Raw genomic sequence first — 461,373 nt, forward strand, 5'->3', positions numbered from 1 at the left:
CCAACAGCGATGCTTTCAAGGAAGAACTGGAACTGACACCACGCAATGAGATTAAAGTAGACGAATTCTGCCGTACTGCCCTTCCGGGAGTCTATGCAGCAGGCGACGTTTCTAATGTTCCATACAAACAAATCGTTGTTGCTATGGGCGAAGGTGCCAAAGCAGCCTTGTCGGCATTCGACGACCGTCTGCGTGGTATTATCTGACAGAGACTTAAAACAAAGGCGGACAAGAATATATAAAAGGGAGGGAACAGTGTATCAAGCACATTGTTCCCTCTCTCTATTATAGTGATAGCCAATATATATCTGAGCGTTTGATTTGCTTTCTGCCACTCAAGGCAACTGTTGAAAGCCTCTTCTCTTTTGTAAAGACAACTTCATTAAAAAGCGATAGCTGCACTTTGACATTGCAAAACCCATTGTTTTGCGTTCTAAAAGGGTGGCTTTTACCGTGTAAAGCAGCCTGTTTTGGAACGCCAAGCCATAAGATTTCTAATATATTGAAGTATAGATAGTTATACAATAGTTGTGCTTATGAAAAATACTTACACATCTATTTCTTTCTTCCCACCTATATAATAATGCGAGTTTGGTGTAAGAATTTGAGCTCAAAGAAACATCACTTCTTTTTAATTGTAAGCATATTAAATCATCGTTAATTCCTTTTTAAAATATCTTATAAATAATCTATAAGCGTAATTCTTATATCGAACTCACATATTTATAATGAAAATGCCTATTATAGGATTTGTGTATGTTGATGGAAATTAGTACTTTTGCATTCAATTTGGCACAGATTCAGAATTACAGAGATAAATAAAAACAAACAAAATAAATGAACATTTCATACAAATGGCTAAAGGAATACGTTGATTTCAGCCTTGAACCACAGGATTTAGCGGCTGCGCTGACCTCAACAGGATTGGAAGTTGGAAGCGTAGAAGAGGTTGAAACTATCCGTGGCGGACTGAAAGGACTCTTTGTAGGCAAGGTGCTTACCTGCGAGGAACACCCTAATTCCGACCACCTGCACGTTACAACGGTAGACCTTGGCAAAGGCGAACCACAGCAAATAGTATGCGGCGCAGCCAATATAGCAGCAGGACAGAAGGTTATCGTGGCAGATTTAGGCTGTGTACTGTACGATGGCGACGACTCTTTCACCATCAAGAAGAGTAAGCTGAGAGGTGTCGAGAGTTTGGGAATGATTTGCGCTGAAGACGAAATCGGCGTAGGAACAAGCCACGACGGCATCATTGTTCTGCCCGAAGATGCACAAGTGGGCATGCCTGCAGCCGAGTATTATCACCTTGACAGCGACTGGCTGATTGAAATAGACATTACTGCCAACCGTGCCGATGCGTTGAGCCATTACGGCGTAGCGCGCGACCTTTACGCATGGTTGAAGCAAAACGGATACGAAACATCGTTGCACCGCCCCGACTGCGATAAGTTTGTGGTAGACAACCACGACCTTCCTATCGAAGTAAAGATAGAAAACCCTGACGCTTGCCGTCGCTATGCGTGCCTTAGCATTACCGATTGCGATGTAAAAGAAAGTCCGCAATGGCTGAAAGACAGGCTCAACGTAATTGGCGTTCGCCCTATCAACAACATTGTAGACATTACCAATTACGTTATGATGGCTTACGGACAACCTATGCACTGCTTCGATGCAGATATGGTAACAGGTAGGCAAATCATCGTGAAAGACAAGAACGAAGGCAAGAAGTTCATCACGCTCGATGGCGAGGAACACACGCTTGGTGAACACGACCTTGCTATTTGCAACGCCGAAGAACCAATGTGCATTGCCGGAGTATTCGGCGGAAAGGGCAGCGGAACATACGAAAACACACGCAACGTAGTGTTGGAAAGTGCCTACTTCCACCCTACTTGGATTCGCAAGAGTGCGCGCCGCCACGGTCTTTCTACCGATTCGAGCTTCCGTTTCGAGCGTGGCATCGACCCCAACGGAACCATTTATGCCCTGAAACAAGCAGCCATTCTCTGCAAGGAGCTGGCAGGCGGCAAGGTAAGTATGGACATTTGCGACGTATATCCTACGAAAATGGAAGGTTTCCCCGTTCGTCTGAACTACGAATATGCCAACCGCCTTATCGGAAAACAGCTCGGCGCAGACACGATTAAGAGTATTGCAACAAGTCTTGAAATGGAAATCGTGAAGGAAGATGCCGAAGGACTCGACCTTATCGTGCCTCCCTACCGTGTAGACGTAAAGCGTCCGTGCGACGTTATCGAGGATATTCTTCGCATCTACGGCTACAACAACGTTGAAATTCCAACCGAACTGAAGTCTTCTCTCACCATCGCCGAAGATGCAGACAAGAACTTCCATAGGGAAGACATTGTGAGTGAGCAGCTTGTCGGTGCAGGTTTCAACGAGATTTTGAACAACTCGCTTACTGCACAGTCTTACTACGAAGGCGCAGAACTCAATGCCTATCCGTGGGAACAGACCGTAAAGATAATGAATCCGCTATCGAGCGACTTGGGCGTAATGCGCCAGACACTGCTCTTTGGTGGCTTGGAAAGCATTCGCCGCAACGTGAACCGCAAGGCGCAAAACCTGAGATTCTTTGAAGTCGGCAACACTTACAGATACGAACAAGACAGGTGGAGCGAGGAAAGCCCTGTCAAGGCATACCGCCAAGAATACCATCTGGCACTCTGGATAACGGGCAAACGCGTGCAGGGTTCGTGGGCACACGCCGACGAGGAAAGCACTTTCTACGAACTGAAAGCCAACGTTGAGAACATTCTACGCCGTGTCGGAATGGCACAAAACGCACTTGTTGCCGAAACATCGCAGAACAACATCTTCGACAAAGGTATGGAACTGAAGACCCGCGGCGGTAAAACCATCGTCGAAATGGGTATCTTGAGCCACAAACTATTGAAGAAAATAGACATCGCACAAGCAGTTTTCTATGCCGATGTGAACTGGACAGAGCTGATGAAAGCCATTCGCAAGAACAAGCTACAGTTCCAGGAAATATCGAAATATCCAAGCGTCAGCCGCGACTTGGCACTCTTGTTGGATTCCAACATCGAGTTTGCACAGATAGAAGAGATTGCCCGCCAGACCGAAAAGAAACTCCTGAAGAAAGTCGAACTCTTCGACGTTTACGAGGGCAAGAACCTCCCCGAAGGCAAAAAGAGCTACGCCGTGAACTTCATACTTCAAGACGAGACGAAGACTTTGAACGACAAAGCGATTGACGCCATTATGCAGAAATTAATTAAAAATATAACAACAAAACTCGGAGCAGAACTCCGATAAAACACAACTCCAATGGGAAGAGCATTTGAATATCGCAAGGCTACAAAGCTAAAGAGATGGGGCCACATGGCTCGCACGTTTACAAAATTAGGTAAAGAAATTGCCATTGCCGTAAAGGCAGGCGGTCCTGAACCTGAAACCAACCCGCGCTTGCGTGCTATCATCGCAACCTGCAAACGCGAGAATATGCCAAAAGACAATATCCAACGCGCCATAAAGAATGCAATGGGCAAGGACACAAGCGACTATAAAGAGGTGCCATACGAAGGATACGGTCCGCACGGAATAGCCATCTTCGTAGAAACACTGACCGACAATACCACCCGCACCGTGGGCGATGTCCGCTCTGTCTTCAACAAATTCAATGGAACACTCGGCACACAAGGCTCGTTGGCATTCCTTTTCGACCACAAAGCCGTGTTTACCTTCAAGGTGAAGGAAGGCATTGATATGGAAGAACTCATTCTCGACCTCATCGACTACGGTGTAGAAGACGAGTTCGACCAAGACGATGAAGAAGGCGAAATCACCATTTACGGCGAACCTACCAGCTTTGGCGAAATACAAAAGCATTTGGAAGACAACGGTTTTGAAATCACTTCTGCCGAATTTACCCGCATTCCGAACGACCTAAAGGACGTTACCGACGAAGAACGCCAAACCATCGACAAGATGATTGAAAAGCTCGAAGACTTCGACGACGTACAGAACGTTTACACAAACATGAAGCCAGCAGAGTAATATACTTGCCATATTATCGGTGTCCGATAAAGTTTTTATAAGCTGTGTCCCTTCGTTTAATTATGATCTGAGAAAACGGACCGATTGCTTTGTGTATTCAGCCCCTCTTATTTCTTTTGTATTTGTATAATAAAAATGAAATAAAATGGGCAAAAGTACACTTTTCATTGGATATCCGTTGTCGATCATTTCAATATGAATTTTCCGCTTGTTTCTAACTATTTGGCAGACATAAACAAAAGTTTCTATACAGATCAGGAAAGGACAGGCTTTTCATTGACACCGTCTATATGTCTAATGGACGTTAAGTTATGATATAATAATGTTAATTTAGATAAATTATTAAAGGAAGAATAAACTTTATAGTTATTTTTGCATCATAGTTAAAACCAAGAAAAGAATAAATATATGAAAAAGTTATTAATGACGATTTTGCTTATGACGATAGGAATAACAATAATGTCGGCACAAAATCAAGCAGAATTCAAATTCGACCAGACAACGATTAATGTTGGAACATTCCCTGCTAGTTCACCAGTGAAGAAAGCTGTTTTCACCTTTACAAATATAGGCAATGCCCCTTTGGTCATTAATGAGGTGATTGCAAGTTGCGGTTGTACAATACCAAAATACGATAAACGCCCTATTGCACCTGGACAAAAAGGTTCAATAGAAATTACTTATAATGGGCAAGGTAAATTCACAGGACACTTTAAAAAGAGTATTACAATAAAATCTAATGCTAAGACTGAAATGACACGTATATATATAGAAGGTGTTATGGAAGCAGCAAAATAGCTAAAGAGGAAGAAGTTAGAAGTGAAAGATAAGAAGTTAGATATAAGTATTTCTAACTTTATAATGAAAATAAGCGGGAAATATTAATAAAATATCTCCCGCTCAGTTTTTATAGATACAATTTCTAACCTAAAGTTGGAACGACAGCCAAAAAAACTACATTGTGTTTAGTTCTATTCTCAAACCAATGTTTGTGTCCTTCAGGACAATAATGTATGTGCCCCACTCTAACAGTCTCTTCTGCGCCATCACAAAATGCCGTTAACTCCCCGCTAACAACATATATTACCTCAAAGGTTCCCTTATGAATATGTTCGCCGCTTCGCGCACCTGGACGAAGTGTTGAATACATAATGCGGGTTTTGTCGTCTACATAGCTACGGGTGTCTAACCTTCCTTCTCCACCTTTGAAACCTTGTATATGTTCCTCAACGATTTTATCAAAATCTATAACCATAATAAAAATTTTAAAGTAAGTGCAAAAATAATAATATTCTTTCGAAACTCAAAAACGTTCACATTTCATTTAGGAAATACGATTCCTCATGTTTTTTTAAAAGATTAAACCTACCATTTCGATAATCTAAACTTAAGAATCCAGAAAGGAATTATTATATACGAAATGAGCGGACACTCTCCATTAACAGAGTATCCACTCGTCTATATCGTTTACATTGTTATCTAAAATGTATAACGCAATCCTATCTGACCACGCCAACGACTGTTGTAGCTGTCATAATCGCGATTTACGTGTGTTCCATCGAACTTGAACAAACCGTCGCCTTCATAGTTGAATGGGCTGAAGTAGCGACCGAAACCATCGCCATAGGTGTGTCCCCAATCCTTGTTGAGCAAGTTCCCAACATTAATTATATCAAAGCTCAACTCCAAAGAATTAACTTGTCCACCCACTTTAAAGCTATACTTCTGTGCCAAGTGAACATCAAAATGATGCTCGAAAGCAAGATTATCTGCATAACGCTTGAAGTATTCGCCACGGTGCTTACTCATATAAGAGTCGTCGGCAATCCATTGTTTCAACAAAGCACGTTGCTGTTCTTCGGAAAGATTGCCCTTATATCCTGCGCCCAATACCTTTGTTATCAACGGATAAGTATTCTTGCTGTTGTTTACGGTAGTTGGCGCAAAGCGCATTTGGTCGATTTGTGCATCAGTAGGAATATACATAAGGTCGTTTCCACGAGCACCATCGCCATTCATATCGCCATACATTTCAATAACGTATGGAGAACCACTACGTCCTTGATAAATCAGACCGATAGTGGTCTGCCACTGCTTGCTTGTACCGTAACCAATATGGTAGTAAGCACTCGCCTGAATACGATGAGGAACATTGTATGCACTGAAGCCGAGTTCTGGGTCGTTAGGATTTCTATAGGTAGTATTAAACATCCAGTTACTACCTGCCACAGAAGAAGTTCCACTGTTCACACTCATAGAACGTGTCCATGTATAACTTGCCATCAAATCAAGTCCGAAGTCGAAATGCTTTTCACCTTTCAACGATAAGTTTACTGTATAACCCTTGTTGGTGTTATACAATCCATACACGTATGCGTATGGAGTGCCCTTTGTAGTCTGCGTAAACATTGGACGGTTGTCCCACGTGTAACCAGTTTCTTGACCGAAGGTTTTGCCTGTTGCTTCAATTGCAAGATTTTTATAATATATATCGTTCAAAGTCTTTGAGTAGATAGCCTCTGCTGTCCAATCTATTCCCAATGCTTTAAAGTCAAAACCAAGATTAAACTTAAGTGTTTGTGCAAACTTGAAGTTATCAGAGAAAATATCTACTTCCTGACTTCCAGCTGACACTTTCAGCTTTTCAGCATTCTCCAATTGCTTGTTAGGGTCGAAGATTAGATTAAGTCCTTTCGGATTATAAACACTGTATTTAGACATCTGAATACCTGTGTTAGTGAAGTTGTTGCTAATCCAAACGTATGGAATACGCCCTGTGAAGACACCTACACCACCACGAAGAATAAATTGACGGTCGTTATTGATATCCCAACGGAAACCTACACGTGGACTCCACAAAGGAGAACTTGACAATTTATGGTCTGTACGAACACCCCAGCCACGCTGTGCAGCATATTCGTTGAACCCTGTATTGGCAGTAGGAGTATCGAAGAAAAGGGGTATTTCCATACGTAAGCCGTATGTAAGTTGGAAAGAAGGAGTAGCGTTCCACTTGTCTTGAACATAGAAACCTAACTGTCCTGCAGAGAATGGAGCTTTCCAACGTGGGTCGCCCGTTACGTCGGTATTAGCCATTCCGAAGCGGTATTGCTTGAAATAAGCATAGTTAGGGTCAAGTTTGTCCGCCATAAAGTCTTCGTAGTACTTATTGAAATGTGCTAAGTCTGCAAAGTTGTAAGTACCGTTTGCATCTTGAATGAAAAGGTTTGCAAACTTATAAAATTCGTTGTGTGTACCAAAAGTAAATGTATGGCTGCCGTTGTACCAAGTAAAGTTGTCTTCAACGGTATAAATATCTTGGTCGAGTTGGTTCGCCATAGACGAACGTTCGTTACCAATATTGAGCGTACCACCTGTTACTTGAAGAGAAATCATTGGGAAAGCCGATGCTACAGCACGCTGGTCGCGCACTCGTACGTAACTTGCACGTGCTTCGTTGCTCAATACTGGCGACAAACGGCTTTGCAATTCAGCTGTGAAAGAGTTTGTTTTGCTTTCAAATGGATAATAATAATGATTATCGTTCAACGATGAAGCACCACTGACATTGTTTAATTGTTTTGCATCTACCAAACTCCAACGGAATGAGAACTTGTTAAAGTCGTTGATATTCCAGTCTATCTTTGCACCAAACTTTTTACTCTTGGTATAAATATCAGGATTACCGAATGCGCCTGTATAGTTGTATCCTTGCTTTGCAGCCATTTCCCTAACCTTTGCAAGCACACCATCGGCTTCTTCCTTAAGGATACGTAAACCTGTCTGGCCGTAACCATTGATATTTGGATATTCTTTATTGGCGTCTTCAAAGTTAACGAAGAAGAACAGTTTATCCTTGATAATAGGACCACCAAGCGTTATACCCCATTGGTATTGTTGCTGTTTCTGATACTTCGGTGCATAACCCGTTCCGTCAGAATAAGGATAATGGCGACCGATAAGGTTCTGATTATTGCCAAATCCATATACGCTTCCATGGAACTTGTTAGTTCCCGACTTTGTTATAGCATTAATTGCACCACCTGTAAAACCACTCTGACGAACATCAAATGGCGCAACATTAATTTGGATTTGCTCAATGGTCTCCATAGAAACAGGTTGTGTGCCTGCCTGTCCTCCATTAGAGCCGTCGGCAGTGAGACCAAATACGTCGTTATTCATTGCACCGTCAATCATAAACGAATTGTAACGGTTGTTTGTTCCTGCAAACGACATTGCACCATTGCTTGATGTTGTCAGCTGGGGATTTAATCTTGCAACATCAGCAATACCGTGTGTGATACTTGGTATCTCGGCTATTTGTTTAGCAGTAAGACTTTGTGCAGCACCATTTTTTGTCCCGTTTATTCCAGCTTTACCAACAACAACAACTTCCTGCAATTCTTTCGAATCTGTTTGTAACTTGCATGATAAATCTTCTACTTCGCCCAAACGAAGTGTTACATTCTGGAAAGTCTTAGTTTGATGTCCTATATAAGATATTTCCACCTTATAAGGTCCACCAACACGCATACCTTGAATGGTGAAACGTCCATCTAAATTTGTTAAACCCCTATAAATTGTTCCAGAAGGTTGGTGCGTAGCTGTAACTGTTGCACCGATGACTTCTTCGCCATTCGATGTAACCTTACCGCTAATGCCTGATGTAGTTATCTGCGCCATTGCCGTAATAGTTAGCGAGAATAACATTCCAAAAAGGAAAAGCAATCTTTTTTGCATAATAAATTAATGTTAAATTCAAATACGTATATTTAATTATGGTGCAAATATAATTAAAATCTATCAAAATATCGTTGCAAACGACGTTAAAATCAGAATAATTTAGCTGAGACTTATTTACGACAAATCAAATTAGCAACAATTATAGCAGTTAATCCAGCTGTTTCAGTACGCAAACGGCTTGTTCCTAAAGTTACACATTGATAGTTATTATTCATAGCCTGACGAACTTCATCAATAGAAAAATCTCCCTCAGGTCCTACTAAAACTGTTATTTCATTAATAGAATTCAAGTGCTTTAAATAGTTAAAGAAGTCAGTCTTTTCTATTTCATCGTAACAGTGACAGATAAATTTCGAACCTACTATTTCTCTACGTACAAAATTGTCGAATGTAACCATATCATTTACAATTGGTTTCCATGGCTTACGGCTCTGTTTCATTGCTGATATTACTATACGTTCTATCCGATCTTTACGTATTGTTTTACGTTCAGAGTAATGGCAATTTAAAAATGAAATCTCATCGAAACCAATTTCTGTCGCTTTTTCAACTAACCATTCTACACGACTAATATCTTTTGTAGGCGCTATAGCAAGATGTAAATATCCAGTCCATGATTTGGTTTGAGGTAACGATTGCTCTATTTTATAATAACAATGTTTGGAATTTGTTAATGTAATAAATGCTTTATAAAAAGAACCTTTGCCGTCCATCAAGAAAATCTCATCACTTTCTTTTAATCGCAAAACTCGAACAGCATGGATTGCCTCGTCTACTGGCAATTCATTACTGTTAGATGCTTCAGGAACATAAAAGTAACGTTCTTCTTTCATTCTATATTACATTACTTTATCTTGATTATCTTTACGCTTTTGTATTTCATCGCGTAAATTAGAAGCCAATTCATAATTTTCATCTTTAATTGCTTTTTGCAAAGCGTCATGGAGCATTGACGAAGTTAATGCGTTCAAAGGAAGTGCAACCTTATTTTTATTCAATTCGTAAGGCACACTCTGTCGTATAAAAAGTTTTTCTTCCATATATAAATCTATCTGCACGATTTTCGACAAAAGAATTGCATCTGAAGCACGAATCGGTATCATCTCATACGTAAATTTATTTATTAATACAACTTTATATTGACCATCAGAGATGGAATTAAATAATATCTCATAGTGTTCAGAATCCATATCAGGATTTATCCAACAAAGAACCTCCGGTAGAAGACTATGGCGAAATGAATTTTCCCCTATTCGAAGATTTAATTCATGCACCATTATCCCATCACAGACAATGGCAACTTGTTTGTCTTCTAACTGATTAGTGAGCACCAAAAGCCCCATATTGGAACCACCAACAATCTCTGTTATTCCTTTAAAAAAAACTTGTATCTTATTCATTACTTTTTTTAGGATGGAACAAAATTGCAAAACTTATCGCAACCATCAGAGCATATCCCGCAAATATAAACCAACAAGTTTTCCAATTTCCTACAGTCAGTATATTATCACCAAACTGTTTTAATTCTGTATAATGGTTTATAATAGCTTGTGCAGCAAGTGTTCCTATAGTAGCTCCGATACCATTTGTCATCAACATAAATAATCCTTGTGCTGATGAGCGAATGGAAGAATCTGTACTTTTATCTACAAAGAGTGAACCTGATATATTAAAGAAATCGAATGCAATTCCATAAACAACCATTGACAAAACGAATAATAACACTCCAGGCATTCCTGGATTACCTAAACCAAATAATCCAAAACGCAAAACCCACCCTAACATCGCTATTAACATCACATTTTTGATTCCATAACGACGCATAAAAAATGGAATAAGTAAAATACAGCAAGTCTCACTTATCTGTGAAAGGCTTATAAGTATGTTAGCATGTTGAACACCGAATGCATTTGCAAACTCGGGCTGTGCTGCAAAACTAAATAGGAAAGGATTTGCAAAACTGTTCGTTATCTGCAAACTTACGCCCAACAACATTGAGAAGATAAAGAAGATTGCCATTTTCTTTTGTTTAAACAGCGAGAAAGCTTTCAACCCTAAAGCATCTACCAAACTCTTCTTTTCGTTGCTCTTTAATATTTCGCAATTCGGCAATGTGAAAGTGTAAAGAAAAAGAATAACACTCACTACACTCGAAGTTATAAATTGGTTTTGATTGCTTTGAAATCCCAATATATCTACCAGCCACATTGTCAATATAAAACCTATCGTACCAAACACACGGATAGGAGGGAAATCCTTCACTGTATCCATGCCAGATTGTGTCAGTGCTGAATAAGCAACGGAGTTGGCTAAAGCTATGGTCGGCATATAAAACGCAACCGACATAGAATAAAGTGTAAAAATAATACTAAAATCTACATTTGTGCCTGCATTTATTCCATAGAAAGCTGTACCAAACATAAAAATACCTGCTACCAAATGACAAAGTCCTAATAATCGTTGTGCAGGTATCCACCTATCAGCAACAATTCCCATCAGTGCAGGCATAAAGATAGAAACAATACCTTGCATAGAATAAAACAGTCCTATATTTTCACCAATACCAACGTTACCAAGATAACGCCCCATTGACGTTAAATATGCTCCCCACACTGCGAACTCTAAAAAGTTCATTAGTGCTAAACGTATCTTTAAATTCATCTCTTAGATTTTTGTTCGACAACAAAAGTACAGCTTTTATAATAAACCACCAAAGTAAAATTAAGTATTTATATTCAAGATGGACAAAAAAATTGATTGTCTCACGACAATCAATCTTTTTTATTAACCTTAATAATCTAATACCATGAAAAACAGGATACAAAGATAAATAATATTTATTATAATGCGCAACCTCTGTAGGTGCAAGTATCCATATATTAACATCATTTAAACAAATATCCGTTCCAATTTAATTTTCTTTGTTTTAATATTATACTAATGTCCTTTTTATCTGCAGGTGAAAGCAATGGTACATCATATTTTATAGTTAAACTATTATCATTTTCAGATAACTCTAATTCGCAGAGCATAACATTTGCCATACTCAATAATTCATTATAGCGTTGTTGCGACATAGAATCTGTTTTTTCGAACACAGGAGCACAATCTAACTCAAATGGTTTAGCTTCCCATTCTTTTGAAAATAACATTAGTTTACTTTCCGCTTTTGGCCCATTCCATGTTTGGACTACAGCTATGTTTGAATCATCTAATCTTTTAATTTCTAACTTAGATGCATCATTTAACCATACACAAATATAGTCATTGGTTAATTTTTCTATACGGGTTGTATCGTGCAAACTATTTATAACTTCTGACTTCATTCTCATCGTAATGTAGTCTGCCAACTCTGTTCTTAAACTTTTATTGAGATATGGCACGAGAGTATCAGGCATTTCAACCCATATCTGACGCATATCTTGTGCGTGTAATGGAATTAAATTGAAATATATCAATAGAATTAAAAGGAATCTTTTCATATTAATTTTAGGCACGTTCTATAAATCCTTCGTTGAAAAATAATTGTTATAACAACGTTCAATTCTTTCGGTCTTTCTGCTTTTATGCGCATAAAAGACAAAAGTCCTACAAAGGTATTTTTAGAACCTGCCCTTAACAAAAAATGATTCATTAATAATACTGTAATATTTTATTGGGAATAAGCAAGTTTTTCCGAAATAATATGTTTTATTCTTCTCATACTTTATTAGAAAGGTGAAAAACTTAAAACACAATTATTTTTATAAGTAGAAATCATAAGCATAGTCCTATTTTTACTGTTATATCCCACTACGAATTTTCCATCATCTGTATTTTCAGAATTGGTTGTTCTATAACTTTCTTTATATTTTTTTGCGAGTTTATTCATTAGTGCTATGGCTTTTCCTCTATTATTACAGCACGTTGTTAGGCGCAATTGATTTAGCTTCCCCTCTTTATTAAAAAAACATTCCGCTTCATTATATCGTTCTCCATCAAAAACAACATTCTTATAAATAGCTTTCTCGTTATTTAATAGATAGGGAACACCAAACATTTTTTCTAACACTTTCATTGTCTCAGTGTTTTCTACCATAAATTTTATGTTGTCAACCTGTTGTTGTGCTGACAACTTAAATGTAAATACAAGTAGGAGAATAATAATTCCTAAAAATTTCTTCATAATTTTTTTATTTTTCTTGTCTGTTTCTTTTGCAAAGTTATATAAAAATGATGAAAGCTAAGCTTTTTTTATAAAAAATCTATCATTTAGGTCGAAGTAATTGGTTACGAACAACCTTATGAATTATGAAGAATCTGTTTTTTCGAACACAGGAGCACAATCTAACTCAAATGGTTTAGCTTCCCATTCTTTTGAAAATAAAATTAGTTTACTTTCCGTTTTTGGTCCATTCCATGTTTGGACTACAGCTATGTTTGAATCATCTAATCTTTTAATTTCTAACTTAGATGCATCATTTAACCATACACAAATATAGTCATTGGTTAACTTTTCTATACGGGTTGTATCGTGCAAACTATTTATAACTTCTGACTTCATTCTCATCGTAATGTAGTCTGCCAACTCTGTTCTTAAACTTTTATTGAGATATGGCACGAGAGTATCAGGCATTTCAACCCATATCTGACGCATATCTTGTGCGTGTAATGGAATTAAATTGAAATATATCAATAGAATTAAAAGGAATCTTTTCATATTAATTTTAGGCACGTTCTATAAGTCCTTCGTTGAAAAATAATTGTTATAACAACGTTCAATTCTTTCGGTCTTTCTGCTTTTATGCGCATAAAAGACAAAAGTCCTACAAAGGTATTTTTAGAACCTGCCCTTAACAAAAAATGATTCATTAATAATACTGTAATATTTTATTGGGAATAAGCAAGTTTTTCCGAAATAATATGTTTTATTCTTCTCATACTTTATTAGAAAGGTGAAAAACTTAAAACACAATTATTTTTATAAGTAGAAATCATAAGCATAGTCCTATTTTTACTGTTATATCCCACTACGAATTTTCCATCATCTGTATTTTCAGAATTGGTTGTTCTATAACTTTCTTTATATTTTTTTGCGAGTTTATTCATTAGTGCTATGGCTTTTCCTCTATTATTACAGCACGTTGTTAGGCGCAATTGATTTAGCTTCCCCTCTTTATTAAAAAAACATTCCGCTTCATTATATCGTTCTCCATCAAAAACAACATTCTTATAAATAGCTTTCTCGTTATTTAATAGATAGGGAACACCAAACATTTTTTCTAACACTTTCATTGTCTCAGTGTTTTCTACCATAAATTTTATGTTGTCAACCTGTTGTTGTGCTGACAACTTAAATGTAAATACAAGTAGGAGAATAATAATTCCTAAAAATTTCTTCATAATTTTTTTATTTTTCTTGTCTGTTTCTTTTGCAAAGTTATATAAAAATGATGAAAGCTAAGCTTTTTTTATAAAAAATCTATTATTTAGGTCGAAATAATTGGTTACGAACAACCTTATGAATTATGAAAAATGCAGTAGGTAATGATTTGACAACCTATCTTCTGCAATGACACACAACGCTTTGCATAACTCGAATAATCTATTGCAAAGGTAATATTAGACGACACGTATCTTATCCAAGAAACAATTGGTCCCCGATGCCACGATACTCTTTCCCAAATCCCAGTCGCATTTTTATTTTCTATCTATGCATTTAACAGAAGAACCTTTTTTAAAGTGGAAAGGGTAGGTTATCACAAGCTCGGTAAGGTCTGCCTTTGTGGTATGTGCCTTAACGTTGATACCTAACTTTAGTCCGTTTAGTGATGGAAACGAATAATTTACGCCAACCCGTTCGTATATTCTTCCACCTAATTCCCGATCTATTGTACCCATTCTTCGATATAAATAGGTTCCTAATGCAACATTCAGCGATAGGTTGTTGTAGAAGATTTCGTGTTTCCCCGCAATGCCAAACGACCAAGGCTTGCAGTCTATGGTGTTTCCTTCTTTTAGTTCCAATTGCTCTATGTGCGGTGCGTATGTATTATAGAAGGCATCTATCCCTATACCTGATGCCCATCTGCGTGCATAACGACACATTAAATTGGCTTGCAACGAATAGGTGGCATATCGTTTAAATTCTCCAGTACGATAGTTAGGTTCCGATTTTGATGTACGGAATTGTGTTATTTGCCAATCTTCGACCAAAGTCTTAGCACCAATACCAACGGTTAAGTCAATATAAAAAGACTTTTTGAAGGGGGCTGATTTGAAACTGTCGTGCTCTTTGATGAGCGTTTCGTAATAAGGATAATAAACAATTCCGACTGACGGACCTATACTGTTTGAGCCTTTGTTTGGGTGATAGAGTGAACCATTGCTATGATGAACGAATTCTAAGCTGGCTCTTACTCCCCATTTTTGAGCAAAGCGGTAAGTTTGATGAATACCAGCTCCGAAGTAGATAAGGAAAGGAGTCCCAATGAAATCGTTGTCTATATTATTGTCTTTATTGTACCATTTATTCGTGTAGCCGACTCCACCACTTAACGAATAAGATGTTTCCCAATGCTTATTGCGATGTATGGCACGCTGAAAGGTACCGTACAACGAAAGTGTATTGCCTAAATAAGAATCGTATGATACTTCTTCTATTTTACTCCAAGCGAAGTCGGGAGACCGATGAAAGCGGACATGGTTGTTCAAGGTATAGCGTAAACCAATGGACAGAGAAGGATAATTAAAATCTTTTGCGTATGAATTATGGTCAGAAGGAAGATAAACATGATTTAATTCTAAGGCAATTGAGCCATTCGCTTCTTCTTTTAGATATTTACGTTGGTTTTTATCTAAGGCGATAACTTTACTTCTCATCATACTTACGGTAAAGCCCCAATGCTGTATAGAATCCTTTACAATAGCTTTTGCTTGCATTGCCACACTGGCAGATGCTATCAATAATATGCCTTTCAGACCAAAATGAGAAACCATGAGCAAGTAAAATATAAAGTTATGATGTATTCAGGACTTAGCAAAAACCGAATATTCTTTCTACGTTCTTGTTCGTTTGCAGGGCAATTCCATCTTCGGTTGTGTTATAAACCTCTGCCAATTTAGCAACAACGTGCACCAAGAACGAACTTTCGTTGCGCTTTCCACGCAGCGGAACGGGTGCCATATAGGGCGAATCGGTTTCAAGAACTATGCGTTGCAGGGGGACAGACTTCAATGTTTCAGGAAGATTTGCTTTCTTGAAGGTGAGTACTCCACCTATTCCCAATACAAAGTTATTGAAACTTAGCAGTTCTGCAGCCTCTTTTTCGTTGCCCGTAAAGCAGTGGAATACGCCTCCCGGCAGTTGTTTCTGGTATTTCCTAAGAATTTTTACCATTTCGTTCTGTGCCTTTCTGCAATGAATCATTAATGGCAAACGCGTTTCAACAGACCATTTCACCTGTTCTTCAAATGCGTCCAACTGTTCTTTTTCAAACTCTCTGCTCCAATAGAAGTCTAATCCTACCTCTCCGACAGCAATATATTTGCTGTTTGCAAGCAGCTCGTTCTTCATTTTCTGCAGCACTTTCTTGTAATTGGCTTTCACTTCTTCGGGGTGCAAGCCCATCATTGGATAAGCAAAGTCTGGAAATTGTTGGCAGACAGTGTTTATCGATTTTATGGAACTCAAGTCGATTGCAGGTATAAATACTTTTGAAACACCTGCGCTTTTGGCTCTTTGTACAACTTCCTGAACGTCGTCTTTAAACTCCGGTCCGTCTAAGTGAGTATGTGTGTCTATTATCATTTCTTTTCGTTTTAGTTCTGCCTGCTAAAGCAGCTTATTGTTTTGTTTTTACTCTTATCACTATAATCTTTCTTCGTTCTTTCTATAATAGTATATAACTCCGAACTTACTGCATTGTTCATACCGCTCTTTCGGTGGAAGATTTGCGAAATGAGCCTCTATAACATTCCATAATTCTAAGATTAAGTCGTCTATTGTGGGACGCAACTCTGCCATAATCTTATTGTCTTTATTGGTGCGGTCTCGTAGTTTTCGCTGTGCAGTATAAGCATCATTGTATATATCGAAATGAGTTGCTACCATTCCTATCGAAGGATTGTAGATGGGTTTTCCACCTTGTTTAATTCTTTCTTTTTCTCCTTTTATAATTTTCGGCGCCCAGAGCAATAACCCATCTGCCGATTTTATGTTTGGCAATGATGTTGCATCTTCGCTTAATTCATAAAGAAGTAATTTCTTTCGTTTAATTTCTCCACGCTCTACCGACATTAAAAGAACTTGTATAAAATGGCTAAGAAACATACAAGCACGATATTGTAAGCCATCTATCTTCTTTGCATTTCTAACTTGTGCTGATAACGATATTTTATATTGTTCGGTGGCTGTAAGCAAACGGTCGTGAAGTGGTTGAGCACTATTTATTAGCTTCCAATCAATGAATTTATTTCTTACAGTATAAATATCATTATTGTCTAATAGAGTCTTCAACGCTTTTAATCGAGCGGCATCAGTTTTGGGTAGACGTCTGTACGGCATAGTAAAGTCTTTCTATAAAAATGAGGAAAACTATTTTTGGCGTTTCATCATTTTCGCAGCATATTCTGCCAATGCTTCTTTGCGTTCATCGGGAAGTTTTACTGCATCGAGGAATTTTTTTCCTTGTTCATAATAAAAGTTCATCTTCTCTTTTGCGAGTTTGTCTATCCCTATTTCGTTATATAATCGTGTTATGGCTACAATTTTTTCTTCAGTATTGAAGTCTTTTTTGTTTATCCAATTCTCAAGTTCAGCCCGTTGTCCAGTATTTGCCTGGTTGAAAGCTGTAATAAGCATATAAGTCTTTTTATTCGAAACGATATCGCCGCCTATTTTCTTTCCGAAAACTTTGGCATCGCCATATACGTCGAGATAATCGTCCTGGAGTTGGAAGGCCAATCCTATTTGTTCGCCGAATTTATACAAATTCTCTGCATCTTCCTGGGTCGCATCGGCTAAAATAGCACCCATTTTTGTGGCACAAGCCAGCAGAACACTGGTTTTGAGGCGTATCATTTCTATATATTCTTCTACGGCTACATCGTTACGCATTTCGAACTCCATGTCATATTGCTGTCCTTCGCCTATTTGCAATGCTGTTTCCGTAAATAAACTCAGGACGGCTTCAAGATGTTTCGTATCGCATTTTGCCAATCGCTCGTAAGCCAAGACTAACATAGAGTCGCCCGAAAGTATGGCTTGATTGGCATTCCATTTCATGTGTACAGTCTGTTGTCCACGCCTCAAAGGAGCTTCGTCCATTAAATCGTCGTGCAAAAGCGTATAATTATGGTAAGTTTCCAATGCACAGGCAGAGGATAAAATCTCTTGCGGATTATCTTTATATAGGTTATAACTTAGCAACATAAGGATAGGGCGTATGCGTTTGCCGCCTAAATCCAATACATATTTGATGGGTTCGTATAGGCTTGCAGGCTTACGGTCGTAAGAAAGCTTGCTTAGGTATTGGTTTATAATCTCCAAAAGTTCATTAGATGTGTACATATCGGAATAAATTTTATATTATCTGAATTATTTCTTTGTAATTTAAGCTGATATTTATTCATCATAAGCTAAATACAATAGGTATTTCCAACAACGATTTGCACGGTCTGTTGTTTTGTATGCCAGGTTTCCATTTGCCCATTGTGCGGACAACTTTAAGAACTTCCTGTTCGAAATCGGTATTTTTAGAATTCTTTATCTTTATATCGCTGACGTTTCCATCTGCATTAACAATAAAGGTTACATCTACTGTGCCTTGCCGTTGAGATTGTTTTGCACTGGCAGGATATTTTATGTTTTTTGTCAGCCACACCATAAAGGAACTCCAGCCTCCTGGTGGAGTTGGTGTTTCTGACAATATACGTTTTTTTATCTTATCGTCTGAACGTTCTATCTTTTTATCGGAATTGTCCTCGGTAAATTTGTTAGTTTCCTTTTTCGCAACCTCTTCAACCTTTGTCGGATCTGGCAGTGAAGTTGCTTGTTGTGTAAGTGTTGGCGTTTCGTTGATATTCGGTGCAGCCGTTTTGTCATCGTCCGATTCAGTATTACCTACTTCGTGAGGCGTAACTTTTTGTGGAGTTTCGCTTCGTTTTATGTTAAGCATGTCTTCCACTGTGGGAGCCTTGTCGTCTTTTTCTTTTGTTAGATTCTGTTGATCTATTGCAGGCAACATTTCTTGGTCATGAAGTTTTAAGTCTTTCAATAAGTTAATGTTCATTTCTTTCTCTTCACCATCTTGTGCAGAATATTCCATTGCAACAAAGAATATAGACAATGCTATAATTAACCCAAGCGCAAATCCTATCCAGCGCTTGTTTTCCAAATCTGCATTATTCGACTTCTTTGTTTCCACCTCTAAACACTAAATTCTGTTGTACAACGTTATACAAATGCAAAGCATTAATTATTGAGATTAATATGCCGATTGCATAATCAATAAACAAAAGTAATAAGATATTCGGAAAAAGATGTATCTTTGTCGATAAATTAAAATACATTAAATGAAAAAGTTTGTTTTCGCCCTCTTTCTCGGACTCTTCTCTACAATATTGAAAGCGCAGGAAAGTCAGACTGAATATAATTTCTTGCGTTTGCCTGTCAGTGCGCATGCAGCTGCATTGGGCGGTGATAATATAACAATCATAGAAGACGACCCCTCACTTATGTTTTCTAATCCTGCATTGGCAGCATCTGTCAGCGATATGACGGTCGGACTTAGCTATATGAACTATATGAAGGGAGCAAATTATATGGGAGTTTCTTTCACAAAAGCAATGAACGATAAGGCAACTTTGGCTGGAGGCATTCAGTATATGAATTATGGCAAAATGAAAGAAGTAGACGAAAACAATGTGCAGCTGGGCGAATTTAATGCAAGCGAGATTGCCGTTGAGGCTATTTTCTCTTATGAATTAGCCCGAAACTTGGTTGGTGGTATTACTGGAAAATTCATAACATCGAATATCGGGAGCTATAACAGCATTGCCGTAGGTGTAGATTTGGGCTTGAATTGGTACGACCCTGAACGTGAATGGTCGGTGTCGGCTGTTGTAAAAAATCTTGGCGGACAAGTAAAAGCCTATGATGATAACTTTGGAAAAATGCCTTTCGACTTGCAAATTGGTGCAAGTAAGACGTTAGCAGCACTTCCTGTACGCATATCGGCTACACTTGTAGACCTTACTCATTATGATTATCGATTTATAAACCACCTGAATTTAGGTGCCGAAATCCTACTTTCAGAAAGCTTATGGATAGGCGGTGGCTATAATTTTCGTAGAGGAAACGATATGAAAATGGGAATTGGAGACGATGAAAGTAGCCACGGAGCAGGTTTTAGCTTTGGTGGCGGTATTAATCTCGAGCGTTTTAAACTGAACTTATCGTACGGAAAATACCATGCGGTAAGCAGTTCCATTATGGTAAACTTGGCTTATGTGTTTTAAATATGATGTGAGATAGAACTAAAATAGAATAAATGAAGAAAATAATAATTGCCATAGATGGTTTCTCTTCGTGTGGAAAAAGCACAATGGCAAAAGATTTGGCACACGAATTGGGTTATATTTATGTAGATACGGGGGCGATGTATCGTTGTGTTGCACTTTATGCTTTGCAGCACGGAATGTTTCTTAAAGACGGCGAAATAAATCTTCCTGAATTGGAGAGCGAAATGCCGAATATAAATATAAGTTTTAAACTGAATAAAGAAACAGGTCGTCCCGAAACCTATCTTAATAATGAAAATGTAGAAAATAAAATACGTACGATGGAAGTATCATCGCATGTAAGTCCTGTTGCAGCTGTTTCGTTTGTCCGTGCAGCACTTGTAGAACAACAGAAAAAGATGGGCAAAGACAAGGGGATTGTTATGGACGGTCGTGATATTGGTACTGTGGTTTTTCCGAATGCAGAATTAAAAATTTTTGTAACAGCCTCTCCGGAAGTAAGAGCACAACGTCGTTACGATGAACTTAAGGGAAAAGGAATGGAAGCTGACTTTAATGACATATTGGAAAATGTGAAACAACGCGATTATATAGATTCTCACCGCAGTGTCTCGCCTTTGCGCAAAGCTGAAGATGCCATAGAACTGGATAACAGTAATATTAGCATTGAAGAACAAAAGCAATGGCTCATAAATCAATATAAGCGCGTGTGCAAAAATTAATATACGCAGCGTAAACACAAGATAACTAAAGTCGGAAAGAAGCGAATTCTTTCTGACTCTTTTATTTGTCGTAACTGAGACTGGATTTAGGAACGAGATGTGGATAAACAATGTTTTGGAAGACGAAAACAATATTGTGTACAACACTGAAAAGCAAATGACAATACATAACATAGATGCATATTCACCAATATTATGATTGGTAAATGGACTATAAATACAGGCTTAATGAAACGATGGGAAAAAGTTGGAAGATAAAGCTGATGATTAACGATATATTCAATACTGCCCGTAAAAATCACTTCACACTTTATAGTGGGGTACGAGAGTTTGAAATACAAAAACTTTCTAATACTCGTTCTGTTGAATGTACATTACACTATAGTTTCAACACAATTAAATCTAAATACAAAGGAAAGGGTGCTGGCAATAAAAAGAAAGATAGATTATAATTATTATAGGCAACATTCTGTTTTAATTAAAACTGTGACAATTTATAATTATAATTTTCAAAATTATAATTACAAAATTATTATTTTTAATAAAAACTTTTTCGTGCCGTAATTACAGCGTGGCAAACTTAAAGTTACAACACAAGACAAAACAAAAGCCAAAAAAGACCCGAATGAGGTGGCGGCTCACAGCCACACCCATAAAATTGGTTTGAAATTTTAGAAAAAGAGAATTGGAGATGCACCAAAACGGTGTGGTTCCTCTTTGGTATCTTATGAGTAATAACAATATAATGACAAGAGAGGGGGGCTCTATCGTGAGATTATCGTTATGAAGAAAAGGAAAGAATGTAGGTAAATTATATATTTTTTGTAAAAAGTGAACTGTTTCTAAAAATAAGGTAGTATATTTGCAAACGATTACAAACAATTAAAAACAAAAATAAATTATGAAAAAGCCATTTAAAGATAATTCAAACCTTAACGTTATGAAGAAAATATTTTTAGCTGTAATGGCACTATTCCTAATGACATCTTGTTGGGATAAAGTTTATGATGAGGGGGGCGGATATTATGACCATATCAGCTACCGAGGTTCCAACAAATATTGGTATAGTATTTATACAATCCCCTCTGGAATAATGATAGACTTTCCTATTCGGGGGGAAGACGAATTGCCTAATTATGACGATAAAAAGCGGGATAGTTGTACGTTTAGAGTGGAATTTACGCGATCTACTTCAGTATATACGACACTTTACAACGAAGCCGACTTTAAGAAATATGCTAATATTTATCATGAAAAGGGCGATGCCAATCTTGATTTTAATGGCTATACTAAACCTGTGGGTATAGAGTATATACATGCTTACTTGTATGTTAATTATAACTTGTTAGATGCCGACGACAATATTCTTATAAGATACAGGAACGATTCGGTCGTTATTGCCAATCATTATGCAAAGGAAATACAAGAGAGCAAAAATCGCTGGATAGAGAAAAAAGTTAATCAATTAACGGCACAAGACCTGAAATGGATGCCTTACCGTTTTTACTTTGATGTAATAGATAAAAAAGTTGCAGTGTATGTGCTTCGTATAAAGCTTACGAATGGGAAAATAATATGGAATATTTGCAATGCAGGCTTACTGCCAAGATCTGCCCATGCAAAACAAGACATCTATAAGAAGCTGAAACGAATAGAGCTACGAAGCGGCGAGAAAGAGAAAAAACATTTAGTTATGCCTTAAGGATAAATTAAAAGTAGGGGCACAATTTGCTATTCTGGGCTATAACGACAGCAAATTGTGTCTTTTATTTGGCAACATAGTTGTAGTTTTTCCTTTATCTGAACATACTATACAATACTGTCAGAATAAAAAGGATGTTGCATCATTGCGATACAACATCTTCTTTTATGGTTCTTTCATTATCTTTTTAGTACTCTGCAAGTAGACTTGAGCGTATCTTGCCGGTTCCAAAACAAGTTGGACAGTCTTCTGCAACATCAACATCCATAGCAGGACGGACTCTTTGGCGTGTTATCTGCATCAAACCGAATTTGCTCAATGGTAAGATGTTATGCCGAGCACGATCTTTCTACCTTTTGTTTGTGTACAACGTCTTATTCTGCGAGTAACCTTTCTATTTCCTTATTGATGTTCTCTATATTCTCAGTTGGTTCGAAACGGGCAACAACTTGTCCTTTCTTATTGATGAGGAATTTCGTGAAATTCCACTTAATGTCTGATTTCTCTTTATATTTCGGATCGCTCTCCGATAACATCTTGTCAAGAATTGGTGTAAGTTTGTGATTTCCGTCCCAACCTGCAAAACCTTTCTGTTCTTTTAAAAATTTATAAAGCGGTTCAGCATCTTCGCCGTTTACTTTAATTTTCTTGAAACGTGGAAATTCCGTACCGTATGTAAGTTTACAGAATTCGTGAATGCTTTCATCAGTACCTGGAGCCTGTTGTCCGAATTGGTTGCAAGGGAAGTCGAGGACTTCAAAACCTTGTGAATGATATTTTTTATAAGTAGCTTCGAGTTCTTCATAAGTAGGTGTGAATCCACACTTTGTAGCTGTATTAACAATTAACAAAACTTCGTTGGCAAATGCTCTTAAAGAAATATCATTACCTTTTCTGTCTTTTACAGTAAAATCATGAACTGTTTTCATCTTTATTTCTTTTATTAATATCTTATATTATCTGCAAATATACGAAATATATCCTGAAAGAATAGTAGTATAGTCATTAAAAAATCTTATTGTTCTAAGAATTTTAAATATTTCTTACCTATTTTGGGAGAATACGCATTAAAGATATTGTTTGCAAAAAGAATATCTGTAATCTTATTATCGTGTACAAACTTCTTCATATTCTTAGGGAAATAACGAGTATCAACTACTTGTATTTTCTCGAAACTGAAAAAGAGATATCCAGGCAGGGCGTTACCAAAACTATCTTTCAATATTAGTAAATGCCTCTTATTCTTTACAGAAGTTGTAATTGTAGCTATTCGAGCATCTCCTCCCATGAATGTGCAATATGCTCCAGCATTACCATCTCGATAATGAACAAAGAACTGTCCTTTGCGAAGGGTGGGTTTACCTATTATTCTATAACTCTTGTCTAACTTATAATCTTCGTATTCAGTTGTATATTTCAAATTCTTTGGGACATAGAAAACGAAATCTTCCGGTGCATTCTTTATGGAAATATCTTGTGCATAGCCATACATACTTCCTACAAATCTATGAACTACACGACGTTCATAATTACTTAATATTTTGAATGGCACATGGGCAACACGGGCAAATTCTTGTGCTGCATAATATGCTCCAAGTGGTGCCCAATGATGATCGGTACGTAAATAAATTGGTTCATTTACATGTTTAGAAAGTGGCGTATACACGTTTACAGCACGCACGTCCTTATTTAAATGGCTGAAAATGTTGTTTATAGTTGCCCGCTGACTATTCGTACAACTTTTTGCCTGGTCAGGACAATAAAATTCTATTGCTGTTGGAATTACCATACAATATACATTTACCTTCGGACCGAATACTTGTTTATATTTATTTGCTGCTTCTGCATAGGCAACTCCACCATGCGCTCCTCCACCGTAAGCCATCAGTGCCCTAACATTATCGCCACTTCCAACGACAACAATACCACGGTTTGCTATTTTTGCATTCTCGTTTGCAGCAACTGTATTCTTATATTCTCCAACTTCTCTTTCATCGTTTTCTTCCTCCATCATATTTTTAGAATTTCTTGAAGAAGTTGCTGCATGGAATTTCACTTGTTCTTCTCCTGGCGCAGTAATGCCCAAAAGATTTTTTTGCTTCATGCTAACCATCATGAAGAAATCCCTGTAGGGTTCGCTGTCACTAAACCAAGAATTAATATTCTTTGTAAAATCACCTGTTCGCAGACTTTCGAATGAATATTTGGGAAATTGTTTCAAATCGCGTTTTTCCAATATAGAAAATGTGCTACGCGGTAGAAAGTCGAAAATACAAACTAAAGCTGTAAAGATTATAGCGATAATGGATATATAGATATTATCCTGTTTCATAAGTTTATTATTTCTTTATTGGACGATTCAGCATATTCATCAGCGAATTAGATGTACTTTGCGAATAAGCGTGCTGTATATTATTAACAATTAGCAAGTCGGTTATATTATTTTCCGATGCATAGTTTTTTATATTTCCTTGAAAATATCTGAAATCGACAACATATATATCTTCAAACGAAAAGAATAAGAAAGCAGGTAATGCATTGCCAAAACTATCTTTGATAATAAGTAATCGGCGTCCATTCTTTGTTGATGTTGAAATGTGAGTTGCGCGAATATCACCTCCCATAAAAGTACAATACGCATTGCTGCTCCCATCATTATATTTCCAAAAGAAGTTGCCATTGACTTCAGGTTTAATTCCTATAACTCGTCTATTTTTAAGAATATATTCGATATATGTTGTTGTTATCGGACAATCTTTTGGAGTATAAAAGACAAAATCTTCTGGAGAACTCTTCAACATTGCATCGCCAGAAAAATGCACCATACTTCCAACAAAACGATGTATTATATGTTTATCGTATGAAGATAGATTGCAAAACTGAACTCGAGCAGCACTTGCAAACTGTTGTGCTGCATAATAAGCTGCTAAAGGTAACCAATGATGATCGGTACGAGCATAAATAGCTTCGCCTTTATGTTCCTCCAAAATATCCCAAAGATCAATTTTTTTCACTTTATTATCTATATGCTCATACATATTAGCAATTGTGGCACGTTGCGAATTTGTTTTCACTTCAGTGTAATCTTCAGGCCAATAAAATGCACTCGATATAGGAATTATCATATTGTACACTTGAATATTATCGCCCATAGCTTTCTGATAAGCATTTATAGCATCAGCATACCAGGTTCCTCCTTCTGGCTTTCCAGTAAAATAGGACATAGCTCTGAGTACAGAATCATTTTTCAACACAATAATCCCATTACGCTTCGTATACACCTGTTGTGCCTGCGCAACAAATGGAATGAAAACGAAACTATAAACCAATACTAAGATACATCGTTTCATATTAATTTCACTTAAAATCGTGTGTATATAAAGGCATTATTTGTTGCACCTACAAGCAAAGCTACACTTAAGAAAAGCAAACACAGAGATATAGCAATGCGCGTTACAAGTGCAACATTAGCATGTATTGTTTCTGATTTTATTTTAGAAAAATGCTTATTTACGAAATCATAAACAGGCATAGAGAAAATTATACCAGCTATCCATAACCAGAAATTATTAAAGAATGCAGTTTGAGCAGCAAAATCGACAATCTTGTCGGTTTGTCCGAAGAAGACTTGGAAGAAACGCTGCATTTGTGTTAGATTGGTGAAATAAAATATTCCCCAACCAATAACCACAAGTACAAGACTATAAACATGGAGAAAAACTTTTGGAATTTTATTTATCACCTTTAACAAAGTATATTTCTCGAGTGTTACGATAATACCAAAGTAAATACCCCACAATATAAAATTCCAACTTGCACCATGCCACATTCCTGTAAGAAACCATACAACTAATATATTAAGTACCTGATGATGTCGGTTTCCTCCCATTGGAATATAAACATAATCTCTGAAGAAACTTCCTAACGATATATGCCATTTCCGCCAGAAGTCGGTAATCGATGTACAAACATAAGGATGTTTAAAGTTCTCGGCAAAATGGAATCCTAAACAACGTCCTAATCCTATTGCCATATCACTATAACCGCTGAAGTCGAAAAAAATTTGGAACGTAAATGCTACAATACCTACCCAAGCTCCCATAGTAGTAAGTTGTGGAAATCCACTTTGCAGGAATTGGTTAGCTATTTCAGAAAACTGATTAGCCAATATAACTTTCTTGCCCAATCCTATCAAGAATCTGTAAGACCCTTCAACAACATCAGACCGAGTTATATGTCGGTTATTTATTTCTTTTGCTATAAGGTCGTAACGCACAATTGGTCCTGCAATAAGTTGTGGGAACATGGAAATGTAGAGTAATAAATCTACAAAACGTTTCTGGCTGTCTGCCTGCTTACGATAAACATCTATCAGGTAGGAAATGCTCTGGAATGTATAAAAACTAATTCCAATAGGGAGCGCAATATGTGGAACAGGAACAGGAAGCCCTGCAAGATTAAGCGATTCTGCTATGAAGCCTGCATACTTAAAAGTTCCCAGAACAAGAAGATTACAAACTAATCCAATAACAAGAGCAGGCTTTCTATGCCGATTTTGCTTATCGATACCAATACCAACAAGATAGTTGATAAAAACACTTATTATCATTAAGAAGACGTAGGTAGGTTCTCCCCAGGCATAGAAAATAAGCGAGAAAACCACTAATACCGCGTTTCGGGCAGCTGTCTGATTTATACAATTATTCTTTTGCATCTTATCCCACAGGTTAGCCAATAAATAGCAAACCATAAACAATGGAATAAAAACGAATAAGAAAAATAAATCTGAAAATACCATAAATTAGTTTGTATTAAAATATTTAGTACAATTTTTTATTGAATTGTTCTCTTTAATTTTTTAGCAATATAAATCCCAACTCTTTCTGCCCCTGCAGGATTAGTGTGAGTGCCATCTAATGTATAAGTTCGTTTGTCTTTTTCTTGAATCGGATTAATTAAATCCGTTGTATCTAAACGTATTACATTGGCATTTAAAAATTTTCCACAAGATGTAATAACATCGGAGACCTTTGAAATCAAATTTGTTGAAGCCTGTGTTGTAAACATTGGAGTAACAAGGATTATTTTACACTCTGGGAAATTTTTCTTCAGCAATTCACAATCGAGTTTAACAGTCCTTGCAAGAGATAATGCTTGGTGATGTTTTTTGTTTTTTTGATTAAAAACATTTTGTACACTTTCAGCAAAAAGTTGTGGTCGTTTATTTTGAAACCAAGCATCATTAGTTCCAGCCATAATAAAAATATAATCAGGTTTAGGACATCTAAGTTCTCTTGCATCTTTTATCAAGCGCAAAACCTGATTGAAAACGACGTTATTGTCGGAAAGTTTCTCTTCGTAAGAAAGTACATCTGGTTTTGTATTTCTCGTGTGGGACCATGTGGCACCACTACGTGCATAATTTCTACTGTTTTTTATAGAAAGCTCTTTGCAAAACCAATAACTCCAACTGTGTGGGTCTGAACTATCTTTTCCACCAGTCCACAAATTAGAATCGCCAAGAAATACGACATGGCAATCTGATAAAAAAGTTGTAGAATCTTTTTCTTTCATATAGTTGGCACCATACGAAATCTGTACGATTACCGATAGAAGAATTACCAATTCTATGTGAAATGGGGAGTATTTTTTATAAAATATCGAACCATTTTCTCTTAGAGTTACTGACATATTTTTTATTTTTGCGGCTGCAAAAGTACAAATAAAAACCGATACAATCTATTAAACACAACATAAAATATACTTTATGCAATTATTCGCAAGGATACGCAAGGATTTATGAGACAATGTGAAAAGTACGAAAAACTTAACTGATTATTTGGTGAAGACGAATAAAAGCAGTACTTTTGCAGTCAAATAGCTGGTTCCGTAGCTCAGTTGGATTAGAGCAACAGCCTTCTAAGCTGTGGGTCTTGGGTTCGAACCCCAACGGAATCACTCGGATAGAGTGAAGTAGAGACATCATTTGAAAAATCATCTGGTGTCTTTTTTTATCCATTCTTTCGTAATGTTCATAGAAAGTTGCTGCAAGGATATTAAGAGAATGGGAAGCCAGCTTCTTCAACTTTATTATACCACTTAGATAGTGATAGCCTACCTGCATCCTTAATCGTATTCTTTGCAAAGACATTCTTGGCGAATGTCCAATCCATAAGCCTTCTTGATGTCGGGGGACTTTTCTTTGTTCCGAGATCTTCTTTACAGCCGATTCAACATACTGATATACTTCTTGCACCCTACACCTGTACTAACATCTTCTACCATAATTGACCTAAATCTTGAGTCATAGAATAAAATTAGGGCTGCCAGCAATCACTGATGACTGCTCTTTTAGATATTTTCAACGCATGCTGCATCACCAAACCGATTGGATTTGCAACAGATTTCTACTTAAACTGTGTAAGGAACGAGTCGGCCTGTGCGTTGCCCAAATTCTTCGCTTTTTCGATATTGGCAATACCTTCTTGCTTCTGATTGTTTTTACATTGGGCGATACCAAGAACGAGATAAGCCTCTGCATAGTCATCTTTTAAGACAATGGCTTGTTTGGCTGCAACAATGGCTTCGTCCAACTTGTTAAGCCGAAGCAACAAGTTGGCAGCTTCAGCACAGTAGATGGGTTCAGCCGGATCAAGTCGTGTGGCTACAAGAATGTCTTGCAGAGCCTGTTGCCACAATTTTCCTTTTATCTCTATTTGTTCGCGCATATAATAGAAGTCGGCTTCTAAAGTGCCTTGGTTAAGATATTCGAACACATAGAGGTCTTTCATTGCATCGCGATATTTGCTCATCTTGTCGAATTGCTGTGCCCGTGCAAGAAAGTAAGGCGACGAAGTGTCCGTATAGGGCGTGTCGCAAAGTGCTATACATTGATTAAGCAAGGAGAGTACGGCATCGTTGCTGCCATTCAGTTTTTCTTGGCACTGCGCCATTTCCAAGTATAATTCAGGATTCTTTATAGCCGTCTTTGTAAGTGCTTCAAAGTCTTGATATGCCTGTTGATAATCGCCCTTGCTATAGGTAATTTGCGCCTGGAGATGTTTGTACACAGGAGCAGGATTCAGTTTGTAGGCTTCGATAGCTTCTCCCATTGCCTTGTCTAATGTCCAACCTTGTGCTTTCGCTTTATCTGCCAAAGCGGTGGTTGTTGTACCCTGATAAACAAGACGCCCATAATTGTAGTGCGCCTCGTCTTTCGCTTTCGTCTTAGCTATTGCCTGCTGCAACACCTTGTCTGCCTCGGCAATGTTTCCTTTACTAAAAAGCGTGGTTGCCAACGTTATGTAACCATTGTTTAGTGTAGGAAACTTTTGCAGGAAGTCGCTGATAGTTGCCATTCGGAGCGATTCTATTTTGGAAGATGACAACATTAACGCGATAATGGCTTCGTCGGGTTGCTGTGGCAGTGCTATTCTTATTCCTGATTGCAACATGGTCGGGTCGTTCTGAGAAAGCCCGCTTATTATAAAGTCGTTGGCATATCTTGCATCGGTTGCACTCTGCAACGCACCATTGCTATTGTAAATACCCACAAGCTGACCTTTGTCGTTCAGCAGCGGTGCACCGTTATTCTTTTCGGGTGCAGTGGTAGAAAGCACACAGTAGTTATATTTCGTCATAAATTTCTCTACCTTGTTTATATTGGCTTTTATAGGGTCGCCCACTTTGGCGGGTACAACTATCCATGCTGTTGAGCTGGCAGCAACCGATGGTGCAAACGGAGCGGCGTGGGTTTTGGCTGCGACTTTAAATTTTGCCACATCGTACAGTTCGTTCGCCCCCAGCATTGTTTCAACATCATATTTCTGCCCATCGTTATCGGTAACCACGGCTTTCATGGCTCCCACAAATGGTTTCCACGTGCTAACACCAATACCATCGTTTGAGACGAAGACCCCATTGGATGTGGAGAGAATAGACCCATTAGAGTCAAACGTAGTTAGCGTGAAAGTAGTGTTTGCAGCCTTTTTCACGGCTGCAGGTTGTGCTTCTACTACTGTAACAATACCAAAGCAGAGTAATAGAAGGATAGAAAATATCTTAATTGATCTCATAATATTCTATATTCATTTATGATGATTGATTACCATTGATGAGTTCGCGCGCATTTTGTAAGGCTGCCTCTGATACGTCTGACCCTGAAAGCATTTGTGCTATTTCTGCCACACGTTCCTCGTCGGTTAACTTCCGCAGCCTACTGGTGGTTCCTGCCGAAGTGTCGTGTTTCTCTACCTTATAGTGTGTAGTACCTAAAGCAGCTATTTGAGGAAGATGAGTGATAGAGATTACTTGCTTGTCGCTGCTGCCCATCTGGCGCATAACGAACGCCATTTGCTGAGCGATTTTACCGCTAACACCTGTGTCTATCTCGTCGAAAATAATGGTTGGAAGTTTAACGGCACCGCTTATCATTGCTTTAAGCGAGAGCATGACACGAGCTATTTCGCCACCCGATGCTACTTGCTCTATGGACTGCAACGGACTGTTGCGATTGGCAGAAAAGAGAAATTGCACTTTGTCGGCACCATCGGCAGCAAGTGTTTTCGGCTCGAACTGTATATCGAACTGTACGTTTGGTATGCCCATGGGTACAAGCCTTTCTTTCATCTCTTTCTGAATGGTCTTTGCAGCCTTCTCCCTGCCCTTGGTCAGCAGAGCAGCTTGCTTTGCACAATCGGCTTGTCTTGCGGCAAGTATCTGCTCGGCTTCCTTCAGAAGTTCGTCGCTGTTGTCTATTCCGTCCAACTTCTGTTTCAATTCGGCTTGAATGGCGAGTAACTCGGCAATAGTTTCTACATGGAATTTCTTTTCAAGATGGTAAATTTTGTCCAATTGCTGATTAATGAAATCTAATCTGTTTGGATCGAAATCTATGTCGGCTGTTGCTCTGCTCACCTCTTCGGCTATGTCTTTTACTTCAATATAGACAGTATCGAGCCGGCTGTTCAGCGCATCTGCTTTCGGGAAAACAGACGAAATGAGAGATAGAGCATCGGTGGCTGATTTCAGTTTCCGTACCACACCGGTTTCTTCGTCGCTCAATAGGTTGTCTGCACTGAAAAGGGACGACTTAATATCTTCTGCATGCGCAAGTGTCTTCTCCTCGGCTTCAAGCTCTTCTTGCTGACCGTCTTGTAGGTTTGCACTCGAAATCTCTTCATACTGAAAGCGCATAAACTCTTCGTTCTCCGAGTTTTCTCGCAGCTGTTTCTTTATTTCGTCCAATCTCCGTTCGGCATCTTTATACGCTCTGAAAGTCGTTTTGTAGGCAGCACGCTCTTTGTCGTTGGCGGCTAATATGTCGATTACATTCAACTGGAAATCTTCTTTTTGTAACAACAAATTTTGATGTTGCGAATGTATGTCTACGAGCTGACTGCCCAAATCACGCAGTAAATTAAGGGCAACAGGCGTATCGTTGATAAATGCGCGCGACTTTCCGCTGCTGCTGACTTCACGATGGAGTATGGTCTCGTCGGCATCGAAGTCGATATTGTTTTCGGTGAAAAACGCATCGAACTCTCCTTTTGGCAGAGAGAATGTGGCTTCTATAATGCACTTTTTTTCGCCTTGCTTTATCTGTCTGCTATCTGCCCTATTACCTAAAAGAAGACCGATGGCACCAAGTATAATACTTTTCCCAGCACCTGTTTCTCCACTTATTACAGAGAAACCATTATAGAAGTCGGTATCTAATTGGTCGATTAATGTAAAATTCTTTATATATAGATGCTTCAGCATATTGTTTTTGTATTATTGTTTAATCTTGTCCCACGTAGCATTCTGACTGGCATTGATGCTGAACAGAATGTCGTAGACCGACTCTTTTTCCTTCTGTGTACCTTTTTTGTTATAAATATTGGCGAGTTCGTCTTTTTTATAGTCTGTCCAAATTTGCGGCCACATACTCATGGGCTTGTCTTCGTGCGCCTTTTTCAGGTCGTTTTGCAGAGCAGTGGTTATGTTTGTCCGTCCTCGTTCCGGACTGTTTGCCATTTCGTCTAACCCCGTGCGATAGTAATCGTATTGCAGCTGTCGGAACGGTTTCATTCCTCCGTCGATATAATCGTTGATGATGGCAAACCGGTTCTTGGAATTTTCGAACGCTTTCCAACCCGTGAAGCTTAAGTTCTGTGCATTGTTGGTAAGATTCATGCAACGTTGTAGTATGTCGTCGCCACCCATTGGTGAAAACGAATCGAGGTCTATCCCGATGATGAGATAGGCATAATATGCAAAGAGAGCAGTAAGCTGATTGTTGATAGTTTCCTCGTTGAACTCTATCTGGTCGAACTGCGCAAACTCAAAGTTGAAGTCTCCGTCTTTAAAATTAAACAAAGTAGACGTGTATGCGGAGTTATACACGGGTCTGTTTGCTTGTATAAGTGCCGTGCAAGTAAATGCGTTGTTGCTTGCATCGTACTTGGTTACTGTGATATTAAAGTTGCAAACAATCCGTTCGTTCTTCTGGAACTTAAGATGTGTCCATTGGCGTTCGTTGACAAACTGCTCAAGCGTTTGCTGCAGATTTTCGAACACCGACTTATCGGTTCCTTGTATCTGATTATGATTGATGGTTATCTTGGCTTGTAGTTCTTGTGCTACAGTCGTGCTGCTAAAGAATAGAAACCAACTCGTTAATAATGTCGTGAGCCACCAAACGTTTGCACTTCTTTTCATATTCCTTCTTTTCTCCTTTCGAAATAATCGTTATCTGATTGTCGTCCGACTGGAAAGTTGTGCCAGTGTTGCGCGTAGAGTTTAACACAATAAAGTCGGCGTTCTTTCTCGTCAATTTTGCTAATGCGTTAGCCTCTTCGTTGTTGGTCTCCAAAGCAAATGCCACAATGCGTTGTCGGTTCGTTTTCTGTCGTCCCAATGTGGCAGCTATATCGTGTGTGGGCTGCAGCTCGATGTGCAGATTGTCTTTTTCGCGCTTTATTTTTGTTTCTGAGAAACACATCGGTTTAAAGTCGGATACGGCAGCGCACAAAATAGCAGCGTCTACATTTGGAAAAATTTGTGTACATGCATCGTACATTTGTTCGCAACTCTCTACGTCTATGCGGTTTATGCCCTCCGGACAAGTGATGTGTACCGGACCAGCTACAAGCGTAACGCTTGCTCCACGGCGAGAGCATTCCTCGGCAAGCGCAAAGCCCATCTTTCCTGACGAGTAGTTGCCTATAAAACGTACAGGGTCTATCTTTTCGTATGTTGGTCCTGCAGTTATTAGAATATGTTTTCCGTTTAAATCGTGTTTTTCATCTGTTTCATTATTAAAATATTGCTCCAAGCGAGCCACAATGGCCTCGGGCTCTTCCATTCTGCCTTTACCTTCCAGACCACTTGCCAAGAAACCATTCGCTGCCTCTATTATGTGGTTTCCCCTACCCTTCAGTATTTCTATATTTTCTTGTGTTGCAGAGTGTTTGTACATATCAAGATCCATTGCCGGAGCTACGAATACTGGTGCCTTCATTGATAAATAGGTTGTAACAAGCATATTGTCGGCTATGCCGTGGCACATCTTTCCCAATGTTGCTGCAGTGCAGGGAGCTATCAGCATGGCATCAGCCCATAAGCCTAAATCAACGTGCGAATGCCACGTACCGTCGCGTTGAGAAAAGAAATCGCTTATGACTGGCTTTTGTGTGAGTGCCGACAATGTGATGGGGGTAATGAATTCTTTTCCACTGGGAGTTATGACCACCTGAACTTCGGCACCTTGTTTTATGAGTTGGCGGATGATGAGGCAACTCTTGTAAGCCGCAATAGAGCCCGTGATGCCCAGAACAATTTTCTTTCCTTTCAGCATAGTTATCGGTTGTTGAATTCGCGGAGACGAATACGTGTGAGCACTTGTTTCGTATTGTAAGTAAAGTCGCTTGCCAGCATCCAACTATAGAAGCCCGGGTCTCTGTGCAACACCTCTGCCACGTCCCAACCACGATACTTCCCAAAATTGAACACTTCGTGGCGACGGGGGCAACCATTTTCATCAAGCAACACATTCCCATCTTTGTCGGTTACGTCTTTCCAAACAATACGTCCTGCAAAATCTACGTTGTCATTCATTTGCGAGAACTTTGCCAGTTCGTCCATATCGTTCTTTAATATGCGTTCCGGATCTTTTTGTTTTTCTTCAGAGTACATCTTTATCTGTCCCTGCAAGACGCGCCATGTAGCCTCCGTATCCTCATCGGCCTTATGAGCCGTGAAGTCGTCTTCCATCTTCCTCCCGCAATAAAACTCATAAGCTGCAGCAAGATTACGTCGTTCCATCTTGTGGTAAATGTTTTGCGCATCTATAAGACGGCACTTAGAGAAGTCGAAGTTGATGCCAGCTCGTAGAAACTCTTCTGCCAACAAGGGGACATCGAAGCGATTGGAGTTGAAACCGGCAAAGTCGCAGCCCTTAAACTTATCAGCCAGGTCAGCAGCTTTCTCCTTGAATGTCGGAGCGGCAGTCACATCTTCGTTTGTTATACCCGTAAGTTCCTCAACTTCGTGAGGTATCTCTCTTTCGGGATTAATATAAAGGTTCTCTCTTTCTTCCTTTCCATCGGGAAAAACCTTTATGTACGACAACTGTATGATGCGGTCTTTTACCAAGTCGAGACCTGTCGTCTCAAGATCGAAGACGATTAATGGCTTCTTTAAGTTTAATGACATTCTACTATTATATAATGTATATGGGCAGACTTAATATAAAATCTGCCCATATCTGTTATAGCATTTTTCTTAATCGTTGAGCAATACAGGCATAACAAGCATAAGCACGTTTTCGTCTGCAGGTTGCTCTGCCGGCACAATTACTCCTGCACGTGAGGGGTCTGCCAGTTGTATGTTTACCTCTTCACTCTGCAAATTGTTCAGAATTTCCAATATAGAGCTGCCTTTGAAGCCGATACTCATTGGGTTGCCCTCATAAGTGCAGGTCATGCTTTCCTTGGCACTTGTAGAGAAATCAATATCTTCGGCGCTCAGATCCAATTGTCCGTTTGCAATGTGGAAGCGGATTAATTGTGAAGAATCACTCGCAAATGGCAACACGCGGCGAACAGCTCCAATAAGCGATTTGCGATCTATCAAAATCTGGCATGGGTTGTTTTCTGGAATTACACTATTATAGTTAGGATATTTTCCGTCGATAAGTCGACAAATCAGATTGCCTTCACCAAACGAGATTTCAGCCGAACGAGCATCGAAACGTATCACTACGTCGCTACTTTCTTTCGTTACAAACCCTTTCAGCAAAGTTGCAGGTTTCTTTGGCAAGATGAAGGCTGCCGGCACATCGCTCTTAATAGTGTACACACGGTTGCGCACCAACTTATGCCCATCGGTAGCTACAACAGCCAGGGCATCAGGTCTAAGGTCGAAATATACTCCGTTCATCACGGGGTGCAGTTCGTCTTGTGCCGTTGCAAATAGCGAACGTGTAATGTTTTCCAACAATATTTCTGCGCTCAATGTAATAGTAGTTGTATCGGCAGACAGGGGCTGAGGAATGGGAAACTCGTCGGCTTCCAGAACGGGGAAGTTGTATGAACCATTCTGATAACTTACATAAATGGTGTGTTCGTCCATATTAACGTCTACCGTCAGTGGCTGTTCGGGCAGTTCCTTTACAGCATCGAGAATGTTTTGGTTGTTTACTGCGAACTTGCCTTCGCCCTCAAGCGAATCGAGGTTCATTGACATACAGACAACGTTCTCACTATCTGAAGCAGTAATTGAAAGTTGTCCGTTCTGTGCATCAAATACGAAACAGTTTAATATTGGTAACGTGTTCTTGCTATTGATAACACGCGAAAGCGACAGTAACCTGCTACTCAAGGCAGTGCTTGAAATGGTAAATCTCATTAGTTCTATATATTTTTAATTGTAATTCAAATATTTATCGTACAAGATACGACAGAAGAGTTTGTTTCATAATTCTCAAACTTGCCTCTTCATCGTACAAAAATACGAAAAAACTGTGTGAAAGACAAAATTTAGAGCTAAAAGTTTCTGTTTTTAGAACTATTTTAGTAATTTCGCAGATATAATGCCAATGGTTCATACTTGCGCAAACAATTGTATGCTGACATGTGGCTACTTTCGTATAAAGAATAGAAAGAAACAAATTTATTAATAATAACTGCAAAATATATAACATGGAACTACAAGGTAGAGTTATCGTTGTAATGGAACCACGCGAAGGAACTTCGGCGCGTGGACCATGGAAATCACAACAGTATGTAATAGAAACACACGACCAATATCCGAAAAAGATGGTTTTCGATATATTCGGTGCCGACCGTATAGACCAGTTTGCCATTAAGGCAGGAGAGGAAATCATCGTCAGCTTCGATGTAGATGCACACGAATACAACGGCAGATGGTTCAACAACATTCGCGCATGGAACATTCAGAGGCTCGATGCTGCAGCTGCACAGGCTGCCGGGGCACCTGCAGCCGCTACACCTGCACCTGCAACAGGAGCGCAAACAGCGGCAAGTGGCAGTCAGGCTCCATTCCCGCCAGCTGCATCGGACAGCGATGCTGACGACCTGCCATTCTAAATTTCGGTAAAGCACTGTCAGTAGTACTTACAATAGACACACAAAAGGGGGCTGAAACCACATATCGCTGGTTTCAGCCCCCTTTTAGTTTCTAATCTTTCCGTTATTTGGTAAATCCTCCTAATGCCTTCATGAGCTGTCCAAGTTCAGAGTAAGTGTAATCTCTGTCGTTCTTTTCTTTTTCTTTCATCGACTTCTCGGCATTGGTTATTGCCTTTTTGAGGCTTCCTCCTTTGTGTTCAAAATAATCATGTAGTCCTTTATTTTTGCGAAAAAACTTTTCTGCCTTCTCGTATTTCACGCATTTATTTAAATCTTTAATTAACGATTCTTGATTTTCGTATTGACGAGAGGTATACTGAAAGTAGTAAAAAAAGAACAACTCCGTACAGAGATGCGTTTCAAAGAACTCTACTTTGCAGGAAATACCCTTTTTCGGCTTGTTTATTGGTTTTGCAAATTTAGCCCTTAATCTCTTGTATCGTGTGCGTTCAGGTTCCTTATTTTTATTGTCCATATCTATGATACAGAATATATGGGTGCCCGCATAAAAGCTATACGAAATGTTAATAACGACAAAAGTACATTTCGTGCCTCACAAAAGTATATTTTGTGCCCTACGAAAGTACATTTTGTCGTAGTCTCTATATTCAATGCCTATAGTACTTAGTTTTATTATTTTTCTAGAATAGAATAGTAAAAAGCTTCGTATTGCTTAGCCACTTTTATGTAGTCGTGGTGTTTGCGAATGTAGTCGATGCTTTCTTGTTGAAGTTGTGGTATGCGTTCGGGGTGGAGTGCCAATAGCTTTATTTGTTCGTAACAGCTTTCGTAAGTTGGCTGAACATTGATGATAGGGCGAAGTTGTGTTTCGTTTAGTATCTCGTAGTTCTCGGGTTCTCCACCTCCAATACAAATAATCCCCCTGCTCATAGCTTCCAATGGGTTCATCGAGGGAGTGTAGCTATAAAGCTGGTCGAGTATGGCATCGGAGCCTTCCATTAGCTTTACGTATTCGTTGAATGGAATTCCTTCGGCTATGCGCAACTCCAACAGTTCGGGATAGTCTGCTTTTACCGCCTTGGCAGCTCGGAGCATAATGTCTGTTCCTTTATATTCTGAACGGTTCTTGCTTATTCCGATGAACAGTTTCAGTGCTCCGTCTTTCCTTTCAGCTTGTATGTTTTTTCCTTCGGTGATGATGGGAAAGGGAATGAATGTTGTTTTGTTGGGAAAGAAGGGCTGGTAGCAAACTTGGTATTCGTATAGTCCTGCCACAATGCCGTCGCAATCGTTGGCTATTGTTTTGTTCAGTTGCTCTTTGTCTGTGCCTACCCAATCGTGTTGCTCTATAATGGCATCTTTGTTTGTTCTTAGTGTCTTACCAATGTTGAAGTCGCTGTATCGTAAAGGCATGGTGGTGCTATTGACGTGTACCCAATAGTAGTCCATACCGAAAGCACCCATTACTATTTTCTTATTGTGGCGACGCAGGTAGTTGTATATGTACTGAATGCGTTTCGCTTTCAGGTCTATGAAGACGGGATTGATAATTTGCACGATGTCGTAGCCACGCAATTTGTGCAGATTGGCGAATAGATGCAACGTAAGCCGAAGCCCCGCAAGCCGTCCTGACGGTCGGGCAAGGTCGATGTCGCGGGGATATGCCTTCCAGTAATCGCCGTTTGAAGCCACAACTACCTTGTGTCCTAAATGCTCCAAACCCGCTTTCAACGTGTTGTGCACATTGCTGTATTCTCCAATCAACAGTATTTTCATTTCGCTATGATGCTACTAATTCAGACGTGGCAGTGTGTGAATAAGGATTTTTCGCCCCGCTTTCGAGTTTATCATTATAGAGAACAGCTTGTACTTTCGTGTGTAATTCTTCTTTGGCAGTGGGAAAAGTCCACGCTTTTCGAGCCGTAGCAGAACGTGGTTAAGATACTGTTCGTCGCGTGTCAGGATTATGATGTTGTAAATATAGTCCATCGTCAGTTGTGCAACACGGCGAAGCATAGCCACTCTGTCTTTAGCAGGCATAAGGTCGGCTTTGTCTTGCAGGCTCTTTATAACTTGTTCGGTGTCTTGCAGACGCTTTAGTTTCCAGCGTTTATCCTTTTTGTGTGTTATCGATTCCGTGCGTTTTCGGTAGAAGTATGCTTGCACTTTGGTGTTGTAAACCTTGTCGGCACGAATAATAAGCTGCGGTGTAAATTCTTCGTCTTCGTGTAGAATACCCTTTGTGAAACGCAAGTTTACCAATAGATTCTTCTTGAAAATATATCCGCATGCCGATGCCCGCAAGTTGTTGTTGTGCATATATTCTGTACCGGAAAACACCTCGTTGTTGGCAAGTTGTGCACTTGAAACTTCTTTGGTGGCAAAGTCGAAAAGAACGATGTCGGCATCTTTAAACCTTATAAAGTCCAAACATTTATCGTAGTTGCTCGATACAAGGGAGTCGTCAGCATCTACAAACTGAAGGTATTGCCCGTTTGCCATTGCAATTCCAGTGTTTCTTGCTTGGCTAAGTCCCTGATTGGGTTGTCGAATGTATATCATTTGGTCGGCAACATCTGTCAATAAGTTGAGTGGCGACACATCTGAACCATCATCAATGACGATAATCTCACGCTCTTCTCTGTTAAGTGTGAGCATAAGAATGCTATCGATACATTTCTTTAGCATATCGATAGGTTCGTTGTAATAGGTGATGATAAAGCTGATTAGTGGCTGGGCTTTATCGTTTTGTGGAAGAGGGTGTTGAGTTTGCATAAGCATTTTATTCCTAAAAGATGAAGTAACGTTAGTTTTAAGTTGCCATAGAACGGACGAATCGGCAGCAATGGCATTGCCTTAGTTGCTTCGTAAACGTCCAACTGAATGTTCAGAACGTGTGTGTAATAGGTTGCGTCTATCTCGTTGTTGCCATTTATATAAGCCAAATGCGCTTCTAACAGACTCGTTAGGTCTTGTCCGTTGGCATTGGCGGTAATTCCTGCGTCGTTCCAGCAGTAATAATATGTTCCTAAACTTGTGGTTGCGATGGTTTTAGCCGCAGCCATGAGTTTTGGAAGTGTATGTGCATCTTCAAAATTCTTGCCTTTTGGAAATTCAATATCGGTAAAAAGTTCGCGCCGATATATCTTGTTCCATGCATAAGTATGGTGGTAAGCCTGCCCTTTCAGCCAGTATTCCTGCTTGTTTTGATAGACACAATCGTCCAATATTAATGAGTGCTGTGCTTTTGAACCATACTTCTCGATAACCGAAAATTCAAGAATGTCGTATTTTGGGTGGGCATTCAGCAATTCCATAACACCCTTGTAGGTGTCTTGTGCAATGAAGTCGTCGGAGTCTATGAATGTGATGTATTCCCCTTTCGCTGCCTTTATACCTGTATTTCGGGCTGCCGAAAGCCCTTGGTTGCATTGGTGTATAACGCTTATTCTATTGTCCGTTCGGGCAATTTCGTCTACCATTGTGGCGGAATTATCTGTTGAGCCATCATTAACCAATATCATTTCAAAGTTTTGAAATGACTGTCTGAGAACGCTCTCAACACACCGACGGAGCGTTTTCTCAACATTGTAAACTGGTATGATAATACTTAATTCCATAAATTTCCTTGTTGCAAAAATAATAAAAACTTTTAAATTACGTTTAAAGATTAATGAAAAAAACAGACAGCTACAGCCATATTCTGCGATATACTGGACTCTTTGGTGGAGTTCAGAGCCTGAATATATTGGTTGGTGTCGTGCGAAATAAGTTGGTTGCAATGATTTTAGGGCCTGACGGAATGGGACTTATTTCGCTGTTTAATTCTACTTTGAAGTTGATGAGCGACTCCACCAACTTCGGAATATCTATCAGTGCTGTCAAGAGTATATCCGAACACTTCGACAAAAACGAAGAGGAGAAGTTGGCAGATACTGTGAAATTGGTGCGTTCGTGGAGCCTGTTGGCAGGATTGTTGGGAATGTTTCTTTGCATCGTATTGAGTCCGTTGTTAAGCAAGTTCACTTTTTCGTGGGACGGACACCGCCTGCATTTCATTCTTCTTTCGCCCATTGTAGCCTTAATGGCTTTGTCGGGAGGCGAGCTTGCTATATTAAAAGGACTTCGTGAGTTAAGGAAATTAGCAGTAATCTCTATCTTTAACGTGTTAGGGGCATTGGTTTCTTCAGTGCCGTTGTATTACTTCTTTCGCGAAAAAGCCATTGTGCCATCATTGGTAATAATGGCGCTTATTCAGTTTGCTCTGACGATAGCTTATTCATATCATATCTATCCTTTGCGATTAATGAACCGTTGGCAATCTATGCGTGAAGGAGTGGGAATGCTACGACTTGGAATTGCATTTGTGATTGCGGGCATTTTAGGTTCGGGGGCAGACTTCTTGATTCGTAGCTATATTAATAATGTGGCGAACATTGATACCGTTGGTTTCTTTAATGCGGGCTATATGATGACGATGACCTATGTCGGTATGGTGTTTGCAGCAATGGAAACCGACTTTTTTCCCCGTCTTTCAGGTGCCAATCAGTACCGATTTACTTTTAACCAGATAGTAAACAGGCAAATAGAAGTTATGTTGCTGTTGGTTTCTCCGCTGTTGGTGCTGTTTTCTTTGTTTCTTCCGATACTGCTTCCTTTATTATATACAGGCAAATTTATGCCTGCTTTGGGAATGATGCAAGTCATTATGCTTGCTATGTACTTTAGAGCTGTGAAGTTGCCAGTACAGTATATACCATTGGCAAAAGGCGATTCTGTTTCCTATTTGCTTTTAGAAGGCATTTACGATGTAGTGTTGGTGGTTGCCGTAATTTTGAATTTCGACCGACTCGGTTTGGTTGGAGCAGGGTGGGCGATAACCATTGCGGGCTTTTTAGATGCCGTATTGGTGTTTGTTTATTCTCGTTGGAAGTACGGCTATAAGGTTTCTTCAAGCGTATTGCTTTATTCTTCCATTCAGATACCTATAGGATTCTTAACCTTTATGGTAACCCAGCAGTCTAATCAGCTAATGTATTGGTGTGGGGGATTGTTGTTGGCGTTGATAAGTGCTGCGACATCTGTTAGCATACTGAAAACAAAAACGAACCTATGGAATAGGCTTACTTCAAAGATATTAAGGCGTTTTAAGCGGAATGGCGAAGATTAGCATTTTAGTAGCTGTATATAATGCAGAGAAATACTTGTCCCAATGTTTGAGTTCCTTGCTCTCTCAGACGCTTCAAGACATAGAAATAATATGTATTGATGATGCTTCTACCGACTCGTCGCTTAGTATTCTTAACGCGTATGCTGTAAAAGATGAAAGGATAAAAGTAGTACACTTGCCTCAAAATGCAGGAATAGCCAAGGCACGGAATGCAGGATTGCGTATTTCTACTGGTGAGTATATTGCATTTGTTGATAGCGACGACTGGCTGTCTGAAGATGCTTGCGAAAAGGTTTTTGATGTCTTCAGGCGTTATCCATCAACCGATACGGTGCTTTTCCACGTAAAAAGCGTTTATGGCGATAAGGAAGTGGATTTCTCTATGTCTCCTTTTACCATCTTAGATGGCTTTACGGCATTCCGTGAAAGTCTGACTTGGAATATCCACGGCATTTATGTGATTAGGCGAGAACTGCATCTTCGTTTCCCTTACGACGAGTCTGCCATTGCGTACAGCGATGAAAATGTAACACGTTTGCACTATTTGAAATCGCAAGAAATACGCATTTGCGAGGGCATTTATTATTATAGGCAGCATTTAGGTTCGGTAACACATAAGGTAAGCTTGCGTCGTTTCGACTATTTGTTGGCAAATAAAAGTATGAAACAGCAACTGGAAGCCTTGAAAGTTCCAGACAAGATACTCAATATATACGAAGAAGTGCGTTGGCGGAATGTGATAGGTCTTTATATGTTCTACTTTCTACATCGCAAAGAACTTGATAAGCCTTCTCGGAAACAAGGCTTGAAGATTATAAAAAGCAGTTGGCATAGTATAGAACAAAACCGTTTGCCAAGGTGGCTGATACGAAAGTTCGGGTACATACCTTTTCAAAAGTCGTGGTTTACTTTCCGTTTGCAGGAGGAAACCTATTTCTTTTTGCGTGCATTGATTGGTAGAAACAAAGAGCAATTGTAGTTTTTAAGCTCTTTTTACTGGTTGCATTATCAGTGCAAATCATCTACTTGCCTTTATTGCAAAGCTGCAACAGATCAATAGAAGTTTTAATGAGAAAACTTGTTTTATAAGCAAAAAGAACACGGTAAATGTGTAAATATTTTTCGCAGGTGTATCTATTGTTTAACTCGTTTATTGCCAGTGCATTACAAAGTCTATTGTTTTGCATTTTAAAAGCGTAGGTTTTGCACGGTAAAAGAGCCTCTTTTGGTCGGCAAAACAGCCGCTTTCGCAATGTCAAAGCTTAGTTATCACTTTTTAACGAAATTATCTTTACAAAGTAAAGGTTGTTTTATCATTTTCATAAAGCAAGAAAAAGAGAAGCTGGTCTTTCTGTAAGTATCAATTATCGAGTAGCGGTAACGTCAATGTGGCGAAGCTATATAAAAACCGCTTATTCTTCTTTAGAATGAAAAGATTTTTTGAAATATTGAAACAACAGTATTGTATGCTGATTATCAATCAATTAATTTTTAAAATATCCCCATTATCCTCCATTTCGTTTTCATTGATACAAAGGTAGTTATTTTTTGGTTAAATCGACTTACAAGATTTGATAATTATTTGCGTGGTTCACGTTTTTATATTAACTTTGCAGCAGTATTAAAATAGGTGAAAGAAATTGATAGAAAAACATATTGTTCTTGATGATATTGACCCCGTAGTGTTCTATGGCGTTGGTAATATACATCTGCAAATGATAAAATCTCTCTTTCCAAAAGTGAGAGTCGTTGCTCGCGACAATGTAATAAAGGTATTGGGCGACGAAGAGCAGATGGCAAAATTAGAAGAAGATGTTGAGAATATGCGCAAACATATTTTAAAGTATAATGTTATAAGCGAAGAAGATATTCTTGACATTGTAAACGGAAGACAAACCAAAACAGATACAGGCAAAGGTGTATTGGTTTACTCTGTTTCGGGAAAGCCTATAAAAAGTCGCTCTCACAATCAGCAACTATTGGTTGATGCCTTCAACAAGAACGATATGGTGTTTGCGGTAGGTCCAGCAGGTACAGGTAAAACCTATTTGAGCATTGCGCTTGCTGTGAAAGCATTGAAAGCAAAGGAAGTTAAGAAGATTATTCTCTCTCGTCCAGCGGTCGAAGCTGGAGAAAAATTAGGCTTTCTGCCTGGCGATATGAAAGAGAAGATAGACCCCTATCTGCAACCTTTGTACGATTCGCTTGAAGATATGATTCCCGCAGTTAAACTTCAAGATATGATGGACAAGCACATCATACAAATAGCTCCGCTTGCATTTATGCGAGGAAGAACGTTGAACGATGCCATTGTCATACTCGATGAAGCCCAAAACACATCGACAGCCCAAATCAGAATGTTTCTTACACGATTGGGAATGAACTCAAAGATGATAATAACAGGCGATTTAACACAGATAGACCTTTCCTACAATCAGAAAAGCGGACTGAAAGAAGCGATAGAAATACTTTCTGGAACAGAAGGAATAGCTGTTGTAAAACTCGACCAAAAAGATATTGTAAGACATAAGCTTGTAACGAGAATTGTTACTGCTTACGATACATACGATAAAGCAAAGAAAAATAAGACTACTCCATAAAACAATAAAAATTATGAATGCATTGACTAAAACCGATTTTAAGTTCGAAGGACAAAGAAATGTTTATCACGGAAAAGTTCGTGATGTCTACGACATTAACGATGATTTAATAGTAATGGTCGCAACCGACCGTATTTCAGCCTTCGATGTGGTATTGCCTAAAGGTATTCCTTTCAAAGGACAAGTTTTAAACCAGATAGCTTCAAAGTTTTTAGACCTTACTTCTGACATTTGCCCTAACTGGAAATTAGCGACTCCAGACCCAATGGTTACAGTGGGATTGAAATGCGAAGGCTTTAAGGTGGAGATGATTATCCGTTCTATTCTTACAGGTTCGGCTTGGAGAGAATATAAAGCTGGCTGCAGAGAACTTTGCGGTGTGAAACTTCCAGATGGAATGAAAGAAAACGAACGCTTCCCCGAACCAATCATCACACCAACCACCAAGGCTGACGAAGGCCACGATATGAACATTTCCAAAGAAGAAATCATCAAGCAAGGTATCGTTTCAGAAGAAGACTACAATACGATTGAAGATTGGACAAGAAAACTTTTTGCACGCGGACAGGAAATTGCCGCCCAAAAAGGACTTATTCTTGTTGATACCAAGTATGAATTTGGTAAGCGTGATGGCAAATGCTATTTAATAGACGAAATACATACGCCAGACTCAAGTCGCTACTTCTATGCTGACGGCTATGAAGAAAAACTGGCAAAAGGCGAACCACAGAAGCAGCTTTCAAAGGAGTTTGTTCGCCAATGGCTGATAGAACACAACTTTATGAACGAACCGGGACAGAGTATGCCCGAAATAACTGATGAGTATGCAGCAAGCGTAGGCGACAGATACATTGAGCTCTATGAGCATATCACAGGAGAAACGTTTGTAAAAGTTGATAACGAAATTGACTTGGCAGGACGCATTGAAAAGAATGTAAGCCAGTATTTGGCTTCAAGAAAATAAAAGGCTTCAAGATAATAGTCGCAAGAAACCAATAGGCATCAAAGTGTATAATCAAGAAAAGATAAAGCCTTATAACAGCACGGACGAAAAAGGGAAAGTGGTTGAGGAAATGTTTGACAACATAGCCCCAACCTATGACACCTTAAATCACAGGCTGTCATGGAATATAGACAAAAGTTGGCGCAAGAAAGCTATAAAGCAACTTTCACCATTCAAGCCCAAAACAATACTTGACATTGCAACGGGGACTGGCGATTTTGCTATTTTGTCAGCCAAAATGCTTTTACCTGATACACTTATTGGTGCTGATATTTCTGAAGGAATGATGGAAATTGGGCGACAGAAGGTAAAAAATGAAGGGCTGGAAGGCATTATATCATTTCAAAAAGAAGATTGTTTAAATCTTACTTTCCCTTCCGATACATTTGAAGCTGTAACAGCTGCTTTCGGCATTCGTAATTTTCAAGACCTTGAGAGAGGACTTGTAGAAATGTACAGGGTTTTAAAGAAAGGTGGACATTTGTGTATTATAGAACTCACTACGCCAATATCATTCCCTATGAAGCAACTCTTTAAAGTGTATTCAAAGGTGGTTTTACCATTTTACGGACGCTTGATTTCAAAAGATAGCAACGCATACGATTATTTAAACAAGACGATTGCTGCATTTCCACAAGGTGAGACAATGATGAAAATTCTTCAGAAAGCTGGTTTCGCTAAAACCTCTTTTAAGCGTTTGACTTTTGGTATCTGCACAATGTATATTGCTGAAAAATAAATTTTAGTTACTTATGGACAAATATGGACTGATAGGTTATCCGTTAGAACATTCTTTTTCCAAAGGATATTTTAATGAGAAATTTCAAAACGAAGGCATTGACGCCGAGTACAATAATTATGAAATTTCATCTATTGAAAGCCTTTTGGAGATTATTGATACGAATCCGGAATTGAAAGGACTTAATGTTACCATACCTTATAAAAAGCAAGTTATTAAGTATCTTGATGCTTTGAGTCCTGAAGCAAAAGCTATCGGTGCTGTAAATGTCATTCGTATAGAACACATAGGCAACAAAACATATCTCAAAGGTTATAATAGCGATGTTATAGGATTTACAAAAAGCATAGAGCCTTTATTGGAACGCTATCATAAGAAAGCACTTGTATTAGGAACAGGTGGTGCTTCTAAAGCTGTATGCTATGGATTGAAATCTTTAGGTATTGAGACTAAATGTGTTTCAAGACGCAAAAACATAGACGTCTTGACCTATAATGATTTGTCTCCCAAGATAATAAAAGAATTTAATGTAATTGTAAATTGCACACCTGTAGGAATGTATCCAAACGTGGAGGAATGTTTGCCACTTCCATATGAAGCTATGGATAGCCATACACTTTTATATGATTTGCTTTACAATCCTAACGTAACACGCTTTATGGAAAAAGGCAAAGAGCATGGTGCAGTTGTTAAGAACGGATTGGAAATGTTACTTTTGCAAGCATTTGCAAGCTGGGATATTTGGAATGATAAAGAAGATAAATAATCTGAAAATATAGTCGAGACAATGAATAACAGATATGCAATGCGTGGCGTTAGTGCTGCCAAAGAAGATGTACACAACGCTATAAAGAATATAGACAAGGGAATTTTCCCACAGGCTTTTTGCAAAATCATTCCAGACATCTTAGGAGGTAGCGAGGAATACTGCAATATAATGCATGCCGATGGTGCAGGTACAAAATCCTCCTTAGCTTATATGTACTGGAAAGAAACTGGCGATTTAAGTGTATGGAAGGGTATTGCGCAGGACGCTATAGTTATGAATACCGACGATTTGTTGTGTGTTGGTGCAGTAGACAATATCTTAGTATCGTCTACTATCGGACGCAACAAGATGCTTGTTCCAGGCGAAGTTATATCTGCCATCATTAACGGCACAGATGAGTTGCTTGCAGAAATGAGAGAGATGGGAATAGGCATTTACCCTACTGGCGGAGAAACAGCAGATGTTGGCGACTTGGTACGTACTATCATTGTCGATTCTACTGTTACCTGCAGAATGAAACGCTCTGACGTTATTGACAATGCGAATATTCGCCCTGGCGATGTTATCGTTGGCTTGAGTTCAACTGGACAATCAACCTATGAAAAGAAGTACAATGGCGGAATGGGCAGCAATGGTCTTACAAGTGCACGCCATGATGTTTTTTCAAAGTATTTAGCTGAAAAATATCCAGAGAGTTTCGACCACACTGTGCCCAACGAACTTGTTTATAGTGGCAAATACAAACTGACCGATACGGTAGAAGGCAGTCCTCTGAATGCAGGAGAATTGGTTCTCTCCCCTACCCGCACCTACGCCCCTGTAATTAAGCGAATACTCGATGAATATCGTAGCGAAATACACGGAATGGTGCATTGTACAGGTGGAGCACAAACAAAGGTATTACACTTTGTAAATGATAACTGTAAAGTGATAAAAGACAATATGTTCCCAGTTCCTCCTTTGTTTAAAGCTATAAAGGAATGTAGCGGTACGGATTGGAAAGAAATGTATCAAGTGTTCAATATGGGACACAGAATGGAAGTTTATGTCTGCCCCGAAATGGCAAACTCGATTATTGCTATTAGCAAGGAATTCAATATCGATGCACAAGTTATCGGTCATATTGAAGAAGGCGAAAAGAGCTTAACTATCAAAAGCGAATTTGGAGAATTTAATTATTAAACAACAACAGAAATAAATATATGCCCGAAAAGAACAGTATATTAGAGAAGCTCGATGGACTTGAAGCACGTTTCGAAGAGGTTTCTACGCTCATTACCGACCCAGACGTAATAAGTGACCAACAAAGATATGTCAAGCTCACCAAGGAATATAAAGACCTTGGTGATATTATGAATGCTCGAAAACGATATATAAATTGCCTTACTACAATAAACGAAGCTAAAGATATTCTTACCAATGAAACCGACCCTGAAATGAAAGAAATGGCAAGGTTGGAACTGAGTGAGAATGAAGAGTTGCAGCCAAAACTTGAAGAAGAGATTAAGCTTTTACTTGTTCCTAAAGACCCTGAAGACGACAAGAATGTGCAAATGGAAATCAGAGCAGGAGCAGGTGGCGACGAAGCTGCATTATTTGCAGGCGATATTTTCAATATGTATAAACGTTACTGCGACAAGAAAGGTTGGACACTGTCTATCACATCGGTTTCGGAAGGAACTGTTGGCGGTTTTAAAGAAATAGACTTTGCCGTGGCTGGTGCCGGCGTATATGGCATTCTTAAATACGAATCAGGTGTCCACCGCGTGCAACGTGTTCCATCTACCGATACGCAAGGTCGTATGCAGACATCGGCAGCGACAGTTGCCGTACTTCCGGAAGCCGATAAATTTGAAGTAAACATTAATGAAGGCGAGATAAAATGGGATACTTTCCGTTCGAGCGGTGCAGGCGGTCAGAATGTGAACAAGGTGGAATCGGGCGTTCGATTGCGCTATCCGTGGAAAAATCCTAATACAGGAGAGGTGGAAGAAATCCTTATAGAATGTACCGAAACCCGCGACCAACCTAAGAATAAGGAAAGAGCTTTATCGAGATTGCGTACATTTATATACGACCGTGAGCATCAGAAATATGTAAACGACATAGCGAGCAGGCGTAAGAGTCTTGTTTCTACAGGAGACCGTTCGGCTAAAATCCGTACTTACAACTATCCACAAGGTCGAGTAACCGACCACCGCATAGGTTTTACGACTCACGATTTGCCTGGTTTCATGAATGGCGAAATTCAAGATATGATAGATGCACTGACTGTTGCAGAAAACGCAGAAAAATTAAAAGAAACAGAATTGTAAGTTATTGCATAATACAGAAGAAGAAATTTAATCTCCACAGGTATAGTAGACAGAGAATGCGACAATATATACTTTCGTGGGGCACAATATATACTTTCGTGGGGCACAATATATACTTTCGTCATTATTAACATTTGCCCCCATTTTTGAGTATAAACATTCAAGTCTGTAAACAATTCGTCAAACCCACGTTAATAATAAATACCATTTCGTGGTTTGAAACTAAAGAATAAACATAAATAAGTATGGAGAGAAAACAATTAATAGAGCAAATATTTACAAAGAAATCGTTTCTTTGCGTCGGGCTTGATACCGATTTAAATAAGGTTCCTAAGTTTCTGTTAAACGAAGAAGACCCTATTTTTTCTTTTAATAAAGCCATAATTGACGCAACAGCTCCTTATTGTGTAGCATACAAACCCAATTTAGCATTTTATGAGTGCTATGGGTTGAAAGGTATGGAGGCGTTTGAAAAAACAATAACATATCTGAAAGAGAAATATCCAAATCACTTCATAATAGCCGATGCCAAGCGTGGAGATATTGGAAACACATCAAAGATGTATGCACAAACATTCTTTAAAGAATATAATGTTGATGCGCTTACCATAGCTCCATATATGGGAGAAGATTCTGTAAAGCCTTTCTTGGAATATGAGGGAAAATGGGTTATTCTTCTTGCATTGACAAGCAATAAAGGAAGCCACGACTTTCAGTTATTTGAAGACAAAGATGGTGTACGCTTATTCGAGCGAGTACTGAGCAAGGCGCAAGAATGGGGCACAACAGAGAATTTAATGTTTGTTGTCGGGGCAACACAAGGAAGTTTGTTTGCTGATATACGGAAATTAGCCCCCAATAGTTTCCTCTTAGTACCGGGAGTTGGCGCACAAGGTGGAAGTTTGCAAGAAGTTTGTAAATATGGTATGAATAAGGACTGCGGTCTTTTGGTCAATTCCTCACGAGGTATTATCTATGCAAGTTCAGAGGCAAACTTTGCAGAAATTGCAGGAGAAAAGGCGAAAGAATTGCAGCAAGAAATGGAAAAAGAGCTTGACAAACTAAAAGAATAATTCAAAAGAGAAGCGTTCTATGAATGGCAGTAAGATTATAAGCGACCCCGTATTTGGATTTATCAGGATTCCATCGGGGCTTCTTTTGAATATTGTTAAGCACCCATTTATGCAACGCTTAACCCGTATAAAACAATTAGGACTAACTACAGTTGTTTATCCTGGTGCTCAACATACAAGGTTTCAGCACTCATTGGGAGCTTTCCACCTAATGAGTGAGGCAACCTTGTCGCTGCAGCAAAAGGGTGTTTTCATTTTCGATAGCGAAGCAGAAGCAGTTCAAGCAGCCATTTTGATGCACGACATCGGACACGGTCCTTTCTCCCACGTGCTCGAGAATACATTAATCAAAGGAATTACCCACGAAGAAATATCTTTAATGGTAATGAATTGCATCAACCAAGAAATGAATGGTGAACTTAATCTTGCTATTAAGATTTTCAAGAATGAATACCCCAAGCGTTTTCTTCATCAGTTAATCAGTAGCCAACTTGATATGGACAGGCTGGACTATCTGAAACGAGATAGCTTTTTTACAGGTGTAACGGAAGGCAACATTGGTTCGGCACGAATTATAAAAATGCTGAATGTTGTAGACGATACCTTGGTAATAGATGCTAAAGGTATTTATTCAATAGAGAATTTCCTTACATCGCGCCGTTTAATGTATTGGCAAGTATATTTACATAAAGCCACGGTTGGGTACGAAAAGCTCTTAATCAGTTTATTGCTTAGAGCTAAAAAGTTACTGAAAGATGGATATAAGCTATTTGCCTCTCCTGCTTTAGCTTTCTTTCTTGACAACGACGTAAATGCAGAATACTTCAAAAATAATGAAGAAACACTGAAACATTACTTGAGTTTAGATGACAGCGACTTATGGAGTGCTATAAAAGTATGGCAAAAATCAGAAGATAAAATACTATCACTCCTTGCCGATGATTTTATCAATCGCAAACTTTTCAAGGTCGAAATTCACGATGAACCAATTTCACAAGAACAAATAGGCGAATGTAAAGAACGAATTTGCCACTTCTTAGGCGTTACGAAAGAAGATAGCAGCTACTTGATGCAGATTGATACTGTTCAAAAAGATATGTACGATATCAACGACGACCGTATTAGCATATTATCAAAAGATGGTAGTTTAAAAGACATAACAGAGGCTTCAGAGATTTTGAACGTAGAACTATTATCTAAAAAAATTCGTAAATATTACTTTTGTTATCACAGAATCTAACAAAAGTTTGTTATCTTTGCACGAACAAGCATTTATCATTTATTATATAGAATGGAATTTAACGCAAAACAAATCGCAGAATATATACAAGGAAGCATAGAAGGCGATGAAGAAGCAACCATTAGTACTTTCGCAAAAATAGAGGAAGGAAAGCATGGTGCTATAAGTTTTTTAGCAAACCCAAAATATACTCATTATATATACGAAACTGAATGTTCTATAGTTCTTGTAGACGAAAGCATAAAGATTGAGAAGCCAACGAAAGCGACATTAATACGTGTAAAAAATGCACGCGACTGTGTTGCAAAGCTTCTTCAGCTTTATGAAAGTATGAAGCCTAGAAAACAAGGAATAGATTCGTTAGCGTTTATTTCTCCAAAAGCAACAATAGGAAAGAATGTCTATATTGGTGCTTTTGCATATATAGGCGATGGAGTGGTTGTTGGAGATAACTGTATGATTTATCCTCATACAACCATTATGGACAATACAACTTTAGGAAACAATTGCATCATTTATCCTAATGCCAGCATCTACCATAATTGTAAAATCGGAAATAATGTTATTTGTCATTCTGGCAGTGTCATAGGCGCAGATGGCTTTGGCTTTGCCCCAAATGCAGAAACAAACAGCTATGATAAAATTCCGCAAATTGGCATTGTTACCATAGAAGACGATGTTGAAATAGGAGCAAACACGTGTATTGACCGTTCAACTATGGGAAGCACTTATGTGCGTAAAGGCGTAAAACTCGACAACCTTGTGCAGATAGCACATAATACTGATATTGGCGAAAACACTGTTATGAGCGCACAAGTTGGTATTGCGGGCTCTACTAAAGTTGGAGAATGGTGTATGTTTGGTGGACAGGTTGGAATATCTGGGCACTTAAATATTGGTAATAAAGTCTTCCTTGGTGCACAGTCAGGCGTATTGAGCAAGTTAAAAGATAATCAGTCGCTTATGGGTAGCCCTGCTATTGAGCCACGCAACTATTTTAAATCACAAGTCATATTCCAAAGACTTCCTGAGATTTATAAGCAGATAGATGCTTTACAGAAAGAAGTTGATGAATTGAAAAAGAATAAATAAGATATATGGAAACAACAAAACAGAAAACACTGAAGGGAAGTTTTTCCCTCTTTGGAAAAGGTTTACATACAGGATTAAGCCTTACTGTTACTTTTAATCCAGCTCCAGATAATACAGGATACAAAATTCAACGAATTGATTTGGAGGGACAGCCCATCATTGATGCCATTGCTGAAAATGTTATTGATACCCAACGTGGTACGGTAATAGCGAAAGGCGAAGCACGTGTCAGTACTATCGAACATGGTATGGCTGCCCTATACGCAATGGGAATAGACAACTGTTTAATCCAAATTAACGGTCCAGAATTTCCCATTCTTGATGGATCAGCAGCAATGTATGTTGAAAAGATTAGAGAAATAGGTATCGTAGACCAAAATGCTCCTAAAGATTATTACATCATTAGAAAAAAGATGGAGTATAAGGACGAAAGTGGTAGCATTATCACTATTCTCCCCGACGAGCAGTTCTCTATAACAGCAATGTGTTCTTTTGAATCTAAATTCATTAGCAGTCAATTTGCAACACTTGACGATATTGATAAATTTGCTGACGAAATATCTCCTGCAAGAACCTTTGTTTTTGTTAGAGATATTATGCCGTTGTTGCAAGCAAATCTTATAAAAGGTGGTGACCTCGACAATGCGATAGTTATTTATGAGAAACAAGTAGACCAACCCACTCTTGACCAATTAGCTGACCTGCTTAAGGTACCACATATGGACGCTACAAGCATTGGCTACATACAAAACAAGCCTCTTATTTGGGACAATGAGTGTACAAGACATAAGTTGCTGGATATCATTGGTGATGTGGCTTTAATTGGAAAACCTATCAAGGGACGTATTGTTGCGACCCGACCTGGCCATACCGTAAACAATAAGTTTGCAAGAATGATTCGTAAAGATATTCGCAAGCACGAAATTCAAGCTCCTATTTACGACCCAAACGATGAACCTTTAATGGATAATATCCGAATACGCGAGCTCCTCCCCCATCGTTATCCAATGCAACTTGTTGATAAAGTAGTTGCGATGGGAGCAACAACAATAGTTGGTGTTAAAAACATTACCGCCAACGAACCATTCTTTCAAGGACATTTCCCACAAGAGCCCGTAATGCCAGGTGTTCTTCAGATAGAAGCTATGGCACAGTGTGGCGGATTATTGGTACTTTCTCAAGTAGAAGAGCCTGAAAGATGGTCTACCTATTTCTTAAAGATAGATAATGTAAAGTTCCGTCAGAAAGTTGTTCCTGGCGATACGCTGTTGTTCCGTGTTGAACTTTTAAGCCCTGTACGTCATGGCATCAGTTCAATGCAAGGTTATATGTTTGTAGGCGACAATGTTGTAGCAGAAGCTACATTCACTGCACAAATAGTAAAAAACAAATAAATAAAATTATGAATACTATTAGTCCTTTGGCATTCGTACATCCAAATGCAAAGATAGGCGATAATAATATCATTGGTCCATTTTGTTACATTGACGATAATACGGTAATTGGCGATAACAACAAACTACTGAACAGTGTAACAATACACACAGGTGCACGAATTGGCAACGGAAACGAATTTTTCCCCGGAGCGAGCATTTCTACCAAACCACAAGATTTGAAGTTTCGTGGTGAAGACAGTTTCTGCGAGATTGGCGACAACAATTCAATACGTGAGAACGTAACCATTTCGCGTGGTACTGCTTCAAAGGGCACAACAATTGTAGGCAGCGACAATCTTTTTATGGAAAACATGCACATTGCCCATGACTGTATTATCGGTTCAAACATCATTATCGGCAATTCAACGAAGCTGGCAGGAGAAGTTAGAGTAGAGGATTATGCTATTATCTCTGCTTCCGTTCTTTGCCACCAGTTCTGTAATATTGGTTGTAATGTAATGATTCAAGGCGGAAGTCGTTTTTCTCAAGATATTCCTCCTTATATTATTGCAGGCAAAGAACCTATCCGATATGCAGGCATCAATATCATTGGGCTAAGACGCAAGGGATTTACCAATGAGCAAATAGACCAAATTCACAATGCTTATCGTTTGCTATATGGTGAAGGTACCCGCGAGGAAAATATCCAAAAGATAAAAGATACTCTACCAATGACAAAAGAAATTCAGCATATCATTGAATTTGTTCAAGCTTCATCAAGGGGTATTATCAAATAACGTGAGTCCGGCGAATTATCAATGTACGGATTCATCGTGTTTTAAGCCTCAGAATACCGCTATTTACGGTATCAGAGAGCAGTTGTATGTATCTGTTCCGAAACGGCATTCGTCGTAACCCCGTTACTACAACTGTCGTAACCCCGTTGCGACGATCGCCGTAACTCCGTTGCTACAATGGTCGTAACTCCGTTACGATTTTAGGAGTTATTCAGAAGAGGAATATTGTCGGACTCCACATCATCTTAAATTCATCGAACTAACATTAAATAACAAGTATTGAACATACAGACTCTTATTGTATTGACAGGTCCAACAGGTGTTGGCAAGACAGCTTTAACACTTGATATTGCACAGCATTATGGTTTAGAAATTATCAATGCCGATTCGAGACAGATATACAAAGAGTTGCCCATAGGAACAGCTGCTCCTGTAAAAGAACAGCTGAATCGTGTAAAGCACCACTTTGTTGCTTGTAAAAGTGTTAGTGAATATTACTCGGCAAGCCTTTATGAGCAAGAGGTCTTGGGGCTGTTGAAAGCAAATCCAGCATCTTCATACATATTGTCTGGCGGTTCGATGCTGTATATTGATGCAGTCTGCAATGGTATAGACGATATACCTACCATTGACGACGAGACACGACAAACTTTAATGCAAAGACTCGAAACAGAAGGATTAGAGAAGCTTTGCGAATTATTAAAGGAATTAGACCCCACTCATTGGGAGATGGTAGATAAGAGAAATCCTCGCAGAGTCCTTCATGCACTTGAAGTGTGCATCCAAACAGGAAGAACATACACATCATATCGTACTAACAAAAAGCGAGAACGTCCATTTAATATAATTAAAATAGGATTGAACCGTCCGCGCGAAGAACTGTACGGACGGATTAATGCACGCACAGAAGATATGATTGCTTCGGGAATGATAGACGAGGCTTTGCGTATGTATGATTGCCGAGATTTAAATGCCTTGAACACCGTAGGCTATAAAGAACTGTTTGAATATCTTGATGGCTTAACTACTCTTGATGAAGCTGTTTTTAAGATACAAAGCAACACAAGGAAATATGCACGCAAACAGCTGACTTGGTTTAAAAGAGATAAGAATATTCGTTGGTTTCACCCCAATGAAACTAAAGAAATATTAAAACACATTGATAGTTATCTATTCTAAAAACATTTTGCTACTTTTGCAAGCCTATTAGAATAAGACAACATATATAAATTACTTCTAAATGAAAAGTATAGTCAGATTATTCAAAAACATTATAAAAGGGATTTGTAGTTTCTTCCCATGGTACATCAAATTGTATAAAGGGCGTGCGTGGTACACAAAGTTGTCGTTGGGTATTGTATCGTTCCTTGTTTCAATCTTTCTTTTCTTGGGTATGGTTGATATAAACTTTCTCTGGCTCTTTGGCAAATCTCCAGGTTTTGCTGAGATAAAGACTCCACCAACCTATGCAGCTTCAGAAATATATAGTGCCGACTCTGTCTTAATTGGTAAATATTTCAAGGAAAATCGCATACCCGTAAAGTATGAAGAGGTAAACCCAACGTTTTGGAATGCCCTGATAAGTACCGAAGATGAAAGATTTTACAGCCACCATGGAGTAGACTTCATGGGTATCGGTGGTGCTGTGAAAGATGCCTTAACGCGTGATGGTGCCCGCGGTGCATCTACCATAACACAGCAACTTGCTAAAAACATGTTCCACGTCAGAAATAAGGAATATTCAGGATTGCTGGGTAAAATTCCTGGCATGCGAATGCTTATTGCCAAAGCCAAAGAATGGATTATAGCATACAAAATAGAATTTATTTATTCTAAGAACGAAATTCTGACAATGTATGCCAATACAGTAGATTTTGGAAACAATGCGTATGGAATAAAGACAGCTGCAAGAACATATTTCAATACCACTCCTCGCCAACTTACTACCGAACAAGTTGCAACGTTAGTCGGAATGCTAAAGGCAACAACCTACTACAACCCTATCTTGCACCCTTCAAATTCTCTTAGCAGACGCAATACAGTTCTGTATAACATGGTAACACACGGGCATCTGACAAAGAATGATTATGAAAAGTATTCAAAGATGCCAATGAAACTTGATGTACATGTAGAAGAAAATTATGACGGTAGGGCACAATACTTTCGCGAATACGTTGCCGATTATCTGAAAAACTGGTTAAAAGACAACGACTATGACTTATATAGCAGCGGTTTGAAAATCTACACAACAATCGACACTCGTATGCAGAAGTATGCAGAAGACGCTGCAAAGAAACAGATGCGTAAAATTCAACAGGATTTTAACAGGCATTGGAGCGGACAAGACCCATGGCGCGATGAGAATGGCAATTTAGTACCGGGCTTTATAGAAGGGATTGCAGAACGCCAACCGTTCTATAAGAACTTGGTGCAGAAATACCCAAACCAACCAGACAGCGTATTGTACTATATCAACAAGCCTCACAAGGTGAAACTGTTCGATTACGATAAGGGTATAATCGAAAAGGAAATGTCATCGATGGATTCCATTCGCTATATGGTAAAGTTCATGCACTGCTCAATGGTTGCTATGGAGCCTGAAACAGGCGCAGTGAGGGCATGGGTTGGCGACATAGACTTCAGAACATGGAAATACGACAAGGTTACGGCACAACGACAGCCGGGTTCTACTTTCAAACTCTTTGTCTATTCCGAAGCTATGAATCAAGGCTTGGCACCGTGCGATAAGCGCAGAGATGAATACATCAGCATGCAGGTGCCCGACAAGAAGACCGGAATATTGAAAACTTGGACGCCACGCAATGCCAATGGCAACTACTCGGGCGACTCTATAACATTAAAAGCAGGCTTCGCTCGAAGTATCAATACGATAGCCGTCCGCTTGGGACAAGAGATGGGCATAAAGAACATTATCCGCACTGCCCAAGACATGGGCATAAAGAGTCCGCTTGAGAACGAACCTTCGTTGGCTTTGGGTTCGAGCGATGTAAACTTGCTTGAAATGGTAAACGCATACTGTACGGTGGCAAACGATGGCGAACATTGCGACCCGGTTGTGGTTACAAAGATACTCGACCAGCGGGGCAACGAAGTGTATGTCGCACAACACGACAACAAGCAAGTGCTGCCTTATCAGAGTGCCTTCTTCATGCAACAGTTGCTGAAAGGTGGTCTTACTGAACCGGGTGGAACCAGTCGCGCACTAAATCAGTACATATTCAGAGACACCGACTGGGGCGGAAAGACGGGAACCTCCAACAATCATTCCGATGCTTGGTTCATGGCAGTAAGTCCGAAACTTGTTATCGGTGCATGGGTAGGCGGTGAATACCGTAGCATTCACTTCCGGACAGGTGCCTTAGGGCAAGGCTCGAAGACGGCTCTTCCGATGTGCGGTAACTTCATTTACGACTTAATGCGCGACAAGGCTTTCCAAAAATATCATGCAAAGTGGCAGCCCAATCCCGAAAAGGAAATAGATCCTGCAATGTATAATTGCCAGACGGTAGTGCGTACAAAGCGTGCGCCAGATAGTCTGCATATATATAATCGGAACGAAAGGAAGGAACAATCAAACGAAGAGATTCCGAATGACGAAGAAGAGAACAACACAGATGTAGGGAACGAACAGAGTCCTTCGTCCAATAGTGAAGAAAGCGGCAGACCCAAGAAGCAGAAACCGTCAAGGCAACCATCGTCGCCAATTAATGTACCGAGACCTCGTATCGAGCCTCTTGAAACTTAAGATTATTGGATAAATCATGAGAGAATGCTCAAATAAATTTAGGATTTCTGGAATAGTATGTTCCCTTTTAGTGGGATTTCTCTGTATTGTATCCTGCAATAATGGAAAATCTTCTTCCTCGACTCCGAAAGATACTGTTGCGTCATCGGTGTTTGCTCCAAATGTAAACGACACAACTCTAAACATTGATCTGTCGGAAATCACTAATATACGTTTCCCCCAATATAAAATATTAAGACAACAGCCAATTATTCCCGATTCTATGAGCATTGCAATCGACGAAGAAACAATAGCAAGTGGTAACTATTCTGCTGTATTGAGTTTCGACACAATTCCGATGCTGATATTCTACGAAAAAATTGAACAAGCAGCCAAACACGATACCTGTTGGAAAATAAAAGAAAATAATTATACTTATAAACGAAAGGACAAACAAGGTGGACACTATCAACTTACATTTAGAAAAGGCAGCGTGCAGATATTGGTTAGCCATCTTAATGCTGATGTGTCCAATGGAAACAAACATCAGTCAGTGTAGCTATGTAAGTGCCCAACATTAGTGCCCGTTGAGCTTACCAAATAGACCTTATATGTTTAGTTGCATGTTAAGGGAAGAGTGTAAAGTAAACTGTGTCAGGCTACAATAAGAAATAGTTTTATACAGTTTATTTTTTATGGACAACAAAGAAATTGATTACAAGAGAGCTGCGGAACAGCTTTGTAAGGGAGAACCGTTATTTGGTAAGGATGGTGCACTATCACCAATGTTGGAGCGCATTTTGAATGCTGTCCTTGAAGGTGAGATGGATGCCCATCTCTCTTGATGAACACTCAAAAAGCAACCGCCGTAATGGTAAGATGCCTAAGCAAGTGCAGACACGTTATGGTGAGATCACTGTAGAAACTCCTCGTGACCGCAACGGTTCCTTTGAAACCTCAGACCGTCAAAAAGCGCGAGACGATCCTTGCAGAAGGTATGGCGGATCAGATTATAAACATGTATGCTTTTGGTACAAGTACTCGCGATATCAGCAAGTATTTTGAGCGTGAGTTTGATACCAAACTATCTGCAGAAACCATCAGTTCCATCACAGACAGAGTTCTGCCTGAAATCAAGTCATGGCGTTCACGAATGTTTGATCCTGTATATGCAATACGCTGGCTGGATGCCATCCATTATAAGGTGAAGGACGAAACCGGACGTGCGGTCTCATGCGCCATTTACAACGTCTTAGGCGCATCAACAAGGAAGACCACAAGAAACTTCTTGATATGTATATCTCCAAGAGTGAAGGCGCTAACTTCCGGCTAGAGGTTCTAAGCGCTCTTCAGAACAGAGGTGTCCGGAATATACTGATATGCTGCATTGACGGTCTGAAAGGCTTCCCTGATGCTATACAGAGCGTATTCCCCGATACAAGTGTCCAACTCTGCGTTGTCCATCAAATACGCAACTCTATCAAACACGTTGGCAGTAAGCATCAAAAAGAGTTCCTCTGTGACCTTAAGACAGTATATGGTGCCGTTAGCAAAGAGACTGCAGAAACACAGTTGGACACACTCGACAGCAAGTGGGGAGAAACGTATCCCATCGGCATAAAATCATGGTGTGACAATTGGGAACGCCTTACGGAATACACCTGCGGTACGTAAGCTGATACATACCACCAACACGGTTGAAGGGTACTATAAACAAGTACGTAAGGTAACAAAGAACGCCACTTGCAAACTGGTCTCAGATATCACAACAATTAGCAATAAAATTTGGAGAACGTTTTGAGATTATGTAACTTTACCTCGGAGGAAAGGCTCCTCATATGACCAACACGATTAAAAATCGTGCTATCCAAATGGGGTAAAATATGAAGGATAAGAGCCTTGACACAGTTGAAATTACACTACCAACTTCAAATGATATCTATACTTCGCTTTTAGTGTGTGCTTGATTCCTTCTTACCCATGGGCAAGTATATTTCATCTTACCCATGGGATAGGGGAAGCTCTAAATGTTTTTTATTTTTTTACTATTTTTTGCCCGTCTACAATATAGATCCCTGCTGGCAAATCTTCCAACTTGTTATTGATACAACTGCCATCTAATGTATAGATGCCTTGTTTCTTCTTGGCAATATCAATAGTAGCTGTGGATGTAATATTAGTAGCGCCCTTAGTTATTACTACCCAGTCTGTCACAACATCTCGGTTTGCTCCATAAAGATAAAAGTAAGGGTATTCGTATTCTTCTACCTCTTCCCAATATGTTCCTTTAGGAGAGGTTACGGCACAATCAGTAAAAGTTGGCACTTTATCCCATATCCAAGCAATGCTACCCTTATGTGTACTATTACTTTCACTACCACCTTTTACACGTACATTACAGTTATCAAATATCCAATAGCCACCATAAAAGCCATTACTTCCACCACTTGCTTCTACGTTGCAGTCTTTTATTGTTATAGTACCTTGGTTGAAAACTGCTTTATTATATTTATCGTCACTTGCTGTAGACGAACCTGTTAAGGTAAGTTTACCTTCACCAGAAATACGGACTTCCTTATCCATATTCCAAATACCTGTTTGCTTGTCGGAAATAATAGTATTTTCGTTAGTAATGCGGATAACCAACCCATCAATTCTGTTTTCTATTCCGTGGGTTGCTGTTGCATGAATAGTAGCTCCATCAAGCGTAAGTGTTTTAGAATCGTTATCGTATTTCGCCTTTCCCGTTACACCTTTTATAACACTCAAGTCATTACAGTTTTCAGGAGTTACTGCTGTACCAGCAATCTTAATGTTGTAAACGCTTTGGGCCATTCCTTGTTGTGCCATTGAAACGAATAATACAGCAACTGCTACATGCATACTTTTATACAGATTGTTTTTCATTATTAAAAGTGCCTCTCCATTCACTCTCTTTCTACGAGAGAACGCCTAATAAGAAGCTGGGGCGTTTAGGTTAAGTAAAATGTATCTGGGCACAAATGTAGCTCTTTTTCCTGAAAACAACAAGAGATAATAGAAGAAATTAAGAATAGCTAAAAGTTCGATAGTAAACATTCAAGATAGAAGTGCAATTTCTTAATGGGTGATCGTAAGAGTTGACCTCCGTGTTGGAAGCGGACGTTTTTGGTGCGAAGCGACAAAGTTGTCCGCCTTCCAACACGGAGGAATAAAAACAACCGGCAATGCAAAAAATAAAAAAGGGAGACCACTGTCTCCCCAGGATTAATTACTTTTGTATTGTCATATGCACCAATACTTAACCTGTGAGCAAAGGTACGCAATCTGCCAGGAAAAACAAAAGAAACAGACCCATAAAGCAATCTGGGACAAGGCCGATGCCCTTTCTCAGAGCCGTATGCATCGTGCTCTGGGAAACCGCGCCGTGAGCCAGCCGCTCGCCTGGCGCGTAAAAGAACTCATCACTGGGGAGCAATGGTCTCCCAAACAAATATCCAGCTACTTTGCAAAGGAGGGTGTAAAGATATCTCACGAGACCATTTGACAAGATGCTCCGCAACGACACAAGCGGTACGCTTGCCACAAACTGCCGACACAAGATGAAGTATCGCCACAACCCCTGGCACAGGCATGAGACCAAGACCCAAGGCATCAGGAACAAGGCAAGCATACACGAACGTCCCAAGGAGGTTGACGGCAGCCGGTTCGGAGACTGGGAGATGGACTTGATTGTCGACAAGGACAGCAATGCCATCCTCACGATGGTGGAGCGCAGCACGAACTTCCTCGTCATGGAAAAGCTCAAGCATGGTAAGAAGGCCACGCCGATGGATAAGACGGTATGGAGGAGGCGGCCCTACATGGGAGAGCATCTCAAGACGATCACAACGGATAACGGAAGCCAGTTTGCAGAGTATGAGTGGATTGCACATAGGTTGGCACTGGATATCTATTTCACGGATGCATACGCTTCATAGCAGAAAGGAGCTATCGAGAACACCAACAAGCTTATCGGGCAGTATATTACAAAAGGAACAGATATAAGTACCGTTACTGACAAAAGAATTAAGATGATACAGGCTAAAATCAACAGAAGAGCAAGAGAAAATCGGAGTAGAACTTATCAGTTGGCTGAAAGTAATTACTGTTCTGATGTTTGTTCTAATAGAAATATTGATGATTACAAATCCCGACCTTGTACTTTGGACAACTTTACCCTTCATTGCTCTGTTGCTTTATGTCTGCATCAAATACAAATTGAAATTGCTGTAAACAGGTTGATATATCGAAAAAAATATGTAAGTTTGCATATTATAAATAACAAATGAGTAGAAGACGATGGTTAGTTCCTTCGTTGAACATAAATAAATATAAACACGTATGAACTTTTTTCAGAAACTATTTGGTAGCAAAGAAGAAGTAAAAGTACAAAACGAGGCGAAAGATTTCGATGTATTGAAATACGATGGTGTCAGAGCCATGAAGACAGGCGAGGTAGACTATGCCGTGAAATGCTTTAAACACGCATTGGAAATAAAAGACGACTTGGAAATTCACGACCACCTTTCCATCGTCTATACTTCAAAAGGTATGTTCTCTGAAGCTTACGAAGAACTGCAGACATTAAGTAAGGCGCAGCCCGACAATGTGCAGATATTCATTCGTATGGCAAATATAGCCTTTATGATGGAGAACTATGGCGCAATGGCAAATGCCTGCGAAAAGGCGATACTTATAGATTCGGCAAATGCAACGGCACACTATCTGTATGCTGAAGCCTGCAAGGGACAGGGCGACGACGTTAATACAATAGCTATGGCAACAAAGGCGATCTCGTTAGACAGCAAGCAAGGCAACGCCTACTTGCTGCGTGGCGAGACCTATCTGCACACACAGCAACTTACCGAAGCCGAAGCCGATGTAGCTTGGCTGTTGGAACACACAGAAGACAACGAAGATGTACTGTTATTGAAAGCGAGAATCGAACGAGCAGCCACTCGCAACGATGAGGCAATAGAGTATTTCACAAAAGCCATTGATGCCAACCCATTTTCATACACTGCATTTAAAGAACGCAGCGAAATGTATTCTTTAATAGGAAACGAGGCGAAAGCAAAAGAAGATGCCGAAAGAGCAGAAGAGCTGATGCCAACAGATGGTAAAGAAAATGCAGAAGAAAATATTGAGAAACAACTCAATGACAAGTATAAACAAATGAATCCATATGGTTTTTAGTTCAAAAATATAACGAACAACATATTATTATAATGGAATTAGAACTACAACCGTTAGAACTTCCACATAAAGAAAACCAACCCATCATAATAGCAGGTCCTTGCTCTGCAGAAACCGAAGAGCAGGTAATGGACACTGCCCAGCAACTTTCAGCCAATGGTTGCAAGATATTCCGTGCAGGTGTTTGGAAGCCACGCACCAAACCTGGGTGCTTTGAAGGCAACGGCGAAAAAGCTCTGCCTTGGCTAAAACGGGTGAAAGACGAAACAGGTATGCTTATCGCCACCGAAGTTGCAACGCCCGAACACGTGGAACTGGCTTTAAAATACGATATGGATATACTGTGGATTGGTGCACGGACAACCACCAATCCGTTTGCCATACAAGCCTTATCCGACTTACTATGCGGTGTAAAGAACATTCCTGTATTGGTGAAAAACCCTGTAAATCCTGACCTTGAACTATGGATTGGTGCGCTGCAACGCTTAAATCAGGCAGGCATAAAACGATTGGGCGTTATCCATCGTGGCTTTTCGAGTTACGAAAAGAAAATATACCGCAACTTACCTATGTGGCAAATTCCCATCGAGTTGCACCGCCGCATACCCACCTTGCCGATTATTTGCGACCCCAGCCACATTGGCGGACGACGCGAACTGATTGCGCCACTTTGCCAACAAGGACTCGATTTAGGTGCCGACGGACTAATAATAGAAACCCATTGTAATCCGAACAAAGCGTGGAGCGATGCTGAACAACAAGTAACGCCCGAGCAATTAGACCTTATTCTTTCGCAACTCATCGTACGCAATAAGCACACAACAAGCGAAGAGCTACACCAACTGCGCTCACAGATAGACGAAATGGACAGTTCGTTGATAAACTTACTTGCCGAACGCTTCAAGCTTTGTCGCGAGATTGGCAAGTTCAAGAAGGAACATAATATGACTATCTTGCAGTCGGAACGCTACAACGAAATGTTGAAAAAGTGTGCGCGACAGGCAAACGCATGTGGAATAGATACCAAATTCGCTGCTCGCATTCTCGAAATCATACACGAAGAAAGCGTGCGCCAGCAGCTTACTATGCTGAACTAACAGTCATTTACCCGTTATGAAACATCTATGGTTGCTGTTTCTCTGCCTTCTTCCTTGCACATTGGTGGCACAAGAACGCTTACGCATAGTAGAATGGAACGTAGAAAACTTGTTTGACACAGAGCACGATTCAGAGAAAAACGATTTGGAGTTTACACCCAACTCGCCTCGCCATTGGACACGCACAAAGTATTGGGAGAAGCTGAACAAAGTGGGACAAGGCATTATTTCGTGTGGCGAGGATTCTGCAAGGACTTATCTGCCCGACTTGATAGGATTGTGCGAAGTGGAAAACGACAGCACGATGATTTACCTTACACAACGTTCGCTACTGCGAAAAGCACGCTACCAATATATTATGACAGCTTCGAACGACGAGCGCGGCATAGATGTCGCCCTACTCTACTCACCTTTCACCTTCCGAATTATGAAAGCCGACACCATTCATATCCCTCCATTAAAAGAGATGAGGCCTACTCGCGACATACTGCACGTAATGGGCGAATTGGTGAATGGCGACACGCTGCACGTAATTCTCTTACATGCACCAAGCCGTTCGGGCGGTGCTATATTCTCAGAACCATTCAGAATACACGTTGCCACTCAACTTTGCAATACCATCGACTCGATTAAAGCAACTGCAAATAATGCTAAAATAATAGCAATGGGCGACTTCAACGATTATTCCGACGACAAGTCGCTACAGAAAATATACAAGCATGGAATGACAAACATATCGCAAAATGCAATGGGAAAGAATGGAGCAAAAGGAACTTATCGCTATCGGGGAGAATGGGGCAGCTTAGACCAAATACTTGTAAGCACGAATTTAGTGCCCAAGGTACAGCAATGCAGAATAAACGATGCACCTTTTCTGCTCGAAGAAGATACAAAATATGGAGGCGTAAAGCCCCGCCGATTTTACAATGGTATGCGCTATAACGGTGGATTTAGTGACCATCTTCCATTGGTATTCGACTTGTTATTCTAACGTTAATACAACCACGAACAACCTACAACCACTGTAAGGGTGTGCCTCATCACATCCCCACATTCTACTTAAACAGATTGTCCATTATTCCAGTATGCTTTTTCTGCCATATTAAAGCTACAATGATTACAGGCAAGAAACTCTTTACACATCTGTATGGAGGGCGAGAAAAAATATATGAACATTTAAACTTTTAGATAATGAGAAAAATATTTATTATTTGCTTAATATTTCTGATGGTATTATCATTATGGGCTACATCAAGACCTCAAAAGAATATAAAGAGATCTCCTGAGCAAAAATTCAAACTCTGGCTTAATGATACAATTAAGCATATTAAAGGCAAATACACTATTAGTTATGACTCTACATTATTAACTATAACTGACAGCTTTTCATACATAGTTAGAAAAAGAAAAACAACTTATAATACCAATAAGAAAAATTCAGAAGCTATACAATATATGCTGAAAGATGTTCATGAGCCTCCATATATTAATTATAGAGTAATAGCTGCTAAGTATGATAAGTTTACTCCATCAGAAATAGACCACCTAAAATATGAGGCTTATACAGAGTTTCCGCTTATAAGGGTTTTAGCAAGAAACATGATTATAGATTATAATGAAAATAGAGCTAGTATCAAGAGTGCCTATATAATAAATAGACAAATAAAAGATACAACATTAGTTGTATTTAGCTATAAAGGAAACAAGATTGTAAAAAGATATTATAAGAGTAATCGAGCTAAGAATAGGTAACAAAATAGGACTGGTGTAATAAAAATAGGACGGTTATTAAATAACATCAAAAAGAGATAGTAAATATTAACTCAATATAGATGTGGTTGCAATTTTATTGCACCAATAGTATTCAGCAATAGAAACTGAACTCTTGGAAATTCTGCCAACTTGGTAATTCATATAAAATAAAAAATCTCAAAGCAAAATTTTGAGACTCTCTACAATTATACTCGTACACCCTTAGGGATTCGAACCCTAGACCCACTGATTAAGAGTCAGTTGCTCTACCAACTGAGCTAAGGGTGCATAAAAACGAAACCTGCACCAAAGTGTACACCCTTAGGGATTCGAACCCTAGACCCACTGATTAAGAGTCAGTTGCTCTACCAACTGAGCTAAGGGTGCATATTTCGTTTTAGTGAGTGCAAAGGTAGCTATTTTCCGTTAACCAACCAAAAAAAAATATCTTTTTTTGGAAATAAATTTATGGTGTAGAGTCCGTTCATTCTCGGAAATTATTCCTGCTGCCGTTTTACTGTCCTTAAAAAGTGTGTAAGCCCATATTTTTCTTATCTTTGTATAAAATAGAAAGAGAGACAGAAAAATGGAACTTACACACTTACAAATATGGCTCAAACGCTCGCTTTCTTCTCATTATCCAGCAGTTTATTCGATGCCATTTTCATTGCCACTCACAGGGACAAACAAGTCTCTAAAAAGACTTGTTGTAACGTACGTCCGAAGAATTGCAATTGTCTGTAAATAGAGCTATGTCTCTACCCCTCGAGTGATATGGAAACGTACTCCATGAGTGGGGTGCGAAAGCAGTTTCAGGAAGAGGAAACAATCCATAAATTCGTCGAACTCACGTTATCAGACCATTTAGGATTATCATGTTATATTGAGGAAGTATGAAGCCGGCCGGAAACATGGCTTACCTTACTTACATGGACTTTCCCCCTGCAAATGCAAAGATGCATATATACGACTAACTGGATTGAAAGGCTCAATAAGAAATATAAGAAGACGATAGGAATGGGAGCATCAATGCCATCAGACAAGTCGGCACTTTTCCTCCTGGCAAGTGCTGCCATGGAAGAGCCAGAAACAACATGTGTCAGGAAGATTTATCAATGGAAATTCTGGAAACACAAGAAAGAAAAATGAATAAAAAACAAAGAGAAGAAGAGAGAGAACTTACACACTTTTTAGGACACTACCAATAAAATACATAGATATATAATATATAGGTAAATGTCATATGCCGAAGACATTCAGCAACCAGCATATAACACAAAAGAGCAAAAGGCTCAATATTATTCGTAATATACAGCTCGTAATCTTCTTTATAATGAAGATAAGAGCTATAAAACAGAGAATGGCCTCTAAAGTATTTCCAATATGTCCCATATACCTAATCCTTTCCCAGAATACGTTTAAAGCCTGTTGGGATTTGTGTACTAAACTCCATAGGCTGATGTGTTACGGGGTGATAAAAACAAAGAATATAAGCGTGCAGACACAAACGCTTCAGAGGGTCGTCGCCATTGCCATATTTTGTATCGCCACATACAGGGTGGTTTATATCAGCAGCGTGGACACGTATCTGATTTTTGCGCCCTGTTTCCAACTTAAACTCTACCAACGAATGTGTATCGGTGGTTCTTAAAACGTGGAAATGCGTAACAGCGTATTTGCCACCATTGTCTACGGGCGAACTGTATGTAACGTACAGTTTGTTTTCCTTCAACCAATTGGCTACCGTTCCGCCTTCCTCTTCTATTCTACCGCTAAGCACAGCGATGTAACGCCTGTCGTAAACACTATGATGCCATTCGTGTTCGAGCTGCTGGCGGGTTTCCATATCTTTAGCATAAATCAGCAAACCCGATGTTTCACGGTCGAGGCGGTGAACCACGTGTGCTGTGCATTTCTGTCGAGAACGTTTGAAATAGTCATCGAGTATTGTCTTTACATTCAGAGAAGACTGTCCGACACCCATCGAAAGAATGCCGTGGCTTTTCTCTACCACCACCAAATATCTGTCTTCGTAAACCAATTTTACGTACTTACTCTGAAATTGGTCGTTCTTTTTGCTTGTGCTGACAGATACTTTATCGCCTTTATGCAATGCGAAATCGAATTGTGTTACAGTTCTGTTATTGACTTTAATGCCACGATTTTGAAGTGTTGCCTTTGTTTTCGATTTACTTTGCTTTACGTTTTCCAACAACCACTCCAACAACGGAGCATCGTCTTGCACGTTCATCTGAACGTACTTTTCCTTTTTCTTATATGAATTATCTTTCCTCATTCTGCCGCAAAGGTACAATGTTTCCTGTTTTAAACAATGAATAGTAACTAGCGAAGGCGTTAATGATTATTAATATAATGTAGAAAAACAATCGTAAACAACGCTTAGACTTACAGTAGTTTTCTTATTTTACCTCTATTTTCCTTATCACTTTACACGGATTTCCAACAGCAACAACATTATCGGGAATATCCTTTGTTACTACCGAACCAGCACCAATGGTTACGTTGTTGCCAATGGTAACGCCAGGAAGAACCACTACATTGCCACCAAACCAAACATTATTGCCAACCTTTATGGGGTACGCATATTGTATTTCTGCATTTCTTTCCTGCGGGTCGATGGCATGCCCAACGGTATAAAAGGAACAATTCGGAGCAATATAAACATTGTCGCCAAACGTTACCTTCGCTTCGTCCAATATAACAAGGTTCGTATTGGCAAAGAACTTCTCGCCTATTTCTATATTGAAACCATAGTCGCAAAAGAAAGGCTGGATTATTCTAAACCAACTTCCAGTCTTGCCTAATAACTTTCTCAACCCTTCGGTGCGTTCCTCACGCTTGGAAGGAGAGAGATGATTTAAGTAAAAACACTCTTCCTCGCACTCGCTCAGTCCTTTCAACACTTCTGGGTCTAAGCCGTAATAAGGCAGTCCTTGCTCTTGTTTCTCTTTTTCTGTCATATACTTCTGCTGTTATCAATGGTTCTTTGGAATGCCAATCGTGGGTCGCCATTCTCCAAATATATTATGCCACAATAGGTAAAACCCAATTTCTTCAATGCGTTGCGCATAATAACATTCTCTTCGTGGGTGTCTATTCTGATGTTCTCAACCTTTTGAAAGCAATATTCCATCACCGCCGAAAGAACGCCGTGAACGTTTGGAACAGATGCAATGCGGTGAATGGTACCATAGGGTTCGTTGTTCAGCCACCCTTCTCCTTCTATTTTAAGGTAAGTTGGGTCTGTGCCTTGAATGAAAGCAAAGGTTGCAATGGGCGAACCGTCGTCTGACAGGACAAGATAACTGTTTCCTTTTTCTATATCCGTCTTTATTTGTTCGTCAGAGGGGTGCGTATTTCCCCATTGATGAGAGTTGCCCGATGCTATCATTTTCTCTCTGCCAAACTGTATTATCGTCAAGACAACGGGCAAATCTGATAACAGTGCTTTCCTTATCATTCCCATACTTTCTGCCTTTTCAATCAATAAAACGCTTGGTTATTTCGCCATAACTGTCGATACGTCTGTCGCGAAGGAAGGGCCACCAACGACGCACATTCTCGCTTCGTTCAAGGTCTATATTTACAATGATGCTTTCTTCGTCGTCTGTACAAGCTTGATAGTGGAGTTCTCCTTGCGGACCCGCTACAAAGCTACTGCCCCAGAACTGTATTCCGTTCGTTTGTTGGCTTGGGTCTGGCTCATACCCTACTCTATTTACAGCAACTACTGGTAAACCGTTTGCCACAGCGTGTCCACGCATCACCGTTGTCCAAGCCTCGCGTTGGCGTTCCTGTTCCTCCTCGCTATCGCTGCTTTCGTAGCCGATTGCGGTAGGATAAATCAAGATTTCAGCACCTTGCAAAGCCATTAGCCTTGCTGCTTCGGGATACCATTGGTCCCAGCAAACCAGTACGCCCAAGCGTCCAACGCTCGTATTGATAGGTTTAAAGCCTATATCGCCTGGCGTAAAGTAGAACTTTTCGTAATAGGCAGGGTCGTCAGGAATGTGCATCTTCCTATATTTTCCTGCAATTGTGCCATCTTTTTCAAATACCACTGCAGTGTTATGGTACAATCCTGCCGCACGTTTCTCGAACAATGAGGTTACAAGTACTACTCCGCATTCTCTTGCCAACGCACCATAGATTTCCGTTGATGGGCCGGGAATAGGCTCGGCAAGATTGAAGTTGTCTACATCTTCTACTTGACAGAAGTAGAGCGAGTTGTGCAATTCCTGTAAAACAACAAGTTCTGCACCACGATTAGCCAAATCCTTGATACCTTCGATAAGGTTTTCTATATTCTTTTGTATGTCAGCTGTATTGTGTAGCTGAAGCATTCCTATTTTCAATTCTCTCATAATATCTAACGCTTTCGATTTTAAAACAATGTGGAAAGTAAGTTTACTTCTTTATAAAACACCTTCGGGGAACTGCATCGTGATACAATGAATGGAACCATGTTGGCGTATAATGGTTTGCGAATCGACTCCGATAACATCATAATCGGGGAAAGCTTCCTGTATGATATCTAAAGCCTGCTTGTCGTTTTGGGGCTGATTGTAAGTCGGAACAATTACTGCGCCGTTAAGAATCAGGAAATTCGCATAAGTAGCGGGTAATCTTTCGCCCTCGTCGTAAATAGCTTCGGGCAGAGGCAACTTATAAAGGCGGTAAGGTTTTCCTTCCAAAGTTCTCAACGATTGCACTTGTTGGTCGAGTGCTTTGAGGTCGTTGTAGTGTATGTCATCAACATCGTCGGTGCCAATATAGAGCAATGTGTCGTTGGGCGCACAACGGAATATGGTATCTATGTGCCCGTCGGTATCGTCGCCTTGCAATTCTCCGTGTTCAATCCAGACAACACGGTGCATATCGGGGAAGATTTCAAGCAAACGCTTTTCAATATCGTCCTGAGTCAAAGGTTGGTTTCTGTGGGGTGCATTCAGACACAAGGTTGTAGTAAACAAAGTGTGCTTGCCATCGCTTTCTATTGAACCTCCTTCCAAAACAAAATCTTTATGGTTTTCCAACACGCCGTTGAAGGTTTCCATAAAGTAAAGTTGCCTGTTAATGCGGTTGTCTTTATCCGACTTAAACTTCTCTCCCCAACCATTAAAACAGAAATCCAACAAATGAGGAAGCATGTTCGTCTTCAGGTTTTCTGCCACGGGAAGCAATGTTATGGGTGCAACATCTCTTGCCCACGTGTCGTTATTGCTGCATTGGCGAAAGATTATTCGCTGGAATTGCTCTGCTTTCAGATGCCTTGCAAGCAGTTCCTTCACATCTTCTATGTATTGTGCCACTACCAACAGCTTCTCGTACCGTGTTATAACATCAGCGAGTTCAAGATAAGTTGTTGTTATTTCCTCCAGATAGGGTTGCCAATCTGTTTCTTTATGTGGCCAAATCAACATAATGCCACTTTGTTTTTCCCACTCTGCAGGAAGTCTGAAAGAATATTTGTCCAATGTATCCATCTTTGCATCAAAGTTATTTATCTGCAACCGGATCATCACCTTTTCTTATAAATACAGGTGTCCCGTCCGCTGCAAAGTTACAATAACCTATAATCGTGAACAAGTTTTTCTTTATATTTTTACTTCGCCACGTTTTTTATGGTCTCTAATCTATGAAAAACACCGCAAGTTTGCCCCACGGCCAGGGCGCGTAGCCCAGAAGAGCGATACCGGCAATACAAAAAAAGGATCCCTTTTGTGGGCTCCCCAAGATTAATTATCTTTATATTGTTATGTATAAACAATTAACCTCGGAGCAAAGGTCGCAAATTTTTGCCTTACTCCAAAGAAAAAGTCCAAGAAAAGAGATTGCTCATATTGTGGGCATCAGTCAATCCACGCTTTCTCGTGAATTAAAACGCAACAGCAGTCTATCAGGTAAGTATTTCTGGTTCAAGGTGCATGACAAAGCCATGGAGCGTAGGAAACGTTCCACCAACATGCTCTTCATGACGAAGCTGTCGCACGGGAAAAAATCTGAGCCGTTGGCTAAAGAACTGCGCAGGCTACTACCCCCTACAGGAAACATATAAAGACCATCACCACAGACAATGGTCCTGAATTTGCAGCGCATAAGCAGATTACCGAATACTTGGGAGCAGTCGTTTACTTTGCAAACCCGTATGCCTCGTGGCAGAAAGGAGCGATTGAAATTATACAACCTTTAGCAGAGACAATTATTTCTTATCGCATCGTAAATAGTACTTTTATTTCTTCCCGAATTTACTTAACCATTTTAATGGTTTTTTCATTAATGATTTAAGACGACTTTCCGATTTTTCATTTTTTATCTCGTATTTTGTACTTCTTCGTGGGTTGTTTTCCTCTACAAAATTTTGTTTTTTCTTAGTTTTTTTCTTATTGTGCTTAACTTGTTTTGTATCAGCATCTCTATTTGCATTTTTGTATTGTTGAGATTTTGCTTTATTATTTGCAGATTTTACATTTCCATTATTTTTTTTTCTCTGATTTGGCATGTTGCCTTTATCAGATTCTCTATTTTGATCTCTATTCTGTTTATTTTCTATTGCAGTCGGCAAATCTTTCTTGTTGCGGTACTTGTTTCTAACAGACTTCTTTTCGTTGGGTTTATTTTCGTTAGTATCTTGCGCGTTAGTGCTTGTCTTTTTGCCCGTCGGTTCTGCGATTGCAGATTGGAGACGATTATTTTTCTTGTTATTACGGACCTTTTTATCCTTATGACTTTGTTGGTCTCGTGCTTTTCTTCGCCTTACTTTGGCACTTGTACCTCTTCTTTTACCATTACTTTTATATTCCGGTCCCTCTCCTATACCTTCCGGTAATGGAACTTTCTCGATTTCTTTCCCTAAGAATTTTTCTATTTGTTGGAAATTGTAGATATCGTCATCACTAATAAGTGTTATTGCAACGCCATCTCTGTCTGCTCGTGCCGTACGTCCAATCCGGTGTACATAATCTTCTGCATCGTGTGGTACATCATAATTAATAACCATTGTAATATCATCGATATCAATTCCTCTCGATAAAATATCGGTAGCCACAAGAACGTCTATTTGTCCACTTTTAAATTTGAACATCATCTCGTCGCGCTGAGCCTGATCCAAGTCAGAATGCATCTGCCCGCAATTTATCTTCTTTTGATTGAGCGATGAAGCTATCTGTTTTACTTTTTGTTTTGAACCAGAGAAGATGATAACCCGTTGAAGATGGTTCGCTTTAAATATATTTTTTACAATCGCCATTTTTTGCGTCTCGTAACAAACGTAGGCTATTTGATGTATTTTATCGGCAGGCTTACTAACAGCAAGCTTAATTATAGCGGGATTTTTAAGCAAAGTTCCTGCAAGTTCCTCAATCTTTTTAGGCATTGTTGCCGAAAACATGATTGTTTGGCAAGTTTTAGGGAGTTTTTTTTGAATGGTTAGGATATCGTCTGAAAATCCCATGTCCAACATTCTGTCAGCTTCGTCAAGAATGAAGAAACTAACCTTAGAAAGGTCTACATTGCCTAAAGAAATATGTGAAATAAAGCGTCCTGGGGTAGCAATAACAACATCGGCACCTAAAGACAAACTTTTTAATTCCTGGTCGTAACGGTTTCCATCATTGCCCCCATATACAGCAACGCACGAAACGCCATTCAAATAGTATGAGAAACCTTGAAAGGCCTGATCTATTTGTTGGGCTAATTCGCGAGTTGGCGACATAATCAGACAATTTATTGAATCTTCAGGATAACCTCCATCGGCGAGTTTTGAAAGTATTGGAAGCAAGTATGCGGCAGTTTTGCCTGTTCCTGTTTGTGCTACGCCTAAAATATCCTTACCTTTTAATATTTCCGGGATACATTTTTCCTGAATAGGTGTACATTGTTCGAAATGCATATCATAAAGTGCATCGAGTATATCGCCATTTAAATCTAAGCTTTCAAAAATCATAAAAAATCTATTTTCTCCTTTTTATAAAGGTTATTGTTTTATTTATTCTTTTACTTATTAATTAGGTGCCTGACGATAACAGAAGTATGCTATCGCTGCAAAAATTATATTTGGAATCCAAGCAGCCAATATTGGTGGAGTATTCGCATTAATGGCAAAGGTAGACGAAATAGTTTGCAATAGAATATAACTTACGCTCAATACCAGTCCGATGCCAAGATATAAACCCATTCCGCCTTTTCGTTTACGCGCAGATAACGACAAGCCAATGATGGTCAAGACGAATGATGCGAAAGACATTGCTATACGTTTATGATATTCTACTTCGTATTGTACTACATTCTTGGAACCTCTGCTTGTTTGTTTCGAAATATAGTCGCGGAGTTCGGAAGAAGTGAATGTTTCCTGTTGCCCTTTTGAAAAAATTAAATCGGTAGGTTCCATCATTATAACAGTATCCTTTTCAGCCCCTGCCGTAATATGTTCTATCAATCCTCGTAATTTTCTGTTCTTCCAATCGGATATTTTCCAATGATACTTTGAATCTGCTATCGTATCATATTGAATTTCGCTGGCCGTCAGATGGTCTACAAGTTTGTTACCATCAAATTTGTCTAACGAGAAACCATATCCGCGTTTATACTTGTCATCATAGCTCTGGATATAGGCTACAGTATTCTTGGCAACCTTTAATTGTACATTTTCGGCAGCTGTATTTATCTTTGAATTAAGATAAAGAGATTTGAAGTTCATACGTATTATGGTGCCGTGTGGTATTACGGAACTGTTTAAATAATAAGTTAAACCAGCTATTAGAATACACGAAATCATATAAGGACGCAGTAAACGGTTGAACGATACGCCAGAAGCAAGCATAGAGATAATTTCAGAATTGCCCGCTAATTTTGATGTGAAGAAAATTACGGCTATGAAAACGAACAGGGGAGAGAAAAGATTGGAATAGTATGGAATGAAGTTCGCATAATAATCGAATATGATAGCATGCCACGGAGCCTTATATTCGGTAAGTTTCGATAAATTCTCGTTAAAGTCGAATATGATGGCTATGGAAATAATGAGAATTATTGAAAAAACATAAGTACCTATGAATTTCTTTATGATGTACCAATCCAATAAACCAACAAGATGTTTTGGGTGAAGAGCAGGTAAATAGTCCTTTAACCATTTAAGGGCCTTAATTAAAACCTTTATAAGTTGAAGATGTCTTGCAGCCTCCAACTTATTGGTTAAAATTTTTATTATCCTGTTGAATGGATTTCTCATCTAATGTTGTTATAAACGTCGTCCTAACTTATCTATAATAGAAGACTTCCATTGTGTAAAGTCTCCTTTTTCTATATGTGTTCGGGCATCGGTAACTAAGCGAAGATAAAAAGCGAGATTATGTATGCTTGCAATTTGCATGGCGAGTAACTCGCCAGCTTTAAATAAGTGGTGTAAATAAGCCTTTGAAGTTACAATATCTATATCACACCCATTGCTATCTACAGGTGAGAAATCAGTTTCCCATTTTTTGTTGCGCATATTCATAGTTCCCTCGTAGGTAAATAGCATTGCATTGCGTCCATTTCTTGTAGGCATGACGCAGTCGAACATATCTATGCCACGTTCAATGCCTTCGAGAATATTCTGTGGAGTGCCAACTCCCATTAAATAGCGAGGCTTATCCTTGGGCAAAATTTCATTGACAATCTCTATCATTTCGTACATCACTTCCGTAGGTTCACCTACGGCAAGTCCCCCTATAGCATTACCATCTGCCCCTTTGTCGGCAACAAATTTAGCAGCTTCTGTTCTCAAATCCTTATAAGTACAACCTTGAACAATAGGAAAAAGACTTTGCTTGTAGCCGTATAAAGGTTCCGTTTCGTTAAAACGTCTGATACAGCGGTCCAGCCATCGTTGCGTTAATCCCAGACTTTTTTTAGAATATGCGTAATCGCTATTACCAGGAGGACATTCATCAAAAGCCATTATGATATCTGCACCAATAATTCGCTGTGTATCCATTACGTTTTCGGGCGTAAATATATGTTTAGAGCCATCAATATGACTTCTGAATTGGCAGCCTTCTTCTGAAAGTTTGCGAATGCCTGTCAATGAAAACACCTGAAAACCACCAGAATCTGTTAATATCGGACGGTTCCAGCCATTGAATTTATGCAATCCGCCAGCAGCTTTCAATACTTCCAAACCTGGACGTAAATATAAATGATAGGTATTGCCAAGTATGATTTGTGCCTTTACTTGTTCTACAAGTTCAGAAAAATGAACCCCCTTTACTGTACCAGCAGTACCAACGGGCATAAAAATGGGTGTCCTTATTTGTCCGTGATCGGTTGTTATCAAGCCTGTCCGTGCTTCACTTGCTCTGTCGGTACATTGAAGTCCAAACGTCATTCCGCGTTATTTTTATTGTTTTCTTCTTTAATTGTAAAGTCAATCGGATTTGCCACCAACTCGTCTGTCAGTGCAAAATCCCATACTTGTTGCACATTTTCTACATAGTGAAATTCAACACCAGTGCGATATTTCTCAGGGATTTCCTCTATGTCCTTGCGATTTTCCTTACACATGATAATATCGGTAATTCCTGCACGTTTTGCTGCAAGTATTTTCTCTTTGATACCACCGACGGGAAGCACTTTCCCACGAAGCGTTATCTCTCCGGTCATGGCAGTATTCTTTCTAACTTTGCGTTGTGTCAGTGCAGAAGCAATACTTGTTGCTATTGTTATACCGGCAGAAGGCCCATCTTTAGGAGTTGCTCCCTCTGGAACGTGGATATGGATATTCCATTGTTCAAAGATACGATAATCTACTTTCAATGATTCTATATGTGCTTTGACGTATTCAAGAGCTATAATTGCAGACTCTTTCATCACATCGCCAAGATTGCCTGTCAATGTCAGTTTTCCAGCTTTTCCTTTTGACAAAGAAGTCTCAATGAAGAGTATTTCTCCTCCGACACTTGTCCAAGCCAGCCCTGTAACAACACCTGCATAATCATTACCTTGATATATATCTCGGTAAAATGGTGGTTTCCCAAGTAAATCTTCTAAATCTGCAGGTGTAATTCTGTCACATGGCAAGGCATAGTCCACAGCTTGTTTATATGCTAACTTACGAAATGCCTTGTTAATTTGCTTTTCCAATTGTCGTACTCCGCTTTCGCGTGTATAACTTTCAATTATTTTCTCCAAAGCAGGTTTAGTAAACTTTAATCCTTGGTTGTGTATATTCAGACCTGTATTCAAAAGTTCTTTTGGAACCAAATGGCGTCTTGCAATTTCTATCTTTTCTTCTGTTATGTAGCCCGAAACTTCAATGATTTCCATACGGTCGAGCAACGGTTTAGGTATGGAATTAATATCGTTTGCAGTTGCCAGGAACAGAACCTTTGAAAGGTCGTAATCTACATCAAGATAATTATCGTGAAATGCGTTGTTCTGTTCTGGGTCAAGAACTTCCAATAACGCTGATGCAGGGTCGCCATTGATTGTATTTTGCGTAACTTTGTCAATCTCATCAAGAATGAATACAGGATTGGACGAACCTGCCTTTTGTATATTTTTTATGATACGTCCTGGCATAGCTCCGATATATGTACGACGATGGCCCCGAATTTCCGATTCATCGTGCAGACCTCCAAGAGACATTCGGACGTATTTACGTTTCATGGATTCAGCTATACTCTTTCCGAGACTTGTCTTTCCCACTCCCGGAGGACCATACAGGCAAAGGATAGGCGATTTTAAATTACCTTTCAGTTTGAGCACAGCCATATATTCGAGAATACGTTCCTTAACTTTCTCCATTCCATAGTGGTCTCGGTTGAGTACTCTCTGTGCGCGTCTAAGATCTAAATCGTCTTTGGTAAATTCATTCCACGGAAGATTTACCATTGTCTGCAAATAATTTATCTGGACACTATAATCGGGGCTTTGCGGATTTAAAGTGTTCAGTTTGTCGAGTTCCTTTTCGAAGATTTTCTCAATATCATCCGACCATTTCTTTTCTGCAGCCTTTCTTATAAGTTCTTTTTTCTCGGGCGTACCATCACCGTCGCCCAACTCTTCCTGGATATTCTTTATTTGTTGGTGCAAGAAGTATTCGCGTTGTTGTTCATCAAGATCTTCCCGTGTTTTGGAGCGTATATTTTGTCGCAGATGCTGAAATTGAATTTCTCTGTTCAAAATCTTCATCAATCGGAACAGACGATCTTTTACAGAATCTTCTTTCAACAATTGTATCTTTTCCGACACACTGAAAGGCATGTTGGCACAAATATAATTGACAGAGACAACTGGATGTGAGATATTGTCGAGTGCGAATTGCGAATCATCAGGAATATCGTCACTACCCTGAATATATTCTTTCGCAGTAATCTTCATGTCGTTCACAGCCGTAATAAACTCCTTGTCGTTCTTGTCTATCTTTTCTTCAAGCAGAGAATGTGTCTTTCCTACTGTATATGGTTTTTCTGATGTGATTTCGTCGAGCTGACAGCGCCCCAATCCTTGAATAATTGCGGTTCTGTTCTCGCCGTTTGGAGAACCTGGTATGTCGAAAACTCGTACAAGTTTTGCGTAGATACCCATGCGATGCAAATCTTTTTCCTTTGGCTCGTCTACATTACCGTCTTTCTGACTGATGACGGCAAACACAGTGTCGGGGTGTTTTTCTACATACTTTATTAAATTTAATGTAGTTTTGCGTCCTATCAATACTGGCATCAGAATGCCAGGGAACATAACAAGATTGCGTGTTATGAGAACAGGTGTTTTTCCCTCTATTTTTGTATTGAAGTCGGGCAGTTCTCCCTCGTAGTCAGCAAACATTTGTATCGAATTATTTTGTTTCATCGGAAATTCATTAAATCATTTAGGGTGCAAAAGTACTAAATAAAAATAAGATAGACAATATTTATTATATCTTTAATCTTAATAATGCCTAACTGTTGGAAGTTGCAGGGTCAATAAACTTGTGTAGGAATTTATCGTTTCAGTATGAACTTCCAACTTGTGTCTAACTATCCAACAGGCATAAGAAGAAAGCGTCTGCTAATGTTGCAAGAAAGTGTCTAATCAAATCTGGTGAAATCACTTCACCTTATATATTCAACGTGAGTTAGACGAATTTATCGGTTGTTTCTTCTTGTCTGAAACCGCTTTCACTCTCCATAAGTAGGATACGTTTATACCCCACGAGTGGTATGCGTCTACATATCACAAGTGGGGTACAACAACACCAAATTTACAAACAATCTCAATTCGTCGAGCTCACGTTTAGTAACGATACTATTATTTATATTCCACTGCTGCTTGCGCCGCCGCCAATCTTGCAATTGGTACACGGAACGGAGAACAGCTTACGTAATTTAAGCCTACACGGTGGCAGAACTTGACAGAGGTTGGTTCGCCTCCATGCTCACCACAAATACCGCATTTAAGGTTCTTACGGGTTTTGCGTCCTTTCTCTACAGCTATTTTAATGAGTTGTCCGACGCCTTCTTGGTCGAGAACTTGGAATGGGTCTACGTCCAAAATCTTCTTTTCGAGATAACTTGGCAAGAAACTTGCAATGTCGTCGCGGCTGTAACCGAAAGTCATCTGGGTCAAGTCGTTCGTACCGAAACTGAAATATTCAGCCTTGTTAGCAATTAAGTCGGCTGTGAGTGCTGCACGTGGAATCTCAATCATCGTACCCAACTTGAACGGGATTTCAACGCCTTCTGCCTTGAAAATCTTATTAGCAGTCTTGCGAATGATAATCTCCTGATTGTCGAGCTCGTTTACGATACCTACGAGTGGCACCATGATTTCAGGCATCGGATTGAATCCTTCTTTCTTTAACTGAACTGCTGCACCAAGGATAGCACGTGTCTGCATCGCTGTAATTTCAGGGAAAGTATTGCCAAGACGACAGCCACGAAGCCCCAGCATAGGGTTGTGTTCCGACAAAGAGTTCACACGATTGCGGATAAACTGGACACTAACGCCCATTTCTTTTGCCATAGCTTCCTGTCCTTCCTCATCGTGTGGCACAAATTCGTGCAATGGAGGGTCGAGCAAGCGAATGTTTACTGGCATGCCGTCCATACATTTCAAGATACCATAGAAGTCTTGTTTTTGGTATGGCAATAATTTCTCGAGCGCTTTTTCCCTACCTTCTACAGAATCAGCAAGAATCATTTCTCGCATAGCCTTAATCTTCAAGTCCTCGAAGAACATGTGTTCTGTACGGCAAAGACCAATTCCGACAGCACCAAATGTACGAGCAACTTCAGCATCGCGTGGTGTGTCTGCATTTGTACGGACACGCAATTTAGTATATTTGTTGCAAAGTTCCATAAGTTGGGCAAAGTCGCCCGTAACTTCAGCTGCTTTTGTTTTCACCTCACCATAATACACTTCGCCTGTAGTACCGTTCAAAGAGAGATAGTCGCCTTCGTGCAATACTGTTCCGTCAATCTTGACAGTACGTTTCTTGTAATCTACAATAATGCCACCAGCTCCACTGACGCAGCATTTCCCCATACCACGGGCAACAACTGCAGCGTGAGAAGTCATACCGCCACGAGTAGTAAGAATACCCTCGGCAGCCGACATTCCAGCCAAATCTTCAGGGGAAGTTTCTATACGGACCATAATAACTCTGTGTCCGTCTGCGTGCCATTTTGCAGCATCGTCGGCAAAGAATACTATTTGTCCTGTTGCAGCACCAGGCGATGCAGGTAGTCCGCGTGTAAGAACTTTAGCTTGTGCTAATGCTTCTTTATCGAATACAGGGTGAAGGAGTTCGTCGAGTTTGTTTGGTTCGCAGCGCAGAATAGCTGTTTTTTCGTCGATTTCGCCTTCTTTGAGCAAGTCCATTGCAATCTTGACCATTGCCGTACCCGTGCGCTTGCCGTTACGAGTCTGCAAGAACCAAAGTTTACCATCTTGTACGGTGAACTCCATATCCTGCATATCGTGGTAATGTTTCTCCAATTTGTCTTGAATGGCATTAAGCTGGGCATAAATCTCAGGCATAGCTTCTTCCATTGAAGGGAACTTTGTACGACGGATATCCTCATCGACTCCTTGTTGCTCTGCCCATTTCCGTGAACCTTTTAATGTAATTTGCTGTGGTGTACGTATTCCTGCAACTACATCTTCACCTTGTGCATTTACCAAATATTCGCCGTTGAAAGCATTTTCTCCATTACCAGCATCGCGAGAGAAACATACTCCCGTCGCAGAAGTATCGCCCATGTTGCCGAATACCATTGCCTGAACGGTAACGGCTGTACCCCATTCTTGTGGAATGCCCTCCATCTTACGATAAAGTATAGCACGTTCGTTCATCCATGATGTAAACACGGCACAAATAGCCCCCCAAAGTTGTTCCATCGGATTAGAGGGGAAATCCTTTCCTGTCTGGTTTTTGATGGCTTTCTTGAATTCAGCAACGAGTTCCTTCAGGTCGTCAACATTCATTTCGTTGTCCAACTTAATATTGCGTTTCGCCTTTACTTTCTGAATAATAGCCTCGAAAGGATCAATATCTTCCTTGTTTTCGGGCTTCATTCCTAAAACCACATCTCCATACATCTGTACAAAGCGACGATAACTATCGTAGGCAAAACGTTCGTTGCCAGTTTTCTTTGCAAGACCTTCTACAACTTCATCGTTCAAACCAAGATTCAAAATAGTATCCATCATGCCTGGCATTGATGCACGTGCCCCTGAACGCACACTTACCAATAGTGGATTTGATGGATCGCCAAATTTTGAATTCATTAAATCCTCAATGTGCTTAACGCTCTTTGTTACCTCTGAAGTTAAGGTTTTGACAACTGCTTCTTTACCTTTTTCAAAATATTCATTACAAACATCGGTAGTAATTGTAAATCCTGGAGGAACAGGAACACCGATTAAATTCATTTCTGCGAGATTGGCACCCTTGCCACCTAACAAGTTCCTCATGTCAGCTTTGCCCTCAGCTTTTCCGTTGCCGAAGGTATAAACTCTTTTCTCTGTCATAATAATAATTAACTATTTAAATCTTTTTTCGTCAGTGCAAATGTAACAATAATTTAGCAAAGAAACAAACTTTTAGAAAGGAAAATATATAATAAACTTGCCATTTGCTATTAATTCCTTGTTTTACTAAGTTTTATAGATTATTTAATGACAATATTATTTATTTGCAAATGACGACTACCAACGTTTCTATAAGTAGGTATTCAAAATTAAACACATATATGTTTTGTTCTTATTTTCTTTCTGCTTTACCAATATCTTAAGTCTCTTTTTGTCATTCCACCATATCATATCAGGTGTGTAGCCCGCTACACTCCTTCTTTGAGATAGGCAAACTGACTGAAAAAATAGACTTAAATATATCAATAACTAATTATGAATACCTATTTATAAAAGCAGAAATGCTACCTTTTAGAGATAATAGAAGTTCAATGGACAACGGCTTACTTTTGCAAATGAAAAGAAGAAAAGCTGTAAACATTTTTCGTGGGTGCAACTATTATTTAACTATCTATTTATCAGCGTATTGCAAAATCTGTTGTTTTACGATACGAAAGCGGCTCTTTTGCATGGTAAAACCTATTGTTTTACGTTGCAAAAGAGCCGCCTTCAGAATGTAAAAGTACACTTATTACCTTTTCACAGAATTATCTTTACAAAACCAAAGATTTTCAGCAATTTCCTTAAGCAAGAGAAAAGAAAGCCAACTGTTCTGACAAGTAGTGGCAATCCTGTCTTTTAAAATCCCCAAAGCCATAAATGCCGAACTGCTTTGCAACAGTCCGGCATTTATAATCGATCGTTAAGGATTTGTTAAGGAAATTTTTCAGGTGCATTCTCTTACCTTTTTCCTCTTTTCTTCCCGAAGAAACTAAATAGACTTGGCTTGCCACTAAAACGTCTGTAGAGTTTCCAACCTAAGATTACTGTATCGGCAACTCCTACGCCAGTAGTCATCAGACTCGAGATTTTTTTCGTCGGGGTAGACGATTTCCGTGGATTATGGAAGACGTTATCCCATAAATTCGTAATCTGATTACTTTCTTTCGCAATGTCGGCAAGCAACTGTGCCTTCCGCAAACGAATTTCGCTCAAAGTCCTGTATACAGGTTCGTTGTCTGAATTGTTATACATAGGGCATTTACTTTGACATTAACAGATGTGCCAAAAACTTAACGAGCGGTCGCTGAATAAGCTGATGGCGGAATGAAATAATCAGAAAGAGCAGTAACAGATGGATTCCTCCAACTATGAGGAAGGCGCAAGCTAACGAGCCTACTAATGGTTGCAACGCATAAGCAACAGCGAACGAGAAGTAGATTACAGTCAAGGACAGCAAACCGACTATCGCTGTTAAAATAGCAATAGCTGTGAATAAGTGCACCACCTTTTCTATTACACTAAGCTTTACATATTCTGTTTGAAGCCCTATGTAACGTTTCAGTCGCTCTATGAGCCGTGCAAGCGTTTCTACATTATTATCGTTCGAGAACATACTTATGGCTTAGAGTGCGTCAGATGCAGCGTCTTTAATGTCATCTACAAACTCTTCAGCTTCTTTCCGGCTAAGTTTAATATCGTGTTTATGGCAGAAATCGTCGACTGCATCAGAAATTTTGGAACGTGTATCAGAACCTTTCTCTGGTGCCATTAAAATACCTAATGCAGCACCAGCAATCGCACCTCCAATAAATGCGCTGATATAACCTAAAGTTTTCATAATTTGTCAGTTTTTATTGTTGAACATATACTTATCAAACGCAAATATAGTATTTTATTCTGTACTATGATGAATAACTCTACTTATTTAGTGTTAATTTTCTTATAAATAATTTATTTAACAAACTTTAGATAGCAATATAAGCATAGTTTGCTGTTAAAGTTGTAATTTCGCAAAATAAAATTTGAAACAAAAGGATTTATTAAGTAAATGTGAATGATATGAAGAAATTGATGATTTTTGGTGCAGCTATTTGTGTTGCGATGGCTTTTACTGGCTGTAAGTCAAGTGAGAGCGCATATAAGAAAGCTTACGAAAAAGCAAAAGCACAAGAGCGCACTGGTTATACAACAGAAGAAACTGCTACTGGATCATCAGATGTTCCAGTGGTTGCTCCTGTTGAAACACAACCAGTAACAGAAACGCGAGTTGAAGATAACTACGACAATGAACCTGTCCGGCGTGAAGATGTGTCGGTTGTGGAAGGCGCAGGATTAAAAAACTATAGTGTAGTAGTTGGTTCGTTCGGCGTAAAGGCTAATGCTTACAATTTCCAAGAACGTTTAAAGAATACGGGGTACGATGCACAGGTCGCATTCAATAGCGGGAATAGCATGTATCGTGTCGTAGCCGCAACATTTGACAATAAAGCTTCGGCTGTTCAGAGCCGTAATCAGTTACGTAACCAATATCCAGATGCTTGGCTACTTTCTAAATAATGGGTAGAATTCTATCTATTGATTTTGGAAAGAAAAGAACAGGAATAGCAGTTACCGACCCTTTGCAGATAATTGCAAATGGTTTGGTAACGGTTGCTACTTCTGAGTTACTTGATTTTCTTAAAACTTACGTGGCACAAGAAAACGTAGAGCGTATAGTCATAGGTCGTCCATTGCAATTGAATGGGCGACCAAGTGAAAATTTAGCACGAGTAGGACAGTTTGTTAGTACTTGGCGAAAAACAATGCCAACTATTCCAATTGAGTATTATGATGAACGTTTTACATCTGTAATTGCACAGCAGACAATCATTGCTGGCGGAATTAAGAAAAAGACACGGAGAGAGGATAAAGGACTTGTAGATGAGGTTTCTGCAACCATCATTTTGCAAGATTATATGCGTTCAAAAGATATTTGAAGATTTCTTATTTAAGACATCTGACTATGCCTTTATGTAAATTAGAAAAGAAAAAATGATATTACCAATATATACTTTAGGGCAGCCCGTACTTCGGAAAGTGGCAGAAGACATTCCTTTAGATTATCCTGGATTGCAACAGTTGATTGCTGATATGTTTGAAACTTGTGCTGCAAGTGATGGAATAGGTCTGGCAGCCCCACAAATAGGAAAGGCTATTCGCGTTGTGGTAATAGACTTAGATGTTCTATCCGAACATTTCCCGGAATATAAAGGTTTTCGCCATGCTTTCATAAACGGACATATATTGGAACTCGACGATACTGAGACAGAAACGATGGAAGAAGGTTGCTTGTCGTTGCCGGGAATACACGAGAATGTTACTCGTCCCACTCGCATTCACGTGAAATATTTAGATGAGAATTTAGAAGAACACGATGAATGGGTGAGTGGATATTTGGCACGAGTTATTCAGCATGAATTTGACCATATAGAAGGTAAGGTCTTTACTGATAGAATCTCCGTCTTCCGCAAGCAGATGATAGCAAAGAAAATGAAAGCATTGATATCGGGTAATTTTAATTGTCGTTATAAAGTGAAACCAGCAAACCGAAAGAAGTAAAAGCAATAAATGTTTCGGTCTCTCGTAATATCCATATTTATTCTGTTTGCATCACCTTCCTCTGCACAATATAATATTAAACGACTGATGGAAGAAGGAAGAAGTTCGCTTAACAATGGATATTATATAATTTCTTTAGATATATTTCGCCGAATAGTAGCGTTAAAGCCCAATCTTTACGAAGCATGGTATTTAATGGCATTGTCCAAATATCACCTTGAAGACTACAAAGGGGCTTACGAGGATTGCCAAAAGGCATTGGAATTGCAACCTTATATTGCCGACATTTACGATCTTTATGGGCTAATCTGCATACATGAAGAGAAATACGACAATGCTGTCGATGCGTACACCAAAGCGATAAAAATAAATAGCGATAATCAAGAACTTTGGTTTAATCGTGCCTACTGTCTATACATGAAAGGAAGTTTAAGAGAAGCTTCACTGCAACTATCTTCGATTCTTAAGCGATGGCCGGATTTATCTGTCGCGCAAACCTTATTGAACGATATAAAGTCAGGACGGAAACCAATCAGGAAAACCTCTCAAGACACAGAAAGTAAATACCTAAAGTTTAGTCCATCGAAAAGCGTACCTTGGTTATTACGCTGGAAAGACAAAGGTCTCCGGTAGTAATAGCAAAGAAAGCCTTGTGTGAATCGTATTGGGATTTTCCTAATAAATAAGGATTGTATGGTTGTTGGGGTTTCACTATCTTTGCAGCCGTTAAAATATTAGGTAATCAATAAAAGTATGAACAGATTTTTATTTACAATCTTATGTGCAACGCTTCTGCCAGCGTCGATGATGGCAGAGAAGAAGACAGAAATCAACGACACTGTACGGGTTTACGACATTGAGGAAGTTTATGTCTACGACCAACCTAAAGAAACCTACCGTCTGCGTCAGCAACCATTGAACAGTACTACGTTTAATCGTTTGCAACTGAACAGTCTCAATACCCAAGACCTCCGACAGCTCTCGGCTTTTGTTCCCTCGTTTACTATGCCCGAATATGGCTCGCGTTATACCTCGGCTATGTATATGCGCGGAATAGGTTCGCGTGTAAACTCGCCTGCTGTAGGAATGTATGTAGACGGAATGCCGATACAGAGCAAGAGTGCCTTCAATTTCCACACGTACGACATAGACCGTATAGACGTGCTTCACGGACCACAAGGAACACTCTATGGAATGAACACCGAGGGCGGACTGATACGTCTTTACAGTAAGAATCCGTTTGAATATCAAGGTACCGACCTTAAGCTCTCGCTCGGCAATAAGTTCTGGCGTAAGGCAGAGATAGGACATTATGCCAAGTTGAGCGACAAGACTGCCTTGGCTATCTCGGCTTTCTACGGTGGACAGAATGGTTTCTTCACGAACAAATACAACGGAGAACACGCCGACAAGTTTAACGAGTTTGGCGGAAAGGCACAGCTGCTGTGGAACCCAAGTAAGCGTTTGAACCTTAGTTTCATTGCCGACTATCAGCATGTAGACCAGAATGGCTTTCCCTACGGACAGATAGTAACGAAAGAGCAGATTGCAAATGCCAACATAACATCGCCCTATTATGGCTTGAAGGCAGGAACGCAAGAGCCCAGCCAGAACCGCCCCAGTTCTTACAAGCGCAACATACTGAATACAGGAGTTGGCATAAAGTATAACGGAGAGGGTTTCGTGTTCAACTCCATGACGTCCTGGCAGTATCTTCGCGACAATCTGAAGATGGACAACGACTATCTTCCCCAAGACTATCTGCACTTGAAGCAGCAACAGTTGCAAAACTCGCTTGTAGAAGAGCTGTCCGTCAAGAGCAAGAACGACAGTCGTTGGCAATGGGCATTCGGCGCTTATGGGGCTTATCAGTGGTTGCGAACCGATGCACCCGTCTATATGGGCACCGACATGAACAAGTTCCTCTCCAAGCGCATTACCGATTACGCTTACAATGGTGTGCTTGCTGCAATGACCAAGCGAATGGCTGCAGAGATGATTAAGCGCGGAATACCGGAAGACAAGGCCATGCAGGCAGCTGCCATTGCTGCCAAGGCTGCCATAGCCAAAGCAGGCGGTATAAGAATCAACATGCACATGGAACCCATTTCAGAACGGTTCCACACACCGACTTTCAACTTAGGCGTTTACCATGAAAGCAACATCAACCTTACCCATCGCCTGCGTGCTACGCTTGGTTTGAGATACGACTATTCGCACGTCGCAGTAGATTACAACACTTCCGCACGTCTTCGGTTAGACGAAAGTGTGATGGGCATAAACATAAAGCCGGCCATAACGTCTACCCTTGCCCGCCACGAAAAGAACCATTTCAGGCAGCTGTTGCCCAAGGTAGGGCTTACCTATAAGCTCAACAATGGCAGCAACGTGTATGCAACTTGGTCTAAGGGCTACCGTGCAGGAGGCTTCAACATTCAGATGTTCTCTGACATTCTGCAGACCGAACTCTCATCGGCTGCCCAAGGTGCAAGGGGCGACGTCGATGTAGAACACGACGACGCCTATTACAACAACATAAAGAAGACGATTGCATATAAACCAGAGACGAGCTTCAATTATGAAGCTGGCGCACACCTGAACTTATCGGGCGGACAGATGACGCTCGACCTCGCTGCCTACTATATGCAAATAAGAAACCAGCAGCTGTCCGTCTTGGCAAACCATTATGGGTTTGGGCGCATGATGACCAATGCAGGCAAGAGCCATTCGTGCGGTGTCGAGGCTACATTGCGTGGGGGCGCACTCAACGACAAGCTTTCTTATGCCGTAGGTTATGGTTTCACGAGTGCAACGTTCGACGAATATAACGAGACAACTGCTGCCGGCGTCAAGGTGGACTACAAAGACAAGCGTGTCCCGTTTGTACCACAACATACGCTTTCCGCTATCACCGACTACCGCATAGACGTAGACCCTGCTGCCCTGCTCGACCCTGCCGGCAAGTTCCATCTCCGTTCCGTAACCGTAGGACTGAACATGTCTGCACAAGGAAAGACCTATTGGGACGAACTCAACACGATTGCCCAGAACTTCCATGCTGTCTTAGGCGCACATGCCGATGCGGACTTCGGGCCAATGCACGTTAATCTTTGGATACGCAACCTTACCGACACCAAATACAACACCTTTGCCGTGCAGAGCAAGGCTACGGGCACGAAGCTCACGTTCGGCCAGCTGGGAAACCCTTTCCAGATAGGTGTCGATGTCTCTCTGCATTTCTAAGAAGGCAAAGCCATGAAGACAAGCACCGACCCTTAAAAGAAGATGATTGCTTGTAGCAAGAAGCAGAATGCTACACGAAGAATAAATATTACTGTTAGAGACAAGACCGTCGTGCTCGCTGAGAGCAGGGCGGTCTTTTGTATTATGCGCCTGTTTCCTGAGACAGACGGCGGACATGGCACCCGAGAGTGCCGTCAGGTGTAATACTGCTTGCGATAGTCTGATGGTGTTTCGCCACGAACGCTCTTGAATGCCCGCACGAAGTTGGGATAGGAATCGAAGCCGCATTGCTCTGCCACGTCCCCAAGTCCCATCTTGGGGTACGTGTCCATCATGTTGCAGGCTCTCTTTATCTTGAGGTGCTGGATATAGACCGATGGAGAATAGCCTGTCAGGGCGTTGATTTTGCGATGGAACTGACGAGGACTCATGCACATGTTCGAAGCTATCGCCGACACATCGGCATTCTTGTTCCTGCTAAGCTGCGTATGCACCACGCTCGTTACTTTGGCAAGGAAGCGCAGGTCGGCTTCCCTTTCCTTGGTCAGCTCTGCAGGGTGCTCTTCCCCCTTCTTGAGTTCCACCGATACCTTTGCGAACTTCTCCTGCAACAGCCTCCGTCCTGCCAACAGCTGCTCCGCCCTTGTTGTCAGTTCCTCCGCACTGAACGGTTTCGACAGATAGGCGTCGGCTCCCGCCTCTATGCCCTCGATGCGCTCCTCTTCGGTTATCTTCGCAGTTACCACGATGATGGGAATATGATTGATGATTTCGTTTCTCCGCACCTGCCGGCACACTTCCAGGCCGTCCATGCCGGGCATCATCAGGTCGGTGATGATGAGGTCGGGCACAAGGTCCAAGGCTTTCTTCAGTCCCTCCTTTCCGTTATCGGCATAGAAGATGGCGCAGTGGTCGGCAAACAGCGAGCCGATGTAGGAGGCAATGTCGCAGTTGTCCTCTATGACGAGCAGGCGGCAGTCGTTCTCCTTGCCGGTACTGTCGGTGGGAGCCTCCGCAACCTTGGGCAAGAGCGGCGTGTTGCTTTCTGCAGGAGGCATCGCCTGCTGTCGGCAACGGTTGTGGATAGGCATGCTGACGTGGAACGTGGAGCCTTTGCCCACCTCGCTCTCCACGGTTATCGTTCCATCGACGGCATTCATAATCTGCCTGACGAGTGCCAGGCCCACTCCCGTACCGATGTTCTGTATCTCGCTCTCGTCCTGATAGAATGGCTCGAAGACATGCGCAGCAACTTCCTTGTCCATGCCCTTGCCCGTATCGGCAACATCAACAAACAGCTGTTGGTTCTCGCACCATGCCAGCACGCTCACCTTTCCGTATTCGGGCGTGAACTTGAAGGCATTGGAGAGCAGGTTGTTCATCACCTTCACCACGTAGTTGGGTACAAAGTCCATGACGACCTCGCCCTTGGGGAAGAACTGCAGGTCGATGTTGCGGCTGCGGGCGTAGCCTCGGTAGCTTTCCACAATCATGGCGAGGTAGGTCATCATGTTTCCGTTCTTCCAGTCGGGATTGCCCACGGCAGACTTTATTTTCGATATGTCCAACAGCTGATTGATGAGTGTGAGCAGTCCGTTTCCCTGCCGTTCTATGGTCTGTGCCTTGTCCCTCACTTCTGCCTTGCCGGAGCTTTGCAGCTCGCGGCTCAGCCCCAGAATTACGGTCAGTGGCGTGCGGAACTCGTGCGTGATGTTGGTGAAGAAGTTTTCGCGCAGTGCCGACATCCGTTTCAGCTCCTGATGGTTGCGGCGGCGCAGCCTGTTGGTGTAGAGCACCATTGCCAGCACTCCTGCCAGCCCCAGCAGCCCAAGTCCCAGAACGGCATACCCGATGTAGCGTGTGGTGCGCTCCTGTTCTAATCGGCGACGGGCTTCGTCCATCTGTCTGTCCTGTCGGTTGCGTTCTATTCGCAGGCTTGTGTTCTGAATGCGGTTCACCTTCTCCATGTCGAGCACGCTGTCCTGCATTGCCGTTGCCTTTTCGTGCGAAGCCAATGCCGCCCTGCTGTCGCCGGTCTGTTTGTAGGTCTTATAATATAAGGTGTATATTTCTGCCAGGTGTTCCGTAGACTTGATGCTCTCCGCCATTTGCCTCGCCTTTCCCAAGTATGCCATGGCCTTGGCATTGTTGCCCATGGCATGGTGTATTCCGGCAAGGGCGATGAGCGAGTTCAGCGCATGCCATTCGTCTTTCGATGCCTGCATCATCTGCGAGGCTGTTTCGTATTCGGCCATCGCCTTGCCGTACTGCCCTGCCTTTTCGTAGAGCGACCCGAAGTAGGTATGGCAGAGCGAAATGCCGAGCGTGTTCCCTGCCTCCGTGTTCAGTGCCATCGACTTGAGGTAATACACCCTTGCCGAGTCCATCTTCCCGTAGTGCTCGAAGATGGAGCCAATGTTGGCATAGTTGATGGCTTGCCCCACCGTGCTGTGCAGGCTCCGTTCGCCTGCCAATGCCATGCGCAGTGCACTGTCGGCACGCTCGTAGTTGCCCAATGTAAGGTAGGCGTTCCCTAATCCGTTGAGCGACACCACGCGGTTCTTCCTGGCGGTGAACGACGTGTCGGCACATTCCTCGCTCAGCTTCCATGCACGGTAATGGTATTCCTGCGCCACGTCCAGCACGCCCATGCGCCGGTAGTCGGTGCCGACGTTGTTCAGTGCCTGCACCAGTTCCAGCGTGTCGCCTGCAGCTTCAGCCAGTTGTTGTCCGGTGCTGTGCACGCTCAGGGCTTCTTCGAAGCGGCTCTCGTTGCGCAGGGCCTTGCCCCACTCTCTCAGGGCAACGATGCTGCCGAGCCTCTTGCCCGACCGCTCCAGCTGCTTTTGCAACAGCGCAAGCGAGTCCACGCTGTGCACCGAGCGCACTATGCTGTCCGCCTCCCTGCGTTCTTCGGGGGTGAAAGCCGTCGGCTTCTTGCCGCACGAATGAACGAGGAAGAATACCGAAACCAACGCCAATGATGCACCACACAGCAAGTAGCGCAATTTCTTCCGGCTCCTCAGGAGCCTGCAACAAGATTGTAAAGCTGTTTTCAAGCCATGCCCGTAATGCTGCATGGGGGGTAATGTTTTTTGTTTGTTCATAGAATTTGTTTCATTGTAGGTCAGCCATGCAAGTAGCATATCCGCTTTTTTCTGCGTGCAAAGATAGTGAAAATCCCGTAACCTGCCAATCATATTCCCATAAAACTTTCGTGCACCACCCTCCTGCCCCACCCTCCCGAACCAACGGAAGCGTGCTGGAAAGCTGCTTGGAAGCGGAAAGATGCCTACTTGTTAAAAAGACTAAAAATATCACTCGTAACGCGTGGCATATCAACTACTTGCGTCCTCCCGATGTCCGATTAGGATAAGTGGCGAAGATGCAGAATGTCCGATTAGGATAGTTTTTTGTCCGATTATGATAGGTACTTTTGTGCGGTTCAGGCTTAAATTTGCAACATCGTTTCACACGTGTTACAAACAGAAAAAGGCATGAAGAAAAAAGCAGACACCGAACCTACCAAGGAGCAGATACGGAACATGAAGTATTCGGAAGAACGCCTGCAGCTGCTCGAAGCCCTCCGCGAGATGGTGAACGAAGAGTTCAGCCGTCGGCGAATGGAGGAGGTGAGCAACCTGTATCTAAAAAATCCGATACCTGCCCGCATAGACCCCAAGCCTCCCGAAAAGATGCCGCCCCGGTGCCCTGCGTGGCAGTGGTTCGTAAACCTGTTCAATATAGACAGCCATTCGCACGGCACGAAAGACAGACCACTTGACATGCCAGATAAATTAAATAACCACAACGCCCAAGCCTCCGACACGGCGTTGCTCCGAAAGGAGTTTCAGCAGGGAGGCAACACGAACAGTCATGAACAGAATACGACCAAAAGAACGACTTCCACCGTCAGGAAACACAAGGCGAAAGGCTGACGGAACATGCTGCAAGACCGCATCGGAACACCCATCGGCAGAGCAGCCACACAGTGCCTTTCGTCGCTACGGAGTTACGGCAATCGTCGCTTCGGGGTTACGACAACAGTCGCTTCGGGGTTACGGCAATCGTCGCTTCGGGGTTACGACAAAAGCACCCCTTCAACAACTATTTTAATAACAATTTAAATTCAAATTAGCTATGATCGAATTTCAAGTAAGATCTAAGAAAATGACTATTGGAAAGAACAAGGGAAAGACCGTCTACTACGCTTATCCCAAGGCAAAACAGAACCTCACCAACAAGATGGTGATAGACCGCATTGTGCGCGAGACATCGCTCTCGGCAGGCGACGTGTCCAACGCCCTCATATCGCTCGGTGCCATCGTGCGCGACGCCCTGCTCATGGGAGCAAGTGTCGATTTGGCAGACCTCGGCTCGTTCCGCGTCATGGTAACGTCGAAGATGATAGAAAACGAAATCGACGTGTGCGCCGAGACGCTCAAGAAGCCGAAAATCGTCTTCACGCCCAAGCAGCAGATGCGCGAGGCAGCCAAGAACGTAGAGCTGAGCGTAGACAATCCCAAGCGCAAGAAGAAGAAGGAAGAGGGCAAGCAGCCCGGCGGCGGAGGCACCCAGCACCCATAGCAGCCCTTCTTCTGCACAGTTCACCCGGCAGGGCACGCAAGAGCAGACGCTCTGCCGGGGTAAATCAAAAACAGCTATGCCCACACAGGGCAGAAACCTATTTATTAACCCGCAACCCCACAAGGGGTTGCACAAAATTAAATAATTATGGAATATAAACTATGGATTGCAGGTATACAGGTAACCTCAGAAAACTGCAACGACATCTCTAACTTTAATGGCGTAAGTGGAAGAGTAAGCTACGACCCCAGCAGCAGAACCCTTACCCTCGACAATGCCACCATCACTGCAACAGGCGAGTATGGATACGGCATTAAAAGTTATATTGATGGGCTGACCATCAAGCTCATCGGCAGCAACACCATTACTGCCTATGATGAAGATGGAATATATAATGACGAAAACTGTACTCTCACCATAAAGGGAGTCACGTCAGATGCTACACTCACTGTGAAAAGCCTGGGTGGACAAGCACATAAAGGCATTTACAGCTCAAGAGTTTCTATCATCAACGTCAAAGACTGCTCGCTTATTGTAAGTGGAGTATGGGGAGGTATAGTTGGGGGCAACTGGCATTTCATCAACTGCACCGTATGTGCTAAAGGTGGCATTAACGAAGAAACCTACAGCAGCTATAGCTGCTTACTTAGTGTTGCCTTTGATAATTGCGCCAGCCCCCTCCCTACAGGAGCCTACTGGAAAGAGTCTCAATGGGACGGCTTAACCCTCCACACCCTCTTCGGTGCAGACGACAAGGTTATAACAGATTGGGTAACCATTGCCGAACCAACGGGCGACACAAACGAATCGGACAATGCAAGCGAAACGGACAATGCAAGCGAATCGGACAACACAAGCGAAACGGACAATGCAAGCGAAACGGACAATACAAGCGAAACTAACTTTATAGACTATACTCGCCGAAGACACGAAGATATCAATGAAGGTTTGCGCAGAATAAAACACAATGCCAATGACTTGCTAAACAGCAATATGTATGATGACGACTATAGATATCCCGAAGCTATTGAAGATGTTTCAGACAGAGACTTCGCATACATCTTAGACAAGAGGGAAAGCAGCTTCAGCGAAAAGGAAATATACGTAAGAGGAAGCGGCTACGAGAACATATACCCGGGAGCAATACTCTTTGTAGACAGCGATATAACGAGCGGCTCGCCCAACCCACTGGGACGCATTCCGAGAAGCAAGATATCCATCTACGGAGACTTCCTTGCAGGCGGCAACCCATCGCAAAGCAACATCGACCCCAACAACTCCGATGTAAGAATGGCTATAAACAACATTATGCACACCTTGCTGAGCGACTCAAGGTATGATGCCCCGGGCGCACAAAGGCCAAGAACAAAAATACACACCAGCCAGAAGAGCCTCATGATGGACTTGGGCGTAGACTCGTCGTTTGCAGGCTGCAACGTGAACGTAAGGGCATCTGCCACCAGCTCCGAACAGTCGTTCATACAAGCCACGACGTTAGACCAGGACTACTTTACAATCAGGCTGAAAGACGATTGGCACCAAGACCCCGCCTCTCTGTTCGCCGACAGTGTAACGTGGAACGATTTAAGCAATGAACTGAATGGAAAAGCCATTGCAATCGTAACTTCGGTAACCTATGGCAGAACGTTCAGCTACATGAAGGAGTACTCTGCAAGGCAGTTCACGTTCGACTCCTCACAGAAGGTATCGGGCTACGGGCAGAGCGCATCTGCAAGCCAGTCGCTTGCCGAATCGTCGAGCTACACCAACGACGAGATATTCAACTTGGGAGGAACCTCTCTTACCATTTCAGCTTTGAGGGGAAAGAACACCCAGCATGAACTGGAAGAGGCAATGGCAGACAACATGAGGTTCAGCCACGCCAATCAGGGAGTCATTACGAAATACACCATTCAGCTCATCACCGGTCCTACCCCAGGAACAGTTGTCAGACCGCTGTACTCCGGAACACAGTATCAGATTGGCTACACGAAATGTCCGAGAAGACTGTTTGCCCACATCGATGTAAGCCGGGTACACATAGGTCCTGGAAAGGTGAAAGTTCAGCTCGACGTGGATTGTTTCAGAATAGGTAAAGAAGGAGAACAAAAAGGAAAAATCCTGCCTACCAAGTCAATCGACGGTGGAAGCTCTGAAAGAGCTCAAGACCCTTGGTACTATACGTTCAGCAGCAGCCGGAACAGAGAGTACGGAGACCTTGAGCCTGGCGAATACATTAACAAAGGTCCATTGCTGCGAATAAGGAGCAAGCGTGGCGGCGGCAGTTACTCGGCACAAGATGAGAGACGCCTTACCGCAAAGGAAATGGAGACGGGTGCTCTGAACATCTCCCTTTCAGGAAGTGTTTACGACTCTGTAAAAATCAGAGACCTGGAACCATTCAACCCCTGATTTGAACCTCTCGTGATAAGTATCTCCTCCCGTCAGCAGTGGCGGGAGGAGTAACCAATACTTTTTATAACAACGGAGTTACAACAAAGCACCTTGTTTAAGGTTAGTCAACGAATTCAAAAGCAAAAGAATTATGAAGAAACAAGTATTATTTACATTCATTCTTGCCATAGTGGCGACAATGTGGACAAGCACGGTGCAGGCGCAGCTCCAGGAGTACGGCGCCTGGATTGCAGGCGTACAGATAACCTCCGACAACTGCAACGACCTCTCTGTAATTCCCAGTGTAACGGGTAAGGCAAAATACGATCCCTCAGAAAATGCGATTGTCTTAGAGAACGCCACGATTAAGACCAGTGGCAAAGTGGCTATTGAAGTGCATAAAAACTTGGGGTTAAAAGTGATAGGAAAGTGTAAAATCGAGTCAGATACTACAGCAATCCGCTTAACTAGCTTCTTAGAGATCTATAGCAATCGGAGAACGTTTGACGACCAATGTCTCGATGTGATAGGTGGCGACACTGCCATCAGTATGATAGGGCTGTATGGCACACTCACCGTCAGGGACTGCACCGTCAACGCCAAAGCCACCACAAGCAACGGTGTGGGCATTTCCGGACGCGAGTCTGTTATCACCATCGAAGATGATTGTGCACGTTTTACGGCAGAAGGCAAGGGCGGCTCCATTCGTGACCTCGGGAATATCCGGTTCAGAGTCAGCTATATTATGCAACCTAAAAGGGCTAAGTTCGACGAAGAGCTGAAGTGTGTAACCTTGAACGGAGAGTTGGTGAAAACTAAGGTAGTCATCGAATCTGTAACCTTCTACCCCCTCAGGGTTGGAAGTGACCGAGTACACTCTGGCAACTGCGACGACCTCACCCAGATTGAAGACGTGAAAGGAAAAGCTTACTACGACCCCAACACCAAGACCCTTACACTCGATAATGTCACCATCAAAGCCTTGATCGGTAGAGGTATCGCGAACTTTGTCGACGACTTGACTATCCGTCTTATCGGCAAGAATATCATTATCGGTAATGACGATGTAGGAATCGAGAATTTTAAGCGTGCTACCATTGTTGGTGTAGACAATGCTTTCCTCAAGGTGGTTGGTGGAGAAACGGGACCAAGCATTACATGTAAATGTGGTATTCGTAACGTTAACACCATTACCGTGAGACGATGCACCATAGAGGCGACTGGAGGAGTACACGGATTGCGTGAAGGCAACTGGGAGTTCGACCACTGCACTGTGCGTGCCAGGGGTGGATACAACTATGCTGACTACGCAGGCAGTATCAGCCACTTGTACGGAATACCCAAGTTCATAGGCTGCAAAATCACCAGTCCCGAGGGAACATACTGGAAAGACTTCCTATACCTAAACGAATATAATTACTACTCTCTCTTAGGTGCTGATGACAAACCTGTAATCGACTGGGTAACCATCGAAGAACTAACGGGCATAGACACCCCGAATGCCGACACTGCCACCAAGCAAGGCATCTACACCCTCAGTGGCGTACGTCTGCAGGGCGAGCTGAACGACCTGCCGAAAGGTGTGTATATCGTGAACGGACAAAAGGTTGTGAAGAAGTAGACAACGACCATGTTCCGCACCTCGGCAGCGAGGTGCAAGACATCAAGAACTATTGAAACGTTAAGCCGCCTGGGCAGAAATTGCCCAGACGGCTTTCTTATGTTGTATGAATAAGGGAAAGAAATAATGAAGAGGCTGGCTATACGTCGAACACCATTCCTTCGTTGGTGAGGAAGCTGTTGGGGAAGATGGCTTTTGCTTCGCTTAAAATAGTGTCTTCGTTTGGGTAGCGGGCGGAATAATGCCCTAAAAGCAGCTTGCCTGCGGCAGCGTCTCGGGCTACTGTTGCTGCTTCCTTGGCTGTGCTGTGGTAATAGGTTCTTGCCCTGTCGCTGTGTTCGCTTGCATAGGTGCTTTCGTGGTAGAGTACGTCTACACCGCTCACCTTTTTATATAGGTGCTTCATGTATCTTGTGTCGGAGCAGTAGGCGTAGCTTCGTGGCTTGTCAGCTGGAGTGGTGAGGCGGCTGTTGGGAATGGTTTCGCCGTCGGCAGTAATCCAGTCTGCTCCTGCCTTTATGTTGCTGATTTGGCTGATAGGGATATTGTAGTAGTCTATCATATCACGGCGGATATGGCGTGCAGTGGATTTTTCGCGAAACAGGAAGCCGCAGCAGGGTATGCGATGTTCCAGCGGAATTGTTTCGACGGTCAGGCTCTTGTCTTCATAGATAACAGCGGTTTCGGTTGTCTCGATGGGGTGGAATGTAACCGTGTATCCAAGTCCTTTGCAGAACAGTTCCATTGAGAGGTTGAAGTATTCTTCAAACTCTTTCGGGGCATATACCTGAAGCGGTGCTGTGCGCCCCGTCATACCGAAAGTGGAAAGCATACCGAAGAGTCCGAAGCAATGGTCGCCGTGCAGATGCGAAATGAAGACGGCTTGTACTTTCGAGAAGTGCACCTTCGAGCGGCGCACTTGTATCTGCGTTCCCTCTCCGCAGTCTATCATAAAGAACTTGCCACGTATTTCTACTATCTGGCAAGTTGCATTGTGATGGAGCGTGGGCAAGGCACTTCCACAGCCCAATATGTGTATCTTGAAAGGTATCACGCTTATTTCTTACGCCCGAATACAAATATTCCTGTCTTGTTTTCGAGCGACATCGTATCTGCGCCGAGTTCTATTACATCGAAGGTGTCTCTCGACAGCAAGAGCTTGCCGTTGTATATCTTCCACGATGTCCATACGTTCTTCTCCGACTGGAGATTTGATGTTACTTCCCCACCCTCTTTTATCTCGAAGTTCTTGTCGAGGCTTGTCCAGTTTCCAAGCAGCGACGTTATGTTGATGGCACTACGCAACATCATGTCGCCATACTCCTTGTAGGCTATCACGGCAAAGCGGTCGCCGATGAGCTTGCCTCCTTTCACTACTTCCGTGGTGTCTTCGGGGTTCTGGATAATCTCCAATGTGTCGCCCCTATCGGTCAGTAACACTATGGAGTTCATACCGCCATCGAGCATTGTACCGTAAATGGTTGTATCGCCTGCGTTGAGCGAGTCGGCGTTGTTGGCGTTGGGGCTTATCACTTGGTTAGGTTTGCTTTTCTTACAACCTGCAAGAATGGCTGCTACCAGTGCAAGAACAATGATGATTTGTGATTTCTTCATACTTACGATATTGAGTAATTTACTTGTTGTTTTCTATCTTCTTTGCTTCATTCCACAGATTGTCCATTTCGTCCAAAGTCATATTCTTCAGTTCTTTACCGAGTTTCTTTGCTTGTTGCTCAACGTATGTGAAGCGTGAAATGAACTTCTGGTTGGTATGTTCGAGCGCGTTGTCGGGATTGAGTTTGTACAATCGGGCAGCGTTGATGACAGAAAAGAGGAAGTCGCCCAACTCTTTCGTAGAGCTTTCCTTGTCTTCTCGTGCCAGCTCTGCCTTCAGTTCGTCAAGCTCCTCGCCTACCTTATCCCACACATCTTCTTTCTTTTCCCAGTCGAAACCAACGTTTCGGGCTTTGTCCTGTATTCTGTATGCCTTTATAAGGCTGGGCAGCGAGTCGGGAACTCCCGACAGCACCGTTTTGTTTCCTTCTCTTTCCTTTTGTTTCCGTTGTTCCCACGTCAATTCAACTTGCGTTGCAGTAGACGGAACATTGCCATTTGCAGATGTGGCAGTTTGGTTCTCGGTGTTCAATTCGTCCTTGTAAACAACCTGTCCTTGCTTGTTTATCGCCATATTGTCGTTGGCAACTGCCCACCCTGTCCAATCTATGAAGTCGTGGCGGAACATCAGTTTGTCCGACTGTGCATTGCAAACGTCTGCTATATCGAAATCGTTTGTCTCGCTGCCGAGCAACGCATAGAATACAACGTGTTCCATTACGTCGCCAAGCTCTTTACAGATGTTCTTCTTGTCGTGCTTCATCAAAGCATCGGCAAGCTCAAATGTTTCTTCTATCGTGTTGGGGCGCAAACTCTCAAAGGTCTGCTTCCTATCCCACGGACATTCCTTTCTCAATCGCTCTTGTATATCGAGCAAACGCTCAAACGCTGCAAGTTTTTCTTCTTTTGTATGCAATCCTATCAAATTTAAAGTTAAAAGAAGTACTGTGTACTGCTAATTGTTATGCAAAGATACAGCTTTCAAGTGATTTTTTCGTAAATTTGCATCGTTTTTAAAGATAATAAAGAAATAATAATATACAACGTATGGAATTAGCAAGTAAGTACGACCCACAGAACGTGGAAGCGAAGTGGTATGAGTATTGGCTCAACAATAAACTATTCAGCTCTAAGCCTGACGGACGCGAACCTTATACAGTGGTAATCCCACCGCCCAACGTAACGGGCGTATTGCACATGGGACACATGCTGAACAATACCATTCAGGACATTCTTGTACGCCACGCACGTATGGAAGGAAAGAACGCTTGCTGGGTTCCCGGTACCGACCACGCCAGTATTGCCACCGAAGCAAAAGTGGTAAACAAGCTCGCACAAGAAGGAATAAACAAAGCCGACCTTACAAGAGAGGAGTTCTTGAAACACGCTTGGGCGTGGACAGACGAACACGGTGGCATTATCTTAAAGCAATTGCGCAAGCTTGGTTGCTCTTGCGATTGGGAGCGCACTGCCTTTACTATGGACGAAAAGCGCAGCAAAAGTGTTATCAAGGTGTTCTGCGACTTATACAACAAGGGCTTAATCTATCGTGGTGTGCGTATGGTGAACTGGGATCCAAGTGCAGAAACAGCTCTTTCCGACGAAGAAGTTGTTTACAAGGACGAGCATTCAAAGCTCTACAACCTTAAATACTATATTGCACCCGAAGACCAAAGCAAGGTTGAACGCAAGCACGACGACAATGTGATGCACAAAGACGACAAGGGTTACTACGCTGTTGTAGCTACCACACGTCCTGAAACCATTATGGGCGACACGGCTATGTGCATCAATCCCGACGACGTGAAGAATACTTGGCTGAAAGGATTACATGTCATTGTACCATTGGTGGGGCGTTGCATTCCTATCATAGAAGACTCGTATGTGGACATTCAGTTCGGTACGGGCTGTCTGAAGGTTACTCCTGCGCACGACATCAACGACCACGCACTTGGTTTGAAGCACGGTTTGGAGACCATCGATATATTCAACGACAACGGAACTCTGTCGGAAGCAGCAGGTTTATATGTGGGGCAAGACCGTATGGACGTGCGCAAGCAAATTGCCATTGACCTCAAAACTGCCGACTTAATGGAGAAAGTGGAAGACTACGACAACAAAGTGGGTTACTCTGAACGCACTAACGTGCCTATCGAACCAAAGCTTTCAACACAATGGTTCTTAAGTATGCAGCACTTTGCAGACATTGCACTCGCCCCTGTGATGAACGATGAGATAGAGTTTTATCCAAAGAAGTACAAGAACACCTATCGCCATTGGTTGGAGAATATCAAGGATTGGTGCATCAGCCGCCAACTTTGGTGGGGACACCGCATTCCTGCTTACTACTTCAAAGACCAAAACGGCAAGCCTGCAACTGTTGTGGCAGAAACCGACGAAAAGGCTTTGGAACAGGCAAAGGCTATCAATCCAAACATAACAAAGGCTGACTTGGAACAGGAAAATGACAGTTTGGACACGTGGTTCTCAAGTTGGTTGTGGCCTATCTCGGTATTTGATGGTATCAACAACCCTGACAACGAAGAAATAAAGTACTATTATCCAACAAGCGACTTGGTTACAGCTCCAGATATTATCTTCTTCTGGGTGGCTCGTATGATTATGGCAGGCTACGAATATCGCCAGACTTTCCCATTCAAGCACGTTTATTTCACTGGCATCGTGCGCGATAAGCTCGGACGAAAGATGAGCAAGAGCCTCGGCAACTCGCCCGATCCATTGGAACTAATAGATAAATATGGTGCCGACGGCGTGCGTATGGGTATGATGCTTTCCGCACCAGCAGGCAACGACATCTTGTTCGATGAAAGCCTTTGCGAGCAAGGACGCAACTTCAACAACAAGATATGGAATGCCTTCCGCCTTGTTCAAGGTTGGGAAACAGCAGACATAGAGCAGCCCGAAGCTAACAAGATAGCCATTAAGTGGTTCGATGCAAAGCTCAAAGAGGTAAATGCCGAAATGGAAGAACAGTTCAAGAGCTATCGAATATCAGAAGCATTGATGACGGTTTACAAGCTTTTCTGGGACGAGTTCTCAAGTTGGTACTTGGAAATGATAAAGCCTGAATATGGCAAACCCATCGACAAGCAGACCTACGATGCAACACTCCGTTTCTTCGATATTCTCTTGAAGATGCTCCACCCATTCATGCCGTTCATTACAGAAGAACTTTGGCAACACATCTTCGACCGCAACGAAGGCGAAAGTATTATGTTGGAGAAACTCGAATTGGTACTTCCTACCGACGAAGAAAAGACTTTGATTGCCGAAATAGAGAATATGAAGCAAATAGTGGGCGGCATTCGCACCGTTCGCAACCAAAAGAACATTGCTCCAAAAGTATTGCTTTCTTTAGAGGTTGTGGGCAAAAACAACTACGAGGCTTACAACTGTGTGATTGCGAAAATGGCTAATCTCGAAAGCATCAATGTTGTAGACGAGAAGAGTTCTGACGCTTCTGCCTTCATGGTGGGTACTGACGGCTTTGCCGTTCCGCTTGGAAACCTGATTGATGTAAAGGCGGAAATCGAGAAATTAGAAAAGGAACTTGCGCACTTGGAAGGTTTCCTGAAAGGTGTAAAGGCAAAACTCTCTAACGAAAACTTTGTTGCGCACGCCCCCGAAGCTGTGATTGCTAAGGAACGCAAGAAGCAAAGCGACTCGGAAGAAAAGATTGAGACCATCAAGGCAAATATAGAAGAACTACTCAAGAAGTAAGTTTCGTTTGCACTGAAGCAATATCTGTTTACGCATACGATTTCTACAAAATTCGTATCGTAATAAACAATAAAAGGGAATGTCGAATTGATATTCCCTTATTCTATGTTTTAAGTTTCGTACACCTATAGAAATGCTTCTCAGGAGTATAGTTGTTGCTTAGCCAACTAATTATCAACGTTTTGCAAAACCTATTGTTTTGCGTTCCCAAAACGGCTGTTTTGCACGGTAAAAGCGTAGGTTTTGCGATGCAAAACAGCCGCTTTCGCAATGCCAAATCGAAATTATCGTTTTAATTCAGAATTATCTTTACAAAGTCAATGTATTTTTAGTATCTGACACAAGCAACAAAAAGGAAAACTATTTCTCCAAAAATGTTTTGCTTCAGCTCTATTTCCACAATTAGAAAAAGGCGTTATACCATTGGTGTAACGCCTTTTATAAGTAATATCACAATGTATTTCTTTGTTAATCAACAGGAATATCCTTGTTTACATTCTTGCTACCTATCAAAGTGTAGAAGCACATATAAGCCACACCGGCAAGTGGTACAAAGTATGAAACAAGATAGCCAGACTGGTCGGCTATGAAGTTTTGGAGCAACGGAAGCAAGCCACCGCCTACTACCATCATCATAAATATACCCGAAGCAGGCTCTGTGTATTTTCCAAGACCTTCGGTTGCAAGGTTGAAGATACACGGCCACATAACGCTGGTGCACAGTCCGCAAAGTACAAGTAACAATGCAGAAACAGGTACAATTACCATATTGAAAGCCGAACCTGTGAATACAGGCATCGAAACGGCTGCGCTCTTACCTAACACAATAGCTGTGATGATGAGTATCATAGCAAGAACGGTGGTGCACGACATTAATGTCTTGCTCGAAATTTTGCTTGCAATGAAACCTGCAATGAAACGTCCTATGAGCATTAAGAACCAATAGGTTGCAGCAAAAGAATCTGCAATGGCTGTGGCTGTAGCCTTAGGGAGCCCTCCACCAAGGCCAGTCGTATCAGAAAGGTAGTAAATAAGTGTTCCGGGAATACCTACTTCGACGCCCACATACACGAAAATAGCGATTGCGCCTAATACGAAATGGCGGAAGTTCCAAGGAGAATATTCAAATGTAACATTGGTTCCTGTCTTGCTGTTCTTTGGGTCTTGAATAGGAATATACGATAGAATAACGAATGCTGCCACGAATACACCCATTGCAATGTAGAGAACTGGATTAACATCAATAATAGACGTGTTCTTTGTTACTTCTCCAATCAACGAACCAACAAAAAGCGGTGTAAGGGTTCCAGACAGCGAATTGAGTGTTCCACCTATCATATTAAGCTGATTTCCACGATTTCCACCGCCTCCGATAAGGTTCAACATCGGATTAACCACTGTGTTCAGCATACAAACACAGAAACCTGAGATGAACGCTCCTAAAAGATAAATAACAAATCCTGTAATCTTCGCATCGGTAAAGAAGCCTGAGCAGAACTGAGTCAGTACGCCGAAGAAACCAATGGCAATACCAATGAGAGCCGTTTTCTTGTATCCTACACGCACAAGCATCTTTCCTGCGGGGATTCCCATAAAGAAATAGGCAAGAAAGTTCATAGCATTGCCAAGCATACCCACCGTATTGGCACTTTCGCCACCAAAGATATTCTTCCAAATAACTCCGATTGGAGCAGCAAGATTTGTTACAAACGAAATCATTGCATAAAGAAACATCATTGTAATAATCGCAATGATGCTTCCATTTTGTTTAGTATTATTCATTGTTTAGCAATTTATTTTCTGCAAAGAAAGCAAAAATAAATGATAACGACAAACTATTTTAAGTCAAAAGGAGATTTGTTATATGTTAAAAACAATTAAAGGCAAGATTGAAAAATCCTGCCTTTAATGGGAATTATATTGCTATTAGAATTTGCTTAAAAAGTCGGCAACAATATAGCTCGAACCGCCTACAAATATGAAGTCGTCGCTTTCTGCCTCGCTTAGTGCTTGCTCGTATGCTTCTGCAACATCTGCAAACGTTCTGCCCTCAAGGTTGTATTGTTTGCCTATTCTTGCCACCTTGTCAGCCGAGAATGCACGCTTTGTGCTGGGTTGTGTCCAATAGTAAATGGCATTAGCAGGCAGAAGAGCCATAACAGCCTCTATGTCCTTGTCGTCTACCATACCAAAGACAATGCGCAACGTGCGATACTTTTGACTTTTAATTTGCAATGACAAGTCTTTCCAGCCTGCTTCGTTGTGCCCAGTGTCGCAGACGACAGTCGGGTTTTGCTGTATCTGCTGCCATCTACCCATTAATCCTGTCGCTTCACACACATTTGAGAAACCTTTTGCAACGCTGTCTATGTTTCTGATTATCTGCTTATTGTAAAGCTGCATCACTGCCGTTAGCAGCGTGTTGGTATTCTTGTCTTGGTAGATTCCGCCCAATTCGCCTTCAATCGTACCGAACAAGCGAGTTTGGTATATGCGTCCTCCCTTCGGATTGGCACTTGCCGATTGTACCATAGGAATGTCTTCGGCAAATACAATCATTGCGTCCATCTCCTGTGCCTTTGCTTCAAACACAATACGAGTTTCGGGTAGAGCTTCGCCAACTACAACAGGAGTGCCTTGCTTTATGATTCCTGCCTTTTCGTATGCTATCTTTGGCAATGTGTCGCCCAAGAATTGGGTGTGGTCGAGCGAAATGTTGGTAATGATGGAGAGTAAGGGATTGATAATGTTGGTGCAATCCAACCGACCGCCCAAGCCCACTTCTATAATGGCAAAGTCTACTTGTTGTTCAGAGAAATACTTGAAAGCCATTGCAGTAGTCAGTTCAAAGAACGATGGGTGCAGTGGTTCGAAGAAATTGCGATGGTTTTCAACAAAATCAATTACGTATTGTTCAGAAATCATCTTGCCGTTTACTCTGATGCGTTCCCTGAAGTCTACGAGGTGTGGACTTGTATAAAGTCCTACTTTATAACCATCGGCTTGGAGTATTGCAGCCAATGTATGCGAGCAAGAACCTTTTCCGTTGCTTCCTGCAATATGGATAGAACGGAAGTTTTGATGCGGTCGCCCAAAGTATTCGTCCAATGCGAGGGTTGTAGATAAACCTTCCTTATAAGCAGAAGCACCCACGTGTTCAAAGACGGGGGTGCTGTTGTATAAGTATTCTGTTGTTTCCTTGTAAGTCATTTTTATTACTTTTCAGTCTTTACAACTTAGCTGAATAGTTTCTTGAAGTTATCAAAAATAGAACGTTTTGTATAGCTATCTCCCTTGAAGTTGTCGCTTTCCTTAAATTCTTCAATGGCATTGCGTTCTGATTTTGACAGTGTCTTTGGCACATAAACACTTATTTGTACGATAAGGTCGCCCATTCCTCTGCCATAGCCCTGCACGGCAGGAAGTCCTTTGCCTCTTAAACGAAGTGTTTTGCCTGGTTGTGTGCCTTCTTCTATCTTTATTTTCACAGAACTTCCATCTATTGTTGGAATTTCAACCTGACCACCCAAGACAGCCGTGGGGAAGTCGAGCAACAAGTTGTAGATAACATTCTGTCCATCACGAATGAATGTATCGTTATCTTCTTCTTCGATATAAACTTGTATATTGCCTGTTATGCCATTGTGTTTGCCTGCATTTCCCTTGTTTGGAACATTCACGACCATTCCTTCGGCAACACCTGCAGGAATATTGATTTCAACAACTTCCTCGCCTTTCACTACACCGTCGCCGTGGCAATGTGTACATTTGTTCTTTATAACAGTACCTTCTCCACCGCATACGTGGCAGGTTGTTTGTGTCTGCATCATACCAAAGATACTCTGCTGGGTACGAATTTCCATACCGCTACCATGGCAATTAGGACACGTTTCTGTACCGCTGCCGCCTTCGGCACCCGTTCCGTGGCAATGTTCGCAGGCGACATCTTTGCGTACCTTGAACTTTTTGGTAACCCCCGTAGCGACTTCCTGCAATGAAAGTCTGACTTTCAGGCGCAAATCGGCACCTTTATATTTAGGAGCCTGACGACTTCCACCACCGAAACCTCCAAAGCCACCACCGCCGTGGCCGCCGAAGACATCGCCAAACATAGAGAATATGTCGTCCATTGAGAAGCCACCGCCACCAAATGGATTGCCACTACTCCCATTCAGTCCTTCGAATCCGAATTGATCGTATTGCTGTCGTTTTTGCGGATCACTTAAAACACTGTATGCTTCTGCAGCTTCTTTAAATTTCTCTTCAGCATTGGGATCATCAGGATTTCTGTCTGGGTGATACTTTATGGCAAGTCTTCTATATGCCTTCTTTATCTCGTCGCCCGAAGCGTCTCTTGTAACGCTCAGAACCTCATAATAGTCTCTTTTTGTCATCTTGTATTTGTCATGAATTATAAGGTTCTCAAGTGTATCAAGAACCCAAGATTATTCAGTCTATCGTTTATTATTGACCGACTGCGACCTTTGCATGTCGAATAACTTTATCGTTTAACATATACCCTGTTTGAACGCTGTCAATGACTTTACCCTTTTTATCATCGCCCATTCCAGGTACCATTGCAATAGCCTCATGGTAATCGACGTTGAAATCCTTGCCATCGGTTTCTATTTTCTTCACGCCAAGACTTTCTAACGTTTTTAAGAACTTCTTATAGATCAGTTCAAACCCTTCCTTAATGGCTGTTGCGTCTTCTGTCTTATCTGCAATGGCGCGTTCAAAATCATCGAGAATAGGAAGAATTGCTGTAATGGTTTTCTCGCCACCATTAAGTATAAGCTCTGTTTTTTCCTTCAGCGTTCGCTTCTTATAGTTCTCAAATTCAGCATAAAGACGAATATACTTGTCTTTCCACTCTTCAGCTTCTGCGCTGTCGTCTTTCTGCTCTGCTTCGCCTTCTTCGTTGGTTTCAGCTTCCGAAGTTTCTTCGTTATCAGCTTCTGACGACATTTCTTCCTCTGAAGCAGTATTTTCTTCCTGCACGGTTTCTTCGTCCTGCAACTTTGTTTCTTCGTCTTCTATTTCTATCTTCTTATTCTTTTTGCTCATAATAATGTATTCTTTTTTTTCAAAACTATACAAATAGTGTGCCAACATAGCAAGGACTGCATGACAAATACAATTCGTCAGCAGTCCTTGAACTATTATCTTGCTAATTTAAACTTGGTACATCTTGGCTTTTTGTTCCTTTATCTGCTCGTCGTGAATATACTCATCGTAGCTCATAAGCTTATCAATCGTACCGTTCGGTGTTAATTCGATGATACGGTTGGCAACAGTTCCGATGAATTCGTGGTCGTGAGAACTGAAGAGAATATTACCCTTAAAGCCAACAAGGTTATTGTTGAATGCCTGAATACTCTCCAAATCGAGGTGGTTTGTAGGAGTATCGAGTATCAAACAGTTGGCATTTTGCAACTGCATACGTGCTATCATACAACGCATTTTCTCGCCTCCAGACAACACATTGACTTTCTTCTCTACCTCTTCTTGCTTAAACAGCATACGACCGAGGAAGCCTTTCATCACGACCTCGTTACCCGGACCATATTGTGAAAGCCAATCGACAAGATTCATATCGCAGTCGAAGTATTTTGTATTGTCGAGTGGCAGATAAGCCGTTGTAATAGTTATGCCCCAGTTGTAAGTACCAGCCTGGGCTTCTCGCTCACCATTGATAATGTTGAACAAAGCCGTCATTGCCTTCGGATTGCGAGACAAGAACACTACTTTCTGCTCTTTCTCGACATTGAAGTTCACGTGGTCGAACAATACTGTTCCGTCTTCATCAACGGCTTTCAGGTCTTCTACTTCCAAGATTTGGTTTCCCGGCTCGCGCTCCATTTGGAAGATGATGCCTGGATATTTACGGCTTGACGGGCGGATTTCCTCTACATTCAGTTTCTCAAGCATCTTCTTGCGCGAAGTAGTCTGCTTGCTTTTTGCCACATTGGCAGAGAAGCGGCGGATAAATTCTTCCAGCTGCTGCTTCTTTTCTTCAGCTTTCAACTTTTGGTTCTGTGCCTGACGCAAAGCCAACTGCGAACTTTCGTACCAGAATGAATAGTTACCGGCAAACACCGTAACCTTACCGAAGTCGATATCAATCGTCTGTGTACTTACAGCATCAAGGAAGTGGCGGTCGTGCGATACGACAAGCACCGTTTGTGTCTCCTCTATTTCGCCAAGATAATCTTCCAACCATTCCACCGTTTCAAGGTCAAGGTCGTTGGTAGGCTCATCGAGCAAAAGGTTGTCGGGCTTTCCAAACAATGCCTTTGCCAACATTACACGCACCTTTTCCGTATTCGACAGTTCGCCAACTCGTTTCTGGTGGGCGTCTTCCTGCACGCCTAAGTGCTGTAACAACTGGGCAGCTTCGCTTTCGGCTTCCCAACCATTCATTTCGGCAAACTTCAGTTCCAAGTCGGCAGCACGGTTTCCGTCCTCTTCTGTCATTTCCGGTTTAGCGTAAAGTTCCTCGCGCTCCTTCATATTCTTCCAAAGCGGTTCGTGTCCCATAAGCACGGTGTCCATTACCTTAAATTCATCGTACTTAAAGTGGTCCTGCTCCAATACCGACAAACGTTCTCCTGTTCCTAACGTAATGGTTCCCTTGTTGGGTTCCAAATCGCCAGATATGGCACGAAGCAGTGTTGATTTTCCTGCTCCGTTAGCTCCGATAACGCCATAGATATTTCCCGGAGTAAACTTGATATTAACGTCCTTGTACAGAACTCTTTTTCCGAATTGAACGGCAATGTTTGAAAGTGTAATCATTGTTTCTCTAAATTCCTATTTTCTTATTTGGGCGCAAAGGTACAATAATAATGTGATACTTGCAAGAACTGCAGTTCGTTGTAACAGATGCATTATATAAATAAGGAAGAAGTTCAAGGTGGGTGATAGCAAGATTTTCTGTATGGAAAACAAAGAATATATGCCTTTTAGCAAATAGCAAATAAATGAAACTTAATTCAAAAAATCCTTTCTTTTTTCAAAAATATTTTGTTACTTTGCAATCTAAAAGAATAATTATATTATAAGAAGATATGCAGAAAAAGTTGAAACTTGCTGTGGTTGCACTCTGCAGTTCGTCAATTGTTGTTGCACAGAGCAACAACAATACCGACACGATACGGCACGAGCAAACACAGAATGTGATGGACGAATCAGCATTTACGTTCACAGAAGCACAGTTAGGAGAGGATAACGACAGAAGTTCGAATGTTACTATCTTAAATTCAAATAGTAATGTGTACGCCTCTGAAGTTGGATTTTTATATTCTCCATTACGCTTCAGATACCGTGCGTTAAGTCCAAAATACAATGATGTCTACATCAATGGTGCACCAATGAACGATATGGAGAGCGGACAATTCCGTTATTCGCTGGTAGGCGGACTTAATCAACAAACCCGAAATGTAGACTTTGCGCTTCCATTTGAGAATAACAACTTCTCATTGACTGGTATGGCGGGAAGCAACAACTACGATTTCAGAGCAGGTTCGATGGCTGGCGGAAACCGCATAACCTTATCAGGTGCAAACCGTAATTACACATTAAGAGGAATGTACACTTACGGTAGTGGTTTCAACAGCAAAGGCTGGGCATTTGCAACCAACATTACCTATCGATGGGCAAACCGCGGCTATGTAGAAGGAACATTCTACAATGCATTCTCTTACTTCTTCGGTGTCCAGAAGAAATGGAACAATGGGCACTCGCTTAGCTTCTCGACATGGGGCAATCCTACTGAACGCGCATCGCAAGGAGCAAGCACCGACGAAGTTTATTGGCTGGTTAATGACTACCAATACAATCCTTATTGGGGGTACCAAAACGGACATCGCCGCAACAGCCGTGTAGTAAACGACTTCGCTCCGGCAGCTATCTTCACCTGGGATTGGAATATCAGCGACAAGACAACGCTCACAACAAGTCTGTTCGGAAAGTATTCGATGTACAAAAGCACTAAACTGAACTACAACAATGCCGAGAATCCACAGCCCGATTATTGGAAAAATCTGCCAAGTAGCTATTACGATGTATGGAACGAGCAGAACATTCGCTATCGCACAGCGCAAGCATTTGCCGATTGGAATGCAGCTGTTAATTGGTGGAAAAACAAGGAAAACCGCCAAATACAATGGGATAAGCTGTATTATGCCAACCGTCAGGCAGCTGCAAACGGGCAAGATGCACTCTACTACGTTCAAGCAAAGCACAACGACAATACCACTATTACACTGTCTTCATCGCTCAACACGCACATCGGTAAAGACAAGGTATTCAACATTGGCTTCATGATTGGACAAAATTTCGGTCGCCATTACCAAACGATGGAAGACCTTTTGGGTGCCAAGAGTTTCCATAATGTGAACACATACGCTATCGGAACTTACGCTGCAAACGACCCACGCATTCAGTATGACTTAAATACAATGGGCACACAAGGGCTCGGCGCATTGGTTTACGAAGGCGATAAGTTCGGCTACGACTACAATTTGAATGTGCGCCGTGGTACACTTTGGACAAACTTTGCACACTCTTTTGGCAACCTTCACTATATGGTCGGTGCCAAAATGGGCTACGATAACATGTACAGAAAAGGCTACATGCGCAACGGAATGTTTGCCGATAACTCTTACGGCAAGAGCAAACACGCCGATTTCCTTACGGGTGGCGGTAAAATCAGTGGCACTTGGACACTCGGTAGTGGCAACGCAGTCTCTCTCGGCTTAGGCTACGAGCACCGCGCACCACAAGCAAGTAATGCTTTTATATCGCCCGAAATGAACAACGACTTCGTCCAGAACTTGCGCAACGAACGCATTTTCTCAAGTGAAGTAAACTATCAGTATGCTGGCAGTTGGCTTCGTGCAAACCTCAGTGCCTACTACAACCACTTGACACACGTAACAGAATGGCAGAATTTCTACTTCGACGATGTCAATTCGTTTACCTATGTCAGCATGACTGGTATCAAAAAGAATTACTACGGTGTAGAACTGGGAATTGACTTCAAGCTCACAAGTTTCTTAAACTTCAAGGCTTTGGGAACTTGGAGCGAAGCAAAGAACATCAATAATGCCGACGTTGTCTACATGAACTCTACAAAGAGTACTTTCTATAAAGATGTTGTCTACAACAAAGGAATGCGCGAAAGTGGCACTCCTCTGTCTGCATACAGTGGTATTTTGAGCTTCCATCAAGGTGGTTGGTTCATTGATTTGAAGGGTAACTACTATGATAGAATTTATCTTTCTTACGCTCCGAGCCTCCGTTATGGCAGCACTTTGCGCACAATGGGTACAAAGTTTGGCGGTATTGATGCTGAAGGCAACTACACTCCATACGCTCAAAGCGAAGGAAAAGGTGGCTTCATGCTCGATGCTTCCATCGGTAAGAATATCTATTTGAAGCGTGGAAGCCTCTCTATCAATTTGATGATAACCAACATTCTAAATAATCAGAAGATTGTTTCAGGTGGTTACGAACAGAGCAGAAGCAGCTATACAATCAATCAAACCACAGGTGAGGCTACCGCACGTGCATACGATTTTAACAAGAATCCTAAGAAATACTATGTAAGTGGTATCAACGGAATGTTGAATATAGCCTACAAATTCTAAAAGAAACAGAATATGAAGAATATAAAATATATAATGATGGCAGCAGTCTGCACCCTCTTTGCTTCGTGCATGGGCGACAGATATGCGGAAACCGATGAGGCTATGCCAGCACCATACGGCAACAACAAACTGACAGAAACAAATGTAATTTCTATCGCCGAGCTCAAAGCTAAGTTTGCAACACCGATTAACACCGATTATCGAGATGGTACAAGTTACGAACAGGTTACCGAAGCCTTGCAAATAAAAGGTATCGTTACAAGCTCCGATATCGCCGGCAACATCTATAACGAACTTGCAATCCAAGATAAAACAGGAGCCATCATCGTTTCTGTTGGGCAAAGCGGACTCTATGGTTTCCTTCCTATCGGCACGGAAATACTTATTGACTTGAAAGACCTATATATAGGAAACTACGGTAAGCAAGCACAAGTAGGAGTCCCGACTAAGAATGCCAAGGGCTTAACATCTATCGGACGCATCAGTCGCATTGTTTGGGACAAGCACTACAAGATACTTTCTTCCGGTAATCCTATAGAAGTGAAGGAGTTCGCAAATGGTTCTGCTCCCACAAATTGGACATTTGAGAAAGATGCCGGTAGGCTCGGTGTCATTCGCAACGTTAGTTTCAAATCGAGCACACCTTCTGTTAGTGGAACATTCGCTAATGCCACGGGTGGCGCGGGAAGTGTTTCGTGGACACTAAACGAACAAGACGACAAAAAAGTAATTGTCTACAACAGCAACTTTGCTAAGTTCGCAAATGCCAAAATCCCTACGGGCAAGGTTGATATTACAGGTATTTTCAAGCGCTTCAACAATCAGTGGGAGATTATTATCCGCTCTCTCGACGATGTCAAGCCTGTTGCACCACCAGAAAAAGCGATTTACAGCAACTCGTTTGCAGAAGCACCAACCGACTGGACACTCGACCAAGGCACACTTCCATCTGGCATAACGTTCGTCTGGAAATGGGTTTCTCCAACCTACGGAATGAAGGCTACGGCTTACGTTAATGGCAAACGATACGAAACCCACGCTCGTGCTACATCGCCACTTATCGACCTTACAAAGGTGAAAAAGGCTACATTGACTTTTGAACATGCAGCTCGCTACTTCGGCGACTTCGATAAAGAACTCAAGGTGCAAGCCTCTACCGACGGCAAAAACTGGAAAGACCTCGTCATTGACAAAAAGCCAACAGGCGAGAATTGGGACTTTGTAACTGCAAAAGCCGACCTGAAAGCTTACTGTGGCAAGAAGATTTACATTAGCTTCTTCTACAACAGTACGGAAACAACAGCTGCTACGTGGGAATTCAAGAACCTCGTAGTAAAATAAAACATTAAGCATAGACAAACAAAAAGGTAAAACAGATATGAAGAAATTAATTAATTCAATGTTTGCATTGGCTATCGCTGCTTTCACACTGACAAGCTGCGAAGATGTACCAATGCCATACGACATTACGTTCGAGAAAGACAACAAGACACCAGACCCTTCTGATATGGAGGCTAAAGGCACTGGTACGAAGGACGACCCTTTCAATATTGTAGCTGCACAGAACTATATTACCAAAGGAGAAGGGCTCGACAAGGAAGTCTATGTAAAGGGTATCGTCGTAAGTGTTCAGGAAATCAACACTCAATACGGCAATGCCACCTACTATATCTCTGACGATGGCACCACTACCAACCAATTCTACGTTTTCCGTGGAAAGGCTTTGGGCAATGTGAAGTTCACAGACAGCAATAAAATCAAGAAAGGCGACAAGGTTATTATTTGCGGTAAGCTGATGACACATACCAATGGCGTCAAGCAGCTTGGTCAAGGCAACTACATCTATTCGCTTAATGGTCAGGTGCAAGAAACCACTCCACCTACCAATACAGGTTTAAATGTAACGTTCGACAACAACATTGCCAACTTCACCATCGTGAATGTAAAGGCACTCCCCGAAGGTTTGACAAAGGTATGGTTCCACGATGCCAACTTCAAACAAATGAAGGCAACAGGCCGTGCCAACAATACCAACTATGAAACGCAAAGCCGTCTCGTCTCTCCTGCATTCAGCCTAAAGGGTATGAACGCAGCTACCCTGACTTTCAACAATGCCTTGAACTATTTGAAGTCAGCAGCTCTCAACGACGCTATCAAGGTACTCGTTTCTACCGACGGCAACAATTGGAAGCCTGTGGCTATCAACAATCCTCCTTCAGGCAAGAGTTGGGACTTCGTAGATTCTACTTGCGACCTGAAAGCGTATGCCGGTCAGGAAAAAGTATTCGTTGCATTCGAATACAACAGTACAAAAAAAATTACCACGACATGGGAAATTAAGAAAGTTACGGTAAAGTAAAAAACTATCCCAAATATTTGGCAAGGTGCAGAATTATTCGTAATTTTGCACCTTGTCAGTATATGGTAGCGAAATACCGCTTATACAACACGCTGCAAACAACGAAATTTTTATTAATAATAAAACATATAAAAGTAAAATGAAAAAAGGTATTCACCCAGACAACTATCGCCCCGTCGTATTCAAAGATATGTCCAACGGCGATATGTTCCTTTCAAGATCTACATGCAAATCTAACGATACTGTAGAGTTTGAAGGCGAAACTTACCCATTGGTTAAAGTCGAAATCTCAAGCACCTCTCACCCATTCTATACAGGTAAGAGCAAACTTGTGGACACTGCAGGTCGCGTAGACCGCTTCATGAACCGTTACGGTAAGTTGAAGAAGTAAAACGATATACCCACAACAGTATAAGGTGCGGTCAAACGTAGTTGCATATGCGTTTGCCCGCACTTTTTCTTTTCCAGCAATAGAAAATCAGAATCAACAGACAATAACCAAATCATCAAGACAAATGAAACCTACAAAACCTTTACCAGGTATCTTCTCTCTTCTTTTCGTTGCAGCTATTTTCCTCTCGGCTTGTAGCAGCAACAACAGCAATTCGCCCGACGATGACAACGGCAAAGCCATTGCCAACAATAAGAATTCCAATCTAAAAGAGGGCAACCAATATACACACCGCTTGGAGTTTCCAAAACTTAAAGGTGGCAAAAGTATCGTTGTTACACACATAGACCAAAGTACAGACGAAGTAAACTACAGCGTTGAATGGGACGGTGAAAAGAAATCGAACCGCTGGACTTGCTATCAGTTATACCAAAGCAACAGCAAATGGAACGTTGGCAGATGGTATGGCAACCCACAATATCCTTCCGACCCTTTGATTCCTGCTTCTATGGCATTCAGTTACGACCCCTATTGGAACACTGGCTACGACCACGGGCACCTTTGTCCTTCGGCAGACCGCAGAAATACAGACGAAGCACAAAAGCAAACCTTCTATATCAGCAATATGCAACCACAGCTTAGCGCATTCAACGGCAGTGCGAAAGGTGGCGGTATTTGGCTGACAATGGAAAACAAAATACGTGCTGCGTTCAATATAAACTCAAAAGACACAATGTTTATATGCCGTGGCGGTACCATCGACGAGTCGTCTAAAGTGAAAGCCTATCTACGCAATGGCTTCATCGTGCCAGGCTATTTCTTCTCGGCAGCACTGATGAAATACTATAATTATGCGCACAAGAAGTGGGAATACAAAGCCATCGGATTTTGGTTTAAACACGAAAACAACCAAGAAACATCGCTCAAACCTTATGTTGTAAACATAAAAGAACTTGAAGAACTCACCCATATAGACTTCTTCTGCAATCTCCCCGACGATATTGAAAAAAAGATTGAAAGTATTGACAAAGATATTGTTATAAAATTATGGAATATAAATAAATAGAATAAGATACATTCTATAAATTCAGCATTGAAGAATAATTAACGTGAGTTCGGAAAATTATAAGCACCTAATGTAAAGAGACAACCTTTTTCTTTTACAGATTTGTATTTTCATTTTTTTTCTTTAATTTTGTACCTACAATTAACGATAAGAAAATGACACGACAAGAAGATATTCAAAAAGCTGTGGAAGTAATGCGTAAAGGGGGGATTATAATTTATCCTACCGATACTGTATGGGGGATAGGTTGCGATGCAACAAATCCTGAAGCTGTGGCTAAGATATATAAAATAAAACATCGCGAAGATTCTAAGGCCTTAGTTTGTATTGTCGACTCTGATGCACGCTTGCAACGATATGTACGCAATGTTCCCGATGTGGCATGGCAACTTATTGATGCCGTGGTGAAGCCGACAACATTGATACTTGACGATGCTGTAAACCTTGCACCCAACCTTATAGGCGAAGACGGCTCTATCGGTATAAGAATAACCAACGAACCTTTCTCGAAAGAGTTGTGTTACCGTTTTCAGAAAGCAATAGTCAGCACATCGGCAAATATCAGTGGCAAACCTGCTGCACAGAACTATCGCGACATTTCAGAAGAAATATTGTCGGCTGTAGACTACGTTTGTACTTCTCGCCGACAAGAGCATAAGCCACACCAACCATCTACGATAATAAAGATTGGTGCGACAGGCGAAATAAACATAATAAGAAAATAAATCATCGTAGCAGCCTTGTATATACATATCTATATAGAGGAGCAGGCTTGAAAAATGGCAAACGAGAATAATAGCAATATAATAAGTCGAATTGACGAATGGCGTAAGACAAATATTTCCGACCGCCAGTTCGTATTGGTGCTTGCCTTTATTGTTGGCTTCTTGGCTGCCGTGGCAGCATACGTGCTTCATATTATTATTGGCGAAATAGAAAAACTCATTACGTCAGGATTTCGTATGACCACCATCAACTGGCTGTATCTTCTTTACCCAGTTATTGGTATTTGGCTAACCAGTTTGTTTGTTAAGTATGTTGTCCGCGACCAGATTTCGCATGGAATTACGCGTGTACTGTATGCAATTTCCACAAAACGTTCTAAACTGAGGGCGCACAATACGTGGACTTCCATTGTAGCATCGGCAATTACAATTGGTTTTGGTGGATCGGTAGGAGCAGAGGCTCCTATTGTACTGACGGGTTCTGCCATTGGCAGCAACCTCGGCAGGATTTTCAATATGGACCGTCGAACGCTGATGCTATTGGTTGGTTGTGGTGCTACAGCTGCTGTTTCGGGTATTTTCAAAGCACCGATAGCAGGGCTGGTGTTCACTTTGGAAATACTGATGGTAGACCTTACTATGGCATCTCTGTTGCCTATCTTGATAGCTTCGGTTACAGCCACTTGTTTTTCATACTTCTTTACAGGTGGCGAGCCAATGTATAACTTCAAGATGGACTATCTTTGGAGTCTTAGCAAAGTGCCGCCAACCATACTTTTAGGTATAGGCTGCGGTTTCCTCTCGCTTTACTTTATGCGTGTTATGTCGTGGTGTGAAGACAGATATGCAAGTCTTTCCAATCGTCCTTACCTTAAACTGTTAGCAGGTGGTTTGGTTTTGTCATCGCTTATTTTTCTGTTTCCTTCCCTTTATGGCGAAGGTTATAGCAGTTTGCGCCTTTTTATAGAAGGGAATGGCGAAGCCGATTGGAATCAAGTGCTGCGAGGTTCGATGTTCGCAGGGCAAACTAAATTCTTAATATTATATGTAGGATTGGTTGCATTGACAAAGGTTTTTGCCACCAGTGCGACCAATGGAGCAGGTGGTTGTGGTGGAACGTTTGCACCATCGTTGTTTATTGGTGGCTTTGGCGGCTTCTTTTTTGCACGACTTTGGAATGTTCAGCAGATAGGCGAGTATATTCCTGAAAAGAATTTTACACTTTATGGTATGGCAGCAGTTATGGCAGCAGTTATGCATGCGCCATTGACGGGAGTATTCTTAATAGCCGAGCTTACAGGAGGTTATCATCTTTTCATTCCACTAATCATTGTAACCATCAGTTCGTATCTGACCATCAATATTTTTGAGCAGCACAGTATTTATGCCGTTCGCTTGGCTCGACAAGGAAAACTCTTAACGCACCACACCGATAAAGCTGTAATGACAATGATGAACATGCAGAATATTATCGACCGCGACTATACTTCGGTAGAACCAAAAATGGAAATGGGAAAACTTGTACATGCCATCAGTTCAAGCCGCAACAACTATATTCCGGTTCTTAATGATGGTGGAATACTGTTAGGGGAAATTGATATTACCAAACTCAGACATATTATTTTCCGCACTGAACTGTACCATCGTTTTTTGGTGGAGCAGCTTATGACACCGCCGCCGGCAACAATAGGTGTGAACGACCCTATGGCAAGTGTTATGAAAGTGTTTGAAAAGACAGGAGCGCAGGTATTGCCTGTAACCGAACTTGACGGCAGGCTTGTTGGCTATATTTCGCGTGCACGACTGTATAACCTGTATCGACAGCTGGTAGCCGACTTCAGTGAGGAATAGTTTGCAAGTTTATTTCTATAATTTTAAATGAGCAGTATGGACAAGAAAGATATGAGAATCGTTTTTATGGGTACACCAGAATTTGCCGTAGAGTCGTTGAAGGCTTTGGTAGAAGGCGGTTATAATGTTGTGGGAGTAGTAACACAACCCGATAAACCCGTAGGACGACATCAGGAAACACTCCAACCACCTGCTGTAAAGGTATATGCCGAATCGGTAGGATTACCAGTATTGCAACCTATTAAGATGAAAGACGCTGAGTTTTTAGAGCAGTTGCGTGCTTTGAATGCTGATTTGCAAGTGGTCGTAGCTTTTCGTATGCTTCCCGAAGTGGTATGGTCAATGCCACGTTTTGGTACATTTAATGTTCATGCAGCCTTATTGCCTCAATATCGTGGTGCAGCACCTATAAACTGGGCAGTGATAAATGGTGAAACCGAAACAGGGGTAACAACTTTCTTCCTCGATAAAGATATTGACACAGGGCGAATTATAAAGCGAAAGTATTTTCCTATTCCAGACAGCGCAAATGTAGAATATGTTTACGATGGACTGATGCGGTTAGGAGCAGAGTTGGCCATTGAAACGATAGACCTTCTGTGTGAAAAGGTTGCAGATGATTTTGATGCAGATAAAATCCTATCAGTGATGAACGAAATAACCGAAGCACAAGATGAATCATCAGACTTGCGCCATGCACCGAAAATATTTAAAGAAACTTGCGAAATAAATTGGCATCAGGAAGCAATTACAATTTATAATTTCGTTCGTGGACTTTCTCCTTATCCTGGAGCGTGGTCAAAGATGGTTTCATTAGACGATGCGGCTGCTCCAGCCACTAAAATGGTCTTGAAAATATTTGAAGTTGCTAAAACAGAGAAAGCTGTAATAGCTGAGCCGGGCACGTTTACAGTAGAAAATAAAAAAGTATATGTAAATACAAATGATTTTCTATTGGAATTGAAAGAATTGCAACTTTCAGGCAAAAAACGTATGGATAGTCGCTCTTTCTTGAATGGCTTTAAACAGGTGGAAGAGTATAGATTAGAGAAAGAATAATTAAATGTGTTTTAATTGTAATTTTAATGTGAGTTCGATGAATTTATGGGTCGTTTCATCTTGCCTGAAACCGCTTTTGTACTCCATAAGTGAGTAACGTCTATACCCCACTCTCATGGGGTACAGACATTGCCTTGTTTACAAACAATTGCAATCCGTCGAACTCACGTTATTTTTATAAAAGTATGTATTAATAAGAATTTTTTCGTAATTTTGCATTATTATAAACTATAACAAAATAATTATTTGACAGATTAGTAAGGTATGAAAATTATAGATAAGATCTTCGAGTGGTATTTTACAAAGAATGCTCTGCCGTATTGGGTAATATTGGCAATCGATATTTTTATTTGCTATGTGTCTGGAATACTTGTGTTTTGGTTCTACTACCATGGAGCTGTGGACTTTTCTAATTTGTCTATACTTACGAAGACTATATTTGCTTATATGGTTTTCGCACTTGTGGGTTTTCGAGTTTTCAAGACTTATTCAGGTATAATACGTTATTCTTCTTTTGTAGACTTACAGCGTGTTGGCCTTGCCATGCTTTTATCGCTGTTCATAGCAGAAGTAATGCACTATGTAATGTATTCTTGGGACATTAAATTTGTGCGTTTTCAAGGTCGGCAAATTGCTGTCATGTATCTTGTCGCGACTATCGGAATGGTTGTTTTTCGTATTTTAGTGAAGGCTATCTATGATGCATATTTAAGTCCAAACAGAAAAATTGAAACACTAATCTACGGTGTCAAGGAGGGTGGAATAGGGATAGCAAACAATATTTGTAACGATAGGAATACAAAATTCCTGCTGAAAGGCTTTATATCCCACGACGATTTATATTTCGGAAAAACGTTGCTGGGTGAAAAGATATATACGATAAATAAGCAACTGGAAGAAGTTATAAAGGAAAAAAACATAAAGGCAGTACTTGTCTCGCCTATTCAGGTTGATAAGTTCCGAGCTGATACAAGATTGCAAGACATGCTTATTAATGCCAATGTCAAGATATATCTGACCGAACATACAAAAGAATGGACGGGTGAAAACGATTTGGAGCACGTACAGTTCAAGGAAATAAATATTGAAGACCTATTGCCACGCGATGAAATAGTTGTAGATATGGACGCTATTGGTAACCTGCTGAATGGTAAGTGCATTATGATTACAGGCTCGGCAGGTTCCATTGGCTCGGAGATAGTACGACAGATTTCTATTTATAAACCAGAAAAACTGATTCTTATTGACCAGGCAGAAACACCACAACACGATATCAGATTAATGATGCGCTTTGATTATCCTAACATTAAGGTTGAAACCATTGTTGCGAACATAACCAATCTTGACAGAATGGAAAGCATTTTTAAACAGTATAAGCCCGAATACGTATTCCATGCAGCCGCTTATAAGCATGTTCCGATGATGGAAAATAATCCTTCGGAAAGTATCCAGAACAATGTCTGGGGAACGAAAGTCATTGCAGATTTAAGCGTAAAGTATGGCGTGAAGAAGTTCGTAATGGTTTCTACCGACAAGGCCGTAAACCCAACAAACGTCATGGGCTGTTCGAAGCGTATTTGCGAAATATATTGTCAGAGCTTAAATAAAAAAATAAATCAGGATAGCAACAAAGAAAAGTCTACACAGTTTGTTATCACTCGTTTTGGCAATGTCTTAGGTTCAAATGGGTCAGTTATCCCATTATTCGAGAAACAAATAAAAAGTGGTGGCCCTGTAACAGTGACCGATCCTAATATTATTCGTTTCTTTATGCTAATTCCAGAAGCATGTAAATTAGTGCTTGAGGCAGGAACACATGGGAAAGGTGGAGAAATATTTGTGTTTGATATGGGCAAACCTGTCAGAATAGCAGATTTAGCAAAACGAATGATAAAACTTTCTGGTGCAGAAAATGTTAAGATTGAATATACAGGTTTGCGTGCTGGTGAAAAGCTTTATGAGGAAGTATTAAGTACAACAGAGAACACACAACCTAGCTTCCACGAGAAAATCCGTATTGCAAAAGTCTGCGAATACGATTATAACGAGGTTTCTAAACAAATAGAAAATCTTATTGCACTAAGTCATACGTACAATGATATGGCGATAGTAGGGAAAATGAAAGAGATTGTGCCTGAATACATAAGCAACAATAGTAAATATTCTGTTTTGGATAAGACCAATTAATGGAGATAAATCTTCTCTAAAATTATAATAACGAATTAAAAAATTGTAATTATAAGACTTAAAATTGTAATTACAAAATAAAAATTTATAATTACAATTTTATGGAATCTCATTTTATGACAGGAAGAGCCCAATATATTAGCTCTCTATCACATTTCCGTTCTACAAATTTCCCCTTGCATTTTCTGAAAACAAAATCTCTATCTATCTGATCTATTAATGATTATACAAGTCCTAATCGGATAATTTCTTCCATATCCATAACACAGATATAGAACCAAGTACGCAAAATATGAAATTTGTGAGATAACCCTTACCAAATAAATCAATATCTAATAGGTTGCTAATGAAAGCACCTGCATAACTACCAACTATTCCGATAAAAAGATTCATGCAACAACCTTTTCCTTCACCACTCATTATACGATTTGCAATGTAGCCAATAAGAATTCCCGTTAATATTGGCCACGTTGTAAAATCGGCTATATGCTCAAACATAAGAATATAAACTTAAATGTCGTTTCGAGTTTTCATCTGCTTATTTCAATTCTTTCCCTACACTATTTTCTATTCTGAGATACTTTAAACTGACTGGATCGAAAGTGATAAGATTCATCTTCTCCACATCAGGCTTGCCATTATCATCGTATGTACCAATAATTAACACTGGCTGTGGAAGAAAGCACGCTTTTTTGCTAAAACTTTTCATATCTTTCCTATTAATCTTTATGTTAGTCAATTATCCCTATTATAATAAACTATGATGCAGTACCACCATCATGATTGAGCTTCTATTTGCATTCCCCTATATTCATTTCTTAGTAACTCTTATATTTATTCGTATATAAGGGTCATGCTGACTTTCCATCGCAAAATTAGATAATTTAAAATATATTTCCAAACTTATCTGTATTTTTTCGAGTTAAATATTTTTCCATCTATATTCGGCAATAGAAACTATCTGCAAATTAGCATAAAAAAGAAATGCCCAACGCTTCGCAGCGACGGGCACTCAACCTCAATAGGTATTAGTCATTTAAGGTAAAAAGATTGTATTCAGGATAACGTGTGCAAAGATATATTAAATTCTATTACCATCCAAATTTTTCTTTAATTATTTTTCAAAAATATACAATATTAGCATAAAAGCACTTCAAGACGATTAAAAACAAGTCCTTAATACCAAACGATACTACAAGAGATATAGATTATTAGTAAGGAAAACATATTTATAGAAAGAAAAAAATAACTACCTTTGCAGAAGAAAAATTATAGCTTATGGACACAATAGAAAGTAACACCAATGAAGAGAAACGTAGTTTGAGTTTTGTAGAACAAATAGTTGAAGAAGATATTGCCGAAGGAAAGAATGGCGGACGCATCCAAACTCGTTTTCCACCAGAACCAAATGGATACTTGCATATAGGACATGCGAAAGCTATTTGCATGGACTTTGGTGTGGCAGAGAAATATAATGGTGTTTGTAATCTACGCTTTGATGATACAAACCCATCAAAAGAAAACAACGAATATGTCGAGAATATTCTCAACGATATTAGCTGGTTAGGTTTTAAATGGGGGAACATTTACTACGCAAGCGACTATTTCGAAAGACTTTGGGATTTCGCTATATGGCTAATTAAGAAAGGACTGGCATACGTTGATGAACAGAGCTCGGAAGAAATAGCTGCACAAAAAGGAACACCAACCGAACCAGGTATACTATCGCCATACAGAGATCGCCCTATAGAAGAGAGCCTCGCTCTTTTTGAAAAGATGAATACGCCCGAAGTAGCTGAAGGAAGTATGGTGCTGCGTGCAAAATTGGATATGGAAAACCCCAATATGCACTTCCGCGACCCTATCATATACCGTATTATACATACACCACACCACCGTACAGGTACAAAATGGAACTGTTATCCTATGTACGATTTTGCACACGGACAGAGCGATTACTTTGAAGGAGTTACGCATTCTATCTGTACATTGGAGTTTGTTCCTCACCGTCCACTCTACGATAAATTTATAGATCTGCTGAAAGAATCAGACAACACTGCCGACGTGCTGAACGATAACCGCCCACGACAGATTGAGTTCAACCGTCTGAACCTAACCTACACCGTGATGTCGAAACGAAAACTACATACACTTGTAGATGAAAAACTTGTAAATGGTTGGGACGATCCTCGTATGCCTACACTCTGTGGCATGCGCCGTCGTGGCTATTCACCGGAATCTATCCGCGCTTTTATCGACTCTATCGGCTACACGAAGTTCGATGCTCTGAACGATATGGCATTGCTCGAAGCTGCCGTACGCAACGATTTGAACAAGAAAGCAACACGAGTCAGCGCCGTGCTCGACCCTGTGAAGTTGGTGATAACCAACTACCCTGAAGGTCAGACCGAGGAAATGGAAAGCATCAATAACCCCGAAAACGAGGTGGAAGGCGTACACACGATTACCTTCTCCAAGCATTTGTGGATAGAACGTGCCGACTTCATGGAGGACGCACCGAAGAAGTTCTTCCGCATGACACCAGGCAAAGAAGTGCGTCTGAAGAGTGCATACATTGTCAAATGTACAGACTGCACAAAGGACGAGCAGGGAAACATCGTGGAAATACAGGCAGAATACGACCCAACAAGCAAGAGCGGAATGGAAGGGGCTAACCGTAAAGTGAAAGGAACGCTGCACTGGGTGAGTGCAGAACACTGCCTAAAGGCGGAAGTTCGCGAATACGACAGACTTTTCAACGTAGAAAATCCATCTGCCGAAGAATGTGATTTTAGAGAACTCCTGAATCCAGATAGTTTTAAAATCCACAATAATTGCTATGTTGAGAAATTTCTTTTGGAAAAGAAACCAGGTGATTATTTGCAATTCCAACGTACAGGATATTTTATGCTTGACCCTGATTCTACTTCTGAAAAACTTATTTTCAATAAAACAGTGGGACTGAAAGATGCATGGGCAAAAGCTCAGAAAAAAGGATAAATAGTATTGGACGAATATTTTAAAAGCAATAGATTCAAGCATATTCTTCATGAATACGAAGAACTATGTAAAGAGAATGCCGAAAGTTTCCTCGACTCAGAGGAACTTGCTGATATTGCTGAATATTACCATATAATAGGTAAGGAAGAAGAAGCAAAGGCAGCAGCAACATATGCGGTAAATATTTTTCCGGGTGCTACTGCCCCTCTTTGCTTTCTGGCACGCACTGCACTGTTTGTAGACAAAGACCCTGTAAAGGCTGAACTGCTGGCAGAGGAAATTATAGACAAGACGGATTTGGACTATTATTACCTGATTGCAGAGATAATGATGGTGCTGAACAAATATGAAGAAGCCAACAAGTATCTTTCGGAACACTTCGACGATATTGCAGCAGACGAACAACAGGACTATATTTTCGATGTTGCTTCGCTCCTTTGCGACTACGGTTTAGCAGAACTTGCGCAAAAATGGCTAAACCAATATAAAGATACAGAAACGAAAGACTACAAGGAACTAAAGGCAAAGATACTTTTATGGTTGGGGAAAAGCAACGAAAGCGAAGATATGTTGAACGAACTTATCGACAGCAATCCCTACTCTACTACTTATTGGAACGAATTGGCAGAGTGCCATTTCCTTCGTGGCGAATACAACAAATCTATCACAGCGAGCGAATATTCCTTGGCTATCAATCCCGAAGACGAAGACGCACTCTCAAACAAAGCCAATGCTTTATACAGCATCGGCAACAACGATGAAGCAATAAACTATTACAAACGCTTTCAGAAAGTTATTGCCGAAGCAAGAAAAAACTCCGTAAATATCACGATTGCAGATGTTTATTTAAGCCAAAAGAAGGTAGACAAGGCATTTAAATACTTCAAAAAAGCAATTGAGAACTCAGAAGCAAAGGAGGAAACATACATACAAATGGCTATTTCGCTGATGGCTAACGGCTATATGAGCGATGCCTACAGGCTGTTTTCTGCTAATTTACAAAGAGTTTCGGAAGTCTGGGACATAGGCTATGCGTACTATGCCCGATGCTGCTACGAACTTGGATTGATGGACGAATATGACAGAATTTTGGGCATTGCCATCAAGAAAAACTTGGTAGAAACAAAAAATTTACTGGCTGATTTATATCCTGAAGACAGCAAGCCAGAGACATATCCACTGCTTACTCCTACACCGAGAAAGGGAAAAGCAGACAACAACACGCTACCATTTTAAGAATAGAATAACACAAAACATTAGATATTATGGCTACAAACAGTAAATACATGGAAGAAATTGCCAATCAGCAACTGCTTACCGATGCTGAAGAACGCGAACTTGCAGCCAAGATTAAGATTGGAGATGCAAAGGCTTTGGAGAAACTAACGAAGGCTAACCTGAAGTTTGTTGTATCGTTGGCACACCAATACAGAAACCGTGGGCTTGGCGAAGACGACCTGATAAGCGAAGGGAACATTGGTATGATGCACGCAGCACAGAAGTTCGACGGCACAAAAGGTACACGATTCGTCAAGTTTGCTGCTACCTACATACGCAAGGCAATGGAAGAAGCCATAAGAGAACAGCTCGATACCTATAAAGTACAGAATGCTGGAGAGGATAAACAACGCACTCGCAAAGCCCACACGCTATCTATCGACCAGCCCGTACCTGTTGGCAGCAACGGCAACTTCACCTTGCAAAGTGTCTTGGAAAACAAGAACTCGCCACAAGCTGACGAGCATTTAACACGCCAGATTATTGCTGCTGAAATTGCAAAAGGTATGGACGCACTTGACGAAAGGCAGCAGAAGGTCATCACGCTTATCTACGGACTGCAGAATGGCGAACGTTATACTATGGAAGAGATAGCCAAAGAAATGGGAATAAAGCGTGAACGTGTGCGCCAAATACGAAACAAGGCGTTGCGCAAACTACAAAAACGATTGAAATAAAGGTATCGTTCGGAAAGCCTTAGTAGCGGAAAACGATTGTGCGAAACCAATCGCGCAGTATGCCGCCATACTGATTTTGACTGTCGGCACACAAGATTAGAACTTGCGAACCATCGTTCAGCTTAGGTCCAAGGCACATTCCTTCGTAGTTGGCGAAGTCTTGATGAAACAAGGTTAATGATGTTTTCCATTCCGCAAGTAAGTGTTTCACCATGTAAGGACTTGCGTCCGTGAGCGGTTTGTCGTTGTCTATTTGCTGCGAAGTGTTGGTATCGACACTATAAAGTTTGTTTTTAACAAACGAACCGAACTTTTTTGGCGCAACATAAAGTTCTCTTTCCAAAACAAGAAGTATGCCATTGTCTAATGCAGCCATATCGGCTACCCCCATAGCATAGTTTTGCGCAGGTTTATTTACGGTGCCTTTGTCCATCTTGTAAGCATATTGCGCTATGGGTTGCAGGTTTTCATCAAAGGCTTGAAGACGCAAACGGTTTTCCAACAATTGCATAGGTGCTGCCTGTTTCCCATCGGTTTCCAATGTAGATTCGGTAGTAGTCCAAAACAAATGTGTAGCAGCATTGTAGGTTAAGGACTCTAAACCATAGACATTTGAAGCAGAGCGAAGGTTGGACGGTACAAGCAATTGCTTGCCAGTAAGTTTGCCAAACAAGCTGTATTCGCAAATACTATTATCAGCTTCACGCGCTATGAATATGCTGTGTCTATCTGAATGGAAGGCAATACCTTCTTCATCGGCATTTGGTGCAGACGAACCAAAGAAACCATTAGACGTCACTCGCTTAATATCACCGGTGTTTAAGTCTATATCCAATGTAAAAATATAAAAGCCACTGTGCTCTGTTTTATCGGAAACAACTGCATAACGGTTGCCCCCTAACCACGTTATTCCACTATAATTGCCTTTCGGAACCGTTTCCTTAAAATGGTGCTGTTCATTCAAAGCTACCAGTTTAGGATAGTTTTGCGCAAGAGTTGATAGGGAAATAAGCGCAAAGAATAAAGTGAGAAACAATTTCATTGAATTTCTATTTAATTTCTTAAGCAAGCAGTGTATAACTATAATACATTGTTCTACGAGTGAAAAGAAGGTAAGAAAGGTGTAAATATTTTTCAAAAGCATAATTATTGCTTAACCACCTAACTATCAACGCATTACAAAACCTATTGTTTTGCGTTTCAAAAGCGGCTGTTTTGCACGGTAAAAGCGTAGGTTTTGCAACGCAAAAGAGCCACTTTCGCAATGCCAAAGCGCAGTTTTCACTTTTTAACAGAATTATCTTTACAAGATTAAACCAAAAAGCTCTCACTATTTCAGTTAGGGCCTTGCTAAGAAATACCTGCAAGGTTTGCCTGCTCAACCTGCTTTCTTGTGCCGAACTTACGTTAATAATAGGTGGTTCCCATTAAGAAACGAAAACCACCTAATATCTTTTTATCGTCTGTTTTCTGTCTATTCGGGCATCTGTGCCTTTAGATACAGCTTCTTAACGAACTTCATATCGTGTTCAACCATTATCTTAACCAACTGTTCAAAGGTAGTTTTGCGAGGGTTCCAACCCAACTTCGTCTTTGCTTTTGTAGGGTCGCCAAGCAGTTGTTCTACTTCAGCAGGACGGAAATACTTGGGATCCACCTCTACAAGAGCCTTTCCCGTAGCCTTGTTGTAACCCTTTTCCTCAATGCCTTCGCCCTTCCATTCAAGTTCTATACCAACTTCCTTAAACGCAGCCGTACAGAAAGCACGCACCGTGTACATCTCTCCGGTAGCGATAACGAAGTCGTCTGGTTCGTCTTGCTGCAGGATTAGCCACATACATTCAACATAATCCTTAGCGTATCCCCAGTCGCGTTGCGCACCAAGATTACCAAGATAAAGCTTATCCTGCATACCTTGAGCAATGCGAGAAGCTGCTAAGGTTATTTTACGAGTAACGAAGTTCTCGCCACGGCGTTCACTTTCGTGATTGAAGAGAATACCGTTGCAGCAGTACATTCCGTACGATTCGCGATAGTTTTTCATTATCCAGTAGCCATAGAGCTTTGCAACAGCGTATGGAGAACGTGGATAGAAAGGTGTTGTTTCCTTCTGTGGCACTTCCTGTACTTTACCAAACAGTTCTGAAGTTGATGCTTGATAAATCTTACAAACCTTCTCCAAGCCACAGATACGTACGGCTTCCAAGAGTCGGAGTACACCTACCGCATCGGTATCAGCTGTATATTCGGGTACATCAAAGCTGACTTTAACGTGGCTTTGTGCTGCAAGGTTGTAGATTTCGGTAGGCTTTACTTCACCAATGATACGGATTAAAGAAGACGAATCGGTCATATCTGCCCAATGCAGATTAATCAAACGTTCTTTCTTCATGTCGCGAACCCATTCGTCTAAATACAAATGCTCAATGCGTCCCGTATTAAAAGAAGAACTACGGCGCAACAGTCCGTGTACTTCATAACCCTTTTCAATCAGAAATTCAGCCAGGTAGCTTCCGTCCTGACCCGTAATCCCTGTTATTAATGCTATATTCCTTTTCATCTGTTCTTCTTCCCTAATTTTACAAATAAGTAACTTAAAAACTTAATCTTGTATCAGTTGTTCTCTGAAAACTGCTTTATTCTTTGTTCTTCAGAAAGTCTGCAAATAAGCAACATTCCATCTTTTTCGGTTACAATATAACCATCAAGACCTTGAACTACTACTTTCTTTGCATCAGTAGCATGCACAATACAGTTTTTACTATCGTACATTTGTATGTTCGTTCCTATAACAGCATTACCATAGAGGTCGTGTTGTGTTTGTAGATATAATGCTCCCCATGTGCCAAGATCGCTCCAACCGAAATCAGCTGGGCACACAAATATTTCTTCAGCTTTCTCCATTATGGCATAGTCTACTGATATACTTTCACACTCGGGGTAAACCTTATCTATGTACAGTTGTTCTTCTGGAGTGCCTAATACTTCAGAGAGTTGTGTGAAAATACGCGCAATACCAGGTTGATATATTCGAAATGCATTTACAATTGTAGATACATTCCAAATGAAAATTCCGGCATTCCAAAAGAAATTATTCATACTGATATACTTTTTCGCAGTTTCAATATCAGGTTTCTCTTTAAACTGATCAACACGGAATATTTCTTTATTGCGTACTGAAGGCACAGTCAGGTCAGCTTGTATATATCCATATCCTGTCTCTGGTCGGGAAGGTTTCATTCCAAGTGTAACAATTGCATCGCTCTCCGAAGTAAACTTCAGGCAATTTGTTACAACTCGGCGGAACTCTTCCTGATTGGTAACGATATGGTCGCTTGGAGTTACGATGATATTTGCTTTTGGATCGGATTTCTTTATACGCCAACTAACGTATGCAATGCAAGGTGCCGTATTTCTTCTACAAGGTTCGCTTAGAATGTTGCTGACTGGAATTTCAGGTAATTGTTCGTGAACCAATTCGCAATATCTCGCATTTGTTACTACCCAGACATTCTCTGGCTTCGTAATACCTTTCAATCTATCGTAAGTAAGTTGCATTAATGACCTGCCAACACCCAGTACATCGATAAATTGCTTTGGTTTGTCTACTGTACTCATAGGCCAGAAACGACTTCCAACTCCTCCTGCCATTATAACAAGATGATTGTTTGTATGTATCATAACTTTTTTAGGCTTAGCTTATTTATAAATAGAACAAGTGCAAATATACAAATAAATATTTGAAAAGACAAGTTTTGTATTTATCTTTCTACCTTACTCGAACAAATTCAAACTTAGGTCTGCTTGAGGGCTAACCTCCTTTGTTTCATTCTGTTCGTTCAAGAACTTTAACCTCAATTGTTTAACTTGTTGGTTTTCAGTATTAATGCAATAAACACCCTTTTTTACTTTTCCCAACATAGAATCTGTGCGCCTGCTCATCTTTACAAGGCATTGCTGCACTTCCTGATGCACTTCTTCAACATCTAAAGCCAGAAAGAACGAATTGTGTGTATTGAATATATGGCGCGAAATCTTACCAACTGACAATCCTTTCTCGCCAGCTTCTATCAACAACAGCAATATATCTTTCTCGTATCGCATAAAAAAAGGAGTCTATACCATAAATACAGACTCCCCCACTTAATTTCGTTTTCCTTATTAAGCCAAGACTATTTTATCGTCTTCGCTATTTATTTTTCCTTCCTTTAGAAGCCAACCTATACCCAGATAAGTTTCTTCAACGGTGATTTTTGCAGCCTTTGCAATTTCAGAAACAGTAAGTCCTTTGTTCTCCGCTGCAAGTGTATTGTACACATCGCCAGCTTTAAAACCTACATTTTCTGAGCTCAAGTCTACCTTTACCGTAGCTTTCTTTGCACAGGTTTTCTTTGTTGTTGTCCGTTTGGTTGCCGCTTTAGCAACTTCTTTCTTTTCTACCATAATTATTCATCACTTATTTAAATACTATTGAAGTAGATAATAACAAACTGCTATTACTTGCTGCAAATATACGTTAAATATCTCAATGAAACTAATTTATTGATAAAAAACTAACAACTTCAAAGCTACAACGACACAAGAGTTGAATTTTATTGATTTACATCAACACATATTACTCTTTCAAGTCTAACTTTATCTGCAATTCATCGAGCTGTTTCGGTGCAATAACCGATGGTGCATCAAGCATGACATCGCGTCCGCTATTGTTCTTCGGGAACGCTATTACATCGCGGATTGTATCGAGTCCTGCCATAATACTTACGTATCGGTCGAGTCCGAACGCAATACCTGCGTGAGGAGGAGCACCATAGCGGAAAGCATTCATCAAGAAACCGAACTGCTCTTCTGCCTGTTGCTTCGTAAATCCAAGCACTTCAAACATTCTTTCCTGCAATTCTGTATCGTGAATACGAATAGAACCGCCACCGACTTCGATGCCATTGCATACAAAGTCGTAAGCCAACGCCCTTACTTGCTCTGGGTGTTCGTCGAGCAAATGCAAGTCGTCTGGGTTTGGCATAGTGAATGGGTGGTGGGTAGCCATAAGGCGTTGTTCCTCGTCGCTCCACTCAAAGAGTGGGAAATCTACAATCCACAAGCACTTGAAAACATTCTTATCACGCAATCCTAAACGGCTTCCCATCTCTAAACGAAGTGAGCACAGCTGAACTCTTGTTTTATTGGCATTGTCGCCTGAAAGTATCAAAACAAGGTCGCCATTGTTTGCTCCCGTTGTTTCCTTCACCTTTTGCAACTGCTCTTGTGTAAAGAACTTATCGACAGAACTCTTCGCCTCACTGTTCTCGTCGTACTTGATGTAAACCAAACCCTTTGCGCCTACTTGCGGACGCTTCACGAAATCGGTAAGTTCGTTCAGCTGCTTGCGGCTATAATCAGCGCAATTGGGCACCACGATACCTCCAATATAGTTCGCTTCGTTGAATACAGAGAAGTCGCTCGTACCCTTCAGATCGTCCATAAGTTCTACAAACTCCATTCCGAAACGCACATCAGGCTTATCAGACCCATAACGCTTCATTGCATCGTGCCACGTCATCTGTTCCAATTTAGCAGGAAGTTCCACTCCTCTAATCTCCTTGAACAGATAGCGAGCCATATCTTCAAACACCTGAAGCACGTCTTCTTGGTCTACATACGACATTTCGCAGTCTATTTGGGTAAACTCTGGCTGACGGTCGGCACGCAAGTCTTCGTCACGGAAACACTTTGCAATCTGGAAATAGCGGTCGAAACCAGCTATCATCAACAGCTGTTTCAGTGTCTGCGGACTTTGCGGAAGTGCGTAAAACTGCCCTGGATTCATACGAGAAGGCACCACAAAGTCGCGTGCACCCTCCGGAGTAGAACCTATCAATATAGGTGTTTCCACTTCAATAAAGTTTAATTTATCGAGGAAGTTACGGATAAGGATAGTCATTCTGTGGCGCAACTCCAAGTTGCTGCGCACCGCAGGGCGTCGCAAATCCAAGTATCTATATTTCATTCGGAGGTCGTCGCCACCGTCAGTATTGTCTTCTATTGTAAATGGAGGAGTGAGCGAGCTGCTCAGCACCGTCAGTTCCTTAGCGATAATCTCTATATCGCCTGTTGCTATCTTGTTATTCTTACTTTGACGCTCGCTTACAATACCTTTCACGCGAATACAATATTCGCGTCCCAATTTGTTAGCTTCATCGCAAAGACCGGCATCTTCGGCTTCGTTAAATACAAGCTGTGTAATACCATAACGGTCGCGTAAGTCCACGAAGGTCATACCTCCCATTTTGCGTGAGCGCTGAACCCAACCCGCAAGCACCACTTCCTTACCAGCATCTGTCAGGCGAAGTTCACCACAAGTCTTAGTCCGATACATATTTTCTTTCTTTTTTATTGTTTATTTTTGCAAAGATACAAACTTTTACTGAAAGCAGACTAAACGGCAAGAGGAAAATTTCTGCCTTTTTATTTGCCCCATATTCGTTTTGTTTTATAATGTTCTACAGCTTATCTTAAATTGCGCCCGTGGCAATTCTTGAATTTCTTTCCGCTACCACAAGGACACGGGTCGTTTGGGCGTGGCATCTTCTCTGCCGTATAGGGAGTACGACGCTGCTGTTGTGCTGTCTCACGAGTGTCTTGGCGAGCTGCAGCCTGCTGATTTTGGTCAATCAAATCGTCCTTCTTCTCGTCGTAACGCTGGCTTCGCTGTTCCGGAGCAGCCTCCTGAATTTCATCGGCAGGCTGCATTTCAGGAATTTGTCCACGCATCAGAACGCTTGCTGTGCGGTTGTTCATATCGTTAATCATATTGTCCCAAAGCTTCACACTCTCAAGTTTGAAAATGAGCAATGGGTCTTTCTGCTCGTATGAAGCATTCTGCACGGAGTGGCGCAGTTCGTCAAGCTGACGCAAGTTCTCCTTCCAGTCGTCGTCGATGAGATGCAGGAGAATGACTTTCTCGAACTGGCGAACCACCGATTTAGCTTCCGTGTCGTAGGCTTCCTTCAAGTTACAAGGGATATTGTAGACACGCTTGCCGTCGGTAATTGGCACCATAATGCGCTCGTACATAGCACCTTGGTTCTCGTAAACCTGCTTAATGATAGGCCATGCCACGGTTTGAATGCGTTCTGTCTTGCGTTCGAAGTTCTCGATGGCAGCCTGAAAAGCACGTTCTTCCAGTTCTTCCTTGCCTGTATTCTCAAATTCGGCTTCGGTGAATGGACATTCCATTGCCAATACTTTGAGGAATTCTTCCTTGCAACCTTCGTAGTCGTTGTTCTCAACGATGCTTACACAGCGGTCCCAGATAATGTTTGAAATATCCATACCAATGCGTTCGCCCATCAAGGCGTGGCGACGTTTCTCGTAAATTACGGTACGTTGCTTGTTCATAACGTCGTCGTATTCCAGCAAACGCTTACGAATACCGAAGTTGTTCTCCTCCACCTTCTTCTGCGCACGCTCGATACTGTTCGAAATCATTGAGCTTTCGATACGTTCGCCTTCCTCGAAACCGAGTCTGTCCATAACCTTTGCGATACGTTCGGAACCGAAAAGACGCATCAGCTTGTCTTCCAACGAAACGTAGAAAACAGAGGAACCAGGGTCGCCCTGACGTCCTGCACGACCACGCAACTGGCGGTCTACACGGCGGCTTTCGTGGCGTTCGGTACCAATAATTGCCAAACCGCCGGCATCTTTCACTTCCTGCGTGAGCTTGATGTCGGTACCACGACCCGCCATATTGGTAGCAATGGTAACGGCACCGAGCCCATTGGTAGAGCGTCCGGCTTCGGCAACAATCTGCGCTTCCTTCAAATGCTGCTTGGCATTCAGCACCTGGTGCGGAATTTTGCGCATGCTGAGCATCTTGCTGAGCAACTCACTGATTTCCACAGAGGTTGTACCGACCAAGCAAGGGCGTCCGCTGTTGCGCATTTCCTCTATCTCATCGATTACGGCAGCATACTTTTCACGAGCCGTTTTATAGACACGGTCTTCCATATCCTTACGTTGGATAGGACGGTTGGTAGGGATTTCGACAACATCGAGCTTGTAGATGTCCCAAAATTCGCCTGCCTCGGTAGAAGCAGTACCCGTCATACCCGCCAACTTGTGGTACATACGGAAGTAGTTCTGCAATGTAATAGTGGCAAAAGTCTGTGTAGCAGCTTCCACCTTTACGTGTTCCTTGGCTTCCACAGCTTGGTGTAATCCATCGCTCCAGCGACGACCTTCCATTATACGACCCGTTTGTTCGTCTACGATTTTCACTTCGCCATCGATTACAACGTATTCATCGTCCTTATTGAACATGGTATAAGCCTTAAGCAACTGCTGCAACGTATGGACACGTTCGCTCTGAACACCATAGTTATTCATCAGGTTATCTTTCCTGTCAAGATAAGTTTGCTCATCTATAGCCTTATCTTCTTTCTCTTTTTCGAGTTGCGAAAGTTCTGTTGTAATATCAGGGAGCACGAAAAGTTTATCGTCGTTTACCTCTTTAGCCAACCACGCCGCCCCCTTATCGGTAAGGTCGCAAGAGTTCATTTTCTCTTCGGTAACGAAGTAAAGCGGCTCTACCGCCTTTGGCATTTCACGGTTGTTGTTTGCCATATAGAACTCTTCCGTCTTCAGCATTCCCGACTTAATACCTTCTTCTGAAAGGAACTTGATGAGTGCTTTGTTTTTTGGCAGAGCCTTATGTGAGCGGTAAAGTGCCAAGAAACCTTCTTCGAGCATTGCCTGACGTTCCTTCTCGTCCTTGCAATTTGCTGCACTCGAAAGTTTGGTGCGTGCTTCTGCAAGTAGTTCGGTAGCCTGCTTGCGCTGAACTTCGAAGAGTTTCTGAACCAATGGCTGGTATTCTTCAAACATCTGATCGTCGCCTTTCGGTACAGGACCACTAATAATAAGAGGTGTACGGGCATCGTCTATCAACACAGAGTCTACCTCATCGACGATGGCATAGTTGTGCTTGCGCTGCACGAGGTCGGCAGGTGATACTGCCATGTTATCACGCAGGTAGTCGAAACCGAACTCGTTGTTTGTACCGAAAGTAATGTCGGCTTGGTAAGCGCGGCGACGTTCTGGAGAATTAGGCTGATGCTTGTCGATGCAATCGACCGACAAACCGTTAAATTCGTACAATGGTCCCATCCATTCAGAGTCGCGTTTGGCAAGGTAATCGTTCACCGTTACCACGTGAACACCATTTCCTGTCAAAGCGTTGAGGAAGACTGGCAAGGTAGCCACGAGGGTCTTACCTTCACCTGTTGCCATTTCGGCAATCTTACCTTGGTGGAGTACCGTACCGCCGAAAAGCTGAACGTCGTAGTGAACCATTTCCCACTTGAGGTCGTTACCGCCTGCTGTCCAGTGGTTGTGGTAGATTGCTTTGTCGCCGTCAATGGTTATGAAATCTTTTCGTGGGTCGGCTGCAAGCTCACGGTCGAAGTCGTTTGCCGTAACAATGGTTTCTTCGTTCTCTGTAAAGCGACGAGCTGTGTCTTTCACGATAGAGAAAGCAATAGGCATAACTTCGTCCAATGCCTTTTCGTAGTTGTCCAATGCTTCCTTTTCGAGTTTGTCTATCTTGTTGAAAATATCCTCGCGCTCGTCGATTGGTGTATCTTCGATTCTCTCACGGAGCTTTGCTATCTCCTCGCGCTGCTGCTTTCCAGCGTCTTGAACATATTGTTGGATTTCCTTGGTTTTAGCACGCAGGTCGTCGTTGCTAAGTTCCTTGATGGCTGGGTAGGCAGCCTTGATTTTATCAACATACGGTTGAATGAGTTTCATATCGCGTGTTGATTTGTCTCCAAAGAGAGACTTCATTAATTTTGTGAAGTTCATTTTAATGTCTGTATTTCAGTGGACGTGCTTGTTTGTCATTCGTTTAATTTGTTACAAGTCCACTATGTGAATATTGTTTTATTTTCTCGCAATTCAATACGCTTATCGAAGCGTGTCTATGAGATAAAACGACTCGGCGCACGTATTAATATTGCAGAATTGACCGAGGGATTCGGCAAATAGTTTGATATTGTTTTTCTGAGATTCTCTAATTGTCGTACATTGTGTACAGCCTTATATCGGTCGGAAAGAGCAAGGCGTGTGGCTGCAGGTTTGTTTTCTTCTTCCTTTGAAATATTCTTGCAGGCTTCGATAACCGACAATATGTCAGTTTCCACACCTTTTATATTAAGATGATTGCAAAACTCTTCTAAAGTAGCATTGTCCATTGCCGCCTTTAGCGCAGACTGATATGTCTGTGCTTCTACGCCTGTTGTTGCCAACACTACGAGCAGTGCGGTGATGTATTTATTCATCATTTTGCCTTGTTTTCTATCGTTGCCGTATAGACATTCTTAATCAACCATTGATGGAAGACACAATTAAATAGCAAGAATAGTGCCACAATTAATATTGGAACAGGAATTTTTTGGAAAAAGCTACCGATAAATCCAATTATGATTGATACTTCCCAAGCCGTCCACCACCAATGTTTCTGCTTGCGTCTGATACTCTTGACAACCGAAGGAATAAGGAATAAAGCCAACGGATTAAACAAGAATATTATCATATTCAGGCTTACAGAAGGGTGGTAAGAGAATATCATAACAAAAAGGAGAAGCCCTATAATGCCTGAAACCGCCATCAGCAGAATGTCCCAACCCCATAAGGCTATTTTCTTTTTATACTCTATGAGCAATATGGAAATAGCAAGAATGGCAAACGCAATTGCAACTTGAAAGGGCGAAATGAAGGTACTTGCCTCTTCTGAACGCTTACTGGGCTGTAAGAGAACCGATGTTTGCTTCACCAAAGGCTGTCCGTTGTGTATTGCACCTTCGATGTATTTGCGCAGGTTATCGGGCAGAAACAGTTTCTGCTCTTCTGTTTTAACGGGCAAATCGGCAGTTACACCTAATAATATATCTTCGCCAAACTGTGTCCAAGCATCGTTTTTATTCCATTCGTGTATCATTTCACGAAACGAAGGTAGTGATTTTGTATTGTCAGAGATAGATTTGGTATTACCGTTTAAATGGTCAAGAAGCATGTGTTGTGTCCTTGTAGTGCAATTGTCGTAAAAGAAATTGTATCTATACACAACATTCTCGGGAAGTAAGTTCCGCTTTAAAGCGAGATAAATTTTATATTTTTCCTCCTTGGTGAGGTTCAAGACCTGTTCAATAATGCCCCTACCCTCGTGTGAATATATGAAAAGCATCTCTTCGGTTGTAGATATGCCAATGCAATAATCAGTCAATCCCAGTACAAAACGAGGAATAAAGTAAGGTTGTTCAAACGAAAATACACCATAATTAATAACAAAGTCGTTACCATTTGCAACATCTTTATAGCGTATAGCGGTGTGTCCGTATTGTGCCCACGCCTCTTTACCAGGTGTACAAGTTAAGAGAGATATTTCAACAGAGTCTGAATAGGTCAATGGCTCTGATTTTGCAGCCAGTGGCAAAACTGATAGCAAAATGCAGACAAGTATATATCGGACGACCTTTTTCATTTGTTTGGCAAAGGTAATGAAAAACAGTGATACCGCAAAGAAACCTTATTAAAAATCAAAATAGTATATAGAAATTCCATGTTATCGTTTTTTTTTAATAACTTTGCACTGTCTATATTTTTTGAAATTACTAACAAATGAAGAAGATACTCACAGCAGTCCTCTGCGTAGCCTTGTCAATTGCGGCAATGGCTCAGAGCGGCACTAATTCTCCATACAGTCAATTTGGATTAGGAACATTGTCTCCGCAGTCTACAAGCTTCAATCGTAGTATGAACGGATTGGCATACGGTTTCCACGAACACAACCAAATAAACTTCCAAAACCCAGCTTCATATTCAGCTTTAGATTCGCTTTCATTTATATTCGATACAGGTGTAAGTTTGCAAATAACCCACTTTGAGGAGAATGGACATAAGAAGAATGCCAACAATGGTAATATAGAGTATATTAACGCCGCCTTTCGGGCTTTTAAGCACGTAGGAGTCAGTTTCGGTTTGATGCCTTATACAAATGTAGGATACAGCTATACAAGCCGCAGCAATGTAAACCCCACCCCCAATCCATCATTGCCAGAGCCTACATATTCTAATACTTTCACAGGAACAGGTGGTGTAAGACAGGTTTATTTCGGTCTCGGTTGGGAACCATTGAAAGGACTTGCAATCGGTGCGAACGTTGCTTACCTTTGGGGAGACTTGGAGCGTACAGTCGTAAACAGTTACAGCGATTCGTATATAAACACACTGTCGAAAACCTATACATACGAAGTTAAGAGCTATAAAGTTGATTTCGGCTTGCAATATACGCAGAAACTTTCCAAAAAGAATGCCATTACCTTGGGCTTGACTTATTTTTTAGGACACAAGCTAAACTCTGACGCAGTGTGCAACATTATATCCAAGAACTCGCAGACTGCTGTGAACGATACAACAAGCTATGCAATAAAAGACGCTTTAAGCCTGCCTCACGTTTTCGGTGTAGGCTTGATGTGGAACCACAACAACCAACTGAAGCTGGGATTAGACTATCAGTTGCAGAAGTGGGCAGATATTAAAATGCCACAGTTCAACGTTGTCAATGATAAAGCAAGCTACGCGCTTGTGGGCGGACAACTTAAAGATATGCAGAAACTGACATTAGGTGGAGAATACTGCAAAGGCGAACGCTACCGCAATTTCTTCAGCCAGTTGCACTACCGTGCAGGTGTAAGCTATTCTACACCATATATAATGATAAACAAACAAGATGGGCCAAAAGAAATATCTGCAAGCATTGGACTGGGCATTCCTATCGTAAATAACTATAATCACAGAAGTTTGCTCAATATCGGTGTAGAATGGACAAACAGAAATGCCACAGGTTTGATAAAAGAAAATATGTTTCGTATCAATGTAGGTCTTACTTTCAACGAACGTTGGTTTGCTAAATTTAAAGTACGGTAATGCAATATTTCATTATACTTAAACTATGAAACAAAGCAAGCTTTTCATCTTTTATGTGATAATTGCTTCATGTATCATATCTTTTTGGGCCTCGTGCGATAAAAAACGTACTAATTCTGCTCCTGCTATTTACGATCGAGACTCTGTTCCGATTATGATAACATATGGTGTAAATACATTGATATCTGATTCTGGGATTATTAAATATCGCATTATAGCAGAAGAATGGGAAGTTAATGAGGTAAAACATCCATCACGTTGGATATTCAATAAAGGGATATTACTAACACAATTTGACCTAAAAAAACATGTACAAGGATTCTTACAATGCGATACTGCCATTTATTATGACAAGGAACGTCGCTGGGAGCTTCATGGACATGTACAAATTGTTACTGCAAAAGATGTAGAATTTTATAGTAATGAATTATTTTGGGATGAGCGAAATCATGAAATATGGTCGCACAAATATTCGCGTATAAAGACTCCAGATAAAGCTTTGGAGGGAGATTGGTTTAAGAGCGATGAACAAATGACTGCTTATGAGATTCGTCAAACTAAAGGTTGGGGGATTTTCAACGATCGAGAATTCGCACCAAATAATAATGGAACGATGACTATGCCATCAGCACCAATTGATACAATAAATCATCAAAGATTACATACAACAATAATAAATCGATAAGAAGACATTGGATATTAGTTTAATAATAGGAATTTTCGTATCTTTGATACTCTCAGCATTCTTTTCTGGAATGGAGATTGCCTTTGTTTCAAGTAATAGAATGCTGATAGAAATGGACAAAGAAAAGAATGGAATTGCACAAAAGTGCCTACAAATATTTTATCGCAATCCTAATGGTTTTGTCTCAACAATGTTGGTGGGCAATAATATTGTCTTAGTTTTATATGGAATATTATTCGCCAACATCTTTAATGCGACTTTATTTGCTTCCTTTTCTCCTGTTACACAAGTTATTTTAAACACAATTACGTCTACAATTATAGTAGTGTTTACTGGAGAGTTTATTCCGAAAGTCTTATTTAAAAGCAACCCTAATACGTTATTGTCTTTTTTTGCTCCACTTGCATACATATTTTTTATAACCTTATGGCCTATCAGTCGTTTGTCTATTTTTATATCACGCGTCATGTTAAAGTTAATAGGAGTAAAAATTGATGAAGCGAAAAGTGATAGCACTTTTACAAAAGTTGATTTGGATTATCTGCTCCAAAGTTCGATTGATGATGCCGAAGATGACGGGAAAATAGAAGAAGAGGTTAAGATTTTCCAGAATGCATTGGAATTTACCGATACCAAGGTAAAGGACTGTATGATTCCTCGTACAGAAATACAAGCAGTCGACATAACATGTTCTACTGAAGAACTACAGCAAAAATTTATTGAAAGTGGAAATTCAAAGATAGTTGTTTATAAAGGCAATATAGACCATATAGAAGGTTATATCCATTCCTCCGAAATGTTTAAGAATTCAAAAGTATGGCGCGAACACATACGAAAGATGCCTTTTGTACCAGAGACAATGGCTGCTCAAAAATTGATGCACATGTTTCTACAACAAAAAAAGAGTATAGGTATAGTTGTCGATGAATTCGGTGGAACAAGTGGTATTGTTTCCTTAGAAGACATTGTTGAAGAAATATTTGGCGATATAGAAGACGAGCATGACAATGCGAAGTACATTGCAAAGAAAATCGCAGACAATGAATATATTCTATCTGCTCGTTTAGAGATAGAAAAGGTAAACGATATGCTCAATTTAGATTTGCCAGAGAGTGATGAATATATGACGATTAGTGGATTCATTCTACATGAGTATCAAAGTTTTCCAAAATTAAACGAACTAATAAAGATAGGAAAATACGAATTTAAAATTATCAAGAATACAATGACAAAAATAGAACTTGTGAAACTAAAAGTTTGCGATTAGCACATTTTCTTAGGAATTTATTATCTTAATTATCTTTTTATTTGTATTTTTGTACGCAATTTTTCATCGATAAAAGAAATAAATCAAAAACAAATAAATAAAAATGGCAGCATTAGGAAAAATCAGAAGCAAAGGCATAACGCTGATTGTAATAATCGGACTGGGTCTTTTTGCATTTATTGCTGAGGAAGCCTTCCGTTCTTGTAATGGTATTAAAGGTGAAGCACGGCAACAAGTAGGTGAAGTCTTAGGAGAAAAGATTAACGTACAAGACTTCCAAAAATTAGTCGATGAGTATCAAGACGCTATTAAGTTTACTATGCAACGTGATAACTTATCGGAAACCGAACTCAATCAGGTTAAAGACCAAGTTTGGCAACAAATGATAACAAACCGTGTTATCGAAGCTGATGCACAAAAAGTAGGTATAACTGTTACCGAAAAGGAACTACAGAATGTACTAAACGAAGGCACAGATCCTATGTTATCACAAACTCCTTTCATCAATCAACAGACTGGTCGTTTTGATGTAACCTTACTAAAACAATTTCTTGATGGTTACGAAAAGGCTAAAACATCAAATCCACAACAGGCTGAACAAATGAAGACTGCCTATAATTATTGGATGTTTGTAGAAAAGAATCTTCGTGCACAATTGTTAGGTCAGAAATTCCAAGTGCTTTATGCAAGTTGTGTTCTCTCTAATAAGGCAGAAGCGAAACTTGCTTTCAAAGATGAAAACGAAGAAGCACAAATCCAGTTGGCATCAATGGCATACACATCTGTAAAAGATGCTGACGTCAAATATACCGATGAAGACCTGAAAACTAAATACGAAGAACTTAAGCCAATGTTCCGTCAGCCAGTTGAGAGTCGTGATATTAAGTATGTTGATTATAAAATTTTACCAAGTAAGACCGACTATAATGCAATTAATAAGGAAATGAATGCTTATCAACAACAATTGGCTACAGCACCAGACCCAGCTCTTGTTGTTAGCAAAAGTAACAGTCTTATTCCATACATAGGCTTACCAGTAAGTAGTAGTGCTTACCAGGCATACCCCGACATTGCAAGCAAAATCGATTCTTTAGGCATTGGAACAACAAACGTTACAGAGAATAAAGAAGATAACACGCTTAACATTATACGTGTATTAAACAAAGAACAGTTGCCCGATTCTGTTCAGTTCCGTCAGATTCAAGTCGCAGCAGCTACAAAAGAACTATCTATGGCAAAAGCCGACTCTATACAGAAAGCTTTAAACGGAGGTGCAGATTTCGATGCCATTGCTAAACGTTATGGGCAAACAGGCGAAAAGATTTGGCTCACAGGTCAGCAATACGAGCATGCTACTACTATGAATGAAGACAATCGTCAATTCATTAATGCCATTATGAACGGAACCGTAAATGGTATTCAGAATTTAGTACTTTCGCAAGGCAATGTAATTCTTCAGGTTCTCGATAAAAAGGCTATGAAGACAAAGATCACTGCTGCTATCATCAAGAAGACCATCGACTTCTCAAAAGATACACGCAATACAGTATTCAATAAATTCTCTGAATATGTAGCAAAGGGTACAACACTTGCCGATTTAGAGAAGAATGCTGCTAAATATGGTTATAAAGTTCAAGAGAACAAGAACATAACCACAGCAGAACACTATCTTGCAGGCGTTCATGGCACAAGAGAAGCATTAAAATGGCTTTTCGAAGCTAAGGAAGGTGATGTTTCTCCACTATATGAATGTGGCGACAACGATCATTTCATGGTTGTTGTGCTAACGAAGATACATCCACAAGGTTATCGTCCATGGAACGATGCAGAAGTCAAAGACATTTTGAAACGTGAAGTTATCAAAGACAAGAAGGCTGAAATGTTTATTGCTAAACTCAAAGGAATAGGTAGTATAGCTGCAGCAAAAGCAAAAGGCGCAAAGATTAGCGAAATTAACCAAATAACTTTTGCATCTCCAGTCTTCGTTCAAGCTACCGGTGCAGCAGAGCCGGCACTCTCTGGTGCAGTAGCAGCAACAGCAGCAGGTAAATTCTCTAAAAATCCTGTTAAAGGCAATGCTGGCGTATATGTCTTCCAAGTTGTAAACAAAGCAATGCGTGCAGGTGTCAAGTACGACGAGGCTAAGCAAATGCAAATGTGTATGCAACAGAACATGCAGGCAGCAAGTGGCTTTATGCAAGATCTGGTTCTTAATGCAAAGGTTGTAGACAACCGTTACTTGTTCTTCTAATACTATAAGTAAATTCAATAATGTAAGGTGGATTTGATTAACAAGTCCACCTTTGTTTTATCCGTACAATTCTAGCTCTATCTAATTCGTGTACACATACTTTCATTATTTATGACTTAATAATTGGGGGTATTGAGACTCTACAAATACTTATTTTAAAAATAATAATCAAAAAAAGTTGATTTCTCTAAATATTATTAGTACTTTTGTACGTGTTGTAGAAAGAGTTTGCTGATAAATTTGAACAATTATGGTTGGTGATATTCTGGATATAGCAAGAACTTTATAAACATTTTTGTTATCGGAGCCTATCATAAGATTTTATTCTAAATTAATTTATATGATTTAAGAATTTATTTAAATAGAATATGAATCTTACTGATGTAGATAACGATAGCATTAACCTAAATAAAATAAAAAAGCAATTTATGATAAGACTATTTTATATCTTTTTCTACTTTATAGTGTGTTCTTCTATAATGAGTTGTACGAAGAATGTTTATGAATATTACGGAGTTGGTTCTGAAACTGAACACGAAACTGATAATGGAAAAACAGACGAGAAGAAAGATAAAAAGGAAACAACCGAAGAGATACAAACTATAGAGGCTTTCATAAAAAATGACTTTGGAGAAACTCCTATTTGGGTAGAGGGGTATATAGTTGGAAGTTGCACTAAAAGCATAAAAAATGCAGTCTGGGAATATCCTTTTTCATCTGATAATGCAATTTTACTTGCCGATGAACCAGGAGAAACCGATACTGAGAAAGTTATTGCAATTCAGTTGAAAACCAAAGAACTGAAACTAAATGTTGGTTTAGTAACCAATCCTGATAATTACAATACGTGTATCCGATTCTTAGGAATAAAACAAAAATATCTTGGCATTTGGGGAATGAAAGATAATATTCAGGCTTATGAATGGGTGAAATGAGTAATTTTTCAGAACATATCATACTTTTTTTATTAATAATTTGTCTGAAAAAATAAAAATAATTATATTTGCAAGCGAATAAACTATAGATACAAATTAAAATTACAAGCCTATACGAACACCATTACTTAAATATAAATCATTTTAGAGAATGAAGAATCTTAATGAGATGACTGATGAGGAGTTGGCCTTGTCGTATATTAATGGTAATAATAGAGCTTTCGACTTGCTTTTGTCGCACAATCAGTCTAAACTATTTTCCTACATACTTTTTGTTGTCAGGAATCGTGATGTTGCAGATGATATCTTCCAAGAAACATTTGTGAAAATAATCACAAAGCTACAAGAAGGTCGCTACAAGCCCAGTGGAAAATTTTCTGCTTGGATAATGCGTATAGCCCACAACATTATAATGGATTGGTATCGTGCCCAGAAATCTGGTAAGGTTGTTGAGACGACAAAAGAAAACGACTTGTCGAATATAGGCAGTGCAGATATACAGATTGGTAATATTGAAAATCAATTTGTTAATATGCAGACATTGGCAGATATAAAAAAGCTAATGCAACATCTTCCTCCTTCCCAACGAGAGGTTGTTTTTATGCGCTTTTATCAAGAAATGTCTTTTAAAGAAATTGCCAAAGCTACGGGTGTCAGTATCAACACGAGCCTTGGCAGAATGCGTTACGCCATTTTAAATCTCCGGAAGATGGTGCGCGACAATGGCGTTCTTTTGCAATTAGCGTATTAATTCTTTTAGACTTCTAATAGTTTCAATAGGGTGGAGTGAATTAAATACATAACTTCCACTTACTAACATGTCTGCTCCGGCTTTTACAAGTCGTGGTGCTGTACCATCTTGTACGCCACCGTCTACTTCTATAATGGCATTACTTCCATTCTCATCAATAAGTTTGCGTAGACGTTCCACCTTTTTAATTGCATTTTCAATAAAAACTTGTCCCCCGAAACCTGGATTTACACTCATTATAAGAACAAGATCTACTTCTCCCATAATATCTTCAAGAACAGAAACTGGTGTTGCAGGGTTAATAACGACACCAGCTTTCATTCCTGTCTGCTTTATCTGTTGAATGGTTCTGTGTAAGTGCGGGCACGTTTCATAGTGTACACTCATGATTGCAGCTCCTGCATCGGCAGTCTGTTGAATATAGTTTTCGGGGTGGACAATCATATAATGAACGTCCATTGGCTTCTTGCAAGCCTTGCCAACTGCCCTTAGTATGGGGAAACCGAAAGAGATATTAGGGACAAAGACTCCGTCCATAATGTCCATGTGTATATAATCGGCCTCGCTATTATTTATCATTTCTATTTCTTTGTCTAAATGCAAGAAGTCTGCCGATAATAATGATGGCGATACTAAAGTCTTCATTTGTTTAATTAAGAAAATAAGTTTCTAACTTGCCATTTATTTTCATTGCTCTATAAGTGTAAGCAATCTGACGGATAATATTCAACGTTTTTTCTGACGGTGTCAATTCTTCTTTTGTAAATAATTCTATCATAGGCTATGCTATATTAAATGATTACTTTATATCTATGAAACGCAATCTTTATATTATTATTATGTTTTCTCTAATCTTTTCGCTAACTTTGTATTATGAAAGATATCCTGGAAGCTGTTGTTGCTAATAAACAAAAGGAACTGGAACTATGGAAACAATATGTTCCGCTAAAGCAATTGTATGGTATTATTGAATATGAAGGAGCTTTGGAACGTGGAGTTCCCTCGTTTAAATCAGTATTTAATGGTTCTTCTACTATAAAAGTGATAGCAGAGTTTGTGCGAAAAACGCCCGCTTGGGGGTGGATTGACAAGGAAGCCAAGATACGGAATGTGGGTGTTGATTATGAAAAGCATGGTGCTGCTGCCATAAGTATTCCAACCGATTTCGTTTATTTTGGCGGATATGATGAATTTGTACAGGAAGCCTGCGCTATTGGCATAGCCTTACCTCTATTATATAAGAACTATATTATTGACGAATATCAGCTGTTCCAGGCGAAGCATGCCGGAGCTTCTGCAATTGTTCTCACTGCCGTGTTATTAAGTCTGGAGCAATGCAAATCTTTAACTTCGCTTGCGCATCAGCTGGGAATGGAGGTCGTGTTGAAACTTTATACGGCAGAAGAATTAGATTATCTTGCGTGTGGTGCAGACTTAATACTCGTAAACAACCGTATGCCGCATAGTTTTGATATGGACGTAAGCAAATCGGTTGAATTGGCAAGTCTGTTACCGGCAGATGTTATAAAGGTAAGCGAGGGTGGAATTGATACGCCCGTTATAGCAAACAAGTTAGCAGAAGCAGGATTTCAGGGCATTATCATCGGTGATTTGTTTATGAAGACGCCTAATCCGGGGTCAGCGCTTGGTGAATTTATTAAAGAAATAAGGAAGGAAAATTAAGATATGATAATAAAACGTTGTGCAACAAGCGTTGCTAAAAGCATTGGCGAATTAATGGAACTTGGAGTAAATTGGGTTGGTTTTGACTTTCGTGTGAATAGTCCCAACTTTGTCCGACAGATATCTTCACGTTCAGGTATCATTCCCGATTATGGAAGCCGTGCTGCTGCCATGGGAAAAGAAACCGAGCCGACTAAGTTTAACCCGGAAGGTTCTCTGCAACGCTTCGGTATATTTGCCGACGACATGCCGCAGAATATTGTAACGCGGGTGGTGAATTTCAAGCTCAATGTTGTACAGTTGGACGGAGAAGAGAGCTGCATTATGATTGATAACCTTCGGAAAACTCTCGACCCCGACATTCATGCCGGCATAAAAATAATGAAGACTTTGCCCATTCGGTCTATTGAAGACATGAAAAAGACAGGGACGTATGAGGGGGCTGCAGACTACTTCTTATTCAAACCGGACAAGATGGAGGACAGTTTAGAGGCTATCAGAACGTACAAAGGCAACACCCATTTCCTCATAGGCAGCGTCTCGCAAGAGCATTTAAACCTGATAAGGAACTTCAGGCACCCCATGTTCCTTGGCGCAGACATTGATGACTGTGCCGACGTGCAAGCTGCAATAAAGGTCTTGGAGGGGTAGAAACAAGGAAATAACATGATACTGTGAAGAAGATGAAATGTATAATAATAGACAATTACGACTCTTTCACCTACAACCTCGTACACTTGCTGCGCGAATTAGGAGCGGAAGTTACAGTGAAGCACAATGATGCGTTTGCCCTGGAAGAAATAGAGGAATACGACAGAATTGTGCTGAGTCCAGGCCCGGGAGTCCCATCTGAAGCGGGCCTGATGCCTGAAGTAATCAGGCATTATGCTGCAACCAGACCCATGTTGGGAGTATGCCTGGGGCATCAGGCTATTGCTGAAGCGTTTGGCGGAAAGATAGAAAAACTGCCGGAAGTATTCCACGGCGTGGGCACTCTGGCAGATGTCGATACCCATTCGGAACTGTTCAGCGGCTTGCCAAGTCAGATAAAAGTAGGCAGATACCATAGCTGGGTGGTGGCAAATGATGGTTTCCCCGAAGAACTGAAGATAATTGCCAAGACTAAAGACGGGCTGATAATGGCGCTGCAACACAGAGCGTATAATGTATACGGCATACAATTCCACCCCGAAAGCGTGCTGACGCCGTTAGGAAAAGATATTGTGAGGAACTGGTTGTACATTTAGGAAACAACTGCATTCTATGGAAGATATTTGCAAGAAATATATTGAATCGGTCGTCGACGACAAGAAAGACTGGTACGCCATTCGTCTGTTTACTACAAAAATAGAGGAGGTTGAACAATTCTTCAGGAGACGAGGTCTGGAAACCTTCGTACCAAAGCAATACATTGCAGAGGAGGACAAGCACGGAAGGGTGCATAACAGGCTGAAGCCCGTAGTGCGGAACCTCATCTTCGTAAAGAAGGACATGGACGATGCAAGCTTTAAGAAGCTGATATACGAGGCAGACATCAAGATGAGCGTATATGTCAAGCCCGACGACAGCACTGAATATTACGCCATTTCCCACAAGCAGATGTACGAGTTCCGTCTGATGTGCAACCCCGAACTGGAGCTTCGGAAGTTCATTCCCACCGAAGAGGCTCGCATGAAAGCCGGCGACGAAGTGTTCGTCAGGTTCGGACCTCTGCGGGGAATGACAGGACGGCTGGTACGGTCGAGCAGGAAGTATTACCTGCTGAAAGAAATTCCCGACATCAGCATCATGCTGAAAGTTTCGCGATGGTGCTGTGTCCCCGTCAGCGAAAAGCCCGAATAATTGCGACAAGCAGACAGAGAGACGGAGCCGTGCAGGCTTGTAACAGGCAGCCCCGATGCCGGGTGTTTGCAAAAAGCAATCCTCCTTCTTGCAGAAAGCAAGTCGGAGGATTGTTCGGTTCCCTATGGGTGCTCGGTTCCGCCACCCTTGTTCTTGTCGGCGGCCTTCCCTTTCTTCTTCTCCTGCTTTGCCACCCGGAAGAACTCTACATTCTTCAGCTGGCGGAACTCCGGTGTCGGAGTGAAGAGAATTTGCGTCTTGGAGATGCACTCCGACGGCTTGAAGTCTTCCTCTTTCTCCACAGCCTTTGACGTGAACGTAGGGCGGAACGTGCCGAGCGGACCGCCGTCCACGATGTATCCCTGCGAACAAAGTCGGTTGAGAATGTTGCGGAACTTGTAGAAAACGGCGGCAACGTCTGCCTGTCCTACGGTTGAATCTTCAGCCATTCGTTCGCAAAGCTGGTCGAACGACACGCGCTGTTTCTGGCAAACGGCACTTGCAACGAACATTTCCTTGCCTTTAAGTTTGCCCAGACTTATCTTTCTCTTGTTTAAAGAATAGTCCATAGTAACTGAAATTTATGTTTTGTTGTTAATGTCGGGCAGGTGGTTTCTGCACTCTTCGCAGAACCTTTCCTGCCCGATTGTCGGTTACAAAGGTAGTGAAAATAGTTTACATATCCAAGCTTGATATCATCTTTTTTTCATGGAAGGAATATACTTATTTTTTGGAACGTATATACTTTTAAGAAAAAAGATATATACATTTCAGGCAAAAATATTATACTTTCCAAGCAAAATGTATATACTTTTCATGCAAAAAGTATATACTTTTTTTCAGAAAGAAATAATGATTTTGTATGTATCTGATATTCAGCCGATTATGTTTTTCTCTACAATACAACTTTTCCGGTCGGATCCGCCACTTGGAAAGATGGCAGCCGATAAGGAATTTCCAATGCCGGCTGACGGAATCCGATGCGGCTTCGTAGCTGTTTTTTGTAATAAAAGAACATGCCCGTACTGTCGGCAGATGAAGAAATTGGCGAAAGCAATACGTTTAATTCCAACTTTATTGCTATTTTTGCACAAAAATGGAATGGGCATGGACGATAGGATAAGAATTAAAGACATAGCTGCAAAGGCAGGCGTGAGTGTCGGTACTGTAGACAGAGTACTGCACAAACGCCCCAACGTCTCCAAGTCGGCAAGGGAAAAGGTAGAGAGGATTTTAAGGGAAATAGACTACCAGCCCAACGCCTATGCGAGTGCACTGGCATGCAACAAGGACTACGTCTTCTGCTGCATACTGCCCGAACATGCAAGCGAAGCCTATTGGGAAGAGATAGAACTGGGAGCAATGAAAGCCGTCGAACTCAGGCGCGACTTCCATCTGAATATAAGACTGAGGCACTTCAGCCGTCTGCACCCCGAGACTTATCTGGAAACTTGTCGCCGTTGTCTGGAAGAAAAGCCCGACGGAATAGTATTGGTCCCGACCACGGTAGAGGAGACAAAGGCTTTTACAGACGAGCTCCACCGGCAAGACATTCCTTTCGTGCTGCTGGATTCCAACATGCCTGATCTGGAACCACTGTCGTTCTATGGGCAGGATTCCTTTCAGAGCGGATATTTCGCTGCAAGAATGCTTATGCTGATAGCACGGAAAGAAGAATCCATATTGCTGGTGCGCCAGACTTTCGAAGGAAAGGTAACGAGCCGGCAGCAGGAGAACCGCGAGGTAGGCTTCCGCCGGTACATGGAAGAACATTATCCGGAAGTAGAAATAAAAACGCTCAATCTGCCCATGGGCAAGGACAAGGCAGCCTATCATGAGCTTTTAGAAGACTTCTTCCATGCAAATCCCGGCATTCACCACTGCTTCACTACCAACTCCAGGGCATATATAACCGGCGGGTTTCTGTTGGAAACAAACCGAAGGAACGTCCAGATAATGGGATACGACATGGTTCCGAAGAACGCTGAATGCATGCGGAAGGGAAGCATCTCCTTCCTGATAGCCCAGCATGCATACCAGCAAGGCTTCTCAAGCATAGATGCATTGTTCCGGAACATAGTCTTGAAAAAAGAAGTCCGTCCAATCAACTACATGCCGATAGAGCTTCTGTCGAAAGAGAATGTAGACTTCTACCATCGCACGAGAATATAGGAAAAGCAAAGCAAACTATAATAAAGCAGGAAAATAGAATGGACATCATACAGCGCAATTTCTTCAGGCTAATCCGTTCCGGAGCCTTCAACGACAAGTCGCAGATAGAAGTAATGTCGGCATTCAAATGGAGGAGACTGTACGAGATCGTGATGTTTCAGAACGTACTCGACTATTTCGTCCGGGGCGTGAACAACAACGCCAACGACAAGAACCTGAACTTGCCCGACAAGCTCGTCGAAGAAATACAAGCCAAATTAGACCTGCAGGAAGAAAGAAGGGCCGGTACACAAGCCGGAAAGGTTGTCGGCGAAGAAACGGAACTAAGCAACAGCCTGCTGAACAAAAGGTTTCATAAGATAATCTACAATGAGATGCACAGTATTGATACGTCTGTCGAAACATTAAGAATGTTGCAGCTCATAGTCTTCAATACGAATGCAATGCTGAATCGTGGCATAAACCTTGACGGCATTATACGGTTAGGTCAGTTCCTGAGAGGCAAAGGAGACAAGGTTGATTTCCTGAAACTGGAGAACTGGCTGTCATCGCTCCATCTGCAACGAATGGCACAACTGCAAGGAAGCATTCTTATAGCCGTATTCGGTTTCGGAAAGGACGAAATAGACTTCGTGAAGAAAGAAGAACCAGTTGCCTACAAACTGACCATTAAGATTATCTCTAACCTCGTCAAAGATACTGTCGGAGAATGGCACTTCAGGCAAAACGCTGCAGGGTTCGTACAAAACAACGGCAAGATGTTGCGCAGGAACTTGCGCAGAAGTTATAAATATATGAGATATGCACCGTTAGAGACAACCAGCAACTTTATCAATGGCTTTATTAAAGGCCTTTCGGAGATAGAAGAATAAGCACAGCAAGCTTCCAGGAACATAGACTCCCCTCGCCCGACAATACCTAAGATAGTAGCCAGAGCAACTCGGTAACTCCTTTAGGAAGATTATTTGATAATGATGATTCGGAAGAAAAAGTAAAACCTTCGTATTCAAAACCGATTAAACGCTTGGGATCTGTTATTTTGTTCTGAAGCACATATCGTGCCATGGCACCGCGACAGCTTTTTGCATAGACTGTTATGTTCTTCAGCCTGGTTCCATCAAAGACTTTAAAAAGTGGCTGAACAACAGTAACCTCGTTTAGAATTCTTTTCCAGTCGAATATATGCTGATATTCTTCTGTAGACAAATGCAACAAGACACCATCGTCTGCCTTGACCGAATCTATGAGAACATCGGTCAGCAGAGGTTTCCAGAAATCGAATATACTTCTTCCGCAGCTTGCTTCGGGCACAACCTTGCCCTCAAGTCTATAAGGGTGAATTAAGTTGTCAGGACGCAACATGCCATACAAGAAACTTAATATCCATAAATGTTTGTTGCCAAATTCTGCCTCGTCGTCTGTAAGCGTATGCGCCTTCAGGCATTTATAAGCTTGTCCATTATAGGCTAAGATTGCAGGTAACCTGTTCTCTTCATTAAAGAAATCGAGAAAATTAAGTTTGGCTACCTGTGCTAAGCTCATACTGCACTTTAGTTCCGATTTAAGTTCTTCAACAGAATGTTGTCCTAACTCAAGTGCAAGTTTCTCTGCTTCGTGTTGGAATAATGGATTTGTATATCCGTTTCGATTTATATTTGTGGCAACATTCATCAACTTAGCCGAGGAGAGTATAATTTGCATACGTATATTTTTTAGATTTCAACAAGCGAACACAACAAGCCCCGACAACCATCTTCTATCAAATCCAATGCAAATTCAAAATCTTTTGCATCTCCATAGTATGGATCAGGTACAGACGTTTCGCCTTTATGCCGAGAAAAGAAATCTTTCATCTTAACAACCTTGCTCCTTTGCCTGGCATTTTTTGCTTGGACACATATTTCAGAATAGTTATCATCGTCCATTACGATGATATAGTCAGACGCATCAAAATCTGTCACTTTATTAAATTGTCGTGCTATGTGGTTAATATTATAGCCGCGTTTTGCTCCATGTTCGCGCATTCTTCTATCTGGTAGGTCGCCAACATGCCAATTGCCAATTCCTGCAGAATCGATACTAAACTTATGCGACAGTTCCTTGCTTTCTACCAAACGGTGCATTACTGCGTCTGCTGCTGGCGAACGACAAATGTTTCCTAAACAAATAAACAGTAATTTATAATGGTTTGCTTTATTTGATGGCGTATTCATATTCTGATATCCTTATTTGTAATCTGTATTTTTATGTATGCTAAAGTTTTCTTTCAACTTAATTTATCATTTAGTTTAGGGCTGTATACAAAACTTCATACAAGTAGTCTCTATTTAGAGCCTTCTAAACTGCGCGAAACACTGAAGTTTTTCTTATCGAGTAGAGCTTCTATTGTATAGCAAACACCTGGAACAACATCTATAGTAATAGTTTTACTGTATAGTGTGTTATGGGCAAAGCTCTTTTTAAATATATTATATTCAAAGCATTCTAACTCTATTTTGTGTTTGCCTTTGGCTATTAAATAGCCTTTTGTCCATGAAAAGCAAACGCCACGACCATTTACAATGCCATCGATACTTCGAATTGATACACATTCAATATGTTGAGACTTAAATTTTTCTGGTAGTATTAACCTACCATATTTTGGATTCTTACGTACCCAACTATTTTTTGCAACTATAAACACTATACCAATGCTACTTAGCCATAAGAGGGGCATAATGTAACTTACTATGGAGAGGAGAGATATCGTATAGCCACAAAACGAAAGGGGGTGAAAAGAGTAATTAGAATTTAACAGCCAGTAGACGGTTGCAATAACTGCAAATGTTTCTAACAATATAGACACTATTGCCCAAATGGGAAGTGTTTTAAGGCTTGGAAGAGGGAGAGGTTTCAAGTATTTAGATATTGCATAATACATAAGCCAAAGCAGAATGAATGCAAATCCGTTTGCAACTATAGACTCCATATTGTTGTAAGTTATTTCATTAAAAAATAGTATTCCCTTGTAATTTAATAAAGCAGGTTATACGTTAATAACACCTATGCCGAATGTTCAACTTTACTTAATATTTCTATTCGGCACTGCAAATTTATAGTTTTAATTCTATACAGCTGTATCTTTCTCTACATTTTAACGTTAATATCTATATGTAGAGTCCAACAGCAAATGCAAAATTAGTGAAAAGTTTTGAAGAAACAATTTATTGGTGTATCGAAATTGAGTTTTTCCCTTGGTCTTCTGTTCAATTTCTTTTGAATATTCATGATACGTTTGTGGCTGAACTTATCAAAATTCGCTTTCTTTGGAATGTATTTTCTGATGAGTTTGTTTGCGTTTTCGACCGTTCCTTTCTGCCATGAAGCGTATGAATCTGCGAAATATACCACTACTCTGTCTTTCCCTTTGATGCTGAGTTTCTTTGATATTTCAAGGTGTGCTGCGAATTCACACCCGTTGTCTGTGGTGATGGTCTTCAATGATTCTCTGTATGGGAATAGCAGCCTGCACACGACCCGGGCCGTTGGCAAGACCTTGCGTCCCTGTTCGAGTTTCTCCATGAGTATGAAGTTTGTGGAACGTTCTGTGAGCGTTAGAATAGCATGTCCGTATGAATCCACTATGGTGTCCATTTCCCAATCTCCCAAACGCGTCCCGTCTGCCTCTGCGGGACGTTGATGTATGCTGACTCTGTCGGCAATATTGGTGGCTTTGGTGGGGCGTATGGCTTTGCATCTTCTTGTATATTTCAGTTCGTGTGGCATGTGTGGGCGCAATTTGCCGGTGCTGTCTGCATGGACATGATTGTAGATGGTCTGCTTGACGATGTGAATTCCTTCTTTCCGCAGCACACCGGCAATCTGTGAGGGAGACCAATCCTCTGTCAATATCATTTGCTCTATACGCCACCATAGTTCCGGCGGCTTTCGATGGTTGCCTTTAAGACCGTGACGCCGGCCATCACATTTGCGCTGGGCGTTCAGCCAGACATATTCTCCGGAAGCGTTACTGTTCCTACGTATTTCCCTGATCACCGTCGAGGGGTGAACATTTATTTCTCTTGCGATGCGACTTTTGCTCCAAAATCGCTTGATTCCAAGGTAAATTTCGTACCTTTGTTCTGAGGTTAAATGATTTGACATACAATACAAAGTTAGTTAATCTTAGGGAGACTTAGGTCTCCTTTCTTCTTTTTGTATTGCTGTCGGACGCTCCCGGGGACTTTGCGCCCCCGCCGCTGTGGCGACTCCCGCAGTGTTTTTCATGGATTTAAGGCTGCGCCTGAACAAAAAACGTTGCGTTTCTAAATGGAATCTTCAGAGTTTTTCAAATCTTGTTCCTGGCAAACTCATCAATTCAACACTTAGTTGTCGCAGCGTAAACAATACTGCTTATCAATATAAGACTATCTTCTCCTATTTGTTACCTTGCCATCTATACGATGCGAATTTGCCCGGAAGACTTGAGTTCTCTGAATGAAAGAATCAACAGGCACCACATACGGTATTTTTATGGAGCTACAGCAAGGATGCTTATGATGTTTATAGCATGGGGCGAAAGATAGTTGCGCATTCTCCAGCACTTTCAAAGTGCTCGAAGACGGCTATGTCGAGGACTCGTTCGACACGTATTACAGAGGCAATAACGTGAAATAACAAGTAGGTGCATACAGTAAGAACGCTGGCTGATTTCGGTTAGTGTGCACTAAAATCCCTCCATTCTGCTTGTCTGAATTCGACTGTAGGTTGTATTTTTTGAATATCAACGGAAAAGTACAATCTTTTTTCGGTTTAAATAACTCTATAAAAAGAAAATATTGCTACCTTTGCGAACGATGATAATAAACAAACAACAAACAGATTAAAGGATAACGACAATGGAACAGAAAGTAATCATTTTCACCAGAACAAGCAGTGGTATAGGATATGAAACAGCCGACGGAAGGAACGATGGCTGGTAGACAACGCTGGTTATGGCTCTTATGGAGCGGTCGAAGACGTAAGCATGGAAGAGGCGTGCTATCTCATAGGAATGGGTGCAAAACCGCTCGTTTTCATGCATAGCATTCTTCCGACACGATGGTTCGACCGGATTATGATGCACGCAAGCTAACCGCATACAGGCGAGTTGCCAAATTAGGAACACAATAATTATTTCCCTACTACTGTTTTACATTGCAATAACAGCTGTTTTGTGATGCAAAACCTACGCTATTAGAAGGCAAAAGAGCCGCTTTTGGAATGCAGAACAATAGGTCTTGCAATGCACTGACAACAAGTAGATTACACGACAACTGTATTTGTGGGAAATATTTACAGTCCATCGTGTTCTTCTCTTTCAACAAATAAAGTTGCTGTGTCTGTGTTTCGGCAGTCTCGGTATTTCGGTCGGGCAACAGAAAACAGCTCTAAACGACAACCCATTAATTTGAAACTGACAGTATGAATATTCAAGATTATCTTTACGAAGCGATGTTTCACAGAAAGAGCATCAGGAAGTTTAAAGACGAAATGCTCGATAACAATGTTGTACGGAGCGTAGAAGAAAGAATAAAACAACTACGCCCACTCTTTCCGGAAGAACAGATAGTCTTCCGTATACTTTCCGACGACCAGATTAAAGGGCAGGTTAAAGGCTCAACACATCATATAGCCGTCTATGCAAAACAAGGTCTGAAGTCTTATGTCAATGCAGGGTTTATGATGCAGCAGATGGATTTATGGCTTTCGGCAAATGGTATGGGAAGTTGGTGGCATGTCAGTTCGAAACCCTCAAAGCAGTGGGGTGCTGTTGAGGGACTGCCTTTTGTGTTCCTCATAACATTTGGTATTGCGGACGAAACGTTATACAGAGAGCCTTCCGATTTTAAGCGTAAGCCCGTGTCGGAACTCACGAACTGTGCAGAAATACATAAGTTTGTAGAACCCGTAAGGTTTGCACCATCTGCTTTCAACCAACAACCTTGGTTCTTTACCTGCTGCGATGGCAAGATACTGATGTACTGCAAGAAGGCGAACTCCCTGCTTTCTTTGTTCTTTGGCAATATGTCTCGCCTGAACGCAGGCATAGGACTCTGCCATCTTTGGCTGGCTATTGAACATGAGGGCAAGTGCTTCCATGTGGAATGTGAAGGCAATGCGCCCTATCTTGGAAAGAAAATGGAATACATTTGCAGTATCAAAGACTAACCATAAGGCAGTCTTGGCTGACTTTAATAAAAATCATCTTTCAAAACGGAGCAATTCCTTTGTAAAGCCTGACCATCTATGTTGCTGATATGTGGACGGATGACAGGGGTGGAAATCATTCCATTCCTTCACGTGAGTTCGATGAAATAAAGACGATATGGATTCAGCAATATTCTTCTTCTGAATAAGTACTAAAATCGTAACTCCGTTACGCCAATTGTCGCAACGGGGTTACGACAGTTGTAGTAACGGAGTTACGGCAGATGTCGTTACGAAACAGATAGACACAGCTGCTCTCCAACACCGTGAATAGCGGTATTCTGATGATTGAAGAACGATGAACTCGTGCATGGGCAATTCGCCAAACTCACGTATTTACTTCTGCATTGTAATTTCTTCGTTGTTAGAGACGTGGTAAATCATGCTCCTATCCTTTTTCCACTGCCCGTTTTGCTTGTAGATGGGACTTTATAAACACAAATACGGTACTGCCCATTGTAAGGCAATCCCGCGAATATTGCTGTGCTTTGAAAAATCGTTTGTTCTGCAATGAAGCTTGAAATAACCACTTACTGGTGCTGCTCGCGCAACAAGTCGTTTACGGTCTTTACAGGATTGAAAGTAATTGCTGGCACTTCTACAAAAACGGTGTTCCAGTTGCTCATTGCTCCGTTCCAAAGACCGGGGAGTTCCAATGCCTTCAGCTCTTTTCCGTTCTTCGACTTGCTGCTGATGAAACCTGTGGCAGGGTCTACGAACTGTGGCAAATCGAACGGTTTTCCTGCATAGTCTTTCGTGGCGCAAACCAAGTCTACGGGGTTGAAGTGGGTTCCCTCCTTGAACATTCTCACCGATTCGGCGTCGTTGCTGTCTATCTGCGAACTTTCAAGTATCTGCAAACTGACGGTGTTATCGGCATTATAGGCATAGAACGGACCGCCACCGGGTTCGCCACTGTTCCGTACCATTCCGCAAACACGCATAGGACGGTTGAACTTTTCGAGCAGGTAGGCTGCCAATTCATCGTTGTTCAGCTGGTCGATGTCCTTGCGGCGACAGTGCAAATCGTTCTCCAAGAAGTTCTTCATACACTGCAGGTCGGCTGGCGTATGGTCGGCAGCCTTAAGCTTTCTGACGTATTCGAAAGTTTTTTCCTGCAACGTTACCAATACGCCTGCTATTACCTTCTTCCACGTTACGGTTTCAGGTTTCAGTCGGTCGGGCGTTACGTTGTCGATATTCTTAATGAATATCACGTCGGCATCTATGTCGTTAAGATTCTGAATGAGCGCGCCGTGCCCACCGGGGCGGAACAAAAGCGAGCCGTCGTCGTTGCGGAAAGGCGTGTTGTCGGGGTTTGCTGCTACGGTATCGGTGCTTGGCTTCTGCTCAGAGAAAGTAATGTAGAAGCGTGTATGGTACTTTTCCTCGTACATAGGTTGCTTTTGGACAGCCTTTTCCTTGAAAAGTTCGAGATGTTCGTGCGATACCGTGAAGTGAACGTGCGCCTCTGTACCGCACGCTGCGTATTGGGCAGCCTCAACAAGGTGTTCTTCCATTGCCGTGCGTTCGCCTTCGGCATACTTGTGGAATAGCAGTAGACCCTTCGGCAACTGCCCGTAGTTAAGTCCGTCGGTGTGCAAGAGTGTTGCTACAATGGCTTTATGGTTGCCTGCTTCCATGAGTTGCGCAATGTCTTTTCCGTGTGTAGTCCTGCACTTTTCGTTCAGTTTGTTGTAGAAAGCGAAATGTTTCAGATTGTCGAAAAAGAATTTTTCAAAGTCGGTTGTAGGCACTTCGTACGCTGCTTCAAGGAATGCGAAAAGGTTTTTGAACATTCTGCTGGCTGCCCCAGAGGCAGGAACAAACTTCACCACCTTGTGTTTTTCGGCTTTGTAGCTGTCCCAAGCTGTTGTAAATTGCTTTACTTCGTTTTCCTTTAAACGCACAACGCCATTGCCAACCGTGGCTGCGCTCTCTATTTTAAGGAAAGGAAAACCGTTTTTAAAGTCGGCAAGTTGCTTTTCAAAGTCGGAAACCGCAATGCCTTTTGAGTTCAATAATAGTTCGTCTTGCTTTGTTAACATAACAGTATAAGTTTTTATGTACTAAGATGCAGCAACGGAACAGGGGTGCCGCAATTGTTGTCTCTTTCGCAAATTTACTTACTTTTTCTTAATTTAGAGAACAATCAGCCGTTTTTTTGTACCTTTGTATTGTATTATTAAAGGCATCTAATATGATTTTTACAGACGACGAGCTAAAAAGTTTTCATGCTCTTACCGAGGAATTGAACGAAGAGTTGGCAGACTACGTAACAGAACAAGACAAGGAAAAGCTGGCCTCCTACATTAAATTAATGGAAGAAAAGGGAGCTATGGGACGCAATGTCTTCGGTCTGAGCGAACTGCTTTGTGCTATGCAGACATCGCTGATAGCCGTTCGCAACATCGGACTGAAACGTGACTCAGTATTTGCTGTTGTGCTGTATACAGGTTATGAAAGTGGCGCACTGGATATAAAGCAAATAGAAACCGATTTCGGCAAGAGTGTCGCACAGATTATTCAAGGATTGGCACGCATTCAGAACCTGTATAAGAAGAATCCTATCATCGAGAGTGAGAATTTCCGCAATCTCTTGCTTTCGTTTGCAGAAGACATGCGCGTCATACTGTTGATGATTGCCGACCGCGTGAATCTGATGCGACAAATACGCGACACCACCAACAAAGAGGCACAACGACAGGTCGCAGAGGAAGCAAGCTATCTATATGCACCGCTCGCTCACAAGTTAGGTCTCTATCAACTGAAGAGCGAACTCGAAGATTTGTCGCTGAAATACTTGGAGCACGATGCCTATTACCACATAAAAGAGAAGCTGAACGAAACGAAAAAGGCACGCGATGCCTACATAAAGGAGTTCATAGAACCTGTCAGCAAGGAGCTTCAGAATGCAGGATTGCGCTTTCATATAAAGGGCAGAACGAAGTCGATACACTCCATCTGGCAGAAAATGAAGAAGCAGAAGTGTGCGTTTGAGGGCATATACGACCTGTTTGCCATAAGAATCATCTTGGATTCACCAGCTCAAAAGGAGAAAATGCAATGCTGGCAAGCCTACTCTATCGTAACAGATATGTATCAACCCAATCCGAAACGCCTGCGCGATTGGATATCCGTGCCCAAATCGAACGGCTACGAGTGTCTGCACATTACGGTTTTGGGACCTAATAGCAAATGGGTGGAGGTGCAAATACGCACCGAACGTATGGACGAAGTTGCCGAACACGGCTTGGCAGCGCACTGGCGATACAAGGGAATACAGGCAGAAGAAGGAATGGACACGTGGTTGGCGTCTATCAGAACGGCATTGGAGGCAGGCGACAACTTAGAAGTGATGACGCAGTTCAAGCGCGACCTGTACGACAAAGAGATTTACGTGTTCACGCCGAAAGGCGATTTGCTGAAGTTTCCTAAAGGTGCTACCTTGTTAGACTTTGCCTATCACATTCATTCAAAGATTGGAAACCAATGCGTTGGTGGAAAGATAAATGGCAAGAATGCCTCTATAAGAACCGAACTGCACAGTGGCGACACCGTGGAAGTAACGACGTCAGCCACGCAAAAGCCGAAACAAGAATGGCTGAACATAGCAAAATCAGCTCGTGCGAAGTCGAAAATACGCCTTGCACTGAAGGAAACGCAGGTGAAAGAGGGCGTGTATGCAAAGGAAATGCTCGAAAGAAGGTTCAAGAACAAGAAGATTGAAATAGAGGAACAAACGCTTTTCCACCTTATAAAGCATCTTGGATTCAAGGAAATTACGGAGTTCTACAAGCAGATAGCCGACGAAAAGCTCGATGTAAACAACGTGATAGAAACGTATCAACAGCTCTACAATCAGACACACAACCAGAATACGCAGAAGGAAACTGAAAGTGCGGAGAAGTTCGAGCTTGCCAATGAAACGGCAGAACTGCTGAAGAGCAACGAAGACGTGCTCGTAATAGACCAGAATTTAAAGGGCATCGACTTCTCGCTGTCGAAGTGTTGCAACCCTATTTATGGCGACCCCATCTTCGGATTCGTTACCGTGAACGGCGGAATAAAGATACACCGAGAGGACTGTCCCAACGCTCCCGAACTGCGCAAACGCTTCGGCTACCGTGTAGTGAAAGCCAAATGGAGCGGCAAAGGCGGGGCAAATTACAGCATAACGCTGCGCATTATAGGGCACGATGATATTGGAATAGTGAACAACATTACCAATGTGCTGTCGAAAGAAGAGAAGGTTGTGATGCGTTCCATCAACATTGACTCGCACGACGGCCTGTTTTCGGGAAACCTCGTTGTGCTGATTGAAGACACATCGAAGCTGAACGCGCTCATAAAGAAGCTGAAAAATATAAAGGGAGTAAAACAAATTATAAGGTTATAAGCTGCAAATTCTTTCTCTCAGTTGCTTTAATTATTGGATAGGAAACGGTGTCCTCAATATGAGACAATGGGAATGCTGGTCTGGTCATGAATTCTCTGATGGCTCATAAACATGATTTATTTATTAAAGCGAATGCCACAAGCAATGTAATGGCTTTCGTTCCCGTCGTTGGCACAGTCATGGTTTTGAGTTTTCTCTTCGTGTTCCACGCAGTCGCAGTAGTAATTTCTATTCTGTTCTTTTAGGCTTGATCCGTAGTGAAAGCAAAGAACGTGTAAGATTATTTAATCTTCTTTACACCAAAGTCTTACCCAGGGCAGATAGGTGAAATATCTGGAGCTATCTATGGGCGCAATTATAGTAAACAGCAGGTGTCTTACTTGAACAATAGTTGCCGTGAAGACGTTGGACAATAGCTCGTTATTCAGCATTATATCGATGGAAGCCACTTTTGTAGCCAGATAGGAAAAGAAATCAGACAAGTCTGCACTTTCCCTTAGTATGTGCAGGCAACAATGGCAGACGAATGCTATCAGGGAACTTTCGCTGTGAAAGAAGAAGTAAATATGCGGGGTAGTTCGGTTCGTTACATCACAGAAGTTCTTAGATTGAACACGTAAACTATTATGTAGAACAGTTGAACAAGGAGGATATACATTGGAAATAGTTTGCTGCAAAACATCAGACCGCTCGAAATAGAGTTGTATATCTCCGAGAGCGTCTTTAATTTTCCACATGCTATACCATACGACAGAGAGGAAACAACGACAATGAGCGATAAAGCCGGAACAAGACTTGAAGAAAAGCTGCTTGGAAACAAACTGCCTGTAACGCTTAGCAAGGGTGCTTCCGGCAACATGGTAAACACAATGCTTAGGGCTATGAAACACAAGAAACCGAACAGGACCAGCCTTATGCCTACCCGTTCTCTATAGCGGAGTTCTGAAAAGCTACAGTGTCGGCGCAGCAATTTACACAATATGTTGTGAAGTCCACTCGTCTTATACACGCCCCAATCGATAGAAAGAAGCATCAGCCATACAAGCATATTATTCTTCAGGTTGTTGGTAAACTGTCCGGCAAACCACCGAAGACCTCTGCCGCTCAATAAAGAATTGATATTGACCTCGGGGAAAGCTGCAGTTATTAGCCATGAACTGAACACAATTAATAACTGCAGCACTATCAAGCCTAATGCTATAGTCCCGTATTTATTCTTCATCTGAATGCAGATTGTCTATGTCTATGATTCGTAACTCTAAGGCACGCACTACCAATCGGGTTGCATTTATGCTCATTCCCTTACGCTCGCTGCCAAACAACTTCTGTACAAGTTCGTTCTGCCGCTTCTCCAGACTCTTTACCCCGAAAGGCATACCGCGCAAGTTCGTAATCTGTTCTTTCGTATAACCTAATGCCAAATGCCGTAGAAAGCGTTCATCGTATTCGTCTATTTCGTAGTCTATCAGGGCTTCCTGGTGCATCAGTTCGTTGTTAATGCTGTTCTTGAATCTCTCTACTATCTTTTGCAGTATGGGCTGATTGAAGACCAGACGCTTTCCGCTCATTACGCTCGATACGTCGCCACGCGTAAGCAGTTCTCCGCTCTTCAGGCAAATACCATCGGCACCTGCGTCCAAAACGTCTACCCAAAGTTTCTCGTTCAACAGCTCGCCCGTAAATATCAGTACTTTTAGGTTCGGGTACAGCTCTTTCGTCTGTCTGCAAATTTCGACACCAATGGTCGTTGAACCTCCCAGTCCTAAATCTAACAACACTAAGTCCGGCAATTCTGCCTTCATCAGTTTCCAGTAGGCAATTTCGTTTTCGGCAGTGCCTATTATGTGTGCTTCTGGTATTTCGTTACGAAAGATACCTTCTGTGCCCTTTAGCTCTAAAGGTACGTCTTCAACAATAATTACTTTAAAATTCTCCATATTCTTTATTGTTCTTTTTTGCTTGCGATAATGTTATACTAAGTGTGGTGCCTCGTTCCGTATTATGAGCTATAATGCCACAACGATGCCGGTTGAAGCATTCGCCATTCTCGCGCACTATTTGTTTGCAAACCATATATGGCACGTGCTTTATGTCGGGTGCAAACAGGTTGACGCAAGCCTCGTCGGATAGTTGCAACTGCGACATGTACAAATGGAATACTATATATTTGGGCGATAAGTCGTCGATGTCTACTTTTATACTCTCTCCTCCGTCTTGCTTCTGCAGCAATTCGAATAAATATTTCAACAAGTCTACATCGCCTAAGACCACGAGCTTTCCCTTTTCGGGCGACAAGAGTTGCATATTCTTGGCAAGCAGCGTGCTCGCTTCTATTCTGCCATACATAGGTTTCAGCATAGAAGCCTGCTGTATGGCTTGCTTGCTTAGCGTAGAATAAAGTTCCTTATAGTATGCCGACAACTCGTCAATGGTATCTAACTCGGCATCTCTTTTAGAAAGAAGCTGACCAATCTTTGAAGGATAATACATGGTTTCGTGCTTCAGTGTGGAGAGACAGTTGTCTAAGATGTTGTTGCTTACGTGCAGTCTGTTGCTTTCGAGTTCCATTCTGTGCAGCTCGTCTTTCGCCAGCTCTATATTGGTGGAGCTTTCATTATAGCTGATAACAGACTTTTCCAACGCATCGTTAACTTTCTTTGTAATTTCTTTCAGGCTCTCGGGGAACTTATTTGTTGCTATGGTTCTTATCATCTGTTGCTTTTCGGCAAGCGTATTGTTGCTTAGAAGTATTGCGTTTATCTGTCGGATACTCTCAACATACGACTGGTATCGGAACCGTTGCCGATAGTACATAAAGTAATACAAAGGGAAAATGGAGAGCAGAAGCAGTATCAGCAGAACAATGGCTACATTCTTGTTCGATTCTGACCGCTGCATCATTCGGCAATATGCGCTTAGGTTCTTGTCGGCTGAATTCTCTTTAAACAATAAGGTATAAACGTTGTTGTTGTATTTGTACAGGTCCCAGTCATGCAAAGCCAATGCCGCAACGGCGCTCTCGTTGCGGATGTCAAGTATAATGCTGAAATTCATTGGTAAGTTTTCGTGCAGCCAATACACCTCGGCAGGTATTATGTTGTCATCGGCAATACGTTTCATCAGGTGTCTGCCATTGGGCTGCAGTTTCAGATAATACTTATTCAGGTAATACCGGCAAGTATCAGAGAAATCTAAAGTGCGCTTATAAGTTCCTTTTATATTGCTGAAATAGGCAGAGTCTGCATAACGGTTTGCCATGTCGAGTTCGTGTAGAAATGTATTGTGTACGTTCGGTTGCGCATTCGCATAGGTCTTGAAGTCGCTGCCATACGATGAAAGCGAGGTTGTAAACAGGAAGATTGAAAGCAAGATACGGACAACTCCTTTAGGAAGACGGAAATAGAACCTGCTACCTTTTCCCGGTTCGCTGTCAACGCCTATCATGCAAACTGAAAAGAGCCTGCTTACCTTCTTGTATTTATTGATAATTCCATTGCAGTTCATAAGACCGAATCCATGCGACCTCTCGTTTTTGTTGTCTACAATAGTCTTTCTATCGAAGATATGGCTCGCTGTCTCGGCATTGATGCCTATTCCTGTATCTTTCACAGATATCTCTACAAAATCGGGGCTCTCGCAGGCAGATATAGATACGGTGCCATTTGGAGGTGTGAACTTTCGGGCATTCTCCGCCAGTGTGTTTAGCATGAACAAGGTAAGCACCTTGTCGGCTTTCACGGTAGACTGTGTTCTCTCGATATTTAATGTTATGCCTTTCAGCTGGAAACCCATCTTGGACTTTGCTACGATATCGAATACCTGCTGCAACGGAAAGCTCTCGATGTGCAGGGAGAGTTCTCCTTGTTGCAGCTGAATCCATTGCGTCAGCACATTGTTATAATTGTTTATGTCGTCGGTAAGCTCTGCTATATAGGCATAACGCTCATTGCGCAACACATCGGTTTCTTTATTCTTTTTCAATAGGCTAACTTCATGAACCATTCTGTCTATTAAAGGATTTAGCGTATTTACAAGAAACAGCTTAGCACGTCTTTCTATGTTTCGCTTCTTGTCCTTCACCACATTGGCATATGCTATGTCGCAGACTTCCTGTACTTCCTGATACTCTTCGTTTAGCTTCTCAAGTTCTTTCTTGTTCCTGGCTTGCCATTCTTCTAAAGGTGAAAGAAGGTCTTTCAACGAATTTCCATCTGCTTTTCTTTTCTTTAAATAGTGGAATAGCAGAAGCAAGCCGACAACAAGGACTATCATCAGTAGTACTGCAGCTATCATGAGGTTCAACTGGTGCGAGCTCTTCTCAAGTATTCCGGCACGCGATTCCAAATACCTGTCTTGTCGTGTCTGTTCCTGCAGGTCGAGATAGATGTTTCGGTTAAAGTCGCTTCCTTGTTTATCATTGACTGCTGCATAGACTACACTTAATTGCTCACGGATAGAAGCTATCAGGTCGGGTGCCTGATTAATGGCCCTGTTCCTTTCCAGTGCATCTTGCAGGCAGACGATAGCTGACTGATAATCTTTTATCTGCCAATAGCACGATGCCAACGTGCGGAAAGCACTTGCTATCTGGTAGACATCTCCATACCTGATGAACAAATCGGTTGCCCGTTCGGCCAAGTTCCCGGCCAGCAAGCTGTCGGGTACGTTGTCTGTATTTATAAATCGTATGGACGAATAGTTGTCTTCTATCAGTTCATCGCGCTCCGCAGACAGCAGATGCTCGCTTAAGCCTTGCAACGAGTTTGCCTGCCAATACACATTGCCCGTCTGTTGTGCCGTTATGAAGCAGCGCATCAAGTAATCGAATTCCTGCTGTACAACCTCCTTCTGCGTTCCATTGCTCAGGACACCTCCCGCTCCAATATTATAAAGATATTTAAGATATTGCGCAGTATCTTCGCGGGCTATCTGTTCTTCGTTTACGGATTCCATGGCTTGTGCCGACAGATTGCGCAGACCTACATAATAATAATAGGTGGAAGAGACGATGCTGAATTCGGAGTTGGCATAAACCATGCGCTTGCGCAGATGTTCCGTCAGCAAGTCTTCTTCTTCGGCAATGCGCCTTTGCCGCCTAAGAGCCTTCTCCCTGTAATCGTAGAAATCTTTGTTCTTCGACTCCCGTTGGCACAGGCGCATCAATTGTACGTCGGCAACCAGAAGTTCCACCTGGTTGTCCGTAATGGAAAGAACACTGTCGAGCTTCTCGTAAGCCTTCTTGTAATCCATTCTCACAATGTCGACAAACGCCAGGTTGTTCAATGCTTCTGCCTTTCCTGCATCATAACCTTTCGACAGGTGCAATGCCCTGACTGCATAGACGTATGCCGAATCAATATTGCGATAATGAAAAGAATAGGAAAGACCGTTCAGCCTGTCCACTTTCTCTTTGTCTGTTCGTGAACAAGCTGAAAAAAAGGAACACAGAACAAACATGGAAATATGTATGAAGCATGTTCCGAATCGATTTCCTATTACTCGCAAGATGGTTCCCGTATTTAATTTGATACAAAAATACAAAAGAAAACTGAATAAAGCACGAAAACATATTTATTTTTATAAGCTGGTTCTAAAAACCACCTTGCCGGATTTTGCATTTTCAATAGTACCCCTCGTGTTTATTGATGGCTGCGAAGGCAGTGAAAATAGTTTACATATTCAAGACGAATATAATCTTTTTTCAGGAACGAATATACTTATTTTTCAGAAGATATATATCTTCCAGGAAAAAGGTATATACTTTTCAGGCAAAAACATTATACTTTTCATACAAAAAGTATATACTTTCTTGGTAAAAAGTATATACTTTTTTCTGAAAGAAATAATGTTCTTGTATATATCTGATATTCAATTAATTATACTTTCTCCCACAATCAGGGAAAACGCATTATAATTTCTTCCTGTTCATAATCTCTTTCCTTTTATAATTGCTACCTTTGTATGCTATGAGTATAGCAGAACAAAAACACAGCAGAGAGCAGTTAGTCATCATTTCCGGTGAGATAGCCCGCCACGACACCCGTATGGAGCGTTGCAGGATACATGATGCACAGACCATCTTTCAGGGAAATGATGGAAAAGGTAAGCAAAAAGAAAGACTTATAATGTGTTTTCCCTGTACTGAGGTTTATAATAAAGGTACGATGGTTTCGAAAAGAAAGAATATCAGCATTTAAAAATGTAACCTATTTTCATGACACAGACAGCTTGTAACCGGGTAAGGAATGCTATGAAGAATATACCATATTTACATGCAAAGTGCATTCCCTCACTTTAGCACCATTGCTAAAAGAACTTAGCACCGATGCCGGACAATCCGGGCAACGGTGCTAAACCAATTGACTTTTGTATATCTATGGATAGACAAACCTGACGTTATGGTTCCGCATGCTGGTTCTACATACCTTCCTCTTCTGCCATTTCCAGTTCTGTCTTGGGTTTTCCTTGTGGTTGTTTTTCTGCATCGTCGCCTTCGGTATCCAGCTGAACTGACGACGTTATCTTTACTGCGCCCAAGTTGTTTATGGCTACATCAATCGGAATAAACTCGTCGCTGTTAGGGTCGGGCGAACCTACGCTGGCACCAAACTTTAGGTTGTTGCCTTCAACCTTATCGAACATAAAGCCTATGAAAGCACCTTCCCTGCCATATTTGTTGTCGGTGAACTGCCTGAAATCGCCTTTCTGGAACGTGCGCTTAAAGAATTCTGTCCCATCGGCACGTGTAATCACGACCTCGACCTTATTGTCGTAGTACTTCTTTCCATCACTGTCGGTAACCATGGGAAGCCCCTTGTCGGCACGACGCTTAATAACGATCGTATAAGAATTGCCCAGCCATTCCACCTGTTTCTTATATTCGAAATCAGAAAGCTGTTGCGGTTCGTGCGACGACACTGTTTGTGGCCTTATCTTGGTTATGATGTTATCCGTCTTTTTTTCTTTCTTACAAGAGGTTGCAGACATCAAGAGTAGTCCGCACAATAAAAGCAACGATGTGTTTCTTATAATTTTCATCTGACAAATATTATATATGTGTGCATGCAAAAGTAGTGATTTTTCTGAAATCAACCAAACAGCACACAAGTTAATCTATTTTGTATCAAGCGTTATATGGTACAAGTTTGCATACGCCCCGTCCAAGTGTGCAAACGATACAACCACGGCAAAGCTGTCGCCCGCCTTATTGTGCATGGGGTGATCCAACACGAAATTGCCATTCATTGAACGGTAATCGCCTCCGCCAAGCAGTCTGTAGCCATACGAAAGAACCTCTCCGGCAAAGTTCAGCATCTCTTCTTCCGACCACGTATAGAGATTTACACGCTGTGCCGTGAAGCGATTGCCCATTCTTACGCCCCAGAACCCCATCTGCCGGGGCTGTTTTCCGGTAACTATGTCTTTGTTTGCATCCTCGTCGTACTGCATGTTATGGCTGTAGGTCAGTTCTTCCTGCGCTCCGTAACCTTTTATTACTTGAGCCAATGTCAGTCCGTACGAGGCTCCTATGCCATCGAAGAAATGCATCTCATTGGTGCGCAGGTCTCCACCTGCTAATAGTTCGTATAATGGTCCAAACCTAAACTGCTTGTCGTTGCGTGTTACATTGCTCTTCTCTGCCGAAGTTGCAGAAATATCTTCGGCAGGAGGATACCTCACGTTTCTTGCAAAGTCGGTTGTAGCCGTGTGTTCGGATTCAGCAGTCTGAGAGGATTTGGGATTTGTGGAACGGTATCTCTCCACAAAATCGTCTTTCCCCGTAGCCTTGTTTATGTATTTGTCGGTACCACCGGCATGTTCACTCACCCTTGTTCCATTCTTCCAAACCGCAGTATACTCCAGTTTCCCATGTTCTGAATAAGTGTACGTTGTTCCGTTCAGCACTCCGTTCGTATAGTTCAGCTTCATTCCTACATTTCCATTAGCAAAGAACGACACCGCCCTTCCGTTGGCTTTTCCATTGCTGTACGTCATTATAGATTCTATTCGTCCCGATTTATAGAACGTAAGCGCAATGCCTGTAAGTACCGTTTGCTTGTCATCTACTTTATTAATACTTATATAATGCTTTTCTGCATAGAGCTGCCCCGTAATGTAATAGTCGTAAAACACTTTCTGTCTCTGCCTGTCTACAGTCAGCACACGATAATAAGCAGCTTGCTTAGCCGAGCCTACACCCTTCCAGTTACGATTGTAGAAGATGGCATTCTTAGGAATACGGTATTTCACACGCTCTTGTGCCAATAGTGAAAAAGGCGACAACAGAATAACAAGAAATAAGAGAAATCGTTTCATAAACTCTTTATATTTGGTGTGCAAATATACAAAAGAAGTTGAAGACCACAGTTGCTTCACCCGTCTTTTTTCACCTTTCTATGCCTCCGTCCTATCTTATCAGATGTTCTTTGCCTTATTTACAACAAATACACCGACAAGAATAAGCGCACTGCCAGCATAGGCAATGGGTGTCATTCGCTCGTTCAGAACAAGTGCACTCGCTATTACTGTGGTTACGGGATTAAAGTAAATATAGTTAGAAGCACGCAATGCGCCTAATCGTGTAATGACCCACGCCCATGCAGCAAAGCATACAAACGATGCAACAACACCAAGATAAAACAGATTAAAACCAATTTCGGGTGTAAACAATTGTGCGAACGGAATCGTCCAAGGGTGCACGGCAAACACAGGCAGTATGGTTATCAGTCCGTAAAAAAACACTTTACGCGTGATAAAGAAGGGGGAATAATGCGATGCAAAGTTCTTCATTACCAACGAATAGATTGCCCAACTCGTAGCTGCAGCCAATGCAAGAAGATCGCCCAAAGGGTCGAGATGCAGTACAAAATGACCATTAAATATAACAAGAGCCACACCCAACAAAGCAAGCACAGAACCTATGGCAAGTGGAAGACTCGCCTTTACGCTCTTAAGGAGCAACAAAGCCAAAATAACCGTAACCAACGGAGTGGTGCAAACAATGAAACTAACGTCGTTTGCAACGGTTAGCTTTAAGGCATAGTTCTCTGTAAGGAAGTAAAGCGAACTGCCAAAGATGCCCAATAGCAGCACTACGAGTTCGTCTTTCAGTGTATCACAAAACAGTTTCTTGGGCGAAATGAACCATATACATATATAACCCAACAAGGTTCGTAACACGTATATTTCTTCAGGAAGTAATCCTCGGTCTATCAATACACGTGTATTAACAAACGTTCCTCCCCATATCATTACTACCATCAATGCTACAATGTGAGCGAGCAATCCGCTCGGCTTAACACTATTAGAGATTTCGTTGTTATTCATAGGTGCAAAGATACACAGATTTTGTTAATGATGGTGGTTAATGTGCAAGATATAATTGAGCACACAACTATATATAGAGTATAAACACTATGCGTGCTATATATAAAAATAATACTTTAAAAACATTATTAATTTCGTTTCAATACAATGTGTGCTGTACTTTTCAATTCGCTTGGTCTAACATTCACGCTGTCGGTTAAATCTTTTACCCACGAATCAGCTGCAAAGTTAAGTGTTCTATGACGCTGAATGAAGTACAAGGCAGACTTATTCTCAGCAGTTGCAGAATTTAAAGAGTGAGCTTGCAAGGTCGTGTTATCGTTCTTAATAGTAGCTTTCCCACCGGAAGTAGCAATCGAATCATCTTTCATTTCAATCGGTCCACTATAATCGTAACGCTCTCGTGCCGTTTCTATATCAACCTCTATATACAATGTTTTATCGTCAGATACGTGAGCAGAACCATTCATTCTACAATATTTATCGACGTTTTCTTGTGTCGTTTCAGAGTGTTTCATCGTCTTAAATTCGAACACTGGCATTGCGTAAGGTTGCCAATAAGCTTTAAGCCACGCATCAAGACCAGGACAAAAGCCCAAGAAGACAGCTTTAATCATCTTCGTTGGAAAATGTTTTATCTCTTCTGCAAACATTTCCTTGGTAACTTTCTTATTAGGAAACTGCGATTTTAGGAAGTCGTAAAAGTTCAATAACAAGTCTGTTTGGTTTACCAATATCCATTGTCGTGTCCCCCACTCTACCTTTATAACAGGCTTTATGCGCTGGAAAGTCTGCTGAATCTGTTCTACAAGCAACTTGTCTTCCTCAACTGTAAAACTCTTTGGTATTGCTACCTTCGTTATATTGAGTTCGAGAGTAGTGTTGTTTTCATCTGTTTCCAATACTTTCAAACTGAAGTCATTGCTCAACTCGTCATCGAAAGACTGAAGTGGGAACATAAAAGACACATCGTTGAACAGCCAATCATCTTTATAATGCCAGTCTAAGTTAGCCACATAACTATAAGAAGCACTTTGCCCGACAACGAATTGCGGGCAATAGTACTGCTTATTTTGCGCCGTAGATACAAGTGCTATAAGAGAAAGCAAGACGAAAGACAATAACTTTTTCATCTAAAAGACTTTTATCTTACATCACTTCCATTGTCCAGTTGTGCGTATCCTCTATGGTTCCATATTGTATTCCACGCAGTGTTTCGTATAATTTCACTGACCATGGACCTGGCTTATCGCCGAAGTTGTAAGTCTTTCCTTTCTCCAAATCGTCCAAACGAGAGATTGGCGAGATGACCGCTGCTGTGCCACAAGCTCCCGCTTCCTCGAAAGTAGCAAGTTCTTCTGCAGATATTGGGCGACGCTCTACAGTCATTCCAAGGTCTTCGGCTATCTGCATCAAGCTCTTATTCGTAATAGATGGCAATATGGAAGTAGACTCCGGAGTGACGTAAGTGTTATTCTTGATACCAAAGAAGTTGGCAGCACCGCATTCGTCCACATACTTCTTCTCCTTGCAATCAAGGTAAAACTCAGAAGCATATCCCTTTTCGTGAGCTATCTGGTTAGCTTTTAAAGAAGCTGCATAGTTTCCTCCTACTTTGTAAGTACCGGTTCCCAATGGAGCTGCACGGTCAAAATTACGCATAATTACATACGGATTTGTAGAGAAACCACCTTTAAAATAAGGACCAACCGGAGTTACAAATATCAACAGTAGGTACTCTTCTGCAGGTCGGACACCCACTTGTGCACCCGTACCAATGAGCAATGGACGAATATAAAGCGTAGCACCGCTCTCGTAAGTAGGTATGTATTCCTGATTTAAGCGTACAACTTTCTTCACCATTTCTATAAAAAGACTTGTTGGTGGCTCTGGCATTACAATACCACGACATGTGCGTTGCAACCTGGCAGCATTCTCTTCTGGACGGAACACACGTACTTTTCCATCAGAACAGCGATATGCCTTTAGTCCTTCGAAAGCTTCCTGACCATAGTGCAAACACGTTGCAGCCATATGTATATTTATGTTTTCGTCGGAAGATACTTCTATTTCTCCCCACTTACCATCACGATAGTAACACCGAACATTGTAGTCGGTTTTCTGGTAACCAAACGAAAGGTTTTCCCAATCTATTTTCTTCATAATCTTAAACTTTGTGCCTCGTTCCTGTTCTCCATATCAGCGAACAACAAGAACTTGGCGGTTAGTAATTGTCCATTGCCTTTATTTGTTGTTTAAGTTTCTCTGTTATTCCGTTTCGAGTAACTTCTTTATTTCTTCATCAGTATGTGCCAGTTTGTCCTTGCACACTTTTATTAACCCCTGAGCTTTCTTTAACTCGCTTGCCAACGTATCAATATTCATGTCGCCACGTTCCATTTTCCCAACAATGGCTTCCAGTTTTGCAAGTGCTTCTTCGTATTTCATACTTTATTCGTAATTGTTTATTTCTTCACTACCGACGTTATTGTGCCAGTTTCAAGGCGTGTCGTAATTTCGTCGCCTACTCTTAGCTCGTTTATATTGCGCAACACATGACCGTCTTTATAGGTTAAGCTATAACCTAAATGCAACATTCGTTCGGGGTTTACAGCCTCGATGCGTTGCGACAGCAGTTGTAGCCGATGCTGTTCTGCCATAAATTTATTCGTTACAGCTGGTATAATTTTATTAGAAAACAACTCTATATTCATTCGGCATTGCTGCAAGTACAACATAGTACGTTGCAAAAGCGCATGCCAATAGTTGTCCAATCGTGCATCTTCTCTATTCTTGACCATTGAGAAGAGTATGGGAATACGCGCAGACAGCTGTTGCAAATGCAATTTTTCATGCTGAATTGTATGTTCCACAATGTGCTGAATAGATGTTTGCGCCTGCTCTATACGATGCAATGTAGTATCCAGATGGTCTATTAAAAAAGCTGCAGCAGCTGTTGGGGTCTTAACTCTTGTATGTGCCACCATATCAAGAATGCTCTCGTCGCGTTCGTGTCCGATGCCTGTTATGATAGGTAAAGGAAAGTTTGCCACATTCTCTGCCAATACCAACGTATCGAAACCGCTAAGGTCGGCAGTAGCTCCGCCACCACGAATGATGACCACGCAGTCGAATTCGTCTTCTCGTTCGTTTATTTCGTTCAACGCCGCAACAATGCTTTGCTCCACTTGTTCGCCCTGCATAATTGCTCCGAAGAGTTCCGTCTGAAAGCTAAATCCATACTCATTGCCGTACAACTGGTTGCAAAAGTCGCCATATCCTGCTGCCGAAGCTGAAGAAATAACGGCGATGCGCTGTGCAAACAAAGGCAGGTGCAGCTCTCTCTGCAGGTCGAACACGCCTTCTGCCTTCAGCTGCGCGATGATTTCGTGCCGCTTGCGTGCCATATCGCCCATTGTATATTCGGGATTAATATCGTCTACTATCCACGAAAAGCCATACTGCGCATGAAACTGAGCGTGCACTTGCACCATTATCTGCAAGCCTGCACGAAGCTGTACGCCTGCGACACGTTCGAAATGAGGTCCTATCATCAACCAGGAAGAACGCCAACACTTGGCAGAAGCACGTGCTATGGGTATATTGGTACTTTCGTCTTTCTCTATCAGTTCCAAGTAAAGATGCCCCCTGCTCTCTCTTGCTTCCGAAACCTCAGCTTCGACCCAGTATGATTGTGGCATAGCAACGTTGATGAGTTCGGCAACCAAAGAGTTGAGTTCGTATAGCGTTAGCGCTTTTTTCATAATGTGTATAGTCCTTTCATTCGCAAAGATAAGAATAAAATTAGAATAAAACTACAATGGTATTAAAAATCTTTTATTTTTCCAACACGGTCTTCAGTCCATGATGACGGAAAGCGATAAAAACATTCTCGTTTTACTGTAGCAACCCCGCACGCTTAACACAGCCTATTTACACAGCAACCACAAAAGGGCTTCCAAGTAACGGAAACTAAATGGGAACTATCTATTTTATGAACGAAAAGAGAGAAATATGCCTGTAAATATTTTTTACAAACGTAACTGTTACGTAATCATCTCATCGTCAGCGCATTCCAAAACCTATTGTTCTGCATTCCAAAAGCGGCTCTTTTGCATGGTAAAAACGTAGGTTTTACAGCGCAAAAGAGCCGCTTTCGCAATGTCAAAACGTAGTTGTCACTTTTTAACAATGTTATCTTTACAAAATTGTAGCGTAAATATAGGGGGACGATTCTTTGCCTTCATCATATTTAGGCTGCTTCTTCTTTTGTTTGGGAACGTGATAAATCACACCCCTACCTGCCATTCTGCATTATATTTTTCCTTAATAAACAGCAACTACCCCATAGTTTGTATTCATAGAAACCAAGCCAATGGCATTAGCATTTCGCAAAGGTTTGCTGGAAAAACACGATGCGAAGAAGGTTGCGGGCATTTACAATGCGCTGGGCCTGTGCCTGATAGGCAGGACAAGCAAGCAGCTGTTCCACGTTGGCACTGTAATACGTGCTGTCTGCAACACCCTCTTTTAGCAGGTTGTTGCCCAAGCACATATATTTCGTATTGCGGAAAGCAAAGGGTGCAAGCGTAGCCAATATGTCGTCGTGGCTTCCCCAACGATTGGTCATGCTACGATAGCTTTCTTTACGAAGATAAGGTGGCAGGTAGATATAGAGCGGCACAGAACGCTCCCAACGCTTGTCTACCTGTGTGTAATCGAGAATAGAACGCACGTTATGGTCGCCCGATATGATGACAATGGTGTTTTCAGCAGCCTTCGATTGCTTGAATTTATCGAGGAAGTCGCCCAAGGTTTTATTGGCATAACGAAAGCCGGTGATATACTTTTGCAACACTTCGTGGTTCTTTTCAGCAAAGCACTCATTATTATAATAGTCGTCTGGCACTGCCTTCAGCTGCACATCTTTGGGAAATTCAAACGGCGGGTGGTTGGTTGTAGTCATACACAGCAGCATTTGCGGCTTAGCTGTATGCTGGTCTAACCGTTCCTGTATGCTGCGGAAAAGATAATGGTCGAACACTCCGATGCTGTTATACTCGTATTCAGGGTGCTGCTCTTTCAGTGTGAACTTACCCGTAACTTTCGTGAAGTGTTGGTATTTCAGTGCTTCGGCACAGTTTTCCCACGCTACGTCCATACCCGAAATAAACTCTGTGGTGTAGCCACTTTCGTTAAAAGGCAACGCTACCGACGACGGCAAGCAATGGAAACGATAGGGCGATGAGAAGAAACGAGGAAACGGAACACTGCTCACGATGTTCTCAATGGAAGCGATTGTGCCGTTGCCTACCGACTGGAAATTGCGAAAGAGCAAATCTTCTTTTAAATGGCGGCGCATTCCAAGCAGCATATCGCAGCGGCGACTGTCTAAATTCATCAGGTAGTTGCTCCAACTTTCCTCATAGATTATCAGCACATTGGGCTGTTTGTGCTTCATCGTATCGGGCACAGTGCGGAACAATGCCGTGCGCAGGGCAGCCAAAGTGTCGCCCTGCAAACGTATCGTATCCGAGTTTGTGTAAACGTTTATGGCCTCTTGCAGCGACTTGAACTTATATTCGGAGAGCAAACTCTCGATGCTACGAAAGGCAAAAGCATTTTTCTTTTCCTTCACAGCCTTCTTCAACATATAGGCGGCGTTGGGCACAAGGTCGTTAATCTGCTTACTGCTCGAGACAAACGAGTCTTCTACCTGCAAGGGGAAACGCCATACCGACCCACGAAGGCATACCACTTCGGCAACTAAAAACAGAACGATGAGGACGATGGTTTTGCGGTTTACTGCCAAACTTTCTTGCTTGTTTTCGCAGTTCAATGTACCTTTTGCAATCTTCCGGGCAAGTATATAGATGCCAAAACTCGCCAAGCCTACTATTGAAAGATAGAGTATGACGTGGTATTCTTCCCAAATGGTTTGCAGCAAACTCAACGGATTCTCATTGAAAAAGTCAAAGAAGGTAATGTTGATATGCGAATGGAAATTGCTGTAAAAGCCTATATCGACAAGCGCAAGTATGAGGAGGACGATTTCGAGCACCACATAATAAGTACTGATAAACCTCGACAACCAGCCTGCTACACTTCTGTTGCGCACAAAAAGGCATACCAAAATAACGAGAAAAGGCAGAATGGCAACGTATGCAGCTACTTGAAGATCGAAGCGCAATGCGTTGAAAGCTGCAAAAGGCAACGACTTGGCATACACTTCAAAAGTGGTAAAAGGCACAAAGCAGACAGCAAAAAGCAATCTGACAATGAAGAAAATACTCACTATAACAAGCGTATGTTTTAGTATTTCAGTTAGTTTTGCAGTAAAATAATTCATCATTTATAGCTTTCAGACTTTAAGAAATCGGGGGCAAAGATATTATTTTTCTATAAAACAGAAAAGAGAATAAAACAAAAAAGCAAATAATAAGATATAAAAACTTTGTGGATTGATGTTTATTTCTTATTTTTGCATAATATTAGAAGGACTACTTTATTTTATAAAGAAAATGTCCTCAAAATTTGATTGATTAGAACGGAAAAGCTTTTAAAGCCAATATTTATATGAAAAATATCTTTCACGGATTAGGAATAGCATTGGTAACACCATTCAAACAAAATGGAGAGATAGACTATGATGCATTAAAAAGACTGATAGAATATCAAATAGAAAATGGTGCTGACTTCTTTGCCATTCTGGCAACAACAGGTGAATGTCCCTGCTTATCCACCGAAGAGAAGAACGAACTCACCGAAACCATTATCTCGGTTGTAGACGGTCGTGTCCCCATATTAAAATATTGTGGTGGAAACAACACTGCTGCTGTCGTGGAAGAGATAAAACAAACCAACTGGAAAGGTATCGATGGCATTCTCAGTATCTGCCCTTACTATAACAAACCCAGCCAAGAAGGGTTATATCAACACTTTAAGGCAATAGCAAAAACCAGCCCACTGCCCATCGTATTGTATAATGTACCAGGACGCACTGGTGTAAATATGAAAGCGGAAACTACGGTAAGAATTGCCAACGACTTCCCAAACATCGTGGCAATAAAGGAAGCTGCTGGCAGTTTGGAACAGGTAGACGAGATAATAAAGAATAAACCGAAGCACTTCGAGGTGATTAGTGGCGACGACGCACTGACGTTTCCGATGATAGCCAGTGGTGCTGTCGGCGTGATTTCAGTCATCGGCAACGCACTGCCAAAAGAGTTTTCGCGTATGATTAGGTTGGAGTTTAACGGCGAATACGATGCCGCACGCATCATTCACCACCAATTCACAGAACTCTACAAGCTGCTCTTCGTAGACGGGAATCCAGCAGGCTGCAAGGCTTTGCTGAACGATATGGGAATGATAGAAAACGTGCTGCGACTGCCACTTGTGCCCACACGCATCGAAACAAAACAGAAAATGAACGATATACTAAAAAAGATGAGACTCAGTTAGGGAGTCTCATCTTTGTTTAAACGCCTAATATTCCATCCTTTTTGGTCCGTCTTTCTATCTCTAAATTAGAATAGAAGGAATTGTTATTTCGCCGGCTATAGACTTATTCATATATTCACGGACTTTAGTATGGTCGCCATACTTGGCTTGAAGCAGCATAAGTTTGGTTAGTGCAGCCTCTACCGTTGTATCATAACCACTGATAACACCCGCCTCTTTCAACTGATATCCCGTATCATAACGATTCATATCGGCTTGCCCACTGATACACTGACTTACATTCACAGTTACAACACCACGTTGCGTAGCTTCTTTCAATAACTTTACGAGCCAAGGAGCATGGGGCGCATTGCCACTACCATATGTCCGCATAATAATTCCGCGAAGTTCTGGAGCATCAAACGTATGACGAACAATATGCTCTTCAGCACCAGGAAATAAAGAAAGTACAAACACATTGCTATCCAATTTGAAGTGTGGTGTCATTGGCTTGCTGTAATCAGGCGTTAATATATGATGCGTCTGGAAGTTGAAACTTACTCCTGCCTCGCAGAGATGAGGGAAATTGAATGACTCAAAAGCATTCAATTCATCGGCATTCTGCTTTGTAGAACGGTTGCCACGCAGCAAGTGTCCGTTAAAATAAATACATACTTCGGGCACCATGGGCGTTCCATCATGATGGTGTGCCGCTGCCAATTCAAGACTTGTCATAAGGTTTTCCTTACCATCAGTGCGTAATTGCCCAATAGGAAGTTGTGAGCCGGTAAGTATAACAGGCTTAGTAAGGTTCTCAAGCATAAACGACAATGCAGATGCCGTATAAGCCATAGTGTCTGTACCGTGCAGAATAACAAATCCGTCGTAGTTGTCGTACTTATCAACGATTATTCTTACAATGTCTGCCCAGTTCTTCGGAGACATATTTGAAGAGTCGATGGCAGGAACAAATTGATAGGTGTCGATGGCTGTTGGAATCAGCTTAAATTCAGGTACATTATCAGCAAGGTGGTCGAAATCCAAAGGTTCTAAAGCACCTGTCGCAGGATTACAGCCCATTCCGATTGTTCCACCAGTATAGATTAACAAAACTTTTTCTGTTCTTTTCATGACTGTAGTATTATCTTTGTGGCAAAGATAGTAATTTATTTTTAGTAATAACCTACTAAACTTTATCTTTTTTTCACCTATATTTAATCCATTATAAAGCCTTTACTTACTATAAGCAGGTAAAAATAAAAAGGCATATAGCTTCGAGGTATTTGTAACGAAAGGATAACTACAAACTGATACTAGTATTTCTGATTACACAACATAATGACAGGAAAAGTTTTTTACGATTAGAAGTCATTTTGTTTACCTTGTTGCAAAAGTCAATTAAACTTTTGCCATTCTCAAAAATTAATAGTATTTTTGCATCATAATTACGGTGGAGAATTTATAATGGATAGAATAGACCACCTTGGTGACTGAGAAATAACGTTATCGCACTTATATTTTATGAAGAAATTACTTTTCACTATTGTGGTATGTGCCATGATTTTAATGATGGTAGGCTGCACTTCAAGCAAGCAAGTAGCTTACTGGCAGAACATTGACTCTATTAGTTTGGCTGCATCTAAAGGTTTATACGATGCCAAGATTATGCCCAAAGATGAATTAACCATTTTAGTTCAGACCACAGATCCTCTCTCTTCAGAGCCTTTTAATTTACGTTCGACATCACAGGCAAATAGCAAGAATCCTGTTACAACCTATTTGGTTGACAATGATGGTATGATTAGCTTTCCAATTATCGGCAAAATTCATGTTGCGGGGCTGACTAAAACAGAATGTGAAGACCTTATTAAAAGTAAAATTCAACCCTATTTAGCACGCACAGAAAACCCTCTTGTTTCCGTTAGAATGAGTAGTTTTCACATAACTGTGCTTGGAGAAGTGAACCGTCCGGGGGTTATTCCTGTATCAACCGAGAAGATTAGTGTTGTAGAAGCATTGGCAGAAGCAGGCGACATGACTGTCTACGGCAAACGAAATAATATTCTTCTGCTCAGAGAAGATAAGACTGGCGAGAAGCATAAGGTTCGCTTAAATATGAATGATGCAAATATTATAAACTCACCATATTACTATCTACAGCAGAACGATGTTATTTATGTTGAACCACATAAGGTTAAGGCAAGAAATACGTTCTTCGGTAGTAACACAAGCATATTCTATTCCATTATAGGAATCACATCATCACTTGTAACACTATTAGTTACAATCTTAAGATAAACGTCATTATATAGAAGAAACAAAAAGTTTAAAGATAAAACAAGTATAAAAAGAAAAAGGACAATATATATATTATGTGTGGAATTGTTGGATATTTAGGTACAAAAAGACAAGCTTATCCAGTCCTAATAAAGGGACTCAAACGACTTGAATATAGAGGTTATGACAGTGCAGGCGTTGCACTTATCAATAGCAACAACGAATTGAATGTATATAAAGCAAAAGGCAAAGTAAGCGAACTAGAGGCGCTTTGTACCGATAAAAATACAGAAGGTACTATTGGTATAGCACATACTCGATGGGCAACACATGGGGAGCCATCTTCAACAAATGCACACCCACACTACTCTGAATCGAGAAATTTAGCCATAATACATAATGGTATCATCGAAAATTATGCAGAAATAAAGAAGAAACTTCAAAGTAAAGGTATCCATTTTGTCTCTGATACTGACACGGAAGTATTAGTACAGTTGGTAGAATACGTTCAATCAAGAAAGAAGTTAGATTTACTTACAGCAGTTCAGGTAGCTCTCCATCAAGTAATAGGAGCTTACGCAATTGCAATTCTTGATAAACGACACCCCGACACAATTATTGCTGCAAGAAAGCAGAGTCCACTCGTTGTTGGAATTGGCGATAATGAATTTTTCTTAGGCTCGGATGCAAGTCCTATTATAGAATATACAGACAAGGTTGTTTACCTCGAAGACGAGAATATAGCAGTAATGAAATTGGGTGAAGAATTAAAGATTGTAAATATCCAGAACGAATCTTTAGCACCCGTAATAAAAAAAGTGGATATTAATCTTGGACAAATCGAGAAAGGCGGTTATCCACATTTTATGCTCAAAGAGATATTCGAACAACCTGATTGTCTGATTAACTGTATGCGAGGTCGTATCAATGTTGATAATGACAATGTTACATTAAGCGCCATTATCGATCACCGTCAACGCCTATTAAACGCAAAGCGCATAATTATTGTTGCATGCGGAACAAGCTGGCATGCAGGTCTTATTGGTAAACAACTACTCGAAACCTTCTGTCGAATACCTGTAAACGTAGAATACGCCAGTGAATTCCGTTACAGAAACCCAGTGGTCTCCGCTGATGATGTAGTAATTGCATTATCACAAAGTGGCGAAACGGCAGATACGCTTGCAGCTATAGAGTTGGCAAAAGAACACGGAGCATTCATCTATGGAATATGTAATGCCATTGGCTCAAGTATTCCACGAGCAACTCATACTGGTACTTATATTCACGTAGGGCCTGAAATTGGTGTAGCCTCAACAAAAGCTTTCACTGGTCAGGTTACTGTTCTTACAATGCTTGCACTCACCTTAGCCGAAGCAAAAGGAACTATTAAGCACGACGAATATGTCAGAGTGGTAGAAGAATTGGCGAAAATCCCGAAGAAAATTAGGGAGATATTAAAGTCAAATGAAGCCATTGCAGACTTGGCACGAACATTTACCTATGCACAGAATTTCCTTTATTTAGGTCGTGGTTTCAGCTATCCTGTCGCACTGGAAGGTGCTCTAAAGCTGAAAGAAATTTCATACATACACGCTGAAGGCTATCCTGCTGCAGAAATGAAACATGGTCCCATTGCTTTGATAGACTCTGATATGCCTGTCGTTGTTATAGCAACACACAACTCTATGTATGAAAAAGTACGTAGTAACATACAAGAAATTAAGGCTCGTAACGGTCGTGTAATAGCATTGGTATCAAAGGGCGACAAAACGGTTTCGCAGATAGCAGATGCCGTCATCGAACTTCCCGACACAATGGACTGCTTAGAACCACTTGTAGCTACAATACCATTACAATTATTAGCTTATCATGTAGCTGTATGTAAAGGTAAAGATGTGGATCAACCACGAAATTTGGCAAAATCAGTAACGGTAGAGTAATATTTAAAGAGAAAAGACCTTAGTAAATGGAAAAAGACATACATGAAGACTGTGGTGTGGCAATGTTAAGACTGCTAAAGCCACTAAGTTACTTTAAAGAGAAGTACGGAACTTGGATGTACGGCTTGAATAAGATGTATCTTATGATGGAAAAGCAGCACAACCGAGGACAAGAAGGTGCTGGTATAGCAAGTGTCAAGCTTGAAACACAGCCTGGAAACGAATATATGTTCCGAGAACGAGCCGAAGGAAAGAATGCCGTTACAGAAATTTTTGCCAATATTCATAAGCAATACAAAGACTACACCGATGCAGAAATTGCTGACGTAGATTTTGCACAAAGGCATTTACCTTTCGCAGGCGAACTTTATATGGGACATTTGCGTTACTCTACCACTGGAAAAAGTGGCTTATCGTATGTTCACCCATTTTTAAGGAGAAACAACTGGAGGGCTAAAAACCTTTCGTTTTGTGGCAATTTCAATATGACCAACCTCAGTGAGATATTCGAACATCTCACTGACTACGGTCAATGCCCACGCAAATACAGCGATACCTATTTGCTTCTTGAGTTCATGGGACATCGCTTAGACCGTGAAGTAGAGCGCAATTTCCGCGATGCGAAAGCACTTGGATTAGAGAAATTCGATATTACGCACTACATCGAAGACCATGTAGAGATGAAGAATGTCCTACAAACCACAATGCAATACTTCGACGGAGGTTATGTAATATGTGGTATTACAGGGTCCGGAGAGATGTGCGCCATGCGTGACCCTTGGGGCATTCGTCCTGCTTTTTTCTATATGAATGATGAATATATGGCATTAGCGAGCGAGCGTCCAGTTCTTCAAACTACATTCGATTTAGACTGTGAGGACATAAAAGAATTATTACCGGGGCAAGCATTAATTGTAAACAAACGCGGTGAAAGTTCATTACATCAAATATTAGAATCCAACAAGAATTCTGCCTGTTCATTCGAACGCATATATTTCTCGCGCGGTTCCGATCGAGATATATATAAGGAACGTAAGAAATTAGGCGAACAACTTACTGAAAAGGTATTGAAATCGATTGACAATGATACCAACCACACTGTAATTTCTTTTATTCCAAACACTGCTGAAGTAGCTTTCTACGGATTACTACAAGGTTTTGAGAAGTGGTTGAACACTAAAAAAGCAGAAGAAATAAAGGCTTTAGGAAGTAATGCAACCGATGTTGAAATAGAGAAAATATTAAGTCAGTCTACCCGTTCCGAGAAAGTAGCATGGAAAGACATTAAGCTACGCACCTTCATTACCGAAAGCAATTCACGCAACGACTTAGCTTCACACGTCTACGACATAAGCTACGAGAGCATTACGCCCAACGAAGACAACCTCGTTATCATTGACGACTCCATCGTTCGTGGCACTACATTGAAAGAAAGTATCTTGCGAATACTTGACAGACTTTACCCAAAGAAGATTATTATCGTATCGAGTGCCCCACAAATCCGCTATCCTGACTACTATGGCATTGACATGCCACGCTTAGAAGAGTTTTGCGTATTCGATGCAACTATCGAGCTGATTAAGGAACGCAATATGGAATCGCTCCTTACCGAAGTCTACGAGGCTTGTAAAAAGGAAGTTGCCAAAGGAAAAGGCGAAACCATCAACAATGCTGTCTGCAAGGTTTACGCACCATTTACAGTAGAAGAAATCAATAAAAAGATAGTGGAAATGTTGCGTCCGAAAGGTATGACCACTCCCGTAGAACTTGTTTATCAAAGCATCGAAGGCTTGCACGAAGCCATTCCAAACCACAAAGGCGACTGGTACTTTACGGGAAACTTCCCTACTCCTGGCGGAATGCGCCTTGTAAACCAAGCATTCATAAACTTCTACGAACAAGTTTATCACAAGTAAATCAGCTAACATAAAATCATCAACATACGAATTAAAATGAGGAATGTAACTTTAGTCTTAAATGATGGTACAGAATTTCATGGAAAATCATTCGGATATGACAAGCCTGTTGCAGGCGAAGTTGTATTCAACACAGCAATGATGGGATACCCCGAAAGTCTTACCGACCCTTCCTATGCAGGTCAAATGCTTGTCATGACATTCCCCTTGGTCGGCAACTACGGTGTTCCACCATTTACGATTGAGAAGAATCATATTCCTTCGTTCATGGAAAGCGACAAGATTTATGTCTCTGCACTCATCGTTTCCGATTATACGGAGGAGTACTCTCACTGGAATGCCGTTGAAAGCTTGGCATCATGGCTCAAGCGCGAAAAGGTTCCTGGAATCACAGGCATTGATACACGCGAGCTTACAAAAGTATTGCGCGAACACGGCGTAATGATGGGACAAATCATTTTCGACGACGAAGCTGACAACATTCCTACTGCCCACTATGAAGGAGTAAACTTTGTAGACCTTGTTTCTACAAAGGAAATCATTCGTTACAATGAAGGAGGCGGAAAGAAAGTAGTGTTAGTAGACTGCGGTGTAAAAGCCAACATCTTGCGCGAATTGATAAATCGCAACATCGAAGTGATTCGTGTACCTTGGAATTACGATTATACATCATTGGAATACGACGGACTTTTCCTTGCCAATGGTCCTGGCGACCCAGATATGTGCAGCGATGCAGTAGAGATTATCCGCAAACAAATGAATGAAAGCACAAAGCCAATATGCGGTATTTGTATGGGAAACCAACTTATGGCAAAGGCTGCCGGTGCAACCATCTTCAAGCTAAAGTATGGTCATCGTGGACACAATCAGCCTGTCAGATTAGTAGGAACAAACCAATGCTACATTACTTCTCAGAACCACGGTTATGCTGTTGATGCAAAAACATTGGGCAAAGACTGGGAAGAACTCTTTGTAAATATGAACGATGGCAGCAACGAAGGAATCCGCCATAAGACAAATCCTTGGTTCAGCTCACAGTTCCACCCTGAAGCAAGTTCGGGTCCGATAGATACAGTATTTATGTTTGATAAATTTGTAGAAGCACTGAAATAATGAAAGACGAATCAATAAAGAAAGTCCTGTTACTTGGTTCAGGCGCATTAAAGATAGGTGAAGCTGGTGAATTTGACTATTCTGGTTCGCAAGCACTAAAAGCACTGCGTGAAGAAGGTGTTTCTACCGTTCTCATCAACCCAAATATTGCAACCGTTCAAACATCGGAAGGCGTGGCAGACCAAATCTATTATCTGCCCGTTCAGCCTTATTTCGTAGAACGTGTTATCCAAAAAGAACGTCCCGATGGTATTCTTTTGGCATTTGGTGGACAAACCGCGCTGAACTGTGGCGTAGAGTTAGACCGTCTCGGCATACTCGAAAAGTACAATGTAAAGGTGCTCGGTACACCTGTAAAGGCAATTATGAACACCGAAGACCGTGAACTTTTCGTGCAGCAATTAGACGAAATCGACGTTAAAACCATTAAGAGCGAGGCTTGTGAAACCGCAGAACAAGCACGCAAGGCAGCTGCAACATTGGGCTATCCTGTCATTATCCGTGCAGCTTACGCATTGGGTGGACTCGGCAGCGGCTTTGCCGATAACGAAGAAGAACTCAACAAACTTTGCGAAAAGGCCTTCTCGTTCTCACCTCAAGTATTGGTGGAAAAGAGTTTAAAGGGCTGGAAAGAAATAGAATACGAAGTGGTACGCGACCAATACGATAACTGTATTACGGTCTGCAATATGGAAAATTTCGACCCATTAGGTATCCACACGGGCGAATCTATCGTAATTGCACCTTCGCAAACCCTTACCAATAGCGAGTATCACAAGCTCCGCAAATTAGCAATAAAGATTGTACGCCACATCGGAATAGTAGGCGAATGTAACGTACAATACGCTTTCGACCCCAAGAGCGAAGACTACCGTGTAATTGAAGTCAATGCACGCCTCTCTCGTTCATCGGCTTTGGCAAGTAAGGCGACGGGCTATCCCCTTGCTTTCGTGGCAGCCAAATTAGGTATGGGCTATGGTTTGTTTGAATTAAAGAACTCTGTTACAAAGACTACATCGGCTTTCTTCGAACCAGCACTCGACTATGTTGTCTGCAAGATACCACGCTGGGACTTGAGCAAGTTCCGTGGTGTAGACAAGGAATTAGGCTCAAGCATGAAGTCGGTTGGCGAAGTTATGGCTATCGGCCGCAACTTCGAGGAAGCCATACAAAAGGGATTGCGCATGATTGGGCAAGGCATGCACGGCTTTGTAGAGAACAAAGAACTTGAAATTGACGATATAGATGCTGCATTGCGCGAACCTACCGACAAGCGTATCTTCGTTATTTCAAAGGCAATGCACAAAGGTTATACCATTGACCAAATTCACGAACTTACCAAAATCGACCATTGGTTCCTACACAAGCTAAAGCATATCATCGATGTTGATGAGCAATTAAAGACTTGCAACATCAACACACTCGATAAAAACTTGCTCCGCACAGCAAAGGTATATGGCTTCACCGATTTCCAAATCGCTCGTGCAGTAGGTTTGGAAGACGAAGTTGGCAATATGCACAAGGCTGTCTTGGTGGTTCGCCAGTTGCGTAAAAGCTATGGAATCCTCCCTGTTGTCAAGCAAATCGATACGCTTGCAGCCGAATATCCTGCACAAACCAACTATCTTTACGTTACCTACTCGGGCGTAGCTTCTGACATTAAGTTTGAAACCGACCGCAAGAGTGTCATCGTTCTTGGCTCGGGTGCTTACCGCATCGGCTCTTCTGTCGAATTCGACTGGTGTGGCGTTCAGGCATTAAACACCATTCGCAAGCAGGGCTACCGCTCTATCATGATAAACTACAACCCCGAAACCGTATCGACCGACTACGATATGTGCGACCGTCTTTACTTCGACGAACTCACATTCGAACGTGTTATGGACATCATCGATATGGAAATGCCACAAGGCGTAATTGTTTCTACGGGCGGACAAATTCCTAACAACCTCGCCATACATCTTGATGCAGAGAACGTTCCCATACTCGGAACAAAGGCAAAAGACATTGACAACGCCGAAGACCGTGCCAAATTCTCTGCCATGCTCAACGATATTGGTGTGAACCAACCAGAGTGGCGTGCGCTGACAAGTATGGCAGACATTCAGGAATTTGTAGACCGTGTGGGCTTCCCCGTACTTGTTCGTCCTTCTTACGTTCTTTCCGGAGCAGCCATGAACGTTTGTTCCAACAACGACGAGTTGGAGCGTTTCCTCCAGTTGGCAGCCAACGTGAGCGAAGACCACCCAGTGGTTGTAAGCAAATTCATTGAGAATGCGAAAGAAATAGAAATGGACGCAGTGGCTCGTGATGGCGAAATCATGGCTTACGCAATATCTGAGCACATCGAGTTTGCAGGTGTTCACTCAGGCGATGCTACCATTCAGTTCCCGCCACAGAAGCTCTATGTAGAAACTGTACGCCGTGTTAAACGCATCAGCCGACAAATTGCCAAGGCATTACACATTAACGGTCCGTTCAACATACAGTTTATGGCGCGCGACAACGATATACTCGTTATTGAGTGTAACCTTCGTGCCAGCCGCTCGTTCCCATTTGTGAGCAAGGTGCTGAAACTGAATTTCATCGATTTGGCTACCAAGATTATGCTTGGCATACCAGTGGAAAAGCCAAACAAAAACCTCTTCGACCTCGACTATGTGGGTATCAAGGCTTCTCAATTCTCGTTCAACCGCTTGCAGAAAGCCGACCCTGTGTTGGGCGTAGATATGAGTTCGACGGGCGAAGTGGGCTGCATTGGCGAAGACACACACACGGCATTGCTGAAGAGTATGCTCTCTGTTGGGCAGCGAATACCTGCAAAGAACATACTTCTTTCTACTGGTGGAGCAAAGCAAAAGGCAGAAATGCTCGATGCTGCGAAGATATTAAAGGCTCATGGCTATAATCTTTTTGCAACTGGTGGTACTTCTAAATACCTCACAGAAAACGGTTTAGAAAACACATTGGTATATTGGCCATCGGACGAAGGCAAGCAACCACAGGCATTAGACCTTCTACACGAGAAGAAAATAGATATGGTGGTGAACATTCCGAAAGACCTTACGCCACGCGAACTTACCAACGGTTACAAAATCCGCCGTGCGTCAATCGACCTCAACATACCATTGCTCACCAACAGCCGCCTTGCAAGTGCTTTCATTGCGGCGTTCTGCAATGTGAAGTTAGACGATATTGACATCAAGGCTTGGGGCGAATATTAAAACACTGTCCCGTCTATCAATAAAGGCATACACGATGCCAACAACGTATTACCTAATTTAACTAACAAGATTTTATATGAAGAAACTTTTATTTTTAGCTTTTACAGCTATCTTAGGAATGAGTGTGAATGCACAAGAAACATTGCTCTCTGAGCGTCCGGAAGGTATCGTTAAAGTTTACGACCGCGCAGGTAAGGGCATCAAACTACAACAGGGAGACGATGGTTCTCTTGAAATGACCAGTCTTAATCTATCAGAAGCATCTGACTTCGAAGTTGTTTTCATGGCTGACAACAAGACTGTTTACGTGAAAAATCCGATTGTTGCGCTACCTGAGACATTCTCAGACGTAACCAATCGTTGGGTAAAAGGAAGTATTAAAGACAACAAAATAACAATTCCACACAAATCGTTAATCTTCTCAACCAAAACCGACCAAGGCGAAGATGTCTCAATATATATGGGATACTATGGAATAGAAAACAATCAAGCTGTTCCCGTTAATCCGTCAGTAGATGTTACCTATACAATTAATGATGACAAAATCACACTCGATGCACCGAAAAACGACAAAACCTATCTACTCTCGTGTATTGCAGCAGATGGCACATGGTTTAGAATGAGCGAATATACTGGAGCCGTTTATACCTTAAATAAGGAAAAAACACCGAACGATATTAAGAAAACAAATAAAGAGAATGAATCGAACATTACAAACGAAGTCTATTACGATCTCTCTGGTCGCAAAACTTCAAAATCAACTAAAGGTGTTACAATAAAACTGATGAAGTTCAATAATGGTACACAAAGATGCATTAAATCTATAAATAAATAAGTTCCCCCATATCTCGTAACCTAACATAAGTCTTTAAAAATTGAGGCGTAATGAACATTTGATAGGCTGGTTATTCCAGCCTACTTTTTTATATTTAGGAATCCATCTATGAATTTCTTTTTATTAGCCTCATTTTTTTTCAGTTGTATAGCTCGCTATAATCTTTCAAAAAGGAAAAACATACATACTCTACGACCGATTAGGGTTAAAAAACGTGATTGCCACAAGTTTCTTGTCAATAACTGTCAAGCTTGATTGGAAATTGGTGAGGTAAGCTAAAAAAGTAGGTTGTTGAACTGAGGGGAATCAACTCTACAACGTACAAAAAGCCAGTCGACTGCTTTGCGTAAATTAGATATCTGCCACTCTCATTTCAGATATCTTATTTTTAGGCGTAATGGATATTCTTCATACATATAGCCATTTAAGGTGTTTCTGTACAGAACGCCTTGCAGTTCTTAACTTTCTATATGTATAAATCTTAATACTTGCAGTCATTCTTAAATAACCCAAGTATTTTCTTGAAGTTAATCGAGCAATAGCAATAAAAGAATATCTTTTATTAAAAGGACTTATAAAAAAAGGGCAGCACATATATAAAGTATGCTCCCTTTTTGTATTATGGATATTATCAATTCTTACACAAAATAAAAAACCGCTGGACGCTAAGTCCAACGGCAATTTCTTAATAGCAAAGTAATACCTGGATTACTTAACGTGAGCTGAGTCAGCGTGAGCTTCTACTGCAGGTGAATCAACTTTGTTTGTATCTTGCTTTGTTGTATCTACATTAGTTGTATCTACTTTAGATGTATCTACATTACCAGCAGGTTTACCTTTACCATTACAAGATGTCAAAGAGATAGCTGCGCAAGCTACTGCTACAAATAATAACTTTTTCATTTTCTTTGCTTTTTTAATCTGTAAAACGATCATTAATTCTTAAAACGATGCAAAGGTAGACATTTTTTCTTAATAGCCATACATTTTTTTATACTTTTTTTTTAGATTTCTAAGAGATTTCTATATATTACTGATTATTAACTAATTACATAGCACTTCTCAACTGTTAAATATTACTAATACGTTTTTTATGTTCGAACAAAATGTGTGTATACAGACAAAAAAGAAAAAATAATGAGTTTATTTGTCGGTTTATAAAACCACTTTTCGAATTCGGAAGACTATCAACCAAATAAAAATTACCTACTTTTGAGTATTGTGTCAATCGCTATTCTTTCTAATTTTGCATATAAGAATCACAATGCAAAAATGAGGCGAACAAGATACATACTTTTTTCTATATTTGTTTTTCACGCCATTATAGGTTTTGCACAAAATGTAACAGGTGGACTCGTCTTGGAAAGCCTAACGCATCAACCAGTTATAGGGGCTTCCATAACGCTTGCAGAAACCAAGAATGTTGTGGCAATAACCGATATGAACGGACGTTTTACGGCGAAAAACATAAATGGGAAAACTATCCGTATAAGCTATATTGGCTTTAAGCCATTGGTTGCAAAAGCTACCAAAGATGCTACCTACTATTTAGTAGAAGACACAAACGCATTGGCAGAAGTGGTGGTTACGGCACAAGAGTCGCGCGGATTGGCTTCTGCCTCTACCATTGGCAAGAAGGCTATGGAGCATTTGCAGCCTTCCACCTTCTCCGACTTGTTGGAATTGTTGCCTGGCGGACGTTCTGCCGACCCTTCGCTGAATAACCCGAACAGCATTCGGCTGCGCGAAGCGGCATCGAACAGCGGTGCAAACTATGCCACTTCGTCGCTTGGAACCAGTTTCGTCATCGACGGAGCACCCGTTTCAAACAATGCCAATATGCAGTATATGAAAGGGGCTTGGGACTCGCCTGTTACCAATCGCGACTTCACCAATAAGGGCATTGATATGAGAACCATATCAACCGACGATATTGAAAAGGTGGAAATAGTGCGTGGTATTCCTTCCGTGGAATACGGCGACCTTACCACGGGACTTGTAAAGATAGAACGCCGTCGTGGTGGCAGCAATCTGAGTGCCCGTTTAAAAGCCGATATGAGCAGCAAACTCTTCTATTTGGCAAAGGGTTTCGAGTTCGGAAAGCGTTGGACACTCAACATTAGTGCCGACTATCTTGATGCCAATCGCGACCCACGCAATTCGTTGGAGCGTTACTCGCGCGTTACTTTCTCGGCACGTAGTGGCGCAACTTGGACAAAAAACAACTATACCTTGAAGTGGACGAACAACTTCGACTATGGCGGTTCGTTCGACGGTGAGAAGTTAGACCCCGATTTGAACAAAGGAAAAATAGATACTTACAAATCGAAATACAACCGTTTCGCCTTCAATACGGCACTCAACGTAGCATTCAAACACAAACTCTGGTTGAAGTCGGTAAACGCTACGCTCTCTTCAAGCTATCAGCACGATGTCATTTCACGCACGCGTTTGGTGCAATTATCGCAAATGACGCCTGCCGTAACCACCACTGAGGAAGGCGAATACAACGTTCCCATTCTGCCCTACACCTATTATGGCACCCAAGATGTAGACGGAAAGCCGCTCAATATATTTGCTCAGCTGAATGCAAAACTGCAGGTTCCATCTACCATCATAGCCAACACGTTGCTTGTTGGTGCGTCTTGGACATTGGATAAGAACTATGGCGACGGACAGATATTCGACCCTCTGCGCCCACCTTATACAGGTATTTCCGTCCGGCAGCGTAAACTTTCAACCATTCCAGCCATGAGTACGCTTGCCGTTTATGCCGAGGAACAGCTGCGCATACCCTTTGCACGCCACACGTTTGAACTAAATGGAGGTATCAGAGCGAGCCAAATGCTTAATCTGCCGACGTCCTACACCATGCACGGACATTGGTATTTCGACCCACGAATGAATCTTGGGTGGTCGTTTCCGCAATTCAAGGTAGGTAAATGGGCAACAAACGTCCGCATACAAGGCGGTGTAGGTCAGCACACGAAGAACCCAACAATGGAGTATCTCTACCCCGACCCACGCTATTTAGACATTGTGCAGCTCAGCTACTACCACCCCAACAACGATTACAGAGTCATCAACGTGCGCACATTCGTTATCGATGCCACCAACAAGGCATTGAAACCCGCCCGAAATCTGAAGTGGGAGTTTGGCACAGACATAAATATAGCAGGCAACAGCCTCTCTGTTACCTACTTCAAAGAGAATATGACGTCGGGGTTCCGCAGCAACACCGTTTACCGCCCCTATACTTTCAAGCAATACGATACATCGGGTATCGACCCCAACAGCATAACGGCAGCACCCGATGTTGCTACCCTACCCTACACCATGGTGCAGGAATTGTTTGGACGAAGCGAATATACCAACGGCAGTCAGACGTTAAAGCGAGGCATAGAATACACCTTTGCCACACGCCGCATACCGTCGTTGCACACCCGACTTACGATAAACGGAGCGTGGTTCAGAACCATTTACCGCAATTCGCAGGTCGTTGCCTACCGTCCTTCAGCGGTTATCGACAACAAACAAATACAGTATGTTGGCTTATACCGCGATAACGACGGAGTGAAAAACGAAATGGCAAATACCAATTTCACGTTCGACACCGACATTCCAAAGCTCCGTTTGGGTTTTTCGCTATCAGCTCAATGCCTTTGGTTCAGCTCTACGCAGCGACTTCCGTTAAGCAATGAGCCCGACCAATATATCTCGCCCGACGGCACGATACACGATTGGCAAAAGGAATATGCAAACGATACGTATCTGCGCTTCCTCGTTCGCAACCACTCGGCAGTTGAATACAAAAAATATATCGTACCGTTTTCAATGAATTTGAACTTAAAGGTAACGAAGAAGTTGCTCAACGACCGCCTCAACATTGCGATGTTCTGCAACAGAATCTTAGACTACACCCCTGATTACGAACAAAACGGCATCAAGATAAGACGCAGTGTGCGCCCTTATTTTGGCTTGGAAATCAATGCAAAATTATGAAACAGGTACTTCAGATAATATTTCTTGCACTCATCGGCACAGCTTTAACAGCCTGCCACAATAGCACCGACGACTACATGGCTTCGGTTACCATCGTCATCAACGGTGGCGACACTTTGCGAATAGACCGTGTTCAGGCAACCGCTACCATAAGAAACCTCAACACAAAACAGGTTATCACTTCCACGAACTTCAATGGCAACGTTCTCAAACAGCAGTTGCTGCGTGGTGCTTATCAAGTTAGTGTAGACGGTAGCATACAATACACCAACCAAAAGCAGCAAACCCGCATACGTTCGTTTCGCAGTCAGACCGATTTTATTGCCTTTGGCGACAGCAACGACTACACTCTTGAAATGAAACCCATATTTACAGATTAAATGAGAATACTCCGACTGCTATATATTATAATAGGTGTAGCATCTGGCAACCTTGCCTTCGCGCAAGATTCGGCACGCTATGAGAGGGCAACCATTGCGAATTTGCCTTATCGAACAGCGTGGCAGAATCCTGCTGTCTACGGTACTGTCTTTCGGTTTACACAAAACGAACTTATGCTGACAGCCTATTACTCGCACGCATCAGCCCCTTTGCTGCTTGAAAAAGGCGATGGACATTCGGCAGCAGAAGCCAAAACCACAGCCTATATTCACCTTTCCAACCATACAACAGTGTGGGGTAAAGCAGCATATACAACCAAAAGAACGTCCAACATACGGTGGAACTCCACTTCCGACTACGATTTGCTTGCTCCATACGTACTTGCCGATACCGTAGGAGGCAACACACAGGGCGAAAGATACACCTTTTCGGGAGGCTACGCTACTGCTATTGGCAAATGGAACGTAGGTGCCGAGATGCTGTTCCGTGCCGAACAAGAATGGAGAAACCGCGACCCGCGTATGCGTGGCATTGTTTCCGACCTTACAATAAAAGTTGGTGCAGCCTATCAGACCACAGGCAACTACCAGCTGGGGGCATCTCTTTCGGGCAATATATACAAACAGTCGAACGATGTAGACCTATACAACGAACAGGGAGGAGCAGCCCAATACGTGATGACGGGATTGGGAACGCACTACAAACGCTTCTCTGGGTTTGCTTCCGATGTAAACTATACAGGTAGCGGAAGTACACTTCTGCTTTCGGCGCAACCACTTACGCAACGTGGTTTCTATGGCGATATAACTCTGGAGAGCAGCCGATACAAACGTATCAGCAACGAATACAACTCGTTACCGCTCACAACATTATACAACAACAATGCAGCTATAACCGCAGGCTACAGAAACAAGGGAGTAAAAAGCCAATGGACAGCATTTGCGCACTACGCTTTCGACTGCAAGCACGGCGACGAACACGTTGCAGGCGATGCCGTTGCAGGTGTTTATCCTGTATTGGCAGACCTCACAATGTACAAGCATTACCACACTACGACATACGCAGGTGCAATGTTTACTGCTCTTTCAAAGAGTCAATGGGCTATCGGAACAAAACTGGGCTACATTTCCAACCGTTCAAAATATGTTTATCCAAGCAGAAAAATAAACTTTTCGCATATCTTCACCGAAGCTACCACACAGTTGTTGTCGCACATTGGCAAACGTTGGCTTACCGATTGCCAACTAACGGCTGCTTATTTCGCAAAGGCAAATGCAACCATTGATATGCCATATACCGACATGGAACCCTTCTTTGTGCAGATGGTAAACTACAATTATATACAGCAGCGTGCCAGCTATGGGCATATCAACGCCCGCTTTCGCACCGACTACAAGCTCAACAACCCACGTTATGGTATGTTTGCCGAACTACAAGGCGCAACAACCTTCACGTCAGAACATAAGAAACAAACGACGATGAGCCTTACAATGGGGCTTACGTTCTAAATAAATTATTCAGTAATCAATTAAATAGAAAGAAAATGACAAAGAAAATTTTAATGAGCACAATGCTGCTCTTAGTTATGTGTCTTGGTTTTGTGTCTTGTTCAGACGACAAGGACCAGCCAACAGCAACCTCTTCGGTGGTTATCAATCTTGAAATGCCGCTTACAATCCAAGGCGGAGAGCTCACCGATGCACAGATTGTACTTATCAACAAGAAGTCTGCACAACCCTATACAACACAGCAGATTAAGAAAACAGACAACGGTTACACAGCAACCATAGAGAATGTACCCGTAGGTTCGTACTCGGTAGTGGCTGTTGGAACTGCCAAATTCACAGTAGACGGCAAGCAAACCACCACCAAGGTAAAGGCTACGAACGAGAATGTAGAGATTGTTGATAACCAATCAGGCAACACCGTTAAGCTCTTGTTCAACGTTTTCACAGGTAAAGAAGGCTTTGTAATCTCTGAAATATTCTTCCGTGGCTCACCAAGAGACGGCGGTGCTCCATACAACAGAGACCAATACTTTAAGATTACCAACAACAGCGACCAGATTTTGTATGCCGACAGCATTATTATCATGGAGTCAGCTTTCAGAAACGACAATCCACAGAAGTATCTGAAAGACTTGCGTAACGAAGGTTTTGCCGCACAAGCCATTTATATGATACCTGGAAGTGGAAAAGATGTTCCTGTAAAACCAGGCGAAAGCCTTTTAATAGCACTGAATGCAAAAGACCACAAATCAGTAAACGGTGCCTCTTTCGACCTCAGCAAGGCTGACTTTGAGTTCTACGATGAGTCTAAGGTAAGCGTAAAGGACGAGGACAACCCATCTGTCAAGAACCTCGACAAGTGGTATTGCTATACCCAGTCTTTCTTCATTCTCAACATGCACGGCAACAATGCGTATGCGATAGCTAAGATTCGTGGCACAAAAGACGACTTCCTGAAGAACAACACGTACGATGCACAATACCACGCTACCAACGGTAAGCTCATGACAACCAAAGCCTACTTCGTACCAAATGCGTGGATTATTGATGCCGTAAACCTCTCTTACAAGGACAACGACCACCAATGGCGCGTAATGTCTATATTGCTCGACAAGGGCTATACTTATTGTTCAGACAACAAAGACGACAAGAGCGGTATTGGAACAGTCGTTGTACGCAAAGCGGTAAACGGCAAATATGCCGATACCAACAACTCGACCGAAGACTTCACACCGAAGGCTACACCAACCGTCAAGTAAATTTCTCTAAGCTGTTGGAGGCGCGAAAAGCGTTCTCCAACAGCTTTTTTTCATTATAAAAACATTATGAACAAACTTTTTTCACAGCTGCTTGTCGCACTCCTCCTGCCGCTTTCGCTATCGGCACAGACGATGGAGACAGACAAGTCGTACAGAATGGGTAAGCTGGAAAACGGACTTACCTATTATATTCGCCACAATTCTAAAGAACCAAACCTTGCTGATTTCTACATCGCACAGCGTGTTGGGTCTATCCTGGAAGAGCCTCGCCAACGTGGTCTGGCACATTTCTTGGAACATATGGCGTTCAATGGTACAAAGAACTTTCAAGGAAAAGGCAGCTCATTAGGCGTTGTGCCTTGGTGCGAAAGCATCGGTGTGAAGTTCGGAACAAACCTAAACGCCTACACCAGCGTAGAACAAACCGTCTACAATGTATCTGCCGTACCTGTAAAACGCGAGGGAATTGTAGATTCTACCTTGCTTATTCTGCACGATTGGAGCCATTTCCTGTTGCTCAACGACGACGAAATAGACAAAGAACGTGGCGTTATCCACGAGGAATGGCGCACGCGTCGGGCAGGAATGGCAGTGCAACGAATGATGGAACGTGTGCTTCCTGTGGTCTACAAAGGCACGAAATACGAGGATTGCCTGCCTATTGGCTCAATGGATATTGTAGACAACTTCCCTTATAAAGACTTGCGCGACTACTATCAGAAATGGTATCGCCCCGATTTGCAAGCCATTATCGTGGTGGGCGACATTGACGTGGACAAGATGGAACAGAAAATCCGTCGTACATTTGCCGACGTTCCCAAGCCCACAAACCCAGCCGAAAGAGTTTACTATCCCGTTGCCGACAACGACAAGATGATAGTTGCCATCGACAAAGACACCGAGCAACCCATTATGCTCGTAAATCTCTACATGAAACAGGAAGCCACTCCCGACAGCGAAAAGAACCTTGTGGCAACTGCGCGTAAGAGTTATGTAACAGAACTTGTTACCTCTATGATAAACAGTCGCCTTGCCGACATCAAGAAACAAGCCACACCACCTTTCCACAGTGCATCGGTGGGCGCAGGACAATTCCTTATTTCAAAAACGAAAGATGCCTTTTCGCTTTCGTTCGGCTGTCTGCAAGAGAACGTGAAAGGTTCGTTCCAAGCTGCCATTGCCGAGACACAGCGTGCCCGACAGCACGGTTTCACGGAAAGCGAATTGCAACGTGCAAAAGCAGGATTCCTGAAAGCTGCCGAACGCAGATACACCGAGCGCAACGACCGTCGCAACCGTTACTTTGTAAAGGCTGCCCTGCAAAACTTCTTGGCAAGCGAACCGATAACGACAGCCGAATACGATTACAAGCTGATGCAACAGTTCGACAAGGAAGTTACGCTGACCGACGTGAACAAGGAGGTTGCCGAACTTGTTTCAAACAAGAACCAAGTGCTTACGATATATGCGCCCGACAAGCCCAACTTCCCCATTGCCGACGCGCAAACCTTTGAGAAATATGTGCTCGATGCGCAAGCAAAGAAGTACGAACCTTACAAGGAGGAGTCTGCAGGAAAACAACTCATAGACAAACTGCCGAAGAAAGGCAAGATAAAGAGCGAGCAGAATTGGGGCAAGTTCGGTGTGAAGAAACTTGTATTGAGCAACGGCGTGGAGGTTTATGTGAAGCCTACAGACTACGCAAAAGACCAAATCAGCATGCGTTTCTTCGGCGAAGGTGGCACATCGCTCTACCCCGACACCGATGCACTGAACTTCCACATGCTTACAAGTGCCATTACTGATGCAGGAGTGGGCAAGTTCGACAACGTCCAGCTCAGCCGAATGCTCAGCGGAAAATCGGTTCGTATAAGTCCAAGTATCGGATACGAAACGCAAGCCATCAACGGCAACTCCTCGGTAAAGGACTTGCAGACACTCTTGGAACTCACTTACCTTTACTTTACTGCACCACGCAAAGATACAGAAAAGTTCAAAGGCAGCATTGCCACTATGCGCTCGTTCCTCAAAAACCGCGAAGCCAACCCACAAGTGGCTTACAACGATTCGGTTTCGGCTATTCTTTACGGCAACCACCCACGTTTGCAGTCCATAAAGACAAGCAACATCGACCGTGTGTCGTACGACCGCATCTGGCAAATCTACAACGAACGCTTCAGCGATGCATCAGGCTTTAAAATGGTCTTGGTGGGCAACATTGATATGGAAAAGCTACGCCCACTGCTCTGCCAGTATGTTGCAACACTGCCGTCAAAGGGGAAACGTGATACAGTAAAAGACACTTACCCCGCAGTGCGCAACGTAAACGAGACGCATACCTTCAAGAAGAAGATGAACACACCTTCTACCTTGGTGAGCGTTTTCTATACTTTCGACGAACCTTACACGGCAAAAGCTGACCTTGCACTCGATGTTTTCAAACGTGTACTGACCATTGCTTACACCGATTCAATACGCGAGGAGAAAGGCGGAACGTATGGTGTAAGCGTGCAGAGCGAACTCGACAGGAACTCAAAGCCTACTACTTTGATAAAGATAGGCTTCCGCACCGACCCTGCAAAGTACGAAATGCTGATGCCTATCGTTTACAGACAGATAGAGAACATTGCCAACAATGGGCCGTTGGCAGAGAGTATGGCGAAAGTAAAAACATATTTACTGAAAGCATACCAACAGAACGCTATCACGAACAACTATTGGGACTATGTTATTTACAACAATCTGCGACACGGCGTAGACTTCCACACAGGTTATGAAGACCTTCTGAACGGAATTACTGCGCAAGACATACAGCAGATTGCAAAAGATATGCTGAAGTCCAATCGCCGCATCGAAATAACAATGATGCCGGAATATATGCAATAAGTATACCATTGATTGTAGACGAATTAATGTTAGAAATTTAGGGTTTTATGCTAAAGATGGGCAAAGATAGGTCAATGTAATGACGAAAGCAAGAGAATATTTCTTACTTTTGCAGCAGAATTAAAAACAATGTGAACAATCTATGTTATGAGGCGGAGTACTGACGGCGACATGAATCCATTGGTAAAAGTGGCTGTAGCCCTTATTATAGGCATGACACTCGGGCGATATGGTGCAACTGCCGTTCCGTTATGGAGTTGGTCTGCAATGGCTGCCTTGTGCTTGGCAATCGTGCTTTTTAGTGGGAAAAGACGATTGTCGGGCAGCTGGTCATTGCTTTTGGCTGTGGCTTCGGTAGGCGGATTGCTTATGGCGGATACAGAAATAAACTTGCAAAGGAAGTTCATTACAGAACCGTTCCGCTACGATGCCGTGTTGCTTACAGAGCCTGTGCAACACGGAAAAGTGATGAAGACAGACTTGGCTATATCTACAACTGAAGGAATGATAAAAGTAAAGGCGTCGATATTGCGCGATACTGTTTACAATAACTATAAACGGTTGCATGTGGGCGACGGCATTACGGCTTATTCGCAGCTGGAAGAGCCTGTGAACTTTCGGGATTCGGAATTTGACTATGCCCGCTGGTTACGTTTGCACGGTTTCGATGCTGAGACATTCATCTACTATCGGAACTGGAAGAAAGCGTCGGTGGACCTGTCGTTCCTCAACATTGTGGACCGTACGCTCATAGAACTGAAGCGAGCCAAGCAACAATGGCTGCAAACCTATATGCGCACTGGGCTTAGCGGACAGACGGCTGCCGTTGCAATAGCGATGACCTTGGGCGACAAGCAGCATATATCGGAAGAGGTGAAAGACGACTATTCTATTTCGGGAGCAAGTCATGTGCTGGCACTTTCGGGCTTGCATCTCAGCATTATCTACGCCATCTTTCTGTTCGGATTCAATCTTTGCAAAGGCATTCCCTACATTAGCACCCTCGTCAGATACCATTTAAGCGACCTGCTCGTGCTGCTGCTTATCTGGCTATACGCACTGTTGGTAGACTTTTCGCCGTCGGTGGTGCGTTCTGCCACCATGATTACCGTCTACAGCATGGTGGGATTGCTGAACAGAGACAAGTTCTCGCTGAACACACTGGCATTAACTGCCATAATATTGCTGGCAGCACGACCACAGAACTTGTGGGACGTAGGTTTCCAAATGTCGTTCATGGCGATGCTTGCCATCGTGCTCTTTGCTCCCCTGCTCTATGGTCTGCTCTCTCGGGAACGACTTCAACGCCATTGGTTGCTGCGCTGGGTGTGGGGGCCGGCTACGGTCTCGGTTGCTGCACAGGCAGGGACGGTTCCTTTGGTTGCATATTATTTCGGACGATTCAGCTGCTATTTCCTGCTTTCCAGCTTTGTTGTCATTCCGTGTGCCACTATTGTTCTTTATGCTGCAATACTATTGCTGGCATGTTTTTCCGTTCCAACAGTACAGTTCATTGTAGGAAAGACGTTGCTTACAGTAGTTGGTTTCATGAACACTGCCTTGCACCGCATAGCCCATCTGCCAGGTGCAAGCATAGAAGCGTTGCACCCCAGTGTGTTGCAGGTGTCTCTTTGCTTTGCATTCCTGTTTTGCATGTACTATTCAGCTACTTTTATCAACAATGAAACCAACTTGAGATAAAATTGCGTACCTTTGCAGCACTATGCAAAGGTATTTTATTAAATTCTCATACGACGGCACAAACTATCACGGCTGGCAAATTCAGCCGAACGGAATAACGGTACAGGAAGTCTTGGAAAAGGCTTTGTCTACATTGCTGCGCTCAAAGACAGGCGTAGTTGGTGCCGGACGAACCGACTCGGGAGTCCATGCACGCACTATGTTTGCTCATTTCGACTGTTCAGAAGAAGCCATAGACTGCAAACAGCTATGCTACAAGCTGAACCGCTTGCTGCCTCGCGATGTTGCCGTTACTGCCGTGTTTCCGGTTGGAAACGAGTTGCACGCACGCTTTTCGGCTACATCGCGCACCTATCACTATTACATGCACCATGGCAGAAACCCATTTCTTAAGGCTTATTCGTGCGAAATGCCGTACGTATTGGACTATGACAGAATGAACAAAGCTGCAAGTTACCTTGTAGGTGAGCACGACTTTAAATGCTTTTGCAAGGCGGGGGGCGACAACAAGACCACCATTTGCAACCTGACAGAGGCTCGTTGGGAGCGTTGCAACACGCAGCTTTCCATTCGCGACAATGTAGAAGAAGCAGGGCAATGGTGCTTCGTAATAACAGCCAACCGTTTTCTTCGCAACATGGTCCGTGCCGTTGTGGGAACGCTGGTAGAGGTTGGAAGATACAGGATTTCGCCCGACGAGTTCCAAAAGATTGTAGACCATGGCACCCGCAGCGATGCGGGAGAGAGCATGCCAGGCAATGCCCTGTTTCTTTGGGACGTAGAATACCCCCTCTACCGCAAGTAGCATTGTATCTATATAACACCAATCCTTCTACCTCCTTGTATCCTATGCTTAACACCCTCACGAGGGTATCATGCAATACCCTCACGAGGGTGTCAGGCAATACCCTCATGAGGGTATTATATGACGTCGTATAATAGAGTTGATAGGCATCTATATAGTACTATATATACAGAGAGGACACACCACAATCGGCGTGTCCTCTTTTATGCGTCTTACAGTTTATGTCGTCTAAATATTGCTGTTAGCCTATTGCATATTGTAAGTATGTACACTTGTGCCTTGCGCAGAAGGCAGATAGTTAATGCCCCACCAACACATTTGCAGGAGCACAAAGTTCACGATGAGTATCCACATAGCCACCTCCAAATCGCACTTCTTGCGCAAGCGGTAGTGAATATAGGTAAGATAAGCCAGCCAGGTGGCAGCTGCCCAGGTCTCTTTCGGGTCCCAAGCCCAGTAGTGCCCCCAGGCATCTTTTGCCCAGAGCGCACCCGTAAGCATGCCCAGCGACAGGAATGCCCAGCCAATGTAGACAAGGTTGTCCGTAATGTCAAGTTCTTTATGCGTAACTATCTTGCTCTTCTTAAAGAACAACAGATAGACAGCCATGACAAAAGCTGCTCCTAAAAGCGCGTAGGCAAACATGTAAATGATGACGTGCGGAGCAAACCAGGGGCTCTGCAGTGCGGGCATAAGTGTCTTGCTGTGAATTTCGGGCTTCAGCAGATTAATCCCAATGAAGACCAATGCCAAAATGGTAGAGAACGACAGCAGCCATTTATAGTCCCATCGGCTGTAAACAATGATACCGGCTAATGGCAAGAAGAAAGAATACCACAGACGTGTCTCGCCCATGGTACGCATTGGGGGACGGTCGAGCGAAATCCACATGATGAGTATATAGCTAAAGAAAACAACCAGTCCGGCTATCGTGGCACTATATGCCACAGCCTTCCTGTCTTTCCAAGCCGCGCAGGCACCCGCTGCCCAGAGCAGCACCGCTACCATGGCAAAGTATATAAAGTAATTCCAAAATGCAGTCATTTCTTTCCTTCCTCCTTCTTGTATTTATTACGCCCTGCAGTTACAAACATGAGAACTGCGCCAATAATCAGCAAGTAGATCCCCACATAGGTGGCAGGCAGCCAAGGATCCGACACAAGTTCGTACACACTGAGCGTGCTCCATTTGCCCTGCTCCTTGTTAAAGTCGAGCTGGTAAATCTTCCACGTGCCTACGGTAACAGGCTTGTTTACCTCTATGCGTGCCTTGAAGGTCTGGCCATCTTTGGTATAGATATTAACGTCGGAAGCGTAACGCAATGGTTCGCGAGCCGACATGGCTATCTCTGTCCTCTTGTCGAGCTTCAGCGTAGACATAGGGAACATGTAACTTCCCGAGCTCACCCAGCCTTCCTTCACCACGTTCCCTTTCTGCGCCCTGACAAGGATAGCCGTAGCAGCACCCTTATCCTTGTATTCAACGAAACCACCTGCATTAATGCGCATGCCAAGATCGTCCATTCTCATCATCTTCATCATCTGCGCCGGCATGCCCTTGATCATTTTAAGCATACCCGCAGGCAGTGCGTCTTCAATGTACTTCACGACCGTAATGTTCCAACCCATCAGTTCGCCCGAGGTGAACCCCCTCTCGACAATAATGTTCTCTGGCTTGTCGGCAGGCAGGCTCTTGCCCGACTTGGTGTCGAATATAGCCAGCTTGGGAGGATACTCGTCGATACTGAACTTCTGCAGTTCGATGGCAATCGGCAGTTCGTGCACCTGCTGGAAGTTGTCAATGCCACGCCATTCAGGCTTGCCTTCTTCGCAATACATCTTCAGACGTTGCATGTCGGCAGAGCCTAATGTTCCACAAGTAATGAAGATAAACAGTCCGATATGACTGACGAGCGAAGGAATGAACCGCTTCTGAAAGTGCATAAGCTGGTGTATTCCTACTTCTGCCACGATTACAACGCTCCAGAGATAGATGAGAACGAACGGCCAGAAACTAAGCATGCGGCTGAGCCCGACAGGATCCATAGCCGGGTGTCCATCGGCAACCTGTCTGCTTAGTCCCATAATAACGGTAAGTACAGATGCAGTGGCAAGCGCAGGCACGGCAGCCTCAACCTGCGTCATGAAGCGAAACAGATATACTTTAGAGCGCAGTGCATAAAACAGCCCTGACACTATGACAAGTGCAGTTAGGCCAATGATGTTGGCTGGCCACATGAACACGAGCCACTCCATTGCTCCTATAGAGACTTGTAATAGGGCTCCTGTTATCAGAAGCCCTATACTTATTGCAAATCCCTCACGATATTTCCAAGGTTTATTCCACATAATTTATGTCCTGTAAACAATTCTTGTTGCCAGTTATTGTCATTACATTGGTTTGGTAATGAAGCGTCCATGCTTCTTTGCTGCCTGAATCCATTTAGGAACCACGGTGTTGATGAAGTCTTTCTTCTGAGCTTTAAGTTTCTTCATGTCGAGACCAATGTAAGACTGTGCCTTTTCCTTTGTAGAAATGTCTGGCATTGGAACAGGCTTGCTGTAACCATGGCGTGCAAGAATACGAGCTATTTCAACACGTGCAGTCTGTGCGTAGTCGAGAGACATGGCGAGCAGACGAGTAACCTCTTGTGGTGCATGGAAGCTGGCTCCATGACTTGCTACAGCGTAATCCCAGCGCCATTGGCTCTTGCGCAATGCCTTTAATACTGGCTCCATCTCTTTGGCAGTAGCGCCCTTGTCCCAAGCGAACTTGGCTTCGATATGTGCACGAGACAGTTCTTTCTCCACACGGTTGCGAACCTGAAGCACTTTCTCCTGACGCTCATATACATTCTGCCTTAGTGTCTCTTCACTCTGACGGTGGCAAGTCTGACATGTGCGGCTGATGTTTGCCAATGGAGAAGTAATATGGTGGTCTGTATATTTCACGCCACCTTCTTGAACGTAAGGCATGTGACAGTCAGCACAACTCAGACCACGCTGACCGTGAATACCTTGCTTGAAGAGCTCGTATCCAGGGTGCTGTGCCTTTAAGATCTTTGTTTTAGAAAGTGGGTGTATGTAGTCGTAGAAGCCGATAGAGTCGTAATATTCTTCAGCTGCTTCGCAGGTCAGTCCCTTATCTTGTGGAAACTTAAGATACTGACCGTTGTCCTTTTCAAAGTAATACTCGGTATGGCACTGTGCACAAACCAACGAACGCATTTCTTGATGACTGGCTTTGTTTACATCTTTGCCGGCACGTTGCCATGCCTCATAGAGAGCAGGACGAGCTGGTTTCAGTTCCATCGTACGTGCATCATGACAGTCTGAACAGCCAACGGTGTTCATCATCTCATTTCCCCACTTGCTCCACTTTGCAGCATAGAAAGCATTCTTACCCTTCTCGCGCATCAGGCGGGGAACGTCAGGACCTTTACAAGTCCAACAGGTACCAGGCTGCATGTCGTCTTGCCCATCTACACCAGGCGAACCTGTACGCAAGATTTTGCGTAAGTCTTCAATAGCATGGCGATGCCCGCGAGGAGTATTGTAATCACGAGAGAATGCATAACCAGCCCACAAGATTACCATTTCCGGGCGTTGTTCCAAGACATCAGCCTCTTGTGAAGAATTATATTTACTTACGAAAGAAGTGTCTTCCGTCATCGCCCAGGTTTGGTATTCCCTCGGGAAATCTTCAGCAAACTTCTCATTCTGACTTACAATAGAATCGGTCATCACTACTCGGCGGTTATTAAACACTGAGGCAACTTCTGCGCGACGCTCCAACATAGAAGAACAGAGCATACCGAGAACGAAGATGATAAACATTGCTCCGCCGAAGAGCAACCATCCTTGCCATTTCTTTAATTGTTTAGCCATATTGTTTTATTTTATTTCTTTTCAAGTAAATTTTGTAACCACTGTGGCACTGGAGAAGAAGGAATAGGGGTCTGAGTTTCTGCATTCGGAGTGCTGCTCAATGTATTCATTCCCCCATGGGGAACTTCACGATGGCAGTCCCAGCATGCTTTTCCTGCACCACGTTGTGCTTCCATATAGTCTATTCTTCCAGTGCGCACTACTCTTGTATTGAGCTCTTTGTGGCAGCGAATACAATTATCCATTATAACTTCTGCCGATGCCTCTTCAGCCATTATAGCCTGTCGTTCCGATTTCGTAACAAAATAAGCCACGTGCTTCATACCGTCCATACCTTTAAATAGATATTTAGCAGCAAGGCTTGAATGTGGTACATGGCAATCGTTACACGTTGCATCTCGTCCATGACTGGAATGCGCCCATGTGGCGTAGTAAGGAGTCATAATGTGACAGTTTACACAAGCTGCGGGATCATCGCCTATAAGATAAGTCTGCATTCGCAGAAGATAGAAAAACAATCCTCCTAATCCCACAATCACACCCGACAAGATGAGCGATACCACTTTCTGTCGGTAACTTAACTCGGGAAACCATGATGTAAGCTTTCGCAAATTCATCGTAATTATGTTTATTCTATTATTCTAAATAAAAGTCTTTTCGTGCAAAGATAGTTAAAATAGTACAACTCATCAACAGTTTATCCCTATTTATTAGGATTAAATTATTTAAAAAACGTTTAATCAATTAATATATCATAAAATAACAAATTGGGTAACAAATGTTACCACTTGAGTAAAGCAACATTCGTATTTTTGCTGATTAAGTTCAAAGCAAGTATAAGACTAAATGAAAAAAATGCATCGTTGGTTCGGACTAATACTTTGTCTGTTCCTCATAGGTTTTTGTGTCTCGGGTATTATTTTAAATCACCACGAGTTATTCTCGAGTATAAATGTCTCTCGCTCGCTTATGCCCAACACTTATGAATATAAGAACTGGAATCAAGGTCTGATGCGAGGTACGATTGCGAAAGGAGACAGTGTTATTATATATGGTGAAAATGGTTTCTTTCTTACCGACAGCCTTGGGTCGAACATACGAGACTTTAATAAAGGAATGCCCTCTGGAGTTGAGATGCGCAATATACGGAATGTAACGCGTACTCGTTCGGGTGATATATGGGCTGTGGGAAACTTCCAGCTGTTTCATCTGGAGAATAGTAATGTGTGGGAGACTGTCGAACTGGACGGTCTTGATACACGATTAACTGATGTTACTTCTCGTGGTGATTCTGTAGTGGTGGCATCTCGTAATCATCTTTGGTTATCTCCCAATACGGACAAACCTTTTAGGCAAATACAGCTTCGGGCAGGTACCGACTATGATGGGAAAGTGTCGCTTTTGCGTACAATATGGCTGATACATAGTGGTGCGCTCTTTGGTACTATCGGCAAGATAATAGGCGATGCAGTTGCCATTGTTTTGATAATTCTTAGCATTTCTGGTGTCTGGTTTTTTATTGCCCGTAAATCTCGTGCAAGCAGAACACAGCTAAAAACGTTATATTGGATACATCGACGCATAGGCAGAATAACCATTGTGCTCACCTTGTTTGTAACAATAACAGGCTGGTTTCTGCGTCCGCCTGCAATGATTGCTATTGTTAAAGGTCGTGTACCTGCGCTGCCTCTTTCAGTGCAAAGTTGCGATAATCCGTGGAACGACCAACTGCGTGCTGTCCGCTACGATTTCGCCAAGAAAGATTGGCTCATCTATACTTCTAATGGCTTCTATGTCCTACAGGATCTCTTCTCAACTCCACGACCAGTGAATGGTACACCAAAGGTTAGCTTTATGGGCTTGTCATCATTCTATCAGGTAAAAACAGGTCAGTGGCTCATCGGGTCGTTCAACGGTCTATATTTATGGAATCGTGATGCTCAAGAAGGTGCACCAAGAGTCCTACCAATCGACAAGGACATAACGATGGCAGGATTCAGCAACGATTTCAAAGGCCCCATTCTCATTGATTATTACAAGGGAACAACCTATCCCAAGATGCCTGCCCAATTTAAAGATCTCCCGATGTCGCTTCATATGGCTGCGCTCGAAACCCATACAGGGCGTATCTACACTTTCATAAAAGACGGCAGTAATGTCTTTTATATTGCAATTATTGGTCTGGCGATTGCATGGTGTCTCTGGACGGGCTACTACAGACCACGTAAGAATCGTAACAAGAAAAACAAAGACACAAAGAAGCCTAAGAAGAGACGTCAGCATCTTAGGTTAGAAGAGGATAATGAAATAAATGAAACAAATGAATGAATTAAGAATTAAGCGTATTTATCTTTCACCAGAGGAAGATGATGGTTATCGGCTCCTCATCGACCGTTTGTGGCCACGAGGAATTTCAAAAGTAAAGGCGAGTCTCGATGAGTGGGACAAGACTGTAGCACCTTCAACAGAGCTTCGTGAATGGTTCGGACACAAGGAAGAGAACTTTCCCGAATTCGAGAGAAAGTATCGTATAGAATTAGACAACAACCCAGATGCAGCAAATTTTGCACAACATGTTAAAAAGCTTCTTAAAACAGGCAACGTAACATTGCTGTATGGAGCCAAGGACGAAACTTGCAATCAGGCTGTTGTTCTTAAGACTTGGGTATTAAGTAAGTAAGACAGAAAGAATTAAATATAAAACCAAGTCTGTAGGATATAAGTATTAAGACGTAACGAAGTGTCTTCACCACATAAAAGATTAGATATCTCAAACCCACAAATTAGATATCTAACACGCTCGTTTCAGATATCTGTCACGCACGAATTAGATATCTGTTTTTATAACGCCCTTCGAGAGGCTTTGAAAAGTATATAAAAATAGTAGATAAACGGTATAATAATCGATTTCGGCTAAACTGCATAACAACAATATGGACGAAAAGAATAATACATATCAGTTAATGCAAAACAAGACCATCTTGAAAAGATAGTCTTGTTTTGCATTAAGTCGTTGTTGAGAATAATAGTCTGTTTTATCCTCTCACCATTGTAATTATCATCTTAAAGCGTTGCTCAGCTTTCACAGAATGGAGCGCACCAGCTGGAATGATGAAGCTCTCTCCAGCCTTAATGTGGTTGTCTGTACCCTCCACATTGAGTACCATCTCTCCATCTATAACCTGAATAAACGCATCGAAAGGTGCAGTGTGTTGCGAAAGTCCCTGCTCCGCGTCGAAGCTAAAAAGTGTAACGCTACCAGCATTGTTATGAATTAACTCTTTGCTTACTACGCCACCATCAGTATAATCTACCAATTCGTTGGCATTGAAAATTTTTCCTTTTTCAAATTTCATAATCTCTTCTCTTTATTTTGTTGTCATTATTAATCTTCAACAAACTTACAATATGTATGCCATATTAAGATAACAGCCGAACAAAAAGTAGTGTCCTAAAAAATGTGTAAGTTCTTTCTTTGTTTTTATTCATTCTTCTTTCTTCTGCTTCCAGAATTTCCATTGATAAATCTTCCTGGCATATGTTGTTTCTGTCTCTTCCATGGCAACACTTGTCAGGAGGAAAAAATCGGTGCGTGAAAAAGACGCTTTTTATCTTGCTGAAACAACGTCGTACCAGCAAAGAAATAAAAGGAATTTTGCGTTGCTTAATGCTTTACAAACTTCTGATGATTGCGAACGTATATGCCACGTGGCAATTTGGCTTCGGAAGTTCCCGCATAGCGTCCGTCAAGATGGTAAATGCGCTTGTCGCTCTCAGACGGTTGAATACTTTCATGTTGCGTAATGCCTGCCGCAGCCATTTGCAAAACCTCTTTCAGACCTTCATATACATTTATTTCGCCATAGCCATACCAATTGTTCGGATAGGCCAGTGCCGTGTCGTAACGCGTGCACGTCTTGCGAAACACCTCCAAGCAATCCTGCGGTGTAAGGCGAGGGTACGCCTGAAGCCACAAGGCAATGGCACCGGCGACGACCGGCGACGACATTGATGTGCCGCTGTTGGCGTTCCAAGCATAGGTTCTGCCATTGTGTTCAAAGTGCTTTACATCTGATGCCAACGGTGCTCCTGCATTCTTCGGATTCATTATGAAATAACTGCTGTAAGCCGAAACGACATTCTGTCCCGGTGCCATCACATCGGGTTTGGTTCGCCCATCTATGGTCGGACCGACACCGGAGAACGATGTCCGCCGTCCGTCAGTGCCTTTGTCGTAGTCTTTCCATTCGCCTAAATAGTTCAGAAAGCCTCGTCTGTAAGCCGTTGCTCCTACCGAAATAACGCTTGGCGCACTCGACGGCGAGTGAATGCTGTAACTATTATCGCCCATCTTTAACATCGGATTTTGGTCGTGTGGTGGCAGGAACCCCCTTATGCGATAAAGGTCTATCGTTGCTTCGCTACTTGCAAATTCTATCGAAACAGGCACATCGTATCCTAAATTAGGGCGACTTGCAAGGCGAATATCGTAAACCACGTCTTCCGCTTTATAACTTGACGGATAGCCAAGAACACGCCATTCGTACATCTGACTGCCTATCTTAACGGAATCAATCAGCAAGGAGTCTTTGCAAGCAAGCACCTTCTCCATTGGTATTTCAACGACTTGGGCGGTAGGACTGTTGGCGGGAACTTTCATTCGGAATACGAACGGCTTGTCGGTCTTAGCCGTAAAGTAGGCACTTTCGCGGTTTCCCCACAACAACGATTCTATATTCGGAATGCCTTTGGGCTTGTGCACATAGTTTATCCAATCGGCATCGTTGCCTGCTGAAGCAACGATGATATGCCCTGCACCTGTCATTTTGTCGAGCATTTCGTAGTATAGTTGGTCGTAACCGTGGAAATCCTGATGCCCACCCTCGCTAAAGTTAATCACACAGGGCTTGCCTTGGCTGTCGGCATAGTCGAAAATATACTTAAAGCCCAACGCATCGGTGGCGTAGGTGTACTTGTAATAGTCTTCCTTGTCGATGAGTTCGATATTATCGCCTGCAGCATTTGCCACCATAATAATATCTGCTTCGTAGGCTATACCACGATATGGGCTTGTCTTGCCCGCTCCTTCTGCCCCACTTCCGGCTGCTATTCCTGCCGTATGTGTGCCGTGCGTCTGCGTAAGACCGTCTAAAGGATGCCCTATCTGCAATAGTTCTGCCGTACCACGGTAGTCGCGCCCCACTGGCAACGTGCTGCCCTGCGTGTCTTTCGACAGTTGGTCCCAAAGGGCTTTGATGCGGTATTCCGTCATATCGGCATTGTAAAAAGTTGGGTGAGTCAGGTCGAAGCCAATGTCTTGCACTCCTACCACGACACCCTTACCCGTGTATGCCTGTGGCAAGCCTTGTCCGCTGTACACCGGCAAGGCATTCACCATTGTTACGGTAGTGTCCATTTGCACCCTATTGCCATTGCCTGCTTCTATTCGCAATACGTTCCTTTCGTTTGAAAGACCTGCCAATTGGTTCAGGGGAATAGACAATATGTATATATCGTCTGCCTTTGCAAGCTGCCGACAGCCGTACTTCTCTATCGTATTCTCGGCATTGCTGCTAAACTTTGCAAATGCAGTGATAGTGGGCTGAAACTTCTTCGGACTGACCGAATTTACCTGCCTGCTTTGTCGAATGGCATCGGTGGCAGCTTCACGCACCAGCGGCGACATCTTCGTGTAGTCGGGACGCTGTGCAAAACTGCCCAATACAAATAATAAAAGTACTTGCAAAAGGAGTATTTTCTTCATATTATTCATTGCCTGTTGTTATCTATTCTTCTTGCAAAGAAAAGAAAAAAAAACCGAATTAAGCAAATATTCACAATATTTCAAACTGTATTTACGTTTCTCTTAACATAGTCCCCAATATATAATAATTTCAAAACAAACATTTAAAACTATCGAAATGGAAACTAAAAAGTTATACCCTTGGCGCACAATCGCTTCTTTCCTGCTTGTTCTTCTCTCAATGCCGTTAGGGCATGCACTTATGATTATCATGGAAAAGACAATGTCTGAAAGTGCCGTTCATACTGCAGGCTTCTTGTTAGGACTTGTTGGTTTGATAATGGTTATAGTGGGTGTGTTCGTGAAAGGAGACACACGACAAACCCTTTGGGGCTTCATCGGTGGCTTGCTGTTTTGGACAGGGTGGGTGGAATTTTTGTTTATGTACTACGCCCGTCGCTATGGTGTGCCACCGGAAATAGAGAATAATGTTGTTGTTACCAAACCCGAATACTTGATTATGCCTGCTTCGTTCGGTATGTGGGCAGCTATTATGGTGATGTATATATTCTCAACACGCAACGGTTGCGACTTTATAACATGGATTCAGCGCAAATGTTTCGGCAAAAAACAACGCACCATCTGTGCACAACCCATGACACGCCACACCAGCATCGTTACTTTTATGGAAACAATCATGATGCTTTGGGGACTGTATCTGCTACTGATGTTCTGCTACGATAAGAGTTTCTTGGGCGATCACCACCCTGTAACCTTCCTTGTGGGCTTCGGTTGCTTCATAGGTTCGCTGTTTATGTTTAAACGACAGCTGCATTTGGCATCGTGGGGAGCCAACATTCGCATGTCTATTGCTACTGTTATCGTGTTCTGGACACCCGTGGAAATACTCGGACGCATCAACTTTTTCAAAGAGTTTTGGGTTGAACCAGAGAAATACGCCTGGCAAATGACGCTTATATTGCTTGCGTTCATTGTGCTCGGAGTTTACCTTTGGATTAAGGGAACTAAACGAAAAGCAAAAAAGAACCAAAGCAATTAAACTAAGAAAACAAAGAGATTAAAACACAATAACCGCCTCGACAAATCTTTTCGAGGCGGTTATTATGTTTTTGTTTATATCCCTATACGCTAAACAAGACAAGAGTTTATCAGCCAAACCTTCTGAAACAGCTTTGATTTACTTAATCAAATCAATGAAATTAGAAACACTTGTAAGATTATAAACACTTGGAATGATGCTGTAGGCTTCTTGAAGTTTATTCTTTGCAGACCTCCAACCGACCCCATCAGTAATCCAAACGAACTCGAAACCTTCAACAGAATTAATCTTCAGAGCTATATCTGAATAAGAACGAGCAACCTCGTTAAGCTTAGAACCACCGCCACTATAGAAATTAACCTCAATGAGATAGGTCTTTTCCAGAGTTTCAATAACAAAGTCAAAACGCTTCTCGTCATCACCAAGTACAGCCTGCAAGTCAGTCCATTCAGTAGAATAGACTTCCTTACGATAAGTTATATCGTTGTCTGAAAATATCTTTTCAACCACATTTTCCATTACAACTCCACTTCTATTTTTGCGAGCATTGGTATCAAGACCAGTCTCAATACCAAATACATAATCTACCAAATCTTTGATTTTACGCTCTCTAAAGATTTCAGCAAGACCTGTGCCTTCAAGGTATTCAATTACGCCATCAACACTTTCAAACAGCCTATTAAGAAAAATACATTCACCCTTGGAATTTAGAACTTTCCTTTCTCCTTTGCTGCGAACTGCAATAAGAATGTCCATAATGCTGAAAGCTGTTTTATCACGATGCCAAATTGCTTCTACGCTCTTGCGAAGGTCGGTCGTACCAATAAGGCTGTTCAACATACAAAGGCTCAACTTGATATTATCAACATTATTGGAAATCTTTTTGAAATCGCAGAAGAAATTCAATGTTTGGTTTGTCTCTTGAAGTTGAGACATGAATTGTTCAAAGTTCTTTTCCATAGTTTTCGTTATGAAGATAGTGCTTTCTTTAAACCATAGTTGTTTGTCGCATCTCTTTCCGCCACATATTCAGGTTCTAACATAAAGTTGTCTGCATAAGCATTAGCCTTGGTATTTAAATAGTTATGCACCAATATCTCTGTCAGTTTACCTCTTTTCTGCGAATTAGAGTTAATGCTTCGGGCAGCCCAGACCCGCTCAATCTTATATGCACCATAAAGAACATCGAAGAAATTGTCGGTTTCGTCCTTTCCTTTACAATCAGAATTACTGAGCATGAACTTATAGCCAGCTGCATCAATCCTATCGCAAAATTCCTTCAGACGAGCTTGCGCATCATCATTGAATGCCTCTTTGGTATAATTATTAAAACTCGAAGTATCGCTCAACGGGCGATAGGGAGGATCGAAATAAAAGAATGTATCGCCATGAGCATGGGTAAATGTTGCTTCAAAATCGCCTGTCAAAATCTCTACACGCTGAAGTAAAGTACTGTCTTTGCGTATGGTATCAGGATCGCAAATAGTTGGATTGGCGTATTTTCCAAAGGGAACATTAAACAAACCTTTCTTATTTACCCTGTAAAGACCATTGAAACAAGTGCGATTCAAAAAGAAAAACATAGTTGTATTCTCTATCGAATCCAGATTTTTTTGATTGTATCGAGCACGCGCAGCCATAAAGAACGCCTTGCGTTCTTCTTCGGTATCAAGCGATAAATAAGCGATTTCTACCTGCCCAAGCGATTTTATAAGTTCTTCGGGGGTATCGCGAACAACCTGATAACAAGTCGTTAAATCTGAGTTAATATCATTAATTACAGCATGCTTGATATTTGGATACCGTTGCAACATGTAGAAAAGCATAGCTCCACCACCTACGAAAGGTTCAATATAGGTAACATTCTTCCATCTGCTAAAGTCAGCCGGAAGTTGTGCATCTAATTGTTCGATAAGTTGGCTTTTACCACCCACCCATTTAATAAAAGGTCTTGCTTTTGCCATTTCTCATCTTCAAATACCCTCTAAAGGTGTTTATTAATATTCACTATTACTTTAATTCAGTCGCAAAGTTATAAAAAAAGTAATAAATAATCATGCCTTTTTCTTATGAAATACAGTTCTATATTTATCGTAAAGATATTTTTAGATGGCTCAATTGAAGATTATCCTTAAATTTATTACATCGTTTATCTACCACAAGATATTGACAAACAAACTTCAGATTGTAATAAACTAAGAATCAAGCAAGTAGAAAAGACTGTCTAAAAGAGGTTGTTTTGCGAGGTGAAAACGGCTGTTTTACCTTACAAAACAGCCTCTTTTGCAATACCAAAACGCAGCTATTATCTTTTGGCAGGACTATCTTTACAAAATTAATGCTATTTTTCACGTTCCATTCTGCAAGCAATAGGGGTATGGTTTATCATCTTTCGCATATCCACATTGCCACTTTTGGAAATCTGTCGCCTTGTAATAAAGGGTATTAGGAACACGATAAATCATGCCCCTATGCTGTTGCTGCATTGTTCGTTGCACACATGTTTCACGCTATACCTAAACTTATCGAAACGATGGAAGCCCATATCTTCTACTCGTTGTTTGCTTTCGTCTTGTGCAATCTCCGTATTATAATAAGGTATAAGGGGTAAACGAACGAGTGTTTTCTCTGCATATCCGTTTTCTACAAGCCACTTTAAGTTGTGTGCTACAACCTTGTTGCTTTGCATGGTGTAGGCTTTGTAGGTTTGTTCGTCCATATCTTTGACATCGACAATGAATTCCCTGACAAGCGGTGCAACCATTTCCAACTGCTTCAAAGGCACGTTCAACGATGTTTCCAATATGATGCTCCACTCGGGATTCATTATTTTTGCAAACTCAACGATGAACTCGCTGCGCAATAAAGGCTCGCCACCACCAAAGCAAATGCCTCCACCAGTTGCCACGAAATAAAGGTCGTCTATCTCCACCTCGCTGTAAAGTTCGCTCGGTGTAATGGTTCTCAACACACCATCGGGCGACAAGCATTGCGGATTTAAACAGTATTTGCAATACAACGGACAGCCGTGGAAAGCCACAAGAGTAGTTACGCCCTCACCATCGGTGGTTAAACGGTGGCTATCGATGCCGATTATGGGTGCCTTTACTTCTTGCATTTCTTCTTGTGCGACGTGTATTTGGGTGTTGTACGGTTATAAACATCATCGCGTGGACTTGTTGTTATTCCGCCTACAGCGGGCATTTCGCCTTGCATAACGAGTTCATCGTTTTCTAAAGCTACGGTTCTATTTCTCGCGTCTAATAGGTCTTTTGCCTTAACCATCTTGTCTTTACACCCAACAAACGATATTTTCAAATTTGTTTCTCGAGGCACTTTCACTGCAAAATAACCATCTATGTCGCTTATCGTCCCTTTGGTTGTGCCCTGAAGAATTACTGAAGCTCCTGGTATAGGTTCTTTATCATCATCAAATATCAAACGGGCACGCACCACAATTGCATCTTCTGCTCCGTCAGAAAGGTCTTTTACAGCAATACTGTCTAAAGCATTAACTTGCGGAACAGGCTTTTTAAAATTGTCTTGTTTTATGTTATGAGCCACATCTTGTATAGGAACAACCATTACACACAAGCCAGCTGCAACTCCGCCCACCTTTACGGCAAAGCCATTGCGTTGCTTTCGTTTGAGTTCACCCTCTAAATAGCGCACTTCTGCTTCGCATGCAGGGCACGTTCCCTTGCATTCGCCTTCATAATTGCACTCTTTCGGAGCGTAACGAATACCGTTTGCATCGGCAATTCTCCGGCGAATATCTTTCAAAAACTTACAAGTTGATTTACCTTTATTCATAAGTCGCATTCCTTTAAAAGTCTTTCGGTTCCTCCAACAAGAGGCTATCTTCCGACGGTAAAATTATAAATAATATCTCAAAATACAAAGAAATAGCGGCAAAATAAACAACAGGACCTCGATATTCTGACAATTTGGCAGAGCCTTTTAATTAGGAATATTATTTGATATTATAAGAATAAACATAAAAACAAAAGGAAAAAGCAATGACATTAGACAAATTTACAATTAAAGCACAAGAGGCTATCCAAGCCGCAATAGACTTGGCAAGCCGCAATGGGCAACAAGTAATCGAGCCATTGCACATTCTTGCCGGCATAATGGAGAAAGGAAAGGACGTAGTGAACTACCTCTTCCATAAGTCAGGCATTAATCTGCAAATAGTAGAAAGTGCAGTGCAAAGCGAGATTACCCACTTGCCCAAGGTGTCAGGAGGCGAACCTTATCTTTCTCCCGATGCCAACAAAGTAATACAGACAACGATGGACGAGTCGCAGAAAATGGGCGACGAGTTCGTGAGCATAGAGCCTTTGTTGCTTGCTCTGCTAAAAGTGAATTCTTCAGCAAGCCGTATTCTAAAAGATGCAGGCTGTACCGAAGAAATAATGAGGGCAGCAATTAAGGAACTAAGACAAGGTTCGAAAGTACAAAACCAAAGTGGCGACGAGAACTATCAGGCTTTATCAAAGTATGCACGCAACTTGGTTGAATACGCTCGGTCGGGAAAGCTCGACCCAGTAATAGGTCGCGACGAGGAAATACGCCGCGTATTGCAAATTCTTTCACGAAGAACGAAGAACAATCCTATACTTATCGGCGAACCGGGTACGGGTAAGACCGCCATTGTAGAAGGCTTGGCAGAACGTATAGTACGGGGCGACGTGCCAGAAAACCTGAAAGACAAGCAACTCTACTCGTTGGATATGGGTGCGTTGGTAGCAGGCGCGAAGTACAAAGGCGAGTTCGAGGAACGACTGAAAGGTGTCGTCAAAGAGGTAACCAACGCTGAAGGCAACATCATTCTCTTCATCGACGAAATCCACACGCTCGTCGGAGCAGGTGGCGGAGAGGGTGCAATGGACGCTGCCAACATTCTGAAGCCAGCCCTTGCACGAGGCGAACTGCGTGCCATCGGTGCGACAACGCTCAACGAATATCAGAAGTACTTCGAGAAAGACAAGGCACTCGAACGTCGTTTCCAAACAGTAATGGTAGACGAACCGAGCGAGATAGACGCCATTTCAATACTTCGTGGATTGAAAGAACGCTACGAGAACCACCATAAAGTGCGTATTCAGGACGATGCCTGCATTGCTGCCGTCAAACTATCCGAACGTTACATCTCTGACAGATTTCTGCCCGACAAGGCTATAGACCTGATGGACGAAGCCGCAGCAAAGCTTCGCATGGAGCGCGATTCGGTTCCTGAAGAGTTAGACGAGATTACGCGCCGGCTGAAACAGCTGGAAATAGAGCGCGAAGCCATCAAGCGCGAAAACGATACCGACAAGATTGCACAGTTGGACAAGGAGATCGCCGAACTGAAAGATCAGGAAACGAGTTTCAAGGCTAAGTGGGAAGGCGAGAAAAACTTGGTGAACAAAATACAGCAAGACAAGGAAGAGATTGAGCATTTGAAGTTCGAAGCCGACAGGGCAGAACGCGAAGGCAACTACGAACGTGTGGCTGAAATTCGTTATTCACGGTTGAAAGCGTTGGAAGACGATATAAAGAACATACAGAAACAGCTGCAAGCAACACAAGGCGGCGAAGCCATGATAAGAGAGGAGGTTACTGCCGAAGACATTGCAGAGGTGGTAAGCCGATGGACAGGAATTCCTGTTACAAGAATGTTGCAAAGCGAACGCGACAAGCTGCTACACCTCGAGGAAGAGCTGCACAAGCGTGTCATCGGACAAGACGAGGCTATCAGTGCCGTTGCCAATGCTGTCAGACGTTCTCGTGCAGGCTTGCAAGACCCCAAGAAACCTATCGCATCTTTCATCTTCCTCGGCACAACGGGTACTGGTAAAACCGAATTGGCAAAGGCATTGGCAGAATACTTGTTCAACGACGAGACGATGATGACGCGTATAGACATGAGCGAGTATCAGGAAAAGTTCAGCGTATCGCGCCTCATCGGAGCGCCTCCGGGGTACGTCGGTTACGACGAAGGTGGACAATTGACCGAGGCTGTTCGACGCAAGCCGTACTCTGTAGTTTTGTTCGATGAAATAGAAAAGGCACACCCCGACGTGTTCAACATTCTGCTGCAAGTGCTCGACGACGGTCGGCTGACCGATAATAAAGGACGTGTGGTAAACTTCAAGAACACCATCATCATCATGACGTCTAACCTTGGGTCGCAATATATCCAGCAGGAATTTGCCAAACTCACGGACAACAACCGACAGGAGATTATCGACAATGCACGCAACACCGTGATGGATATGCTGAAACAGACCATTCGTCCGGAGTTCCTGAACCGCATCGACGAAACGATAATGTTCCTCCCACTCACGCAAAGCGAGATAGCACAGATTGTAACCTTGCAGCTTAAGCGTGTGGAAGCAATGCTTGCACCACAAGGATTTACACTGAAATGGACCGACAGCGCAGTAGATTATCTTACCAAGGTAGGCTACGACCCAGAGTTTGGTGCCCGCCCTGTGAAGCGAGCTATACAACACTACGTGCTGAACGACCTCAGTAAAGCAATCCTTGCAGAAACCGTAAGTCGGGAAAAGCCTGTCATCATCGACGACTTCGGAGAAGGATTGGTATTCCACAATTAATGATTATAGGTAAGCTCTATGCCTCCTTTGACCTCTATAACACATAGAGTCCTCATATATTCTAAAACATTGACCGCCCTACTCGTACAGAGGAAGGGCGGTTTTGTTTTATATTCCACAAACTACAACAAGACAGAAACAATGATACTGTTAGGCGTTTATCCCATACATAAATTCTAAGAACATACCTAAAAACTTCCATTTTATTTTGATTAATCTGCAAATTAACGTACCTTTGCGATGTTTCCGACTATCTAAACGAGCAATATTCAACTTTGCATAGACTTTAGTATAACAGAAAGAAAACTTAAAAAGAATGAATAAAAGAATAGGAACAATATGAAATGTAAGAACTGCCACACGGAAGTGAATGAAAACGAACAGCAATGTCCTAATTGCGGTGCACCTTTACACGACGACTGCAACGAACCTACCATTAGTCGTGGGTTGGTAGTATTCATCGTTATCGGCACCGTATTTCTTGTAGGTTATGGCTTTTTCTACTATTTCAACCACATGCACGACCCTAAATATACGCTTACTTCGATAGAGCCAGACTCTAATTTGGCTGAGAAAAATACAGTTAAGATCGATACGATTGCACTTGGTACGCTTGACAAGGATTCGTTAGATAAAGAGGAAGCGAAGCAAGCAGAGAAAGTGCTGAACAGCATTCGGGGGAAACGAAACAAGAATAACAGCAGGAACAAAGAACAAAAACAAGACGAAGAAGCGTCTCCTGTAACTGTGCCTTCCAACCCAGACGACGGCAACACTGCACCCGACGTTACACCTATTGCGCCTACTGTCGCGAAGCCACATGTAGAGAAAATAGAGGTGAAATAACGAATAGCGCAACACAAAGAAGTGGTTACACTATCACTTCCAGAACTATACAACGTCCGTTTTCTACCCGAAAGCGGACATCTTTGTTTCCAAACGCCATGCCGTAAACACGATTGGCATCGTGCTGATAGTGTGGACGTGGGTCTTGGGCAAGCACTTCCGATAATGCCTTTATTTCGTTCTGATTGAAGAAATCGCCTATGTTATCGGGCAATTCTACATCTAAAGATTGCCAAATGCTTGAATCGGTATATCCACCACGTGCTTCTATGTGTGCATCGGCGTATGGCAAATAAGGCTTGACATCGTAGATAGGCGTTCCGTCCATAAGGTCTGCTCCCGAAACTTCTATGACACCATCTTTGCCAATATTTACTATGCGCACCGATGACAAGCCCAAACCGTTCGGGCGGAAAGGCGAACGTGAAGCAAACACCCCTACCCTTTCGTTGCCTCCCAAACGTGGCGGACGCACCATAAGGCTGTCGTCCTCATTCCACTTCTTACCTCCAACAGGTTCGTTCGCCGAGAAACCCCATATCAACCAAACATAATCGAAACCTTCCAAGCCACGCAAGGCATCTTCACTGCTGAATTTCGGTTCAAAAACAATGCGTCCTCTCAACTCGCTTACCAATCCGCTTTGGCGCGGAATACCAAACTTTGTGGTAAACGGAGAACGAAAATAAGCTATCGGTTCTATTTCTTTCATACCACAAACTTACATAAAAAAACGCAAAAACAAATACACAGCTCAATAATTATTGCATTTTTTATTGACAACTAATACAGCCTTTGCTATTTTTTACTTATCTTTGCGACTGCATTAAACCGAAATTTGCAAAATCGAAACGAAACTTTACCTTTAGAATAACATACAACTAAGGATATGGAAAATAAAGAAAAACAAAACATTGAACTTCCTGAAAACGCCTTCCGAGAACTGAAAGAGGGCGAGGAATATCAACCCGTGATGAGCCCGAACAAGGTTTATCCAGAAGTAAGTACGTGGTCTGTAACTTGGGGATTGGTAATGGTGGTGCTGTTTTCGGCAGCGGCTGCCTACTTAGGACTTAAAGTCGGACAGGTATTCGAGGCTGCCATACCGATTGCCATCATTGCCATTGGTATGTCGTCGGCTACCAAACGCAAGAATGCGCTGGGCGAAAACGTCATCATTCAGAGCATCGGAGCTTGCTCGGGCGCAGTTGTTGCAGGCGGTATCTTCGTTATGCCTGCCATTTATATGCTCGAATTGCAAGCCGACTTCTTCCAAATATTCATTGCAGCAGCGTTGGGCGGCATCTTGGGTATTCTTTTCTTAATCCCGTTCCGTAAGTATTTCGTTAAGGAACAGCACGGCAAATACCCCTTCCCTGAAGCTACGGCTACGACACAGGTGCTTGTGAGCGGCGAGAAAGGTGGCAGTCAGGCGAAGCCATTGTTGCTTGCGGGTCTTGTAGGTGGTCTTTACGACTTCAGCGTGGCTACGTTCGGCTGGTGGAACGAAACCGTTACAAGCCGTATGATTGGCTTTGGCGAATCCATAGCCGACAAGGCAAAACTCGTATTCAAGGTAAATACAGGTGCGGCTATCTTAGGTCTGGGTTACATCATCGGTCTGAAATATGCCTTCATTATCTGTATGGGCTCGCTCGCAGTGTGGTGGTTGATAGTTCCCGGAATGGCTCTCCTGTTCCCCGATACCGTGCTGAACCAATGGGACCCAAGCGTGGTTGTTACGGTGGGCAGTATGTCGGCAGAAGAGATTTTCAAGAACTACGCTCGTTCTATCGGTATCGGCGGTATTGCAATGTCGGGCGTTATCGGTATCGTAAAGTCGTGGGGCATCATCAAAAGTGCTGTCAGCTTGGCTTCAAGAGAAATGAAAGGCAAAGGCGCAAGCCAAGAAGAAGCGATAAGAACACAACGCGACATTTCGTTTAAGATAATTGCTTTCGGCAGTATTACAACTTTGGTGATAACCTTCTTGTTCTTCTACTTTGGCGTAATGCAGTTCAACTTGATGCACGCCGTTGTGGGTATCGTGCTCGTGGCACTGATTGCCTTCCTCTTCACGACGGTTGCAGCAAATGCCATTGCCATTGTCGGTTCCAACCCAGTGTCGGGTATGACACTGATGACGCTTATCTTGGCTTCCGTAGTTATGGTAGCTGTCGGACTGAAAGGCAATTCGGGTATGTTGGCAGCTTTGCTGATCGGTGGTGTAGTATGTACCGCCTTGTCGATGGCAGGTTCGTTTATCACCGACCTGAAGATTGGTTACTGGCTCGGTACCACACCTAAGAAGCAGGAAACGTGGAAGTTCCTCGGCACTATTGTATCGGCAGCAACCGTTGCAGGTGTAATGATAGTATTGGACAAGACCTACGGTTTCAATTCAGGACAGTTGGCTGCACCGCAGGCAAACGCTATGGCAGCCGTTATAAAACCATTGATGAGCGGACAGGGTGCGCCTTGGATTCTTTACGGTATAGGTGCTGTCCTTGCATTGGTGTTAGACCGTTGCAAAGTGCCTGCACTGGCTTTCTCGCTCGGTATGTTCATTCCTATTCAGCTAAACATTCCTTTAATCATAGGTGGTGCGGTGAACTGGTATGTTACAACACGTTCCAAGGACGAGCAAATTAACAAGCTACGTGGCGACAAGGGCACGCTCATAGCATCGGGCTTCATTGCGGGCGGTGCACTGATGGGTGTTGTTTCTGCGCTGATTAAGTTCTTCGGCATCGAGTTCGACCACGCCGAATGGTGGCAAAACCACCTTTCTGAACTTCTCGCACTCGTTGCTTACATTGCTCTGATACTCTACTTTATCACGGCAACAAAGGTTTCTGGTAAAGACAAAGCAGCGTAAACAAATTAAGAAACTCTATTGAAAGAGAATGTATTTAGCCGATACATTCTCTTTTTCTTTTTAGGCTGTCTCTCTAAATTATCTCTCATTAAACCGATGTTTCTTGCATCAGTTAGTATCAAAACACTATTAAGTTCGTGCAGGAAGAGACTTAATTAATTGAAGAAAGCTTATAAGCTATCTATAAAAAGCTTATAAGCTATCTATAAAAAGCTTATAAGCTATCTATAAAAAGCTTATAAGCTATCTACAAAAAGCTTATAAGCTATTAATAAAAAACTCATAAGCTTTCTACCATTAGATAAGTGTCCGCGATGGTATTCACAGATGATATAATTCAGCTTGATATAAAAACACGCTATGCAAACCATAATTGGAGCGATTAACATAGCACATATCAACTATTCTGTCATTTAGTTATAATTAGAATATTATATTGCAGTTTATCGCTTCATTTTTTGTATTTTTGCAATCGTATGCATAAAGGTAAAGATAACTATACGTTCCTGACAGCGGAACCAATTCATAAGGTTGTGATAACAATGGCGGTTCCTACCATAATTTCGATGTTGGTAACCAGCTTGTACAACATTGCCGACACTTACTTTGTGGGACAGATAAACACGCAGACCACGGCAGCCGTGGGCATTGTGTTTTCGGTGATGTTCTTCATACAGTCGTTCGGTTTCTTCTTCGGACACGGTTCGGGAAACTACATTTCACGCGAATTGGGTGCAAAACGCCACGATAATGCCGTACGTATGGCATCGAATGGCTTCTTCTTTTCGTTCGCATTTGGTATAGTAATTATGATTGTGGGGCTGCTTAATCTTAAGCCTCTATCGGTTTTATTGGGAAGCACACCAACCATTCTGCCCTATACCGAGAAATATTTAGGTGTTGTGTTGCTTGGTGCTCCATTCTTAACATCATCGCTCACGCTGAACAACCAGATGCGTTTGCAAGGCAATGCCACTTATGCAATGTATGGCATTGTGGTGGGTGCGGTATTGAATGTTGCGCTCGACCCACTTCTTATTTTCACCTTCGATATGGGAATAACGGGTGCAGCCATTGCAACCGTGACTGGACAGGCAGTTTCTTTTATCATTCTTTTCTATATGGCTCGGCAGGGAGAGAACATCGGAATATATCTTAAGAACTTCGCTCCGTCGTGGAATGCACTTAAAGAAATCTTCTTGGGAGGTAGTCCATCGCTGTCGCGTCAGGGATTGGCGTGCTTGGCAACAATGTCGTTAAACATTGCAGCAGCCCATTACGGCGACGAAGCTATTGCTGCAATGAGCATAGTTACACGTATATCTATGCTTGTGCTTGCAACAGTTATTGGGTTGGGGCAAGGGTTTCAACCATTATGTGGTTTCTGCTACGGTGCAAAACTTTACGACAGATTGAGAGAAGGCTATATGTTTACCGTGAAAACGGGCACGCTCTTCTTGCTCGCTTGCACCATTATAGGCTGGATTTTCAGTGGGTCGCTCATCGAATTGTTCCGCAACGATGCCAAAGTTATAAGCATAGGCGTTGTTGCTCTGCGCTGGCAATTGTGCACTTATCCCTTTGGTGCCGTGATAGTGGCAAGCAATATGCTTGCTCAAACTTGCAGGAAGCCGTGGCGAGCTAACTTCCTGGCAGCAGCACGGCAGGGACTTTTCTTCATTCCTTTAATATTTATACTTCCGCAATTCTTCGGACTTTTAGGCGTGGAGATGTGTCAGGCAGTGAGCGATACCTTCTCGTTGTTGGCAACAATCCCGATAATGATTTATACTTTCAGAGAATTTAAGAAAGAACAAATAGAGTTTAATCAACAAAAAAACAAATAGATTATGGAAAATAGATTATTCACAGTAAATGGTATGCGTTGCGAACATTGCAAGGCAAGTGTAGAAAACGCAATAAAAGAAATAGCAGGTGTAGAAACTGCAGAAGTAGACTTAGCAAACAAAACAGTAAAAGTTTCGTACGACAGCAATTTGGTAAGTCCCGACAAAATAAAAGCGGCAGTAGATGCAATAGGTCGCTTTGAACTGATTTTATAAGACTACAAGGAGAAAGAAAAATGAAAAAGACCATTCCAGTAATTGGTATGGCATGTTCGGCATGTTCTGCCAATATAGAAAAGAAACTAAACAGCTTAAACGGAATAACATCAGCTTCAGTGTCGTTACCATCGCGTTCAGCATTAGTAGACTTCAATCCAGACGAAGTTTCGCTGACAGACATGAAAGCAGCTATCAACGCAATTGGTTACGACCTTGTTATTGAAGAAGGAAGATCGGCAGTTGAAATAGAAAAACGAGCTTACACACTTTTAAAGCGTAAAGCTATTCTGTCGTGGATATTTGCCATTGGCGTTATGGCAATATCAATGCATTGGATTAATCTTGGAAATAACAATACCAGCAATCAGGTGGCTTTGCTTGTTGCGCTGGGCAATATGTTGTATTGTGGCAAACAGTTCTATGTTTCGGCATGGAAACAGCTAAAAAATGGTTTGGCAAATATGGATACGCTTGTTGCCTTGTCTACTTTAATAGCTTTCTTGTTCAGCGTTTTCAATACATTCTGGGGAGAAGCCGTGTGGAGCAGTAGAGGAATTGTGTGGCATACTTATTACGATGCATCGGTTATGATTATCACCTTTGTGCTTACAGGTAAACTTTTGGAAGAAAAAGCCAAAGACGGAACAGCATCGTCTATTAGAGAGATGATGGGAATGACACCTAAGACAGCACATATTGTAGATGGCGACAAGGTAGAAGAAGTGCCAATATCTACAATTGAAGTAGGCGATTTGCTGGAAGTCCGTACCGGAGAGAAAGTTCCTGTAGACGGAGAAGTGGTTTGGGCAGAAAGCTTTATGACACCAGATGCAGCTTACATTGACGAAAGTATGATTACGGGCGAGCCTAATCCTGCAAAGAAGGAGAAAGGCGATAGAGTTTTGGCAGGCACTATTCCAAATCAAGGAAAATTAAGAATGCGTGCTCGCCAAATTGGGAAAGACACCATGTTAGCACAAATTATACGTATGGTTCAAGAAGCACAAGGTTCTAAAGCTCCTGTTCAACGCATCGTAGATAAAGCAGCATTGGTGTTCGTTCCTGTTGTATCGACAATAGCTCTCGTTACTTTCTTAGCTTGGTGGATTATTGGAGGTAATACTTATTTGCCACAAGCCATCTTATCGGCAATTGCAGTGTTGGTAATTGCTTGTCCATGTGCAATGGGATTGGCTACACCAACAGCACTAATGGTAGGTATAGGCAAGGCTGCCGAAGAACAAATACTGATAAAAGATGCTTCGGCATTAGAAAACTTGCGCAAGATTAATGCGCTCGTAACCGATAAAACGGGTACACTAACTATACCAAACAAAAATATAGACTTTACAAAATCGGATAATTTGGCTTTAGAAGAACGCGAAACTCTAAAACCAAATGCACGCGAAGCAATGGAGACATTGCAAAAAAACGGTGTGGAAGTCTATATGATGAGTGGAGACAAGGAAGAAGCCGCTAAGTATTGGGCAGAAAAGGCTGGAATAAAACATTATCAAAGCAAAGTTCTGCCACAAGACAAAGAGAGCTTAGTTAGACGTTTACAAGCAGAAGGAAAACATGTTGCAATGGTTGGCGATGGTATAAACGATACGCAAGCATTGGCTTTGGCAGATGTTAGCATTGCTATAGGAAAAGGAACAGATGTTGCAATGGACGTTGCGCAGATTACACTTATGGGCGACGATCTTCGTACCTTACCAGAGGCATTACAATTAAGTCGTCGCACTGTACGTATGATTTGGGAAAATCTGTTTTGGGCGTTTATATATAACATTGTTTGTATTCCGCTCGCAGCTGGCGTATTATACTTATTTGGCATAGACTGGCAAATAACTCCATCTTGGGCAAGTGCTTTAATGGCTTTCTCAAGTGTCAGCGTTGTTCTGAACAGTCTACGTCTGAAGTTGATGAAATAAATACACTAAGTCTCAGCATCTAAATTGCACAGTTTTGTAGTGTATATATAATAAAAGGTGGACTCTTCTTACAAAGGTCCACCTTTCTTTATTAGTTCTATTATAGAGCGTTTTATCTATCGTTTTTACTTTGCATAAGAAACACTACGTGTCTCGCGAATAACCGTAATTTTAACTTGTCCAGGATAAGTCATTTCGTTCTGAATTTTTTCAGCAATCTCTGTACTTAGTTGTTCGCTTTGTGCATCGTCCATCTTATCGGCACCAACAATAACACGTAGTTCTCTACCAGCTTGTATAGCATAAGTTTTTGTTACGCCTGGATAGCTCATAGCAATTGCCTCTAAGTCGTTCAAACGTTTTATATAAGCTTCTACTATTTCGCGACGAGCACCTGGACGAGCACCAGAAATTGCATCACAAACTTGTACAATAGGTGCAATAAGACTGGTCATTTCTGCTTCGTCGTGGTGTGCAGCTATAGCATTACAAATTTCTGGTTTCTCTTTATATTTCTCCGCAATACGAGCACCGTATAATGCGTGTGGAAGTTCTGTTTCTTCGTCAGGTACTTTTCCTATATCGTGCAACAGTCCTGCACGCTTTGCTTTCTTAGGATTTAACCCAAGTTCGCTTGCCATAATACCACAAAGATTTGCAGTTTCTCTTGCATGTTGCAAAAGATTTTGTCCGTATGATGAGCGGTATTTCATTTTTCCTATAATACGAATAAGTTCTGGGTGCAAACCGTGGATACCTAAATCGATTGCCGTGCGTTTTCCGGTCTCAATTATCTCGTTGTCTAATTGTTTTTTCACTTTAGCAACAATTTCCTCTATACGTGCCGGGTGAATACGTCCATCAGAGACTAATTGATGAAGAGCCAAACGACAAATTTCACGACGAACTGGGTCGAAACCAGAAATAACAATTGCTTCGGGTGTATCGTCTACAACTATTTCTACACCTGTGGCTGCTTCAAGTGCACGAATGTTTCTACCTTCGCGACCAATAATCCTACCCTTTACTTCATCGCTTTCAATGTGGAAAACACTAACAGAATTTTCTATTGCGGTTTCTGTTGCAACACGTTGAATAGTCTGAATAACAATTTTCTTAGCTTGTTGATTAGCATTCAGCTTAGCCTCGTCAACGATTTCATTGATATATGATGCAGCATCGAGTTTTGCCTGATCTTTCAAACTTTCAACAAGTCGGCTTTTTGCTTCTTCCGCACTCAATCCAGAAAGTTCTTCGAGTTTTGCACGTTCTAACTCTTTCTGTTTTTCTAATTCTTGTTCCTTTACCAACAATAACTTCTTTTCATTTTCTATACGCTGTTGTTGTTGTTCTATTTCCTGCTTGCGACGATTTGTTTCGTCTAACCGTTGATTTAGCGTAATTTCTTTTTGTTTTAAACGGTTCTCATTCTGCTGGAATTTGTGGTTTCGTTGCTGAACTTCTTTTTCTAATTCACTTTTCTTATTAAGAAACTTTTCTTTAACTTCGAGTAGTTTTTTCTCCTTCAACACCTCAGTATCTCTTTCGGCCTTTGCCATAGATTCTTTGTATTGTGCATTAATCATGTAACGGAATGTAGCATAACCAATGACGCAACCTACTGCGAGACAGCCGAGGGCTATTATTATTGTTATTAAACTCATCTAAAATTATTTCTATATATTATTTTTATCTTGGTTATTTTTTTAATGCTTCTTCTATCTCTGAAGTGAGTTTACCAAGAACTTCTTTAAATGGTGCTGTATCGTTTCGTGCACCTTCTTTCTTGTAATGAAGCGTTATATCCAACATAGCCATATATAATATGTCTTTATCGCTCTTTTTACCTTTGAAGTAGGTGGCATAGGTATTTACAGTATCCGTTATCAATTTTGACGCTGCACGATAATATTCTTCGTCTTCACGCGGAATATTCACCGACAGTTCTGTATCGTATACATGTAACCTGATATGCAATTTATCATCAGCCATTCTTTCTGGGTTATTTCTCACTAATGAGTGTGATGCACTTGTTTACATCTCGGATAAGTTTCGATATACGTTTCTGGGCGTTTTCCATATCACCATCAGAAATCTCTATCATCTTAGCCATTTTTAATGAATTATAGTCGTTTCGTGCTTGTTTTAGTTGTGCTTCGAGCTTTTCAATCTCTTTATCACGTTTATCCACCAACTCACACAAATCGGTGTTTTCTTTTTTTACTTCTTCATACTGAAGTATCATTTGTCTAACACGAGTTGCAAAAGTATTTAGGACCTTTTCATTCGCATTCATCTTCTATTTCATTTTGGCTACAAAATTACGTTAAAGATTTAATTTAACAAAATTTTTTGCCCAATTATTTTCTTTTCCCTATTGAATAACCCTTATGCTTTTGTTGCAACATTTTTGTTTTGTTTGGGCTCTTTTTTTGCTAATAGAACGATTTGATATACAAATTCTGTTGCCCATTTGCGTGAAAAACCAAGGCGTTGCGATAATTGACGGACAGACATTAATGTTTTTATGACACCAGGGTCGCGATAATCATTTTTGCCATATATATCGTTTATAGTTTTCTCTGTCATTGTATAGATAAGCTTTTTAAAGAAACCAGGCATACGCAGTTTAAATTTCATCAGATTACCAACAAGCATCATCAAATCTTGTGTATAAGCCTGAAATTGATATAGATACCCTTGCGCATCTTGTATCTTCCTACAGTTTTTCTTCACACTTGCATCAATTTCATCGAAAAACAAATCGCTTGTGCCATACAAGTTCTTCATTGTCTTTTTTACACTATTCCTCTCCCCTACTCCTAATTTGTTATTGACAGTTGGAACATGGAAAGTTTGCTTATAACTACGAAGATCCGGCAACATTGACAGGCTTGTAATACCTAATCGGGAGGCAAGAACAGCTTGAAAATACACACGTACCAAAGTCATATAGTCGTTCATACCGCCAACTTTCTCCTGGTCTTCGTTATTTCTTCTAAATATTTTCGAAAATATTCCCATTTTAGTCTATAAATGATTTGATTAATAATTAAGTTCTCGCTCTTTACGCTTGCAAAGTTAAGAAAATAAAATAAGATTGGGACATATTAGTTTGTTTTTTTAGCTGACAATTAAAGTATAGGCAAATCTGAAAAAATAAAAAAGTCATTGAAATGTATGCCTCCAAAAACTTATAATAACAAAAAAAAATTTTATAATAAAAACTGGAAAGGCATAAATTACTACTAATTGCACCTTCTACGTGGAATTTATAGAACATACCATAATAAATAAAGAAACAGATGATAACATTTTTTATTGTAGATGCCTTGAATATCAATTTAATTGATTACCTTTGCGAACAAATTATAAAATAACTCGGAATAGAATGAATGGTGATAACTATTTGCAAGTAATTATTGGAATGTTTCTACGAGATATGAAGATAGAGAAAAGTGTATTGCCTACTTGTTCTAACTGGGCATAACATCAACATAATAAGCACTTAAAAAATAAATATGAAAGGTATTGTTCTAGCAGGAGGGTCAGGTACGCGCCTTTATCCAATTACGAAAGGCATAAGCAAACAGTTGATACCTATTTATGATAAACCAATGATTTATTATCCTATTTCCGCCTTAATGCTTGCAGGCATAAAAGAAATATTGATAATATCAACTCCATACGATTTGCCAGGTTTTAAGCGTCTTTTAGGCGATGGACATGATTTTGGAGTAAAATTTGAATATGCAGAGCAACCGTCGCCAGACGGATTAGCACAAGCTTTCATCATTGGAGAAGAGTTTATTGGAAGCGATTCCGTTTGTTTGGTTTTAGGCGATAATATATTTTACGGTGCCGGCTTTACAGGAATGTTGAAAGAAAGTGTAATAACAGCAGAACAAGATGGAAAAGCAACTGTCTTTGGCTATTTTGTGAACGACCCGGAACGCTATGGTGTTGCAGAATTTGACAAAGCAGGGAATTGTCTTAGTATTGAAGAAAAACCCAAACATCCAAAAAGTAATTATGCTGTTGTCGGATTGTATTTCTATCCTAATAGTGTTGTAGAAATAGCAAAGAACATAAAACCTTCAGCACGAGGAGAACTCGAAATAACAACGGTAAATCAAGAATATCTCGCAAAAAATGAACTCAAGGTTCAAACGCTACAGCGTGGTTTCGCATGGTTAGATACAGGTACACATAATAGTTTGTCGGAAGCAAGCACCTTTATTGAATGTATTGAAAAACGACAAGGTCTAAAAATTGCCTGTCTTGAAGAAATTGCGTATAAAAAAGGTTGGATAAGCAACCAACAACTTAGAGAAAGTGCAGAGGTAATGAAGAAGAATGAATATGGTCAATATCTTCTTTGTCTTGCTGATGGTAACAATCAATAGAAATATTGTATTATTATGATAGAGGAAAATAAGAACGTCGAAAAAGAATATGGACAAGACGAAAATAAAAATTCGTTTATAAATTTTCAATTAATTTATCGCACCGTCATTCTTAATTGGTATTGGTTCATACTATCTGTAATTATTTGTGTAGGTTTGGCTGCTATTTACTTGCGCTATACTACGCCTACTTATCAAACTGTTGCGAAGTTACTTATTAAAGACCAAGAAGATAATAAGAAATCGGGGATAAAATATTCATCAAACCTTGGGACTATCTCCAATTCGGAGGGTATCGATAATGAGATAGAAATTCTGGGGTCAAGGTCTGTCGCTCAAGATGCCGTACGCGATTTGAAACTTTATGTAAACTACACAACAAAAGGAAGACTAAAGACGACAACACTCTATAGAAATCAACCACTAAATGTTGATGTCGATAGTAAACATTTAGAAAATTTAAACAGACCGATAGAACTTTCGATTAAACGCGATAGTAATACTTTCATTCTGGATGGTACATATTACGTTCCAACAAATGAACGTGATGCCGAGGGTCCATTTACATTGAATACAAAATTCTATTCTTTGCCACATTCCATTGTTACCCGTGCGGGCGTGATTACTATATCGTCTAATCAAGGTAGACTTTTAAGAAAAGGCGAAGAATTAAATATTACATTGCAATCGCCCAAAAATGCTTGCGGACAATATGTTAACGATATTCAAATTTCGAAAAGTTCGCAAGGGACAAGCATTGCTTATCTCAAAATGACAGACGAAATTCCTAATCGAAGCATCGATTATTTAAAGCAACTTGTTGTAGCTTATAACCGTCAAGCAAACGAAGACAAGAATACTATCGCTCTTCGTACAGAACGATTTATAAGTTCGCGCCTTGGTAAAATTGGTCAAGAATTGAGTGCTACCGAAGGTAAACTGCAGAACTACAAACAGCAAAACGGTGTAGTTGAACAACAAGTAAATGCAGCAAGTAGTTTTTCAAATCAAACTGCATCTGAACAGAAACTAACTGAAATGGAGACACAAATCCAGCTCTTTAATAGTATTGCTTCAGAAGTTAAAAATTCTTCAAGAGATTTTTCACAAGTAATACCATCTGATGTTGGTTTGAGCGATGCAACAGCATCAAGCCTTATCAATAAATATAATGAATTGGTATTAGAAAGAAATCGTCTTCTTCGTAGCGCTTCAGCAAGTTCTCCAGTAGTAGAACCTCTTACCGACCAAATAAGAACGCTTAACAAGAATATTCGACGCGCTATTGAAACTGCACGTAACAATCTGGAAATCCAACGCGATGCTGTAGTTGATCAATTTAAAAAATATAATACGGAAGTTGCTGAAGCACCTGTACAAGAACGAATGATACAATCTATCGAGCGCGAACATGAAGTCATGTCGAGTTTGTATTCTATGTTGCTACAAAAACGAGAAGAAAATAGCATGTCGCTTGCAGCAACTGTCGACAAAGGTAAACTTATTGACGATCCACAATTTGCTGGTATCGTAAGTCCAAATACCGAAATGATATATTTGATAGCATTGTTGGTTGGACTTCTTTTGCCATCTCTTGTTCTGTTCCTCATTCAGTTCTTTAGATATAAGATTGAAGGACACAACGACGTGGTACAGCTTACTAAGTTGCCAATTATTGCCGATGTCCCCGTTGCAAACGAAGCAGCAAAAGGGAAAGCCGACATTGTGGTGCACGAAAATCAGAATAACCAAATGGAAGAAGTGTTCCGTGCAATGCGTACCAATATACAATTTATATTGGAAGAGAACCAAAAAGTAATTCTCTTTACATCATCTACTTCAGGTGAAGGCAAGACATTTACAGCAGCTAACCTTGCAGTAAGTTTCGCTTTGTTAGGCAAAAAGGTTATCTTTGTAGGACTTGATATTCGAAGACCGCGTCTTGCAGAACAGTTTAAGATAAACGACCACAAGCATGGTATTACAAACTTGCTTATAAAGAACGAACCTACGTTAGAAAAGTTAAAAGAACAAATTGTGCCATCGGGTGTAAATCAATACTTAGACTTGTTGATGGCTGGACCTATCCCTCCAAACCCAACAGAGTTAATAGCACGCCACTCTTTAAATATGGTATTCGATTTGTTGCGTCAAGAGTATGATTATATAATTGTAGATACTGCGCCAGTTGGTCTTGTTACCGACACTTTGCAGATTGGTAGAATTGTAGATACGACTGTTTATGTATGTCGTGCCGATTATACGTTGAAATCGTCTTTCGATATGATTAACGAACTTTCAGAAGAAAAGAAACTTCCAAAGATGAATATCGTGCTTAATGGTGTCGATATGTCAAAAAAGAAATATGGTTACTATTATGGTTATGGACGTTACGGAAAATATGGACGATATGGTGCAGGAAAATACGGAAAGCATGGTGCATATGGAAACTATGGCAGTTTTGGTAACTACCGTAACAGCAAATATGGAAATAAGAACGATAATTCTATAAAACGATAATATAAAAAGTGATGAATAAGAAGTGTGTCAATGTAAATGCCTTGCCACACTTCTTTTCTTTATGTAATTATGGTAATAGCAGTAGATTTTGATGGAACTATAGTGGAGCATATGTATCCTAAAATAGGAAACGAAATTCCATTTGCAACAGATACTTTAAAAGAATTAATAAAAGATGGACACCAATTAATTCTTTGGAGTGTTAGAGAAGACGGACTTTTACAAGAGGCTGTAGACTGGTGTCATAGACGCGGAGTAGATTTTTGGGCAGTAAACAAAGATTATCCAGAAGAAGAACGTTCGAAGAACAACCATTTCTCACGAAAACTAAAGGCAGACATGTTTATCGACGACCGCAATGTTGGTGGTTTACCCGATTGGGGAACTATTTATCAGATGATAAAATATAACGAAACGTGGGAAAGCATGCACTATAATCATCAAAACCCTGAATACGGACAGCCAAAGCGAAAGAAACATTGGTGGAACTTTTAGTTTTAGCAAGACCACCTTCCTTATACAGAAAGTACCAACAGAAGTCTTTTGAATAAATTTGATGCTACATTGACGAGTTGGAGAGCATGAAATTATATGGCATTTGTAGTTATTTTGAGGCGTAATGGACATTTGGTAGGCTGAAACCTCTCAAATGTCCTTTATTTATTACCTTTGCAGCATTTGAAAGCTTATGAATAAAAAAACTGTATATTCTGTAACAGTTCAAATGTTAAAAAGAATGGTCATCGGCGTAATGTCCAAATGTACTTTTGCAGGGATTGTGGCAGGCAATTTCAAAGTGATCAGCGTATAGACAATGTGTGTTTATGGAGTGACTATCTGACCGAGAAGCGAACTATTTCTGAGCTTTCCACTCTTCACAAATGCTCAGAAAGAACCATACGCCGTAGGCTAAGTTCAGTGGCAGACAGCTTCACTCCCATCTATCCTGAATCTGCAACAATAATACTGGACACGACCTACTTCCCCAAGACCTTTGGTGTGATGCTCTTTCAAGATGCCGCATCAGGCAGGATACTTCATCGTAGGTTTGTCAGGAACGAGACCAACAAGGAATACCTTGAGGGACTCAGATGCATTAAGGAGGGTGGAACTCGGATAAAGGCAGTGGTGTGTGATGGACATGTCGGGCTTTTACAAGCTGTAACATCCTGCCCTGTGCAGATGTGTCAATTCCACCTGTATTTTAAATTTGTCTTTTTAAACTCAGGTGGAACTCGGATAAAGGCAGTGGTGTGTGATGGACATGTCGGGCTTTTACAAGCTGTAACATCCTGCCCTGTGCAGATGTGTCAATTCCACCAGTTGCAGATAGTCAGAAGGCTTCTTACCAACAATCCGCATTTGCCAGCAGGCATCGAGCTGCTGGCATTAATGAGAAGCATGTTCTCTATTGGGAAAGAAGAATTCACATCAGGCTTTGATAAATGGTGTGACGAATGGAAAGAGTTCCTTGATGAACGAACTCTACTAATCTCAGGCAAGACAACCTATACACATAGAAGGCTGAGAAGTGCAAGGCGTTCGGTAAAGACACACCTTAAATGGCTCTATACGTATGAAGAATATCCTGAATTAGAGATACCCAATACAACAAATCTATTGGAAGGATTCAACTCACAACTTAAAAAGGCACTGCGTAATCATAATGGAATGAAGGAGGTTAATAAAAAGAAGTTCATAGATGGGTTCCTGAATATAAAAAAGTAGGCTGGAATTACCAGCCTACCAAATGTCCATTACTAAAATACGAGAGGTTTTCAGCCTACCAAATGTCCATTACGCCTATTTTGATGAAAAAATTGTTTCCATATTCGTTAAAACGAAAATGCCTGGCAAATGCTTGTTAAAAGCAGTTTGCCAGGCAATGACTCAATTTATCTCTTACGTTTATATCTTGCAGATGATGCCGTGTTCAGTTTTCCGAATGAACTCGACAATGTTGCGGATTTCGGGCGAATTGGGCACCTGCTCGTCTATTTGTATGCAGGCGTCGAACACGGAAGTCTGTCCGTGGAACACAAGTCGGTAGGCATTGGCTATGTGTTTAATCACTTTTTCGCTGATTTCCAGTTCGCGGCAAACCGACGTGTTCACACTGTCGTAGGCAACAGGGCTGCCGCCAGCTACGATGTACGGTGGAACGTCGCGGGCAAAGGTGGTTCCTGCCGTTATGTAAGCGGCAGTCCCTACGCGTGTCCTGGCTTTCTGAATGACGCCGGACGAGTAGATTGCACGGTCGGCAACCTCGCAATCGCCTGCAATCTTGGTGCCGTAGCTGAATATGCAGTGGTTGCCCACCTTGGTGTCGTGGCTGATGTGCACGCCTTCCATAAGGAAGTTGTTCGACCCGATGACGGTTTGGCAACCACGGTGGGTAGCACGGTTGATAACAACATTCTCTCTGATGACGTTGTTGTCGCCGATAACACACTCGCTTTTTTCGCCAACGAAGTTGAAATCTTGTGGCAATGCACCAATAACGCTGCATTGGTGTATCTTGTTTCCGTTGCCTATTCGGCTGCCATTCAGAATGCTGACGAATGGAAACACGATACAGTTGTCGCCAATTACTACATCGTCTTCGATGTAAACGAATGGAAATATTTTGCAGCCGTCGCCTATCTTCGCTTTCGGAGAAACATCGGCTTTTGGACTAATCTCACTACTCATACTTATAAATGTGTTTTAAGAAAACTTATTTTGACCCACCACCAAGCGCATAGTAAAGGTTTACGATGGCTTGTAACTTAGAGAACTGGTCTTGAACCTGAGATATTTCTGCATTCAGCAGGTTCTGTTGTGCAGTAATAACTTCAAGGTAAGAACTTGAACTTTGGTTGTACAGCATCTGTGTTTGCTCTACATTCTTCTTCAATATTTCTATCTGCTTTGTGTAAAGTACGTCTTTCTCTTCGGCAGCATTGTATGCCACCAATGCGTTACTTACTTCCGAACCAGCAGTCAGAACACTGTTTTGCCATTTGTTGTATGCTATCTTGTATTGGTCTTCAGCCACACGAAGTCCTGCTCTAAGCTTTCCTTGCATGAAAATAGGCTGCGTTAGTTTGCCGATAGCATTGAAAAGCAACTTCGCAGGGTTTACCATTCCGTTGCCGTTGCTCCAACCGCCCGAAGCCGTAATGCTTAGAGAAGGGTAGAAGCGGGCACGCGCTTGATTGACATTATAGAAGCATTTAGCCAACGCCATCTCGTTTGCGTGTACGTCGGCACGGTTGCTTAGAATTTCAACACCTATGCCACCAGAGAAGTTTGAAGGCAGTTTCTGGTTGTCTAACGTGCCTCGTGCAATGCCATGCACAGGCTCGCCCATAAGCAGACTCAGCGAGTTTTCAACCTCGCGTGTCTGTTTCTTTATGTCGGTGGCACGTGCTTGAACGCCGTAATAAGCCGACTGTGCACTCTGTACGCTTGTTGCACGTGCTCTGCCGTAGTCCATCTGGAGTTGCATTATATCCCACGTGTTCTTTGTAAGGGCTGCCATATCGGTAACAATCTTGTTCTGCCGGTCGAGCATCAGCAAAGTGTAGTATAGGTTTGCAACGTTGCAGATAAGTTTTGTTTGCACTGCAACCTTGTAGTCTTGCATCTGAATCATAGCCATCTGAGCCGCTTTCTTCGCATTGCGGAGATTGCCGAAGAGGTCTATTTCCCAGCTCGAAGCTATGGGCAACGTGTACGATTTGGTGGCTTCGACGTGCGAACCGAAGTGTGTAATTGTACCTTGCGGTGCAAGAGCTAACGATGGGAGGAATGCCAACTTGGCAGCACCGAGTTGCTGTTCGGCTATATCAATGTTGAGTGCGGCATTGAGCAGGTCGGGATTATTGGTCAATGCCTTCTCTATAATAGCTTGCAAATTAGGGTCGGTGAACACATCGCGCCAAGGAAGTTGCCCAAAATCGTTTGCTCCCTCCAACGTTGTTTGGTCGTTGATGGGGTCGCGTACAAGACCATCGGTTTTCACTTCAGGACGTTTGTATGTTCCATATAGGCTCTTGCAACCCGTCAAAGACAGTGTTGCAAGTCCTAAAATGATGATATTTCTTATTTTCATAACTTTCTTACTTCGTTAGTAATCTTTACTCTTCTACCTCGTAGCTCTCTGCTGGACCACCAAGAAATGGTTTCAATTCCTTTGCCACTTGTTTGTTTTCCTCATCTTCGAACGACATAGGCTTAAACTTTTCCTGTAAGTATTCAAAGATAACGAAGAGCGAAGGAACGATGAACACCTGACAAAGCGTACCTATAAACATACCACCTACGGCAGCAGCACCCAGTGTTTGGTTACCATTCTTGCCCACACCGCTTGCAAACATCAATGGCAACAGACCGATAACCATTGCAAGAGAGGTCATAAGGATAGGGCGCAGACGCGCACCGGCACCGAGAATGGCAGCATATTTAATTGCCATACCTGTACGGCGGCGTTCCAATGCGAACTCTACAATCAAGATGGCGTTCTTTGCCAGCAGACCAATCAGCATAATAAGCGAAATCTGCATATAGATGTCGTTGTTGTGTCCGAATAGCATTGTGAAGAGGAAAGCACCCGCCAAACCGAATGGGATAGACAGAATAACCGCCAACGGAAGGATATAGCTTTCGTATTGCGCACTTAGAATAAGGTACACAAAGACAAGACATAGAACGAAAATGATGGCTGTTGAGTTGGAAGCTTCTTGCTCTGAACGTGTCAGACCAGAGAATTCGTAAGTATATCCTGCAGGAAGTTTCTCGGCAGCAACCTCTTCTACGGCTTTAATAGCATCGCCCGATGAGTAGCCGTCAGCAGCTTGCACGTTTATGTTAATGGCTGTAAACAGGTTGAAACGGGCAATGTTAGAAGGGCCGTACACACGTTTCAAAGTACAGAATTCACCCACTGGTGCCATTCCACCTTTGGTTCTGACATATATATTGCTCAATCCGCTTTCGTGAATACGACTTTCCACAGTTCCTTGAATCATTACTCGGTACAGCTTACCGTAAGCGTTGAAGTTTGATGCGTACATACCACCGTAATAACCTTGCAATACAGAAAGGATAGCGGAAGGCGAAGTTCCAGCTTGTTTAGCCTTAGCCACGTCTATATCTACCATATATTGAGGATAATTAGGATTGTACGAAGTCATTGCCTTGCCGATTTCAGGACGCTCACCCAGTGCTTTCAGATAGTCTTGCGTAATGTTGAAGAACTTGTTCAAATCGCCACCAGTACGGTCTTCCATTGAAATGGACAGACCATTTGCCATCGTAAAGCCAGGCACCATAGGAGGTCCGAATGCCAATATACGTGCTCCCTTGATGCTTGCAGTCTGCTTGTAAATCATACCCAATATCATATTAGAAGATGTCGGGTCGATGAATAAGCCTGCAATACCAGCACCGTCGAATACCGCTTTGATACGGTCAAACAAACCATACTTTCTTTCTTCAAACGGTTTTAACTTGAGAATGAAGGTCGCTTGGTCTGAACCTTGACCGGCAATGAAGTTGAAACCAATGATTTGGGCACGGGTTTCAATGTATGGATTGCTTTTAAACATCTTATCAATCTGCTCCGTTACCTTACGCGTTTCAGTCTGCGACATACCCGGTTCCAAAGAAACGGTAGCAAAAAGTACACCTGTGTCTTCGTCAGGGACAAGTCCTGTCTTGGTGGTTGCCATTGTAATAACCAATGCCACAATACCTAAAACAACAGAAACACCAGTTACGAGGCGGTTGTTGATAATCTTCTCAACCGATTTTTTGTACTTCGTATTAATCTTTTCGTACTGTGTATTGAATGCAAGATGGAAACGGTCGATGCGGCTTAACTTCTTTTTTTCTTCCTCGTTGTGAGGTTTTAAGAAGACAGCACACAAGGCTGGAGAAAGCGTCAAGGCATTCACTGCAGATATAATGATAGACACAGCCATCGTAACACCAAACTCACGATAGAACGTACCTGATGTTCCACTCATGAAAGATACAGGAACGAACACGGCTGCCATTACCAATGTAATGGAAATAATGGCTCCTGAGATTTCGTTCATCGCATCAATAGCTGCCGTTAGCGAACTCTTATAGCCCAAATCGAGCTTCGCATGGACAGCTTCGACCACCACAATGGCGTCGTCCACCACAATTGCAATCGCCAGCAAGAGGGCTGAAAGCGTCAGCAAGTTGATAGAGAAACCGAACATCCATAGGAAGAAGAAAGAACCAATCAACGCCACTGGCACGGCAATCATCGGTATCAATGTAGAACGGAAGTCTTGCAAGAAGACATAAACTACAAGGAATACCAACGCCAAAGTCAGGAAGAGCGTGAAGATAACTTCTTCCATAGAGGCAAACAAGAAGTCTGTTACATCTTGCTGTATTACTACTTTCATTCCTGGAGGCATTGTTTTCTGTGCTTCTGCAAGTGCTGCCTTCACGTCTTTTGCTATCTGCGTGGCATTCGAACCTGCAATTTGCTGAACCATTCCGACCACTGCTGGCTTTTCATTGTTCAGCATTGATACAGAATACATCAATCCACCGAGTTTCACATCGGCTACATCACGAAGATGAAGGGTTTGTCCGTTGTTGTTTGCTGATATGATAATGTCGCCATATTCCTTTTCGGTCTTGAGACGTCCCTTATATCGCATCGTGTATTCGTACTTCGTATTGCTCTGCTCACCGAACGAACCCGGAGCCGCTTCGATGTTCTGTTCAGCCAATGCACCTGAAATATCGCTTGGCACAAGACCATATTGCTTCATCTTTTCGGGCTTCAACCATATACGCATAGAGTAGGTTTTCATACCCGGATTCTGCACATCGCCTACACCATTGATACGTTTCAGCAATGGTATAATGTTGATAGCGTTGTAGTTTGTGAGGAATTCGTCGTCGTAACGACCATCGTCGGTTGTTAATGTATACATCACAACGTTCGAGTTCTGACGTTTCGACACGGTTACACCTGCACGCGTAACTTCCGCTGGTAGCAAGGCTTGTGCCTGCGATACACGGTTCTGCACGTTCACTGACGCCATATTAGGGTCGGAACCTTGCTTGAAGTAAACCGTAATCATTGCAAGACCAGCGTTGGTAGCCGTTGATTGTATATAAGTCATATTCTCAACACCGTTTATACTCTCTTCCAATGGAGTAACAACGGAGTTCAATACAGTTTGTGCGTCAGCTCCTTGATAGTTTGCCATCACCGAAATGGTTGGTGGCGCAATATCCGGATACTGTTCAATTGGCAGCGAAATCAATCCTATCATACCCAATAGCACGAAAAATATGGATACTACTGTTGATAGTACTGGACGCTTTATAAAATTAGTGAAAGTCATAATCCTTTTATTTTACTATCTATTTCTTATCATCATCACCTTTCATTGCTTTTAAGAATCCACCTGCTGAACTTTGATTTTCTCCAAGTCGGGCTGCTTTTTTCAATGCTTCATCGTATTGGGCAGGAGTTAAGGCTTTTATCTCCTTACCGTCTTGCAATGTGGTCAGACCTTTAGAAACAATCTTATCGCCAATCTTTAAGCCTGAAGTAACTACATAATTCACACCATCGTTATCTGGGTTAACTTGGATTTCGGTATAATGTACTTTGCCTTTGTCGTCTACTTTATAGACAAAAATCTTATCTTGAACCTGAACGGTAGCTTCTTGTGGAATAACCAAAGCATTGTTGTTATTCTTTGCAATTACAACTTTACCACTACCACCGCTTTTCAACAGGTGTTCCGGATTAGGGAAATGTGCAATGACATTTATTGTTCCAGTTGTAGCATCAATCATTCCGCTCGTCTTGACGATTATTCCTTCGTGGTTATAGATGGAACCATCTACCAGCTGAAGGCTTACCTTAGGGAAATTATTGATAGCATTGCTTAAGCCATGGTCGTTGCGAGAAAGAGCAAGAACGTCAGCTTCGGTCATAGAAAAGAACACTTCCATTGTAGATACATCGCTAATGGTTGTTACAGGCATTGGCGATGATGGACTTACCAATGCACCTTCTTTATATGGCAAACTACCTACAAAACCATTGGTAGGACTCTTTACATAACAGAAACTTAGATTATCTTTTGCCGAAGCAAGTCCAGCTTGTGCTTGTTTTAAAGCTGCTTGAGCCTGCTTAACTCCTGAATGGGCAGTTTGAATACCACTCCTCGCTTGGTTTACAGATGCTTGTGCGGTTTCGTAAGCATTCTTTGCACTCTGCAATTCGTAATCGCCAATAACCTTATTACTGTATAAGTTTTTGCTGTTATTATAGGTTAATTGTGCCGTTGCTGCTTGTGCTTGTGCAGAGTTTAGGGCAGCTTGTGCTTGTACAACCGTTGATTGAGCACGACTAATGCCACTTTGAGCTGACGCTACGGCAGCTTCGGCTTGGCGAACCGCAGCTTGGTACACTGAATTATCAATAACAAACAAAACCTGACCGGCACGAACAGTTTCGCCTTCGTGTACATAAAGCTTTGTGATGAGACCGCTTACTTTCGGACGAATCTCTACGTCTTGAATGCCTTTGAGCACTGCAGGATAGGTCGTTTTCATTTGTGCATTTGCTGCACCAATTGTTATTACTGGATATTCGTTGCTTGTAGGCAATTGTCTCTTGTTACCACCGCAACTCGAAAGCACTGTTATGGCTATTGCTGCCAACAGTAAAAACTTGCTTTTAATCATACTTCTATCTGTATTTTGTTATCTTTCTTATTTTATGTTCTACTTAATAATCAACTCTTTAAATACTACCATTCCTATTAAAAACTTAAATGGGTTAATAAGTTTTCTTTGTGCAAAGATAATATTTTTACTTCAATTGCAGTCTAAAACAACTTCAATATTTAACAATAATTACATTCAAATTGAAGCTATAAATATGTTTTGACTAATCCAAGCTTATTTCTGCGAGTACTGTTTAGACATAAATAGTACCCTCAATACGTTCCGAATGTAAGCAAAATATTCTACATCAGTCCCATCTCTGCCGCCTTTTTCTTTAACAAATCCATAAGTGGTTCGCGCTCGTTAGGCACACTGTTATCTAAAACGGCATCTTTTAGTGTTTTCTTTAGCTCTCCCACTTCACGACTGGGCTTTAAGTTAAACAATGTCATTATCTCGTTTCCATCAATACATGGTTGCAGCAATCGTTTATAATCGCGTTCTTTAAGGTCGTCCAATTTTTCACGAACGGTCTTGAAATTGTCTAAGAAACGTTGCTTGCGTGCAGCATTCTTGCTTGTTATATCAGCTTCGCAAAGCGTCATCAGGTCGTCAATGTCATCGCCGGCATCATTCATCAGGCGACGGACAGCAGAGTCTGTAACTTCCTCGTCGGCTATGATGATAGGGCGCATATGCAGATCTACCAGCTTGCGCACATATTTCATCTTGGCGTCCATCGGTAATTTCAGACGTTTAAAGATAGATGCAATCATCTTTGCACCTATTATATTATGACTGTGGAAAGTCCAACCTGCAACAGGGTCCCAACGTTTGCTCTTCGGTTTACCTATATCGTGGAACAATGCAGCCCATCGCAACCAAATGTTGTCAGTTGTTTTTGATATGTTGTCGAGCACCTCCAATGTGTGGAAAAAGTTGTTCTTGTGTGCTCTGCCGTTGCGTGTCTCTACCACGTCCATTGCTACAAGTTCGGGTAAGATAATTTGGAGAAGGCCACAACGATACAAGTCTATGAAGCCTTTGCTCGGCGTACGTGTTGCCATTATCTTGTTCAGCTCATCAGCAATACGTTCTCCACTCACAATCTTTATGCGGTTGGCATTGTGTTCCAACGCCTCAAAGGTTTCGTCCTCAATGAAAAAGTCCAATTGTGTGGCAAATCTTACACACCGCATCATACGCAAAGGGTCGTCCGAAAAAGTTATGTCGGGGTCCAACGGAGTGCGGATAATGCCGTCCCAAAGGTCGTCTACACCGCCGAATGGGTCTACCAATTCGCCAAAACGGCTCTTGTTCAAGCACACTGCCATTGCATTTATGGTAAAGTCGCGTCGGTTTTGGTCGTCTTCCAGCGTACCGTCTTCTACAATTGGCTTACGGCTGTCGTGGCTGTAGCTTTCCTTGCGTGCGCCGACAAATTCCACTTCCATACCGCCAAATTTCACTTGTGCTGTGCCAAAGTTTTGGAAAACTGATATATGAGCCCGCTTTCCAATTGTCTTTTTCAGTTCGTTGGCAACGCTGATACCACTCCCCACCACCACGACATCTATGTCGTTAGAAGGTCGTTCAAGGAATAAGTCGCGGACATAACCGCCCACAACGTAACATTCCAAGCCGAGTTTGTCGGCTGCATCAGAGATTTTATGAAATATATCCTTGTCTATCAGCTTTGCCAATTCGGCATCAGTCAAGTCTCGCATACTGTATTTAACTATTTGAGAGTGCAAAGTTACACATTTTTAGCTTAGCATTTGCACAAACCAAAGCATATTTAATTCCGAAAGAAACATTTCTTTCGGAATTGCATAGAACTGCCAATACAGTGTTTTTCTTTCCTTTTTATTCCTACAAACGGTTGATTTCGCTGTTGCCTGCACCCTTTCCTTTATACTTGCTACGTGCTGTATTGAAACTGTAGCGAAGGGTTAGGGTGAAAGATTGTGTATCGCCTTTCAACCATTTGGCAGCTTCAATATCTGGTGTTTTCACTGTCCAACGTTCTCGCGAGGTGTGGAATATGTCCTCCATGCTTAATGCCACCATCAAGCCGAAAGGGAAACTCTTGATTAATGATGCTGATGTCGTGAAGTTCTGTTTATAGTAAAGCAGTCCGTCGTTGCCTGCTGTATATCCCGAAAAGTTCAATGTGGCAGTGTAAGACTTTGGAAATGAAAATAAATTCTTGAAAGAATACTTCGCAATTGGTTTTGTATACTTCATACCATTGTATTCAAGCTGTTGGAAATAAGCCTGAAATGTTACCGACGGTTTCCATATTCCGAATGTTGGAGCATAAGATGCCATAAGATTGAAACTTTGGTAATCAATGTTTATAAATGAATTTAATCGAACCGGTTTGTCTTCTAATACTTCTTCGTAAAACGATATTGCGTTTTTATAAATAATGTAGTTTGAACTCAAGACCAAGTCTTTATAGCGCAGAAGTAACCCCAAGTCGTAGATATTTGCAGGCTGCAAGGACGGATTTCCACCCTCATAGGCATAGCGATTGTTATAAGCTCGGCTGGCTCTTAACTGCATATACGACGGACGTGCAATGATGGAGCGGAGCGATAAAGTAGTTCCGAAACTGCTCTTAGAATAGTTTAAAGAAAGCGTTGGCAATAAGTTGCCGTACTTTTTCGATTGTGCATCTTGTTTAACGCCATTCAATCTATAATCGAAAGCTACCCACTCGTACCGTAATCCAACATTGGTACTCCAATGTTTCCACGCTTTACTGTACTCACTGAATAGTGCCAACGAGTTTTGTTTTGCCTGATTGTCATTCGATGTCAAGGAAGAAGTGTGGTCAGGGTCGGCTAATTCAAAGGTTTGTGTATTGTTGGTGTAAGTGTATTCCTCGCCAAATGTAAACTTACCGATAGGCATTGACTTTGACAACATTACGTTTTCGGCAAACATATCTGTCTTTCGATTGTTCTTGCTGCCAACTGTTGTTGTTTTGTTGTGTTCTATTTCGGTAGTGTTCAAATCGGTTGTAAGGTCGATACGAGCGTAAGTGGCATTCGTTTCCACCTCCCATTTGTTCTTGAAAGTCTTCAAAAGATAGGCTGTTGCATTATGTCTTCCACCATAATTGTTTTGGAAATAATAGCTGTTAAATGTATGATTGCCTTCCAAGTCGGACGATGTTAGCGTAGAATAAAGGTTGAAGGGGATTTTTATGGTGCGAGAATATATATACTTCAGTCCTGCATAAAAGCTGTTATCGAGCGATACATAGTTTGTACCAGCCTGCGAAACAAGATACCTACCCTTGCTATTTTGTTTGTTTGAATTATGCGATACAATCGTTGCCCCCTTGTAATTAAACGCTGCATCGTTGGTTTGCTCCTCGTCTGATTTGTTTTCTTGGTAATAAACAGAGCCGAAAATATCAAATGCTCCCTTGCGGTAGTTGAGTTTAAGAAAATCGTTTTGGGCAAAATTATGGTTTACTTTTCCGTTCCATTGCATTGTCCCCGACCAACCATCGCCTTGTGTACGAATTGTTGTAATGCGTATCACTGCTCCCACATTTGACGGGTAACGGCTACCCGGGTTCATTATTACCTGCACATTTCTTATTTGATTGCCTTTCAACCCTACGAGTTCCGCATTACTTGTTATTTTCCTTCCGTCAAGATAAACAAGCGGTTTACCTTTCCCTAATACGGTGATTGCATTGTCCGAAGCACTAAGGAAAGGCAGCTGGTTGAGTACGTCGGAGAGTGAAGGCAGTTTCGCTAACGCACTGCCTTGTATGGTAGACGTAAGTCCTCCTGCATTCATTGTATAAAGACGCCTGTTGCCTTTCACCACAACTTCAGCCATTTCGTTACTGCTTGGCATTAATATAATGGTGCCTGCATCGGCAGAATGGCAGTCTGAGTATTTTGTTTCGTAGCCCATACACGAAACTCTCAAAATGCCATCAATACTTTTTGTTTCAATGGTAAATACCCCATCAGCTTTGCTTGCTGCACCGCTAATAAACGAAGAGTCGGCTTTTGAAAGCAGACAAACGTTCGCCAATTCAATGGGCGCACCTTGCGTGTCCACAACTTTTCCTTTAATACTTTGCGCCATCATATCTAATGATGTAAAGAAAAACAATAGTAGTAGAGTTGTTTGGGTATTTTTCCTCATCTTATAAGTTGCATTAGTTGTCAGTTGCAAAAGTAATTATATTTCATTAAAATGCCAAATAAACAATAAACAATTTACTATTAAACCGTAATGTATTTAAAAAAAGCACTTTACAATGTTTCTTAACATCGTAGAACAGATAGTTTCTGGATTCAAAAGCGGAGTGTTTGCGTTTTGGACAGTTCGTATTTATTGTTCTGAAATCCAGTAAATGGCGTAATAAATTTAACACAACTGGAAAGGGTGAAATAGAGAAAAAGAAAGCGATAAAAAAGAAACGAATTTATAAAATAGATTGTTTTACTTTGTGAAAGCATAGCTCTTACCGACCCAAAGCGGCTCTTTTGCAGTGCAAAACAGCCGCTTTTGCAAGCCATTTGGGCTATATTTATGCTGAAATTGTGTGCAAAATAAGGCGAAAAACCCTTATTTTGCCATACAAACAAGCTGTATTTGTTGCACAGTACTACCCAATAAGCGTGCAACAGCTTGCTTTTCAGCGGCTTAAAGTAGCACGTAAAAAGAGCGAGAATTTGCAAAAACTTTTGCTGTGGTGCAGAAAAGTGCCCGTAACTTCGGAGCCGAGGCTCGGAAGATTAATAATTCAGTCGCTGATTTAAGGTTTGTTTGCAAACGGAGAATATGCGGCTAAAGGATCTGTCTTGTTTCGTCTTGTTCGGTTGGTAAGGTTGTGTCTTTTTGCTTGGAAAGGGAAGAGGCAATATCAGAATTTTTGTTACGTGTGTAAATAAAATATAAAATCCTTTGTCATTACCTTATTTTACAGTATCTTTGCAACCTAGTTGTGTACATACTTACAAAAGTATTTCAGATGGTGAAAAGACATAAAAAAGTTGGAAAGCCTCATAGTTTACAAATAGTAACACTCTGCATAAGCACGGCAATGGTACTAATCTTAATTGGTATGGTTGTTTTAACGGTGTTTACAGGCCGTAACCTTAGCCAATTCGTAAAGGAAAATCTTACCATAACAATGATTCTTCAGCCTGACATGAGCAACGAAGAGAGTGCGGCGCTGTGCGAACGTGTAGACCAGTTGCATTATATAAGTAGCCTAAACTTTATTTCCAAGGAGGAAGCTCTAAAGGAAGGTACACGAGAGTTGGGAGCCAATCCGGCAGAGTTTGCCGGTGAAAATCCATTCACGGCAGAGATAGAAGTGCGCTTAAAAGCAAATTACGCCAATAACGACTCTATTAAAGCCATCGCTTCACAACTGAAGGCATATAAAGGTGTCTATGAAATTACTTACAGAAAAGATCTTGTTGAAAGTGTTAATCAGAAATTGGGGAAAATAAGTATCGTGTTATTAATCATAGCAGCTCTGCTTACAGTAGTGTCGTTCTCTTTAATTAACAACACTATACGCTTAAGTATATATTCCCGACGCTTCACCATACATACAATGAAATTGGTTGGAGCATCGTGGAATTTCATACGTATGCCTTTCCTGCGGCGAGCAGTGTTGCAAGGCTTCGTGTCTGCGTTGGTCGCAATAATCGTGCTTGGTATTGGAATGTACCTATTGCATAACTACGACCCGGAGATTTCGATAGTTTTGAACACGAATGTTATGGTGGTTACAGCCATCATTATGATGGCTTTTGGTATCCTGATAACGTTCTTCTGTTCATGGCTTTCAGTAAATAAGTTCTTGAGAATGAAAGCAAGTTCCTTGTATAAGATTTAAGAAAATACGTGTTTTTATTGCGTTACATATAGACAGTTAGGTAGCGTTTCATAGATTATAACGAAATGAATAAAAAGAATTTAGCATTTGGTAGAATCAATTTTATAATGTTGGCTATTAGTGTAGCCATCGTTATTTTAGGTTTTATATTAATGAGTGGCAGTGGTTCTACAGAAACAAAGTATGACCCAGAGATATTCAGCACTATGCGTATAAAGATTGCTCCTGTAGTTACCTTTATCGGATTTATATCTATTATTGGGGCAATAATGTATCAACCACGGCATAAAGACGACACAGAGGGATAATGGATTTACTTCAGACGATTATTATAGCCATCGTTGAAGGATTAACAGAGTTCTTGCCAGTCTCTTCAACAGGCCACATGATAATAACTCAACACCTGTTGGGCGTAGAGCAGGGTAATCCCTTTGTCCATGCCTTTACTTTCATCATTCAGTTTGGAGCTATCCTTTCGGTTGTTTGTTTGTATTGGAAGAAGTTCTTTTCTTTTACGTCTGATATGTGGCGACTGTACAAATTACTTGTCATAGGTGTGCTACCCGCTGTTGTTGTAGGCTTGGCAGCCAAGAAAAGCGGCTTGCTCGATTGGTTGTTGGACTCTATTTGGGTGGTAGCCATAACGCTTGTGCTGGGTGGTATCTTTATGTTGTTCTGCGATAAAATATTTAATAAAGGTAGAGAAGAGAACGAAGTAACGCCTAAACGTGCTCTTTCCATAGGTTTGTTCCAATGCCTTTCGGTCATTCCCGGTATGAGCCGCTCTATGTCTACCATTGTTGGTGGCATGGCAAACAAACTTACGCGCAAGAAAGCAGCAGAGTTTTCGTTCTTCCTTGCCGTGCCGACTATGGCGGGCGCAACTATTCTTGACGTGTACGATATGATGAAAGGAGATGTAAAATGGGCTACAAGCGACAACCTTTTCTTATTAGGTGTAGGCTGTGTGGTTTCTTTTGCAGTTGCCATATTTGCTATGAAGTGGTTTGTCAGCTTCCTTACGAAATATGGGTTTAAAGCCTTTGGTTGGTATCGTGTCATCGTTGGTGTTATCCTTTTGGCGATGTTGCTTTCTGGAATGTCGCTGAATATGGTCGATTAACGTTTAAACGCTTCAGTCAGGGACGTATGAATTTCAAGGAAGGTGTGCTTATTCCTATTGACAAACCGTATGGAATAACAAGTTTCAAAGCATTGGCGCACGTGCGCTATCTATGCTCTAAAATACAAGGAGGGCGTGTAAAAATAGGTCATGCCGGTACGCTCGACCCATTGGCTACAGGTGTTCTCATTCTTGCAACAGGCAGAATGACCAAGCAGATAGAAACTTTGCAGACGCATACCAAAGAGTATGTTGCTACAATGCAGTTGGGAGCGACCACACCAAGCTACGATATGGAGCACGAGGAAAACGAAACTTTTCCCACAGAACATATCACAAGAGAGCTGATAGAAACGGCATTGCAGCAGTTTATCGGCAACATTGAGCAGATACCGCCTACTTACAGTGCTGTAAAAGTGAATGGACAACGTGCTTTCGACTATCGTAGAAACGGCGAAGACATCATTCTGAAGCCTAAGAAAATAAGGATAGACGAAATAGAAATTACCCGTTTCGATGCCGAGAAGATGCAACTCACACTGCGAGTTGTTTGCGGCAAGGGTACTTACATACGTGCTTTGGCACGCGATTTGGGTCGTGCCATCAACAGCGGTGCTTATCTTGTTGCACTCCGACGCACCCGTGTAGGTGATATAAAAGTAGAAGAATGTATAAATTACGATCATTTTAAAGAATGGTTGGACGAACAGAATATAGAAATAGTAGATAAATGAAGCTTTCGCAATTTAAATTTAACTTGCCTGAAGAGCAAGTTGCTTTGTATCCACATTCGTCAGAACGAGTATTAAACCGTGCTGATGGAACAAGTCAAGTATTCAAAGTAACGCGTAGAGACGAAGCCCGCTTGATGGTTGTGCATAAGAAATCGGGAACGATTGACATGTACAACAACAAGAAAATAAAGGGTGAGCCTAAGGAAGAAGACTATATCCGCTTTAAAGATGTAGTGAATTATTTTGATGAAGGCGACACCTTTATATTCAACGACACGAAGGTTTTCCCCGCTCGTCTTTATGGAACGAAAGAGAAAACCGATGCCAAAATAGAAGTATTCTTGCTGCGAGAGCTGAACCAAGAGATGCGTTTGTGGGACGTTCTGGTAGAACCTGCCCGCAAAATACGTATCGGAAACAAGCTCTTTTTCGATGAATCAGGAGCTATGGTTGCCGAAGTAATCGACAATACAACTTCGCGTGGTCGTACACTCCGCTTCCTTTACGATTGTTCGCACGAAGAATTCAAGCGCGAACTCTATGCTTTGGGCGAGGCACCACTACCCCGCTACATCATAGACAACCGTCCGAAAGGTGCCGACGAGGATTTTGCGCACGCCGACGCTGACGACTTGGAGAACTTCCAGACGGTGTTTGCAAAGCATGAAGGGGCGGTTACTGCACCTGGAACAAACCTCCACTTCTCCGAACATCTTATGAAGATGATGGAGATAAAAGGCATTCACGCTGCTTACATCACCTTGCATTGCGGCTTGGGCAACTTCCACGACATTGAAGTGGAAGACCTAACGAAGCACAAAATGGATTCCGAGGAAATGCACATCTCTGCCGAGGCTTGCAAAATAGTGAACGAAACGAAAGCTGCCAACCATCGCGTGTGTGCCGTTGGTGCAAGTGTTGTGAAGGCAACGGAAACTGCCGTAGGTACAGACGGTATGTTGAAGGAATACGATGGTTGGACAAACAAGTTCATCTTTCCGCCTTACGACTTCGGTTTGGCAGACTCTATGCTCGTTAATTTCTATCACCCGTATTCTACTTTGCTGATGGAGACAACGGCATTTGGTGGCTACGACCTTATCATGGAGGCTTACGACAAGGCTGTCAAGGCTGGATACAAATTCGGTTGCTTCGGAGATGCATTGCTTATATTGAACGATTAAATTTTGTTTCAAAGTCTTTGGAATCGACAGATACAGGAAAGCATAGGGTGTATCTTGGGTTAGGTTCTAACCTTGGTAACCGTAAGGCTATATTAAATGAAGCCATCTCCTTTATTCAAAGTAGGGTAGGAGAAGTGGTCAAGCAATCTTCATTTCTCGAAACTGAACCTTGGGGATTTGAAAGTCCCAATAAATTCCTTAATGCCTGTATATGTGTGAGTACACAATATGAACCCTATGAAATATTGAGGACCACGCAGGCAATTGAGAAAGATATGGGGCGTAGTCATAAAACTGCTAATCATAAATATCAAGACCGTATTATTGATATTGATATTCTGATGATTGATGACCTTAAAATAGATGATTCAGACCTTAAAGTACCTCATCCGTTAATGAAAGAACGCGACTTTGTCATGATTCCTCTAAAAGAGATTATGTAGCAAACAAGTACTTATTTAGAGGTAGAAAGTTGATGAATGATTAATATTACATAATGGAACAGGAAATTAATTAAAACCGACTATTCTACGAAATTAACCAGCATGAGCGCAAGAACCTTTGCTGAATACTTTATATTTTCGTTTATTATTCGCTTTTATTTATTAACTTTGCAGTCTAAATATTTAAAGAAGAGTTATAAGAGTCTTCAGAACATAGCGAATATTCTATTGTAATAGGAAGTAGAGATGGACTTTTCGGAAGTTATAGGACAAAAAGAAATGAAGCAGCGGCTGCTGAAAATGGCAAACGACAAGCACGTCCCGCATGCTTTACTTTTTTGTGGACCTTACGGTTCAGGCAAAATGGCTTTGGCGATGAGCTTCGCAAGCTATTTGCTTGAGACCTCTTCAACTTCACCGGAAAAGGCAAAAGCTATGCTGAAGAAATGGGAGCACCCTGATCTTCATTTTACTTATCCTACTATAAAATTGCCAAATACAAGTTCAGAGTTCCAGCCAACAAGTAATGATTTTGCAAAAGAATGGCGCAAAATAATAATGGAGGGGGCTTATTTCGATATTCGCAGATGGATGAACGAAATGGGAGCAACAACTCAGCAAGCTATTATAACAGCGGCTGAAAGTGATAATATCTCAAGAAGTCTTGCTCTGAAATCAAGTCAAGGTGGTTATAAGGTTTCCATAATATGGCTACCTGAGCGAATGAATTTGTCTTCAGCAAACAAGATTCTGAAACTTTTGGAAGAACCTACCGAGGGGACTATATTCTTGATGGTGAGCGAAGAGCCAGAGAAATTGTTAGAAACGATAATCAGTCGGACACAACGGATAGACATTAAACGTATAGACGATGCTGACATAGAGAACGCATTGATAGCACAGCGTGGATTGGATATAGACGTTGCTCATCGTATAGCAAGACGCGCCAGAGGAAGTTGGCTGAATGCAATTGATGAATTGAGTAGTAATAATGAAGCTGAAGAATTTCTACAACTCTTCCAACAACTTATGCGAGCATGTTATGCACGTGCCATAAAGGCTTTAAAGCAATGGAGCGAGACTGTAGCTGCATTTGGTAGAGAGAAAGAAAGACGTATGTTGGTCTACTTTCAACAACAAGTGAGGGAGAACTTTATGTTCAATTTCCGTAATCCAGAACTTGTTTACATGTCGTTAGAAGAGGAAGAATTTGCTAAAAAGTTCTCGCGTTTCATAAACGAAAGAAATATAATAGAGATTAATGAACTATTTCAGAAATGCCGTAAAGATATTGGACAGAATGCCAATGGAAAAATAGTATTCTACGATATGGCTCTGAAAATGATAGTTTTACTTTTACGGAAATAAATATTTGTGCATTATAAACAATATATACCCTTGCGTGAGACAATAATAATGATGTTTCAAAGAGGCAAGGTCTCAGAGTTAAGTAATGGATTATAAAAATATGAAATTTAAGATGTGGACAGGTTGCGATCGCGGTTTGTGTCATCGTGGCTGTGGTCATTCAGACAAGCAATTGAACACATATGATTGGCTGGAGGATGTTCCTGAAAACATAAATACAACAAATCTCGTTGAAGTACAGTTTAAGAATACTCGTAAAGGATATTACCATAATGTTAATAATATTGAACTGTGCAAAGGAGACATAGTGGCCGTAGAAGCAAACCCTGGACATGATATAGGTGTAGTTACGCTTACAGGCAGATTGGTGAAGTTGCAGCTTAAGAAAGCTTGTGGTATTAAGTCGCCGGACGATATTAAACGTGTGTACAGAATTGCACGAGAAGCCGACATGGAGAAATATAAGGAGGCCAAAGCAAAGGAACACAGCACGATGATAGAAAGCAGGCAGATAGCAAAAGCATTGAACCTGCAAATGAAAATAGGCGACGTAGAGTATCAAGGCGACGGAAACAAAGCTATATTCTATTATATTGCAGATGAGCGAGTAGACTTCCGACAGCTTATAAAGGATCTTGCAGCAGCGTTTCATGTACGTATAGAAATGAAGCAAATAGGTGCTCGACAGGAGGCTGGCCGCATTGGTGGAACAGGCCCTTGTGGCAGAGAACTTTGTTGTGCTACTTGGATGAAAAGCTTCTCAAGTGTCTCTACTAATGCAGCACGCTGTCAAGACATCTCGTTAAATCCAACAAAACTGGCAGGAATGTGTGCTAAACTAAAGTGTTGTCTAAACTATGAAGTAGATGATTATATAGAAGCAAGCCGGAAGTTGCCTGGAAAAGATATTCATCTACATACTATGGATGCAGAATATTTCTTGTTTAAGACCGATATTCTTAATGGGCTTTGTACGTATTCTACCGATAAGAATCTGGCTGTTAATCTTGAAACAATTCCCGTAGAACGTGCCAAAGAAATAATAGAAATGAATCGTCTGGGAGAAAAACCGCTGTCATTATTGAATAACGGACAGGCAAGACCTGTTAAAAAGCCCATAGACTTATTGGCAGAAGCTGACCTGAGCCGTTTCGATAAAGACAAGACTTATAAGAAAAGTGCCCGTCGAAATGGCAAACGGAATGGACAACTCAGAAATCAGGAACGTAACCAGCAAAATGCAGACACGAACGGACAGAATGGGCAATCACGTCAGCGACGAAATGGAAAGTCTAATTATCAATCAGCACAACAAAGAAATCAGCAACAAAAAAGTACAAACGGAAATAGGAATGAATAGGAAGGGATATCCCTTTTTGAATTTAGTTATACTTGTCATCACAGTGATGGGCATGGTTGCATGCAACGATGCTCGTATATACGACAAGTATAGAGCTTTACCCATTGATGGTTGGGTACGCGCCGACACCGTTACTTTCAAGATTCCACGTCAGAAAGAAGGAATGTATAGTATGGATTTAGGAATGCGAGTCTTTCAGAATTATCCTTATAAAAGTATTACGCTCATAGTGGAACGCACAGTTATACGTATGCAACATAAGAAACAAGTAAAACGAAGTTATCAAGATACAATAGTGTGTAATATTATAGATAATGAAGGAAGATTAGTAGGGAAACGGGGAATAACCACAAGCGAACTCGAGCAACGTATTGCTATTTTCCCATTGCAAAGAAACGATTCTCTTAAAATATCCATTTATCACATTATGAGTAAAGAACAACTTCCCGGAATAAGCGATGTTGGAATACAAATACTTAGGAGGAAATAGACAAAGTGGAGTTATCTAAAGTGCTAACAAACTATTCTGTTCTGTAATGAAGAAAATAACAAGAGGAGTTGTCTAAATTGGTGAAAAAGCATAGATTATTCTATATTTCTTTGTCTAACTCATTGTTTTTATGTACATTTGTCCACCCTAATGTCAATCCACCTTATAGATGAGACAACTGAAAATCACTCAATCGATTACAAATCGAGAAAGTACGGCACTCGAGAAATACCTTCAAGATATAAGTCATGAAGGTCTTGTAAGTGTAGAAGAAGAGATAGAATTAGCACGGAAGATAAAGAAAGGCGATGTAAAAGCTCTCGAAAAACTAACGAAAGCCAACTTGCGTTTTGTTGTTTCTGTTGCAAAGCAGTATCAGAACCAAGGATTGTCGCTCCCTGATTTAATCAATGAAGGAAATCTCGGACTAATAAAAGCTGCGAAAAAGTATGACGAGACACGAGGGTTTAAGTTTATCTCGTATGCAGTGTGGTGGATTAGACAAAGTATAATGCAAGCCATTTCCGAACAAAGTAGAATAGTTAGGGTACCAATAAACCAAATGGGCGTGATACATAAAATGCGTAAAGTTGTGCAACAATTCGAGCAAGAGTATCAACGTTTACCCAGCATCGACGAGATAGCGGAACAAATAGATTTGCCAAAAGAAAAGATTGTAGAAATAATGTCTATGATAACGAAAAAAATATCTATGGACGCTCCAATCTCTACGAACGACGATGGAAATCTACTTGATGTATTACCGAACAAAAACTCTCCGTCTGCCGATGAAGATTTATTGGAAGAAGGATTAAAGAAAGAAATAGAGCGACTATTGGTGTCACTTTCAGAACGTGAACAAATTATTCTAAGAGGATATTTTGGTATTAACCAACGAGAAATGTCGCTCGAAGAAATTGGAGAACAAACTGGACTGACACGCGAACGTGTCAGACAATTAAAGGAAAAGGCTATAAAGCGTCTGCGCTGCAATGCAATAGGAGACTCATTAAAAGGATATTTAGGAAAATAAAAAGAATATGAAATACTGGAAATTTGTTTTTATAACTTTAATGCTATTTGGCTTGACAACAACCATAACAGCAAAGGAAGCTTACAAGGCTGCAAAAGTCTATATGTTCGGCTTTTCAGAATCGTTCAACGATTCTACTGTAAACTTCACCGATATACAGGCAATAGATGCTTTCGTAGAAAACAACCATACACACTTCTTGATAAACCGCGACGAGTATTCTTACCAGTTGCGTTATTATATTGAAAGCCGACAACTTAATAGCTACCCCACTTGTATTGTGGTTTATGCGTTTACTGAGAAAGAAGCCATGAAGAAGTATATAAAGTTGCAAGAACGATATACGAAAAAGGCAAAACAAAAATATATTGTTAATGCTATCCCATCATCGCAATTCCATTTTAAGACAGTTTTACCCGATGAATTGCGGAAAGAACTGATACGACAACGAGACGAAACAGAAGAAAAAGTAGAAAAGTCATAACTACATGCAAGCACATAACTTTAGGGTTGCCGAGCTAAACATCCGCATTGTCTTTGTTGATAGCGAGAAAAATAATATTAAATTATTGCCTTCGTTTCTTCCGTTCAGCGTAGAAGCGTCTGCCAACGACTTGTTTTTCCAATTAACCGTAGACGATAGCCTAAGACCAGTATCTAAAGAACAACGGAGAACCATTCGTAACTTCGATACAGGGAATGGCGATACAATTGTTGATAGATTGGAAGATGGAGGATATCAATATATTATAAAGGATATAACAGGTGCAGAATGCTGTTTATTAATCACTAACAAGGACTTCACAAACTGTTCTTGCGCACTCAATGGAGACTACAATATGCGTAGTTTTGGTTTAAACAATGCGCTTATGTTGATATTTGCTTTCGCAGGAGCACATAGGCAAACGTTGTTGATGCATGCTTCGTTAGTACGCAACAACAATTATGGATATGCGTTTATTGCAAAAAGCGGAACAGGTAAATCTACTCAAGTTAGTATGTGGTTAAGATTTATAGCAGGATCCGATCTTATGAACGACGATAATCCCATTATTCGTTTTATCGACAACGAATTCTGGATTTTCGGAAGTCCGTGGAGTGGTAAAACGCCATGTTATAGAAATGTAAAGGCTAAACTCGGTGCGATAACACGTATAGACCGAGCTTCTAACAATTCTATGGAAAAACTTCCACCCATTCAGGCTTTCGCCTCATTGCTCCCATCGTGCTCAAGCATGAAGTGGGACACTGATATTTACAATGCCGTTTGCGACATTATAACTAAATTGGTAGAAACAACAAATATCTATACATTGCATTGCTTGCCAAATAAAGAAGCGGCAGAAGTGTGTTATGCAACCATTAGTAAAGTCTGATAATGTCCACAATTACTCCAGAAACAGCTAAGATACAATTCGAAAATGCAGTGTTTTTACCAGAGATTGTAAAGATGCTGAACGAAGGGCATACCGTTACACTTACACTGAAAGGCTACTCTATGCGCCCGTTCCTGGAAGATGGTCGCGATAAGGCTCTTTTTGTAAAACCTTCAACTGTAGCTGTCGGCGACCCTGTTTTAGCAGAGATAGCCCCACAACACTATGTACTACACCGCATTATACGCATGGAAGGCGAAAACGTTACACTGCTGGGCGATGGCAATCTTTCTATGGAGCACTGTCTGAAGTCTGATGTAGTGGGAGCCGTTATCGGGTTTTACAGGAAAGGACGAAAGACATTAGACCGTACCGATGGTTGGAAATGGCGTTCTTATAGCTTTGTATGGACAAGGCTTTATCCCATACGGCGCTACCTGTTGGGAATATATAGACGAATATGGATACCCATCTTCGGAGTCATTTGAGTAGAATAATTCAATAAAATAACAATAGATGAAGACAAAAGTAGGTTTTAACTTGCGACAAGTATGTGGCGAAAATATTATTGTAGCCGAAGGAGAAGAGAATATAGACTTCAGTAATATCATATCGATGAACGAAAGTTCGGCATTTCTTTGGCGTGAAGCACAAAAGTTAGACAACTTTACTGTAGCCGATTTAGTGAAAATTCTTACATCTGAATACGAGGTTGACGAAGCTACCGCCACTGCCGATGTACTTAAACTAACCAATCAGTGGGGAGTGGCAGGTATTCTTGAAGGCGACGACATTCCCGTTCTCAAAGTAGAAAAAAACGAAAACGAACCTGCCGACACGCCCACAGAAGCCACAGTAAAGAAAGAAGAAAAAGAAAAGAAAGGTTTCTTTAAACGGCTTTTCAAATAATACGCTATACACTACATCTCTACGAATACTCAATTCATGCTGTGGACACTCCGTAGAGTGCAGGTATCCGATTCATCGTGTCAAAAAGTTTATCTTTTTATTTCTTTTACATACATTGATGCACTTATTTGTATTATTGCTTTGGTATAAAATAAAAATATATTACCTTTGGGACGCTAAAAACAAATTAAAGATAAAGTAACAAACTTAAATCCTATAATTATGAATAAAATTTTCTGTTCACTATTAACTATCGTGATAGCTTTATGTTTTGCAAGTTGCGAAAAGGCTATATTAAACAACGGTAAAGAAGTAGGAAAGAGTAAAAGTAAATTTAAAACTATTTCGCTCAGAATAAACGAAGAGATTACGACTTCTGAAGCTCCTTTATTTAGTATGTATGGTACGCGTGGAACGAAAAAGAAGTTGTATGGTATTAATGTTTATCAGAAGAGAGCCAAAAGCAATTCGTATTCTAAATATGCATACGGATTGTTTGACGACCCTTCAAAGATTAGTATTGTTTTGAATGAGAACTGTCTCTATCGTTTCGAATGTTTAATTGTTGAAGAAGGCGAAGATGGTGTTTATCTTTCAGCAGATGGTTATATGGAACCTTTTGTTACAACTAACAAGAAACCTACGATGGGCACCAATTCATTTACAAAGTCAAGTTCGGTTTGTTTTGCTTTTCCACCACAAGGGCAAACAACCATTACAGGGAATAAACAAGTGTGGTACCCTAAACTGATTAAACAATATGGTACACTAACAGATTTCGACCCTAAGACCTCTGATGTAGTATCTATAAAGGTAAAACGAGCCGTATTCGGACTGCATCTAACTATTGTGCCACCCGAAGATGGAACACTCGAAATTAAATACTTTGACGATTATCAAGTAACTATAAAAGATACAGATCCTACTTTCGACCATCAGGCAGTTTATTCTTTTACCCAAACAGCGAACGCAATAGAAGATTCGTATAGTGGAGAGTTTAATTTCGAAGTAAAATGGATTAGAGGTGATGGAACAATAAAGAATGAAACCAAAAAGGTTGTTTTGAAACGTAACGTAATGACAACTCTAAAGATTGTTGTTAAAAAACCAACTCCTTCGAGTGTTGCTATTGAAGAAGAAAGTAGCGAAATGACGAATGAGAACGTAGATTGGACAATTTAAGAATAACCTAACTTCTATTTTGAAAAAGAAGAGGGTGTGTCAAAATAGACACATCCTCATGAGAGCAATCACCATACACGACGTAAGCCATATACTGTTGCTGTTTGCCATAATCCTTTGCGAGCGATTGGTGTAGGGGTATCATTGCCATTTTTCTTGTTGCAGGCGAACCATGTGGGCGAACTCGCCGTTGCGAGCCAACAGCTCGTCGGGCGTGCCCTGTTCGCTCACCGTACCGCCGCTAAGCACCACGATGTGGTCGGCATTGCGGACGGTGCGCATACGGTGGGCGATGATGATAACAGTCTTGTTGCGCACCAGTTCGGAGATGCCCGCTTGTATTTTCGTCTCGTTCTCGGCATCAAGGCTTGCGGTGGCTTCGTCGAGAAGTATGATAGGGGCATTCTTCAGCAGGGCGCGGGCAATGGAAATGCGCTGCCGCTCGCCACCCGAAAGGGTTTCGCCGTTTTCTCCGATAACGGTATCGTAACCTTGCGGCATTCGGCTGATGAAGTCGTCGCACTGTGCCAGTCGGGCAACGTGGCGCACTTCCTCGTCGGTGGCGTTGCGCTTGCCGATTCGGATATTGTCGGCAATAGAGGCATTGAACAGCAATACGTCCTGAAAAACAATGGAATAGTGTTTCAGCAGCGTTTCAGGGTCAATCTTCGAGATGTCGTTTCCACCCACAAGAATTTGTCCTTCGGCGATGTCCCAAAAGCGTGCGGCGAGCTTGGCAGTAGTGCTTTTGCCCCCACCCGATGGTCCCACAAGGGCGGTAACGGTGCCTTGGCGTGCCGTGAACGAAACATTGTGCAGCACTTGCTTCTCGGTTTCGTAGGCAAAACTTACGTTGCGGAACTCGATGTCGTAGTTTTCGAGTTGTACGGCTGCACTTCCCTCCTGCGTGGGCATACCTTCTATTTCCTTCATACGGTTGATGCGCACGTCGAGGAAGGAGAGAAGGGCAAGGTAGTTGCACACTTCGATAATGGGATTGTAGACCATTGCCGATGCCAAGAGGTAAGCCAAGTAGGTGAATACCGACACTTCGCCCTGCTGCAACAGCCACGCTCCCACCAATATAACGGTGGGCATACCGAGCTTGAGCAGCATTCCGGCGAGGTTGAGGAAGACTCCTGCCACGAGTTCGCCGCGCACCAGCTCGCGTTCGTAGCCCTTCAGCCGCTTGTCGAAGCTGCGGCAGTATGCCTGTTCGCCACTGTACGACCTTATTTCCTGCATACATTCCAGCCCTTCCTGTATCTGTTCGGTTACGCCACGCTTCACTTTATAGTGCTGAACGAAGGCTTTGTGGAGCTGACGGCGCGACAGCAGCAGGGTGGTTACGGCGAGCGGAACAACCCAAAATAGGGCTAAAGCCAAGTGCCAGTTGTAAGAGAACATACCCACGCCGATGATGACGACGCTCAGAGCCGACGCAAACAGCTGGGGGACAGCGTGCGAGAAGGTTTGCTCGAGCATCGTGCAGTCTTCCATCACGGTAGAGGTGAGGTCGGAAAGGTTGCGTTCGCCGAAGAAAGCAAGGGGCAGTCGGCGCAGCTTTTCTGCCACTCCGATGCGGCGTTGCGCACTCTCGTTGTAGACGGTGGTGTAGGTGCTGTCGTACTGTCGGAGGGCTATGAAGAACATAAGCACTGCCAAGAGCACTGCCACAAGCACATAGAACCACAGCGTGTGCGGCTCGGTGGAGGGCTTGGCGTCGATGTATTCCATGAGGAAGAAGAACAAATAGGTGGGCGGCAGCATCAATGCGATGTTCATCAATGTAGAGCAGGCGATGCCTTTCCGCAAGTCTTTCGCTCCTTTTTCGGTGAGGGCGAACCGTTGTTGAAGATATTTTATCATAATCTTGTGTCCTTTCTGTTTAGGTTTATAGTTTCCATGCCACCGACTTTTGGTATTCGTTCCACATCTTATAATATAATGTGGCTTGCTCCATGAGCTGTTGGTGCGTGCCCTGTTCGGCTATTCTGCCATTGTCTACCACGACAATGTTGTCGGCATCCTGCACGGTGGTCAGCCGGTGGGCTATCATGAGCACGGTCTTTCCGCAAGTCAGATGGGCAAATGCCTGCCTGATAAGGTGCTCGTTTTCGGGGTCGGCAAAGGCAGTAGCTTCGTCGAGCACCACGATGGGCGCATCTTTCAGAATGGCACGGGCAAGCACTATGCGCTGCTGTTCGCCGCCAGAGAGGTACGTTCCCTCCGCTCCTATCACAGTATTCAGCCCCTGTGGCAGCCGCTCGATGATTTCCCGACTCTGCGAAAGGTCTACGGCACGGTTCACCTGCTCGATGGTTGCATCGGGATTGCCGTAGCGTATGTTCTCCAAAATGGAGGTCTTGAACAGTCGGGTGTTCTGAAACACGAACGACACGTTGCGCATCAGCGTTGCCTTATCCATGTGCCGAACGTCCACACCGCCTATTTTCAAACTGCCTTCGCGCACGTCCCAGAAGCGTGGAATAAGTCTTGCGATGGTTGTCTTGCCGCTTCCAGATGCTCCAACCAGCGCAACGGTCTTGCCTTGCGGTATGTCGAGGTCGATGTGGCTTACGGCATCGCGCTCCGCCGCTTCGTATCGGAACGACACATTGCGCAGACTGACGTCGAAGGCTGCCGCTTTCTCGGGCTTGGAACTCTCTGGAAGCGGTGGCGTGGCGGTGAGTTTCTCCAATCGGTCTACTGCTTCGTTTGCCAGAAAGAGGTTCTGACTGAGGTGCATGGCTTTCATTACGTTGGCTGCAATGATGGGTGCGATGAGCACATACAGCACCATATCGGAAACGATGATGGCAGTCTCGCCGCCGTGCCCTATCAGTATGATGCCCGTAGGCACAAGCAGAAAGGCGAAAGCATTGATGGCTATGGTGTAGGCAGACATGGGCGTGCGCCACAGAAGGGTGTACCTGATGACGAGGTCGCGGTAGTTGATGATGCTGTCGTGAAAGCGTTTGAACGAGAATACCGTCTGTTGGAAGACCTTCACGACGGGTATTCCGCGCACGTATTCCACGGCTTCGGCACTCATTTTCTCCTGTGCGTCGAGGTACATACGCTGGAAATCGTTGTTCTTAGGGTTCATCATGTAGCCCATGATACCGAAGGCGCACACTATCGGCACCATTGCGGCAATGCCCAACTGCCAGTCTACGGCAAGCAGAAGCACTATGATGCCTATCGGAGCCACCACGCTGCCTGCCACATCGGGCAGTATGTGTGCCACGAAAGTGTGGGTCTGGCTCGAATCTTCGTCTATTATCTTGCGCATGCGCCCCGTGTTCTGCGTGTCGAAAAAGCCCAACGGAACACGCATCAGCCGTTCCATGGCAGTGCGCCGCATATTGGTTTCGATGCGGAAAGCGGAAAGATGCGAGAGCATGAGGGCGGCGAAATAGAGCAGAACATTCGCCACCGACACCACGAACGCCGCAATGGCATAGTCCCATACGGGCGTATCGGCAAGGTCTCCGTCGGCAGTGAGCAGCGTGCGCACCACCAACCACAGGAAAATAAAGGGTACGAGCGACAGCAGTCCGTTCACTGCCGACAGCACAACCGAGCAGGGCAGCAACGGCTTGCGCCCTCCCATGTAACGTCCTAAGCGTTTCAGTATTCTTATCATCTTCTTCTATATATGTTAAAAGGTTTTTGTTTCTACGGTTTCATCAGCTCTCTCCACCCTGCCATACTGTAAGCGGCACAAGTTCGCAGAAGATGTTCACCCACATGGAACTCACAATATGTAGAAAGAAAGCGAGATGTTGCCCTTCAGTGTTTGCATTGCAGATAGGAATTGTTAATAATGAACGTTGTTTTATTTTGTTCATAAAAAACGCACCATTCAGGAAAGAATGGTGCGTTTTATTCAATGGGATTTCGTCTCCATATGATATATGACTTTCATTTTTAATCATGCGCTGAATTTTATTTAGTGCAAAAATACTAAGGATATCACAATTGTAGGCGTAATGGACATTTGGTAGGCTGAAAACCTCTCGTATTTTAGTAATGGACATTTGGTAGGCTGGTAATTCCAGCCTACTTTTTTATATTCAGGAACCCATCTATGAACTTCTTTTTATTAACCTCCTTCATTCCATTATGATTACGCAGTGCCTTTTTAAGTTGTGAGTTGAATCCTTCCAATAGATTTGTTGTATTGGGTATCTCTAATTCAGGATATTCTTCATACGTATAGAGCCATTTAAGGTGTGTCTTTACCGAACGCCTTGCACTTCTCAGCCTTCTATGTGTATAGGTTGTCTTGCCTGAGATTAGTAGAGTTCGTTCATCAAGGAACTCTTTCCATTCGTCACACCATTTATCAAAGCCTGATGTGAATTCTTCTTTCCCAATAGAGAACATGCTTCTCATTAATGCCAGCAGCTCGATGCCTGCTGGCAAATGCGGATTGTTGGTAAGAAGCCTTCTGACTATCTGCAACTGATGGAATTGACACATCTGCACAGGGCAGGATGTTACAGCTTGTAAAAGCCCGATATGTCCATCACACACCACTGCCTTTATCCGAGTTCCACCCTCCTTAATGCATCTGAGTCCCTCAAGGTATTCCTTGTTGGTCTCGTTCCTGACAAACCTACGATGAAGTATCCTGCCTGATGCGGCATCTTGAAAGAGCATCACACCAAAGGTCTTGGGGAAGTAGGTCGTGTCCAGTATTATTGTTGCAGATTCAGGATAGATGGGAGTGAAGCTGTCTGCCACTGAACTTAGCCTACGGCGTATGGTTCTTTCTGAGCATTTGTGAAGAGTGGAAAGCTCAGAAATAGTTCGCTTCTCGGTCAGATAGTCACTCCATAAACACACATTGTCTATACGCTGACCACTTTGAAATTGCCTGCCACAATCCCTGCAAAAGTACATTTGGACATTACGCCGATGACCATTCTTTTTAACATTTGAACTGTTACAGAATATACAGTTTTTTATTCATAAGCTTTCAAATGCTGCAAAGGTAATAAATAAAGGACATTTGAGAGGTTTCAGCCTACCAAATGTCCATTACGCCCAATTGTACAATACCCAAAAATTAGTATTTTGCAACAAACACTTCAACTACATATTGTGAAATAGAATATGAAACGTTTCTGTTATACAAAATTAATCTCCTTTATAATTCTTTTCAGCGATTATAACAGCGTTACAGGAACAAATTCATCTGCGTTGAAATCAGCATAGCACCACAGAACGAAAAAGAACGACCTGCTTATATCAAAAGAAATATTGCTGTGTTTTCGGTTTGGGCGAACGGCAATTATCTACTTCTGTTGTGGGTACATTGTTACGACGTTTGCACCCTTTATATGGCGTTCAAAGTGCGAGATAAGTGCTTCTGAATATTGTTTGTGTTTCACGTCCATAGGTTCGTCGTCCAACTGAACAGCGTCTATGCCCATATATTTCTTCATAAAGTCGGCAGCAGAACGCTGACTTATATAGTCGGATTCTTCAATGGTGATGGGCACAACTTGGTGGAACTGAATGGTGCGGCCGCCTATATTGGCAAACACTTCGTTGGGTACATCGGGCAGCGGACATAGCATCAGCACGGCAAAGAAGTCGGTGGAAGCATCGAACGAGAGTTCTTCGCTGTCGCTGTCATTGTAGCTCAGCGTATCGCCCAGCTGAAACTGGAAGTTGTAATAGGTGTATTGCACCACATCGCGCAGCAAGTGGAGATACCAATAGTTGCTGTCTTTGCTCAAATCGGCATCGGTTACGTTCCAGTCGGGCGGCAGATACATAACGTATTCAAAGTGTTCCACCACAAAGCCATCGGTGTATTTGGTTTCGTCGAAAGTTGTTTCGCCATTGTCTAACCGCTTGTAATACTCCTCGTTGGGCACACGAATGGCTCCTGCGCCGACAGTGCAGAGCGTCCAGTAGTTGTGTTGCTTGGTGGGTGGAATACCGACAATGTCGATGGGAAAGCCTTCGCCGTCGGTATCGTGCAGCACCGCGTCAATCTTTCCGAAGCGTTCTTGTACGAAGTTTCTTACTTCTGCGTACTCTTCAGCGCCGTAATGAGGTAAGGGTTTGTCCTCGTCGGCTTTCTTTTCCAACTGCATATACGATACGATGTTGCCCAAAATGCGTTCGGGTTCGTCTGAAAAAAGGTAGACAACGCCTATATCTGTCTTGTCTTTCGTTTCGATATAAATGTATTTCTGCGCCAACCATATATCCTTAATCAGCGAGAATGGCGTGGTAAGATAGCGTGCCTGAATGCCGTCGTCTGTGGTTATCGACACCGAAATGCCATCTTCATCAATGCGATAGGTGTTGAGTTGTAATGCTTTGTAGAGCTTTCTGTAGAAGTAAAAATAGTAAGCAAGAATACAGAAGAGTACAATAGGTATGCTTATTATAGCAAGTCTGGTGTCTTTTTCTAAATAAACCAAAGGTAATATAAGCAGGAAAAGCCACGACGCAAACATCTTTGTTGGGTGCTGCACCCATAGTCCGCCAACGGCACGAGGTACGAACCACCACACCGACTTGTCGCAATGGCTCGCAACTGGTTCGGGATTATCGTGTATTAGCAACTTTAAGGCTTCATCTCTTGTAATATGCTTCATCGTGAAAACAACGAAATAGGGTTGTTATTAAACGTATAAAAGAACGCCTCCGAGGTGAAAGCGTTCTTTTACTATGCTGTTATTTAATTTTTAATGGGGGGATATTTCCTGAACCAACCGTCCATTCTTAAACGCATCACACCAAAAAAGGCTTCGGAGAATATGCCTCCACTCATCTTGCTTGTGCCTTCTCGGCGGTTTACAAAGATAACGGGCACTTCCTTTATCTTGAACCCTATCTTGTGCGCCGTGTACTTCATTTCTATTTGGAAGGCATAGCCCTTGAAGCGAACTTCGTCGAGCGGAATGGTTTCGAGCACCTTGCGGCGATAGCATACAAAGCCTGCCGTGGTGTCGTGGACGTGAAATCCGGTTACGAAACGTACATACTTGCTGGCAAAATAGCTCATCAGGACACGTCCGATGGGCCAGTTCACAACGTTTACGCCGCTGACATAGCGTGAGCCAACCGCTACATCGAAGCCCTCGTCGTGCGTAGCTGCATACAGTCGAGGCAGGTCGTTAGGGTCGTGACTGAAGTCGGCATCCATCTCGAAGATGTAGTCGTAGCCGTGTTCCAAAGCCCAATGGAAGCCACATATATAGGCTGTTCCAAGTCCTAACTTGCCCGAACGCTCAATGATGAACAAACGGTCGGCAAATTCCTCCTTGATTAATCGGTGAGCAATCTGTGCCGTTCCGTCGGGGCTTCCGTCGTCGATGACTAAGATATGGAAACACTTTTCCAAACCGAAAACGGCTCGGATAATCTTCTCCATATTCTCTTTTTCGTTGTATGTAGGGATTATTACTATGCTGTCGCTTGTCATACGTAAATATTTTCTTTACTGCAAAAGTAAGACAAATATCCGAATATCCCAAATGTTAGAAACGGTTTGCGCATAAAAGGTTGTTAAAAGAGAAAGCACAAGCCTATTGTACGGGAAAGGCAGCGTGGGGTTTTCCGACTCTGTTTTCAGATGTCTGGGCGGGTATGATGTCATATTTAAACGGATATGATATCATCTTCTAAGAAATATGACGTCATATTCGGACAAATATGACGTCATTTCCGAGCAAATATGACGTCATATTTTGTGAAATATGACGTCATATTTTTCACCACATCATATCATATTGAAACACAGCACATTACAGACGCGCTTTTTCTACATGGAACATTGCTCGGTAACGGCGTTGAAACTGGGGTGAAATTACCCTTAAAAACGAAGAGCCGACACGCTGTACGGCATGTCGGCTCTTGCTATTTTTATGTGTTTTGCAAATGCAAAAATGTTCTTTCTGTCTATTCTTCTTCGTCCTTGACCTCTGCTTCGTGTTCAGCAATGAGGGTCTGCTGGAGTTCGTTAGGCACGAGTTCGTAGCTTGAGAACTTGGTGGTGAAACTTGCACGGCCACCTGTCAGCGAACTCAGAGAGATGCTGTAGCTTGCCAATTCCTTCAACGGAATCTTGGCTTGCAGCTTCTGGTAGCCCGCTTCGCTGTCCATTCCCATTATCATAGCACGGCGTCCTTGCAAGTCGCTCATTACGTCGCCCATGTAATCGCCTGGCACATACACTTCCAAATCGTAGATTGGCTCGAGAATTTTCGGTCCTGCAATCTTGAAAGCATCAGAGAATGCGTGGCGCGCAGCAAGCGTAAACGAAAGTTCGTTAGAGTCTACTGGGTGCATCTTACCGTCGTAAACAACCACTCGCACGTCGCGGGCGTAGCTTCCGGTCAATGGTCCACGCTCCATACAGTCCATGATACCTTTCAGAATGGCTGGCATAAAGCGGGTGTCGATGGCTCCGCCAACAACAGAATTGATGAATACGAGCTTGCCGCCCCAAGGCAAAGTTTTCTCTTCTTTGCCTTTGATATTCATCTTGAACTCCTGTCCGTTGAACTTATACACTGTTGGGTCGGGCATTCCTTCTGCGTATGGCTCTACGATGAGGTGCACTTCGCCGAACTGTCCTGCGCCACCGCTCTGCTTCTTGTGGCGATATTCAGCCTTTGCCTGCTTGGTAATGGTTTCACGGTAAGGTATGCGTGCTTCCTTGAATACGGTTTGAAGTTTCTCGTTGTTCTCCAAACGCCACTTCAAAGTACGCAAGTGGAACTCGCCTTGTCCCTTCACAATGGTCTGGCGCAACTCTTTGCTTTGCTCGATAATCCACGTTGGGTCTTCTTGGCGCATCTTCAACAAGGCAGCCATGAGCTTTTCGGTTTCCTGAGAGTTCACCGCCTCGATGGCACGCATATATTTCGGGTTGGGATACTTGATGAAATCGAAGTGCTGCTCTACACCCTTACCGTTCAATGTATTGCCTGTCTTGACGTCTTTCAGCTTCACCGTACAGCCTATATCGCCTGCATTGAGTTGCTCGACGGGGATACGGTTGGAACCCGCACAAGCAAACAGTTGGCCAATGCGTTCCTTTGAGCCTCTGTCTGCGTTGGTCAAGTCGTCGCCAACCTTGATAGAGCCACTCATTACCTTGAAGTAGCTTACCTCACCGATATGCGGTTCAACGGCAGTCTTGAAGAAATAAACAGATTCTGCGCCGTTTGGGTCGGGTGCAACTTCCTCGCCGCGTGTGTTATGCACCTTCGGCATCTCGCTGACGAAAGGCACAACGTTGCCCAAGAATTCCATCAGACGGCGCACACCCATATCTTTTCCGGCACAAACGCAGAACACCGGGAAGATGCTGCGTGCCACAAGACCCTTGCGAATGCCCTCGCGCATTTCGTCTTCGGTAAGCGTTTCGGTCTCGAAGAACTTCTCCATCAGCGTTTCGTCGTTCTCGGCAGCAGCCTCGACCAACGCTTTGTGCAGCTCCATCGCCTTGTCCATTTCCTCGGCAGGTATCTCTTCGATGATAGGAGAACCGCCTTCGGGTTTCCAACTGTACTTCTTCATCAGCAAGACATCAATGATGCTGTTGAAGCCTGCACCCGTTGCGGTTGGATATTGTATCTGTACACACTTTGAACCATAGATTTCCTTCATGCTGTTCATCACGTTGTCGAAGTCGCATTTATCGGAATCTAATTGATTGACTAAGAAGATTACAGGTTTCTTCAACTTCTCTGTATAGCGGAAGTTGTTTTGTGTTCCTACTTCAGGGCCGTACTGTCCGTTTATAAGTATAACGGCTTGGTCGGTAACGTTCAGTGCCGTTATCGCTCCGCCCACGAAGTCGTCGCTTCCCGGACAATCAATTATGTTTAACTTCTTATTGTTCCACTCAACATGAAAAACAGTAGAAAATACTGAGTAGCCATATTCTTGTTCTACTGGAAAATAGTCGCAAACTGTGTTTTTAGCTTCCACTGTGCCACGGCGTTTGATAATACCCGCGCCAAATAACATACTTTCGGCAAGAGTAGTCTTGCCGCTACCCGCACTGCCAAGCAATGCAATGTTCTTGATTTCGTTTGTCTGATATACTCTCATAACCACGATAGATTTAAAAAGGCTGTTTCTAAAAGGTCTACACGCAGGCAGCAATCTACTATAGATTTTGGTTTTAGAAGCCCACCTTTAGGTTGTTAGTATTATGTTCTGTGTCGAGCAATAAGCAGTACTTACTGCTACCGCCGTCTAAGTTAGGTATTTTCTTTCATACCACCAAAACTATTTACAACATTTTAGCAAAGTATTAAAAGATATTACTACTTTTGCAAGCAAGTAATTATCGTTCAGACATAATACATTATATTATATAATAAATGGCAGGACTCTATATCCATATTCCCTTTTGTGCAAGCCGCTGCATCTATTGTGGCTTCTACTCCACCCTGACGCCACGTGCAGAGAAAGCATCAGCCGTAGACTTGTACGTAGACGCACTATGCAAGGAAGCAGCAACACAAAGGCATTACATCTTCGGAGAAAAGTCCGCCCCTGCCGAACGCCTTGAAACCATCTACTTCGGAGGAGGTACACCATCGCAGCTGCATGCCCGCCACATCGAGAAAATATTCCGCTGCATTGCCGAAAACTATGCCGACAGAATGGCAAACTACGACGATATGGAAATAACCCTTGAGTGCAACCCCGACGATATAACCCCCGAATATGCCGAAAACCTTAGGCACCTGCCCATCAATCGCATATCAATGGGCGCACAGACTTTCTCGGACGAACGTCTGAAGTTTCTCCGCCGACGCCACAAAGCTGCCGATGTGCAGACCGCCATCGACCGTCTGCACCGTGCAGGTATAGAAAACATTTCCATCGACCTTATGTTTGGCTTCCCCAACGAAACCATAGAGGAATGGCAACTCGACATCGACAAAGCCATAGCCTTAGACGTTGAACACCTTTCGGCTTACAGCCTGATGTACGAAGAGGGCACTCCGCTTTACCAACTTCTGCAAAAAGGCAAAGTGAAAGATATGGACGAGGAACTCTATCGCACGATGTACGACACGCTTATCAACTGCCTTGCCCTCGCCAACTACGAGCAATACGAAATCAGCAACTTCGCCAAGCTCGCCCATACCGCCGTTTCTCCCTTCCGTTCGCGCCACAACAGTGCCTATTGGGCAAACAAACCCTATCTCGGCATAGGCGCATCGGCACACAGTTACAATCTTTCCACACGCCGTTGGAACATAGACAACCTGCAAGAATACATCGACGGCATTACAAACAACCGCCCCATCTACGAGGCAGAAAACATCGATGCCAACACGCACTACGATGATATGGTAACAACAGCCCTGCGCACGAAAAGCGGCATCGACCTTTCCGCATTGTCATCACCTTACAAAGAGCACATTGCAAAAGCCTCTGCCCCACTCGTTTCGCAAGGTCTGCTCGCCATAACCGACAACCATCTGCACCTTACACGCAACGGAATTTACGTCAGCGATTTCGTTATGAGCGAATTAATGTACGTTTAAAACCGCAGCAAATCATTTTTTTTAATTACCTTTGCACGCAGAACAAACAGAAATTTACATTTATGACAGAACAGGAATTTGAACAGCTTTGGCAAGCCAACCGCCAACAACAGCTCGCAAACGACGAAGAATACCAGCGCATCAAAAAAAGTTACACAGCATCGGGGTGGCTCGATTTCTTTGTGTCTATTGGCGGATTTGTTATCTGCAAAAAGTTTTTAGAGGGCTTTAACCTTGGCAGCGTATGGACATTTCTCCTTGCAGCCCTTGGAATGATTATCATCTCATACGGCTTCCGAATTATAAAAGCCAGACTAAGCAGCAACAAAACCCTTGTAGAAGTGGAGCAACGAATAAAAGAACAATACAAATCCACCTTGCATTAACACTCCCATAACAATATTTTAAATATGCTTCGCTGCCAGTATAGACTACGCTGAACACAGTAGAAGTTGAGTTGATATAACTCATTTTATGGGTAAAAAGAGAGCAATAATACCGTAAATATTTTTCACAAGTACATCTATCGTGTAACTTGTTTGCTACCAATACGTTGCAAAACCTATTGTTTTGCATTCCAAAAGCGGCTGTTTTGCGTTGCAAAAGCGTAGGTTTTGCAACGCAAAACAGCCGCTTTCGCAGTGTCAAATCGAGATTACCGTTTTTCATCATAATTATCATTACAAAACAAGGGCAATAAAATGGACAGCGTTTCCTTTAATAGATTTCTACCGAAACGTTACAAATTCGCTCCTTCTATTAATATAAGGTGGTTCAATAGTGGATAATAAAAAAGTCCGAAAGAATTATTTCTTTCGGACTTCCGAGGTGCCTAGCAGAATCGAACTGCTCTACACGGTTTTGCAGACCGTTACCTAACCGACCGGCCCAGGCACCCAAAAATTAGTCGACAAGATTAAAGCAATGCCTTAATTCGAGTGCAAAAGTAATAAGAAATATTCGTCTGACCAAATTTTTTATAAACTATTGCAAAAAGAATTTACTTTCTTGCGCGCTTGTATGTCGTTTCTTGCGCATCATTTGTTCCCGAATGGCACAGCCCGGGCAGCCTCCGCAGGCATTCCTTGTTACCTTTATAGTTCTGATTAGCATACGAACAGCATAAGCTATTGCGAGTGCTAAAACGATACCAACAATTATATATTGTATCATAGATACTCCTTTCTTTTTATACGGGCTGGTCTTCTACTCTGTCTGTAAACAAGTTTTCAGTTGCCTTCATTTCATCTTCATCGAACCATTGCGAAAGTTTGTTCTTTGCCTTTTGTTTTGTTTCGTTGTCTATGTTGCCCCAAACCTTTTGTAACACGTATATAAGTACTCCGAGGTCGTCGCCCAATCCGGCAAGCGGAATGGCGTCAGGAACAAAGTCGAGCGGTGTTATCAAATAGCCTAATGCCCCAACGATAAGGGCTTTATCTTTAATTGACATCTTGTTACTCTCCATAGAGTAATATAATATCAGTGCAGCATAAACCAATTTTGCTCCTGCCCGCTTCGCTATGCGTTGTATTTTCTCTATAAAGCCACTTTTGGTAAACTTCTCTTTATATTTGTTTAAATCAGGGATTTCCATATTATTTTTCCATTATGTATAATATAATAAAACGTAGTTGGCACATCGGGGTTAAAAGCGTTCCACCTTTTCCACGTAAGCACTGGCTTCCGGGTGTTCTTCTTTCGCACGTCTTATTTTGTTTCGTACTACTGCTTTCATCGTTATTTTGTAGATACCAAACAGCAATAAGCCTATGGCAACACCAAAAAGCACCGCCTGATAGCCTTTCACGGGCAGCGATTCTTCCGGGAAAGCCGATAACACTATAATGGGTAATGTTATCAGAACCCCTGCAATGGTGTATTGCGTGCGTTCTGTTCCCTCGCTGTCGAGCGCGGCTTGATAGTCGAATAGAAAGTCGTCTAATTCTTCTTGGCTCAGCTTTTCGTCCATTTGTGGGAAGTCAGGCTCGTTCTTATGATTTCTGATTTTGTTTTCAATCTGATGTTGAAAATCGTCTAATATGTATCTGTAGTCTTGAAATTCCTCCATAAAATCACAAAGAATAGTTTATTAATTCGTTTTTCCTGCAATGCTGTTACGCTGCCGGCAGGTAGGTTCCTCATCTTTTTCACAGCTCAACTCCCTCCCCGCGATGGGGGAGGCAGCGAGTGTGTGTAAAGCAGTACTTCTGTAAGCCGGGTCTTGTTTCCCTACCGTCTTTCGACAAGTACGGACGCCTGTCATTTATCTAACCGCCGAGTCGCCCCGTGCGTTTTAGCGTTCTACCCTCCGTTGTGCCTTGTATGGCTCGGGCGAGTAACCCTCAGACAACGGTTTACATGAACTTGCAGCTCCTGAACGGCACAGCCACGCAGTCGCCTGCGTGCTGGTAGTCTCTTACACTACCTTCTCACCCTTGCCTCGTTGCCAAGGCGGTTGTTTTCTTCTGCCTACATCTACTGTTGCCAATAGCTTTCATTTTCGGAAGCAGGATACTCTTTGCTGCCCGGACTTTCCTCTCGTGTCTTGCAACACCAGCGACAGTGCCGAAGTGCTGCCTTATGTTGCAAAGGTAACGCAAATATGCTAAACGCCAAAGCATAGCTTTATATTTTTTGTTAATATTGGTTCTTATAAGAATAATGTGCAACTTTAAAATAAGTTTGGAAAGTAGCTTGCGCATTACACAAAAGTGTAAAAATACGCAGTGAAATGGAAAGTTTATTCGTTTTTTTTTATAAATAATTGTTCTTTTCTTACCTTTGCAGGCAAAAGAAATAATACCGTCAGACAATGAAACGAAATATGTTATGAAAAAGTTTTATGCCATTTTTACAGCCCTGACACTGTTTTCTACTGTAGCAAAAGCGCAGCAGACCATTTGCGGTTGGGTAACCGACGAGCAGCGTTCGCCTATTGAGTATGCCAACGTCATTGCGCTTTCCGTGCGCGACTCATCGCTCGTTACGGGCGCAGTTACCGACAATGCGGGTAAGTTTCTGCTTACTTTGCCTGCCAATAGTGCCCAAGTCTTCCTGCGTGTTTCGGGCATTGGCTACGAACAGCGCAATGTTTCGCTGCCTCTTGCCGGCGATACCCTATTGTTGAAGTCTGAAGCCAAGGCGATGGAAGGCGTAACCGTTACGGCACAACGCCCCAAGATGGCGATTAGGAACGATGCCCTTGTTACCACGATTGTTGGTTCGGCGTTAGCAAAAGCAGGCTCGGGCAACGATGTTCTCAAGCATATTCCGTTGCTGACGGGCAAGGAAGGCAGCTATTCGGTTGTCGGACGTGGTGCAGCAGTTATCTATATAAACAACAGAAAGATAACCGACGCCACCGAAATAGAGCGTCTTAACTCGTCGGACATTAAGGACGTCGAGGTCGTAACCAATCCGGGTGCTCGCTACGATGCGACGGTGAGTGCCGTTATCCGCATTCACACGGTGCGAAAGGTAGGCGACGGCTTCGGTTTCGATGTACGCACGTCAGCTTATTATTGGGAAAACTGGGACACTTACAATCAGCTTAATATGTATTATCGCCGCAATGGTTTGGAGCTGACGGCTGGTTCGGCTTACAATATTAACAATAGTCTAAACAAACAAACCACTATAAACGAGGTGCAGACCGCCAATTTGTGGACCAACAAGTGGACAAGCGATAATCGTAATCGTAATACAAACAACAATTATACGCTTTCGGCAGCCTACGAGTTCAATGCCAACCACTCTGTTGGTGCGCGTTTCTTCACCAATTTGTTTGTTGGTGCAAACAATTTCCATGGTCATTTCTCTACCGATGTGCTAAAAAACTATATGCTCTACGACCATATAGAGTCACAAATTAGCGGTAGCTCTACTGCCATTCCTAATAAAAGTCTCTCGGCTTATTACGTTGGAAAAGTGGGAAAGATAGATATAGATTTCAATACAGACTACTATTACGGTAGAGAAACCGAACGCTATGCAACGACAGAGCAAAGCGCTAACTACGATAATCGTACGGTAACATCGGTCGGAATACATACAAACAAGTTCTTTGCAACAAAGCTGGTGCTCTCTCACCCGTTGTTTGGCGGTAGCCTGTCGGTTGGAAACGAGAACACTTTCACTAATCACGAACAGAATTATGTCAATCAAGAAAACGTGGTTCCCAGCACAGCATCAACCATTAAGGAGCGCAATAACGCTTTCTTCTTCGAATATAGCCGACCCACACCCATTGGTCAGCTTATGGCAGGATTGCGCTACGAGCACGTAAATTCTGATTATTACGAGCAAGGAGTGTATAGTCCAGCACACAGCCGTACCTACAACCAATGGTTTCCGTCGCTCACTTTCGCAACAAAGATAAAGGAAGTAGGCTTGCAACTCTCTTATTCGGCAAAGACATCGCGCCCTTCTTACAACCAGTTAGGTACGAACGTAGCGTATATGAACCGCTTTACGCGTCAGAGTGGTAACCCTACACTGAAGCCAGAAACACTACACAACATTACGCTTGTGAGCAGTTGGAGCTGGCTAACCTTTGTTGCCAACTACACACAGACACACAACAAAATTATGTATTGGAACGAACAAGAAAGCACTGATGAAAATATAACCAACTTGCGTTACCGCAATTTCAAAAGGTTTCCTGCCTTAACACTGAGCCTTACCGCAGCACCGACAATCGGAGTATGGTCTCCACAACTCACATTGTTCTGCCAAAAGCAATGGTTCAACATAGAACGCTTGGGCAGCAAGTTCTATTTGAACGAACCTGTATGGGGCATGCAGTGGGGAAACACGCTTGAGTTTAAACACGGTCTGACTGCCGAAGCTAACTTGAAAGTAACTTCTAAGGGCATCTCAGAGAATGTTAAAATTACAAGAAACAACTGTGCATTCGACTGTTCGATAAGAAAAGCATTCCTGAACGACCGCCTTTCTGTTACTGTAGGCGTAAACGATCTGTTCAATCGCTCCACCAATCAATTGTTGATTTATACGAATAACTTAAGTATGGATATGAAGCAAGAGTTAGATAGCCGAGATTTCTATGTTACTTTGCGCTATAAATTCAACACGGCACGTAGCAAATATAAAGGAACAGGAGCAGGACAGAGCGAACGTAAACGCTTCTAATCCACGACGAGTGCGCAGAAAATGCGTTTTCCACGCCCCATTTTCTCCGTTTTTCGGGGCAGAAAATACAATTTATATATACAGATATGAAGATAAAATTAAACCTGTTTATATTGTTCATTCTTTTATCGAACAGTATGTTTTCTCAATCCATTAAAATTACAAACCATTATGGAAGCGAAAACAAAGAGATTCAAGACCTGATTGATTTTGAAAGTATTTACATAGAACAATTGAGCTTTGAAGGAGAAACACTTAAAGGGAAATCGTATCAAATAGCACTCGAAGAATACATCGAAGGCAGATTAGCCCATACCACAATGCTTTTCGATGGTACGGAAAGCGATTATTTCAAGATTTCATCAAGCAAGGAAACCGTGAAGTTTTTCTTTAAATTCAGTGAAGACAAACTGAAGATATTCATTCGAGGGAATAGGTTCGGAAGCAAGAAATCCTATTTTCACCTATCAGGCGATTATGAGAAATATGCCTTAAAAGACTTCTTCGGAAACAAGAAAGAACTTTTGGTTAGCGGTTCAAGCAAGACAACAATCTTTGCAATAATAACTCCGACAATCCATGAGGACGGTTCAGCCTCTTATTGCGAAGTTGTTCAAGCAAACGAAAAGCCCGAAAAACTTGGCGAGAAGTTTAAAATACCACACTACTTCTTGCTCACCATAACCTTTCAATAAGCAACTTCTCTACCTACTGTTGGACTCTGCGACCGAACAAACGCACATTGCTTGTGGCCAGAATAGCATTTATATTGTAGTATCTTTTAAAAAGGTGTGTCAAAAGTCAGATTTGACACACCTTTATAATGCTGGTAACTCTCCAAGAAAGAGAATAACAACAGTTTCCGAATGTACTTTTTTAGTATAAAATTCTGCAAGTCTTATACTGTGAAAGTACAAAACTTGCAGAAACATACAATCAAAAGGAGTATAATTGCTTATAAATCATTGAAATAACTCCTTTTTAAAGGACGACTACCGTAGAATGCACGTTATGCCTTCTTTGTTGCAGCCTTCTTCGTGGTAGTTGTCTTTGCTTTCGTTGATGCAGACTTTGCCTTCGCTTTTCCAGTTTTCTCATAGCCTGCAGATTGTCCTAACTTAGCACGCAGCTTGTCGCTTTCGCTTGCCAACTTCTCTGCCTTGGCTTTCAGCAACACAATCTCCTTGTCTTTCGTTTCTATTTCGGTTTCCTGATTGTGTATCGTAGTAAGCAAGGCATTCAGTTCCTCGTTGTCTATATCGGCAGGATAAAGCGCATTTACCCGACTCATGAAGTCGCCCAGAATGTTCATATAGTTGGTGAAGGCATCGAACGGCGTACTGTAAATACCACGGTCTACACCTACAGGCACAGGTTTCGTACTCATGGCACTGAAGTTATCGCTTGCCTGAAGATAGTCCCAGTCCTGATTAATGCGTGGGTCGTTGGCAATGCGCACTCTATCGGCGATGCTGTACAGCTTGTTGAAAGCTTCGCGTTGCATGGGGTTTCCAAGCCATGTACTTATGTCTCGTTCTTCGTCGCGCCAGCTTAACGGATAGGGAACATCGAACTCGTCCACGCTCTTGGCACGCTCGCAAATCTCCGTTGGAGTAGAGAAGGATATTCCTCGCTGTCGTGCGCATTCGGGCAACGCCTTGAAGAACTCGAGTATATTGCTGTGCAAAGGTTGCTCGATGCCCAGTGCCGTGAGGTTCATAAAGATGCCGTAAATCTGCTCTTCGGCTGGCTGAGCTGCCATTTCGTCAATGTAATTGTCGGCAAACAGTGGATACCCCTCCCACTCCGAGTTGTTGAATCGGAGCGAAATATCGTCGCTCAGGTTTACATCGCGCAGGATTAGTTTCAGCTGCGGTGCGAGTGCACAATGGTAAAGATAATGCGGACTGCGCCAACCCAATGCGTGTTTTGCACCTTCCGTAATCATTCCCTTGAACTTCATCTCGGCAGCCATTCGCCCTATCTCGTCGCTGTATATAAGCGAAGAGTTGCGCAGCACCTTCGGTGTGTAGCCAAAATACTCCTTAATCTTTTTGCTCTGTCGTTTTACTTCGGCTTTGAAGCTGTCTTCATTTCCCAACGAAGCCAGGCCGTGCGAATAAGGTTCGGCAAGAAATTCCACACAACCTGTCTTGGCAAGCTCTTGTACCTTCTCTATTACTTCAGGTGCATACTTTTCCAAACTCTCTATGCCCACACCCGAAAGGCAGAGTGCCACCTTGAAGTAACCGTTGCTGTCTTTTATCATTTGCAGCAGCGTGTCGAGCGCAGGAACGTAGCTTCGCTGCACAATATCTGTAATGCTGCGTTCGTTTTCGTAGTCGTCGTAATAATAATGATCGGTTCCAATGTCGAAGAAACGATAACGACGCAGGTGTATAATCTGATGTATCTCGAAATATAAGCAAATTGTTTTCATTGTCTTTTGTTTTAATGTTGTTGAATTTAAGTAATGCTGTCGTTCTCGCTTAACTGTTCCAGCCCAACGTGCGCAGATATAGTTTGCGAATTAACGTACCTACCTTCTCCCACGTTATATTGTTTACCTCTCGTATGCCTTCTTCTGCCAAATAGTTGAACAGGCTTTCGTTGTGGCAGATAGAATAAATGGCATCTGCCATAGCTTCTATGTCCCAGTAATCTAACTTTATACAATTGTGCAGAATTTCGGCGCAACCGCTCTGTTTAGATATAATGGTTGGCGTTCCGCATTGCATTGCTTCCAGCGGCGAAATACCGAAAGGTTCGCTCACCGACGGCATGACGTAGACATCTGATGCTTTCAGGCATTCATACACTTGGTTGCCTTTCATGAAACCTGGGAAGTGAAAGCGGTCGGCAATACCTCGTTCGGCAGCCAGCATTATCATTTGGTTCATCATATCGCCCGAACCTGCCATGCAGAAACGAACGTTGCGCGTACGTTGCAACACCATGTTGGCTGCTTCTATAAAGTATTCCGGCCCCTTCTGCATCGTGATACGTCCAAGGAAAGTTACGATTTTTTCTTTTCCTTTGTGTGAAGGTCGAGGCATGTTAGCCACCTCTTCACGCAACGGATAGACGGCATTGTGCACAGTAAACACCTTGTCGGGGTTCTGATAATAGTGCTTGATAACTATCTGCCGTGTAAGTTCCGACACGCACATGATGCAGTCGGCATTGTCCATACCGTCTTTTTCTATTGCATAAACGGTAGGGTTTACCTTTCCTCCCGACCTATCGAAGTCGGTGGCATGTATGTGAATGCAGAGTGGTTTGCCCGATACCTTCTTGGCGTGAATACCAGCCGGGAAGGTAAGCCAGTCGTGGGCGTGGATAATGTCGTAGTCCAACGTGCGTGCCACCACACCTGCTATAATGGAATAGTTGTTTATCTCCTCGGTCAGGTTTGGGGGATAACCGCCGGCAAACTCCATTGAGCCTATATCGTTTACATTCATATTGCTGAAATCGGCATAGATATTATTGCGCAATCTGTAATATAGGTCTGCATCCATAATGTTGCCCAGTCGATTTCGCAGATAGCCATCGTCGATGTTGCGATATACAATAGGCACACAGTTCATAGCCACGATATTGGCGAAAGTTTTGTCTTCATCGCCAAAGGGACGTGGCAGGCAGAGCGTAGTTTCTATGTCGCCTTGTACGTGCAGCCCCTCAGAAATACCAAAATTAGCAGTCGCCAATCCGCCAAATACATGTGGTGGGTACTCCCAACCGAACATTAATACTTTCATGTTGTGTCCTCCTAATCTTAATATTTATACTTTTCGAGTAACGCCAACGTACGCAACACTTCGCCAACATTCATTGCAAACGAGATGGCTCCACGTCCAGGATAAGGCGGATTGCCATCGAAAAACTCGGGAATGGTACCTAAGCAGTGGTTCATAACCTCGTCTTCATAACCAATAAGTTGTCGTTCTACAAAGCTCAGACGAGTGCGTTTGTACAATTTAAGACATGCTTCGAGATAGAAGCACCCTAACCAGGGCCATGCAGTTCCCTGATGGTACACACGTGTGCGATGTTCTCTGTCGCCTACACAGATGGGCGCATATCCTCCACTCTTTGGTGAAAGCGACCGCAGACCTTTTGGCGTAAGCAGCTCGCGTGTGCAAATGTCTACCACCCCTCGTTTCTGACTTTGATCCAAAGGCGAGTAATCGAGTGCCGCAGCCATTATCATATTTGGTCGGACACTCCAGTCTGCCATGTTGCCGTCTACATAATCGTACAAGTAACCGCAGTTGTTCAAGAACGTATTAACGAATGCAACCTTGCAATTTACAGCCATTTTCTCTAAGTGTGTGGCATATTCGGCTTGAGGAGTTTCGCTGAACAGCCATGACACGAACTTAAGGTCGTTGTACCATAGGGCATTAAACTCTACGATATAGCCAGACCGTGGATTTACGGGCTTACCGTCTATCATGCCGTCCATCCATGTTATAGCCTTATTCTTGCCGTCTGCATACAGCAATCCGTTTGTATCTAATGAAAGATTCGGATGTTTCCCGCTTTCAATATAGTCCATTATATCGTGCAAGAGGTTGCCGTAGAGTTTCAGGCAATTATCTTTCCCTGCCTCTTTGGCATACTGCTGAATGGTCCACATGCACCAAAGCAACACGTCTGGTTGGTCTATCCCTTCGATATCTACCGTTACATGTTCGTTGTTCATGAACTCCCGCAAGCCCCGCCCGGCTGTTTTCATCACCAATTCAAAGTAGTTTTGCTCTTCTATACAGAGTGTAAGACCTGGCAATGCTACAAACTGGTCGCGGGCTCTGCACTTAAACCACGGATATCCTGCAAGTATGTAGCGGTCGTCGTTCTTCTTCCGGTTGTGGAACTGGTGGGCAGCATTCACAAGACAATGGAAGAAGTTGTCGCGTGACTGTCGGGCTTCAACCTCCTTGTCGAAGAGTCGCTTCAAGGTCGAAGTCTTTATTTCCGACGTCGAGCCTGAGAAAACAATGCTTTCTCCCTTCCGTATCTTCATTTCAAAATAACCGGGAACATACAGGTCTTCATCGGAATGATAGCCGCGGGATTCTTCTTTCGGATACTCCAAACCTCTGTACCAATAGGGTTCGTAATGAAACTCGTTGTCTTTTGAAAACTGCATATACAGTTGCGGATAGCCTTCATAAAGACAAGTGGCTATTCCATTCTCAACATTATGGTATTCGCGGTTTATGGCACTATTCTCATGGGTAAACTCGCGCACGCTCCTGAAAGCAAGGAAAGGGCGGAACTGCAACAGAGTCGTGCCTTGTCCCTCTAATAAAGTGTAGCGTACGAGTATGCGTTCTTCGTAGTGCTGGAACACAACTTCCTTTTTCAGCAATGCACTGCCCACTCTGTATATAGTGGTAGGTACCTTGTCGCAATTAAACTCACGAATGTACTTGTGCCCGTTCGGACTGTAATTTCCTCCGTGATACTTATGCAATCCAAGGTTGAAGGCTGCCCCATGCTGTATCACCGTTGGGTCGAGCGAACTCAACAGTACATGGTTCTCGCTGTCGAGCCCGGGCACTGGCACTACTAATAGTCCGTGATACTTCCGTGTGTTGCAGTCTACAATGGTCGAGCAAGAATATGCTCCCGACCGATTGGTTCGCAATAACTCTCTCGGTAGCGAATCCTGTAAGTTCGTCATCGAAGCTTTTTCAAATTTAAGGTATCCCATATATCTCTCGGTTTTATGCCTATATTTAGTTGTTATAAACTTTCGTTTTATTGTGTGTAGTATGCACTATGTGTTTGTAATGTTGTTCAAAGTTACAAATATTATTTGTAAACAAGCATTTTAATATATTTTTTAATATATTTTATTGCTTGGTTTATATTGTAAAGGCACACAATAACAATTATTGTATGTTGAGGTATTACTCCTATCGGAATCGTAAGACGATTTACCCTATTCATAAGCAGTCTTTGCAGCCTGAACAAGTTGTATCTGACCATCAAAAAACAGAGAGATTTCTTGCACACTGAAATCAATGAGAAATTGAACAAAGACAATGTACAAAATCGTCTTTTGTAATGAGCTATAAATCAATATGATAAGAGAAACAGAATGTCTTGAACATTATTTGCTCGTGGCACTACTAAGTGCTGTTTTTATCTTAACTGTGTTTAGCTTTTTACAAGTCATATACATAGTATTATCATTGCAATGGAACAGTACTAAAGTGTTCTGCACATTGAAACAGAAATAATTGAGAGACCCCGCTGTCCGTACAAGAACAGCAGGGTCTCTTAATTTATGTCTGTCTGGTCAGATCTACTTCAGAATGACAGCTCCGTTTTCTTAAGCCGCAAACAATATTACTCGGACAATGGAACTGCGAAGTAAGCTTTCTTTCCAGTAGGATAAATACCCTGAATGTAGAGTACCGGGTCGCTGCTGGTAGAGGCAGATTTCACAATCTTCTGCAATGCATCGATGGAATTGACCGTCTGGTCGTTAACCTTCTGAATGATGAAGCCACGGTTGATGCCTGCATTGCGCAATGCGCCACCATTCACTTTCAATACTTCAAGACCGTACTTTATGTTCAATTGCTTCTGCATTGCCTCGGTTACAGGACGGAACTGTCCGCCAAGCACATCAATATCGGCTTGCTCTATAGGCTTTGTAGTGCCCTGCGCATTCTTCAGAGTAACAGTCTTTGTCATCTCTTTCTTATTGCGCAAGAATGTTATTGAGGCCTTGTCTCCGGGACGTTTGCTGTTGAGAAGCTGCTGGAGCTCTGCCATTTTCGTAACTTTCTTGCCATCGAACTTTGTAATGACGTCTTTGCTGTGTAGTCCAATCTCTGCACCGTTACCATCTTCGTTTACCTTGTCTACATAAACACCTTCGTTTGTGCCAAGGTCTACGTTCTTTCCCTCTTCTTTCTGTGCATTAATATAGTTGATAACGTCGCCACCTTGAATGCCTAACATTACACGCTGCACGCTACCATACTTCTTAATGTCTTCTACCACTTTATTCATAATGGCTGTTGGAATAGCGAAGCCATAGCCACTGTAGGCACCTGTCTGCGAATAAAGCATAGCATTAATACCCACCAATTCGCCTTGTACATTTACCAATGCACCACCAGAGTTGCCTTGGTTAATGGCAGCATCTGTCTGAATAAAGCTTTCTACACCCTGTGTTGCACCCAGTCCACGAGCCTTCGCACTAACAATACCTGCTGTAACAGTGCTGTTCAGATTGTATGGGTTGCCCACTGCAATTACCCATTCGCCTACCTTCAGATTGTCGGAATTACCAATTGGCAAAGTAGGAAGGTTCTTTGCATTTACCTTAATCAGAGCAAGGTCTGTGCTCTTGTCCGTTCCTACTACACGAGCAGAGAACTCACGGTTGTCGTTCAAAGTAACCGTTAGCTCGTCGGCACCCTCTACAACGTGGTTGTTTGTTACGATGTAACCATCAGGAGATATAATAACACCGCTACCCGTTATGCTTCGCTTCGGTGTTTGTATTTGCTGCTGACGTGAACCGCCACCAGGATTACCGAATCCAAAGAAGTCGAAGAATCCGCCAAACGGGTCGTCGGGTACTTCTACGGTCTGCGTTTTTGAATTCTGCGCATTCTTGATATGGACAACGGCAGGCAATGCCTTTTCGGCAGCATAAGTAAGGTCAACCGGTTGTCCTGGTACACTCGACGAAGTTTCTGCAGCATACACTTTGATGAAAGCTCCTGTAGAGAACGTCAGTGCAAGCATGCAAGCTGCACCAACAAAAAACTTTTCAATCTTTTTCATACTCTCTTTATCTTATTAATTAACATTATTGTCATCACAATCCAACCGAACCCTACGCACTTATTGGACATAAAGCACGCATTAATTCATTCTGTTGGTTGGCTCAACCAATTCTTTTAGTCATTTTAGCCGTGAAAGCGTATGCAAATATAAGCCCAAATTATGGAAATGTGCTAATCTGTCAGTTTTCTTTATCCGTATTTAACAATTACAAAAGCCAACTTAACCAATGTTCATTAGATTCGTAGTAATTTTTACATTCATTCAATGTAACGTCTATCATAGAAAAAAAGAGCTAAACCTCGACAGGCTTAGCTCCTAAGACTTAAATATCCAGGTCTGGTGCTTTCTCTGTACCTTCAGCAGCAGCAAACTTTGTCATCTTATCGAAACCAAACACACCAGCCAACAAAGAATTAGGAAAGTGTCTGACTGTCTGATTGTATGCTTGCACAGACTCATTGTATTTCTTGCGCGCTTCGTTTATACGGTTTTCTGTTCCTTCTTCCTGAACTTGTAAAGCTTTAAAGTTCTCTCTTGCTTTCAGTTCGGGATACGCTTCTGCCACAGCTATCAGACGAGAGAAAGCCTGCGCCACTTGATTCTGTGCTGCTTCAAACTGTTTCATCTTCTCGGGTGTCAAATTGTCAGCATCAAGATGAACTTGCGTTGCAGCATTGCGTGCCTTTGTTACAGCATCGAAGGTCTCTCTCTCATGCTTCGCATATGCTTTCACTATCTTTACCAATTGTGGCATCATGTCGGCTCTACGCTGATATTGTGCCTCAACATTACTAAGAGCAGTTGTTGCAGCCTCTTGCTTGTCCACCATTCCATTATAACCAGAAAAGGCCCATAAGCCTATAATAACTACAATCGCTATTACAATTAAAAGTGCTTTATTCTTCATATCTTTTCATTTTAAATATTATTTCTTCCACCTTATTTATTATATATACTACCAGCCGCCACCAGCACCACCGCCGCCAAAGCTGCCGCCACCGAAACTGCCGCCAAAGTGTCGGTCGTTCATGTGTCCAGGATTACCCCAGAAAATGAAAGGGCCATCACCACGGTTTCTACCTCCACGACCATTATTATTTTTACCTTTTACCGACCATATTACCCAGAAGAACACGACAGCACAAACAATGCTAATTGCAATGGCGCCATCGGCATCATCTTCTTTCTTTTCAAGTCCAGTGGTTCCCGTCTTAAACTTAGTGTAGATGGCTTTTGCAGTAGACAGCATTGCCTCGTCCACATCGCCATTGCGCATATTCCGCACAATGCAGGCTCGGGCAATGTCGTCGCAATCCACATCAGTCAAGTCTCCTTCCAATCCTTCGCCTGGTGCAATAAAGTATTTTCTATCGTCTACTGCAACCACAACCACCAGTCCTCTGTCAGACTTCCTATCGCCTACCCCATATTTATTGCCAATATCTTGTGCGACACGGAAAGGATCACCATTCTCTACGTGTGGCACAACAGCAAACACGGTTTGGATACCAGCTTCTTTCTCTAACCTGGCAATATAATAATTGGTAGAGTCGCGCATGGCATCAGACATCAACCCTTCAGGGTCGCAAACATATTGCCTTGCGTCTTTAAGATGTACCATTGGTATATTGTTGGCATTCCAGTCTTCTGCTACTGCTTGGAAAGTAAATAGAAGAGAAAAGAATAATATAACTGTCGCTCTGTTCATGTGTGCAAAGATAGCAAAAAAGATTGAAAGCAAAAGACGACTATAAAGAAAACGTTTGCTTCGCCACAATTCTCGCCTTGCAAGATACTAAATCTTCCATCGGCGACAAACATCATTCTGACGACTGTCGGACCCGCGGAGCACGACTGTCGGACTCGTGGGGTACGAAAGTACATTTCGTCGATATTAACAATTACAGTCCTTGCTTAATGATTTTTAAGTCCTGACTTTCCATGGGGTCTATCATTCCAGTATGATTTTCCTACCTGTGTTTAATTATTCAGCAGGTATTACAAACAAGTGTCTATTGGTTCAGTCAATGTAGCAAGAAAGCTATCTCTTCAAACCATTAAAAGCCAGTTCGCGAACAATCAGAATTTAGTTCGCGAACTGTTTTTTAGTCTCCCCAATCAGCGCTTTTTGTGATATAACTTCTCGGATTGCTATACGATATGTCACTAATTGCGTCTTTCAGCAAGACTATCCACATTTAATTCAAGATTTATCTAATGTCTTTGCATAGATTAAAAAAAATAACTATATTTGTAGCCGAATAGCCAAACAATTAATAATAGTAATCAAACGCCCCAGCCTCAGCAAGGCGTAACTCTTTGAATAAAAGGGGTCATGGAGAGGCATTTTTAGTAATGAAAAACAATTTACTTAAAAACATGTATGCAGCAATTGTTGCATTGTTTGTTACAGCTTTCGCCCTGCCACAGCAATTGCAGGCTGAAAACTACAATCTGTTGATTAATGGAAAGCGAGTAACATCAGAGAACTGTGGCGACCTTACAACCATAGAAGGCGTAAAAGGTAAGGTTGCTTACGACGCTGCAAGCAATGTGCTTACACTTGAGAACGCTACCATCTCCAGCACTGGAGAGAAGGCTGCAGGCGTTGCACTTTGGAATTCCATTAAGAATCTAACCATTAAGCTTGTTGGTGAGAACACAATTAAATCGGAAAAGAGTGGGGGTATGGTTAATTACGACAAGCTGACATTCACTGGCACTGGCAAACTCACGATTACTGGTGCAATGTCTGGCAATGCCGATTACTGCTACGGCGTGCTAAATCCAGGTACAATCACAGTAGACGGTTGCACTATGGAAATCAGCGGTGGTGTGAATGGTATCACCAGCGGTCGTTGGAAGTTCAATAAATGTAACGTCCGCATAAAAGGCAACGGAAGTGAGAACGATGAATACAAAGGTAGTATGGGAAGGTTGAACTACATTCCCGAATTTACTGACTGTAAGATTGTAACTCCTGAAGGTTCAGAATGGAAGAAACTTGAGAAGAGTGGCTATAAGTTCTATTCACTCTTCGCCAACAATAAGGTTGTTACCGACTGGGTAACCATTAAACCTAATACAGCACCTGAGAAGTATAGTCTGATGATTAATGGAAAGCAAGTAACATCAGAGAACTGTGGAGACTTAACGGTTATAGAAGGAGTAAAAGGTAAGGTTGCTTACGATGCTGCAAGCAATGTACTCACGCTTGAGAATGCAACTATTTCTAATACAGCAGACAAGGCAGCTGGTGTTGCACTTTGGAATTCCATTAAGAACTTAACCATTAAGATTGTTGGTGAGAACTCTATTACATCAGAAAAGAGTGGTGGTATGGTTAACTACGACAAGCTGACATTCACCGGTACAGGCAAGCTTAAGGTAACAGGCGCACAGTCTGGCAACGAAGACTATTGCTATGGTGTCCTTAATCATAATACAATCACCGTAGACGGTGCCACATTAGAAATCAGCGGTGGCGTAAATGGTATTGCCAGTGGTCGCTGGAAGTTCAACAAGTGTAACGTTCGCGTAAAAGGTAACGGAAGTGAGAACGACGAATACAAAGGTAGTATGGGGCGTTTGAATGTTATTCCAGAGTTTACCGATTGTAAGATTGTATCTCCTGAAGGCACTGTGTGGAAAGAACTCAAGAAGAGCGGATACACTTTCCAATCTCTCTTCGGTGCTGATGGTAAGGTTGTAACCGACTGGGTAGCCATTCAACCAAATGACGCGCCTGTAACTTATGACCTCGTGTTAGAAGCTGTTGGCGATAGAGAAATTGCAGTTATTGCTATCGTTAAAGACATTACAGGCATGGGCATGATGGCTGTCAAGAAACTTATTGCAACTGCTCCTTGCATTATTAAAGAGAACATGACAGAAGCCGATGCCAAAGAAGCAAGAGACAAACTCCTCGCAGTAGGTGCTACTGCCAACATCTATCCACACGGAACATGGAAGAAGCCAACTGGTATTAACTTCCAAAACGCAGATACAGCTGCTCAAACTATCTACAACTTACAAGGCATTCGCCTCAACACTAAGTTGGAGAACTTGCCTGCTGGTGTCTACATTGTAAACGGAAAGAAAGTACTGAAGAAGTAAATTCTTTCGTAACCAACATTATATTTACGAGTGGCATGCTACGCTAAACCACAAGTAATATACATTCAAGCATATTCTAAAACTAATCTTTGAACAGTCCCCCCGACAAAGAGTTTTAGAATATGCTTTATTATTAAACTTAATGAAGGAACTCTGCATCTAACGTTAGAGCAAATCAACTATTTAAATTATATGAAAAAAGCATTTACAGGCATCATCTTATTGACATTGCTTATTCCAACAACCAATATGGCTCAGAAAGCTCATAGATTGATACAACCGAAACGAACACAAACCGAGCAACAACTAACACGAATTACGTCCTCGAAAGAACCTTTAGTGCTCAAATCTCCACATAAGGGATTGAGAACCATTGACCCCTCTGTTATACTTTGGGGTAATGCAACCATTAATAAAAGATGGGACTATTATTCTTTCCAACCTAAAAATACCTCTGGTGAGATTAGTTTCACCCAATTAGGTAATCTAAATCAGCGTATAGCAAAGAATGGTGTACAGATTGCCGATGGTAAGTTGTATACCGTAGATTTTGAACGCTATGAAAATGCAAGTGGAGAACTAACACTTTATACCTACGATTTAACAACGTGGAAAGGTAGCGGGAAGGTTTACAACGACTTTTCACTTGCTGCCATCGAAACTGCACAAGCAAAAGATGGCACAGTATATGGCGAATTTTATAATAGTTCTGCCAGCAATCAACAATACGAACTGGGCACTGTAGACTACCGGACACGTAAACGTACCACATTCGGGACAACTTCACGCAAATATGTAGCTATGGGTATAACATCAGATAATCAGCTTTATGGCATCGCATCCGACGGAATACTATATAAGATTTCTATTACTGATGGTATGGAAACCAGTGTCGGTCCAACGGGTATAGAACTTACTGATGAATATGAAGGACCGTATGCACAAACAGGGGAGATAGATCCAAAGGATAATACTTTCTATTGGTACGCACAAGATAAAGATTATAACACAGCTTTATACACAGTTAACTTAACAAGTGGTGCTGTTACAAAGATTGCCGATTCTGAAACAACCATGTATGGCATGGTAATAGCCCCTACTCCGACCAATATTGATGCACCTGCCACTGTCTCGCAATTGTCGGCTCTATTCAGCGGAACTAATCTCAATGGCGTTATAAACTTCGTTCTACCAAACAAGACTGTTAAAGGCGACAATCTGAAAGGTGATGTCAAGTATGTTGTTACAGCTAATGGCGCACTATTATTTAATGGAACTGCACAAACAGGGACAACTATCAGTAAGTCGGTTCAATTATCGCATAGTGGCGAATACTGCTTTGCTGTTACTGCATCGAATGCTAAAGGCGAATCGCCCACAGCTACTCTTAAACAATGGATAGGCTTCGACGAACCTGAAATGGTTGGTAATCCTACAGCCAATTTAGAGAATGGGACTGTTACCATAAAGTGGACTGCACCTACTGCCGGCACACACCAAGGCACGCTCGGTGCACTAACCTACGATGTAGTTCGCATACAAGGTCACGATACAACCAATGTTGCAACTGGTATTACCAACACAACGTGTACCGATGATTTGTCTGCAGCAGAGCACGCAAGTTATACATACGCTGTCAGAGCCATTAGCGGAGACGTAAAGGGTTCTCGTTGGGCAAATACAGCACCTATCATAGCAGGTTCGGCAATAGAACCGGACTGGAACTACAAGTTTGAAGGACAATCTGCACTATCTATATTCAAAATAGTCGATGCAAACAACGATAAGGCTACATGGTGGTGCAATGGTTTCCCTGGTTACGGTGCAATGAGCCATCAAACCAATGTCAAGAAGAATAGCGACGACTGGCTTATTACCCCTGCTATACATCTTTCTTCCGACCGTGTTTACACTGTAGCGTTTAAAGTGCGCAATGTAATGGCCGAGCCTAAGAATACGCTCGAAGTAAAGTGGGGCAAAGGCAACAATGTTGGACAGCTTTCCAATGTCCTGTTAGAAACCTTCACGCCAAAGTTCTCGGAAACCAAAGGACAATGGCAGGTATGCACTGCCGATATTATTCCCGATGCTACAGGAAATATCTATATCGGTTTCCACGATAACACGACAGCCACCGACAAATACCAGATTGCCATCGATAGCATTACCATTACCAAAACAGCTTACGCTACCGCTCCCGATTCTGTAAAGGCACTGACTATTACGCCTGCACAGAAAGGGGCACTGCAAGCTACTATCAGTTTCATAATTCCAAAGGTTCGTATCAATGGGGCTGCACTCAACCGTGTAGACAGCCTCGTTGTAAGTAGAGACGGTGTAGACATTGAGCGTATAGACGCAGCAACAATTGGAACACGAATGGAATGGACAGACAAGAATGTTCCTACTGATGGTTTCCACACTTACACTATTACGCCGTATCTTGATGGACACCCCGGACGCAAGGCTACTATCAGAATGTTTATAGGTACCGACCGTCCGCACAATCCTACAGGCATTACGTTTACCGACCAAGGCACAAAACTAAAGGCTGCTTGGAACACTTTCCAATCTGTTGGTGCCAATGGTGGATACCTCGACCCGAAAGATGTTAGCGTAACATTCTACACATTAACGAAAGGCGATTTCGGTTTTGAATTGGGCGACTCACTAACGACAAGCAAGCCGGGTGAGCTAAGCACGAGCCTGCCCTTCGACCCGAATAAAACTACAATGGAAGATGGAAAAACTCAAACGCTGGCTTGGTTCGGTGTCAGAGCAAACAATGGCAGTGGAGAGAGCGACTGTGTTACTGCACGCGGCGTGGTTGTTGGCCCGTGCATTCCGTTGCCTTTCAAAGAGAGCATGGCAAACGGACAGTTAGACAATGGCTTTGCATCGCTCTTAGGCAACGAACAATACAATAGCAGAAAGACGGCTGCAGCATGGCGTGTTGTAACCGATGCTGCTTCAGACAACGACGGAGGTAGTCTGGTTTGGGCTAACTATACCGAAGAATATGCAGGAAGTGATGTTGCTTTCACTATAGAGCAAGGCGACGAGACTTCGGTCAATCTACCAAAGGTTGCACTCGCAGGAACAACAAATCCTAAACTCTTCTTCGACCTTTACTCGCTTGTTGGCAACGAGTCTACACTGAAGGTATTAATTCAGACACCAGACGGAAAAGATCACATAGCTGCACAGTACGACCTTAGCAAAACAACGCAAGGCGGTTGGACTAAACAGTCGGTAGATTTGGCACCATATGCAAAAGAGCGATACATTATTGTCAAGTTCGAAGGCACTGCACAAGGCACCAGGGTTATGATTGGAATAGACAATATAAACATTATAAATCAGCTCGAACGTAATCTTACGGCTGTGAGTATTGAAACGCCAGAGAACATTGTTGCAGGAAAGAAGGGACAAGTGAAAGTCGTGGTGAAGAACCAAGGAGCAGCTGATGCCAACAGATACTTCGTTATTCTTTATGCAAACGGAAACCAATGCGACGCGGTGAGCAGAACCAAACAACTGCCATCAATGGCAAACGACACCATAACTATGAAGTTGCCTGTTGCCATTAACGAACCTGCCACATCGTTGCAAGTAAAAGCCATGGTAATATACGATGGCGACATGCTGGTAAGTGACAATGAAACCGAAACAAAGACGGTTAAAGTTGTCCAGTCGCCTTACGGTAGAATAACCGACCTGAAAGCCGAAATGGGTGGCGAGCATAAGGTTGTACTCACTTGGGGACAACCTGTATTGCCAGAGCCTGTCCGTGTAGACGATGGTTTCGAGAGCTATTCTCCGTTCGCAAAAGATATGTCGCCGTGGACAATGGTAGATGGCGATAAAGGTATTACAGGCGCACTGCAACCTTCGTCTACATATCCGGGACAGGGCGAGCCTTTCGCATTTACAGCTTTCAATCCTAACTGGTGGATTGAAGACATGATCAACGTAAACCCTGGATTGGCTCCACACGATGGCAAACAATATGCAGCCGCCGTGTATGCACTTAACGAGAACCAGAAACTTGTTGCACAAAACAATTGGCTTATATCTCCACGTCTGTCGGGCAGAAAGCAGGAAATAACATTCTACGTAATGAACATTGCAACACGTCCGGGAGATACCAAATATTTTGAAAGCTTCGACCTGCTTTATTCTACAGAAAGCATCGACACGGCTACATTCGTAAAAATAAAGAGCGAGCAAGCCGACGGGACTACTGCCTTCAACGAAGGAGCCAACTGGAAGCGTATCACTGTAGAAGTGCCAGAAGGTGCAAAATTTTTCGCCATTCATCACAATACGCCAAAAGGAAAGGCTTACATATTTGGCATAGACGATATCAGTTATGAGCAAGTAGCTACAGGGGCAGACGACAACATAACAGAATACATCATCTATCGAGACGGAAAGAAGATTGCCATTGTAAAAGGCAGCCAACACACTTATACCAACAACCGTGTTACGGGTGAACACGTTTACAATGTTACGGCAATATACACTGCAAAGAACGGAGAAACAAACGAATCCGGTTTCTCTAACGATGCTTCTATCAATACTACTTCCATTGATGCAATAGAAGACACTACCCAGACATTCGATGTAACAACGCTTAGTGGAGTGAAAGTGCGCACGAAAGCTAAGAATTGCAACGACTTGCAACATGGTGTGTATATTATTAATGGAAAGAAATGTGTAGTGAAATAAACATGCAACCATAGACAGAACGTTTCCATCGTAAGGCTACAATCCAGCAGAATGGGCTGATTGCTTCGTGCAGTCAGCCCATTCTTATTTCACTTGTATCCTATCTGTATTAAAAAAAAGCTGAACACGACAAAACTAATGTCAGTTCGATGAAATTAAAATGATACAAAAGGTAGTTGTCCCAGTATAACTACTATTCCAAATAAACATCGTTTATTTACTTGTTGATTGATATGGCTTCTCGTAATCTTATCCTCTTTAATAAGTTTGTTGTATGCCATTGCACCATATAATTCCATAATATTATAAGTATAAGTTAATTAAGTACTGCGTTTGTTCTTTTAGATAATCAGGAATTTCCATCTGAAGAATATTTCTCAGCATTTCAATATAGCATTCTTTCTCTTTAGAATCAGAAGTTCCGTTTATTATTCTGTTCAACATCCACAACGTATAAAAAGTTGGTTTCCTGTTAAGCGACTTGAACAATTCCTGTTCGAGTCCTTTCTTATAATATTTTTCTAACGTATGCACTATCTGCCCTGGCATACCGAAATCAAATTCAGGATTTTTCTCAAGAATTCTGAAAAGTGGGTCCATAAGCATGGCTGTATCCCAACCTTCATTATTCAATTCTATTATATCTTCACACAATGCTTCTAAATCACTTATGTTAGAATCATCAACCGTATCAATAATTTCTATCTCTTTTTTTATCTCTGCTATCTTATCCATATATGTCTATTTTTGTATTCTTATTATAACGTTATAGTCCATTACCATACAAAAGTAAAGAAACTTAGACAAACGAACAAATAAAAGCGGTTAAGAAGATAAAATTATGAAAATAAAATAAGGACATATAAAAGTAAACTACTACATTTGTAGCGATAAATTTTGGTGTAACATAAATGTAACACTATATGAAAATAGAAGAGCAAGAAAAAGTTTTAAGTAATCTGTTCTCCAGCGATATATATTCTCTCTTCAAACAGAAAAAAGAATTTGAATATTCTTATTGCATTTGGGGAACATCTGTCCTATTTGAAATATATCCTTTTGATATGGAGAGGAAGAACATAAAAAGAGGACGAAAATTAGCTAAAGTGCCAACAAAAAAGAGTGGTAAGTTTCAGCATTTTTTAGATGCTGAAAATAAAATTGTTGCTATTCATGGATATACAGACAATTACGATTTGCCTGCTCAATATATATTCTTTGAATACCGCAGTTCGGAAATTATAATTTATAGCTTTAATATTGTTGAGCAGATTGATTATATACAGCACGCAATATTAAAAGATGGACAAATGATATCTATGTTGAATATGGATAACAAAGGAAATTTTATAGCAGAAGAATACTTCTACAACGAAAATAATCGGATAATATCCATTGACAGACAACATAAAGATAAGTCGTTATTTAAGAATACAGATTTCTTTCCCAATAACGTGTATAAAAGCAAGTTTGTTTTAGAATATACAGACGGCAATTTGTCGCAAATAAAATGGAATGCCAATGCAGAAAAAGTGATGAAAGTAATATTTCCTCTTTAATAATGCGGTATTTAGTAAAGCAACAAAAGGAAAATAAATTGCAAAATAAGATGGAAAAAATGAATATTGATTGGCAACATTATCATGCTCCCAACAAAGAGGCTATTAAAGAAATACCTTCTCAATTAGATTATTTATTTTCTGCCAATGACTCGCCAGAAAATATTGAATATTTTCTTTATAACGAATTAGCTCCCAACATAAAACACCAATTTAAAATATATGATATTATAGAACCTGTAATTGAAGTTATAGAGTTCAACATTCTTCAAAAAGGGAAACATCAATATAAAAATGAAATTTTAAACTTCTTAGGATATATATTTCAAGAGTTTATTCGAGACGAAAATTCCATTTTGGTACAGCCTATAGAATATCAGATTGCAGCACAAAAAATGTCTTTGCAATATTCTAACGAGTTTAAATTTTATAAGCGATTTCAATTCTTTGTAAAAAACGTATTTACTGACAATATAGAAACGCAAACGCCAGAAGTTATTTTTTATAAATCAGCATTAAACAACAATCAAAAAACTTTTGAAACGTTGATTCATCATGCTAACTTGCAAAATATTAGAGAGATACTTTTTGCATGTGGATTGATGAGTTTCAAAAATCCAAATTTAAAAATACACGATTTAAACATTACCGTCCAACAAGATGGCATTACCAATTTAGGCTTCTGTATAAATGGAATGGAATTTGACAAAGAACTTGCTATTTCTTCTCTTTCTACGCCCAAACAACATTCATTTGTATGGGGAAATGGTTATGAATGTGTTTTAGCAACATCTGCTATGATGATTGATAGTTTACATAAAGATGCAAGATGTCTGAAAAACACTATCAATCATATTATGAATGGATACGACACAATAAGAAAAATAAATATTGACGAAGATTTTAATTTTCCACCCCATAAGTTTATGTTAGAAGATTTGAGCAGCATCTTATTTCATGAATATCTTGGTAAAGGTATATTGATTGATAAAAAGATGCTTACTGAAGCACAATTATATTTTTATAATTTAATGACTGAAGAATTTCGCACTCACACTTATTCGCTCCTTTATGCAGGAATAATGCCCAAAGGAATGTCTATTGAGAGTGCAAACAATATAGACGATATTTACAATTGCTACAACTAAAAAATAAATGGAAGAGTTATTAGTTTTTTCGGACAATAAAACTGGCGAGAAAGTTGGTATGTATTATAACGCATGGCTGTTTATTATCAGGTGTATTTTGGTAAAATATGGACACAAAACAGAAGCCGAAGCAGATGAAATTCTAAAGAAACATTATTATAAAAAGCCAGCTGATTTTGATGATGTAATATGCATAAGTCATGAAACTGAATATCATTGGGCAATGTTGGGTGCTTATGGCGAACAATATTGGCTGAAAGAAATGAGTGCCGAAGTACCAACCAACTACAACGAATGGTATGATAACTGCATAAAAGACAACCATTTGCTTTCTCTTTTTGAATGGTTTTAATTCTCATAATAAGGACATAAAATCAGGATAAGATAGCCTTCCAAAATTTTATAATTATAAATTTTAATTTTATAATTACAAAATACTGGTGGTGCAATAAAATTGAAGCCACTTCTATATTGATTTGATATTTAATCAGTTATAACGTTCTTAGTTTTTTTGATTTGAAATGGTAAGAGTAATTTTGCAGCCTAAATCTGCAAGATTATGAATATTGGAAAGTACATATTCTCTCAAGTCATAGACTTTGTTCCTCGTTACCAGTTTGATAAACTTGTCACGAAATATAAAGGTGATAGACATTCAAGAGAATTAAACAGCTATAATCATCTGTTACATTTATTGTTCGGTCAGATTACTGGCTGTGATTCCTTAAGAGACATATGTATGTGCCTGACAGCACATCATAATATATTGTATCATTTAGGAATTCGCAAAACAGTCACTCATTCTTCGTTATCTCGAGCCAATGAGAACCGCAACTATCACATATACGAGGAACTGGGCAAATATCTCATTGAACAAGTACGTCCATTGTATTCAGAGACAAAATTGTCAGAGGTATCTGTTGACAATGTACTTTATGCTTTAGACTCCACAACAATATCAACAAGCATAGTGCTTGCAACCTGGGCTTTGGGTAAATACAGTAAGGGAGCAGTTAAAATGCACACATTACTTGATTTACATGGAAGCATTCCTGCCAGCATTCATATTACAGACGGCAAATGGCATGACAGTAACGAACTGGATAGGATTGAGCCAGAGCCACTTGCATTTTATATGATGGATAAGGCATATGTGGACTTTGATGCATTATACAGATTTCATAAGGCTGGTGCATTTTGGATTTGCCGTCCAAAAGACAACATGCGATATGAGATTGTAGACCACAAAGAAGACTTTGATGTAAGCACTGGAGTAAGAGGCGATTTTACAATACGCCTAACTACATGCAAATCCAGAAAGCTATATCCTGAACATATCCGAAAAGTGTGTTACTATGATGCAGTCAACGGTAAAGAAGTCGAATTCATAACCAATAACTTTGAGATTGAAGCATTAGAAATTGCAAATCTCTATAGACACAGATGGGATATTGAGGTCTTCTTCAAATGGATCAAACAAAATATTGTTGTCAAGACTTTATGGGGATTTTCAAAGAATGCGGTAAGCACCCATCTGTGGGTTGCAATTATCACATATCTTCTAATTGCCAAGATGAAGCATGAGTACAAAAGCCCATATTCAATAACAGAGGTGGCTACTTTAATAAGAATTTCAGTACTTGAAAAAGTAAACTTGAAAGAGCTTATAACGGAGCAAGACCCTCTTCCATCTCATAATCAATATGTCAAAGAACGATCTCTTTTTGATGATATTTAATTACCGTGCAATTTTATTGCACCAGTACTAATTACAAAATAAAAAATTATAATAATAAACTTGTGCGTTTTTAATTATAAATTTTCAGGTCATAATTATCTATCCTTTACTCAAGGGCTAAATCACTCGTTGAAAAAGATAGATGTTTGCTACATCGTTACATGAAAATGAACAAAGAAAATCATTCCAAAAACAACTTATGAAAACAAAATAACGACATACAAAAGCGTCTTTCCAAACTTTTTGCTACGCTCATTAAAAACTTTATTTTTCTTTGGCTGTTACATGCAAAAGATCTAAATTTGCAAGTAAGATAAGAACTTGAAACTATAAAACTTTTGAAGATGAAATCACGAAAAATATGTCGTATTGTCTCTAAACAAACAATAAAAAATACTTATTTAGCCAAATACTATGTATTATTCTTTGTTTCGTTGAGTCTATTGCATATTTCTTCTGTTGCAGCAAGAAATACGAATTCGTGCAATACAACCCAGCTTTTATCGTGTAAAGATTCTTATAAAACAGACTTCAAAATCTTAGAGTTCATAGAATATGCCTGGAATAAAAAAGCATATCCTAAGGAGGCTCATACCACAATTCATAAAATAGAAAACATACATCAATTTTATATTATTCCCTTCTTTGAGTCACTCACCCAAAGGGATAGAAAATCGTTAAATCTGAAAATCAACAATATAAAATACAATTGCCAGCATTCCTTTTTAAATGCTCCATACAGAAACAAAAATGATAGCATTTGCAATGCGCATTTCGTTATAGATAAACTTGATTTTCCGTTCGACCAACAAAATCTATTGAACTATCTAAAAAGAAAGATTGGCAACGAGCCTATAAACGTAGACGTTGTATCGGAATCCCCCACTCTATGTTTTACTTTCTGGAGAAAAAATGCTTTAATAATCGCTTGGTACAATATTTTTGATGATAAAGAAATGATACAGAAAGAAATTGATGCTTACTTGGAAAAATCAACTTTAAATTAAAAATGAACATTATGTGCTTGAGTACAGATGAAAAGTATACAGAATTGGTAGAAGCTATAAACTCTTTAGACTGTAAAGAGGATATTATAGAAGTCCAAAATAAAGAAAAGGATAATATCATAACTGCAATCATGGACAAGTATGTTGTTGGAAATCCCAGAGTTTGGTGGTTAGCTTTTAAAAAGAACCCTAAATCTTTTTCTTACGAGGACGAATTTCAATATCAAAGAATTAATCAATTTTTTAATGATGACGAAGTTTGTTATCTTATAACAGAGTTAGAAACAATCCATGTATTTAAATTATCAGTTAGAAATATTATTAAAATCTTAGGAGAATGTTCTTTCTTCGAATATTACATAACAGATTTAAAAATCCAAAATTTATTATGTGAAACAGATCACGGCGATTTACTCTATTTGTAAAGTTACATAAATATACCATATTAGATATGAAAAAAACAATAGAAATAATTCCTTTAAAAGGAGTAAAAATGGATAATTTGGATATTGACTTAGGAAATGATATGAAATCTATTATCAACATCTTAGGTAAACCAAATATTCAAGAAGAAAATCAACTCTATTATGATAGATATGAGTTCAGATTGGATTTTGATATTAACAAAAAACTAGAGTTTATAGAACTACAAGGACCAAATACCAAGTATATAAATCCCACAATATATGGCATCAATCCTTTTGAAATAGAAGCAGATGAATTAGTAAAGCTTTTAAAAGAAAAGAATGGAAGTAACATTGACGATACAGAAGCACCATATTGTTACTGCTTTTCCGATATTTCAGTTGGTATATGGCGACAGAATATTCCTGAAGATTTTTCTGAATCTGATATAAAAGAAGCCACAGAAGAAGAAAAAAATATTTGGACAACTGAACAAAATAAAGCGAAATTCTTTTGGACAATAGGCGTTGGAAATGTCGGCTATTATGATATTTAAATAAACAAAAAAATATGGCAAGATATTTAGAACATTTTTAGCAGAAGTAAAGATAATAAGCAACTTATATCTGTTAAAGACTCTTCAGAAATATATTTAAATATTCCAAAACTAAATTGTTCTATTCAGTATACATAAACATATTTCTCATTGGATAATGTTATTTCATATATGTTGCCATATTTAAAAGTAATATTGATATCGTGCCATAATCACCTTATTTCGGTTAATTTGCCAAAAGTTTTTGTTGCTAAATCAAAAGAAATAGAAAAATCGTTATTACGTATAATTAAATGAAACAAGAATGTTGAGCCTTCGCAAACAACTCCTTCTACAAAACACAAATTAGAAATGCCATTTGTTATATTATTAAAGAGTAGTTTTTTTAAATCGTTAATCATTAATTTATTTTCAGCATTTACGATATACACATTATTAAACGCCTTTGAATAAGGAGCTTCTACAACAGCAATAGCATTATAACTTTTAGAATAATCGGCTATTAATCTGTCTGTTATATTTTCTCTTTTATACGTTTTACCTTTGAAAGACCAAGTAATAGCTATTGGAGTTCTATCAAAAATATTAGAATGTTCTTTTAAAACATCTGAATAAATATACTCAAAGTCTTTTATTTCTTCCATTTTATTTATTCCATAACTGTTCTATGTTATACAAAAGTAAGGAAATCTAAGAAATGAACAAAATAAAAATCCATTTCACTATATATTATTCGTTATAATTTGCGACAAGTTCTTCTATTTTTTGGTGCTTATTCGAATATAATTTCGCAAAGGTTTAGCTTCGTCTGATCGTCACTAATAAACATCTTGTTGCCCCATATATCCAATATACGGAAGGAAGTATAACCTCTTGGCATAACAACATCTATTAGTGTACAATCTGAAAGACGTAACAGTTTAGGTTTTCCTTTCCATTCATCATTCTTGAAGATAGGTGAAATAATCAAGTAATTCTGTTCTGCTGAAAACTTGCCCCTTACTCCATGCTTTCCTGGTAATCGATTTAAGTTATCCTTACCCCATAATTTTCTCTTAATCAATCCATCTCTGCTTATTTCTACATAAGAGTAATATCCCATCATACTTAATCCTGCTGGGTTTATTGTACTGCTTTCCAGAAAGGCATACAACTTCTCATCTTGTTCATAGATTGAACCTATCAAAGGATAATTATAATCGGCTAAAGCAAAATTTCCATTTACCTTTTTTACAGCATCAAGATGTTGCTGACGGATTTCTTCTTTGTTATATATACACGAGCCGTTATGAGTCCAACGGGCTGTTTTCTTATCAAAATCAACAGAAAGTATAGCAAAAGAATTGGTGGCTTCTAACATAGAATCAACCCTACAAACTATTGGAAAACTATCATTTATTCCTGTAACAGCCACTTTCATAGGTATTCCTCTGAGCGTCCACTCTTCAATTGAAATAGGTAACCATTCACTTTCCTGAGTTTGTAATAACCATAATGTATTACTGGCACCACAAAGCAGCAATATTCCTTTATCGCAGGATAAAAGTACAGGTTTCTTCCAAATATCCTGTTGTTCTTTGGCTTCTGGAGTAGGGAAAAAGCGGACGTTTTTGCCCTTTATCCATAGTATTCCATCTTGTTTTTTCTCTGAATGATAAATAGAAAATACTATTTCGTTCTCACCACGTATCACCATTTCTTTACCACTGGTTGGACTATATTTAAAGGAAGTTCTAGATAACTGTATATCTTCAAACTCCCAACTGTCTATTACTTTTAGTTTTGCTTTCATATAAATTTATATTTTATTGTGCAGTTAAAGCCAAATATTATTTATTAGAAATATATTGGCTATTCGTTTTCTCATTTACTCTGTACATCTTACACAAGACAATCGTATGCATCTCCTATATTTTCAAAGTCTTATTGTAACCAATAAAAATAATCGCTTTTACTTTGATATAATTGTTCTAATAGCTCTGTAAAAGAATTTGCAATAATTGGTTGTTCTCCTACAACTCCATGCCTATCCCAAAAGCTATCATAACATTTTCCTAAACGTTCTTTAAATAAATCTATTGTTATAAATTGTGGACTATCTTCTGCTATAATAAACCAGTTATTGCTAATGTCATCAGGAACATCTTCGCCTGTTATAATAGGATTGGCTTTTTAAAAATCTTCTATTCCGACTATTTTCACTGAATAGTTTGATTTTTCCCAAAACGTAATCGAATTATAATTCTCAAAATAAAATCTCAAATCATCAGGTAATATAAATTCTACTTCAATATTTATAGGTTTTTCTCTTCTCACCAATTTACAGCCGTTTGTTTCTGAAATTGACTTAAGAATTCTTTGAAGTCTTTCCATAACATTCTTTTTCGTTACCATTGTGCAAATATACATTTTTATTGGTAACTAACAAAAACACTTACTTAATTTGGGGACTTACTTATGTATTTTCTTTTTATAACTACTGCTTGAAAAATTATAATTAGAAAATTAAAAAACATAATTACAATTTTAAAATTTATAATTATATTTTTGGTGGAATATAATAAGAATTTTCTTCTCTGTAATTCTCTTCCTCTTTGAACAGAGTTGTTTTCCTTTGAAGCGTTGGGAATATCAAAATAAATAACTACATTTGCAGTTGTACACTTTGTGTTTAACAACATACAATTTAAAAGCTTTTTATGCTAATGAATTAGTTTTGATATTCCACTGACATCCGATGATATTATAGACAAATATGAATTAACAGGATTGTGTGTGTTTCCATATACCAATGAACGGTTATATTTGTGTTCTCTATATAATAAAAGTGTAGACCCTTATAAGGATTTAATCTTCAACAGGAGCTTACCAGATAATTATAGATTAGCTGTTGAGATTATTTCAGGAGGTTATGACGATAAAAATCGCAACGAAATTCTAAGTGCATATAAAGTTCAAATCTAAAAGATAGGCTAAGTAGAAACTACTTGGCAAATCAAGAAAAGAATAGTTGCTGACAATATGAGAGTAGGAGTAATAAAGAAACAAAATGAATAAAGTTGAATTGTCTAAACAGCTACAGTCTATGGGAATTTCTCCCAATAAATATTCGTTAGAAGGCTCTGTAGCCACTTGGGATACCATTGTATTAGTCGAAAACTATAATATCTGGAAAGTATTATACATAGACGAACATGGTAATCAAAACGAACTTGCATCTTTTAAAACAGAAAATGAAGCATGCAAGTTTATTTATAATGAGTTTAAATGAAAAGAGAAGTAAACTTTTTTAGCTTAAATTCCTCATTAAAAAAGCTTAGAATGGAAACATATTCTATACTTTTTAGGGAAATAATAGCCGAATTTACTTCGTGCGCCTTAAATTTTCTATGCCAGTCCAAATAGCATTTTCGAAACGTGCCATTGAACTTGCTCTATAATGATTTACCCACGTATCCGAATTGCTTTGAATGGTTATTTCAATTGTGCATAACACATCGTCTTCGGTCGTAGATTGTGGCAAATCTTTTATGAAATAAGCATCTTGATTACTTTCAGATGTCTTTATTGTATCAAGTGGAACATTTGCCAAACGGAAAAAATCTGTAGAACTTGTGAAATCTAATTCACCTTTATTACTAATTGAAGCTGATTCTTTTTGGTAAACTTCATCTTTATTCGTACCATCAAGTGGCGGACCAGAAACAAATTGTCCTAATGCAAAAGGCTGACAATAAGCAAGTGTAAATGTTTTAAATCCTGGACAAATAATATCCAATTCATCGAAAAGGGCATTACCTTCTCCAAACTGTTCCATAGTTTGGCGTACAGTTTCGTCTAAAGTAGGAACATCGTTGTCTAACTCTTCAGCTACTTGCGTATTGTTTGCTATTGTGTTCCACAAGTTTAGTCCAATTTCTTTTATCAGCTCGCGTTTATTGTTAATTATCAAGCTACTCATATCTTTCGGAAAAGTAATAATTGGTTTTACACGTTGAAAAGCTCGAGTTACAGCATCTATTATTTTACGCTCCTGTTCGGTTACCACTTTTGTTATGTTGCAAGGCTTCGTAATATCAAGCTCCATAGTGTAAGTATAGTTCGTACATTCTATTACTTTCAACGAGAATGCATTGACATAAACTTCACCTGGCTTTGCCCCCTCAAAAATATTATTCATATTGTCGGTTTGCAACAATTGGTAACCATTTATCGTGTTATTCGTTGTTCCGTCTGCAATATTCTTACAAATCACTTTGTACGAATACTCATAGCTTACGCATTGTCCTTTTTGGAAACACGGCTGATAAGTTTGTTGTGGCTGCGCTGCAACAGCAACAAAAGCATATACAATAAATATAAGCGTTATTAATCTTTTCATATTAAAGACTCACAACCAATGGTGGTTTCTTTCTTTTAGCAGATACCCTTTACTTGGTTATTGTTGTTTATGGAGAACAAAAATACCCAAAAGTTTCTTCATAGCAAAATAAAGAGGATATTTTTACTTTTATTATAAAAAGAAGAATCCTAAAACATTTTTGTCCGTCCAAAGAATGTTTTAGGATTTCCTTTATTTATTGTAATATCGTTATTTGTTTACCGCTCTATTATTATAGTCTACCTTGATATTGTTATTAAATTTATCTGAGTATGTCTTGATAGAGATTTACAAATACCTCATTAACGAAAACACTCTTGTTTCTACTTGTCTTCGAATGCAGTCATCAATGTTGAAACCACAAATGCTGTTGTTGCTAATAATGCTGTTATCATAATCAATCCTTTCTTTCTATTTTTCAGCAATGCATCATTTTGCTGTTTTATTCATTGTTATCCTTAATTTCTGGTACAAAATTAATAAAAGTCTTGTTATTAAGTAACGATAAAGTGCAATTTTATAAAAATAAAGTTGTGCCTACTATTATTTTATGATATAGATCAAAAGATTTATTCCATTTTATCAAATTTGTAAGGTTACTTAATATCAGGCTAAATGTACCGGTCTATTGTGCTTCCATCACATATAAAATTATAAATACAACATATAAAATTATAAATACAATAGTGTTAATATTTCCTTTATAGCCCTATAACCATTGTTAGATGTAAAGAATGAACAAACGAAATATTTTTTTACAGTGCAAATATTTGCTTTCCTGGTTCTTGCTATGCAACTCCTTTTCTTATCGACAAAACAAGATGCCAAAACGTACATTTAGGTGTCCTGAAACATCTAATCAACTTCTCATTTCATTTATTTGAAAATAATATATGTCGATTTTTATAATCATAAAGGAACGGAAAGAATAATTATCCTAACAAAAAGATATTAATTGTCTACTCAAACTACAATAAATACGATTAGAAATAGATTTGAAAAAGCATTCAAGAAAGACAGACTGAGCCTTTAAAAGAACTTAACTGCCATACAAAAAAACAAGAAGTAATACAAGAAAAAGCCTTGACTGATATCACATCAATCAAGGTTCCAATACTAAAACTAAATTAACCACTAAAAAAACTGAGACAAAGGTAATGATTATATTTCATACTACCAAATATTTCTAATACTTTTTTTGTATATTTTTTATGGAAAATATTAAATCTACTGTATCGTATTATCTGTTAGTGGTTTAATTGATAATAAAAAACGAATAATGTAAGTTTTTATCGACTAAAAAACTTTTCATAGCTAATAATGTAAGAAATGGCGTAATGGACATTTCAGAAATCCATATCCTATACAATATGTCTACCCTAAAACAACATCTAATGTCATCATTAGTGCAAAACCAATTGCAAATCCAATTGTAGAGAGGTTGGAGTGTTCTCCTTCTGAAGCTTCTGGGATAAGTTCTTCTACAACCACATAAAACATAGCACCAGCAGCAAAACTTAATAAATAAGGTAAAGCTGGAGTTATAATGCTTGCCAAAAGAATTACAAGTATACCACCAATAGGTTCTACAACACCGCTGAGCGAACCAATTATAAACGATTTCAAACGTGAATTGCCAGCTTCACGCATTGGCATAGAAATAATTGCCCCTTCTGGAATATTCTGAATGGCAATGCCAATAGCCATTGCCATCGCTGCAGTTGTAGAAATAGCACTGCCCATTTGTAATGCGCCTGCTAAAACAACACCAACTGCCATACCTTCTGGCAAATTATGAATAGTAACAGCAAAAGTTAGCATAGCTGTACGACTTAACCTGGTACGAGGTCCTTCTGGTTTATCACTTCCGATATGAAGGTGTGGAGTTATATAATCGATGAGCAACAAGAAAGCTATTCCAATAAGAAAACCAATTAAGGCGGGAATTATACGTAACCGTCCTTGATCAGCCCACATATCCATCGACGGAATAATGAGCGACCAAATAGATGCCGCCACCATAACTCCGGAAGCAAAACCTAATAGTGCCTTTTGTAAACGAGCAGGCATCTCGTTGCGCATGAAAAATACGAAAGCAGAACCTAAAACTGTTCCCATTAGTGGTATTAATAAGCCAAATATTGTTCCTATCATTATGTTGCCCTTCTTTATATTTTATATTTATTTTCCAAGTAATACTTCCTAATTACGTGATGCTTAAATAAAGCTTACTATTATTGTATTCGATTTTATAGATAATCTATTCTTGGTTTTCTTTTCTCGTCAGAATTCGTCCTGTTTCCCATAGCAAGTTCTTTGCCCAATGAGCAGCAATAAGTGCGGAAATAATGGCGACAGCAGCGTCAATCCACAAAATATCCCAAAGCATAGCACAAACAATGCCGACAACTATGCCTGCTTTCGATAATATGTCGGACAGCAGATGCAGATAAACAGCATGGCTATTATAGTCGGTCATTCCATTTTTATCGTGCATCACGCGCGCGCAAACAATATTTGCCAATAGTCCTATAACAGCAGCAATAATGGCAAAGTTATGGTTTATAATATGTTCTGTATGCCCATTTAGACGTTCGAATGCTTCAATAACGATAAATACAGCTGTTGCAAGTAGAAATATTCCACTTGTGAAAGCAGACAAATTCAATATCTTATTAGTATCGTAGCGTTCCGACTGTCTATTTTGCAAACGACGCACCAAAATATACGCAGTCCAATTCAATCCTAATATTAGCTCGTGAGACATTAGATGAATTGCATCGCCCAAAAGTGCCATTGAACGAGAAACAACACCAACAGCAACTTCAATGGCTACAATAAACAACGTGAAAAGTACTACAAAGCGTACTCGTTTTTCTTGTTTGGTGGTCTCTATATATTCTGTTTCCAAATTTTTAGTCCTGTCTTAATGTTTCTTTTTTGCTGCTTTACATCTTCCATACTTGATAAAAAGCAAGATGTCATCTGTATTTATGCCTTCTATATAGCATTAAAATGTTTCAATGCATTCCAAATTCCATCTTCATCTACTGATGCTGTAACATAATCTGCAACCGCTTTAACATCATCGTTCCCATTTCCCATAGCTACACCTATTCCCGCTGCTTTTAGTATAGAAAGGTCGTTGCCACCATCACCGAAAGCAATACATTCTTTAATATCAAGTCCTAATTGCGTTGCTACTGTAATTAAAGCATTCCCTTTGTTAGCTCCTTTTACAGTAATATCGGTAAATAAGGGGTGCCAGCGTGCCGAAACGCAATGCGATATCTCAGGCATTATTATTTTTTCTTCATCTTCCGTAAAGAAAGGAGTCATTTGCAATATAGGCTGCCCTTTTAGATCTGCTATTGTCTTACTCTTGTCTACATTATTTACACCTAAATCATTTACAAAAACATCTGTAAAAACTTTTTTGTAATTATATATTATTACCTCTCTCTTCCCACATATTGCAACACAATAATCGCGTTTTCCAGCATCGTCTATCATTGTTTTCACATCATTATCAGGAATAGGCGAAAGCAAAAACTCACGATTTCCCATAAAACAGTAGGCACCATTAAAAGTAATATATCCGTCCACCAAATGTTTTATGGCATCAATATTAGTAATGAGTGCAACAGGACGACCTGTTGAAATAAATATCTTTATCCCATTCTGTTTGGCCTCTGTTAAAGCGTCGATTGTAGATTGTGGAATTTTGTGAGTTTTAAACGATATAAGCGTACCGTCTATATCAAAAAATGCAGCCTTTATTGTCATATCCTATCTTTTTACATTTGCAAAGTTACTAAAAAAAATCAGTATATAAGCGTGATACAGAAAAATACCAAAAAATGAGTATTATAAACAGTTACGAACAATGTCAATAGAATAAGACCGGAATAAAAAATAAGAGGTTGCACAAATTATTTTGTCCAACCTCTCATATCTAATTTCCCTAAGAGGGAATAAACTTTGTTTTATTTCACAACAACTTTCTTGCCGTTGATGATATAAATACCCTTCTTAGTTGCAGACTCAGCCGGGAGACGGCGACCTTGAAGGTCATAAACAGTCTTTATTTCAGTTTCGTTGTTATTGATACCGTTAATACCTGTTGCAAAATCATTGTTAAACAAGATATTAAGTTTATTCAGACCATCATGACCGATAATATATGCACGGAAAGCATTAACTGTTGCTGCCGGTTTCAACTCAAATGACTTAGCATCAGAAGAGAGTACATATTCGTTATCTGTCAATGTTCTCTTTGCAGAAATACCTGTAAAAATGAAGTTTTCATTGTTTACAGAGCTGAAACGTGTAGCGTTATCAAGGATCTGAACGTTATTTGCGCTGAAAGTTATGTTCTTTCCTACGAGAGCCTGAGGAACAGCCATCAAGTAAGGAACATTGCAGTTGAATGTTTCGTTAGCATAAACAAATTTCAAATTATCTGCATTAGAACCTGCAAACTGCATTAGGTAAAAATCGTTAGCTTCACCATCTTTAATCTGCCATTTCAAATTCTTTGCTCCATCAGAAATAGAGGTTGGAGTAAATGGAATATAAAGACCATCGTAATTTGTCTTACCATCAGAAGCCTTGTCGAATTTACGTGTATAAGTAATTTGGTCTGCAGTAAATGCTGCCGGACAATAGAAATCGTTACCATCAGTTAGAACAACTTTTGCAGCTTTACCGTCTACAATGACATTTTGTGCTGGCAATCCTGTTGCAGAAGCCTTATCGGCATCTACATAGTATAATATGTTTGGATTGTTGTTTCCTTCAACTGCTGTGAAAGAATTGCCACGCAAATCTACTGCAGCTGCATTTTCGGGGATTTTAACGGTAGAAGTAGGAGCATAACCTTGTCGTGAACCATCACCGTTATAAACAACAATACCTTTCTTGATTGTTGCATATTTATATGAACCAGGCTTAATATCTACCTTTTGACCTTTAATAAATGTTATAAGTAACACATGCTGACCAATTGCACAATTATCGAATGTGAAATCAATTGTAGTTGATTCGCCTGGTTGGAGTGAAACATCTTTAGATTTACCAAACTCTTGGTCAGAATTGTTATCAGCTTTTACTCTTGCTATTGTTAATTTGTCGTTAAATGCAGCAGTTCCGTTATTTGTAATCTTAACACTACCGGCAAGTCTATTATCGTATATAGTTGAACCTGTAGCACCATTCAAAGAATAGCTATAACCTAACTTTTCTTTTGCGGTAGATGCATTTACAACATTAACTTTACCATTGCCAAGTGCCTGATAGTTCTGGTAATCTTCTGTTACACATAAAGAAATTTTGTGTTCGCCAACCTTATCAGCATAGAAGCCCATTGGAATTTCTATGCTGCCCTTTGCAGGAACAGTAACTGGTGCTTGTGAATGGATTTGCCTTCCTGTCTTTCCTGCAGCATTTGTTGTTTCATAAACCAAATAAACAGTTGTATGCACTTCATGGTCGCCTACATTCTTCACAGTAATATTTACATTGTTCATTTTACCAACAACGCCACTTGATGTTACATAGAAGTTTGAAGCTCTCAATTTAGTGAAATCTCCATAATTATCAAATTTCAATTCGGTAGTCTTACCTGTGTTGTCAATTGTTACAGTTGCATACACGTATGGGTCATAGAACCACTTATCATTAGAATCCTTTGGACGCTGAATAGGTGTTACTTTGTATACACCTGCAGTTTTTAGACCTGTAATCTGAACGGTACTTCTTTTTAAATAACCAGGCTCTACAGACATAGTTGTAAAATGAGAGATTGGAGTTACACTGCCGTTATCTTCTATCTTACCTAAACCTGTTTGAACACTTACAGCCTCGTTGTTAAAGTTAGATAATGTGTACGAAACTGTATTTTGCCATTTTGATACACCTGTAATATCTGGCTGCAACATTAAAGCGATAGGTTTTTCTGTGGTATTTGGAGATAGACCAATAACGGCATTCTGTCCCATACCATACCCATCAGAAGTAGAACTTGCACCAATACCTGCAGTATTTTCCGGATTAAGAATTGCTACTTTAAAATATCCGTTAGAAGAGCCACCCCAGCCCCAATTTACATGGAAATATCCTTTACCATCATAACCATCGAGAACAAAACAGTGCCCACCACCTGTAGACTGACCGCAGAAAACAACTGGACGTCCTGCTGCCACTTCATTATAGATTCTTGTTTCAAAATCAGCTAAATTATAGTCTTCACGAAGAATAAAAGAAGCATTGTAGTTGAAATATTTATTGAAAGCAGGAGCAATGCTGTAAGCTGTAGTACCTGAACCACCATTTATGGCTCTATCGTATTGCATCTTAACAGAGCGACCAACATACGCCATCAATTCAGCAACAGCTTTCTTCTTCTCTGCTGATGTACTTGCACTATATGTTGTCTCGATATTTGCCCAATCAATTTTCGCTCCAGCAGGAACACCGTCTACAGAAACAGTTTTATATTTATTCGAACCATATTTAGCCTCATTTTCATGAACTCTACAACTATATGAATTCATTGTATTCATTACTTCGTTTGGCCACTTGTACTTATACATGGCTTGTGCCATTGCAGTAGCGACACAGCCTGTTACAAGATTTTCGCCTGTTGTGCTATATGGGTCTTTCGGACACAAATCACTGTAAGGTGCATCTTGGTCCCACAATGTTTCCACCAATGGAGCAACAGGTGTTCTTGCTTCCATCTTGCTTGGCACCTTTGCAGTCTTTTTTACATGATATTTATCTAACAGACTGATTTCTTGTGCCATTCCGTCCATAAAGCTTCTTATGTTTTCAGACATATTGTTAATGTCGAAGCTTGTTGTTGTACTATAACCAAGAATTTCTGAGGTACGATCGTCACCAGACACTATTACAAATCCTTTGCCATCTTGAGCATTGAACACATAATAAGGAGCTGTAGCATTTGGTCCCTGCGCATTCATTCTCGGAGCATAGACAGCATTTGTACCTTTTAATTGCTTGCCATACTGCTGTAGAAATTTTTTAGCAGTCTGACTTGCAGTACTTAGCTTCACTGGTGCTGCCCACGATACTGGCGAAAGCAACAACATAAGAAGCAGGCTCGTCAAAGTTTTTTTCATGTTTGTGTAATATTTAAATGAAACTTAAGTATTAAAATCTGAGATTATATTTCTTCAGTGGTTGCAAATTTAAATAAATAATTGCAAACCACAATACTTTAAATGCAGTTTTTTCAAAAAAACTTTTCAGTTTGCTAAGAGAGCTGTGTAAAATAGTACTTTTCCTCCATAAGACTTATGGGTACAATGTGTTTACAGAATTATAAGAAACAGAGAGATTTTGAAACAAGTTTCCCAAAATATAATTAGAAACTTGAAAAATTCTAATTATAAATTTTTATTTTGTTATTATAGATTTATATTTTGTTATTACAATTTTTCTCATGGTTATAAAATGCTGATTATTATATATTTACCCAGCCTAAATTATTTTAAAAAGTAGTAAGTCTTTGTACTTTCAGTAATTCTAAGTATTTTTGCACTATGATTTTCTATTTCTCAGGCACAGGAAACAGTCGCTGGGCTGCTAAATTGTTAGGACAATGTCTCAACGAACGTATTGTCTCTATGAACAAAACTGCCGAAACGAATACGAAGATTGTCTTGACAAACGACGAGGTCGTTGGTTTTGTTTTCCCTGTCCATGGCTGGAGAGTGCCTCGCATTGTATCCGACTTTATGCGTACTCTTGAATTTCACGAGGGGGATTTGCAGAACAAGAAAGGTCATTATACCTTTTGTTTGCTAACAGCGGGCGACACTATCGGGCGTACTATGGAGCGTTTTGCAAGAGAATTGAAAGAGGTAAAGTCTGAAACAACATTAGAATTAAATGCTGTCGAATCGGTAATAATGCCAGAATCGTACGTCGGATTGCCCGGAATGGATGTGGATAAACCTGAAAAGGAATTGGAGAAAATAAAGTCTGCCGAGAAAGCAATCGTCCGTTTTGCGTCGATTGTTAAAGGAAGAGAACTTAGCCAAGATAACTTTCCCTTAGGTTGGAAAGATTTGGAACGTGGTCCCATACCAGGCTTCTTTTCCGGACCAGTGGGAGGTTTCTTTACCCGTTACCTTATTACGGACAAACCTTTCAAAGTGGACAGAAAGAAATGTATTCGGTGTGGAATATGCGCAGAGGTTTGTCCGGTAGAAGATATAGAAGGAGGAAAAGGAAGAGAACCAAAGTGGAAGCATAATGGAAAATGCCTGACTTGCTTTGCATGTTACCACCATTGTCCGATCCATGCTATTGAATACGGCAACAGAACGAAACATAAAGGACAGTATTTCTTTGGAAGAAGAGATGGATAAGGTTCAATAAGGATTGGACGAACAAATATTATCATAGAATTTCAATATAAACAGAAAACTATAAATTAAGGTTAAGATGAAAAAACTATTACTCACATTTTGCCTGATTGTTACTGCAGTCGTTGCAAGGGCAGCTAAAGCTGACCCTACTCCATTTACAGTAATTCAGCCCGATGGCACTAAACTTACATTAGTATTGCACGGAGACGAACACTTCAGTTGGACTTCCACGCTCGACGGCGTATTGGTTGCCAAGAAAGACAAAGGCTATTATGTTGCGAAGATTGCTCCTGACGGCACATTGGAAGCTACGGACTTACTGGCTCACAATGCCGATGTCCGCACCACAGCCGAAATAAAGACGGCAAAGGCACAAAAGAAAGCTTTCTTCTTCAAGAACGCTGCCCGGAAGGTAACAGCAGCCAGGCGTGCGATTGGCATTGGACAGTCTTCGGTTCCTTACTTCCCACACGTTGGCAGTCCGAAAGTATTAACAGTCTTGGTAGACTTCAGCGACAACCCCTTTACGGTAAAGGATCCCAAGGCAAGTTTCGAGCAATACCTTAACGGAGAAGGCAAGCCTGTATCGTTAGGCACCAATGAACAGCTGAACTACGGCAGCGTCCGCCAGTACTTCAAAGACATGAGCAACGGAAAATTCACTCCACAATTTGGTATAGTCGGTCCATATCGCATGCCAAAACCTCTCGCCTATTATGGCAAAGATGCAGGTTCTTCTCACGATGTGAACATTACGGAACTAATAAAAGATGCCTGCGAGGCTGCAAAAGGTCAGGTAGACTTGAAAGACTACGACAGCAACGACGACAAAATCATAGACTTGGTCTATGTTGTCTATGCGGGTTATGCGCAGTCGATGGGTGGAAATTTAGCTACGGATATCTGGCCCAAGTCGTCGGTCTCATACGGAAGCATCGCCCTTGATGGTTATACCATAGGGCGTTATGGTGTCAGCAACGAACTGAATGCCAACAGAACTTCGCCTAAAAAAGAAGGGAAAGTTGTAAAAATGATTAATGGCATAGGTCTATTCTGCCACGAATTTTCGCACACGATGGGACTGCCCGACTTCTATCCGATTGCCACAGAAGCACAAATTGACAACCAAGGCATGGAATACTGGGACCTGATGGACGGTGGAGAATACACCAACAACGGCTTCTCGCCCACTCCCTATACGCCGTGGGAAAAGGAAGTCATGGGCTGGACGTCGCTAAGAACACTGAAAGATGCTGCTACGGACGTTACGCTGCAACCCGACGAAGCATGGAAAATAGAGAGCGACAACAGCGACGAGTATCTCATTGTGCACAACATTCAGAAGAAAGGCTGGCACACGGGAATAGCCAAGTTAGGGCACGGAATGCTTGTCTACCGCGTGAACTACGGTAAGGACAAGGTGAACATGTACGACCGTGTGAACGACACTCCCGGCAAACCGGGCATGACGATTGTTCCCGCCGATGGAATGTTGTACTCAAGCTACACGGCAAAAACAGACGAAGAACGAAAAAGATACAGAACAAGCCATGCCGGCGACCCATTCCCGGGCACGAACAATGCCTCCGAATTGCTGGAAGTACAGCTCAATCTGAGTACTTTAAAGAAGCCTCTATATAATATAAAGGAGAACTCAGAGGCACAGACCGTTACTTTCGACTATCTGAAGAAGTCGGACCCCACAGGCATCAGCACGGTTTCTACCAATGGAAAAGCAACCGACGACAGAATTTACACCCTCGACGGACGATACGTAGGTACAGCCCCCGCTGCCTTGCCGAAAGGTATATATATAAAAGGTGGAAAAAAGTTTGTAAAGTAAGCCGGACGATACACATAACCGGCATTACATTTTATATAATACTCACTACAAAATCAGAGGTGCTTCCCATCGCAGGGAGCACCTCTTTCCGTAAATATCAGCCCGACCACCCTATCCTTTTACACATTTCCTGCTACTTTCCCACTCGATTGCAAGCTATAATTGCCACGAAATTAGTTTACAATTTTAAGGTCAAATCCTATCTTTTTCCAAGAAACATTATACCTTCCAAAAAGAACGTTTATATATTTTATCAAAAATGTATATACCTTTTACCCAAAAAGTATATACTTTTCACTCAAAACGTATATACTTTTCATCGAAAAGTATATACCTTTTTACAGAATTACAACTACATTTTACAAACAACTGAATATCAAACACTTAACTCAATCCGTTTTTGTGAATTTTGTCATTGAGACTATGGTCTGAAAAGGTTGCATCGGTCAGCTGTTTCCTCTCATCAGACAAGAGGATTGTATAAGAGAAAAAGATGATTTTTTGTAATAAAAAACTACTGACGTATTAAATTCCGCCCCGCATCAATACGCAGGAAAATGAAAAGCAACAGCGTAAAACCCCAGAGCGAAGAGCCTCCGTAACTGAAAAATGGCAGCGGAATGCCAATGACCGGCGTCAGACCAAGCACCATTCCCACATTGATAAACACATGGAAAAGGAAAATTCCAGCCACGCAATAACCATAGACCCTGCCAAACTTGAAAGGCTGTCGCTCTGCCACATACATCAACCGAAGAATTAAAGCCAAGAATAACAACAGAACTGCAGCTGAACCAAGGAAGCCTTCTTCTTCGCCTACGGTACAAAATATAAAGTCAGTGTCCTGTTCCGGCACGAAATTCAGCTTCGTCTGTGTACCATTTAGGAAACCTTTTCCTTGCAATCCGCCCGAACCAATAGCAATTTCGCTTTGATGCACATTGTAACCAGCACCCGCAAGGTCTTCGTCCAATCCTAACAGAACATTAATTCGCACACGCTGGTGGGGTTGCATTACATCGTTCAGAACATAGCTTGCAGAATAAAAGAACGCAATGGAACCAACAGCAAATAAAGCAATAAAAAAGTAATGACTAATGCGTGTGCTCAGTGCGTTATAGACCAAATAGCCTATCATACCTGCAGAAATGATGAGTTGTACCCAGACAACATCGAACGGTATGACAAATTCGGAGAATAAAAGGCAGAGCAGAGTGACGCCAAGAGAGAACAAAAGAATCTTTCTCGCCTTTTCCTTGCTGCGCAAATATGTCCACACCATTCCTGCACTGAACATCTGCACAAGCAGCAGCACACAGAACTTTCCCACGGACGTAGGCGTGTCCCACAGCATGACATCATCGTATTTCACGCCTACAACAAAATAAACTATCATTGCGACACCCGTGAAAAGGAACGAACCAGGCATTCCCTCACGGTAGAACATCAGGAAGAACGACAGATAAACAAGTGCGGAACCCGTCTCGCGCTGCCCTACGATACACAACATCGGCAAGAAGATTATGCCTGCAGCAGCAGCCAGATGCTTCCAGTTGGAGATGGTAAAACCATATGCCGACATGAATTTTGCAATAGCCAGAGCCGTTGCGAACTTGGCAAACTCCGCAGGCTGCAGGCGCAACGGACCTAAAACGATCCAGGAACGCGAGCCCTTTATGGAATGCGGATTGAAAATTGTGAGGAACAACAACAGCAGCAACAACGCATAAACAACATAGGCAAACGTATCGTAGACACGGTCGTCCATCATCAATAATACAAAGCCAAGACAAATGGAAGTGCCGATCCAGACAATCTGCATGCCAGAACGCGACGACAGCGACAAAATGTCGGTATCGCCATAAGTGTAACTCGCACCACAGACACTAACCCAGCCAAAAGAAAGCAATGCCAAATAAATTCCTATCGTCCACCAGTCCAGTGAACGCAGAACGCCTGGTTGTTTGTTCGATTTATAATTACCTGCCACTATTCTGTCCTTTTCCTTTTATAAAGTCACTATTTCTTGTCGTCATTCCTACGATTTTCTTTGTCTTTTTTCTTCCCGCTATTGGGTTTGTCCCTCTCTTTGCCTTTATTCTTCTCTTCCTTTTCAGTCCTTATTTTTATCTCCTCGTCGTCCTTTATAATGGGGTCGCTCAACGGTTGCTGCTTCTTTTCTTTCTCTTCCGCATCTCGTTCTGCCTTCAACTGACGGGCACGTTGCTTCGCCTCAATATTCTGCCGCTCGCGAACGATGCGCAAAGAATCCTTTATATGATTTACACGCTTTATCGAATCTAACCGCAAAGAATCCGAAATACTCAACTTACGTTTAAAAGGATAGCTGATATGACGCCTTTGTATCGATGTAGCCTGAGTTTCATCGTGAGGAGTCAACTTCCCATTTATATATTGCTCCATCATCAGAGAGCCGATAGGGACACCATAGACTGCCCCGAATCCACCATTCTCTACATACACGGCAATTGCAATCTTGGGAGATTCCACAGGAGCAAATCCCATAAACACAGAGTGATCCTTACCACGATTTTGTGCAGTACCCGTCTTTCCTGCAAGTGTATATCCAGGATGTACGGCATGGGCACAGGTACCACCACGTGCAGATGAGACCATTCCTGCAACCACTTCGTTAAAAGCCCGTGGCGTTCCCATTACTTTATGCATCTTTAAATATTTCCGGTCTAATTGTGCTCCTTGAATCTTCCGTACAACATGTGGAGTATAGTAGTATCCACGATTTGCAATAATAGCACCAAGATTTGCAATTTGCAATGGAGTCAGATTAATTTCTCCCTGCCCTATAGCAATTGAAATGACCGATAATGGATTCCATTTCCCAAAAGCATTATCGTAAAATTCTGCATTCGGAATAAGTCCTCGCTTCTCTCCTGGCAAATCGATCCCCAATTTATAACCAAATCCCATTGACACCATATAATCGCGCCATCGGTTCATTGCATCGTCAAGATTCTTATACTTTCTCCTGTTAGAAAGCATATAATATAGCCCCCAACAAAAATAAGCATTACACGAAGTACTTATTGCCGGTACAATAGAAATAGGCGAAGCATGTGCATGACAGCCTACATGAAGACCACGAAAAGAAAAACCATGATGACATGGAAAACGAGTAGAATCGCTCACAATTCCTTCGCTGAAATAAGTAATTGCCTGACTTGTCTTAAAAGTAGAGCCAGGAGGATATTGTCCCATTATAGCTCTATTAAGTAAAGGTTTAGAGGGATCGAGTGTCATTCGCTGTTGATTCTTGCCACGCATCTTCCCTATCATTTCACGAGGATCGAAAGTTGGCGAGGAAACCATTGCTAATATCTGACCGGTCTTAGGCTCAATAGCTACAATCGCTCCTATTTTTCCTTCCATCAAACGTTCGCCAAGAGCTTGCAAATCGGCATCAAGACCTAATTGCAAATCACTTCCAGGCTTAGGTCGCTGGTCGTATTGACCATCTTTATATCTTCCTTTAATACGCCCATGAGCATCACGAAGAAGAATTTGCACTCCTTTCTGTCCACGTAGTTCTTTCTCGTATTTGCGTTCAATTCCCATTTTACCGATATAATCGCCTGGTTGGTAATAATCATCAGTTTCAATATCACTTTGACTCACCTCTGCCACATCTCCCAGAACATGTCCTGCGATTGTTCCGCTGTATTGGCGAATACTGCGCTTTTGTATATAAAAACCAGGGAAACGATAAAGTTTCTCTTGGAAAGAACTAAACTCTTTATCGCTTAATTGCCCCATAAAGAGTTGCTGGGTAAAACGAGAATAACCTGGATTCTTTGTTCTATCCTTTATATCTTTCATACGTTGAACAAAGAAATCCTTCGTAATATTTAAAGCTTTACAAAATTCTAAAGTATCAAGACGACCTTTTTCTTCGTTCATTACCACCATAATATCATACGCAGGTTGGTTATAAACGAGAAGTTTTCCCTTTCTGTCAGTAATTATACCTCGGGAAGGAAATTCTATTTTCTTTAAAAAAGCATTAGAATCGGCACGTTTGCGATAGTCGTCACTTGCTATCTGGAGTGCAAATAATCGTATTAAATAAACAGTGATGATAGCAATAGCAACACCACTAAGAATAAAACGGCGTTTCTCTAAATCATAGTTAATCATGCCCGACTCCTTACATGTTCAATTACTAAAAGGAATAACAACGTTAATATAGTACTCCCTACAACACACTGTAACCAAACAAAGAAATTAAAGAAACTAAACATATCTAAGGAGAAAAACACAATGCAATAAACAAATGTCAATATCAGACTGTACCAAACATATCGTCCGAAACCAAGACTCGTTACTCCTGGCTGCAAATCTTCAGCATTATCGTGCGAAACGAACGCACGTAATATATAGGGTTGTAATGCTGCAATCAAAGTTAAGGAACCTGATGACACTCCTGGAGTATTTGAGAAAGTGTCTATGAGTAATCCCATAATAAATCCCCACAAGACAATTACCCATTGTGGACAGTTTCTTCGAAATAAAAGAATGAAATAAACATAAGGTAAAGGGGTAGCGAAACCAAACAAATGAATATGATTCAGCACAAATACTTGTGCAAGTACTAATATCAGAAACCAGCCTAATGTCTTTACAAAATCTATATTCATTTCTCTAATCGTGTACTATAAGTTCCTTATTTTGTTTTATAACACTTGCCTCCTGACACAAAAATGCAAAATTTGAGCGCATTTAGTTTGTTTCAGAAAAATCTGTATTCAAATGTCTTATAGAATCGTTTGCAGCATTAATCACCTTCTTTTTCTCTCTTACAGTAGCATCATCAATAATACAAACATCTCGTAAATTACCAAAATCGGTAGACAATTGCACCGCCAAACGGAAAGAAAGTCCGTCTTCTGAATTATAAACATGCTTTACCTTACCTACTAAAATACCAGCAGGGAAGATTGCGGAATATCCACTTGTAACTATTCTATCGCCTAATTTAAATTTCGCATGACGTGGAATATCATCTAAATAAGCAACGTCTTTTGCACCGCCAGTCCATCTTAAATAGCCAAAATAATTCCTATTTTGTATGGAACAACTAATATTCGACTTAGAGTTCAAGACAGGTAATACTATAGAATAATGTGTTCCTACCAAGTAAACCACTCCAACTACACCATTCCCACATGCAACCCCCATGTCTTTCCGAACTCCGTCCCACGAACCTTTATCTATGGTTATAAAATTCTCTTCTTTATCAAGTGAATTAGATACGACCTTCGCAGGAATCAATTTAAAATCAGAAAGAAATCTGTATTGTCCTTTCCGTACTATGTTTGGATCTCGAGTCTTGTCATAAAGCTGATCTGAGAGTTCTTTTATTTGATGTTCTAAAAGTAAATTTCTTTCTGTCAGCTCTTTGTTCATTTTACCCATCGAAAGATACGATGTCAGTGAAGAACTCAGTTCATAGACTTTACCCGCCATGATATTGGCAGAGGTAAACCACACGCTTCCTTGGTAGTTGTTGAAGCGGAACAGAAGTACCAAACTGGCGATTTCCAGCAAAACAAAAAGAAACCAATGCTTATATTTGGCAAGAAATTCAGTGAGGTTATTCATTCTTACAGCTTATCGACAAAACGAAACCGACCATTGAAGAAACTTTCAGTGCATTTCTCCAACAGTCAGCCCTATTCAGTTTGTTTATCTCATCAGGAACGAGAAACGGTCTACATTATTCAATGCTATACCCGCTCCCTTGGCAACACTGTGCAATGGGTCTTCAGCCACATGGAACGGAATGTTAATCTTATCGGTCAAACGCTTGTCAATTCCACGTAACAAAGCACCGCCACCACTCAAATAGATGCCATTCTTTACTATATCGGCATACAATTCAGGCGGTGTATTCTCCAAAGCAGAAAGAACTGCATTCTCTATTTTTGCCACAGTCTTGTCCAAACAATGCGCTATTTCCTGATAGCAGACTGGTACCTCCATTGGCAACGCCGTGATACGGTTTGGCCCGTGAACGATATAATCCTCCGGAGCCTCGTCTCCTAAATCGGTCAAAGCCGAACCGACGTGCACCTTAATACGTTCCGCCATACGCTCGCTGACGCGAACATTGTGTTGACGGCTCATATATTCCTGAATATCAGCAGTAAGGTCGTCGCCAGCAACACGAATAGAGTTATTGCAAACGATACCACCTAACGAAATAACAGCTATTTCTGTACTACCGCCACCAATATCAACTATCATATTTCCTTCAGGTGCCTCTACGTCAAGCCCCATACCAAGAGCAGCTGCCATTGGCTCGAAGATAAGATAAACATCGCGCCCATCGGCATGTTCGGCAGAGTCGCGGACTGCACGCAGTTCTACTTCGGTAGACCCAGAAGGTACACCAATCACCATACGCAAAGACGGAGAGAACAAGCGATTACCACTATGCACCATCTTAATAAGTCCCCTCATCATTTGTTCGCATGCCGTAAAGTCGGCAATCACACCATCTCGAAGTGGGCGAATGGTACGAATATTGGGGTGTTCCTTCTCATACATCATCTTGGCGTCGTTGCCAACGGCTATCATCTTGTCCGTGCGGCGGTCGAGTGCTACTACTGAAGGTTCATCAACAACTATCTTATCATCACTGATAATGATAGTATTTGCTGTTCCCAGGTCCATTGCTATTTCCTGGATAAATGAAAAAAATCCCATTCTAAAATATTTGATATGTGGTGAAAACGGGGACAATCCCCATCGTCATTTTATTATTTTCTTTCTTATATGCTTGCCATCTACAAACGCTTACGGTCTGCAAACACTGTTTTTACTTACTTCGCAAACCAATTATGTATTGCCGTATCGTACCGACTGGTAACCGCAAACGCACGCTCTGCAAACATTTTCCGGTCTTCGAGTCCTGTCTTTGCACCCTGCTTGTTCAGCAGTTGCAACAACACAGGGTATTCTGCCTTGCTTGGAATAATGACAACATCATTGAAATTCTTTGCACCTGCACGTATCAAAGAAATGCCGCCAATATCGATTTTTTCGATAACATCAGCTTCGCTTGCACCGCTTGCTACGGTTTGTTCAAATGGATACAAATCAACAACAACCAAATCAATTGCCGGAATTTCGTATTCAGCCATTTCTTTCCGATCGTTCTCAAGTGCACGACGTGCCAAAATCCCACCGAATATCTTGGGGTGCAATGTTTTTACACGACCACCCAAGATAGAAGGATAAGTAGTTATATCTTCAACTTTCTGACATTCATAGCCTAAAGACTCTATAAACTGCTGCGTACCACCAGTACTAAGGAATTTCACGCCCTCATCGTTCAGTTTCTTTAAAATATCTTCCAAACCATCTTTGTGGAATACGGAGATTAAAGCAGTCTTAATTTCTTTTGTATCAACCATAGTTGCCTACTGTTTCAATTTGTTTTGCAAAGATACAAAATAGTGCAATAAGCAAACAAGATTTTTAGATAAAAAAACTTTAATTCAGCTACATTATTAATCAACATCAACATTAAAGGTGTCCATTTCTGAGTTTACAATATTGCGAATTATTTATAAGCTGAATGTAAAGATACTAATTCGCAAAGACAAAATAGCATTTCGGAGAACCTATTTGTAATTCTTGGAGCAGTAGAAAAATACTGCGAACAAGCATTTCGATTCAGCTTTCTGAATAAAAGAGTGTCTTTTATTCGTTGCATAGCTTCGCCTGCATACCTTATTATATATAGAAAAATAAGACAGCAAAAGTGTAAAAAAAAAATTATAAATGTACCTATCATCTAACCAATTAATTATCAATATGTTATAAAACCTATTATTTCATATCTCAAAAGAACCTCTTTTATATGTAAAAAGCGTAGGTTTTACCTCGCCAAACAGCCTCTTTCGCAATGCCAAAGTACAGTCATCTCTTTTCAATAAAATTATATTTACAAATTCAAGGACGTTTTTTATTCACAGCTTTCAGCAAGAACAAGAAAATAGTTCCACCAATAAACTTTTACAAAACTAAAACTTTGGAAGACAGAAATTAGAGACATTCAGTACTTTTCTCATAATTTCTGAACTGCAAACTTCTTGTTCCTACTAAATTATGATGATAATGCAGATATTCCAAAGCAAGTATGTAGCCTCGAAAGAAGTTTCCTCCAATATTTTAAGTACCTTTGCACTATGAACTTTAGCAAGACTATATTGAATTGGTATGCCATAAACGGACGAGAACTTCCATGGCGACAAACCACCAATCCATACGCTATCTGGCTGAGCGAGGTTATTATGCAGCAAACAAGAATTGCACAGGGAACAGCCTACTGGGAACGTTTTATGAAACGTTGGCCTAACGTTCACGAATTAGCAAAAGCTACCGAAGACGAGGTTTTAAGAGAGTGGCAAGGACTGGGGTACTACTCTCGGGCACGAAATTTGCACAAAGCAGCACAACAGATAGTAAGTTTAGGGCATTTCCCACAGACTTACAAGGAGTTAATGCAGCTGAAAGGGATTGGCGAATATACTGCAGCTGCAATTTCTTCAATATCATTCGCAGAATCCATAGCAGTAGTAGACGGCAATGTCTATCGTGTTCTTGCTCGCTATTTCGGTATTGACACGCCAATAGATTCTACCGAAGGGAAAAAGGTTTTCAAGGCTATGGCGCAGGAATACCTACCGAAAGAGGCTCCTGCAGCTTACAATCAAGGAATGATGGACTTCGGTGCCATACAGTGTACACCAGCTTCACCCAACTGCGAAGTATGCCCATTGGTAGATACTTGCTTTGCGGCAAACAACAATAAAGTGGCCGAGTTGCCTGTAAAAGCAAAGAAAATAAAACAACGCGAACGCCATTTCTCCTTTATATATATAAGGTGTAATGGCGAAACTGCCATTCGTCGCCGTGGCGCAGGCGACATTTGGCAAGGCTTATGGGAGTTGCCAACGAAAGAATTGCTGGGCAATGCCTTTGAAAATGCCACATTAATAAAGAAGGACGTAAAGCACGTACTTACCCATCAAATCATCTTTGCCGATTTCTATCTGTTAGAAACTAACGTTCCTCCCACCCTACCTGCCGATTATATATGGATAAAAGAAAGCGAGATAGAACGTTACGCCCTGCCTCGCCTTATAGATTTGCTCGTTAAAAGTCTGTGAAATAATTATTTTTCGCTACGCATCCTTCTTGCCAAACTTAGGGTCTACCTTCAGCAAAGATGCCACAATAAAAGGGAAGATACACGATGCCATAACCAAAACAAAGAAGAGGCTGTAGCCTACGGCATCTGCCAAAGTTCCTGCAAATAATCCCGGAAGCATCATTGAAAGTGCCATGAAACCCGTACAAAGGGCGTAATGGCTGGTTTTATGCTCTCCTTGACTGAAGTATAGCATAAAAAGCATATAGGCACTGAAGCCAAAACCATAGCCAAAGTTTTCTACAAAGATGGCTGCACCGACGGCAAAAAGCGTAGAAGGCATTGCAAAACCAAGATAAACATAGGCGATATTGGGCAAGGTAATGGCAAGCGTCATGGGCCAAAGCCATTTTTTCAGTCCGTCCTTGCTGGCTACCAAACCACCTAAAATACCTCCAAGCAGCAGTCCTACCACCCCAACAACACCATTGACAACGCCGAATGCCTCTAAAGAAAGACCTAATCCGCCCTTATCGGATGTTGCTCTAAGGAACAACGGACCTACTGTGTTCAGTAACGCTTCGGGCAAACGGAACAGAAGCATGAAAGCAATGGCAACCAGAACCTCCTTTTTGCGGAAGAAACTTGCGAATGTATCTAAAAACTCTTTGAACAGTTTGGAAGCTGAAAGTTGCGTATGTTCGGCATCGGCATCGGGTTTTGGCAATACGTATCTATGGTAAAGACTCAGTCCGATGAACAAAGCTGCCAAGCCATAGAATACCAATGCCCATGAAAGTTGCACCTTCATGTACTTGTGCAGCAGTCCGGCAAGGGCTACCAAGCCACCTTTTCCAACAACCATCGAAATGCGATAGAACGTTGAGCGAATACCTACAAAGAAAGCCTGCTCGTGCGAATCAAGGCCTAACATATAGAAACCATCTGCCCCGACATCGTGAGTAGCACTCGAAAAAGCCAGCAGCCAGAAGAAACAGATAGTGCCTTGCAACCAAAACGATGTGTTAATGGTGAACGCCACGCCTGCAAAAGCTGCCCCAAGCAGCATCTGCATCGACAGTACCCACCAGCGTTTCGTGCGGATAAGGTCGAGAAACGGGCTCCATAAAGGCTTTATCACCCAAGGAAGATAGAACCATGAAGTGTAGAAAGTTGCTTCTGCGTCAGTCAATCCCATTTCCTGATAGAACACCAACGACACCAATACTACTGCTGCATTGGGCAATCCTTCTGCAAAATAGAGTGTAGAGACCCACGCCCAAGGCGATATTTTCTTTTTAATATTCTGTTCTTGCATTTTAAATCCACATTTATAATAATGTGCAACTCTGCACATCGCTTGCAAAGGTAAAGAAAAAAGCTAACATAAAAACAGAAACTACCGCCATTTTATGGGAATGTTATCTTAACTTTGCACCCACAAAGGAATTTAGAAAGGTATGAAAGAGCAATTTTCAAGAACAAAATTACTGTTGGGCAGCGATGCGATGAACACCTTAAAAAACAGCAGTGTGCTGGTTTTCGGTATCGGTGGCGTGGGTGGTTACGTCGTAGAAGTATTGGCACGCAGCGGCGTTGGGACAATAGGAATCGTAGACGACGACCACATTGGACTATCAAACATAAATCGACAGATTATTGCTACGCACTCTACACTCGGACAAGCAAAGGTAGATATAGCAGAAGAACGCATAAAAGATATAAATCCAAGTTGTGCAGTAAAGAAGTTTCAGACATTCTACCTTCCTGAAATTGCCGACCAATTCGACTTTACAGCATACGACTATGTGGTGGATTGCATTGACACCATAGTGGCAAAGATTGACATTATAACACGTTGCCACAACCTTAGAATACCTATGATTAGCAGTATGGGGGCAGCCTTCAAGTTAGATGCAACACAGTTTGAAGTAACCGACTTATTTAAAACGATTAACGACCCTTTGGCAAAAGTATTAAGAAAGAAACTCCGCAAGACCAACGTGCGTAACGTAAAGGTGGTTTACAGCCCCGAAGAGCCGCTAACATCTTTATATTCAGACGACAATGAAGATATTGACAACGATGTTGCAAATATAGAAACTATTGCACACAAGAAGCGTTCCACACCAGCTTCAAACGCATGGGTGCCTGCCACTGCAGGATTAATAATAGGTGGAGAGGTGATAAAAGACTTGTGCAAAGCTGCAAAAACGATGCGTAAAACAGACATCAATAAATAGATATTTCTTTGGAACGAAAGAAGGAATGTAAATAACTCAAATAGTGTTCTAAGTGTTAAATATCACATAAAAAACGCATAAAGTTCAGGTTTTTGCAAGATTTAAAAGCCAAGAATTTTGTTTATACTCTAAAAAGTCTTAACTTTGCGCTACTTTAAATCATACATAAACAGTTTTATGCCTAACATCGTTACAGAGAAAAAGAATAGAACGGTTCTCTATCATCTCATTGCAATCTTGGTTGTAAGTATCTGGGGTGCAACGCTTGTAAACACAAAGGTTGTTATACAAGGGGGTATGCGTCCCGACGAAGTATTTCTGTCACGCTACATCATAGCCTATCTTGCTATGTGGACTCTGTCTTACAAACGACTATGGTCCGCTAATATCAAGGACGAATTGCTCATGGTGGCATGTGGCGTTTTAGGGGGTTCGCTCTATTTCATACCCGAGAACTTTGCAGTACAAGTGGGTAGTGTAAACGATATTAGCTTCATTCTCTGCACATCGCCGCTGTTTACAATGTTCTTGGCAATACTTTTCTGCAATGAGAAACTAACAAAACCTCTTGCCATTGGTTCGATTATCGCCTTGATTGGCGTATCGTTCATTATATTTGGTGGCAATAACGAATGTGCTACGGCAAGCAACCGTGTGTTGGGCGATGCTTTAGCACTGCTTTCAACAGCTTGTTTTGGTGCTTACTGCTTACTTCTTCGTCCATTAGGTCTGAAATACGGCGCAGCTTTCATAACCCGTAAAATGTTCTTCTATGGCGCATTAACAAGCATTCCATTATTCATTATTACACCTTGGCATTATCCTGTAGAGAACTTCCTTACCGATTTGCCCGTTACTTTTAACCTTCTCTTCCTCGGTTTGGTTGCATCTTTCTTCTGCTTTGGTGCATGGAGCTTTGTTACAGAGAAAGTTGGTGCAGTGAAAATAGCCAACTATAACTATTTCAGTCCTATTTGTACTGTTATCATCAGTGCCATCTTCTTAGGCGAGAAAATGACAATAGAAGCAGCTATTGGTAGTGTGCTAATTCTGATTGGTGTATTCTTTGCCAATAAGAAATAAATACATAGAACAACAAAACAGTCTTAATGCGATTTGCATGAAGGCTGTTTTGTCTAAGGTCTCATCAAATATTAAACTGCATAAACCTTAAAGTTTACCATTACAATAATCCATTTCTTCTAACTCAACCCAACCTGCATCTTTTATTTCTCGTAAAAAAAGACGTGCACACATCTCTGCATCATCGCCGGCACGGTGATGTTTTCCATAAAATATCTCAAATTGATTGCACAGATAATCGAGCTTGTTACAGTCAAAATCGTAAAGATGCCGAGCTGCACGAAGCGAGCAATAATAGTCAACATCGGGAGTTGGAAGAGCATAATGCTTTAAAGAATGGCGAATACAACTTATATCAAATGCAGCATTGTGAGCAACTAATGCTGGACAATCTTTTAAATACTTGGTTATCTTATTCCATATTTCAGGAAACATTGGTGCATCAACAGTATCTGACGGCTGAATACCATGTACTTGAATATTCCAATAATCATAACTATTACCTTCAGGACGGACTAACCAAGACTTGGTTTCTACAATCTTACCATTTTTTACAACACAAATACCAGCTTCGCAAATAGAATTGCGTTTAGCTGTAGCTGTTTCAAAATCGATAGCAATAAAGTTTATATTATCCATTTTTTTAATTATAACAATTCAATCTATTTTTTGGATCCACACTTTCTATAGAGTCAATCAGCAAGTGCAAAATTAAGAATAAACTTCGAGGTACTCCTCCTTAGATGTATAAAAGTTTAGTCTTTCTCTCGGTCTTCTGTCTATTTTCTATTGAATAGAAGCAATTCTTTTATCGATGACCTACTTGGTTTATTCCTTTGGGAATATATTGCCTCACAAGTTTATGGGTGTTTCCTACTCCATCTTTCTGCCATAAGCAATAAGCATCCATAAAGAACACGGTAACTCCAAGCAAACATTCAAGATAGAAGTGCAATGTTTATTATTTATAACCAGAACAATAACTTTTATGATTCAAGCCATTTATCTTTTTTTCATATGCCGTATATATTTTTTCGTGCATTAAAGCTTCTAATATATCTCCTTTTACTCCCGATTATAAATCTTTATAAACAATTTGGGGTTGCATCAGAAATGATACAACCCCAGTCTTATAAAATAAATATTAAAATTTAAACTAAAGTCCTAAAGCTTTTTTTGCATTTTCATTATTTGGATTTACACTCAATACTTTGTTAAAGTATTGTTTAGCCATTTCAGCATTTCCTAATTTTGAATAGTAATAACCGAGACCATAGTAAACTTGCTCAAGATATGCTTTTGAATCTGCATCGAGATTTGGTTTGGCTTCTTCAAATGCAGCAATCTTCTTATAAATATCAGCAACTTTATCAGCATCATTTTTCATTTGTGCAGCATTTGCTTGATTTGACCAAATCCAATCTGAAATAGAAGGGAATTTAACCACCATCTGATCATAGATAGCAATAGCCTTATCTAAATAAGAATCTTTTAATGTTCTATCTGTTTCCGTTTCAGCTTTCTCTACCCATGTTGAAGCAAGCTTCGCCCAATCGTTAGAGTTTGCATTGGGCTTCTTTGCCAAATAGTCCATTTGAATTTGCAAAGCTTTATCGCCATCTCCTTGCGCTGCATAAATCTCTGCAATGGTTTTCATTGGTTCAAAATTTTTCTTATCCATATCGAGTGCCTTGTTAAGGTTCTCCAATGCCTTATCATACTCTTTATTTCCAGCTAATGCCTTTCCGTAAACAGCATAATCATTGGCAACTTTTTTACCTGTGCCAGCAAACATTTTATTAGCAAAGTCTAAAGCTTTTGGATAATCACCTTTTTCGGTTGCAGACATCATGCCAACACGAGCAATGTACTCGCTATTGGGGAAACGCTTTAAACCATCTTCAACAACTTCTAAAACTTTGTCGTACTTGCGAAGGATAAAGGCAGTATAACCATACTTATAAAAATTATCTTCAGTTAGGTTAGAATGATTTGCTTTGTCAAACCATGATAGTGCTTCCGCATACTTTCCATCACTAAGCATAATCTCTGCAGCAGTTGCTTCCACGGGGTAATTCGGTTCAACTTGACGAAGTTCCTCAAGTTTCTGGATTGATACTTGTGGGTTTACATGACGATATACCTTTGCATAACGCTCGTAAGCTGCTACATTATGGGGATCAAGACTAATTGCAGTTGCATAATTTTGAGCTGCAGCACCAGCATTACCAACACTATCTTGCAAAGCAACAATATCCCCAAGAAGAAGATATCCTAAGGTTCCATTCATCTTCTTATTAGAAACAATGGAATTGGCAATCTTCATTGCTTCAGTAAAGTTACGCTGAGCCAAATAGACATTACCAAGTGCTGTTAGTGCCTGCTCATCTTTCTTATAAGTTTTTAAATAATCCTTTATAAGATTTTTGCCAGCGTTCACATCATTAGGAGCAGCTTCTATGGCACTAATAATAGGATTAAGCGCAGCCTTATAGCTATCAGACTGAGCTAAGGCAGGAGATGATAAACTTAGTATCAAAGCTCCAGCTAATAAATATTTCTTTGTCTTCATAATCATCTATTATTCAATTAAACACGATATGAAATCCTCAAATAAAACTTATTACATAGTAAAAAGTCTAAGAATTCCATCAATTCTTTACCTTTACTTCACGAATGTTAATCTCAGCACGAGAAGGGAGTAGCCCCGTCTTTAAGATTATTTTCTGTCCGATTGGACCAGCAATAAAATTTGCAAATGCCCATGGCAATGCTTTATGTGGGTCTGCAACAATTGCATATATAGTTCTCACAAATGGATAACGCCCATCAAGGAAATAAGCTTGATAAGGTTGCCAACTGTTATAATCTTCAGCTTTGCTCGTTTTAGATATTGCCATTACACGAATATCATTTCTGAATGTAGTGTTTGTAGAATCGCTTCGATCGTTCAACCAATTCGAACCTATCACACCTATTGCGTTTGGAGTCTTCTTCACGTAGTCTATAACTGCTTTACTATTTTTAGCTGCTACAATATTCTGACTCTTTATATTTTTTCCTTCCAAGATTGAATCAACAACAAAATGAAGTGTTGCTGATGCTTTATTATCGAAAACAACTTCGATATTACCTTTATTTGAACGTGGATAAAGTTGATTCCACTTTGTTACTTCGCCTTTAAGCAGACGTTTCACATCAGTAACTGTTATACAAGAATCTAAGTTACTTTTATTTATAATAAAGGCTATTCCATCGTATCCAACCGGAAAAACAGATGGTATAGGTCCTTTGCTCCTCAAGATTGCATCTTCACCTTTTTGTAGACCATGAGAGGTAAAAAACAAATTAACCTTAAGATCTAACAACATCTTCATTCCCGTATTATCATCAGTATAAATCGGTAAAAGGTGTGTCTGAGGATAACGATATTGATAAACTTGCAATTCCTCTTCGAGAAATTGACTAAAACTTTCGTCAGAGGCGAATTTAATCGTCCCTGACGTTGGTGTATCTGTTCTACCATCTACAGCCTTCTTTCTTCCACAAGAAGAAAGAGAGGCTACAGAAAGTATCAATCCTACAAAAACGTAGAATATGGTTCTTTTCATAAATTTAAATTGATATTAGTTCAGTTTGAAAGTAATTGGAAGTTGGAACCACACATTCGCAGGCTGTCCGTTATTCATACCAGGATTCCATTTGGGCATACTGTTTACTACACGAAGAGCTTCACGATCGAGAGCGGGGTCTACACCACGTATTACTTCTGCTCTACTTACAGAACCATCACGTCCAACAACGAATTTCACAACTACTTTTCCCTGAATATTATTATCAGCAGCAGATGCAGGATACTGCAAGTGAGAAGTAAGCCAAGCTTGAACATTTCCTTTGAAAGTTGGTTGCTGTTCTGCGAAAGTAAAGATCTTCTTTTCGATATCCTCCTTTGGGGCTTCAACCTTAGGAGCCTCTGCAGGCTTCTCTACAGGAGGAATAATCTGCTCTGGTGTTGCCACTGTACTTCTTTCAGCTACAACATTACGATCTTCAACACCTTCTTTGGTCTCAGTACCGATAGCCTTGGTTTCCTTATTCATCTTAACCATTGGAGGCATTTCTTCCTTAACATCTTTGTCATCTTTGATGACAGGTGCCGTAAACTTCACAGTAGCACGAGTTTCAGGAACAACTTTTTCGGGTTCAACTTTCTTAGGTTCTTCCTTCTTTTGTTGTTTCTTCCGCTCAGCTTGTTCCTTCTTTGCTTGTTCTAAAGCTGCTAATTCCATTTTTGCAGCATAAGCTTCTTGGGCTGCAAGCTCATCGTTGTGCTTCTTTATCTGGTAAGCCAGATATCCACCACCGATGAATGCAGCAACAAGCAAAATAACTAATGCCTTGATGTTTCGCTGTGAAACAGTCTTACGGAGCTGATAGGCTCCATACGCCTTATTTTTATCAGCGAACACCATATCGACCCATTTAGGATCGTATAGATCAATTTTTGACATGTCTTTTTTCTTTAATTGTTATACATCATTAAACTTTAAACCCTTTTGTTAAAAGTACTGTCTTTTCTTGTGGGGTAAGTTTATCTATGACATAAGTTGCAATATATGAAATCTGCATTTCATCGAGAATATCAACAAGATGCTTATAAGAAGCTTTATCAGTTGGCTTGATGATAACGGTTAAGGTTGAAACCTTCTTTCCATTTACATTACCTAACTTAATGTTTGTAAGTTCAGCTTGGTAAATACTATCAGGATAAGCCTTTTCATTAGCAGCTTTCTTCTTTTGCAATTCTTGTACGGCAAGACGCATATCATTATAAGGTATACTTGCACCATTATCGACTTCCTTGTGTTGAAGAACATAACGAATACCAGTATTTCCAGTTCCCCAATCTGCTTTTTTCAGCCAATTAGGGTTATCAAGCTGTGGTTTACCTTCACCATAAAGGATCTTATCTCCATCGCCTATAAATATAGTTATAGAATGTGATTCTTTTGCTTCATTCTTTTTTACATCAGGCTGTTGCTTATCATTACTTGGCATAGTCAACTCCATAGTTGAAGGCTTGCTAAGTGAGGTACAAAGCATGAAGAATGTGATAAGCAACATAAGCATATCAACCATTGGTGTAAAGTCTACACGAACAGTCATTTTTTTCTGTTTGCTTTCTTTTTTATTCGCCATTATTACTTCTCCTTAGAAGCTGCCTGCGCAGCCTTTTTAGCGTCCAACTGTGTAATCATATAGTAATGACTTTCATCCATATCTTGAAGTTCACTCATTACTTTCTTAACTGTACCATAAGGTGTATTTGCATCAGATTTCAAAGCAATTCGAACTTTAGGATTTACTTGGCGAGCCGCATTAATCCATTGTTGAAATTCTGTCATCTCATGCCCTTGAATACTATCGAGAGGGATTCCCATCTTGGGAAGTTCTTCGCCACGACTTCTTGCAGACATACTCAAATAAGTCGGCAATTTATCCATCGGGACACCAAACGTAGATTCTGCCAAGAAAGTTTTCTTTTGTCCTGGCTTCAATTGTGGTGCTACCATTTCGAGGATTTGAGCTAATTCTTTTGTATTGTCGTAGCTCATAAATACTTGGCCTTCGCCAGTTGGTTGACCTGCAGCATTCTTTTCAGGACTAATAAGTACTGTAAGAATGCCATTTTCCGGCACCTTCATTTCAGATACAGACCCAGGTGTATTTACTTTCACAGGCTCATTCTTTACAAATGTCGAGGTGAGCATAAAGAAAGTAAGCAACAAGGTCATAACATCTGACATTGGTGTCATGTCAATCCAAACGTCTTCTTTCTTAATTTTTACTTTACCCATAGTGATAATGTATTTAGAGGGTTAGCAAAAAATTAAGCTTCTTCTGCGTGGTTTACTTCGTATGTCTGAGCAATTGAGTAACCAACCTCGTCGAGTGCGTAAGTTAATTTGTCTACCTTGTTTGAGAAGTAGTTATAAGAGACTACTGCAAACCAAGAAGTAGCAATACCAAAAGCAGTATTAATCAACGCCTCAGAAATACCTGCAGAAAGTGCAGCAGCGTCAGCACCACCACCTGCAGAAAGAGCAGAGAAAGACTTGATCATACCAGTTACAGTACCAAGAAGACCTGTAAGAGTACCAAGTGTAACAAGTGTAGCAATGATAGGAAGATTCATTGTAAGGGTTGGCATTTCAAGCTGAGTTGCCTCTTCGTGAGCTTGTTGTATCTTTGCCACCTTTTGTGCCTTCTTCATATTTGCATTTGCTCCACTTTCCATTGCTTTGTAAGCATTAATAGATGCCATAACAACGTTTGCAACAGAGCCTCTTTGCTTATCACAAAGTTGAGAAGCCTTGTTCATATCGTTTTCTTTCAAAGCAGACTTGATGTTTGCAACAAATTTAGGAAGAGTGCCCTTACCGAAAGCGGTCTTCAAAGCCAACCAACGTTCGATAGACATTGCAAGCACTGTTAGCAATAATGTCTGGATAACAGGAACCACAACACCACCTTTATATATAGTTCCCCATACATCAGCTGGATTTTCTTTTGTTAATGGATCTTGGAAGTGCATGCCGTTCGCAAACCATGTAAAGAACAAAATGAATGCTACGACAGCGCAAAATGCGATAATCCAAAATGCGCCTCTAACTCCTGTGAAGCCCTCTGATTTCTTTTTTGGGGCTGCTTTTTGTTGTGTAGTTGCCATAAATGATAAAATTTTAATTTTTTAGTTATAAATGAATTGAATTATTAATATCTATTTGATTTTAAACTGTTTGTAAATTTAGCCTCCAAATGAATGTCAGCTTTTCTCACACATCTTTGGCAAAGATAGCAATTAATAGAGAACTATGCTCACAATTGACATCTTTTAACTGTTATTTTTTGCTTACATTTATTTAATATTTACATCATTATGATAGTTTTTTCACCCATTCCGTTCTGTTTCTTCCATTGATTTACGAGTAGTATCTCCTGTCAAGAAACAATATTGGTATCTTTACTTATCTTCTGAAATAAATTTCTCTTACATTATATCTCATATTATAATTTTTTATTTGCAATCCTTTTTTTTACTAAACGAGTTGTTATAAATGCAAATCGTGCCCCATTCGTTCCTTTTTCGTCTTTAAATAACGATAATCGTATTGTGTCGGACGTATTTCAATTGGAATATTTTCTATGATTTCCAAACCAAATGCTTCGAGTCCAACTCGTTTAGTGGGATTATTGGTCATTAATCGCATTTTGTGCACGCCCAGATGACGTAACATCTGAGCACCACAACCATAATCGCGCTCATCAGGCTTAAACCCCAAATGCAAATTAGCATCTACAGTATCAAGCCCTTGTTCTTGCAATTTATAGGCCGCAATCTTATTCATCAATCCTATTCCCCTTCCTTCTTGCTGCATATAGACAAGAACACCCTTTCCTTCTTTTTCTATCATTTCCATAGCTTTATGCAATTGTTCGCCACAATCACAACGCTCGCTGCCAAGAATATCGCCAGTTGCACAAGATGAATGGACACGCACTAATACTGGTTCGTCTTCCCCCCATTCACCTTTAATTAAAGCCATGTTCTCTACTCCGGTAGATGTCTGACGGAAAGGAATTAAGCGAAAGTGTCCATATTTCGTAGGCATATCTACTTCCACACCAACTTCAATACTTGATTCTCGCTTTAAACGGTAAGCAATAATATCTTTAATACTGATAATCTTCATTCCCCACTCTTTGGCTTTTTCAATGAGCTGGGGCATACGAGCCATCGTACCATCGTCGTTCATGATTTCCATTAATACACCTGCGGGAAAACAACCTGCCATCTTACACAAATCGACTGCGGCTTCCGTATGACCAGAACGACGTAGCACACCATTGTCTTGTGCATACAATGGATTTATATGTCCAGGCCGCCCAAATGTTTGTGGCGTCGAATTCGGATCCGCCAATGCTTTTATTGTTTCAGCACGGTCATGAGCTGACACCCCTGTTGTACACCCCTCCAACTTATCTACTGTTACAGTAAATGGTGTTCCCAGTACTGACGTGTTATCAGAAACCTGATGTGGTAAATCTAATTCCTTTGCACGTGAGAGCGTTACAGGTACGCAAAGAACACCACGTGCATTCTTCAACATAAAGTTTACCTTTTCTGGCGTAATCATTTCAGCAGCCATTATAAGATCGCCTTCGTTTTCTCGATCTTCATCATCGACTACTATAACGAATTTACCTTCTTTAAAATCCTTTACAGCATCTTCAATGCTACTGAGTTCGAAGTTCTCCATAATTGTATTGTATTTTAAGTTTAAGATCTATATTAACCATATAATGCGATCTTCAGTTTAATTTATGTTTATTTATCGTTACTTCTTTGTTTTTATTGTCTTTATTTCTGCAATAATATTCTCGTTAGTCTGCTTTATTGTTTTAAGATCTCGATATAGGCGTAATCGGAATCCCCACATTCTGCAATACAAGAACAATCCGACAGGAATTATAATAGCAGATATGATATTCAACCATCTGTATTCAAAAGGACGAGTATGTGCCCTTGTTATCAATATTGGATACTGGTTAACTTCCGAGAGTATTATTCTATTACGTGTATTGCTCAAATCTTCGATAACCATTTCGAGCTTTTTGCTTAGTTGCTCTATATCGTGGTCTGGCTGATATTTAAAGAACGTTCTTATAAAGTTGGGAGGCGACTTAAGTCTATTTTTTATAACATATGAATTTATATCTGCGTTCATTTTCGTAAGTCTATCAGCATCATCAACATAGTTTGGCACCCTAATAATAACTTCTTTACTACTGATATTTCTTTTCATTCGTAACCCTAAGATGCGCATCAAGAAGTTACGATATAAATCGATATTGAAAACAGCCGAATCGTTATTCGCTTTATAAGTAATGAAGATAGCCGTTGGGATAAGAATTGCAGGCGAAAGACCTCTTCCGAACCAAATAGCCCAATCGCCCTGTCGTGCCATTCTGTAACCCGTATTATTCAATATGTAATAAATAATAAAGACGAGTACGCTTATTATTATTGGGACGCCCAAACCTCCTTTTCGAATTATAGCTCCTAAAGGTGCTCCTATGAAAAAGAAGATAAGACAAGTCAGTGCTAATAAATATTTATTTATTTCCGCAATGTCATGCATTCTTATGAGTTTATCGCCATCACTCGTTACCATACTTTTAAAATCAAGATCGGAGATAATTTGTTGTGTATTCATCAATGTACGCTCTATAATTTGTCTCCGTTCCTCAGGGCGCATCTTATTATATACTGAATCTAAATTACATTTTTTAGTCGAAGCCAACGTTATGGCTTTAGACATATCAGCCTTTTTAAGTTTCAAGATGGGATAGGTTGCTTGCTGTGCATCACGATAATATGCGTTCCCAACACTATCGTAAACATGAATGAGCGAATCTTTATCGTGATGGATTTTAGCTATACTTTTCGTACGGGCATCGTCTGCAATTCCTGCCATATTGGTTAGATTAAAATCCGCATTGAAGTCTATTATAAGCTTTTTATGGACAAAAGACTCACGGCGATAAGGAACACTTGCACTACTACTCAACTCTTGTGAACGCATATTTTCGAACCATTCGCCATTCCACAGGTTCAAAACAAGATGCTTTTTCTCTGCCGTCGACTGTAACATACCCGAATCTGCAAGTATGATAGCCTGATCTTCGTATGAGTCGGTCATACGATAAATCATTATATTGTACAAATGCCCGGTCTTCAAATCGCGTTTTTCAACATAGAGATTAGTATCTGGAATACCATTATAGAAGATTCCCTCCGGTATTTCGAGTTCCGGACTCTTCTGTTTCATAGAGATTAGCAACTGATTGAAGTATTTCTTCGCATCAGGACCAATGCTGTTCTGAAAATAGAACGATATCAGCGCAATAAAGAATGTAAAGGCTATAACTCCACGGAAAGACTTTATCAGCGATATTCCGGCAGCCTTAATGGCTGTCAATTCTGAACTTTCGCCAAGATTTCCAAATGTTATGAGCGATGATAGCAGTACGGCAAGCGGCAATGCTTCAGGAACCATCATCAGGCTCATATACCAAAAGAACTCTCCAAGCACATCAAGCGTAAGCCCTTTTCCTATCAAGTCGTCGACATATTGCCACAAGAACTGCATCATCAGCACAAAAAGGCTGACGACAAACGTCCCTATGAAGAGCATTCCAAACTGCTTTATTATAAAAATGTCTAACTTTCTGATGCGGAACATTCTGTTTGTGCAATATCTTTAACGCACGATTCTCTTGCAAAAGTACATAAAATAATTAGAGTAATCGCCTATTTCCAAATTTTTTATATTCATAGAACGGTCTTAATACACTACAAGGTGCATAAATAGAGTATATTTTCGCTTATACAATCAATAAATTTTCAAATAAATTTTGTTGGTACATTTTTTTTATATACCTTTGCAACCGCTTTTCAAAAGCAACCTATTGGTAATTGAAGGCGGGATAGCTCAGTTGGTTAGAGCGTCGGATTCATAATCCGGAGGTCCGGGGATCGTAGCCCCGTCCCGCTACAAAGAAAGGAAGTTTGATGCTTCCTTTTTTTTATTTCCACATTTTGAGGTTCATAATAAATATATGAAAAGTCTGACTGCTGATTATGAACACCTACTTAAAAACAAGAACTGAACTTATCAATCAGGCTTAAGGTTTATTCTAAAAATTAATTAGCTACGAAGCATCTACAAGCCTTCCGGCAACTCTTTCTTGGGTGTTATGCCCAACATTTTCATATTGTCGAGGCGGCGGACAATGTTTCCCTTACCCTCACTAAGTTGCGAATGGGCTTTTTCGTAGTCGCTTTGAAGTCGCTGTATGCCTGTTCCGATTTTCAGGAAAGTCTCTCCAAACGAAACGAACTTATCGTAAAGGTCGTTCGATGCACGTAGGATTTCCTCTACATTCTTATTCATACGATAGTTCTGCCACATCGTACGGGTAAGCTGTAAAGCCATCAGGAGGTTACTTGGACTTAGCAAGATGATGTGTTTGCGGTAAGCATACTGCAGAATAGAGGGGTCTGTCTTAATTGCTGCAGCGTATCCGCTTTCGTAAGGGACAAACATCAGCACGTAGCCAATGCAGTTTGGCACTATCGTTTCGTAGTTCTTAGCCGATAGTTCGTCAATGTGCTTCTTTATAGACTTGATGTGTTCTTTCAGGAACAGCTCCTGTTCTATTGCATCGGTAGCGTTTACAGCAGCCTGATAAGCTGTCAGCGAAACCTTTGCATCGATAACAGCGTGCTCGCCGCCTGGCAAATCAATCACTGCATCGGGGCGGAAACTGTTTCCTTTTGCATCTTGATAGCTTCGTTGCAGGAAGAATTGTTCGTTCTTCGTCAGTCCACAACTTTCCAAAGTGGTTTCCAATATCATTTCACCCCAATCGCCCTGCATCTTCGTATCGCCTTTCAGTGCCTGTGTCAGCGATGCTGCATCGTTGCCAATGCGCTCGGTCTGCTGGCGCAACTCCTTTATGGCGCGTTCGTTATCTTCACGAATGCTTTTCACGGTTGAGGTTTGAACTTCCTGCAACAGTTTTATCGTTTCTTCAAATGTTGTTTTTATTTCGGTTTTGTTGCTTGCTCCCTCTTTTGTTGCAGCCGTTACGTTCTGGTTGAACGCCTCTATGCGCTCGTGCAGCGGCTTCAGAAGCGCATCTAACCGTTCTTTGTCGGCAGCATTCAGGTGTTCCCTGCTTTCCGAAAGCATTTGCGCAGCCATTGTGCGCATTTCTTCTTGCATCAGTTTTTTGCTGGTTTCCATCTGCTTCTGCATTTCGATGAGCAGCTTCTGACTGTGCTCACGCTCTGCATTTACGCTGTCGGCAGCATTCTTCTGTGCTGCTTCCAACTGGCTTTTTGCAACGGCAAGGTCGGCAGACAGCTTCTGTGCGGTAGTAGCAACTTGGCTTCGTGTCCACAGAAAGACGAGAAGCGCACCGAGAAATAAACCTGAAAAGAAATAAAGGAATGCCATTTTGCTTGTATTTAATCTTGAAAATAAACCCTTTTTACACGGTTGCTGACTGTTGTCAGCACCTCGTATGGAATGGTTCCCATCGCATCGCTCAACACCGTTACGGGCAAATGGTCGCCAAATATTTCAACGCTGTCGCCCTCTTCGCAGTCTATTCCCGTTACATCTATCAATGCCACATCCATACAGATATTGCCTATATAGTACGCTCGCTTGCCATTGACGAGGCAATAGCAGTTACGATTGCCCAACCTACGGTTCAGTCCGTCGGCATATCCAATAGGTATGGCTCCTATGACGCTGTCTTTTTCGATGATGCCACGCCGAGAATAGCCCACAGTTTCGCCTGCCGGAACATTCCGAAGCTGCAATATGGTAGTCTTAAGGGTCGATACATTGTTCATAATCGCATTGTTGCGCGGGTTGATACCATAGAGTCCGAGTCCCAACCGGCACATATCCAACTGACGTTCGGGGAAGTGTTCGATGCCTGCCGAGTTGTCCATGTGGCGCAAGATGCGATGACTGAAAGCTGCCTGCAACTTCTTGCTGCCTTCATTGAACAGTGCAAACTGCCTGGCAGAGAACGAATCGAAGTCGTTACTGTCCGAGCCGACGAAGTGAGAGAATACCGAACGCGGTATCAATGCATTCTGATGGTGTAGCTTTTCTATGATTTGGTCGATGTCGGTACGAGGATTAAATCCCAGACGGTGCATTCCCGTATCGAGTTTTATATGCACTGGGTAGCCTGTAATGCCCTCTTTCTCCGCTGCTTTAATCAGTGCGTCCAACAGACGGAAGCTATAAACCTCCGGCTCGAGGTCGTAATCGAACAGCGTTTTGAACGAACTCATTTCCGGATTCATTATCATTATGTTGCCCGTAATGCCGTTTCGGCGCAGCGTAGCACCTTCGTCAGCCACTGCAACCGCAAGATAATCTACACGATGCTCTTGTAAAGTCTTTGCTATCTCTACGGCTCCGGCTCCATAGGCATCGGCTTTTATCATGCAAACCAGCTTTGTTTCGGGCTTTAAGAAAGAGCGATACCAGTTCAAATTGTCTACTACGGCATTCAGATTCACCTCCAACACAGTCTCGTGCACCTTCTTTACCAACAGTTCGGTGAGCTTATCGAAGCCGAAAGAGCGTGCTCCTTTCAGCAAGATGACCTCGTCGTGCAGTGATTTAAACACTTTGCTCCCGATGAAATCATTTATATTGTCAAAAAAGTACTTTGTTTCCAAACCTTCAAAAGCCTGCTGTTGTCGTCCAAGTGCAGTTCCAATGCCGATAAACTTCTTTACACCACGCTCCTTCACCAATGCTGCCACATCGGCATAGAGTTGTTGTTCGGTCTCTCCACTTTGGTAAATGTCGCTCAAGATGAGTGTACGCTCGCGTCGTTTCTGGTCGGGACGGCGGTTCATAAAGTCGAGTGCAATGTCGAGCGAGTTTATATCGGAATTGTAAGAGTCGTTGATGAGCGTACAACCGTGCTGCCCCTCCTTCACTTCAAGGCGCATAGCGACAGGTTCGAGCACTGCCATGCGTTGCGCCAGCACATCGGGCTGGACACCAAAGTGCAGGGCTACCACTGCACAGGTTATGCTGTCGCTGATGCTTGCATCGTCGATAAAGGGCAGAGTGTAGCTTCCTTGCGTAGTCTGTTGCCATATATAGTTGATGGTCGATGTTGTTTCGTGCTTCTCAATGCTGTTTACATAGAAGGCGGCAGTGGTGTCGTGTTCCGACCACGCCAGCAGTTGTCCATCGTAATGGGCTGCTGTTATGCACTTCGCTGCTATCTTGTCGTCGAGCTGATAGACCAAGGCTTGCGTGCCTTTGAACAGCAACAGCTTCTCGTTGCACTTCTCTTCCAACGACGAAAAGTTTTCTTGATGGGCAGCTCCAAGACTCGTCAGTACGCCCACCGTAGGCAGAATGATATCGTGTAACGCCTGCATTTCGCCTACCTTGCTGATTCCTGCCTCGATTAAACCGATTTGCGAACTTTCATTCAGCAACCAAACCGACAGCGGAACGCCTATCTGCGAGTTGTAGCTCTTGGGCGAACGCGTTACATTCCTATCGTAGGAGAGCAGTTGCGACAACCATTCTTTCACCATTGTCTTGCCGTTCGACCCTGTAATACCGACGACAGGAATATCGAATGCCTTGCGATGGTGAGTTGTAAGCTGCTGAAGGGCAACGAGCGTGTTGCTCACTTTCAGGAAGTTTGCGTGCTTGTAAAGCGTAGAAAAGTTGTCGGGAACGTTCTCAACCACAAAGTTTCGCACGCCACGACGATACAGTTCGGGAATGTAATGATGCCCATCGTTGCGGTCAGACCTTAGTGCGAAGAACAGCGTTTCTTCGGGAAAGCAGAGCGAACGGCTGTCTGTCAGCAGGAAACTGATGCTCGCAGCAGCATCACCATACCGTTCTGCATTTATGAATTGTGTTATTTTTTCTATTGAATAGTTCATTGTTGAAATATTGAAGGAAAGCCTGCCGGCTACTATAAAATGTACGATGTCGGTTGCTTTCTATAATTTACAGGGTGCAAAGATACTGCAAAAACGAAGTTGCTGTATAGCTTTGACTTTCTTTTTCACCTTTTTTATCCTTATCGTTTCTGCTTTGCCGCACATTCAGGACATATTCCTTTCAGCATAAAGTTTACGTTAGAGAGTCTGTAACCCTCGGGCAAGCGGACTTCGGGAATGTCCACTTCGTGCAGACAAGTGGTGCGCTGGCACTGCTCGCAATAGAAGTGGGCGTGCATGTCGCTGTCGGTTTCATCGTCGTTGCTCATGCAAAGCTCGTAGCGAACAATGTCGTTGCCGTCTTCCATCTGGTGTACAACGTGCTGATTGCTGAACAATGTGAGTGTACGGAATATGCTCGACTTGTCTATGGTCTGCAGTTTCGTTTCCAATTCCTTCATCGAAACAGGTCCGTTATATTGCGAAATAGCCTCTGCAATCAGTATTCTGTTGGCAGTAGGCTTTACATTGTGTCTGGCAAGATGCGCTAAAATCTGTTCCGTGTTCATTGGTTTTCTACTGTTAATCCGTTGTACTTTTGTGCCAATAGCTTTGCCTGCTCCATTGTTCGCACCACAAAATCCTTGTATTCGCTGCTTTCCGGATTGAAAGGACGGTGGGCAAGGGCTTCTTTCACAGGTTTCCACTCGCGCAGAAACTCTTTGGCTGAGGCGGAGAAATACACATCGACAAGGCGTTCCCAGATGTATTCCACAGCCTGCTCGTTGGGGTGCAGCATGTCGGCTTTGTAGAAACGATAGTCGCGAAGTTCATCGTTCACAATCTCGTAGGCTGGAAAATAAGCCACATTGCTGTCGGTACGGTCTGCCATTACTTCGCGAACGGCTAAGAGCAGTACAGCTTTAGAGAGCTGACTCTCATGGTAGCCATACTTTGCATAGCGTATCGGGCTGACTGTAAATATTATCTTCACATCGTGGTTGCGCTCTCGCAGCAGTTCTATGGCACGGCACAGATAGTCTTTGCAGGCTGCTATGCTGAGTTCCTGCTCGCGGAACAGTCGTTGCGGACGCTTGTTGCAGTTGTCCACAATCTCGCCCGTCGCCTTCTCGATGTAGACGTGGTTGGTGCCCAAAGTGATGAAAACGGTGTCGAAAGCCTCTGTTCTCCGTTCTACCGTGTGCAGTATCGAAGCAGGGTTGTACATTACACCGAACGGATTTACAAGGGTTCGGAATTTCCAATCAACGAATTTCGCACCGATATTGCTTGCGAAACATGAGCCAACGAACAGCACACGCTCGCACGGCATTATCTCGAAACTCGGCTTCGGCACATTAACTATCGTTCTAAATTCCATATTTACAAAGGTACTGCTTTTTGTTCAGAAGCACAAAAAGTTTAGAAATGTTTTTCGTAATCTTCTGTCGGAAAGGTGGATTGAATGTGCAAGGGCGTGGTTTACCACGTTACTTCCACCCACGAAAAAGCAGTGCAGATATGGAGAAAATAATAAATCGAACGCTTAAAGTAAATCTTTGATTTTGTAAAGATAATTCGGAAAGAAAATGATAATTTCGATTTGACGTTGCGAAAACGTAGGTTTTGCGATGCAAAAGAGCCGCTTTTACCTTGCAAAACCCATGCTTTTGGAATGCAGAACAATAGATTTTATAACACACTGACAGACAATTTGTTATGCGATAGATATGCTTACGAAAGATATTTACACCTTTATAATGACTTTTCGCCTATACAATAAAGGTATATAGGAGAAGCTGGACGGTGGATAAAAGGGCTATTTCTTTTCAGAAAAGCAAGGCTATACAGTTCTCTTGATTGCCTAAAAAGCCTCTCGGTATTTGTTCTCATCTTTGTCGTCAAGCATAGACAAATAGCTGTTGTAGCGACTTTCGGCAATGTAATGCTCTTCCAAGGCTTTGAGAACGGCGCACCCCGGTTCGTGTGTATGGGTACAATTACGAAATCGACAATCCTTTGAAAACTTAAATATCTCTCGGAAATAACTTGTGAGTTCTTCCTTGTCGATATCGAAAGTACCGAAACCCTTAATGCCCGGCGTATCTATGATGTACCCTCCGTAGGGCAATTGCAGCATTTCGCTGAAGGTTGTGGTATGCATTCCCGTGTTGTGTGAGTCGGAAATTTCAGCTGTACGCAAGTGAACTCCAGGTAACAAAGCGTTAATGATTGTAGATTTGCCAACGCCACTATTGCCACTCAGCAGCGTTACCTTATCTTTTAGCAATGGTTCAAGCTGTTTTATACTTCTTTCTGTAGGTGCATCGTTGGTGGCTTGCAGTGTTACGCATTTGTAACCTATGCTTTCGTACAAATGAATGGCGGCTTCTTGGTATCGCCTTTCATCTTCATCAAGCAAGTCGTATTTATTGAAGACCAAAACAACAGGAATGCGATAGGCTTCGGCACAAGCAAGAAAACGATCGATAAACGTAGTTGATGTTTCGGGATAGTTTACTGTTACAACGAGAAAAGCCTGGTCGAGGTTGGCTGCTATGATGTGGCTCTGCTTGGAAAGATTGGGCGATTTGCGTATAATATAGTTCTTTCGGTCTTCAATTTCGGAAATAAAGGCGGTACCTTCCTGATTGATGATGAGTTGTACATAGTCGCCCACAGCCACCGGATTGGTAGAACGAATGCCCTTTAAGCGGAAATTACCCTTTATCTTGCTTTCGATAGTTCGCCCATCATCGGTCTTTACGGTGTACCAACTACCTGTATTCTTTATAACTAAGCCACGCATTACTATACAATAAACCCTTTACTTACCTTCAATGAGGTAAATAAAGGGTAATGTTTTTATACTGTCATTATTTCTTTTTCCTTTTCGGCGAGAAGTGCATCTATGCGTTTGATGTATTTGTCGTGAATCTTCTGCAAGTCTGCCTCTGCGTCCTTTTCGAGGTCTTCAGACAATCCGTCCTTGATAGCCTTCTTCAATTTATCCTTAATATCCGCACGGGCGTTGCGCACTTCCACCTTTGTGCGTTCTCCAATCTTGTTGCTTTGCTTCACAAGGTCGCGGCGACGCTCTTCTGTTGGTTGGGGAAGATTGAGGCGTATGACCTCTCCGTTGTTCTCAGGAGTAATGCCAACGTCGGAGTCCATGATGGCTTTTTCGATGTCTCGGATAGCTTTTTTATCCCAAGGTTTAATAGCAATGGTGCGTGGGTCGGGCACTGTTACCGATGCAACTTGGTTGAGCGGTACCATTGAACCGTATGAACTGACTCGCACTCCGTCGAGAATTGCTACGTTGGCACGTCCTGCACGAATACGCTGCAACTGCTCGTCGAGATACATTGCAGCCATTTCCATACGTTCTTCGGCTTCGTTTAATGTTTCTTTAACATCTATCATAAGTATACGTAATTAATTGTTTTGAGATACAAATTTAGGGATTTATTCGTAATTGCGCAAAGTTTATCAACTTTTTTCTATTCGTCTGCGTAGATTTCAGCTGCCAAAATGCGCATTGCTTGCTCCAAATAATGAGCGTCCATATCGTCGAATGCATTCAGTTCTTTACTATCAATGTCGAGCACACCCACTGTTTCGCCTGCCCCATTGTATATTGGCACAACTATTTCGGAACGAGAAAGTGAGCTGCAAGCTATGTGTCCGGTGAACTTTTCTACGTCGGGAACAACAAGCGTCCGGCGTTCTGCAAATGCAGTTCCACAGACTCCTTTTCCCACAGGTATATTAAAACAAGCTGTAGTTCCTTGGAATGGACCTAACTGCAACGTGTCTTCTTTATTCAGAAGATAGAAACCCGTCCAGAAAAAAGTATCGAAAGTGTGGTGAATGGCTGCTGCAACGTTTGCCAAGACGCCAACCGTGTTGTCTGCTTCGCCTTCTATGAGGGCGGCAATTTGCTTTAACAATAGTTCGTATGTTTCTTTTTTATTCATTGGTTCTTTACTTGTTTATGCGTTTATGGCTGCCATTTCGGCTTCTACCATATTGGTTAGTTCTACGAATTGTGCAATCGTCAGCTGTTCGGGGCGTTTTGTCATCACTTCCTGCTCGTAGAAACCTTCGCGCGGTTCGGCTGGGAACATCTGGCGCAGGCTGACGCGCAGCATCTTGCGGCGTTGGTTGAACACCGTCTTTACCAAACGCTTGAAGAGTTTTTCGTTGCAGTCGAGCTTGCTGACACTGTTGCGTGTCATTCTGATAACGGCACTCTTTACCTTTGGAGGCGGATTGAATACGTCTTCATCGACCGTAAACAAGTATTCCACATCGTACCACGCCTGGATTAATACCGACAGAATGCCATACGTCTTGTTGCCGGGTTGCGCTGCCATACGCAAGGCAACCTCGCGTTGTATCATACCCGTGCAACAAGGAATAAGGTCTTTGTAGTCGAGCATCTTGAAGAAAATCTGCGACGAAATATCGTAGGGATAGTTGCCAGTAAGCACGAATTGCCTGCCATCAAACACCTCTTCGAGGTGCATACGCAGGAAATCGGCACCCAAAATATTATTTTTTAGCGTAGGAAAATTCTCGTTAAGGTAGGCTACACTTTCCGCATCTATTTCCACAGCCTTTACTTCCCGGGGCTTTTCAACGAGGTATTGGGTGAGCACTCCCATGCCCGGTCCTATTTCTAAAATCGGTATATCGGGGCAAGCGTCCACAGTATCGGCAATGCGCTTCGCTATATTCAGGTCGGTTAAGAAATGTTGCCCAAGATTCTTTTTAGGCTTAACTGATTTCATAAATTTTCTTTATTTGGCGACAAAGATAAAAAAAATATTCTATATTTAAAAGCATTTGTGTATCTTTGCTTTCCGAATGGAAACGAAGAAGTTACTCTATAACATTGTGAAGATTGTGCTACCTCTTGTTTTGGGTGGTGGCATTCTTTATTGGATGTATAGAGATTTCGACTTTGTACAGATGCGCAAGGTGGTAACGAACGAAATGGATTGGACATGGATGCTGCTGTCTATGCCGTTCGGAATACTTGCACAAACCTTCAGAGGCTGGCGCTGGAAACAAGTTTTAGAACCGTTGGGGGAGAAAGCGCGCAATTCTGTTTGCGTTAATTCTATATTTCTCTCTTATGCAGTCAGTCTTGTGGTGCCTCGAGTAGGTGAATTTGCACGCTGTGGGGTATTGAGCCAATACGACAATGTACAATTTCCGAAAGCTTTAGGAACGGTTGTTACAGAACGGGCAGTGGACATTATAATTGTCATGTTGATGGCACTGTTTGCAATTCTGTCGCAAATAAAGATATTCACAAACTTTTTCTTCAGAACAGGCACAAGTGTTGACAACATCTTCGACAAGTTCTCATCAACGGGCTGGATTGTTACAGGCATCTGTGCAATCGCTGTTGTCATCTTGTTGTACATTATTCGGAGACACTTACCATTATATAAGAAGATGAAAGGTGCGCTGACAGGAATTTGGCAAGGCATTACTTCCGTTCGAAATGTACGAAATATGCCCTTATTTGTTTTCTACAGTTTGGCTATATGGGGTTGCTACTTTCTGCATTTCTACTTAACGTTCTTCTGTTTTCCTCAAACGGCATCATTGGGGGCTACTTGCGCTTTGGTATGTTTCGTTGTTGGATCGATAGCAGTAATTGTTCCGACACCGAATGGAGCCGGACCATGGCACTTTGCAGTGAAAACTATGCTTATAATATATGGTGTAGCCGATGTAAGAGCACTTTACTTCGTGCTGATAGTACATACATTGCAGACGCTATTAGTAATTTTACTTGGCGTTTATGCCTGGATAGCCTTGGCATTCACGCAAAAAAGGAGAATTAGAATGAGTGGTATCCATTAATTAAGAGACAGATATCAAACAAATATATACTAACCCTTTAAAATAAACAAAACTATGAGTGAAATTAGAAATCTCAAGCCAGAACTTCTTTGGCGCAACTTTGACGATTTGACACAAATACCACGTCCAACTGGACACATGGAAAAGGTGCAGGCTTTCTTGCTCGACTTTGCAAAGAAAGTTGGAGTTGAAGCATTTGTAGACCCCGCAGGAAACGTTGTTATGCGCAAACCAGCCACTCCGGGCTACGAAAACCGCAAGGGCGTCATACTTCAGGCACACATGGATATGGTGCCACAGAAAAGTCCTGACAGCAACCATAACTTTGAAACAGACCCTATCGAAACTCACATTACCGATGGTTGGGTTTATGCGAACAATACAACACTTGGTGCCGATAATGGTGCTGGCGTTGCTGCAATTATGGGTGTTATGGAAGACAAGACTTTGAAACACGGGCCTATCGAAGGACTTATTACAAGGGACGAAGAGACGGGTATGTTCGGTGCAAACGACCTTCCTGAAGGCGAATTGCAGGGCGACATATTGCTAAACTTGGATTCTGAAACATGGGGCAAGTTCGTTATCGGCTCTGCTGGCGGTGTTGATATAGACTCAACATTGAAGTATAAGGAAGTTGCCAACGACCAGGAAACAGCTGTCAGGATTACATTGAAGGGCTTCCGTGGTGGGCATTCTGGTCTTGAAATACACGAAGGACGTGCTAACGCAAACAAAGAAATGGTACGTTTCGTTCGCAACGCTATGGCTGAACTTGGTGTCCGCTTAGCTGTATGGCAAGGTGGCAATATGCGCAATGCTATTCCTTTCAAGGCAGAAGTTGTACTTGCACTTGCTAAAGATAAAGTTGCAGCACTCAAAGAAATGGTGGAAGCACAGCGTCAATTGATTGAAAGCGAGTTTAAAACGATTGAAAGCAACGTCGAATTCTTTGTTGAAGATGCAGAAAAGCCTGCTGCACTTGTTCCTGCAGAAATCCAGGACAACATCATCAACGCTATCTATGCTGTTCATAATGGTGTTTTGCGTATGATTCCAGCTTATCCTGACGTTGTTGAAACTTCTTCTAACCTTGCCATAGTAAATATTGATGCAAACAACACTCACTTTAAAATCCTTGTTCGTTCTGCCCGTGAAGATATGAGAGAATATCTTGCAGCACAGATTAAGAGTTGCTTCGACTTGGCAGGTATGAAGACGGAACTCAGTGCAAGATACGGTGGCTGGGACCCAAATCCAAACAGCGAAATCTTGAACTTGCTGGAAAAGGTGTATAAAGAACAAACTGGCGAAGATGTAATTGTACAGGCAGACCACGCAGGACTCGAATGTTCAATTATTCTCGGCAAGTATCCACACCTTGACGTTGTTAGTCTTGGCCCGACTATTCGTAGCCCCCACACAGCAACAGAACGCTTCAAGATAGACACTGCACAGCCTTTCTGGGACTTGTTGGTGAAGACTTTGGAAGAAATTCCTGCTAAATAAGGAAGAATTTCCAGTAAATAAGGCAGTAAACCACTGCTTCTTATAACACAATAAATCCGTTAGTCAAGTTAAAAACTTTGTGTTTTACTTGTGCTAACGGATTTTTTTGTCTACTTTTGCAAGCGTAAAACCAATATTTTAATTTATAAATGGACGATTACCTTTCGAATGTTTTAAACGAATAACGTGAGGATAGCAATCTGACAGTTGCTAATCCCCACCAAAACTAAACTGATTGGAGATTAGCAGAATGAAGACATATTGGAATATTAGTGGGAAACTAAACACGATTAAAGAATGGCAGCCTAACTGCTGGATACAGGTTACTTGCCCTACCGAGCAAGAACAACAAGAATTAGAAGAGACTTATAACATTCCAGATTATTTTATTTCGGACATCAGCGATACCGACGAGCGTGCACGCTACGAGTACGACGACGGCTGGATGCTCATCATCTTGCGTATTCCCTACGTAAAGGAAATACGTTCCCGCACGCCTTATACAACAGTGCCATTGGGTATTATCCACAAGCGCGACGTAACCATTACGGTGTGCAACTTCGAAACCAACATGATGCTCGACTTCGTTTCGTTCCAGCAAAAGCGCGGAGAGGGCTTCACCGACTATGTGGATATGATATTCCGACTTTTCCTTTGCTCTGCTGTCTGGTACTTGAAACGATTGAAGCAGATAAGCAATCTTATAGACAAAGCAAAGCACAATCTTGACCAAGAGGTGAACAACGAAAGCCTTATCGGCTTGAGCCGTCTGCAAGATTCGCTCACTTACTTCGTTACATCTATTCGTGGCAACGAGAATTTGTTGGCTAAACTGAAGTTTAAGCTACAGGTAGATGAATTGGATGCCGACTTGATTGAAGACGTAAATATTGAGATGAGTCAGGCACGGGAAATAACAAGCATTTATACCGATATTCTCGAATCGACAATGGACACCTATTCGAGCATCATTAACAACAACATGAACACCGTGATGCGAACACTTACTTCAGTATCTATTATAATGATGTTCCCCACGCTCATTTCCTCGCTTTTCGGAATGAATCTTATAAATGGTATGGAAACATCGCAATGGGGATTTGCCATTGCACTTATCCTTTCAGTTCTTGTTTCTGGAGTTACATGGTGGATTTTACGCCGTAAGCGATTAATATAATCCGAAAAACATTAGTATAATTCTTATATATAAAGAGAATTTCTGTATCCAATAAAAAAAATAAGTATAAATTTAGGTGGTTTAAAACTTTTTATCTAAGTTTGCACCTTATTAAATAGTACTGCGCTTGTAGCCATTATAAAAAATAGCTACATCGGTATATAATGAAAAAACTCGAATCATAAACTAATAGTGAAATGATGGACTCTCAAGAGAATGCCCTTAATCAGGGATTAGAAGACGCAAAACAGCCTGAAATGACTGTAGAACAAACCGCCAATGATGCCGAAACAACAACAGATGATGCGAAGAAGACAGCAGCGACGGTAATCGATAACCAACAATTAAGGGCTGAGAACACCCTCACCAAAAAGATTTACAACTCTAAAAAAGAGATTGTAGAACGACTAAAAGAAATTGCTAACAGTGAAGATACCCCAGAAAAGGCAGAGATAGATTATCTGAAGACATCTTTTTATCGTATTCATACAACAGAACGCGATGCCCAGCAAAAAGCTTATATCGAAGCTGGTGGCGATCCAGAAAAATATCAGGTGTTACCAGACGAGGAGGAAGAGGAATTCAGAGCTGAGATGACTATTATCAAAGAAAAACGTCAGAAAGCATTCTTGGAGCAAGAAGAACTTAAACAAGAAAACCTGAAGAAGAAAGAAAGCATTATTGATAGAATAAAGGCAATGGCTACAACGCCAGAAGAAGCAAACAAGAACTTCCAGGAATTTAAATCGTTACAGCAAGAATGGAAAACCATAAAACCTGTGCCTGCAGAAAAGGTTAACGAGCTATGGCGCAACTACCAGCTGTACGTTGAACAATTTTACGATTTGCTGAACCTCAACCGTGAGGCACGCGAATACGATTTCAAGAAGAATCTTGAGAAAAAAACGCAACTTTGCGAAGCTGCGGAGAAACTTGCAGACGAGCAAGATGTCATCAGCGCCTTCCATCAACTACAAGATTTACATCAGGAATATCGCGAGACTGGTCCGGTAGAAAAGGAACTCCGCGAACAGATATGGCAACGTTTCAAGGCTGCCAGTACCGTAATCAACAAACGACACCAGCAGCATTTCGAGGAAATACGTGCTGAAGAAGAAGAAAATCTTGTCAAGAAGACAGCACTTTGCGAGAAGGTAGAAGACATCGTAAGACAGGAACGCAAGAACACAGGCGACTGGGACAGCCAGTCAAAAGAAATCATAGCCTTGCAGCAAGAGTGGAAAACCATCGGTTTCACACCTCAGAAGATGAACACTAAAATCTTTGAACGCTTCCGTGCCGCATGCGATGAGTTCTTCACGAAGAAGGGCGAATACTTCAAAGAACTGAAAGAAAAGTACGCCGAGAATGCAAAGCGCAAACAAGAACTTGTAGAAAAGGCACAGGCATTGAAAGATTCTACCGATTGGAAGAAGACGTCAGACAAGCTCATTGCCCTACAAAAGGAATGGAAAACAATTGGAATGGTTCCTAAGCGATTGGGAGACCAACTTTGGGAAGACTTCCTTGCAGCCTGCAATCATTTCTTTGAAGCTCGCAATGCAGTGCATGCTAACGAGCGTAACGAGGAACGCGAGAACCTTGTAAAGAAGAACGAGATTATAGAAAAGCTCAAGCAGCTTGCCGAAGGTACAGTAGAGAACCTGCAGGAAGAAATGCGCAAGCTCACCGATGAGTTCAACTCGATAGGCCATGTGCCATTCAAAGAGAAGGACAAGATGTTCAAAGAGTATCACGAAACACTTGATAAACTCTACAAGACATTGAACATTAAGGCATCTAACCGGCGTATGGACAACTTCCGTAATAATTTAAAGAAGGTTGTCCAACGTGGCGAGAATGCAATCGATAATGAACGTGGACGTCTTGTTCGTCGTTTTGAACAATTAAGACAAGACATCAACACATACGAAAACAACCTTGGCTTCCTCAGTATCAGCAGTAAGAAAGGAAATAATCTTATCGATGACATGAATCGTCGTGTGCAAAAACTAAAGGACGAGCTGGAAGAAATAAAACAAAAAATCAAGACTATCGATGCAGAGAGAAAAGATTAAATCTTCCTTTCTGAAATAAATAAAAAAAGAGGGTGACAACGCACCCTCTTTTTTATTTATTATATAAACATCAGCCATTATTCTTCTAACTTTTATATTATAAAATCCCATTTGGTAATTACATCTTTCTATTCCAAATATAACTCAGAGTTTAGAAGGGCAACACCTTGTTGTTTCCAGATGATTGTAGCCATATATTTAGCATTCAAGATAGATAGAAGTAGATAGGATTTAACCCAAACACATCACCAGTCCAATTATTATTATTATTATTTTATATTGATAATGTCGATTTTTGTTATCTTTTATGTGCTTGTCTCTTCTTTTTTAGTGCCTTCTCTCAACATAGAGTGCTTTTATTTGGATAAAATGGAACAAATGCAGGGCAATCCAGTCTCTATTATTTCATATAAAAAGCTAATATATTGGCGAACAATATATTAGCTGAATAATAATCTGAATTTATTGTTGGGATACTCGGACTCGAACCAAGAATGACAGGACCAGAATCTGTTGTGTTACCATTACACCATATCCCAATATGTCTGCATTTCTTTCTGATTTGTGGTTGCAAAGTTACTACTTTTTTAATTAAGTACAAAAAAATATCCAAACTTTTTTCAACATCTTATTTTCTGCGACAATGAAAGCTGTTTCGTGGTTACATAGTGTGTCGGCATACGGTAGGTTCCTTCAACAAAGTATTGACGGAAAGGCTTTACGCGCACACCCATATCTACTTCCATACCATTTACCTTGTAAGGCTTTATGGTAATGATGTGTGGGCGTGTGTCGTTCGGAGCTTCGAACGAGATAAAGCCCACACCGTCTTCCATCGACTGTCCCGGAGCGAGCTGAATATCGTTGCGTGTCTTGTACTTGACATTTGTTCGGTCGTTGTCGAACCAATATTCAAATTCCACCGTATTGATGGTAGTGTTCGACTGATTGTCCATATAGAACACATAAAAGATAGGTGCGTAGGGTTCTCCCACCTTCTGTGGGAAATAGTTTGCTCCATAGAAATCGTCAAACTCCAACCCTTTCAGTTCCGGAGGTAAATTTCCCATGGGTGCTTTTTGTTGGTTCAATCGTAGCCTCTTGTACGTATTTTCCTGTGTTTGAGCCTTGGCAGGCATAGATAGGAATAATGCAGCAAGCAAGAAACCGATTACATGTAAATGCTTTTTCTCCATATTTCCAATAGATTATAGTTATTAAATAGGGGAGTAACTATTTTGTCAAGGTAAGGCAGCCGACTCCCTTTCACTGCCTTCTGTATAGGTTCTTAAGTGTAATCAACACTGATGTAATAGTATTGCAAATATAATTATTATTTCTCACAAACGGAAATATACACTGAAATTATCGTATAAAGAGTATATATTCGATTTTAAGGTAACGTGAGTTCGATGAAATAAAGACGATATGGCTTCAGCAATATTCCTCTTCCGAATAAGTCCTGAAATCGTAACTCCGTTACGGCAATCGTCGCTACGGGGTTACGGCAATCGTCGCTACGGGGTTACGACAATCGTCGCTACGGAGTTACGACAATCGTCGCTACGGGGTTACGACAATCGTCGCTACGGAGTTACGCCAATCGTCGCTACGGGGTTACGATAATCGTCGCAACGAAACAGATAAATACAGATGCTCCCAAACACCGTGAATAGCGGTATTCTGATGATTGAAGAACGATGAATTCGTGCATTGGCAATTCGCTGAACTTACGATAGAGTATAACCTTATTTTCGAAAGACAAAGCGTCTCTTTCGAAATGGAAATCTGTCTGAACTCTTGGGGGGTAAACTAAAATTTCCGGAACTCGGACAAGCCGAATCCCGGAAATAATTTCTGTGTTGTTATATATAGTCTGTTTTCTCTTACTCTACTTTCCAAAGGTAGCAACCAGAATTTCTATCTCTTATATTACTTACTATTGCTGTAGCTTTTGTGAAATACAGATTGTGTGCACGGCTAGAGATAAAGCGGTCGGCTGTGCTTGACCAGTATAAACCAGCAACCCTGAATTCCTTGAGCGTACCCTTGTCAAAGAGTCCCATAGCAGGTAGGAAGAAGTACTTGCCAATTTCATTGGGCGTCCCTTTCTGAATGACTTTATTGTCAGGCATATCTCCAAAATCATTTTTACGCCAGTCCTTCCCTTTATCATCGGCATCTTTAAGGGCAGCGACTGGTTTTCCGTTTTCTTTCGCAATAACGCCCAGCTTCTTGAACCACATTCCTTTATTATACAGATGCCCTCTCATAGACCATAAATATGTATCGTCCCAATAGGGTTCGCCTTTCCTCACATACCAAACGCACTCATTGATGTTAGGAGCATCTATACAGCTACGAGAAGCTGCAACCGACAGTTGTGTTCCTGACTTTGTGTTGGTATTGAACCAACGGGGGTCGGAATCCGTTTTGGGGTAGTGCTCGTCATGACCGCCATTCTCTGTAGGCTGATAAGTTTCGTTCCCTGCCCAGTAATGCTTATTCACTGCAGCATCCCACATATAGTAATTATCGCTCCTGAAAAGAGGTATCTGCAGATTCATGCTTACTTTCTTATTTAGTCCGGCAGTAAACTTTACATTGCTGTAAGTCTTAGTAACAGTGCCGCCAATCCCTGTAGTGGAATCATAGAGTGTGTATTCCACAGTAAATGTACTGTAGGTACCAGGAGCAATTACCATGATGGCTGCATTGGCTTCTTTTGTAGGAGCGGCAGGAATGGCAAAATTGCCGGATAAGTTAAGCGTGATACTTTTATTGTCATCAGAGACTGCTGGGCGAGAAGAAATATCAATACCTTTGTCGTTGAAATCGAACGCACCTGCAATCGCCTTATCGGCAGTTACCTTTATTTTGGTCAATTTGGCTCCCGCTATAGCTCCTGGCGTGTTATAAGGTAGGAACACCATGTAAGATGCCTTATGGTCAAGCATGAACGTATAACGGTTGTTGAATTGTTTTTTCGCAGTCGCCGTTCCGCAGTCGCCACTTTCACCAATGTGGCTTGCATCGTTGGGCACAGCCTGCATTTGTACATTCTTTATGGTTACCTTGTCTTTTGTTCCATTCTTTCCTGTGTAACGCACTACATATTGTTCGGCAGTAAATGTTCCATCGAAATAGAAGGAAGCTTTGGAAGCTCGTTTCACTCCGCCCATAATCGGACTATCTTGAAGTTGTTCGGCGATATTGCTCTTCTTGCTTTGCAAAAGATCGGGTGTACCTGTTGTTGCCTTGTTCACCCACAAAGGATCATCTGCCGTCCAATAGAAATTCAGCCCCGAGCCGTCGTATTCACCCGTGGTGCGGGTCATTGTACCTTTTGTAGTCGCTTCGTTGTCTTCTATCACAAAAGCCGTAAGCCCTTCGGTATCCAATTCCTGACTCGGAGTATTGTCGTCTTGCATACTATCGTTTGTGCAGGCTGTAGTCAACAGCAATAAGACTGCACCTAAAAATTGATACTTCTTAATTTTCATTTATCTTATTAATTATCTTAATTATCAGCTATTAATTATCAATTGTTCTTTCCTCATCGAACCACGCTTGTTTTGCATTGAGTCCAGAATTGTCATCGTTCGCCTTATTATGCCCACCATTACCTGATAAATTCAACAAGCAATTATACTGCTCAATGCCGATTATTTGAACTTGTGGCTTCTCATAAATCCGTTTTTCCATCTGATTTTGTTTCATTATTATTTATATTATTATTCTTATTTTTACTCCTTTTTTACTCAGCTGACAAAAGAGGACGGAAAGTAAACAAAATAAAGAGAAATCTTGTATCCTTTTTCCTATTGACTTGATATAATATTACTAAACTAAATATTGTGCAAAGGTAAATATGTTTTTTGAAACAGGCAAATAATCGAAAAGGAAAAATTAATATTATCTTAAACCAGCTGTAAATGTAGAGTCAACCAGCAAATGCAAAATTAGTGAAAAGTTTTGAAGAAACAATTTATCGGTGTATCGAAATTGAACAGAGGACCAAGACAGAAACTAAATTTTCAAACACCAAAATGCGAGTTCTACAGAAAAATATTATAATTTTGCACTCGCTGGTTGACTCTACAGCGTGTTTGCGATTGCTTTAAATTCGCAAAATAAAATGAATTTATTTTGTCCTTCAACGTATTTGCACTATCTTTGCAACTCAATAATATAAAGCATTTTTAATGAATACAGAAAAAAAGTTAGTAGACACAATAGTAGAAGGAATACAAGAAAAGAAAGGATGTGGCATAGTTATTGCAGATTTATCGGAGATTGACGGTACTATCTGTAAATACTTCGTAATATGCCAGGGCAATTCTCCACAACAAGTGGAAGCCATAGCAGGTTCAGTAAGCGATTACGTTCGTGAGTGTTATGGAGAAAAACCAATCAATTGTATCGGATTAGGTACTAATCAATGGGTGGCAATAGACTATGCCGACGTGCTTGTGCATATCTTTATTCCGGAGACAAGAGCGTATTACGACCTTGAACATCTGTGGGAAGATGCAACATTAACACAAATCGCAGACTTGGACTAAGAATGTTGCCATGAAGAAGTTAGTTTTATATCTTTATTAAATGAATTAAATGGACAATCAGAATCCAAACAACAATCCGAAGATGCCTAAGTTCAACATGAACTGGTTGTACGTAATGGCACTTATTTTTTTAGTGCTGCTCTTTTCATCGAAAGGTATGGATAGTTTCTTTTCAACAAGCGAAAGTATGACAAGAGACTATACTACTTTTGTGAACTATATTAATAAAGGTTATGCCACACGCGTCGTCATAAACAAAAAGGAAAGTACGCTCCAAATGTATGTACGTCCCGACCACGTGCGAGACATTTTTAAAAGAGGCGTAGAACAAGTTGGAAAATCGCCTTATATAACGGTAGAGATTGGTTCTATAGACAATCTTGAAGTTTTCTTAAATGCAGCACTCAAACAAAAGAAGATTTTAGGATACAGTTATGAGAATAAAGACGAACATGGTTTTACCGATATAATTGTAGGCTTGTTGCCTTGGATTCTGATTATAGGCTTCTGGCTCTTCATAATGCGACGCATGAACAGTGGCGCAGGCGGTGGAGGTGTGTTCAGCGTTGGAAAGTCTAAGGCAAAAATATATGAAAAAGGTGGCGAATTAGGCGTTACCTTTAAAGATGTAGCCGGTCAGGAAGGTGCAAAGCAGGAAGTACAAGAGATTGTAGACTTCTTGAAGAATCCACGGAAATACACCGAGTTAGGTGGCAAGATTCCTAAAGGTGCATTGCTTGTTGGTCCTCCGGGAACTGGTAAAACATTATTGGCAAAGGCAGTAGCAGGCGAAGCAGGCGCACCATTCTTCTCCATGAGTGGTTCCGACTTTGTAGAAATGTTCGTGGGTGTGGGTGCAAGCCGCGTTCGCGATGCATTCCGACAAGCCAAAGAGAAAGCACCGTCTATTATATTCATCGACGAAATAGATGCAGTGGGGCGCGCTCGCTCGAAAAATCCATCTATGGGAGGCAACGACGAACGCGAGAATACGCTGAATGCGCTGCTTACGGAGATGGACGGATTCGGTACAAACAGCGGTGTTATCGTATTGGCAGCTACCAACCGTGTAGATATGCTCGACAAGGCACTGCTCCGTGCAGGACGTTTCGACCGACAAATCCACGTCGATTTGCCAGACTTGCCAGAACGTAAAGCCATCTTCCAAGTGCATTTGCGCCCATTGAAGTTGGAGAAAAATCTCGATATAGACCTTCTTGCACGCCAGACTCCAGGTTTCTCGGGTGCTGATATTGCCAACGTGTGTAACGAGGCTGCGCTGATTGCGGCTCGCCACAACAAAGAAGCCGTGGGTAGACAGGATTTCTTGGATGCGGTAGACCGCATTATCGGTGGATTGGAGAAGAAGACAAAGATACTCACAGCAGCTGAAAAACGTTCCATAGCACTTCACGAGGCAGGACATGCCACCATAAGTTGGTTCTGCGAGTTTGCCAATCCACTTGTAAAAGTAAGCATTGTGCCGCGCGGTCAGGCTCTTGGTGCTGCATGGTATCTTCCCGAAGAACGCCCCATTACAACTAAAGAACAAATGCTCGACGAAATGTGTGCATTACTTGGTGGACGTGCTGCAGAAGAACTCTTCACTGGACATATTTCTACCGGAGCGATGAACGATTTGGAACGGGCTACGAAAAGTGCATTCGGAATGATAGCCTATGCAGGTATGGGCGACAAGTTACCAAATATCTGTTATTATAACAACGATGCAAGTTTCCAAAAACCTTATTCAGAGACAACAGGCAAAATAATTGACGAAGAAGTATTAAAAACTGTGAACGAGCAATATGCACGTGCAAAGGAAATATTGCTTGAACACAGCGAAGGACATGCCAAACTGGCACAACTGCTTATCGAACGCGAAGTAATCATGGCTGAAGACGTTGAAAGAATATTTGGTAAACGTCCTTGGGTCAGTCGTACAGTGGAACTGATGGATGCAGAAGAGAATACTAAATTATCGCTCGACGCAATGCCGGAATGTGTAAAGCAGGCACAGGCAGAACACGAAGCAGCGGTCAGACAGGCAGAAGTGGGGGACAAAGCAAATGTTGATACCACCGAAGAAGATGTTGAAACCAAAAAACAATAGAGCACAATGACAGACAAGCAGAAGAATCTCGTTACACGTGCCATTACAGGCGTACTCTTTGTGGGTGTCATGGTGGCAGGCTTTATGGCACCGCACTATATGATTGTGCTCTTTGCTGTAATTACCGGAATGACTTTGTGGGAATACACAGGATTGGTTTCGCAAATAGAGGGTGTCAGTGTTAATCGCTTTATTTCGGTTGTGGCTGGCGTGTATTTCTTCGTTGCAATGGCGGGGCTACGATTGGGATATGTAAAAGACTTCAGCGTGTTTGTTCCTTACATTCTTACAATTGTCTATCTCATCATTGCCGAGCTGTATTTGAAGAACGAGAACCCCATTAACAACTGGGCGTACACCATGTTGGGACAGATGTACATAGCATTGCCTTTCGCCATGATTAACGTATTGGCTTTCCAGCACGATGCGAACGGCAACATAATGGCTGATATGCTTTTGCCTTTAAGCATCTTCATCTTCCTGTGGACGAACGATACGGGAGCCTATTGTTCAGGTTCGCTTTTTGGCAGGCACAAGCTCTTTCCACGCATCAGTCCAGCAAAAAGCTGGGAAGGCTGCATTGGCGGTGGCATATTCGTTATTGCCGTGGCTGTACTGATAGGTTATCTTACCGAAAATCCGACGGCACCCAATATGCTGACCATTCCGCAGTGGGTTGGTCTTGGCATTGTTGTGGCAGTCTTCGGTACTTGGGGCGACCTTGCAGAAAGCTTGTTCAAGCGCACACTTGGCATAAAGGATAGTGGAAATATTCTCCCAGGACACGGCGGAATGCTCGACCGTTTCGACTCGTCGCTTATCGCAATTCCTGCTGCCGTCATCTATCTTTACGTGCTTACACTTATATAAAAGATATTGCAGACACACGCTACTCCAAAAGGAGCAAAGCAACTCTTTATGGGTTACTTTGCTCCTTTTCTTATTGTCGATGATGTACAGATTTGCTGTTTCTTAAACTACGTATTGAAATAGATAAATTCGGATTTACCTGTATCTCTTCATAATGTATTTCAGCTTTGGAGCCTCAATTACCTCATTGATTTCAAACCCAACTTTTTCATAAATTCTCTTTGCCCTTTGGTTGAAATCAAAGACCGTCAGGGAAATACTTTTAATATTATCACTTCCAAAAATGAAATCTACAAATCTTTTTAATGCCTCTGTCCCCAAGCCCAATCCTGTTTTTCGAGGATCTATTACAAATCTACCTATGTGTATGTTATCCTTGTCAATCCGTACTTCTTGTATCATTCCGATAAATTCTCCTTGGTTGAATATCGAAAATACATTCTCCAGTTCTTTTATTTTGCCATAGTTCAGCGGGTAAGAAATTTTAGGCCCCATCCATTGCTCCTGAAACTCTTTTCCTTGTTCATTGGACCATTTACATAAAAGCAAGGCATTGTTTTTATTAATTCCCTTTTCAATCCTTACATCCCCCATCTCATCAAAAGTTTTGTTTACATTGCAAAGATATACAATCTGTTTGAAATATGAAATAAGTATCACCTTGTTTTTCGTTGTAACTTTACAAACTGTAGCTTGATATTGTCCACCATAGAATAGATACAGGACGTTGTAGTTCTCGACAGAGATATTTCCCGAACAAGTATCCTTCTGTGCTGTCTAAGATAAAGTATCTGCTTATTCTTTATCTGCCTAATCCTTCAGTATATCCATTGACTTTCAATCGAAACCGCCATCAGAAGACAAGTTTTATACCATAACAAATCCAGCAAACAGACCGAAGAAACTAAAGAAACCTTATAAACTATTAAGAAAAAGCTTATAAGTTATTTATGAAAAGCTTATAAACTATCAGTAAAAAGCTTATAAGCTATCAATAAAAAGCTTATAAGCTTTGTGAACTTTTACACGTCTCTTCCATGACGGGCTTAATACTGATAAAATCCTAAATATTAGGTATTGCAGGAATAAGATAATGGCAATACCTTTGCATCGTGAGACTTACACCTATGAAAGGCTGTACGAAAAATAAAGGTTCTCAATACTTTAGAACAAATAAAACACTATAAAAAAATAAAATGGAACAACTGCGCATAAAAGCTCTGAATGTAGTAAGGCTAATCATGTTTATTATAGTGCTGGCTATGTTGCCAACAGTAGTAAATGCAAACGAAGAACTAAAAACAAATGCAAACGTAGTGGGACACATAACTGACAAAGCCACTGGCGAGCCAATACCGCACGTGGCAGTGCAGGTGCTGGGTACGATGATAGTCAGCGTTACCAATGCCGAGGGGTATTACCATCTGGAAGACTTGCCGCTTGGCAAGCAAACAATAGAGGCTCGTGCCACGGGATACCACGCTGAAAGGCAGATGGTTGAAGTGGAGAAGAACGCAAGGCTGACAACAGATTTTGTATTGAAGACTGATGAAATATCGTTGGACGAAGTTGTAGTATCGTCAAATCGCAGCATATCGTTGCGACGCAACGCACCAACGTTGGTGAACGTGATAGATACGCGCACGTTCAACATCACCAATTCCATGTGTCTGGCACAAGGTCTGAACTTTCAGCCCGGTGTGCGCACCGAAGACAATTGCGCCAACTGTGGCTTCTCGCAAGTGCGTATAAACGGGTTGGACGGGCATTATTCGCAGATACTTATCGATTCTCGTCCCGTGTTTTCAGCCTTGCAGGGCGTTTACGGCTTGGAGCAGATACCTGCCAATATGATAGAGCGGGTAGAAGTAGTGCGAGGTGGAGGCTCGGCATTGTATGGCTCGTCGGCAATAGGTGGAACCATCAACATCATTACGAAAGAACCACTGAGCAATTACGCTGAGTTGGCGCATACGTTCACGGCTTACGAAGGAGGAAAGACATTCGATAACAACACCACTGTAAACACTTCCATTGTGTCGAGCAACAATAAAGCAGGCTTCTCGGTTTATGGGCAGAGCCATAATCGTGGCGGTTACGACAGAGACCAAGACGGCTTTACCGACCTTCCAAAGCTAATCAACAAAACCATTGGTATGGGTGCTTTCCTACGATTGAACAACTATTCCAAGCTGAAACTGCAATACCACGCTTTGAACGAATATCGTCGTGGTGGCAACAACCTGCACCTGCCTGTACACGAATCGAATATTGCAGAAAAACTCGACCATAATATCAATGGCGGTTCGCTGAGTTACGACCTCTTCACTCCTAACGGATTGAACCATCTTACGGCTTATGCTTCGTTTCAAACCGTATCGCGCGATAGCTATTATGGTGGTGCGGGCGACGGTTCGGAAGAAAGCAAGGCAGAGGCTTTGAAGGCTTACAGCAAGACCCACGACACGAACTTAATGGGAGGTATGCAGTTTGTTCACAACTTCGGACGTTTGCTTTTTATGCCTGCCGACCTTACTTTGGGTGCTGAATATACCTACGATGCACTGAAAGACCACGCACTCGGCTACGATGTCATTACCCGACAAACCGTGCGGACTGGTAGCTTGTTCCTTCAAAACGAATGGAAGAACGAACATTGGGGCATACTCTTGGGTGGTCGTTTCGACAAGCACAATCTCATCAACCACCTTATTTTCAGTCCGCGAGTGAATCTGCGCTTCAATGCAACTCGCAATGTTCATTTGCGTTTAACCTATGCAGGCGGATTCCGTGCACCACAGACATTCGACGAAGACTTGCATACGAGTATGGCAGGCGGCGAGCGAATAAAGACCTATTTGGCGAAAGACTTGAAGGAAGAACGCTCTAACAGTTTGAGCCTCTCAGCCGATATGTACTATAACTTTGGCAATGTGCAGACCAACTTCTTGGTGGAAGCCTTCTATACACACCTGAACAATGTGTTTGCACAGCGTGTATTGAAGGAACGCGACGAAAATGGCATTCGCATTCTCGAACGTTTCAATGCCCATCAGGCAACAGTCTGGGGTATGAATGCAGAGGGAAAGGCAGTGTTCTCTAAGTGGTTCTCTTTGCAAAGCGGCCTCACAGTGCAGCGCAGCGAATACAAGGACGCTGTGGAATGGGACGAAGATGCGCCTGCCGAAAAGAAGTTTTTGCGTACACCGAACGTATATGGCTACTTCACGATGCAGTCATCGCCCATTAAGCGTTTGTCCATTGCCCTTTCAGGCAACTATAATGGACGTATGCTCGTAGGGCACGCAGCAGGTTCAGGCGTAGAAAAGCCTGTGGCGGTGCGCACGCCATCGTTCTTCACATTGAGTTTAAAGGCAAGTTACGACTTCGATATTTACAAACAAGTAAAGGTGCAGTTCAATGCGGGCATACAAAATATAGGCAATGTTTACCAGCGCGATTTAGACAAAGGCTGGAACCGCGACGCTTCCTATATCTATGGTCCGTCGCTCCCACGCTGTTTCTATGTAGGGTTGAAACTGATGTACTAGAAATACCCTTCTGACCACATATTTATCATTTTTATTGACTATCGTTTGCATTTCTCAAAAAAAAGATTTACATTTGCAAGCGATAGTCTAACAATTATCGACTTTTCAGCCCACGATACGACGAAACTGTCAGTGAAATAAAAACTAAAGACTCTCAAACAGTCTGCTCTACTCTATCAGAGCAGCCTAAACTCTTACAAAATAGTTCATCTAATTATAAAACATTAAAACAAAAGATTATGAAGAAAAAAACATTACTATCTTTTACACTCGCCATTATGGCGACAATGTGGACAACAGCAATGCAGGCTCAAGAGTATTACGACCTTACAATTGCACTTGTACAAGTAACATCACGCAATTGCAACGACCTCTCGTTTATTACAGGTGTGAGCGGAACTGTAAAGTACGACAATGCTACGAAGACGCTCATGCTGAAGAATGCATCTATCAAGGTAGATAAATACAAGAATGCCATCTCGTCTAAAATAGATGGTCTGACAATAAAGGTTATAGGCGACAACTATCTATGCTCAGAGAACAATTCGGCTATTCTGTACGAAAACTCTATTACCATTACTGGTGGTGGTTCGCTTGAGGCAGAATGCCAAAAGAATTGTGCTATCTATGCTAATAAAGGTAATCTAACTATAGACGACTGCAATATAAAAGTGAAAAGTCCAGAGTATGGCATTGCAGGATTTAACGGCGAAACTGAAAACCTTGTCATCAAAAATGCTAACGTAACTGCCGAAGGGACAGGCAAAGGTTCTATCTGCGACTTCGCAACGCTCACACTATCAGGTTGCAAAATTACAGAACCATCAGGTTCAGCATTCGATGAAACGATGCACTGCGTAGCTTTAAACGGAGAAAAAGTAACAGGCAAGGTTGTTATCGTTAAGGACGCAACAGGCATCAACACTCCGGCTACTGCAACAACTACAACTCAGCAAAGCATCTACACGCTTAGTGGAGTTCGCCTATCTAACGATCTTAACAATTTGCCCAAAGGCATATATATCGTAAATGGTAAGAAAGTAGTAAAACAGTAAAAACAACATAACTCCGCATCTTTTATTGGTGCGGAGTGCTGCTCTTTCTATTATCCTATACTTGCCTGACAAGACACTTTGTTCATATAAAGATTGAAGCCAACAGAATAATTCATTTTATTATTCATTATTAAAACAAGATAATTATGAAGAAAAAAGCATTACTCACGTTCGTTTTCGTCATAGTGGCGACAATGTGGACAGGTCTGGCACAGGCACAGACAGAAGACTATGAACTAATAATTGCCGGTGCACAAGTTACCTCTGACAACTGCAACGACCTTTCTGTTATTGATGGTGTGAAGGGAAATGCTAAGTATGACCCTGCTACCAAAACTCTTACACTCGACAATGTAACTATCCATAACACAGCAGAGACTATTTATGGAATAGGCATCTATAATCTTGGTGAAAGTTTAACTATTCATCTCATTGGCAACAACTCTGTTACTGCGGAGAAGAGCGTAGGATTATGGAATGGTAGGGACAATAGTATTATTTTCACGGGTAATGGTAGCCTTATAATAAATGCGTCAACGACTGCAAGTAATAAAGACTATCAGAAAGGCATCTTTAATCGAGGTTCTATCACCGTGAATGATTGTACTTTGGAAGTTTGTGCAGGAGAATACGGACTGTGTGACGGCTATTGGATATTTAACCATTGCAATGTACGCGTCAAAGGCGAAGGTATGAGCGATGATCAATATGCTGGTAGCATCAGTTGGGTATGGGATAATAAGCCCGAGTTCAGAGGTTGTGATGTTACTGGACCTGCAGGTACATATTGGAAAGAGTTTCAAGATGGTGAATATACTTACTACACATTATTTGGAAAAGACAATAAGGTCGTAACAGATTGGGTAACTATCGCGCCAGATCCAGCTTCCATCAATACGCCAATTGTGAATACGACCAATCAAAATCCCTATACACTTAGTGGAGTTCGTGTATCTGACAACTTAAATAAATTGCCAAAAGGCATATACATTATTAACAATAAGAAAGTGGTAAAACAGTAAAAACAATATCTCTCGTAGCAAAGCGTCAGTGCATTGGTCTTTGCTTTTTGACTTCATTATTGTTTTTGCAATATAATTTCAGTATATTTGCAAACAAAATAAAACGAAACTAACAAAGTAGAGCTTTATGGCAATAAGTATCAGACTACAACAAAGTAAGTTTAAAGAAGCCAATCGTGGAGGTAAATGGCACGCACGGGTTGTAAGCAACGGAGAGACATCGACAGCCGACCTTGCAGCAGCTATTCAGGCTAATACATCGTTCACACGCGGAGAAGTTACGGGCATTATTATGGCATTAGTCGATGAAATTAGTTATAATCTAAGTCTTGGCAACACCGTTGTACTCGACGGATTAGGACGATTTCATCTGACAGTAGAGAGCGATCCTGTTATAAATAAAGAAGACTTCGACATTAAAAAGAATGTAAAAGGAGTGAAATGTAAATTCTTGCCAGCAAGTCGCCGAGACCCTAAGACTCGGAAAAGCACACAAGACTTCGCATCAGGCGTACAAGTGGTGTGGGCTGACCCTGAAGATGAGGAAGAATAACATTCCTCCTCTTCTTAAAGAAAAAGTTGCAAGAATACGCTTAAAAAGAAACTATCGCCACACAAGTGGCAAAAATAAAAACAACTATGAGGAAAACCTTACCCATTATAGCATTCCTGCTATCAGTAGCCTTACAGATATGCGCACAACAAAAGAATTATGACTTCAAAGAAGGCAAACTCTTTTACAAAATTACAGATGCAACAAAGCAATATGTACAAGTTACTACAGAAATGGACGAACTTGTAGAGGCTACAGGAACATTGTACAACAACCCTATTGAAGGCGATATTACAATCCCAGCCAATATAAACCACCAAGGCAAACAATATACTGTTACTGGCATTGCTGACAATTCGTTCGGAGGCTGTAATAAAGTTACATCAGTATCTATCCCTGCCAGTGTAACCGAGTTTGGCGAACAAGTCTTCCTTTCTTGCACAGGAATGAAGTATATCACAGTAGATAAAGACAACTCCGTGCTAAAAGATATTGATGGAGTTCTCTTTGATAAGAATGGAGACAAACTGATTGCTTACCCAAATATGCGGGCAGCCAACTACGATATTCCTGAAGGGACAGTAGAGATTGGTGCTGCATCGTTCTTCATGTGTAACAAAATTAAAACCATCAATTTCCCATCTACATTGAAGAAAATTGGTATGCTTGCCTTCGGTCATTGCATTAAGATGCATGAAGTAACCGTACCTGATAATATAACCGATCTTGGAGATTTCTCCTTCTATAATTGCACCGGTTTAGAGAAAGCCACTATCAAAGCAAACATCACCGAACTTAAACGATATATGTTTAGCAGATGTACTGCTTTGAAAAACGTTGTGCTACCTTCTACCATAGAGGTTATCCAGACTTGGGCGTTCGGTAGCTGCGCAGCAATAAAGAACATTAAATTGCCAGATAACTTAAAAGCTATAGAGGCAGAGGCTTTTAATGGTTGCGAAACATTAAGCGAAATAACGCTTCCTGCAAGTTTAGAACAGATAGGAATGTACACTTTCGATGGCTGTAAACAACTAAAGAGTATCACTTGTCTTCGCAATACACCATTAACAGGTGCAGCCATGGGTGCTGGAGTCTTTGAGAGTGTTGATAAAGTGGTATGCGAGCTGAAAGTTCCTAAAGGACACAGAACTGAATATGCTGAGGCTGAACAATGGAAAGACTTTACCAGAATATCAGAACACGACCTTTCCAGTATCAGCACACTAATTAGTCAAGGCAGCAACACACAGGCAACTATCTTTACTATTAACGGACAACGCTTGCCAAACAACATACAACCTTCACACGGAATCTACATTGTAAACGGTAAGAAAGTATGCGTTAAGTAAGTTATTTCATACACATAACACATACTGGTGGTTTTATTTAGTTCAACTATAGTGGTTGTTTTGAAGTTCAGAACAACCACTATTTGCTTATCCAGACACCATAATCTTATCACCTTATGCAAAACATTCGTTTGGCAAATAGCCTGAAAATAAGTACTTTTGCACAATAAAAGCAACTGTAACAATATGAATATACCATCTAATCAAAGCGAAGAAGGAAAGAAAAGAATTGAGGAATTGGATTTTCTCAAGGCACTGTTCATTCTCCTAATGATAACTTTTCATCTTGCCTATATCGGTGATGGCTATCCTTATCTGAAGAGTTTCGTCTATACCTTCCACATGCCCGGCTTCCTGATTATATCGGGTTATCTGTCGAAAGTGAATAAACCGGTACAAAGTTATGGTCGGACGGTATTGTGGCTTGCTGTACCTTACGTTGTTATGGAGGTGGGATATGTTGTTATGTCATCGCTGTTGCCTGTAAGAGACCATATTCCGATATTGACTGTAGAGGTTATACTCGATAGGTTGTGCCTACATCCGTTAGGTCCATATTGGTATCTTCACACTCTGATAATCTGTGGAACGCTTTACTTTTCTGTCTTCCGATGGGCAAAAGCCTCAGCTTTTTCACGCCTTATAATCTTAGGAATAGCTTATTATGTCCTTGCTCAATCGGGTATAATCTCGCTTGCTTGTGCAATGTATTTCCTTGTTGGTGTTCTTGTTCGTCAAAGTTCACTTTCCTTTCTTACCATATTCCGTAGGTCGTGGTGGTCGCTTGTAGTCTTGGCAATCTTCTTTTTCTACCCTTCAACGTTTAACAGAGCAACGATAGGAGGTGTTATGATAGTCTATTTCGTGTTTTCTTTCTTGCTAACTGTGTTTCCATACGTCCCAATTAAATCGAAAGAAATACTGTTATTTTTAGGACGCAACTCTTTGATTCTATACATCTTCTCGCCCATATTCACATTATGCTGCAAAGTGTTTATTCCCTATTTATCTTTCGATTCAACACGCTTGTTGTTTCTTTGCATCTCGTTACCCATCTGTGTAATCGGTAGTCTTGGCATCTGCAAAGTCTTAGACCTGCTGCATCTTTCACCATTCCTATTCGGACGAAAACATGCCCTACCCAGTTTCAACAGTAGCAAAGAATAAGTATATAGTAAGTAACAAGAACAAAATATACTGATGGATTGACAAGAAAAAGTGATTTGATGCGCATTACCAACTATTTAATGCAAATTGATATCTAAGGAACAACACCTTCATTTCTGTATCGTATTAACATAAGAATAAACTATGGGGTATTTAATTCTCTAAATATTCAAGATAGAAGTGCAATGTTTACTCTATAGTTGACTCTATATTTCCGGAATTCGGCTTGTCCGAGTTCCGGAAATTTTAGTTTACCCCCCCAAGAGTTCAGACAGATTTCCATTTCGAAGGAGACGCTTTGTCTTTCGAAAATAAGGTTATACTTTAACGTAAGTTCAGCGAATTGCCAATGCACGACTTCATCGTTCTTCAATCATCAGAATACCGCTATTCACGGTGTTTGGGAGCATCTGTATTTATCTGTTTCGTAGCGACGATTGTCGTAACCCCGTAGCGACGATTGCCGTAACCCCGTAGCGACGATTGCCGTAACTCCGTAGCGACGATTGCCGTAACTCCGAAGCGACGATTGCCGTAACCCCGTAGCGACAATTGGCGCAACGGAGTTACGACTTCAGGACTTATTCGGAAGAGGAATATTGCTGAAGCCATATCGTCTTTATTTCATCGAACTCACGTTACCTTAAAACCGAATATGTACTCTTTATACGATAATTTCAGTGTATATTTCCGTTTGTGAGAAATAATAATTATATTTGCAATACTATTACATCAGTGTTGATTACACTTAAGAACCTATACAGAAGGCAGTGAAAGGGAGTCGGCTGCCTTACCTTAACAAAATAGTTACTCCCCTATTTAATAACTATAATCTATTGGAAATATGGAGAAAAAGCATTTACATGTAATCGGTTTCTTGCTTGCGGCATTATTCCTGTCTATGCCTGCCAAGGCTCAAACACTGGAAAATACGTACAAGAAGCTACGATTGAACCAACAAAAAGCACCCATGGGAAATTTACCTCCGGAACTGAAAGGGTTGGAGTTTGACGATTTCTATGGAGCAAACTATTTCCCACAGAAGGTGGGAGAACCCTACGCACCTATCTTTTATGTGTTCTATATGGACAATCAGTCGAACACTACCATCAATACGGTGGAATTTGAATATTGGTTCGACAACGACCGAACAAATGTCAAGTACAAGACACGCAACGATATTCAGCTCGCTCCGGGACAGTCGATGGAAGACGGTGTGGGCTTTATCTCGTTCGAAGCTCCGAACGACACACGCCCACACATCATTACCATAAAGCCTTACAAGGTAAATGGTATGGAAGTAGATATGGGTGTGCGCGTAAAACCTTTCCGTCAATACTTTGTTGAAGGAACCTACCGCATGCCGACACACTATGTAGAGGTATTTGCAGACCCTACCGACAAAAAGGCATACGACCTTTATCGTGGACTTGCAACAAGCATCGTAACCTTGCAGCACAAAACAAAGAAGAAGAACCGCTACGAGCTGGTAACGTTCGTGAGCCAAGCCGGGGAAGCAACATTCAAGGCAAGCCAACAGGAAAACGAATTGGCAAAGATGTATAAGATTGGCGAAATGCCAAGAATGATGGTGAACAGAAACTTGATGACACCATACGGAACACTGAACAACCACACACAGCTGGAAGACCTCAGCACCTATTCGCCCGCAATGAAGATTAGTTCAAAGGTTACTGACGTTTACGAATACTTGCTACAACGTGGTTTCTACGGTCCTGCCTTTGCGCAAATGACTCCTTCTGTAACAAGGAACAGCGATGGAAAGTTTGTTTGTAACATCACCGGTCAGGTATCCGAGCAACAGGAAACAAAGGGTTTGCGTATGAATGTATATCTCGTAGAGAACAACTTTATCCCTGAAACCGATGAAGACGGCTACGTGGAAATCCCCGACGGCACCGTGTATAATAAGTTCGTAAAGATGATTAGCCCAGTGGAAGGCTACGAACTCAAGGTGAACAACGACCGAACATACACCTTTGCTACCGAACCGTTTGCCATCGAAGACTTCGAAGCTGACAAGTATCGCCTCGTTGCTTCCATCATAGACCCTTGCACCGAGCAGCCTTACTTGGCTTCTGTACTTCAGTCTTGCGGCATAAACGTTACCAACGAGCAACCTGCCGAGGTTACTATGACGACCGCACAAGCATCTGGCGAAATCAGTTTTGCCCTCGCTGCGAAAGAGGCTAACACGCCTATTACTATCGACTGGGGCGACGGCGTAGAGGTAAACTACACACTTGGTACTGATTTCAGTGAGATAAAGTCAGACATAAAAGGTGCTGACCTAAAGATAAAGGGCAACATTACGAAGCTGAACTGTATGGCTAACAAGCTAAAAACGCTGAATGTAGCTAACTGTCCAAAATTGGAAGTACTGCAAGCTGCTTACAATTACTTGTCGGAACTCGATTTAACCCACAGCACCGAACTGCAAAATCTTGAGATATTCGGCAGCAATACCATTTCGGAGCTTGACCTTTCGCACTGCAAGAGCCTCATCAGACTGGTGGCTTCGCAAAACTTCCTGTCAGATTTAGATGTCAGCAAGTGCCCTAATCTTACATACGTGGACTGCTCTCGTATGAAGCGCATCACAGAATTAGACTTAAGCAGCTGCCATAAAATAAAGCATATCATAGCCAACGAATGTGCTATCGACAAGCTCACCATTCCGCAAGATACACCATTGGAAGAGCTTTCTTGCACAAACAACAAACTTACGAGCCTCGACCTGACAGCATTCAACCAACTCAAGGACGTTAATTGTTCAGGCAACCCCATTGCATCGCTCAAGGTAAGCTCACCCGAATTGCTCTCTTTGTACTCTATGGAAACCAAACTTACAAGCATCGACCTATCGAAACTTGCCAAGCTAAAGTTTCTTATGCTCAAAGGAAACGCAGGTATCACATCGCTCAACTTGGAGAACAACAAGGACTTGGAAGAACTTGGATTCAGTTCTTGCAAAGTAAACCAAATCGACTTGAAACCTTTGAAAGGCTTGAAGAAACTATGGTGTGGCAAAAATCTATTCACAACGCTCGACCTTTCGCATAACAAGGAAATAACATTATTAGACGCAACCGAGTGTAAGCTCACCACGATTGCATTCCCCGAAAACAATTCAACCTTAGAAAAAGCACTGCTCTCCAAGAATGGTTTTGAAGCCATCGCATTCGAAAACCTTTCTGCGCTGAAAGTCATCAACCTACGAACGAACAAGCTAACAAAAGTTGAACTGAAGGGCTTGAGCAGTTTGGAAGAATTAGAACTTTCTTACAACCAACTCCACAATATGAATTTGAAAGAATGTCCGAGCCTTAAACAACTCGGCATTACTGCCAATGGTATGACTGCCTGCGAGCTCAACACCCTCTACAACCAGCTGCCAACATTGCCAACAATGCCTAAAAAGTATAATCTATACAACGGTACAAAGAAGGACGAAGCCGCATTGACAAGCAAAACCTCTATCGCAACGGAGAAGAACTGGAAGGTTTATGTGGAAGGAGACGGCAGTGGCTGCACCGACGGAATAGACAATGCCAATGCCGACAACACACTCTCCATTGTCGCAAGCGAAGGTTTGTTGCGCATACACAGCCCGTTTGCCCAATCCACCATACGTGTTTACACACTCGACGGAAAGCTTTTGGTACAACAACATCTTACCCATCAAGACACTACCATAAGTGTTCCGTTTGACGGAGCTTGCATTGTTCGCTGCACCGACGATGCTACCAACAATACAACGACGACGAAAGTCGTGCTTTAAGCACTTGTCAAGCAAATATAAAAGGAGAGTTGTGGAATGGTTCCACATCTCTCCTTTTATATTGTGTGTACAACTATTGGCTGCCATTCAGCTACGAATAATGTTTAGTTTACACCATTTTCGTACAACAGAAACTTAATGGAAATCATCTGTTTTATAGGCAAGTAAAAGACGATAGAAGCGTAAAGATTTCACATAAAAGTAATATTCGATTAACTGTTTGGTTATCAAAGGTTTGCAATAGCGACTATTTTACGGTGTAAAAGCGGCTGTTTTACGTCGTAAAAGCGTAGGTTTTGCGTTGCAAAAGAGCCGCTATTGCAACACAAAAGCGTAGGTATCGTTTCTCGTTTGTGTTTTCCTTTACAAATTGTAGTGGCTTTAGGTACTACACAAGGTGGATTGCAAGCGGTTCTACCTTAATGAGATGACGCTTATAAAGGTCGCCGACGGCTTTCTTGTAGACTTTCTTTGACACATGAAAGAGATGTTTAATATCTTCCGCATCGCTTTTGTCGCCAAGGTTGCACACGCCACCGTTGTCCTTCAAGTATTGCAGAAGCACTTCGGCAAAGTCTTTTGCATATTGCTGCCCTGTTGGTTGCAGCGTGCAGTCAATCTTTCCGTCTGGTCGAACTGTCGCAATATAACCTTTCATACGGTCGCCCGTGTGGACGTATTGGAATACTTGGTCGCCATAAACAAGGGCAGGATACTTGTTGTCGATGATGACTTTGAAACCGAGTTCGGTCTTTTGCCAAATCATCAAATCAACCTCCTCGCCTTGCTTGTACGTTGGTTTCTCTTCCTCGAAATAATGTTCCACCTTCGCCGATGCTACCAAACGGTAGGTCTCTTCGTCAAGATATACGTGCACAATATACGATTCGCCTATCTGCATACGTTTCTTCTGCTCGCGGAACGGACAGAACAGGTCTTTCGTTACGCCCCAATGAAGGAATGCACCATACTCGTTTACCCACGAACACTCCAAGTATGCAAACTCGCCCACTACGGCAAGTGGCTGCTCGGTTGTAGCAATGGGGCGTTCTTCCTGGTCGAGATACACAAAGACACGTAGTTCGTCGCCTACCGAAACGCCTTCGGGAACATACTTCTGAGGCATCAATATTTCGCCTGCACGACCACCGTCAAGATACAATCCGAATGGGTCGCCATTGCCTTCGCGCAATGCCACTTTCAATACAGTCAGCGTATTGTAATCGCCTATCTTTAGTTTTGCCATTTGTTATTTCCTTTCTTACTTTATTATATTGCGCTGGCTTCGCTGCCCTCTCCCACTATGCGTCCGTCTTTCAAGTGTATGGTGCGGTCGGTTAGTGTAGCCAACGTTTCGTCGTGTGTAACGATGACGAAAGTTTGTCCGAACTTATCGCGCAATTCGAAGAAGAGTTTATGCAGTTCTTCCTTGTTTTTCGAGTCCAAGCTACCTGACGGTTCATCGGCAAGAATTACGGCAGGATTGTTCATCAATGCCCTTGCTACAGCCACACGCTGCTTCTCCCCTCCCGAAAGTTCGTTGGGTTTGTGGGTCGCACGGTCGCTCAGACCCATAAATGCCAACAGTTCCTCGGCACGGCTGCGTGCTTCTTTGGGTTTCATTCCTGCAATATAAGCAGGAATCATAATATTCTCAATTGCCGTAAACTCTGGTAAAAGCTGGTGAAACTGGAACACAAAGCCAAGATGCGTGTTGCGAAACTCGCTTAGTTTATTAGTCGATAGTGTGCTGGTTTCTATGCCGTCCACTACGACAGAGCCACTATCGGGCTTATCTAACGTACCAAGAATTTGCAGCAACGTGGTTTTGCCTGCTCCCGAAGGTCCGACAATGCTCACTATCTCGCCTTTCTCAATGCGCAAGTCAATGCCTTTCAGCACTTGCAGCGAACCAAAACTCTTAGTAACACCTTTTATTTCTATCATAATTCTATCTTATTTTCTTTTGCATAAAATCACGGACTACATCGTAAGCACTGCGTTCTTCGGTGTGTTGCGACTGTGCAAACGTCATTCCGTCCATACGGTTGCCATACTGGTCGGGGAATATTATCATAAGCGTCTTGCTCTTGAAGAAGCGGTTTACTTCTTCTGGAATGCGCTCCATCGCATTCTTATAAGATATTGTGCCCTTTCGTGCCGTGACAATCACGAATAAATGGTCGTCTTCTACCTCAGTTGCCAACTGTGGAAGCTCGTTCCAATGTTTCATTTCTGCATACTCTGCCCGCACATTGGGGTGGCGATTGCGAAGATATACCGTAATTAGTTCGATGGTTTCCTGGCGAGCGTGGAATACAATACGGCAATCGCTGTTCGATGCCAAGCGTGCTATTCGTTCCAACCAACGGTAAAAGCCAGGTTCAAACTCAGCTCGCGAAGGCACAACAACTTGTATTCGGCGAATTGTATTCAGTGGTTGCACAATGCGCGCAATCGTTATTTGTCGGCTCAATCCGTTATACAGGCTCTGCGTAAACTGTCCCCAAAAGCCTTTCGATATAGCCTGTCGGGCGTGCAGACCCATTACTATTTCCGATGCTTGAAACTCTTTGAAGGCATGTTTTATACCATTGGCAATGTTGGCAGCTATGCGTACCTGCGTTACCATCGGCACATTGGCAGACGTTGCCTGCTTCTGTAGATGTTCTAACAAGCGCCGTCCTTCTTCCTGATTCACTGTTGCGTTCACATCATCATACACTACGTTTAATCCAACAAGCTCGTTTCGTAGCTTTTCGTTGCGCATCATAATTGCCAAAGAGAGCAAATTATCTGCATATTCCGGGTATTTCACTGGTATAAGAATACGTTCATCGTTGTCTGTCCGCACCATTTCGGGTTCTTCTTTTTCTGTTAAGCGAATCTTTTGAGCCGCTCTCTCGGTTACAAACGACGATATTATGCAAGTAAAAAGTATCATAATGACGATACCATTCAGCACTTCGTCGTTGAAAAGGAACTCCCCCGGGGCAACTTCGAGCTTTAATCCCACCATCACCATGGCTATTGCGCCTGCTGCATGGGCACTTGTCAAGCCGAAAAGCATATCGGACATTTCTCGCTTCAAGCGGAACAGGAAGCCTGCCAAATAGGCTGCGACTGACTTTCCCACCGTTCCGAAGAACACAATGCACAGCACTACCCAAATAATGTGCGTACCCTCGAAAAGCGAGCGCACGTTTATCAGCATTCCCACACCTATCAGGAAATAAGGAATGAAAAGCGCATTACCCGTAAATTCTATATGATTCATAAGTGGTGAAAGGCGCGGAATGAAACGATTTAATATTAATCCGGAGAAGAAAGCACCGAAGATTCCCTCCAAGCCAATGGCATCGGACAAGGCTGCAGAAAAGAACAGCACGCCCAAAACGAAGAGAAACTGCATTACAGCATCGGAATAACGGCGCAGAAACCACCGGGTAAGGCGCGGAACAAAGTAAACAAGACCAGCCAAATAGAGTACAAACTTAAGCATGAACCACAGCCAGAACACGCCACCGCTGCCGCCTTGATACGAGTTTACTATCATTGCCATAACAAAAAGTGCCAAGAACAATGCCACCATTGTGCCACCAACACTTAGCGTTGAAGCCGAATGCTGGGAAAGACCATAGCGTCCTACGATAGGATAAGCAATGAGCGTGCTCGACGACATAATGCAACCAAGCAACAAAGATGACGTAACCGAATAGTGCAACAAATAGATTCCCATAAAGAAGGTGAGCACATAAGGAATACAAAATGTGAGAATGCCAAACAGCATAACACGCCATTTATTTTTCTTCAGTCCCTCCATATCCATCTCAAGGCCAGCAAGAAACATGATATAATAAAGCCCGACACTGCCAAACAACTCGAACGAAGCATCGCGTTTCAGTATGTTCAATCCGTATTCGCCCACCAAAACACCAGCCAAAACCATTCCAATGATATGCGGAATACGCAGTCGCCCCATGATAACAGGCGACAATAGAATAAGCATCAATACTACAAAGAAAATCAATGTAGGGTCGGTTATAGGGAAATATTGGGCTATTCTGAACATAATTGCTATTGTAAAATATGTGCAAAGATAGCAAAAAGTTATGGGGTGAGTAGTGAAAATAGAGAGTTTTTTGTATTTTTGCAACCGCAAGCAACGCAAGTTTACACATCATTATTATACGTCTGAACAAAAGTCTTACGGTGCATTGCGCTATTAAAATTATAAAAACAAGGATATGAAAGTAGCAATTGTTGGTGCCAGCGGAGCTGTAGGACAAGAGTTCCTCCGCATATTGGCAGAAAGAAATTTCCCTTTAGACGAACTCGTGCTCTTCGGTTCAAGTCGTTCAGCAGGTAAAAAGTACTCATTCAAGGGTAAAGAACACGAAGTAAAACTTCTGCAACACAACGACGATTTCAAGGATATCGACATCGCTTTCGTCAGTGCAGGTGGCAGCACGTCGGCTGAATTTGCCGACACTATCACCAAGTATGGAACTGTAATGATTGATAATTCGAGCCAGTTTCGTATGGATAAAGACGTGCCATTGGTTGTTCCGGAAATCAACGCAGAAGATTCGCTGATTCGTCCGCGTGGTATCATTGCCAATCCGAACTGTACCACCATCATGATGGTAGTGGTCTTGAATCCCATCGAGAAGCTAAGCCACATCAAGCGCGTGCGCATCAGCAGCTATCAGAGTGCTTCCGGGGCTGGCGCAGCAGCGATGCAGGAACTACAACAGCAATATAAGGAGATTATTGAGACGGGCAAAGCTGAAACCATCAACAAGTTCCCGCATCAATTAGCCTATAATGTGATACCCCAAATAGACAAGATGACGGAAACCGACTATACAAAGGAGGAGATGAAGATGTTCTACGAAACGCAGAAAATCATGCATTCCGATGTCCGTACCAGTGCTACTTGCGTGCGCGTTTCGTCGCTCCGCAGCCATTCGGAGGCGGTCTGGATAGAAACAGAAAAACCTTTGGAGGTTGCCGAAATACGCAAGGCACTCAAAGCAGCACCCGGTGTTACACTTGTAGACGACCCACAAAACTACGTTTACCCCATGCCTTTGGAGAGCGCAGGCAAAGACGACATCTACGTTGGGCGCATTCGCAAGGACCTTGCCGACGAGAACGGCACGACACTCTGGCTCACGGGCGACCAAATACGCAAGGGGGCAGCACTCAATGCCGTGCAAATTGCAGAATATTTGATTAAGGTGGGCAACCTGAAATAGGATAATTCCGTAGCTATCTGTATAGATAACAGACTTTGTCTGCATTGCCAACGTGTGCGATACCGCAAATTAGAAGCAAGAAGTTTGATGTTCTCAAGAGACTATAGAAGCCTTGAACGAATATGATAGAAATGTTTTTCATTTCGCTGAATTTTCCTTTTAGAACACGATAGCTACATTTCCGTTATGTAAAAGAGCCTGTTTTGCGATGCGAAACAGGCTCTTTTATGCGGCAAAACAGTGGGTTTTATAATGTACTGACAGTAACCTCATTACATAAGGAAATATTGATTAATGGGGAAAATCAGCTATTTGTATATTCTTTATGCCTCAACAACGAACGTTTTAACAGATAAGAAAAAGAAGAGGCAGCAAACTTATCGTCTATAATATTGTACATAAAGAGGCAGCATTGCAGAACTTAAAAGCTTGCAATGCTGCTTGCATTGTTTGTTGTTTCCTTGCCAAACAGGTGCAGAAATGTTTTTACTTGTGTGCCTTATAATATTTTACAGCAGCTTCTACATTGAGTTTCACTGCTCTTGACGAGAATGTTGCACCGCTGACACCATCTACCGAACCTACCTTAGAAACGCGTTTTCCATCGAACTTCGGTAACATCTTAGAGGTTACTTGTTCGAAATAGCGAGGTGTTTCATGGTTTTTCAGTGCCACAACCTTTACTATTTTATCATTTTTAATATACACTTCAACAGGTGTAGCCCCTTTAAAACCACGTACATTGTTTGCTAATGTCGTTGTGTTTACCACATAAGTGCCATCGCTTTGCCTCCACATTACATTGTCGTCTTTGCCTGCTGCAAAAGCAAAAGCGGCAGTCATCAAGGCTGCAACTGCGAACGATAAAATCTGTTTTTTCATCTTTATTTCTATTGTTTACTGATTATTGATAAATTTAATTGTCTGTTTTCTCGTATGCAAATATAATTCTTTTCTTATAACCAGCAAAGAAAGATGTAATGAAAATGGTATTTACACTTTCAATGAATACCAATACAACGCATCGTTACTTTTCTAAAAACTTCGAATCAATATACTTTATAAACTTTTCTTTATACATATCGCCAATGGGAACATACACTCCATCGTTCATAAGAATACGACTTTTGTTTACTTCGCTTATCTCCATCAGGTTAATAATCCATGAGCGATGAATGCGCATGAAGCTGTTATTGGGTAGAAACTTCTCCATTTTCTTCATGCTCGAAAGTATCATCAATGGCTTTCTCCCACTTATGAAATGAATCTTCAGATACTCTCCCATTCCTTCAACGTAACGTATATTGCTGATGTTAATGCGAATAACCTTATATTCGTTCTTTAAGAACAGCGTGTCATCGTCGGGCGAAGACATGTTCGCTGCGGCTTGTTGCAGCAACATATACTGTCGTCTTATACTATTAGCGGCAGCCATTAGTTCTTCCTGACCAAATGGTTTCAGAAGATAATCAATGGCTTCTACCTTATATCCTTCTATGGCATAGTCGCTATAGGCAGTTGTAAACACCACCAAAGGCTTTACTTCTAACGACCGAATGAAGTCGAGTCCGCTCATATCCGGCATATTTATATCAATGAAGATGGCGTCAACGGGTTGCCTTTCCATCTCTTTTTTGGCTTCAATAGCATTCTGACACTCGCCAACCAGTTCCAAAAAAGAAATCTTCTTTATATATGTAGCCAGCTGTTTCAGTGCCAAAGGCTCATCATCAACAGCCAAAGTCCTTATCCTGTTTTCCATATTGGAGTTGTGTTTTAGTTATTTTTTTATTTGTCAAAGACAGTTCCAGCCATACACTATAAGTTTTTTCGTTATCTTTTATAACAAGTGTATGGCTATCAGGATATATCAAATTCAATCGTTGTTGCACACTTTTCAGTCCAACTCCCTCATTTTCACGCTCGGTTTCGGGCTGTTTATTGTTGATACAACAGAACTTTATTTTATCATTTTCTACAGAAATCGAAATGTCTATCGTACTTTTGTGCTGATAGCTTATACCGTGTTTGAACGCATTTCCAACAAAACATATAAGCAATAGTGGTGGAATTTCCCCAACAGAAAGGCGTTCTGGCGTATCAAGCGTAATCTCTACCTTCTCCGTATAGCGCATTCGCATTAGCGATATATAGCTACGTATAAAGTCTACCTCCTTTTGCAGCGGTATAAAAGTATGGTTCCCTTCGTAGAGAATATAGCGCATCATCTTCGACATTACTATGATTGAACTCTTGGCTTTCTCAGGATCAATGTCTACCAAGGCGTGAATGTTGTTGAGAGTATTCATAAAAAAGTGTGGGTTTATCTGGTATTTCAATGATATCAGCTGTTGTTCCAAGTTCTTTTCTTGCAGGTCGTGCAGTTTCTTCTGGTCCTCGTTAGTTTTAAAAAAGAGCTTTACACCAAAGTTCATTCCGAACATTAATACTAAAATAATGATATTTACAATAATTGGCTGTGTTACAATGGTTGGTTGATAGTGTATTGTTCCACTTTGAATATGTCCTGTCTGAATAAGTACTCTCGATGTGTCTTGCACCATTCTTGTACGAATTACGTACTGCACAAGTACAAAAACGAACATTAAGACTACCGTGCCACACACGTAACATTTAGGTTGTCTGCGATAAATAATAAGTGGCAACAACAGAAAATTGTGTATCAGGAATGCACCAAAATATATGGAAACAACTGTCCACGTGCTAAAAACATGTGCCCAATTATATTCTTCAGCCCCTCCGTTAGAATGAAAGAACATTGTTATTATGGGAAGAAAGAAGACGAGCAACCACCAAAGCGAATGGGCAACATTCTCTTTACACACCCTCGTTAGCTTTTTCCGTAACAGATTTATCATATATTGCATTTAAAGGTAGAGTATTCACATTTCAACAATGGGAACTCTTTGCAAAGATACAAAAATATTCTTTCTTCGTGCAAATCTCTGTACGGAATATTCCTTTTATACTTTATAATTCACAGAAGCTAAAGTTTTGCTTTAAAAAGACAACTAAATAAAACCGAAAAAGACACATTTGTGCCGAAACCGCAAAGCCATTGTAAACATTGAATATACATTTTTGGAATATACTGACAATAAGCAACCTACGCAACGCTCACACTCATAAAAAATATTTACAGTCTTATCATCTTCTTTTTTACTTTGAAACATTCATTGACCATTGGATATTGAACAACCTATTCTGTATTATGGCTATTCCATATAGCAACTTTTACAGGGATAATCACTAATTAGGGCTAATACAAACAAATAGTATAACAGAGCTATTCCGATAAGATGAAAAATAAAAAAGATAGCGTATTACAAGAAAAACAAGTTAAATAATTTGGTCTTTAACGAAAGTTAGCTTACCTTTGCAGCCACTAATGCGCTTGTGGCGGAATTGGTAGACGCGCTAGACTTAGGATCTAGTGATTTCCATCGTGCAGGTTCGATTCCTGTCAAGCGCACTTTTTCATTTAGCAAGGCGTTGTTTCACTAAGAGAAAGATAACTCCACTAATTGTATTCGCCCTATAAAGATTATGACTTACTTAAAGAAAAGCCTATTAACATTGGTTACGTTGTTGTTCGCCTATCCAATGATTGTATCGACTTATGCACAACATTCCGCACTTTATTATAATAGAGTTGATAGCCTAAAATTAGGCGAAAGAATAGGTTTGCGCACAAATGTTGTAGACTGGACAATGCTTACACCTAACTTTGGCATAGAATACACCTTGGGAAACAAGAACTGGAACAAATGGACGCTCGGTATTTCGGGGAGAATTAACTGGAATACACAAACCAAAGACCTTTCTTATAATGTGTACGATATGTACGATGTAAAGGTTGAATTGCGCAAGTATTGGCACGGAAAGAACCCACGTCGCGTTTTCTATTGGGGCGTGTATGGTGGCGCAAACAAGTTTAACATTAAGTTTACAGACTTAGGAAAGAAAGGCAATTCGTTTACCGGAGGACTTATGTTTGGCACAGTTGCACAGCTATATGGCTACCAGAACGGTGCGAGTCTTGACTTCGATTTCGGTATAAACGCTGGTGTTGTATTTGCAAAATACGAAGAATATCGTCGCGATGTCGTCAACAATCAGCACGTTTATACTACTGTTACCCCACAAAATGGCTATAAACTTATGTTTAATCCTCTGGTTTATGCAGCATCAACCGATATTGTGAGGGTGGGATTGATATATCATTTTGGAACAAAAGTAGCCAACCGATATAAGAAACGTGAAGTTGTAGACGAGAAATATCGTATTGAACTGGCTAACAAAGCCTACGCTAAAGACACTCTACGCACTGCAAAAGAAGAAGAAAGGAAGGCTAAACACATAGAGAAGGCTCGCAATAAACGACTAAAAGAATACGAAAAAGCCAAAAAACAAGCTGAGAAAGCACAACAGAGAGTGGCAAAAGAAATTGAAAAGAGAAAGAAAAGAACAGAGAAATGAAAAGAATATTCGTAACATTCTTAAGTATAATAGCTGTAATAACAGCCAATAGCCAGGCTATCTCTGTGAATACCGATGTGGCAATGTTGGCTCTGCAAACTTATAATATAGGTGCCGAAATGACGATAGGCAATCGTTCCACATTGGGATTGAGCGTGTTTGCCAACAACCAGCCCTATTGGCACAAGGACACAAAGATGACCGGTGTGCAACCAGAATATCGTTATTACTTCGGTGGACGACCCATGTATCACCACTTTATAGGCGTAAGTGCCTTAGCTGTAGACTATAATGTTAAAGTAAGAAATACACGCTACGATGGTTTTGCAGCAGGTGCCGGAATAACGTTTGGCTATGTTGCATCGCTTTCTAACCGTTGGACGATTGACGCGCACGCGGGTATTGGAATAGTTGCATTCCACCAAAAGAAAACAAAAGACGGACAACCAAACTTGGAAATACCCTCCGGGGCAAGAACGATGGACGGATATACCGGTTACGAAATATTGCCAACTAAAATTGGAATTACCCTTTCATACATATTAAGATAAAGGAAACGATATGAAATTGAGCATAAAACGTTGCCTGACTATTCTGTATCTACTACTCGTTTATGCAAATATAACGAGTGCGCAAGTAATGCACATAACGGGAAACGTATATAAAAACATGAAGTCGTTCGACGGAGGCAAGACCAATAAGGTGCCTCTCTCTGTCCCAGTCTATATATTCGACAACCGAAACGAAGCCAACAAGCAGGCTGCAACATATAGAAGTAAAAGCAAAGACATCAGTCAGGAAGTTACAATCAGAAGTAATGCGACTGTAACTCCCGACTATGACGGGCATTTCGAAGCTGATATTTCTGCCAAAGGTGCACTGATGGTAATAAACGAAGGCGAAGCAAAGGTAGTAAATATCGGTTCTAATCTGCAATACGACATAGTGTTTACCGATGGTTCGAAAACACTTCTGCTTGCCAACACAACTGTCTTTGGCAAGCATTCGGGTGCCAATATTGTTGAAATGAAACCTATCGACGATGGTCCAAACCTGCATTGGAACGTTACTGTAAGGCTACCTGAATGGTACACAAAAGACCATTCGCGACTTATTTTCCAGCCAATGGTCATCAATTGCGAGGAGGAAGACACCATACAATATCTTGAACCGTTAGTGTTTGAAGGGAAGAAATATCATAAAAATCAGATTAGGAGAAAGAGTTTTGACTACAATCGCAACGATTCGCTGCACAATTACTATATTGAAGACCAACCTACGACCAACGACGAGTTTACCTTCCGTTGGGAAATAACGTATCCGAAACCTAATCCAAACAAGAGTTATAAGTGGGGTTCGGTATTGAGACTGGAAGACTATACCCACATTTACTTTGAAGACAAGTCTAAAAACGGAACTTGCAACACACGCAAACCATGGAAACTAATAGATGTTTCGATGGCAATGAAACAGATTAAGCTAACGCCACAGTACTATGAACAAGCCAGGGCACAGCTTAGAGAAGTGCCTCGCGACCTGCAATTAACGTTCGTGGTAGGTAAAGATGAGCTTACCTCGGACACTTCCAACCAACAGAATTTGGGACAACTTGTCAAGGAACTTCGCTCGTATGGACGGGCATTAATGAACTTTACAGTCCAGGGAACAGCATCGCCCGAAGGCAATGTAGCGGCAAATACGAAGTTGGCAAATACACGTGCAAAGAAAGCTTTGTCTATCATTGGAGGGCAAATATCGAGTGCCGGACTCGAAGTTAAGGCACCTTTGGTTTACACTTGGTTCGATGTAGCAGATTCGTTGAAGGCTCGTAACTTGGAAGCAGAGGCTAACACGTTGCGCAACTACGCGTTTAACAATAATGTCAGTGGCTTGCGCGAAATGCAAAACCACCCCATTGTGCAAGAGATATTGCAGAACCAGCGTCTGATGCGCTGCACTTATACACTGCGACAGAATAAGGTTCTCGACCCACAAGAGGTGTTATGGACTTACTATAACGATAAAGATTACCAAAAAGGAGGCAAAAATATCTTCTCGAATGGAGACTACTATAACCTCTTTACACAAATAAAGGACTCCACGGAACTACGTAAACTGACCTATCGCGCATGGAACGAGATTAAAACACGGCGGACAATGCAATACAGTCCTTTTGCTGCTTATATTGCAAACCGTGTTGCTTGTTACGCAATAGAAAGCGACTCTATCGACTTATCCATTCTTTCTCCATTCATAGACATGAAGTCTGGCTTAGAAATATCGCGCCCAATATCGTTCGATAATGCGTATCGTTATGTAGTAAACAGGCGAGAGCTTGTTGCCAATCAGGCTATAATGTATTTCAAAGCCATGAAGCTTGGCGAGGCTTACCACCTTGCAAACAAGCTGCCCGACACCGACGAGTACAAGAATATAAAGATGTTTACCGATTTAGAAACCCTTTTCTTCAAGCAGAACAAGACTGCCGACGAAGCTCGTCGTGCCAAGGAAGCATTGGATTACGTAATGAAGACGAATGCAGAAAACTACGCCATACTGAACTTTGAATTGGCTTCTGAATTGGGAAAGACGTACGAAGAACTCGAACCGCTCATCGATTCGCTGCCCGATAACAATGCAAAGAAATGGTATATGAAGGGGGTTATTGAAGCAGGAAAGCCTGAAATAAGCGATGAAGACTTCATGGAACTAACTGCAAAGTATGGTGCTGACGCTGCATTGCGAATGACTGACAACACCTTTCCTGCTTTCTTAGCTTACTTCCAGCATTGTTTCGATATAAAACCACAATACAAAGGCTTGTATAACACGGACGCAAACATTCCTGACGACGTGCGGAAGAAAAGCCCATACGATGAGAAAAAGGCTGAACAATATAGACAAAAGTTTACCGACTTAATGATTGCTGCTGGCAAAATAAAGGCTCCTGAACACGAAGAAGAGTCTGATGAGAAGCAAGAAGCTACTGAAGAGAACAACAATAACAGCACGCAAACAACCAATTTACCAGTAGAGGAGGTTAAGAAATGAAGAGAACAGTGTCTTTGGTTACGGCATTTTTCGCAATGATAGTTCTTCAAGCACAGACACCAACAAATCTTCCTACCGATACATTGGTAAGAGATTTGAGCGACTTGGAAGAGAAAATGCAGGCAGAAAGCATTACGGTTAAAGCAGATACCACCTATTATGGAACACCGAAGCAGAGAAACTTCAATGCTTTGGACTACAGTCTCGACAGCCGACACCGCTATCAAGGCGACAAATGGACAAAGGGTGGCTTCTCCAAACATACTTTCTTAGACTTTGGAGCTGGTGCCGTATTCTATCAGCATAACAACGATTATCAATTAACAATGCAAGCAGGCATTCATCTCCGAATAGGAAAAGAACTTAGCCCGATGAGTTCTATCCGTTTTGGAATAGGCGGAGAACTGGGTTATATTAGCGGCGAACCCAACGCAAACTGGACGATGCGCACCAATGCCGACTACCTTTTCAACTTCTCAAACTATCTTTTGGGCTATCGTCCAGACCGTCCTTTAAGCGTTTCGGGCATACTTGGATTAGGCGTTCAACATTCGCACCTAACGAAATACAATGGTTCTGCAGTAGCAGGAACCATGAAAGATAAAGCTACCTCTTACAACATTCATACTGGTTTGCAGTTCAAATTCCATGCAGGAACACATGCAGCACTCGCCATAGAACCTTATATCATGGCGGGTACAGAGGGAATGGACTTGGACAAATCCTCCAAATTCAACCACTTCAGCTTCGGTTACGGTGTAAATCTATCCTACATTTGGTATTTCTACAACAATATGTCGTCGCAGAAAGATGCGGGTGATTTTAAGAAATACTTTGCCGACGGCAAGCGTTTGTTTCTTGAAGACCCTGCAAGACTGCGCTGGCGGCGTCCTTGGTTCTTCGAATACAGCATTGGTCCGGCATACTATCACTCCACAGACCTGAAGGTTGGCAAGACGCTCGGCTACAGTGTGAGTGCCAACATTGGGCAATGGTTATCGTCTGCCATCGGTCTGCGAGCTGGAATAAACCTGACAAATGCGGCATGGACAAAGACAAGCGAAACCACATCGCTGCTCGGCAAGTCGGGCGTTTCGCTCGATGCAATGCTCAATCCGTTCGGTTTCACGCGCCATTACAATTGGGACAGTGCCGTGGGAGTGAACCTTTACGGTGGTTACGAAATGGGACTGCTCCAGTTTGTGCACGCCAATATAAGCGATAAAGCCAGCGGACGATATGCCGGATACAGGTTAGGTGCACAGTTCTGGGCTAAAATTACGAACGATTTACGCCTGACCTTCGAGCCAAACTACATACTGATGGAACATTTCGACCGTCCTGACGGTCGTTTAAGGTATAGTCAGACCGACTTCAAATTAGGCTTGGCCGTGCTCTTCCGCAACAAATTGCAACGTAACAACGATACTACCCCTGCAAAGAACGCCCTTCCCGAAAGTGGTTTCTTTATGGGTGGAGGTCTCGGCTGGAACACTACCATCAACAAATGGAGATACACCGGCAAGTCGCGCGGACTGCTTCTGAACTTCAATGGCTTCGTCGGCTACAACTTCAACATGTACAGTGGGGCAAAGCTTATGGTAGACTACGTTGCGAACCCCATCTGGCAGAAGAATGGCAGTGGCAGTCTCAGCAAGTTTACATATAAGAACACTTTCGTATCTGCCGACTATCAATTTAATGTTCTCAACGCAATGACGGGCTATCGACCTGGAAGAAGATGGAATGTGGAACTCTATGGCGGTCCGTCTATGGTGTTAAGCAAATACGGAAAGAAGGCTGACATTGGTGCAAACTTCGGTGGAATGCTCTCGTATCGTGTCCTCCCCTATCTGTCTTTGTTCTATAGCCATACCGTTTACTGGATGCCAAGCAGCCATTACGACTCCGACCAAATCTACACAACGCCCGGAGCCATATCGAATGTGCTTACGGTGGGAGCAAAATATCATCTCGACGGGTTCATCAGAACCATCAAGAACCTGCCGTGGAAGACTGCTCCCTCATCTGGCTTGCATCGCCTCTTCCTCGATTATGGCTATGGCTATGCCAACTACCCAATGCTTCCGAGCAAGGGAAAAGACTCGTGGGGCACGTCCATGCAGCTCTCGATGGGCTGGTGGGCTAACTCTTTCTTAGGCGCACGTGTCGGATTGAACATGGCAAAAGGTGTGGACATGACGACCACGCACACCACGAACGGGCGGACAGAAGACGTTCACCACGCCATTGGATTGGGCACAATTGCCGGCGACGTGCTCATTAATCCACTCGGACTGAGCAGGAACTACAACCAGCATTCGCTTGTTGGAACGAACATTCTCCTGGGATACCAGAACGGCTGGCTCGTCATGAACGATGCAGAACATACCATCAAAGGCTCAAGAATTACGGCAGACGGCTTCCGCATGGGGCTTCAGCTATGGCTACGCCTCAGTCGCGACCTGCGTTTGAACATAGAACCCATGTACTCTAAGCTCAACGTACACGACAATGTCTATATAAATGCAGCAGGCAACACGCTGTACAGAACCAAAGAGATGGGCACCACGCCTCTCAAGTTAGGCAATTCGTTCTCGGTCCGTGTAGGGCTGATCGTTCCCTTCAACCGTATTGCGCGCTACGAAGATGCCGACATGACATCGTATGCTGCAAAAGAACCTATGCGTTTCTTTGGTGCGCTGGGCGGCGGCTGGAACATTCTGCTCACCAAACATCGCTTTAAAGACAGCAGTGCAAAGCTTAACCTGTCGGCTTTCGGAGGCTACAGGCTGAACGAAGTTTCGGCTGTCCGCCTTGGTTTGGAATACATAATGGACAACATCAAGTATGCCTACATAGCAAACAACATTGCCGAATTTAACGAAGAGAAGCGCAACATACTATTCGTCTCGGCTGATTTCCAGGTCGATTTGCTCGCCTACTTCCGTGGATACAACCCGAACCGACCGTGGAATGTGGCACTGTACGCCGGTCCGGCTATCGGCATTCAAACCAATAAGGAGCATGTCAAAGACGGCGCCATCAACTTGGGAATGACGGTTAGCTGCCGAATATCGAAGAACTTCTCGATGTTCTACAATCACAACATCTACCTAATGGGCTTCTTAAGCAATAAGAGTCTGCTGCCGGGAACAACCCTTCTGGGAAGAATGACGGCACTGAACTGCATAGACTTTGGACTGATGTACAACCTGTAAGTACACAAAAGAAACAGAAAAAGCTGAAAGATAAGGCAAACATTGTGTGATTGTAAACCTAATCTTCCAGCTTTTTCCGTTGTGTAAACGCTCTTTTATTCTTGCTTGTCTGCCCGCACATACGCTTTGCGATAGCGTGTGCCTATGTTGCGCAGCCTGCCTCCTTCACACAACTGCTTAGTAATACGGTATGCAGTAGACTGTGAAAGGTTCAGTCTGTCGCGCAAATCATCTACCGTCATATATGGCTTTTCGGCAAGGAGAGCCTCAATAGCACTGTCTATTTCTTTCTCTGTTGGCATAGAGGGGCTACGAAACCTATAGGTTGCATTCTCGAACTCTGTATAACGGAGTATATCCATCATCTCTGTATCGGGTCGGAAGTTCACCGTGCGTACCTCGGCATTGTGCAGCCTGACGTGGTTGTTTCGTGGGTCTTCGTATATGTCTCCCTTCACAGCAAGCGAGAAATAGCCTATGCCGGGCAGGTGTACACTGCAGCCGGACATAAGCTGAAAGGCTATTTCGTCGCGCAAAGCTGCAATGGTTGCTATGACGTCGGCACGTGTAAGCGCCGTCGCTCCCTGAATGTTCTGCGCAATACGCTCCACGCCAACTGTTTTGTGTTCCACTGTTACTGCCCTGTACGCTGTTTTCTCTCCCGACTTCATGCGGTTCTTTATTAGCTTGTAATTAACGCTCATATATCGTTCTGTTTTATAGTCCTTACTTCCTAACGTGTTCAGATGCCCTTTAAGACACCGACAAATGCCTGTCTAAGCATTGACAGATGCCTATCTAAACGTATTTAGATGCCCATTCCGTCAATTTATTACAGTTGTGAGAAATATTTACCATAATTATGATAAATTATTATCGCAGCCATGATAAATATTTCTCATAGCTTTGATAATCCTACGGATTAGGCACAAAGGTAATACAAATCCATGAATAAAGCAAAAGAAAAGGCAGAGGAAACACAATGTGCTCCGTATTCATTCTCCATGCGTAGAGTTTGCAGAACATGCCTGCAACCTATACACAAAACGCATATCCGGACACATCAGCCAGGCAAGCTGAACACGCAGGATATAACGAAAACATATGCAGCAGGGGTGGCAGTGGACTTTATTTCTGCTTTCCAGTCTCTACTTGCTTTACCTTCTTAAACAAGTCGGACGCAAATACAAGATCGTTCAGTTTCTTATTGTTGCTCGACATCACCGTGTCTTTGTTCCCTTGCCATTCCGCTCTGCCATCGGCAATGAACACAACGTGCTCGCCAATGCCCATCACAGAGTTCATGTCGTGCGTGTTGATAATGGTTGTAATGTCAAATTCCTTGGTAATGTCCGACAGAAGCTGGTCGATAATCAACGACGTCTTGGGGTCGAGCCCGGAGTTTGGCTCGTCGCAGAACAAGTATTTGGGGTTCATTACGATGGCACGTGCAATGGCTACACGCTTCTGCATTCCTCCCGATATCTCTTCAGGCAACTTGTTTTCTGCTCCCGTCAGGTTTACACGGTCTATACATTTCTGCGTCTGTGCGTCGCGTTCCTTCTGTGTCATGTCAGAAAACATGTCGAGCGGGAAGCGGACGTTCTCGAAAACGGTGAGCGAGTCGAACAAGGCAGAGCCCTGGAATATCATTCCCATCTCTCTGCGCATCCTAATCTTCTCTTTCTTGTCCATCGCCACAAAGTTGCGGTTGTCGTAAAGCACTTCGCCTCTTGTAGGTTCCAGCAAGCCTACGAGACATTGCAGCAACACCGTTTTTCCTGCACCACTTTGTCCGATGATCAGGTTTGTCCTGCCGTCTTCGAACACCGTGCTGATGTCGTGAAGCACTTCCTTGTCGCCAAACGATTTATATAAGTTTTTAACTTCTATCATGTTGTTATGCCGTTTACGAAAAATACAATTAGCTGAGAAGCTGTGTCAGGAACACGTCGCTGAACAAGATAAGCACGCTGGAGCTGACAACAGCATTGGTGGACGACTTGCCCACCTCCACCGAACCGCCTTTCACGGTGTAACCAAAGAATGACGACACGCTGGCGATGATGAAAGCAAAGAAAAGACTCTTGGTTATGCTCATGTACATAAACCACGGATTGAAGTCGTGCTGCAATCCCGAAGTCAAATCGACAGGCGTTATAATATGCGCAAAGAAAGCCGTCGCGTAGGCTCCCACGATACCCATTGCTGCCGAAAATACAACCAAGAAAGGCATAATGGTGATAAGTCCAACTATCTTAGGCAGTATCAGGTAGCTCGCCGAGTTTATTCCCATAATCTCCAAAGCGTCTATCTGCTGGGTAACGCGCATCGTTCCAAGTTCCGAAGCAATGTTCGAACCCACCTTTCCCGCAAGGATAAGACACATGATACTCGACGAAAACTCGAGCAACATTATTTCGCGCGTAACGTATCCCGATACCCAAAGCGGCATCCAAGGGCTCTGCACGTTCAGCTTTATCTGTATGCAGATGACGGCTCCGATAAAAAAAGATATGAGCAGGACAATGCCGATGGAATCGACACCGAGCTGCGACATCTCCTTGACATACCGTTTAAAGAACATACGAAAGCGCTCCGGACGACTGAAAGTGCGCCCCATTAAGAGTAAGTATCTGCCAAATACTGTAAGCCAGTTGAATATAAGCATTGTTGTCTGTTTATTGAATGCAGATGCAAAAGTAACCAAAATCCGCTAAAAAACTGCAATATAAGTCATTGTTTTAAGCAATATCAGCGATATTAGCATTTATTTTACTACTTTTGCAACACAGAAACGAAATAGAAAAATGCTCGACACAGAAAACATAATCATCGAACCGGAAAACGATAAGAACAGTATTCTTCGTACCGAAGGACTCGTGAAGCGGTACGGCAAACGCACCGTTGCCAACGGCGTAAGCATAAACGTGCGGCAAGGAGAGATTGTTGGCTTGTTAGGTCCGAACGGTGCAGGAAAGACAACATCGTTCTATATGACTACGGGGTTGGTGGTTCCGAATGAAGGACACGTCTACATCAACGACTTGGAAATAACAAAATACCCCGTGTACAAACGCGCCCAGGCTGGCATTGGATATTTGCCACAAGAGGCGAGCGTATTCCGGAAGATGAGCGTCGAAGACAATATTATGTGCGTTCTGGAGATGACGAAGCTTAATAAACAGCAGCGCATAGAAAAGATGGAAAGCCTTATCAAGGAGTTCCGCTTGGAGAAAGTACGCAAAAATCTTGGCGACCGCCTTTCGGGAGGCGAACGGCGCAGATGCGAAATAGCACGCTGCCTGGCGATAGACCCTAAGTTCATCATGCTCGACGAGCCTTTTGCAGGTGTAGACCCTATTGCGGTGGAAGACATTCAGCACATTGTCTGGCGACTGAAGTTCCGCAACATCGGCATTCTGATTACCGACCACAACGTGCACGAAACACTGAACATTACCGACCGTGCCTATCTGCTCTTTGAAGGACAGATACTCTTTAAAGGTACGCCCGAAGAACTGGCAGCCAACAAGATTGTGAAAGAAAAGTATCTGGGTACCGACTTCGTTCTGCAAAAGAAAGACTTCCAATTGTTAGACGAGCGCAAACGTGCCAAAGAAGCCGAAGAAGAACGAAACAGAGAATAAGTCTATTACCTTATAAATATATACGTGTGCCGTAAATTTATGCTGCAAGTATAGAGACTAACGCAATTCATAACAAATAAACAAGAACAGAAATAAATGGCAACAGTAGACGACAAGAAGATTATCTTCTCAATGGTGGGAGTTTCAAAGATTATCCCACAAAATCAAAAACAAATTCTGAAGAACATTTACCTCTCGTTCTTCTATGGTGCCAAGATAGGTATCATCGGTTTGAACGGTGCCGGTAAGTCCACGTTAATGAAGATTATTGCGGGCATTGAGCAACCAACATCTGGCGAAGTGGTGTTCAGCCCTGGCTATTCCGTAGGTTATCTGCCGCAGGACCCACCACTGAACGAAGAGAAAAACGTTAAGGAAAACGTACAAGAAGGCGTGCAGCACGTTTACGATGCACTCCGCGAATACGACGAAATCAATGCGAAGTTCGGTTTGGAAGAATATTATGGCGACCCCGACAAGATGGACAAGCTGATGCAACGCCAAGCCGAAGTGCAGGATATTATAGATTCTACCGATGCTTGGAACATGGACTCGAAGCTCGAACGTGCTATGGCAGCCTTGCGTTGCCCTGCCGGCGACCTTCCTGTAACGCACCTTTCGGGTGGTGAGCGTCGCCGTGTGGCACTCTGCCGCCTATTGTTGCAAAAGCCCGACGTGTTGTTGCTCGACGAGCCTACCAACCACTTGGACGCTGAAAGCATCGACTGGTTGGAGCAGCATCTGCAACAATACGAAGGTACGGTCATTGCAGTTACCCACGACCGCTACTTCCTCGACGATGTTAGCGAATGGATTCTTGAACTCGACCGTGGCGAAGGCATTCCTTGGAAAGGCAACTACTCTTCGTGGCTCGACCAGAAGACAAAACGTATGGAGCAGGAAGAAAAGACAGCTTCCAAGCGCAGAAAGACGCTCGAACGCGAATTGGAATGGGTTCGCCTTGCGCCAAAGGCACGTCAGGCAAAGGGTAAGGCTCGTTTGAACTCGTACGAGCAAATGCTCAGCCAAGAGCAGAAAGAACGCGAAGAGAAACTCGAAATCTTCATTCCGAACGGTCCTCGCTTGGGCAACAAGGTTATCGAGGCACAGCACGTGCAGAAGGCATTCGGCGAGAAAGTTCTTTTCAGCGACCTCAACTTTATGCTTCCCCCTAACGGAATCGTGGGCGTGATAGGTCCGAACGGCGCAGGTAAAACCACACTCTTCCGCCTTATCATGGGCTTGGAAACGCCCGACAACGGCAGTTTCGAGGTGGGCGAAACCGTAAAACTCGCTTATGTAGACCAGCAACACAAGGACATAGACCCCAACAAGTCGGTTTACGATGTCATCGCACAAGGCAACGAAAACATAAAAATGGGCGGACGCGACGTCAATGCGCGTGCCTACATCTCACGTTTCAACTTCTCTGGAACCGACCAAAGCAAACTCTGTGGAGTTCTTTCAGGTGGTGAGCGCAACCGCTTGCAGCTGGCTTTGGCATTGAAACAGGAAGGAAACGTACTCTTGCTCGACGAACCTACCAACGACATCGACGTGAACACCCTACGCGCATTGGAAGAAGGTTTGGAAAACTTTGCAGGTTGCGCCGTTGTAATCAGCCACGACCGTTGGTTCTTAGACCGCATCTGTACGCACATTCTTGCTTTCGAAGGCAATGGCGAAGTATTCTTCTTCGAGGGCACCTACTCTGAATACGAAATAAACAAGGCACGCCGCCTTGGCAACGAAGAAATTAAGAAAGGCCGCTATCGCAAGCTGATGGAAGACTAATCAGCGTTCGTAGCAGGCAAAACAAAGGAAAAAGGTGAGCAAAGCATACATTTTGCTCACCTTTTTTATGTATATTATTGTTTGGCATTAGTGCTGTAAGGGCGTGATTCATCACGTTCCTAACATCAAGAAAGAAGCAGGTTGAATACAAACAACACTACAAGTGCGTATTATTTCCTGCTATCATCTTATTACGTCTATTTCCTCATGAGGAAGACTTAACGTTCCTATACTATTCCCTGTTGTTGAATAGGCATTCAAAGAAGGATAAAGAATGTTTCTAACAGCGAAGTCTGCATCTTTAGGTGCAGGGATTTCCTTAGATGATGTAGTAGTTGTTGTTGTGAGAATAACCTTTCTCGAAAGTTCTTGTTCAGCAACAGGAAGGCTGCTATCGTTTATACTCATAAAGCTGATAAACTTCTCTTCTATCACTTTCTCTTTCTTTATTAAAGGATTCAGAATAACTGTAAGATAAATTGGGTGCGGGGTCATTGGTATATTTCTCGCAGCTATTACAACTACAGGAGTTGCAGTTTTATGATGCATTACACCTTTGCTACCCGATGATATTTTGTATGTTTCATCATTATCTTGTATATCGTAACTCCAATATACCCCATCTATCTGCATTTCAGAGTATTCCCCTATATGGTGTGAGAATATCTTGCTGATTTTCTTTGTAGCTTCATTATACATCCAAATGTTATAAAACGAACTAAACTCGTCCTCTGAGCCAGCGATAGGTTGAATGAAGAAGTAAAATGAATCAAAGTCTTGAATGCCACTAACAAGGTTGCTTTTATCTAGGTATTCTCGTTTCTGAACGTCGTTCAAATTGTTATACGGAATGCTATCTTCTCCATAAAATGCTACAGGATATGCATCTTTAGGTAAACCACACGCATAGAACTGTGCTAAAGGATCGTTTGTTGCCACGTTTTCCTTATTCTTTACTTCCTTTTGTTTTGCTGCACGAGAAGCTTGTGCACGACTACAAGATGTTAAGGAAACCACAGCTGCTACAAACAAAATTACTTTTCCAATACTTTTCAATACAAATACCGACTGGGGCACATAAGCTTTTCTTCTAAACATCATACTTTCTAAAAGTTTAAGTTATAAGTTCAAATATAACAGACTAAACATTCCATAAGGTTCAGCTGCCCAAAATGTACGATAGTACAAGTGTTGATTTGCGAACAAATGCAAAAATAGATATAATTTCTTAATAAAGCAAGTATAAGAGAAAGCGTTTGCAGAGAAAAGTTAAAAATTCATAGGTATGGAATGATGCAAATATAAGGGAAGAAATGGAAAGAATACGGAGCTGATGTTATTTTCCCTGCTTGTTTTCTTCTTTTTCTTAGGGGATTGTATTATCTTTGTACGCAGAAAATAGAATTATCAAAGCTCTGAGAAGTTTTTATCAGAACTGTGATAATAATTTATCTAAGCTTTGATAAGTATTTCTAAAAGCTTAGATAATTTAACGGAATGCGTATATAATTATGATTTTGTAGGTATCTAAATATGACGTTATACGTATCTAAACAGAAAAGGAAGCAAGAAAGAATTAAATAGAACGATATATGAGTGTAAATTACAAACTTATAAAGAATCACAGCAAGTCGGCGGAAAAGGCTGAATACAGGGCTGTAACCGTAGAGAACCAAATGGTGGGACTGGAGCGTATAGGACAGAATATACAAGAAGCAACCACACTTACACGAGCTGACGTTATCGGAACGATTGCTGCTTTAAAAGACGAGATTGCCGACCAACTGATGTCTGGCAACGGCGTACACCTGCCTGGAATTGGCTACTTCTCGCTCGCCGTGAAGGGCAACGTGTACGAAGACCCGCGCACGCACCGCCATCGGCTGCGGAACGCCGAGGTTCGCACGGTGAGGTTCCGCCCCGACATTGAAATGTTGGACACCCTTCAGCACACCAAGTTTGAAAACGTTACTTATCGGCACGGCACCTCTTCCGTGCCAACGGCAGAACTCACAGACAAGGCTCTCGACGATTTATTCTCCGCTAAACCTTTCATCACGGTTGCCGACCTACGCGATTACCTCAACCTTTCCTCTGCCAATGCCTACCGTATTGCTGCCCGACTGGAAGCGGAAGGCAAACTCCGCGATGTCGGTTCACGCTACCGCAAGGCGTATGTGCGAGGAGAAAGCCAAGGGTAATGGCGGCTCGTAGGTGTCAGGAACGTGATAAATGATGCCCCCTATAATGGGTGTGTGTTGCTCGTAGTAAAGTTCCAAGTACACAGATGCTACCCTTGATATATTCGTTTCTCTTGAACATACTGATGGTTCCAGCATCGCGAAAGGAGTTACAGTGATAGCAATACTGATGCAACCATTGGATAGTTTCTCTTTCATATTCTTCGAATTAGTTATGTTTTTTGTTTTATCTCCTTATTGGTTTCAGCTCTTTGATGATACCTGAATGGGAATAAAGAGCTGTGTTCTTTCAAGAAGAATCCTGCTTGATTAAAAGACAAAAAACCTACGAAGGTATTTTTATTTGTCTTAAACAAAAAGAGGTCGTGCCAAATAGACACGACCGCTTTGTATTTTAAGTCTTATAAAACTCTTTATTAGTCTGTAACCTGAACAGTTGCACGACGGTTGAAAGAGATTGGTGTCAATGTTTCTACACCACCCTTACCAACTTGAGTAATCTTGTTAGAGTCGATACCCATATTAACAAGTTCATCTGCTAAAGTCTTAGCACGTTGTTCAGACAACCACTGGTTGCGCTTTGGAGTACCTGTTGCACTATCAGCATAACCAGTAACGAGAAGATTACTGTTGTTGCTAACAGCGTACTTAGCAAGAGCACGTACATTTACGAGGTCTTTCTGAGAGGCAATATTTATCTTGTTGAGGTCAAAGAATACAGAGATAGGAGTAGAAATCAATTCCTTTACAGATTCACTTATGGTTTCAACAGGTTTTTGGTTTGCAAGTGCTTCACGAAGACGGGCGTTTTCGGCTTCAGCATCACGAAGACGTGAGTTCAAAGCATCGAGAGCTGCCTGATGTTGTGCATTGAGAGCATCAATATCTGGGGTCTTCTCCCAACCAGATTTGCCAAGATTAATTTGTAGACCTAATTCTACATAGAGGTTGTTATCGTGTGAATCCCAACCACGGTTGCCATAATATTGATCAAATCCGTCAATGTCACCTTCATAACGGTTCCAACCAGCCTCACCATATACACGCAATAGTTTGCTTAAACGGAAAGAAGCTTGAAGACCTGCACTAAGACCTGTTGCATATAAGTTGTGACTCATTGTACGACCAACACCAGCACCTACAAAAGGAATAATGTCTACAAGACGATTTTCACTGTAACCTAAGAACATATTGGTAAGATTGAACATCGCCTGACCTTGGGCAATCCAATATTTGTTACCATTGTCTACAGCTGAGGTATGAATATTTGTGTTACCTACACGCTTACCCCAAATACCTTGTACTTTAACACGAAGACCGAGACCAGGAGTAAACCATTTACCGATAGCTACCGCTACACCTGGATTTGCACGGAAATCCTTAAATGGACTTGCTTTTAAATCTGCACCGTGCTCCTGACCAGAATACCACGCATTCCAATCTATACCTGCCTGAACAAACCAGTTGCTCCAAAAAGAATTAGTGGCAACACTATACTTCTTTGTAGGCACTTCCTCTTGAGCAAAGCTGACCATTGATAAGCCAGCAAATGCCAATACCATTAAAATTTTTCTCATAATCTTTATTTTATTATAAATATCTTTGTTCATTATACTATCAATTCAATGCTTATTTTTTGTAATTAGTAAGTTGTATATCTCAAATCAAGTGCAAAATTAAACATAATTTTTTAATAAACAACATTAAAACAGAGAAAAATGCTGTTTTATGAAATATTTTTAGCGAATATAGCTTTTTAACTTGATATAGAAAAACAGTTGTATACTCGTTGTCTCAAAAGTATAAAGGGAGAAAAGTTTTGTAATTACAAAAAAATAATTTGTAATTACAGAATAAAAAACTATAATTAAATTTTTGCCGGGTTTTAATAACAACTTTTTCTGGTATGGTTGGAAGTAAGGAAAAACTCGGAATAGAGGAACAACCATGAAGATTGTATCCATAGAAAAACTCCGAAAATGGTGAGAGTAACAAAAGTTGAACTCACCAATTATTCAAAGTCTTATTGTCTTTGAACTGTTTTAATTTATCCACACTTCATACACAATACTTAAACATAATGCTATCCGCCATGATGATTAAGATAATCGGCTATTAAAAGCATAATAACGTCTACTATGAAAATACTATAGTTAAATATCTTGGCATTTTTCATCTTTCGCTTCATGGCAGGAGTATCTATTTGCTTCTCATACTCGGTAAAGATTTTAAGGTATCTGTCTTTCCGAAAAAATACAAGATACTCAAATAAAAGAGAAATAATTACATAAAAATACACGAAAGACTTATTGATAATATTTTGAATCTCAAGTAATTTACAAAGGAAGTGTGCAACCCCCAATATTAATCCACTGAAGAAAGTTAAGTTCAAGCAACATGCATAGAGTAAGCAAATGTCCCGGTCTTCAGTACTTCGCTTTCTATAAAACCGATACACTACGTAGTGTATCATAAAATAAAAGTCTATCATTTGTTCCAAAAATCCATATCAAATTCTTCCATTCCATATCTTCCTAAGAAATATCTACGCACAGTATAGTAAAAGAAGGCAATAATATAACGTGAATTCAACGAAATCACGTTATATTATATTTAAACATAATGCTATCCGCCATGATGATTAAGATAATCAAGTATAAACAGCAGAATAACGTCTAAAATAAAAATACTATAGTTAAATATCTTGGCATTTTTCATCTTTCGCTTCATTACAGGAGTATCTATTTGCTTCTCATACTCGGTAAAGATTTTAAGGTATCTGTCTTTCCGAAAGAATACAAGATACTCAAATATAAGAGAAATAATTGCATAAGACCAAATAAAAGGCTTATTAATAATTGATTGATATCCAAGTAATATGTCTAATAACCATTCGCCCAGAATCATTAATGATCCTGAAAGAAGTATGTTCAAGCTACAGGCATAGAATAAGCAAGTGTCTCTATCGTAAGTGCTTCGCTTTCTATAAAACCGATACACTACGTAGTGTATCATAAAATAAAAGTCTATCATTTGTTCCAAAAATCCATATCAAATTCTTCCAAGCCATATTTTCCTAAGAAATATGCACCTGACACAACCCAACCATAAGGAGGAATATAACCAGCACCTGTCATTATCAAGTCTAAACCGCCCTCGCCTATAAAGTTTTTCTTCTTTGCTCTAATTTCTTTTAAAGTCATAAAAGCTGAAATAAACCCAGAAGCTATACTCACTCTATTTGCAGTTTTTGCAATACGACTAATAACTTTAGGATTAAATTCAAAAGAAATATTATTGAACTTTACCGATGGTTTTATAGAACTCAGATATCGTCCTGTGTTATCATAAAAAATATAAGCTGTACTTCTTTTTAATGCTTTTCCAAAATTAAATTCTATCAGTGAAGCACCTGTACCAAGCTCTGAATTAAAATTACTAATAGAGCTCCATTCCTTTGTTTCTACTAATCTTTCAGAAAAACGTCTCTCTAATGTTCCACCTGATTTATATCCTTTGCCATCTTCTCCAAACGAAACATACCATTCTTTCTTATCATATGCATAATGTACATTTTTAAAACGAACGTTATTTCTTTGTGCATAGTTCCATGCAGCCAACTTTGTTGGGAACATTCCATAAAAATCTACTCGGTTTACAGGATTATTGCCACCATAAGCATAAGGACTAACGCTATAATATTCCTCTGCCAAAGGATCTATTCTATCCCACGAAGGAAGAACTGGACTATATTGCCGTGCCCCATAATCGTAAGTATTTAAACCATGCATTCTATCAAATTCTTTTCCATTATATTTGTAAGGTTGTAATGAGGCCTTCAGACAGCTAAGAGAATCGCAAAAAGAAGAACCAAAGGGATAATAATTAGTAACTTGTATGATACGTCCTAAATTATCAACAACTTCTCTATTATTTCCTAAATGGTCTTGATTGTAAAAATAGGGTTCGAAAGTGCTAATGTTATTTAATGTGCTATGCATGTCATCTTTCATATTCATATTTGTTGTAACATTTCTATCTGCTGTTCCTAATCCTTCCTTTATTCTATGCCCAATATTACCAAAATAGTATGCTTGTGCATAGCCTCCATGAAATAAATATTTGTCAATTCGTCCATTTTTTAAAAGATGAGACGTCATATTTATCAGAATTAGACGTCATTTCCGTCAGATTGAGACGTCATATTTTAGAGTGTATGACATCATATTTTGAATCTTAATGCTCATTCTTTAAGAATCAGGTAGTTATTGGGATAACTCCCGATTAGCATTACCTGTGCTGTTCCTTGCCTACTAATTGTAGGTTTATTATCTTTGTATGCTTCATCTGATAATCGTCTAATTAAATAGGCCCAAAGACTTGCATTAATTGGTAAAGGAGATGTAACTGCTGACAATCGGTACTCGCCATATCTTTTACCATCAATATCCTTTAGAACAAAATAAGAATATCTTCCACTCGTATATTTAGTATCAGGCATTTTCGTTATAAAACCCGTGTGGTACTTGCTTAAATCAAATATGGGTTCTGCCTCTGATAGTAACTGCCGGTATTGCTCCTGTTGCTTCCTCTGTTTCCTGGTTTTTGTTTCTGCTTTTACAGGACGCATTTTATCTATTCGACCTAAGCTGTCTAAGGCTACATAATATTCCTGATAACAAGGATTACTTTTAATAATGACATAAAAATATTTATTGTCCAAAGAATATAAAAGCTTGGGAGCTATAACTGTATCAAAATGCTGCAATACTTTATCTGCTTTAGTCCTGCTGACCATTGCCATTGAGTCGGCTATGTTCCCTCTATCTTCCTGTGCTTTACACACAAGCGAAAAACATAGCATTAAAATTATGGAATACGCTGCTTTCATCTTGTAATACTTTATTGGGTACGTGGTAATTTCTGTGGGTCAACAATTCCTCCATTAAATCCACCTGCGTGGTCACTGCCATCTCGTTGTGGTAACCCTAATATTCGTCTAATTAAATTGTCAGTCCTGATGGCATTGGTATTATTATTGACATCACTTTCCCGTCTTGCAGATGGAATACCATGCCCAAACACTTCGTGCCCGGATGTAACTGCTCTTTCTGTATTGCTTCCAGAAACCCCTGATATAATTACGGAATGAGAACCTTTTTTAGTGGGGGTATTAAATCCTTCTCCTCCCAAAAGTGATAATGTTGCAGCCTTCAATGTTCCGTCAGGCGTTAACGGAGATGGAAGATTGTTATTCTTAAAGTGGTCATTAATCGCATTTCCTCCCTCTAAGGACACATCACCTGAAATGTTCACATACTCTACCTTATGAACGTCTTTTGAGTTAATGGTATTTGTAACCATATCAATATACGTTCTCTCATCAATGCTAAGAGTTACACCGTCCAACACTTTTGTTAAGGCATCGCCATCTATTTTATTAAACTTATTTCCTTTAATGGTTATCAATTCCCTTACTCCCGAATATTTATCATCTGCTAAAACTTTGTAGACATCATCTCTAAAATTCTGTGCATCTTTCTTGGTTACTCCAACTATCTGCCTACCATCTGGATCAATAAATCTTATCGGATTATTATTACAATAAGCATAAGGACTAACGCTATAATGTTCCTCTGCCAAAGGATCTATTCTATCCCACGAAGGAAGAGCTGGACTATATTGCCGTGCCCCATAATCGTAAGTATTTAAACCATGCATTCTATCAAATTCTTTTCCATTATATTTGTAAGGTTGTAATGTGGCATTCAGACTGCTAAGAGAATCGCAAAAAGGAGAACCATAGGGATAATAATTAGTAACTTGTATGATACGTCCTAAATTATCAACAACTTCTCTATTATTTCCTAAATGGTCTTGATTGTAAAAATAGGGTTCGAAAGTGCTAATGTTATTTAATGTGCTATGCATGTCATCTTTCATATTCATATTTGTTGTAACATTTCTATCTGCTGTTCCTAATCCTTCCTTTATTCTATGCCCAATATTACCAAAATAGTATGCTTGTGCATAGCCTCCATGAAATAAATATTTGTCAATTCGTCCATTTTTTAAAAGTAATGCACCATTGAGCAAATAATCATTTCCATCAAATTATACTGCGCACATATTCCATTAGCGTATAACAAAAAGTTTTTTGCATATAACTATTGTTTGTTAAAATGATTTTAATGTTACAAAGGTATAATATTAAAAAAACATAACCAACAAAGAGAATAAAAAATGGTTTTAATGGGTGTTTTAGAGAATAGAAAAAAATACTTTTCTGCTCTTATGGCTTATTGTTCGATAAAAGTAAGAAAAATCGGAGTATGTGTTTGTGAAAAGCAACCACTATGCTACGAAAAATATGTGTTCGGTTTATTGAAACATTTTTTCGATATCAGCTTGTTTTAAAATTGTTAGAATGGGTTTTCCGTTCGGTGTATAATTAACATTGGTGCATACAAACAACTGGTTTACAATATTCTCCATTTCTTCGTTGCTTAATACCTGTCCGTGTGGAATAGCTGCATTTTGTGCAAGACTTAATGCTAATTTTTTATCAATATCTTGTTTCACAGAACTTTCTCCTTCGAGAGTAGAAGTAACCATTTCGTTCACAAGCATAGGTACATTTAGTCCTTCTATTCCTGTGGGAATACCATTTATAGCATAGCTTCCGCTGCCCATATTGCTTAGTTCGAAACCCATAGTTTCCATTTCGAGAAGTATATTTTGCAACATAACTTCGTTGCTCGATGGCAGGTCTACAATTTCAGGGAACAGCAATTTTTGTGTGTGCGCAGTATGTTCTTCCAACTGTTTCAGATATTGTTCGTACAAAATACGCACATGTGCACGGTATTGGTCTATTATCATTAGTCCCGATTTTACTGTAGTTATGATGTAACACCCTTTATATTGATAATGTATAGGCGAACGTTCGTCTTCAATATGTGTATTATCAAATTTGTCTGGTTTAAATAAAGTTTGTTCATCGGTAGAACTTAATGCAGATGACATTTCTTCAGAGCCTACATTTAGACCTTTGTAAAGTTCTTCCCATTGAGTTGTAGAAGAATTGTTTTTCTTAGTCTCTTTAAAAGGATTGTAACTGGGGTTGAAACCTACAGATGGAGCATTAATGTTTGCAGAAGGATTAAAGACAGGAATGTCTGGTTTTCCTTCGGTATCGAAATCTATAGATGGAATATCGTTGAATTTTCCTACAGCTTCTTTTACAGACGCCATTAGAATTTGCCAAATAGCTTGTTCGTTTTCAAACTTAATTTCTGTTTTCGTAGGGTGAATGTTTACATCTATATTTTCGGCAGGTACTTCGAAATAAAGAAAATAAGGAACTTGTTCGCCAAATGGTATCAGCCGTTCGTAGGCATTTACTACTGCCTTATTAAAATAGGGGTGTTTCATGTAGCGATTGTTCACAAAGAAATATTGCAAAGCGCCACGTTTCTTTGCCGATTCAGGTTTACCCACAAAGCCATAAATACGACACAAAGTAGTTTCGACATCTATAGAAAGTAGGTTTTGATTTATGCGCTTACCAAAAACATCTACTATGCGTTGGCGTAGATTGCATGCTTTGAGCGAAAAAACTTCAACTCCATTAGAATGTAAAGTGAAAGAAATGTTAGGATAAACAAGAACAATACGTTCGAATGCCGAAATAATATTATTCAGTTCTGTGGTATTCGATTTCAGAAACTTTCGTCGTGCAGGAACATTATAAAAGAGATTTTCTATCTTAAAATTGCTTCCTACAGGACAGGAACAAAGTTCTTGATTTTCAAATTTGCTTCCAGAAATAATTAGTGAAGTTCCTATCTCATCTTTTTCTTGACGTGTCTTTAATTCTACACGAGCAACAGCAGCAATAGATGCTAAAGCCTCGCCACGAAAGCCCATTGTTGATAAAGCAAATAAATCGTCGGCTTTTCGTATTTTAGAAGTGGCATGGCGTTCAAAAGAAAGACGAGCATCTGTTTCAGACATTCCCTTTCCATCATCGATAACTTGTATTAAAGTGCGCCCAGCATCTATAACTACAACATTTATAGTTTTTGCTCCTGCATCAACAGCATTCTCTATCAACTCTTTTACTACTGAAGCTGGACGTTGTATTACTTCTCCTGCAGCAATTTGATTTGCGACACTGTCTGGTAAAAGCTGTATAATATCACTCATTCTCTTTTTATTTAAGATAGATAATCAGTAGAACTGCTAAAATTGCTATAAAGATAATACTCCCAATGAATGATAGAAGATAATTGTTTGTCCTTCTACTTGTATTTCGGCAGCTATGAAAGTCGAAGCAATGTTCTTTATCGTTCGCATCTACCTCTAACTCCCCCTCCTTTTTTCCCTTTAATTTCTCTTCCAATTTTTTTAGACGTTCCTTTCTTTCATCAAAATAGATATATTCATGATGGAATCGTCGTGGTTTTGGTAAATTAAAGAATATCATAAGTTAGAAATCTACAATTAGTTGCTAAACTTTTGGCGTGGAGGAGCTGCTACTTCGGAAGGACGAACATCAGAATCGTCTTTTCGTGCCACTTTCCTGAATATATCGAATTTATCTTTGGGTCGTACCGATTCGTACCAATGAAAATTAGGGAGAAATACTTTGTCGGGAGGTATTTGCGTAATAGGATATAAGGTAGAAGTAAATTTGTTTGTCCAAATTTTTTCTAACTGTTGTTGTGGCGACATATAAATACGCATAGTGTCGGTTTCCAAATAATTTAAGCCTATAATAGAACTATCCTTTTCTTCTATAGGATAATAAACGGTGGCAACATTGCTGACAGCTTGTGCAGTTCTCATTTTTCCATCTAAGAACTGTGCATGCATTGTTTTAGAGGCTACCTGATTATAATGTTCCTTATCTTTAAGTTCTTCTATCGATAATGCGTTACCAAAAATATGTGCTTCACGAATGGTGGAATCGTTCATAAAAACTTTGATAGAATCGCCGAGAAGTTGCCTATTGTCGCTCCAAACAATAGGTTCTTGATACATAACCAAGCAAGAATCTTTAGTGTTAGCTATGAATAAGCCACACACAGCCTGAACATCTGTACGATAAGCACGTACATTATCAATACCAAAAATTTTACGATACACTTGTGGCGTATTAAAATTAAAAGCTTTCATAGTGATGGTATCGGCATGTACAAACAAAGTGTCGTTACCTTTTGAAAAGTCTTTAGCTACCGGACCTGGTTTTCCACCGTATGCAATAGCTGCGGTATCGGTATAATGAATATAATCTCCTTTAAAAGCGTGCTTACTTTTATAGTCAATATAATCTACATTTCCTTTACCTTCTCCAACATGAGTCTTACTATTATATAAGAGATTATCGCCAGTTATGGTACGCTGTTTAAGTTCATCTACTATTTTAACATTGCCATGCCCCTCACTATGTCCCGTGTTTGCATTATAAATAACATCTTCACCAGTAATTGTACGTTTTTCTTTATGGTCTATAATTTTAACTTTCCCATGTCCTTCTGTGTGTCCACTCTTACCATTATAAGCAATGTCTTCGCCCATCATAGTACGTTTGTTTACTTTATCGTTTATCTTTACGTTACCATGCCCTGTTGCATCGCCAGTAATACTATTATAGGTTATTTCGTTTCCTTCAATATCGCGTTGTGGAGATTTAATAGTAGAGAAGCCATTCAATTGCATATTATCGGTTTTACTATTATATGTTCCGTTTTCTGTATGAACAATTTCGCCCCGTTTGGTTCTAATTACCGATTTTCCAACAACATTCATTATTCCCGTTTCAGTATTTCCGTGTGCAGTTGGCGTATTAATATTGTATTTTGGTGTACGAATTACAACATTACCATAGAAATTAGCATCGTGTGTTTCTGTATTGTAATCGCCTTGATCAGCTGCAATCACATTTCCACCATAAGTTAATATTCCACGTCCACCAAAATAATTTGCAACATTCGATGCCATGTTATAATCTAAACTATCGCATTTTAAAGATTTGAATGGTTGGCGCACAACAACTTTTCCACGTGCTCTTAATGTTTGTTGAAAACCATCGTAAAAAGCTCGCTGACAAGTTAAATGTGTTCCATCTTTACGCCTGAAGTTAACATGCCCAAATGCTTGAAATGTATTTTGCTGGTCGTTAATATAAGCACTGTCGCACAGCAAGGTCATATCTTTATGTCTGAATTTTACATTACCTTTCACAACTTGGACATTTGGCATTTCCATTTGATTATGTCGCAAAATGTCGGCGTGGTCAATATATATCTTTGCCTTTTGTTTTTGTTTATCTTTTTGTGCAGAAACAGAAAGCGATGAACTTAGTCCAAATAGGCATAGAATCATATAAATGAAGATCCTATGCCTGTTGAAATATTTCGTATGTTTACTATTATTATCTATAATCATCTAACCCAACCTTCGTATTCGAAATCGCAATCCCGATATTCTGGAGCCATCTTTACATAAGTTTCCTTTACTTTTTTCTCAATCCATTTACGAATAACTTCTTGACGTTTCTTTGCAATAACAATATTCTTCATTGGTTGTAAATCTTCTGTAATTGTTGCACGATGTTCGTCTATTCTACTCCTCAACTTTATAATAGCACAAACCTCTTGTCCTTTTGCATCTACCATTTTAAAAGGAGATGATATCTCTCCAACTTTCATAGTATCTACAATATGCGCAATCTCAGAAGGTAAATCTTTCATTGCAAAGTGCGATGTACGGGTTGCGCCTCTAACATTAATCATAAGTCCATGATTATTTTTTGTATCTTTATCGTCAGATAGGAACGATGTCGCATCGTCGAAAGTAAATTTTCCTGCTTTAATATCATTACGAATAGAATCTAATCGATGTATTGCTCCATTCAAAGCCTTTTCAGAAACCTTCGGTCTTAACAAAATGTGCCGACAGTTTATTTTATCGCCACGTCTATCTATTAATTGTATAATGTGATACCCAAAATCGCTTTCTACAACTTTAGATATTTTTTTAGGATCCGTCAGATTGAAAGCGGCAGATGCAAATGTAGGATCTAACATTCCACGTCCCATATAGCCCAATTCTCCACCTCTACGTGCCGATTCTGTATCTTCAGAATATAGACGTGCAAGTGTTTCGAAAGAAGTTTCTCCTTTCGTAACTCTTTCTGTATAATTGCGAAGTTGGTCTTTTATTCTTGCTATTTCTTCAGGTTCAATTTTTGGAGTCTGCGTTAAGATTTGCACTTCCACATTTGCAGGAATCATCGGGATACTATCTGTTGGTAGTTTCTTAAAAAACTCACGAACTTCAGCTGGAGAGACCTTTACATCTCCAACTAATTTCTCCTGCATTCTCTCTACTAACAAACGATTCTTAAAATCATCGTGCAAGTCCTGTCGTATTTGTGCAATGCTTTTATGTTGATATTCTTCTAATTTCTCTTTCGAACCTATTTGAGGAAAAGATATCCACGCATTAATTTGTTGTTCGACACTTTGCATTACTTCTGCTTCTGTAACAGAAATACTGTCCAATGCTGCTTGATGCAAGAAAAGTTTTTGTACAGCAATCTGTTCCAAGATTTCGCAATTAGGATTTTTCTTCCATTTTTTACCTTCTGTTTCGCTTTGCAAACGCATAATCTCAAGATCAGACTTAAGAATTGGCTCGTCGCCTACAACCCACAAAACTTCATCTACAACGCTTTCTGGGTTTTCTTTTCCAATATCCGTTGAGTCGTTTTTAAAAGGAGATTGAGATATAGAAAGCGTTCTTGCTGGAACTCCCATCATCGTAATGACAGTTCCAACAAGAACAAATATAACACAATATTTCTTTAAATTCATAAGCTTCTATTCTAATTAATGCTTATTAACTGTGGCTAAAACTTCAGGATCTATTACTACAGAATATTTCTGACGAAGACTTTTTACCCACTCTTTCTCGAGTTCTTCTTGATAATCGGAAATTACAAGACTACGAACATCGTCTAAATCTTCTGGCGCTTTTAGTTTTTTACCATAAACAGCATCAATAGGATAATCTTTCATTGGTTTTACTTCTACTTTTTCCTTAAAAATATCTCTATCCACTAATGCATTGTCGCCTTTCTTAAATATTCCTTTCTCTACACGAATACGAATAGTACTATCATTATTGAACGTTGTTCGTAGCTTATCGCCCCATGTTTTGAATGGGATTTTAGCAACACAATCTTTAACGGCTTTTACATCGGCAGCCTTTTGTACATGATAGGCTATGCCTTTAAAGCGAGGCTCTTTCCATGCATAGTTTTTTCTATGCTTATTAAAGAATGCTTGTAGCCCCGCTTCATCTGATGCAGCCTTGTCCCAAACTGTGCGTGTGCTCATTTCGATAAGCAGAAGACCATCGTGATATTCTTTCACAAGGTTTTTAAGGTTCTCATCTTTCGCTTCCATTTCTGCAAGTTTCTTTTCCACAAGCTGCTCCGGCGTAATTCCATTTCCTGCTTCTGCAGCCATTCTACCAAGTTTCTGATCGATAATTTGCTCACGCAAGTTACGTGCTTCTATGAATTGGTGAATGTCAGCCTTTAGAGAATCGTACGGTTGGAAGTCCTCTTTCTTGATATATTTAATGATATGGTATCCGAACGGAGATAATATTGGATGACTAATTTCTCCAGGTTTCATAGAGAAAAGAGCGTTTTCAAAAGCTTGTACAGTCTGACCTTTTGTTATTAAAGGTAATTCGCCACCGCGTGCAGCTGAACCAGGGTCGTTAGAATATTTCTTTGCCAATTCAGCAAAGTTACCACCTTTCTTCAATACATTATATATAGAGTCGGCTCTGTTGGCAATAGCTGCCTGCTCTTTCTCTGTTGCCTTTTGGTTAAGCGAAAGCAAGATATGAGCACAACGAACTAAACCACCATTACTTTCTATTCTATCTCTTGTTTCCTTATAGATTTTCTGTGCCTCAGCTTCTACGTCGGCATCGGTAATCATTGTAGGACGTACCTGCTGATCACGGTAAGTCATAAATTCTTGCTTAAAGGAACTAAGTGTATCAAGTTTTGCATCTAAGGCAGCTTGAACCTTCAATTTATAATTGACAAACAAGTCTACATATTCGTTTATAGACTTTTTATCTATTACTCCATCGGTATTATTCTTATTATATGAATACTCAAACTCTGAACGATGAATGGGATTGCCATTTATCGTCATAATTACAGGATCATTTTGTTGTGCAAAAGCCATTACACTGCTGAGCAGCATAGTAGCTAAAGAAATTATTATTCTCATTTTAAAATGATATTCATTCTCTAATTTATATTATTATAGCTTATCTTTTTTAGATTGTACATTGAAGCAATACATATCTTTTTGTAGTAACGAACTCGACAGATATTTATTATTCGGGACGTGAATAGTTTGGTGCTTCGCTTGTTATGGCAATGTCGTGTGGGTGGCTTTCCATCACCCCAGCGTTGGTAATGCGTGTGAAACGCGCATTGTGAAGCTTCTCAATCGAAGGTGCACCACAGTAGCCCATACCCGAACGCAAACCGCCTACAAGCTGATAAATCACTTCTTGTACAGTTCCCTTGTATGGTACACGACCCGCAATGCCTTCCGGAACAAGCTTCTTGTTGTCGCTGATGTCGCCTTGGAAGTAGCGGTCGCGCGAACCGTTCTTCTGTTCCATAGCCTCCAATGAACCCATACCACGGTAACTCTTAAACTTACGTCCGTTGAAGATAATGGTATCGCCCGGCGATTCTTCAGTTCCTGCTACCAACGAACCAATCATTACGCTGCTGCCACCTGCTGCCAATGCCTTTACCACGTCGCCTGAATAACGCAAACCGCCGTCAGCAATCAGTGGAACACTGGTATCTTTCAATGCTGAATAAACATCGTAGATAGCACTAAGCTGTGGTACACCGACACCAGCAACCACTCGAGTGGTACAGATTGAACCAGGACCGATACCCACTTTCACGGCATCAGCACCATTTTCAACAAGGAATTTTGCAGCTTCGCCCGTTGCAATGTTGCCTACTACAACATCAAGATTAGGGAAAGCCGTCTTCACATCGCGCAATTTGCCAATTACACCTTGCGAATGTCCGTGTGCCGTATCAATAACAATAGCATCAACACCAGCTTCTACCAATGCCGAAGCGCGCTCCATCGTATCGACTGTAACGCCCACGCCAGCTGCAACGCGCAAGCGTCCTTTCTCGTCCTTGCACGCCATAGGTTTGTCCTTTGCCTTTGTAATGTCCTTATATGTAATCAAGCCCACCAAATGGTTGTCTTTATCGACAACCGGCAGCTTCTCTATTTTGTTCTCTTGCAATATTTGTGCAGCCGCCGTAAGGTCGGTTTGCTGATGTGTCGTTACAAGGTTTTCACTTGTCATCACCTCGTCGATGGTCTTGTCAAAGTGACGTTCGAAGCGTAAGTCGCGGTTAGTAACAATACCCACTAAATGGTTTTCTTCATCAACAACAGGAATACCACCAATATGATATTCAGCCATCATAGCCAACGCTTCTCTTACAGTACGTCCCCGACGAATGGTTACTGGGTCGTAAATCATTCCATTCTCAGCACGCTTTACGATAGCAACTTGCCGGGCTTGTTCTTCTATCGTCATGTTCTTATGTATCACACCGATTCCTCCTTCGCGCGCAATAGCTATTGCCATAGCACTTTCGGTTACGGTGTCCATCGCCGCCGTTACGAAAGGAATGTTCAGTTCGATGTTACGTGAGAACTTGGTTTTCAACTCCACCCCCTTGGGTAGTACCTCTGAATAAGCTGGTATTAAAAGGACGTCATCGTAAGTCAGTCCGTCCATTACGATTTTATCTGCAACAAATGAAGACATAGTGTATATTAGAAAATTTATTGCGTGCAAATTTACTAATTATAATTCATACCAGCTGCCATTTATATGGTTTTTCTACCGTGCATTAAAGGTATTTAACGCATTGGTTTGTCCCAACGCCTTAATGTCTATCTTCTTTGTTTTTTGCTCTTTGCATCGAACTTGTAAGTGAAGGATATGCGTGCGAAGTGGTGCATCGCTTCCTCCCATTGTTCGGTGCGCTGTGTTGGTGTAATGGTAGAACTGTTCCACACTGCCTGGTTCAGAATATCGTCAAGATCTATACCCAGCACACCTTTACCTTTCCAGAAGAGCCACTTCGCATTTGCGTTCCACACGAGACGATGCCTGTTTATTTCCGGACTTAGATAGCCGGAGCGTAACCGGTCTTCGAATTTCGTAGAGAATTCCCACTGCTTCAGCTTTGCCAAACCCTTTAGTCCGAAATTATAATTGCCGAATGTGTTGTTGTATTCAGATGCCAACGAATATCTGTTCCGGCGCAAATTCATTGAGCCAAAGAGGTTTAGTACAAGCCAATCGTGCTCGTAACTAAGTTCTGGAGATAGGTTCAGTGTAAGCTGTTTCAGCTTGTTCTGCTGCTTTTCCACGGTTTCATTGAGTGCTGCAAGGTAGCCATACGATGTTGTGAAATAGGTTTCAGCCTTGGTAAATAGGTGGAAGTTGTCGCCAATGCCCTTGTCCAACACAGCACTGAAGAGCCATTCATCGCCACCCCGTACGTTTTCGTCATGTGTGCGGTAGACACCTGTAGCTGGATTATAGTAGAAAACGCTTGCTATTGGATTGATGTTGTGGGTGTAGCCAGCTTTCAGCAACATCATAGACTGTACTCTTGGCAAGGTCTGTCTGTACGTTACCATGCTGCTATGCTTGTGGCTTCGGTGCAACAATGGGTTGCCTTCCTTAATCCAAAGAGGGTCTGTGTCATCGCGATAGGCAAGGGTCGAAAGCAGATCTGGCAAGCTTGTAGTGTAGTTGAACGTAAAATCGAAGTTGCTGCGCTTGCCAATCTTCCACTTTATCTCCATGTTTGGGTTTATCAGCACGCTGTTTCGGGTTGATGCCGTGTCCAATCTGCCCCGCTGGTAGTCTAAGTGTTCGTGTAGCCAGTCTACCTTTACGTTCGGAAGAAACTGCCATTTGTCCAACTTGTAGGTCAGTCCTGCCTGCGCCGTATGGGTTGCCGTGCTTCTGTGGCTGTCGAAACTGTTGGCTGCGTCTTTTACTTCGTCACGGTTGTTGTCCAACTTCGACTGCACATCGGTGCTGTAGAAATCTTGCCGAACCGATTTGTTCAGTTTATCAAAAGTATAACCCCCAGTTAAAAGCAAGTTATTTTTAATGTAATATTGCAGTTCTGTATACGCCTTGAAGTCTAAGTTGTGGAAAGGTAGGCGGCTGTATTGATATAGCGGCGACTGCACTCCTTGCTCCACATAGTCTATCTGCTGGTTCGTATTCGTGCGGTTGTTACCATTGCTGTAATTGGCAGTTGTACCAAAAGAAAATTGCCCCTTCTTTCCCAAAAGATGCCCCCACTTTGCGTTCAACGTGGTATTTAGAGCTTCGTTCGTGCTCTGTGCGTAGGTTCGCTTGCGATTAATGAGGTGGCTGTATATGTCATCGCCATGCTTTGCCATCAGGGCAGGGTCGAGCGGAAAGTCTCCAAACGCTTCGGGATTGCTGTTGAAACGTGCGCTGCTTGCCTCTTCGTTCTTTCTCTGAAACGTATATTCGAATTCTAAGTCAGCCGTTATATAGTTTACCGAATCAGCGAAAGTGAAAAGGTCTGCCATTATCGTTGGCTGTATTTTGTGTTCGTACCGCTTGTTCCTGCTTAGTCCCCACGTCTTTGCGTTGCCTAATGTTGGTATGGTCTGGTCGGTTCTGTATTCCGTTCCCCAGCCGTCGGTATGGTTAAAGTTGGAGCTGAACGACACATTGTTCCTATTAGAGAACTTGTGTGTGCCCTGTTTCCAGTTGTGTTGCCATGCCGCTGCTGCGTTCTGTGCCTTTCCGAAGTTATCGAAATTCCCCTTATTGTACCAGTCTATCCCCAACTTTTGGAAATAGTCTACGTTGTTGGCATCTATGCTGACCAATGTTGGATTCCTGTCACTCAGAAGGTTTGTCTGGACGGAGGCTTGGTAGTTCTTGGGCGTTTGCAGCCTTGCGGTCATGTCGCCGTACCATTTGTCCATGAAACCAGGCTTGATATTAATGTCTAAAACGTTGTCGTCCTTACCGTCGTCGTTGCCCGACTGCTGTGCCAGTTCGCTTGCCTTGTTGTAGGTTTTTATGTTTTTCACAGCCTCGGCAGGTATTTCTCCTACAATGCTACCGCCACCAAAGATGTCGCGACCATTCATGAGCATGCGCAAAGGCTTGTTGTTCCAATAGAGTTTGCCGTCTTTTTCCACTACTCCGGGCAGTCGCTTTATCAGCTCGTCGAGCCTTGCGCCCTCTTTCAGTTTGAAGGCTTCGGGGTGGAAGACGATGGTGTCGCCACTCATTGTAAAGCGGCGTGCCTTTGCCGTAACCACTACATCGTCGAGCATCAGCTCGGTAGGTTTCAGCAGAAAGTCGCCTAAATCCAGTGTATCTGTGCCGGAATAGCCTGACGAATACGAATGTTTTGTTGCTGTTTCGTAGCCTATCATGCTGGCTTTGATGGTCATACGCCCCTCAAAACTGCTTGAACAGGAGAATTTTCCTTCTGCATCGGAGGTTATATCCATTATCTGGGTGCTGTTGCCACTTTTAATTTCTATTTTTACAGATGCTTTTTCTATTGGCTCTTTCGTGTTCGCATCGAGCACACGTCCTTTTAAATCCTCGGCATGAATGGAGGCAGGGATAGATAAAAGCGCAAGCAAGATTGTTGCAAAAAATGTATGTTTCAGTACCATAAGCTGGAAGATTTTTATTTTAAATTTATTTCGGCATCAATATATGTGGTTAGTTATATTCGCAAAGTTAGTTCTTTTCTGTCAACTGTTGCTTTCCTTTTTTCATCTTTCTTATACTTTAATTTTTTATAACACAATAGAAGGGATTTAAAAGACAAATGGCGTACAATCAAAGCACCGCTTATTTACATTCCAAGGCAACAGGTATTGAACTTCAAAACAGTCTTGTTTGCATCGAATGTCAATACATTTGAATATTTGAGGAAGCCATGAACAGACGCCTACTAACCACCAATTGCCAACTACTAATCACCGTTTGTAGATGTAAGGGTGCGACAATTCTACCTCTATTTGTCTTACAACTACATCTAATAACAATGCTGCAACTATGTGTCAAAATTGTAAACAATTTCTAAAAATATAGTATTCCTGCAACTGTCTATATTCCAACACTTTACAAAGTCTATTCTCTTAGTCTGTCAAACAGGCTCTTTTGCAATGCAAAAGAATGGTTTTTACCGGACAAAAACCATTGTTTTATCTTTCAATACCGCTGCTTTTGAAAAACAGAAAAGGATTTTCGGCTTTTCAACGCTGTTTTTGTTGTTTCGCAAGAATATCAGATTATTTCCCAAATGTCAAAACACACGGTTGCGAACTTCCCATTTCATACTTGCATAATCCCTGCATTCCTACAGCTAAAGCAGTAAGATAATGGTAAAAAGAAACCGCCCTTTCCAAACTGGAAGAGCGGTTGAGAGTGCCTGTTAGTTTGCCATCTCGGATATAAACTTTATGCGAATCAACCGAATATCGTCTTCGGTATAGTCATCGTCGAGTTCCTTGAGAGCCTCGTCGATGTTGTCGGTATGGCTGTTCATAAAGTAATCGTAGATGTCGTCTATCTTGTCTTCATCGTAAATGTCCCTCAAGAAGTAGTCTATGTTGAGCTTTGTGCCACTATACACGATTTCTTCTATCTTTGAAAGCAGTTCGTCGAAGCTGAGTCCTTCGGCAACGGCAATGTCGTCTAACGGCAATTTGCGATCAATATCTTGAATAATCTTCACTTTCTGCATCGATTTCTTAGCCACGGTGCGCACGCGCAGTTCTTCGGGACGCTCTATGTTCTTTTCCTTGCAGTATTTTTTTATGAGTTCGCAGAACTCCTTTCCGTAACGTTTTGCCTTGCCCACGCCCACGCCTTGTATGTTTTGCAGTTCCTCTTCCGTAATGGGATACATCATAGCCATTTGGTCTAACGATGGGTCTTGGAAGATAACGTAAGCCGGAATGCCTAACTTGCGTGCCAAATGCTTGCGCAGGTCTTTCAGCATAGCATAGAGTTCGGGGTCGGCAACACTTGTTCCGCCTACCATACTTTCGTCTATTTCATCGGTTTTGAACTCTTTGTCCATTACAATCATAAACGACTTCGGTTCTTTCAAGAATTGTTTTCCAGCTGCGGTGAGTTTCAGTAGACCATAGTTTTCTACATCTTTCTTTAAATAGCCTTCCAACATGGCTTGCCGAATAACGGGGTTCCATATCTTCGGATTTTCCTTTTCACCGAGTCCAAATTCTTCGAGCAAATTGTGTTTATGGTCTTTTATATCGTCAGTACCACGCCCCTTGACAAAGTCTATGACATATTCTTGGCGGAAATTTCCGCCTAAAGCCTTCACTGCTTGCAATACAATCAATAGCGGTTGCTTTGCTTCAATCTTCTCTTTCGGGTGCAGACAGTTGTCGCACATACCGCAATTGTCTTTCGTATATTCTTCGCCAAAGTAGTGGAGCAGCAGTTTGCGGCGACAAACCGACGATTCGGCGTATGTTTCGGTCTCTTGCAGCAGCTGTCTGCCTATGTCTTGCTCAGCAACGGGCTTGCCTTCCATAAAGTTTTCGAGCTTCTTGAGGTCGTTTTTCGAGTAGAAAACAATACATTTGCCTTCTTCTCCGTCGCGTCCCGCACGCCCTGTTTCCTGGTAATAGCCTTCCAGACTCTTTGGAATATCGTAGTGGATAACGAACCGGACATCGGGTTTGTCGATGCCCATACCGAAAGCAATGGTTGCAACAATGACGTCGATGTTTTCCATCAGGAAGTCGTCTTGCGTCTTCGAACGCGTTTCCGAGTCGAGACCGGCATGGTATGGTGCTGCCTTTATGTCGTTGGCTTGCAACACGGCAGCCAGTTCCTCAACCTTCTTGCGTGAAAGGCAGTAGATGATACCGCTCTTTCCGAGATTTTGCTTGATGAATTTGATAATCTGACGGTTGGTGTCTTCCTCGTTCTTCTTGGGCCGTACCTCGTAGTAAAGGTTAGGACGATTGAACGAACTCTTGAATTCGGCACAGTCTTCAATGCCCAAACTCTTCACGATATCTGTGCGTACCTTGTCGGTAGCTGTAGCAGTGAGGGCTATTATCGGTGCTTTGCCAATCTGGTCTATAGCTTGTCGTATCTTCCTATACTCCGGTCGGAAGTCGTGTCCCCACTCCGAGATACAGTGCGCCTCGTCTATCGCATAGAAACTGACCTTTACTGTCTTGAAGAATTCTATGCTTTCCTCTTTGTTTAGCGACTCCGGTGCAACATAAAGCAACTTCGTCTTGCCGTTCTGAATGTCGGCTTTAACGTTGTCAATCTCTGTTTTCTTCAACGATGAGTTTAGATAATGCGCCACACCATCTTCTTCGCTGATACCATTAATGACATCTACTTGATTTTTCATCAATGCTATCAGAGGGGAAATAACGATAGCCGTGCCTTCCATTATGAGTGAAGGCAATTGATAGCAAAGGCTCTTGCCGCCACCCGTAGGCATCAGCACGAAAGTGTCGTTGCCAGCTAATACGTTGCGGATAATAGCCTCTTGTGCGCCCTTGAACTTATCAAAGCCGAAAAAGTGCTTTAGCTTTTCTGTAAGATTGACTTCTTTTGCCATTTTAATCGTTTAGTGTCCCTTATATAGAAAGGTAGGTTTGTTATCGTCGCACCCACACCATTGAAGTGGAGTGAGTGCAACGTTCGTATGTGTTTCAGGCTGTTTCGAGTTTGTTGAGCTTCGCTTTGTCCAATTGTTGTTGTGCATATTGGGCGGTTACCTCGTACTTCTTCACTTTCTTTGAAGGCAGTTCAAACATCGTATCCATCATAACTGCCTCGACAATAGAGCGAAGTCCACGTGCACCCAACTTGTATTCCACAGCCTTATCAACGATATAGTCGAGCGATTCTTCGGTAAATGTAAGGCTGATGCCGTCCATTTTGAAGAGTTTTATGTATTGCTTGACTATCGAGTTCTTTGGTTCGACAAGTATTTTGCGCAGTGCTTCCTTGTCTAATGGGTTGAGATAGGTAAGCACAGGCAGACGTCCGATGATTTCGGGGATAAGTCCGAACGAGCGTAAGTCTTGCGGAAGCACGTACTTCATTAAGTCCTTCTTGTCTATTTTCGCCACATTCTGCACTGAGTTGTAGCCTACGACGTGCGTATTGAGGCGTTGTGCTATCTTGCGTTCTATGCCGTCGAATGCGCCACCGCAGATAAAGAGAATGTTTCGCGTATCTACGTGAATGTAATCTTGGTCCGGGTGCTTGCGTCCGCCCTTTGGTGGAACGTTCACCATCGTGCCTTCGAGCAGCTTCAGCAGTCCTTGCTGCACACCTTCGCCGCTTACATCGCGTGTAATGCTTGGGTTGTCGCTCTTTCGTGCTATCTTGTCTATCTCGTCGATGAATACAATTCCCCGTTCGGCAGCAGCCACATTGTAGTCGGCTACCTGCAGCAAGCGCGAGAGAATGCTCTCCACATCTTCGCCCACATAGCCTGCTTCGGTGAACACGGTAGCATCGACAATGGTGAAGGGAACGTTCAACAGCTTGGCTATGGTACGTGCCAAAAGGGTTTTTCCCGTACCTGTTGAGCCCACCATAATGATGTTGCTCTTCTCAACTTCTATGCCGTCGTCGTCCTTTGGCTGCTGCAATCGCTTGTAATGGTTGTAAACCGATACGGCGAGATAGCGTTTTGCTTCGTCCTGTCCGATGATATACTCATCAAGATAAGCCTTTATTTCTTTTGGCTTGGGCACTTTGTTCATATCAATATCAGCTATGTCTGAACTTTGTTTGCCCAATACTCCTGATTCTACAACGATATTGTTGGCTTGCTGCGCACAGTCTTCGCAGATGTAACCTGTGAGTCCTGTGATGAGAAGCCGTACTTCGTTCTCGCTCCTTCCGCAAAAACTACATTTCTTCTGAGGCATTGTTTACTTCTTTCTGATTAATACTTGGTCTATCATACCATAATCCTTAGCTTCCTCAGCCGTCATCCAATAGTTGCGGTCGCTGTCGTTCCATACCTTTTCGTAGGTCTGGTGAGAGTGGTTGCTGATAATGGTGTAGAGTTCCTTCTTGAACTTCATTATCTCTTTTGCCTCGATTTCGATGTCCGAAGCCTGACCTTGCACACCTCCAAGTGGCTGGTGTATCATGACGCGGCTATGCGGCAATGCCGAACGCTTGCCCTCCTGACCCGCTACAAGCAATACGGCTGCCATAGAAGCTGCCATGCCAGTGCAGATGGTAGCTACGTCGCTGGAGATAAACTGCATGGTATCGTAGATGCCAAGTCCTGCCGTTACGCTTCCGCCGGGCGAGTTGATGTAGATGGAAATATCTTTCCCAGGGTCTACCGAGTCTAAATAGAGCAGCTGTGCCTGCAGTGTGTTGGCAGTATAGTCGTCAATTTGTGTGCCGAGGAAGATGATACGGTCCATCATTAAACGCGAGAACACGTCCATCTGTGTTACGTTCAACTGGCGTTCTTCCAATATATATGGATTAAGATATTGGTTCTGCATACTTGTAACCTCGTCTAACACCATGCCGTTCATACCCAGATGTTGGGTTGCATACTTTCTAAAATCGTTCATTTTATATCCTTATATTATTTTAATTAGACAATAACAAAAAGCGAATATCCTGCTTTTGTCCATTGCCTTGAATACAAAGACCGTGCCATTGCAAAAGCGGGCGTCCTGTGTATTCTAACACAAAGATAAGAAAAAAATGATAATTACTCAATAAAAAAACACTTTTTTAATTCTGTCAATTATAGTTTTTTCACCCTTTTGTTAGAAACAGAACCGTGCAGACCGTATTTCGGGTGGTTGATAATTGGTGATGAATAAGCAAACGGTTTTACTTTATCCGGACAGGTGCATCTTCTTAGGCACTCTTCTGCCTCGCTTGCATTCAGTGTATCATAAACGAGGAAAAGGAAATAAAACCGTCAATATTTTTCATAAGCACAGATATTATATAATCATTTTATTATCAAGGTGTTATAAAACCCATTCTTTCGTATTGCAAAGACATAGGTTTTCGTTCTTAATATCGGCTGTTTTGTAATGTGAAATATACACTTTTACTGTACAAAACCTACTCTTTTGTTCCGCGAAGATGCATATTTTGTAATGTATTGATAGATAATAGGTTATATAAGGCATTGCTTCTTGAGAAATGTTTACAATTTTATGGACTCTGTTCTTCTTTGTTATAATGTATGTAGAGATAATAGAGCAATGGAGCAAGGTATTTGTTTGCTTAGAAATTTGAAACTATACACCAGTGTTATTTATCTGACCTGAACTTTCCATTTAAGAGGAGATAGTTGCTTTTCTTGATAAGTATATTCTTATCGGGTATAGCAATCACCTTCCTTAAGATAATTTTCTTGTCGCCCGTAATCGTATAATCTATATAGCAATTTTCTATTCCCCCTTTCCATTGAATGTTCTTTGCCGTGTAGATAAGTAATTTGTCTGTCAGTCTATACTTACTGTCTAATGCACAAAGAAAGAACCGTCCTTCGCCAACTCGATTGTTTGCAAAGATTAAAAGCAAGTGGGTATTGTCGGCAGAAGGCAGTTTGGCAACGTGGCAATTGCTCAAATCAGTTTCTTTGTCTACGAAAGTAGCGATTAACGGCATTGCTTCTTCACTCGGAATGATTGTCTCTGGCAAGTCTATAATAAAGTCGTAGGAGTATTTGAATGGGAATTTTATGGTTGGAATACGCTTGTAAAAAGCTGCGAATGTTTCTTTCTGGAGCGACATAACGGCTGTGGGAACAATGGCTTTCCTTGCACTACAGCTACAAGAAATTATCAATAATACGAGAGAAAGAAGTGCTATACGAACCATGTTCTTACTATCTTTTTAGCAAATAAACCATCAGGTTGGCAGCATTGTCGGGTGCAATGTGGTTGCCAAGTTTTTCTTTCATCTGTTCATACTCGGCAAGCATGGTTTCGCGGTAAGGCTGTCCAGGCAGAATACGATAGAGTTCGTTGGCAATATTCCGTATTTTAAATCGGTCGGCAAATAGTTCCTGCACTACTTCCCTATCGGCAATGAGATTTACCAACGATATAAAGCGCACCTTTATTATGTGTCTGAACGCAAAACGGATAAGGCTTGGCAATGGTGTTTCATAGCAAACCACTTGCGGAACATTAAATAAGGCTGTCTCTAAAGTAGCCGTTCCGCTCGTAACAAGTGCGGTCGTAGCGTGCGAAAGTAGCTCGTATGTATTGTTTTTTATAGCTTTCGCATGATATTTGCTTACAAATTGCTCGTAACAAGCACTATCTATTGATGGTGCACCTGCTATTACTATTTGGTAATCTTCGAAGCGTGAGGCAGCTTCGAGCATAGATGGCAGGTTGTCTTTTATCTCTTGCTTTCGGCTTCCTGCCAAGATGGCGATGATAGGTTTGTCGTTCTGCAAGCCGTTACGACTGCAAAAATCCTCCTTTGTCTCTGTGTACTGGCTCTTGAACGTTGCAACTTCCTCTGCCGTAGGGTTGCCAACGTAGTGTATTTTGTAGTTGTGCTTCCGCTCAAAGAAATCGATTTCAAATGGCAAAATAGAGAACATCTCTTTCACATCTCGCTTTATTGCGCGGATACGCCACTCTTTCCACGCCCATATTTTGGGTGAAATATAGTAATAAACAGGTATTTTGGTGTTCTTGTGAACGAATTTTGCTATTTTCAGATTAAAGCCCGGATAATCTACAAGTATCACGACATCGGGCTGCCACTTAACTATGTCCTCCTTACAGAACTTCATATTCTTCATGATAGCAGGCAAATGCAACAGCACAGGAACAAATCCCATATAGGCAAGTTTCTTGTAATGGCGCACACATGTGCCGCCAATGTTTTGCATTAAATCGCCACCGAAGAAGCGAAACTCTGCCGCTTCGTCAAATTTCCTAAGCGATTGCATCAAGCGCGATGCGTGCAAATCGCCCGATGCTTCGCCAACTATCAGATAATACTTCATTCTTCAGACGGTTATTGTTAATTTATTAATGAAAGAGAGTTGTATTTGGGCTTACTGTTCCCACGCCTTCAGTTTGTCCAGCACATCGTAGTCGGTAATGTCGATGCGTGTTGGTGTTACCGAGACATAACCTTCTTCCAATGCCCAACGGTCAGTATCGGTTGCTGAAGGCTCATCGTTGCGATATTCACCCAGCATCCAATAATAGTCAAACCCCCTTGGGTGTTCGCAGCGAAGAGTTTCTTTTATCCAGCTACCGTACCCCATTCGACAGACTTTGATACCCTTGAAGCTGTTGCGGATAGGGAAGTTCACATTCAGGCAAACACCCTTGGGCAAACCATCGCTCAACACTTCCTTTACTATCTTTACGACATAGCTGCGGAGATGTTCAAGATTGGCATCTGGATTATAGTCGCACGACGAGAAAGCAATGGAAGGAATGTACTTTAAGCAGCCTTCTCTGGCAATGCCCATTGTACCGCTGTAATGCGTATTCACCGAGGAATTGTCGCCATGATTAATACCTCCAAGAATTAAATCAGGTCTCCGTCCATCTGTTAAAATCTGTTCGAAAGTAATCTTTACACAGTCTACAGGAGTTCCTGTACACGACCATACATCACAATTAGGAATATTATAGCGGCGGTTTAACCGTAGAGGAATGTTTGCAGAGAAAGCGCACGAAAAACCCGAGCGAGGACCCTCGGGAGCACAAACTAAAATATCGGCAAAGTCGGACAAAAATGAAACCAATGTTTTAATGCCATTAGCGTTATATCCATCGTCGTTGGAGATGAGGATAAGCGGTCGTTTACAATTCATAAATTTTATTTTCTTTTGCCTGCAAAAATACGAAAAAAGGTTTATAAATATAGCTTTCTCGCTTAAAATATGTATCTTTGTCGGCAAAACAAGTATAGGAAAAGAATAAAATGGGAAAAATAATCGCAGTGGCAAACCAGAAGGGTGGTGTAGGAAAAACCACCTCTACCATCAATCTTGCGGCATCGTTGGCAACTTTAGAAAAGTCGGTTCTCGTTATTGATGCCGACCCTCAGGCGAATGCTTCAAGTGGTTTGGGCGTTGACATAAACGAAGTTGATTGTTCGTTGTACGAATGTATCATTGACCATACAGATGTTCGCGATGCCATTTATACCACAGATATAGAAGGAATGGACATTGTTCCGAGCCATATCAATCTTGTTGGGGCAGAGATTGAGATGCTGCAAATAAGCGATAGAGAAGAAGTATTGCAAAAGCTCTTGGACCCTATTCGTAACGATTACGACTATATACTTATAGATTGCAGTCCATCTTTGGGCTTAATTACTGTGAATGCATTGACGGCAGCCGACTCTGTTATTATTCCAGTACAATGCGAATATTTTGCGCTCGAAGGCATTAGCAAACTGTTGAATACGATTAAGATTATAAAAAGCAAGCTGAATCCGAAGTTAGAAATCGAAGGATTTCTACTTACAATGTACGATAGTCGTTTAAGATTGGCACGTCAAATCTACGACGAAGTAAAGCGACACTTCCAAGAATTGGTGTTTAAGACCGTTATTCAGCGCAATGTTAAACTCTCGGAAAGTCCCAGTCATGGCTTGCCGGTAATACTTTACGATGCCGATTCTACAGGAGCAAAGAACCATTTAGCTTTGGCTAAGGAGATTATAGAAAAAAATAAGAAATAGGAAAAACCTACTGAACCTCTTTAAGACTTACCAACAGAAACGATGGCAGTACATAAAAAATATAATAGAAACGCAAAGGTTAATGCACTTGGGAGAGGCTTAGATGCTTTGATCTCGACGGGAACAGTAAGTGCGCAAGGTAGTTCAACGATAAATGAAGTCCCTATTGACCAAATTGAAGCAAATCCCGACCAGCCTCGAAGGGAGTTTGACCCAGTGGCATTAGAGGAACTTGCAAACAGCATTAAGCAGCTTGGATTGGTGCAACCCATCACGCTTCGGCAGTTAGACGAACACAAATTTCAAATAATAGCGGGAGAACGGCGTTGGCGTGCATCGCAGTTGGCGGGTCTTACAGCTATTCCTGCTTACATTAGAACCATTAAAGACGAAAACGTAATGGAACTTGCGCTGGTGGAAAACATACAGCGCGAGGATTTGAATGCCATAGAAATAGCTCTTGCATATGAACATTTGCAAGAAAAAAGTGGATTGACTCAAGAGAAGATTGCAGCCCGGGTAGGGAAGAGTCGTGTCGCTGTTACCAACTATCTACGTCTGCTCAGACTCCCTGCACAAGTGCAGATGGCTTTACAGAAGAAAGAGATAGACATGGGACACGCACGTGCGTTGCTCTCATTGAGTAGTCCTTCGCAGCAAATAAAACTGTTCCACGAAATTCAGAAGAACGCTTTCAGTGTGCGAAAAGTGGAAGAACTCTGCCAACAGCTTAACAATGGCGAGGATATACAGACTGCAAAGAAGAAGATTGCAGCCAAATCGAAACTTCCGGAAGAGTTTAATCTGTTGAAAAAGCGTCTTTCCAATTTCTTCAATACGAAAGTGCAAATGACCTATGGGGCGAAGGGAAAGGGAAAAATCAGTATTCTTTTTGCTTCTGAAGAAGAATTATTGCATATCATGGAAGTAATGGACGGACTAAAGCAGTAATGGAAAGTATAATTAAAAGTTAAGTGAAACAAAATCAGAATATATTCCATCTCTTATTACTAACATTGCTGTTGGTGATAAGTTATACTGAAACAATAAACGCACAAGTTGTTTATAGCGATTCTGTCAAGGTTCTATATCCTAAGGAAGAAGGATTTGACACATTGTCGAACAGCGGGAATAATAAGCAAAAGAATAAAATCTCATTATCGTCCGATAAGACCTTACAACTGAATAAGGCTACAACGAAAGATGGAGAGTACCTAAAGGCGAATTGGAACAAGTGGCACCCCAATCCTAAAAAGGCTTTATGGCTGGCAATAGCCCTGCCCGGGGCTGGTCAGATTTACAACCGTAAGTATTGGAAGTTGCCTATTTTCTATGGTGGGCTAACGGGTTGTATCTATGCAATGACTTGGAATAACCAGATGTATCGGGACTATCAAAGGGCTTATAAAGATATTATGGACGACGATCCTAATACGCAAAGCTACAATAACTTCTTGCATTTAGGAACAAAAATAACCGATGCGAATAAGAGTTATTACCAAAGTCTATTCAAAAAACGTAAAGACCGTTTCCGCAGATGGCGCGATTTAAGTATATTTGCAACAGTTGCCGTTTATGCTTTGTCGGTGATTGATGCCTACGTAGATGCTTCGCTCTCTAATTTCAACATATCAGATGATTTATCGTTGCATATTTCTCCAGTTGTATTAAATAGCAATTCATCTGCTAATATAACTAATTTCTTAAAGGGTTCTGCAATTGGCGTAGGTTGTAAACTTACCTTTTAACAGACGAAAACAGCGTTTTCGTGCCACAAAATAAGAAAGAAATGATAGAAGAAAAGAAGATTTTTGCCATTATAATACTATTGCTGAGCGTTTGTATAGCATTCGCCCAGCAACAGATAGTGAAGGATAATCATGGCCGAACGATGCAAATAAACATTCCAGATGCACCAGAGATTATGGCTGAAACTGGGGCTGGATATGCTGGAACAAAAAGTTATGTAAAGGAAAACAACGTGAATGCGGCAGCAGTTCCAATGGAAATGGAAGAAGAAACTGTTGCTGTCGGTCGTCTTATTAACCGAATATCAGGCTCACTATGCCTCTCTTATAATCCGGAAGTGCAGAAACACATTGATAAATACGTAAGACAAGGTCGTCGTTCTACAAGTTGTTTGCTGGCACGAGCAAGTTATTACAATCCTATCTTTGAAGAAGCATTGCTCTATTACGGTCTTCCTTTAGAGTTAAAGTATCTGCCTGTGATAGAATCGGGGCTGAATCCAAAGGCTGTTTCAGGTAAAGGTGCTGCTGGGTTATGGCAACTTATGCCCGCAACGGGGCGACAATACAACTTGCAGATAAACACGTTTGTAGACGAAAGGCTCGACCCCATTAAGTCTTCGTATGCTGCCGCACGATTGTTGGCTGACCTTTATAAACGTTTTGGCGATTGGTCTTTAGTGTTGGCGGCTTACAATTGCGGTCCGACAAGAGTGAGCAATGCGATTGAAAAGACGGGAAATAATACCGACTTTTGGCAAATCTATGAGTTGCTGCCAAAAGAAACGCGTGGCTATGTACCAGCTTTCATTGCTGCCAACTACGTAATGAACTGTTATGCAGAATACAATATTTTGCCAGAGCCAACTGGATTGCCAGAGAGGGCTGGTCGGGTTGTGGTTACAGAAGATGTGTCGTTGACTAAAATAGCAAATGTCTTGAATATGGATGTTGCAGATCTGCGAGCATTAAATCCACAATATCGGCAAGACATTGTTAAGACGACAGAGGGTGCAGCCACGCTTTTGTTACCTTCAGAAAAGGTGAAATGCTTTACTGACAATGTCTCTCAATTGTACGAAAGCAGTAAAAACACAGAAGAACAGCAGTTGGAAATGACAGCACGAATAGAGAAAGAAACAATGCACAATCCACATAGTTAATCGAAGAATTATACCAAAAGGAAGGACTACATTATGAAGACAGATGACAACAATAGCCGAATTGACGAACAAAAGGAAGATAGACTTATAGAAGATGCATTCCAACATCTGCTGAATACCTACTTGGCATCGCCTCACAGAAAGAAAGTCGATATCATAACGAAAGCCTTTCATTTTGCCAAACAGGCGCATAAAGGTGTGCGACGCCTTTCTGGCGAGCCTTATATACTACATCCTATTGCCGTTGCACAGATTGCTTGCGAAGAGATTGGGTTAGGTTCCACAAGCATTTGTGCCGCTCTTCTGCACGATGTAGTGGAGGACACAGACTACACGGTAGAAGATATTGAAAATATATTCGGTGCAAAAATCGCAATGATTGTGGATGGACTGACAAAGATTTCGGGCGGAATATTTGGCGACAAAGCTTCTGCACAAGCCGAGAACTTTAAGAAACTGCTACTGACAATGAGCGACGACATTCGCGTTATCCTTATTAAGATATGCGACCGCCTGCACAATATGCGCACCCTTGCCTCGCAACCTGCCAACAAGCAATACAAAATTGCAGGCGAGACGCTTTACATCTATGCTCCGTTAGCCAACCGATTAGGACTGAATAAGATTAAGACCGAACTCGAAGACCTTAGTTTCCGTTACGAGCACCCTGACGCTTATAAGGCAATAGAGACGAAAATAGCTTCGACACAAGCACAACGCGAAACACTTTTCGAGAACTTCACTGCTCCTATTCGTGCAGAACTCGACCGCATGGGATTAGAATACGAAATTAAAGCCCGCGTGAAGAGTCCGTATTCCATCTGGAACAAGATGCAGACAAAGCATGTTCCATTCGAAGAGATATACGATATTCTCGCCGTCCGCATTGTGTTTAAACCGAAAAGCAGGCAAGACGAGGCTAACGAATGTTTCCAAATCTATGTGGCAATCAGCAAACTTTACAAGAGCCACCCCGACCGTCTGCGCGACTGGGTAAACCACCCGAAAGCCAACGGATACCAGGCTCTGCACGTAACGCTTATGTCGAAGCAAGGTCAATGGATTGAAGTCCAGATACGTTCCGACCGTATGGACGAGATTGCCGAGCAGGGATTTGCTGCCCACTGGAAGTATAAGGAAGGCGCAGAGATTACTGAGGACGAGGGAGAACTGAACGATTGGCTGCACACCATAAAGGAAATACTCGACGACCCGCAGCCCGATGCAATGGATTTCCTCGATGCCATCAAGCTGAACCTCTTTGCTTCCGAGATATTTGTGTTTACTCCGAAAGGCGAAATAAAGATGATGCCCGCCGGATGCACCGCACTCGACTTCGCTTTCCAAATACATACGTTCCTTGGCAGCCATTGCATTGGAGCCAAAGTAAACCACAAACTTGTGCCGCTGAGCCACAAGCTGCAGAGCGGAGACCAGGTAGAAATACTGACTTCCAAGGCGCAGCGTGTGGAAAAGTCGTGGTTAGATGTTGTGTCTACAGCCAAAGCCAAGAGCAAAGTGATGGCTATTCTGAGAAAGGAAGCACGGGAGACACAGAAGAAAGGGGAAGACATTCTCGAAGAATGGCTTAAAAAACACGACTTTGAAATGACGACTTCGGTGCTCGACAGACTTTGCGATTTGCACGAACTAAAGAAGCATGCCGACCTTTTTGTGGCTATTGGCGAGAAATCGATAATTCTTGGCGATACCGATTTAGACGAGCTCCATGGTAGGCACAAGCACCGAATGGACAAGGACGACAATGTATCTATGTGGCGCAGATATGTTCCGTTCCTTAATCGCAACAAGGCTTCCGGCGAAGAGAATGCCAACAGCAGGGCGACCGAGGAGAATAAGGCAGGACTTATAATTGTAGACAAGAACCTGAACAAGAAGAAACCTATCTTCATAGACGAAGACAACATAAAACGATACATATTTCCTGACTGCTGCCACGTTATTCCGGGCGACGATGCAATAGGCTTCATCGACAACAACAACCACATCGAAATACACAACAGGGCGTGTCCCGTGGCTGCAAAACTAAAGGCAAGCTTCGGTCCGCGCATACTCGATGCAAAGTGGGACATGCACAAAGTGATGTATTTCGATGCCACGATAGAGCTTCAGGGCATAGACCGAAAGGGAATGTTGCTCGACATTTCCAAGGTCATATCCGAACAGCTGGGCATTAACATGCGCAACGTTACATTGAAAACCGACAACGGAATAGTTGTAGGTTGTATAGACATGGGGGTTCACGATCGCGAAGACGTGAAGCTTATAAAGAAGAGTCTGATGAAGATAGAAGGCATGCAGAACGTGTTGGACATTCTGTAGTGCAGCGCTTTCCCGGCTTTGGCTTCCTTGAAGCTATTTGTTCTAATGGTAGCCTTAGAAAGATACTGACTGCCTTTTATAATGGTCGGAGAGATGGACGAACACTGCAAAGGGTAGGTTTGGCAACTGTAAAAGTTGATTTATAATATTACACTATGGTGCTGCACCGTCTTTATATGCAGCAAATCATTTTATTTACGAGCGTATATCAAGATATGGAGCAGGGAGAAGTCTCTTTCTGCATTGACAGTTACACCCCTCTTAATCAACATGAGTCCGGAGATAAACCTCTTCCGAATAACCTCCGGAACAGCAACGGAGTTGCTCCAATTGTCGCTTCGGGGTTGCGGCAATCATCGCTTCGGGGTTACGGCAATCATCGCTTCGGGGTTACGACAATCGTCGCTTCGGGGTTACGGCAATCGTCGCTTCGGGGTTACGGCAATTGTCGCTTCGGGGTTACGGCAAACGTCGCTGTGGGACATCGGTAAACACGGCTGTTTGCTGATGTTTTGAATGCCTGTATTCTGACGTTTGGAGACGATGCCTCATGTATTGATATGCTCACCAAATTAAAGTTAATCAACCCGAACAACCGCTACCATAGAGTCTTAACTCTTTGATAGCGGTTGCCGTTTATAAATGATAGTTGGTGTTAGAAGTCGGGGAGTTTTGGCACACTCTCGCAAGTAGAGCTTTGTTTATGTGCAGATGACTACTATCTGACGTCTATAAGAATGATTGCGCCATAGCCAGAACACGGCTGGGTTCATCAGCGCATATACCACAAGCCGCGCTTCTTCAGCATGGGAACAACCACCTGCTCGGTGGTGCTGTCGCCATAGTGCAGCAGCAGGTAGGCATTTGCCGTGCTGTCTTTCGCACGGAACTGGGCACTGTGCACGCTTACCTGCCTTATGCCCTTATGTTCTTTCTCTTGGCGCTTGATAAAGACTTCAAAGTTTTTCAGCATCTGACTTTCGTAGCTCCTGGGGAGCTTGTCTGGCAGATTCATGCCCTCCAAGAACAGTTTGTATTTGCCCGAAATAAGGTTTTCGTAATAGTGCTTCGCAGCTTCTGCAGCTATTGCACCATGGTCGGTCTCCTTCCTTCTGCTGCAGGAGGAAAGTAGAAGAACTGCAAGGAACAGGGCATAAAGTAGTTGTTTCATACTTCTATAAATGTTTACTTCTGACGTATAAACACGTTGATTGGACAGCCGTTGAGGTTCCAACGCTCGCGTATCTTGTTTTCCAAGAAGCGGCGATAGGATTCTTTCACGTACTGCGGCAGGTTTGCATAGAACACAAACGATGGTATCTGCGTCTTGGGCAACTGCGAACAGTATTTTATCTTGATGTATTTGCCCTTTACCGATGGTGGAGGCGTTTCCTCTATGATGGGCAACAGCACTTCGTTGAGCTTGGTTGTACCAATGTGCATGTTTCTGTTCAGATACACTTGCTTTGCCACATCGAGTATCTTGAAGATGCGTTGCTTGGTGAGTGCCGATGCAAAGATGATGGGAAAGTCTACAAACGGAGCCATGCGCTCGCGAATGGCGTTCTCGAAAGTCTTGATTACCTTTTGGTCTTTGCTCTCTACAAGGTCCCATTTGTTTACAACTACCACCAAGCTCTTGTTGTTTCGCTGAATTAACTGGAAGATATTCATGTCCTGCGCCTCTATTCCGCGCGTTGCATCAATCATCAGAATACACACGTCGGAGTTTTCAATGCTGCGAATGGAACGCATGACGGAATAGAACTCGAGGTCTTCCGTTACCTTGTTCTTGCGGCGGATACCCGCTGTATCAACAAGATAGAAGTCGAAGCCGAACTTGTTGTAACGCGTGTAGATGCTGTCGCGCGTCGTGCCGGCTATCTCTGTAACGATGTTGCGGTTCTCGCCGATGAAGGCATTGATGAGGCTCGACTTGCCGGCATTGGGGCGTCCAACGACCGCAAAGCGTGGAATGTCGTCTTCAGGTCCTTCGTCGGGCACGTCTTTCATACGCTCAAGGAGCAAGTCGAGCAGGTCTCCCGTGCCGCTGCCTGTCTGTGCGCTGATGCAAACAGGGTCGCCAAGCCCCAAACGGTAAAAGTCTGCCGACATATAGTACTCGCCACTGTTGTCTACCTTGTTGGCAACAAGGATTACAGGGAGCTTGGTGCGGCGGAGAATTTGTGCCACGTCTTCGTCCCAGTCGGTAACTCCCGTTTCGTTATCGACAACAAAAAGCACCAAGTCAGCCTCTTCCGTAGCCACTAAAACCTGCTTGCGGATAGCATCTTCGAATATGTCGTCGGAATTAACAACCCAGCCGCCAGTATCGACAACTGAAAATTCGCGTCCGTTCCATTGGCATTTGCCGTATTGGCGGTCGCGTGTTGTGCCTGCCGTATCGCTGACAATGGCACGGCGGCTTTGGGTTAATCTGTTGAATAGTGTAGACTTACCCACGTTGGGGCGGCCTACGATTGCTACTAAATTTGCCATTTATTGATGGTCTTTCCCACGCTGAGAAACATCTCAAGGGGTCAAGGTGAGGTCTGCACCTTATGAATATTTGCCGAAGATGACCACGTCTCCAGCCCTCGCACTGTGCGAGAGTTCGCCCTACATACAGTCAGGGCGTTGCTTGTTGTTTCGTTTGGCTTCCTTCCTCATTTAGGATTGTAGCCGAAGTTGCCCAGCTCTTTCTGTGAGTTGCGCCAGTCCTTGTCCACCTTAACAAAGGTTTCCAAGAATATTTTCTTGTCAAAAAAACTCTCAAGGCTCTTGCGTGCCTCAGTAGAAACCTTCTTCAATGCCTGTCCCTGATGCCCGATGATGATGCCTTTCTGACTGTCGCGCTCCACATAGATGACAGCATTGATGTGTATTTTCTTTTCGTCTTCCTTGAAACGCTCCACCACAACTTCAACAGAGTAGGGCACTTCTTTGTCGTAATAGCGAAGAATTTTCTCTCGGATAATCTCCGATACAAAGAACTTTGCAGGCTTATCGGTCAGCTGGTCTTTGTCGAAGTAAGCTGGACTCTCGGGCAACAGCTCTTTAATACGCTTCATCAGCGTGTCTGTGCCAAACTTGTTCTTTGCCGAAATAGGCAGGATTTCCGCCTTGGGCAGCAGTTCGTGCCACTTTTCAACAAGAGTTACGAGCGTCTTTTGGTCGCTTTCGTCGATTTTATTGATGAGCAAGATAACTGGAATTTGCATTTTTGCCACCTTCTCCAAGAAGTCTGTATTCTTCTCCAGCTTCTCTATAACGTCGGTAACATAGAGCAGAATGTCGGCATCGGCAAGGGCTGACTCCGAAAATTGCAGCATCATTTCCTGCATCTTATAGTTCGGTTTCAGCACACCAGGCGTATCGGAGAACACGATTTGCATGTCTTCCGTATTCACAATGCCCATAATGCGGTGGCGAGTAGTTTGCGCCTTGAATGTTGCAATACTGATTTTCTCGCCGACGAGTTGGTTCATCAGCGTGCTTTTACCCACGTTGGGGTTGCCTACTATGTTTACAAATCCAGCTTTGTGCATATCTTTGAATTAAAAAACGCACCTATCTTTGTTTGCAAAGAAAGATGCGTTAATCTTTTGTTATATACGAACTAAGAATTTTATTTCTTTGCCACTGCAGAAGCTCCGTCGTATGCCCACTTGTAGTAAGATGCGCCGTGAACAAAGCCTGCACCAAAGGCTGTGAATACAATGTTATCGCCTTTCTTCAGCTTAGCTTCCTCGTCCCAAAGTGCAAGTGGAATAGTTGCAGCACTGGTGTTGCCATAGTGCTGAATGTTGATTATCACTTTTTCCAATGGAACATTGGCACGCTTTGCCACAGCTTCGATGATTCTGAGATTGGCTTCGTGTGGAACAACCCACGCAACATCGCTTTCTGAGAGGTTGTTGCGCTTCAAAATTTCCATAACGTCGGTGCTCATGCTTGTTACAGCATACTTGAAAACCGTGCGTCCCTCTTGATAGAGATAGTGTAAGCGACGGTCTACTGTAAACTGAGATGTAGGACAGACAGAGCCACCTGCCTTCATGTGCAGGAATGGCAGACCCTTGCCATCGGTACGAAGGAAAGAATCCTGTACGCCAACGTTTTCTTCAGTAGTTCCTTCAACAAGAACAGCTGCCGCACCATCGCCAAACAATACACACGTCTGACGGTCTGTATAGTCTACAATCGACGACATCTTGTCGGCAGCTATAATGATAATGCGCTTATAGCGTCCGCTCTGTATCATCGTTGAAGCTACGTCGAGCGTATAAAGAAATCCGCAGCAAGCGGCAGAGAAGTCGAAACCAAAGGCATTCTTCAAGCCTAACTTGCCTATAACGATAGAGGCGGTTGATGGAAATTTATAGTCTGGAGTTGTTGTTGTAACGATAAGTGCATCAATGCTGTCGGGGTCGGCTCCTGTTTTCTCCAAGAGCTGCTTTGCCGCCTTGCGCGCCATATAGCTTGTACCAAGTCCCTCCTCGGTTAAGATTCGGCGTTCCTTGATGCCCACACGCTCCATAATCCATTCATCGGTAGTATCGACCATACGCGACAGTTCCTCGTTGGTGAGGACATAATCGGGTACATAGCCGCCGATACCAGTGATAATGGCATTTATTTTCTCCATTCTCGTTTACTCTTCAGTTTCGTGTTCGATAGCAACCATACCACGATAGTAGCCGCAACTTGCGCAAACTGTGTGGTAAACGTAGTAATCTCCGCAATTAGGGCATACTGCCAATGTTGGAGCTTCTGCTTTATCGTGAGTTCTTCTCTTGAGTGTACGAGTCTTTGACTGTCTTCTTTTAGGATGTGCCATAATTCTTTAAACGTTTAATATTTTTTATTTTTTCAATTTTAATAGGGCTCCCCAGCGCGAATCCATAGGTTTCTCGTCTTCCGAACCGCTTCGGGCGGCAGAGTGTTCCTCAAGGGCTCTTATCATAGCAGGGTTGCATTTTCCAGGTGCATGCACATGCTTGATAGGCAGAGCAAGAAGTATAAATTCGTAGACGAACCATGAAACATCGAGTATTCCTTCGTTCTCGGCCACCGTAACAAGGTCGTCGTCTTCTGAGTATGCGTTTCCAAACTTAGCTTCAAGACGCTGTTGTGTCTCGATAGGTTGCTCCATATCGTCCAAGCAGAGGTCGCACGGCAGTACAACCGTTCCTTTTTCGTGGAAATCGAGTGTGAAGTAATCGTTCTGCGTGCGTACTATCTTCAATGAAACGTGCACGTTTCCACGACTCACTTCAGGAGCATTAACTGCCTTAAAGTAAGCATCATCAAGGTCAAACTCGAAGCTATTCAAGCCATCGGCAAGCCCTTTCAAATCTATTTTAAGGATATCTAAGTCCATAATCGGTGTGCAAAGTTACGAATATTTTTCTGATATTAAGCAAATTAAAAGTAAAAAATATATGTTCAGTTGTCCACAAGGAGTTTTATAGTGGCAATTTTATACACCTTATTTTATAGATGAAAGGAAGCTGATAAAGATGTAAAGACTTTTCAGAAGTTTATCTTTAGCTTAATCCATTTATTATCAGAACATTGCAAAAACGGATATTTCGCATCACAAAAGTGGTTGTTTTGCGTGGTAAAAACGGCTCTTTTCTGTCTAAAAACAGCCGCTTTCGCAACCTCAAAGCGCAATTGTCTCTTTTTGACATGTTTATCTTTACAAAACCAAAGGGAATTTTTGGCATTCTCTTTAGATAATAAAGAGGAAATGAACCTACTGTCGATAAGGATTATTGGCTTGATATAGGGTTGATTGTACGTCAAATTTCTACATATTGGAAAGTATTTCAACAAAAGGTGTAAGTTTCTTGGATTTTATTTGTATTTTTGTATGCCTGTTGTACAAACTCTTTACTTAGACTTGCAACACCAAGGTAATGAATTTTATGGCATGACAAAGCTCTGAACAATGTATTGTTGCTCAAGAAATTTATAAAAAAACTAAATCAACGTGTTGCTAAATTAAGATAGTGATATAATACCAATAAACTAAAAGAATAAATAAATGGAAATTATTAAGAAAAGTATTTTACTGCAGTTATTATTTTGTGTAAGTGTCCCTGCTTTTTGTCAATTTACCTCTTATAGTAAGTATCATCGAGAGTATTCATATGTCTCTGACGTTGAGGATATGAGTTCATATGAAATTAAGATGTATAATCGTTGGACTTCAAATGAAGCTGATGATAAAGCTTATAGTTTGCTTTTATTAAATGCTGCTCGTGCGCAAGATAATTTAATAGATGCTCCTGCACTAATTGTTGCATTTAATTTGTATAATGCTTCTGATGATAATATCGATGAGGGGTTAAATCAGATATTGCTAGAGATAATTAACACTAGCCCCAAAAAAATTAAAAGCATTACTTTTAAGTTTAGCTTTGAGAGAAATGGCGAGCCTGTATATGATGTAAAAACGGGAGACAGGTACTGTGTACTGACATTTGGTAATCTTGTAGGACGAACATCTTCTGAACGATATAACGATATTAAGTCGTCCGTGTTAAAAACGTATCATTTTCTTGACTATAGAAATGCGTTATTTTTTAAGCCATTCTATAATAAGAAGGTTACTTCTACAAAACTGGAGAGTGTGAAAGTTGTTTATACTGATGGAACTACTACAAAGAATATTGCCATCTGGGATGAGGGTTATAATAATGAGGACCGTCTGCTCACAGAAGGTCCTTTACAACCTATTATCAAGTTCTTGGATGAAACAAAAGATTAAAGAAGTTTTTTGGAGAGGGCAAGTTTGCTTATTACGTAGACAACAAGTCTAAAAAACAAGCGAATAACAGAGAGCTATTTGCTTGATTTCAGTTCTATTCTGAATGTGGTTCCCTTGCCCAATTCGGAACTTTTCACAAAGATTTTACCATTGTGGTATTCTTCCACAATGCGTTTGGCAAGACTTAAACCTAAGCCCCAGCCACGGCTCTTGGTAGTGAATCCAGGACGGAAAACGTTGCGCAGGTCTTTCTTCCTAATGCCTTTGCCCGTGTCGCTGACCTCTACTACAACACGTTCGCCAACGGTTTCTACACGTAGCGTAATAGTTCCCGACTCTCCGCCCATGGCATCGACCGCATTTTTACAAAGGTTTTCTATCACCCATTCGAATAGCGAAGCATTGAGGCGGATAATTATATCGTCGGCAGGAAATACTTTTATCAGCTGGATTTTCTTCGATGTGCGACGGTCCATATAGTCGATAACATGGTCGAGCACTTCGCTCAGACTTTCCGGAACGGCTTCGGGCAGCGAGCCAATCTTTGAGAAACGGTCGGCAATGAGCTGCAACCGCTTCACGTCTTTGTCCATTTCGGGCAGCAAGTCGTCGTCGGGATAGGTTTCCTTCAATATGGTAGTCCACGCCATAAGCGACGAAATGGGGGTGCCCAACTGGTGGGCTGTTTCCTTGCTAAGACCTACCCAGACCTTGTTTTGCTCTGCACGCTTCGATGTGAGGAGGGCAAAAATAGCCACTACGACGAAAAGCATTACCACACCCAACTGCACGTATGGATAGAATGCAAGGCGTTTCAGCATGAGCGAGTCGTCGTAACAGACGTCGATGTATTCGTTTGAAGCGTCGGAAAGTTGTATTCTTATGTCTTGCTTGTTGGCTTTCAGGCGTTTTCCCATAGCCGACACATACTGCAAGCTATCCTTGTAGTTCTTGGCATTGATAGCGACGTTGCGGAAGTCGGTTACGTTTCCATCGCTGTCGAGCACCACGACGGGAATGGTATTGTTGTCGTTGAGCACTTTCAGAACCAATGCAAGGTCGGTATTTTCGTCGGCTTGGCTCAATGCGCGCATCGCCTCTGCCCACACTTCCATCTTGGTGCGTTCCTGCCGGGCTAAATCTTTCGTAAGGATATTCGATGCTACCAACGAGACAACTGCAATTGCAATTGCTGCCACAACAAGAATTATCTTTACCTGCCTTATTCTGTCTGTCCATTGCATAACGCCTATATAAACGACTGAAATTCGATTTTATTGTATGTCGTTGTGCCCTCTTTGGCACGTATGAAAACAATAAGGGCGCACCTGAAATTAAGGTACGCCCTTGTAGTGTAAATTTAATGATTACTGAATTAGAAGCAAGTCATCACTTAACGAAAACCTTCTTGGTTGTTCCGTCAGATGACTTCACGATGTTCAGACCTTTCTGCAAGTGCTGGAGTCTGTAGCCATCTACTGAGTAGTACGTCTCGGTGGCGTTGTCGTTGACGGTGGCATTCTCGATACCTGCATAGACAACTTCCGCAGTCATCGGGTCGCTTGAATATTTCTTGCCATCTTCCTCGTATACCATCACTACCGAAATCTTCTTTATGGAAGAGTCGTAGAAGTGCAAGATGCGCTGGTCGTCTGCTATCTTAATGTCTTCATTCTTCTTGTCTTGATAGTTGAAAGGAATGTTAATCATATCGTTATCAATATAGAAGAATATGTCTTTGGTGAACTTGAAAGGTTCGGTGTTGTTGTTAATGTAAACATTGTAGTACATCTTGTTGGGGTCGAGATAGTTGCCATCGACATCTGCGTTCTTTACATAGAAAGCCAATGTAATGGTGGTCGTAGAATAGTCGTAGCTCTCAACGGCTGAACAGTAGTGTAACTTTGGAGTTTCCGGCTTGGCAGCCTTCTGTTGGTATGGAGTCAGAACCAAGTTCTCAAGACTTTCGAGGTCTTCTTTCGGGACATTCTTCTCGCTGCTCCTGCCCATTACAATCTTGAGTATCTTGTCGTTGGTGAGCGCACCGGTTGTGCTATTGATGCTAAATTCGAGCTTTCCGGCAATGGTTGCAGCATCGTTGTAGGCTGCTGCGAAAGCGTGATATTCAGCCTTGTCGTTCGAATACTTTAAGAAATCGCCTTTTACGGCTTTGCCAAGATACTGGTTTGTCGGCATGACAGCCTTGTTGCCGTCCTTTGTGAGCTTCACCCAAATATTGGCAAGTTTCTGGCTTTTCGAAATTCCTTTCAGGTAAATGTCGTTGCCGTCGATTGCCGCCTCTATGATGCGTGGAGATGTTTCTCCCTTGCAAGTAAGCGTGTACTGTTTCTTGACGGCAGAGGCAGGAGGTGTAACAAGCTTGTCGCCGAAGGTCTGGATAGTAACAGCCCAGTCGCCATATTGGCTATCCCATGTATCTTTGTTGTATACCATTCCCAATATTTCGTTCTTGGAACCTGCTCCTAACATCTTAAGGGTCTTTCCGTCCCAAGTGAACTCCATATAGTTCTTGTTTGCTGCAACTACTTCGTACTGGTTGTTGTCTTTGATTGCCATGCGGTTAAGCTTGAATATGCGCTCTGTGCTGCCCGATTCTTCATCGTCGTCGCCCCCGTTGTTGTCTTTGTAGATTACTTGAGGCAAAGTTGCCTTGTACTTTCCGTCGCCGACCTTGTCTAATTTCAGCCACGACTTACTGTCGAGTCCTGAAAGAGGATTGTAAATGTAAAGGCAACCATCATCGCCTTCCACAATTTTAGAAACCAAACCTTCGTATGTACCAGGTTCTGTGCCAGTCCAGCCTTTCTTTACCCAAGAGTCGCTGCTGCGATACATATTATCAATCAGCTTTCCTTTTGGTGTGTCTACTATCTGTGCTGAAGCCGTAAGGCTCAGTGCTAATGCACAAATAGAAAATAAAGTCTTTCTCATAATTCTATACTTTAAATGATAAATAATCTGTCCATATTTTTAATGTGAGTCGATGAATTTAAAGAGGTGTGAGTCTGACACGAATCGTCTTCTCAACAGCTGTTAAAATCGCTTCGGAGTTACGGCAATCATCGCTTCGGGGTTACGGCAATCGTCGCTTCGGGGTTACGGCAATCGTCGCTTCGGGGTTACGACAATCGCCGCTACGGGGTTACGATAAACACAGCTGTTCTGATGCCACGAAACTCTGCGCCCTGATGCTTGAAGCATGAATGAACTGCACGCTGATAAATTCGTTAAACTCACGTTGTTTTAGAAATCATATCCGATGCCAACGGTGCAATAGCTGCTTCCGGCATCAACTGTCTTCAGCATATAACCTCCGTTAAGGCGTAGTCCGCGATACTTAATGCCTGCACCCATGGTAAAGTGGCTGAGGTTGTGGTCGCCATACTCGTAGCCTGCCCGCACCGACACCATATTATTATAGGTGTATTCGAGTCCTCCGCCAGCCATGAATACCTTGGTTTCTGATGGCTGGAAGAAGTATCGTGCAGACACGGCTGCACCGACTTGGTGCTTGTCTGCCATATCAACCGATAATGCTCCGCCTACTGCAACGTGTGTGGGCATTGAAACCTTGTAGCCATTGCCGTAATCAAGTTTAGGACCTATTGCTGCAACTTTGGCGTCTACCATGAAGTTTGCAGACTTGTTTGCTACCGTCATATCGTTGTTCTGATAGGAAGCTCCTACAGTAAATGCGCCACCATTGGCATTTTTTGAGAGGTGGCTGAAAATAATACTTCCCGTTGCATAGACTGAAAAGCCTTTGCCTATCATATATGCATAACCAAAGTCGATGGTCCAGTCGTAGGGCTTGTAGTCTTTGGTTGGTTCCCCGAGCATATTGAACCCTTTGACTTTTAATCCACCTGCATAGCGGAAACCGGCAAATGCTGCGTGTCGCTTGGCAAACTTATATCCCACAGTGGCTGTGTATAGTCCGAATGTACCTTCAACACCTTCTTCCTTTTCGTATATGGAAGCAGAAGCATCTGTCGTAAACTTCTTATCCACACCGAAGAGAGCAGAGGGACTGTTGTATAGATACATTCCCTCGGCAGCTACCGATGCATTGCCCATGGCAGCTGTTCTGGCATCGGTATTTGCAGTTAATATTGGAAGGGTCTGCCCTTGGGCGTTAGTCCGCGTAGCACCGAAAAGTGCTGCACAAGCAATCATGATGATGTGTTTTGACTTCATACTCGTTGTAATTATCGTTTAATGAACATTTGAGTGTAATCGCCCTTGCTTGTATGCACGGTAAGTTTGTAGGTTCCTGAATGCAGTTTGGCAAGGTTCAGTGTAGCAACATTGTTCTTGTCTGGAGTTACAGTGGCTTTCATTACTCGTTCTCCTACTGTGGAACTGATAACAAACTCTGCTTGTTTTACTTCGGGGTTGAGCAGAGCGTTAATATCTCTTTTTACAGGAACTGGATAAACAGCATAGACCGGAGCCGACTTTCTTGCAACGACACGGATTTGGAAGGAACCTTCAGAAGAGGTTTGGTGTCCATCTGATGCAAGAATGCTAATGCGGGTTATACCCTTTGTCAATGGCTTTAGCTGAAGAACATCGTTGCTGATGTCAGCTGCGGCAATGCTGTTGTTTGAAACATTGGCTTTGTAAGAAAGCGGATTGCTGCCACTGTTCGTATAATGTCCCTTCAAAGGAATGTTCACAGCACCTTCATCTAACCCTATTATATAGTTGTCGAACGGCTTCTCCAATTTCGGAGGCATATACTTGAGTATCTTGAATGTAAAACTCTTCTGCGATTTTGCACCTAAGTCGTCTGAGAAAACAAATGTGCAGGTGTGGCTGCCTGCTTCGAGGACGGGGACAATGGTAACATTTACAGTTGATTTATTTACTGTGTACGATACACCTTTGGTTTCGCCGGTAGTCTTTAAATCCCATTCGTGTCCGTCAGGGTCGGTAACTTTGAAGCTGAAAGTCTTTCGGTCGTTGTTGTTCAATTCGATAACTCCTTCTGGGAAATCGGTAACTTCCGGAGCATGGTTGAGTTTCGTTGTACATTTTTGAATAGCAGGTTCTGAGAGGTTGCCCCAACGGTCTACAGCTACTACGGCGACACTGTACGTCTTGTTATCTTTAAGATTGTCGAAAGTAAACTTAAGCGTTTCGCCTAAATTGTGCCCCACACCATTTATTTCCTGGTAGTTCATATTCTTGAGATTATCAGCAGTCAGTTCGTTGGGACTGATGTATAATCGATAGAATGCTGCGGTCTTATCTTCATCTTTTGCAATGCTCCATTCAGCAGTGATGTCTACAAAGTCTGGCGTAAGGGTCAATGTCCCAACTTTCTCCGGAGCAATCTTCGTATCAGATTCGAAGGCTGCTTCAGCATCGATATATCCTTTACCCAACTTTCCCTTATATATTGGATTTATTTCGTCAATGTTGAAAGGTCTGTATGCGGTAATCAAACGCGACTTCAGTTCTTCATTGGTAAAACCTTGCTTTCCGAAATACGACGCAATAAGTGCTGCAATACCTGAAACATGCGGACAAGCCATTGACGTTCCTTGTAGATAGCCATAACCCGAAGCAACTTTGGTCTTCGGCATAGTACTTAAGACACCGCCTTCTGTTCCGAAGGTTTCTTGGTCTCCGCCCGGTGCCATTATGGTAATCCATTTAGCAAAGTTACTATAACTTGCCTTGGTGAAGTCCCAAGCCATAGCAGAAACAGAAACAGTAGGGGCATAGCAAGCTGGATAAGCAGAAAACTCTTTGTTCTCGTTGCCTGCAGCAAATATAACAACACCGCCCTTCATCGGAGAGTCTGCCCGTTGCTGCCCCGTAGCATCGCAACCTGCCATCTTGATGAAATAGTCGATAGCTTCTTTCAGTAATTTGGGCATTTCAGTAACATCAGCTGTTGATGAATACCCCCAAGAATTCTGACAGATGACAGCTCCATTGTCAGCTGCATATTTAATGGCAGCTGCTGCATCGCCTTGTTCGTTCTTCTTTCTGAAAATCTGGCAACTCATAAGTCGTACACCGCTGCCTGCAGTTCCGTCGCCGCCTGCTACTCCTGCAACACCCTTCCCGTTGTTATTGCGTGCACCAACAGTACCAGCAACGTGTGTGCCGTGTCCGTCGTCGTCAGGTTCGATTTTGCCTCCGACAACACCGTCTGCCGTTACGAAGTTGTAACCGTAAACGTCGTCTACAAATCCGTTACCGTCATCATCAACATTTGGTTGGCCGTTCTTTTCCTTTTCGTTTATGTAGAGGTTATCCACCAAATCTTCGTGGGTAATATCAATACCGCCATCGACAATGGCAACAATAACATTGCTCTTACCTGCCGTGTACTTTTCCCATACAGGCTTTACATTACAGTCAGCTCCTTTCTTTGCGTGTGCACTTACTGAGCCATCGTTGTAATAATGCCATTGCTTTGACAGATATGGGTCGTTAAAGACACCTGCAGCACCTTTCATTTCTGCGCTCGCACTTGGACCATTATAGGGCTTTACTGTAACTTTTGGACGTGCAATGGGCAGAACACGTTCTGCGTATTCTATTCCGTTTACTTTGTTGAACTGTTGTAATACAGCTGAAACATCTTTACTTTCATCGAAATAGATGGTGTACCAACGGTCGAGTCCCTCTGCTACTGTCCGTGCTTCATAGATTCCCGCAGGCTTGAAAACTCTTTCCATTCTATAGGCACCCGAGAATTTCATTGCTGAAGCCATTGCCGAAGGTACACTCTGCATCTCTACATCTCCATTAGGAGAACTTGGTATGGCATAGTTAGTGCCTTTCGCCAACTTTACATTAATGCGACCTTTTACCGCAAAAAGGTCTTTATCAATGGTAACATTGCGTGTATTGGAATTGGTTGCGTCCAAATCCAAGCTATCTTGACACGATGTTGTGAGCATCATACCAAAGATAGCACACACAAATAAATATATAATAGATTTTTTCATTACTATTCCTTTCAATATTATTTCCTTGGATTGTGTTTGTTGAGCATACTCTCAACCTTTGCCAATGTCTCTTGCTTGCTTTCAGCAAAGACATTCGGTTTGTAAAGTACGCTGATTTGCATTACTGGCTGTCCATCATTTACATCGGCAAACTTTTCACCCGAAATAGCCAATGTCAGATAATCAGAGCGACGGGCATAGACATGATGTTTGCCATTATAGCCTACAAACTCAAAGTTATTTGAAGTAAGCAACTTGTCGAACTCACGAGTTACAAACCATTCTTTGCCGTGTTGCCATATACCTAAGTTTGGTTGGCTGAAGCTTAGACTGTACTGCTCAACACTTCCAACCATTTCTTGTGGGGCTGGAAAATCTCCACCACGAGTGTAGAAGAAGTATGTGCGAGTTACCAATATGGGGTCTTTTGTCTTATAGACGATAGCTTCAATTTCCCTATTCTTAGAGACCTGTCGTTTAACTTCTTCACTGTTCTGCTCTTTTTCATATTCTTCTACTGCACTGACTTTCTTATCAGTTTTATTCAGAAGATAAAGTGGACCAAGGTTAAGACTCTTGAATGTTTCATAATCATGGTCTTGAATGTGCATCTGGTAAAAGAACAATACGACACTGTTGTTGCTTTCCAGAATGTCTACGTCCATTGTCATAAGCTCTTTCTGGTTGACGTAGTGGTTAGGATCCTTTGCATCTCTTTCATACCCATTGGCTTTTACGAAGTCTTGGAAAGCCTGCGTTTTCACAGATTCGACACCTTCCCTGGTCAGTGAACGTGTGAAGATACGAGTAGGCATAAAGTATTGTGTGTCGTGAACATAGAATACTTCCTTGAATAAAGGCGATGATGTCCTGAAGACATAGCTTTCTTCGTACAGTCCACCTTGTGGATCTGGGGCACCATACTCTGTAAGAATGCTTCCACGACGGTACTCAAAGTCCATCATCTTATAAAGACTGAAAGGAGTGCCGGGGTTGCATGCTAATATAAAAGTAGCCACTCCCGGTTGCTTAACAACAACCTCACTGTTCTTTCCTGCACTTGATATTGTAAGCTTTATGCTTCTTTCCATTGCACTGTGATTTGTCTTGGAAATGAACTTCAAAGCATTCTTCTTCTTGATAATCTGCAACCAATCAGGCTTCTCGCTCTGAACCATTTCGTACATACTGCTTTCCAAATTAATGTCCACAGTGGTTGTGCCTCCTGCTTGTGGCAGAATAATTTCACCATTGGCAATGTCCAACGAAAGGTCAGCAGCACTTTGATTTACCATTATCTTTTCAACAGCCAAACCACCGTCTACGAGAATGTAACTGTTTCTTGCTATTCCACTCGTGTTAGCGTCTGCTTTTACAATAATCTCATTTCCGTTTTGGGTGAGGTGTACCCACTGTTTGGGAGTTGTTGCAATCCATTCCTTGCAGTTCGTGTTCACGGTAATGGTCTTCTCACTAATCTGATTAGTAAACTTTATCTCCTTTTCAGAGACACTTAGCTGCGGTTGTTCGAAATCGACACTTTCTGCACAGCCTGCCACCATTGCTAATAGCAGGCATACAGATGAGTATCGAAGCAGCTTATATAAATTTATTATGCGCATATCGAATAAGAGTTAAATAAGGTATAACCACTTAATTAAAACTTCAACACTTTCTTTGCCTTCATGAAGTTTCTTATCATTTTCTCTTGAGCCTTCATGGCTTTGCTCCCTGTACCGAATGCTGACTCGTCGTAGTTGTAAAGTAGTGCGAGCACAGGGACGTTGTTGTCTACTACGCATGTAACAGCAATGAGTAGATGGTCGCGTTCGCGTGCAAAGAAGTGAGTGTTGTTTGCAGAACGAAGGAAAGAAAATCCCTCTTCCCCAAGCTTCTTCTGGAACTCTTTCGTAACAATCCATTTGTTTCCATACTTCCACAAGCCAAGATTGGTATCTTTGAAGAGAAGTGCTCCAATCTGTACGCTTCCAAGTTTTTCCGGCGCTTTCCCGTCCTTATCTGTTGTATAGAAAATATGGATACGACCATAGGCAGCAGTTGGGTCTGCATTTTCTTTCAGCATATATTGTAGCTGTGATACTTCCGATTTCTTATATTCATTATAAGTGCGTTCTTCTTCCTTGCTTCCTGCTTTCTTCTCGAATTGCTCTATTTCAGGTACCTTCACGTTTGCTTTTTGCAAGAGATCAAGCGGATAGTAAGGCAGTTTGTCGAAAGTCTTGTATTCTCCAATCTGTTTCGTAATTGGCTTAAATGTAAGGTTTACACCTTGGTTACCTGGCTTCTCAGATATGTAAACCTTCAATGACATCAATTCTTTCTCATTCGTGTACTCTCTGTCTGATTCGGAATTGCTGCGTACATACCCATTGTCGGTGAGGAATTTATCGAATGCTTTGTCTTTGACAGCTTCTACAGCATTGACTCCGTCGCCGATAGTAATAATCTGTGAAGGTGCAACGCCGTCAGGGCTGCAATACTGTATCAATGTAAATATGGGAGAGGGGGTAATGAAAGTGTACATTTCCTCAAGTCCGTAAGCAGGCATTGCAGACTGATATTCACGCAGATAGCTGCCACGTCCGAGTTCAAATTCCATTATTTTATGGACATCTTGTGGCATACCAGGGTTGATAGGGAGGATATAACGTTGTATGCCCGACTGTGATACGGTGATTTCACGAGTCTCGCTGCCGCTCTTTGCGTATAGTTTTACCTCGCGCTTTTGGTAGGTATCGTTGCGTTCAGCCACCAATTTTATGTCTTCATCATGTTTGAATATCTTGAGCCAACCTACTTCTTCGCTGGTCGTAATTTCGTAAGACGTTGAATTGGTCGTAACATCAACGATCTTTTCTCCGCCCATCTGGGGAAGATAGATAGCTGTTGGCATAACGTCAAACACCACGTCAGCTGCGCTTTGTCTTACTTCTACCTTCCCCGTAGCCCCATTGGCATTCACTACGATGTGGCTTGTACGCTTGACGCCCATCTTGTTTTCAGTAACCTTTACTTTCAGAATGTTACCCTCCTGCATCAACGATAGCCAATCTCCCTCCTGAGGAGATGAGGCTATCCAGTTACTTTGGTTGGTTGTTACACTGATGCCTCTTTCATCAGCCCCTTTGCTAAAAGTTACATTGTTTTCTGAAAGAACCAGTGTTGGTAGCTCAAATTCGTCTTCCTTTGCGCATGAAAACAGGCAAAGAAGTATTCCACTCAAAAACAAGGGAACGATTGTCTTTTTTAAATCCATACTCTTCGAAGTTTTATTTGATAAAAAATTAATAATTAACAGTTAGAATAATATTTTGAAAAAGCTTAGTAACTTGTGTACATAATATACGAATTTTATAAATTAAAATCGTAACATTCTTTAGCTTTTATTTAGACTTAACATTACAAATATAATAATAAATGAGGATAAAAACAAGCGTAACGCTTAAAATAAGCTAAAGATTTAACTTTTATTATACGATATTTCTCTTGCATTTTGTTATTTAACAGTATTTTGTTTGTATTGCTAATCATTAACCATATCTGTGTTGTCATATCTTTTACAATGGCCTTTTTGTTTATAGAATATGCGTACAGCGTTGCCCCAATGTGGCTTTTGACGGAACAAACAGGGGAATGGGGTTTGCTTTTGTAGCCGTAAAGTGAGATTTAGCATTATCCTCTCTCTTCTTTTTCTGTGCACTTGAGTTTTTAGTGCCAAGCAACAAGGTTGCTGTTTGACTAATTCTCATAGCTTATTTATTTTTTGTCTAATTATCATTTCCGCTGCAAACTTATCTGTTTTTAACGGAATAACCAAGTTTATCTGCATATATTTACTGCCTATAAAAAAAATACTCAATAATGATGATACGTCAGTAGTACCGATAAGGGAGGAAGTATAAAATTGAGTAGAGGAGTAGTTTCTCTTTCGGGACAGTTAAGTCATATTTTCGATAAATCTCCTTCATTTTGTGAAGATAATTCTCTTAAAAACGATAATTGCGTTTTGACGTTGCGAAAGATGCTCTTTTGTGATGCAAAAAGTTTGGGTTCTACGAATAGACAAGATTAAGGAGCGACATATTCTGCTCTCTTTTGTATTGCATAGACGTGCGCTTCAAAATACGAATTTGCATGGTTCGAGTTTTCTTCGTACCTTTGAGCCTCAAAAATAGATACAATCCAACTGTTTATGGACGACGACAAGATAATTGAAAACAATGGGGAGGAAAGCCCATTGGACGAAGAAACAACGGGTAATGACGGCAATATGGCAGACACAGAAAGCGATGAGGAAGTGTTTGCCGATGCAGAAATGACGGACGAAAACGAAGCGGACGAGTTGCGAAACGACTATGTTCCAACCGACAGATTCGATGCTTCGGCTGTCAAGCACCTATCGGGAATGTATAAAAACTGGTTCTTGGATTACGCAAGTTATGTAATCTTGGAACGTGCCGTGCCCCATATCGACGACGGATTGAAGCCTGTTCAACGCCGTATTCTCCACTCTATGAAGCGAATGGACGACGGACGGTACAACAAAGTAGCCAATATTGCAGGCCATACGATGCAGTTTCACCCACACGGCGATGCTTCTATCTGCGATGCCCTCGTGCAAATGGGACAGAAAGACCTGCTCATCGACACGCAAGGAAACTGGGGAAACATCTTCACTGGCGACCGTGCTGCGGCTCCCCGATACATCGAATCGCGTCTTTCTAAGTTTGCATTGGAGACCATTTTCAACCCCAAAACCACCGAATGGCAGCAATCTTACGATGGCAGAAACAAAGAACCCGTTACCCTACCTGCCAAATTTCCATTGCTGTTGGCGCAAGGTGCGGAGGGTATAGCTGTTGGATTGTCGTCTAAAATCCTTCCGCACAATATGGCAGAGATATGCGATGCCGCCGTAAGCTATCTGCGCGGAAAGAAGTTTGAGCTTTATCCAGACTTCCCAACAGGCGGCAGCATCGACATTTCAAAGTACAACGACGGACAACGTGGCGGTTCCTTGAAGGTACGTGCCAAGGTTGAGAAGATTGACAACAAGACGCTTGTCATTCGCGAAATACCTTTCACCAAGACTGCAAGTTCGCTTCAAGAGTCGATTACCAAAGCTGTTGAAAAGGGAAAAATAAAGATACGCAAGGTAGAAGATATGACGGCGTCGGAAGTGGAGATACAATTACACCTGACACCAGGCACTTCGAGCGACAAGACAATGGACGCTTTGTACGCCTTTACCGACTGCGAGATTTCCATTTCGCCCAACTGTTGTGTCATTGCCGATAACAAACCGCAGTTCCTGACCGTTTCTGACGTACTGAAACACTCGGTAGACCACACGCAAGCACTGTTGCGCAGGGAACTCGAAATAAGGAAGGGCGAGTTGGAAGAACAGCTCTTCTTCAACTCATTAGAGCGCATATTCATAGAGGAGCGCATCTATAAGGAACAGAAGTTCGAGACTTCTAAAACAATGGACGAGGTGGTTGCTTTCGTCGATTCCAAGCTGGAACCTTTTAAAAAGGACTTCATTCGTGAAGTGAAACGCGAGGACATACTCCGCTTGCTCGAGATAAAGATGCAGCGCATTCTTAAATTCAACAAGGACAAAGCCGACGAATTAATCCAAAAGATAGAAGCCGAGATAGCCGAAATAGACAAGGACCTCAGCGAAATGGTACGTGTAACCATCGAATGGTTCAAGCATTTGAAGGCAAAGTACGGCAAGGACTACCCACGCCGCACGGAGATAAAGAGTTTCGATACCATTGTTGCTGCAAAGGTAGTAGACGCCAACGAGAAGCTATACATCGACCGAAAGGGCGGCTTCATAGGCACCGACTTGAAGAAAGCAGAGTTCGTTCAGAACTGTTCTGACCTTGACGACGTTATCGTTTTCTTCCGCGACGGCAAGTATCGCATCATTCATATTGCCGACAAGGTGTTTGTTGGCAAGGGCGTTATGCACGTGCAAGTGTTCAAGCGCAACGACCGCCGTACCATTTACAATGCGGTTTATCGCGACGGCGAAAAAGGTCCTTACTACATAAAGCGTTTCAATGTGGTTTCCATTACCCGCGACAGGGATTACGACCTTACGCAAGGAAAACCGGGTTCGAGAGTGTTTTACTTTACGGCAAACCCGAACGGAGAAGCCGAAACCATCAAGATTATACTGAAAGACCAACCTGGCAGGGCACGGTTGATGCGCTATTTCGAGCGCGATTTCTCTAATGTGCTTATCAAATCGAAGACTGCACGTGGCGTGTTGCTTACGAAAGAAACCGTAGACCGTGTATCTTTAAAAGCACACGGAGTATCTACCTTGGGTGGCAGAAAGGTGTGGTTCGACGCCGATGTCAATCGTATCAACTACGAAGAGCAGGGTCGTTTGTTGGGCGAATTTAACGATAAGGACACCATTCTTGTAGTTCTCGACAATGGAGAGTTCTACACTACCAACTTCGATGCTGCCAATCACTACGAAGACAACATCTTCCGCATCGAGAAATTCGACCCTGAAAAGCCATGGACAGCGGTGGTTTACGATGCCGACAACAACGGTTATCCATACTTAAAGCGTTTCTGTATGGAAAATTCGACACGCCATCAGAGTGTGATTGGCGACAATCCGAAGTCCAAACTCGTATTCCTGACCGACGATGCCTACCCTCGTGCAGAGATAACGTACGGCGGAAGCGATGCAGCACGTGGCACGGAAGTGATAGATGCCGAAGAGTTTGTGGGCGTAAAAGGTTTCAAGGCAAAGGGCAAACGTCTTACAACCTTCAAAGTAAGCAAGATTAAACAACTCGAGCCCATTCGTTTCCCAGAATCGGAAGAGGCTGAAGAAATCGAAACAGTAGAACCTACGGAAGCCGAAACGATAGAGGAACAGCCTGCAAAGCAAGCTGAACCCGGAGCACAAGCACCGTCGGAACCTGTCACAAAGACTGAAAAACCGAAGGAAGACAACGGTGGAGAACAACAGTTGAGTCTACAATTCTCTGACAATTAAAGTTATTATGGTGTTGAAGAAAATACTCCTTGTCTTTCCATTGTTGCTGTACGGTGTTGCTGCTGATGCTCAAGACACGTTGCGTTCTGGTAAAATCATTACCAATGCGCAGCTTGTTGGCATTGGGCACGTTAATCAATTAGACACCTATCTCACACCAAGCGAATATACCGGAGGCGAAATTCGCTACGTATCGCATACGCTACGAGAGAATGGAACGCCACTCTTGCGTGAGATTATCCACCAGGCACACCTGTCGTACACGCACAACGCTTCGGAGAAAAACAACAATATAGGCGGACTGTATAACTTTCAATACAACCTGCACTACGCTTTTGGCAAATGGACTGTGGGCAATGGCACACTCGCAGCAACGGTTGGCGGCGGCATTGATGCCAACATAGGCTTTCTATACAATATGCGCAATGGCAACAACCCTGCACAAGCGTATCTGAACGTGAACCTGTCGCCATCAGCTTCGGCTGCCTATGCGTTCCGTTTGTGGGGCAGACCCTTCCAAGTTCGATACGAAGTGCAAGCTCCACTCGTAGGTTTGATGTTTGCACCGAACTTCGGACAAAGTTACTACGAAATATTTTCAAAGGGCGACTACGACCACAACATCGTGCCCACCACCCTTGTTTCCACTCCCTCACTTCGGCAAATGCTTACCCTCGATTTTACTTTGCACCACACCACGTTGCGCCTTGGCTATCTGGGCGACTTTCAGCAAGCACGCGTAAACGGTTTGAAATACCACACGTGGAGCAACCTTCTTGTGTTAGGCATCGTGCGAAAGTTCTCTATTTCAAAGATTATTCCGTAATGAAAAAGTATAAACGCCCCTTCCGCCACACAGCTTTTGTGCTTGCATACACATTATTTATAATGTCGTTCCTCTCGTCTTGCGTTACCAACGACGAATACCCGAACACCGTTCAGGGCAATGCCGAGGCACTTTGGAAGATACTCGACGAGCACTATTGCTTCTTTGAGCAGAAAGGAATAGACTGGAATGCGGTGCGAAACAAGTACTTAAAGCAGTTCGACAACTCGATGACAGAACGCCAACAGTTTGAAGTTATGGCAAATATGCTGTCCGAACTGAAAGACGGACACGTGAATCTATACACCTCTTTCAATGCTGCACGCTATTGGTCGTGGCGCGAAGACTATCCGCAGAACTATTCCGACTCGCTCTTGCGTAAATACTTGAAAACCGATTACTTGATAGCGAGCGGATTGGACTATACCATTCTCGACGACAACATTGGCTATTTGCGTTGCGAAAGTTTCCAACGTGGAATAGGAGCGGGCAACCTCAACGACATTCTTCTCTACTTCCAACCGTGCAGAGCCCTTATCATAGATGTGCGAAACAATGGCGGAGGTGCGCTTAACAATGCGGAGGAACTGGCTGCAAGGTTCACCAACAAGTCGGTACTTGTAGGCTATATGCAACACAAAACGGGGAAAGGGCACAACGATTTTTCACCATTGAAGCAGCAAATCTTAAAGCCTGGGAAGGGCATACGTTGGCAAAAGCCTGTGTTCGTACTGACCAACCGCAGCGTTTTCTCGGCTGCCAACGAGTTTGTAAAGTATATGCGCTGCTTCCCGAATGTGAAGACGGTGGGCGACCGCACTGGCGGAGGAGCAGGATTGCCTTTCTCTGCCGAGCTTCCCAATGGCTGGTCGGTGCGCTTTTCAGCTTGTCCGATGTACGACAAGGACAAGCAAATGACCGAATTTGGCATAGACCCAGACTATAAGGTAGACCTTACTTCCGAAGATTTTCATCGTGGCAAAGACACCATCATAGAGTTTGCGCGCCACCTTATATAATAATAAGGTAAGCTGCTTTTACGGAACCGTCAATACTCTTTTGGGATATTGATTTTCCTTTTCTTGCTTGAGACGGCCGCTGAAAATATGTTTGACTTTGTAAAGATAATTTTATTAAAAAGTGATAGCTGCGTTTTTGCATTCTAAAAGCGGTTGTTTCGCTTTGTAAAACCTATGCTATTGCCGTATAAAACCTACACTTTTGCAATGCAAAACAATGAGTCTTATAACGCATTGGTATTAGGCAGGTTATACAAGAAATATGTTATGACAAAATATTTACAGCCTTACGGCTTTCTTTTCGCTCCTGAAATGAATCGTTCCTGCTAAATCTCTACAGTCTTGTTTCAATGCTTTTTGAATAAGTTTGTGTGTCTTTTCATTAGTGTGGACAAGTCTGTGGTAAGTGTCCGAAGCCACCACAACAAAGCCGTTGTTATTTCCCTATAGTCTGCTATATTGCTATCTACAGTTTGCAATACCGTTGCACAATGTTCTAAAAATGTGCTATTATGTATTTTTTTGTACAAAAACATGGGTAAAAAGTTGGTAGTAAGCTATAAAATTCATACTTTTGGCAACAAATAACAACTAACTATAAGCAGTTAACACTAATAATTTTAAAAACGAAGAACGAACAAATGAAAACAGATTTTGAGATTGCTCACGAGGCAAAACTTGAATTAATTGATAGTATTGCAAAGAAGGCAAATATCCCAACGGACGAGATTGAACCATTTGGCAAGCACATTGCTAAAGTTCCTTACCGACTTATCGACGAGGAAAAGGTAAAGAAGTCGAAGCTGATTCTTGTTACTGCCATTACTCCAACAAAGGCAGGTATCGGCAAAACAACCGTCAGTGTAGGCTTGGCATTGGGTATGAACCGCATCGGCAAGAATGCAATACCAGCTCTTCGCGAGCCTTCGCTCGGTCCATGCTTCGGTATGAAGGGGGGAGCTGCAGGTGGTGGCTATGCACAAGTGCTGCCAATGGAGAAGATAAACCTACATTTCACAGGCGATTTTCATGCCATTACTTCGGCTAACAATATGATTTCAGCCCTGTTGGACAACTATCTGTACCAGCATCAGGACGATGGTTTCGGTATGAAGGAAATATGGTGGCGTCGCGTTTTAGACGTAAACGACCGCAACCTGCGCACCATTATCACGGGTTTGGGTGGTCGTACCGATGGTTTGCTTAGCGAAAGTGGGTTCGACATCACACCGGCATCAGAGATTATGGCTATTCTCTGCTTGGCTTCTGACGAAGAAGACTTGTACCGTCGCCTTGATAACATTATTCTTGGCATCACGCTTGAAAACAAGCCGCTCTACTTGCGCGACCTGAATGTTACAGGTTCTATCGTTGCTCTCCTGCATGAAGCCATCAACCCGAACCTCGTGCAGACCATCGAAAATACACCGGCGTTCATACACGGCGGTCCATTTGCCAACATCGCACACGGTTGTAACAGCATTTTGGCAACCAAGATGGCTATGAGCTGCTCTGATTACTGTATTACGGAGGCTGGTTTCGGTGCCGATTTGGGCGCAGAGAAGTTCTTGGACATTAAGTGTCGCAAGGCAGGAATATCTCCTGTACTTACAGTTCTCGTTGCTACTGCACAGGCTTTGAAGATGCACGGCGGTATCGATGTTGCAGAAATCAGCAAGCCAAACGTAGAAGGCTTGAAGGCAGGTCTTCCGAACTTGGACAAGCACATCGCCAACTTGAAGGCATTCGGACAAACCGTTGTGGTCTGCTTGAACCGCTTTGCCACCGACACCGACGAAGAATTGGCACTCGTAAAAGAACATTGCGAGGCTCAGGGTGTAGGCTTCGCCATCAACACAGCCTTTGGCGAAGGTGGAAAAGGTGCAGAAGAATTAGCACATCTGGTAGTCGATACCATCGAAAAGAAACCATCTGCACCGCTGAACTTCGTTTACGAAGAGAACGACGACATTGTTACAAAGGTTGAAAAGATAGCTAAAAAGATTTACGGAGCTGGAAAAGTGGTGCTGCGCCCTGCTGCTAAACGAGACTTGCAGCGCATTAAGGAACTCGGTTTCGAGAACTTCCCCGTATGTATTGCCAAGACACAGTACTCGTTTTCTGAAGATGCGAAGGCTTACGGAGTACCAACCGACTTCACCATTACCATTCGCGACTTCGTCATCAACGCCGGCGCAGGCATGATTGTAGCCATCGCCGGTACCATAATGCGTATGCCTGGTTTGCCGAAAAAGCCACAGGCAGAGAATATCCACGTAGTGAATGGCGTAATAGAAGGCTTGTCATAAAGCATTATCCATAACTTGCGAGCCTCGGAGAACGTTGATGTTTTTCGAGGCTTTTTGCTGTTTTACAATCTCACCAATATACAATTGGTTACAAAGACAAATAAATAAGGCTATTTATTAAAAATGTTTTTTTTCTATATATATATTATGTAGTTAGGTAAAATTTAAGTAACTTTGCGACTTAAAGTGGGTGAAAGCCTTATCATTCCACCTCTAAAACTCAACAATTGATAATTAAATAATAAATATATAATACTTCAAAGATGAAAATTTCATTTGAAAATCCCGACAAACTGAATGGTCTTTTGACCATTGTTGTCGAAGAAGCAGATTACAAGGAAGAAGTTGAGAAGGCACTCAAAGACTATCGCAAGCGTGCAAATATTCCAGGTTTCCGTCCGGGACAAGTGCCAATGGGGTTGCTGAAACGCCAAGTTGGTCCACAAGTAAAGATGGATGCCATTAATAAAATCTTGGGTGAAAATCTTCAGAAATATATTGTAGACAACAAAATACATATGCTCGGACAACCTATGGCTTCTGAAACACAAGAAGCAGTAGAGCTTGAAAAGCCGGCTCCCTATACTTTTAAGTTCGACATCGCTATTGCACCGGAATTCAATATCGAACTTACAAGTAAGGATACTATTGACTACTACGATATAAAGGTAGACGACAAGCTCATTGACAAGCAGGTGGAAATGTTCGCAAACCGTGCAGGACATTACGACAAGACGGAAGAATTCGACCCCGAAAAGCGTGATATGCTCAAGGGAGACCTTCGTGAACTCGATGAAAAAGGCAATACACTCGAAGGTGGTATCACCGTGGAAGGTGCTGTAATGATGCCTCAATATATTAAGGTAGAAGACCAAAGAAAACTTTTCGATGGCAGTAAGCTGGGCGATATTATCACTTTCAACCCACGCAAGGCCTATCCCGAAAATGACATAGAGATTGCTTCATTGTTGAAAATCGACCGTAAGGAGGTTGAAAAACATACCGGCAACTTCTCATATCAGATTACTGAAATTACTCGCTTCGTAAATGCAGAGAACAATAAGGAGCTTTGGGACAGCGTTTACGGTCCGGACGCAAACATCAACGACGAGGCTGCATTCCGTGCTGCCATTGCTGAAGGTGTAAGCAAGCAGCTCGAAAGAGACTCTGACTACCAGTTTATGATAGATGTACGTGCTTATGCAGAGAAGAAAGTGGGCGACTTGCAATTTCCAGACGCGCTGTTGAAACGCATCATGCTTGCCAACAACAAAGACAAAGGTGCTGAATTTGTAGAGAAGAACTACGAGGCAAGCATCAAGGAACTTAAGTGGCACCTCGTCAGAGACCAAATAGCAAAGGCTAACAACGTTAAGGTTGAAGACACCGACATACGCGAAAGTGCTGCACAGATGGCGCGTGCACAGTTTGCACAATACGGCATGAACAACGTTCCTGACGAATACGTGAACAACTACGTTGAGGAAATGATGAAGAAGCACGAGAACATCGACTCATTCATTGAGGCTGCACTCGACCGTAAGCTCTCTGTTGCATTGAAATCTATTGTCAAGTTGAAGAAGAAGTCTGTTTCTCTCGACGAATTCAACAAGCTCATGATGCCTGCAGAAGAGGCTGCAGCAGAAAAGCCAGCAAAGGCAAAGAGAACCAAAAAGGCTGACAAAGCTGAAAAGGAAGAAAAGTAAGCCAATGCCTACAAACCATTAACGCTTGTGCCCTGCACAGCAAATAATGGGTATAGAATAATAAAAGCAATATCCTTTCCACAAACTTTCAAACAAGAAAGCTGTTGGAAAGGATATTGCTTTTTTATGTTTTACAGAGTATTGCCCAGTCTTTTAAATAATAGAAACGCAGGTTCAGCAGAATTTTATTTCAGAAAATAATTTTCTTTTTTTATTGCTAAAGTCAGAAACAGAAAGTATATTCAATACGCAAAACATAAATTCTATAATTTGCATTACAGATAAGGGCGTAATTTTATCACGGTTCTGACACTACTTCGTGGTCAATAGCAATTATATGGCACCCATAATTTAAGTAAAACAAAACAACCTTCATTCAAGCAAAGATAATTTAATTTAAAAGTGATAGGAATGTATTTGTGTTGTGAAAGCATTGGTTTTACATTATAAAACAGCCGATATTGCAACGCAGAAATACAGTTGCTGCTTTTAAACAGAATATTCTTTACAAAGCAAAAATTGTCTTTAGCGTCTATCGCAATCAGATGAAGGGGAAACGATTTCGCAAACAAACATCTATGAATTAATTATTCTGACCTAAAAAAATAGAATAGGAAAGGCATCTAATTCGAAAACAGAGGACAAGAGACAAAGCCACCATGAAAAGCGAGTGCATTGGATTAAACCTGTGATACACTCGCTTTCTATTCTACTTTTTGTCTGCTTTTGCTTTCTTAATGTAGGTTCTAATCACAAAATAAACAACGACTAAAGCTACAACTATCAGGATACCGTCCTTGATATAGTCGTTATATTCCTCTATTTTTACAGTGAGCTGATTTTCGGGAACTACAGAATGGAGATACCAACCAAGTGTTGCAAGCACGCAGTTCCACAGTCCTGAACCGATAGCGGTATAAAAAATGAACTTCCAAAAAGTCATTTTCGACAAGCCCGCAGGTATCGAAATGATTTGTCGGATACCGGGAATAAGTCGCCCTGTAAGGGTTGCTATAACACCATGGTCGTAGAAATACTTCTCTCCAGCCTTTACTTTGTCTTCGTTCAGCAGGCAAAGGTGCCCCAATTTACTGTTGGCAAAGCGGTACACAATAGGCCTGCCAAGGTAATAAGCCGCGATATAGTTGGTTGTTGAACCTGCAACTGCGCCCAATGTGGCAATTATAACCACCCAGAACACGTTAAGATGCCCTGCCGCAGCGTGATAGGCAGCGGGAGAAACGATGAGTTCGGAAGGGAAAGGGATAACTGTTCCTTCGATATACATACCGAGGAAGATTGTCCAATAATTAAGTGTGTCTAAGAGAGACGAAAACCAATGCATTTTAAAATATTTCTTTTAATAATGTAATTCTGTATTTATGAAACTGTCGCTTGTTCTGTTTGTGGGGTGTCGGCAATATTTCTCAGCCAACTGCCACGGTAAATCCGTATCAAGAACATAGAACCACGGAACGTAAGTTCTACTGCCATTGCAAACCAAACACCACGCAAGCCATAGGTGGAAGCGAGGGCATAAGCCAGCGTAAGGCGCACGAACCACATAGAGCCAAGGTTGATTAGCGACGGTTTGAACGTGTCGCCGGCACCAACACATACGCTATAAGCCACGATGGCTGCAGCAAAGAATGGTTCGGCAAAGGCTTCAATGCGCAGGACGGCAACACCCAACTCTCTGATTTCGGACACAGGCGAGAGCATTCCTATCATTTCGGGAGCGAAGATATACATAACCACGCCCATAAACGCCATAACTGCCATACCGATGAAGATAGTCATATAGGCAAAACTCTTGCAAAGCTCTTTCCGTTTCGCTCCGACACTTTGTCCGACAAGCGTCGTTGCTGCTTCGGCAATACCGTAACCCGGCATATAACACAGGCTTTCGGCTGTTACGGCAAACGAGTTGGCGGCAATGGCAAAGTTGCCCAAGGGTGCGACAATCATAGTAGAAACCACTTGTGCGCCATTCATCAGAAGGTATTGCATCGCCATAGGCGCACCTATCTTTACAGCGTGAATGATATAATCCCACACCCATACAAAACGTTTGGTGTCGAGCTTCCACGCCAATATAGGACTTCGGAAGATAGCAAAATAGATTAAAGGAATGGCAGCTACGACAAACGACAGTAGCGTACCGATGGCAGCACCCTTCACTCCTAAACCAAATCCGAACATTTCAAACTGAAATCCCAATATGGTAAGTGGGCGCGTAGGAAAGATTAAGATGAAGTTAAAGACCACGTCCATAACGCACATCAACACGGAGATAAGGCTTGGGTGGCGCATATCGCCCGAAACTTTCAACATTGCAGCCGACAAATACTCTACCAAATGCACTGGCACTGCAAACGAAAAGATGAGAAAGTAGATGGAAGCGTCGTGCTGAATGTCGGCACCACCGCCCAACCAACGGGGCAACGGCGTAGCCAACAGTGCCGCAACAGCCATCAGTACAAGACTGAAAGCCAAACCAAAGATATAGCCGTGCCGCATTACGGCGCGCGCTTTCTCGAAGTCGTTGGCTCCAATGAAGTGTGCAGCTTGCACCGAAAAGCCCATTCCGCCCGCTGCAACCAACGAACCAAAGAGCCAGGTGGCAGGTTCTACCAAACCGATTGAAGCCGAAGCGGCTGCTCCTAACGAACCTACCATCGAGGCGTCGATGTAGAACATCATAACAGTAGTAACCTGTGCGAGAATGGACGGAATACTTAATTGGACGATGAGATTTAACTTCTCGCCCATCGTCATAGAACTGCCATTCCTGATTTTCTCTAAGAGCGCATCGGTTACAGTCTTGCTGAACACCATAATATATAAGGTAGGGTTGTAAAGGCAGACAGTATGCCCACCGTAAGTCTTCGCTGAGAGTTGGTTGGTATATCCTTAAATAATATCGGGAACCTTTGTTCCTGCTCTGTAATAAGCGTGCAGGCGCAAATCGAAAATCAAGTTGGAATAAGCTGGAATAGAACCGCTCTTGCTTGAGCCATATCCTAACTGATAAGGAATGTAAACCACCCAATGGTCGCCGATGTGCATATTCTGCAAGGCAGTAGCAACTCCATCAATAACACTTCCCTTTTCACCGCCGACCAAAAGCTGAGCTGGGCGTGATGTTTGTGGATTAAACACCAAACCATTGCCCCCCCAACTGCTATCGAACATCAGTCCTGCAGTATAAGTTGGTGAAGGTATGAGACGTCCTTGATAGTGCACTAACACCGAATCGGTATACAAAGGAGAGCCAGAACCAGTACCTTTCTCTAACTCGTGCACAATAATATAGTTTTCTGGTGTATAGCTTTTTGTTCCATCTCGTTTCTCTTGACTTTGATAAGTATAACTTAAGAGGAGTTTCCAAGAAGTATCACCATTGGCTATTTTCTGTTGCGTTATGTTGTAAAGATCGGTCCAATACTTTGTATTTTTGCTCTTCCAATTTGCAAATTCATCTGTATCTTTTTCGTTTTCAGAACAAGAAGACAGTAAGCCAACCGATGTTATAGCGGCAAACAACAGCACTACAGAAAAGAGAAAGCGATGTAGTTGCATTCTTAATTTATTATTATTTTGCATGATTTTTATTCTATCGTGAATATAAGTCTTATTCCTTCACATCGAGTTTCTTCAACAGTGAAGTTATGGAAACGCGGTCTTCAATGATTTCACGCAACCTTTCAATGGGCACACGCTCTTGTTTCATAGAGTCGCGGTAGCGCAAAGTAACGGTATTATCGGTAAGCGTGTCGCCATCAACAGTAATGCAGAAAGGCGTACCAATGGCATCTTGGCGACGATAACGCTTGCCAATAGAGTCCTTTGCCTCAATGGTGGTGTTGAAGTGGAACTTCAAATCGTCCATAATCTCTTGTGCCTTCTCCGGCAGACCGTCCTTATTGACCAACGGAAGCACTGCACACTTAACTGGAGCCAACGGTTCTGGCAAACTCAAAACGATGCGGCTTGAACCATTTTCAAGCTGTTCTTCGGTGTAGCTGTGGCACATAATGCTCAGGAACATGCGGTCTACCCCGATAGAAGTCTCTACAACGTAAGGCGTGTAGCTCTCGTTGCGCTCAGGATCGAAGTATTTTATCTGTCTGCCAGAGTACTTTTCGTGCTGTGAGAGGTCGAAATCGGTGCGCGAGTGGATACCTTCTACTTCCTTGAAACCGAATGGCATATGAAACTCGATGTCTGTTGCAGCATTTGCATAGTGCGCTAACTTTTCGTGGTCGTGGTAGCGATAGTTCTCGTCGCCCATACCAAGCGCCTCGTGCCAAGCTAAACGGTGCTGCTTCCAGTAGTTGAACCATTTCATTTCCGTGCCTGGTTGGCAGAAGAATTGCATCTCCATTTGTTCAAATTCGCGCATGCGGAACACGAACTGACGGGCTACTATCTCGTTGCGGAAAGCCTTTCCAATCTGTGCAATACCGAACGGCAGCTTCATACGACCAGTCTTCTGAACATTCAAGAAGTTCACAAAGATACCTTGTGCAGTCTCCGGACGTAGGTAAATCTTGCTCGACGAGTCGGCAGAAGCACCTATTTCGGTTGAGAACATCAGGTTGAACTGTCGCACATCGGTCCAGTTCTTTGTTCCGCTGATAGGGTCTACGATACCTTCATCGAGTATAATTTGTCGCAGTTCCGCAAAGTCTGAAGCCTCCATAGCCTTAGCATAACGTGCATGAAGCTCGTCGTGCTTGTGCTGATGCTCCAACACACGAGGATTGGTGGCACGGAATTTGGCTTCATCAAAGCTGTCGCCGAATTTCTTTGCAG

The 461,373-nt window shown here is 41.7% G+C and carries 369 protein-coding genes, 7 tRNA genes, 1 other RNA gene and 8 pseudogenes (2 of these 385 only partly in view); 174 read left to right on the forward strand and 211 right to left on the reverse strand.

Features of this window, described 5'->3' with window-relative positions; translation table 11 throughout:
- The 4 genes from ahpF to RDV52_RS09245 form a co-directional block, all read left to right on the forward strand.
- Positions 1–206 carry the 3' portion of an alkyl hydroperoxide reductase subunit F gene (gene ahpF / locus RDV52_RS09230; RefSeq protein WP_004365896.1) on the forward strand. The gene continues 1,354 nt to the left of window position 1, outside the view, so 206 of the gene's 1,560 nt are visible here — the last part of the coding sequence; the start codon falls outside the window, past its left edge; its stop codon occupies positions 204–206.
- A 631-nt stretch (positions 207–837) separates the two neighbouring features.
- Positions 838–3,306 (forward strand): phenylalanine--tRNA ligase subunit beta, encoded by a 2,469-nt coding sequence (pheT, locus tag RDV52_RS09235; RefSeq protein ID WP_004365894.1) that lies wholly within the window; start codon positions 838–840, stop codon positions 3,304–3,306.
- A 12-nt stretch (positions 3,307–3,318) separates the two neighbouring features.
- Positions 3,319–4,047 carry a YebC/PmpR family DNA-binding transcriptional regulator gene (locus RDV52_RS09240; RefSeq protein ID WP_004364249.1) on the forward strand — a complete coding sequence of 243 codons (729 nt, stop codon included), beginning with the start codon at positions 3,319–3,321 and terminating at the stop codon, positions 4,045–4,047.
- A 408-nt stretch (positions 4,048–4,455) separates the two neighbouring features.
- A complete protein-coding gene (locus tag RDV52_RS09245; RefSeq protein WP_004365892.1) occupies positions 4,456–4,845 on the forward strand; it encodes a DUF1573 domain-containing protein in 390 nt (129 codons plus the stop codon).
- Positions 4,846–4,969: 124 nt separating this feature from the next.
- On the opposite strand, the gene RDV52_RS09250 is transcribed toward RDV52_RS09245, so the two are convergent.
- The 14 genes from RDV52_RS09250 to RDV52_RS09315 form a co-directional block, all read right to left on the reverse strand.
- On the reverse strand, positions 4,970–5,302 hold the full coding sequence (locus tag RDV52_RS09250) for a cupin domain-containing protein (RefSeq protein ID WP_004364252.1): 333 nt from the start codon (positions 5,300–5,302) through the stop codon (positions 4,970–4,972).
- Positions 5,303–5,526: 224 nt separating this feature from the next.
- Positions 5,527–8,787 (reverse strand): TonB-dependent receptor, encoded by a 3,261-nt coding sequence (locus RDV52_RS09255; RefSeq protein ID WP_004365890.1) that lies wholly within the window; start codon positions 8,785–8,787, stop codon positions 5,527–5,529.
- A 113-nt stretch (positions 8,788–8,900) separates the two neighbouring features.
- Positions 8,901–9,623, reverse strand: a complete 723-nt coding sequence (locus RDV52_RS09260; RefSeq protein WP_004365889.1) for a 16S rRNA (uracil(1498)-N(3))-methyltransferase — start codon at positions 9,621–9,623, stop codon at positions 8,901–8,903.
- A 6-nt stretch (positions 9,624–9,629) separates the two neighbouring features.
- The gene (locus RDV52_RS09265; protein WP_004364259.1) at positions 9,630–10,190 is read right to left on the reverse strand and encodes a UvrB/UvrC motif-containing protein; all 561 of its coding nucleotides are present in this window, start codon (positions 10,188–10,190) and stop codon (positions 9,630–9,632) included.
- A complete protein-coding gene (locus tag RDV52_RS09270; protein ID WP_004365888.1) occupies positions 10,183–11,451 on the reverse strand; it encodes a nucleoside permease in 1,269 nt (422 codons plus the stop codon). Before RDV52_RS09270 ends, RDV52_RS09265 begins: the two co-directional genes overlap by 8 nt.
- Positions 11,452–11,675: 224 nt before the next feature.
- Complete coding sequence (locus RDV52_RS09275) at positions 11,676–12,272, reverse strand: DUF3256 family protein (RefSeq protein WP_004364265.1); 597 nt, start codon at positions 12,270–12,272, stop codon at positions 11,676–11,678.
- Between the two features lie 227 nt (positions 12,273–12,499).
- The gene (locus RDV52_RS09280) at positions 12,500–12,955 is read right to left on the reverse strand and encodes a hypothetical protein (RefSeq protein WP_004365884.1); all 456 of its coding nucleotides are present in this window, start codon (positions 12,953–12,955) and stop codon (positions 12,500–12,502) included.
- Positions 12,956–13,078: 123 nt separating this feature from the next.
- The gene (locus tag RDV52_RS09285; protein WP_223381198.1) at positions 13,079–13,489 is read right to left on the reverse strand and encodes a DUF3256 family protein; all 411 of its coding nucleotides are present in this window, start codon (positions 13,487–13,489) and stop codon (positions 13,079–13,081) included.
- Between the two features lie 227 nt (positions 13,490–13,716).
- Entirely contained in the window at positions 13,717–14,172 is a 456-nt protein-coding gene (locus tag RDV52_RS09290) for a hypothetical protein (RefSeq protein ID WP_004365884.1), read from the reverse strand.
- Positions 14,173–14,469: 297 nt separating this feature from the next.
- Positions 14,470–15,768: an acyloxyacyl hydrolase gene (locus tag RDV52_RS09295; protein WP_004365883.1), complete on the reverse strand. Its 1,299-nt coding sequence runs from the start codon at positions 15,766–15,768 to the stop codon at positions 14,470–14,472.
- A 37-nt stretch (positions 15,769–15,805) separates the two neighbouring features.
- On the reverse strand, positions 15,806–16,579 hold the full coding sequence (locus RDV52_RS09300; protein WP_004365882.1) for a TatD family hydrolase: 774 nt from the start codon (positions 16,577–16,579) through the stop codon (positions 15,806–15,808).
- Positions 16,580–16,639: 60 nt separating this feature from the next.
- Entirely contained in the window at positions 16,640–17,335 is a 696-nt protein-coding gene (locus RDV52_RS09305) for a hypothetical protein (RefSeq protein WP_004364277.1), read from the reverse strand.
- Between the two features lie 30 nt (positions 17,336–17,365).
- Entirely contained in the window at positions 17,366–18,340 is a 975-nt protein-coding gene (locus tag RDV52_RS09310) for a polyprenyl synthetase family protein (protein WP_004365881.1), read from the reverse strand.
- A 61-nt stretch (positions 18,341–18,401) separates the two neighbouring features.
- Complete coding sequence (locus tag RDV52_RS09315; protein ID WP_004365880.1) at positions 18,402–19,196, reverse strand: energy transducer TonB; 795 nt, start codon at positions 19,194–19,196, stop codon at positions 18,402–18,404.
- A 148-nt stretch (positions 19,197–19,344) separates the two neighbouring features.
- Between RDV52_RS09315 and porQ the strand changes: the two genes are divergently transcribed.
- The 3 genes from porQ (at position 19,345) to RDV52_RS09330 (ending at position 22,716) form a co-directional block, all read left to right on the forward strand.
- Entirely contained in the window at positions 19,345–20,289 is a 945-nt protein-coding gene (gene porQ / locus RDV52_RS09320) for a type IX secretion system protein PorQ (RefSeq protein WP_004365879.1), read from the forward strand.
- A 32-nt stretch (positions 20,290–20,321) separates the two neighbouring features.
- On the forward strand, positions 20,322–21,014 hold the full coding sequence (cmk, locus tag RDV52_RS09325) for a (d)CMP kinase (RefSeq protein ID WP_004365878.1): 693 nt from the start codon (positions 20,322–20,324) through the stop codon (positions 21,012–21,014).
- Between the two features lie 940 nt (positions 21,015–21,954).
- Entirely contained in the window at positions 21,955–22,716 is a 762-nt protein-coding gene (locus tag RDV52_RS09330) for a hypothetical protein (RefSeq protein WP_309149735.1), read from the forward strand.
- Positions 22,717–23,090: 374 nt separating this feature from the next.
- On the opposite strand, the gene RDV52_RS09335 is transcribed toward RDV52_RS09330, so the two are convergent.
- The 5 genes from RDV52_RS09335 to RDV52_RS09355 all read right to left on the reverse strand — a co-directional run bounded on the left by RDV52_RS09335 (position 23,091) and on the right by RDV52_RS09355 (position 28,290).
- Positions 23,091–23,645 (reverse strand): glutathione peroxidase, encoded by a 555-nt coding sequence (locus RDV52_RS09335; protein WP_004365873.1) that lies wholly within the window; start codon positions 23,643–23,645, stop codon positions 23,091–23,093.
- A gap of 86 nt (positions 23,646–23,731) precedes the next feature.
- The gene (locus RDV52_RS09340; protein ID WP_004363207.1) at positions 23,732–25,048 is read right to left on the reverse strand and encodes a DHHW family protein; all 1,317 of its coding nucleotides are present in this window, start codon (positions 25,046–25,048) and stop codon (positions 23,732–23,734) included.
- Positions 25,049–25,055: 7 nt separating this feature from the next.
- Positions 25,056–26,066: a DHHW family protein gene (locus tag RDV52_RS09345; RefSeq protein ID WP_004365872.1), complete on the reverse strand. Its 1,011-nt coding sequence runs from the start codon at positions 26,064–26,066 to the stop codon at positions 25,056–25,058.
- An 11-nt stretch (positions 26,067–26,077) separates the two neighbouring features.
- Positions 26,078–27,514: an MBOAT family O-acyltransferase gene (locus RDV52_RS09350; RefSeq protein ID WP_004365871.1), complete on the reverse strand. Its 1,437-nt coding sequence runs from the start codon at positions 27,512–27,514 to the stop codon at positions 26,078–26,080.
- Positions 27,515–27,549: 35 nt separating this feature from the next.
- Positions 27,550–28,290 (reverse strand): SGNH/GDSL hydrolase family protein, encoded by a 741-nt coding sequence (locus tag RDV52_RS09355; protein WP_223381196.1) that lies wholly within the window; start codon positions 28,288–28,290, stop codon positions 27,550–27,552.
- Positions 28,291–28,599: 309 nt separating this feature from the next.
- Here RDV52_RS09355 and RDV52_RS09360 point away from each other — a divergent pair.
- Positions 28,600–28,674, forward strand: a tRNA-Arg gene (locus RDV52_RS09360).
- A 64-nt stretch (positions 28,675–28,738) separates the two neighbouring features.
- On the opposite strand, the pseudogene RDV52_RS11200 reads toward RDV52_RS09360, so the two are convergent.
- The 7 genes and pseudogenes from RDV52_RS11200 to dnaN all read right to left on the reverse strand — a co-directional run.
- Positions 28,739–28,908: pseudogene (locus tag RDV52_RS11200) on the reverse strand (ISAon1 family transposase); the annotation flags it as partial.
- Between the two features lie 215 nt (positions 28,909–29,123).
- The gene (locus RDV52_RS09365; protein ID WP_004365869.1) at positions 29,124–30,791 is read right to left on the reverse strand and encodes a trypsin-like peptidase domain-containing protein; all 1,668 of its coding nucleotides are present in this window, start codon (positions 30,789–30,791) and stop codon (positions 29,124–29,126) included.
- A gap of 16 nt (positions 30,792–30,807) precedes the next feature.
- Positions 30,808–32,478, reverse strand: coding sequence for a DNA repair protein RecN (gene recN, locus RDV52_RS09370; protein ID WP_004365868.1), 1,671 nt, complete (start codon positions 32,476–32,478; stop codon positions 30,808–30,810).
- A 12-nt stretch (positions 32,479–32,490) separates the two neighbouring features.
- Positions 32,491–33,417 (reverse strand): type IX secretion system protein PorD, encoded by a 927-nt coding sequence (gene porD / locus RDV52_RS09375; RefSeq protein WP_004365867.1) that lies wholly within the window; start codon positions 33,415–33,417, stop codon positions 32,491–32,493.
- Complete coding sequence (gene coaBC / locus RDV52_RS09380; protein ID WP_004365866.1) at positions 33,353–34,555, reverse strand: bifunctional phosphopantothenoylcysteine decarboxylase/phosphopantothenate--cysteine ligase CoaBC; 1,203 nt, start codon at positions 34,553–34,555, stop codon at positions 33,353–33,355. The genes porD and coaBC overlap by 65 nt, the downstream gene beginning before the upstream one ends.
- Before the next feature lie 2 nt (positions 34,556–34,557).
- The gene (locus RDV52_RS09385) at positions 34,558–35,412 is read right to left on the reverse strand and encodes a 3'-5' exonuclease (protein WP_004365865.1); all 855 of its coding nucleotides are present in this window, start codon (positions 35,410–35,412) and stop codon (positions 34,558–34,560) included.
- 69 nt (positions 35,413–35,481) lie between these two features.
- Positions 35,482–36,606 (reverse strand): DNA polymerase III subunit beta, encoded by a 1,125-nt coding sequence (dnaN, locus tag RDV52_RS09390; protein ID WP_004365864.1) that lies wholly within the window; start codon positions 36,604–36,606, stop codon positions 35,482–35,484.
- Between the two features lie 293 nt (positions 36,607–36,899).
- Here dnaN and RDV52_RS09395 point away from each other — a divergent pair, with 293 nt between their 5' ends.
- Positions 36,900–37,307 (forward strand): DUF3127 domain-containing protein, encoded by a 408-nt coding sequence (locus RDV52_RS09395; protein WP_004365863.1) that lies wholly within the window; start codon positions 36,900–36,902, stop codon positions 37,305–37,307.
- A gap of 103 nt (positions 37,308–37,410) precedes the next feature.
- Here RDV52_RS09395 and RDV52_RS09400 read toward each other — a convergent pair whose 3' ends face one another.
- The 4 genes from RDV52_RS09400 to RDV52_RS09415 all read right to left on the reverse strand — a co-directional run bounded on the left by RDV52_RS09400 (position 37,411) and on the right by RDV52_RS09415 (position 40,930).
- Complete coding sequence (locus tag RDV52_RS09400) at positions 37,411–37,824, reverse strand: RloB domain-containing protein (RefSeq protein WP_004365862.1); 414 nt, start codon at positions 37,822–37,824, stop codon at positions 37,411–37,413.
- 158 nt (positions 37,825–37,982) lie between these two features.
- Complete coding sequence (locus RDV52_RS09405) at positions 37,983–39,086, reverse strand: glycosyltransferase family protein (RefSeq protein WP_004365860.1); 1,104 nt, start codon at positions 39,084–39,086, stop codon at positions 37,983–37,985.
- Positions 39,087–39,101: 15 nt separating this feature from the next.
- Complete coding sequence (locus RDV52_RS09410; protein WP_004365859.1) at positions 39,102–40,085, reverse strand: glycosyltransferase family 2 protein; 984 nt, start codon at positions 40,083–40,085, stop codon at positions 39,102–39,104.
- Positions 40,037–40,930, reverse strand: a complete 894-nt coding sequence (locus RDV52_RS09415; RefSeq protein ID WP_004365858.1) for a glycosyltransferase family 2 protein — start codon at positions 40,928–40,930, stop codon at positions 40,037–40,039. The genes RDV52_RS09410 and RDV52_RS09415 overlap by 49 nt, the downstream gene beginning before the upstream one ends.
- A gap of 53 nt (positions 40,931–40,983) precedes the next feature.
- Here RDV52_RS09415 and RDV52_RS09420 point away from each other — a divergent pair, with 53 nt between their 5' ends.
- The 17 genes and pseudogenes from RDV52_RS09420 to RDV52_RS09500 all read left to right on the forward strand — a co-directional run bounded on the left by RDV52_RS09420 (position 40,984) and on the right by RDV52_RS09500 (position 61,040).
- The gene (locus RDV52_RS09420; protein ID WP_004365857.1) at positions 40,984–42,480 is read left to right on the forward strand and encodes an oligosaccharide flippase family protein; all 1,497 of its coding nucleotides are present in this window, start codon (positions 40,984–40,986) and stop codon (positions 42,478–42,480) included.
- Positions 42,467–43,459 (forward strand): glycosyltransferase family 2 protein, encoded by a 993-nt coding sequence (locus RDV52_RS09425; RefSeq protein WP_004365856.1) that lies wholly within the window; start codon positions 42,467–42,469, stop codon positions 43,457–43,459. Before RDV52_RS09420 ends, RDV52_RS09425 begins: the two co-directional genes overlap by 14 nt.
- Before the next feature lie 661 nt (positions 43,460–44,120).
- Complete coding sequence (locus RDV52_RS09430; protein ID WP_004365854.1) at positions 44,121–45,080, forward strand: PhoH family protein; 960 nt, start codon at positions 44,121–44,123, stop codon at positions 45,078–45,080.
- A 13-nt stretch (positions 45,081–45,093) separates the two neighbouring features.
- On the forward strand, positions 45,094–46,044 hold the full coding sequence (locus RDV52_RS09435; protein ID WP_004365853.1) for a phosphoribosylaminoimidazolesuccinocarboxamide synthase: 951 nt from the start codon (positions 45,094–45,096) through the stop codon (positions 46,042–46,044).
- A gap of 43 nt (positions 46,045–46,087) precedes the next feature.
- Positions 46,088–46,822: a bifunctional demethylmenaquinone methyltransferase/2-methoxy-6-polyprenyl-1,4-benzoquinol methylase UbiE gene (gene ubiE / locus RDV52_RS09440; protein ID WP_004365852.1), complete on the forward strand. Its 735-nt coding sequence runs from the start codon at positions 46,088–46,090 to the stop codon at positions 46,820–46,822.
- 13 nt (positions 46,823–46,835) lie between these two features.
- The gene (locus RDV52_RS09445) at positions 46,836–47,588 is read left to right on the forward strand and encodes a shikimate dehydrogenase family protein (RefSeq protein WP_004365851.1); all 753 of its coding nucleotides are present in this window, start codon (positions 46,836–46,838) and stop codon (positions 47,586–47,588) included.
- A gap of 21 nt (positions 47,589–47,609) precedes the next feature.
- Positions 47,610–48,773 carry an AIR synthase-related protein gene (locus RDV52_RS09450; RefSeq protein ID WP_004365849.1) on the forward strand — a complete coding sequence of 388 codons (1,164 nt, stop codon included), beginning with the start codon at positions 47,610–47,612 and terminating at the stop codon, positions 48,771–48,773.
- A 20-nt stretch (positions 48,774–48,793) separates the two neighbouring features.
- Entirely contained in the window at positions 48,794–49,906 is a 1,113-nt protein-coding gene (gene prfA, locus RDV52_RS09455) for a peptide chain release factor 1 (RefSeq protein ID WP_004365848.1), read from the forward strand.
- 245 nt (positions 49,907–50,151) lie between these two features.
- Positions 50,152–50,979, forward strand: coding sequence for an orotidine-5'-phosphate decarboxylase (gene pyrF, locus RDV52_RS09460; protein WP_004365846.1), 828 nt, complete (start codon positions 50,152–50,154; stop codon positions 50,977–50,979).
- A gap of 19 nt (positions 50,980–50,998) precedes the next feature.
- A complete protein-coding gene (locus RDV52_RS09465) occupies positions 50,999–52,219 on the forward strand; it encodes an HD domain-containing protein (RefSeq protein ID WP_004365844.1) in 1,221 nt (406 codons plus the stop codon).
- Positions 52,220–52,270: 51 nt separating this feature from the next.
- Positions 52,271–53,311, forward strand: a complete 1,041-nt coding sequence (gene lpxD / locus RDV52_RS09470; RefSeq protein WP_004365843.1) for a UDP-3-O-(3-hydroxymyristoyl)glucosamine N-acyltransferase — start codon at positions 52,271–52,273, stop codon at positions 53,309–53,311.
- 5 nt (positions 53,312–53,316) lie between these two features.
- Positions 53,317–54,705, forward strand: coding sequence for a bifunctional UDP-3-O-[3-hydroxymyristoyl] N-acetylglucosamine deacetylase/3-hydroxyacyl-ACP dehydratase (locus RDV52_RS09475; RefSeq protein ID WP_004363166.1), 1,389 nt, complete (start codon positions 53,317–53,319; stop codon positions 54,703–54,705).
- A gap of 8 nt (positions 54,706–54,713) precedes the next feature.
- Positions 54,714–55,484 carry an acyl-ACP--UDP-N-acetylglucosamine O-acyltransferase gene (lpxA, locus tag RDV52_RS09480; protein WP_004365842.1) on the forward strand — a complete coding sequence of 257 codons (771 nt, stop codon included), beginning with the start codon at positions 54,714–54,716 and terminating at the stop codon, positions 55,482–55,484.
- Positions 55,485–55,763: 279 nt separating this feature from the next.
- On the forward strand, positions 55,764–56,663 hold the full coding sequence (gene miaA / locus RDV52_RS09485; protein ID WP_004365841.1) for a tRNA (adenosine(37)-N6)-dimethylallyltransferase MiaA: 900 nt from the start codon (positions 55,764–55,766) through the stop codon (positions 56,661–56,663).
- A 61-nt stretch (positions 56,664–56,724) separates the two neighbouring features.
- The gene (locus RDV52_RS09490) at positions 56,725–59,250 is read left to right on the forward strand and encodes a transglycosylase domain-containing protein (protein WP_004365839.1); all 2,526 of its coding nucleotides are present in this window, start codon (positions 56,725–56,727) and stop codon (positions 59,248–59,250) included.
- 262 nt (positions 59,251–59,512) lie between these two features.
- A complete protein-coding gene (locus tag RDV52_RS09495; protein WP_306420129.1) occupies positions 59,513–59,788 on the forward strand; it encodes a hypothetical protein in 276 nt (91 codons plus the stop codon).
- Between the two features lie 136 nt (positions 59,789–59,924).
- Positions 59,925–61,040 (forward strand): annotated as a pseudogene (locus tag RDV52_RS09500) (IS256 family transposase).
- A 223-nt stretch (positions 61,041–61,263) separates the two neighbouring features.
- Here the strand turns inward: RDV52_RS09500 and RDV52_RS09505 are convergent.
- On the reverse strand, positions 61,264–62,136 hold the full coding sequence (locus tag RDV52_RS09505) for a hypothetical protein (protein WP_223381195.1): 873 nt from the start codon (positions 62,134–62,136) through the stop codon (positions 61,264–61,266).
- Between the two features lie 361 nt (positions 62,137–62,497).
- Here RDV52_RS09505 and RDV52_RS11285 point away from each other — a divergent pair.
- From RDV52_RS11285 to RDV52_RS09535, 5 genes and pseudogenes are all read left to right on the forward strand, one after another.
- Positions 62,498–63,317 (forward strand): annotated as a pseudogene (locus RDV52_RS11285) (IS30 family transposase); the annotation flags it as partial.
- Between the two features lie 274 nt (positions 63,318–63,591).
- Complete coding sequence (locus RDV52_RS09520) at positions 63,592–64,446, forward strand: tetratricopeptide repeat protein (protein ID WP_004365828.1); 855 nt, start codon at positions 63,592–63,594, stop codon at positions 64,444–64,446.
- Positions 64,447–64,478: 32 nt separating this feature from the next.
- A complete protein-coding gene (locus tag RDV52_RS09525; RefSeq protein WP_004365826.1) occupies positions 64,479–65,543 on the forward strand; it encodes a bifunctional 3-deoxy-7-phosphoheptulonate synthase/chorismate mutase type II in 1,065 nt (354 codons plus the stop codon).
- Between the two features lie 16 nt (positions 65,544–65,559).
- On the forward strand, positions 65,560–66,534 hold the full coding sequence (locus tag RDV52_RS09530) for an endonuclease/exonuclease/phosphatase family protein (protein ID WP_004365823.1): 975 nt from the start codon (positions 65,560–65,562) through the stop codon (positions 66,532–66,534).
- A 200-nt stretch (positions 66,535–66,734) separates the two neighbouring features.
- Complete coding sequence (locus RDV52_RS09535) at positions 66,735–67,295, forward strand: hypothetical protein (protein ID WP_004365818.1); 561 nt, start codon at positions 66,735–66,737, stop codon at positions 67,293–67,295.
- Between the two features lie 215 nt (positions 67,296–67,510).
- On the opposite strand, the gene RDV52_RS09540 is transcribed toward RDV52_RS09535, so the two are convergent.
- A tRNA-Lys gene (locus tag RDV52_RS09540) sits at positions 67,511–67,583 on the reverse strand.
- Positions 67,584–67,609: 26 nt separating this feature from the next.
- Positions 67,610–67,682: transfer RNA gene (locus tag RDV52_RS09545), tRNA-Lys, on the reverse strand.
- A 493-nt stretch (positions 67,683–68,175) separates the two neighbouring features.
- Here RDV52_RS09545 and RDV52_RS09550 point away from each other — a divergent pair.
- Positions 68,176–68,444: pseudogene (locus tag RDV52_RS09550) on the forward strand (transposase); the annotation flags it as partial.
- Between the two features lie 247 nt (positions 68,445–68,691).
- On the opposite strand, the gene RDV52_RS09555 reads toward RDV52_RS09550, so the two are convergent.
- The 5 genes from RDV52_RS09555 to RDV52_RS09575 all read right to left on the reverse strand — a co-directional run bounded on the left by RDV52_RS09555 (position 68,692) and on the right by RDV52_RS09575 (position 72,802).
- Entirely contained in the window at positions 68,692–69,591 is a 900-nt protein-coding gene (locus RDV52_RS09555; protein ID WP_040556746.1) for an RluA family pseudouridine synthase, read from the reverse strand.
- A gap of 124 nt (positions 69,592–69,715) precedes the next feature.
- A complete protein-coding gene (locus tag RDV52_RS09560; RefSeq protein ID WP_004365808.1) occupies positions 69,716–70,276 on the reverse strand; it encodes a sugar O-acetyltransferase in 561 nt (186 codons plus the stop codon).
- Positions 70,273–70,782 carry a GNAT family N-acetyltransferase gene (locus RDV52_RS09565; protein ID WP_223381193.1) on the reverse strand — a complete coding sequence of 170 codons (510 nt, stop codon included), beginning with the start codon at positions 70,780–70,782 and terminating at the stop codon, positions 70,273–70,275. The genes RDV52_RS09560 and RDV52_RS09565 overlap by 4 nt, the downstream gene beginning before the upstream one ends.
- Positions 70,783–70,795: 13 nt before the next feature.
- On the reverse strand, positions 70,796–71,680 hold the full coding sequence (locus RDV52_RS09570; RefSeq protein ID WP_004365803.1) for a carbon-nitrogen hydrolase: 885 nt from the start codon (positions 71,678–71,680) through the stop codon (positions 70,796–70,798).
- A gap of 51 nt (positions 71,681–71,731) precedes the next feature.
- A complete protein-coding gene (locus tag RDV52_RS09575) occupies positions 71,732–72,802 on the reverse strand; it encodes an agmatine deiminase family protein (protein WP_172606446.1) in 1,071 nt (356 codons plus the stop codon).
- A 272-nt stretch (positions 72,803–73,074) separates the two neighbouring features.
- Between RDV52_RS09575 and RDV52_RS11290 the strand changes: the two are divergent.
- Positions 73,075–73,493: pseudogene (locus RDV52_RS11290) on the forward strand (transposase); the annotation flags it as partial.
- A gap of 55 nt (positions 73,494–73,548) precedes the next feature.
- Here RDV52_RS11290 and RDV52_RS09585 read toward each other — a convergent pair.
- From RDV52_RS09585 to RDV52_RS09620, 8 genes are all read right to left on the reverse strand, one after another.
- On the reverse strand, positions 73,549–75,261 hold the full coding sequence (locus RDV52_RS09585) for a DEAD/DEAH box helicase (RefSeq protein ID WP_004365796.1): 1,713 nt from the start codon (positions 75,259–75,261) through the stop codon (positions 73,549–73,551).
- Between the two features lie 57 nt (positions 75,262–75,318).
- A complete protein-coding gene (locus RDV52_RS09590) occupies positions 75,319–76,545 on the reverse strand; it encodes an LptF/LptG family permease (protein ID WP_004364312.1) in 1,227 nt (408 codons plus the stop codon).
- 9 nt (positions 76,546–76,554) lie between these two features.
- Positions 76,555–77,682, reverse strand: a complete 1,128-nt coding sequence (gene tgt, locus RDV52_RS09595) for a tRNA guanosine(34) transglycosylase Tgt (RefSeq protein WP_004365795.1) — start codon at positions 77,680–77,682, stop codon at positions 76,555–76,557.
- Positions 77,679–80,147 (reverse strand): endopeptidase La, encoded by a 2,469-nt coding sequence (gene lon, locus RDV52_RS09600; protein WP_004365794.1) that lies wholly within the window; start codon positions 80,145–80,147, stop codon positions 77,679–77,681. Before lon ends, tgt begins: the two co-directional genes overlap by 4 nt.
- A 438-nt stretch (positions 80,148–80,585) precedes the next feature.
- Entirely contained in the window at positions 80,586–83,309 is a 2,724-nt protein-coding gene (gene ppdK, locus RDV52_RS09605; RefSeq protein ID WP_004365792.1) for a pyruvate, phosphate dikinase, read from the reverse strand.
- An 840-nt stretch (positions 83,310–84,149) separates the two neighbouring features.
- Entirely contained in the window at positions 84,150–84,443 is a 294-nt protein-coding gene (locus tag RDV52_RS09610; protein WP_004364318.1) for a hypothetical protein, read from the reverse strand.
- 7 nt (positions 84,444–84,450) lie between these two features.
- Positions 84,451–84,804: a phage holin family protein gene (locus RDV52_RS09615; RefSeq protein ID WP_004365789.1), complete on the reverse strand. Its 354-nt coding sequence runs from the start codon at positions 84,802–84,804 to the stop codon at positions 84,451–84,453.
- Between the two features lie 9 nt (positions 84,805–84,813).
- Positions 84,814–85,029, reverse strand: a complete 216-nt coding sequence (locus tag RDV52_RS09620) for a YtxH domain-containing protein (protein WP_004365788.1) — start codon at positions 85,027–85,029, stop codon at positions 84,814–84,816.
- A 221-nt stretch (positions 85,030–85,250) separates the two neighbouring features.
- On the opposite strand from RDV52_RS09620, the gene RDV52_RS09625 reads away from it, so the two are divergent.
- The 6 genes from RDV52_RS09625 (at position 85,251) to RDV52_RS09650 (ending at position 90,236) form a co-directional block, all read left to right on the forward strand.
- Positions 85,251–85,748, forward strand: a complete 498-nt coding sequence (locus tag RDV52_RS09625) for an SPOR domain-containing protein (protein ID WP_004364321.1) — start codon at positions 85,251–85,253, stop codon at positions 85,746–85,748.
- Complete coding sequence (gene ruvX / locus RDV52_RS09630; protein WP_004364322.1) at positions 85,748–86,167, forward strand: Holliday junction resolvase RuvX; 420 nt, start codon at positions 85,748–85,750, stop codon at positions 86,165–86,167. The genes RDV52_RS09625 and ruvX overlap by 1 nt, the downstream gene beginning before the upstream one ends.
- Positions 86,168–86,222: 55 nt before the next feature.
- Positions 86,223–86,789, forward strand: a complete 567-nt coding sequence (def, locus tag RDV52_RS09635) for a peptide deformylase (RefSeq protein WP_004364323.1) — start codon at positions 86,223–86,225, stop codon at positions 86,787–86,789.
- Between the two features lie 9 nt (positions 86,790–86,798).
- Entirely contained in the window at positions 86,799–87,422 is a 624-nt protein-coding gene (locus RDV52_RS09640) for a tetratricopeptide repeat protein (protein WP_023924699.1), read from the forward strand.
- 120 nt (positions 87,423–87,542) lie between these two features.
- On the forward strand, positions 87,543–90,032 hold the full coding sequence (locus RDV52_RS09645) for a TonB-dependent receptor (protein WP_040556743.1): 2,490 nt from the start codon (positions 87,543–87,545) through the stop codon (positions 90,030–90,032).
- A 42-nt stretch (positions 90,033–90,074) separates the two neighbouring features.
- Entirely contained in the window at positions 90,075–90,236 is a 162-nt protein-coding gene (locus RDV52_RS09650; RefSeq protein WP_155812035.1) for a hypothetical protein, read from the forward strand.
- On the opposite strand, the gene RDV52_RS09655 is transcribed toward RDV52_RS09650, so the two are convergent.
- Entirely contained in the window at positions 90,227–93,112 is a 2,886-nt protein-coding gene (locus tag RDV52_RS09655; protein WP_040556981.1) for a response regulator, read from the reverse strand. The genes RDV52_RS09650 and RDV52_RS09655 overlap by 10 nt on opposite strands.
- A gap of 417 nt (positions 93,113–93,529) precedes the next feature.
- Here RDV52_RS09655 and RDV52_RS09660 point away from each other — a divergent pair, with 417 nt between their 5' ends.
- The 5 genes from RDV52_RS09660 to RDV52_RS09680 all read left to right on the forward strand — a co-directional run bounded on the left by RDV52_RS09660 (position 93,530) and on the right by RDV52_RS09680 (position 98,634).
- Positions 93,530–93,970 (forward strand): hypothetical protein, encoded by a 441-nt coding sequence (locus tag RDV52_RS09660; RefSeq protein WP_004365784.1) that lies wholly within the window; start codon positions 93,530–93,532, stop codon positions 93,968–93,970.
- A complete protein-coding gene (locus tag RDV52_RS09665) occupies positions 93,909–94,148 on the forward strand; it encodes a hypothetical protein (protein WP_147278288.1) in 240 nt (79 codons plus the stop codon). Before RDV52_RS09660 ends, RDV52_RS09665 begins: the two co-directional genes overlap by 62 nt.
- 24 nt (positions 94,149–94,172) lie before the next feature.
- Positions 94,173–94,619, forward strand: coding sequence for an HU family DNA-binding protein (locus tag RDV52_RS09670; RefSeq protein WP_004365783.1), 447 nt, complete (start codon positions 94,173–94,175; stop codon positions 94,617–94,619).
- Between the two features lie 147 nt (positions 94,620–94,766).
- On the forward strand, positions 94,767–97,031 hold the full coding sequence (locus RDV52_RS09675; RefSeq protein ID WP_004365782.1) for a thiol-activated cytolysin family protein: 2,265 nt from the start codon (positions 94,767–94,769) through the stop codon (positions 97,029–97,031).
- Positions 97,032–97,164: 133 nt separating this feature from the next.
- Positions 97,165–98,634 carry a hypothetical protein gene (locus RDV52_RS09680; protein ID WP_004365781.1) on the forward strand — a complete coding sequence of 490 codons (1,470 nt, stop codon included), beginning with the start codon at positions 97,165–97,167 and terminating at the stop codon, positions 98,632–98,634.
- Between the two features lie 139 nt (positions 98,635–98,773).
- Here the strand turns inward: RDV52_RS09680 and RDV52_RS09685 are convergent, their stop codons facing one another.
- Genes RDV52_RS09685 through mazG form a run of 3 tightly spaced genes read right to left on the reverse strand, consistent with a single transcriptional unit; the run spans position 98,774 to position 101,164 of the window.
- Positions 98,774–99,688 carry a ribonuclease Z gene (locus tag RDV52_RS09685; RefSeq protein ID WP_004365780.1) on the reverse strand — a complete coding sequence of 305 codons (915 nt, stop codon included), beginning with the start codon at positions 99,686–99,688 and terminating at the stop codon, positions 98,774–98,776.
- A 2-nt stretch (positions 99,689–99,690) separates the two neighbouring features.
- Positions 99,691–100,248 (reverse strand): lipocalin-like domain-containing protein, encoded by a 558-nt coding sequence (locus RDV52_RS09690; protein ID WP_004365779.1) that lies wholly within the window; start codon positions 100,246–100,248, stop codon positions 99,691–99,693.
- 19 nt (positions 100,249–100,267) lie between these two features.
- Positions 100,268–101,164: a nucleoside triphosphate pyrophosphohydrolase gene (gene mazG, locus RDV52_RS09695; protein ID WP_040556979.1), complete on the reverse strand. Its 897-nt coding sequence runs from the start codon at positions 101,162–101,164 to the stop codon at positions 100,268–100,270.
- Between the two features lie 131 nt (positions 101,165–101,295).
- Here mazG and RDV52_RS09700 point away from each other — a divergent pair, with 131 nt between their 5' ends.
- Positions 101,296–103,989, forward strand: a complete 2,694-nt coding sequence (locus RDV52_RS09700) for a valine--tRNA ligase (RefSeq protein ID WP_004365776.1) — start codon at positions 101,296–101,298, stop codon at positions 103,987–103,989.
- A 468-nt stretch (positions 103,990–104,457) separates the two neighbouring features.
- Here the strand turns inward: RDV52_RS09700 and RDV52_RS09705 are convergent, their stop codons facing one another.
- The 5 genes from RDV52_RS09705 to RDV52_RS09725 form a co-directional block, all read right to left on the reverse strand.
- Positions 104,458–105,771 (reverse strand): MFS transporter, encoded by a 1,314-nt coding sequence (locus tag RDV52_RS09705; protein ID WP_004365775.1) that lies wholly within the window; start codon positions 105,769–105,771, stop codon positions 104,458–104,460.
- Between the two features lie 144 nt (positions 105,772–105,915).
- Positions 105,916–107,199: a bifunctional folylpolyglutamate synthase/dihydrofolate synthase gene (locus RDV52_RS09710; RefSeq protein WP_004365774.1), complete on the reverse strand. Its 1,284-nt coding sequence runs from the start codon at positions 107,197–107,199 to the stop codon at positions 105,916–105,918.
- Positions 107,200–107,225: 26 nt separating this feature from the next.
- Positions 107,226–108,383 (reverse strand): molecular chaperone DnaJ, encoded by a 1,158-nt coding sequence (dnaJ, locus tag RDV52_RS09715; protein WP_004365773.1) that lies wholly within the window; start codon positions 108,381–108,383, stop codon positions 107,226–107,228.
- 70 nt (positions 108,384–108,453) lie between these two features.
- Complete coding sequence (locus RDV52_RS09720) at positions 108,454–109,056, reverse strand: nucleotide exchange factor GrpE (protein WP_004365772.1); 603 nt, start codon at positions 109,054–109,056, stop codon at positions 108,454–108,456.
- Between the two features lie 108 nt (positions 109,057–109,164).
- Entirely contained in the window at positions 109,165–110,787 is a 1,623-nt protein-coding gene (locus RDV52_RS09725; protein WP_004364227.1) for an ABC-F family ATP-binding cassette domain-containing protein, read from the reverse strand.
- 272 nt (positions 110,788–111,059) lie between these two features.
- On the opposite strand from RDV52_RS09725, the gene RDV52_RS09730 reads away from it, so the two are divergent.
- From RDV52_RS09730 to RDV52_RS09770, 9 genes are all read left to right on the forward strand, one after another.
- Positions 111,060–113,642, forward strand: a complete 2,583-nt coding sequence (locus RDV52_RS09730; RefSeq protein ID WP_004365770.1) for a TonB-dependent receptor — start codon at positions 111,060–111,062, stop codon at positions 113,640–113,642.
- Between the two features lie 12 nt (positions 113,643–113,654).
- Positions 113,655–114,983, forward strand: a complete 1,329-nt coding sequence (locus RDV52_RS09735; protein WP_004365768.1) for a DUF5689 domain-containing protein — start codon at positions 113,655–113,657, stop codon at positions 114,981–114,983.
- A 37-nt stretch (positions 114,984–115,020) separates the two neighbouring features.
- Complete coding sequence (locus RDV52_RS09740) at positions 115,021–116,001, forward strand: choice-of-anchor J domain-containing protein (RefSeq protein WP_004365766.1); 981 nt, start codon at positions 115,021–115,023, stop codon at positions 115,999–116,001.
- 139 nt (positions 116,002–116,140) lie between these two features.
- Positions 116,141–116,392, forward strand: coding sequence for a type B 50S ribosomal protein L31 (locus RDV52_RS09745; RefSeq protein WP_004364223.1), 252 nt, complete (start codon positions 116,141–116,143; stop codon positions 116,390–116,392).
- A gap of 124 nt (positions 116,393–116,516) precedes the next feature.
- Positions 116,517–117,458, forward strand: a complete 942-nt coding sequence (locus RDV52_RS09750) for a DNA/RNA non-specific endonuclease (protein WP_004365762.1) — start codon at positions 116,517–116,519, stop codon at positions 117,456–117,458.
- A 155-nt stretch (positions 117,459–117,613) separates the two neighbouring features.
- A complete protein-coding gene (locus RDV52_RS09755; protein ID WP_004365760.1) occupies positions 117,614–118,183 on the forward strand; it encodes an L-threonylcarbamoyladenylate synthase in 570 nt (189 codons plus the stop codon).
- A gap of 54 nt (positions 118,184–118,237) precedes the next feature.
- Positions 118,238–120,034, forward strand: coding sequence for a chloride channel protein (locus tag RDV52_RS09760; RefSeq protein ID WP_004365759.1), 1,797 nt, complete (start codon positions 118,238–118,240; stop codon positions 120,032–120,034).
- 36 nt (positions 120,035–120,070) lie between these two features.
- Positions 120,071–121,093 (forward strand): methionyl-tRNA formyltransferase, encoded by a 1,023-nt coding sequence (gene fmt / locus RDV52_RS09765; RefSeq protein ID WP_004365758.1) that lies wholly within the window; start codon positions 120,071–120,073, stop codon positions 121,091–121,093.
- Positions 121,094–121,357: 264 nt separating this feature from the next.
- Positions 121,358–123,280, forward strand: coding sequence for a polysaccharide biosynthesis protein (locus tag RDV52_RS09770; RefSeq protein ID WP_004365756.1), 1,923 nt, complete (start codon positions 121,358–121,360; stop codon positions 123,278–123,280).
- 234 nt (positions 123,281–123,514) lie between these two features.
- Here the strand turns inward: RDV52_RS09770 and RDV52_RS09775 are convergent, their stop codons facing one another.
- Positions 123,515–123,778, reverse strand: coding sequence for a GlsB/YeaQ/YmgE family stress response membrane protein (locus RDV52_RS09775; RefSeq protein WP_004365755.1), 264 nt, complete (start codon positions 123,776–123,778; stop codon positions 123,515–123,517).
- 40 nt (positions 123,779–123,818) lie between these two features.
- Complete coding sequence (locus RDV52_RS09780) at positions 123,819–123,989, reverse strand: hypothetical protein (protein ID WP_004365754.1); 171 nt, start codon at positions 123,987–123,989, stop codon at positions 123,819–123,821.
- 569 nt (positions 123,990–124,558) lie between these two features.
- On the opposite strand from RDV52_RS09780, the gene RDV52_RS09785 reads away from it, so the two are divergent.
- Genes RDV52_RS09785 through RDV52_RS09795 form a run of 3 tightly spaced genes read left to right on the forward strand, consistent with a single transcriptional unit; the run spans position 124,559 to position 128,235 of the window.
- Positions 124,559–126,280 carry a glutamine--tRNA ligase/YqeY domain fusion protein gene (locus RDV52_RS09785; protein ID WP_004365752.1) on the forward strand — a complete coding sequence of 574 codons (1,722 nt, stop codon included), beginning with the start codon at positions 124,559–124,561 and terminating at the stop codon, positions 126,278–126,280.
- Positions 126,281–126,286: 6 nt separating this feature from the next.
- On the forward strand, positions 126,287–127,516 hold the full coding sequence (locus RDV52_RS09790; protein WP_004365751.1) for a tetratricopeptide repeat protein: 1,230 nt from the start codon (positions 126,287–126,289) through the stop codon (positions 127,514–127,516).
- Positions 127,517–127,545: 29 nt separating this feature from the next.
- Positions 127,546–128,235, forward strand: coding sequence for a sigma-70 family RNA polymerase sigma factor (locus RDV52_RS09795; RefSeq protein WP_004363958.1), 690 nt, complete (start codon positions 127,546–127,548; stop codon positions 128,233–128,235).
- 19 nt (positions 128,236–128,254) lie between these two features.
- On the opposite strand, the gene RDV52_RS09800 is transcribed toward RDV52_RS09795, so the two are convergent.
- From RDV52_RS09800 to RDV52_RS09840, 9 genes are all read right to left on the reverse strand, one after another.
- Complete coding sequence (locus RDV52_RS09800) at positions 128,255–129,277, reverse strand: esterase-like activity of phytase family protein (RefSeq protein WP_040556977.1); 1,023 nt, start codon at positions 129,275–129,277, stop codon at positions 128,255–128,257.
- A gap of 432 nt (positions 129,278–129,709) precedes the next feature.
- Positions 129,710–130,795, reverse strand: a complete 1,086-nt coding sequence (gene gmd, locus RDV52_RS09805) for a GDP-mannose 4,6-dehydratase (RefSeq protein WP_004363956.1) — start codon at positions 130,793–130,795, stop codon at positions 129,710–129,712.
- Between the two features lie 53 nt (positions 130,796–130,848).
- Positions 130,849–131,916 carry a mannose-1-phosphate guanylyltransferase gene (locus tag RDV52_RS09810; RefSeq protein ID WP_004365748.1) on the reverse strand — a complete coding sequence of 356 codons (1,068 nt, stop codon included), beginning with the start codon at positions 131,914–131,916 and terminating at the stop codon, positions 130,849–130,851.
- Between the two features lie 93 nt (positions 131,917–132,009).
- The gene (locus RDV52_RS09815; protein ID WP_004363954.1) at positions 132,010–132,339 is read right to left on the reverse strand and encodes a hypothetical protein; all 330 of its coding nucleotides are present in this window, start codon (positions 132,337–132,339) and stop codon (positions 132,010–132,012) included.
- A gap of 57 nt (positions 132,340–132,396) precedes the next feature.
- Positions 132,397–132,678, reverse strand: a complete 282-nt coding sequence (locus tag RDV52_RS09820) for a winged helix-turn-helix domain-containing protein (protein ID WP_004365746.1) — start codon at positions 132,676–132,678, stop codon at positions 132,397–132,399.
- Between the two features lie 172 nt (positions 132,679–132,850).
- A complete protein-coding gene (gene aspS, locus RDV52_RS09825) occupies positions 132,851–134,611 on the reverse strand; it encodes an aspartate--tRNA ligase (protein WP_004365744.1) in 1,761 nt (586 codons plus the stop codon).
- A 131-nt stretch (positions 134,612–134,742) separates the two neighbouring features.
- Positions 134,743–138,099: a preprotein translocase subunit SecA gene (gene secA / locus RDV52_RS09830; RefSeq protein ID WP_004365742.1), complete on the reverse strand. Its 3,357-nt coding sequence runs from the start codon at positions 138,097–138,099 to the stop codon at positions 134,743–134,745.
- Positions 138,100–138,215: 116 nt separating this feature from the next.
- The gene (locus RDV52_RS09835) at positions 138,216–138,578 is read right to left on the reverse strand and encodes a hypothetical protein (protein ID WP_004365740.1); all 363 of its coding nucleotides are present in this window, start codon (positions 138,576–138,578) and stop codon (positions 138,216–138,218) included.
- Entirely contained in the window at positions 138,575–139,777 is a 1,203-nt protein-coding gene (locus RDV52_RS09840) for a lipoprotein N-acyltransferase Lnb domain-containing protein (RefSeq protein ID WP_004365739.1), read from the reverse strand. Before RDV52_RS09840 ends, RDV52_RS09835 begins: the two co-directional genes overlap by 4 nt.
- A 137-nt stretch (positions 139,778–139,914) precedes the next feature.
- Between RDV52_RS09840 and RDV52_RS09845 the strand changes: the two genes are divergently transcribed.
- The 6 genes from RDV52_RS09845 (at position 139,915) to RDV52_RS09870 (ending at position 147,111) form a co-directional block, all read left to right on the forward strand.
- Complete coding sequence (locus tag RDV52_RS09845) at positions 139,915–141,222, forward strand: hypothetical protein (protein ID WP_004365737.1); 1,308 nt, start codon at positions 139,915–139,917, stop codon at positions 141,220–141,222.
- Positions 141,223–141,247: 25 nt separating this feature from the next.
- The gene (gene lptC / locus RDV52_RS09850; RefSeq protein ID WP_004363940.1) at positions 141,248–141,907 is read left to right on the forward strand and encodes an LPS export ABC transporter periplasmic protein LptC; all 660 of its coding nucleotides are present in this window, start codon (positions 141,248–141,250) and stop codon (positions 141,905–141,907) included.
- A 7-nt stretch (positions 141,908–141,914) separates the two neighbouring features.
- Positions 141,915–143,174 carry a hemolysin family protein gene (locus RDV52_RS09855; protein ID WP_023924777.1) on the forward strand — a complete coding sequence of 420 codons (1,260 nt, stop codon included), beginning with the start codon at positions 141,915–141,917 and terminating at the stop codon, positions 143,172–143,174.
- A 103-nt stretch (positions 143,175–143,277) separates the two neighbouring features.
- Positions 143,278–145,425, forward strand: coding sequence for a peptidylprolyl isomerase (locus tag RDV52_RS09860; RefSeq protein ID WP_004365735.1), 2,148 nt, complete (start codon positions 143,278–143,280; stop codon positions 145,423–145,425).
- A gap of 368 nt (positions 145,426–145,793) precedes the next feature.
- On the forward strand, positions 145,794–146,360 hold the full coding sequence (locus RDV52_RS09865; RefSeq protein ID WP_004363931.1) for a DUF6359 domain-containing protein: 567 nt from the start codon (positions 145,794–145,796) through the stop codon (positions 146,358–146,360).
- 151 nt (positions 146,361–146,511) lie between these two features.
- Positions 146,512–147,111 carry an RNA polymerase sigma factor gene (locus RDV52_RS09870; protein WP_004363930.1) on the forward strand — a complete coding sequence of 200 codons (600 nt, stop codon included), beginning with the start codon at positions 146,512–146,514 and terminating at the stop codon, positions 147,109–147,111.
- Here the strand turns inward: RDV52_RS09870 and rpe are convergent.
- On the reverse strand, positions 147,100–147,756 hold the full coding sequence (gene rpe / locus RDV52_RS09875; RefSeq protein WP_004365732.1) for a ribulose-phosphate 3-epimerase: 657 nt from the start codon (positions 147,754–147,756) through the stop codon (positions 147,100–147,102). The genes RDV52_RS09870 and rpe overlap by 12 nt on opposite strands.
- A gap of 4 nt (positions 147,757–147,760) precedes the next feature.
- A complete protein-coding gene (locus RDV52_RS09880; RefSeq protein ID WP_004363927.1) occupies positions 147,761–147,889 on the reverse strand; it encodes a hypothetical protein in 129 nt (42 codons plus the stop codon).
- A 95-nt stretch (positions 147,890–147,984) separates the two neighbouring features.
- Here RDV52_RS09880 and RDV52_RS09885 point away from each other — a divergent pair, with 95 nt between their 5' ends.
- The 4 genes from RDV52_RS09885 to RDV52_RS09900 are packed head-to-tail and all read left to right on the forward strand — an operon-like array spanning position 147,985 to position 150,636.
- Positions 147,985–148,794 (forward strand): indole-3-glycerol phosphate synthase TrpC, encoded by an 810-nt coding sequence (locus tag RDV52_RS09885; RefSeq protein ID WP_004365730.1) that lies wholly within the window; start codon positions 147,985–147,987, stop codon positions 148,792–148,794.
- Between the two features lie 3 nt (positions 148,795–148,797).
- On the forward strand, positions 148,798–149,445 hold the full coding sequence (locus tag RDV52_RS09890; protein WP_004365729.1) for a beta/alpha barrel domain-containing protein: 648 nt from the start codon (positions 148,798–148,800) through the stop codon (positions 149,443–149,445).
- 32 nt (positions 149,446–149,477) lie between these two features.
- Positions 149,478–150,041: an anthranilate synthase component II gene (locus tag RDV52_RS09895; protein WP_172606445.1), complete on the forward strand. Its 564-nt coding sequence runs from the start codon at positions 149,478–149,480 to the stop codon at positions 150,039–150,041.
- 16 nt (positions 150,042–150,057) lie between these two features.
- Positions 150,058–150,636 (forward strand): UpxY family transcription antiterminator, encoded by a 579-nt coding sequence (locus tag RDV52_RS09900; RefSeq protein ID WP_004365727.1) that lies wholly within the window; start codon positions 150,058–150,060, stop codon positions 150,634–150,636.
- Between the two features lie 122 nt (positions 150,637–150,758).
- Here the strand turns inward: RDV52_RS09900 and RDV52_RS09905 are convergent, their stop codons facing one another.
- Positions 150,759–151,205, reverse strand: coding sequence for an HU family DNA-binding protein (locus RDV52_RS09905; protein WP_004363918.1), 447 nt, complete (start codon positions 151,203–151,205; stop codon positions 150,759–150,761).
- A gap of 538 nt (positions 151,206–151,743) precedes the next feature.
- Between RDV52_RS09905 and RDV52_RS09910 the strand changes: the two genes are divergently transcribed.
- Positions 151,744–152,808: a LacI family DNA-binding transcriptional regulator gene (locus RDV52_RS09910; RefSeq protein ID WP_040556975.1), complete on the forward strand. Its 1,065-nt coding sequence runs from the start codon at positions 151,744–151,746 to the stop codon at positions 152,806–152,808.
- Between the two features lie 38 nt (positions 152,809–152,846).
- Entirely contained in the window at positions 152,847–153,680 is an 834-nt protein-coding gene (locus tag RDV52_RS09915; protein ID WP_004365724.1) for a hypothetical protein, read from the forward strand.
- A gap of 46 nt (positions 153,681–153,726) precedes the next feature.
- Here the strand turns inward: RDV52_RS09915 and RDV52_RS09920 are convergent, their stop codons facing one another.
- From RDV52_RS09920 to RDV52_RS09945, 5 genes are all read right to left on the reverse strand, one after another.
- The gene (locus RDV52_RS09920) at positions 153,727–154,509 is read right to left on the reverse strand and encodes a YaaA family protein (RefSeq protein ID WP_004365722.1); all 783 of its coding nucleotides are present in this window, start codon (positions 154,507–154,509) and stop codon (positions 153,727–153,729) included.
- Between the two features lie 11 nt (positions 154,510–154,520).
- Entirely contained in the window at positions 154,521–155,021 is a 501-nt protein-coding gene (locus tag RDV52_RS09925) for a low molecular weight protein-tyrosine-phosphatase (protein ID WP_004365720.1), read from the reverse strand.
- 110 nt (positions 155,022–155,131) lie between these two features.
- Entirely contained in the window at positions 155,132–155,776 is a 645-nt protein-coding gene (locus RDV52_RS09930; protein ID WP_004365719.1) for a hypothetical protein, read from the reverse strand.
- A 209-nt stretch (positions 155,777–155,985) separates the two neighbouring features.
- Positions 155,986–156,951: an IS30 family transposase gene (locus RDV52_RS09935; protein ID WP_004365717.1), complete on the reverse strand. Its 966-nt coding sequence runs from the start codon at positions 156,949–156,951 to the stop codon at positions 155,986–155,988.
- A 718-nt stretch (positions 156,952–157,669) separates the two neighbouring features.
- A complete protein-coding gene (locus RDV52_RS09945) occupies positions 157,670–157,927 on the reverse strand; it encodes a hypothetical protein (protein ID WP_172606444.1) in 258 nt (85 codons plus the stop codon).
- Positions 157,928–158,250: 323 nt separating this feature from the next.
- Between RDV52_RS09945 and RDV52_RS09950 the strand changes: the two genes are divergently transcribed.
- Positions 158,251–158,997, forward strand: coding sequence for a nitroreductase family protein (locus tag RDV52_RS09950; protein ID WP_004365710.1), 747 nt, complete (start codon positions 158,251–158,253; stop codon positions 158,995–158,997).
- 569 nt (positions 158,998–159,566) lie between these two features.
- Here RDV52_RS09950 and RDV52_RS09955 read toward each other — a convergent pair.
- The gene (locus tag RDV52_RS09955; protein WP_004365709.1) at positions 159,567–161,084 is read right to left on the reverse strand and encodes a DUF4301 family protein; all 1,518 of its coding nucleotides are present in this window, start codon (positions 161,082–161,084) and stop codon (positions 159,567–159,569) included.
- 152 nt (positions 161,085–161,236) lie between these two features.
- On the opposite strand from RDV52_RS09955, the gene RDV52_RS09960 reads away from it, so the two are divergent.
- Together RDV52_RS09960 and RDV52_RS11295 are read left to right on the forward strand one after the other, a co-directional pair.
- Positions 161,237–163,435: a RelA/SpoT family protein gene (locus tag RDV52_RS09960; protein ID WP_004365708.1), complete on the forward strand. Its 2,199-nt coding sequence runs from the start codon at positions 161,237–161,239 to the stop codon at positions 163,433–163,435.
- 80 nt (positions 163,436–163,515) lie between these two features.
- Positions 163,516–163,842: pseudogene (locus RDV52_RS11295) on the forward strand (transposase); the annotation flags it as partial.
- A gap of 179 nt (positions 163,843–164,021) precedes the next feature.
- On the opposite strand, the gene RDV52_RS09965 reads toward RDV52_RS11295, so the two are convergent.
- Genes RDV52_RS09965 through RDV52_RS09975 form a run of 3 tightly spaced genes read right to left on the reverse strand, consistent with a single transcriptional unit; the run spans position 164,022 to position 168,892 of the window.
- Positions 164,022–164,657: an AbgT family transporter gene (locus RDV52_RS09965; RefSeq protein ID WP_004365702.1), complete on the reverse strand. Its 636-nt coding sequence runs from the start codon at positions 164,655–164,657 to the stop codon at positions 164,022–164,024.
- On the reverse strand, positions 164,647–165,372 hold the full coding sequence (locus tag RDV52_RS09970; protein ID WP_004363070.1) for a DUF5932 domain-containing protein: 726 nt from the start codon (positions 165,370–165,372) through the stop codon (positions 164,647–164,649). The genes RDV52_RS09965 and RDV52_RS09970 overlap by 11 nt, the downstream gene beginning before the upstream one ends.
- Entirely contained in the window at positions 165,359–168,892 is a 3,534-nt protein-coding gene (locus RDV52_RS09975; protein ID WP_004365700.1) for a sensor histidine kinase, read from the reverse strand. The genes RDV52_RS09970 and RDV52_RS09975 overlap by 14 nt, the downstream gene beginning before the upstream one ends.
- Before the next feature lie 509 nt (positions 168,893–169,401).
- On the opposite strand from RDV52_RS09975, the gene RDV52_RS09980 reads away from it, so the two are divergent.
- Positions 169,402–169,632, forward strand: coding sequence for a hypothetical protein (locus RDV52_RS09980; protein WP_004365695.1), 231 nt, complete (start codon positions 169,402–169,404; stop codon positions 169,630–169,632).
- A 220-nt stretch (positions 169,633–169,852) separates the two neighbouring features.
- Here the strand turns inward: RDV52_RS09980 and RDV52_RS09985 are convergent, their stop codons facing one another.
- The 8 genes from RDV52_RS09985 to RDV52_RS10020 form a co-directional block, all read right to left on the reverse strand.
- Complete coding sequence (locus tag RDV52_RS09985; RefSeq protein ID WP_040556735.1) at positions 169,853–170,473, reverse strand: DUF4738 domain-containing protein; 621 nt, start codon at positions 170,471–170,473, stop codon at positions 169,853–169,855.
- A gap of 75 nt (positions 170,474–170,548) precedes the next feature.
- Positions 170,549–171,751, reverse strand: a complete 1,203-nt coding sequence (locus tag RDV52_RS09990) for a toxin-antitoxin system YwqK family antitoxin (RefSeq protein ID WP_004365691.1) — start codon at positions 171,749–171,751, stop codon at positions 170,549–170,551.
- Positions 171,752–171,850: 99 nt separating this feature from the next.
- Positions 171,851–172,762 carry a DMT family transporter gene (locus tag RDV52_RS09995; protein ID WP_004365689.1) on the reverse strand — a complete coding sequence of 304 codons (912 nt, stop codon included), beginning with the start codon at positions 172,760–172,762 and terminating at the stop codon, positions 171,851–171,853.
- A 128-nt stretch (positions 172,763–172,890) separates the two neighbouring features.
- Positions 172,891–173,895 (reverse strand): hypothetical protein, encoded by a 1,005-nt coding sequence (locus RDV52_RS10000; protein ID WP_004365687.1) that lies wholly within the window; start codon positions 173,893–173,895, stop codon positions 172,891–172,893.
- A 16-nt stretch (positions 173,896–173,911) separates the two neighbouring features.
- Positions 173,912–174,925, reverse strand: coding sequence for a branched-chain amino acid aminotransferase (locus RDV52_RS10005; RefSeq protein WP_004365685.1), 1,014 nt, complete (start codon positions 174,923–174,925; stop codon positions 173,912–173,914).
- A 105-nt stretch (positions 174,926–175,030) separates the two neighbouring features.
- Positions 175,031–175,210, reverse strand: coding sequence for an exodeoxyribonuclease VII small subunit (gene xseB / locus RDV52_RS10010; protein ID WP_004365683.1), 180 nt, complete (start codon positions 175,208–175,210; stop codon positions 175,031–175,033).
- 17 nt (positions 175,211–175,227) lie between these two features.
- Complete coding sequence (xseA, locus tag RDV52_RS10015; protein WP_004365682.1) at positions 175,228–176,526, reverse strand: exodeoxyribonuclease VII large subunit; 1,299 nt, start codon at positions 176,524–176,526, stop codon at positions 175,228–175,230.
- Between the two features lie 617 nt (positions 176,527–177,143).
- Positions 177,144–179,114, reverse strand: coding sequence for an LTA synthase family protein (locus RDV52_RS10020; protein WP_004365681.1), 1,971 nt, complete (start codon positions 179,112–179,114; stop codon positions 177,144–177,146).
- Positions 179,115–179,338: 224 nt separating this feature from the next.
- Between RDV52_RS10020 and dapA the strand changes: the two genes are divergently transcribed.
- Positions 179,339–180,226, forward strand: coding sequence for a 4-hydroxy-tetrahydrodipicolinate synthase (gene dapA, locus RDV52_RS10025; protein WP_004365680.1), 888 nt, complete (start codon positions 179,339–179,341; stop codon positions 180,224–180,226).
- A 60-nt stretch (positions 180,227–180,286) separates the two neighbouring features.
- On the opposite strand, the gene RDV52_RS10030 is transcribed toward dapA, so the two are convergent.
- On the reverse strand, positions 180,287–181,336 hold the full coding sequence (locus RDV52_RS10030; protein ID WP_004365679.1) for an asparaginase: 1,050 nt from the start codon (positions 181,334–181,336) through the stop codon (positions 180,287–180,289).
- 390 nt (positions 181,337–181,726) lie between these two features.
- Between RDV52_RS10030 and RDV52_RS10035 the strand changes: the two genes are divergently transcribed.
- From RDV52_RS10035 to RDV52_RS10060, 6 genes are all read left to right on the forward strand, one after another.
- Entirely contained in the window at positions 181,727–182,503 is a 777-nt protein-coding gene (locus RDV52_RS10035; RefSeq protein WP_004363056.1) for a polysaccharide biosynthesis/export family protein, read from the forward strand.
- A 74-nt stretch (positions 182,504–182,577) separates the two neighbouring features.
- The gene (gene glmS / locus RDV52_RS10040; protein ID WP_004365678.1) at positions 182,578–184,425 is read left to right on the forward strand and encodes a glutamine--fructose-6-phosphate transaminase (isomerizing); all 1,848 of its coding nucleotides are present in this window, start codon (positions 182,578–182,580) and stop codon (positions 184,423–184,425) included.
- A gap of 26 nt (positions 184,426–184,451) precedes the next feature.
- Positions 184,452–186,341: an amidophosphoribosyltransferase gene (locus tag RDV52_RS10045; protein ID WP_004365677.1), complete on the forward strand. Its 1,890-nt coding sequence runs from the start codon at positions 184,452–184,454 to the stop codon at positions 186,339–186,341.
- A 36-nt stretch (positions 186,342–186,377) separates the two neighbouring features.
- Positions 186,378–187,454, forward strand: a complete 1,077-nt coding sequence (gene carA, locus RDV52_RS10050) for a glutamine-hydrolyzing carbamoyl-phosphate synthase small subunit (protein WP_004363053.1) — start codon at positions 186,378–186,380, stop codon at positions 187,452–187,454.
- Positions 187,454–190,678: a carbamoyl-phosphate synthase (glutamine-hydrolyzing) large subunit gene (carB, locus tag RDV52_RS10055; RefSeq protein ID WP_004363052.1), complete on the forward strand. Its 3,225-nt coding sequence runs from the start codon at positions 187,454–187,456 to the stop codon at positions 190,676–190,678. Before carA ends, carB begins: the two co-directional genes overlap by 1 nt.
- Before the next feature lie 76 nt (positions 190,679–190,754).
- Positions 190,755–191,513 carry a hypothetical protein gene (locus tag RDV52_RS10060; protein ID WP_004365676.1) on the forward strand — a complete coding sequence of 253 codons (759 nt, stop codon included), beginning with the start codon at positions 190,755–190,757 and terminating at the stop codon, positions 191,511–191,513.
- A gap of 708 nt (positions 191,514–192,221) precedes the next feature.
- Here the strand turns inward: RDV52_RS10060 and RDV52_RS10065 are convergent.
- Entirely contained in the window at positions 192,222–192,416 is a 195-nt protein-coding gene (locus RDV52_RS10065) for a hypothetical protein (protein ID WP_040556971.1), read from the reverse strand.
- Positions 192,417–192,785: 369 nt separating this feature from the next.
- On the opposite strand from RDV52_RS10065, the gene RDV52_RS10070 reads away from it, so the two are divergent.
- From RDV52_RS10070 to truA, 7 genes are all read left to right on the forward strand, one after another.
- Positions 192,786–195,515: a TonB-dependent receptor gene (locus tag RDV52_RS10070; RefSeq protein WP_040556733.1), complete on the forward strand. Its 2,730-nt coding sequence runs from the start codon at positions 192,786–192,788 to the stop codon at positions 195,513–195,515.
- Entirely contained in the window at positions 195,512–195,895 is a 384-nt protein-coding gene (locus RDV52_RS10075; RefSeq protein WP_004365673.1) for a hypothetical protein, read from the forward strand. Before RDV52_RS10070 ends, RDV52_RS10075 begins: the two co-directional genes overlap by 4 nt.
- Positions 195,896–197,404: a DUF6850 family outer membrane beta-barrel protein gene (locus RDV52_RS10080; protein ID WP_004365672.1), complete on the forward strand. Its 1,509-nt coding sequence runs from the start codon at positions 195,896–195,898 to the stop codon at positions 197,402–197,404. It abuts the gene before it with no gap.
- A 35-nt stretch (positions 197,405–197,439) separates the two neighbouring features.
- The gene (locus RDV52_RS10085; protein ID WP_004365671.1) at positions 197,440–198,663 is read left to right on the forward strand and encodes a DUF4876 domain-containing protein; all 1,224 of its coding nucleotides are present in this window, start codon (positions 197,440–197,442) and stop codon (positions 198,661–198,663) included.
- A 66-nt stretch (positions 198,664–198,729) separates the two neighbouring features.
- A complete protein-coding gene (locus RDV52_RS10090; RefSeq protein ID WP_004365670.1) occupies positions 198,730–201,549 on the forward strand; it encodes a M16 family metallopeptidase in 2,820 nt (939 codons plus the stop codon).
- A 147-nt stretch (positions 201,550–201,696) separates the two neighbouring features.
- Positions 201,697–203,250, forward strand: coding sequence for a ComEC/Rec2 family competence protein (locus tag RDV52_RS10095; protein WP_004365669.1), 1,554 nt, complete (start codon positions 201,697–201,699; stop codon positions 203,248–203,250).
- 22 nt (positions 203,251–203,272) lie between these two features.
- Positions 203,273–204,055: a tRNA pseudouridine(38-40) synthase TruA gene (gene truA, locus RDV52_RS10100; RefSeq protein ID WP_004365668.1), complete on the forward strand. Its 783-nt coding sequence runs from the start codon at positions 203,273–203,275 to the stop codon at positions 204,053–204,055.
- A 246-nt stretch (positions 204,056–204,301) separates the two neighbouring features.
- Here truA and ccsA read toward each other — a convergent pair whose 3' ends face one another.
- Genes ccsA through nrfH form a run of 4 tightly spaced genes read right to left on the reverse strand, consistent with a single transcriptional unit; the run spans position 204,302 to position 208,559 of the window.
- Positions 204,302–205,099: a cytochrome c biogenesis protein CcsA gene (ccsA, locus tag RDV52_RS10105; protein WP_004365667.1), complete on the reverse strand. Its 798-nt coding sequence runs from the start codon at positions 205,097–205,099 to the stop codon at positions 204,302–204,304.
- Positions 205,096–206,403: a cytochrome c biogenesis protein ResB gene (locus tag RDV52_RS10110; protein WP_004365666.1), complete on the reverse strand. Its 1,308-nt coding sequence runs from the start codon at positions 206,401–206,403 to the stop codon at positions 205,096–205,098. The genes ccsA and RDV52_RS10110 overlap by 4 nt, the downstream gene beginning before the upstream one ends.
- Positions 206,404–206,445: 42 nt before the next feature.
- Entirely contained in the window at positions 206,446–207,942 is a 1,497-nt protein-coding gene (nrfA, locus tag RDV52_RS10115; protein WP_004363040.1) for an ammonia-forming cytochrome c nitrite reductase, read from the reverse strand.
- Positions 207,943–207,953: 11 nt separating this feature from the next.
- Positions 207,954–208,559, reverse strand: a complete 606-nt coding sequence (nrfH, locus tag RDV52_RS10120; RefSeq protein WP_004365665.1) for a cytochrome c nitrite reductase small subunit — start codon at positions 208,557–208,559, stop codon at positions 207,954–207,956.
- 229 nt (positions 208,560–208,788) lie between these two features.
- On the opposite strand from nrfH, the gene RDV52_RS10125 reads away from it, so the two are divergent.
- Positions 208,789–210,270: a PepSY-associated TM helix domain-containing protein gene (locus RDV52_RS10125; protein WP_004365664.1), complete on the forward strand. Its 1,482-nt coding sequence runs from the start codon at positions 208,789–208,791 to the stop codon at positions 210,268–210,270.
- Entirely contained in the window at positions 210,263–210,622 is a 360-nt protein-coding gene (locus RDV52_RS10130) for a DUF488 domain-containing protein (RefSeq protein ID WP_040556969.1), read from the forward strand. Before RDV52_RS10125 ends, RDV52_RS10130 begins: the two co-directional genes overlap by 8 nt.
- A 355-nt stretch (positions 210,623–210,977) precedes the next feature.
- Here the strand turns inward: RDV52_RS10130 and RDV52_RS10135 are convergent, their stop codons facing one another.
- Both RDV52_RS10135 and RDV52_RS10140 read right to left on the reverse strand, forming a co-directional pair.
- Positions 210,978–211,301, reverse strand: coding sequence for a cupin domain-containing protein (locus RDV52_RS10135; protein ID WP_172606459.1), 324 nt, complete (start codon positions 211,299–211,301; stop codon positions 210,978–210,980).
- Between the two features lie 305 nt (positions 211,302–211,606).
- Positions 211,607–213,715 carry a S8 family serine peptidase gene (locus RDV52_RS10140; protein ID WP_004365662.1) on the reverse strand — a complete coding sequence of 703 codons (2,109 nt, stop codon included), beginning with the start codon at positions 213,713–213,715 and terminating at the stop codon, positions 211,607–211,609.
- A 148-nt stretch (positions 213,716–213,863) separates the two neighbouring features.
- Between RDV52_RS10140 and RDV52_RS10145 the strand changes: the two genes are divergently transcribed.
- A complete protein-coding gene (locus tag RDV52_RS10145) occupies positions 213,864–214,745 on the forward strand; it encodes a hypothetical protein (protein ID WP_004365661.1) in 882 nt (293 codons plus the stop codon).
- A gap of 138 nt (positions 214,746–214,883) precedes the next feature.
- Here the strand turns inward: RDV52_RS10145 and RDV52_RS10150 are convergent, their stop codons facing one another.
- The 4 genes from RDV52_RS10150 to RDV52_RS10165 all read right to left on the reverse strand — a co-directional run bounded on the left by RDV52_RS10150 (position 214,884) and on the right by RDV52_RS10165 (position 218,558).
- The gene (locus tag RDV52_RS10150; protein WP_004365660.1) at positions 214,884–215,705 is read right to left on the reverse strand and encodes a type II restriction endonuclease; all 822 of its coding nucleotides are present in this window, start codon (positions 215,703–215,705) and stop codon (positions 214,884–214,886) included.
- Positions 215,706–215,713: 8 nt separating this feature from the next.
- Positions 215,714–216,709 carry a DNA adenine methylase gene (locus tag RDV52_RS10155; protein WP_004365659.1) on the reverse strand — a complete coding sequence of 332 codons (996 nt, stop codon included), beginning with the start codon at positions 216,707–216,709 and terminating at the stop codon, positions 215,714–215,716.
- Positions 216,710–217,206: 497 nt separating this feature from the next.
- The gene (locus RDV52_RS10160) at positions 217,207–217,863 is read right to left on the reverse strand and encodes a radical SAM protein (RefSeq protein WP_004365658.1); all 657 of its coding nucleotides are present in this window, start codon (positions 217,861–217,863) and stop codon (positions 217,207–217,209) included.
- Positions 217,851–218,558, reverse strand: a complete 708-nt coding sequence (locus tag RDV52_RS10165) for a carboxypeptidase-like regulatory domain-containing protein (RefSeq protein ID WP_040556731.1) — start codon at positions 218,556–218,558, stop codon at positions 217,851–217,853. Before RDV52_RS10165 ends, RDV52_RS10160 begins: the two co-directional genes overlap by 13 nt.
- A 206-nt stretch (positions 218,559–218,764) precedes the next feature.
- Here RDV52_RS10165 and clpB point away from each other — a divergent pair, with 206 nt between their 5' ends.
- Both clpB and RDV52_RS10175 read left to right on the forward strand, forming a co-directional pair.
- On the forward strand, positions 218,765–221,353 hold the full coding sequence (gene clpB / locus RDV52_RS10170) for an ATP-dependent chaperone ClpB (RefSeq protein WP_004365655.1): 2,589 nt from the start codon (positions 218,765–218,767) through the stop codon (positions 221,351–221,353).
- A gap of 339 nt (positions 221,354–221,692) precedes the next feature.
- On the forward strand, positions 221,693–222,199 hold the full coding sequence (locus RDV52_RS10175) for a zinc-ribbon domain-containing protein (protein ID WP_004365653.1): 507 nt from the start codon (positions 221,693–221,695) through the stop codon (positions 222,197–222,199).
- 25 nt (positions 222,200–222,224) lie between these two features.
- Here the strand turns inward: RDV52_RS10175 and tsaA are convergent, their stop codons facing one another.
- Positions 222,225–222,911 carry a tRNA (N6-threonylcarbamoyladenosine(37)-N6)-methyltransferase TrmO gene (tsaA, locus tag RDV52_RS10180; RefSeq protein ID WP_004363309.1) on the reverse strand — a complete coding sequence of 229 codons (687 nt, stop codon included), beginning with the start codon at positions 222,909–222,911 and terminating at the stop codon, positions 222,225–222,227.
- A 177-nt stretch (positions 222,912–223,088) separates the two neighbouring features.
- Here tsaA and RDV52_RS10185 point away from each other — a divergent pair, with 177 nt between their 5' ends.
- The 4 genes from RDV52_RS10185 to RDV52_RS10200 all read left to right on the forward strand — a co-directional run bounded on the left by RDV52_RS10185 (position 223,089) and on the right by RDV52_RS10200 (position 229,080).
- Positions 223,089–225,077, forward strand: coding sequence for an OPT family oligopeptide transporter (locus RDV52_RS10185; protein WP_004365652.1), 1,989 nt, complete (start codon positions 223,089–223,091; stop codon positions 225,075–225,077).
- A 476-nt stretch (positions 225,078–225,553) separates the two neighbouring features.
- Positions 225,554–226,924 (forward strand): MATE family efflux transporter, encoded by a 1,371-nt coding sequence (locus tag RDV52_RS10190; RefSeq protein WP_004365651.1) that lies wholly within the window; start codon positions 225,554–225,556, stop codon positions 226,922–226,924.
- A gap of 3 nt (positions 226,925–226,927) precedes the next feature.
- Positions 226,928–227,140 carry a heavy-metal-associated domain-containing protein gene (locus RDV52_RS10195; protein WP_004365650.1) on the forward strand — a complete coding sequence of 71 codons (213 nt, stop codon included), beginning with the start codon at positions 226,928–226,930 and terminating at the stop codon, positions 227,138–227,140.
- Positions 227,141–227,160: 20 nt separating this feature from the next.
- The gene (locus tag RDV52_RS10200) at positions 227,161–229,080 is read left to right on the forward strand and encodes a heavy metal translocating P-type ATPase (RefSeq protein ID WP_004365649.1); all 1,920 of its coding nucleotides are present in this window, start codon (positions 227,161–227,163) and stop codon (positions 229,078–229,080) included.
- Positions 229,081–229,205: 125 nt separating this feature from the next.
- Here the strand turns inward: RDV52_RS10200 and rny are convergent, their stop codons facing one another.
- The 4 genes from rny to RDV52_RS10220 all read right to left on the reverse strand — a co-directional run bounded on the left by rny (position 229,206) and on the right by RDV52_RS10220 (position 232,104).
- On the reverse strand, positions 229,206–230,744 hold the full coding sequence (gene rny / locus RDV52_RS10205; protein WP_004363296.1) for a ribonuclease Y: 1,539 nt from the start codon (positions 230,742–230,744) through the stop codon (positions 229,206–229,208).
- Positions 230,745–230,778: 34 nt separating this feature from the next.
- Complete coding sequence (locus tag RDV52_RS10210; RefSeq protein WP_004363293.1) at positions 230,779–231,072, reverse strand: cell division protein ZapA; 294 nt, start codon at positions 231,070–231,072, stop codon at positions 230,779–230,781.
- A gap of 10 nt (positions 231,073–231,082) precedes the next feature.
- Positions 231,083–231,376 (reverse strand): hypothetical protein, encoded by a 294-nt coding sequence (locus RDV52_RS10215; RefSeq protein ID WP_004365648.1) that lies wholly within the window; start codon positions 231,374–231,376, stop codon positions 231,083–231,085.
- A gap of 92 nt (positions 231,377–231,468) precedes the next feature.
- Positions 231,469–232,104, reverse strand: a complete 636-nt coding sequence (locus RDV52_RS10220) for a hypothetical protein (protein ID WP_004365647.1) — start codon at positions 232,102–232,104, stop codon at positions 231,469–231,471.
- A gap of 497 nt (positions 232,105–232,601) precedes the next feature.
- Here RDV52_RS10220 and rfbA point away from each other — a divergent pair, with 497 nt between their 5' ends.
- The 5 genes and pseudogenes from rfbA to RDV52_RS10240 all read left to right on the forward strand — a co-directional run bounded on the left by rfbA (position 232,602) and on the right by RDV52_RS10240 (position 237,734).
- Entirely contained in the window at positions 232,602–233,486 is an 885-nt protein-coding gene (gene rfbA / locus RDV52_RS10225) for a glucose-1-phosphate thymidylyltransferase RfbA (protein WP_004363289.1), read from the forward strand.
- A gap of 15 nt (positions 233,487–233,501) precedes the next feature.
- A complete protein-coding gene (locus tag RDV52_RS10230) occupies positions 233,502–236,006 on the forward strand; it encodes a GumC family protein (protein ID WP_004365646.1) in 2,505 nt (834 codons plus the stop codon).
- 69 nt (positions 236,007–236,075) lie between these two features.
- The gene (locus RDV52_RS10235; RefSeq protein WP_004365645.1) at positions 236,076–236,501 is read left to right on the forward strand and encodes a BT0820 family HAD-type phosphatase; all 426 of its coding nucleotides are present in this window, start codon (positions 236,076–236,078) and stop codon (positions 236,499–236,501) included.
- Positions 236,502–236,711: 210 nt separating this feature from the next.
- Positions 236,712–236,759: pseudogene (locus RDV52_RS11300) on the forward strand (hypothetical protein); the annotation flags it as partial.
- 6 nt (positions 236,760–236,765) lie between these two features.
- A complete protein-coding gene (locus RDV52_RS10240) occupies positions 236,766–237,734 on the forward strand; it encodes an IS256 family transposase, variant Zn-binding type (RefSeq protein ID WP_223381191.1) in 969 nt (322 codons plus the stop codon).
- A gap of 180 nt (positions 237,735–237,914) precedes the next feature.
- Here RDV52_RS10240 and lpxA (RDV52_RS10245) read toward each other — a convergent pair whose 3' ends face one another.
- The 6 genes from lpxA (RDV52_RS10245) to RDV52_RS10270 form a co-directional block, all read right to left on the reverse strand.
- Positions 237,915–238,697: an acyl-ACP--UDP-N-acetylglucosamine O-acyltransferase gene (gene lpxA, locus RDV52_RS10245; RefSeq protein ID WP_004365644.1), complete on the reverse strand. Its 783-nt coding sequence runs from the start codon at positions 238,695–238,697 to the stop codon at positions 237,915–237,917.
- Between the two features lie 25 nt (positions 238,698–238,722).
- Positions 238,723–240,102: an efflux transporter outer membrane subunit gene (locus RDV52_RS10250; RefSeq protein ID WP_004365643.1), complete on the reverse strand. Its 1,380-nt coding sequence runs from the start codon at positions 240,100–240,102 to the stop codon at positions 238,723–238,725.
- A 25-nt stretch (positions 240,103–240,127) separates the two neighbouring features.
- Complete coding sequence (locus tag RDV52_RS10255; RefSeq protein WP_004365642.1) at positions 240,128–243,388, reverse strand: efflux RND transporter permease subunit; 3,261 nt, start codon at positions 243,386–243,388, stop codon at positions 240,128–240,130.
- Between the two features lie 19 nt (positions 243,389–243,407).
- Positions 243,408–244,745 (reverse strand): efflux RND transporter periplasmic adaptor subunit, encoded by a 1,338-nt coding sequence (locus tag RDV52_RS10260; protein WP_004365641.1) that lies wholly within the window; start codon positions 244,743–244,745, stop codon positions 243,408–243,410.
- A gap of 284 nt (positions 244,746–245,029) precedes the next feature.
- Positions 245,030–246,454, reverse strand: a complete 1,425-nt coding sequence (locus RDV52_RS10265; RefSeq protein ID WP_004365639.1) for a CCA tRNA nucleotidyltransferase — start codon at positions 246,452–246,454, stop codon at positions 245,030–245,032.
- 145 nt (positions 246,455–246,599) lie between these two features.
- Positions 246,600–248,906, reverse strand: a complete 2,307-nt coding sequence (locus RDV52_RS10270; protein WP_004365638.1) for a TonB-dependent receptor domain-containing protein — start codon at positions 248,904–248,906, stop codon at positions 246,600–246,602.
- An 832-nt stretch (positions 248,907–249,738) separates the two neighbouring features.
- On the opposite strand from RDV52_RS10270, the gene RDV52_RS10275 reads away from it, so the two are divergent.
- The 15 genes from RDV52_RS10275 to RDV52_RS10345 all read left to right on the forward strand — a co-directional run bounded on the left by RDV52_RS10275 (position 249,739) and on the right by RDV52_RS10345 (position 261,819).
- Positions 249,739–250,617, forward strand: a complete 879-nt coding sequence (locus tag RDV52_RS10275) for a cell division protein FtsX (protein ID WP_004363277.1) — start codon at positions 249,739–249,741, stop codon at positions 250,615–250,617.
- A gap of 65 nt (positions 250,618–250,682) precedes the next feature.
- The gene (locus RDV52_RS10280; protein WP_004363276.1) at positions 250,683–250,925 is read left to right on the forward strand and encodes a DUF3098 domain-containing protein; all 243 of its coding nucleotides are present in this window, start codon (positions 250,683–250,685) and stop codon (positions 250,923–250,925) included.
- A complete protein-coding gene (locus RDV52_RS10285) occupies positions 250,925–251,740 on the forward strand; it encodes an undecaprenyl-diphosphate phosphatase (RefSeq protein ID WP_004365636.1) in 816 nt (271 codons plus the stop codon). Before RDV52_RS10280 ends, RDV52_RS10285 begins: the two co-directional genes overlap by 1 nt.
- Before the next feature lie 26 nt (positions 251,741–251,766).
- Positions 251,767–252,474, forward strand: a complete 708-nt coding sequence (truB, locus tag RDV52_RS10290; RefSeq protein ID WP_004365635.1) for a tRNA pseudouridine(55) synthase TruB — start codon at positions 251,767–251,769, stop codon at positions 252,472–252,474.
- Positions 252,471–253,658: a tRNA preQ1(34) S-adenosylmethionine ribosyltransferase-isomerase QueA gene (queA, locus tag RDV52_RS10295; protein ID WP_004365634.1), complete on the forward strand. Its 1,188-nt coding sequence runs from the start codon at positions 252,471–252,473 to the stop codon at positions 253,656–253,658. Before truB ends, queA begins: the two co-directional genes overlap by 4 nt.
- 17 nt (positions 253,659–253,675) lie before the next feature.
- Positions 253,676–254,101: a 2-amino-4-hydroxy-6-hydroxymethyldihydropteridine diphosphokinase gene (folK, locus tag RDV52_RS10300; protein ID WP_023926213.1), complete on the forward strand. Its 426-nt coding sequence runs from the start codon at positions 253,676–253,678 to the stop codon at positions 254,099–254,101.
- A 246-nt stretch (positions 254,102–254,347) separates the two neighbouring features.
- Complete coding sequence (locus RDV52_RS10305) at positions 254,348–255,469, forward strand: DNA polymerase III subunit (RefSeq protein WP_004363271.1); 1,122 nt, start codon at positions 254,348–254,350, stop codon at positions 255,467–255,469.
- An 85-nt stretch (positions 255,470–255,554) separates the two neighbouring features.
- Positions 255,555–256,829 (forward strand): PSP1 domain-containing protein, encoded by a 1,275-nt coding sequence (locus RDV52_RS10310; RefSeq protein WP_004365631.1) that lies wholly within the window; start codon positions 255,555–255,557, stop codon positions 256,827–256,829.
- The gene (locus tag RDV52_RS10315; protein ID WP_004365629.1) at positions 256,822–257,319 is read left to right on the forward strand and encodes a gliding motility lipoprotein GldH; all 498 of its coding nucleotides are present in this window, start codon (positions 256,822–256,824) and stop codon (positions 257,317–257,319) included. The genes RDV52_RS10310 and RDV52_RS10315 overlap by 8 nt, the downstream gene beginning before the upstream one ends.
- A gap of 169 nt (positions 257,320–257,488) precedes the next feature.
- On the forward strand, positions 257,489–258,352 hold the full coding sequence (locus tag RDV52_RS10320; RefSeq protein ID WP_004365627.1) for a sigma-70 family RNA polymerase sigma factor: 864 nt from the start codon (positions 257,489–257,491) through the stop codon (positions 258,350–258,352).
- 7 nt (positions 258,353–258,359) lie between these two features.
- Positions 258,360–258,836, forward strand: a complete 477-nt coding sequence (locus RDV52_RS10325; RefSeq protein ID WP_004364682.1) for a hypothetical protein — start codon at positions 258,360–258,362, stop codon at positions 258,834–258,836.
- A gap of 4 nt (positions 258,837–258,840) precedes the next feature.
- Positions 258,841–259,728: a hypothetical protein gene (locus RDV52_RS10330; RefSeq protein ID WP_004365625.1), complete on the forward strand. Its 888-nt coding sequence runs from the start codon at positions 258,841–258,843 to the stop codon at positions 259,726–259,728.
- 2 nt (positions 259,729–259,730) lie between these two features.
- Positions 259,731–260,216 (forward strand): S24/S26 family peptidase, encoded by a 486-nt coding sequence (locus RDV52_RS10335; protein WP_004364680.1) that lies wholly within the window; start codon positions 259,731–259,733, stop codon positions 260,214–260,216.
- A gap of 28 nt (positions 260,217–260,244) precedes the next feature.
- Positions 260,245–260,637, forward strand: coding sequence for a PqqD family protein (locus tag RDV52_RS10340; RefSeq protein WP_004365623.1), 393 nt, complete (start codon positions 260,245–260,247; stop codon positions 260,635–260,637).
- 222 nt (positions 260,638–260,859) lie between these two features.
- Complete coding sequence (locus RDV52_RS10345; RefSeq protein WP_004365621.1) at positions 260,860–261,819, forward strand: hypothetical protein; 960 nt, start codon at positions 260,860–260,862, stop codon at positions 261,817–261,819.
- Positions 261,820–261,960: 141 nt separating this feature from the next.
- Here RDV52_RS10345 and RDV52_RS10350 read toward each other — a convergent pair whose 3' ends face one another.
- The 7 genes and pseudogenes from RDV52_RS10350 to RDV52_RS10380 all read right to left on the reverse strand — a co-directional run bounded on the left by RDV52_RS10350 (position 261,961) and on the right by RDV52_RS10380 (position 271,914).
- Complete coding sequence (locus tag RDV52_RS10350) at positions 261,961–263,688, reverse strand: ABC transporter ATP-binding protein (RefSeq protein ID WP_115098553.1); 1,728 nt, start codon at positions 263,686–263,688, stop codon at positions 261,961–261,963.
- 25 nt (positions 263,689–263,713) lie between these two features.
- Complete coding sequence (locus tag RDV52_RS10355) at positions 263,714–265,468, reverse strand: ABC transporter ATP-binding protein (RefSeq protein WP_004367880.1); 1,755 nt, start codon at positions 265,466–265,468, stop codon at positions 263,714–263,716.
- A 32-nt stretch (positions 265,469–265,500) separates the two neighbouring features.
- A pseudogene (locus tag RDV52_RS10360) lies at positions 265,501–265,598 on the reverse strand (TetR/AcrR family transcriptional regulator); the annotation flags it as partial.
- A gap of 286 nt (positions 265,599–265,884) precedes the next feature.
- Positions 265,885–266,784: an IS256 family transposase, variant Zn-binding type gene (locus tag RDV52_RS10365; protein ID WP_458693517.1), complete on the reverse strand. Its 900-nt coding sequence runs from the start codon at positions 266,782–266,784 to the stop codon at positions 265,885–265,887.
- 341 nt (positions 266,785–267,125) lie between these two features.
- Entirely contained in the window at positions 267,126–268,445 is a 1,320-nt protein-coding gene (locus RDV52_RS10370; RefSeq protein ID WP_004365617.1) for a suppressor of fused domain protein, read from the reverse strand.
- An 83-nt stretch (positions 268,446–268,528) separates the two neighbouring features.
- Positions 268,529–269,275: a polyprenol monophosphomannose synthase gene (locus RDV52_RS10375; protein ID WP_004365615.1), complete on the reverse strand. Its 747-nt coding sequence runs from the start codon at positions 269,273–269,275 to the stop codon at positions 268,529–268,531.
- A 476-nt stretch (positions 269,276–269,751) separates the two neighbouring features.
- Complete coding sequence (locus RDV52_RS10380; protein ID WP_004365612.1) at positions 269,752–271,914, reverse strand: elongation factor G; 2,163 nt, start codon at positions 271,912–271,914, stop codon at positions 269,752–269,754.
- Positions 271,915–272,189: 275 nt separating this feature from the next.
- Here RDV52_RS10380 and hemW point away from each other — a divergent pair, with 275 nt between their 5' ends.
- Complete coding sequence (gene hemW, locus RDV52_RS10385; protein WP_004365610.1) at positions 272,190–273,368, forward strand: radical SAM family heme chaperone HemW; 1,179 nt, start codon at positions 272,190–272,192, stop codon at positions 273,366–273,368.
- A 62-nt stretch (positions 273,369–273,430) separates the two neighbouring features.
- Positions 273,431–273,754, forward strand: a complete 324-nt coding sequence (locus tag RDV52_RS10390) for a hypothetical protein (RefSeq protein WP_004365608.1) — start codon at positions 273,431–273,433, stop codon at positions 273,752–273,754.
- Between the two features lie 440 nt (positions 273,755–274,194).
- Here the strand turns inward: RDV52_RS10390 and RDV52_RS10395 are convergent.
- The 5 genes from RDV52_RS10395 to rnpB all read right to left on the reverse strand — a co-directional run bounded on the left by RDV52_RS10395 (position 274,195) and on the right by rnpB (position 275,948).
- Positions 274,195–274,265: transfer RNA gene (locus RDV52_RS10395), tRNA-Cys, on the reverse strand.
- An 87-nt stretch (positions 274,266–274,352) separates the two neighbouring features.
- Complete coding sequence (locus RDV52_RS10400) at positions 274,353–274,541, reverse strand: FeoB-associated Cys-rich membrane protein (protein WP_004365606.1); 189 nt, start codon at positions 274,539–274,541, stop codon at positions 274,353–274,355.
- Between the two features lie 16 nt (positions 274,542–274,557).
- The gene (locus RDV52_RS10405; protein WP_004365604.1) at positions 274,558–274,965 is read right to left on the reverse strand and encodes a YkvA family protein; all 408 of its coding nucleotides are present in this window, start codon (positions 274,963–274,965) and stop codon (positions 274,558–274,560) included.
- Between the two features lie 51 nt (positions 274,966–275,016).
- Positions 275,017–275,439, reverse strand: a complete 423-nt coding sequence (locus RDV52_RS10410) for a hypothetical protein (RefSeq protein WP_004364051.1) — start codon at positions 275,437–275,439, stop codon at positions 275,017–275,019.
- Between the two features lie 126 nt (positions 275,440–275,565).
- Positions 275,566–275,948, reverse strand: an RNA gene (gene rnpB, locus RDV52_RS10415) — RNase P RNA component class A.
- A gap of 252 nt (positions 275,949–276,200) precedes the next feature.
- Here rnpB and RDV52_RS10420 point away from each other — a divergent pair.
- Together RDV52_RS10420 and RDV52_RS10425 are read left to right on the forward strand one after the other, a co-directional pair.
- Entirely contained in the window at positions 276,201–278,522 is a 2,322-nt protein-coding gene (locus RDV52_RS10420; protein ID WP_040556967.1) for an outer membrane beta-barrel family protein, read from the forward strand.
- 86 nt (positions 278,523–278,608) lie between these two features.
- Positions 278,609–279,217 carry a hypothetical protein gene (locus RDV52_RS10425; protein ID WP_004365601.1) on the forward strand — a complete coding sequence of 203 codons (609 nt, stop codon included), beginning with the start codon at positions 278,609–278,611 and terminating at the stop codon, positions 279,215–279,217.
- Positions 279,218–279,531: 314 nt separating this feature from the next.
- Here the strand turns inward: RDV52_RS10425 and RDV52_RS10430 are convergent, their stop codons facing one another.
- From RDV52_RS10430 to RDV52_RS10455, 6 genes are all read right to left on the reverse strand, one after another.
- Complete coding sequence (locus RDV52_RS10430) at positions 279,532–280,962, reverse strand: glycoside hydrolase family 57 protein (RefSeq protein WP_004365600.1); 1,431 nt, start codon at positions 280,960–280,962, stop codon at positions 279,532–279,534.
- A 49-nt stretch (positions 280,963–281,011) separates the two neighbouring features.
- A complete protein-coding gene (locus RDV52_RS10435) occupies positions 281,012–282,283 on the reverse strand; it encodes a glycosyltransferase family 4 protein (protein ID WP_004365599.1) in 1,272 nt (423 codons plus the stop codon).
- Between the two features lie 17 nt (positions 282,284–282,300).
- Positions 282,301–284,244 (reverse strand): glycogen debranching enzyme N-terminal domain-containing protein, encoded by a 1,944-nt coding sequence (locus tag RDV52_RS10440; RefSeq protein ID WP_004365598.1) that lies wholly within the window; start codon positions 284,242–284,244, stop codon positions 282,301–282,303.
- A gap of 641 nt (positions 284,245–284,885) precedes the next feature.
- Positions 284,886–286,340 carry a trypsin-like peptidase domain-containing protein gene (locus RDV52_RS10445; RefSeq protein ID WP_004364042.1) on the reverse strand — a complete coding sequence of 485 codons (1,455 nt, stop codon included), beginning with the start codon at positions 286,338–286,340 and terminating at the stop codon, positions 284,886–284,888.
- A gap of 325 nt (positions 286,341–286,665) precedes the next feature.
- Positions 286,666–287,250 carry a LemA family protein gene (locus tag RDV52_RS10450; RefSeq protein WP_004365596.1) on the reverse strand — a complete coding sequence of 195 codons (585 nt, stop codon included), beginning with the start codon at positions 287,248–287,250 and terminating at the stop codon, positions 286,666–286,668.
- A gap of 48 nt (positions 287,251–287,298) precedes the next feature.
- Positions 287,299–288,051 carry a TPM domain-containing protein gene (locus RDV52_RS10455; RefSeq protein ID WP_004365595.1) on the reverse strand — a complete coding sequence of 251 codons (753 nt, stop codon included), beginning with the start codon at positions 288,049–288,051 and terminating at the stop codon, positions 287,299–287,301.
- Between the two features lie 23 nt (positions 288,052–288,074).
- On the opposite strand from RDV52_RS10455, the gene RDV52_RS10460 reads away from it, so the two are divergent.
- From RDV52_RS10460 to RDV52_RS10470, 3 genes are all read left to right on the forward strand, one after another.
- The gene (locus RDV52_RS10460; protein WP_147278285.1) at positions 288,075–288,278 is read left to right on the forward strand and encodes a hypothetical protein; all 204 of its coding nucleotides are present in this window, start codon (positions 288,075–288,077) and stop codon (positions 288,276–288,278) included.
- A gap of 420 nt (positions 288,279–288,698) precedes the next feature.
- Positions 288,699–290,459, forward strand: a complete 1,761-nt coding sequence (locus RDV52_RS10465; RefSeq protein WP_004365594.1) for a ribosomal protein L7/L12 — start codon at positions 288,699–288,701, stop codon at positions 290,457–290,459.
- Positions 290,460–290,651: 192 nt separating this feature from the next.
- Positions 290,652–295,190, forward strand: coding sequence for a choice-of-anchor J domain-containing protein (locus RDV52_RS10470; protein WP_004365593.1), 4,539 nt, complete (start codon positions 290,652–290,654; stop codon positions 295,188–295,190).
- 303 nt (positions 295,191–295,493) lie between these two features.
- Here the strand turns inward: RDV52_RS10470 and RDV52_RS10475 are convergent, their stop codons facing one another.
- The gene (locus RDV52_RS10475; protein ID WP_004365591.1) at positions 295,494–295,925 is read right to left on the reverse strand and encodes a hypothetical protein; all 432 of its coding nucleotides are present in this window, start codon (positions 295,923–295,925) and stop codon (positions 295,494–295,496) included.
- A gap of 188 nt (positions 295,926–296,113) precedes the next feature.
- Here RDV52_RS10475 and RDV52_RS10480 point away from each other — a divergent pair, with 188 nt between their 5' ends.
- The 7 genes from RDV52_RS10480 to RDV52_RS10510 all read left to right on the forward strand — a co-directional run bounded on the left by RDV52_RS10480 (position 296,114) and on the right by RDV52_RS10510 (position 301,603).
- Positions 296,114–296,749 carry a hypothetical protein gene (locus RDV52_RS10480; protein ID WP_004365590.1) on the forward strand — a complete coding sequence of 212 codons (636 nt, stop codon included), beginning with the start codon at positions 296,114–296,116 and terminating at the stop codon, positions 296,747–296,749.
- A 50-nt stretch (positions 296,750–296,799) separates the two neighbouring features.
- Complete coding sequence (locus tag RDV52_RS10485) at positions 296,800–297,897, forward strand: hypothetical protein (RefSeq protein WP_040556965.1); 1,098 nt, start codon at positions 296,800–296,802, stop codon at positions 297,895–297,897.
- 7 nt (positions 297,898–297,904) lie between these two features.
- Positions 297,905–298,249 carry a hypothetical protein gene (locus RDV52_RS10490; protein ID WP_004365588.1) on the forward strand — a complete coding sequence of 115 codons (345 nt, stop codon included), beginning with the start codon at positions 297,905–297,907 and terminating at the stop codon, positions 298,247–298,249.
- A gap of 207 nt (positions 298,250–298,456) precedes the next feature.
- Entirely contained in the window at positions 298,457–299,635 is a 1,179-nt protein-coding gene (locus RDV52_RS10495; protein ID WP_115098550.1) for an IS4 family transposase, read from the forward strand.
- A 344-nt stretch (positions 299,636–299,979) separates the two neighbouring features.
- The gene (locus RDV52_RS10500) at positions 299,980–300,642 is read left to right on the forward strand and encodes a hypothetical protein (protein WP_004365587.1); all 663 of its coding nucleotides are present in this window, start codon (positions 299,980–299,982) and stop codon (positions 300,640–300,642) included.
- 44 nt (positions 300,643–300,686) lie between these two features.
- The gene (locus RDV52_RS10505) at positions 300,687–301,067 is read left to right on the forward strand and encodes a DUF6756 family protein (protein WP_223381189.1); all 381 of its coding nucleotides are present in this window, start codon (positions 300,687–300,689) and stop codon (positions 301,065–301,067) included.
- A 26-nt stretch (positions 301,068–301,093) separates the two neighbouring features.
- A complete protein-coding gene (locus RDV52_RS10510) occupies positions 301,094–301,603 on the forward strand; it encodes a hypothetical protein (RefSeq protein WP_004365585.1) in 510 nt (169 codons plus the stop codon).
- Positions 301,604–301,815: 212 nt separating this feature from the next.
- Here RDV52_RS10510 and RDV52_RS10515 read toward each other — a convergent pair whose 3' ends face one another.
- From RDV52_RS10515 to RDV52_RS10525, 3 genes are all read right to left on the reverse strand, one after another.
- Positions 301,816–302,247: a hypothetical protein gene (locus RDV52_RS10515; protein ID WP_004365584.1), complete on the reverse strand. Its 432-nt coding sequence runs from the start codon at positions 302,245–302,247 to the stop codon at positions 301,816–301,818.
- 128 nt (positions 302,248–302,375) lie between these two features.
- Positions 302,376–303,395, reverse strand: a complete 1,020-nt coding sequence (locus RDV52_RS10520; RefSeq protein ID WP_004365583.1) for a hypothetical protein — start codon at positions 303,393–303,395, stop codon at positions 302,376–302,378.
- A gap of 380 nt (positions 303,396–303,775) precedes the next feature.
- Positions 303,776–303,976, reverse strand: coding sequence for a hypothetical protein (locus RDV52_RS10525; RefSeq protein WP_223381188.1), 201 nt, complete (start codon positions 303,974–303,976; stop codon positions 303,776–303,778).
- Between the two features lie 676 nt (positions 303,977–304,652).
- On the opposite strand from RDV52_RS10525, the gene RDV52_RS10530 reads away from it, so the two are divergent.
- Positions 304,653–304,874: a hypothetical protein gene (locus tag RDV52_RS10530; protein WP_004365578.1), complete on the forward strand. Its 222-nt coding sequence runs from the start codon at positions 304,653–304,655 to the stop codon at positions 304,872–304,874.
- A gap of 93 nt (positions 304,875–304,967) precedes the next feature.
- Here RDV52_RS10530 and RDV52_RS10535 read toward each other — a convergent pair whose 3' ends face one another.
- The 5 genes from RDV52_RS10535 to RDV52_RS10555 form a co-directional block, all read right to left on the reverse strand.
- Positions 304,968–305,984, reverse strand: a complete 1,017-nt coding sequence (locus RDV52_RS10535; RefSeq protein ID WP_004365577.1) for a hypothetical protein — start codon at positions 305,982–305,984, stop codon at positions 304,968–304,970.
- Between the two features lie 1,374 nt (positions 305,985–307,358).
- Positions 307,359–308,138 (reverse strand): ZIP family metal transporter, encoded by a 780-nt coding sequence (locus RDV52_RS10540; protein ID WP_004364883.1) that lies wholly within the window; start codon positions 308,136–308,138, stop codon positions 307,359–307,361.
- A gap of 106 nt (positions 308,139–308,244) precedes the next feature.
- Positions 308,245–308,895, reverse strand: coding sequence for a cation diffusion facilitator family transporter (locus tag RDV52_RS10545; protein ID WP_004365574.1), 651 nt, complete (start codon positions 308,893–308,895; stop codon positions 308,245–308,247).
- Between the two features lie 89 nt (positions 308,896–308,984).
- Positions 308,985–309,770, reverse strand: a complete 786-nt coding sequence (locus RDV52_RS10550) for a Cof-type HAD-IIB family hydrolase (RefSeq protein ID WP_004365573.1) — start codon at positions 309,768–309,770, stop codon at positions 308,985–308,987.
- A gap of 200 nt (positions 309,771–309,970) precedes the next feature.
- Positions 309,971–313,126 carry a C10 family peptidase gene (locus RDV52_RS10555; protein ID WP_004365572.1) on the reverse strand — a complete coding sequence of 1,052 codons (3,156 nt, stop codon included), beginning with the start codon at positions 313,124–313,126 and terminating at the stop codon, positions 309,971–309,973.
- A gap of 423 nt (positions 313,127–313,549) precedes the next feature.
- Between RDV52_RS10555 and RDV52_RS10560 the strand changes: the two genes are divergently transcribed.
- Both RDV52_RS10560 and RDV52_RS10565 read left to right on the forward strand, forming a co-directional pair.
- Positions 313,550–314,380: an EFR1 family ferrodoxin gene (locus tag RDV52_RS10560; protein ID WP_004365571.1), complete on the forward strand. Its 831-nt coding sequence runs from the start codon at positions 313,550–313,552 to the stop codon at positions 314,378–314,380.
- 76 nt (positions 314,381–314,456) lie between these two features.
- A complete protein-coding gene (locus RDV52_RS10565) occupies positions 314,457–316,223 on the forward strand; it encodes a M6 family metalloprotease domain-containing protein (protein WP_004365570.1) in 1,767 nt (588 codons plus the stop codon).
- A gap of 514 nt (positions 316,224–316,737) precedes the next feature.
- Here the strand turns inward: RDV52_RS10565 and rodA are convergent.
- The 6 genes from rodA to RDV52_RS10595 all read right to left on the reverse strand — a co-directional run bounded on the left by rodA (position 316,738) and on the right by RDV52_RS10595 (position 323,677).
- Complete coding sequence (gene rodA, locus RDV52_RS10570; RefSeq protein ID WP_004365568.1) at positions 316,738–318,213, reverse strand: rod shape-determining protein RodA; 1,476 nt, start codon at positions 318,211–318,213, stop codon at positions 316,738–316,740.
- 29 nt (positions 318,214–318,242) lie between these two features.
- Positions 318,243–320,396 carry a penicillin-binding protein 2 gene (gene mrdA, locus RDV52_RS10575; RefSeq protein WP_004365567.1) on the reverse strand — a complete coding sequence of 718 codons (2,154 nt, stop codon included), beginning with the start codon at positions 320,394–320,396 and terminating at the stop codon, positions 318,243–318,245.
- The gene (gene mreD, locus RDV52_RS10580) at positions 320,393–320,896 is read right to left on the reverse strand and encodes a rod shape-determining protein MreD (RefSeq protein ID WP_004363830.1); all 504 of its coding nucleotides are present in this window, start codon (positions 320,894–320,896) and stop codon (positions 320,393–320,395) included. The genes mrdA and mreD overlap by 4 nt, the downstream gene beginning before the upstream one ends.
- A gap of 82 nt (positions 320,897–320,978) precedes the next feature.
- Complete coding sequence (gene mreC / locus RDV52_RS10585; protein ID WP_004365566.1) at positions 320,979–321,860, reverse strand: rod shape-determining protein MreC; 882 nt, start codon at positions 321,858–321,860, stop codon at positions 320,979–320,981.
- A gap of 84 nt (positions 321,861–321,944) precedes the next feature.
- Positions 321,945–322,967 carry a rod shape-determining protein gene (locus tag RDV52_RS10590; RefSeq protein WP_004365565.1) on the reverse strand — a complete coding sequence of 341 codons (1,023 nt, stop codon included), beginning with the start codon at positions 322,965–322,967 and terminating at the stop codon, positions 321,945–321,947.
- Between the two features lie 116 nt (positions 322,968–323,083).
- Complete coding sequence (locus RDV52_RS10595; protein ID WP_004363827.1) at positions 323,084–323,677, reverse strand: hypothetical protein; 594 nt, start codon at positions 323,675–323,677, stop codon at positions 323,084–323,086.
- A gap of 777 nt (positions 323,678–324,454) precedes the next feature.
- On the opposite strand from RDV52_RS10595, the gene mutY reads away from it, so the two are divergent.
- Positions 324,455–325,438, forward strand: coding sequence for an A/G-specific adenine glycosylase (gene mutY, locus RDV52_RS10600; protein WP_040556712.1), 984 nt, complete (start codon positions 324,455–324,457; stop codon positions 325,436–325,438).
- Positions 325,439–325,453: 15 nt separating this feature from the next.
- Here mutY and RDV52_RS10605 read toward each other — a convergent pair whose 3' ends face one another.
- Positions 325,454–326,737, reverse strand: a complete 1,284-nt coding sequence (locus RDV52_RS10605) for an MFS transporter (RefSeq protein WP_040556963.1) — start codon at positions 326,735–326,737, stop codon at positions 325,454–325,456.
- A 142-nt stretch (positions 326,738–326,879) separates the two neighbouring features.
- Between RDV52_RS10605 and RDV52_RS10610 the strand changes: the two genes are divergently transcribed.
- Positions 326,880–327,662, forward strand: a complete 783-nt coding sequence (locus RDV52_RS10610) for a tRNA threonylcarbamoyladenosine dehydratase (RefSeq protein ID WP_004365560.1) — start codon at positions 326,880–326,882, stop codon at positions 327,660–327,662.
- Positions 327,663–327,839: 177 nt separating this feature from the next.
- Entirely contained in the window at positions 327,840–328,745 is a 906-nt protein-coding gene (locus RDV52_RS10615) for a DMT family transporter (RefSeq protein ID WP_004365559.1), read from the forward strand.
- 87 nt (positions 328,746–328,832) lie between these two features.
- Here RDV52_RS10615 and RDV52_RS10620 read toward each other — a convergent pair whose 3' ends face one another.
- From RDV52_RS10620 to RDV52_RS10660, 9 genes are all read right to left on the reverse strand, one after another.
- Complete coding sequence (locus RDV52_RS10620) at positions 328,833–329,384, reverse strand: 3'-5' exonuclease (RefSeq protein WP_004365557.1); 552 nt, start codon at positions 329,382–329,384, stop codon at positions 328,833–328,835.
- Positions 329,385–329,901: 517 nt separating this feature from the next.
- Positions 329,902–331,317, reverse strand: a complete 1,416-nt coding sequence (locus RDV52_RS10625) for a tetratricopeptide repeat protein (RefSeq protein WP_040556961.1) — start codon at positions 331,315–331,317, stop codon at positions 329,902–329,904.
- 79 nt (positions 331,318–331,396) lie between these two features.
- Positions 331,397–332,356 carry a PstS family phosphate ABC transporter substrate-binding protein gene (locus tag RDV52_RS10630; protein ID WP_004363818.1) on the reverse strand — a complete coding sequence of 320 codons (960 nt, stop codon included), beginning with the start codon at positions 332,354–332,356 and terminating at the stop codon, positions 331,397–331,399.
- A 15-nt stretch (positions 332,357–332,371) separates the two neighbouring features.
- Positions 332,372–333,256 (reverse strand): energy transducer TonB, encoded by an 885-nt coding sequence (locus RDV52_RS10635; protein WP_004363817.1) that lies wholly within the window; start codon positions 333,254–333,256, stop codon positions 332,372–332,374.
- 28 nt (positions 333,257–333,284) lie between these two features.
- Positions 333,285–333,944 (reverse strand): ExbD/TolR family protein, encoded by a 660-nt coding sequence (locus RDV52_RS10640; RefSeq protein ID WP_004365553.1) that lies wholly within the window; start codon positions 333,942–333,944, stop codon positions 333,285–333,287.
- Positions 333,945–333,946: 2 nt separating this feature from the next.
- Entirely contained in the window at positions 333,947–334,603 is a 657-nt protein-coding gene (locus RDV52_RS10645) for an ExbD/TolR family protein (protein WP_004365551.1), read from the reverse strand.
- Positions 334,604–334,635: 32 nt separating this feature from the next.
- Entirely contained in the window at positions 334,636–335,475 is an 840-nt protein-coding gene (locus RDV52_RS10650) for a MotA/TolQ/ExbB proton channel family protein (RefSeq protein ID WP_004365548.1), read from the reverse strand.
- A 382-nt stretch (positions 335,476–335,857) separates the two neighbouring features.
- A complete protein-coding gene (locus tag RDV52_RS10655) occupies positions 335,858–337,066 on the reverse strand; it encodes a bifunctional 3,4-dihydroxy-2-butanone-4-phosphate synthase/GTP cyclohydrolase II (protein WP_004365547.1) in 1,209 nt (402 codons plus the stop codon).
- A gap of 78 nt (positions 337,067–337,144) precedes the next feature.
- Positions 337,145–339,052, reverse strand: a complete 1,908-nt coding sequence (locus tag RDV52_RS10660) for an LptF/LptG family permease (protein ID WP_004365545.1) — start codon at positions 339,050–339,052, stop codon at positions 337,145–337,147.
- A gap of 238 nt (positions 339,053–339,290) precedes the next feature.
- Here RDV52_RS10660 and RDV52_RS10665 point away from each other — a divergent pair.
- Positions 339,291–339,364, forward strand: a tRNA-Met gene (locus tag RDV52_RS10665).
- A 168-nt stretch (positions 339,365–339,532) separates the two neighbouring features.
- On the opposite strand, the gene RDV52_RS10670 is transcribed toward RDV52_RS10665, so the two are convergent.
- The 8 genes from RDV52_RS10670 to rsmA all read right to left on the reverse strand — a co-directional run bounded on the left by RDV52_RS10670 (position 339,533) and on the right by rsmA (position 348,119).
- Complete coding sequence (locus tag RDV52_RS10670; RefSeq protein ID WP_004365543.1) at positions 339,533–340,831, reverse strand: DNA recombination protein RmuC; 1,299 nt, start codon at positions 340,829–340,831, stop codon at positions 339,533–339,535.
- An 11-nt stretch (positions 340,832–340,842) separates the two neighbouring features.
- A complete protein-coding gene (locus RDV52_RS10675) occupies positions 340,843–343,323 on the reverse strand; it encodes a bifunctional UDP-N-acetylmuramoyl-tripeptide:D-alanyl-D-alanine ligase/alanine racemase (protein ID WP_004365541.1) in 2,481 nt (826 codons plus the stop codon).
- A 140-nt stretch (positions 343,324–343,463) separates the two neighbouring features.
- Entirely contained in the window at positions 343,464–343,892 is a 429-nt protein-coding gene (locus tag RDV52_RS10680) for a Fur family transcriptional regulator (protein WP_004363809.1), read from the reverse strand.
- The gene (locus tag RDV52_RS10685) at positions 343,889–344,704 is read right to left on the reverse strand and encodes a GSCFA domain-containing protein (protein ID WP_004365539.1); all 816 of its coding nucleotides are present in this window, start codon (positions 344,702–344,704) and stop codon (positions 343,889–343,891) included. The genes RDV52_RS10680 and RDV52_RS10685 overlap by 4 nt, the downstream gene beginning before the upstream one ends.
- A 483-nt stretch (positions 344,705–345,187) precedes the next feature.
- Positions 345,188–346,132: a ribosome small subunit-dependent GTPase A gene (gene rsgA / locus RDV52_RS10690; protein ID WP_004363807.1), complete on the reverse strand. Its 945-nt coding sequence runs from the start codon at positions 346,130–346,132 to the stop codon at positions 345,188–345,190.
- A 56-nt stretch (positions 346,133–346,188) separates the two neighbouring features.
- Positions 346,189–346,749, reverse strand: coding sequence for a ribosome recycling factor (gene frr / locus RDV52_RS10695; RefSeq protein ID WP_004363806.1), 561 nt, complete (start codon positions 346,747–346,749; stop codon positions 346,189–346,191).
- Positions 346,750–346,826: 77 nt separating this feature from the next.
- Positions 346,827–347,303: a GAF domain-containing protein gene (locus tag RDV52_RS10700; RefSeq protein ID WP_004365534.1), complete on the reverse strand. Its 477-nt coding sequence runs from the start codon at positions 347,301–347,303 to the stop codon at positions 346,827–346,829.
- Positions 347,304–347,318: 15 nt separating this feature from the next.
- The gene (gene rsmA, locus RDV52_RS10705) at positions 347,319–348,119 is read right to left on the reverse strand and encodes a 16S rRNA (adenine(1518)-N(6)/adenine(1519)-N(6))-dimethyltransferase RsmA (RefSeq protein ID WP_004365533.1); all 801 of its coding nucleotides are present in this window, start codon (positions 348,117–348,119) and stop codon (positions 347,319–347,321) included.
- Between the two features lie 76 nt (positions 348,120–348,195).
- On the opposite strand from rsmA, the gene RDV52_RS10710 reads away from it, so the two are divergent.
- The 4 genes from RDV52_RS10710 to RDV52_RS10725 all read left to right on the forward strand — a co-directional run bounded on the left by RDV52_RS10710 (position 348,196) and on the right by RDV52_RS10725 (position 353,970).
- A complete protein-coding gene (locus tag RDV52_RS10710; RefSeq protein ID WP_004363803.1) occupies positions 348,196–349,206 on the forward strand; it encodes a lysylphosphatidylglycerol synthase transmembrane domain-containing protein in 1,011 nt (336 codons plus the stop codon).
- Between the two features lie 54 nt (positions 349,207–349,260).
- Entirely contained in the window at positions 349,261–350,715 is a 1,455-nt protein-coding gene (locus RDV52_RS10715) for an aminoacyl-histidine dipeptidase (RefSeq protein WP_004365531.1), read from the forward strand.
- A 250-nt stretch (positions 350,716–350,965) separates the two neighbouring features.
- A complete protein-coding gene (locus tag RDV52_RS10720; RefSeq protein WP_004363801.1) occupies positions 350,966–351,892 on the forward strand; it encodes a magnesium transporter CorA family protein in 927 nt (308 codons plus the stop codon).
- Between the two features lie 197 nt (positions 351,893–352,089).
- Entirely contained in the window at positions 352,090–353,970 is a 1,881-nt protein-coding gene (locus RDV52_RS10725; RefSeq protein ID WP_004365529.1) for a DUF349 domain-containing protein, read from the forward strand.
- A gap of 468 nt (positions 353,971–354,438) precedes the next feature.
- On the opposite strand, the gene RDV52_RS10730 is transcribed toward RDV52_RS10725, so the two are convergent.
- A tRNA-Gln gene (locus RDV52_RS10730) sits at positions 354,439–354,509 on the reverse strand.
- 81 nt (positions 354,510–354,590) lie between these two features.
- The gene (locus tag RDV52_RS10735) at positions 354,591–355,166 is read right to left on the reverse strand and encodes a hypothetical protein (protein ID WP_223381187.1); all 576 of its coding nucleotides are present in this window, start codon (positions 355,164–355,166) and stop codon (positions 354,591–354,593) included.
- A gap of 232 nt (positions 355,167–355,398) precedes the next feature.
- On the opposite strand from RDV52_RS10735, the gene RDV52_RS10740 reads away from it, so the two are divergent.
- Positions 355,399–355,596: a hypothetical protein gene (locus tag RDV52_RS10740; protein WP_147278284.1), complete on the forward strand. Its 198-nt coding sequence runs from the start codon at positions 355,399–355,401 to the stop codon at positions 355,594–355,596.
- 260 nt (positions 355,597–355,856) lie between these two features.
- On the opposite strand, the gene RDV52_RS10745 is transcribed toward RDV52_RS10740, so the two are convergent.
- On the reverse strand, positions 355,857–357,473 hold the full coding sequence (locus tag RDV52_RS10745) for a hypothetical protein (RefSeq protein WP_004365526.1): 1,617 nt from the start codon (positions 357,471–357,473) through the stop codon (positions 355,857–355,859).
- 31 nt (positions 357,474–357,504) lie between these two features.
- On the reverse strand, positions 357,505–357,690 hold the full coding sequence (locus RDV52_RS10750; protein WP_004365525.1) for a hypothetical protein: 186 nt from the start codon (positions 357,688–357,690) through the stop codon (positions 357,505–357,507).
- Positions 357,691–358,175: 485 nt separating this feature from the next.
- On the opposite strand from RDV52_RS10750, the gene rsfS reads away from it, so the two are divergent.
- The 3 genes from rsfS to RDV52_RS10765 are packed head-to-tail and all read left to right on the forward strand — an operon-like array spanning position 358,176 to position 361,518.
- A complete protein-coding gene (gene rsfS / locus RDV52_RS10755) occupies positions 358,176–358,535 on the forward strand; it encodes a ribosome silencing factor (RefSeq protein ID WP_004364294.1) in 360 nt (119 codons plus the stop codon).
- A gap of 49 nt (positions 358,536–358,584) precedes the next feature.
- A complete protein-coding gene (gene ftsH / locus RDV52_RS10760) occupies positions 358,585–360,648 on the forward strand; it encodes an ATP-dependent zinc metalloprotease FtsH (RefSeq protein ID WP_004365524.1) in 2,064 nt (687 codons plus the stop codon).
- Positions 360,649–360,654: 6 nt separating this feature from the next.
- Entirely contained in the window at positions 360,655–361,518 is an 864-nt protein-coding gene (locus RDV52_RS10765) for a phosphatidate cytidylyltransferase (RefSeq protein WP_004365523.1), read from the forward strand.
- 135 nt (positions 361,519–361,653) lie between these two features.
- On the opposite strand, the gene RDV52_RS10770 is transcribed toward RDV52_RS10765, so the two are convergent.
- Positions 361,654–362,112 (reverse strand): GNAT family N-acetyltransferase, encoded by a 459-nt coding sequence (locus RDV52_RS10770; RefSeq protein WP_036882038.1) that lies wholly within the window; start codon positions 362,110–362,112, stop codon positions 361,654–361,656.
- 602 nt (positions 362,113–362,714) lie between these two features.
- On the opposite strand from RDV52_RS10770, the gene RDV52_RS10775 reads away from it, so the two are divergent.
- The 6 genes from RDV52_RS10775 (at position 362,715) to RDV52_RS10800 (ending at position 370,218) form a co-directional block, all read left to right on the forward strand.
- Positions 362,715–365,069, forward strand: a complete 2,355-nt coding sequence (locus tag RDV52_RS10775; RefSeq protein WP_004365521.1) for a TonB-dependent receptor — start codon at positions 362,715–362,717, stop codon at positions 365,067–365,069.
- Positions 365,070–365,308: 239 nt separating this feature from the next.
- A complete protein-coding gene (locus RDV52_RS10780) occupies positions 365,309–366,124 on the forward strand; it encodes a hypothetical protein (protein WP_004365520.1) in 816 nt (271 codons plus the stop codon).
- 146 nt (positions 366,125–366,270) lie between these two features.
- Complete coding sequence (locus RDV52_RS10785; protein WP_004364300.1) at positions 366,271–367,146, forward strand: hypothetical protein; 876 nt, start codon at positions 366,271–366,273, stop codon at positions 367,144–367,146.
- Positions 367,147–367,273: 127 nt separating this feature from the next.
- The gene (locus RDV52_RS10790; protein ID WP_004365519.1) at positions 367,274–367,699 is read left to right on the forward strand and encodes an HU family DNA-binding protein; all 426 of its coding nucleotides are present in this window, start codon (positions 367,274–367,276) and stop codon (positions 367,697–367,699) included.
- A gap of 86 nt (positions 367,700–367,785) precedes the next feature.
- A complete protein-coding gene (locus tag RDV52_RS10795) occupies positions 367,786–369,051 on the forward strand; it encodes a leucine-rich repeat domain-containing protein (protein ID WP_004365518.1) in 1,266 nt (421 codons plus the stop codon).
- 186 nt (positions 369,052–369,237) lie between these two features.
- The gene (locus RDV52_RS10800) at positions 369,238–370,218 is read left to right on the forward strand and encodes an acyltransferase family protein (protein WP_004365517.1); all 981 of its coding nucleotides are present in this window, start codon (positions 369,238–369,240) and stop codon (positions 370,216–370,218) included.
- Between the two features lie 387 nt (positions 370,219–370,605).
- Here RDV52_RS10800 and RDV52_RS10805 read toward each other — a convergent pair whose 3' ends face one another.
- The gene (locus RDV52_RS10805; protein WP_147278306.1) at positions 370,606–370,830 is read right to left on the reverse strand and encodes a hypothetical protein; all 225 of its coding nucleotides are present in this window, start codon (positions 370,828–370,830) and stop codon (positions 370,606–370,608) included.
- 232 nt (positions 370,831–371,062) lie between these two features.
- Between RDV52_RS10805 and RDV52_RS10810 the strand changes: the two genes are divergently transcribed.
- A complete protein-coding gene (locus RDV52_RS10810; protein WP_115098595.1) occupies positions 371,063–374,020 on the forward strand; it encodes a leucine-rich repeat domain-containing protein in 2,958 nt (985 codons plus the stop codon).
- 388 nt (positions 374,021–374,408) lie between these two features.
- Here the strand turns inward: RDV52_RS10810 and RDV52_RS10815 are convergent, their stop codons facing one another.
- From RDV52_RS10815 to RDV52_RS10825, 3 genes are read right to left on the reverse strand one after another with little or no spacing between them, the layout of a single operon-like run.
- Positions 374,409–375,266: a CvfB family protein gene (locus RDV52_RS10815; protein WP_004365513.1), complete on the reverse strand. Its 858-nt coding sequence runs from the start codon at positions 375,264–375,266 to the stop codon at positions 374,409–374,411.
- A gap of 23 nt (positions 375,267–375,289) precedes the next feature.
- Positions 375,290–375,967 carry an ABC transporter ATP-binding protein gene (locus RDV52_RS10820; RefSeq protein ID WP_004365512.1) on the reverse strand — a complete coding sequence of 226 codons (678 nt, stop codon included), beginning with the start codon at positions 375,965–375,967 and terminating at the stop codon, positions 375,290–375,292.
- Positions 375,968–375,971: 4 nt separating this feature from the next.
- Positions 375,972–378,092 (reverse strand): cation:proton antiporter, encoded by a 2,121-nt coding sequence (locus RDV52_RS10825; protein WP_004365511.1) that lies wholly within the window; start codon positions 378,090–378,092, stop codon positions 375,972–375,974.
- A gap of 175 nt (positions 378,093–378,267) precedes the next feature.
- Here RDV52_RS10825 and RDV52_RS10830 point away from each other — a divergent pair, with 175 nt between their 5' ends.
- Positions 378,268–379,281, forward strand: coding sequence for an aspartate-semialdehyde dehydrogenase (locus RDV52_RS10830; RefSeq protein ID WP_004365510.1), 1,014 nt, complete (start codon positions 378,268–378,270; stop codon positions 379,279–379,281).
- 486 nt (positions 379,282–379,767) lie between these two features.
- Here RDV52_RS10830 and RDV52_RS10835 read toward each other — a convergent pair whose 3' ends face one another.
- The 3 genes from RDV52_RS10835 to RDV52_RS10845 form a co-directional block, all read right to left on the reverse strand.
- Complete coding sequence (locus tag RDV52_RS10835) at positions 379,768–380,163, reverse strand: FMN-binding protein (protein WP_004363984.1); 396 nt, start codon at positions 380,161–380,163, stop codon at positions 379,768–379,770.
- A 145-nt stretch (positions 380,164–380,308) separates the two neighbouring features.
- Positions 380,309–381,043, reverse strand: coding sequence for a LytR/AlgR family response regulator transcription factor (locus RDV52_RS10840; RefSeq protein WP_004363985.1), 735 nt, complete (start codon positions 381,041–381,043; stop codon positions 380,309–380,311).
- Positions 381,012–381,845, reverse strand: a complete 834-nt coding sequence (locus RDV52_RS10845; RefSeq protein WP_223381186.1) for a sensor histidine kinase — start codon at positions 381,843–381,845, stop codon at positions 381,012–381,014. The genes RDV52_RS10840 and RDV52_RS10845 overlap by 32 nt, the downstream gene beginning before the upstream one ends.
- 847 nt (positions 381,846–382,692) lie before the next feature.
- On the opposite strand from RDV52_RS10845, the gene RDV52_RS10850 reads away from it, so the two are divergent.
- The 5 genes from RDV52_RS10850 (at position 382,693) to RDV52_RS10870 (ending at position 390,053) form a co-directional block, all read left to right on the forward strand.
- Positions 382,693–382,774, forward strand: a tRNA-Leu gene (locus RDV52_RS10850).
- 74 nt (positions 382,775–382,848) lie between these two features.
- Positions 382,849–383,781, forward strand: a complete 933-nt coding sequence (locus RDV52_RS10855) for a DUF3575 domain-containing protein (RefSeq protein WP_004365508.1) — start codon at positions 382,849–382,851, stop codon at positions 383,779–383,781.
- Complete coding sequence (locus tag RDV52_RS10860; RefSeq protein ID WP_004363988.1) at positions 383,778–384,332, forward strand: DUF3575 domain-containing protein; 555 nt, start codon at positions 383,778–383,780, stop codon at positions 384,330–384,332. Before RDV52_RS10855 ends, RDV52_RS10860 begins: the two co-directional genes overlap by 4 nt.
- Before the next feature lie 10 nt (positions 384,333–384,342).
- Positions 384,343–386,832 (forward strand): hypothetical protein, encoded by a 2,490-nt coding sequence (locus tag RDV52_RS10865; RefSeq protein ID WP_004365507.1) that lies wholly within the window; start codon positions 384,343–384,345, stop codon positions 386,830–386,832.
- Complete coding sequence (locus RDV52_RS10870; protein WP_004365506.1) at positions 386,829–390,053, forward strand: hypothetical protein; 3,225 nt, start codon at positions 386,829–386,831, stop codon at positions 390,051–390,053. The genes RDV52_RS10865 and RDV52_RS10870 overlap by 4 nt, the downstream gene beginning before the upstream one ends.
- 95 nt (positions 390,054–390,148) lie before the next feature.
- Here the strand turns inward: RDV52_RS10870 and RDV52_RS10875 are convergent, their stop codons facing one another.
- From RDV52_RS10875 to RDV52_RS10885, 3 genes are all read right to left on the reverse strand, one after another.
- Positions 390,149–390,757, reverse strand: coding sequence for an HU family DNA-binding protein (locus RDV52_RS10875; protein ID WP_004363991.1), 609 nt, complete (start codon positions 390,755–390,757; stop codon positions 390,149–390,151).
- A 424-nt stretch (positions 390,758–391,181) separates the two neighbouring features.
- Positions 391,182–391,949 carry an ABC transporter ATP-binding protein gene (locus RDV52_RS10880; RefSeq protein ID WP_004363992.1) on the reverse strand — a complete coding sequence of 256 codons (768 nt, stop codon included), beginning with the start codon at positions 391,947–391,949 and terminating at the stop codon, positions 391,182–391,184.
- 28 nt (positions 391,950–391,977) lie between these two features.
- Positions 391,978–392,724, reverse strand: a complete 747-nt coding sequence (locus tag RDV52_RS10885) for an MlaE family ABC transporter permease (RefSeq protein ID WP_004363993.1) — start codon at positions 392,722–392,724, stop codon at positions 391,978–391,980.
- Positions 392,725–392,863: 139 nt separating this feature from the next.
- On the opposite strand from RDV52_RS10885, the gene lptB reads away from it, so the two are divergent.
- Positions 392,864–393,703 carry an LPS export ABC transporter ATP-binding protein gene (lptB, locus tag RDV52_RS10890; protein ID WP_004363994.1) on the forward strand — a complete coding sequence of 280 codons (840 nt, stop codon included), beginning with the start codon at positions 392,864–392,866 and terminating at the stop codon, positions 393,701–393,703.
- A gap of 96 nt (positions 393,704–393,799) precedes the next feature.
- A complete protein-coding gene (gene ettA / locus RDV52_RS10895) occupies positions 393,800–395,497 on the forward strand; it encodes an energy-dependent translational throttle protein EttA (protein ID WP_004365505.1) in 1,698 nt (565 codons plus the stop codon).
- Between the two features lie 183 nt (positions 395,498–395,680).
- Here ettA and RDV52_RS10900 read toward each other — a convergent pair whose 3' ends face one another.
- Positions 395,681–396,598: a hypothetical protein gene (locus RDV52_RS10900; RefSeq protein ID WP_004365504.1), complete on the reverse strand. Its 918-nt coding sequence runs from the start codon at positions 396,596–396,598 to the stop codon at positions 395,681–395,683.
- 491 nt (positions 396,599–397,089) lie between these two features.
- On the opposite strand from RDV52_RS10900, the gene RDV52_RS10905 reads away from it, so the two are divergent.
- A complete protein-coding gene (locus RDV52_RS10905) occupies positions 397,090–397,698 on the forward strand; it encodes an HU family DNA-binding protein (RefSeq protein WP_004365503.1) in 609 nt (202 codons plus the stop codon).
- Here the strand turns inward: RDV52_RS10905 and RDV52_RS10910 are convergent.
- From RDV52_RS10910 to surE, 18 genes are all read right to left on the reverse strand, one after another.
- On the reverse strand, positions 397,654–397,896 hold the full coding sequence (locus tag RDV52_RS10910; RefSeq protein ID WP_147278305.1) for a hypothetical protein: 243 nt from the start codon (positions 397,894–397,896) through the stop codon (positions 397,654–397,656). The two genes, RDV52_RS10905 and RDV52_RS10910, sit on opposite strands and share 45 nt — an antisense overlap.
- 218 nt (positions 397,897–398,114) lie before the next feature.
- Positions 398,115–399,275 carry an OmpA family protein gene (locus RDV52_RS10915; protein WP_081470699.1) on the reverse strand — a complete coding sequence of 387 codons (1,161 nt, stop codon included), beginning with the start codon at positions 399,273–399,275 and terminating at the stop codon, positions 398,115–398,117.
- A 1,452-nt stretch (positions 399,276–400,727) separates the two neighbouring features.
- Entirely contained in the window at positions 400,728–401,858 is a 1,131-nt protein-coding gene (locus RDV52_RS10920) for an RHS repeat domain-containing protein (protein ID WP_223381185.1), read from the reverse strand.
- A gap of 83 nt (positions 401,859–401,941) precedes the next feature.
- Positions 401,942–402,589, reverse strand: a complete 648-nt coding sequence (locus tag RDV52_RS10925; RefSeq protein WP_004365497.1) for a hypothetical protein — start codon at positions 402,587–402,589, stop codon at positions 401,942–401,944.
- Between the two features lie 11 nt (positions 402,590–402,600).
- The gene (locus tag RDV52_RS10930) at positions 402,601–403,794 is read right to left on the reverse strand and encodes an RHS repeat-associated core domain-containing protein (RefSeq protein ID WP_223381184.1); all 1,194 of its coding nucleotides are present in this window, start codon (positions 403,792–403,794) and stop codon (positions 402,601–402,603) included.
- A gap of 285 nt (positions 403,795–404,079) precedes the next feature.
- Entirely contained in the window at positions 404,080–405,906 is a 1,827-nt protein-coding gene (gene mutL / locus RDV52_RS10935) for a DNA mismatch repair endonuclease MutL (RefSeq protein ID WP_004365492.1), read from the reverse strand.
- 7 nt (positions 405,907–405,913) lie between these two features.
- Positions 405,914–406,186: a hypothetical protein gene (locus RDV52_RS11215; protein ID WP_004364832.1), complete on the reverse strand. Its 273-nt coding sequence runs from the start codon at positions 406,184–406,186 to the stop codon at positions 405,914–405,916.
- Between the two features lie 17 nt (positions 406,187–406,203).
- A complete protein-coding gene (locus tag RDV52_RS10940) occupies positions 406,204–408,150 on the reverse strand; it encodes an OstA-like protein (RefSeq protein WP_004365491.1) in 1,947 nt (648 codons plus the stop codon).
- On the reverse strand, positions 408,147–409,580 hold the full coding sequence (locus tag RDV52_RS10945; RefSeq protein ID WP_004365490.1) for a peptidylprolyl isomerase: 1,434 nt from the start codon (positions 409,578–409,580) through the stop codon (positions 408,147–408,149). The genes RDV52_RS10940 and RDV52_RS10945 overlap by 4 nt, the downstream gene beginning before the upstream one ends.
- Before the next feature lie 15 nt (positions 409,581–409,595).
- Positions 409,596–411,023, reverse strand: a complete 1,428-nt coding sequence (locus tag RDV52_RS10950; protein WP_004365489.1) for a foldase protein PrsA — start codon at positions 411,021–411,023, stop codon at positions 409,596–409,598.
- A 109-nt stretch (positions 411,024–411,132) separates the two neighbouring features.
- Complete coding sequence (gene guaB / locus RDV52_RS10955; protein WP_004365488.1) at positions 411,133–412,617, reverse strand: IMP dehydrogenase; 1,485 nt, start codon at positions 412,615–412,617, stop codon at positions 411,133–411,135.
- Positions 412,618–412,745: 128 nt separating this feature from the next.
- Complete coding sequence (locus RDV52_RS10960; protein WP_004365487.1) at positions 412,746–415,550, reverse strand: TonB-dependent receptor; 2,805 nt, start codon at positions 415,548–415,550, stop codon at positions 412,746–412,748.
- Between the two features lie 767 nt (positions 415,551–416,317).
- A complete protein-coding gene (recQ, locus tag RDV52_RS10965) occupies positions 416,318–418,501 on the reverse strand; it encodes a DNA helicase RecQ (RefSeq protein ID WP_004365485.1) in 2,184 nt (727 codons plus the stop codon).
- Between the two features lie 94 nt (positions 418,502–418,595).
- Positions 418,596–419,828, reverse strand: coding sequence for an ATP-dependent Clp protease ATP-binding subunit ClpX (gene clpX / locus RDV52_RS10970; RefSeq protein ID WP_004365484.1), 1,233 nt, complete (start codon positions 419,826–419,828; stop codon positions 418,596–418,598).
- Between the two features lie 3 nt (positions 419,829–419,831).
- Positions 419,832–420,497 (reverse strand): ATP-dependent Clp endopeptidase proteolytic subunit ClpP, encoded by a 666-nt coding sequence (gene clpP / locus RDV52_RS10975; RefSeq protein WP_004363393.1) that lies wholly within the window; start codon positions 420,495–420,497, stop codon positions 419,832–419,834.
- 700 nt (positions 420,498–421,197) lie between these two features.
- The gene (locus RDV52_RS10980; RefSeq protein ID WP_223381183.1) at positions 421,198–421,683 is read right to left on the reverse strand and encodes a hypothetical protein; all 486 of its coding nucleotides are present in this window, start codon (positions 421,681–421,683) and stop codon (positions 421,198–421,200) included.
- Positions 421,684–421,777: 94 nt separating this feature from the next.
- Positions 421,778–422,917 carry a lipid-A-disaccharide synthase gene (gene lpxB / locus RDV52_RS10985; protein ID WP_004365480.1) on the reverse strand — a complete coding sequence of 380 codons (1,140 nt, stop codon included), beginning with the start codon at positions 422,915–422,917 and terminating at the stop codon, positions 421,778–421,780.
- 51 nt (positions 422,918–422,968) lie between these two features.
- Entirely contained in the window at positions 422,969–423,742 is a 774-nt protein-coding gene (gene surE, locus RDV52_RS10990; protein WP_004365479.1) for a 5'/3'-nucleotidase SurE, read from the reverse strand.
- A 110-nt stretch (positions 423,743–423,852) separates the two neighbouring features.
- On the opposite strand from surE, the gene RDV52_RS10995 reads away from it, so the two are divergent.
- From RDV52_RS10995 to RDV52_RS11020, 6 genes are all read left to right on the forward strand, one after another.
- On the forward strand, positions 423,853–424,620 hold the full coding sequence (locus RDV52_RS10995) for a ParA family protein (protein ID WP_004363389.1): 768 nt from the start codon (positions 423,853–423,855) through the stop codon (positions 424,618–424,620).
- 42 nt (positions 424,621–424,662) lie between these two features.
- The gene (locus tag RDV52_RS11000; protein WP_004365478.1) at positions 424,663–425,571 is read left to right on the forward strand and encodes a ParB/RepB/Spo0J family partition protein; all 909 of its coding nucleotides are present in this window, start codon (positions 424,663–424,665) and stop codon (positions 425,569–425,571) included.
- A 23-nt stretch (positions 425,572–425,594) separates the two neighbouring features.
- The gene (locus RDV52_RS11005; RefSeq protein ID WP_004365477.1) at positions 425,595–426,368 is read left to right on the forward strand and encodes a DUF5683 domain-containing protein; all 774 of its coding nucleotides are present in this window, start codon (positions 425,595–425,597) and stop codon (positions 426,366–426,368) included.
- A 41-nt stretch (positions 426,369–426,409) separates the two neighbouring features.
- The gene (locus RDV52_RS11010; protein ID WP_040556699.1) at positions 426,410–427,531 is read left to right on the forward strand and encodes a lytic transglycosylase domain-containing protein; all 1,122 of its coding nucleotides are present in this window, start codon (positions 426,410–426,412) and stop codon (positions 427,529–427,531) included.
- 33 nt (positions 427,532–427,564) lie between these two features.
- Complete coding sequence (locus tag RDV52_RS11015; RefSeq protein ID WP_004365475.1) at positions 427,565–429,874, forward strand: RelA/SpoT family protein; 2,310 nt, start codon at positions 427,565–427,567, stop codon at positions 429,872–429,874.
- Positions 429,875–430,144: 270 nt separating this feature from the next.
- Positions 430,145–430,390, forward strand: coding sequence for a hypothetical protein (locus RDV52_RS11020; protein WP_147278304.1), 246 nt, complete (start codon positions 430,145–430,147; stop codon positions 430,388–430,390).
- A 256-nt stretch (positions 430,391–430,646) separates the two neighbouring features.
- On the opposite strand, the gene RDV52_RS11025 is transcribed toward RDV52_RS11020, so the two are convergent.
- From RDV52_RS11025 to RDV52_RS11050, 6 genes are all read right to left on the reverse strand, one after another.
- On the reverse strand, positions 430,647–431,045 hold the full coding sequence (locus tag RDV52_RS11025; RefSeq protein ID WP_004365473.1) for a hypothetical protein: 399 nt from the start codon (positions 431,043–431,045) through the stop codon (positions 430,647–430,649).
- Between the two features lie 14 nt (positions 431,046–431,059).
- The gene (gene der / locus RDV52_RS11030) at positions 431,060–432,373 is read right to left on the reverse strand and encodes a ribosome biogenesis GTPase Der (protein ID WP_004365472.1); all 1,314 of its coding nucleotides are present in this window, start codon (positions 432,371–432,373) and stop codon (positions 431,060–431,062) included.
- A 167-nt stretch (positions 432,374–432,540) separates the two neighbouring features.
- Positions 432,541–433,422, reverse strand: a complete 882-nt coding sequence (gene era, locus RDV52_RS11035) for a GTPase Era (RefSeq protein WP_004365471.1) — start codon at positions 433,420–433,422, stop codon at positions 432,541–432,543.
- Between the two features lie 80 nt (positions 433,423–433,502).
- Positions 433,503–434,522 carry a beta-ketoacyl-ACP synthase III gene (locus RDV52_RS11040; protein ID WP_004365470.1) on the reverse strand — a complete coding sequence of 340 codons (1,020 nt, stop codon included), beginning with the start codon at positions 434,520–434,522 and terminating at the stop codon, positions 433,503–433,505.
- Between the two features lie 6 nt (positions 434,523–434,528).
- Positions 434,529–434,714 carry a 50S ribosomal protein L32 gene (rpmF, locus tag RDV52_RS11045; protein WP_004365469.1) on the reverse strand — a complete coding sequence of 62 codons (186 nt, stop codon included), beginning with the start codon at positions 434,712–434,714 and terminating at the stop codon, positions 434,529–434,531.
- Between the two features lie 24 nt (positions 434,715–434,738).
- Positions 434,739–435,257, reverse strand: a complete 519-nt coding sequence (locus RDV52_RS11050; protein WP_004365468.1) for a YceD family protein — start codon at positions 435,255–435,257, stop codon at positions 434,739–434,741.
- Positions 435,258–435,926: 669 nt separating this feature from the next.
- Here RDV52_RS11050 and RDV52_RS11055 point away from each other — a divergent pair.
- Positions 435,927–436,652, forward strand: coding sequence for a hypothetical protein (locus tag RDV52_RS11055; protein WP_004363368.1), 726 nt, complete (start codon positions 435,927–435,929; stop codon positions 436,650–436,652).
- 74 nt (positions 436,653–436,726) lie between these two features.
- On the opposite strand, the gene RDV52_RS11060 is transcribed toward RDV52_RS11055, so the two are convergent.
- Entirely contained in the window at positions 436,727–437,896 is a 1,170-nt protein-coding gene (locus RDV52_RS11060) for a sensor histidine kinase (protein ID WP_004365464.1), read from the reverse strand.
- 145 nt (positions 437,897–438,041) lie between these two features.
- Positions 438,042–439,604 (reverse strand): hypothetical protein, encoded by a 1,563-nt coding sequence (locus RDV52_RS11065; RefSeq protein ID WP_004363359.1) that lies wholly within the window; start codon positions 439,602–439,604, stop codon positions 438,042–438,044.
- A gap of 68 nt (positions 439,605–439,672) precedes the next feature.
- Here RDV52_RS11065 and RDV52_RS11070 point away from each other — a divergent pair, with 68 nt between their 5' ends.
- Positions 439,673–439,876, forward strand: a complete 204-nt coding sequence (locus RDV52_RS11070) for a hypothetical protein (protein WP_147278303.1) — start codon at positions 439,673–439,675, stop codon at positions 439,874–439,876.
- A gap of 40 nt (positions 439,877–439,916) precedes the next feature.
- Here the strand turns inward: RDV52_RS11070 and RDV52_RS11075 are convergent, their stop codons facing one another.
- The 5 genes from RDV52_RS11075 to RDV52_RS11095 all read right to left on the reverse strand — a co-directional run bounded on the left by RDV52_RS11075 (position 439,917) and on the right by RDV52_RS11095 (position 447,414).
- Positions 439,917–440,870, reverse strand: coding sequence for a PorV/PorQ family protein (locus RDV52_RS11075; RefSeq protein WP_004365463.1), 954 nt, complete (start codon positions 440,868–440,870; stop codon positions 439,917–439,919).
- A gap of 11 nt (positions 440,871–440,881) precedes the next feature.
- Positions 440,882–443,644 (reverse strand): S8 family serine peptidase, encoded by a 2,763-nt coding sequence (locus tag RDV52_RS11080; RefSeq protein ID WP_004365462.1) that lies wholly within the window; start codon positions 443,642–443,644, stop codon positions 440,882–440,884.
- 17 nt (positions 443,645–443,661) lie between these two features.
- Positions 443,662–445,266 carry a BACON domain-containing protein gene (locus RDV52_RS11085; RefSeq protein WP_040556695.1) on the reverse strand — a complete coding sequence of 535 codons (1,605 nt, stop codon included), beginning with the start codon at positions 445,264–445,266 and terminating at the stop codon, positions 443,662–443,664.
- Between the two features lie 35 nt (positions 445,267–445,301).
- A complete protein-coding gene (locus tag RDV52_RS11090; protein WP_004365460.1) occupies positions 445,302–446,921 on the reverse strand; it encodes a BACON domain-containing protein in 1,620 nt (539 codons plus the stop codon).
- Positions 446,922–447,240: 319 nt separating this feature from the next.
- Positions 447,241–447,414 (reverse strand): hypothetical protein, encoded by a 174-nt coding sequence (locus tag RDV52_RS11095; RefSeq protein ID WP_169310176.1) that lies wholly within the window; start codon positions 447,412–447,414, stop codon positions 447,241–447,243.
- 443 nt (positions 447,415–447,857) lie between these two features.
- On the opposite strand from RDV52_RS11095, the gene RDV52_RS11100 reads away from it, so the two are divergent.
- The 5 genes from RDV52_RS11100 (at position 447,858) to tig (ending at position 456,555) form a co-directional block, all read left to right on the forward strand.
- A complete protein-coding gene (locus tag RDV52_RS11100; protein ID WP_004365453.1) occupies positions 447,858–450,695 on the forward strand; it encodes a DNA gyrase/topoisomerase IV subunit A in 2,838 nt (945 codons plus the stop codon).
- 7 nt (positions 450,696–450,702) lie between these two features.
- The gene (locus tag RDV52_RS11105; protein ID WP_004365451.1) at positions 450,703–451,521 is read left to right on the forward strand and encodes a DUF3316 domain-containing protein; all 819 of its coding nucleotides are present in this window, start codon (positions 450,703–450,705) and stop codon (positions 451,519–451,521) included.
- A complete protein-coding gene (locus tag RDV52_RS11110; RefSeq protein WP_004365448.1) occupies positions 451,521–452,540 on the forward strand; it encodes a S41 family peptidase in 1,020 nt (339 codons plus the stop codon). Before RDV52_RS11105 ends, RDV52_RS11110 begins: the two co-directional genes overlap by 1 nt.
- A 641-nt stretch (positions 452,541–453,181) precedes the next feature.
- On the forward strand, positions 453,182–454,849 hold the full coding sequence (locus tag RDV52_RS11115; RefSeq protein WP_004365444.1) for a formate--tetrahydrofolate ligase: 1,668 nt from the start codon (positions 453,182–453,184) through the stop codon (positions 454,847–454,849).
- 263 nt (positions 454,850–455,112) lie between these two features.
- Positions 455,113–456,555 (forward strand): trigger factor, encoded by a 1,443-nt coding sequence (gene tig, locus RDV52_RS11120; protein WP_004365442.1) that lies wholly within the window; start codon positions 455,113–455,115, stop codon positions 456,553–456,555.
- A gap of 709 nt (positions 456,556–457,264) precedes the next feature.
- On the opposite strand, the gene RDV52_RS11125 is transcribed toward tig, so the two are convergent.
- From RDV52_RS11125 to RDV52_RS11140, 4 genes are all read right to left on the reverse strand, one after another.
- Positions 457,265–457,900: a DedA family protein gene (locus tag RDV52_RS11125; protein WP_004365435.1), complete on the reverse strand. Its 636-nt coding sequence runs from the start codon at positions 457,898–457,900 to the stop codon at positions 457,265–457,267.
- 35 nt (positions 457,901–457,935) lie between these two features.
- Positions 457,936–459,393, reverse strand: coding sequence for an MATE family efflux transporter (locus RDV52_RS11130; RefSeq protein WP_004365433.1), 1,458 nt, complete (start codon positions 459,391–459,393; stop codon positions 457,936–457,938).
- A 75-nt stretch (positions 459,394–459,468) separates the two neighbouring features.
- Positions 459,469–460,161 (reverse strand): FKBP-type peptidyl-prolyl cis-trans isomerase, encoded by a 693-nt coding sequence (locus RDV52_RS11135; RefSeq protein ID WP_004365430.1) that lies wholly within the window; start codon positions 460,159–460,161, stop codon positions 459,469–459,471.
- Positions 460,162–460,189: 28 nt separating this feature from the next.
- A protein-coding gene (locus RDV52_RS11140; protein WP_004365427.1) for a glycine--tRNA ligase crosses the window boundary here: on the reverse strand, positions 460,190–461,373 show its 3' portion. 367 nt of this gene lie beyond the right edge of the window; only the last 1,184 of its 1,551 coding nucleotides appear in the window; its start codon lies off the right edge, out of view; its stop codon occupies positions 460,190–460,192.

This window comes from Prevotella nigrescens, from assembly GCF_031191185.1.
GTDB classification, from domain to species: domain Bacteria; phylum Bacteroidota; class Bacteroidia; order Bacteroidales; family Bacteroidaceae; genus Prevotella; species Prevotella nigrescens.

Excerpts from the sequence above, each read along its gene's own strand:
- RDV52_RS10035 (WP_004363056.1), top strand. The coding sequence starts at position 181,727 with ATGAAGAAATTACTTTTCACTATTGTGGTATGTGCCATGATTTTAATG.
- dnaJ (WP_004365773.1), bottom strand. The coding sequence starts at position 108,383 with ATGACAAAAAGAGACTATTATGAGGTTCTGAGCGTTACAAGAGACGCT.
- RDV52_RS10680 (WP_004363809.1), bottom strand. The coding sequence starts at position 343,892 with ATGAACACGGAACAGATTTTAGCGCATCTTGCCAGACACAATGTAAAG.
- RDV52_RS10670 (WP_004365543.1), bottom strand. The coding sequence starts at position 340,831 with ATGGCATTCCTTTATTTCTTTTCAGGTTTATTTCTCGGTGCGCTTCTC.
- RDV52_RS10785 (WP_004364300.1), top strand. The coding sequence starts at position 366,271 with ATGAAGAAAAAAGCATTACTCACGTTCGTTTTCGTCATAGTGGCGACA.
- RDV52_RS10810 (WP_115098595.1), top strand. The coding sequence starts at position 371,063 with ATGGAGAAAAAGCATTTACATGTAATCGGTTTCTTGCTTGCGGCATTA.
- RDV52_RS10845 (WP_223381186.1), bottom strand. The coding sequence starts at position 381,845 with ATGGTGCAAGACACATCGAGAGTACTTATTCAGACAGGACATATTCAA.
- RDV52_RS09365 (WP_004365869.1), bottom strand. The coding sequence starts at position 30,791 with ATGAGATCAATTAAGATATTTTCTATCCTTCTATTACTCTGCTTTGGT.
- RDV52_RS09535 (WP_004365818.1), top strand. The coding sequence starts at position 66,735 with ATGAGAAAAATATTTATTATTTGCTTAATATTTCTGATGGTATTATCA.
- RDV52_RS10830 (WP_004365510.1), top strand. The coding sequence starts at position 378,268 with ATGAAAGTAGCAATTGTTGGTGCCAGCGGAGCTGTAGGACAAGAGTTC.
- RDV52_RS10550 (WP_004365573.1), bottom strand. The coding sequence starts at position 309,770 with ATGACAATAAAGGCTGCATTTTTTGATATAGACGGTACGCTTATATCG.
- RDV52_RS10070 (WP_040556733.1), top strand. The coding sequence starts at position 192,786 with ATGAGGCGAACAAGATACATACTTTTTTCTATATTTGTTTTTCACGCC.
- RDV52_RS09570 (WP_004365803.1), bottom strand. The coding sequence starts at position 71,680 with ATGAGAGAATTGAAAATAGGAATGCTTCAGCTACACAATACAGCTGAC.
- RDV52_RS10110 (WP_004365666.1), bottom strand. The coding sequence starts at position 206,403 with ATGTGGAATAAACCTTGGAAATATCGTGAGGGATTTGCAATAAGTATA.
- RDV52_RS10350 (WP_115098553.1), bottom strand. The coding sequence starts at position 263,688 with ATGATAAAATATCTTCAACAACGGTTCGCCCTCACCGAAAAAGGAGCG.
- RDV52_RS10605 (WP_040556963.1), bottom strand. The coding sequence starts at position 326,737 with ATGCAAGAACAGAATATTAAAAAGAAAATATCGCCTTGGGCGTGGGTC.
- frr (WP_004363806.1), bottom strand. The coding sequence starts at position 346,749 with ATGATAGATGTTAAAGAAACATTAAACGAAGCCGAAGAACGTATGGAA.
- RDV52_RS10425 (WP_004365601.1), top strand. The coding sequence starts at position 278,609 with ATGAAGATAAAATTAAACCTGTTTATATTGTTCATTCTTTTATCGAAC.
- RDV52_RS11050 (WP_004365468.1), bottom strand. The coding sequence starts at position 435,257 with ATGGACTTAGATATCCTTAAAATAGATTTGAAAGGGCTTGCCGATGGC.
- RDV52_RS10800 (WP_004365517.1), top strand. The coding sequence starts at position 369,238 with ATGAATATACCATCTAATCAAAGCGAAGAAGGAAAGAAAAGAATTGAG.
- RDV52_RS11010 (WP_040556699.1), top strand. The coding sequence starts at position 426,410 with ATGATAGAAGAAAAGAAGATTTTTGCCATTATAATACTATTGCTGAGC.
- surE (WP_004365479.1), bottom strand. The coding sequence starts at position 423,742 with ATGAATTGTAAACGACCGCTTATCCTCATCTCCAACGACGATGGATAT.
- RDV52_RS09475 (WP_004363166.1), top strand. The coding sequence starts at position 53,317 with ATGGAAACAACAAAACAGAAAACACTGAAGGGAAGTTTTTCCCTCTTT.
- RDV52_RS10700 (WP_004365534.1), bottom strand. The coding sequence starts at position 347,303 with ATGAATAAAAAAGAAACATACGAACTATTGTTAAAGCAAATTGCCGCC.
- RDV52_RS09760 (WP_004365759.1), top strand. The coding sequence starts at position 118,238 with ATGGCAAACGAGAATAATAGCAATATAATAAGTCGAATTGACGAATGG.
- RDV52_RS10045 (WP_004365677.1), top strand. The coding sequence starts at position 184,452 with ATGGAAAAAGACATACATGAAGACTGTGGTGTGGCAATGTTAAGACTG.
- RDV52_RS10615 (WP_004365559.1), top strand. The coding sequence starts at position 327,840 with ATGCCTAACATCGTTACAGAGAAAAAGAATAGAACGGTTCTCTATCAT.
- RDV52_RS10500 (WP_004365587.1), top strand. The coding sequence starts at position 299,980 with ATGAAATCACGAAAAATATGTCGTATTGTCTCTAAACAAACAATAAAA.
- RDV52_RS11125 (WP_004365435.1), bottom strand. The coding sequence starts at position 457,900 with ATGCATTGGTTTTCGTCTCTCTTAGACACACTTAATTATTGGACAATC.
- RDV52_RS10910 (WP_147278305.1), bottom strand. The coding sequence starts at position 397,896 with ATGAAAGAGAAACTATCCAATGGTTGCATCAGTATTGCTATCACTGTA.
- RDV52_RS09845 (WP_004365737.1), top strand. The coding sequence starts at position 139,915 with ATGAAGAAGATACTCACAGCAGTCCTCTGCGTAGCCTTGTCAATTGCG.
- RDV52_RS10260 (WP_004365641.1), bottom strand. The coding sequence starts at position 244,745 with ATGATTAAAAGCAAGTTTTTACTGTTGGCAGCAATAGCCATAACAGTG.
- RDV52_RS09700 (WP_004365776.1), top strand. The coding sequence starts at position 101,296 with ATGGAATTAGCAAGTAAGTACGACCCACAGAACGTGGAAGCGAAGTGG.
- RDV52_RS09970 (WP_004363070.1), bottom strand. The coding sequence starts at position 165,372 with ATGGAGAATTTTAAAGTAATTATTGTTGAAGACGTACCTTTAGAGCTA.
- RDV52_RS10315 (WP_004365629.1), top strand. The coding sequence starts at position 256,822 with ATGAATAGGAAGGGATATCCCTTTTTGAATTTAGTTATACTTGTCATC.
- RDV52_RS11065 (WP_004363359.1), bottom strand. The coding sequence starts at position 439,604 with ATGAGAAAGACTTTATTTTCTATTTGTGCATTAGCACTGAGCCTTACG.
- RDV52_RS10270 (WP_004365638.1), bottom strand. The coding sequence starts at position 248,906 with ATGAGGAAAAATACCCAAACAACTCTACTACTATTGTTTTTCTTTACA.
- RDV52_RS11075 (WP_004365463.1), bottom strand. The coding sequence starts at position 440,870 with ATGAAGTCAAAACACATCATCATGATTGCTTGTGCAGCACTTTTCGGT.
- RDV52_RS09885 (WP_004365730.1), top strand. The coding sequence starts at position 147,985 with ATGAAAGATATCCTGGAAGCTGTTGTTGCTAATAAACAAAAGGAACTG.
- RDV52_RS10345 (WP_004365621.1), top strand. The coding sequence starts at position 260,860 with ATGAATAAAATTTTCTGTTCACTATTAACTATCGTGATAGCTTTATGT.
- RDV52_RS10510 (WP_004365585.1), top strand. The coding sequence starts at position 301,094 with ATGAAAAAAACAATAGAAATAATTCCTTTAAAAGGAGTAAAAATGGAT.
- RDV52_RS11085 (WP_040556695.1), bottom strand. The coding sequence starts at position 445,266 with ATGCGCATAATAAATTTATATAAGCTGCTTCGATACTCATCTGTATGC.
- RDV52_RS11135 (WP_004365430.1), bottom strand. The coding sequence starts at position 460,161 with ATGCAAAATAATAATAAATTAAGAATGCAACTACATCGCTTTCTCTTT.
- RDV52_RS10645 (WP_004365551.1), bottom strand. The coding sequence starts at position 334,603 with ATGGGTAAAGTAAAAATTAAGAAAGAAGACGTTTGGATTGACATGACA.
- RDV52_RS10450 (WP_004365596.1), bottom strand. The coding sequence starts at position 287,250 with ATGAAGAATAAAGCACTTTTAATTGTAATAGCGATTGTAGTTATTATA.
- RDV52_RS09435 (WP_004365853.1), top strand. The coding sequence starts at position 45,094 with ATGAATGCATTGACTAAAACCGATTTTAAGTTCGAAGGACAAAGAAAT.
- RDV52_RS10495 (WP_115098550.1), top strand. The coding sequence starts at position 298,457 with ATGAATATTGGAAAGTACATATTCTCTCAAGTCATAGACTTTGTTCCT.
- RDV52_RS09560 (WP_004365808.1), bottom strand. The coding sequence starts at position 70,276 with ATGACAGAAAAAGAGAAACAAGAGCAAGGACTGCCTTATTACGGCTTA.
- RDV52_RS09615 (WP_004365789.1), bottom strand. The coding sequence starts at position 84,804 with ATGTTCTCGAACGATAATAATGTAGAAACGCTTGCACGGCTCATAGAG.
- RDV52_RS09565 (WP_223381193.1), bottom strand. The coding sequence starts at position 70,782 with ATGGGAATGATAAGGAAAGCACTGTTATCAGATTTGCCCGTTGTCTTG.
- RDV52_RS09770 (WP_004365756.1), top strand. The coding sequence starts at position 121,358 with ATGAAAATTATAGATAAGATCTTCGAGTGGTATTTTACAAAGAATGCT.
- RDV52_RS10560 (WP_004365571.1), top strand. The coding sequence starts at position 313,550 with ATGATTTTCTATTTCTCAGGCACAGGAAACAGTCGCTGGGCTGCTAAA.
- RDV52_RS10455 (WP_004365595.1), bottom strand. The coding sequence starts at position 288,051 with ATGAACAGAGCGACAGTTATATTATTCTTTTCTCTTCTATTTACTTTC.
- RDV52_RS09895 (WP_172606445.1), top strand. The coding sequence starts at position 149,478 with ATGAAATGTATAATAATAGACAATTACGACTCTTTCACCTACAACCTC.
- RDV52_RS09735 (WP_004365768.1), top strand. The coding sequence starts at position 113,655 with ATGAAGAATATAAAATATATAATGATGGCAGCAGTCTGCACCCTCTTT.
- RDV52_RS09775 (WP_004365755.1), bottom strand. The coding sequence starts at position 123,778 with ATGTTTGAGCATATAGCCGATTTTACAACGTGGCCAATATTAACGGGA.
- clpB (WP_004365655.1), top strand. The coding sequence starts at position 218,765 with ATGACATTAGACAAATTTACAATTAAAGCACAAGAGGCTATCCAAGCC.
- gmd (WP_004363956.1), bottom strand. The coding sequence starts at position 130,795 with ATGAAAAGGAATATAGCATTAATAACAGGGATTACGGGTCAGGACGGA.
- RDV52_RS09675 (WP_004365782.1), top strand. The coding sequence starts at position 94,767 with ATGGAATATAAACTATGGATTGCAGGTATACAGGTAACCTCAGAAAAC.
- RDV52_RS10860 (WP_004363988.1), top strand. The coding sequence starts at position 383,778 with ATGAAAAGAATATTCGTAACATTCTTAAGTATAATAGCTGTAATAACA.
- RDV52_RS10235 (WP_004365645.1), top strand. The coding sequence starts at position 236,076 with ATGGTAATAGCAGTAGATTTTGATGGAACTATAGTGGAGCATATGTAT.
- RDV52_RS10995 (WP_004363389.1), top strand. The coding sequence starts at position 423,853 with ATGGGAAAAATAATCGCAGTGGCAAACCAGAAGGGTGGTGTAGGAAAA.
- RDV52_RS10635 (WP_004363817.1), bottom strand. The coding sequence starts at position 333,256 with ATGTCAAAAATTGATCTATACGATCCTAAATGGGTCGATATGGTGTTC.
- RDV52_RS09490 (WP_004365839.1), top strand. The coding sequence starts at position 56,725 with ATGAAAAGTATAGTCAGATTATTCAAAAACATTATAAAAGGGATTTGT.
- RDV52_RS10140 (WP_004365662.1), bottom strand. The coding sequence starts at position 213,715 with ATGAATAATATGAAGAAAATACTCCTTTTGCAAGTACTTTTATTATTT.
- RDV52_RS10090 (WP_004365670.1), top strand. The coding sequence starts at position 198,730 with ATGAACAAACTTTTTTCACAGCTGCTTGTCGCACTCCTCCTGCCGCTT.
- RDV52_RS10255 (WP_004365642.1), bottom strand. The coding sequence starts at position 243,388 with ATGACTTTCACTAATTTTATAAAGCGTCCAGTACTATCAACAGTAGTA.
- RDV52_RS10475 (WP_004365591.1), bottom strand. The coding sequence starts at position 295,925 with ATGGATAAGATAGCAGAGATAAAAAAAGAGATAGAAATTATTGATACG.
- lpxD (WP_004365843.1), top strand. The coding sequence starts at position 52,271 with ATGGAATTTAACGCAAAACAAATCGCAGAATATATACAAGGAAGCATA.
- RDV52_RS10265 (WP_004365639.1), bottom strand. The coding sequence starts at position 246,454 with ATGCGAGACTTGACTGATGCCGAATTGGCAAAGCTGATAGACAAGGAT.
- RDV52_RS11080 (WP_004365462.1), bottom strand. The coding sequence starts at position 443,644 with ATGAAAAAATCTATTATATATTTATTTGTGTGTGCTATCTTTGGTATG.
- RDV52_RS09835 (WP_004365740.1), bottom strand. The coding sequence starts at position 138,578 with ATGATGAATAAATACATCACCGCACTGCTCGTAGTGTTGGCAACAACA.
- RDV52_RS09730 (WP_004365770.1), top strand. The coding sequence starts at position 111,060 with ATGCAGAAAAAGTTGAAACTTGCTGTGGTTGCACTCTGCAGTTCGTCA.
- cmk (WP_004365878.1), top strand. The coding sequence starts at position 20,322 with ATGAAGAAAATAATAATTGCCATAGATGGTTTCTCTTCGTGTGGAAAA.
- RDV52_RS10370 (WP_004365617.1), bottom strand. The coding sequence starts at position 268,445 with ATGAAGCATATTACAAGAGATGAAGCCTTAAAGTTGCTAATACACGAT.
- RDV52_RS10805 (WP_147278306.1), bottom strand. The coding sequence starts at position 370,830 with ATGGCTTCAGCAATATTCCTCTTCCGAATAAGTCCTGAAGTCGTAACT.
- RDV52_RS11000 (WP_004365478.1), top strand. The coding sequence starts at position 424,663 with ATGGCAGTACATAAAAAATATAATAGAAACGCAAAGGTTAATGCACTT.
- lptC (WP_004363940.1), top strand. The coding sequence starts at position 141,248 with ATGAAACAAAGCAAGCTTTTCATCTTTTATGTGATAATTGCTTCATGT.
- RDV52_RS10440 (WP_004365598.1), bottom strand. The coding sequence starts at position 284,244 with ATGGGATACCTTAAATTTGAAAAAGCTTCGATGACGAACTTACAGGAT.
- RDV52_RS10710 (WP_004363803.1), top strand. The coding sequence starts at position 348,196 with ATGGAAACGAAGAAGTTACTCTATAACATTGTGAAGATTGTGCTACCT.
- rsfS (WP_004364294.1), top strand. The coding sequence starts at position 358,176 with ATGAATACAGAAAAAAAGTTAGTAGACACAATAGTAGAAGGAATACAA.
- truA (WP_004365668.1), top strand. The coding sequence starts at position 203,273 with ATGCAAAGGTATTTTATTAAATTCTCATACGACGGCACAAACTATCAC.
- RDV52_RS10925 (WP_004365497.1), bottom strand. The coding sequence starts at position 402,589 with ATGAAAGCAGCGTATTCCATAATTTTAATGCTATGTTTTTCGCTTGTG.
- RDV52_RS09465 (WP_004365844.1), top strand. The coding sequence starts at position 50,999 with ATGAATGGCAGTAAGATTATAAGCGACCCCGTATTTGGATTTATCAGG.
- RDV52_RS09585 (WP_004365796.1), bottom strand. The coding sequence starts at position 75,261 with ATGATTTTTGAAAGCTTAGATTTAAATGGCGATATACTCGATGCACTT.
- RDV52_RS09395 (WP_004365863.1), top strand. The coding sequence starts at position 36,900 with ATGGAACTACAAGGTAGAGTTATCGTTGTAATGGAACCACGCGAAGGA.
- RDV52_RS11095 (WP_169310176.1), bottom strand. The coding sequence starts at position 447,414 with ATGAGAATTAGTCAAACAGCAACCTTGTTGCTTGGCACTAAAAACTCA.
- RDV52_RS10095 (WP_004365669.1), top strand. The coding sequence starts at position 201,697 with ATGAGGCGGAGTACTGACGGCGACATGAATCCATTGGTAAAAGTGGCT.
- mreC (WP_004365566.1), bottom strand. The coding sequence starts at position 321,860 with ATGAATAACCTCACTGAATTTCTTGCCAAATATAAGCATTGGTTTCTT.
- mreD (WP_004363830.1), bottom strand. The coding sequence starts at position 320,896 with ATGAATATAGATTTTGTAAAGACATTAGGCTGGTTTCTGATATTAGTA.
- RDV52_RS10765 (WP_004365523.1), top strand. The coding sequence starts at position 360,655 with ATGACAGACAAGCAGAAGAATCTCGTTACACGTGCCATTACAGGCGTA.
- RDV52_RS09680 (WP_004365781.1), top strand. The coding sequence starts at position 97,165 with ATGAAGAAACAAGTATTATTTACATTCATTCTTGCCATAGTGGCGACA.
- RDV52_RS10485 (WP_040556965.1), top strand. The coding sequence starts at position 296,800 with ATGGAAAAAATGAATATTGATTGGCAACATTATCATGCTCCCAACAAA.
- RDV52_RS09920 (WP_004365722.1), bottom strand. The coding sequence starts at position 154,509 with ATGCAAATTATACTCTCCTCGGCTAAGTTGATGAATGTTGCCACAAAT.
- RDV52_RS09800 (WP_040556977.1), bottom strand. The coding sequence starts at position 129,277 with ATGAAATTGTTTCTCACTTTATTCTTTGCGCTTATTTCCCTATCAACT.
- RDV52_RS09690 (WP_004365779.1), bottom strand. The coding sequence starts at position 100,248 with ATGAAGAAATCACAAATCATCATTGTTCTTGCACTGGTAGCAGCCATT.
- RDV52_RS10885 (WP_004363993.1), bottom strand. The coding sequence starts at position 392,724 with ATGCTTATATTCAACTGGCTTACAGTATTTGGCAGATACTTACTCTTA.
- RDV52_RS11115 (WP_004365444.1), top strand. The coding sequence starts at position 453,182 with ATGAAAACAGATTTTGAGATTGCTCACGAGGCAAAACTTGAATTAATT.
- RDV52_RS10650 (WP_004365548.1), bottom strand. The coding sequence starts at position 335,475 with ATGGCAACTACACAACAAAAAGCAGCCCCAAAAAAGAAATCAGAGGGC.
- RDV52_RS10480 (WP_004365590.1), top strand. The coding sequence starts at position 296,114 with ATGAAAATAGAAGAGCAAGAAAAAGTTTTAAGTAATCTGTTCTCCAGC.
- RDV52_RS09985 (WP_040556735.1), bottom strand. The coding sequence starts at position 170,473 with ATGAAAATTATAAGAAACACATCGTTGCTTTTATTGTGCGGACTACTC.
- RDV52_RS10915 (WP_081470699.1), bottom strand. The coding sequence starts at position 399,275 with ATGAGAAAAATTTTAATGGTATTGGCATTTGCTGGCTTATCAATGGTC.
- lpxA (WP_004365842.1), top strand. The coding sequence starts at position 54,714 with ATGAATACTATTAGTCCTTTGGCATTCGTACATCCAAATGCAAAGATA.
- pheT (WP_004365894.1), top strand. The coding sequence starts at position 838 with ATGAACATTTCATACAAATGGCTAAAGGAATACGTTGATTTCAGCCTT.
- RDV52_RS11025 (WP_004365473.1), bottom strand. The coding sequence starts at position 431,045 with ATGAAACAACTACTTTATGCCCTGTTCCTTGCAGTTCTTCTACTTTCC.
- RDV52_RS10330 (WP_004365625.1), top strand. The coding sequence starts at position 258,841 with ATGCAAGCACATAACTTTAGGGTTGCCGAGCTAAACATCCGCATTGTC.
- truB (WP_004365635.1), top strand. The coding sequence starts at position 251,767 with ATGAATTTCAAGGAAGGTGTGCTTATTCCTATTGACAAACCGTATGGA.
- RDV52_RS10355 (WP_004367880.1), bottom strand. The coding sequence starts at position 265,468 with ATGATAAGAATACTGAAACGCTTAGGACGTTACATGGGAGGGCGCAAG.
- RDV52_RS10780 (WP_004365520.1), top strand. The coding sequence starts at position 365,309 with ATGAAGAAAAAAACATTACTATCTTTTACACTCGCCATTATGGCGACA.
- RDV52_RS09425 (WP_004365856.1), top strand. The coding sequence starts at position 42,467 with ATGGCGAAGATTAGCATTTTAGTAGCTGTATATAATGCAGAGAAATAC.
- xseA (WP_004365682.1), bottom strand. The coding sequence starts at position 176,526 with ATGAAAAAAGCGCTAACGCTATACGAACTCAACTCTTTGGTTGCCGAA.
- RDV52_RS10750 (WP_004365525.1), bottom strand. The coding sequence starts at position 357,690 with ATGAAACAAAATCAGATGGAAAAACGGATTTATGAGAAGCCACAAGTT.
- RDV52_RS10470 (WP_004365593.1), top strand. The coding sequence starts at position 290,652 with ATGAAAAAAGCATTTACAGGCATCATCTTATTGACATTGCTTATTCCA.
- RDV52_RS09860 (WP_004365735.1), top strand. The coding sequence starts at position 143,278 with ATGGCAGCATTAGGAAAAATCAGAAGCAAAGGCATAACGCTGATTGTA.
- pyrF (WP_004365846.1), top strand. The coding sequence starts at position 50,152 with ATGGAGAGAAAACAATTAATAGAGCAAATATTTACAAAGAAATCGTTT.
- prfA (WP_004365848.1), top strand. The coding sequence starts at position 48,794 with ATGCCCGAAAAGAACAGTATATTAGAGAAGCTCGATGGACTTGAAGCA.
- RDV52_RS09670 (WP_004365783.1), top strand. The coding sequence starts at position 94,173 with ATGATCGAATTTCAAGTAAGATCTAAGAAAATGACTATTGGAAAGAAC.
- RDV52_RS11060 (WP_004365464.1), bottom strand. The coding sequence starts at position 437,896 with ATGCAATGGACAGACAGAATAAGGCAGGTAAAGATAATTCTTGTTGTG.
- RDV52_RS09995 (WP_004365689.1), bottom strand. The coding sequence starts at position 172,762 with ATGAATAACAACGAAATCTCTAATAGTGTTAAGCCGAGCGGATTGCTC.
- RDV52_RS10190 (WP_004365651.1), top strand. The coding sequence starts at position 225,554 with ATGCATAAAGGTAAAGATAACTATACGTTCCTGACAGCGGAACCAATT.
- RDV52_RS09295 (WP_004365883.1), bottom strand. The coding sequence starts at position 15,768 with ATGGTTTCTCATTTTGGTCTGAAAGGCATATTATTGATAGCATCTGCC.
- RDV52_RS10790 (WP_004365519.1), top strand. The coding sequence starts at position 367,274 with ATGGCAATAAGTATCAGACTACAACAAAGTAAGTTTAAAGAAGCCAAT.
- RDV52_RS10125 (WP_004365664.1), top strand. The coding sequence starts at position 208,789 with ATGAAAAAAATGCATCGTTGGTTCGGACTAATACTTTGTCTGTTCCTC.
- RDV52_RS10435 (WP_004365599.1), bottom strand. The coding sequence starts at position 282,283 with ATGAAAGTATTAATGTTCGGTTGGGAGTACCCACCACATGTATTTGGC.
- RDV52_RS09590 (WP_004364312.1), bottom strand. The coding sequence starts at position 76,545 with ATGAGAAATCCATTCAACAGGATAATAAAAATTTTAACCAATAAGTTG.
- RDV52_RS10175 (WP_004365653.1), top strand. The coding sequence starts at position 221,693 with ATGAAATGTAAGAACTGCCACACGGAAGTGAATGAAAACGAACAGCAA.
- RDV52_RS09420 (WP_004365857.1), top strand. The coding sequence starts at position 40,984 with ATGAAAAAAACAGACAGCTACAGCCATATTCTGCGATATACTGGACTC.
- RDV52_RS10770 (WP_036882038.1), bottom strand. The coding sequence starts at position 362,112 with ATGGGGGATGTAAGGATTGAAAAGGGAATTAATAAAAACAATGCCTTG.
- RDV52_RS10835 (WP_004363984.1), bottom strand. The coding sequence starts at position 380,163 with ATGAAAAAACAGATTTTATCGTTCGCAGTTGCAGCCTTGATGACTGCC.
- RDV52_RS10005 (WP_004365685.1), bottom strand. The coding sequence starts at position 174,925 with ATGAAGAAAATAGATTGGGAAAACCTTTCGTTTGGTTACCAGAAAACC.
- RDV52_RS10630 (WP_004363818.1), bottom strand. The coding sequence starts at position 332,356 with ATGAAAAGAACCATATTCTACGTTTTTGTAGGATTGATACTTTCTGTA.
- RDV52_RS09610 (WP_004364318.1), bottom strand. The coding sequence starts at position 84,443 with ATGTATAACAATTCAGACAACGAACCTGTATACAGGACTTTGAGCGAA.
- RDV52_RS09530 (WP_004365823.1), top strand. The coding sequence starts at position 65,560 with ATGAAACATCTATGGTTGCTGTTTCTCTGCCTTCTTCCTTGCACATTG.
- RDV52_RS11130 (WP_004365433.1), bottom strand. The coding sequence starts at position 459,393 with ATGGTGTTCAGCAAGACTGTAACCGATGCGCTCTTAGAGAAAATCAGG.
- RDV52_RS09275 (WP_004364265.1), bottom strand. The coding sequence starts at position 12,272 with ATGAAAAGATTCCTTTTAATTCTATTGATATATTTCAATTTAATTCCA.
- RDV52_RS09710 (WP_004365774.1), bottom strand. The coding sequence starts at position 107,199 with ATGACTTACAAGGAAACAACAGAATACTTATACAACAGCACCCCCGTC.
- RDV52_RS09265 (WP_004364259.1), bottom strand. The coding sequence starts at position 10,190 with ATGAATAAGATACAAGTTTTTTTTAAAGGAATAACAGAGATTGTTGGT.
- RDV52_RS09525 (WP_004365826.1), top strand. The coding sequence starts at position 64,479 with ATGGAATTAGAACTACAACCGTTAGAACTTCCACATAAAGAAAACCAA.
- RDV52_RS10420 (WP_040556967.1), top strand. The coding sequence starts at position 276,201 with ATGAAAAAGTTTTATGCCATTTTTACAGCCCTGACACTGTTTTCTACT.
- RDV52_RS09755 (WP_004365760.1), top strand. The coding sequence starts at position 117,614 with ATGACACGACAAGAAGATATTCAAAAAGCTGTGGAAGTAATGCGTAAA.
- RDV52_RS10405 (WP_004365604.1), bottom strand. The coding sequence starts at position 274,965 with ATGGAAATCCCTGATTTAAACAAATATAAAGAGAAGTTTACCAAAAGT.
- RDV52_RS09990 (WP_004365691.1), bottom strand. The coding sequence starts at position 171,751 with ATGAAACGATTTCTCTTATTTCTTGTTATTCTGTTGTCGCCTTTTTCA.
- lptB (WP_004363994.1), top strand. The coding sequence starts at position 392,864 with ATGCTCGACACAGAAAACATAATCATCGAACCGGAAAACGATAAGAAC.
- RDV52_RS09740 (WP_004365766.1), top strand. The coding sequence starts at position 115,021 with ATGAAGAAATTAATTAATTCAATGTTTGCATTGGCTATCGCTGCTTTC.
- RDV52_RS10610 (WP_004365560.1), top strand. The coding sequence starts at position 326,880 with ATGAAAGAGCAATTTTCAAGAACAAAATTACTGTTGGGCAGCGATGCG.
- RDV52_RS09310 (WP_004365881.1), bottom strand. The coding sequence starts at position 18,340 with ATGTACACATCTAATGAACTTTTGGAGATTATAAACCAATACCTAAGC.
- RDV52_RS09925 (WP_004365720.1), bottom strand. The coding sequence starts at position 155,021 with ATGAATACGCCATCAAATAAAGCAAACCATTATAAATTACTGTTTATT.
- RDV52_RS10815 (WP_004365513.1), bottom strand. The coding sequence starts at position 375,266 with ATGGCAAAACTAAAGATAGGCGATTACAATACGCTGACTGTATTGAAA.
- porQ (WP_004365879.1), top strand. The coding sequence starts at position 19,345 with ATGAAAAAGTTTGTTTTCGCCCTCTTTCTCGGACTCTTCTCTACAATA.
- der (WP_004365472.1), bottom strand. The coding sequence starts at position 432,373 with ATGGCAAATTTAGTAGCAATCGTAGGCCGCCCCAACGTGGGTAAGTCT.
- RDV52_RS10555 (WP_004365572.1), bottom strand. The coding sequence starts at position 313,126 with ATGAAAAAAACTTTGACGAGCCTGCTTCTTATGTTGTTGCTTTCGCCA.
- RDV52_RS09260 (WP_004365889.1), bottom strand. The coding sequence starts at position 9,623 with ATGAAAGAAGAACGTTACTTTTATGTTCCTGAAGCATCTAACAGTAAT.
- RDV52_RS10840 (WP_004363985.1), bottom strand. The coding sequence starts at position 381,043 with ATGGAAAACAGGATAAGGACTTTGGCTGTTGATGATGAGCCTTTGGCA.
- RDV52_RS09910 (WP_040556975.1), top strand. The coding sequence starts at position 151,744 with ATGGACGATAGGATAAGAATTAAAGACATAGCTGCAAAGGCAGGCGTG.
- tsaA (WP_004363309.1), bottom strand. The coding sequence starts at position 222,911 with ATGAAAGAAATAGAACCGATAGCTTATTTTCGTTCTCCGTTTACCACA.
- mrdA (WP_004365567.1), bottom strand. The coding sequence starts at position 320,396 with ATGATTAACTATGATTTAGAGAAACGCCGTTTTATTCTTAGTGGTGTT.
- RDV52_RS10565 (WP_004365570.1), top strand. The coding sequence starts at position 314,457 with ATGAAAAAACTATTACTCACATTTTGCCTGATTGTTACTGCAGTCGTT.
- RDV52_RS09355 (WP_223381196.1), bottom strand. The coding sequence starts at position 28,290 with ATGAAAGAAAAAGATTCTACAACTTTTTTATCAGATTGCCATGTCGTA.
- RDV52_RS10825 (WP_004365511.1), bottom strand. The coding sequence starts at position 378,092 with ATGTTCAGAATAGCCCAATATTTCCCTATAACCGACCCTACATTGATT.
- RDV52_RS09955 (WP_004365709.1), bottom strand. The coding sequence starts at position 161,084 with ATGTTAACAAAGCAAGACGAACTATTATTGAACTCAAAAGGCATTGCG.
- RDV52_RS09965 (WP_004365702.1), bottom strand. The coding sequence starts at position 164,657 with ATGAAGAATAAATACGGGACTATAGCATTAGGCTTGATAGTGCTGCAG.
- RDV52_RS09750 (WP_004365762.1), top strand. The coding sequence starts at position 116,517 with ATGAAACCTACAAAACCTTTACCAGGTATCTTCTCTCTTCTTTTCGTT.
- carB (WP_004363052.1), top strand. The coding sequence starts at position 187,454 with ATGAAAGACGAATCAATAAAGAAAGTCCTGTTACTTGGTTCAGGCGCA.
- RDV52_RS09980 (WP_004365695.1), top strand. The coding sequence starts at position 169,402 with ATGAGTATAGCAGAACAAAAACACAGCAGAGAGCAGTTAGTCATCATT.
- clpX (WP_004365484.1), bottom strand. The coding sequence starts at position 419,828 with ATGCCTCAGAAGAAATGTAGTTTTTGCGGAAGGAGCGAGAACGAAGTA.
- RDV52_RS11110 (WP_004365448.1), top strand. The coding sequence starts at position 451,521 with ATGAAAAAGTATAAACGCCCCTTCCGCCACACAGCTTTTGTGCTTGCA.
- RDV52_RS10945 (WP_004365490.1), bottom strand. The coding sequence starts at position 409,580 with ATGAATTTAAAGAAATATTGTGTTATATTTGTTCTTGTTGGAACTGTC.
- RDV52_RS09505 (WP_223381195.1), bottom strand. The coding sequence starts at position 62,136 with ATGAAAAACAATCTGTATAAAAGTATGCATGTAGCAGTTGCTGTATTA.
- RDV52_RS10200 (WP_004365649.1), top strand. The coding sequence starts at position 227,161 with ATGAAAAAGACCATTCCAGTAATTGGTATGGCATGTTCGGCATGTTCT.
- RDV52_RS10185 (WP_004365652.1), top strand. The coding sequence starts at position 223,089 with ATGGAAAATAAAGAAAAACAAAACATTGAACTTCCTGAAAACGCCTTC.
- RDV52_RS10855 (WP_004365508.1), top strand. The coding sequence starts at position 382,849 with ATGACTTACTTAAAGAAAAGCCTATTAACATTGGTTACGTTGTTGTTC.
- tgt (WP_004365795.1), bottom strand. The coding sequence starts at position 77,682 with ATGACGTTTGGACTTCAATGTACCGACAGAGCAAGTGAAGCACGGACA.
- RDV52_RS11090 (WP_004365460.1), bottom strand. The coding sequence starts at position 446,921 with ATGGATTTAAAAAAGACAATCGTTCCCTTGTTTTTGAGTGGAATACTT.
- RDV52_RS10400 (WP_004365606.1), bottom strand. The coding sequence starts at position 274,541 with ATGATACAATATATAATTGTTGGTATCGTTTTAGCACTCGCAATAGCT.
- RDV52_RS09345 (WP_004365872.1), bottom strand. The coding sequence starts at position 26,066 with ATGAAACGATGTATCTTAGTATTGGTTTATAGTTTCGTTTTCATTCCA.
- RDV52_RS09410 (WP_004365859.1), bottom strand. The coding sequence starts at position 40,085 with ATGCAAACTCAACACCCTCTTCCACAAAACGATAAAGCCCAGCCACTA.
- coaBC (WP_004365866.1), bottom strand. The coding sequence starts at position 34,555 with ATGCTGAAAGGAAAGAAAATTGTTCTGGGCATCACGGGCTCTATTGCG.
- RDV52_RS09745 (WP_004364223.1), top strand. The coding sequence starts at position 116,141 with ATGAAAAAAGGTATTCACCCAGACAACTATCGCCCCGTCGTATTCAAA.
- RDV52_RS10410 (WP_004364051.1), bottom strand. The coding sequence starts at position 275,439 with ATGGAGGAATTTCAAGACTACAGATACATATTAGACGATTTTCAACAT.
- RDV52_RS10375 (WP_004365615.1), bottom strand. The coding sequence starts at position 269,275 with ATGACAAGCGACAGCATAGTAATAATCCCTACATACAACGAAAAAGAG.
- RDV52_RS10775 (WP_004365521.1), top strand. The coding sequence starts at position 362,715 with ATGGAACAACTGCGCATAAAAGCTCTGAATGTAGTAAGGCTAATCATG.
- RDV52_RS10305 (WP_004363271.1), top strand. The coding sequence starts at position 254,348 with ATGGACTTTTCGGAAGTTATAGGACAAAAAGAAATGAAGCAGCGGCTG.
- RDV52_RS10900 (WP_004365504.1), bottom strand. The coding sequence starts at position 396,598 with ATGATGTTTAGAAGAAAAGCTTATGTGCCCCAGTCGGTATTTGTATTG.
- RDV52_RS10655 (WP_004365547.1), bottom strand. The coding sequence starts at position 337,066 with ATGGAGAACTTCGAACTCAGTAGCATTGAAGATGCTGTAAAGGATTTT.
- RDV52_RS10620 (WP_004365557.1), bottom strand. The coding sequence starts at position 329,384 with ATGGATAATATAAACTTTATTGCTATCGATTTTGAAACAGCTACAGCT.
- RDV52_RS09810 (WP_004365748.1), bottom strand. The coding sequence starts at position 131,916 with ATGATACATACAAACAATCATCTTGTTATAATGGCAGGAGGAGTTGGA.
- RDV52_RS09930 (WP_004365719.1), bottom strand. The coding sequence starts at position 155,776 with ATGGAGTCTATAGTTGCAAACGGATTTGCATTCATTCTGCTTTGGCTT.
- lpxB (WP_004365480.1), bottom strand. The coding sequence starts at position 422,917 with ATGAAGTATTATCTGATAGTTGGCGAAGCATCGGGCGATTTGCACGCA.
- RDV52_RS09815 (WP_004363954.1), bottom strand. The coding sequence starts at position 132,339 with ATGCGATACGAGAAAGATATATTGCTGTTGTTGATAGAAGCTGGCGAG.
- RDV52_RS10795 (WP_004365518.1), top strand. The coding sequence starts at position 367,786 with ATGAGGAAAACCTTACCCATTATAGCATTCCTGCTATCAGTAGCCTTA.
- RDV52_RS10540 (WP_004364883.1), bottom strand. The coding sequence starts at position 308,138 with ATGATAGGAACAATATTTGGCTTATTAATACCACTAATGGGAACAGTT.
- rsmA (WP_004365533.1), bottom strand. The coding sequence starts at position 348,119 with ATGAAATCAGTTAAGCCTAAAAAGAATCTTGGGCAACATTTCTTAACC.
- RDV52_RS09880 (WP_004363927.1), bottom strand. The coding sequence starts at position 147,889 with ATGATAGAATTATTTACAAAAGAAGAATTGACACCGTCAGAAAAAACG.
- RDV52_RS09575 (WP_172606446.1), bottom strand. The coding sequence starts at position 72,802 with ATGGATACATTGGACAAATATTCTTTCAGACTTCCTGCAGAGTGGGAA.
- carA (WP_004363053.1), top strand. The coding sequence starts at position 186,378 with ATGAGGAATGTAACTTTAGTCTTAAATGATGGTACAGAATTTCATGGA.
- glmS (WP_004365678.1), top strand. The coding sequence starts at position 182,578 with ATGTGTGGAATTGTTGGATATTTAGGTACAAAAAGACAAGCTTATCCA.
- RDV52_RS09555 (WP_040556746.1), bottom strand. The coding sequence starts at position 69,591 with ATGAGGAAAGATAATTCATATAAGAAAAAGGAAAAGTACGTTCAGATG.
- RDV52_RS09340 (WP_004363207.1), bottom strand. The coding sequence starts at position 25,048 with ATGAAACAGGATAATATCTATATATCCATTATCGCTATAATCTTTACA.
- RDV52_RS10320 (WP_004365627.1), top strand. The coding sequence starts at position 257,489 with ATGAGACAACTGAAAATCACTCAATCGATTACAAATCGAGAAAGTACG.
- guaB (WP_004365488.1), bottom strand. The coding sequence starts at position 412,617 with ATGTCTTCATTTGTTGCAGATAAAATCGTAATGGACGGACTGACTTAC.
- RDV52_RS10075 (WP_004365673.1), top strand. The coding sequence starts at position 195,512 with ATGAAACAGGTACTTCAGATAATATTTCTTGCACTCATCGGCACAGCT.
- RDV52_RS10085 (WP_004365671.1), top strand. The coding sequence starts at position 197,440 with ATGACAAAGAAAATTTTAATGAGCACAATGCTGCTCTTAGTTATGTGT.
- RDV52_RS09950 (WP_004365710.1), top strand. The coding sequence starts at position 158,251 with ATGAATATTCAAGATTATCTTTACGAAGCGATGTTTCACAGAAAGAGC.
- RDV52_RS10740 (WP_147278284.1), top strand. The coding sequence starts at position 355,399 with ATGGCTTCAGCAATATTCCTCTTCCGAATAAGTCCTGAAATCGTAACT.
- rsgA (WP_004363807.1), bottom strand. The coding sequence starts at position 346,132 with ATGCGTGGCTTAGTTATAAAGAATACAGGTAGTTGGTACACCGTAAAG.
- RDV52_RS10145 (WP_004365661.1), top strand. The coding sequence starts at position 213,864 with ATGGAAACTAAAAAGTTATACCCTTGGCGCACAATCGCTTCTTTCCTG.
- RDV52_RS10875 (WP_004363991.1), bottom strand. The coding sequence starts at position 390,757 with ATGAGCGTTAATTACAAGCTAATAAAGAACCGCATGAAGTCGGGAGAG.
- RDV52_RS10220 (WP_004365647.1), bottom strand. The coding sequence starts at position 232,104 with ATGGGAATATTTTCGAAAATATTTAGAAGAAATAACGAAGACCAGGAG.
- nrfH (WP_004365665.1), bottom strand. The coding sequence starts at position 208,559 with ATGAATTTGCGAAAGCTTACATCATGGTTTCCCGAGTTAAGTTACCGA.
- RDV52_RS10165 (WP_040556731.1), bottom strand. The coding sequence starts at position 218,558 with ATGAATAAAGGTAAATCAACTTGTAAGTTTTTGAAAGATATTCGCCGG.
- RDV52_RS10950 (WP_004365489.1), bottom strand. The coding sequence starts at position 411,023 with ATGAGAATAATAATTTCTTTAGCTACTATGCTGCTCAGCAGTGTAATG.
- RDV52_RS09890 (WP_004365729.1), top strand. The coding sequence starts at position 148,798 with ATGATAATAAAACGTTGTGCAACAAGCGTTGCTAAAAGCATTGGCGAA.
- porD (WP_004365867.1), bottom strand. The coding sequence starts at position 33,417 with ATGAAAAGAAGTGCAAACGTTTGGTGGCTCACGACATTATTAACGAGT.
- RDV52_RS10380 (WP_004365612.1), bottom strand. The coding sequence starts at position 271,914 with ATGAGAGTATATCAGACAAACGAAATCAAGAACATTGCATTGCTTGGC.
- RDV52_RS10275 (WP_004363277.1), top strand. The coding sequence starts at position 249,739 with ATGGTGAAAAGACATAAAAAAGTTGGAAAGCCTCATAGTTTACAAATA.
- RDV52_RS09255 (WP_004365890.1), bottom strand. The coding sequence starts at position 8,787 with ATGCAAAAAAGATTGCTTTTCCTTTTTGGAATGTTATTCTCGCTAACT.
- RDV52_RS09655 (WP_040556981.1), bottom strand. The coding sequence starts at position 93,112 with ATGCAGCATTACGGGCATGGCTTGAAAACAGCTTTACAATCTTGTTGC.
- RDV52_RS09350 (WP_004365871.1), bottom strand. The coding sequence starts at position 27,514 with ATGGTATTTTCAGATTTATTTTTCTTATTCGTTTTTATTCCATTGTTT.
- RDV52_RS09270 (WP_004365888.1), bottom strand. The coding sequence starts at position 11,451 with ATGAATTTAAAGATACGTTTAGCACTAATGAACTTTTTAGAGTTCGCA.
- RDV52_RS10155 (WP_004365659.1), bottom strand. The coding sequence starts at position 216,709 with ATGGCAAAAGCAAGACCTTTTATTAAATGGGTGGGTGGTAAAAGCCAA.
- RDV52_RS09720 (WP_004365772.1), bottom strand. The coding sequence starts at position 109,056 with ATGAGCAAAAAGAATAAGAAGATAGAAATAGAAGACGAAGAAACAAAG.
- RDV52_RS09660 (WP_004365784.1), top strand. The coding sequence starts at position 93,530 with ATGAAGAAAAAAGCAGACACCGAACCTACCAAGGAGCAGATACGGAAC.
- secA (WP_004365742.1), bottom strand. The coding sequence starts at position 138,099 with ATGAACTTCACAAAATTAATGAAGTCTCTCTTTGGAGACAAATCAACA.
- RDV52_RS10465 (WP_004365594.1), top strand. The coding sequence starts at position 288,699 with ATGAAAAACAATTTACTTAAAAACATGTATGCAGCAATTGTTGCATTG.
- hemW (WP_004365610.1), top strand. The coding sequence starts at position 272,190 with ATGGCAGGACTCTATATCCATATTCCCTTTTGTGCAAGCCGCTGCATC.
- RDV52_RS09625 (WP_004364321.1), top strand. The coding sequence starts at position 85,251 with ATGAAGAAATTGATGATTTTTGGTGCAGCTATTTGTGTTGCGATGGCT.
- RDV52_RS09650 (WP_155812035.1), top strand. The coding sequence starts at position 90,075 with ATGATTGCTTGTAGCAAGAAGCAGAATGCTACACGAAGAATAAATATT.
- RDV52_RS11105 (WP_004365451.1), top strand. The coding sequence starts at position 450,703 with ATGGTGTTGAAGAAAATACTCCTTGTCTTTCCATTGTTGCTGTACGGT.
- fmt (WP_004365758.1), top strand. The coding sequence starts at position 120,071 with ATGGACAAGAAAGATATGAGAATCGTTTTTATGGGTACACCAGAATTT.
- RDV52_RS09290 (WP_004365884.1), bottom strand. The coding sequence starts at position 14,172 with ATGAAGAAATTTTTAGGAATTATTATTCTCCTACTTGTATTTACATTT.
- RDV52_RS10000 (WP_004365687.1), bottom strand. The coding sequence starts at position 173,895 with ATGAAAAAGTTATTGTCTTTCGTCTTGCTTTCTCTTATAGCACTTGTA.
- recN (WP_004365868.1), bottom strand. The coding sequence starts at position 32,478 with ATGCTGAAGCATCTATATATAAAGAATTTTACATTAATCGACCAATTA.
- lpxA (WP_004365644.1), bottom strand. The coding sequence starts at position 238,697 with ATGAGTAGTGAGATTAGTCCAAAAGCCGATGTTTCTCCGAAAGCGAAG.
- RDV52_RS09385 (WP_004365865.1), bottom strand. The coding sequence starts at position 35,412 with ATGTCATTAAACTTAAAGAAGCCATTAATCGTCTTCGATCTTGAGACG.
- RDV52_RS09960 (WP_004365708.1), top strand. The coding sequence starts at position 161,237 with ATGATTTTTACAGACGACGAGCTAAAAAGTTTTCATGCTCTTACCGAG.
- RDV52_RS10160 (WP_004365658.1), bottom strand. The coding sequence starts at position 217,863 with ATGCAAGAAGTAAAGGCACCCATAATCGGCATCGATAGCCACCGTTTA.
- RDV52_RS09905 (WP_004363918.1), bottom strand. The coding sequence starts at position 151,205 with ATGGACTATTCTTTAAACAAGAGAAAGATAAGTCTGGGCAAACTTAAA.
- aspS (WP_004365744.1), bottom strand. The coding sequence starts at position 134,611 with ATGTATCGGACTAAGACTTGTGGTGAACTTCGCCTGACAGATGCTGGT.
- RDV52_RS10390 (WP_004365608.1), top strand. The coding sequence starts at position 273,431 with ATGACAGAACAGGAATTTGAACAGCTTTGGCAAGCCAACCGCCAACAA.
- RDV52_RS09870 (WP_004363930.1), top strand. The coding sequence starts at position 146,512 with ATGAAGAATCTTAATGAGATGACTGATGAGGAGTTGGCCTTGTCGTAT.
- RDV52_RS10250 (WP_004365643.1), bottom strand. The coding sequence starts at position 240,102 with ATGAAAATAAGAAATATCATCATTTTAGGACTTGCAACACTGTCTTTG.
- RDV52_RS09445 (WP_004365851.1), top strand. The coding sequence starts at position 46,836 with ATGGACAAATATGGACTGATAGGTTATCCGTTAGAACATTCTTTTTCC.
- RDV52_RS10525 (WP_223381188.1), bottom strand. The coding sequence starts at position 303,976 with ATGGAAAGACTTCAAAGAATTCTTAAGTCAATTTCAGAAACAAACGGC.
- RDV52_RS09520 (WP_004365828.1), top strand. The coding sequence starts at position 63,592 with ATGAACTTTTTTCAGAAACTATTTGGTAGCAAAGAAGAAGTAAAAGTA.
- RDV52_RS09495 (WP_306420129.1), top strand. The coding sequence starts at position 59,513 with ATGAGCATTGCAATCGACGAAGAAACAATAGCAAGTGGTAACTATTCT.
- rpe (WP_004365732.1), bottom strand. The coding sequence starts at position 147,756 with ATGAAGACTTTAGTATCGCCATCATTATTATCGGCAGACTTCTTGCAT.
- ftsH (WP_004365524.1), top strand. The coding sequence starts at position 358,585 with ATGGACAATCAGAATCCAAACAACAATCCGAAGATGCCTAAGTTCAAC.
- RDV52_RS09945 (WP_172606444.1), bottom strand. The coding sequence starts at position 157,927 with ATGCGGTTAGCTTGCGTGCATCATAATCCGGTCGAACCATCGTGTCGG.
- RDV52_RS10325 (WP_004364682.1), top strand. The coding sequence starts at position 258,360 with ATGAAATACTGGAAATTTGTTTTTATAACTTTAATGCTATTTGGCTTG.
- RDV52_RS10735 (WP_223381187.1), bottom strand. The coding sequence starts at position 355,166 with ATGGAGAAAAAGCATTTACATGTAATCGGTTTCTTGCTTGCTGCATTA.
- RDV52_RS10530 (WP_004365578.1), top strand. The coding sequence starts at position 304,653 with ATGAATAAAGTTGAATTGTCTAAACAGCTACAGTCTATGGGAATTTCT.
- RDV52_RS09245 (WP_004365892.1), top strand. The coding sequence starts at position 4,456 with ATGAAAAAGTTATTAATGACGATTTTGCTTATGACGATAGGAATAACA.
- RDV52_RS10335 (WP_004364680.1), top strand. The coding sequence starts at position 259,731 with ATGTCCACAATTACTCCAGAAACAGCTAAGATACAATTCGAAAATGCA.
- RDV52_RS09250 (WP_004364252.1), bottom strand. The coding sequence starts at position 5,302 with ATGGTTATAGATTTTGATAAAATCGTTGAGGAACATATACAAGGTTTC.
- RDV52_RS10960 (WP_004365487.1), bottom strand. The coding sequence starts at position 415,550 with ATGGTACTGAAACATACATTTTTTGCAACAATCTTGCTTGCGCTTTTA.
- RDV52_RS10920 (WP_223381185.1), bottom strand. The coding sequence starts at position 401,858 with ATGACGTCTCATCTTTTAAAAAATGGACGAATTGACAAATATTTATTT.
- rfbA (WP_004363289.1), top strand. The coding sequence starts at position 232,602 with ATGAAAGGTATTGTTCTAGCAGGAGGGTCAGGTACGCGCCTTTATCCA.
- queA (WP_004365634.1), top strand. The coding sequence starts at position 252,471 with ATGAAGCTTTCGCAATTTAAATTTAACTTGCCTGAAGAGCAAGTTGCT.
- xseB (WP_004365683.1), bottom strand. The coding sequence starts at position 175,210 with ATGAAATACGAAGAAGCACTTGCAAAACTGGAAGCCATTGTTGGGAAA.
- RDV52_RS10865 (WP_004365507.1), top strand. The coding sequence starts at position 384,343 with ATGAAATTGAGCATAAAACGTTGCCTGACTATTCTGTATCTACTACTC.
- RDV52_RS09400 (WP_004365862.1), bottom strand. The coding sequence starts at position 37,824 with ATGGACAATAAAAATAAGGAACCTGAACGCACACGATACAAGAGATTA.
- RDV52_RS11040 (WP_004365470.1), bottom strand. The coding sequence starts at position 434,522 with ATGGAGAAAATAAATGCCATTATCACTGGTATCGGCGGCTATGTACCC.
- RDV52_RS09820 (WP_004365746.1), bottom strand. The coding sequence starts at position 132,678 with ATGGTAGAAAAGAAAGAAGTTGCTAAAGCGGCAACCAAACGGACAACA.
- RDV52_RS09795 (WP_004363958.1), top strand. The coding sequence starts at position 127,546 with ATGGCTACAAACAGTAAATACATGGAAGAAATTGCCAATCAGCAACTG.
- RDV52_RS09725 (WP_004364227.1), bottom strand. The coding sequence starts at position 110,787 with ATGATTACACTTTCAAACATTGCCGTTCAATTCGGAAAAAGAGTTCTG.
- RDV52_RS09305 (WP_004364277.1), bottom strand. The coding sequence starts at position 17,335 with ATGCCGTACAGACGTCTACCCAAAACTGATGCCGCTCGATTAAAAGCG.
- RDV52_RS10065 (WP_040556971.1), bottom strand. The coding sequence starts at position 192,416 with ATGAAAAAGTTATTATTTGTAGCAGTAGCTTGCGCAGCTATCTCTTTG.
- RDV52_RS10150 (WP_004365660.1), bottom strand. The coding sequence starts at position 215,705 with ATGGAAAAGAACTTTGAACAATTCATGTCTCAACTTCAAGAGACAAAC.
- RDV52_RS09915 (WP_004365724.1), top strand. The coding sequence starts at position 152,847 with ATGGACATCATACAGCGCAATTTCTTCAGGCTAATCCGTTCCGGAGCC.
- RDV52_RS10980 (WP_223381183.1), bottom strand. The coding sequence starts at position 421,683 with ATGTCGCTCCAGAAAGAAACATTCGCAGCTTTTTACAAGCGTATTCCA.
- RDV52_RS09330 (WP_309149735.1), top strand. The coding sequence starts at position 21,955 with ATGAAGAAAATATTTTTAGCTGTAATGGCACTATTCCTAATGACATCT.
- nrfA (WP_004363040.1), bottom strand. The coding sequence starts at position 207,942 with ATGGCTAAACAATTAAAGAAATGGCAAGGATGGTTGCTCTTCGGCGGA.
- RDV52_RS11020 (WP_147278304.1), top strand. The coding sequence starts at position 430,145 with ATGAGTCCGGAGATAAACCTCTTCCGAATAACCTCCGGAACAGCAACG.
- RDV52_RS10210 (WP_004363293.1), bottom strand. The coding sequence starts at position 231,072 with ATGGCTGATGATAAATTGCATATCAGGTTACATGTATACGATACAGAA.
- RDV52_RS09300 (WP_004365882.1), bottom strand. The coding sequence starts at position 16,579 with ATGATAATAGACACACATACTCACTTAGACGGACCGGAGTTTAAAGAC.
- RDV52_RS09450 (WP_004365849.1), top strand. The coding sequence starts at position 47,610 with ATGAATAACAGATATGCAATGCGTGGCGTTAGTGCTGCCAAAGAAGAT.
- RDV52_RS10060 (WP_004365676.1), top strand. The coding sequence starts at position 190,755 with ATGAAGAAACTTTTATTTTTAGCTTTTACAGCTATCTTAGGAATGAGT.
- lon (WP_004365794.1), bottom strand. The coding sequence starts at position 80,147 with ATGAAACAAAATAATTCGATACAAATGTTTGCTGACTACGAGGGAGAA.
- RDV52_RS09640 (WP_023924699.1), top strand. The coding sequence starts at position 86,799 with ATGTTTCGGTCTCTCGTAATATCCATATTTATTCTGTTTGCATCACCT.
- RDV52_RS10870 (WP_004365506.1), top strand. The coding sequence starts at position 386,829 with ATGAAGAGAACAGTGTCTTTGGTTACGGCATTTTTCGCAATGATAGTT.
- RDV52_RS11100 (WP_004365453.1), top strand. The coding sequence starts at position 447,858 with ATGGACGACGACAAGATAATTGAAAACAATGGGGAGGAAAGCCCATTG.
- mutL (WP_004365492.1), bottom strand. The coding sequence starts at position 405,906 with ATGAGTGATATTATACAGCTTTTACCAGACAGTGTCGCAAATCAAATT.
- RDV52_RS09415 (WP_004365858.1), bottom strand. The coding sequence starts at position 40,930 with ATGGAATTAAGTATTATCATACCAGTTTACAATGTTGAGAAAACGCTC.
- RDV52_RS10725 (WP_004365529.1), top strand. The coding sequence starts at position 352,090 with ATGATGGACTCTCAAGAGAATGCCCTTAATCAGGGATTAGAAGACGCA.
- RDV52_RS10230 (WP_004365646.1), top strand. The coding sequence starts at position 233,502 with ATGATAGAGGAAAATAAGAACGTCGAAAAAGAATATGGACAAGACGAA.
- RDV52_RS09900 (WP_004365727.1), top strand. The coding sequence starts at position 150,058 with ATGGAAGATATTTGCAAGAAATATATTGAATCGGTCGTCGACGACAAG.
- RDV52_RS09665 (WP_147278288.1), top strand. The coding sequence starts at position 93,909 with ATGAACAGAATACGACCAAAAGAACGACTTCCACCGTCAGGAAACACA.
- RDV52_RS09865 (WP_004363931.1), top strand. The coding sequence starts at position 145,794 with ATGAATCTTACTGATGTAGATAACGATAGCATTAACCTAAATAAAATA.
- dnaN (WP_004365864.1), bottom strand. The coding sequence starts at position 36,606 with ATGAGATTTACCATTTCAAGCACTGCCTTGAGTAGCAGGTTACTGTCG.
- RDV52_RS10195 (WP_004365650.1), top strand. The coding sequence starts at position 226,928 with ATGGAAAATAGATTATTCACAGTAAATGGTATGCGTTGCGAACATTGC.
- RDV52_RS10490 (WP_004365588.1), top strand. The coding sequence starts at position 297,905 with ATGGAAGAGTTATTAGTTTTTTCGGACAATAAAACTGGCGAGAAAGTT.
- clpP (WP_004363393.1), bottom strand. The coding sequence starts at position 420,497 with ATGAACGATTTTAGAAAGTATGCAACCCAACATCTGGGTATGAACGGC.
- ruvX (WP_004364322.1), top strand. The coding sequence starts at position 85,748 with ATGGGTAGAATTCTATCTATTGATTTTGGAAAGAAAAGAACAGGAATA.
- rpmF (WP_004365469.1), bottom strand. The coding sequence starts at position 434,714 with ATGGCACATCCTAAAAGAAGACAGTCAAAGACTCGTACACTCAAGAGA.
- RDV52_RS11055 (WP_004363368.1), top strand. The coding sequence starts at position 435,927 with ATGGAAATTATTAAGAAAAGTATTTTACTGCAGTTATTATTTTGTGTA.
- RDV52_RS09935 (WP_004365717.1), bottom strand. The coding sequence starts at position 156,951 with ATGTCAAATCATTTAACCTCAGAACAAAGGTACGAAATTTACCTTGGA.
- RDV52_RS10215 (WP_004365648.1), bottom strand. The coding sequence starts at position 231,376 with ATGAATGCGAATGAAAAGGTCCTAAATACTTTTGCAACTCGTGTTAGA.
- RDV52_RS10130 (WP_040556969.1), top strand. The coding sequence starts at position 210,263 with ATGAATGAATTAAGAATTAAGCGTATTTATCTTTCACCAGAGGAAGAT.
- RDV52_RS10905 (WP_004365503.1), top strand. The coding sequence starts at position 397,090 with ATGAGTGTAAATTACAAACTTATAAAGAATCACAGCAAGTCGGCGGAA.
- recQ (WP_004365485.1), bottom strand. The coding sequence starts at position 418,501 with ATGGCAAAAGAAGTCAATCTTACAGAAAAGCTAAAGCACTTTTTCGGC.
- RDV52_RS09620 (WP_004365788.1), bottom strand. The coding sequence starts at position 85,029 with ATGAAAACTTTAGGTTATATCAGCGCATTTATTGGAGGTGCGATTGCT.
- tig (WP_004365442.1), top strand. The coding sequence starts at position 455,113 with ATGAAAATTTCATTTGAAAATCCCGACAAACTGAATGGTCTTTTGACC.
- RDV52_RS10625 (WP_040556961.1), bottom strand. The coding sequence starts at position 331,317 with ATGAAGACAAAGAAATATTTATTAGCTGGAGCTTTGATACTAAGTTTA.
- ettA (WP_004365505.1), top strand. The coding sequence starts at position 393,800 with ATGGCAACAGTAGACGACAAGAAGATTATCTTCTCAATGGTGGGAGTT.
- RDV52_RS11015 (WP_004365475.1), top strand. The coding sequence starts at position 427,565 with ATGAAGACAGATGACAACAATAGCCGAATTGACGAACAAAAGGAAGAT.
- RDV52_RS09840 (WP_004365739.1), bottom strand. The coding sequence starts at position 139,777 with ATGAAAAAGGTCGTCCGATATATACTTGTCTGCATTTTGCTATCAGTT.
- def (WP_004364323.1), top strand. The coding sequence starts at position 86,223 with ATGATATTACCAATATATACTTTAGGGCAGCCCGTACTTCGGAAAGTG.
- RDV52_RS10745 (WP_004365526.1), bottom strand. The coding sequence starts at position 357,473 with ATGAAAATTAAGAAGTATCAATTTTTAGGTGCAGTCTTATTGCTGTTG.
- RDV52_RS09645 (WP_040556743.1), top strand. The coding sequence starts at position 87,543 with ATGAACAGATTTTTATTTACAATCTTATGTGCAACGCTTCTGCCAGCG.
- RDV52_RS10940 (WP_004365491.1), bottom strand. The coding sequence starts at position 408,150 with ATGATTATAGATAATAATAGTAAACATACGAAATATTTCAACAGGCAT.
- RDV52_RS11215 (WP_004364832.1), bottom strand. The coding sequence starts at position 406,186 with ATGATATTCTTTAATTTACCAAAACCACGACGATTCCATCATGAATAT.
- RDV52_RS10880 (WP_004363992.1), bottom strand. The coding sequence starts at position 391,949 with ATGATAGAAGTTAAAAACTTATATAAATCGTTTGGCGACAAGGAAGTG.
- RDV52_RS09280 (WP_004365884.1), bottom strand. The coding sequence starts at position 12,955 with ATGAAGAAATTTTTAGGAATTATTATTCTCCTACTTGTATTTACATTT.
- RDV52_RS10445 (WP_004364042.1), bottom strand. The coding sequence starts at position 286,340 with ATGAAAAAGATTGAAAAGTTTTTTGTTGGTGCAGCTTGCATGCTTGCA.
- RDV52_RS10520 (WP_004365583.1), bottom strand. The coding sequence starts at position 303,395 with ATGAAAGCAAAACTAAAAGTAATAGACAGTTGGGAGTTTGAAGATATA.
- RDV52_RS10720 (WP_004363801.1), top strand. The coding sequence starts at position 350,966 with ATGAAGACATATTGGAATATTAGTGGGAAACTAAACACGATTAAAGAA.
- RDV52_RS09405 (WP_004365860.1), bottom strand. The coding sequence starts at position 39,086 with ATGAAAATACTGTTGATTGGAGAATACAGCAATGTGCACAACACGTTG.
- RDV52_RS09785 (WP_004365752.1), top strand. The coding sequence starts at position 124,559 with ATGGACACAATAGAAAGTAACACCAATGAAGAGAAACGTAGTTTGAGT.
- RDV52_RS09705 (WP_004365775.1), bottom strand. The coding sequence starts at position 105,771 with ATGAATAATACTAAACAAAATGGAAGCATCATTGCGATTATTACAATG.
- RDV52_RS10820 (WP_004365512.1), bottom strand. The coding sequence starts at position 375,967 with ATGATAGAAATAAAAGGTGTTACTAAGAGTTTTGGTTCGCTGCAAGTG.
- RDV52_RS10340 (WP_004365623.1), top strand. The coding sequence starts at position 260,245 with ATGAAGACAAAAGTAGGTTTTAACTTGCGACAAGTATGTGGCGAAAAT.
- RDV52_RS10240 (WP_223381191.1), top strand. The coding sequence starts at position 236,766 with ATGTACTTTTGCAGGGATTGTGGCAGGCAATTTCAAAGTGATCAGCGT.
- rny (WP_004363296.1), bottom strand. The coding sequence starts at position 230,744 with ATGAGTTTAATAACAATAATAATAGCCCTCGGCTGTCTCGCAGTAGGT.
- RDV52_RS10080 (WP_004365672.1), top strand. The coding sequence starts at position 195,896 with ATGAGAATACTCCGACTGCTATATATTATAATAGGTGTAGCATCTGGC.
- RDV52_RS10660 (WP_004365545.1), bottom strand. The coding sequence starts at position 339,052 with ATGTTCCGCATCAGAAAGTTAGACATTTTTATAATAAAGCAGTTTGGA.
- era (WP_004365471.1), bottom strand. The coding sequence starts at position 433,422 with ATGCACAAAGCTGGATTTGTAAACATAGTAGGCAACCCCAACGTGGGT.
- RDV52_RS09780 (WP_004365754.1), bottom strand. The coding sequence starts at position 123,989 with ATGAAAAGTTTTAGCAAAAAAGCGTGCTTTCTTCCACAGCCAGTGTTA.
- RDV52_RS10030 (WP_004365679.1), bottom strand. The coding sequence starts at position 181,336 with ATGAAAAGAACAGAAAAAGTTTTGTTAATCTATACTGGTGGAACAATC.
- RDV52_RS09240 (WP_004364249.1), top strand. The coding sequence starts at position 3,319 with ATGGGAAGAGCATTTGAATATCGCAAGGCTACAAAGCTAAAGAGATGG.
- ppdK (WP_004365792.1), bottom strand. The coding sequence starts at position 83,309 with ATGACAGAGAAAAGAGTTTATACCTTCGGCAACGGAAAAGCTGAGGGC.
- RDV52_RS10590 (WP_004365565.1), bottom strand. The coding sequence starts at position 322,967 with ATGGGATTTTTTTCATTTATCCAGGAAATAGCAATGGACCTGGGAACA.
- RDV52_RS10535 (WP_004365577.1), bottom strand. The coding sequence starts at position 305,984 with ATGAAAAGATTAATAACGCTTATATTTATTGTATATGCTTTTGTTGCT.
- RDV52_RS10675 (WP_004365541.1), bottom strand. The coding sequence starts at position 343,323 with ATGAACTATTCAATAGAAAAAATAACACAATTCATAAATGCAGAACGG.
- RDV52_RS10685 (WP_004365539.1), bottom strand. The coding sequence starts at position 344,704 with ATGGAATTTAGAACGATAGTTAATGTGCCGAAGCCGAGTTTCGAGATA.
- mutY (WP_040556712.1), top strand. The coding sequence starts at position 324,455 with ATGAACTTTAGCAAGACTATATTGAATTGGTATGCCATAAACGGACGA.
- RDV52_RS09335 (WP_004365873.1), bottom strand. The coding sequence starts at position 23,645 with ATGAAAACAGTTCATGATTTTACTGTAAAAGACAGAAAAGGTAATGAT.
- dapA (WP_004365680.1), top strand. The coding sequence starts at position 179,339 with ATGAAAAATATCTTTCACGGATTAGGAATAGCATTGGTAACACCATTC.
- RDV52_RS10430 (WP_004365600.1), bottom strand. The coding sequence starts at position 280,962 with ATGAAAACAATTTGCTTATATTTCGAGATACATCAGATTATACACCTG.
- RDV52_RS10285 (WP_004365636.1), top strand. The coding sequence starts at position 250,925 with ATGGATTTACTTCAGACGATTATTATAGCCATCGTTGAAGGATTAACA.
- RDV52_RS10020 (WP_004365681.1), bottom strand. The coding sequence starts at position 179,114 with ATGATGAATTATTTTACTGCAAAACTAACTGAAATACTAAAACATACG.
- RDV52_RS09975 (WP_004365700.1), bottom strand. The coding sequence starts at position 168,892 with ATGTTTGTTCTGTGTTCCTTTTTTTCAGCTTGTTCACGAACAGACAAA.
- RDV52_RS09285 (WP_223381198.1), bottom strand. The coding sequence starts at position 13,489 with ATGAAAAGATTCCTTTTAATTCTATTGATATATTTCAATTTAATTCCA.
- RDV52_RS10715 (WP_004365531.1), top strand. The coding sequence starts at position 349,261 with ATGAGTGAAATTAGAAATCTCAAGCCAGAACTTCTTTGGCGCAACTTT.
- RDV52_RS10595 (WP_004363827.1), bottom strand. The coding sequence starts at position 323,677 with ATGGTTGATACAAAAGAAATTAAGACTGCTTTAATCTCCGTATTCCAC.
- RDV52_RS10310 (WP_004365631.1), top strand. The coding sequence starts at position 255,555 with ATGGATTATAAAAATATGAAATTTAAGATGTGGACAGGTTGCGATCGC.
- RDV52_RS10640 (WP_004365553.1), bottom strand. The coding sequence starts at position 333,944 with ATGGCGAATAAAAAAGAAAGCAAACAGAAAAAAATGACTGTTCGTGTA.
- RDV52_RS10280 (WP_004363276.1), top strand. The coding sequence starts at position 250,683 with ATGAATAAAAAGAATTTAGCATTTGGTAGAATCAATTTTATAATGTTG.
- ccsA (WP_004365667.1), bottom strand. The coding sequence starts at position 205,099 with ATGACTGCATTTTGGAATTACTTTATATACTTTGCCATGGTAGCGGTG.
- RDV52_RS10515 (WP_004365584.1), bottom strand. The coding sequence starts at position 302,247 with ATGGAAGAAATAAAAGACTTTGAGTATATTTATTCAGATGTTTTAAAA.